The organism is Bacillus sp. GS3m_15504 (assembly GCF_055825275.1).
In genome coordinates this window covers 689,253-1,150,625 of record NZ_JBVVNL010000001.1, presented here as the reverse complement: position 1 = coordinate 1,150,625, position 461,373 = coordinate 689,253, and the positions used below count along the sequence as shown (strand labels likewise).

472 protein-coding genes, 6 pseudogenes, 5 riboswitches and 2 other annotated features (1 of these 485 cut by a window edge) are annotated in these 461,373 nt (G+C 35.9%); of the genes and pseudogenes, 103 read left to right on the top strand and 375 right to left on the bottom strand.

Features of this window, described 5'->3' with window-relative positions; all coding sequences use genetic code 11:
- Nucleotides 1–143: the 3' end of a M20 peptidase aminoacylase family protein gene (locus AC0L0O_RS06215; RefSeq protein WP_428889389.1), read on the top strand. The gene continues 1,003 nt to the left of window position 1, outside the view; the window shows 143 of its 1,146 coding nt (coding positions 1,004–1,146); the start codon falls outside the window, past its left edge; the stop codon is at nucleotides 141–143.
- 37 nt (nucleotides 144–180) lie between these two features.
- Here AC0L0O_RS06215 and AC0L0O_RS06210 read toward each other — a convergent pair whose 3' ends face one another.
- The 4 genes from AC0L0O_RS06210 to alsR all read right to left on the bottom strand — a co-directional run bounded on the left by AC0L0O_RS06210 (nucleotide 181) and on the right by alsR (nucleotide 3,831).
- Entirely contained in the window at nucleotides 181–1,125 is a 945-nt protein-coding gene (locus AC0L0O_RS06210; RefSeq protein ID WP_428889388.1) for an ABC transporter permease, read from the bottom strand.
- A complete protein-coding gene (locus AC0L0O_RS06205; protein WP_000180629.1) occupies nucleotides 1,118–2,029 on the bottom strand; it encodes an ABC transporter ATP-binding protein in 912 nt (303 codons plus the stop codon). The genes AC0L0O_RS06210 and AC0L0O_RS06205 overlap by 8 nt, the downstream gene beginning before the upstream one ends.
- A gap of 90 nt (nucleotides 2,030–2,119) precedes the next feature.
- A complete protein-coding gene (locus tag AC0L0O_RS06200; RefSeq protein WP_000050629.1) occupies nucleotides 2,120–2,695 on the bottom strand; it encodes an FtsX-like permease family protein in 576 nt (191 codons plus the stop codon).
- A 230-nt stretch (nucleotides 2,696–2,925) separates the two neighbouring features.
- Entirely contained in the window at nucleotides 2,926–3,831 is a 906-nt protein-coding gene (alsR, locus tag AC0L0O_RS06195; RefSeq protein ID WP_000423226.1) for an acetoin biosynthesis transcriptional regulator AlsR, read from the bottom strand.
- A gap of 152 nt (nucleotides 3,832–3,983) precedes the next feature.
- Between alsR and AC0L0O_RS06190 the strand changes: the two genes are divergently transcribed.
- A complete protein-coding gene (locus AC0L0O_RS06190; protein WP_000872364.1) occupies nucleotides 3,984–4,349 on the top strand; it encodes a CidA/LrgA family holin-like protein in 366 nt (121 codons plus the stop codon).
- Entirely contained in the window at nucleotides 4,346–5,023 is a 678-nt protein-coding gene (locus AC0L0O_RS06185; RefSeq protein WP_000578959.1) for an LrgB family protein, read from the top strand. Before AC0L0O_RS06190 ends, AC0L0O_RS06185 begins: the two co-directional genes overlap by 4 nt.
- A gap of 12 nt (nucleotides 5,024–5,035) precedes the next feature.
- Here AC0L0O_RS06185 and AC0L0O_RS06180 read toward each other — a convergent pair whose 3' ends face one another.
- Nucleotides 5,036–5,449: an NUDIX hydrolase gene (locus AC0L0O_RS06180; RefSeq protein ID WP_000442968.1), complete on the bottom strand. Its 414-nt coding sequence runs from the start codon at nucleotides 5,447–5,449 to the stop codon at nucleotides 5,036–5,038.
- 141 nt (nucleotides 5,450–5,590) lie between these two features.
- Between AC0L0O_RS06180 and AC0L0O_RS06175 the strand changes: the two genes are divergently transcribed.
- Nucleotides 5,591–5,791 carry a DUF3903 domain-containing protein gene (locus AC0L0O_RS06175; RefSeq protein ID WP_000624205.1) on the top strand — a complete coding sequence of 67 codons (201 nt, stop codon included), beginning with the start codon at nucleotides 5,591–5,593 and terminating at the stop codon, nucleotides 5,789–5,791.
- A gap of 315 nt (nucleotides 5,792–6,106) precedes the next feature.
- On the opposite strand, the gene AC0L0O_RS06170 is transcribed toward AC0L0O_RS06175, so the two are convergent.
- The 15 genes from AC0L0O_RS06170 to AC0L0O_RS06100 all read right to left on the bottom strand — a co-directional run bounded on the left by AC0L0O_RS06170 (nucleotide 6,107) and on the right by AC0L0O_RS06100 (nucleotide 22,671).
- Nucleotides 6,107–6,862, bottom strand: a complete 756-nt coding sequence (locus AC0L0O_RS06170; RefSeq protein WP_098638381.1) for a sulfite exporter TauE/SafE family protein — start codon at nucleotides 6,860–6,862, stop codon at nucleotides 6,107–6,109.
- Between the two features lie 108 nt (nucleotides 6,863–6,970).
- Nucleotides 6,971–7,117, bottom strand: coding sequence for a BC1881 family protein (locus tag AC0L0O_RS06165; RefSeq protein ID WP_000644411.1), 147 nt, complete (start codon nucleotides 7,115–7,117; stop codon nucleotides 6,971–6,973).
- A 164-nt stretch (nucleotides 7,118–7,281) separates the two neighbouring features.
- Nucleotides 7,282–9,009 carry an S-layer homology domain-containing protein gene (locus AC0L0O_RS06160; protein WP_042511879.1) on the bottom strand — a complete coding sequence of 576 codons (1,728 nt, stop codon included), beginning with the start codon at nucleotides 9,007–9,009 and terminating at the stop codon, nucleotides 7,282–7,284.
- Nucleotides 9,010–9,224: 215 nt separating this feature from the next.
- Entirely contained in the window at nucleotides 9,225–9,791 is a 567-nt protein-coding gene (locus AC0L0O_RS06155) for a hypothetical protein (RefSeq protein WP_075395428.1), read from the bottom strand.
- Nucleotides 9,792–9,797: 6 nt separating this feature from the next.
- Nucleotides 9,798–10,817 (bottom strand): nuclease-related domain-containing protein, encoded by a 1,020-nt coding sequence (locus AC0L0O_RS06150; protein ID WP_473785670.1) that lies wholly within the window; start codon nucleotides 10,815–10,817, stop codon nucleotides 9,798–9,800.
- A gap of 118 nt (nucleotides 10,818–10,935) precedes the next feature.
- On the bottom strand, nucleotides 10,936–12,699 hold the full coding sequence (locus AC0L0O_RS06145) for an ABC transporter ATP-binding protein (RefSeq protein ID WP_000136733.1): 1,764 nt from the start codon (nucleotides 12,697–12,699) through the stop codon (nucleotides 10,936–10,938).
- Nucleotides 12,699–14,450 carry an ABC transporter ATP-binding protein gene (locus tag AC0L0O_RS06140; protein WP_000862474.1) on the bottom strand — a complete coding sequence of 584 codons (1,752 nt, stop codon included), beginning with the start codon at nucleotides 14,448–14,450 and terminating at the stop codon, nucleotides 12,699–12,701. The genes AC0L0O_RS06145 and AC0L0O_RS06140 overlap by 1 nt, the downstream gene beginning before the upstream one ends.
- Before the next feature lie 123 nt (nucleotides 14,451–14,573).
- Nucleotides 14,574–14,795 carry a YneF family protein gene (locus AC0L0O_RS06135; RefSeq protein WP_001123317.1) on the bottom strand — a complete coding sequence of 74 codons (222 nt, stop codon included), beginning with the start codon at nucleotides 14,793–14,795 and terminating at the stop codon, nucleotides 14,574–14,576.
- A gap of 78 nt (nucleotides 14,796–14,873) precedes the next feature.
- The gene (gene sirA / locus AC0L0O_RS06130; protein WP_000860645.1) at nucleotides 14,874–15,314 is read right to left on the bottom strand and encodes a sporulation inhibitor of replication protein SirA; all 441 of its coding nucleotides are present in this window, start codon (nucleotides 15,312–15,314) and stop codon (nucleotides 14,874–14,876) included.
- 156 nt (nucleotides 15,315–15,470) lie between these two features.
- Nucleotides 15,471–17,471 carry a transketolase gene (tkt, locus tag AC0L0O_RS06125; protein WP_000019778.1) on the bottom strand — a complete coding sequence of 667 codons (2,001 nt, stop codon included), beginning with the start codon at nucleotides 17,469–17,471 and terminating at the stop codon, nucleotides 15,471–15,473.
- 399 nt (nucleotides 17,472–17,870) lie between these two features.
- Nucleotides 17,871–18,983: an RNA-guided endonuclease TnpB family protein gene (locus AC0L0O_RS06120; protein WP_000166240.1), complete on the bottom strand. Its 1,113-nt coding sequence runs from the start codon at nucleotides 18,981–18,983 to the stop codon at nucleotides 17,871–17,873.
- 298 nt (nucleotides 18,984–19,281) lie between these two features.
- Nucleotides 19,282–20,085, bottom strand: a complete 804-nt coding sequence (phnE, locus tag AC0L0O_RS06115) for a phosphonate ABC transporter, permease protein PhnE (RefSeq protein WP_000047908.1) — start codon at nucleotides 20,083–20,085, stop codon at nucleotides 19,282–19,284.
- Entirely contained in the window at nucleotides 20,085–20,879 is a 795-nt protein-coding gene (phnE, locus tag AC0L0O_RS06110; protein WP_001000752.1) for a phosphonate ABC transporter, permease protein PhnE, read from the bottom strand. Before phnE (AC0L0O_RS06110) ends, phnE (AC0L0O_RS06115) begins: the two co-directional genes overlap by 1 nt.
- Nucleotides 20,876–21,649 carry a phosphonate ABC transporter ATP-binding protein gene (gene phnC, locus AC0L0O_RS06105; protein ID WP_000569256.1) on the bottom strand — a complete coding sequence of 258 codons (774 nt, stop codon included), beginning with the start codon at nucleotides 21,647–21,649 and terminating at the stop codon, nucleotides 20,876–20,878. The genes phnE (AC0L0O_RS06110) and phnC overlap by 4 nt, the downstream gene beginning before the upstream one ends.
- A gap of 83 nt (nucleotides 21,650–21,732) precedes the next feature.
- On the bottom strand, nucleotides 21,733–22,671 hold the full coding sequence (locus AC0L0O_RS06100; RefSeq protein ID WP_473785669.1) for a phosphate/phosphite/phosphonate ABC transporter substrate-binding protein: 939 nt from the start codon (nucleotides 22,669–22,671) through the stop codon (nucleotides 21,733–21,735).
- A 185-nt stretch (nucleotides 22,672–22,856) separates the two neighbouring features.
- Between AC0L0O_RS06100 and AC0L0O_RS06095 the strand changes: the two genes are divergently transcribed.
- Entirely contained in the window at nucleotides 22,857–24,440 is a 1,584-nt protein-coding gene (locus AC0L0O_RS06095; RefSeq protein ID WP_473785668.1) for a bifunctional metallophosphatase/5'-nucleotidase, read from the top strand.
- Nucleotides 24,441–24,479: 39 nt separating this feature from the next.
- Here AC0L0O_RS06095 and AC0L0O_RS06090 read toward each other — a convergent pair whose 3' ends face one another.
- Both AC0L0O_RS06090 and AC0L0O_RS06085 read right to left on the bottom strand, forming a co-directional pair.
- Nucleotides 24,480–24,719: a DUF896 domain-containing protein gene (locus AC0L0O_RS06090; protein ID WP_000948565.1), complete on the bottom strand. Its 240-nt coding sequence runs from the start codon at nucleotides 24,717–24,719 to the stop codon at nucleotides 24,480–24,482.
- A 45-nt stretch (nucleotides 24,720–24,764) separates the two neighbouring features.
- Nucleotides 24,765–25,421, bottom strand: a complete 657-nt coding sequence (locus tag AC0L0O_RS06085; protein ID WP_000991464.1) for a YneB family resolvase-like protein — start codon at nucleotides 25,419–25,421, stop codon at nucleotides 24,765–24,767.
- A gap of 141 nt (nucleotides 25,422–25,562) precedes the next feature.
- Between AC0L0O_RS06085 and lexA the strand changes: the two genes are divergently transcribed.
- Nucleotides 25,563–26,183 (top strand): transcriptional repressor LexA, encoded by a 621-nt coding sequence (gene lexA / locus AC0L0O_RS06080; protein ID WP_000413738.1) that lies wholly within the window; start codon nucleotides 25,563–25,565, stop codon nucleotides 26,181–26,183.
- A gap of 87 nt (nucleotides 26,184–26,270) precedes the next feature.
- Here lexA and AC0L0O_RS06075 read toward each other — a convergent pair whose 3' ends face one another.
- From AC0L0O_RS06075 to hflX, 7 genes are all read right to left on the bottom strand, one after another.
- Nucleotides 26,271–27,077 (bottom strand): DUF4097 family beta strand repeat-containing protein, encoded by an 807-nt coding sequence (locus tag AC0L0O_RS06075; protein ID WP_473785667.1) that lies wholly within the window; start codon nucleotides 27,075–27,077, stop codon nucleotides 26,271–26,273.
- Entirely contained in the window at nucleotides 27,078–27,620 is a 543-nt protein-coding gene (locus AC0L0O_RS06070; RefSeq protein ID WP_000032391.1) for a DUF1700 domain-containing protein, read from the bottom strand.
- Nucleotides 27,613–27,936 (bottom strand): PadR family transcriptional regulator, encoded by a 324-nt coding sequence (locus AC0L0O_RS06065; RefSeq protein ID WP_001102618.1) that lies wholly within the window; start codon nucleotides 27,934–27,936, stop codon nucleotides 27,613–27,615. Before AC0L0O_RS06065 ends, AC0L0O_RS06070 begins: the two co-directional genes overlap by 8 nt.
- A gap of 378 nt (nucleotides 27,937–28,314) precedes the next feature.
- Nucleotides 28,315–29,649 (bottom strand): type I glutamate--ammonia ligase, encoded by a 1,335-nt coding sequence (glnA, locus tag AC0L0O_RS06060; RefSeq protein ID WP_000135328.1) that lies wholly within the window; start codon nucleotides 29,647–29,649, stop codon nucleotides 28,315–28,317.
- Between the two features lie 48 nt (nucleotides 29,650–29,697).
- The gene (gene glnR / locus AC0L0O_RS06055; RefSeq protein ID WP_000656783.1) at nucleotides 29,698–30,087 is read right to left on the bottom strand and encodes a transcriptional repressor GlnR; all 390 of its coding nucleotides are present in this window, start codon (nucleotides 30,085–30,087) and stop codon (nucleotides 29,698–29,700) included.
- A gap of 176 nt (nucleotides 30,088–30,263) precedes the next feature.
- Nucleotides 30,264–31,535, bottom strand: coding sequence for a methionine gamma-lyase family protein (locus tag AC0L0O_RS06050; RefSeq protein WP_000460319.1), 1,272 nt, complete (start codon nucleotides 31,533–31,535; stop codon nucleotides 30,264–30,266).
- On the bottom strand, nucleotides 31,528–32,802 hold the full coding sequence (hflX, locus tag AC0L0O_RS06045) for a GTPase HflX (RefSeq protein WP_000391400.1): 1,275 nt from the start codon (nucleotides 32,800–32,802) through the stop codon (nucleotides 31,528–31,530). Before hflX ends, AC0L0O_RS06050 begins: the two co-directional genes overlap by 8 nt.
- Before the next feature lie 92 nt (nucleotides 32,803–32,894).
- Here hflX and AC0L0O_RS06040 point away from each other — a divergent pair, with 92 nt between their 5' ends.
- Nucleotides 32,895–33,518 carry a trimeric intracellular cation channel family protein gene (locus AC0L0O_RS06040; protein WP_000312272.1) on the top strand — a complete coding sequence of 208 codons (624 nt, stop codon included), beginning with the start codon at nucleotides 32,895–32,897 and terminating at the stop codon, nucleotides 33,516–33,518.
- Nucleotides 33,519–33,617: 99 nt separating this feature from the next.
- The gene (locus tag AC0L0O_RS06035; protein WP_000181491.1) at nucleotides 33,618–33,752 is read left to right on the top strand and encodes a hypothetical protein; all 135 of its coding nucleotides are present in this window, start codon (nucleotides 33,618–33,620) and stop codon (nucleotides 33,750–33,752) included.
- 35 nt (nucleotides 33,753–33,787) lie between these two features.
- Here AC0L0O_RS06035 and spoVK read toward each other — a convergent pair whose 3' ends face one another.
- Nucleotides 33,788–34,744, bottom strand: a complete 957-nt coding sequence (gene spoVK, locus AC0L0O_RS06030; RefSeq protein WP_000438185.1) for a stage V sporulation protein K — start codon at nucleotides 34,742–34,744, stop codon at nucleotides 33,788–33,790.
- A 113-nt stretch (nucleotides 34,745–34,857) separates the two neighbouring features.
- Between spoVK and AC0L0O_RS06025 the strand changes: the two genes are divergently transcribed.
- The 3 genes from AC0L0O_RS06025 (at nucleotide 34,858) to AC0L0O_RS06015 (ending at nucleotide 39,064) form a co-directional block, all read left to right on the top strand.
- Nucleotides 34,858–35,823, top strand: a complete 966-nt coding sequence (locus tag AC0L0O_RS06025) for a tyrosine-type recombinase/integrase (RefSeq protein ID WP_000450309.1) — start codon at nucleotides 34,858–34,860, stop codon at nucleotides 35,821–35,823.
- A 113-nt stretch (nucleotides 35,824–35,936) separates the two neighbouring features.
- A complete protein-coding gene (locus AC0L0O_RS06020) occupies nucleotides 35,937–38,636 on the top strand; it encodes a collagen-like repeat preface domain-containing protein (protein WP_473785666.1) in 2,700 nt (899 codons plus the stop codon).
- Nucleotides 38,633–39,064, top strand: coding sequence for a Gly-Xaa-Xaa repeat protein (locus tag AC0L0O_RS06015; protein WP_172954629.1), 432 nt, complete (start codon nucleotides 38,633–38,635; stop codon nucleotides 39,062–39,064). Before AC0L0O_RS06020 ends, AC0L0O_RS06015 begins: the two co-directional genes overlap by 4 nt.
- A gap of 80 nt (nucleotides 39,065–39,144) precedes the next feature.
- Here AC0L0O_RS06015 and hfq read toward each other — a convergent pair whose 3' ends face one another.
- A complete protein-coding gene (gene hfq, locus AC0L0O_RS06010) occupies nucleotides 39,145–39,369 on the bottom strand; it encodes an RNA chaperone Hfq (RefSeq protein ID WP_000813896.1) in 225 nt (74 codons plus the stop codon).
- Nucleotides 39,370–39,390: 21 nt separating this feature from the next.
- Entirely contained in the window at nucleotides 39,391–40,344 is a 954-nt protein-coding gene (miaA, locus tag AC0L0O_RS06005; RefSeq protein ID WP_000504940.1) for a tRNA (adenosine(37)-N6)-dimethylallyltransferase MiaA, read from the bottom strand.
- A gap of 181 nt (nucleotides 40,345–40,525) precedes the next feature.
- On the opposite strand from miaA, the gene AC0L0O_RS06000 reads away from it, so the two are divergent.
- Nucleotides 40,526–40,771: a hypothetical protein gene (locus tag AC0L0O_RS06000; RefSeq protein WP_000814422.1), complete on the top strand. Its 246-nt coding sequence runs from the start codon at nucleotides 40,526–40,528 to the stop codon at nucleotides 40,769–40,771.
- Nucleotides 40,772–40,833: 62 nt separating this feature from the next.
- Here the strand turns inward: AC0L0O_RS06000 and entD are convergent, their stop codons facing one another.
- The 8 genes from entD to gabP all read right to left on the bottom strand — a co-directional run bounded on the left by entD (nucleotide 40,834) and on the right by gabP (nucleotide 49,786).
- Complete coding sequence (entD, locus tag AC0L0O_RS05995) at nucleotides 40,834–41,766, bottom strand: cell wall-binding protein EntD (RefSeq protein WP_000734623.1); 933 nt, start codon at nucleotides 41,764–41,766, stop codon at nucleotides 40,834–40,836.
- A 348-nt stretch (nucleotides 41,767–42,114) separates the two neighbouring features.
- Nucleotides 42,115–43,971 carry a PTS fructose transporter subunit IIABC gene (locus tag AC0L0O_RS05990; protein ID WP_428889694.1) on the bottom strand — a complete coding sequence of 619 codons (1,857 nt, stop codon included), beginning with the start codon at nucleotides 43,969–43,971 and terminating at the stop codon, nucleotides 42,115–42,117.
- A 13-nt stretch (nucleotides 43,972–43,984) separates the two neighbouring features.
- Nucleotides 43,985–44,896, bottom strand: coding sequence for a 1-phosphofructokinase (gene pfkB, locus AC0L0O_RS05985; RefSeq protein ID WP_473785665.1), 912 nt, complete (start codon nucleotides 44,894–44,896; stop codon nucleotides 43,985–43,987).
- Nucleotides 44,893–45,645, bottom strand: coding sequence for a DeoR/GlpR family DNA-binding transcription regulator (locus AC0L0O_RS05980; protein WP_000957268.1), 753 nt, complete (start codon nucleotides 45,643–45,645; stop codon nucleotides 44,893–44,895). The genes pfkB and AC0L0O_RS05980 overlap by 4 nt, the downstream gene beginning before the upstream one ends.
- Nucleotides 45,646–45,803: 158 nt before the next feature.
- Nucleotides 45,804–46,967: an iron-containing alcohol dehydrogenase gene (locus AC0L0O_RS05975; protein WP_088356884.1), complete on the bottom strand. Its 1,164-nt coding sequence runs from the start codon at nucleotides 46,965–46,967 to the stop codon at nucleotides 45,804–45,806.
- A 116-nt stretch (nucleotides 46,968–47,083) separates the two neighbouring features.
- Nucleotides 47,084–47,626 carry a DUF420 domain-containing protein gene (locus AC0L0O_RS05970; protein ID WP_000228316.1) on the bottom strand — a complete coding sequence of 181 codons (543 nt, stop codon included), beginning with the start codon at nucleotides 47,624–47,626 and terminating at the stop codon, nucleotides 47,084–47,086.
- A 312-nt stretch (nucleotides 47,627–47,938) separates the two neighbouring features.
- Nucleotides 47,939–48,280 carry a hypothetical protein gene (locus tag AC0L0O_RS05965; RefSeq protein WP_128294764.1) on the bottom strand — a complete coding sequence of 114 codons (342 nt, stop codon included), beginning with the start codon at nucleotides 48,278–48,280 and terminating at the stop codon, nucleotides 47,939–47,941.
- A gap of 111 nt (nucleotides 48,281–48,391) precedes the next feature.
- Entirely contained in the window at nucleotides 48,392–49,786 is a 1,395-nt protein-coding gene (gene gabP, locus AC0L0O_RS05960) for a GABA permease (RefSeq protein ID WP_000360123.1), read from the bottom strand.
- 422 nt (nucleotides 49,787–50,208) lie between these two features.
- Between gabP and AC0L0O_RS05955 the strand changes: the two genes are divergently transcribed.
- Nucleotides 50,209–51,291 (top strand): chitinase, encoded by a 1,083-nt coding sequence (locus tag AC0L0O_RS05955; RefSeq protein WP_003298146.1) that lies wholly within the window; start codon nucleotides 50,209–50,211, stop codon nucleotides 51,289–51,291.
- Nucleotides 51,292–51,344: 53 nt separating this feature from the next.
- Here the strand turns inward: AC0L0O_RS05955 and AC0L0O_RS05950 are convergent, their stop codons facing one another.
- Together AC0L0O_RS05950 and AC0L0O_RS05945 are read right to left on the bottom strand one after the other, a co-directional pair.
- On the bottom strand, nucleotides 51,345–51,488 hold the full coding sequence (locus AC0L0O_RS05950; protein ID WP_003298148.1) for a hypothetical protein: 144 nt from the start codon (nucleotides 51,486–51,488) through the stop codon (nucleotides 51,345–51,347).
- Complete coding sequence (locus tag AC0L0O_RS05945) at nucleotides 51,488–52,381, bottom strand: metallophosphoesterase (protein WP_001095324.1); 894 nt, start codon at nucleotides 52,379–52,381, stop codon at nucleotides 51,488–51,490. Before AC0L0O_RS05945 ends, AC0L0O_RS05950 begins: the two co-directional genes overlap by 1 nt.
- A gap of 196 nt (nucleotides 52,382–52,577) precedes the next feature.
- On the opposite strand from AC0L0O_RS05945, the gene AC0L0O_RS05940 reads away from it, so the two are divergent.
- Together AC0L0O_RS05940 and AC0L0O_RS05935 are read left to right on the top strand one after the other, a co-directional pair.
- Nucleotides 52,578–53,393: a formate/nitrite transporter family protein gene (locus AC0L0O_RS05940; RefSeq protein ID WP_473785664.1), complete on the top strand. Its 816-nt coding sequence runs from the start codon at nucleotides 52,578–52,580 to the stop codon at nucleotides 53,391–53,393.
- 142 nt (nucleotides 53,394–53,535) lie between these two features.
- Nucleotides 53,536–53,808, top strand: a complete 273-nt coding sequence (locus AC0L0O_RS05935; protein WP_001043904.1) for an HU family DNA-binding protein — start codon at nucleotides 53,536–53,538, stop codon at nucleotides 53,806–53,808.
- A 31-nt stretch (nucleotides 53,809–53,839) separates the two neighbouring features.
- Here the strand turns inward: AC0L0O_RS05935 and AC0L0O_RS05930 are convergent.
- The 11 genes and pseudogenes from AC0L0O_RS05930 to AC0L0O_RS05880 form a co-directional block, all read right to left on the bottom strand.
- Nucleotides 53,840–53,920 (bottom strand): annotated as a pseudogene (locus AC0L0O_RS05930) (GNAT family N-acetyltransferase); the annotation flags it as partial.
- On the bottom strand, nucleotides 53,920–56,337 hold the full coding sequence (locus AC0L0O_RS05925; RefSeq protein ID WP_001005303.1) for a heavy metal translocating P-type ATPase: 2,418 nt from the start codon (nucleotides 56,335–56,337) through the stop codon (nucleotides 53,920–53,922). The pseudogene AC0L0O_RS05930 and the gene AC0L0O_RS05925, both read right to left, overlap by 1 nt.
- Nucleotides 56,338–56,432: 95 nt before the next feature.
- A complete protein-coding gene (copZ, locus tag AC0L0O_RS05920; protein WP_000436976.1) occupies nucleotides 56,433–56,639 on the bottom strand; it encodes a copper chaperone CopZ in 207 nt (68 codons plus the stop codon).
- A gap of 188 nt (nucleotides 56,640–56,827) precedes the next feature.
- Entirely contained in the window at nucleotides 56,828–57,130 is a 303-nt protein-coding gene (locus tag AC0L0O_RS05915; RefSeq protein ID WP_000349636.1) for a metal-sensing transcriptional repressor, read from the bottom strand.
- A gap of 291 nt (nucleotides 57,131–57,421) precedes the next feature.
- A complete protein-coding gene (locus tag AC0L0O_RS05910) occupies nucleotides 57,422–57,649 on the bottom strand; it encodes a hypothetical protein (RefSeq protein ID WP_000849096.1) in 228 nt (75 codons plus the stop codon).
- Between the two features lie 331 nt (nucleotides 57,650–57,980).
- Nucleotides 57,981–58,808 carry an alpha/beta hydrolase gene (locus tag AC0L0O_RS05905; RefSeq protein WP_001098339.1) on the bottom strand — a complete coding sequence of 276 codons (828 nt, stop codon included), beginning with the start codon at nucleotides 58,806–58,808 and terminating at the stop codon, nucleotides 57,981–57,983.
- Nucleotides 58,809–58,824: 16 nt separating this feature from the next.
- Entirely contained in the window at nucleotides 58,825–59,646 is an 822-nt protein-coding gene (locus AC0L0O_RS05900) for an ABC transporter ATP-binding protein (protein ID WP_000025770.1), read from the bottom strand.
- Nucleotides 59,647–59,660: 14 nt separating this feature from the next.
- A complete protein-coding gene (locus AC0L0O_RS05895; protein ID WP_000920461.1) occupies nucleotides 59,661–60,683 on the bottom strand; it encodes a FecCD family ABC transporter permease in 1,023 nt (340 codons plus the stop codon).
- On the bottom strand, nucleotides 60,676–61,683 hold the full coding sequence (locus AC0L0O_RS05890; protein WP_001173074.1) for a FecCD family ABC transporter permease: 1,008 nt from the start codon (nucleotides 61,681–61,683) through the stop codon (nucleotides 60,676–60,678). Before AC0L0O_RS05890 ends, AC0L0O_RS05895 begins: the two co-directional genes overlap by 8 nt.
- 27 nt (nucleotides 61,684–61,710) lie before the next feature.
- Nucleotides 61,711–62,676: an iron-hydroxamate ABC transporter substrate-binding protein gene (locus AC0L0O_RS05885; RefSeq protein ID WP_473785663.1), complete on the bottom strand. Its 966-nt coding sequence runs from the start codon at nucleotides 62,674–62,676 to the stop codon at nucleotides 61,711–61,713.
- Between the two features lie 299 nt (nucleotides 62,677–62,975).
- A complete protein-coding gene (locus AC0L0O_RS05880; RefSeq protein ID WP_000668831.1) occupies nucleotides 62,976–63,734 on the bottom strand; it encodes an exodeoxyribonuclease III in 759 nt (252 codons plus the stop codon).
- 154 nt (nucleotides 63,735–63,888) lie between these two features.
- Between AC0L0O_RS05880 and adaA the strand changes: the two genes are divergently transcribed.
- Genes adaA through alkA form a run of 3 tightly spaced genes read left to right on the top strand, consistent with a single transcriptional unit; the run spans nucleotide 63,889 to nucleotide 65,904 of the window.
- Nucleotides 63,889–64,485, top strand: a complete 597-nt coding sequence (adaA, locus tag AC0L0O_RS05875) for a bifunctional transcriptional activator/DNA repair enzyme AdaA (protein WP_000551309.1) — start codon at nucleotides 63,889–63,891, stop codon at nucleotides 64,483–64,485.
- The gene (locus AC0L0O_RS05870; RefSeq protein WP_473785662.1) at nucleotides 64,466–64,996 is read left to right on the top strand and encodes a methylated-DNA--protein-cysteine S-methyltransferase; all 531 of its coding nucleotides are present in this window, start codon (nucleotides 64,466–64,468) and stop codon (nucleotides 64,994–64,996) included. The genes adaA and AC0L0O_RS05870 overlap by 20 nt, the downstream gene beginning before the upstream one ends.
- On the top strand, nucleotides 64,993–65,904 hold the full coding sequence (alkA, locus tag AC0L0O_RS05865) for a DNA-3-methyladenine glycosidase II (RefSeq protein WP_473785661.1): 912 nt from the start codon (nucleotides 64,993–64,995) through the stop codon (nucleotides 65,902–65,904). The genes AC0L0O_RS05870 and alkA overlap by 4 nt, the downstream gene beginning before the upstream one ends.
- A gap of 37 nt (nucleotides 65,905–65,941) precedes the next feature.
- On the opposite strand, the gene pepT is transcribed toward alkA, so the two are convergent.
- Nucleotides 65,942–67,174: a peptidase T gene (gene pepT / locus AC0L0O_RS05860; protein WP_473785660.1), complete on the bottom strand. Its 1,233-nt coding sequence runs from the start codon at nucleotides 67,172–67,174 to the stop codon at nucleotides 65,942–65,944.
- A 193-nt stretch (nucleotides 67,175–67,367) separates the two neighbouring features.
- Between pepT and AC0L0O_RS05855 the strand changes: the two genes are divergently transcribed.
- A complete protein-coding gene (locus AC0L0O_RS05855) occupies nucleotides 67,368–68,006 on the top strand; it encodes a YczE/YyaS/YitT family protein (RefSeq protein ID WP_001241272.1) in 639 nt (212 codons plus the stop codon).
- A gap of 90 nt (nucleotides 68,007–68,096) precedes the next feature.
- Here AC0L0O_RS05855 and AC0L0O_RS05850 read toward each other — a convergent pair whose 3' ends face one another.
- The 4 genes from AC0L0O_RS05850 to AC0L0O_RS05835 all read right to left on the bottom strand — a co-directional run bounded on the left by AC0L0O_RS05850 (nucleotide 68,097) and on the right by AC0L0O_RS05835 (nucleotide 70,740).
- A complete protein-coding gene (locus AC0L0O_RS05850) occupies nucleotides 68,097–68,414 on the bottom strand; it encodes a hypothetical protein (RefSeq protein ID WP_000721340.1) in 318 nt (105 codons plus the stop codon).
- Nucleotides 68,415–68,737: 323 nt separating this feature from the next.
- The gene (locus AC0L0O_RS05845) at nucleotides 68,738–69,313 is read right to left on the bottom strand and encodes a histidine phosphatase family protein (RefSeq protein WP_001099555.1); all 576 of its coding nucleotides are present in this window, start codon (nucleotides 69,311–69,313) and stop codon (nucleotides 68,738–68,740) included.
- A gap of 30 nt (nucleotides 69,314–69,343) precedes the next feature.
- Entirely contained in the window at nucleotides 69,344–70,159 is an 816-nt protein-coding gene (locus AC0L0O_RS05840; RefSeq protein WP_473785659.1) for an alpha/beta fold hydrolase, read from the bottom strand.
- 176 nt (nucleotides 70,160–70,335) lie between these two features.
- Nucleotides 70,336–70,740, bottom strand: coding sequence for a VOC family protein (locus AC0L0O_RS05835; RefSeq protein ID WP_000800661.1), 405 nt, complete (start codon nucleotides 70,738–70,740; stop codon nucleotides 70,336–70,338).
- Nucleotides 70,741–71,167: 427 nt separating this feature from the next.
- Here AC0L0O_RS05835 and AC0L0O_RS05830 point away from each other — a divergent pair, with 427 nt between their 5' ends.
- From AC0L0O_RS05830 to AC0L0O_RS05820, 3 genes are all read left to right on the top strand, one after another.
- Nucleotides 71,168–73,894, top strand: coding sequence for a putative bifunctional diguanylate cyclase/phosphodiesterase (locus tag AC0L0O_RS05830; protein WP_000773550.1), 2,727 nt, complete (start codon nucleotides 71,168–71,170; stop codon nucleotides 73,892–73,894).
- Between the two features lie 145 nt (nucleotides 73,895–74,039).
- The gene (locus AC0L0O_RS05825; RefSeq protein WP_000546383.1) at nucleotides 74,040–75,206 is read left to right on the top strand and encodes a DUF2515 domain-containing protein; all 1,167 of its coding nucleotides are present in this window, start codon (nucleotides 74,040–74,042) and stop codon (nucleotides 75,204–75,206) included.
- The gene (locus tag AC0L0O_RS05820) at nucleotides 75,112–75,582 is read left to right on the top strand and encodes a CBO0543 family protein (RefSeq protein WP_033688064.1); all 471 of its coding nucleotides are present in this window, start codon (nucleotides 75,112–75,114) and stop codon (nucleotides 75,580–75,582) included. Before AC0L0O_RS05825 ends, AC0L0O_RS05820 begins: the two co-directional genes overlap by 95 nt.
- A gap of 22 nt (nucleotides 75,583–75,604) precedes the next feature.
- On the opposite strand, the gene AC0L0O_RS05815 is transcribed toward AC0L0O_RS05820, so the two are convergent.
- The 10 genes and pseudogenes from AC0L0O_RS05815 to AC0L0O_RS05770 all read right to left on the bottom strand — a co-directional run bounded on the left by AC0L0O_RS05815 (nucleotide 75,605) and on the right by AC0L0O_RS05770 (nucleotide 83,718).
- Nucleotides 75,605–76,030 carry a YfmQ family protein gene (locus AC0L0O_RS05815; RefSeq protein ID WP_000214614.1) on the bottom strand — a complete coding sequence of 142 codons (426 nt, stop codon included), beginning with the start codon at nucleotides 76,028–76,030 and terminating at the stop codon, nucleotides 75,605–75,607.
- A gap of 21 nt (nucleotides 76,031–76,051) precedes the next feature.
- Entirely contained in the window at nucleotides 76,052–76,723 is a 672-nt protein-coding gene (locus AC0L0O_RS05810) for an LrgB family protein (RefSeq protein WP_000231281.1), read from the bottom strand.
- A 23-nt stretch (nucleotides 76,724–76,746) separates the two neighbouring features.
- Nucleotides 76,747–77,103, bottom strand: coding sequence for a CidA/LrgA family holin-like protein (locus AC0L0O_RS05805; RefSeq protein WP_000878388.1), 357 nt, complete (start codon nucleotides 77,101–77,103; stop codon nucleotides 76,747–76,749).
- A gap of 33 nt (nucleotides 77,104–77,136) precedes the next feature.
- Complete coding sequence (pdxR, locus tag AC0L0O_RS05800; protein WP_473785658.1) at nucleotides 77,137–78,570, bottom strand: MocR-like pyridoxine biosynthesis transcription factor PdxR; 1,434 nt, start codon at nucleotides 78,568–78,570, stop codon at nucleotides 77,137–77,139.
- Nucleotides 78,571–78,638: 68 nt separating this feature from the next.
- The gene (locus AC0L0O_RS05795; RefSeq protein WP_000273474.1) at nucleotides 78,639–79,412 is read right to left on the bottom strand and encodes an alpha/beta fold hydrolase; all 774 of its coding nucleotides are present in this window, start codon (nucleotides 79,410–79,412) and stop codon (nucleotides 78,639–78,641) included.
- A 23-nt stretch (nucleotides 79,413–79,435) separates the two neighbouring features.
- A complete protein-coding gene (gene bshB2, locus AC0L0O_RS05790; protein ID WP_000787327.1) occupies nucleotides 79,436–80,116 on the bottom strand; it encodes a bacillithiol biosynthesis deacetylase BshB2 in 681 nt (226 codons plus the stop codon).
- A gap of 43 nt (nucleotides 80,117–80,159) precedes the next feature.
- The gene (locus tag AC0L0O_RS05785) at nucleotides 80,160–80,351 is read right to left on the bottom strand and encodes a hypothetical protein (protein ID WP_000006465.1); all 192 of its coding nucleotides are present in this window, start codon (nucleotides 80,349–80,351) and stop codon (nucleotides 80,160–80,162) included.
- 213 nt (nucleotides 80,352–80,564) lie between these two features.
- A pseudogene (locus AC0L0O_RS05780) lies at nucleotides 80,565–80,678 on the bottom strand (GntR family transcriptional regulator); the annotation flags it as partial.
- 31 nt (nucleotides 80,679–80,709) lie between these two features.
- On the bottom strand, nucleotides 80,710–81,699 hold the full coding sequence (plcA, locus tag AC0L0O_RS05775; RefSeq protein WP_000095611.1) for a phosphatidylinositol diacylglycerol-lyase: 990 nt from the start codon (nucleotides 81,697–81,699) through the stop codon (nucleotides 80,710–80,712).
- 177 nt (nucleotides 81,700–81,876) lie between these two features.
- Complete coding sequence (locus tag AC0L0O_RS05770) at nucleotides 81,877–83,718, bottom strand: S8 family peptidase (RefSeq protein WP_000689181.1); 1,842 nt, start codon at nucleotides 83,716–83,718, stop codon at nucleotides 81,877–81,879.
- Between the two features lie 294 nt (nucleotides 83,719–84,012).
- Here AC0L0O_RS05770 and AC0L0O_RS05765 point away from each other — a divergent pair, with 294 nt between their 5' ends.
- The 3 genes from AC0L0O_RS05765 to AC0L0O_RS05755 all read left to right on the top strand — a co-directional run bounded on the left by AC0L0O_RS05765 (nucleotide 84,013) and on the right by AC0L0O_RS05755 (nucleotide 88,799).
- Entirely contained in the window at nucleotides 84,013–84,810 is a 798-nt protein-coding gene (locus AC0L0O_RS05765) for a cell wall hydrolase (RefSeq protein WP_000771018.1), read from the top strand.
- 263 nt (nucleotides 84,811–85,073) lie between these two features.
- Nucleotides 85,074–86,411: an NAD(P)/FAD-dependent oxidoreductase gene (locus AC0L0O_RS05760; protein WP_473785657.1), complete on the top strand. Its 1,338-nt coding sequence runs from the start codon at nucleotides 85,074–85,076 to the stop codon at nucleotides 86,409–86,411.
- 468 nt (nucleotides 86,412–86,879) lie between these two features.
- Entirely contained in the window at nucleotides 86,880–88,799 is a 1,920-nt protein-coding gene (locus tag AC0L0O_RS05755; protein WP_473785656.1) for an LTA synthase family protein, read from the top strand.
- Between the two features lie 85 nt (nucleotides 88,800–88,884).
- Here the strand turns inward: AC0L0O_RS05755 and AC0L0O_RS05750 are convergent, their stop codons facing one another.
- The gene (locus tag AC0L0O_RS05750; protein ID WP_473785655.1) at nucleotides 88,885–91,698 is read right to left on the bottom strand and encodes a dynamin family protein; all 2,814 of its coding nucleotides are present in this window, start codon (nucleotides 91,696–91,698) and stop codon (nucleotides 88,885–88,887) included.
- 453 nt (nucleotides 91,699–92,151) lie between these two features.
- On the opposite strand from AC0L0O_RS05750, the gene AC0L0O_RS05745 reads away from it, so the two are divergent.
- Nucleotides 92,152–92,337, top strand: coding sequence for a hypothetical protein (locus AC0L0O_RS05745; RefSeq protein ID WP_000461128.1), 186 nt, complete (start codon nucleotides 92,152–92,154; stop codon nucleotides 92,335–92,337).
- A 313-nt stretch (nucleotides 92,338–92,650) separates the two neighbouring features.
- Here the strand turns inward: AC0L0O_RS05745 and AC0L0O_RS05740 are convergent, their stop codons facing one another.
- The 90 genes and pseudogenes from AC0L0O_RS05740 to AC0L0O_RS05295 form a co-directional block, all read right to left on the bottom strand.
- Complete coding sequence (locus AC0L0O_RS05740) at nucleotides 92,651–93,637, bottom strand: choloylglycine hydrolase family protein (protein ID WP_473785654.1); 987 nt, start codon at nucleotides 93,635–93,637, stop codon at nucleotides 92,651–92,653.
- A 256-nt stretch (nucleotides 93,638–93,893) separates the two neighbouring features.
- Nucleotides 93,894–95,837 carry a DNA mismatch repair endonuclease MutL gene (gene mutL, locus AC0L0O_RS05735; RefSeq protein WP_000516475.1) on the bottom strand — a complete coding sequence of 648 codons (1,944 nt, stop codon included), beginning with the start codon at nucleotides 95,835–95,837 and terminating at the stop codon, nucleotides 93,894–93,896.
- Nucleotides 95,838–95,845: 8 nt separating this feature from the next.
- Nucleotides 95,846–98,524 (bottom strand): DNA mismatch repair protein MutS, encoded by a 2,679-nt coding sequence (gene mutS, locus AC0L0O_RS05730; RefSeq protein ID WP_000196009.1) that lies wholly within the window; start codon nucleotides 98,522–98,524, stop codon nucleotides 95,846–95,848.
- Nucleotides 98,525–98,705: 181 nt separating this feature from the next.
- On the bottom strand, nucleotides 98,706–99,248 hold the full coding sequence (gene cotE, locus AC0L0O_RS05725; protein ID WP_001288800.1) for an outer spore coat protein CotE: 543 nt from the start codon (nucleotides 99,246–99,248) through the stop codon (nucleotides 98,706–98,708).
- Between the two features lie 125 nt (nucleotides 99,249–99,373).
- Nucleotides 99,374–99,805: a YlbF/YmcA family competence regulator gene (locus tag AC0L0O_RS05720; RefSeq protein WP_000870462.1), complete on the bottom strand. Its 432-nt coding sequence runs from the start codon at nucleotides 99,803–99,805 to the stop codon at nucleotides 99,374–99,376.
- Nucleotides 99,806–99,808: 3 nt separating this feature from the next.
- Nucleotides 99,809–101,338 (bottom strand): tRNA (N6-isopentenyl adenosine(37)-C2)-methylthiotransferase MiaB, encoded by a 1,530-nt coding sequence (gene miaB, locus AC0L0O_RS05715; protein ID WP_001005400.1) that lies wholly within the window; start codon nucleotides 101,336–101,338, stop codon nucleotides 99,809–99,811.
- Between the two features lie 427 nt (nucleotides 101,339–101,765).
- Nucleotides 101,766–102,632, bottom strand: a complete 867-nt coding sequence (locus AC0L0O_RS05710; protein ID WP_000190154.1) for a 2-oxoacid:ferredoxin oxidoreductase subunit beta — start codon at nucleotides 102,630–102,632, stop codon at nucleotides 101,766–101,768.
- Complete coding sequence (locus AC0L0O_RS05705) at nucleotides 102,619–104,376, bottom strand: 2-oxoacid:acceptor oxidoreductase subunit alpha (RefSeq protein ID WP_000625423.1); 1,758 nt, start codon at nucleotides 104,374–104,376, stop codon at nucleotides 102,619–102,621. The genes AC0L0O_RS05710 and AC0L0O_RS05705 overlap by 14 nt, the downstream gene beginning before the upstream one ends.
- Before the next feature lie 227 nt (nucleotides 104,377–104,603).
- Nucleotides 104,604–105,527, bottom strand: a complete 924-nt coding sequence (locus AC0L0O_RS05700) for a dipeptidase (protein ID WP_000688030.1) — start codon at nucleotides 105,525–105,527, stop codon at nucleotides 104,604–104,606.
- 59 nt (nucleotides 105,528–105,586) lie between these two features.
- The gene (gene spoVS / locus AC0L0O_RS05695; protein ID WP_000404341.1) at nucleotides 105,587–105,847 is read right to left on the bottom strand and encodes a stage V sporulation protein SpoVS; all 261 of its coding nucleotides are present in this window, start codon (nucleotides 105,845–105,847) and stop codon (nucleotides 105,587–105,589) included.
- Nucleotides 105,848–105,995: 148 nt separating this feature from the next.
- Nucleotides 105,996–106,790, bottom strand: a complete 795-nt coding sequence (locus tag AC0L0O_RS05690) for a TIGR00282 family metallophosphoesterase (protein WP_001221095.1) — start codon at nucleotides 106,788–106,790, stop codon at nucleotides 105,996–105,998.
- Nucleotides 106,791–106,955: 165 nt separating this feature from the next.
- The gene (rny, locus tag AC0L0O_RS05685; RefSeq protein ID WP_000099773.1) at nucleotides 106,956–108,518 is read right to left on the bottom strand and encodes a ribonuclease Y; all 1,563 of its coding nucleotides are present in this window, start codon (nucleotides 108,516–108,518) and stop codon (nucleotides 106,956–106,958) included.
- Nucleotides 108,519–109,000: 482 nt separating this feature from the next.
- Nucleotides 109,001–109,423: pseudogene (locus tag AC0L0O_RS05680) on the bottom strand (recombinase RecA family protein); the annotation flags it as partial.
- 327 nt (nucleotides 109,424–109,750) lie between these two features.
- A pseudogene (recA, locus tag AC0L0O_RS05675) lies at nucleotides 109,751–110,359 on the bottom strand (recombinase RecA); the annotation flags it as partial.
- Between the two features lie 145 nt (nucleotides 110,360–110,504).
- The gene (gene cinA, locus AC0L0O_RS05670) at nucleotides 110,505–111,743 is read right to left on the bottom strand and encodes a competence/damage-inducible protein CinA (protein ID WP_000990711.1); all 1,239 of its coding nucleotides are present in this window, start codon (nucleotides 111,741–111,743) and stop codon (nucleotides 110,505–110,507) included.
- Nucleotides 111,744–111,763: 20 nt separating this feature from the next.
- Entirely contained in the window at nucleotides 111,764–112,342 is a 579-nt protein-coding gene (pgsA, locus tag AC0L0O_RS05665; RefSeq protein ID WP_001052973.1) for a CDP-diacylglycerol--glycerol-3-phosphate 3-phosphatidyltransferase, read from the bottom strand.
- A 63-nt stretch (nucleotides 112,343–112,405) separates the two neighbouring features.
- A complete protein-coding gene (locus AC0L0O_RS05660; protein WP_134188439.1) occupies nucleotides 112,406–113,317 on the bottom strand; it encodes a helix-turn-helix domain-containing protein in 912 nt (303 codons plus the stop codon).
- 21 nt (nucleotides 113,318–113,338) lie between these two features.
- Complete coding sequence (locus AC0L0O_RS05655; RefSeq protein ID WP_000574107.1) at nucleotides 113,339–114,124, bottom strand: DUF3388 domain-containing protein; 786 nt, start codon at nucleotides 114,122–114,124, stop codon at nucleotides 113,339–113,341.
- A 139-nt stretch (nucleotides 114,125–114,263) separates the two neighbouring features.
- Nucleotides 114,264–114,512 carry a DUF3243 domain-containing protein gene (locus tag AC0L0O_RS05650; protein ID WP_000114454.1) on the bottom strand — a complete coding sequence of 83 codons (249 nt, stop codon included), beginning with the start codon at nucleotides 114,510–114,512 and terminating at the stop codon, nucleotides 114,264–114,266.
- Nucleotides 114,513–114,587: 75 nt separating this feature from the next.
- Nucleotides 114,588–115,301, bottom strand: coding sequence for an elongation factor P 5-aminopentanone reductase (gene ymfI / locus AC0L0O_RS05645; protein WP_000759617.1), 714 nt, complete (start codon nucleotides 115,299–115,301; stop codon nucleotides 114,588–114,590).
- 103 nt (nucleotides 115,302–115,404) lie between these two features.
- On the bottom strand, nucleotides 115,405–116,691 hold the full coding sequence (gene yfmH / locus AC0L0O_RS05640; protein WP_000411952.1) for an EF-P 5-aminopentanol modification-associated protein YfmH: 1,287 nt from the start codon (nucleotides 116,689–116,691) through the stop codon (nucleotides 115,405–115,407).
- Nucleotides 116,692–117,966, bottom strand: a complete 1,275-nt coding sequence (gene yfmF, locus AC0L0O_RS05635; RefSeq protein WP_000772436.1) for an EF-P 5-aminopentanol modification-associated protein YfmF — start codon at nucleotides 117,964–117,966, stop codon at nucleotides 116,692–116,694. It lies immediately after the preceding gene.
- A gap of 198 nt (nucleotides 117,967–118,164) precedes the next feature.
- On the bottom strand, nucleotides 118,165–119,124 hold the full coding sequence (locus tag AC0L0O_RS05630) for an ABC transporter permease (RefSeq protein WP_473785653.1): 960 nt from the start codon (nucleotides 119,122–119,124) through the stop codon (nucleotides 118,165–118,167).
- Nucleotides 119,125–120,183 carry an ABC transporter permease gene (locus AC0L0O_RS05625; protein ID WP_001074497.1) on the bottom strand — a complete coding sequence of 353 codons (1,059 nt, stop codon included), beginning with the start codon at nucleotides 120,181–120,183 and terminating at the stop codon, nucleotides 119,125–119,127.
- Nucleotides 120,176–121,708 (bottom strand): ABC transporter ATP-binding protein, encoded by a 1,533-nt coding sequence (locus AC0L0O_RS05620; protein WP_000456939.1) that lies wholly within the window; start codon nucleotides 121,706–121,708, stop codon nucleotides 120,176–120,178. Before AC0L0O_RS05620 ends, AC0L0O_RS05625 begins: the two co-directional genes overlap by 8 nt.
- A gap of 108 nt (nucleotides 121,709–121,816) precedes the next feature.
- Nucleotides 121,817–122,884 (bottom strand): BMP family lipoprotein, encoded by a 1,068-nt coding sequence (locus tag AC0L0O_RS05615; protein ID WP_000730595.1) that lies wholly within the window; start codon nucleotides 122,882–122,884, stop codon nucleotides 121,817–121,819.
- 89 nt (nucleotides 122,885–122,973) lie between these two features.
- The gene (locus AC0L0O_RS05610) at nucleotides 122,974–123,699 is read right to left on the bottom strand and encodes a GntR family transcriptional regulator (protein ID WP_000114176.1); all 726 of its coding nucleotides are present in this window, start codon (nucleotides 123,697–123,699) and stop codon (nucleotides 122,974–122,976) included.
- 233 nt (nucleotides 123,700–123,932) lie between these two features.
- Nucleotides 123,933–124,034: riboswitch (purine riboswitch) on the bottom strand.
- A gap of 203 nt (nucleotides 124,035–124,237) precedes the next feature.
- Nucleotides 124,238–126,619 (bottom strand): DNA translocase FtsK, encoded by a 2,382-nt coding sequence (locus AC0L0O_RS05605; RefSeq protein WP_001118787.1) that lies wholly within the window; start codon nucleotides 126,617–126,619, stop codon nucleotides 124,238–124,240.
- Nucleotides 126,620–126,830: 211 nt separating this feature from the next.
- Complete coding sequence (locus tag AC0L0O_RS05600) at nucleotides 126,831–127,034, bottom strand: YlzJ-like family protein (RefSeq protein WP_000605024.1); 204 nt, start codon at nucleotides 127,032–127,034, stop codon at nucleotides 126,831–126,833.
- Complete coding sequence (tepA, locus tag AC0L0O_RS05595; RefSeq protein ID WP_000139815.1) at nucleotides 127,031–127,780, bottom strand: translocation-enhancing protein TepA; 750 nt, start codon at nucleotides 127,778–127,780, stop codon at nucleotides 127,031–127,033. Before tepA ends, AC0L0O_RS05600 begins: the two co-directional genes overlap by 4 nt.
- A gap of 103 nt (nucleotides 127,781–127,883) precedes the next feature.
- A complete protein-coding gene (locus AC0L0O_RS05590; protein WP_000823085.1) occupies nucleotides 127,884–129,554 on the bottom strand; it encodes a ribonuclease J in 1,671 nt (556 codons plus the stop codon).
- A gap of 765 nt (nucleotides 129,555–130,319) precedes the next feature.
- Nucleotides 130,320–131,198 (bottom strand): 4-hydroxy-tetrahydrodipicolinate synthase, encoded by an 879-nt coding sequence (dapA, locus tag AC0L0O_RS05585; RefSeq protein ID WP_000564761.1) that lies wholly within the window; start codon nucleotides 131,196–131,198, stop codon nucleotides 130,320–130,322.
- Nucleotides 131,199–131,209: 11 nt separating this feature from the next.
- Nucleotides 131,210–132,442, bottom strand: coding sequence for an aspartate kinase (gene dapG / locus AC0L0O_RS05580; RefSeq protein WP_000692470.1), 1,233 nt, complete (start codon nucleotides 132,440–132,442; stop codon nucleotides 131,210–131,212).
- Nucleotides 132,443–132,465: 23 nt separating this feature from the next.
- Nucleotides 132,466–133,512, bottom strand: coding sequence for an aspartate-semialdehyde dehydrogenase (gene asd, locus AC0L0O_RS05575; RefSeq protein WP_000414849.1), 1,047 nt, complete (start codon nucleotides 133,510–133,512; stop codon nucleotides 132,466–132,468).
- Between the two features lie 150 nt (nucleotides 133,513–133,662).
- Entirely contained in the window at nucleotides 133,663–134,262 is a 600-nt protein-coding gene (gene dpaB, locus AC0L0O_RS05570) for a dipicolinate synthase subunit B (protein ID WP_001049484.1), read from the bottom strand.
- Nucleotides 134,259–135,161: a dipicolinic acid synthetase subunit A gene (gene dpaA, locus AC0L0O_RS05565; RefSeq protein WP_000954726.1), complete on the bottom strand. Its 903-nt coding sequence runs from the start codon at nucleotides 135,159–135,161 to the stop codon at nucleotides 134,259–134,261. The genes dpaB and dpaA overlap by 4 nt, the downstream gene beginning before the upstream one ends.
- A 274-nt stretch (nucleotides 135,162–135,435) precedes the next feature.
- Nucleotides 135,436–135,687 (bottom strand): YlmC/YmxH family sporulation protein, encoded by a 252-nt coding sequence (locus tag AC0L0O_RS05560; protein WP_001239752.1) that lies wholly within the window; start codon nucleotides 135,685–135,687, stop codon nucleotides 135,436–135,438.
- A gap of 126 nt (nucleotides 135,688–135,813) precedes the next feature.
- Nucleotides 135,814–137,055, bottom strand: a complete 1,242-nt coding sequence (locus AC0L0O_RS05555; protein WP_000592993.1) for a M16 family metallopeptidase — start codon at nucleotides 137,053–137,055, stop codon at nucleotides 135,814–135,816.
- A gap of 86 nt (nucleotides 137,056–137,141) precedes the next feature.
- A complete protein-coding gene (locus AC0L0O_RS05550) occupies nucleotides 137,142–138,041 on the bottom strand; it encodes a polysaccharide deacetylase family protein (RefSeq protein WP_000647529.1) in 900 nt (299 codons plus the stop codon).
- Between the two features lie 151 nt (nucleotides 138,042–138,192).
- Nucleotides 138,193–140,331: a polyribonucleotide nucleotidyltransferase gene (gene pnp, locus AC0L0O_RS05545; RefSeq protein ID WP_000076750.1), complete on the bottom strand. Its 2,139-nt coding sequence runs from the start codon at nucleotides 140,329–140,331 to the stop codon at nucleotides 138,193–138,195.
- A gap of 160 nt (nucleotides 140,332–140,491) precedes the next feature.
- On the bottom strand, nucleotides 140,492–140,761 hold the full coding sequence (gene rpsO / locus AC0L0O_RS05540) for a 30S ribosomal protein S15 (protein ID WP_001229392.1): 270 nt from the start codon (nucleotides 140,759–140,761) through the stop codon (nucleotides 140,492–140,494).
- 100 nt (nucleotides 140,762–140,861) lie between these two features.
- Nucleotides 140,862–141,833 carry a bifunctional riboflavin kinase/FAD synthetase gene (ribF, locus tag AC0L0O_RS05535; RefSeq protein ID WP_000766711.1) on the bottom strand — a complete coding sequence of 324 codons (972 nt, stop codon included), beginning with the start codon at nucleotides 141,831–141,833 and terminating at the stop codon, nucleotides 140,862–140,864.
- A 43-nt stretch (nucleotides 141,834–141,876) separates the two neighbouring features.
- Nucleotides 141,877–142,800 carry a tRNA pseudouridine(55) synthase TruB gene (gene truB / locus AC0L0O_RS05530; protein WP_134188440.1) on the bottom strand — a complete coding sequence of 308 codons (924 nt, stop codon included), beginning with the start codon at nucleotides 142,798–142,800 and terminating at the stop codon, nucleotides 141,877–141,879.
- 86 nt (nucleotides 142,801–142,886) lie between these two features.
- The gene (rbfA, locus tag AC0L0O_RS05525) at nucleotides 142,887–143,243 is read right to left on the bottom strand and encodes a 30S ribosome-binding factor RbfA (RefSeq protein ID WP_000776441.1); all 357 of its coding nucleotides are present in this window, start codon (nucleotides 143,241–143,243) and stop codon (nucleotides 142,887–142,889) included.
- A 15-nt stretch (nucleotides 143,244–143,258) separates the two neighbouring features.
- On the bottom strand, nucleotides 143,259–143,540 hold the full coding sequence (locus AC0L0O_RS05520; RefSeq protein ID WP_000582364.1) for a DUF503 domain-containing protein: 282 nt from the start codon (nucleotides 143,538–143,540) through the stop codon (nucleotides 143,259–143,261).
- On the bottom strand, nucleotides 143,537–145,597 hold the full coding sequence (gene infB, locus AC0L0O_RS05515) for a translation initiation factor IF-2 (RefSeq protein ID WP_000036341.1): 2,061 nt from the start codon (nucleotides 145,595–145,597) through the stop codon (nucleotides 143,537–143,539). Before infB ends, AC0L0O_RS05520 begins: the two co-directional genes overlap by 4 nt.
- Nucleotides 145,598–145,601: 4 nt before the next feature.
- Nucleotides 145,602–145,913, bottom strand: a complete 312-nt coding sequence (locus AC0L0O_RS05510) for a YlxQ family RNA-binding protein (protein ID WP_001286523.1) — start codon at nucleotides 145,911–145,913, stop codon at nucleotides 145,602–145,604.
- Nucleotides 145,914–146,186 (bottom strand): RNase P modulator RnpM, encoded by a 273-nt coding sequence (rnpM, locus tag AC0L0O_RS05505; RefSeq protein ID WP_000071128.1) that lies wholly within the window; start codon nucleotides 146,184–146,186, stop codon nucleotides 145,914–145,916. It lies immediately after the preceding gene.
- Nucleotides 146,187–146,197: 11 nt separating this feature from the next.
- On the bottom strand, nucleotides 146,198–147,304 hold the full coding sequence (gene nusA, locus AC0L0O_RS05500) for a transcription termination factor NusA (RefSeq protein ID WP_000102609.1): 1,107 nt from the start codon (nucleotides 147,302–147,304) through the stop codon (nucleotides 146,198–146,200).
- A gap of 17 nt (nucleotides 147,305–147,321) precedes the next feature.
- A complete protein-coding gene (gene rimP / locus AC0L0O_RS05495; RefSeq protein ID WP_000359097.1) occupies nucleotides 147,322–147,792 on the bottom strand; it encodes a ribosome maturation factor RimP in 471 nt (156 codons plus the stop codon).
- Between the two features lie 332 nt (nucleotides 147,793–148,124).
- The gene (locus AC0L0O_RS05490; protein WP_000059985.1) at nucleotides 148,125–152,426 is read right to left on the bottom strand and encodes a PolC-type DNA polymerase III; all 4,302 of its coding nucleotides are present in this window, start codon (nucleotides 152,424–152,426) and stop codon (nucleotides 148,125–148,127) included.
- A gap of 124 nt (nucleotides 152,427–152,550) precedes the next feature.
- The gene (locus AC0L0O_RS05485; protein ID WP_000814312.1) at nucleotides 152,551–154,251 is read right to left on the bottom strand and encodes a proline--tRNA ligase; all 1,701 of its coding nucleotides are present in this window, start codon (nucleotides 154,249–154,251) and stop codon (nucleotides 152,551–152,553) included.
- Between the two features lie 109 nt (nucleotides 154,252–154,360).
- Nucleotides 154,361–155,617, bottom strand: coding sequence for an RIP metalloprotease RseP (rseP, locus tag AC0L0O_RS05480; protein ID WP_001090229.1), 1,257 nt, complete (start codon nucleotides 155,615–155,617; stop codon nucleotides 154,361–154,363).
- Between the two features lie 16 nt (nucleotides 155,618–155,633).
- Nucleotides 155,634–156,776, bottom strand: coding sequence for a 1-deoxy-D-xylulose-5-phosphate reductoisomerase (dxr, locus tag AC0L0O_RS05475; RefSeq protein ID WP_000790359.1), 1,143 nt, complete (start codon nucleotides 156,774–156,776; stop codon nucleotides 155,634–155,636).
- 23 nt (nucleotides 156,777–156,799) lie between these two features.
- Entirely contained in the window at nucleotides 156,800–157,591 is a 792-nt protein-coding gene (cdsA, locus tag AC0L0O_RS05470) for a phosphatidate cytidylyltransferase (protein WP_000813581.1), read from the bottom strand.
- A gap of 17 nt (nucleotides 157,592–157,608) precedes the next feature.
- Complete coding sequence (gene uppS / locus AC0L0O_RS05465) at nucleotides 157,609–158,385, bottom strand: isoprenyl transferase (RefSeq protein ID WP_000971301.1); 777 nt, start codon at nucleotides 158,383–158,385, stop codon at nucleotides 157,609–157,611.
- Nucleotides 158,386–158,470: 85 nt separating this feature from the next.
- The gene (gene frr, locus AC0L0O_RS05460) at nucleotides 158,471–159,028 is read right to left on the bottom strand and encodes a ribosome recycling factor (protein WP_000531503.1); all 558 of its coding nucleotides are present in this window, start codon (nucleotides 159,026–159,028) and stop codon (nucleotides 158,471–158,473) included.
- 2 nt (nucleotides 159,029–159,030) lie between these two features.
- Nucleotides 159,031–159,753, bottom strand: a complete 723-nt coding sequence (pyrH, locus tag AC0L0O_RS05455; RefSeq protein ID WP_000042663.1) for a UMP kinase — start codon at nucleotides 159,751–159,753, stop codon at nucleotides 159,031–159,033.
- A 66-nt stretch (nucleotides 159,754–159,819) separates the two neighbouring features.
- Entirely contained in the window at nucleotides 159,820–160,707 is an 888-nt protein-coding gene (gene tsf, locus AC0L0O_RS05450) for a translation elongation factor Ts (protein ID WP_001018581.1), read from the bottom strand.
- Nucleotides 160,708–160,810: 103 nt separating this feature from the next.
- Nucleotides 160,811–161,512, bottom strand: a complete 702-nt coding sequence (rpsB, locus tag AC0L0O_RS05445) for a 30S ribosomal protein S2 (protein WP_000111483.1) — start codon at nucleotides 161,510–161,512, stop codon at nucleotides 160,811–160,813.
- Nucleotides 161,513–161,862: 350 nt separating this feature from the next.
- Nucleotides 161,863–162,642, bottom strand: a complete 780-nt coding sequence (gene codY / locus AC0L0O_RS05440; protein WP_000421288.1) for a GTP-sensing pleiotropic transcriptional regulator CodY — start codon at nucleotides 162,640–162,642, stop codon at nucleotides 161,863–161,865.
- Nucleotides 162,643–162,719: 77 nt separating this feature from the next.
- The gene (hslU, locus tag AC0L0O_RS05435; RefSeq protein WP_000550088.1) at nucleotides 162,720–164,111 is read right to left on the bottom strand and encodes an ATP-dependent protease ATPase subunit HslU; all 1,392 of its coding nucleotides are present in this window, start codon (nucleotides 164,109–164,111) and stop codon (nucleotides 162,720–162,722) included.
- A gap of 22 nt (nucleotides 164,112–164,133) precedes the next feature.
- Nucleotides 164,134–164,676: an ATP-dependent protease proteolytic subunit HslV gene (hslV, locus tag AC0L0O_RS05430; protein WP_000526272.1), complete on the bottom strand. Its 543-nt coding sequence runs from the start codon at nucleotides 164,674–164,676 to the stop codon at nucleotides 164,134–164,136.
- A 42-nt stretch (nucleotides 164,677–164,718) separates the two neighbouring features.
- On the bottom strand, nucleotides 164,719–165,618 hold the full coding sequence (xerC, locus tag AC0L0O_RS05425) for a tyrosine recombinase XerC (RefSeq protein ID WP_001101227.1): 900 nt from the start codon (nucleotides 165,616–165,618) through the stop codon (nucleotides 164,719–164,721).
- Between the two features lie 65 nt (nucleotides 165,619–165,683).
- A complete protein-coding gene (trmFO, locus tag AC0L0O_RS05420; protein ID WP_001991958.1) occupies nucleotides 165,684–166,988 on the bottom strand; it encodes an FADH(2)-oxidizing methylenetetrahydrofolate--tRNA-(uracil(54)-C(5))-methyltransferase TrmFO in 1,305 nt (434 codons plus the stop codon).
- A 50-nt stretch (nucleotides 166,989–167,038) separates the two neighbouring features.
- Complete coding sequence (gene topA, locus AC0L0O_RS05415) at nucleotides 167,039–169,117, bottom strand: type I DNA topoisomerase (RefSeq protein WP_001286969.1); 2,079 nt, start codon at nucleotides 169,115–169,117, stop codon at nucleotides 167,039–167,041.
- 144 nt (nucleotides 169,118–169,261) lie between these two features.
- Nucleotides 169,262–170,131, bottom strand: coding sequence for a DNA-processing protein DprA (dprA, locus tag AC0L0O_RS05410; RefSeq protein ID WP_000818036.1), 870 nt, complete (start codon nucleotides 170,129–170,131; stop codon nucleotides 169,262–169,264).
- 87 nt (nucleotides 170,132–170,218) lie between these two features.
- Nucleotides 170,219–171,121 (bottom strand): succinate--CoA ligase subunit alpha, encoded by a 903-nt coding sequence (gene sucD / locus AC0L0O_RS05405; RefSeq protein ID WP_000115178.1) that lies wholly within the window; start codon nucleotides 171,119–171,121, stop codon nucleotides 170,219–170,221.
- Nucleotides 171,122–171,141: 20 nt separating this feature from the next.
- On the bottom strand, nucleotides 171,142–172,302 hold the full coding sequence (sucC, locus tag AC0L0O_RS05400) for an ADP-forming succinate--CoA ligase subunit beta (protein WP_001020796.1): 1,161 nt from the start codon (nucleotides 172,300–172,302) through the stop codon (nucleotides 171,142–171,144).
- 193 nt (nucleotides 172,303–172,495) lie between these two features.
- Nucleotides 172,496–173,269, bottom strand: a complete 774-nt coding sequence (rnhB, locus tag AC0L0O_RS05395) for a ribonuclease HII (RefSeq protein ID WP_001174714.1) — start codon at nucleotides 173,267–173,269, stop codon at nucleotides 172,496–172,498.
- A gap of 51 nt (nucleotides 173,270–173,320) precedes the next feature.
- Nucleotides 173,321–174,211: a ribosome biogenesis GTPase YlqF gene (gene ylqF, locus AC0L0O_RS05390; RefSeq protein ID WP_000236696.1), complete on the bottom strand. Its 891-nt coding sequence runs from the start codon at nucleotides 174,209–174,211 to the stop codon at nucleotides 173,321–173,323.
- Nucleotides 174,212–174,231: 20 nt separating this feature from the next.
- The gene (lepB, locus tag AC0L0O_RS05385; protein ID WP_000711856.1) at nucleotides 174,232–174,783 is read right to left on the bottom strand and encodes a signal peptidase I; all 552 of its coding nucleotides are present in this window, start codon (nucleotides 174,781–174,783) and stop codon (nucleotides 174,232–174,234) included.
- Nucleotides 174,784–174,884: 101 nt separating this feature from the next.
- Nucleotides 174,885–175,229 (bottom strand): 50S ribosomal protein L19, encoded by a 345-nt coding sequence (rplS, locus tag AC0L0O_RS05380; protein ID WP_001186516.1) that lies wholly within the window; start codon nucleotides 175,227–175,229, stop codon nucleotides 174,885–174,887.
- Nucleotides 175,230–175,375: 146 nt separating this feature from the next.
- Nucleotides 175,376–176,110 (bottom strand): tRNA (guanosine(37)-N1)-methyltransferase TrmD, encoded by a 735-nt coding sequence (gene trmD, locus AC0L0O_RS05375; RefSeq protein WP_000686892.1) that lies wholly within the window; start codon nucleotides 176,108–176,110, stop codon nucleotides 175,376–175,378.
- Nucleotides 176,110–176,625, bottom strand: coding sequence for a ribosome maturation factor RimM (rimM, locus tag AC0L0O_RS05370; protein ID WP_000170268.1), 516 nt, complete (start codon nucleotides 176,623–176,625; stop codon nucleotides 176,110–176,112). The genes trmD and rimM overlap by 1 nt, the downstream gene beginning before the upstream one ends.
- A gap of 120 nt (nucleotides 176,626–176,745) precedes the next feature.
- Nucleotides 176,746–176,973 (bottom strand): KH domain-containing protein, encoded by a 228-nt coding sequence (locus AC0L0O_RS05365; protein ID WP_000737398.1) that lies wholly within the window; start codon nucleotides 176,971–176,973, stop codon nucleotides 176,746–176,748.
- Between the two features lie 14 nt (nucleotides 176,974–176,987).
- On the bottom strand, nucleotides 176,988–177,260 hold the full coding sequence (gene rpsP / locus AC0L0O_RS05360; protein ID WP_000268750.1) for a 30S ribosomal protein S16: 273 nt from the start codon (nucleotides 177,258–177,260) through the stop codon (nucleotides 176,988–176,990).
- Between the two features lie 100 nt (nucleotides 177,261–177,360).
- Nucleotides 177,361–178,710, bottom strand: a complete 1,350-nt coding sequence (gene ffh, locus AC0L0O_RS05355; protein WP_000863461.1) for a signal recognition particle protein — start codon at nucleotides 178,708–178,710, stop codon at nucleotides 177,361–177,363.
- Nucleotides 178,711–178,722: 12 nt separating this feature from the next.
- The gene (locus tag AC0L0O_RS05350; RefSeq protein WP_000891062.1) at nucleotides 178,723–179,055 is read right to left on the bottom strand and encodes a putative DNA-binding protein; all 333 of its coding nucleotides are present in this window, start codon (nucleotides 179,053–179,055) and stop codon (nucleotides 178,723–178,725) included.
- Nucleotides 179,056–179,188: 133 nt separating this feature from the next.
- Nucleotides 179,189–180,178, bottom strand: coding sequence for a signal recognition particle-docking protein FtsY (gene ftsY / locus AC0L0O_RS05345; protein WP_000007650.1), 990 nt, complete (start codon nucleotides 180,176–180,178; stop codon nucleotides 179,189–179,191).
- 15 nt (nucleotides 180,179–180,193) lie between these two features.
- On the bottom strand, nucleotides 180,194–183,763 hold the full coding sequence (smc, locus tag AC0L0O_RS05340) for a chromosome segregation protein SMC (RefSeq protein WP_000478992.1): 3,570 nt from the start codon (nucleotides 183,761–183,763) through the stop codon (nucleotides 180,194–180,196).
- A 146-nt stretch (nucleotides 183,764–183,909) separates the two neighbouring features.
- A complete protein-coding gene (gene rncS / locus AC0L0O_RS05335; RefSeq protein ID WP_001146873.1) occupies nucleotides 183,910–184,647 on the bottom strand; it encodes a ribonuclease III in 738 nt (245 codons plus the stop codon).
- 58 nt (nucleotides 184,648–184,705) lie between these two features.
- On the bottom strand, nucleotides 184,706–184,939 hold the full coding sequence (gene acpP / locus AC0L0O_RS05330; protein WP_000786062.1) for an acyl carrier protein: 234 nt from the start codon (nucleotides 184,937–184,939) through the stop codon (nucleotides 184,706–184,708).
- 69 nt (nucleotides 184,940–185,008) lie between these two features.
- Nucleotides 185,009–185,749, bottom strand: a complete 741-nt coding sequence (fabG, locus tag AC0L0O_RS05325; RefSeq protein WP_000911782.1) for a 3-oxoacyl-[acyl-carrier-protein] reductase — start codon at nucleotides 185,747–185,749, stop codon at nucleotides 185,009–185,011.
- Complete coding sequence (gene fabD, locus AC0L0O_RS05320) at nucleotides 185,749–186,693, bottom strand: ACP S-malonyltransferase (RefSeq protein WP_000516946.1); 945 nt, start codon at nucleotides 186,691–186,693, stop codon at nucleotides 185,749–185,751. Before fabD ends, fabG begins: the two co-directional genes overlap by 1 nt.
- A 14-nt stretch (nucleotides 186,694–186,707) precedes the next feature.
- Nucleotides 186,708–187,700 (bottom strand): phosphate acyltransferase PlsX, encoded by a 993-nt coding sequence (gene plsX / locus AC0L0O_RS05315; protein WP_000684110.1) that lies wholly within the window; start codon nucleotides 187,698–187,700, stop codon nucleotides 186,708–186,710.
- Nucleotides 187,697–188,290, bottom strand: a complete 594-nt coding sequence (gene fapR, locus AC0L0O_RS05310) for a transcription factor FapR (RefSeq protein ID WP_000747352.1) — start codon at nucleotides 188,288–188,290, stop codon at nucleotides 187,697–187,699. Before fapR ends, plsX begins: the two co-directional genes overlap by 4 nt.
- A gap of 88 nt (nucleotides 188,291–188,378) precedes the next feature.
- The gene (gene recG, locus AC0L0O_RS05305; protein ID WP_001006884.1) at nucleotides 188,379–190,427 is read right to left on the bottom strand and encodes an ATP-dependent DNA helicase RecG; all 2,049 of its coding nucleotides are present in this window, start codon (nucleotides 190,425–190,427) and stop codon (nucleotides 188,379–188,381) included.
- Between the two features lie 289 nt (nucleotides 190,428–190,716).
- Nucleotides 190,717–192,393, bottom strand: coding sequence for a DAK2 domain-containing protein (locus AC0L0O_RS05300; protein ID WP_000027136.1), 1,677 nt, complete (start codon nucleotides 192,391–192,393; stop codon nucleotides 190,717–190,719).
- Between the two features lie 22 nt (nucleotides 192,394–192,415).
- Nucleotides 192,416–192,778: an Asp23/Gls24 family envelope stress response protein gene (locus tag AC0L0O_RS05295; protein ID WP_000021109.1), complete on the bottom strand. Its 363-nt coding sequence runs from the start codon at nucleotides 192,776–192,778 to the stop codon at nucleotides 192,416–192,418.
- A gap of 378 nt (nucleotides 192,779–193,156) precedes the next feature.
- Here AC0L0O_RS05295 and rpmB point away from each other — a divergent pair, with 378 nt between their 5' ends.
- Nucleotides 193,157–193,345 carry a 50S ribosomal protein L28 gene (gene rpmB, locus AC0L0O_RS05290; protein ID WP_000124776.1) on the top strand — a complete coding sequence of 63 codons (189 nt, stop codon included), beginning with the start codon at nucleotides 193,157–193,159 and terminating at the stop codon, nucleotides 193,343–193,345.
- 73 nt (nucleotides 193,346–193,418) lie between these two features.
- Here rpmB and spoVM read toward each other — a convergent pair whose 3' ends face one another.
- The 17 genes from spoVM to AC0L0O_RS05205 form a co-directional block, all read right to left on the bottom strand.
- Nucleotides 193,419–193,499: a stage V sporulation protein SpoVM gene (spoVM, locus tag AC0L0O_RS05285; RefSeq protein WP_001213599.1), complete on the bottom strand. Its 81-nt coding sequence runs from the start codon at nucleotides 193,497–193,499 to the stop codon at nucleotides 193,419–193,421.
- Nucleotides 193,500–193,565: 66 nt separating this feature from the next.
- The gene (locus AC0L0O_RS05280; RefSeq protein ID WP_025388434.1) at nucleotides 193,566–194,246 is read right to left on the bottom strand and encodes a thiamine diphosphokinase; all 681 of its coding nucleotides are present in this window, start codon (nucleotides 194,244–194,246) and stop codon (nucleotides 193,566–193,568) included.
- Between the two features lie 99 nt (nucleotides 194,247–194,345).
- The gene (gene rpe / locus AC0L0O_RS05275) at nucleotides 194,346–194,990 is read right to left on the bottom strand and encodes a ribulose-phosphate 3-epimerase (protein ID WP_000589966.1); all 645 of its coding nucleotides are present in this window, start codon (nucleotides 194,988–194,990) and stop codon (nucleotides 194,346–194,348) included.
- A 2-nt stretch (nucleotides 194,991–194,992) separates the two neighbouring features.
- Nucleotides 194,993–195,874, bottom strand: a complete 882-nt coding sequence (rsgA, locus tag AC0L0O_RS05270; RefSeq protein ID WP_001113935.1) for a ribosome small subunit-dependent GTPase A — start codon at nucleotides 195,872–195,874, stop codon at nucleotides 194,993–194,995.
- A 266-nt stretch (nucleotides 195,875–196,140) separates the two neighbouring features.
- Nucleotides 196,141–198,114: a serine/threonine protein kinase PrkC gene (gene prkC / locus AC0L0O_RS05265; RefSeq protein ID WP_000904757.1), complete on the bottom strand. Its 1,974-nt coding sequence runs from the start codon at nucleotides 198,112–198,114 to the stop codon at nucleotides 196,141–196,143.
- An 8-nt stretch (nucleotides 198,115–198,122) separates the two neighbouring features.
- A complete protein-coding gene (locus AC0L0O_RS05260; RefSeq protein WP_000648699.1) occupies nucleotides 198,123–198,875 on the bottom strand; it encodes a Stp1/IreP family PP2C-type Ser/Thr phosphatase in 753 nt (250 codons plus the stop codon).
- A 4-nt stretch (nucleotides 198,876–198,879) separates the two neighbouring features.
- Nucleotides 198,880–199,968 (bottom strand): dual-specificity RNA methyltransferase RlmN, encoded by a 1,089-nt coding sequence (gene rlmN, locus AC0L0O_RS05255; protein ID WP_000450543.1) that lies wholly within the window; start codon nucleotides 199,966–199,968, stop codon nucleotides 198,880–198,882.
- 4 nt (nucleotides 199,969–199,972) lie between these two features.
- Nucleotides 199,973–201,307, bottom strand: a complete 1,335-nt coding sequence (rsmB, locus tag AC0L0O_RS05250; protein ID WP_473785652.1) for a 16S rRNA (cytosine(967)-C(5))-methyltransferase RsmB — start codon at nucleotides 201,305–201,307, stop codon at nucleotides 199,973–199,975.
- Nucleotides 201,304–202,248: a methionyl-tRNA formyltransferase gene (fmt, locus tag AC0L0O_RS05245; RefSeq protein WP_000598790.1), complete on the bottom strand. Its 945-nt coding sequence runs from the start codon at nucleotides 202,246–202,248 to the stop codon at nucleotides 201,304–201,306. The genes rsmB and fmt overlap by 4 nt, the downstream gene beginning before the upstream one ends.
- 23 nt (nucleotides 202,249–202,271) lie before the next feature.
- The gene (def, locus tag AC0L0O_RS05240) at nucleotides 202,272–202,742 is read right to left on the bottom strand and encodes a peptide deformylase (RefSeq protein WP_000279471.1); all 471 of its coding nucleotides are present in this window, start codon (nucleotides 202,740–202,742) and stop codon (nucleotides 202,272–202,274) included.
- 11 nt (nucleotides 202,743–202,753) lie between these two features.
- Nucleotides 202,754–205,159 (bottom strand): primosomal protein N', encoded by a 2,406-nt coding sequence (gene priA / locus AC0L0O_RS05235; protein ID WP_000666732.1) that lies wholly within the window; start codon nucleotides 205,157–205,159, stop codon nucleotides 202,754–202,756.
- Complete coding sequence (gene coaBC / locus AC0L0O_RS05230) at nucleotides 205,156–206,361, bottom strand: bifunctional phosphopantothenoylcysteine decarboxylase/phosphopantothenate--cysteine ligase CoaBC (protein ID WP_000911735.1); 1,206 nt, start codon at nucleotides 206,359–206,361, stop codon at nucleotides 205,156–205,158. The genes priA and coaBC overlap by 4 nt, the downstream gene beginning before the upstream one ends.
- Before the next feature lie 172 nt (nucleotides 206,362–206,533).
- Complete coding sequence (gene rpoZ / locus AC0L0O_RS05225) at nucleotides 206,534–206,746, bottom strand: DNA-directed RNA polymerase subunit omega (protein WP_000933970.1); 213 nt, start codon at nucleotides 206,744–206,746, stop codon at nucleotides 206,534–206,536.
- Between the two features lie 2 nt (nucleotides 206,747–206,748).
- Complete coding sequence (gene gmk, locus AC0L0O_RS05220; protein ID WP_001257738.1) at nucleotides 206,749–207,366, bottom strand: guanylate kinase; 618 nt, start codon at nucleotides 207,364–207,366, stop codon at nucleotides 206,749–206,751.
- A 13-nt stretch (nucleotides 207,367–207,379) separates the two neighbouring features.
- A complete protein-coding gene (gene remA, locus AC0L0O_RS05215) occupies nucleotides 207,380–207,643 on the bottom strand; it encodes an extracellular matrix/biofilm regulator RemA (RefSeq protein WP_001251456.1) in 264 nt (87 codons plus the stop codon).
- A gap of 67 nt (nucleotides 207,644–207,710) precedes the next feature.
- Nucleotides 207,711–208,586, bottom strand: coding sequence for a YicC/YloC family endoribonuclease (locus AC0L0O_RS05210; protein ID WP_000564120.1), 876 nt, complete (start codon nucleotides 208,584–208,586; stop codon nucleotides 207,711–207,713).
- A 100-nt stretch (nucleotides 208,587–208,686) separates the two neighbouring features.
- Entirely contained in the window at nucleotides 208,687–211,407 is a 2,721-nt protein-coding gene (locus AC0L0O_RS05205) for a calcium-translocating P-type ATPase, SERCA-type (protein WP_001104758.1), read from the bottom strand.
- 104 nt (nucleotides 211,408–211,511) lie between these two features.
- Between AC0L0O_RS05205 and AC0L0O_RS05200 the strand changes: the two genes are divergently transcribed.
- From AC0L0O_RS05200 to AC0L0O_RS05190, 3 genes are all read left to right on the top strand, one after another.
- Entirely contained in the window at nucleotides 211,512–213,221 is a 1,710-nt protein-coding gene (locus tag AC0L0O_RS05200) for an Rqc2 family fibronectin-binding protein (RefSeq protein WP_000863294.1), read from the top strand.
- A gap of 327 nt (nucleotides 213,222–213,548) precedes the next feature.
- Nucleotides 213,549–214,619, top strand: coding sequence for a M24 family metallopeptidase (locus AC0L0O_RS05195; protein ID WP_000172810.1), 1,071 nt, complete (start codon nucleotides 213,549–213,551; stop codon nucleotides 214,617–214,619).
- Nucleotides 214,620–214,703: 84 nt separating this feature from the next.
- Nucleotides 214,704–215,228 (top strand): DinB family protein, encoded by a 525-nt coding sequence (locus AC0L0O_RS05190; protein WP_001012028.1) that lies wholly within the window; start codon nucleotides 214,704–214,706, stop codon nucleotides 215,226–215,228.
- 31 nt (nucleotides 215,229–215,259) lie between these two features.
- Here the strand turns inward: AC0L0O_RS05190 and AC0L0O_RS05185 are convergent, their stop codons facing one another.
- Both AC0L0O_RS05185 and AC0L0O_RS05180 read right to left on the bottom strand, forming a co-directional pair.
- A complete protein-coding gene (locus AC0L0O_RS05185; RefSeq protein ID WP_001208259.1) occupies nucleotides 215,260–215,628 on the bottom strand; it encodes a YoqO family protein in 369 nt (122 codons plus the stop codon).
- A gap of 15 nt (nucleotides 215,629–215,643) precedes the next feature.
- The gene (locus tag AC0L0O_RS05180; RefSeq protein ID WP_003295013.1) at nucleotides 215,644–216,075 is read right to left on the bottom strand and encodes a YoqO family protein; all 432 of its coding nucleotides are present in this window, start codon (nucleotides 216,073–216,075) and stop codon (nucleotides 215,644–215,646) included.
- A 100-nt stretch (nucleotides 216,076–216,175) separates the two neighbouring features.
- On the opposite strand from AC0L0O_RS05180, the gene AC0L0O_RS05175 reads away from it, so the two are divergent.
- Together AC0L0O_RS05175 and AC0L0O_RS05170 are read left to right on the top strand one after the other, a co-directional pair.
- Nucleotides 216,176–217,561, top strand: coding sequence for a membrane protein (locus AC0L0O_RS05175; protein ID WP_000537911.1), 1,386 nt, complete (start codon nucleotides 216,176–216,178; stop codon nucleotides 217,559–217,561).
- 166 nt (nucleotides 217,562–217,727) lie between these two features.
- On the top strand, nucleotides 217,728–217,982 hold the full coding sequence (locus AC0L0O_RS05170) for a YbeF family protein (RefSeq protein ID WP_001003918.1): 255 nt from the start codon (nucleotides 217,728–217,730) through the stop codon (nucleotides 217,980–217,982).
- Between the two features lie 117 nt (nucleotides 217,983–218,099).
- Here the strand turns inward: AC0L0O_RS05170 and pyrE are convergent, their stop codons facing one another.
- The 39 genes from pyrE to panE all read right to left on the bottom strand — a co-directional run bounded on the left by pyrE (nucleotide 218,100) and on the right by panE (nucleotide 261,723).
- Nucleotides 218,100–218,732, bottom strand: a complete 633-nt coding sequence (pyrE, locus tag AC0L0O_RS05165) for an orotate phosphoribosyltransferase (RefSeq protein WP_000711447.1) — start codon at nucleotides 218,730–218,732, stop codon at nucleotides 218,100–218,102.
- A complete protein-coding gene (pyrF, locus tag AC0L0O_RS05160; RefSeq protein WP_000083501.1) occupies nucleotides 218,729–219,445 on the bottom strand; it encodes an orotidine-5'-phosphate decarboxylase in 717 nt (238 codons plus the stop codon). Before pyrF ends, pyrE begins: the two co-directional genes overlap by 4 nt.
- The gene (gene pyrD / locus AC0L0O_RS05155) at nucleotides 219,430–220,359 is read right to left on the bottom strand and encodes a dihydroorotate oxidase B catalytic subunit (RefSeq protein WP_001081057.1); all 930 of its coding nucleotides are present in this window, start codon (nucleotides 220,357–220,359) and stop codon (nucleotides 219,430–219,432) included. The genes pyrF and pyrD overlap by 16 nt, the downstream gene beginning before the upstream one ends.
- Nucleotides 220,356–221,135 (bottom strand): dihydroorotate oxidase B electron transfer subunit, encoded by a 780-nt coding sequence (gene pyrK / locus AC0L0O_RS05150; protein WP_000983358.1) that lies wholly within the window; start codon nucleotides 221,133–221,135, stop codon nucleotides 220,356–220,358. Before pyrK ends, pyrD begins: the two co-directional genes overlap by 4 nt.
- Nucleotides 221,132–224,350, bottom strand: coding sequence for a carbamoyl-phosphate synthase large subunit (gene carB, locus AC0L0O_RS05145; RefSeq protein WP_001126119.1), 3,219 nt, complete (start codon nucleotides 224,348–224,350; stop codon nucleotides 221,132–221,134). Before carB ends, pyrK begins: the two co-directional genes overlap by 4 nt.
- On the bottom strand, nucleotides 224,335–225,432 hold the full coding sequence (locus AC0L0O_RS05140) for a carbamoyl phosphate synthase small subunit (protein WP_000828679.1): 1,098 nt from the start codon (nucleotides 225,430–225,432) through the stop codon (nucleotides 224,335–224,337). Before AC0L0O_RS05140 ends, carB begins: the two co-directional genes overlap by 16 nt.
- Entirely contained in the window at nucleotides 225,429–226,715 is a 1,287-nt protein-coding gene (pyrC, locus tag AC0L0O_RS05135; RefSeq protein WP_001108379.1) for a dihydroorotase, read from the bottom strand. Before pyrC ends, AC0L0O_RS05140 begins: the two co-directional genes overlap by 4 nt.
- Complete coding sequence (pyrB, locus tag AC0L0O_RS05130; RefSeq protein WP_000018849.1) at nucleotides 226,699–227,613, bottom strand: aspartate carbamoyltransferase; 915 nt, start codon at nucleotides 227,611–227,613, stop codon at nucleotides 226,699–226,701. The genes pyrC and pyrB overlap by 17 nt, the downstream gene beginning before the upstream one ends.
- A gap of 148 nt (nucleotides 227,614–227,761) precedes the next feature.
- Nucleotides 227,762–229,045, bottom strand: coding sequence for a uracil permease (uraA, locus tag AC0L0O_RS05125; RefSeq protein ID WP_000435935.1), 1,284 nt, complete (start codon nucleotides 229,043–229,045; stop codon nucleotides 227,762–227,764).
- 146 nt (nucleotides 229,046–229,191) lie between these two features.
- The gene (pyrR, locus tag AC0L0O_RS05120) at nucleotides 229,192–229,734 is read right to left on the bottom strand and encodes a bifunctional pyrimidine operon transcriptional regulator/uracil phosphoribosyltransferase (RefSeq protein ID WP_001156487.1); all 543 of its coding nucleotides are present in this window, start codon (nucleotides 229,732–229,734) and stop codon (nucleotides 229,192–229,194) included.
- Nucleotides 229,735–229,936: 202 nt separating this feature from the next.
- The gene (locus AC0L0O_RS05115) at nucleotides 229,937–230,845 is read right to left on the bottom strand and encodes an RluA family pseudouridine synthase (RefSeq protein ID WP_000005838.1); all 909 of its coding nucleotides are present in this window, start codon (nucleotides 230,843–230,845) and stop codon (nucleotides 229,937–229,939) included.
- A gap of 4 nt (nucleotides 230,846–230,849) precedes the next feature.
- Complete coding sequence (gene lspA / locus AC0L0O_RS05110; RefSeq protein ID WP_000642181.1) at nucleotides 230,850–231,308, bottom strand: lipoprotein signal peptidase LspA; 459 nt, start codon at nucleotides 231,306–231,308, stop codon at nucleotides 230,850–230,852.
- Between the two features lie 124 nt (nucleotides 231,309–231,432).
- Nucleotides 231,433–231,762, bottom strand: a complete 330-nt coding sequence (locus AC0L0O_RS05105) for a TraR/DksA family transcriptional regulator (RefSeq protein WP_001004661.1) — start codon at nucleotides 231,760–231,762, stop codon at nucleotides 231,433–231,435.
- Nucleotides 231,763–231,917: 155 nt separating this feature from the next.
- A complete protein-coding gene (gene ileS2, locus AC0L0O_RS05100; RefSeq protein WP_000455924.1) occupies nucleotides 231,918–234,683 on the bottom strand; it encodes an isoleucine--tRNA ligase in 2,766 nt (921 codons plus the stop codon).
- Between the two features lie 71 nt (nucleotides 234,684–234,754).
- Nucleotides 234,755–234,979 (bottom strand) — a binding site (T-box leader).
- A 51-nt stretch (nucleotides 234,980–235,030) separates the two neighbouring features.
- Entirely contained in the window at nucleotides 235,031–235,537 is a 507-nt protein-coding gene (divIVA, locus tag AC0L0O_RS05095; protein WP_001131611.1) for a septum site-determining protein DivIVA, read from the bottom strand.
- An 89-nt stretch (nucleotides 235,538–235,626) separates the two neighbouring features.
- The gene (locus AC0L0O_RS05090) at nucleotides 235,627–236,394 is read right to left on the bottom strand and encodes a YlmH family RNA-binding protein (RefSeq protein WP_000029723.1); all 768 of its coding nucleotides are present in this window, start codon (nucleotides 236,392–236,394) and stop codon (nucleotides 235,627–235,629) included.
- A 15-nt stretch (nucleotides 236,395–236,409) separates the two neighbouring features.
- Nucleotides 236,410–236,673: a YggT family protein gene (locus tag AC0L0O_RS05085; protein ID WP_000450918.1), complete on the bottom strand. Its 264-nt coding sequence runs from the start codon at nucleotides 236,671–236,673 to the stop codon at nucleotides 236,410–236,412.
- A 6-nt stretch (nucleotides 236,674–236,679) separates the two neighbouring features.
- Nucleotides 236,680–237,150: a cell division protein SepF gene (locus AC0L0O_RS05080; protein WP_000119136.1), complete on the bottom strand. Its 471-nt coding sequence runs from the start codon at nucleotides 237,148–237,150 to the stop codon at nucleotides 236,680–236,682.
- A gap of 19 nt (nucleotides 237,151–237,169) precedes the next feature.
- Nucleotides 237,170–237,844: a YggS family pyridoxal phosphate-dependent enzyme gene (locus AC0L0O_RS05075; protein ID WP_000218170.1), complete on the bottom strand. Its 675-nt coding sequence runs from the start codon at nucleotides 237,842–237,844 to the stop codon at nucleotides 237,170–237,172.
- Nucleotides 237,841–238,659 (bottom strand): peptidoglycan editing factor PgeF, encoded by an 819-nt coding sequence (pgeF, locus tag AC0L0O_RS05070; RefSeq protein ID WP_001209022.1) that lies wholly within the window; start codon nucleotides 238,657–238,659, stop codon nucleotides 237,841–237,843. Before pgeF ends, AC0L0O_RS05075 begins: the two co-directional genes overlap by 4 nt.
- A gap of 117 nt (nucleotides 238,660–238,776) precedes the next feature.
- Nucleotides 238,777–239,061, bottom strand: a complete 285-nt coding sequence (locus AC0L0O_RS05065; RefSeq protein ID WP_002054579.1) for a YlmC/YmxH family sporulation protein — start codon at nucleotides 239,059–239,061, stop codon at nucleotides 238,777–238,779.
- 168 nt (nucleotides 239,062–239,229) lie between these two features.
- Nucleotides 239,230–240,009 (bottom strand): RNA polymerase sporulation sigma factor SigG, encoded by a 780-nt coding sequence (gene sigG, locus AC0L0O_RS05060; RefSeq protein WP_000197753.1) that lies wholly within the window; start codon nucleotides 240,007–240,009, stop codon nucleotides 239,230–239,232.
- Between the two features lie 157 nt (nucleotides 240,010–240,166).
- A complete protein-coding gene (gene sigE / locus AC0L0O_RS05055; protein WP_000976948.1) occupies nucleotides 240,167–240,886 on the bottom strand; it encodes an RNA polymerase sporulation sigma factor SigE in 720 nt (239 codons plus the stop codon).
- 19 nt (nucleotides 240,887–240,905) lie between these two features.
- Nucleotides 240,906–241,823: a sigma-E processing peptidase SpoIIGA gene (gene spoIIGA / locus AC0L0O_RS05050; RefSeq protein WP_000261983.1), complete on the bottom strand. Its 918-nt coding sequence runs from the start codon at nucleotides 241,821–241,823 to the stop codon at nucleotides 240,906–240,908.
- Nucleotides 241,824–242,135: 312 nt separating this feature from the next.
- Nucleotides 242,136–243,290, bottom strand: a complete 1,155-nt coding sequence (gene ftsZ / locus AC0L0O_RS05045; RefSeq protein ID WP_000888987.1) for a cell division protein FtsZ — start codon at nucleotides 243,288–243,290, stop codon at nucleotides 242,136–242,138.
- 39 nt (nucleotides 243,291–243,329) lie between these two features.
- Nucleotides 243,330–244,637: a cell division protein FtsA gene (gene ftsA / locus AC0L0O_RS05040; protein ID WP_001087551.1), complete on the bottom strand. Its 1,308-nt coding sequence runs from the start codon at nucleotides 244,635–244,637 to the stop codon at nucleotides 243,330–243,332.
- A gap of 400 nt (nucleotides 244,638–245,037) precedes the next feature.
- Nucleotides 245,038–245,808, bottom strand: a complete 771-nt coding sequence (gene divIB, locus AC0L0O_RS05035) for a cell division protein DivIB (RefSeq protein WP_000798225.1) — start codon at nucleotides 245,806–245,808, stop codon at nucleotides 245,038–245,040.
- 98 nt (nucleotides 245,809–245,906) lie between these two features.
- Complete coding sequence (gene murB, locus AC0L0O_RS05030) at nucleotides 245,907–246,812, bottom strand: UDP-N-acetylmuramate dehydrogenase (RefSeq protein WP_000437058.1); 906 nt, start codon at nucleotides 246,810–246,812, stop codon at nucleotides 245,907–245,909.
- Between the two features lie 61 nt (nucleotides 246,813–246,873).
- Nucleotides 246,874–247,968: an undecaprenyldiphospho-muramoylpentapeptide beta-N-acetylglucosaminyltransferase gene (gene murG / locus AC0L0O_RS05025; RefSeq protein WP_001265416.1), complete on the bottom strand. Its 1,095-nt coding sequence runs from the start codon at nucleotides 247,966–247,968 to the stop codon at nucleotides 246,874–246,876.
- Nucleotides 247,969–248,073: 105 nt separating this feature from the next.
- Nucleotides 248,074–249,165, bottom strand: a complete 1,092-nt coding sequence (spoVE, locus tag AC0L0O_RS05020) for a stage V sporulation protein E (protein ID WP_000753509.1) — start codon at nucleotides 249,163–249,165, stop codon at nucleotides 248,074–248,076.
- Nucleotides 249,166–249,255: 90 nt separating this feature from the next.
- Nucleotides 249,256–250,608 (bottom strand): UDP-N-acetylmuramoyl-L-alanine--D-glutamate ligase, encoded by a 1,353-nt coding sequence (gene murD, locus AC0L0O_RS05015; protein WP_000860119.1) that lies wholly within the window; start codon nucleotides 250,606–250,608, stop codon nucleotides 249,256–249,258.
- Nucleotides 250,609–251,583: a phospho-N-acetylmuramoyl-pentapeptide-transferase gene (mraY, locus tag AC0L0O_RS05010; protein ID WP_000893058.1), complete on the bottom strand. Its 975-nt coding sequence runs from the start codon at nucleotides 251,581–251,583 to the stop codon at nucleotides 250,609–250,611. It abuts the gene before it with no gap.
- Nucleotides 251,584–251,605: 22 nt separating this feature from the next.
- On the bottom strand, nucleotides 251,606–253,081 hold the full coding sequence (gene murE / locus AC0L0O_RS05005; RefSeq protein ID WP_000766307.1) for a UDP-N-acetylmuramoyl-L-alanyl-D-glutamate--2,6-diaminopimelate ligase: 1,476 nt from the start codon (nucleotides 253,079–253,081) through the stop codon (nucleotides 251,606–251,608).
- A 208-nt stretch (nucleotides 253,082–253,289) separates the two neighbouring features.
- Nucleotides 253,290–255,206 (bottom strand): stage V sporulation protein D, encoded by a 1,917-nt coding sequence (locus AC0L0O_RS05000; protein WP_001266229.1) that lies wholly within the window; start codon nucleotides 255,204–255,206, stop codon nucleotides 253,290–253,292.
- A gap of 81 nt (nucleotides 255,207–255,287) precedes the next feature.
- Nucleotides 255,288–257,438 (bottom strand): penicillin-binding protein, encoded by a 2,151-nt coding sequence (locus AC0L0O_RS04995; RefSeq protein WP_079998698.1) that lies wholly within the window; start codon nucleotides 257,436–257,438, stop codon nucleotides 255,288–255,290.
- A gap of 21 nt (nucleotides 257,439–257,459) precedes the next feature.
- Complete coding sequence (gene ftsL, locus AC0L0O_RS04990) at nucleotides 257,460–257,822, bottom strand: cell division protein FtsL (protein ID WP_000067081.1); 363 nt, start codon at nucleotides 257,820–257,822, stop codon at nucleotides 257,460–257,462.
- 15 nt (nucleotides 257,823–257,837) lie between these two features.
- Complete coding sequence (gene rsmH / locus AC0L0O_RS04985; RefSeq protein WP_000481786.1) at nucleotides 257,838–258,770, bottom strand: 16S rRNA (cytosine(1402)-N(4))-methyltransferase RsmH; 933 nt, start codon at nucleotides 258,768–258,770, stop codon at nucleotides 257,838–257,840.
- A 369-nt stretch (nucleotides 258,771–259,139) separates the two neighbouring features.
- Nucleotides 259,140–260,756 (bottom strand): bacillithiol biosynthesis cysteine-adding enzyme BshC, encoded by a 1,617-nt coding sequence (gene bshC, locus AC0L0O_RS04980; RefSeq protein WP_000403062.1) that lies wholly within the window; start codon nucleotides 260,754–260,756, stop codon nucleotides 259,140–259,142.
- 79 nt (nucleotides 260,757–260,835) lie between these two features.
- A complete protein-coding gene (gene panE / locus AC0L0O_RS04975) occupies nucleotides 260,836–261,723 on the bottom strand; it encodes a 2-dehydropantoate 2-reductase (RefSeq protein ID WP_000782397.1) in 888 nt (295 codons plus the stop codon).
- A gap of 348 nt (nucleotides 261,724–262,071) precedes the next feature.
- Between panE and AC0L0O_RS04970 the strand changes: the two genes are divergently transcribed.
- Nucleotides 262,072–262,545, top strand: a complete 474-nt coding sequence (locus AC0L0O_RS04970; RefSeq protein ID WP_000506700.1) for an N-acetyltransferase — start codon at nucleotides 262,072–262,074, stop codon at nucleotides 262,543–262,545.
- Between the two features lie 34 nt (nucleotides 262,546–262,579).
- On the opposite strand, the gene AC0L0O_RS04965 is transcribed toward AC0L0O_RS04970, so the two are convergent.
- From AC0L0O_RS04965 to AC0L0O_RS04955, 3 genes are all read right to left on the bottom strand, one after another.
- On the bottom strand, nucleotides 262,580–263,086 hold the full coding sequence (locus AC0L0O_RS04965; RefSeq protein WP_000246473.1) for an RsfA family transcriptional regulator: 507 nt from the start codon (nucleotides 263,084–263,086) through the stop codon (nucleotides 262,580–262,582).
- A gap of 129 nt (nucleotides 263,087–263,215) precedes the next feature.
- Entirely contained in the window at nucleotides 263,216–263,389 is a 174-nt protein-coding gene (gene rpmF, locus AC0L0O_RS04960) for a 50S ribosomal protein L32 (RefSeq protein WP_001984764.1), read from the bottom strand.
- A 61-nt stretch (nucleotides 263,390–263,450) separates the two neighbouring features.
- Entirely contained in the window at nucleotides 263,451–263,951 is a 501-nt protein-coding gene (locus tag AC0L0O_RS04955) for a YceD family protein (protein ID WP_000872145.1), read from the bottom strand.
- 153 nt (nucleotides 263,952–264,104) lie between these two features.
- Here AC0L0O_RS04955 and AC0L0O_RS04950 point away from each other — a divergent pair, with 153 nt between their 5' ends.
- Nucleotides 264,105–265,346 (top strand): nucleotidyltransferase, encoded by a 1,242-nt coding sequence (locus AC0L0O_RS04950; protein ID WP_165570300.1) that lies wholly within the window; start codon nucleotides 264,105–264,107, stop codon nucleotides 265,344–265,346.
- 29 nt (nucleotides 265,347–265,375) lie between these two features.
- On the opposite strand, the gene AC0L0O_RS04945 is transcribed toward AC0L0O_RS04950, so the two are convergent.
- On the bottom strand, nucleotides 265,376–266,398 hold the full coding sequence (locus AC0L0O_RS04945; protein WP_000476283.1) for a SepM family pheromone-processing serine protease: 1,023 nt from the start codon (nucleotides 266,396–266,398) through the stop codon (nucleotides 265,376–265,378).
- The gene (locus tag AC0L0O_RS04940; protein ID WP_000662594.1) at nucleotides 266,391–267,182 is read right to left on the bottom strand and encodes a patatin-like phospholipase family protein; all 792 of its coding nucleotides are present in this window, start codon (nucleotides 267,180–267,182) and stop codon (nucleotides 266,391–266,393) included. Before AC0L0O_RS04940 ends, AC0L0O_RS04945 begins: the two co-directional genes overlap by 8 nt.
- Nucleotides 267,183–267,295: 113 nt before the next feature.
- On the opposite strand from AC0L0O_RS04940, the gene ylbJ reads away from it, so the two are divergent.
- Nucleotides 267,296–268,525: a sporulation integral membrane protein YlbJ gene (gene ylbJ / locus AC0L0O_RS04935; RefSeq protein WP_000273102.1), complete on the top strand. Its 1,230-nt coding sequence runs from the start codon at nucleotides 267,296–267,298 to the stop codon at nucleotides 268,523–268,525.
- Here ylbJ and coaD read toward each other — a convergent pair.
- Together coaD and rsmD are read right to left on the bottom strand one after the other, a co-directional pair.
- A complete protein-coding gene (gene coaD, locus AC0L0O_RS04930; RefSeq protein WP_000200598.1) occupies nucleotides 268,517–269,008 on the bottom strand; it encodes a pantetheine-phosphate adenylyltransferase in 492 nt (163 codons plus the stop codon). The genes ylbJ and coaD overlap by 9 nt on opposite strands.
- Complete coding sequence (gene rsmD, locus AC0L0O_RS04925; RefSeq protein WP_001266973.1) at nucleotides 269,005–269,571, bottom strand: 16S rRNA (guanine(966)-N(2))-methyltransferase RsmD; 567 nt, start codon at nucleotides 269,569–269,571, stop codon at nucleotides 269,005–269,007. The genes coaD and rsmD overlap by 4 nt, the downstream gene beginning before the upstream one ends.
- A gap of 513 nt (nucleotides 269,572–270,084) precedes the next feature.
- Here rsmD and AC0L0O_RS04920 point away from each other — a divergent pair.
- Complete coding sequence (locus AC0L0O_RS04920) at nucleotides 270,085–270,474, top strand: DUF7147 family protein (protein WP_000616010.1); 390 nt, start codon at nucleotides 270,085–270,087, stop codon at nucleotides 270,472–270,474.
- A gap of 52 nt (nucleotides 270,475–270,526) precedes the next feature.
- Here AC0L0O_RS04920 and AC0L0O_RS04915 read toward each other — a convergent pair whose 3' ends face one another.
- The 6 genes from AC0L0O_RS04915 to AC0L0O_RS04890 form a co-directional block, all read right to left on the bottom strand.
- Nucleotides 270,527–270,793, bottom strand: a complete 267-nt coding sequence (locus tag AC0L0O_RS04915; protein WP_002080814.1) for a YlbG family protein — start codon at nucleotides 270,791–270,793, stop codon at nucleotides 270,527–270,529.
- Nucleotides 270,794–270,919: 126 nt separating this feature from the next.
- A complete protein-coding gene (locus AC0L0O_RS04910) occupies nucleotides 270,920–271,372 on the bottom strand; it encodes a YlbF/YmcA family competence regulator (protein ID WP_000634359.1) in 453 nt (150 codons plus the stop codon).
- A gap of 116 nt (nucleotides 271,373–271,488) precedes the next feature.
- Nucleotides 271,489–272,061: a histidine phosphatase family protein gene (locus tag AC0L0O_RS04905; protein WP_002036937.1), complete on the bottom strand. Its 573-nt coding sequence runs from the start codon at nucleotides 272,059–272,061 to the stop codon at nucleotides 271,489–271,491.
- 82 nt (nucleotides 272,062–272,143) lie between these two features.
- The gene (locus AC0L0O_RS04900; protein ID WP_001200991.1) at nucleotides 272,144–272,389 is read right to left on the bottom strand and encodes a YlbE-like family protein; all 246 of its coding nucleotides are present in this window, start codon (nucleotides 272,387–272,389) and stop codon (nucleotides 272,144–272,146) included.
- Between the two features lie 11 nt (nucleotides 272,390–272,400).
- On the bottom strand, nucleotides 272,401–272,838 hold the full coding sequence (gene ylbD / locus AC0L0O_RS04895; RefSeq protein WP_001143340.1) for a YlbD family protein: 438 nt from the start codon (nucleotides 272,836–272,838) through the stop codon (nucleotides 272,401–272,403).
- Between the two features lie 145 nt (nucleotides 272,839–272,983).
- Nucleotides 272,984–274,018 carry a CAP domain-containing protein gene (locus AC0L0O_RS04890; RefSeq protein WP_000735392.1) on the bottom strand — a complete coding sequence of 345 codons (1,035 nt, stop codon included), beginning with the start codon at nucleotides 274,016–274,018 and terminating at the stop codon, nucleotides 272,984–272,986.
- Nucleotides 274,019–274,224: 206 nt separating this feature from the next.
- Between AC0L0O_RS04890 and AC0L0O_RS04885 the strand changes: the two genes are divergently transcribed.
- Nucleotides 274,225–274,590, top strand: a complete 366-nt coding sequence (locus AC0L0O_RS04885; RefSeq protein WP_001160950.1) for a YugN family protein — start codon at nucleotides 274,225–274,227, stop codon at nucleotides 274,588–274,590.
- A 46-nt stretch (nucleotides 274,591–274,636) separates the two neighbouring features.
- On the opposite strand, the gene AC0L0O_RS04880 is transcribed toward AC0L0O_RS04885, so the two are convergent.
- The 7 genes from AC0L0O_RS04880 to ctaB form a co-directional block, all read right to left on the bottom strand.
- The gene (locus AC0L0O_RS04880; protein WP_000535791.1) at nucleotides 274,637–275,635 is read right to left on the bottom strand and encodes a formamidase; all 999 of its coding nucleotides are present in this window, start codon (nucleotides 275,633–275,635) and stop codon (nucleotides 274,637–274,639) included.
- Between the two features lie 226 nt (nucleotides 275,636–275,861).
- Nucleotides 275,862–276,767, bottom strand: a complete 906-nt coding sequence (gene ctaG, locus AC0L0O_RS04875) for a cytochrome c oxidase assembly factor CtaG (protein WP_000069017.1) — start codon at nucleotides 276,765–276,767, stop codon at nucleotides 275,862–275,864.
- A gap of 85 nt (nucleotides 276,768–276,852) precedes the next feature.
- On the bottom strand, nucleotides 276,853–277,185 hold the full coding sequence (gene ctaF / locus AC0L0O_RS04870; protein WP_000985698.1) for a cytochrome c oxidase subunit IVB: 333 nt from the start codon (nucleotides 277,183–277,185) through the stop codon (nucleotides 276,853–276,855).
- 3 nt (nucleotides 277,186–277,188) lie between these two features.
- Entirely contained in the window at nucleotides 277,189–277,812 is a 624-nt protein-coding gene (gene ctaE / locus AC0L0O_RS04865) for a cytochrome c oxidase subunit III (protein ID WP_000557860.1), read from the bottom strand.
- Nucleotides 277,812–279,647 (bottom strand): cytochrome c oxidase subunit I, encoded by a 1,836-nt coding sequence (ctaD, locus tag AC0L0O_RS04860; RefSeq protein WP_153576971.1) that lies wholly within the window; start codon nucleotides 279,645–279,647, stop codon nucleotides 277,812–277,814. Before ctaD ends, ctaE begins: the two co-directional genes overlap by 1 nt.
- Nucleotides 279,648–279,707: 60 nt before the next feature.
- Nucleotides 279,708–280,757, bottom strand: coding sequence for a cytochrome c oxidase subunit II (gene coxB / locus AC0L0O_RS04855; protein WP_000745271.1), 1,050 nt, complete (start codon nucleotides 280,755–280,757; stop codon nucleotides 279,708–279,710).
- A 93-nt stretch (nucleotides 280,758–280,850) separates the two neighbouring features.
- The gene (ctaB, locus tag AC0L0O_RS04850) at nucleotides 280,851–281,774 is read right to left on the bottom strand and encodes a protoheme IX farnesyltransferase (protein ID WP_001015052.1); all 924 of its coding nucleotides are present in this window, start codon (nucleotides 281,772–281,774) and stop codon (nucleotides 280,851–280,853) included.
- A 498-nt stretch (nucleotides 281,775–282,272) separates the two neighbouring features.
- Between ctaB and ctaA the strand changes: the two genes are divergently transcribed.
- On the top strand, nucleotides 282,273–283,208 hold the full coding sequence (gene ctaA / locus AC0L0O_RS04845; protein WP_001188732.1) for a heme A synthase: 936 nt from the start codon (nucleotides 282,273–282,275) through the stop codon (nucleotides 283,206–283,208).
- An 86-nt stretch (nucleotides 283,209–283,294) separates the two neighbouring features.
- Here the strand turns inward: ctaA and pyc are convergent, their stop codons facing one another.
- The 3 genes from pyc to AC0L0O_RS04830 all read right to left on the bottom strand — a co-directional run bounded on the left by pyc (nucleotide 283,295) and on the right by AC0L0O_RS04830 (nucleotide 288,659).
- Nucleotides 283,295–286,741, bottom strand: a complete 3,447-nt coding sequence (gene pyc, locus AC0L0O_RS04840) for a pyruvate carboxylase (protein ID WP_000164070.1) — start codon at nucleotides 286,739–286,741, stop codon at nucleotides 283,295–283,297.
- A gap of 323 nt (nucleotides 286,742–287,064) precedes the next feature.
- Nucleotides 287,065–288,246, bottom strand: a complete 1,182-nt coding sequence (gene ftsW / locus AC0L0O_RS04835; protein WP_000832778.1) for a putative lipid II flippase FtsW — start codon at nucleotides 288,244–288,246, stop codon at nucleotides 287,065–287,067.
- A 125-nt stretch (nucleotides 288,247–288,371) separates the two neighbouring features.
- Entirely contained in the window at nucleotides 288,372–288,659 is a 288-nt protein-coding gene (locus AC0L0O_RS04830) for an Fpa/YlaN family protein (RefSeq protein ID WP_000135695.1), read from the bottom strand.
- A gap of 150 nt (nucleotides 288,660–288,809) precedes the next feature.
- On the opposite strand from AC0L0O_RS04830, the gene AC0L0O_RS04825 reads away from it, so the two are divergent.
- Entirely contained in the window at nucleotides 288,810–289,307 is a 498-nt protein-coding gene (locus tag AC0L0O_RS04825; RefSeq protein WP_001289794.1) for a molybdopterin-binding protein, read from the top strand.
- Nucleotides 289,308–289,338: 31 nt separating this feature from the next.
- Here the strand turns inward: AC0L0O_RS04825 and AC0L0O_RS04820 are convergent, their stop codons facing one another.
- Both AC0L0O_RS04820 and AC0L0O_RS04815 read right to left on the bottom strand, forming a co-directional pair.
- Nucleotides 289,339–290,667 (bottom strand): PhoH family protein, encoded by a 1,329-nt coding sequence (locus AC0L0O_RS04820; RefSeq protein WP_000358083.1) that lies wholly within the window; start codon nucleotides 290,665–290,667, stop codon nucleotides 289,339–289,341.
- A 247-nt stretch (nucleotides 290,668–290,914) separates the two neighbouring features.
- Nucleotides 290,915–291,370 carry a pyridoxamine 5'-phosphate oxidase family protein gene (locus AC0L0O_RS04815; RefSeq protein ID WP_000024581.1) on the bottom strand — a complete coding sequence of 152 codons (456 nt, stop codon included), beginning with the start codon at nucleotides 291,368–291,370 and terminating at the stop codon, nucleotides 290,915–290,917.
- Between the two features lie 145 nt (nucleotides 291,371–291,515).
- On the opposite strand from AC0L0O_RS04815, the gene AC0L0O_RS04810 reads away from it, so the two are divergent.
- A complete protein-coding gene (locus AC0L0O_RS04810) occupies nucleotides 291,516–291,716 on the top strand; it encodes a YlaI family protein (RefSeq protein WP_001995040.1) in 201 nt (66 codons plus the stop codon).
- A gap of 35 nt (nucleotides 291,717–291,751) precedes the next feature.
- On the opposite strand, the gene AC0L0O_RS04805 is transcribed toward AC0L0O_RS04810, so the two are convergent.
- From AC0L0O_RS04805 to typA, 3 genes are all read right to left on the bottom strand, one after another.
- Nucleotides 291,752–292,027, bottom strand: a complete 276-nt coding sequence (locus tag AC0L0O_RS04805; protein ID WP_001258144.1) for a hypothetical protein — start codon at nucleotides 292,025–292,027, stop codon at nucleotides 291,752–291,754.
- Between the two features lie 14 nt (nucleotides 292,028–292,041).
- Nucleotides 292,042–292,344, bottom strand: a complete 303-nt coding sequence (locus AC0L0O_RS04800) for a YlaH-like family protein (protein WP_000893654.1) — start codon at nucleotides 292,342–292,344, stop codon at nucleotides 292,042–292,044.
- A 155-nt stretch (nucleotides 292,345–292,499) separates the two neighbouring features.
- Nucleotides 292,500–294,344, bottom strand: a complete 1,845-nt coding sequence (gene typA, locus AC0L0O_RS04795; protein WP_000914763.1) for a translational GTPase TypA — start codon at nucleotides 294,342–294,344, stop codon at nucleotides 292,500–292,502.
- Nucleotides 294,345–294,484: 140 nt separating this feature from the next.
- Between typA and AC0L0O_RS04790 the strand changes: the two genes are divergently transcribed.
- On the top strand, nucleotides 294,485–294,664 hold the full coding sequence (locus tag AC0L0O_RS04790) for a DUF5325 family protein (protein WP_000400127.1): 180 nt from the start codon (nucleotides 294,485–294,487) through the stop codon (nucleotides 294,662–294,664).
- 44 nt (nucleotides 294,665–294,708) lie between these two features.
- On the opposite strand, the gene AC0L0O_RS04785 is transcribed toward AC0L0O_RS04790, so the two are convergent.
- Nucleotides 294,709–295,500: an inositol monophosphatase family protein gene (locus AC0L0O_RS04785; RefSeq protein WP_001158696.1), complete on the bottom strand. Its 792-nt coding sequence runs from the start codon at nucleotides 295,498–295,500 to the stop codon at nucleotides 294,709–294,711.
- An 88-nt stretch (nucleotides 295,501–295,588) separates the two neighbouring features.
- The gene (locus AC0L0O_RS04780; RefSeq protein ID WP_001250168.1) at nucleotides 295,589–295,777 is read right to left on the bottom strand and encodes a hypothetical protein; all 189 of its coding nucleotides are present in this window, start codon (nucleotides 295,775–295,777) and stop codon (nucleotides 295,589–295,591) included.
- A gap of 206 nt (nucleotides 295,778–295,983) precedes the next feature.
- Here AC0L0O_RS04780 and AC0L0O_RS04775 point away from each other — a divergent pair, with 206 nt between their 5' ends.
- Nucleotides 295,984–296,610 carry a YktB family protein gene (locus AC0L0O_RS04775; protein ID WP_000175083.1) on the top strand — a complete coding sequence of 209 codons (627 nt, stop codon included), beginning with the start codon at nucleotides 295,984–295,986 and terminating at the stop codon, nucleotides 296,608–296,610.
- Between the two features lie 81 nt (nucleotides 296,611–296,691).
- On the opposite strand, the gene AC0L0O_RS04770 is transcribed toward AC0L0O_RS04775, so the two are convergent.
- Nucleotides 296,692–296,961: a UPF0223 family protein gene (locus AC0L0O_RS04770; RefSeq protein WP_000456560.1), complete on the bottom strand. Its 270-nt coding sequence runs from the start codon at nucleotides 296,959–296,961 to the stop codon at nucleotides 296,692–296,694.
- 366 nt (nucleotides 296,962–297,327) lie between these two features.
- On the opposite strand from AC0L0O_RS04770, the gene speA reads away from it, so the two are divergent.
- Both speA and AC0L0O_RS04760 read left to right on the top strand, forming a co-directional pair.
- Nucleotides 297,328–298,800, top strand: coding sequence for an arginine decarboxylase (gene speA / locus AC0L0O_RS04765; RefSeq protein ID WP_000084880.1), 1,473 nt, complete (start codon nucleotides 297,328–297,330; stop codon nucleotides 298,798–298,800).
- 75 nt (nucleotides 298,801–298,875) lie between these two features.
- Entirely contained in the window at nucleotides 298,876–299,706 is an 831-nt protein-coding gene (locus AC0L0O_RS04760; RefSeq protein WP_000635328.1) for a protein-glutamine gamma-glutamyltransferase, read from the top strand.
- A 34-nt stretch (nucleotides 299,707–299,740) separates the two neighbouring features.
- Here AC0L0O_RS04760 and AC0L0O_RS04755 read toward each other — a convergent pair whose 3' ends face one another.
- From AC0L0O_RS04755 to AC0L0O_RS04740, 4 genes are all read right to left on the bottom strand, one after another.
- Complete coding sequence (locus tag AC0L0O_RS04755; RefSeq protein WP_000536793.1) at nucleotides 299,741–299,869, bottom strand: GapA-binding peptide SR1P; 129 nt, start codon at nucleotides 299,867–299,869, stop codon at nucleotides 299,741–299,743.
- Between the two features lie 45 nt (nucleotides 299,870–299,914).
- Nucleotides 299,915–300,043, bottom strand: coding sequence for a GapA-binding peptide SR1P (locus AC0L0O_RS04750; RefSeq protein WP_000536804.1), 129 nt, complete (start codon nucleotides 300,041–300,043; stop codon nucleotides 299,915–299,917).
- A 59-nt stretch (nucleotides 300,044–300,102) separates the two neighbouring features.
- Nucleotides 300,103–300,231: a GapA-binding peptide SR1P gene (locus AC0L0O_RS04745; protein ID WP_000536778.1), complete on the bottom strand. Its 129-nt coding sequence runs from the start codon at nucleotides 300,229–300,231 to the stop codon at nucleotides 300,103–300,105.
- A gap of 196 nt (nucleotides 300,232–300,427) precedes the next feature.
- Nucleotides 300,428–300,724 carry a DUF3055 domain-containing protein gene (locus AC0L0O_RS04740; protein WP_000462033.1) on the bottom strand — a complete coding sequence of 99 codons (297 nt, stop codon included), beginning with the start codon at nucleotides 300,722–300,724 and terminating at the stop codon, nucleotides 300,428–300,430.
- A gap of 127 nt (nucleotides 300,725–300,851) precedes the next feature.
- Between AC0L0O_RS04740 and AC0L0O_RS04735 the strand changes: the two genes are divergently transcribed.
- A complete protein-coding gene (locus AC0L0O_RS04735) occupies nucleotides 300,852–301,244 on the top strand; it encodes a DUF1885 family protein (protein ID WP_001163307.1) in 393 nt (130 codons plus the stop codon).
- Nucleotide 301,245: 1 nt separating this feature from the next.
- Here the strand turns inward: AC0L0O_RS04735 and AC0L0O_RS04730 are convergent, their stop codons facing one another.
- From AC0L0O_RS04730 to pdhA, 5 genes are all read right to left on the bottom strand, one after another.
- Nucleotides 301,246–301,473, bottom strand: coding sequence for a hypothetical protein (locus AC0L0O_RS04730; protein WP_002156771.1), 228 nt, complete (start codon nucleotides 301,471–301,473; stop codon nucleotides 301,246–301,248).
- 237 nt (nucleotides 301,474–301,710) lie between these two features.
- Nucleotides 301,711–303,123 carry a dihydrolipoyl dehydrogenase gene (lpdA, locus tag AC0L0O_RS04725; protein WP_000260113.1) on the bottom strand — a complete coding sequence of 471 codons (1,413 nt, stop codon included), beginning with the start codon at nucleotides 303,121–303,123 and terminating at the stop codon, nucleotides 301,711–301,713.
- Between the two features lie 5 nt (nucleotides 303,124–303,128).
- Entirely contained in the window at nucleotides 303,129–304,418 is a 1,290-nt protein-coding gene (pdhC, locus tag AC0L0O_RS04720; RefSeq protein ID WP_000863427.1) for a pyruvate dehydrogenase complex dihydrolipoyllysine-residue acetyltransferase, read from the bottom strand.
- A gap of 92 nt (nucleotides 304,419–304,510) precedes the next feature.
- Nucleotides 304,511–305,488: a pyruvate dehydrogenase complex E1 component subunit beta gene (gene pdhB, locus AC0L0O_RS04715; protein WP_000068166.1), complete on the bottom strand. Its 978-nt coding sequence runs from the start codon at nucleotides 305,486–305,488 to the stop codon at nucleotides 304,511–304,513.
- Nucleotides 305,489–305,491: 3 nt separating this feature from the next.
- On the bottom strand, nucleotides 305,492–306,607 hold the full coding sequence (gene pdhA / locus AC0L0O_RS04710; RefSeq protein ID WP_000536893.1) for a pyruvate dehydrogenase E1 component subunit alpha: 1,116 nt from the start codon (nucleotides 306,605–306,607) through the stop codon (nucleotides 305,492–305,494).
- A 513-nt stretch (nucleotides 306,608–307,120) separates the two neighbouring features.
- Here pdhA and AC0L0O_RS04705 point away from each other — a divergent pair.
- Both AC0L0O_RS04705 and def (AC0L0O_RS04700) read left to right on the top strand, forming a co-directional pair.
- Nucleotides 307,121–307,267, top strand: coding sequence for a YjcZ family sporulation protein (locus tag AC0L0O_RS04705; RefSeq protein ID WP_000274562.1), 147 nt, complete (start codon nucleotides 307,121–307,123; stop codon nucleotides 307,265–307,267).
- A gap of 146 nt (nucleotides 307,268–307,413) precedes the next feature.
- Nucleotides 307,414–307,968 (top strand): peptide deformylase, encoded by a 555-nt coding sequence (def, locus tag AC0L0O_RS04700; protein WP_000957056.1) that lies wholly within the window; start codon nucleotides 307,414–307,416, stop codon nucleotides 307,966–307,968.
- A gap of 62 nt (nucleotides 307,969–308,030) precedes the next feature.
- Here the strand turns inward: def (AC0L0O_RS04700) and AC0L0O_RS04695 are convergent, their stop codons facing one another.
- Nucleotides 308,031–308,804 (bottom strand): Cof-type HAD-IIB family hydrolase, encoded by a 774-nt coding sequence (locus AC0L0O_RS04695; protein WP_000998273.1) that lies wholly within the window; start codon nucleotides 308,802–308,804, stop codon nucleotides 308,031–308,033.
- 549 nt (nucleotides 308,805–309,353) lie between these two features.
- On the opposite strand from AC0L0O_RS04695, the gene AC0L0O_RS04690 reads away from it, so the two are divergent.
- Together AC0L0O_RS04690 and rnjA are read left to right on the top strand one after the other, a co-directional pair.
- Nucleotides 309,354–309,566, top strand: coding sequence for a DNA-dependent RNA polymerase subunit epsilon (locus tag AC0L0O_RS04690; protein ID WP_000576443.1), 213 nt, complete (start codon nucleotides 309,354–309,356; stop codon nucleotides 309,564–309,566).
- Between the two features lie 4 nt (nucleotides 309,567–309,570).
- On the top strand, nucleotides 309,571–311,238 hold the full coding sequence (gene rnjA / locus AC0L0O_RS04685; RefSeq protein ID WP_000670368.1) for a ribonuclease J1: 1,668 nt from the start codon (nucleotides 309,571–309,573) through the stop codon (nucleotides 311,236–311,238).
- A gap of 38 nt (nucleotides 311,239–311,276) precedes the next feature.
- On the opposite strand, the gene AC0L0O_RS04680 is transcribed toward rnjA, so the two are convergent.
- The 10 genes from AC0L0O_RS04680 to AC0L0O_RS04635 all read right to left on the bottom strand — a co-directional run bounded on the left by AC0L0O_RS04680 (nucleotide 311,277) and on the right by AC0L0O_RS04635 (nucleotide 318,264).
- Nucleotides 311,277–311,942, bottom strand: a complete 666-nt coding sequence (locus AC0L0O_RS04680; protein ID WP_000504032.1) for a potassium channel family protein — start codon at nucleotides 311,940–311,942, stop codon at nucleotides 311,277–311,279.
- Nucleotides 311,943–312,025: 83 nt separating this feature from the next.
- Nucleotides 312,026–312,892 carry a hypothetical protein gene (locus tag AC0L0O_RS04675; RefSeq protein ID WP_001167313.1) on the bottom strand — a complete coding sequence of 289 codons (867 nt, stop codon included), beginning with the start codon at nucleotides 312,890–312,892 and terminating at the stop codon, nucleotides 312,026–312,028.
- Between the two features lie 254 nt (nucleotides 312,893–313,146).
- A complete protein-coding gene (locus AC0L0O_RS04670; protein ID WP_000301165.1) occupies nucleotides 313,147–314,277 on the bottom strand; it encodes an N-acetyldiaminopimelate deacetylase in 1,131 nt (376 codons plus the stop codon).
- A gap of 61 nt (nucleotides 314,278–314,338) precedes the next feature.
- Nucleotides 314,339–315,061, bottom strand: coding sequence for a 2,3,4,5-tetrahydropyridine-2,6-dicarboxylate N-acetyltransferase (gene dapD / locus AC0L0O_RS04665; protein ID WP_000783248.1), 723 nt, complete (start codon nucleotides 315,059–315,061; stop codon nucleotides 314,339–314,341).
- 71 nt (nucleotides 315,062–315,132) lie between these two features.
- On the bottom strand, nucleotides 315,133–316,017 hold the full coding sequence (locus AC0L0O_RS04660; protein WP_001984809.1) for a LysR family transcriptional regulator: 885 nt from the start codon (nucleotides 316,015–316,017) through the stop codon (nucleotides 315,133–315,135).
- Nucleotides 316,018–316,160: 143 nt separating this feature from the next.
- Nucleotides 316,161–316,604, bottom strand: coding sequence for a cyclic-di-AMP-binding protein CbpB (cbpB, locus tag AC0L0O_RS04655; RefSeq protein WP_000623565.1), 444 nt, complete (start codon nucleotides 316,602–316,604; stop codon nucleotides 316,161–316,163).
- 170 nt (nucleotides 316,605–316,774) lie between these two features.
- On the bottom strand, nucleotides 316,775–316,966 hold the full coding sequence (gene abbA / locus AC0L0O_RS04650) for an antirepressor AbbA (RefSeq protein WP_000817794.1): 192 nt from the start codon (nucleotides 316,964–316,966) through the stop codon (nucleotides 316,775–316,777).
- 107 nt (nucleotides 316,967–317,073) lie between these two features.
- On the bottom strand, nucleotides 317,074–317,592 hold the full coding sequence (locus AC0L0O_RS04645; protein ID WP_000145447.1) for a ribonuclease H-like YkuK family protein: 519 nt from the start codon (nucleotides 317,590–317,592) through the stop codon (nucleotides 317,074–317,076).
- Between the two features lie 74 nt (nucleotides 317,593–317,666).
- Nucleotides 317,667–317,816, bottom strand: coding sequence for a hypothetical protein (locus tag AC0L0O_RS04640; protein WP_000440538.1), 150 nt, complete (start codon nucleotides 317,814–317,816; stop codon nucleotides 317,667–317,669).
- A 211-nt stretch (nucleotides 317,817–318,027) separates the two neighbouring features.
- Nucleotides 318,028–318,264 carry a YkuJ family protein gene (locus AC0L0O_RS04635; protein WP_000055151.1) on the bottom strand — a complete coding sequence of 79 codons (237 nt, stop codon included), beginning with the start codon at nucleotides 318,262–318,264 and terminating at the stop codon, nucleotides 318,028–318,030.
- Nucleotides 318,265–318,497: 233 nt separating this feature from the next.
- Between AC0L0O_RS04635 and AC0L0O_RS04630 the strand changes: the two genes are divergently transcribed.
- Nucleotides 318,498–318,734, top strand: a complete 237-nt coding sequence (locus AC0L0O_RS04630) for a glutaredoxin family protein (RefSeq protein WP_000717880.1) — start codon at nucleotides 318,498–318,500, stop codon at nucleotides 318,732–318,734.
- A gap of 114 nt (nucleotides 318,735–318,848) precedes the next feature.
- On the opposite strand, the gene AC0L0O_RS04625 is transcribed toward AC0L0O_RS04630, so the two are convergent.
- The 3 genes from AC0L0O_RS04625 to fadH form a co-directional block, all read right to left on the bottom strand.
- Nucleotides 318,849–319,337 (bottom strand): DUF3993 domain-containing protein, encoded by a 489-nt coding sequence (locus AC0L0O_RS04625; RefSeq protein ID WP_001233810.1) that lies wholly within the window; start codon nucleotides 319,335–319,337, stop codon nucleotides 318,849–318,851.
- Between the two features lie 182 nt (nucleotides 319,338–319,519).
- The gene (locus AC0L0O_RS04620) at nucleotides 319,520–320,737 is read right to left on the bottom strand and encodes an EAL domain-containing protein (protein WP_000564304.1); all 1,218 of its coding nucleotides are present in this window, start codon (nucleotides 320,735–320,737) and stop codon (nucleotides 319,520–319,522) included.
- A 255-nt stretch (nucleotides 320,738–320,992) separates the two neighbouring features.
- Nucleotides 320,993–321,757 carry a 2,4-dienoyl-CoA reductase gene (fadH, locus tag AC0L0O_RS04615; RefSeq protein ID WP_000660903.1) on the bottom strand — a complete coding sequence of 255 codons (765 nt, stop codon included), beginning with the start codon at nucleotides 321,755–321,757 and terminating at the stop codon, nucleotides 320,993–320,995.
- Between the two features lie 243 nt (nucleotides 321,758–322,000).
- Between fadH and AC0L0O_RS04610 the strand changes: the two genes are divergently transcribed.
- Together AC0L0O_RS04610 and AC0L0O_RS04605 are read left to right on the top strand one after the other, a co-directional pair.
- Nucleotides 322,001–322,858, top strand: a complete 858-nt coding sequence (locus AC0L0O_RS04610; RefSeq protein ID WP_000724512.1) for a metallophosphoesterase — start codon at nucleotides 322,001–322,003, stop codon at nucleotides 322,856–322,858.
- A gap of 97 nt (nucleotides 322,859–322,955) precedes the next feature.
- Nucleotides 322,956–323,192: a hypothetical protein gene (locus AC0L0O_RS04605; protein ID WP_000283747.1), complete on the top strand. Its 237-nt coding sequence runs from the start codon at nucleotides 322,956–322,958 to the stop codon at nucleotides 323,190–323,192.
- 173 nt (nucleotides 323,193–323,365) lie between these two features.
- On the opposite strand, the gene AC0L0O_RS04600 is transcribed toward AC0L0O_RS04605, so the two are convergent.
- Complete coding sequence (locus AC0L0O_RS04600) at nucleotides 323,366–325,474, bottom strand: polyphosphate kinase (protein WP_000423561.1); 2,109 nt, start codon at nucleotides 325,472–325,474, stop codon at nucleotides 323,366–323,368.
- 108 nt (nucleotides 325,475–325,582) lie between these two features.
- Nucleotides 325,583–327,121, bottom strand: a complete 1,539-nt coding sequence (ppx, locus tag AC0L0O_RS04595; RefSeq protein ID WP_000658863.1) for an exopolyphosphatase — start codon at nucleotides 327,119–327,121, stop codon at nucleotides 325,583–325,585.
- 177 nt (nucleotides 327,122–327,298) lie between these two features.
- Between ppx and AC0L0O_RS04590 the strand changes: the two genes are divergently transcribed.
- Nucleotides 327,299–327,757, top strand: a complete 459-nt coding sequence (locus AC0L0O_RS04590; protein ID WP_000804868.1) for a YkyB family protein — start codon at nucleotides 327,299–327,301, stop codon at nucleotides 327,755–327,757.
- 31 nt (nucleotides 327,758–327,788) lie between these two features.
- Here AC0L0O_RS04590 and AC0L0O_RS04585 read toward each other — a convergent pair whose 3' ends face one another.
- Both AC0L0O_RS04585 and AC0L0O_RS04580 read right to left on the bottom strand, forming a co-directional pair.
- The gene (locus tag AC0L0O_RS04585; protein ID WP_000922490.1) at nucleotides 327,789–328,451 is read right to left on the bottom strand and encodes a YkyA family protein; all 663 of its coding nucleotides are present in this window, start codon (nucleotides 328,449–328,451) and stop codon (nucleotides 327,789–327,791) included.
- A 654-nt stretch (nucleotides 328,452–329,105) separates the two neighbouring features.
- Nucleotides 329,106–329,747 (bottom strand): diguanylate cyclase domain-containing protein, encoded by a 642-nt coding sequence (locus AC0L0O_RS04580; protein WP_000680829.1) that lies wholly within the window; start codon nucleotides 329,745–329,747, stop codon nucleotides 329,106–329,108.
- Between the two features lie 164 nt (nucleotides 329,748–329,911).
- Between AC0L0O_RS04580 and AC0L0O_RS04575 the strand changes: the two genes are divergently transcribed.
- The gene (locus AC0L0O_RS04575; RefSeq protein ID WP_000939450.1) at nucleotides 329,912–330,145 is read left to right on the top strand and encodes an SPP1 phage holin family protein; all 234 of its coding nucleotides are present in this window, start codon (nucleotides 329,912–329,914) and stop codon (nucleotides 330,143–330,145) included.
- Between the two features lie 31 nt (nucleotides 330,146–330,176).
- On the opposite strand, the gene AC0L0O_RS04570 is transcribed toward AC0L0O_RS04575, so the two are convergent.
- Nucleotides 330,177–330,677, bottom strand: coding sequence for a hypothetical protein (locus tag AC0L0O_RS04570; RefSeq protein WP_000708179.1), 501 nt, complete (start codon nucleotides 330,675–330,677; stop codon nucleotides 330,177–330,179).
- Nucleotides 330,678–331,100: 423 nt separating this feature from the next.
- Here AC0L0O_RS04570 and AC0L0O_RS04565 point away from each other — a divergent pair, with 423 nt between their 5' ends.
- Nucleotides 331,101–332,642, top strand: coding sequence for an MDR family MFS transporter (locus AC0L0O_RS04565; protein ID WP_000445738.1), 1,542 nt, complete (start codon nucleotides 331,101–331,103; stop codon nucleotides 332,640–332,642).
- Between the two features lie 91 nt (nucleotides 332,643–332,733).
- On the top strand, nucleotides 332,734–333,291 hold the full coding sequence (locus AC0L0O_RS04560; protein WP_000062080.1) for a PadR family transcriptional regulator: 558 nt from the start codon (nucleotides 332,734–332,736) through the stop codon (nucleotides 333,289–333,291).
- 213 nt (nucleotides 333,292–333,504) lie between these two features.
- Here the strand turns inward: AC0L0O_RS04560 and AC0L0O_RS04555 are convergent, their stop codons facing one another.
- Nucleotides 333,505–333,936 carry an NUDIX hydrolase gene (locus AC0L0O_RS04555; protein ID WP_000438229.1) on the bottom strand — a complete coding sequence of 144 codons (432 nt, stop codon included), beginning with the start codon at nucleotides 333,934–333,936 and terminating at the stop codon, nucleotides 333,505–333,507.
- 332 nt (nucleotides 333,937–334,268) lie between these two features.
- A riboswitch (cobalamin riboswitch) is annotated at nucleotides 334,269–334,456 on the top strand.
- Between the two features lie 128 nt (nucleotides 334,457–334,584).
- Here AC0L0O_RS04555 and metE point away from each other — a divergent pair.
- The gene (gene metE / locus AC0L0O_RS04550) at nucleotides 334,585–336,873 is read left to right on the top strand and encodes a 5-methyltetrahydropteroyltriglutamate--homocysteine S-methyltransferase (RefSeq protein ID WP_001007636.1); all 2,289 of its coding nucleotides are present in this window, start codon (nucleotides 334,585–334,587) and stop codon (nucleotides 336,871–336,873) included.
- Between the two features lie 36 nt (nucleotides 336,874–336,909).
- On the opposite strand, the gene comJ is transcribed toward metE, so the two are convergent.
- Nucleotides 336,910–337,299, bottom strand: a complete 390-nt coding sequence (gene comJ / locus AC0L0O_RS04545; RefSeq protein WP_000424033.1) for a competence protein ComJ — start codon at nucleotides 337,297–337,299, stop codon at nucleotides 336,910–336,912.
- 36 nt (nucleotides 337,300–337,335) lie between these two features.
- The gene (gene nucA / locus AC0L0O_RS04540) at nucleotides 337,336–337,770 is read right to left on the bottom strand and encodes a DNA-entry nuclease (RefSeq protein ID WP_000811492.1); all 435 of its coding nucleotides are present in this window, start codon (nucleotides 337,768–337,770) and stop codon (nucleotides 337,336–337,338) included.
- Between the two features lie 236 nt (nucleotides 337,771–338,006).
- Between nucA and AC0L0O_RS04535 the strand changes: the two genes are divergently transcribed.
- Nucleotides 338,007–338,756 (top strand): DUF3967 domain-containing protein, encoded by a 750-nt coding sequence (locus tag AC0L0O_RS04535; RefSeq protein ID WP_000388464.1) that lies wholly within the window; start codon nucleotides 338,007–338,009, stop codon nucleotides 338,754–338,756.
- Between the two features lie 53 nt (nucleotides 338,757–338,809).
- On the opposite strand, the gene kinB is transcribed toward AC0L0O_RS04535, so the two are convergent.
- Complete coding sequence (kinB, locus tag AC0L0O_RS04530) at nucleotides 338,810–340,084, bottom strand: sporulation sensor histidine kinase KinB (protein ID WP_000420390.1); 1,275 nt, start codon at nucleotides 340,082–340,084, stop codon at nucleotides 338,810–338,812.
- A 310-nt stretch (nucleotides 340,085–340,394) separates the two neighbouring features.
- On the opposite strand from kinB, the gene AC0L0O_RS04525 reads away from it, so the two are divergent.
- Both AC0L0O_RS04525 and AC0L0O_RS04520 read left to right on the top strand, forming a co-directional pair.
- Entirely contained in the window at nucleotides 340,395–340,595 is a 201-nt protein-coding gene (locus AC0L0O_RS04525; protein WP_000929284.1) for a hypothetical protein, read from the top strand.
- A gap of 122 nt (nucleotides 340,596–340,717) precedes the next feature.
- Nucleotides 340,718–341,881, top strand: coding sequence for an aminotransferase A (locus AC0L0O_RS04520; protein WP_000434590.1), 1,164 nt, complete (start codon nucleotides 340,718–340,720; stop codon nucleotides 341,879–341,881).
- Nucleotides 341,882–341,885: 4 nt separating this feature from the next.
- Here AC0L0O_RS04520 and malR read toward each other — a convergent pair whose 3' ends face one another.
- The 4 genes from malR to AC0L0O_RS04500 form a co-directional block, all read right to left on the bottom strand.
- Nucleotides 341,886–342,917 carry a maltose operon transcriptional repressor MalR gene (gene malR, locus AC0L0O_RS04515; RefSeq protein ID WP_000219045.1) on the bottom strand — a complete coding sequence of 344 codons (1,032 nt, stop codon included), beginning with the start codon at nucleotides 342,915–342,917 and terminating at the stop codon, nucleotides 341,886–341,888.
- Nucleotides 342,918–343,197: 280 nt separating this feature from the next.
- Nucleotides 343,198–344,040, bottom strand: coding sequence for a maltosaccharide ABC transporter permease MalD (malD, locus tag AC0L0O_RS04510; RefSeq protein WP_001022608.1), 843 nt, complete (start codon nucleotides 344,038–344,040; stop codon nucleotides 343,198–343,200).
- The gene (gene malC, locus AC0L0O_RS04505; protein ID WP_001194988.1) at nucleotides 344,041–345,342 is read right to left on the bottom strand and encodes a maltosaccharide ABC transporter permease MalC; all 1,302 of its coding nucleotides are present in this window, start codon (nucleotides 345,340–345,342) and stop codon (nucleotides 344,041–344,043) included.
- Between the two features lie 64 nt (nucleotides 345,343–345,406).
- Nucleotides 345,407–346,666 carry an extracellular solute-binding protein gene (locus AC0L0O_RS04500; RefSeq protein WP_000709917.1) on the bottom strand — a complete coding sequence of 420 codons (1,260 nt, stop codon included), beginning with the start codon at nucleotides 346,664–346,666 and terminating at the stop codon, nucleotides 345,407–345,409.
- Nucleotides 346,667–346,991: 325 nt separating this feature from the next.
- On the opposite strand from AC0L0O_RS04500, the gene AC0L0O_RS04495 reads away from it, so the two are divergent.
- The gene (locus tag AC0L0O_RS04495; protein WP_000910447.1) at nucleotides 346,992–348,752 is read left to right on the top strand and encodes an alpha-glycosidase; all 1,761 of its coding nucleotides are present in this window, start codon (nucleotides 346,992–346,994) and stop codon (nucleotides 348,750–348,752) included.
- 40 nt (nucleotides 348,753–348,792) lie between these two features.
- Here the strand turns inward: AC0L0O_RS04495 and malL are convergent, their stop codons facing one another.
- Nucleotides 348,793–350,469, bottom strand: coding sequence for an oligo-1,6-glucosidase (malL, locus tag AC0L0O_RS04490; protein WP_000415202.1), 1,677 nt, complete (start codon nucleotides 350,467–350,469; stop codon nucleotides 348,793–348,795).
- Between the two features lie 261 nt (nucleotides 350,470–350,730).
- Between malL and AC0L0O_RS04485 the strand changes: the two genes are divergently transcribed.
- Complete coding sequence (locus tag AC0L0O_RS04485; protein ID WP_000818946.1) at nucleotides 350,731–351,831, top strand: ABC transporter ATP-binding protein; 1,101 nt, start codon at nucleotides 350,731–350,733, stop codon at nucleotides 351,829–351,831.
- A gap of 66 nt (nucleotides 351,832–351,897) precedes the next feature.
- Here AC0L0O_RS04485 and AC0L0O_RS04480 read toward each other — a convergent pair whose 3' ends face one another.
- From AC0L0O_RS04480 to AC0L0O_RS04470, 3 genes are all read right to left on the bottom strand, one after another.
- Nucleotides 351,898–352,407, bottom strand: a complete 510-nt coding sequence (locus tag AC0L0O_RS04480) for an SDR family NAD(P)-dependent oxidoreductase (RefSeq protein ID WP_000218415.1) — start codon at nucleotides 352,405–352,407, stop codon at nucleotides 351,898–351,900.
- A 64-nt stretch (nucleotides 352,408–352,471) separates the two neighbouring features.
- On the bottom strand, nucleotides 352,472–352,570 hold the full coding sequence (locus AC0L0O_RS04475) for a hypothetical protein (protein ID WP_000145647.1): 99 nt from the start codon (nucleotides 352,568–352,570) through the stop codon (nucleotides 352,472–352,474).
- 177 nt (nucleotides 352,571–352,747) lie between these two features.
- On the bottom strand, nucleotides 352,748–353,203 hold the full coding sequence (locus AC0L0O_RS04470) for an RDD family protein (RefSeq protein ID WP_000769088.1): 456 nt from the start codon (nucleotides 353,201–353,203) through the stop codon (nucleotides 352,748–352,750).
- A 131-nt stretch (nucleotides 353,204–353,334) separates the two neighbouring features.
- On the opposite strand from AC0L0O_RS04470, the gene AC0L0O_RS04465 reads away from it, so the two are divergent.
- Nucleotides 353,335–353,766, top strand: coding sequence for a DUF3997 domain-containing protein (locus AC0L0O_RS04465; RefSeq protein WP_000758778.1), 432 nt, complete (start codon nucleotides 353,335–353,337; stop codon nucleotides 353,764–353,766).
- A 47-nt stretch (nucleotides 353,767–353,813) separates the two neighbouring features.
- On the opposite strand, the gene AC0L0O_RS04460 is transcribed toward AC0L0O_RS04465, so the two are convergent.
- A complete protein-coding gene (locus AC0L0O_RS04460) occupies nucleotides 353,814–354,578 on the bottom strand; it encodes a lipoprotein (RefSeq protein ID WP_001984073.1) in 765 nt (254 codons plus the stop codon).
- 35 nt (nucleotides 354,579–354,613) lie between these two features.
- Nucleotides 354,614–355,342, bottom strand: a complete 729-nt coding sequence (locus tag AC0L0O_RS04455; RefSeq protein WP_001116868.1) for a DUF4184 family protein — start codon at nucleotides 355,340–355,342, stop codon at nucleotides 354,614–354,616.
- Nucleotides 355,343–355,556: 214 nt separating this feature from the next.
- Here AC0L0O_RS04455 and AC0L0O_RS04450 point away from each other — a divergent pair, with 214 nt between their 5' ends.
- The gene (locus AC0L0O_RS04450) at nucleotides 355,557–356,309 is read left to right on the top strand and encodes an AAA family ATPase (protein WP_000567983.1); all 753 of its coding nucleotides are present in this window, start codon (nucleotides 355,557–355,559) and stop codon (nucleotides 356,307–356,309) included.
- 28 nt (nucleotides 356,310–356,337) lie between these two features.
- Here AC0L0O_RS04450 and AC0L0O_RS04445 read toward each other — a convergent pair whose 3' ends face one another.
- The 3 genes from AC0L0O_RS04445 to AC0L0O_RS04435 form a co-directional block, all read right to left on the bottom strand.
- Nucleotides 356,338–357,513: an acetyl-CoA C-acetyltransferase gene (locus AC0L0O_RS04445; RefSeq protein WP_000552083.1), complete on the bottom strand. Its 1,176-nt coding sequence runs from the start codon at nucleotides 357,511–357,513 to the stop codon at nucleotides 356,338–356,340.
- Between the two features lie 139 nt (nucleotides 357,514–357,652).
- The gene (locus AC0L0O_RS04440; RefSeq protein WP_000540524.1) at nucleotides 357,653–358,102 is read right to left on the bottom strand and encodes an NUDIX hydrolase; all 450 of its coding nucleotides are present in this window, start codon (nucleotides 358,100–358,102) and stop codon (nucleotides 357,653–357,655) included.
- Between the two features lie 108 nt (nucleotides 358,103–358,210).
- Nucleotides 358,211–358,504 carry a DUF3928 family protein gene (locus tag AC0L0O_RS04435; RefSeq protein ID WP_000288327.1) on the bottom strand — a complete coding sequence of 98 codons (294 nt, stop codon included), beginning with the start codon at nucleotides 358,502–358,504 and terminating at the stop codon, nucleotides 358,211–358,213.
- 160 nt (nucleotides 358,505–358,664) lie between these two features.
- Between AC0L0O_RS04435 and AC0L0O_RS04430 the strand changes: the two genes are divergently transcribed.
- Entirely contained in the window at nucleotides 358,665–359,282 is a 618-nt protein-coding gene (locus AC0L0O_RS04430; protein ID WP_000371623.1) for an ImmA/IrrE family metallo-endopeptidase, read from the top strand.
- A gap of 15 nt (nucleotides 359,283–359,297) precedes the next feature.
- Here AC0L0O_RS04430 and AC0L0O_RS04425 read toward each other — a convergent pair.
- The 5 genes and pseudogenes from AC0L0O_RS04425 to AC0L0O_RS04405 form a co-directional block, all read right to left on the bottom strand.
- Nucleotides 359,298–359,468: pseudogene (locus AC0L0O_RS04425) on the bottom strand (DNA-binding protein); the annotation flags it as partial.
- A 74-nt stretch (nucleotides 359,469–359,542) separates the two neighbouring features.
- Nucleotides 359,543–360,208, bottom strand: a complete 666-nt coding sequence (locus AC0L0O_RS04420) for a DUF1129 domain-containing protein (protein ID WP_000951073.1) — start codon at nucleotides 360,206–360,208, stop codon at nucleotides 359,543–359,545.
- Between the two features lie 22 nt (nucleotides 360,209–360,230).
- Complete coding sequence (locus AC0L0O_RS04415) at nucleotides 360,231–360,992, bottom strand: DUF1129 domain-containing protein (RefSeq protein ID WP_000703265.1); 762 nt, start codon at nucleotides 360,990–360,992, stop codon at nucleotides 360,231–360,233.
- Nucleotides 360,993–361,008: 16 nt separating this feature from the next.
- Nucleotides 361,009–361,773 (bottom strand): DUF1129 domain-containing protein, encoded by a 765-nt coding sequence (locus AC0L0O_RS04410; RefSeq protein ID WP_000950432.1) that lies wholly within the window; start codon nucleotides 361,771–361,773, stop codon nucleotides 361,009–361,011.
- Nucleotides 361,773–362,105 carry a PadR family transcriptional regulator gene (locus AC0L0O_RS04405; RefSeq protein ID WP_000107969.1) on the bottom strand — a complete coding sequence of 111 codons (333 nt, stop codon included), beginning with the start codon at nucleotides 362,103–362,105 and terminating at the stop codon, nucleotides 361,773–361,775. The genes AC0L0O_RS04410 and AC0L0O_RS04405 overlap by 1 nt, the downstream gene beginning before the upstream one ends.
- A gap of 195 nt (nucleotides 362,106–362,300) precedes the next feature.
- On the opposite strand from AC0L0O_RS04405, the gene AC0L0O_RS04400 reads away from it, so the two are divergent.
- Nucleotides 362,301–363,077 carry a 3-hydroxybutyrate dehydrogenase gene (locus AC0L0O_RS04400; RefSeq protein ID WP_000258436.1) on the top strand — a complete coding sequence of 259 codons (777 nt, stop codon included), beginning with the start codon at nucleotides 362,301–362,303 and terminating at the stop codon, nucleotides 363,075–363,077.
- 30 nt (nucleotides 363,078–363,107) lie between these two features.
- Here AC0L0O_RS04400 and AC0L0O_RS04395 read toward each other — a convergent pair whose 3' ends face one another.
- From AC0L0O_RS04395 to AC0L0O_RS04380, 4 genes are all read right to left on the bottom strand, one after another.
- Nucleotides 363,108–363,269, bottom strand: a complete 162-nt coding sequence (locus AC0L0O_RS04395; protein ID WP_000393329.1) for a YvrJ family protein — start codon at nucleotides 363,267–363,269, stop codon at nucleotides 363,108–363,110.
- A gap of 74 nt (nucleotides 363,270–363,343) precedes the next feature.
- On the bottom strand, nucleotides 363,344–364,399 hold the full coding sequence (mtnA, locus tag AC0L0O_RS04390) for an S-methyl-5-thioribose-1-phosphate isomerase (RefSeq protein ID WP_000109056.1): 1,056 nt from the start codon (nucleotides 364,397–364,399) through the stop codon (nucleotides 363,344–363,346).
- On the bottom strand, nucleotides 364,396–365,577 hold the full coding sequence (gene mtnK / locus AC0L0O_RS04385; RefSeq protein ID WP_473785651.1) for an S-methyl-5-thioribose kinase: 1,182 nt from the start codon (nucleotides 365,575–365,577) through the stop codon (nucleotides 364,396–364,398). The genes mtnA and mtnK overlap by 4 nt, the downstream gene beginning before the upstream one ends.
- Nucleotides 365,578–365,667: 90 nt before the next feature.
- A riboswitch (SAM riboswitch) is annotated at nucleotides 365,668–365,809 on the bottom strand.
- Between the two features lie 72 nt (nucleotides 365,810–365,881).
- Complete coding sequence (locus AC0L0O_RS04380) at nucleotides 365,882–366,745, bottom strand: carbon-nitrogen family hydrolase (RefSeq protein WP_033688597.1); 864 nt, start codon at nucleotides 366,743–366,745, stop codon at nucleotides 365,882–365,884.
- A 14-nt stretch (nucleotides 366,746–366,759) separates the two neighbouring features.
- Here AC0L0O_RS04380 and AC0L0O_RS04375 point away from each other — a divergent pair, with 14 nt between their 5' ends.
- From AC0L0O_RS04375 to AC0L0O_RS04350, 6 genes are all read left to right on the top strand, one after another.
- Nucleotides 366,760–367,938: a pyridoxal phosphate-dependent aminotransferase gene (locus tag AC0L0O_RS04375; protein ID WP_000765527.1), complete on the top strand. Its 1,179-nt coding sequence runs from the start codon at nucleotides 366,760–366,762 to the stop codon at nucleotides 367,936–367,938.
- A 64-nt stretch (nucleotides 367,939–368,002) separates the two neighbouring features.
- Nucleotides 368,003–368,110: riboswitch (SAM riboswitch) on the top strand.
- A gap of 64 nt (nucleotides 368,111–368,174) precedes the next feature.
- Nucleotides 368,175–369,419, top strand: coding sequence for a 2,3-diketo-5-methylthiopentyl-1-phosphate enolase (mtnW, locus tag AC0L0O_RS04370; protein WP_000014199.1), 1,245 nt, complete (start codon nucleotides 368,175–368,177; stop codon nucleotides 369,417–369,419).
- On the top strand, nucleotides 369,416–370,075 hold the full coding sequence (gene mtnX / locus AC0L0O_RS04365; protein ID WP_000027476.1) for a 2-hydroxy-3-keto-5-methylthiopentenyl-1-phosphate phosphatase: 660 nt from the start codon (nucleotides 369,416–369,418) through the stop codon (nucleotides 370,073–370,075). The genes mtnW and mtnX overlap by 4 nt, the downstream gene beginning before the upstream one ends.
- Nucleotides 370,072–370,710, top strand: a complete 639-nt coding sequence (locus AC0L0O_RS04360; protein ID WP_000811328.1) for a methylthioribulose 1-phosphate dehydratase — start codon at nucleotides 370,072–370,074, stop codon at nucleotides 370,708–370,710. The genes mtnX and AC0L0O_RS04360 overlap by 4 nt, the downstream gene beginning before the upstream one ends.
- On the top strand, nucleotides 370,688–371,200 hold the full coding sequence (locus AC0L0O_RS04355; protein ID WP_000057309.1) for a 1,2-dihydroxy-3-keto-5-methylthiopentene dioxygenase: 513 nt from the start codon (nucleotides 370,688–370,690) through the stop codon (nucleotides 371,198–371,200). The genes AC0L0O_RS04360 and AC0L0O_RS04355 overlap by 23 nt, the downstream gene beginning before the upstream one ends.
- A gap of 306 nt (nucleotides 371,201–371,506) precedes the next feature.
- Nucleotides 371,507–371,782 (top strand): hypothetical protein, encoded by a 276-nt coding sequence (locus AC0L0O_RS04350; protein WP_000054667.1) that lies wholly within the window; start codon nucleotides 371,507–371,509, stop codon nucleotides 371,780–371,782.
- 50 nt (nucleotides 371,783–371,832) lie between these two features.
- On the opposite strand, the gene AC0L0O_RS04345 is transcribed toward AC0L0O_RS04350, so the two are convergent.
- From AC0L0O_RS04345 to AC0L0O_RS04335, 3 genes are all read right to left on the bottom strand, one after another.
- A complete protein-coding gene (locus tag AC0L0O_RS04345; protein WP_000365608.1) occupies nucleotides 371,833–372,165 on the bottom strand; it encodes a DUF3909 family protein in 333 nt (110 codons plus the stop codon).
- A 1-nt stretch (nucleotide 372,166) separates the two neighbouring features.
- Nucleotides 372,167–373,048 (bottom strand): NAD(P)-dependent oxidoreductase, encoded by an 882-nt coding sequence (locus AC0L0O_RS04340; RefSeq protein WP_000400423.1) that lies wholly within the window; start codon nucleotides 373,046–373,048, stop codon nucleotides 372,167–372,169.
- 425 nt (nucleotides 373,049–373,473) lie between these two features.
- Complete coding sequence (locus AC0L0O_RS04335; protein ID WP_001023204.1) at nucleotides 373,474–374,766, bottom strand: GGDEF domain-containing protein; 1,293 nt, start codon at nucleotides 374,764–374,766, stop codon at nucleotides 373,474–373,476.
- Between the two features lie 332 nt (nucleotides 374,767–375,098).
- Here AC0L0O_RS04335 and AC0L0O_RS04330 point away from each other — a divergent pair, with 332 nt between their 5' ends.
- The 3 genes from AC0L0O_RS04330 to AC0L0O_RS04320 all read left to right on the top strand — a co-directional run bounded on the left by AC0L0O_RS04330 (nucleotide 375,099) and on the right by AC0L0O_RS04320 (nucleotide 376,780).
- Complete coding sequence (locus AC0L0O_RS04330) at nucleotides 375,099–375,716, top strand: nitroreductase family protein (protein WP_000180378.1); 618 nt, start codon at nucleotides 375,099–375,101, stop codon at nucleotides 375,714–375,716.
- A 286-nt stretch (nucleotides 375,717–376,002) separates the two neighbouring features.
- On the top strand, nucleotides 376,003–376,221 hold the full coding sequence (locus AC0L0O_RS04325) for a hypothetical protein (RefSeq protein WP_000100488.1): 219 nt from the start codon (nucleotides 376,003–376,005) through the stop codon (nucleotides 376,219–376,221).
- Between the two features lie 196 nt (nucleotides 376,222–376,417).
- On the top strand, nucleotides 376,418–376,780 hold the full coding sequence (locus tag AC0L0O_RS04320; protein ID WP_000468027.1) for a DUF3915 domain-containing protein: 363 nt from the start codon (nucleotides 376,418–376,420) through the stop codon (nucleotides 376,778–376,780).
- Between the two features lie 97 nt (nucleotides 376,781–376,877).
- On the opposite strand, the gene ptsP is transcribed toward AC0L0O_RS04320, so the two are convergent.
- The 4 genes from ptsP to glcT all read right to left on the bottom strand — a co-directional run bounded on the left by ptsP (nucleotide 376,878) and on the right by glcT (nucleotide 382,240).
- A complete protein-coding gene (gene ptsP, locus AC0L0O_RS04315) occupies nucleotides 376,878–378,590 on the bottom strand; it encodes a phosphoenolpyruvate--protein phosphotransferase (protein ID WP_000174221.1) in 1,713 nt (570 codons plus the stop codon).
- On the bottom strand, nucleotides 378,590–378,853 hold the full coding sequence (gene ptsH, locus AC0L0O_RS04310; RefSeq protein WP_000411080.1) for a phosphocarrier protein HPr: 264 nt from the start codon (nucleotides 378,851–378,853) through the stop codon (nucleotides 378,590–378,592). The genes ptsP and ptsH overlap by 1 nt, the downstream gene beginning before the upstream one ends.
- Nucleotides 378,854–378,988: 135 nt before the next feature.
- On the bottom strand, nucleotides 378,989–381,052 hold the full coding sequence (gene ptsG, locus AC0L0O_RS04305) for a PTS glucose transporter subunit IIABC (protein ID WP_000473200.1): 2,064 nt from the start codon (nucleotides 381,050–381,052) through the stop codon (nucleotides 378,989–378,991).
- A gap of 339 nt (nucleotides 381,053–381,391) precedes the next feature.
- Nucleotides 381,392–382,240: a glucose PTS transporter transcription antiterminator GlcT gene (gene glcT, locus AC0L0O_RS04300; protein ID WP_000073874.1), complete on the bottom strand. Its 849-nt coding sequence runs from the start codon at nucleotides 382,238–382,240 to the stop codon at nucleotides 381,392–381,394.
- Nucleotides 382,241–382,405: 165 nt separating this feature from the next.
- On the opposite strand from glcT, the gene AC0L0O_RS04295 reads away from it, so the two are divergent.
- On the top strand, nucleotides 382,406–383,212 hold the full coding sequence (locus tag AC0L0O_RS04295) for a Cof-type HAD-IIB family hydrolase (RefSeq protein ID WP_000594222.1): 807 nt from the start codon (nucleotides 382,406–382,408) through the stop codon (nucleotides 383,210–383,212).
- A gap of 70 nt (nucleotides 383,213–383,282) precedes the next feature.
- Here the strand turns inward: AC0L0O_RS04295 and phnF are convergent, their stop codons facing one another.
- The 6 genes from phnF to scpA all read right to left on the bottom strand — a co-directional run bounded on the left by phnF (nucleotide 383,283) and on the right by scpA (nucleotide 388,543).
- The gene (phnF, locus tag AC0L0O_RS04290; RefSeq protein ID WP_002194085.1) at nucleotides 383,283–384,014 is read right to left on the bottom strand and encodes a phosphonate metabolism transcriptional regulator PhnF; all 732 of its coding nucleotides are present in this window, start codon (nucleotides 384,012–384,014) and stop codon (nucleotides 383,283–383,285) included.
- On the bottom strand, nucleotides 383,944–384,732 hold the full coding sequence (gene nagB / locus AC0L0O_RS04285) for a glucosamine-6-phosphate deaminase (RefSeq protein WP_001024206.1): 789 nt from the start codon (nucleotides 384,730–384,732) through the stop codon (nucleotides 383,944–383,946). Before nagB ends, phnF begins: the two co-directional genes overlap by 71 nt.
- Before the next feature lie 4 nt (nucleotides 384,733–384,736).
- The gene (gene nagA / locus AC0L0O_RS04280) at nucleotides 384,737–385,879 is read right to left on the bottom strand and encodes an N-acetylglucosamine-6-phosphate deacetylase (protein WP_001983978.1); all 1,143 of its coding nucleotides are present in this window, start codon (nucleotides 385,877–385,879) and stop codon (nucleotides 384,737–384,739) included.
- A gap of 208 nt (nucleotides 385,880–386,087) precedes the next feature.
- Complete coding sequence (locus AC0L0O_RS04275) at nucleotides 386,088–386,990, bottom strand: ComEC/Rec2 family competence protein (protein ID WP_001214094.1); 903 nt, start codon at nucleotides 386,988–386,990, stop codon at nucleotides 386,088–386,090.
- Between the two features lie 78 nt (nucleotides 386,991–387,068).
- Nucleotides 387,069–387,641 (bottom strand): segregation/condensation protein ScpB, encoded by a 573-nt coding sequence (scpB, locus tag AC0L0O_RS04270; protein WP_000376225.1) that lies wholly within the window; start codon nucleotides 387,639–387,641, stop codon nucleotides 387,069–387,071.
- Nucleotides 387,642–387,799: 158 nt separating this feature from the next.
- Nucleotides 387,800–388,543 (bottom strand): segregation/condensation protein A, encoded by a 744-nt coding sequence (scpA, locus tag AC0L0O_RS04265; RefSeq protein ID WP_001199758.1) that lies wholly within the window; start codon nucleotides 388,541–388,543, stop codon nucleotides 387,800–387,802.
- A 169-nt stretch (nucleotides 388,544–388,712) separates the two neighbouring features.
- On the opposite strand from scpA, the gene AC0L0O_RS04260 reads away from it, so the two are divergent.
- On the top strand, nucleotides 388,713–388,808 hold the full coding sequence (locus tag AC0L0O_RS04260; protein WP_000510194.1) for a YjcZ family sporulation protein: 96 nt from the start codon (nucleotides 388,713–388,715) through the stop codon (nucleotides 388,806–388,808).
- A gap of 98 nt (nucleotides 388,809–388,906) precedes the next feature.
- Nucleotides 388,907–389,425 (top strand): DUF309 domain-containing protein, encoded by a 519-nt coding sequence (locus AC0L0O_RS04255; RefSeq protein WP_000283602.1) that lies wholly within the window; start codon nucleotides 388,907–388,909, stop codon nucleotides 389,423–389,425.
- 20 nt (nucleotides 389,426–389,445) lie between these two features.
- Here the strand turns inward: AC0L0O_RS04255 and ribT are convergent, their stop codons facing one another.
- From ribT to AC0L0O_RS04240, 3 genes are all read right to left on the bottom strand, one after another.
- Nucleotides 389,446–389,814, bottom strand: coding sequence for a GNAT family N-acetyltransferase RibT (gene ribT / locus AC0L0O_RS04250; RefSeq protein ID WP_000908398.1), 369 nt, complete (start codon nucleotides 389,812–389,814; stop codon nucleotides 389,446–389,448).
- Nucleotides 389,815–389,882: 68 nt separating this feature from the next.
- Entirely contained in the window at nucleotides 389,883–390,065 is a 183-nt protein-coding gene (locus AC0L0O_RS04245; RefSeq protein ID WP_003289317.1) for a hypothetical protein, read from the bottom strand.
- Between the two features lie 217 nt (nucleotides 390,066–390,282).
- Nucleotides 390,283–390,720, bottom strand: coding sequence for a peptidylprolyl isomerase (locus AC0L0O_RS04240; RefSeq protein ID WP_000853783.1), 438 nt, complete (start codon nucleotides 390,718–390,720; stop codon nucleotides 390,283–390,285).
- A gap of 187 nt (nucleotides 390,721–390,907) precedes the next feature.
- On the opposite strand from AC0L0O_RS04240, the gene AC0L0O_RS04235 reads away from it, so the two are divergent.
- Nucleotides 390,908–391,774, top strand: a complete 867-nt coding sequence (locus tag AC0L0O_RS04235; protein WP_000850504.1) for a DUF1002 domain-containing protein — start codon at nucleotides 390,908–390,910, stop codon at nucleotides 391,772–391,774.
- Between the two features lie 30 nt (nucleotides 391,775–391,804).
- Here the strand turns inward: AC0L0O_RS04235 and AC0L0O_RS04230 are convergent, their stop codons facing one another.
- The 14 genes from AC0L0O_RS04230 to dacF all read right to left on the bottom strand — a co-directional run bounded on the left by AC0L0O_RS04230 (nucleotide 391,805) and on the right by dacF (nucleotide 402,426).
- Complete coding sequence (locus tag AC0L0O_RS04230; protein ID WP_001989656.1) at nucleotides 391,805–392,608, bottom strand: Cof-type HAD-IIB family hydrolase; 804 nt, start codon at nucleotides 392,606–392,608, stop codon at nucleotides 391,805–391,807.
- A 96-nt stretch (nucleotides 392,609–392,704) separates the two neighbouring features.
- Nucleotides 392,705–394,177, bottom strand: coding sequence for a spore germination protein SpoVAF (gene spoVAF, locus AC0L0O_RS04225; RefSeq protein WP_000165584.1), 1,473 nt, complete (start codon nucleotides 394,175–394,177; stop codon nucleotides 392,705–392,707).
- Complete coding sequence (gene spoVAEA / locus AC0L0O_RS04220) at nucleotides 394,164–394,733, bottom strand: stage V sporulation protein SpoVABEA (protein ID WP_001254415.1); 570 nt, start codon at nucleotides 394,731–394,733, stop codon at nucleotides 394,164–394,166. The genes spoVAF and spoVAEA overlap by 14 nt, the downstream gene beginning before the upstream one ends.
- Before the next feature lie 5 nt (nucleotides 394,734–394,738).
- Nucleotides 394,739–395,089 carry a stage V sporulation protein AE gene (gene spoVAE / locus AC0L0O_RS04215; protein WP_000384637.1) on the bottom strand — a complete coding sequence of 117 codons (351 nt, stop codon included), beginning with the start codon at nucleotides 395,087–395,089 and terminating at the stop codon, nucleotides 394,739–394,741.
- 3 nt (nucleotides 395,090–395,092) lie between these two features.
- The gene (gene spoVAD, locus AC0L0O_RS04210; protein ID WP_001241156.1) at nucleotides 395,093–396,109 is read right to left on the bottom strand and encodes a stage V sporulation protein AD; all 1,017 of its coding nucleotides are present in this window, start codon (nucleotides 396,107–396,109) and stop codon (nucleotides 395,093–395,095) included.
- A 13-nt stretch (nucleotides 396,110–396,122) separates the two neighbouring features.
- Nucleotides 396,123–396,581: a stage V sporulation protein AC gene (gene spoVAC, locus AC0L0O_RS04205; protein WP_000147736.1), complete on the bottom strand. Its 459-nt coding sequence runs from the start codon at nucleotides 396,579–396,581 to the stop codon at nucleotides 396,123–396,125.
- A gap of 14 nt (nucleotides 396,582–396,595) precedes the next feature.
- Nucleotides 396,596–397,012, bottom strand: coding sequence for a stage V sporulation protein SpoVAB (gene spoVAB, locus AC0L0O_RS04200; protein ID WP_000572933.1), 417 nt, complete (start codon nucleotides 397,010–397,012; stop codon nucleotides 396,596–396,598).
- Nucleotides 397,005–397,631 carry a stage V sporulation protein SpoVAA gene (spoVAA, locus tag AC0L0O_RS04195; protein WP_000418259.1) on the bottom strand — a complete coding sequence of 209 codons (627 nt, stop codon included), beginning with the start codon at nucleotides 397,629–397,631 and terminating at the stop codon, nucleotides 397,005–397,007. The genes spoVAB and spoVAA overlap by 8 nt, the downstream gene beginning before the upstream one ends.
- 109 nt (nucleotides 397,632–397,740) lie before the next feature.
- On the bottom strand, nucleotides 397,741–397,839 hold the full coding sequence (locus AC0L0O_RS04190) for a methionine/alanine import family NSS transporter small subunit (protein ID WP_000016826.1): 99 nt from the start codon (nucleotides 397,837–397,839) through the stop codon (nucleotides 397,741–397,743).
- Nucleotides 397,839–399,365: a sodium-dependent transporter gene (locus AC0L0O_RS04185; RefSeq protein WP_000450066.1), complete on the bottom strand. Its 1,527-nt coding sequence runs from the start codon at nucleotides 399,363–399,365 to the stop codon at nucleotides 397,839–397,841. The genes AC0L0O_RS04190 and AC0L0O_RS04185 overlap by 1 nt, the downstream gene beginning before the upstream one ends.
- Before the next feature lie 137 nt (nucleotides 399,366–399,502).
- On the bottom strand, nucleotides 399,503–400,261 hold the full coding sequence (gene sigF, locus AC0L0O_RS04180) for an RNA polymerase sporulation sigma factor SigF (RefSeq protein WP_000350729.1): 759 nt from the start codon (nucleotides 400,259–400,261) through the stop codon (nucleotides 399,503–399,505).
- A gap of 12 nt (nucleotides 400,262–400,273) precedes the next feature.
- The gene (spoIIAB, locus tag AC0L0O_RS04175) at nucleotides 400,274–400,714 is read right to left on the bottom strand and encodes an anti-sigma F factor (protein ID WP_001243400.1); all 441 of its coding nucleotides are present in this window, start codon (nucleotides 400,712–400,714) and stop codon (nucleotides 400,274–400,276) included.
- Nucleotides 400,715–401,065, bottom strand: a complete 351-nt coding sequence (spoIIAA, locus tag AC0L0O_RS04170; RefSeq protein WP_000059133.1) for an anti-sigma F factor antagonist — start codon at nucleotides 401,063–401,065, stop codon at nucleotides 400,715–400,717.
- A 170-nt stretch (nucleotides 401,066–401,235) separates the two neighbouring features.
- Complete coding sequence (dacF, locus tag AC0L0O_RS04165) at nucleotides 401,236–402,426, bottom strand: serine-type D-Ala-D-Ala carboxypeptidase DacF (RefSeq protein ID WP_000831985.1); 1,191 nt, start codon at nucleotides 402,424–402,426, stop codon at nucleotides 401,236–401,238.
- Nucleotides 402,427–402,592: 166 nt separating this feature from the next.
- On the opposite strand from dacF, the gene AC0L0O_RS04160 reads away from it, so the two are divergent.
- Genes AC0L0O_RS04160 through AC0L0O_RS04145 form a run of 4 tightly spaced genes read left to right on the top strand, consistent with a single transcriptional unit; the run spans nucleotide 402,593 to nucleotide 405,990 of the window.
- Nucleotides 402,593–403,012 (top strand): GntR family transcriptional regulator, encoded by a 420-nt coding sequence (locus AC0L0O_RS04160; RefSeq protein WP_000548032.1) that lies wholly within the window; start codon nucleotides 402,593–402,595, stop codon nucleotides 403,010–403,012.
- On the top strand, nucleotides 402,978–403,859 hold the full coding sequence (locus AC0L0O_RS04155) for an ABC transporter ATP-binding protein (RefSeq protein WP_000922162.1): 882 nt from the start codon (nucleotides 402,978–402,980) through the stop codon (nucleotides 403,857–403,859). Before AC0L0O_RS04160 ends, AC0L0O_RS04155 begins: the two co-directional genes overlap by 35 nt.
- On the top strand, nucleotides 403,849–404,913 hold the full coding sequence (locus AC0L0O_RS04150; RefSeq protein WP_000468534.1) for an ABC transporter permease: 1,065 nt from the start codon (nucleotides 403,849–403,851) through the stop codon (nucleotides 404,911–404,913). The genes AC0L0O_RS04155 and AC0L0O_RS04150 overlap by 11 nt, the downstream gene beginning before the upstream one ends.
- A 12-nt stretch (nucleotides 404,914–404,925) precedes the next feature.
- A complete protein-coding gene (locus AC0L0O_RS04145) occupies nucleotides 404,926–405,990 on the top strand; it encodes an ABC transporter permease subunit (protein ID WP_000486547.1) in 1,065 nt (354 codons plus the stop codon).
- A 24-nt stretch (nucleotides 405,991–406,014) separates the two neighbouring features.
- On the opposite strand, the gene AC0L0O_RS04140 is transcribed toward AC0L0O_RS04145, so the two are convergent.
- Nucleotides 406,015–406,560: a hypothetical protein gene (locus AC0L0O_RS04140; protein ID WP_000820921.1), complete on the bottom strand. Its 546-nt coding sequence runs from the start codon at nucleotides 406,558–406,560 to the stop codon at nucleotides 406,015–406,017.
- A gap of 102 nt (nucleotides 406,561–406,662) precedes the next feature.
- On the bottom strand, nucleotides 406,663–407,082 hold the full coding sequence (locus tag AC0L0O_RS04135) for a MarR family winged helix-turn-helix transcriptional regulator (RefSeq protein WP_001003313.1): 420 nt from the start codon (nucleotides 407,080–407,082) through the stop codon (nucleotides 406,663–406,665).
- Between the two features lie 159 nt (nucleotides 407,083–407,241).
- Here AC0L0O_RS04135 and AC0L0O_RS04130 point away from each other — a divergent pair, with 159 nt between their 5' ends.
- Together AC0L0O_RS04130 and AC0L0O_RS04125 are read left to right on the top strand one after the other, a co-directional pair.
- A complete protein-coding gene (locus AC0L0O_RS04130) occupies nucleotides 407,242–407,913 on the top strand; it encodes an SIMPL domain-containing protein (RefSeq protein ID WP_001161435.1) in 672 nt (223 codons plus the stop codon).
- Between the two features lie 134 nt (nucleotides 407,914–408,047).
- Nucleotides 408,048–409,337: an NCS2 family permease gene (locus AC0L0O_RS04125; protein ID WP_000676251.1), complete on the top strand. Its 1,290-nt coding sequence runs from the start codon at nucleotides 408,048–408,050 to the stop codon at nucleotides 409,335–409,337.
- A 34-nt stretch (nucleotides 409,338–409,371) separates the two neighbouring features.
- On the opposite strand, the gene corA is transcribed toward AC0L0O_RS04125, so the two are convergent.
- The 9 genes from corA to spoIIM all read right to left on the bottom strand — a co-directional run bounded on the left by corA (nucleotide 409,372) and on the right by spoIIM (nucleotide 417,430).
- Nucleotides 409,372–410,334 carry a magnesium/cobalt transporter CorA gene (gene corA, locus AC0L0O_RS04120; RefSeq protein ID WP_002003436.1) on the bottom strand — a complete coding sequence of 321 codons (963 nt, stop codon included), beginning with the start codon at nucleotides 410,332–410,334 and terminating at the stop codon, nucleotides 409,372–409,374.
- A 62-nt stretch (nucleotides 410,335–410,396) separates the two neighbouring features.
- On the bottom strand, nucleotides 410,397–411,701 hold the full coding sequence (locus AC0L0O_RS04115) for a pyrimidine-nucleoside phosphorylase (protein WP_001243079.1): 1,305 nt from the start codon (nucleotides 411,699–411,701) through the stop codon (nucleotides 410,397–410,399).
- Nucleotides 411,702–411,708: 7 nt separating this feature from the next.
- A complete protein-coding gene (locus AC0L0O_RS04110) occupies nucleotides 411,709–412,530 on the bottom strand; it encodes a purine-nucleoside phosphorylase (protein ID WP_001078446.1) in 822 nt (273 codons plus the stop codon).
- Nucleotides 412,531–412,542: 12 nt separating this feature from the next.
- Nucleotides 412,543–413,727 (bottom strand): phosphopentomutase, encoded by a 1,185-nt coding sequence (deoB, locus tag AC0L0O_RS04105; RefSeq protein WP_001046067.1) that lies wholly within the window; start codon nucleotides 413,725–413,727, stop codon nucleotides 412,543–412,545.
- 405 nt (nucleotides 413,728–414,132) lie between these two features.
- Nucleotides 414,133–414,876: a FixH family protein gene (locus AC0L0O_RS04100; RefSeq protein ID WP_473785650.1), complete on the bottom strand. Its 744-nt coding sequence runs from the start codon at nucleotides 414,874–414,876 to the stop codon at nucleotides 414,133–414,135.
- 143 nt (nucleotides 414,877–415,019) lie between these two features.
- Nucleotides 415,020–415,910, bottom strand: a complete 891-nt coding sequence (xerD, locus tag AC0L0O_RS04095; RefSeq protein WP_000390080.1) for a site-specific tyrosine recombinase XerD — start codon at nucleotides 415,908–415,910, stop codon at nucleotides 415,020–415,022.
- 6 nt (nucleotides 415,911–415,916) lie between these two features.
- Entirely contained in the window at nucleotides 415,917–416,147 is a 231-nt protein-coding gene (locus AC0L0O_RS04090; RefSeq protein ID WP_001255255.1) for a YqzK family protein, read from the bottom strand.
- Nucleotides 416,148–416,250: 103 nt separating this feature from the next.
- Entirely contained in the window at nucleotides 416,251–416,706 is a 456-nt protein-coding gene (fur, locus tag AC0L0O_RS04085; protein WP_000392655.1) for a ferric iron uptake transcriptional regulator, read from the bottom strand.
- A gap of 106 nt (nucleotides 416,707–416,812) precedes the next feature.
- Nucleotides 416,813–417,430, bottom strand: a complete 618-nt coding sequence (gene spoIIM, locus AC0L0O_RS04080; RefSeq protein WP_223290733.1) for a stage II sporulation protein M — start codon at nucleotides 417,428–417,430, stop codon at nucleotides 416,813–416,815.
- A 155-nt stretch (nucleotides 417,431–417,585) separates the two neighbouring features.
- Here spoIIM and AC0L0O_RS04075 point away from each other — a divergent pair, with 155 nt between their 5' ends.
- Nucleotides 417,586–418,137, top strand: a complete 552-nt coding sequence (locus AC0L0O_RS04075) for a GNAT family N-acetyltransferase (RefSeq protein WP_000803490.1) — start codon at nucleotides 417,586–417,588, stop codon at nucleotides 418,135–418,137.
- A gap of 24 nt (nucleotides 418,138–418,161) precedes the next feature.
- Here the strand turns inward: AC0L0O_RS04075 and AC0L0O_RS04070 are convergent, their stop codons facing one another.
- Nucleotides 418,162–418,701 carry an NUDIX hydrolase gene (locus AC0L0O_RS04070; protein ID WP_000067038.1) on the bottom strand — a complete coding sequence of 180 codons (540 nt, stop codon included), beginning with the start codon at nucleotides 418,699–418,701 and terminating at the stop codon, nucleotides 418,162–418,164.
- A gap of 74 nt (nucleotides 418,702–418,775) precedes the next feature.
- On the opposite strand from AC0L0O_RS04070, the gene mciZ reads away from it, so the two are divergent.
- Together mciZ and lolS are read left to right on the top strand one after the other, a co-directional pair.
- Nucleotides 418,776–418,904, top strand: coding sequence for a Z-ring formation inhibitor MciZ (mciZ, locus tag AC0L0O_RS04065; protein ID WP_000870298.1), 129 nt, complete (start codon nucleotides 418,776–418,778; stop codon nucleotides 418,902–418,904).
- Nucleotides 418,905–418,957: 53 nt separating this feature from the next.
- The gene (gene lolS / locus AC0L0O_RS04060) at nucleotides 418,958–419,872 is read left to right on the top strand and encodes an aldo/keto reductase (protein WP_000747188.1); all 915 of its coding nucleotides are present in this window, start codon (nucleotides 418,958–418,960) and stop codon (nucleotides 419,870–419,872) included.
- A gap of 29 nt (nucleotides 419,873–419,901) precedes the next feature.
- Here the strand turns inward: lolS and AC0L0O_RS04055 are convergent, their stop codons facing one another.
- The 3 genes from AC0L0O_RS04055 to AC0L0O_RS04045 form a co-directional block, all read right to left on the bottom strand.
- A complete protein-coding gene (locus AC0L0O_RS04055; RefSeq protein WP_000547998.1) occupies nucleotides 419,902–420,729 on the bottom strand; it encodes an aldo/keto reductase in 828 nt (275 codons plus the stop codon).
- A 128-nt stretch (nucleotides 420,730–420,857) separates the two neighbouring features.
- Nucleotides 420,858–421,382: a GrpB family protein gene (locus AC0L0O_RS04050; protein WP_001227164.1), complete on the bottom strand. Its 525-nt coding sequence runs from the start codon at nucleotides 421,380–421,382 to the stop codon at nucleotides 420,858–420,860.
- A 69-nt stretch (nucleotides 421,383–421,451) separates the two neighbouring features.
- Complete coding sequence (locus tag AC0L0O_RS04045; protein ID WP_000727557.1) at nucleotides 421,452–421,715, bottom strand: YqkE family protein; 264 nt, start codon at nucleotides 421,713–421,715, stop codon at nucleotides 421,452–421,454.
- Nucleotides 421,716–421,916: 201 nt separating this feature from the next.
- Between AC0L0O_RS04045 and AC0L0O_RS04040 the strand changes: the two genes are divergently transcribed.
- Nucleotides 421,917–423,506 (top strand): bifunctional metallophosphatase/5'-nucleotidase, encoded by a 1,590-nt coding sequence (locus tag AC0L0O_RS04040; protein WP_000265568.1) that lies wholly within the window; start codon nucleotides 421,917–421,919, stop codon nucleotides 423,504–423,506.
- A 128-nt stretch (nucleotides 423,507–423,634) separates the two neighbouring features.
- On the opposite strand, the gene AC0L0O_RS04035 is transcribed toward AC0L0O_RS04040, so the two are convergent.
- Entirely contained in the window at nucleotides 423,635–424,111 is a 477-nt protein-coding gene (locus AC0L0O_RS04035; RefSeq protein ID WP_000151914.1) for a ribbon-helix-helix domain-containing protein, read from the bottom strand.
- A gap of 121 nt (nucleotides 424,112–424,232) precedes the next feature.
- Between AC0L0O_RS04035 and AC0L0O_RS04030 the strand changes: the two genes are divergently transcribed.
- Nucleotides 424,233–425,231 carry an alpha/beta fold hydrolase gene (locus AC0L0O_RS04030; protein ID WP_000898981.1) on the top strand — a complete coding sequence of 333 codons (999 nt, stop codon included), beginning with the start codon at nucleotides 424,233–424,235 and terminating at the stop codon, nucleotides 425,229–425,231.
- A 130-nt stretch (nucleotides 425,232–425,361) separates the two neighbouring features.
- On the top strand, nucleotides 425,362–426,681 hold the full coding sequence (locus AC0L0O_RS04025) for a Na+/H+ antiporter family protein (protein ID WP_000994837.1): 1,320 nt from the start codon (nucleotides 425,362–425,364) through the stop codon (nucleotides 426,679–426,681).
- Nucleotides 426,682–426,704: 23 nt separating this feature from the next.
- On the opposite strand, the gene AC0L0O_RS04020 is transcribed toward AC0L0O_RS04025, so the two are convergent.
- Together AC0L0O_RS04020 and AC0L0O_RS04015 are read right to left on the bottom strand one after the other, a co-directional pair.
- Nucleotides 426,705–427,568 (bottom strand): LacI family DNA-binding transcriptional regulator, encoded by an 864-nt coding sequence (locus AC0L0O_RS04020; protein ID WP_000201375.1) that lies wholly within the window; start codon nucleotides 427,566–427,568, stop codon nucleotides 426,705–426,707.
- Between the two features lie 99 nt (nucleotides 427,569–427,667).
- Complete coding sequence (locus tag AC0L0O_RS04015) at nucleotides 427,668–428,150, bottom strand: GNAT family N-acetyltransferase (protein ID WP_000233401.1); 483 nt, start codon at nucleotides 428,148–428,150, stop codon at nucleotides 427,668–427,670.
- A gap of 81 nt (nucleotides 428,151–428,231) precedes the next feature.
- Between AC0L0O_RS04015 and AC0L0O_RS04010 the strand changes: the two genes are divergently transcribed.
- Nucleotides 428,232–429,155, top strand: a complete 924-nt coding sequence (locus AC0L0O_RS04010) for an alpha/beta hydrolase (protein ID WP_000819224.1) — start codon at nucleotides 428,232–428,234, stop codon at nucleotides 429,153–429,155.
- Between the two features lie 10 nt (nucleotides 429,156–429,165).
- Here the strand turns inward: AC0L0O_RS04010 and AC0L0O_RS04005 are convergent, their stop codons facing one another.
- Nucleotides 429,166–429,411 carry a DUF2552 family protein gene (locus AC0L0O_RS04005; RefSeq protein ID WP_000360810.1) on the bottom strand — a complete coding sequence of 82 codons (246 nt, stop codon included), beginning with the start codon at nucleotides 429,409–429,411 and terminating at the stop codon, nucleotides 429,166–429,168.
- A gap of 139 nt (nucleotides 429,412–429,550) precedes the next feature.
- Between AC0L0O_RS04005 and AC0L0O_RS04000 the strand changes: the two genes are divergently transcribed.
- The 5 genes from AC0L0O_RS04000 (at nucleotide 429,551) to ribH (ending at nucleotide 433,827) form a co-directional block, all read left to right on the top strand.
- Nucleotides 429,551–429,757 carry a CDGSH iron-sulfur domain-containing protein gene (locus tag AC0L0O_RS04000; RefSeq protein ID WP_001151582.1) on the top strand — a complete coding sequence of 69 codons (207 nt, stop codon included), beginning with the start codon at nucleotides 429,551–429,553 and terminating at the stop codon, nucleotides 429,755–429,757.
- Nucleotides 429,758–429,947: 190 nt separating this feature from the next.
- Nucleotides 429,948–430,091, top strand: a riboswitch (FMN riboswitch).
- Nucleotides 430,092–430,402: 311 nt separating this feature from the next.
- Nucleotides 430,403–431,515: a bifunctional diaminohydroxyphosphoribosylaminopyrimidine deaminase/5-amino-6-(5-phosphoribosylamino)uracil reductase RibD gene (gene ribD / locus AC0L0O_RS03995; RefSeq protein ID WP_000131964.1), complete on the top strand. Its 1,113-nt coding sequence runs from the start codon at nucleotides 430,403–430,405 to the stop codon at nucleotides 431,513–431,515.
- On the top strand, nucleotides 431,497–432,141 hold the full coding sequence (gene ribE, locus AC0L0O_RS03990) for a riboflavin synthase subunit alpha (RefSeq protein WP_000493929.1): 645 nt from the start codon (nucleotides 431,497–431,499) through the stop codon (nucleotides 432,139–432,141). The genes ribD and ribE overlap by 19 nt, the downstream gene beginning before the upstream one ends.
- Before the next feature lie 12 nt (nucleotides 432,142–432,153).
- On the top strand, nucleotides 432,154–433,347 hold the full coding sequence (ribBA, locus tag AC0L0O_RS03985; RefSeq protein ID WP_000469016.1) for a bifunctional 3,4-dihydroxy-2-butanone 4-phosphate synthase/GTP cyclohydrolase II: 1,194 nt from the start codon (nucleotides 432,154–432,156) through the stop codon (nucleotides 433,345–433,347).
- An 18-nt stretch (nucleotides 433,348–433,365) separates the two neighbouring features.
- Complete coding sequence (gene ribH, locus AC0L0O_RS03980) at nucleotides 433,366–433,827, top strand: 6,7-dimethyl-8-ribityllumazine synthase (RefSeq protein ID WP_000230891.1); 462 nt, start codon at nucleotides 433,366–433,368, stop codon at nucleotides 433,825–433,827.
- Between the two features lie 27 nt (nucleotides 433,828–433,854).
- On the opposite strand, the gene AC0L0O_RS03975 is transcribed toward ribH, so the two are convergent.
- The 8 genes from AC0L0O_RS03975 to AC0L0O_RS03940 form a co-directional block, all read right to left on the bottom strand.
- The gene (locus AC0L0O_RS03975; RefSeq protein ID WP_000549779.1) at nucleotides 433,855–434,175 is read right to left on the bottom strand and encodes a hypothetical protein; all 321 of its coding nucleotides are present in this window, start codon (nucleotides 434,173–434,175) and stop codon (nucleotides 433,855–433,857) included.
- Between the two features lie 182 nt (nucleotides 434,176–434,357).
- Nucleotides 434,358–435,356 carry a biotin synthase gene (gene bioB, locus AC0L0O_RS03970; protein WP_000815862.1) on the bottom strand — a complete coding sequence of 333 codons (999 nt, stop codon included), beginning with the start codon at nucleotides 435,354–435,356 and terminating at the stop codon, nucleotides 434,358–434,360.
- 1 nt (nucleotide 435,357) lies between these two features.
- Nucleotides 435,358–436,167 carry a malonyl-ACP O-methyltransferase BioC gene (bioC, locus tag AC0L0O_RS03965; protein ID WP_000608924.1) on the bottom strand — a complete coding sequence of 270 codons (810 nt, stop codon included), beginning with the start codon at nucleotides 436,165–436,167 and terminating at the stop codon, nucleotides 435,358–435,360.
- Nucleotides 436,133–436,873, bottom strand: coding sequence for an alpha/beta fold hydrolase (locus tag AC0L0O_RS03960; RefSeq protein WP_000661279.1), 741 nt, complete (start codon nucleotides 436,871–436,873; stop codon nucleotides 436,133–436,135). The genes bioC and AC0L0O_RS03960 overlap by 35 nt, the downstream gene beginning before the upstream one ends.
- Entirely contained in the window at nucleotides 436,870–438,057 is a 1,188-nt protein-coding gene (bioF, locus tag AC0L0O_RS03955) for an 8-amino-7-oxononanoate synthase (protein WP_001075618.1), read from the bottom strand. Before bioF ends, AC0L0O_RS03960 begins: the two co-directional genes overlap by 4 nt.
- Nucleotides 438,023–438,751, bottom strand: a complete 729-nt coding sequence (gene bioD, locus AC0L0O_RS03950; protein ID WP_000012484.1) for an ATP-dependent dethiobiotin synthetase BioD — start codon at nucleotides 438,749–438,751, stop codon at nucleotides 438,023–438,025. Before bioD ends, bioF begins: the two co-directional genes overlap by 35 nt.
- Nucleotides 438,751–440,139, bottom strand: a complete 1,389-nt coding sequence (bioA, locus tag AC0L0O_RS03945) for an adenosylmethionine--8-amino-7-oxononanoate transaminase (RefSeq protein WP_000144314.1) — start codon at nucleotides 440,137–440,139, stop codon at nucleotides 438,751–438,753. The genes bioD and bioA overlap by 1 nt, the downstream gene beginning before the upstream one ends.
- Nucleotides 440,140–440,261: 122 nt before the next feature.
- A complete protein-coding gene (locus tag AC0L0O_RS03940) occupies nucleotides 440,262–440,618 on the bottom strand; it encodes a hypothetical protein (protein ID WP_000726886.1) in 357 nt (118 codons plus the stop codon).
- Between the two features lie 140 nt (nucleotides 440,619–440,758).
- Nucleotides 440,759–440,979 (top strand) — a binding site (T-box leader).
- Nucleotides 440,980–441,256: 277 nt separating this feature from the next.
- On the opposite strand from AC0L0O_RS03940, the gene nhaC reads away from it, so the two are divergent.
- Nucleotides 441,257–442,630 carry a Na+/H+ antiporter NhaC gene (gene nhaC, locus AC0L0O_RS03935; RefSeq protein WP_000253720.1) on the top strand — a complete coding sequence of 458 codons (1,374 nt, stop codon included), beginning with the start codon at nucleotides 441,257–441,259 and terminating at the stop codon, nucleotides 442,628–442,630.
- Between the two features lie 49 nt (nucleotides 442,631–442,679).
- Here nhaC and cpdB read toward each other — a convergent pair whose 3' ends face one another.
- Complete coding sequence (gene cpdB / locus AC0L0O_RS03930) at nucleotides 442,680–445,022, bottom strand: bifunctional 2',3'-cyclic-nucleotide 2'-phosphodiesterase/3'-nucleotidase (RefSeq protein WP_473785649.1); 2,343 nt, start codon at nucleotides 445,020–445,022, stop codon at nucleotides 442,680–442,682.
- A 366-nt stretch (nucleotides 445,023–445,388) separates the two neighbouring features.
- Between cpdB and AC0L0O_RS03925 the strand changes: the two genes are divergently transcribed.
- Together AC0L0O_RS03925 and AC0L0O_RS03920 are read left to right on the top strand one after the other, a co-directional pair.
- Nucleotides 445,389–446,168 carry a GDSL-type esterase/lipase family protein gene (locus AC0L0O_RS03925; protein WP_000755833.1) on the top strand — a complete coding sequence of 260 codons (780 nt, stop codon included), beginning with the start codon at nucleotides 445,389–445,391 and terminating at the stop codon, nucleotides 446,166–446,168.
- Between the two features lie 72 nt (nucleotides 446,169–446,240).
- Complete coding sequence (locus AC0L0O_RS03920; protein ID WP_000445817.1) at nucleotides 446,241–446,687, top strand: MarR family winged helix-turn-helix transcriptional regulator; 447 nt, start codon at nucleotides 446,241–446,243, stop codon at nucleotides 446,685–446,687.
- 24 nt (nucleotides 446,688–446,711) lie between these two features.
- Here AC0L0O_RS03920 and AC0L0O_RS03915 read toward each other — a convergent pair whose 3' ends face one another.
- From AC0L0O_RS03915 to argC, 7 genes are all read right to left on the bottom strand, one after another.
- On the bottom strand, nucleotides 446,712–446,918 hold the full coding sequence (locus AC0L0O_RS03915) for a hypothetical protein (RefSeq protein WP_000291958.1): 207 nt from the start codon (nucleotides 446,916–446,918) through the stop codon (nucleotides 446,712–446,714).
- Between the two features lie 58 nt (nucleotides 446,919–446,976).
- The gene (locus tag AC0L0O_RS03910; RefSeq protein ID WP_002037066.1) at nucleotides 446,977–447,537 is read right to left on the bottom strand and encodes a DUF2062 domain-containing protein; all 561 of its coding nucleotides are present in this window, start codon (nucleotides 447,535–447,537) and stop codon (nucleotides 446,977–446,979) included.
- A 178-nt stretch (nucleotides 447,538–447,715) separates the two neighbouring features.
- The gene (gene argF, locus AC0L0O_RS03905; RefSeq protein WP_000108881.1) at nucleotides 447,716–448,666 is read right to left on the bottom strand and encodes an ornithine carbamoyltransferase; all 951 of its coding nucleotides are present in this window, start codon (nucleotides 448,664–448,666) and stop codon (nucleotides 447,716–447,718) included.
- 12 nt (nucleotides 448,667–448,678) lie between these two features.
- Nucleotides 448,679–449,839, bottom strand: coding sequence for an acetylornithine transaminase (gene argD, locus AC0L0O_RS03900; protein ID WP_000623330.1), 1,161 nt, complete (start codon nucleotides 449,837–449,839; stop codon nucleotides 448,679–448,681).
- On the bottom strand, nucleotides 449,836–450,603 hold the full coding sequence (argB, locus tag AC0L0O_RS03895; protein WP_001000909.1) for an acetylglutamate kinase: 768 nt from the start codon (nucleotides 450,601–450,603) through the stop codon (nucleotides 449,836–449,838). The genes argD and argB overlap by 4 nt, the downstream gene beginning before the upstream one ends.
- A gap of 11 nt (nucleotides 450,604–450,614) precedes the next feature.
- Nucleotides 450,615–451,838 carry a bifunctional glutamate N-acetyltransferase/amino-acid acetyltransferase ArgJ gene (argJ, locus tag AC0L0O_RS03890; RefSeq protein ID WP_000598413.1) on the bottom strand — a complete coding sequence of 408 codons (1,224 nt, stop codon included), beginning with the start codon at nucleotides 451,836–451,838 and terminating at the stop codon, nucleotides 450,615–450,617.
- An 11-nt stretch (nucleotides 451,839–451,849) separates the two neighbouring features.
- Nucleotides 451,850–452,887 carry an N-acetyl-gamma-glutamyl-phosphate reductase gene (gene argC / locus AC0L0O_RS03885; RefSeq protein ID WP_000861230.1) on the bottom strand — a complete coding sequence of 346 codons (1,038 nt, stop codon included), beginning with the start codon at nucleotides 452,885–452,887 and terminating at the stop codon, nucleotides 451,850–451,852.
- A 223-nt stretch (nucleotides 452,888–453,110) separates the two neighbouring features.
- On the opposite strand from argC, the gene AC0L0O_RS03880 reads away from it, so the two are divergent.
- Nucleotides 453,111–453,296, top strand: coding sequence for a YqzH family protein (locus AC0L0O_RS03880; RefSeq protein ID WP_001003205.1), 186 nt, complete (start codon nucleotides 453,111–453,113; stop codon nucleotides 453,294–453,296).
- 133 nt (nucleotides 453,297–453,429) lie between these two features.
- Here the strand turns inward: AC0L0O_RS03880 and AC0L0O_RS03875 are convergent, their stop codons facing one another.
- Nucleotides 453,430–454,224: an SDR family oxidoreductase gene (locus AC0L0O_RS03875; RefSeq protein ID WP_000147799.1), complete on the bottom strand. Its 795-nt coding sequence runs from the start codon at nucleotides 454,222–454,224 to the stop codon at nucleotides 453,430–453,432.
- A 9-nt stretch (nucleotides 454,225–454,233) separates the two neighbouring features.
- Nucleotides 454,234–455,187: an MBL fold metallo-hydrolase gene (locus AC0L0O_RS03870; protein WP_000125129.1), complete on the bottom strand. Its 954-nt coding sequence runs from the start codon at nucleotides 455,185–455,187 to the stop codon at nucleotides 454,234–454,236.
- Between the two features lie 164 nt (nucleotides 455,188–455,351).
- Between AC0L0O_RS03870 and proI the strand changes: the two genes are divergently transcribed.
- On the top strand, nucleotides 455,352–456,191 hold the full coding sequence (gene proI / locus AC0L0O_RS03865; RefSeq protein ID WP_000027272.1) for a pyrroline-5-carboxylate reductase ProI: 840 nt from the start codon (nucleotides 455,352–455,354) through the stop codon (nucleotides 456,189–456,191).
- Nucleotides 456,192–456,241: 50 nt separating this feature from the next.
- On the opposite strand, the gene sdaAA is transcribed toward proI, so the two are convergent.
- The 4 genes from sdaAA to rnz form a co-directional block, all read right to left on the bottom strand.
- Nucleotides 456,242–457,120, bottom strand: coding sequence for an L-serine ammonia-lyase, iron-sulfur-dependent, subunit alpha (sdaAA, locus tag AC0L0O_RS03860; protein WP_000489462.1), 879 nt, complete (start codon nucleotides 457,118–457,120; stop codon nucleotides 456,242–456,244).
- Nucleotides 457,121–457,138: 18 nt separating this feature from the next.
- Nucleotides 457,139–457,798, bottom strand: coding sequence for an L-serine ammonia-lyase, iron-sulfur-dependent subunit beta (gene sdaAB, locus AC0L0O_RS03855; protein ID WP_000877446.1), 660 nt, complete (start codon nucleotides 457,796–457,798; stop codon nucleotides 457,139–457,141).
- A 45-nt stretch (nucleotides 457,799–457,843) separates the two neighbouring features.
- The gene (locus tag AC0L0O_RS03850) at nucleotides 457,844–457,981 is read right to left on the bottom strand and encodes a hypothetical protein (protein WP_000948153.1); all 138 of its coding nucleotides are present in this window, start codon (nucleotides 457,979–457,981) and stop codon (nucleotides 457,844–457,846) included.
- A gap of 559 nt (nucleotides 457,982–458,540) precedes the next feature.
- Nucleotides 458,541–459,464: a ribonuclease Z gene (gene rnz / locus AC0L0O_RS03845; RefSeq protein WP_000397440.1), complete on the bottom strand. Its 924-nt coding sequence runs from the start codon at nucleotides 459,462–459,464 to the stop codon at nucleotides 458,541–458,543.
- 189 nt (nucleotides 459,465–459,653) lie between these two features.
- On the opposite strand from rnz, the gene AC0L0O_RS03840 reads away from it, so the two are divergent.
- Nucleotides 459,654–459,905: a DUF3932 family protein gene (locus AC0L0O_RS03840; RefSeq protein ID WP_000656490.1), complete on the top strand. Its 252-nt coding sequence runs from the start codon at nucleotides 459,654–459,656 to the stop codon at nucleotides 459,903–459,905.
- Nucleotides 459,906–459,937: 32 nt separating this feature from the next.
- Here the strand turns inward: AC0L0O_RS03840 and AC0L0O_RS03835 are convergent.
- Together AC0L0O_RS03835 and AC0L0O_RS03830 are read right to left on the bottom strand one after the other, a co-directional pair.
- Nucleotides 459,938–460,084 (bottom strand): annotated as a pseudogene (locus tag AC0L0O_RS03835) (DNA polymerase IV); the annotation flags it as partial.
- A gap of 42 nt (nucleotides 460,085–460,126) precedes the next feature.
- The gene (locus AC0L0O_RS03830; RefSeq protein ID WP_001208841.1) at nucleotides 460,127–461,365 is read right to left on the bottom strand and encodes a DNA polymerase IV; all 1,239 of its coding nucleotides are present in this window, start codon (nucleotides 461,363–461,365) and stop codon (nucleotides 460,127–460,129) included.
- Nucleotides 461,366–461,373 lie beyond the last annotated feature (8 nt).

Below are 461,373 nucleotides of genomic sequence, written 5' to 3'. Positions count from 1 at the left end.
TACCTGGTTCCTTCGTCTTTATGGGAACAAGTGGTACACACGAATGGCATCATCCAGCTTTTACAGTAGATGAGCGAGCATTACCTGTAAGTGCAGAATACTTCGCTTTGCTAGCTGAAAGGGCACTTAAACAATTTGCATAAAAAAGGAGCCGTTAAGACATATTTAACGGCTCCTTTTTTAAGTTAAATCACGTTTCAAAAATACTGTATAAGAAACACTTAAAAATACAAATAAATACAGTAATAACATACATGATGCAAACGGGAACGTTACTCCATCAATAAAACTTCCATTCTTTGCAATACTGTATAAATCTGTGTTTGCTGGCAATAAATATTTCGCCCAATCATATCTAGTTGCTGCTAGTAATGCGATATTACCTGATAAAGCAAGAAATAGTGAAATACCAATCGCCCCTCCGCTAGATCTTGTTAGCACAGAAATCATAAATGCAAACGCTGCGTACACAATCGTCGGCAACCACGATAAAATATAATACTTACTAGCTTCTACAAAAATATTTTGTTTTATAATATTTCCATCTTGGAAAATAAACTCGCTCCATGCAGGCTGCTGGAATTTATAAATAACCAGTCCACATAAAATGGAGAAAATCATATTAAATATAAACAATAATGCTGCAAATATCACAATTGCTAAAAATTTAGCTATCAAAATTTTAAAGCGACTCGCTGGTCGTATCGTTAAAAATTTATATGTTCCCCAGCTATATTCATTCGCAAAAATTGTACTTGCATACACGAGGATAAACGGGAGCAATATTGGAAATACGATAAAACCTGTATCTCTCATGAAAGAAAGCGGAGAACTACTTGCCGGTGCTGTATCTGTATCTAAATGCTTCATCTTGAGCTGATATTCCTTGATAAGCTCGTCCCCAGATTGCTCTGCTAAAATAGCTTCTTTTTTCATGCCTAACTTTTTCTCAATTTCTACTGTTCGTTCTGTATAATCGGCTTTCCATCCTTTTGTTTCCGGTTCTAAATACTTTACCGTAACCCATCCTAATCCAATTATTAATACTGCAATAACTGCAAATGGAATAATCGTTCGTTTTCGCTTAAATATTTTATACAGTTCGTTATACACTAAATTAAACAATATCTTTTCCCCCTGTTAATTCTAAAAATTGCTCTTCTAGCGTTTTTCTTTCTTCATATACACGATACACTTGAATATTTTTCTCAAGCAATGTACGAATAACATTTGGGATTTCTTCATCTTTTACATGAATAAGTAAATCATTACCTTTTATTAAGACATCTTGATCTAACATTTCTGCTGCTTTATTCGCATCATCTACACGTATACGGATTGTCTCCATCTCTTCACTTTGATTATGCTGAATATTTTGTGTCGCCACATATTCTCCGTGCTGAATAATGATAACTCTGTCACACATTAATTCAACTTCTGAAAGCAAATGACTAGATACAAGTACCGCTTTTCCTTGTTCATGTGCAATTTTCTTTATGTACATTCTCATTTCATGTATTCCACTAGGATCTAATCCATTCGTTGGTTCATCTAATATTAATACATCAGGATCATGAATAAGCGCTTGAGCAATTCCTAATCGTTGTCTCATACCGAGTGAATATGCTTTTACTTTGCGATCAATGACTTGTCCCATACCTAGCAGTTTCACTACTTCATCAATACGTTCTTCTGTCACGTTACCATTCATGCGTCCGAAATATGTTAAATTCTCATAGCCACTCAAAAACGGATAAAATTCCGGTGTCTCAATTACTGCTCCAATTTTCGAGGCAGTACTTTCAAATTGCTGTTTAACAGATTGACCGTCAATCCAAACTTCGCCCTCTGTCATACGAATCATGCCGACCATCATTCTCATTAAAGTCGTTTTTCCAGCACCATTTGGTCCGAGCAAACCAACTACTTCACCTTTTTTAACTTCGAAACTAATATTTTCTACAAGTGTCTTTGAACCGATTCGCTTCGTTAACTGCTCAACCTTTACAATTGATTGTTCATTTGTCATGCTATACAACCTTTCCTTCCCATTCTTTGTCAGGTCTTTACACTGTAACATGATTACTTTTATGTGTAAAATGGAAAAAGGCATGATTTCTCATGCCTTTTCTTTAAACTGAAATGAATTTTCATCTTGTAAACTTTGAACAAATCGAATACATTGCACCATCGATAATAGAAGGATAACAATCATAATTATACTAACAACAACTATTGCATATATTGTAATCGGTGCACTATTTACACCTTGTATTCCTGCTATTTTCATAAAGATAATCGTAAATAACTTCAAAAATAACATCCCATTAACTAATCCAAAAACAAACGCTGCTCCATAAATAAACAATTGCTCCTGACATAATAAACATAGTACATCATTTCTCTTCCCATTCTCTGCTACATAAGATTTAATTTCTTCTTTCCTCACTTGCAGAAAAGAATACGTCATTTTATATGTAATAAACATACATATGAAAATGACTACGATAAACAACGTGTAAAAACACATTTGAAATAAAAGTGTAGTCCCTAATTCCCCAACAACTATTTCATTAAATTGTAGCGATATCATAAAAAACAAAATCATAGTACTCATAGCAATCCACATAAATTGCTTCATCCTTTTGGTAGCAAATGTTCTTATATTTTTTCTCGCTAACCGACATAAAGACATAAAATTCTTCCCCTACCTTATTACATACGCATTCTATACTACTAGTGTATAAAAATATGACATTTTAAACATCGCACTACAATCGGAATTTCCTCTAAGTCTTTAGTCCTAGAAAACAAAATGAACATGTTTATCTCTTTCGTATAGAACTAAAAAAAGAACACTAAAGCGGAAATGCAATATAATTACATTTCCGCTTTAGTGTTTAATGAGGTGTACTTTTTAATAACTTAATTAATCTCATCCTCAACTTCTATTCTTTTCTTCTCTCTTGCAATTTTTAAAAACTCTAAAAGCTCTGGATTGCTATTCATTTTTTTGTAAGCGACTGACATTTCTGCAACAAAATTAGAATCATATAGCTCTTTATATACAACTTCTGTTTTATATAATTTATTTGCCGATACCGGTATTACTGTAATTCCAATCCCTGCTGCTACAAGTCCCATAACTGTTTGATATTCCGTTGCTTCTTGCACAATACGCGGGCTAAATCCAACTTCTCTACAAAGGGATAAAATTGTATCATACAAAGCTGGCCATACTGGTCTCGTAATAAATACAAACGGTTCATCCCGTAAATCTTCTATATGTATTTCATCTTTCTCTGCAAGTGGATGAGCCTTCGGTAAACATAAAGTACAAGATAGTTTTTGAATTGGCTCTAATTCTAATAATTGTGTTGGGATTGGTGGACGCAAAAATCCAATATCAATACGATTATCATGAAGTGCATGCACTTGATCTGGAGTAGATAATTCATGTAACGCAACAGATACCCTCGGAAATTTCTTTCTATACTCCCTTACGATAGATGGTAAAATATCATATATCGCCGCACCTACAAAACCAATTGAAAGTGAGCCCACTTCTCCCCTTTGGGCACTTTGTGCAATCTCTACAGCTTTTTCAATTTGTTCAAACGCTTTTTTTACTTCTTTCAAAAACATTTCTCCAGCTTCTGTTAATTCAACCTTTCTCTTCGTTCTTGAAAATAACATAACTCCCATTTCTTTTTCTAATTGCTGAATTTGTTGACTAAGCGGTGGTTGTGTCATTTGTAAACGAGCAGCTGCTCGTCCAAAGTGTAACTCCTCTGCCACTACAACAAAATATTGCAAATGCCGTAATTCCATTTTGGACACCCTTTTCCATTTCAATTAATACGTCTAATATATTAATAACATATAATTTATATATTAGACAAATTTTTCGAATGAACGTATAGTAGAAATTGTTAATTCTTTTTTACAATTTTTATGTAAAAAAAGAAAGAGGTGGTTACTGTATGAAATGGTGGAAATTAAGCGGACAAATTTTACTATTATTTTGTTTCGCTTGGACAGGTGAATGGATTGCAAAACAGGCACACCTCCCAGTTCCAGGAAGTATTATCGGTATTTTTTTATTATTAATTTCATTAAAATTTAACCTAGTGAAAAAAGAGTGGATACAGGACGGTGCAGACTTTTTATTAAAAGAACTTATTTTATTTTTCATTCCTTCTGCAGTCGCTGTCATACGCTACAAAGATACACTATCACAATATGGAATCGATCTCATCTTAATTATTATGATTAGTACACTTTGTGTCACTCTCGTTACAGGACTCTTAACAGAATTGCTACTAAAGCGGAAAGGATCCGTGCAATGATCGGCTTTCTTTGTTTACTATTAACACTATTCACATATTGGATATCGAAGAAAATGTATCAACGCTGGAATTGGAGCCTACTTTCTCCTCTTCTCGTCTGTCCTATTATTTTAATCGCTTTATTACTCGGACTAGACACATCTTATGAAACATATGAAACTGGAGGCCAATGGTTAACAGAATTATTAAAACCTGCAACAGTTGCTTTCGCGTGGCCCATCTATAAATACTTTGATTTACTCAAGAAACATGGAATGGCTATTTTACTTAATGTCATTGTCGGTTCGTTTCTATCAGTTATTACTTCAGCACTACTAGCAAATTATTTTCAAATTGATTCGTCGTTAGAACATAGTTTAGCACCTCATATTGTAACGACACCAATTGCAATGGCTATTTCAGAAATGATTGGTGGTATGTCACAATTAACAGCAGTATTTGTTGTTTTAACTGCGTTAACAGGAGCATTGCTCGGACCTTCTCTCATTCGTATATGCCGTATTAAAACAGCAATTGCAAAAGGTATTATGTTAGGAACGAGCGCAAATGGAACCGGTACATCGAAAGCATTCGAAATCGGTCCTGTAGAGGGAACAATCGCAAGTTTATCTATGCTTTTAACAGCAGGAGCTAGCTTAGTTATCGTTCCGCTTTTCTTATCGTGGATACATTAAAAAAGCAAGTGTTTAAACACTCGCTTTTTTATTTATGTATTCGTTTAAAATCTCATAATCCTCTGGGAATGATAGTGTTATTTGCTTTATTTCCTCTATCCCCTTCCAAGCAATTTCATGTATTAACTCATCAGGATCTTGGATTTTCATACTACCACCCATTTTTTTTACGACATAATAATGAACATTTACAGGCACCCCGTATGTAATCCCTTCTTTTTCGTATATTTTACTTACAACTTCCACATTGTAACCTGTTTCTTCCCAAACCTCTCGAATACAACATTCCTCTAGTGTTTCTCCTTTTTCAAGCCCTCCACTTGGGACGGACCACCTTTTTTCTTCACCCTTTTGTCCTTGCAATACCATTAAAACTTCATTTCTTTCATTTACACATACTGCTGCACAACCTATCCATCTTTCCATATACATCCCTCCCCTACTACTATTCGTCTCCTTTTTTATTTTCTCCTTGAAAAAAGAGGAAAAAAGGAAAACAATGACGAAAATTTACATCAACTTCATAGGCAGTTCCTTCTTAGAAATTAAAAACGGAAGGATGAAAGCATGATTTCTAAATATGTTGTGGAATGTGTCTTTTGTGAAGAAAATCGAAAACCCCGCCAAGCTATCGTCACAGTTCCTGCTACTACTCAGCTATTAGCTATTGAAAAAGTGCGTGCAGAATGTAAACGTCGTTTCGGAAAAGCTTTATTATTACAAACAGAAATTAAAGAAGAAATAGTTTTTGAACAAAAAGAAAGCTGACCATAAATTGGTCAGCTTTCATATCCGATCATATTTTCACATGAAGATTAGGGGCATCCTCTTTAAGGATCGGGATTTTCCCATTATGTACGTTCCATAATGGTCATCGAACAATATATTTCTATACAATTAAATATTGAATAGAATAGGGCAAAACTTGTTCGCATTTTTAGAAAAGGGATAGGGATATAATTCAAGTAGTACTTCGAATACTCGAACTTTACACTCATTATATTAAAACAAATCCTTTTATATGGGAAATATGAATTACTTACATAATTCATTCGTAAAACATATTAGTTTGCTATATTATTTTCATTCCATTAATAACATACATCCAGCGAAAACTGGTGTCATAATCATTGAAAACTTCAAAAGCATACGTGGTGCATAATTTGTAAACTTCGCACCGATATAAGCTCCTAACATCGTCCCAATTAATACTTGCAATAATAATATATAATCTAGATACCCTTCTGAACTATATCCTAACCCACCCCCAATCGCAATCGGCAATATAACAAGCATTGTTGTTCCTACAGATTGCTGAATCGTCAATCCTAATAGAACCATTAATCCAAGTTGAATAAATGGTGCAGAACCAATCCCGAATGAACCAGCCATCATTCCAGTGACTAACCCAAGACATATACATTTCATTATGTTTTCTTTCGAAATATCTTTGATTTTTACTAAACGTACTTCTTCCTCATTTTGAAATTTAATTAATTTAATACACATAAAAATCGCAGATAAAAATAACATCCCAGCTGTAAACCAATGAAGAAGATACGGTGGTATAAGCGAGCCAATTTGGGAACCGATATAAGAACCAAATGCCCCACATCCACCAACAATCCCGCCTATAGTAAGTACTACATTTCCTTCACGATAATGACTTATAACCCCAGATAATGTCGTAAATGCCATAGCAGTTAAAGACGTTGCAAGTGCAACGTGAATAGGAATATGGAATACTAACGTGAGTATCGCGATAATAAACCCAGCTCCCCCAGCTCCAACAAATCCTAATAAAACTCCCATTACTAACATCGTTATAATAATTGCCACATACTCTCCCTCCAGTAATCCAATTATCCACCATCTTCTTCCTTGCATACAAATAAAAAGCACCCTGGAAGGATGCTTTTCGTACTTTTCTAAATTGATACTATGTACTTAATCTTGATTAATCAAAATAACCGCGGGGCCAGCAACTACTACTCCAGCTACTTCTATCTTTTCAAATTCCTTTACTGTAATAGATATAACGCCTTCCCTTTCCATCAATTCTTTACTCAGGACATCAGTCGGTATAGCTTTCACCGTCTTACCTCCTTTTCATTTATACAATATACAAAAAACAACTTAACGCATCTATATATATTCATCACCTCCACTTTCATTCCTTATTCCACTCAAAAACCTCCACTCCCTTCCGTGACATATTGAAAAATAAAAAAGCACTCGCAAAAGCGAATGCTTTTTTATTAATTACTTTCTATTACTTCTAACATTCTATTAATAAATGCTGCTGATTCTCCACGCGTTGCTGAACCTTTCGGCATAAATTCATTATTTTCATTTCCTTTTACAATGCCTAATCCATAAACACGTTGTACAGCTTGTTTATCATATGCTAAATCTTGATCCGAGAATGGCAGTGGAACTAAGTTACCTTTAATTTTTTTATATTGCAGTGCACGGTCAATCATGATAACAACTTCATCTCGTTTAATCGTATCATTTGGAGCAAATATCCCATTTCCTCTACCACTTATTATCCCGGCACTTGCTGCACGATTAATACCATCTATTAGCGATGGATGTGCTGCATTTAAGTCACTAAAATTCGATGATCCTTCAGGTAACTGCAATGATCTTGAAATGAAGTTCGCAAATTCACCACGTGTCACAAGACGCTCTGGCCAATAAGAACCTTTCCCATCTCCAACCATAATGCCGCGCTTATCTAATTCACGAATGTCTGCTTCGTACCAACCACCCGTTATATCATCTTTATGGTTCGCATCATAATACATTTTTGTTCCTTGTAAGAATGGTTCCCAGCCATTATTTTTAATCATAATGGCTGGACAAATCTTCCCACTCCAAAATTGATGTTTTTTTACATTCTCTAAAGGAATATTTAATTCCCCCATTAAATAAGCTGCTAGTTTACGAGCATTTTCAACGGCTTTATTATAATCACCATCTTCGTTTACAGCAATTTCAATCGCAATTGATTCTCGATTTCCAGTTCCTTCTGCCCCATCTCCTGCATGCCAAGCATTTTCGTTTAATGGCAGGTGTTGATAAATCTCTTTATCATCTACTGTAAAATGCCACGACGCTGAACGATCTTCCGTTCCCGTTGCTTGGTTATATAAATATATCGCATGGTTTCTAGCATTTGCCCCCACACTGTAATTATCTGTCTCATGAATCGTAATATACTTCGGGTTCATCGCATAACCCGGACGAATATTTTCATTTCCTTTCGGTACAATCATTTCTTTTAAAGGTACACCATAAATATCCGTTGTCTTCTCTTCTATTGGTGCAGCATACATAGCTGCTGCATATTTTGTACGTATTGGTGCTGCGCCTTGTATAAGCGAAGCTTTTGTTCCTTCAAATTTTGCTGAAGGTGAATGAATCCATTTCATCTCATTATTTATTTTTACTTGGAACCATTCTCCAGCCTGTCCAATTGCTTGAATAGTTTGTGGCTCCAGTACATTTTCTTCTTTGTATGAAGCAAATGGTTCAGAGTATGTAGAGGTTTCTTCATTTACAATTAACTTCTCACTTAATAACGGGTGAATTTCTTTAACTTCTACATTCCCATCGCTATTTTGTATCCAACCAGTTCCCGATGAAGTTTGAACATAGTAAGCGTTTCCTTTTCTCTTCTCAGCTTTTACGACTTGATTCGAAATACGAACCCCTGTCTCTTTTTGAAAATTACTAGAATCGTATAAAGGTACCTCTTTCACTATATGTACAAGAAATTCACCTTGCACTTCATTTCTTACTCCTTTATCTTCTCCTCTACCATCTTCATCTTTCATATGGTTTTCAATACTTTTTAAAGCTTGTTCATCAGGTGAAACTGTAACCGTTTTGTCAAGTTCGTTAGCATAGGAATAATTTGGAATCGTTGCCATACTAAATACAATTGATGCAGCTAAAACATTATAAAATCCTTTTTTCATCATACTACTTAACACGCATATAATTAGGTTCGTGTTAAATTTCCCCTCCTCAGCCAAAATATAGGTTATCTACTAAACTATTAAACAACATAACCATTTACAATATAACAGACTCATTCCAATTCGTATAGATAGGAATGACTACTATTTGCCTACATTTGCTATATTGGAATATAAAAAAGAAGCTATAATATATAGCTTCTCTCTACGGTTCTTTAATCGGTATGCACCTTATATTCCAGAACTTTACCATCTCTATCAAATTGTAAAACAAGCTGTTCACTATCTATGGGAATAAAGCCACGTTCAGTTCCAAGATAGTACGAAGTGATAACCCCGTTTTCTCCATTTCTCGTTTCAGTAGGCGTTCCTAATAATTGTGTAATTTCTTCATTTGATTTTCCTGTTAATTTATATTTTTGCAATAGATCATCTACCATATGTACCCGTTTATCTTCAGCATGTAACCACCGATCTTGGTTAAACTTGGAAGTGTACGTATTCATACTTAATTGTGCAGTACATACTACTAACGGAATAAGTGCTACTATTAATACTCCCGACATTTGCTTCTTTTCTTCATTACGATTTTTAGCAACATATAAGATCGACTTTTGAATCATAACTAATAAAACAAATGGCATGACTATTATAAAAATGCTCGTTACACTTAATGACGTATGAGCCATACCAATAATAAACATAAAAGCAAGATACATGAGTATATACAAACAAATATAAACATACAAAATACCCCTTAATATAGCACTCAGAAAGCCCACCTCTTTTTAATTCATTATATAATTCATTCGATTAATGGTTTCTCGAAGTTTTTCTAACTCTTGACCTGTATATATTACTTTCCCCGTTAAGAATTCATTTCTGAAAAATGATACAAGTTGCTCTCTATCTTTTAATCTCGGCGTTTTTTCTTCAGAAAGATCTAACACTTCTTTCCCATTCTCATTATAAAAATATACAATTGGATTTATGTTTTCCTTTACAATATCAACTTGCATTTCTTTCAAACAATTGTATAGAATATGAGATAGTTTCTTCGCTCTATATACTGGGTTCCCGTCATTTTTCACTTGTATCGTTAATGAATCTTCACCTGTAATATATTCAAACGTCTCTTCTTTCTCTATCTCTTGTTGATACTTGCCAATTTCATCAATCATAAATGAATATGTACTAGCATTTTCTTTCGTTAAGCCATGAATTAATTTCCCTGTCCATTCTTTCGTTTCAAGTACATACATACCCGTTTTACTTAAAACAAGATGATGAATTCGAAAATCATTTCTTCCATGCTGATTCCTCATAAAAACATTCGGCATAATATGAAATTCATGATCTAGTATTATACCTTGCTCTACGAAACCACGCTTCATATAATGTAATGTTTCGTGTGTACTCACTTCGGCTCCATTTTTCGTATACTCTCGCAAATCTGCAATTAACTTTTGAAACATATGTATTTCGTTACTATGTTTTTCTTGCATTTCACTGCGTTCTTTACTATGTTGCACAGCTAATTGATTTTTCATCATACGCATATTTTCAAGTTCTCTCGCTGCACTTATTTGTAAATCATTGTATTTTTTCTGTTCCATATTTTTTAATGTATTTTGCTGCTCTTTATGTTCTGTAACCGTAGCTGCAATTTCATTTTCGTACGTTTCAATTGCTTGTTTTTTTTCAAATTCCGCTTGCTGACTCTCTGATTCTAGCTGTTTATTTTTATAAAACAGCACGAATACTGCAGCTAATAATAATAAAATTACACCTATTAGCACATAATCCATATTTTTTCTCCTTCATTTCATTTCCTACTATTTTCCATACATATTTCTACTACATTATACTATGTTATTCGTATGTTTTTCGTAAAAATTTCACACGCAGCCAAAAGACCTTGTAATTCTACAAGGCCTTTTGTAAACTTCCTTTATTTTGTAGTAAATACATATTATAATACAACCCTTGTTCACTCAGTAATTCTTGGTGTGTTCCTCTTTCTACTATCTCTCCATCATGCATAACGAAAATTTGGTCTGCATCTTGAATTGTAGATAACCGGTGCGCAATGGCTATAGTCGTTCTCCCTTTTCGCATTTGCTGTAACGCTGTTTGGATCGCATCTTCAGTTTCTGTATCAATATTAGCTGTTGCTTCATCTAATACTAATACTTTCGGATTCGTTGCTATCGTTCTAGCAAAAGCAATTAATTGCCGTTGACCACTAGAAAATGCAGCTCCTCTTTCTACTACTTCTGTTTCATACTGCTCTGGTAATTTTTCAATAAACGTATTCGCTTGCACAAATTGTGCCGCTTCTTTTACTTCTTCATCCGTAATTTCTTCATTATACATACGAATATTTTGTTTCACATTTCCCGCAAATAAAAATGCATCTTGCAGTACAAGTCCTATTTTCTTTCTAATTTCTTGTTCTTCAAATTTTTCTAAATCTACACCATCTATTACAATATTTCCGGACTTAATATTATAAAATCGCATTAATAAATTCATAATGGTACTTTTTCCGCTACCAGTGTGCCCAACGAAAGCAACCGTTTGCCCTTGTTTCACGTGAAAAGATACATTTTTTAAAACATCACGTTTTCCATCATAAGAAAAAGTAACATTTTTAAATTCAATATCTCCATTAACGACTTGAGGATTTCCATCCCCTTTTTGAACTGGTGCTAAATCTTTCTCATCCATTAAATGAAATACGCGTGATGATGAAACAAGTGCCTGCTGGAAAAATGATAATTTCATCATCATCTCATTTACAGGCTGGAAGAAACGATGGATATAGTTAACAAACGCATATAAAACGCCTACTTCAACAGGACTCTTCAAAGCATCAATTCCAAATAAACCAAGTACTAATGCAATCGCTACAATATGTACTAAATCTGTAGCTGGACGTAAAAGCAACGCATCTAACTTTAACGTACGTCGCCCTGCACTATAATGTTTATTGTTCACTTCTTCAAACTCTTTTCTCATACGCTTTTCTTGTCTAAACACTTGAACAATATTCATCCCTTGAATGGATTCGTTTAACTTTGCATTTAACACGCTTAATTGATTACGCACTTCTAAATAAAAAGCTGCACTTTTCCGGCGATATAGCACCATAATCGCAAACATTATTGGAATTAATACGAGAGAAAATAGCGCTAATTTTACGTTTAATAAAAACATCGCTACTAAAATACCTATTAAAAATACGATATTTTTAACAAATGTTGATAATACACTCACATAAAAGTCTTTAATTGCTTCCGTATCATTCGTTATGCGTGATACAAGCGTACCAATCGGCGTACGATCAAAGAAACTTAATGATAACTTTTGAACATGCTCATATACTTCAACACGCATATCTTGAACAATTTTAAAAGCGATATTTTGAAAATATAACAAGTCTAAATAAGTAAATAATACTTTTAATAAGTGAGCAACAATATACACTACAAATAGTGTAACAAGTGCTGATTGATCAAAGTTACGTGGTACTAAATGTTCATCAAGAAATTGTTTAATTAAAAAAGGTCCCATCATTTCAGTTACAGTTGCACCAACTAGAAATAAAAATGCTAATGCTAATAGTCCTTTATATGGCTTCATATAAGAAAGCAATCTTCTTAAATCGCTCTGTTTTTTCTCAGTCATCATACGCCTCCTTTCTCGACTAATGCTTCTAGCTGCTGGCTCTCATACATTTCTTTATACCAACCATGTTCTTTCATTAATTGCTCATGTGTACCTCTTTGTACAATTCTGCCTTCATCCACTACAAGAATGAGATTGGCATGTTGAATTGCACTTAAACGATGGGCAGTAATAATCGTTGTTTTCCCTGCTCTTTCCCTCTTTAAAGCATTTAAAATTGTTTCTTCTGTTTTTGCATCTACTGCTGATAAACAATCATCTAAAATTAATATTTCAGCATCCGTTAATAAAGCACGCGCAATAGAAATTCTCTGTTTTTGACCTCCAGATAAAGAAACGCCTCTTTCCCCAACTACTGTTTCATACCCTTCTGAAAATTGAAGGATGTCATTGTGAATACAAGCAATCTCTGCAGCACGGGTAATTTCATTATATGTAGCATCCGCCTTTCCAAAGGCAATATTCTCCCCAATACTCGCTGAAAATAAAAAATGATCTTGCGGCACATATGAAATGGCAGAACGGACACCGTAAAGTGTTACATCTCTAATATCCCGCTCTCCAACTTTTAATTCACCATTAAAATGATCATACTCACGAATTAAACATTTTAATAAAGTCGTTTTCCCTGCACCTGTACGTCCCACGACCCCTAACGTTTCCCCCTTCTTCAAATCAAAGTGAATATCTGTTAAATGTAACAGTTCATTTTTCTTATACGAAAACGAATCGACCGCAAATGAAACATCACCGCTCGCTATTGTATGCACAGCATTTTCTCTATTTACTACATCTGATTTTTGCGAGAGGATTTTTTCTACACGATCATACGAAGCACGCCCACGCTCCATAATATTAAACAACCATCCAAACGCTAACATTGGCCAAACAAGAGTACCTAAATACGTCGTAAATGTAACGAGATCACCTACTGTTAATTCACCTCTCACAACTAATACTGACCCGTAACATACTGCGATTAAAAAAGAAAATCCTACGATAAGAGCGATTGTTGGATCAAATAACGAATCAATACGTGCGACTAACATATTTTTATGTACAACATCTTCTGATTTTTTTCGAAACGCTTGTAAATCTTCTTTCTCCTGTCCAAGCGATCGAATTACCTTCATCCCACTCATACTCTCTTGCACTTTATCATTGATTTCCGAAAACGATTGCTGCGCTTTATGAAACCTTTTATGTAATAAAGATCCGTAATAATTTGTCGATATTGCTACAATCGGCATTGGAATTAAGCTTAACAATGTTAACTTCCAACTAATTGTAAAGCCCATCGCTACGAGTACACATCCCCCAACAGCTAAAGAATCAACAAGTGTTAAAACACCTGCTCCAGCAGTTTGCTGAATGGCTTGAATGTCATTAGTCGCATGTGCCATTAAATCCCCCGTGCGATTTGACTGGTAGAAAGATGGACTCATCTTTGTAAAATGTTCGTACAAATTTTTCCGTAATTGGCGAGCTAACTTTAATGAAGACCCGAAAATCATAATACGCCATACGTAACGTAATACGTACATCGTAATACCTACAATTACTAAGAGTACAACCCATTTTAGTAACTTATCAGTCGTTAATGTTCCATCATTAATTTCATCTACAACAATCCCAATCACTTTTGGTGCTACAAGTTCTAAAAGTGCAACGCCAAATAATAAAACAATTCCGGTTATGTACGCTCGTTTTTCTTGTTTAAAAAACCAAGCTAAATTCATAAACACTTTCATATTTTTCCTCCTCTCTTAAAATGAGCGATGTTTTCAGTTTATCAAAAATACAGAATTTTTAAAAGTTTTAAACACTGTAACTAACAAAAAGAAAAGACACTCTTAGCGAGTGTCTTTTAGCGCTTATTTCATTTGTTGCTTGTTCATCGCGCTCATCATTTGATTGATTTTCTTTTGGGAAGGTTTTTGTCCCATTTGCATCATCATCATTTTTAACATTTGTTCGTTAATTGGTGGATTTTTTTGTAAGTAATTCATCATGTATTTGCGGGCAATGAAAAATCCTAACGCCACGCCTGCTACTAGTGCTACTACGCCCACTAGAATACCTAACCAAATTGGCATATATTTTCCTCCTTCATGTTGTCTACCTTACAGTGTACTAAAACCTTTTCAATAAGACAAGATACAATTCGACATTTTTTACACATATGTTCGTACTTGTTTTAGAGGATTCAGCCATCCGTACTTTGTATTTTCATAATCCATAGCTAAAAATGTTAATTCACACTTCCGTAGCACCTCAAAAAAAGTCGTTTCCATAGAAACATTTCCAGAGGTATTCATGCGAATATAGTGTGGTTTCACCATTATTTCGCCGTATTCCGCTCCTGTATAAAGTGTATGTGTATGATGTGTTCGATCATATTTACCAAGAACGCGCAAAGCTTGTTCTAATTTATGATGAATTTTCATTACTTGTAATGGCATCGTTATATACATCATTTGTTTATATAACACTTTTTTCTCCGAAAGGGACCCAGATTCTGAAAATCGAGCAAATAAATCAAAAAACAAATATTCACGACCAAAGTAAGCTTTCGCAATATCCTCTTGAATTAAATACAATTCATACGTTTTCATCTTTCGCCTCCCAATCTGGACAACCTTTTCTCTTCATTATATAGAAGAAATTTTGCAATGATTGTCTGACTGCGGAGAGAGAAAAAACTTTTTCTGTCGAAAAAACTCATTTACATAGAAAAACCTCTCCATGCCGGAGAGATTTTTCTAAAATCATTAAAGCATTTCTTTTACTTTACGAACAACGTTCTCTACAGTAAATCCATACTCTTCCATAATCTTCTCACCAGGAGCAGAAGCACCGAATGTATCGATACCTAACACATCTCCTTCAAGACCTACGTAACGGTGCCATCCGAATGTAGCACCCATTTCGATTGCGAAACGTTTTGTTACTGCTTTTGGTAATACAGATTCTTTGTACTCAGCTGTTTGAGCTTCAAAGCGATCCATAGATGGCATGCTGACAACAGATGCATCAACGCCGTCTACTGCTAATGCTTTTTGAGCTTCAACAGCTAGACTTACTTCAGATCCAGTTGCAAGTAAGATTACATCAGCTGTTTCTTTCTTGCTTGCAGAAACTACATACGCACCTTTTGCTACTTTTTCATACGTATCGTCTTTTGCACCTTCTAATGTTGGAAGATCTTGACGAGTTAATACTAAAGCAGTTGGTTTGTTTGTAGATTCTAGAGCTAGTCTCCAAGCTGCAACAGATTCGTTACCGTCAGCTGGACGAATAACAGATACATTTGGCATTGCACGTAGCGCTGCTAATTGCTCGATTGGTTCATGTGTTGGACCATCTTCACCAACAGCGATACTGTCGTGTGTGAATACATACGTTACCGGCAATTGCATTAATGCTGCAAGACGAATTGCTGGGCGTAAGTAGTCAGAGAATACGAAGAACGTACCACCGTAAGTTTTTAAACCACCATGTAGTGCAATACCGTTCATTGCTGCACCCATTGCGAACTCACGTACACCGTACCAAATGTTTTTACCGCTGTAATCATCTCTTGTAAAGTCTTTTTCGTTATTCATGTATGTTTTGTTAGAACCAGCAAGGTCAGCAGATCCACCGAAGAATGATGGTACAGACTCTGCAATTGCATTAATTACAGCACCTGAAGAATTACGAGTTGCTGCTTTTGATCCTAATTCATAAGTTGGTAAGTTTTGCTCCCAACCTTCTGGAAGAAGACCGTTCATTGCTGCTTGCAGTTCGTTTGCTAATTCTGGATATGCTTGTGCATATTCACCTAGCATAGTATTCCACTCAGCTTGTGCAGTTTCACCAACATCTTGTACTGTTTTACGGAAGTTTTCATATACTTCTTCTGCTACATGGAAGTCTTGTTCAGCAGTCCAAGCGTATGCTTCTTTCGTTAACTTTGTTTCTTCTACACCAAGTGGAGAACCATGTGAAGCTGATTTTCCTGATTTGTTTGGAGAACCGAAACCAATTGTCGTTCTTACTTCAATTAGCGTTGGGCGTTTTTCGTCAGCTTTCGCTTCTTCGATTGCTTTCGCGATAGCTTCAATATCGTTTCCATCCTCAACACGGATTACTTGCCATCCGTATGCTTTGTAACGATCTTCTACACTTTCAGAGAATGAACGATTTAAATCGCCATCTAATGAAATATCGTTTGAATCATAAAGCACAACAAGACGACCTAATTGTAAATGAGCAGCTAATGAAGATGCTTCAGCAGAAACGCCTTCCATTAAATCTCCATCACCACAAATAGCGTATGTATAATGATCTACTACATTATACGCATCACGGTTATATTTAGCAGCTAAATGTCTTTCTGCCATTGCCATACCTACAGCAGTTGCAATACCTTGTCCAAGTGGACCAGTAGTTGCATCTACACCAGCTGTATGACCGTACTCAGGATGCCCTGGAGTTTTGCTTCCCCATTGACGGAAGTTCTTTAAGTCATCCATTGTTACATCATAACCAGATAGGTGAAGTAGGCTGTATAATAACATTGAACCATGACCTGCAGATAATACGAAACGATCACGGTTAAACCACGTTGGGTTATTTGGATTGTGTTTCATAAATTGAGTCCATAATGTATAAGCCATTGGTGCTGCACCCATTGGCATTCCTGGGTGACCAGAGTTTGCTTTTTCAATCGCATCGATGGATAATGTGCGAATCGTGTTGATAGAAAGTTGTTCGATTGAATGTGACATGCTATTCTTCCCTTCGCTTATATTAGTAAACGTTTTATACATTTATATGATAGCTTCCCACGCAAGATTATACAACATGTATCGACAAATATGTTGATGTTTTTTTGATTTTTTATAAAAAAATCAATGATTCCGGGAATGTATGGGCATTCAATATGACATACTTTTTCATTATTTTTATTTTAAAAAGAAAGAGAATTATCTGTATATTTATACAGATATACAAAATTCTTCTATACTTACTTTTTAACCCGGTTGTGAACTACCCCCACTTAGTATCTCTTACGAGCTTACCCCGAGTGGGGGGCTTCTCGGTTCATCGCTACTTTTGATAGCTAACGAATTTGTCCTATGACAGCCGAGCTAACTCCCCTGTTCCAAAGGTTATTTTGTTACTATTTATGCCAGCGCTAATAAGCGTATGGCTTCTTTTTTGATATTGATCGCTGCGTTATAATCACGGCCGATTGTGAGTCCACACGAACACGCATACGTGCGTTCACATAATGGCATTTCTTTTTTATTTCCACAACGACTACACATCTTTGTAGAAGGAAACCATTTATCTATCTTTACAAGTTGTTTTCCTTGTTCTTGTAGCTTATATGCTAAAAATGCCGTGAACATCCGCCAACCGTTGTCCGCTACACTCTTACCAAATCTAAGTGCTCTTGACATTCCTTTCATATGTAAGTCTTCGATTGCTACAACGTCAAAACTCGTAGCTAATTCTTTAGACTTGTGATGAAGAAAATTTTTACGTTGATTGGCGACCTTTTCATGCAATTTCGCTACACGAATGCGTTGTTTATTCCAGCGCTCTGAACCTTTCACACGTCTTGCTAATACTCGTTGTGCCTTCGCTAATTTCTCTAACATCTGACGATAAAAGCGAGGATAATTGGCTTTCTCATCTTCGCTACTCACGTACAATTCAACCATTGCGAAGTCTAATCCAACTACACGTTCTACTTCTTTTGGAGTGATTTCTTTTTCATATTCGGTCAAAATAGACACGTAATACTTACCAGTAGGTGTCATCGAAATCGTACACGATTTGATGATATGTTTTGGCGGGATTTCTCTATGTTGCTTCAGTTTCACCATTTTCAATTTTGGTAATTTGATATAACCATGAAATAACATAATATTTCCGTTTACTCGATTCGTTGTATAGGATTTTCTACTCTTTTTACTTTTGAATGTAGGAAAATCACTTTGACCACTAAAAAAATTCTTATAAGCAGTTTGCAAGTTTAATTGAGCGTTGGCCAATGCCAATGAATCAACTTCTTTCAACCATTCATACTCCACTTTGTATTTTGCAGGTGTAGAAAATTTTTGCTCCTTCAGTTCTTCCTTATTCGCTTTGTGTTTTTCATATACTTCCTTTCGTTCAGCCAGCATTTTATTATATACAAAGCGTACACACCCGAACGTTTTACGTATGAGATGTGCTTGTTCTTCTGTTGGATACAGACGAAACTTGTACGCCTTATTCTGCTTTGTCATATCCATTCACCTCACTTTTCGCTTCATTTCCCATAAGCTATGACGGTGATTCCACGGACCTGAACACTACATGATTATTATCTACTTTCATTGTTATACCAAACTTTACCTCTTATAAGACTGATTATAGCAGGGGCGAAATAAATGGGAAAACCAAATGTTTGGTTACGCCAAACCGAAATCCATCTCCCACCTACCGCTAGGCTATCGTCTTTCACACGCCCCAGGAAGGAGATTTCTTTCGGATAATGCGTTAAAAATACCAAAAAATATCTACATTCGATGCTTTTCAAATCAGTTAAACAATCCGTTTCCGAATCGAACTTGAAATAAAATCAATGATAATGACCATTAAAATGATGCCCAATAAAATTATTCCCACGCGAGACCAATTACGTGAACTCAGCGCAAAAATTAGGGGCGTACCAATACCACCTGCTCCAATAACACCTAAAATGGCAGCGGATCGTACATTAATTTCGAACCTGTATAATGTATACGATAGAAAATCTGGTAATACTTGTGGCAATACTGCATACCAAAGTATTTGGAACCGGTTTGCGCCTGTAGCTATTAACGCCTCTGTCGGCCCCTTATCTATATTTTCAATTCCTTCTGAATATAATTTCCCTAACATTCCAATAGAGTGTAATCCTAAAGCTAGAACGCCGGCAAAAGAGCCTGGTCCAACAGCCTTTATAAATAAAAGAGCCATAACTAATTCAGGAAATGTACGAACAAAACTAAGTACAAATTTCCCAGTTCCTGAAGTTAGTTTTCCACTGCTCATATTCGTCGCCGCCCAAAAAGCAAATGGAACAGATAAAAAGGCAGAAATAAATGTACCTAATATCGCAATTGCCAACGTATCAATTAAACCATGTAATAAATCTTCACCATCTGGCAAAGATACATACGCCCAATCTGGATTCAATACACCTGTCATAATTGCTTTTGTAATTTCTCCTGCCGTATCCTTGATCCCTTCTAGCGGTACTCCTGAAAAAGCCCATACGTAAACAAATGTAAGTGCTATAAAAATAAACGAGCGATACACACTCGGCTTCTTAGGTTTTTGTACGATTATCGTCGTTTTACTCATTATAATTTCTCCCGCAACAATGTACTTACATAATCAATTAACAATACAACAACAAGGGTATAAATAATAATAGATGCAGTTTGCTGATATTGTAAAAATCCAAGTGTACGATCATAGTATAATCCAATACCACCTGCTCCTACTAAACCTAAAACAGCTGCTGCACGTACGTTCACCTCAAATGTATACAGAACATAAGAGACAAAATGCGCTTTCACTTGCGGAATTACTCCATAAACAATCCATTGCACTTTATTTGCTCCTACTGCTGTCATCGCCTCTAACGGACCTGGATCAATTGATTCGATTGACTCATAAAACAATTTCGCCACGAGCCCAATTGAGAAAAAAGTAAGAGCCAGAATACCTGGAAGTGGCCCGATTCCAAAAATCGCTACGAAAATTGCCGCTAATAATAAATCTGGTATCGTTCGGATAAAATTTAATATCATTCGAGCTGGGATGTATAAAAATGTACTAGTAAATACATTACTTGCCGCACACAATGCCAGCGGAATAGCTAAAATCGCTCCTAAAGTCGTCCCAATAATCGCCATACGTATTGTATCTAACATCGCTGTTGTAATAACTTGAAAATAACTCCAATCTGGCGGCACCATCTCTTTTAACAAATCCATCATATTAGGAAAACCAACTACTAGTTTTGACAATGATGCATCGACCTGTACACTACTTCCCCACAACAGTAAAATGACTAGAACAGCCGTTAACATATGTTTCAACTTACTCGGTGGCTTCGGTATCGATTTCGAGTATATCGTCACGTCATTCATTTAACTGCCACCTCTAACAATTCACTTTTCTGTACTACGTCACCATAAATTTCAGCAAACTTTTCATCCGTTGCCTCTTCTACTAAGCCATCAAAAACAATTTCTCCTGCATGTAATCCAATAATGCGCGTCGCATATTGCCTAGCTAAATCAATAGAATGTAAGTTTACAATTGTTGTAATTCCAAAATCTTCATTAATTTTCTTCAAATCTTCTAATACTTGCTTTGTTGTTAGCGGATCTAACGATGCAACAGGTTCATCTGCCAATATGATTTTTGCTTCTTGCGCCAACGCTCTAGCAATCGATACACGTTGCTGTTGTCCTCCTGATAATTCATCAGCACGCGCATATGCTTTTTCTAAAATATTTACTCTTTTTAACGATTGAAAAGCAAGCTCCAAATCTTCTTTCGGAAATAGACCTAACGTTGTACGCAACGTCGAATGATACCCAACACGGCCAGCTAATACGTTCTTTAATACTGTTGATCGCTTTACAAGGTTAAAACTTTGAAAAATCATACCAATATCCCGGCGCATGCGGCGTAATCCTTTTCCTTTCGCAGCCGTAATAGATTCACCTTCAATCATGATTTCTCCTTCTGTAATCTCATGAAGACGATTTACCGATCTTAGAAGTGTAGACTTTCCAGCTCCGGAAAGCCCTACCATTACAACAAACTCACCTTTTTGAATTTTCAAGTTTATATTATTCAATCCTTTTGTACCATTTGGATACACTTTGGAAACATTTCGAAACTCTATCACACATCTTACCTACCTTCTATGAATTCAAAACGGCAAACTAACTGAAAACATACCTTTCCAGCTAGCTGCCATTTCCATATGTATTATTGCGTTTTTACTTTCTTCCCATATTCACGAACGATATCAAATTTACTATCATCAGATTTAACATATCCTTCATGTGAATATACTTCTTTAATGATTTTGTGCCCTTCCTCATTCTTTCCAATTTCAATGAAAGCATCCTGTAATTTCTTGCTCCACTCTTCATCTAAATCAGAACGTACCGAAATCGTATCGTTTGGAATTTTCTCCGTAAATTTCACTATTTTCGTTTGATCGAATATATTCGGATAATCTTTTTTTACAATATTACGAGCATCTTGGAATACAACAGCTGCATCTACATCACCATTTAAAAGAGCAATAAGCGACTGATCGTGACCTTTTAATGTAACAGGTTTCACATCTTTTAACGGATCAACGCCCTCTTTTAATAATACAGCCGCAGGCCACACATATCCCGCTGATGACGTTACATCTTGATAGCCAATTTTTTTACCTTTTAAATCTTTTACACTATTAATATTTGAATCTTCCTTAACAACAAACTCAGATTTATAAAAGTCTACTAAGTCCTTTTTAGGAGCTCCCGTTTCATCATCTACGCCAAAACGTTGCGCTTGTAAAATTACGTTTGCAGCCTTTTTCTCATGTGCTAGCACATACGCTGTTGGAGGTAAAAATCCTACATCTACTTGCTTAGATGCCATCGCTTCTACAATTGTATTGTAATTCGTTGAAATACTAACTTTTACTGGAATATTTAACTTATCACTTAATAGCTTCTCAAGTGGTTTTGCCTTCGCCTCTAACGTATCTGCATTTTGAGAAGGAACAAATTGAACATTTAAAGTCTTCGGTACATACCCTTTTTTCGTATCTGCATTTTTATTTGCACTTGATTCCTTCGTTCCACAGCCACTTAATAACCCCGCTGCTAGTACAACTGTTGTGCTCATTGCAAAAAATTTTTTCAACATATTAGTGCCTCCATTTTTCATTGTTATAAAATAACCTTTCATAAACATGAAGAAATATATCACACATTTTTACAAAAATTTGATTATTTACAGAATCTTTACACATTCTATACACTCACATTAAAATTCCCTTCATATATTTGATATGCTTAATTAGTAGATAACAATAGAAAAGGTGAATAATATTGAATCCAAATCAAATTGTGACTTTAAACATCTTATTAACAAGTGATATACATGGTACTGTTTATCCAATTCACTACCAAGATAACTCCAAAGCTGAAATTGGTTTAGCTAAAATTTCTACTCTTATAAAAAAAGAACGTTCCAAAAATAGAAACGTTCTTTTAATTGATAACGGTGACTTCATACAAGGAACACCATTTACTTATCATTACGCTACTTATGAAAAAGATAAGAAAAATCCAATGTCTTTATTGGCGAACTATTTACGTTATGATGCTGCAGTGATTGGGAATCATGAATTTAATTACGGAATGGACGTATTAAACAATGTTATTTCTACTGCAAACTTCCCGTATTTATCAGCAAATATTTTAGATAAAAACAGTAAAAAACCTTATTTCGGGAAACCATATGTAATAAAACATATTGAATCAAATATAAAAATTGCTATTTTAGGGGTGACAACGCATTATATTCCAAATTGGGAACAACCCGATCACGTTAAAGACTTACAATTTAAAGATGCATTAGAAACAACACAAAATTGGGTTTCTTACATACGTGAACACGAGAAACCAGATTTACTAGTCGTAGCGTATCATGGGGGATTTGAACGGAATTTACAAACCGGAGTACCGACTGAAGTTTTAACAGGAGAAAACCAAGGTTATGCAATGTGCCATGAAATTGAAGGCATAGATATTTTGCTAACAGGCCACCAACACCGGGAAATTGCTCACACCGTAATAAACGGTGTAACAGTATTACAAACCGGATGCAATGGACACTTTGTTGGAAAAGTAACAATAACATTCGAAAAAACAGAACAAAGTTGGATAAAAAAAGAGAGCTATTCACAATTATTGCCCGTGCAAGGAATTGCTACGGACCAAGATATTCTTTCTTTGGTTACTGATTATGAAGAGAAAACACAGAATTGGCTCGATCAACCTATTGGGCTAATCTATGGGGACATGCAAATTTCAGATGCTATGCAAACTCGTTTGCAAGACCATCCTTTTATTGAATTTATAAATAAAATACAGATGGATATTGCTAATGTTTCTATTTCTTGTACAAGCTTATTCCATAATACATCCCCAGGTTTCTCGAAATATGTAACAATGCGTGACATCGTTTCCAATTATATTTATCCAAATACATTAAAAGTAATTAGAATAACTGGAGCAGATATAAAAGATGCTCTTGAACTCTCTGCTTCTTATTTCACATTAAAAGAAGATGGAACCATCATCGTAAACCCTAGCTACATAGAACCAAAACCGCAACACTATAATTACGATATGTGGGAAGGGATTTCATACGTATTAAATATTTCCAAACCAATTGGCGAAAGAGTAGAATCTTTACAGTATAAAGGCACTCCTCTTAATATGAATGAAGAATATGAAGTCGTTATGAATAATTATCGCGCGAGCGGCGGGGGGAACTTCTTTATGTTCCAAAATAAGCCTGTAATAAAAGACATACCAACAGATATGTCTGAACTTATCGCTAACTATATATTGAAGCACAAAAAGATAGAAGCAACGGTTAATAACAACTGGAAAGTTATTAACTAACGATTATAATAAATAAAAAAGATGGGCTTCGCCCATCTTTTAGTTTAATTTTGCATTATCTTGCTTTTTTAAAGCTTTTAATTTCGCCGGTGTAACATCAGTACCTTGTTCGTTAACGACTTTAATTCCTTTTAGTTCGTTTAACATATTTTGACGAAATCCTTTTAAATATTGTTCACGTAGCGATTGACGCTCACGTTGTTCTTCTTCAGTTAAACCTTCAGCTTTTGCTTTTTTCGCTAAGAAGTTAATGCGTTCAACGAGTTCGTGACTAAGCATCTCGAATCCCCCTTCTAATCAAAACTGATTATTATCATACAATAGTTACTCTTCTTTATCAAGCAATTGCTTCGTATACTCTACATATCTACGATGCACAGTTGCCTTTGAAACATTATGACCAAAGCCGCGAAGCGTTGCTGCAATTTCTTCAAACGTGAGTTCACTTTTGCGCAAACGTACGATTTCCTCAATTGGCACTTCTTTTTTCTCTCTTCCTACGCTTAAATGACGATTTTTTAAATTATTTTCTGGACGATAGCCTTTTTCTACTGCTCGTTGCATACCTCGTTTAATTTTTAAATTATGAATCTTTCTTTGATATTCTTCAACAATACCAATAATATCTAATACCATTGAATCAGAATCCGACAATTGCAATTCACCATTATGTGTATGCGTATATACTTTTATTCCTTCTTTATGTAAACAGTGCATTAACGCAATCTTTGCATTCCCTCTACCAAGGCGCGTTTCATCTTGTATAAGTAGCACATCAATTTGTTCGTCTCGAATTGTATCGAGCACTTCTAATATACCGTCACGTTCAATTGTATATCCACTAGCCTGCTCTTCAATCACCTTAATAACATTCATTTGATAGCGCTCTGCTAAATGCAATAATTCATCTTTTTGACGTAATAATGATGTTTCTTGCGCTTCTTTCGTTGTACTCACACGTGCATAAATAATTGCATTCATTATGAACCCCTCTTTCTCACTATTATTTCCCTTCAGTGTAACATAAATTCGCCTTTTGTTCGAACTTATGTTTGTAGAATGTTTTTTCACATGTTATACTTATTAATAAGAAAAATGAAAGAAAACGAGGTGTTAGAAAACATGGAAAAGTTAACGAAACGCCAGCAAGACATTCTCGACTTTATTAAGCTAAAAGTACAAGAAAAAGGATATCCACCCTCCGTACGTGAAATCGGTCAAGCAGTCGGCCTCGCTTCTAGTTCTACAGTGCACGGACATTTATCAAGATTAGAAGAAAAAGGATACATTCGACGCGATCCAACAAAACCACGTGCAATTGAAATTTTAGGTGAAGACCGAATGGATACAGAAACACAATCTGTTATTCAAGTTCCAATTGTCGGAAAAGTTACTGCCGGTTTACCAATTACAGCGGTCGAAAGCGTAGAGGAGCACTTCCCTCTTCCAGCTAGCATTGTCGCAGGAGCAGATCAAGTGTTTATGTTACGTATTTCCGGGGATAGTATGATTGAGGCTGGCATTTTCGATGGAGATTTAGTTGTTGTTCGCCAACAACAGTCTGCATATAATGGTGAAATTGTAGTCGCTTTAACAGAAGATAATGAAGCAACTGTTAAACGTTTCTATAAAGAAAAAGACCATTTCCGTCTACAACCGGAAAACTCTTCATTAGAACCTATCATTTTAAAGCAAGTGTCAGTTATCGGTAAAGTAATTGGCGTATATCGTGATTTACATTAAGAATATAAAAGAAGATAATTACCTTATTTATATACGGTAATTATCTTCTTTTTTTGTATTTTGATAGATTTTCACACATTCTATTTCTTATGAACGCGTTTCAATCGTCACATCGCCCGCAGTTGTTTTACCGCTAATCTTTTTACTACCATTTCCAATTGTTACGTTGTTATTTTCTTCATTAAAAATTGTTACATCTCCAGCAGCACTTTGCCCAGTAATTATCGCATCTTTTGGTTTTTCCGATAAAGTAATATCTATATCTCCCGCAGTTGAACTTGCTTCTAGATTGTACTTAGAATCATGATCTAGAATATTTATTTCCCCACTGGTCGTTTTTGCAGTCACTTTCCCTATTACTTTTTTAAAGTTTACTTCACCAGCTTTTGTAGATCCCTCCACATTCTTAGCCGTTACATGTTTCAAATCCACTTCTCCAGTAAGTGTTCTAGCACTTACACGGTCACTTTTCACATCACTTATTTCAATTTGTCCAGCAGATGAATTTACTTTTACATCTTGGTAAGAGCGTTCAGGCACAAGGAGAGTCAATGTAGACGTTTGAAACCTAAAATCGTAAAAAGAAAAATCAAATGAAGCATCTTTTTCTCTTTCCCCAGTGATTTTTAATGTATCACCATCTTCAGTAATACGAATCTCTTGTTTACGCGCATCTCCTGATTGCTTTACATAAAAAGAAGAGTCAGGAGATTTTTGGATAGCAATATCCCCGGCATCTAACTTAACTTCTATATTTTTTAGTGTTTCATTTTTAATTATATCTTCTTTGTTTCCTTTTTCTGCGGTTTGCACTGCTTTTTCATATGTTTGTGAAATCCCTATTACTCCAATAATGATACAAGCAATCGCTACTAACAATATTTTTTTCATCATCTACTCCCCTTTTATCATTTTGAAGTTCCATATTACATAACGTACGCATAACCTTTTAAACCACTTCGTACTATAATAAGCAATAATACATAGCAACAAACCTACTCCAATAAACGTTATACTAACGAATAAATCCAACCATATAAAAGTACCCATAAATACTTTTCCAATTACGAAAAATGGTGTCACTACACTAGCAATCCCACCGACCCAAAAAGAAAATATAAAAGCGATAATTGCAAATAACGGGCCTAACACAATAATGAAATTAAACAAACTAAGTCCAATCGCTGCCATGACAGCTCTTGTCACATTTGAAGTTGATGGGTCTTTTTTCATTTCATCGAAGCGATACATCGCAAGTAATTCTTTTGCAATTACTTTCGGAGAGCCAAGACCCTTTATTATATCCGATTCATTTTTCCCCTCTTCTATCCCAAACTGAAAGTGCTCTTCATAATCAAATAAAATATCTTTCCTCTCTTCGTCTGGTAACTTTCTAAGATGACTTGATAATTCCTTAAGAAACTGTTCTTTACTCATCCCATTGCACCCCTTCAATAATTTCTTGTACGCCTTTCGCAAAATCACGCCACTCTGTTACTAACAAATTCAGTTGCGCTTCCCCTTGCTCAGTTAGTTGATAATATTTACGAGGCGGTCCCTCCGTAGATTCTTTTAAATACGTTTGAAAATATCCTTCTTTCGTTAAACGACGTAATAAAGGATATACCGATCCTTCCGATATTAAAAATTTATTTGAGATTTGCTGAACAAGTTCATAGCCGTAACAATCCTTACGTTTCACAAGTGCCAGTACACATAGTTCTAACACACCTTTTTTAAACTGAACGTTCAAGGACAATCCCCCTTTCTCATTTCAGTACTGTTCAATACACGGTACCTTCCTTATCCATAATATACCACTTAGTATTGTTTATTGCAAGGTACTGTATTTTTAAACACTCGAACTTTAGTATGAAATATATCCAATACCGAACACAACATATCATACAATTTTTTATACCCATAGATATTACGCATGTTACTTTTACTTATCCACCCTTTTGGAACACAAAACAATTCGAATTTCACCACGTTACATTAAAGATATGGAATAGAAATTTAAATACCGTCATAATTTTTTCAGACATCTATTCAATTCATTTCAACTAATACCTATATTGCCAATAAATAAAAAAGCCCTGATACCGTAGTATCAGGGCTTCCTCACCTCTTAGTACAGAGACATATATTGATCGCGTTCCCATTGGTGAACTTGCGTACGGAAGATATCCCACTCAATTTCCTTCGCTTCAATGAAGTGCTCAAGTAAGTGATCTCCTAATGCGTTACTAATTACTTCGTTAGATTGTAATGTAACTAAAGCTTGCGCTAATGTTGCTGGTAAGTCAACGATACCTGCTTCTTCGCGCTCTTCTTTTGTCATTACGTAGATGTTACGGTCTACTGCAGCTGGTGGAGTTAATTTGTTTTTAATTCCATCAAGACCTGCAGCTAATAATGTAGCCATTACTAAATATGGGTTTGCAGCTGGGTCAACACTACGTACTTCTACGCGTGTACTAATACCACGAGATGCAGGGATACGTACTAATGGGCTACGGTTTTGTGCAGACCATGCTACGTAACAAGGAGCTTCGTATCCAGGTACTAAACGCTTGTAAGAGTTTACAGTTGGGTTTGCTACCGCTGTAAATGCTGGTGCGTGTTTTAAAATACCTGCGATGAAGTGACGAGCATCATCACTTAATTGTAAGTCACCGTTTTGATCGAAGAATACGTTCTCACCATTTTTGAATAGTGATAAGTTACAGTGCATACCTGAACCGTTCACACCGTATAATGGTTTTGGCATAAATGTTGCGTGTAAACCGTGTTTACGAGCAATTGTTTTTACAACAAGTTTGAATGTTTGAATGTCATCACATGAGCGAATTGCGTTTGCATATTTGAAGTCAATTTCGTGTTGCCCTGGAGCAACCTCATGGTGAGACGCTTCAATTTCAAAGCCCATTTCTTCAAGTTCAAGAACGATATCACGACGACAGTTTTCCCCTAGATCCATCGGCGCAAGGTCGAAGTATCCACCGTTATCGTTTAATTCTAATGTCGGATTTCCTTTTTCATCTACTTTGAATAGGAAGAATTCTGGCTCTGGTCCAAGATTGAAATCTGAGAATCCTAAAGCTTCCATTTCTTTTAATACACGTTTTAAATTGTTACGTGGATCTCCTTCAAATGGAGTGCCATCTGCATTGTAAATATCACAGATTAATCGAGCTACTTTACCTTTTTCAGCTGTCCAAGGGAAAATTACCCAAGTATCTAAATCTGGATATAAGTACATATCAGATTCTTCAATACGTACGAAACCTTCAATAGAAGATCCATCAAACATCATTTTGTTATCAAGAGCTTTTGTTAATTGGCTCACTGGAATTTCTACGTTTTTAATTACTCCTAAAAGGTCCGTAAATTGTAATCGGATATACTTTACATTCTCTTCTTTCGCCAAACGGAAAATATCTTCTTTTGTGTACCTAGCCATTATAAATTCCTCCTTAGTCCCTCTAAACACCTTCAGAATCAGTTCTCTTTAGTGAAAAAACCTTGAAATATCACCTTGTCGCAATGAAGTTCGATTAAATCTACCTGTATGTTGTAGTTCGTCTCGAAGTATTTTGCGAAGCTCAGTTTTTGAAATTTCTTTCGTTTCTTCTTTTACTTTCACTGCTTCTGTTTGATTTTCTTTCATCAGTAACACTTGTTTAATACCAGCCATATTCAAGCCTTGATCTAATAAATCTTTAATCTCTAACAACTTATCTACATCGTTAAATGAAAATAATCTACGATTCCCCTTTGTACGGGTTGGAGAAACAAGATTATGCTCTTCATAGTAGCGAATTTGACGTGCAGATAATTGTGTTAAATCCATAACAATACCAATAGGAAACAGCGGGGCAGAACGTCTATCTTCTTTCATTGTTTCAGTTCCTCCTTCGCCTTAACTGCTTCTCATTTTATACCACGTTATGTTTAGTGTCAATAGATGTTAGCTTTTCTTACATGATTTTTTTTAAAAATTTTTTCATTCTTTTTTCTAATGAAATAAATCCTTACTTTCACGCGAAAAAAGCTGTCGAAATCGACAGCTTCCCTTTAAGAAATTGTTAATAATTCTTTTTCAATTAATGCATCAATTGCAGAACAAATTGCAATCTTCACATGCGAATAAGTTAATCCACCTTGTACGTAAGCAACATAAGGCGGACGAATCGGACCATCAGCTGATAATTCAATACTCGCACCTTGAATAAACGTTCCCGCGGCCATAATGACATCATCTTCATAACCTGGCATATAGTTCGCATACGGAGTGAAGTGGGAATTAATCGGAGATGCATATTGAATCGCTTGGCAGAACGCTATCATACGATCTTTATCATCAAATTGAACAGACTGAATTAAATCTGTTCTTGGTGCATTCCATGCTGGTGATGTATTCATTCCTAACTTCTCTAAAAATGCAGCTGTAAAAATCGCACCTTTTAGCGCTTGTCCCGCTACGTGCGGCGCTAAGAAGAAACCTTGATACATTTCTTGCAGACTATATAAAGATGCTCCTGCTTCCGCACCGATTCCTGGAGATGTTAAACGATAGGCACACGCTTCAACATACTGTTCTTTACCAACAATATAACCACCAGTTTTAACAATTCCCCCGCCTGGGTTTTTAATAAGCGAACCCGCCATTAAATCTGCACCAACATGGCATGGCTCTTGTTCTTCAATAAACTCCCCATAACAGTTATCTACAAACACGACAACATCCGGTTTAATTTCTTTAACAAACGCTATCATTTCTTTAATTTGAGAAATAGTAAAAGACGGACGAGTAGCATAACCTTTTGAGCGCTGAATACCGATCATTTTCGTATTACTATGAATGGCAGCCGCAACAGCCCCTAAATCAACAAGCCCCTCTTCAGTAAGCGGAACTGCATTATAACCAATATTATATTCTTTAAATGAACCTACACCTTTTCCGCGTACACCAACGATTTCTTCTAACGTATCATACGGCTTGCCAGTGATGTACAATAACTCATCTCCTGGACGTAAAATACCAAATAACGCTGTAGAAATAGCGTGAGTACCTGAAATGATTTGCGGACGAACTAGGCCAGCTTCCGCTCCAAATACATCTGCATACACTTTTTCTAGCGTATCACGACCAATATCGTCATAACCGTAACCTGTCGTCGGAATAAAATGTGAATCACTAATTTTATGTTTACGAAAACTTTCTAATACACGAAACTGATTACTTTCAATTACTTCATCCGCACGTTTATGTACTTCTGTAATTTGGCTCTCTACTTCTTTTACAATCGGAGCAATCTTTTTTCCATTTTTCAAACGATCAAACATTTTTATTTTCTCCTTCTTCCACTAAAAATCTCTTTAATTGCACATTAAGTGATGAATGAGCAAAAATATATCCTGCGCAATCATACACAAATTTATCTTCCAAAAACTCCATCTTCGTTAATAGCGTCTCCGTCTTTAGTAACGTTAACAACTTACCTTCACTCGGAGGAATCTCCACTTGATAACGATTCATTTCTTCCTTCATTTTCGTTTCTATCGCTTCTTTTATATGTAATAGATCCTTTTCTTCAAAAGCACTAGTCATTAAGAAGTCATTTTTCGGAAACGGAATAAAGTTTTGATGTAATTCATCTTTTTTATTATATAACGTAATAATAGGAATATGATTAATTTCGAGTTCTGACAATAATTGTTTTACTGTTTTCTCATGCCCTACATAATTAGGATCTGCAGAATCCACAACATGTAAAATAACATCCGCTTCACCAGCTTCTTCTAACGTCGAACGGAATGCAGCAATTAATGACGTAGGTAAATCTTGTATAAAACCAACTGTATCAGTTAGTAATACTGTATAACCAGAAGGTAGCGGCATCTTCCTTGTTGTCGGGTCTAGTGTTGCAAACAACAAGTTTTCTTCAAATGTATCGGCTTCCGTTAATCTATTAAACAGTGTAGATTTTCCCGCATTCGTATATCCTATTAACGAAACTTGAAATACTTTATTATCTTTTCTTCTCTCACGATATCTTTTTCGATGTTCCACAACAACCGCAAGTTGTTTCTTTATTTCATCAATGCGTGATCGAATATGACGACGGTCCGTCTCAAGCTTCGTTTCACCCGGCCCTCTCGTTCCAATACCACCACCAAGACGTGATAAAGACAATCCTTGTCCCATAAGACGCGGCATTGTATATTGCAACTGAGCTAATTCTACTTGAAGCTTCCCTTCTCTCGATTTCGCACGTTGCGCAAAAATATCTAATATGAGTTGCGTTCGATCAATTACCCTCGCATCTAATACTGAGGATAAATTCCGAATTTGACTCGGTGTTAATTCGTTATTAAATACGATAACATCCGGTTCTAATTCTTCAGTTAACATGGTAAGCTCTTCTAATTTACCTTTACCGATATAAGTCGCCGGATGAAACTTCGGTCGTTTTTGCGTTGTAGACACTAACAATTCTGCTCGTGCAGTCTTCGCTAGCGATGCAAGCTCTTTCATGGAATGCATAAACTTTTCATCATCATCTTGCGGCAATTGACAGCCCACTAATATGACTTTTTCTTTTTCTTCCATCAAATATGTTCACTCATCCTTTTCGAAATTTAAACCTTCTAATATAATAGCAGAGGAAGCACATTTCATCTAGTTAGCGGGGGAGAAAATTCATGGCATGGGAGATTTTTAGCATCATAGGCACAATTGCCTTCGCACTAAGCGGAGCCATTGTTGCAATGGAAGAGGATTATGATATTTTCGGGGTGTATATTTTAGGAATGGCAACCGCATTTGGGGGAGGTGCCCTTCGTAATTTATTAATTGGTTATCCGATTGTCGCGTTTTGGCAACAAGACATGTTATTTCAAATCGCACTTTTATCAATGACGATTATTTTTCTTTTTCCAAATAAATTAATTAGACACTGGAAAAAGTGGGAAAATATCACTGATGCTATCGGCTTATCAGCATTTGCCGTGCAAGGAGCATTATACGCTCAAAAACTAAATTTACCTATTAGCGCTACGATCGTAGCAGCTGTTCTAACTGGCATTGGCGGCGGTATCATCCGCGATCTTTTAGCTCGTAGAAAGCCTCTCGTTCTTCGAGCTGAAGTATATGCTTTTTGGACGATTCTAGCCGGTTTCTTAATCGGCGCTCAAATTATTGTTAGCGATTGGGCTCTATACACCTTATTCATTTTAATTGTTTGCTTCCGCATGGTTTCTATTCATTACAAATGGCATTTACCGCATAGACGCATCGACACAAACGAACGTTCAATGCATAAATAGCAATCCAACCTCTTTACAAATCGTAAAGAGGTTTTTCTTTTCTAATGAGTTTTTCTTTACATAATGTTTATACTAATCCTCAAAGCGAGGTGAATACAAATGACAAACCACGTTAATAAAGGGGCTCAAAAAAGCTCAGTAGGCCAATTTGGACACGACCTTCATTCCGCACACGAAAAAAGTGCTAAAATGGAACGCTTCCATAAATCTTATCAAGGAAAAGAAAAAAAATAATAAAAGCACTTATATAGAAAAAACAGACGCACAGCTTACGTACTGTGCGTCTCCTCTTCAAGCATCAAATCACTACTTGATATTCCAACCAAATCATATTTATCATACGCATCCTCTTGCAACAACCGCATAGCTTGTGTACGAATCGATTTTTCAACAATATTCCGGACATACCGCCCATTACTAAAGGATGTAATTTGCGACGAGTACTTTACAGCATGTAAATGATCTCTAAATTTCCATTCAGCCTCTTTCGATAACTGATATTCACGTTCTTCATACATCCGCTTCCCTATTTCTAACAGCTGATTTACTGAGTAATCCGCGAATTCAATTATAAACGGAAAACGGGATTGTAATCCTGGATTCAATGAAAGAAAGTGATTCATCTCTCTTGAATATCCGGCTAAAATCAATACAAAACCGTGTTGTTTATCTTCCATATGTTTTACAAGCGTGTCAATTGCCTCTTTCCCGAAATCTTTTTCTCCCCCTCGTGCTAATGAATACGCCTCATCAATAAACAAAATTCCTCCCATTGCTTTTTTTATTAAATCTCTTGTTTTTTGAGCTGTATGACCGATGTACTCTCCTACAAGATCCGCACGCTCCGCTTCAACTAAATGCCCTTTTGATAGAATATTCATCTCAAACAATAATTTCCCTATCATTCTAGCAACAGTTGTCTTCCCTGTACCTGGATTTCCTTTAAACAACATATGAAGCACTTGCTTCTCAGACTTCAATCCTATTTCTTGTCGTTTTTTATTTACATAAATCCAAGCATATATTTCTTTTATTATCTTTTTTATATCATCCATCCCAACGAGCTTTCCCATCTCTTCTTCTATTCTTTGCAACATCTCATGTTTCGTAGTAGTTTCACTTGAAATTACTGTTTTATTTTCTGCGGCCGGTAAAGAAATTTTCTTTCGATGATTTAACACAATGTTAATTTGATTATTATTTTTCTTTCGCATCGATTGTTCCATTCAATCACCTCATTTTATCCACTCACCAAATATTATTATTCTTGTCTCCCTTGCAAATGACTATTTTCAGAAAAGTTTGCTATAATATAAGAAATAATGAAGGTGGTGGGACTATGGAGACAACGGAATTCCATGATACAATACAAGCCTTTTCTATTTTTTTATTGAATAAAGGCCGAAAACCTTCAACCATTAAACGTTACGTTTATGACATTGAAGATTTCGGACATTGGTTAGAAAAAAACAAAAAGCTCCCTTCCAGTAATATATGGGCTACACTTTGTACAAAAGACTACGAAGATTACTTTTCCGATTTAAAAAAGAATCGACATTACTCAGAGAAAACGATGCACCGTGTATTTATTGTATTAAATAGAATGCATCACTTTCTAAACATCCCTAATCCATTAAAGAACATGGAAATTTCTATTCAACCAGATCGCACACTTCGCAATGAAGATTTCATTTCATCTGATGAAGAAAAAAGATTAAAACATATAGTTACTTCATTAGAAGGACTTTCAGAAAAACAGCGTCCTGTACGCCCTTTATTGATGGATCGTAATATCGCTATTTTAAATTTACTAATTGACTATGGATTATCCTTACAGGAACTTACAGCATTAACTATGCATCACGTCCACTTTGAAACGAACACATTATCTATCCCAGCAACCGCAGGGGTAGAAAGAACAATTTCATTAACCAGCGAAGACAAAAAACAACTATATACCTATTACAAAAGCATCCCTGAACCCGTTCGTCCAAAATACCATAGTAATGATCCATTATTTGTCGCATTCGATTTTAATCGAGGAACTTACAGATGGGTATACGAAAATGATGCACCAAAAGGATTAACAGAAATCGCTATCCAAAAAATGATTCGCCTTGAAGTATCTAGAGCTAATTTACGCAAAGGAATCTCAGGACAACACTTTCGCAACACCTATATTTTAAATTTAATAAAAAAAGAGACTCCGGAGTCAGAAATTATAAAGCTAGCTGGGTTCAAATCAAAAATTTCACTAAAACGATATTATCAATACGCAGAAAATGGAAAAAACGCCTTATCATAAGGCGTTTTTTCTATTTTTTCTTCAAACAAACGATTTTACTATGACCATTTAACTAATTTTTGCATCTACTATGATGAGTTTCATTCACATTCTCATTAGAAAGGAGAGATTTAATGTCTCGTTATGACGACAGTCAAAACAAATTCTCCAAACCATGCTTTCCAAGTAGCGCTGGACGAATCCCGAATACTCCATCAATCCCAGTTACTAAGGCACAACTTAGAACATTTCGCGCAATCATTATTGATTTAACAAAAATAATCCCAAAACTTTTCGCAAATCCATCTCCCCAAAATATTGAAGATCTAATCGATACATTGAACCTACTAAGTAAATTTATTTGTTCACTAGACGCTGCTTCCTCCCTGAAAGCACAAGGATTAGCTATTATTAAAAACTTAATAACTATATTAAAAAACCCAACTTTCGTAGCAAGTGCTGTATTTATCGAGCTTCAAAATCTAATTAATTATTTACTATCCATTACAAAACTATTCCGAATTGACCCTTGCACACTTCAAGAGCTTCTTAAATTAATAGCAGCATTACAAACCGCTTTAGTTAATTCTGCTTCATTCATTCAAGGACCTACTGGACCTACTGGGCCAGCTGGTGCTACTGGTGCCACTGGACCTCAGGGTGCTCAAGGTAACACAGGTGCTACTGGTGCCACTGGACCTCAAGGCGCTCAAGGTAACACAGGTGCTACTGGTGCCACTGGACCTCAAGGCGCTCAAGGACCAGCGGGTGCTACTGGCGCTACTGGACCTCAGGGTGCTCAAGGTAACACGGGCGCTACTGGACCTCAGGGTGTTCAAGGTAACACGGGCGCTACTGGTGCCACTGGACCTCAAGGCGCTCAAGGTAACACAGGTGCTACTGGTGCCACTGGACCTCAGGGTGCTCAAGGTAACACAGGCGCTACTGGACCTCAAGGCGCTCAAGGTAACACAGGTGCTACTGGCGCTACTGGACCTCAAGGCGCTCAAGGTAACACAGGTGCTACTGGTGCCACTGGACCTCAAGGCGCTCAAGGACCAGCGGGTGCTACTGGCGCTACTGGACCTCAAGGTGCTCAAGGTAACACAGGTGCTACTGGACCTCAGGGTATTCAAGGTAACACGGGCGCTACTGGTGCTACCGGCATAGGAGTTACCGGACCTACTGGGCCTTCTGGTGGGCCTCCTGGACCTACTGGACCTCAAGGTAACACGGGTGCTACTGGTGCCACTGGACCTCAAGGCGCTCAAGGACCAGCAGGTGCTACTGGCGCTACTGGTCCTCAAGGCGTTCAAGGTAACACAGGTGCTACTGGTGCTACTGGACCTCAGGGTGTTCAAGGTAACACAGGTGCTACTGGCGCTACTGGTCCTCAAGGCGTTCAAGGTAACACAGGTGCTACTGGTGCTACTGGACCTCAGGGTGTTCAAGGTAACACAGGTGCTACTGGCGCTACTGGACCTCAGGGTGTTCAAGGTAACACAGGTGCTACTGGCGCTACTGGACCTCAAGGCGTTCAAGGTAACACAGGTGCTACTGGCGCTACTGGACCTCAAGGTATTCAAGGACCAGCAGGTGCTACTGGTGCTACTGGACCTCAAGGCGTTCAAGGTAACACGGGTGCTACTGGTGCCACTGGACCTCAAGGCGTTCAAGGTAACACAGGTGCTACTGGACCTCAAGGTGTTCAAGGACCAGCAGGTGCTACTGGTGCCACTGGACCTCAAGGTGTTCAAGGACCAGCAGGTGCTACTGGCGCTACTGGACCTCAGGGTGTTCAAGGTAACACAGGTGCTACTGGACCTCAAGGCGTTCAAGGTAACACAGGTGCTACTGGCGCTACTGGACCTCAGGGTGTTCAAGGACCAGCGGGTGCTACCGGTGCCACTGGACCTCAAGGTGTTCAAGGTAACACGGGCGCTACTGGACCTCAAGGCGTTCAAGGTAACACGGGTGCTACTGGTGCCACTGGACCTCAAGGCGCTCAAGGACCAGCGGGTGCTACTGGTGCCACTGGACCCCAAGGCGTTCAAGGTAACACAGGTGCTACTGGCGCTACTGGACTTCAAGGCGCTCAAGGACCAGCGGGTGCTACTGGTGCTACTGGACCTCAGGGTGTTCAAGGACCAGCGGGTGCTACTGGTGCTACTGGACCTCAGGGTGTTCAAGGACCAGCGGTGCTACTGGTGCTACTGGACCTCAGGGTGTTCAAGGACCAGCGGGTGCTACCGGTGCCACTGGACCTCAAGGTGTTCAAGGGCCAGCAGGTGCTACCGGTGCCACTGGACCTCAAGGTGTTCAAGGTAACACGGGTGCTACTGGTGCCACTGGACCTCAAGGTGCTCAAGGACCAGCAGGTGCTACCGGTGCCACTGGACCTCAAGGTGCTCAAGGACCAGCAGGCGCTACCGGTGCTACTGGACCTCAAGGTGCTCAAGGACCAGCAGGTGCTACCGGTGCCACTGGACCTCAAGGTGTTCAAGGACCAGCAGGTGCTACTGGACCTCAAGGCGTTCAAGGACCAGCAGGTGCTACCGGTGCCACTGGACCTCAAGGTGCTCAAGGACCAGCAGGTGCTACCGGTGCTACTGGACCTCAAGGTGCTCAAGGACCAGCAGGCGCTACCGGTGCTACTGGACCTCAAGGTGCTCAAGGACCAGCAGGTGCTACTGGTGCCACTGGACCTCAAGGTATTCAAGGGCCTGCTGGTGCTACTGGTGCCACTGGACCTCAAGGTGCTCAAGGACCGGCTGGTGCTACCGGCGCTACTGGACCTCAAGGTGTTCAAGGGCCAACGGGTGCTACTGGTATAGGAGTTACCGGACCTACTGGGCCTTCTGGACCTAGCTTCCCTGTAGCAACAATTGTTGTAACAAACAACATTCAACAAACAGTACTCCAATTTAACAACTTCATTTTTAATACTGCAATTAACGTAAACAACATTATCTTCAACGGCACAGATACAGTTACTGTTATCAACGCTGGTATTTATGTCATTAGCGTATCCATCTCTACAACTGCACCAGGATGTGCACCACTCGGAGTAGGAATTTCAATAAATGGAGCAGTCGCAACTGACAACTTCTCTTCAAATCTAATAGGCGACTCACTTTCATTCACTACGATCGAAACGTTAACTGCCGGCGCGAACATTTCTGTCCAATCCACTCTTAATGAGATTACGATCCCTGCAACAGGAAACACTAATATTCGTCTAACTGTATTTAGAATCGCTTAAATTTCACTATTTATTTTTTATAACAAATAAAAAAAGAGCGAGAAACTCGCTCTTTTTTTGTTATGTACAATAATTCATTACTACTCTAATTCAATTGAAACATTTTTTTGTGGTACGAATGTAGAAATTGCATGTTTATAAATAAGCTGTTGCTTACCTTCTGTTTCCAGTAGGACTGTAAAATTATCAAATCCTTTAATTAATCCACGAAGCTGGAAACCATTTAATAAGTACAGCGTAACAAACGTATTCTCTTTACGGAGTTGATTTAAAAACTGATCTTGAATATTGATTGATTGCTTCATGTCGAATCCTCCTCTTTTTCTCTACTTACTATTATTCGACTTTAGTTGTAGCTTTCCTTCTATGTATCGTAAAATTTCTGACGTTTTTTCACCGTCTGTAACATCAAACCATGTGACATCCATCTTATTACGGAACCACGTTAATTGACGTTTTGCATAACGACGTGAATTCGTCTTTAATTGTGATACCGCTTCTTCTAAAGAGACACGATCCTCAAAATAATCATATATCTCTTTATACCCAATCGCTTGAATAGATTGACAATCTCGTATCCCTCTATTATACAACCCTTCTACTTCTTCTAATAAACCTTGGTCCATCATTATATCAACTCGTAAGTTAATGCGATCGTATAGCATTTCACGATCCATTGTCAAGCCAATTAAGGAAACATCGTATAATAACTCGTTTTCTTGTTTTTCAAGTTGATCACTCATTTTTTCACCCGACGTGTGAAAAATTTCTAACGCTCTAATGACACGACGCACATTATTTGCATGAATACGCTCAGCGCTTTCTGGGTCTACTTCTTGTAATTTCTTATGTACATATTCCACACCACGTTCTAATGCTAACTTTTCCATTTGTTCTCGGTATATAGCATCACCAGCATCATCCGTAAACTGATAATCGAATAAAACAGACTGTATATACAGACCAGTTCCACCAACGATAATTGGTAATTTACCACGCTCTGTAATCTCTCGAATATGCTTACGAACACGTTCTTGAAACTCGGCAACTGAAAATGATTCTTCCGGATTTTTTATATCGACCATATAATGTGGAATTCCATCCATCTCTTCTTTCGTCACCTTTGCAGTTCCAATATCCATCGTACGATAAATCTGCATGGAATCTCCACTTATAATTTCACCGTTCAACGCTTTAGCAAGATCAATACTTAACTTCGTCTTCCCAACAGCAGTTGGTCCAATGATGACAGCAACTTTTTCACGTTGCACTTCTCCCATATCATTCAACTCTCTTTATGTAATGTACTCCATCTATTGATTATATCCAATCTTACCAATTTTAACGGCATGTTTGCAAGTTCTTTCATTACGGTACATGAAATTACAAATAAAAAAGAACATAGTTTGTCCAATTCCGCATATACATGATTAAAAATACCTTCGAGAGGATGAGTTAACTATGAAACAATCCACTATCAATTTTTCATCTTTGACAAAAGACCTCATTTTAGCTACTGCTACAAAAGAACAAAATTGTTCACAAGAAGAATTGTACTTCGCCTTAAATTGTTTGCTACGTTCTTTTCATTCTACTCTCCAAGAAACAACATTACATACAGAAAATAAAAATACAGAGTATATACAAAATCAATTTTGCAGCGCATATAAAATTATTACAGGTAAAACGATTTATCCTTTTCAATAATCCATAAAAGGCGGTTGCTTACATACTTTCAAGCAACCGCCTTTTATATTAATACATATATACTACTCTATAACTTTCACTTTTACAGATTTGCGCCCCCAGCTATTAGCACTACCATCTGAGCCAACTAAAACATCAATACGATTTCCTTTAATCGCACCACCAGTATCTCCAGCAATCGCTTCTCCATATCCTTCTACCCATACTTTTGATCCAAGCGGAATTACTTTAGGATCAACAGCAATTACTTTCATATTTGGATTAGCTGTCAAATCATGCCCCATTGCAGTTAATACACGACCACCATACGTACCATTCTCACTTGGATGCGCTGTATACGCTGTCGCTTCCACTGTTATTTCACGTCCACCAGCAGGTGCACTTGTTCCCTTAGATTTTGCAACCTGTTGCACAGCTGGCTTTGCTTTTGCCACAGGTTTACTTGATTCCACATTCTTAACAGACTCTTTGTTCTTAACTACTTTATTATTTTTAACCGGTGCATTCACTCTTACCGGCGCTTCTTCTTGCGTTACAACTTCTTTCTTTTCAACCACAGGTGCCGTCCCTGTTAAAAATGGCACGTGAACATATCCAACTTTTCCATTGTAGTCAAATTGTAACCACTCATTTTGAACTTGATTGGTCGTTTCAATTACATCATCTTTATTTAGTTTACCAAGGATTTCAGAGTCAGTATTCGCTCCGGCACGAACATTTAACACGCCCGCCGTTACATAATATGTACTTTTTGTAAATTCAGCACTTACAAACGCTTCTTTACCATTTACTTTAATTTTTGTCCATCCATTTTCTGTATTTATAACATCTAATTTATTTCCACTTAACATTTTACCTACAAGCTTTGACTCTACAGTTGGGTTTTCTCTAACATTTAATACGTCTGTTGTTACAATCGTTTCCGCTTTCGCAGAACCTGCAAAAATCCCAAGACCAAAAACTGCCGCCGTTGCTATACCTAATAATTTTTTCATGAATAGCCTCCATTTGCTTTGTTTTCGTATTTTCATTATAGCAACGGATTTTTAAGATTTTTAGAAAACACACAATTACAAACCATTCGTAATATACGATTAATGAGTTGTAACATAAATTTCCATATTAATGAATTACATTTCCAATAGAATTCCCAATAGTTTTCATATATTTTCCACATACAAGCACCAGAATTTTTTTCCAAAAAAAATTACAGTATTACTTTTTTGTTACAAAAAAACCATATTTCATTACATCTTTTACCAAAATTCATCATTCTCCAATTATTAACCTCCTTTTTTGTAATAAAAAGGAGCAGCTTATAAAAGCTACTCCCTTTACACGTATTATTTAACTTTCTTTTTCCAAATCCCCATCATAAGTGCAGAAACAACTGCCCCTATCAATATCGAGAAAATATATAACACTGGTTTATTTACTAATGCTATAACAAACAATCCACCATGCGGTGCCGGTAATGTAATTTGGAATAACATAGATAATGCACCCGCAATACTTGAACCGACAACACAACTGACAATTACTCGAACCGGATCTGCAGCTGCAAATGGAATCGCACCTTCTGTAATAAACGATGCTCCCATAATATAATTTGTTAAACCAGACTTACGTTCCGCTTCTGTAAACTTCGATTTAAAGAATGTAGTTGCTAATGCAATTGCAAGCGGCGGTACCATACCACCAGCCATAACCGCTGAGTGCACCCCAAAGTTCTGTGCTTCTATTGCAGCAATACCAAATGTAAATGCTGCTTTATTAATTGGACCACCCATATCAATTGCCATCATCGCACCTAAAATAAGACCTAGTAATATAGCATTTGTACCGTTCAAACCATTTAACCATCCTGTTAACATTTCATTCAATGCTACTACAGGCGGAATTACTACTTTTTGCATAACAACTCCTGTAATCAATAATCCAAAGACTGGATATAACAAAACAGGTTTAATACCTTCTAACTGTACTGGTAATCCTGAAAATAGTCTTTTTAGCCCTAAGACAACATATCCAGCTAAGAAACCAGCAATTAATCCACCTAAAAAGCCAGCATTCGCATGTGCCGCTAAAAATCCTCCGACAACACCAGGCATAAAACCAGGACGATCAGCAATAGAACTCGCAATAAATCCTGCTAAAATTGGTACAAGGAATAAAAATGCCCCTGTTCCCCCTCCTCCAATAGACATGAACAATTCAGCTAAAGGACCTTCTGCTTTTATACCACCAAACGAAAACGCTAGCGCAATTAAAATCCCACCACCAACAACGAATGGAAGCATATTACTTACGCCGTTCATTAAATGCTTATAAATTCCTAATCCTTTTTCTTTTTCTGTACTTTCTGTCTTTCCATCTTCTTTTATTCCTTTAAAGATTGGTGCATCCTGTTTTACAGCACGATTAAGAAGTTTTTCAGTTTTTCTAATCCCGTCAGCGACTGGCACTTGAATGACATGTTTACCAGCAAAACGATTCATTTCTACTTGTTTATCTGCCGCAACAATTATAGCTGTTGCGCGTTCAATATCCTCTTTCGTTAAACCGTTTTTTATACCTGTTGATCCATTCGTTTCAACTTTAATTGCAATTCCTAGCTCTGCTGCTTTTGCTTTCAAACTATCCGCAGCCATATATGTGTGAGCGATTCCAGTTGGACAAGCTGTAACAGCTAATACGTACGGTTCATTCCCTTCTGGTTGTGCAACTTCTACCTCTTCTTCTTTTTCATTTTCTTTTTCATCAAATAGACGAAGAAGTTCCTCTTCATCCTTTGCTTCTAACAATTGCTTACGAAATCCTTCATCCATTAATAGTGTAGATAAGCGTGATAACGTTTCTAAATGCGTATTATTCGCCCCTTCACTCGCAGCAATCATAAAGAATAAATGCGCAGGCTGTCCGTCAAGCGATTCATAGTTGATACCGCTTACACTTCTACCAAAACAAATCGCTGGTTGCTTAACAGCTTTTGTTTTCGCATGAGGTATAGCAATCCCTTCACCAATGCCAGTTGTACTTTGTGACTCCCGCTTTAAAATAGCTTCTTTAAATTCAGCTTTACTATTTAAACGATTTGCCCCGTTTAATTTCTCAACTAATTCATCTATGACAGCTTCTTTATTTGAAGCTGTCAAATTCATAATAACTGTATCCCTTTTTAATAGTTCTGTAATTTTCATATGCTGCTTCCCCCTATCGCTTAGTTACAGTTACTTGCGACAATAATTCTTCTACTTTTTCCTTTTCACATAAATCAGCTGAAAATGCTGTTGCACTCCCCGTTGCAACGCCATATTGAAATGCCTTTTCAATATCTTTTGTCTGTTCATATTTACCTACAAATCCAGCAACGAGAGAATCTCCAGCCCCAACCGAATTAATTACAACACCTTTTGGAACTGTTGCTTCATATATACCTTCTGCCGTAAACAATAAAGCTCCATCTCCGGCCATTGATACGATAACGTGCTCTACACCTTGTTCAATTAATTTTCTTCCATACGGTAAAATATCTTCTGCTGTTGAAATTTCTACTCCAAATAACTCACCAAGTTCATGATGATTTGGCTTTATTAAAAATGGTTTATTTTTAACTACATGCTGCAAAGCACTACCACTTGCATCTACTACTACACGAATACCTTTTTCAGCTCCGAACGCTGCGATTGATTCATAAAAAGTAGTTGGAATAGACGCCGGTACACTTCCAGCTAGTACAACATAATCTCCCTTTTGCATACTTTCAATTTGTTTCATTAATTGTTCAAATTGTTCATTTGTCACACTAGGTCCTTGCCCATTTAATTCTGTTTCTTCTTGCCCTTTTATTTTCACATTAATTCGAGAATCTCCATCTACTTGGACGAAGTTTGTTATTACCCCTTCCGTCTGTAATACATCTTTAATAAATCGACCGGTAAATCCACCAGTAAATCCAAGTGCTACATTTTCAACACCTAAGCGATGAAGAACACGAGAAACATTAATCCCTTTCCCCCCAGGAAACTTCATATCTTTCTCCGCTCGATTTACTGCGCCTAAATCTAAGGAATTAACTTGTACTACATAATCAATAGATGGGTTTAAAGTTACTGTATAGATCATTGTTTATCAGCCTCAATTACATTGGTTTGTCTTTTATATTTTTCTAAATCAATTTCTAAATGGTTTGTAATAATATTTGCCTCTTCAACATTGGCAATTTTCGCAAACGCAACTTCCGAAAACTTACTTTCATCAATTAAGAAATATCCTTCATTTGCTAATGTTAATGCCATTTGCTTTAAAAGCGCCTCTTCCGGATCTGGTGTTGTAAAACCAAGCTGTTCATGTACACCATTCGCTCCTAAAAAACATTTATCAAAACGATACTTCTGCATACTTTCCTGTGCCATAGCACCGATTAAAGCTTTCGTCCTACTCTTCATCATTCCGCCTAGTAAATAGGCACGAATATTATTTTCAACTAAAGCTTCAATATGCATAAGTCCATTCGTAACGACAGTAACATCTTTATTTATTAAAAATGGAATCATTTCAAATGTTGTACTTCCTGCATCTAAATAAATGCAATCACCTTGTTCCACAACGCTAGCCGCATACTTCGCAATTTGTTGTTTTATCTGAATGTTTTTGGATGATTTTTCAACCATCGTCGGCTCCTGTCCTTTTCCTGTTAAAACAGCCGCACCACCGTGAACTCTTTTTAATAACCGTTGTTTTTCCAATTGCGCTAAATCACGACGAATTGTTGATTCAGAGCTCGCTGTTCTTTCCACTAATTGCTGTAATTTAACAACCTTCTGCTCTTTTACAAGTTGCAATATCATTTGATGACGTTCAGGAGTTAACATTTTATTCACCTCTTCTTTGATTACAGTATAATGAAAACGATCACAAAAATCAACCATAAACATTCACAAATAACCAAAAACAATCACAAACAGTTATAAACAACAAAAAAGAAACCCATTTGATTGTGATATCAAATGGGTTTCTTTACTCCATTCACTTATAAGGAAGCTTTATATATGCTTAAAACATCGTCTTTATTTAATTTTTTAAAGTTACCAAATTCGCCATTAGCCATCGCTTTATCCGCCATTACATCAATTTCATTTTCTCCAATAGTGTAATCAGATAGTGTTACTGGTGCCTCAATTGAAGTCCAAAATTGACGTAACGCCTCAATTCCTTCTAACGCAATTTCTCGATCAGTCTTTCCATCTGTTTTTACATCGAATACACGAATAGCAAACTGTTTAAAACGACTTACATTTTCATCTACAACATGCTTCATCCAGTTCGGGAATAGAATAGCTAAGCCGCCTCCATGCGGTATGTCATGAACCGCAGAAACTGCATGCTCAATATTATGAGTTGCCCAGTCCCCTTTTACCCCCATCGCCAAAATACCATTTAACGCCATAGTACCGCAATATAAAATCGTTTCTCTATGCTCATAATTTTCTAGATCACTTAAAAGCTTAGGAGCTGTCTCAATTACTGTTTTTAAAACAGATTCACAATAACGATCTTGTAATTCTGTATTTGTTCCATGATGGAAATATTGTTCTAATACGTGCGACATAATATCTACCATACCGTAAATTGTTTGATCTTTCGGTACAGACGCAGTATGGGCCGGATCTAAAATTGAAAACTGCGGGAAAGTAACAGGGCTACCCCATCCATATTTTTCATTCGTTTCCCAATTTGTAATGACAGAACCAGCATTCATTTCAGATCCTGTTGCCGCAAGAGTAAGCACAGTACCAAATGGTAATGCCTCACTGGCAAATGTTTTTTTCGTTACAATATCCCACACATCTCCATCGTACTTACTACCAGCTGCAATTGCCTTCGTACAGTCGATTACACTACCTCCACCAACTGCTAAAATAAATTCAACACCATTATCTTTACAAATTTGAATCCCTTTCTTCACAGTTGATACACGTGGATTCGGTTCAACACCTGTCAATTCAAATACTTCTGCATTTATTTCCTTTAAAATAGAAATTACATTATCATAAATACCGTTTCTTTTAATGCTGCCTCCCCCGTATACGAGAAGAACTTTTTTACCGAACTGTGGAATTTCAGTTTTTAACTGTTCTAATTGACCTTTACCAAAAATAAGTTTCGTTGGATTACGAAATACAAAATTTTGCATATCCCTTTACCATCCCTTCTATATGAAAAGCAACTATACTTTTGTATACCATATTTTTTTCATTTCACAAAAATATTTGCCTAACAAAAAAATCCCAGCCTACAGGCTGAGATTTTTTATTGATAATAAGGTGAGATCATTAAGTAAACAATAACACCAGATAAACTTACATATAACCAAATCGGCATCGTCCAACGTACAATTTTACGATGACGTGTTAATTGATTTGTAAAACCAAATACAAGTGCAAACAATGCAAGTGGTACGATAATTGCTGCTAGGATAATATGTGTAATTAAAATGATGAAATACACATATTTAATGAATCCTTCGCCACCAAAATGTGTTGCTGGCGCCAAGTAATGATACGATAAATAAGAAACACAAAATAGCAACGTCGTCGTAAATGCTGCTAGGATAAAACCACGGTGCATTTTCACGTTCTTCTTAATAATAGAGTATAAAGCTGCTAATAAGAATACGAACGTAAAGCTATTAAAAATTGCGTTTAACATTGGTAAAATGGTTACATCAAAATGTACTTCTCCTTCATAACCAACAGGTCCAAAGAACAAAAATAAAATAATCGCATTTACAATTACAGAAAGCGTTATCACAATAGGAGCATAGCTTTTCTGATTTGTTGATTGATCTACCAAAATGGTCACTCCCTCTTCCTTCAAATATGTATACGTAACCTCACTATTTTAACATACTATTCACAGTGTAAATGTGACAATAGTTTGACACAGCAAGATAAGAAAAAGAAAAAATCCTTCTTAATAAAACTTCTTAAGAAGGATTTTATCGCTTTATTATTCAAATAGCAATGCGATTAGTTTTTGTTAAAAAATGTATCGCTATATGCTTGAAAAATTTCAGACACTTGATATCCCATTAAAGAAATTGCTGTTAATGAAAAGAAACCAATCATAAGAAATCGAAACCACATATAAATCTCCTCCTTGTATTTAGCTAAAAACATTCGCTACATTACAAGTTGAGTGGAACTCTTCATCGTCACTTTCCTTTTTCTTTACAATTGCTGTAATAAATCGAATCATAAAGAAAACTACAAAAGGAAATTGTTCGTAATTTACCTTGGCATAGTTTAGCAACGGCTCGCGCTGCATATCGAACGGGGATGAGAAGGAATAGAACATACCTTGCTCTTCCATATATACAATTACAATTTTCATGCAAAATACGATTCCTAGAAACGAAACAATATCTTGCCATTCTGTCGTATATAACAGGTTATATAGCTCTAATACGTACTCTTCCATCGTCATCCCCCCTTCCTTTTTTATCATTTTGCTCGCCTTCGTATAAAAAGTCAAGAAAAAAGTTTATATTCACTATGACAATAGTAATTACTCTTTTCTACCAATGGTTGGATGTAGCATTTCTTAGAAAACAAGAAATTAAAATCGGACAGATTCCTCATTCTTACTTTTAGTATTCAACACTGTACTATTTTTATTTCTATTAAAAATAAAATAAGAAATGATTATAAGAACAGTAACAAGCATCGTCAAAAGTGCTTGTGAACGTAAAGATTCAATGGCAAGCATCGCAATTAAAACTGCTATAATAGCTGCAATTGTAACATACGTCACATACGGGAAAAACCACATTTTCACTTTCAAATTTTGTTGTTCTACCCTTCCCATTTTTTTACGAATCTTTAAATGCGAAATAGCTATAACGAGATAAACGAGTAACGCAATCCCACCAGAGGCATTCACTAAAAATAAAAAGACTTTATCTGGAGATATGTAACTAAAAACAACTCCAATATAAGCGAAGAACGTTCCGAATAAAACGGCCCGAACTGGAACACCACTACTGTTCAATTTCAAGAACGCCTTTGGAGCATCTCCTCTTTCCGCCATCGAAAAAAGCATTCTTGAGTTCGTATATAAACCAGAATTTAAACAAGAAAGTACAGCTGTTAAAACGATAAAATTCATAATTTGCGCTGCCGCTGGTATCCCTATATGTTCTAGCACCGCTACAAACGGACTTTTTAGTATGTTTGCTGAATTCCACGGAAGAAGTGTAACAACTACAGCGATAGATCCAATGAAAAATACGAGAATACGCCAAATTACACTATTTGTTGCTGTTTTTACTGCTTTTACAGGTTCTGCAGACTCACCAGCTGCTACCGCTACAATCTCTGATCCCATAAATGAAAATATAACGACAGTAATTCCAAGTAGCACCGAACTTATACCGTTTGGCATAAATCCTCCTTGCCCCACTAAGTTCGAAGTGCCAGGTGCTTCCGTTCCTGGTACAAATCCTAAAATAACAGCTAGTCCAAGACAAAGGAACAAAACAATACTTATTACTTTAATAAAAGAAAACCAATATTCAAACTCTCCAAATGATTTCACTGAAAAAACATTCGTCAATGTTAATAAAATCGTTAATATTAAGCTTAATAACCAAAGCGGGATTTCTGGAATCCAGTACTGAATAATACCAGCACCCGCTGTGGCTTCTATCGCAATAACAATTACCCAGAAAAACCAATATAGCCACCCAATTGTATAACCGGCCCACGGACCAATTGCTTCTCTTGCATATGTTGCAAATGATCCACTTGTCGGGTTAATAGCTGCCATTTCCCCAAGCATTCTCATAACGAAAACGACTAAAAGTCCTGCTAATGCATATGAAACGATAGAACCTGGTCCTGCTGAATGCACAACTGCCCCACTTCCAACAAACAAACCAGCTCCTATTACGCCGCCAATTGAGATCATTGTAATGTGGCGTATTTTGAGGTCTTTCTTAAGATTTTTATCCAACTCTTATACATCCCCTTCCAAACGTAATTTTGAAATTTGCCCCGCATTAACGGGCAGTAAGACCCCCACCTCCAAATTCAGCGGAAACAAAGAAGTTAGGCGGGAATCTACTGCCCGTAAATGCCCGATTGGTGAGGGCTGATAATCAGCGGGGGATGAACAATCCCCCCACTGATTAAAGTTTCACTTTATGTAAGAGTATTATATGAAAAACCTTGGCCTACACTTTAAAATATATCAAAATATTCTGAATTTAACAATTGTAATGCAAGCTCCTATGAAAATTATTACATTAGGTTTATTAATTTTCCATATACAATTGTTGAGAAAATTATAGCCACCTTACAAAAGAACGAATTTTCAGATATCATTAAATAAACAAGATTATACATCTAGACAACTTTTTGTATAGGAGTGTTGATATGTTAAACAAGTTCAAATTCATTTGTTGTACGTTAGTCATTTTTTTACTGCTACCACTAGCCCCCTTTCAAGCACAAGCAGCAAACAATTTAGGATCAAAACTACTCGTTGGATACTGGCATAACTTTGATAACGGTACTGGCATTATTAAATTAAGAGACGTTTCACCAAAATGGGATGTAATCAATGTATCTTTCGGTGAAACTGGTGGTGATCGTTCTACTGTTGAATTTTCTCCTGTGTATGGTACAGATGCAGAGTTCAAATCAGATATTTCTTATTTAAAGAGTAAAGGAAAAAAAGTAGTTCTTTCAATCGGTGGACAAAATGGGGTCGTTTTACTTCCTGACAATGCCGCTAAGCAACGCTTTATTAATTCCATACAATCTCTAATCGATAAATACGGTTTTGATGGAATAGATATTGACCTTGAATCAGGTATTTACTTAAACGGAAATGACACTAATTTCAAAAACCCAACTACTCCTCAAATCGTAAATCTTATTTCGGCTATTCGAACAATCTCAGATCATTATGGTCCAGATTTTCTATTAAGCATGGCTCCTGAAACAGCTTATGTTCAAGGCGGTTATAGCGCATACGGAAGCATCTGGGGGGCATATTTACCGATTATTTACGGAGTGAAAGACAAACTAACATACATTCACGTTCAACACTACAACGCTGGCAGTGGTATTGGAATGGACGGTAATAACTACAATCAAGGTACAGCAGACTACGAAGTCGCAATGGCAGATATGCTCTTACACGGTTTTCCTATAGGTGGTAATGCAAATAACATGTTCCCAGCTCTTCGTTCGGATCAAGTAATGATTGGACTTCCTGCAGCACCAGCGGCTGCTCCAAGTGGTGGGTATATTTCTCCAACTGAAATGAAAAAAGCTTTAGATTATATCATTAAGGGAATTCCTTTCGGAGGAAAGTATAAACTTTCAAATGAGAGTGGCTATCCTGCATTCCGCGGTCTAATGTCTTGGTCTATTAATTGGGATGCAAAAAACAACTTTGAATTCTCTAGTAACTATAGAACATATTTCGATGCGCTCCCCTTGCAAAAATAATAAAAACAACAATAGGTTTTATATGACCTATTGTTGTTTTTTATTTATACAAATTACTTTTTCACTTCTACATGATGAAGAGATTCTTTTCCATCTCTTACATAACTATCTATACGGCTTAAAAGGAATTTACCACCAATTAACATCGCTCGTTCATCAAAATCAAATTGAGAATGATGATGTGGAATTGAATACATTAGTTACTATTTTGCTTCAATACAAATACTGAAAGTTCAGGTACACTCCAAAATCTAACAGGCATTCGGGTTGTCCCAATCCCTCGATTTACATATAAATATAATGGCTTGTTCTTCCCTTCTAATTCATACATACCTTCAACATGACTCTCAGCCAGTTTTGTCGTAATTAACGGACCTATAAAAGGAATTTGAACTTGTCCTCCGTGACTATGTCCTGACAGTTGCAAATCAACCGGGTAACGAGTTACTTTATCTACAACATCCGGCTCATGTACTAATAGCATATTGAAATCTTCTTGTCTTACATGTTTTAAAGTCGAATCTATTTGTGGCTTCCCTAATAAAAAATCATCTAAACCTGATATTGTAATATACTTGCCGTTTTCCGCTTTAATTTTCTGCACTTCATTTACTAACACAGTGAAACCAGCTTCCTCCATATATTTTTTATAAAATAAACTACCTCCCCCGCCTCTATCATGATTCCCAAACACTGCATATTTCCCTAAGGGCGCATGTATTTTTTGTAAAATACCTTTCGCTTCTTCTCTTTCGGCTTTATACGATCCAAACTTATCTATTAAATCCCCTGTGAAAACTACTACATCTGGACGTAACGCATTCATCTTCTCCACCAAATTTTCTAGTTGTTTCAGTGTGAATTCTGGCCCTAAATGCACATCTGAAAACTGCAATATTTTTTTATTATGAAACTCTTTAGGAATTGTAGAAGCTTCTATTTCATTCCACGTAACTGTTACTAGTTTTCGTTCTATTTCTGTCGCATAGAAATACAAACTTATAGAAATCATTACTATACTTATGAAACTGATTATAGATATGTTGACAATTGATTTTTTCTGTTCTTCTTTTACATGATTCGTATTCATGTTCTCACCTCTAGACGTACTTTAAAGCCTTATTGTTACATGAATGTGACAACACGAACAATGTTAGTTATATCCTATTTCATCCCTGCTCACTTTGACAAATTTATACAGAAGTCATAACATATTTTTATAATACATAGATTCTTAAAAATGTTCCATCTATTTATTTCATCATTTTATTAAGGAGAGATTATTCATGTCTGTATTTACACCAGAAGAAATTACGGAACTTGCTGCTAATTCTGGAAGAAAAAAAGCTCATTTATCACTACTCCCTATGCTAATTCTCGGTTTTTTTGGCGGTGCTTTCATAGCATTAGGGTATTTACTCGATATTCATGTTATTGGAACAATGCCAAAGGCTTGGGGATCATTTACTAGTTTTCTAGGTGCCGCTGTATTCCCTATCGGTCTTATACTCGTTATTCTTGCAGGCGGTGAGTTAGTAACTGGCAATATGATGACCGTTTCAATGGCGTGGCTTCATAAAAAAATCGACTTATTTCACTTCATTCGAAATTTAGTCATTGTTACGTTTAGCAACTTCATAGGTGCTGTATTCGTTGCTTATTTTTTCGGTCATATCGTCGGATTAGCAGAGGGCGCTTTTTTAGCGAAAACAGTTTCTGTTGCGCAAGCTAAACTACAAGATACACCACTACAAGCTTTCATTTCTGCAATCGGATGTAATTGGCTTGTTTGTTTAGCTGTTTGGCTCAGTATGGGAAGTAAAGAATTTATCGGAAAGATTATCGGTATTTGGTTCCCAGTTATGACTTTTGTTGCAATTGGATTTCAACACGTTGTAGCCAATATGTTTGTCATCCCAGCTGCAATTTTTGCCGGTCATTTAACTTGGATTGAATATTTTCCAAACTTTATTTTTGTTTTCTTTGGAAACTTAGTAGGCGGTATGTTATTTGTGGCATTACCTTATTTTATATCTTATAAAAAGAAACTGCCTTCCAAAGAAGTACAAACCGCATTAAAGAAAAAATCTGTATCCGCTTAAATGGAACGACTATACAGCAATCCTGAAAAATATTACAAATTCTATTTTTTTTTGCGAATATATGTACGTACACTTGTTCTCGAATGTTTTATACGTTATAATAACAACTTAAATAGCAATATTTACATATGAGGTGAAAAACATGAACAAAACAGAATTAATTAAAAACGTAGCACAAAATGCTGAGATTTCTCAAAAAGAAGCTACTGTAGTTGTACAAACTGTAGTAGAATCAATCACTAACACTTTAGCTGCTGGTGAAAAAGTACAACTTATCGGATTCGGTACATTCGAAGTTCGCGAAAGAGCTGCTCGTACAGGCCGTAACCCACAAACTGGTGAAGAAATGCAAATCGCAGCTTCTAAAGTACCTGCTTTCAAAGCTGGTAAAGAACTAAAAGAAGCTGTAAAATAATGAAAAAATAGCCTTCTCGTAAACGAGAAGGCTATTTTTTCATTACATAATTAGTAAAAACCTGACCATTATGCTGTTTCTTTTGTTCCTTTATGCAAATAAAGCCTTTACTTATTTTAACTTCACTCTTTGCAATCGTAATGCATTTAATACGACCGATACAGAACTAAATGCCATCGCCGCTCCTGCAACCCAAGGTGCTAAGAAACCGAACGCTGCAATCGGGATTCCTAAGCCGTTATAAGCTAGTGCCCAGAATAAATTTTGCTTAATATTTCTTATCGTCATTTTACTCATAAAGATTGCATCAGCAATACTATTTAAATCACCACGGATTAACGTAATATCTGCCGCTTCCATCGCTACATCCGTTCCTGTTCCAATTGCCATACCGATATCCGCCGTAGCAAGTGCTGGAGCATCATTTATTCCATCTCCAACCATTGCTACTTTCTTACCTTGCGCTTGAAGTTTTTTCACTTCTTCTGCTTTTCCTTCTGGTAATACTTCTGCAATTACGTGTTCAATACCAACTTGCCCCGCAATTGCCTGAGCAGTTTGCGTATTATCTCCTGTAATCATAACAACGTCTAGACCCATTTTCTTAAGCCTTGTAATAGCTGCTTTTGAAGTATCTTTTACAGTATCTGCAACAGCCACTATACCAGCATATTCTTTATTAATTGCAATAAGCATTGCTGTTTTACCTTCTCGTTCTAACTCTTCCATCGATTTAGAAACTTCTTCAATATCAATATTGAATTTCTTCATTAATCGGCGTGTACCAATTAATAATTGTTTCCCTTCTACGACTGATTCAATACCGAATCCAGGAATCGCTTCAAACGTTTCTGAACTTGGAATATCAATTTTCTTTTCTTTAATTCCTTCTACAATCGCTTCTGCAAGTGGGTGTTCAGAATTTTTTTCTGCCGCACCTACTAAACGTAATATTTCTTCTTCATTGAATCCATCTGCGACAATTACATCCGTTAACACTGGCTTTCCATTTGTCACAGTACCTGTTTTATCTAGAATAACTGTATCTAATCGATGCGTTGCTTCTAAATGCTCCCCGCCTTTAAATAAAATGCCATACTCAGCTGATCTTCCTGATCCAGCCATAATAGATGTAGGTGTCGCAAGACCTAATGCACATGGACAAGCGATAACAAGTACTGCTATCATTTTCTCAAGTGCTCCGCCAAAATCACCTGGTGTAACAAATATCATCCACACTGCAAATGTAATAATAGCAATCACAACTACAACCGGTACGAAAATACCTGAAATTTGATCTGCTACCCTTTGAATAGGAGCTTTTGAACCTTGAGCCTCTTCTACTACTTTAATAATTTGAGCTAACGCAGTATCTCTTCCTACCTTAGTTGCTTTCACTTTTAAAAATCCATTTTTATTCATTGTAGAACCGATTACTACATCCCCAATTGTTTTATCAACTGGAATACTTTCACCTGTTAACATTGATTCATCTATTGCTGACTTTCCTTCTACAATCTCACCATCTACCGGAATTTTTTCACCAGGTTTTACATAAACGATATCACCAGCTACTACTTCTTCAATTAAAATTTTCATTTCTGTTCCATCTCGCATAACTGTAGCTGTCTTTGCTTGTAAACCCATCAACTTTTTAATTGCTTCTGATGAACGTCCCTTTGCTTTTGCTTCAAATAGTTTACCTAAAATAATTAGTGTAATAAGTACCGCGCTCGTTTCAAAATATAAATCTGTCATATGTTCCGAAGAACCGATAGATTGAATGCTTAAATACACACTATAAAAATAAGCGGCCGACGTTCCAAGTGCCACGAGAACATCCATATTAGCACTTTTATTACGTAACGCTTTATAAGCCCCAACATAAAACTGTCCACCAATGATAAATTGAACTGGCGTTGCAAGAGCTAGCTGTACCCAAGGGTTCATAAGCATATCAGGTAAATAAATAAACGATGTAAATGAGAAGTGACTTACCATTGCCCATAGTAACGGGAATGATAAAATAAACGAAATGATAAACTTCTTCTTTTGCCGCTCAATTTCTTGTAAGCGGTGATCAGTTGATTCATCTTGCTCATCTGATTTTACTTCCAATTTATATCCTAATTTCGTAATTGCACTCTTCATTTCATTTACATTAATTTCATCAGGATTAAAATCTACTGTAGCTGATTCCAAAGCGAAATTTACTGTCGCCCCGTTCACACCTTCTAACTTATTTAAACGCTTTTCTACTCTATTGGCACATGCTGCGCATGTCATTCCTGAAACAGTAAATTCAGCTTTATCACTTACAATTCCATATCCTAATGATTCAACTTTTTCCTTAAATTGTTGCGGATTTGTTTTTTGGGGATCATACATTATTTTGGTTTTTTCAAGTGCAAAATTTACATTTGCATCATGAACACCTTCTACTTTTTTCAGACCTTTTTCAATTCTATTTGCACATGCCGCACATGTCATTCCTGATATTTGCAGATTGGCCTCTTTTTGTTCATTCATGTCTCTCACCTCTATATACCCTTATGAGGTATAATTATTAGCAAAATAAATCGTACTTCCTATAAAGTACGATTTATTTCCATATCTAAAAATAATTATTGAACATCGTATCCTTGATCTTCGATTACAGCAACGATATCTTTTAATGTTACAACTGACGAGTCAATAGTAACTTCAACAGTTCCTTCTGCTAATTGAACTTTCACTTGTTCAACACCGTTTAGCTCTTTCACACTGCTTTCGATAGCATTTACACAATGTCCACAAGACATACCTTCAACTTGTAATGTTAACTGTTCCATTTAAAATCCTCCTCTTGTTTCTTCATTGTTTGTTAATCACAACCTCATCTTACCATACCCCCCTAAGGTAATCAATGGTTTTGTGTTATGATTTTTCAATTTTTTTCTAAAAGTTTATTTTACACACACTTTTTCACACCCATACAAGAATAAAGAAAAAAACAAGCCAGTTACATACTAGCTTGTTTTTACGCTTTTGAAAAACGTTCAAATACTGTCATTAATTCTTCAATTGCTTCGTCACCATTACCATCTTTAATTGCACCTGAAACACAATGACTCGTATGGTTTTTTAATACACCCATTCCTACTTTTTTCATCGCTGCATTAATCGCTGAAATTTGCACTAAAATATCCACGCAATAACGATCATTTTCAATCATATTTTGAATACCGCGGACTTGTCCTTCAATTCTCTTTAATCTATTTATAATTTGTTCTTTTTCTTTTTCTGATCTATGTGTTACTGCTTCATGCTCTTTATGATCCATATTATCACCTTCTTAAAGTTTCTCTTCATCCAATAAAACAACTGTTTTTATGAGTATACCAATTATAGCATTAAATATCTATGCATGATACCCCATATGAGTATATTTCCGCTTTATGATTATTCTTAACACATTGTTAGCTTCTCAGTCTCAATTTTCATTATACCCTTTCCTTTTTTCAAAAAACAATAATAAGCGGGGATTGTCCATCCCCGCTTATTATTCATCCCAAAATATAAAAGTCTCAATCTTCACACTTGTAAATTGAGACTTTTTTCTTCCTATATATAATTATTGCTGATCACAGACTTTTGTATCATTCACTACTGAAGTTCCTTCAACAGTTACCGTATGAAAACAATCATTTACTCGAACTGTAATAACATTATCTTGCCGATCAATAATATGATATTCATTAAAATTTTTATTTAGAGCACTGCGAATTTGTTCTCCTTCATAAATTGGGATACCATGCGATAAAATCCAAATAAGTCCAGCGATAGCGAGAATAGTTTTCATACGATCTACCTCCTTGAGAATATAGTGAACTTTTCATCCATCCTTTTCAGCTCTACGAATCATGATGAAAATAAACTAAGCCTTTTTGGAAATAAGTTCATTTCGTCTATTTTATGTTTATGCTAATTGTGACCGAATTGTGACAACTTTTTGTCTCTTTAGACGAAAAGTTGAAACAAAACTTTCAAAAAGGACAATTCTACTTCTCAAAGCAAAAGGCTATGGAGAATTTCTCCATAGCCTTTTGTTTGCATTTTATTAAACACTCGTTTTATTATCTAACCTACTACAGATCATATAAAAATGTGGATTCACTCAAATCACTAACCATTTAATCGATGGATACGTGACTAATGAATCTTAATCCTTTACTTAAAGAACTCGGCACAACTGATGCATGATTCTCCCCTTCAGCCTCATAAAACGTAAAACGAAACTGATCGTGTTTTACTTGGAGAAGGCGCTCTGACAATTCATTAGCACCTACAACCATATGCTCTCGTTCTAGTGAACCAACTGTAAGAAATACTCTTGTTTTAACCTTTGCATTGTTTAATTCATTTATAAGATTTTCTTCTTTTTCAAGCACAGATTGGTTATTCCACCAAATAGATGGACTACTTATAAAATAATTTTGAAAGGCATTTACGTTTGTAAATAATATATGTAAAGCAAATAGACCACCTAGTGAATGCCCAAATAATGTTTGTTTTCCTTTATCAATTTCAAAATTCTTTTCAATTTGCGGCTTTAATTCTTCGTCAATAAAAGTAAAGAAATGATGTGCTCCTCCTGTTTTAGGCCAAGGTTTACCATCTGGTTTTAAAGCCGCATCTTTTGAAATTACGCTAGGCGTAAAATCATAGCATCTTTCTTCACCTGAAAATGCCCCTTCGATTGGATAACCAATACCTACTATAATGGCTGGTGAAACACCTGTTTTTTCTGCTCTAACTGATTGTATTTTAACCGCTTCATGGAATGTTTGAAAAAAGGCATTACCATCTAATACGTAAATGACAGGATATCCTGACTCTGGTGCTGGTTGCCTCGGCTTTGAAATATGAATTTGATATTCCTTACCATCTAATTTTGAATACATGTTCCACTGTTCAGTATTAGATGTTACAATCTGCTGTTTTTCAATAGTAGTGTTCATTTTATATTCCCCCCTTTTAACTTGTTACATATATTTCTACTTTTTCTTCTTGAGATACAACGCTATCATAACCAAAGCAAACAGGAGACCCATTATACGGATCAATCATGACACGCGCATCAATATGAAATACTTCTTTTAACACTTCATTTGTAATGATTTCTTCTGGGCTACCAGTTGTAACGATTTCCCCTTCCTTCATTGCAATAATTTCATCTGAAAACCTTGCTGCATGGTTAATATCATGTAATACCATAACGACCGTACAATTATGGTCTTTATTTAATTTCTCCACAATTTGTAATACATCTAATTGATGAGACATATCAAGATATGTAGTTGGCTCATCTAATAACAACACTTCTGTCTCTTGTGCCAAAGCCATCGCTAGCCATACCTTTTGTCGTTGACCACCTGATAAATTTGCAATTTGTCTCGTTCGAAATTCAGAAGTTTTCGTTATATCTAATGCCCAGTCAATCATCTCTTTATCTTTTGAAGTTAACTTATTTACATTATTTCGATGTGGATAACGTCCATAAGAAATTAATTCTTCTACTTTAAGCTCTCCTGGTGCAATTGGAGTTTGCGGGAGTAGGGCTAACTGCTTCGCAATTTGTTTCGTTGGAATTGTATGTAAATCCTGTCCTTGTAAATATACTTTACCACTCTTTTGCTTTAAAATTCTTCCCATTGTTTTTAACAGTGTTGATTTACCGCACCCGTTTGGTCCTATAATTGTCGTTACTTTTCCTTCTTGTATTTCCACATTTAAATCGCGAAACACTGTAAGCTTTTCATAACTTGTTTCTAAATTTTTCGCACTTAAAATACTCACTTTTATTCCTCCTCTTACGCTTTCGCCTTATAAAGTAAATATAAGAAATAAGGTACACCGACAATAGAAATAACGATTCCAACTGGTAACTCTACAGGTGTGAAAACTGTTTTTGCAATAAAGTCTGAAGTAATTACAAGAAACATTCCAATTACTCCGCACGTAGGAATGATATGCTTATGCTGAATACCGACAAGTCTTTTCGCTATATGCGGTGCCATTAATCCGATGAAACCAATACTTCCTGAAACTGCAACACATGCGCTTACAAGTCCGATACTACTTAGTAGTAAAATTGATTTCTCTCTTTCTACTGAAACACCTAAACTTGTAATACTCGTTTCTTCCAATTGAAATAAATCTAATAAATAAGCTTTCTTTTGTATCAGTGGAATTAGTATGATAAGCCACGGTAACATTGCAATAATATACTTCCAGTTTGCACTATATATACTGCCTGACACCCAAACTGCAGCCATCTCGAAATCGGTTGACTTCATTTTGAGTGATAAATACATAGAAAATGCTCCAAATCCTGATCCAATTGCAATCCCTGTTAATAAAAGACGCTGCGAATCTAACTTACCATTTTTCCAAGAAAACAGATAAATGATAATAGCTGCACCTAATCCGCCTACTAAACCAAACATTGGCATCATCATAATAGAAACCCAGTCTGTGCTCTTTAATTGCCCTTGAAAGAAAAACATAAAAATAACGATAGCTGTTCCTGCTCCGGCATTAACTCCTAAAATACCTGGGTCTGCCAATCCATTTCTCGTAATACCTTGAATAACAGCACCGGCAACGCCGAGACCTAATCCTACTAATCCAGCAATTATGATGCGCGGAAGACGAAACTCAAAAATAACTAAATCATGGTCTGGTACTGGATCTATTCTAAGGAGTGTTTTACATACATCTGTAATCGTAATATCAAACGTACCATTCGTTAAACTAATATAAATAGCACATAGTATTAAAAATATACTAATCCCCATCGTCATTCCAAAACGTTGACTTGAACTTTTAAGCATGTCTCTCTCCTCCTCTTGTACGGATTAAATAAAGGAAGAAAGGAATTCCAATTAAGGAGGTAACGACTCCAATTGGTGTTTCAAATGGATAGTTTACAAACCTACTTAAAATATCACATAACGCTAGAAAAACACCGCCAATAACGCCTGCGCATGGCAAAATCCACTTATAATCTACTCCAATTATAAAGCGAGTAATGTGCGGAATAATTAAACCTACAAAACCAACTTTCCCCACTAAAGCAACTGCCGTTCCTGTTAAAAAGATAACTGATAAAATAGCCATCGCTTTAACTAGTTTTGTACGCTGCCCTAGGTTAATAGAAACTTCTTCTCCTAAAGAAAGAATCGTAATAGATTTTGATATTAACAGCGCTAAAACTATTCCAATTATCCCAAACGGTATCGTAATTTTAATGATATTCGGGTCTACTTGGTCTAATTTTGCATTAAACCAAAAACTAACATTTTGAGAAATTTGGAAATATGAAGCCATTGCAGCAGACACACTGCTTAAAAATGTTCCAATAACTGTCCCAATAATCGCTAACCGAACTGGCGATAAACCATTTTGAAGGAGCGAACCAAAACCAAACACGATACCTGCTCCTAGTGCAGAACCAATCATTGAACATACAACCATACCAATTGATGACATTCCCGGAAGAAAAATCATACAAAGTGTAATAACAAAGGCTGCCCCATCCGTCACACCCATAATAGAAGGGGATGCAAGATAGTTTCTTGTCATCCCCTGCATAAGTGCTCCTGATATGGCTAGAAATGCTCCGACTAAAAGAGCTGCAACTACCCTTGGCAAACGTGAAGTAATAATAATATTATGATTTACATCGCTTGAATCAAAATGAAATAATGCATTCCACACTGTTTGAGCATCGATGTTTTTCGCACCATATAATACAGAAAGTATAACTGTAAATAAAATCAATACGGGTGCTATACATAAAATGGTTACTGGTACCGCATTCGTTTTCTGCATATCATTCAACGCACCTTACTTATTGTATTATTTAGATAAATTTTTCACTGCTTCTTTTAAGAATGCTGTTTTACTCCAAGCTGTACCACCTTGTGCCATTGGATCAACAACGTTTACAAATACTTTCTTTTCCTTCGCAGCATTCATACTTTGCCAAATTGGATTACTTTCAATTTCTTCTAACACTTTCGGGTTTTTATTTTCAGTTGTTTCATATTGTAAGAAAATATAATCTGGGTTAAGTTCAGCAAGTTTTTCAAACGAAATCTTCTCTTGTGCTTTTACAGTTTTCAATTGTTCTGGAGCAGTTAGCCCAAGGTCTTTATAAATTACAGGATTGAAGTATACTCCTTCTGGATATAAGAATAATTCGTTTGCTCTTAGTCTGATTACAAGAACTTTTTTGTCTTTTAACTTATCTCCTAGTTTTGCTTTTGCTTTTTCAGCGTCCGCATTGTAATCTTTAATAATTTTTTCTGCTTTATCTTTTTTACCAGTTAATTCTCCCATTAACTTTAAGTTATCTTCCCAATTTGTTGAAACATGTGATACCGGGAATGTAGGAGCTACTTTCGTAAATTTTTCAGCTGTTTCTGCTGGGAATTTCGTACTAGATGTAATAACGTCTGGTTTTAATTGAAGTAATGTTTCGAAATTTGGTTGCATTTTCTCACCAACAGATTTCGCACCTTCTAAATCTTTCTCCAGATACTTTGGTAATTTACCACCAACCGTAATCGCACCAACTGGTTTAATTCCAAGTACTGCTGCGTCTTCCATTGACTCTAAACTAGCTGTTGCAATTTTATCTACTTTTGCTGACACTGTATATTCTTTACCTAAATATGTAATTTTTCGTTTTTCGTCTTTTTTCGTCTCACTAGCCTTTGTCTGTTGAGTTTTTTCTCCTGAAGTTTTATCCGCACTATTACATGCTACTAGCCCTACACTTAAAACTGTTACCATGCCTAATGTAATTAACTTCTTATTCATCTTTAAATATCTCCTCTCGAATTTCCAAACTATATTCTCAATAAAATTTAACTATATGAAACTTGTTCTACATATATATTTTATTAGATTAATAATTCTATCCAGAACTCATTCTCGTTCACTTCCCCTAAGCTATAATTCTTTTATACCTCATCCATTGATAATCTTTTTCATTGATAATGATTATCGTTACTAAGTATATATTTAATATGCAATTATTTCAAGAAAGATTTGAAAAATTTTAACAAACTGAATTAAAAAAGAAGTATCCGCCTAATGTTAGGTGGATACTTCTTTTTTTAGAAATTTATATGTAATTCAACTGGGCAATGGTCTGACCCCATTACTTCACTATTAATTTTCGCCGCTGTTATTTGGTCTTTCATTCTCTCGGAAACAACAAAATAATCTAAACGCCATCCAATATTTTTTGCTCTTGCTCCCATTCGATACGACCACCACGAATATGCGCCTTCCTGATCAGGATATAGATAACGATACGTATCAATAAATCCTTCTTCTAAAATACATGTAAACTTCTCTCGTTCCTCATCAGAGAATCCAGGGTTTTTACGATTACTTTTTGGATTTTTCAAATCGATTTCTTTATGGGCAACGTTTAAGTCGCCGCAAAAAACAACTGATTTCTTCTCATCCAATCGTTTAATATAGGCCCTGAAATCATCTTCCCATTTCATTCTGTACTCTAAACGCTCTAATCCTCGTTTGGAGTTTGGTGTATATAACGTAATGATGTAAAAATCTTCGAACTCTAAAGTAATAACTCGTCCTTCTTGATCATGCTCTTCAATGCCTAAACCATAAGTAACAGAAAGCGGTTCTTTTTTCGAAAAAATAGCCGTCCCTGAATATCCTTTTTTCACAGCATAATTCCAGTATGTATAATATCCCTCTACATTTAAATCAATTTGCCCCTCTTGTAATTTAATCTCTTGTAAACAAAATATATCAGCATTTGATTCCTCTAGATATTCTAAAAATCCACCTTTTGCGATAACTGCACGTAAACCATTTACATTCCACGAAATGAACTTCACTTATAGTCCTCCTCTTGATGTTTCTTTCCAAATTTCATGCTATCACAAAATAGAAAAACAATCATATTTTCACCTTTGTAATCTTGCTCTTACATTTATGAATACATACATACGCACTTTATTCAGGTTATACTAATTTCAGAGGTGATGTTCTTTGCACAATGAAGGAGTTACGTTAACAAATGAGCATTGGCAAGCAATTATTCATAATGATTCTTCCTATGATAGCAAATTCTTTTATGCCGTGAAATCAACCGGAATTTTTTGCCGACCGTCATGCAAATCAAGAATACCGAATAAAAACAATGTACGAATTTTTCATCATGCAGAGCAAGCATTAAGTGAAAACTTTCGCCCGTGCAAACGTTGTAAACCAAATGGGCTCACTTTACCTAATGAAGAGTGGGTAGAACAAATTAAAGAGTATATCGAAAAACACTTTGATGAAGCATTAACTCTAGACATACTTGCGGAAATGTGCCATGGTAGCCCCTTTCATTTACAACGCACTTTCAAAAAAATGACAGCAATAAGTCCGATAGAATATATACAGCAGTTCAGAATTGTTAAAGCAGCAGAACACCTTTTACACACAAATCAACCCATTAAAGAAATTAGTACTGCCGTCGGGATAGAAAACCCAGAATATTTCGCAACTTTATTTAAAAAGAAAACTGGGTTTACCCCTACTGAATATCGAAAAAAGAATGAAATGAAAGAGGGATACAATAATGAATTCCTACAAAAATAAATTTATATATTGGACGCTACTTACACATGCAAATTGGAAGTTTCATATTGCTGCAACTGAAAGTGGGCTATGTTTCATTGGATCACAAGACGAACAATTTGAGGAATTAAATATATGGGCTAGAAAAAAACTGCCACAATATATATTGATTCATAGTCCAGATTATTTGCAAGTATATACAAAAGAAATTATCGAGTATTTAAAAAACAAGAGAGAAACTTTTACATTCCCTATCGATGCTTACGGAACTGCATTTCAATTATCTGTTTGGAATACGGTACGTGAAATTCCTTATGGGAAAACATATTCTTATACAGAAATTGCAGATAGAATTCAAAAACCTACAGCGGTACGTGCCGTTGCTTCTGCTATTGCTGCCAACCCAATTCTCATTATGATTCCTTGCCACCGTGTTATTGGAAAGAATGGTAAACTAACTGGTTTTAGAGGGGGATTAGAAATGAAGAAAGAATTGCTTGCATTAGAAAAATTACAGGTGGAATTCATATGACAGCCGAATATAGTAACGCATTAACTTTAACAGTTCCAACAGAATTTAGTTTTCAAGAAAATTTACGCTATCTATCCCGTTCTAACAATGAATGTATGTTCCACATTGAAGATAACAAAATTTATAAAGTTATCCCTGTTCACGATGTAAATCCTTTAGTTGAAATTAGTATGAATGCGGATGATACTATTCAAATACGTTTTTTAGGAGAAGCCTATATCTCTGCAAAACCGATACGCGATGCTGTAGCTAACTATGTAACTGAATGGTTTGATTTAACTACTGATTTAGCTCCCTTTTATACATTAGCTAAACATGATGTACTCCTTCAAAGACCAACTGAACAATATTATGGCCTTCGTACTTTAGGTATTCCAGACTTATTTGAGGCACTTTCCTGGGGAATTATCGGGCAGCAAATTAACCTCACTTATGCTTATACACTAAAAAGAAGATTAGTCGAGACATTTGGAAGTTATGTAGAATGGAACGATAGAAAGTATTGGATATTCCCATCACATGAAACAATTGCCAATTTACACGTAGAGGATCTCAAAAATTTAAAAATGACGACTAGAAAATGTGAATATTTAATCGGTATTGCAAAGCTTATTACAGAAGGAAAACTATCAAAAGAATCTTTACTACAAACACAAGATGTAAAGATTGCTGAAAAACAATTAACTGCTATACATGGTATAGGTCCGTGGACTGCTCACTATGTTTTAATGCGCTGTTTACGATTCCCTTCCGCTTTTCCAATTGACGATGTTGGTTTGCACAATGCAATTAAATATATAACAGGTTCTAAAAGTAAACCGACTAAACAGGAAATAAAAGATTTTGCGGCAAATTGGATTAACTGGGAGTCTTACGCAACTTTTTATTTGTGGCGAGTATTATACTAAAAAACCAAGTAGCGTTTTTGCACTACTTGGTTCTTTTTTAAGCTTGTTCTTCAAATCGTCTTGCAATTTCTATAATAACTTGAACAGCTTTTTCCATAACATCTACCGAAACATACTCAAATTTACCGTGATAGTTTTCACCACCTGTGAAAATGTTTGGGGTTGGTAATCCCATATACGATAATTGTGATCCATCTGTTCCACCACGAATCGGATGAATATTTGGTTCGATATTTAAACTTTTCATTGCCTCATATGCAATATCAACAATTTCTCTCACTGGTTCAATCTTTTCAAGCATGTTATAGTATTGATCATTCATTTCTAAAACGACTGCATCTCGTCCATACTTCTCTTGCATTTGCTTCACAATATTTTCAATGGTATTTTTACGCGCTTCAAAGTTTTTACGATCAAAATCTCGAATAATATAATATGCTTTACTTTGTTCAACATCACCATTTAAAGAAAGTAAATGGTAGAATCCCTCGTATCCTTCCGTATACTCTGGTGCTTCTTCTACTGGTAAATGCCCATTAAACTCCATAGCTAGTTTCGTCGCGTTACGCATTTTATTTTTCGCTGTCCCAGGATGTGTATTCGTTCCGTTAAACGTTAACTTTGCACCTGCAGCATTAAAGCTTTCATATTCTAAACCACCTAATGGACCTCCATCCATCGTATAAGCGAATGATGCACCAAACGCTTCTACATCAAAATGTGCTGGGCCACGGCCAATTTCTTCATCCGGCGTAAACGCAACTCTAATTTTCCCATGTTTAATTTGCGGATTATGTATTAAATAATTCATTGCAACCATAATTTCTGTAAGACCAGCTTTATCATCTGCTCCTAACAGTGTTGTACCGTCCGTTGTAATAATCGTATGTCCTTTATAAGACGGTAATTCTGGGAACTGTTCTGGCGTTAATACAATATTAAGCTCTTCATTTAACGTAATTGCGTTCCCGTCAAAGTTTTCATGAATTTGTGGTTTTACATTTTTCCCCGTAAAGTCTGTTGCTGTATCTAAATGTGCTAAAAAGCCGATTACAGGAACATCCTTATCCGTATTAGCTGGAAGTGTTGCCATTACATATCCATTATCATCCATCGTTACTTCTGTTAATCCAACTTCTTTCAACTCTTCAACTAATAACTTACCAAACTCAATTTGTCCTGGTGTTGTTGGCACTGTATGACTATCTTCATTTGATTGCGTATCAATCTTTACATATCTCGTAAATTTTTCAATAAGTTCTTCTTTCAAGCTCATTCACTCCCTTTTATATTTCTTTCTCCATTATAAGCCTTAAAACAAAATATTTTAACTTTTTTGACTGTAAAGGTATATATTCCATTTGCATTTTAATGATTTCCAACAAATTAAGAAAGGCGATAATATTTGCACACTTAAAGCTTCACATGTAACATACATAATAATAAATATGGGAGGTATAAAAATGAGGCTAACTCTCTTTCGCTATTTTCTTTTTTTCTTAGGATTAATTTTCTTTGGCCTTGGGAATGCTCTTGCAGTCAAAGTGAAATTTCTCGGTTTGCATCCTTGGGAAGTTTTAAATATGGCCCTCTACCAAAGATTTGGATGGACCCTTGGTACGTGGAGTGTCATATGTGGATTATGTCTCGTTCTCATTTCTTTACTAGTAGATCGAAAATATATAAATGTAGGTACATTTTTAAATGCACTACTTATCGGTCCCATTATGGACTTTTTCTTACAATCAAATATCCTTCCAAACGCTAGTGATTATTTATGGATAAACTTACTCATTTTATTTGCTGGTATTGCCATTACAGGTATTGGGGGAGGGATGTACGTTGCGGCTGGGATTGGTGCTGGACCTCGCGATGGATTCATGCTTACTATTTCCGACAAAACAGGTTTATCTATTAGCCGTGCTCGAATCATTGTAGAATGCGTTGTACTAGTTATTGGATTTATGCTCGGTGGTCCTGTTTTTATCGTAACTTTTCTATACACTTTTATTCAAAGTCCCATCTTTCAGCAATCATTTAAGGTGTTTCAAACACTTTTACATACTTTACAAAACAAAGATAAAGTTAGTGAGCATATTTAAATTACAACTTAATACAAATCAAACACCCTATTTACGATTCTCACCGCAGATAGGGTGTTTCTTTTTCATCTGACAATTTAAGAATATATGCTACTCATTCACAATAAAAGTATATACATCGTTATAAATACAACCATTTACCCTAATAACGTACTTCCCGGGTTTACTAAAACGAATTGTGTATTTATTTAGCTGAATTGCTTCTTTATCTCCAGAAAGAACATCAATGCTTCTGCCACTTAATACATATAATTCATTTATATTCATCGATACATCAATTGCATTGAAATTCTCCTCTTTCACTTGCTGTGATTCCGCAGCGCTTACACTTGGTTCTAAAAACAGTAGTCCACTTAATCCAATCGTTCCCGCTAAAGCTACTCCCGCAAACTTTTTAATCTTTTTCATTACAATGGCCTCCTTATAGATTTTTCGTAAAGGTAATATTCCCCCTTACACCTCAAAGCCTATATGTAATAAAATGAAAAGTAAACGGAGACCGTAAGACAAAATTCTACATCTTTTTCTCCAATTGAATATAAATCCATCGTTTGGAATTTTGTCATATTTAAAATTGTTTCCCTAAACCAAATTTCACATAACTTATTCAAATACTGAATAATTACTTATTGATTTAACATTCTAAAAATAATTGATAAAAATGCATTCTATTCAAATAAGAAGATTTCACCATAAAAATAACTTTTACAACAAAATCCATGCAACCAATTTTATTCCGCTTTCCATAATCTCTCTACATTCATTAATTGTTTTTCTTTAAACTCCATCTTATATATATCTGGTTTTGACGTATTCATTAAAAATTCAAAACCATATTGTTTATCGAAATAGTTCATCATTAATGTCATGACAAGACCATGTGTACCAATTACAATTTTTTGTCCTTGAAAATCCATTAATATTTCTTTTAACACTTTCACTACTCTTCTCTGGCAATCCGCATATGACTCTCCTTCCGCTAGTGCAAAGTCAGGATTAGAGAACATCTTCTTTACAAGTGGATACACTTCTTTATCTGATATAACTTGATCCCCACTGGAAAACATACACTCTTTAAGGTTTTCATATATTAATATTTCTTTTTCATAGAGATTAGCTGTTTTTTCTATCGTTAATACAGCCCTCTTATACGGACTTGAAATGAAAGTATCGATTCCCTCTGTTTTTAATATATCTGTTACTTTATGAACGTCTAAACTTCCCTTTTCAGTTAAACCACGTGTTCTTTCACCCCCATCTAATTTTGGTGATTCACCGTGTCTAACCATATAAATATATGTATTCATACTTCCTCCTTGAAAATATTCATTCGTTTTTTATAAATTTTGTTGTTTCGTTCGTGTAATCCATTCTCCTACTAAACTCTCGAACAATTCAGGCTGTTCAATCTGCAAATTATGCCCTGCCATATCTAACACCGCTAATGTCGCTCTTGGGTAACCATCAATAATTTCTATAATATCTTGATAACCTACCGATATATCTTGTCTTCCGGCTAATAACAGAACAGGTTTCTCATATTTCTTACGGTGAAAATCTATAGTAAGAGAGTAATTTTTTTGCAACCTTTCAATAAACTCATAATTAGCAACATCTAACCCCGGCTTAATTTCCTCTTGAAATCGCTTATATGTATATTCATTTGCTACTACTGCTAACTCGCTAAATTCTTCTCTTTCGGTAGAAGTTAACGTATTAAAAAACTCCTTATCTTGTACAATTATCTGTTTATCCGGTAAACGTCTTTCTTTTTGCATCGCAACAACCACAGGACATATTAATAATAATCCATTGACTCTCTCAAACATTTTTGAAAGTATCCCTCTAGCTAAATATCCGCCGAAAGACTCTCCTACTAGTAAAAAATCTTTCTTTGGAATGATTTCTTCAATAAACATAGTTAACACTTCTAATATATGATCTGAACTATTTATCCAATCTGGAGCGTTCGACTTTCCCATTCCAGGTAAATCAATATATATTCGCTTATAACCTTCATCTTTTTGAAATACTGATTCCATACATTTCATCATTAACCTATGATCGGGCGCACAGCCATGTATAATAAGGACCGGTTTCCCCTCTCCAACAACTTCATAGTATATTTCCGCATCTTTAATTCGCCATAACATAAAAAGCCCTCCCTATTTATACATCCCTTTTGAATAGAAACACTAGCAAACTTATAAGAATACATGCTCTCAATTTACATCTCCCTTTAATTGATTGTCAAATATGAATTTTCAGTTTACAAAAAACTTCCTCCTATTCTTATTTCATAGAAGGAAGCTAATTTAATTTTACCCTATCATAATTTGAAGCCTTGTTCTTCTATTTTCATCAACACAATTCTCCAACCATCTGGGTCCTCAATCGTTATCCCCTTATCTTTCCAATATGGATTTTCTGGTTCCACTTCATCGTATCCCAATGTATGCAGCCTTTTACTCACCTTTTTCATTTCACTATCTTCACTCATATAAAATACAAGTAAATTATCTTTTGTCGGAGCTGGACAAGGACTCCCATCAATATGTCTTGTAAATTCTAAATGATACTCTTCATCTGGGAGACCAAACATGACCCCATCATAACCTTCATGATCGTAAAATTCCCCTATACGTTTTAAGCCTAATCCTTTTTCATAGAATGCTATAACCTCTTCAAACTTATTCGTCGGACGTGCGATTCGAAACTTCACCCAATTTTTCATGATTTTCCTCCCATACTAAAAATTTCATACATGATTACGTATTATTGTACATACGTAACACATTTTTGAAATCACTCATTAGTATAAGAATAAATACATACAAAGGTCTTACTTAAAATAACCTCTATCAGCCCAAAATTAAAATTCAAAAAAGTCTTTATCATTTTATATGCAATTTTGCATCTCTACTTTCAAATCACTAAAAAACCTTTACAATTCAAAAGATGACTAAATATACAATTTCTATTTAAAATCTTTATGCAGTATATACTATCAAATGCAATATTTTTCATTTTTTAGAGCAATTATACTTTTCAAAACTTCCTTATAAACATGATTTTTATAAGGAAATCTGATACAATTCTTAAATAATATTATTATGTATAGATATTACGAATATAGTGCATAATTAAAGAAGGTGATTTTATTGAAATTAAATAAAAATTTACAACTATGTATATTAATTGGAACATTAATATGTTATTCAATCTATTTTATGTTTTTTTATCTGTTCCCCACTCATTTTTCAAATTCGGATGTACGCTTCGCTTCACTTATTGTTGAAGCCATTACATTTGTATCACTCATTTATTCTATATATTCTAAAAAAGTTAGTTCAAATCCATTTTGGATATGTATCACGATAGCAATTGGTAGTTTTTTATTAGGAAAAATAGTATATACATATCAAGATAGCTTCTTCAAAATTCCAATACATCGTTTTACTATTTCTGATGTGTTTTATATGCTTTTTCTACTCTTCTGTCTTATTGCTTTCTGCTATAAAATCCTAAAAGAATGCGATAAATGGGAAAAAGCATTCTTTATTTGTGATATATGCATAGTACTTACTTCCATATTCACATTAGAGTGGTATTTATTTAATCAACCAAATTTAAATATATTCTCTCTTTCACTAGGAGATGTTTTTCTTTCATTTCTATATCCAATTGCAGATTTATTATTCCTTCTACTAGGTGTTAGTCTCTTTTTCCGTCCAACAATTTTTAATTCTAAACGGAAAATTTATATCTTTATTTTTGTATTAATAAGTTCTGCAACTTTTAACTATATTTATTTTTACTTAAATAACCATTTATCAACTGAAACGATAACATTATTACGTCTTTTATATAGAATACCTATATTACTTATTGCAATAGCTGGATCTATTTCAGAAGATCGTAATAGTCATAAAAATTATTTCATTGTAAACCCTATAATAGGAAAAAAGGCTTTAGTTGTATTTCCCTATCTTGCTGTTGCAATACTAATTGGGTTTACATTAAAAGAACAAACATCATCTTCAACTCTCATTACGGGAAATTGTATTACTTTTATTTTCGTACTCATTCGTCATTCTATTGTACGTATGCAAAACAATTCCCTAACTAAACGTTTACAGGCATTTAATGCTCAACTAGAAGAAAAGGTTACTTTACGGACTTCAGATTTAGTTCATAAATCTGAGGCTCTATCTCAAAAGCAACAAAAATTCAAATCATTATATGAATATCATCCTGACCCTATTTTTACAATTGATTTAAATGGCGTATTCTTAAATGTAAATAAAGCTGGAAGCATACTACTTGGTGCACCAACGGATGAGTTACTTGGTGAAACTTGTTTTTCGATTATTTTAGATGAAGACAAATATAAACTAGCATCTGCATTAGAAAAAGTGAAACAACAAGAATCGGCATCCTTACAACTTAGTTCTCAATATAAAGATGGATTTACTTATTCTTTATACGTTACCATCGTCCCTATTATGATAGACGGGCAAATTTCAGGAAGCTATATTATGATGAAAGATATTACTGCACTAAAAAAACAGCAAGAAGAAATAAAATATTTAGCATTCCATGATACTGTAACGAAAATTGGGAACCGTGCCTTTTTCCATAAGAAATTAAAAAAAATTATAAAAAATGCTAAAACGACAGAAAGCGAGTTTGCATTATTATATTTGGACTTAGATCGCTTTAAAGCAATTAACGATACACTTGGACATTCGGCAGGAGACTACATATTAGAAGAAGTAGCGAAGCGATTCCAATCATGTCTTCCATCACATACTCATCTATCAAGAATCGGTGGCGATGAATTTACAATCTTAATTGAAAACTATACTGACGAAGATTCCTTATTCGAGTTATGCAACCAGTTATTTGAATGCATGGAAAAATCGTTTGTCATATATGAACATACATTAACTTTATCACTAAGTATCGGCATCGCTATTTATCCACATTCTGGAATCGATACCGCTACACTTCTGAAAAACGCTAATGTTGCAATGTATGATGCGAAAGCAAAAGAACTTAATTCTGTCTCTATTTATGATGATGTAATTGCAAAAAAAATTGAAAGACGATTACGATTAGAAAAAGATTTACCAAATGCAATTCAAAATGAAGAATTGTTCCTTTTATATCAACCTCAAGTTGATAGCAAATCTAACAAAATTATCGGTGCTGAAGCTTTAATTAGGTGGAATCATCCTGAATTAGGTGTTATTTCTCCATACGAGTTTATTCCGATTGCAGAAGAAACGCTACAAATTATTCCAATAGGAAAGTGGACACTACAACAAGCTTGTGAGCAAATGAAACGTTGGCACACAAGCGGATATTCACATTTGAAAATAGGTGTGAATTTATCTGCTAAAGAATTTGAACAAGAAGATTTTGTAAAGTCTATTTCTGCTACATTAACAAATACAGGTTTACCAGCAAGTTCTCTTGATCTTGAATTAACAGAACGAATTGCAATGATGGATGAGCGAGAAACATTAATAAAACTGCGTACACTAAAGAGTTTAGGCGTTCACATTTCAATTGACGACTTTGGTACTGGTTATTCTTCGCTAGCCTATTTACCTTTATATCCAATCGATACGTTAAAAATCCCGAGAGAATTTATTACAATGTCTGAAACATGTGACGATGGAATGGAAATTATTAAAACGATCATCACATTAGCAAATACATTAGGGATGTCAGTTATCGCTGAAGGTGTAGAAACGAAAGAACACGTGAGTTTCCTTCAAAAAAATAATTGTCAATTTATTCAAGGCTACTACTACAGCAAGCCTATTCATGCTGATTCATTTTCTACTCTTCTCAAAAAAGGTGTTCGTTATAACCATTAGCGCAAATACATACAAGAAAAAGGAAGAAGAGCCCGTCTCCTCTTTCTTTTTTTGTGCTTTGCAACTTTTCATTTCCTTCACATATCATTTATGTAAGTAGTTACTAATACATTTATGATAACAGACTTGAATAGGAGGGAATTACATGCACCACGACAATCCAAATCATAAACTTTACAAAAACATTCCTCTATCCCTCTTCTCAATAAAAAATGAGCTAAAACAAAAATGCACCAACGCAAATAACTTTCTTTATCCCTTTTCGAAAGAAGAAGAAATATTAATACATACAATTAAAGAAAGAACAAAATTATTAAATCAAAATAATGTGACAAGAACTCGCGCTTACTATCAATTTTACAAAAGGTATCCTGAAATACATTGGGCATTACTTGGACATATGGTTTCGCGTAACGGCGGTTGGAACATGACAGATTTAAAGGGGGATTTATATACAAAGTTGTTATCTGAGAAAGATCAATTTACTTTCTTTTCTTTTTTAGAACGGGGAAATTGGCTTATCTTTCAAGATGTGTATCCACAATTTTTGTTATATGAACAGAGTGTAAAAAAATCCAAAAATCTTTTTTATCTCCTTCCTCATCTCAATGTGTCAACATTTATGGAAACGATGTGGAACTTTTTTTGGAAAACCGGAAACAAACAAATATTAGCTATTTCCACTATTATTAATGAACAAAACTACTTAGAAAAAAGAGTAATTCAAAATAAACACTTCAAAAAAAAGGTACTAAATAGTATTGGATTCAAACTTTTTGATTTCTTTCAATTTAATCATATCCTCTTCCCTTTCTGCGAAGAAAAGCCTATACAGAAAACAATATTAATTGGTGATACAATGAAACACTTCACTTCCTTACACGAACGAATTTTGCTCGGAAAAAGATTATATGCACTATTATTTCATGATGAGCATGTTTTAGCTCGTATACTACAATGGGCTGACACTCATCCACACACTGGATCACGAAAAGATTATTGGCCACATTTATTTTCAAGCGTAAATGAATCTTTTTCAAGAGAGTTTTATAAACGAAGAATAAAGAAATGCCAATTGAAAAGTGATGCCTACCGTATATATAGCCCTGCACTTATGTATGCATGGAAAAATATGAAACATGAAGAAGCAGAATATGAAGATTGGTTTAACGACTGGCAAATCATACATTATTTAACTGATAAGGAGGAAAGGATACATGGACAAATTACAGAAGACTACTGTAAAACACTCGAAAAGATTGAGCTGGCCATTCTTGCAAAGAAAAATGTTCTCCTTCGAGAAGAAGAATAGCCTTTTCGCATTAGTCGTTACAATCTTACTCTCTTCTATTATCGGCACTTGCTTAGATGCTTTCTTTGTTGCGAAACAAATATATTCCTTTCCGGTTAGACCATTCTCATCCATATTTTCAGTTAACATAGGCTTTACTTTGTTTGTACTACCGATTTTAACAACAATTTTCATACAAATTTCAAAAAACCTATCTGTATTTTCTAGGATTCTATTTATTCTTACAATAGGTATTTGTGCTAGCATTTTTGAACAGATTGCTGAAAGATTAGGTTTCTTTACTCATAGTGTAGATTGGAATCATACATACTCTTTATTTGGCTATATGATATTCTTTTTTTTTATTTGGAAAGTATATCATTGCATAAAAAAATAAAGAGATCATTATAGATCTCTTCTTAAGCATAATCTTTAGTTATTGCTAATGGTGCACGGGTTTGAAGGCTTTTAGATCGTAAACGATAGGCAACGACTTTCTTCTTATATTGCTTTATTACGTCAACGTGTTCCTCATAGCTGTATAGAGAAAATCTAATCTCTTTATTCCCTTTTTTCGTATCAATGACGATTGGTGTTCCTTCTCCGTGTGGCGGAAAATAATGTTTATCTAAAAATAAAGCTTCATTAAATTCATGAATAACTTGTAGTTTCATTTCCCCCTCTATATTTTTTCCATCTATCGATATAGAGGTATTCTCCTCATCAAGTTTTTGATGTAATTCAAATCTACTAATAATAGATTCTACAACCGAAGTTGGCATACTAGAAACGAGTACTTTAAGGGCACCAAAAATAAATAATGTAACTATAAACCATGTTGTCACTTTCATCATCTCCATTACAATTTAAAATATAAATTTCGTTCCATATGGTATAAATATACTGATGAGTATTCCTGTTACAATCATAGTCACCGAACCGATTGTTGCTTCTTTCTCTCCTTCTTTCATAAGACGGCTCACACCAATAATATGTGATGCGCAGCCCATTCCCACTCCTTTTCCGATCGTACTTGTTATACGGAAAAACTTAAGTACTGTTGGTCCGATCATAGCACCTGTTATTCCTGCAACAACGACAAAACTAGAAGTCATAGATGGAATACCGCCAATTTGATCCGCTAATGAAATAGCAATAGGCATCGTTGCTAATTGTGGTAGAGTGGTTAGTATAAGTTCCTTATCTATATTTAAAATTCCACCAATCACTACATTCATAGTCGTTAAAACCACTATACCTGCCACTACGCCGATTAGCATCGATAAAAAATTTTGCATAAGTATCTTTCGCTCTTTAAATAGTGGTATGGCTAACGCTACAATTGCAGGACTCAATAGCCCTGTAAGAATGTCTCCTCCATTTTCCTTATACTCATGATGAGAGATTCCAAAAGTAAGGAATAGACAAATCATAATCGCTGTAACTGTTAACACCGGTAACGTAAATGGAAACGTAAATTTTTTATATAACTTTGTCGCCAATAAATAAACTACTACAGTAATAATAATGAAGACCATTTGCATCGTGCACCTTGTCGATTTTATTTTTTTGATGTTACTAACAATTGACTTATATACCCTGAAACAATCAAAGTTACTACCGTGCTTATAACTACTAAAAGGAATATAATACTCCCCTTACTGAAAAGAAAAGACTCGTATTCCATCAAGCCTGTTGTCGAAGGAATAAGAAATAACGGTAAAAATACGAGTAACTTTTCCGCACCTTCTTCAAACCACTTTAATGGTAAAATACGAGTGGAAAGGAGCAGAAACAGCATTAACATTCCTATTAAACTTCCTGGCATTGATAAATGGAATACTCCTTGAATCCACGTACCAACTAAACTAAATACATACAGCACGCCTACTTGAAGTAAAAGCATCACGTACTTCATTTCTTTCCCTCATTTCAATATTACGTATCACTATTATGAAATCTCATTTAACGTTTCAGCAAACCTCGTCATTCCCAGCTGAATTTGTTCGGCATTTACTCTCCCAAAAGTAAAACGAATATATTCACTTTTAGTACCTAAAACACTACCCGGGACAAACGCTACACCATTTCGTATAGATTCACCTAATAAATGATACTCATCAAACGTTCCTTGCACTTTGCACCATAAATGTATTCCACCCTCTGGAACAAAAAATTCAACCTGGTCTCCTAATATTTCTTCAAGCTTTCTAATTAATACATCTCTTCTTTCTTTCAATTGTCTACGAAGCATTGTAATATGCGCATGAAAATCGTCTGATTCTAAAAATTGATTTGCCACCCACTGCGTAAATACACTATGCCCAAAATCAACTTGCTGCTTCGCATCCGCTAAACGTTCTATTACACGCGTAGGACCAATTACCCAGCCAATACGTAATCCCGATGCGACAATTTTTGATAATGAACTTACATAAAGAACATTCCCGTTTTGATCCATTGATTTTAATGTTGGATTCACTTCTCCATTAAAGGACGTTAAACTATACGGATCATCTTCTACAATCGGTATACCAAATTCAGAAGACAGTTCTAAAATCTTTTTACGTCTTGCTAATGACAGCACAGTTCCCGTTGGATTTTGATAATCTGGATTTAAAAATACCATGCGAATACGATGCTTTTTATGCAAATCAATTAGGTCATCTGGATTCATTCCATGCTGATCAACAGGTAAATGAAATATTTTTAAACCAGCAGATTTAAACATCGGCAATGAGAAACAATACGAAGGGTCCTCAATTGCAATCGCATCACCAGGTTTTAATAAGCACTGAACGATAAGATTAAGAGCTTGTTGTGCTCCAGATGTAATAAGAATAGAGTTCGAATCTGCTTCAATTTGTTTATATTGCTGAACATGTGCTGCAATTGTTTTTCTCAACATTTCATTTCCAAGTGGATGGTCATAACCGAGGTTTTCCATAAATGTTTTCTCCAACAAAATCGTTCGGAATCTATCACTCGGAATTAATTCTGGTGATAATTCACCACTCGCTAAATTAATTAAGTCATCTTTTTGTGTTTCCGTTCGAATTTGTTGAACGAGTGGTACATTAGGTAAGAACGATCCATCCTCAACGTACCTACCCCAGTTCGGTATTCGTTTATGTGACACACCCCATATGTCTGTATTCACCCGTGTTCCGCTCCCTTTTTGCCGTTCTACTACTCCAAGTGATTTTAATTCTTCATATGCAGCTACTATCGTACTCCGGTTTACTTGTAATTCTTTTGCTAACATACGCTCAGAAGGTAACTTGCTATCAGAAGGAAACTCGCCCGAAGAAATACCCCTTTCAATATAATCTGCGATTTGTTTATATACAGGCGTCTTATCTGCACGATTTGGTTTCCATTCCATATAGTTTCCTCCTCTCAAAACTAACTTTATTTTACTCGCTAATAACAGTATTGACTGTAATAATAGTATTAATTAATTACATGATTCAAAAATTTTTCTACGGTCATATTAAAGCTGCTCGGCTGTTCTAAATAAGGTAAGTGTCCACTATTTTTAAACTCAATAAAAGTTGTATTTTTCAAACGTCTTTCAAACTCTCTTACATATTTCTCAGGAACAAAATCATCATTTTCTCCTCTTATAATTAAAGTGGAACATGAAATATTTAAAAGAAGTGGTCTTTGATCATAATCTACTAATTCAGCAAATAATCTTTGAATATGCACCGGATTAATAGACTGTAAAGATTGATAAAATCCCCTGACAATTACTTCATTACTGGCTACTCCCATCTCCTCCAACAACGTATCCGCCCATTTTTTCCCGTTATCATGTAAGCTAAGTAAATCATATACTTCAAGCCGTTTCTTTCGATCTTCAGGCTCCAAGTAGGGAAATGCATTTACAATAATTAAGCTAGAAACAAAGTCTGGATATTGAATAGCAAAATCAATACCTACCCTAGCCCCTTTTGAAAGTCCACAAATGACTACTTTTTGTAACTTTAAATACTTACATAACTCATACAAAACATTTACATATTCTTTAAAGTTAATTTCTAGCCCTTCAGATTTTCCATGCCCCGGTAAATCCAGAGAGATCACTGTCCATTTTTTCTTAAAATATTGCCTTTGATATAACCAATTATTTGCGTTTCCTCCAAGGCCGTGTAAAAATAATATGACAGGACCCGACCCTTCTATATTGTAAAAAACCTTTCGATTCTTATATTCAAAATACATACTCATCACCTTCAGCTGTAGCATCACTTATTTTTATCTTTGAATGGATATATCCAAAACGGTTCTCTTTCTAGCCATTCGACTGTTTCCGTTACACCATCTTCATACTCTCTTTTTAGTTCCGTTACTTTAGTCGCAAATTGTGATGCATGTGCTTGCAATGCTTCCAACTTTTTTGGAACATATTCTTTCACTTCATTTTTAACATGTGGAGGTCCTATTTCCGCTTCATGATTATTTGCAAAAGCTACCGCATAAAATGTTGGCCTTTTATTTTCCGGAATAGTAGCTAACGCTTCAGCCACCGCTTCTCCTGTTGCATCATGATCTGGATGAACTGCATATCCAGGATAAAAAGAAATGACCAATGAAGGATTCAATTCTTCCACACATTTTTGTATTACACGTCTTAACTCTCCAGGAGTTTCAAATTCAAGAGTTTTATCACGATATCCCATCATACGTAAATCTTTAATGCCTAAAATATTTGTAGCCCTCTTTAGTTCTTTCTCTCTTATAGCATATAACGATTCACGAGTTGCAAAAGGCGGATTTCCCATCGCTCTCCCCATTTCACCTAACGTTAAGCAAACATACGTAAGAGGAACATTTCGCTGCGTATAAGCTAAAATTGTACCTGCCACGCAATATGATTCATCATCTGGATGCGGAAAAACAATTAAAACGTGGCGTTCATTTTTCATCAAAACTATACTCCTCCATTACTTTCAACATTAGTCTTTTCTATCAAATCACTACCGCATACCACGTTACTCCAACAAATAGTACGAAAAGAAGGATAATATAAATAGTTGATAAGTTTTTCACATTTCTCTTTGTAGACTTTCCGTAATTCTCCTCCACATTTCGTGCAACTAGTACGGTTCCAAACAGCGATACAATTACAATAATAACGACTAGTGAAATCGCAAAACTCATTGTATATTCACCTCTCTAAGGCCAGTCTATTTTTATTAAGAACTTCCTCTTTAAAACGTTAATAACATACTACCTTTCTTCTCTTATCATAATAGATGTTTACAAAAAACGGACCAACCACTTTTATGTTTTTTTACTCATCCACTTTAAAAATAAAAAGCAACTGAACACGTATGATCAGTTGCTTTTTTGCAGGATTATTTATGCTAATTTTCATTTGAAATTAATTTGATTTAAAAGTTTAGTCTTTTCATAATGAAACATCGATTGAGATAACTCGAAAATTGTTCCATTTACAAGATACACTGTATTTTTAATAAGAAGCGACGTATTTTATCGCTTCTTACTCTCATCATCTTTAATCTCTTATTAATGACTTATTCGCTCTTATAACTTCTTGATACAGCAATGGTGACCACTTTTCATTTATGTAGTCTTGAATGATCCAACCTACCCTTGTAGGACTCTTTTGTTTTATATAGTTTGCAATTTCAGGATTTATATAAGAGGCATAGTAATATGGACTATTCCATGCTGTACCACCAGAAGACAAGCTTGCAAAATTAATATATAGATGATGTAAATCCTCACTATTGTTCATCGTTTCATTGATCGTATCTTTAATAGATTTTACTTTCTCATCATAACTCACTTTATATTTATCTTGTACCGTTACATTTACATTTTGATTTACAGTTGTCGTAAACGTCTCATTATCTGGCCAATAAAAATTATTATATCCTCCAGATTCATTACTACCACTATATCTTTTTAGTAGTACAATTTTCCCACGAGCATCTCCCAATTTTATATTTCCTTCTGTTTTTAAAAAGATAGGATCAACAAAATAACTTTTTTCAAACGTACTACTAAATGAACCTTCTGCACCTTTCATATCCTCATACTCTTTTTTTAAAGACATAATAATCGTTTCACTTGGGTTATCTTTTAGAAATTGTTTCGCTTCGTTTATGAATTCGTGCAGTGTTACATAAAGATATAATGGTCCATGATGAAGAACTATCGTATTATCATCTGTTAAACGGCCTCTTATATCAAAAATTCTAGCTCCATGTTCCATTTGATAACGAAAATCATGTTCTTGCGTCATTCCCCATACTTGCTTAATCGGATTTTGCAACTTGAACGTCCCACTATCATGTGTTCCTGGAATTGAAATTCGTGCTAACGGGATATTATCAGGTATAGGTTGCATCCATTTTGACCAGTTTTCAAGCTCATTAACAGAGCTAGCTGCAACAACTCTCTTATCATGTAAAGCAAATACAAATGTGATAAATATCGTACTACATATGAATAATTTCAAAATAAATTTCTTACTGCTCATTATTATTCCTCCTTTTTCTGTTTTACATCAAACTTATTGAATATAATATAATCTGGTGAGTAAAAAATAAATATAATTCCATGAGTATGAAATATTGCATAGAAGTAAAGTTAAAAAATCATTCACATATCCTGAGTTAGAAAAATTTAAAGGAACTTCATCTGAAGTTCCTTTCGTTTACTTTATATTCAATACATATGAACCATCTTTATTCTCATACTTATAGACGTATAAATAATATTTACCTGGCTTTGCATGATAAGTACCTTTCACTACATTTCCTTCATTTTCACCATATGCTACATAGTTATTTAAATCTGATTCATGATGAAGCACCCATGTCATCCCAATGTTTTGTTCATTTAGTAGAGAAATAGTAATATTTTCTGGTGAGTCCATTTGGAAAGTAAATACATCTACTCTATCACTATTATGTAGTGTCCCTTTCATCGGTGTATGAAAGTTAACTTTATTTGCCTGTATACGTTCATTATTTGGTTCATTTTCTGTTACTTGTAACTCATTCCCACCGTTTGGTTTTCTTTGTCCATACCCTAAGTTTACTAGTATAGACTTCAAATCTGGTAAAACACCAATTTGATCTGCATATGGATCTTTAGATTTTGTTCCTGTGTTCTCGTTACTTAATATTGCTCTTAGTTCACTCGGTCTATATGGTTGTCCTAAATTTTCTTTCGCAATGCTTTGTACTAAAGTCGCTGCTCCGGCAATAATAGGCGACGCACTCGACGTGCCACTAAAGCTAGATGTATAAAGATTTACAGCACTTCGACTTTGCTCTGCTGTAGTTGTATCTACGTTTTCTCCCCATCCATACACATCAATACGGCTGCCATAATTCGAAAACCACATACGCTCATGAGGGAAAGATGAAGAGCCCGCTCCTACCATAATTGCACCTGAATCTTTAAAATCTTTACTATTACGATTTAAAATTTGTTTACCATTTCTATCTTTAAATTGGTCTAAATCATTCCAACCATTTGCTCCAGCTTCTATAATGACAACACCTTTATCTGTACCGGCACGAATTGCATCAAAGATATCTGGTTGTACCTCAACAGGTAAATATTTATCACCATATCCATCAAAGGAAGCTTGTGCCTCTAATAATAAAACATCCCCAGCTTCTAACTGATTCACAGCACTTAATATTGCATCAGCTGTATTATACTGTCCGTTATCTCTTATTTGAGAAATCACCTTTGCTTTCGCTTTTGGCGCAATCCCAATATTCCCAACTTCATTGTCCTCAGAGGATACAATTCCTAGTACAGACGTCCCATGACCGACATGTTGATCTATATTTATTCCAGACATTAATTCAATATTTTGATGTACTAAATCCTCATGATTTAATAACCATCCATATTCCATATCAACAAAAGTTATACCACTTCCTTTACCGCCTTGAACTTCCCAGGCGAAAGGCGCATTAATACCGTATGGTGCTGCTTCTAAATAACCTTGTTGTTTAAATCTAGGATTGTTATTAGGACTAAGAGATACACTTGATGGTTGCACTTCTGGTGGCGTTATTTTTTCTTGTTTCTTCATATACACATCTTCTATTAAACAAGATTTCTTTAACCTATCTACTAGTTCTTCTTTCTGCTCACCATTTTGAGTTTGAAGAATATAGTAGTTTAATAAACTTGTAGATACATTATTGGGTGCTTTCACTTCAAGGTCTTCTATTTCCTCTGGACTTACAGATGTGAATAAGCGCGTGAATGTTACATCTGGATATTCTACCAAAAGATCTTCTAGTACTTTGTCGTTCGTTTGAGATTTTATTTGTTTTTCAATACCATCTTCATATGGAAATTTCAAATCCGCTTTAAATTTTACAATGATTTGCTTATCTGTTTCTTGGTCTATTCCTAATTTACTCTGCTGTTCTATAGAATCAGCATGTACACTATTGACAGTACCTCCTATTCCTAAAAGTGTTGTAATGATTACAGTTGACGCACACATTTTTTGAAATATTTTCATTACATCAATCCTCCTATTAACAACAATTAATCATTATATTAATTTATAATGATTTTATTTATATAACATATTCCCTTTCTACTAAATAGATTATAGTAATCAGCAATATGAACTTCAATGTATTTTCATATGCAATATTTCATATTAGAACTCTACAATACATGAATAAGAAACTTATAATGATTATTTATTTTATATGTGCTAATATACTTACATTAATATATTAAGCATATAAACATCCAAAACTACATTACTGAACAGCTTCACCTTAATTTTTTCTTAGGAGGATTTACAATGAAATTATTAAAAATAAAACATATAATCCCTTTATCTGCGGCTGCAATTACATTCGTATGTAGTCAAAGTACAGCTGAGGCTTCTACCATTCATACAGTACAAAAGAATGATACACTTTGGGGCATTAGTAAACAATACGGCGTTTCAATACAATCCATTAAACAGGCAAATCATAAAGGAAACGATCAAACTTTCATTGGCGAACAGTTACATATTCCAGGTGCCACGAACTCAAATAAAATTACCGTTCGTCAAAACGTCAAACCTGCAAACATTAGTGACCAAATTATATATCAAGTTCAATCGGGAGACTCATTAGAAACGATAGCAAAGCGTTACAATGTTACCGTTCAATCTATAAAACAAATTAACAATACAGTCGGAAACAAGCTTTATACAGGACAACATTTGAAAATCAACTCAAGCATTTCAGAAAAAGAAAAAGACTTAATGGCACGCTTAGTTACTGCTGAAGCAGGTGGCGAATCATATAAAGGGAAAGTGGCTGTAGCAAAAGTTATCCTAAACCGTGTAAATGCAAAAGGGTTTCCAAATACAATAACAGGCGTTATTTATGAACCTATTACATACGGCTATGCATTTACTCCTGTTACAGATGGAAGAATTAATCATCCTGCAAGCCCAGAAGCAAAAATGGCAGTAGAAGAGGCTATCTCCACAAATGGAATACATTCTGATTGGCTTTATTTCTACAATCCAAAAACATCAACAGACAAATGGATTACGACACGTCAAACAGTAGCAGTAATTGGTAACCACGTCTTCGCTAAATAACATTTAAAATCATTAACAGACCTCTTCACTTAAAAGGTCTGTTTTTTATATGTAAGATTTTATTAATCATATGACATAGTGATCTTTTAAAACTATCTCTTCTTTCAAATAAAAAATTTGCATTTACTCCACCACTCTGAAAAATTAAAAAGCATCAAGTTCAAAAACTCTTTCTTTATTCATAAAAGCTATTTCTTAACTTCATAAAATTGTTATACACTAGAAAAATAAAAAACAAACTATTCGTTAGCAGGTGAAAGAATATGTATGATGTTACAATTATAGGCGCTGGAGTAAGTAGCATTTTTATGGCTTATTTACTAGCTAACAGTAACAAAAAGGTTTTAATTCTGGATAAAGGGAAAGCGCTAGAAGATCGCCATTGTCCTTTAGACGAAGGAAAAGTGTGTACTTGTACTACATGTGATAAATATTTTGGGTTTGGCGGGCTAGGAAAATCTGAAGGGAAATTTAATTATACAAACGGATTTGGCGGAGAACTTGAGCAAAAAGTCGGCAAAGAAGGCTTTAAACAACTTATGGCTGAAGTAGATGAAATTCTATGTCAGTTCGGAGGAAGCTCTGTTTCAAAATATTCTACAGAAAATCCAACTCTCAATAAGAGAGCTGAAGCTTGTGGTTTGCAAATGCTAACAACAGAAGTACGGCATCTTGGTACTACACTTTCAAGTGACATTTTTCAGCAACTCTATGAATTTTTACTTACGAAAATAAATATACAATTTCATATAGATGTGCAACATATTATGAAACAGAAAGATCATTTTACAATAGAGACAAATGAAGAAACAGTTCAATCTAAACAACTAGTATTTGCAACTGGGCGTTCCGGAGCAGACTGGTTAAAAGAAATGTGTACTTCTCTAAATATTTCTCAAGAACAAACTCGTGTAGATTTAGGTATTCGAGTAGAGATGAAAGAACACCAATTACGTTCTATATTAAAAGATACATTTGAGACGAAACTTTCTTATGAGTATGAAGATTTCACAGCAACTACGTACTGCATGAATCCAAAAGGACGCATTATTAGAAAGTACGAAGAAGGTTTAGTTATGCCTGACGGTCAAAATTTTCGAGAGAAAGGAACTGGCACACCTAACTTAAATTTCACTTTGTTTATCCCGCGCTATTTTCCAACTCTCAAAGAAGCAAATCTGTATGCAAGCTCAATTATTAAAAACATTAACCAAGGACAAGATCGAATTATTATACAGCGCTTAGAGGACTTACTAAAAAAAGAACCTACAACAGCGAACAACATGAAACATAACCGTATACAGCCTACACTACAAGGAGATTATGGAGATTTAAATACAGAAATTCCTCCCTTATATATTGAAGGACTTAAAGAATTTTTGTTACGCTTAGAACAATTTATCCAAGAACCGATCGATACAAATACTTTATTATATGGAATTGACGGAAAGTTTTATACTCCTACGATAAAACTCAATAACCATTTTGAAACAAGTATACATGGGCTATTTTTAGTCGGAGATTGTTCAGGCGTCACTCATTCCTTATCTCAAGCTGCTGCAAGTGGGTTGTATGTTGGAAAATATTTATCTATGATTTAAATTCTTTCATTAAGACACCAATTAAATATTTTAAATTTCACAACGCTTTATTTATGTACCTTATCCTTCCCCCGCTAACGACTACCCCGTAAAAAATCGGGATTTTATGAGATACACATGTAACATAACTATGTATGTAAAACGATTGACATTCAATTCTAATAAATTGAATGTCAATCGTTTTACAAGCCTCTATTCATTTCACCTTTCATTTGTTCGATATTTTGTAACATCATCATAGTGTTTAATATGTTAGGATGTCTATAAGTATTTTTTACTACAACTATGACTTTTTCTGCTCTGTTCTAAAAAATAGATTTATGCTTTAAAATTTCCCATTGTACGTATATGAATACTTCATATTATTATCTTTAGAAACCATTGGCTAAATGTTTTATTACACTCTAATAGTTATAAAAATATAATATATAACACAAGTTAAATAAATTGTATAAAGAAGGTGTAAAAATGAAAAATAAAATCAATTTACAAATGCAAAATATAAGCTTTGTTTTAATAATTGCTTTAGCAGTATGGTTAAAAACATATCTTATTACAAGATTCAGTTTTGATTTAAAAATTGAATCTTCTACACAAGAGCTTATTTTGTTTATTAGCCCGCTCGCTGCATCATTAGCTTTTGTCGGATTAGCATTATTTGCAACCGGTGAAAAAAGAAATTATATCGCGCTATGTATTAATTTTTTATTAACAATCATACTTGTTGGAAATGTAATGTTCTATGATTTTTATAGTGATTTCGTTACGTTACCAGTACTTGGACAAACATCAAACTTTGGCCAACTAGGCGGTAGTATTATAGAAATATTGAACTACAAAATTATACTCGCATTCGTAGACATTATTTTTTTCTTTATTTTATTAAAGAAGAAAGCACTAGTCTTTCAAACAGGACGTGTAACGCATCCGGCACGCTTCGTATATTTCCTCTTAACGGTTGGTGTATTTTTTGCAAATCTACATCTTGCAGAAAAAGAACGACCTGAACTATTAACGAGATCGTTTGACCGGGTCATGCTTGTTAAAAATTTAGGACTATACACGCATCAAGTTTATGATTTAACACTGCAAGTAAAAGCAGGATCACAAAAGGCACTTGCTGATAGTAGCAAATTACAAGAAACAGAAAACTACGTAAAGGCAAACCAAAGTGAACCGAATCCTAATATGTTTGGTGCAGCGAAAGGAAAAAACGTAATTGTCGTTACTCTTGAATCCTTGCAAACCTTTTTAATAGGCGCAAAAGTTAACGGAGAAGAAGTTACACCATTTTTGAATGAATTCATAAATGAAAGCTATTACTTTGATAACTTTTTCCACCAAACTGGGCAAGGAAAAACATCCGATTCTGAATTTCTAATCGATACGTCGTTATATCCATTAAATCGAGGAGCTGTATTTTTCACACACGGTAACAATGATTATACTGCGACGCCAGAAATTTTACGTCAGCAAGGTTATTTCACTTCTGTATTCCATGCGAATAATGCAACATTTTGGAATCGTAACATTATGTACTCTGCTCTCGGTTATGATCGTTACTATAATGAACTTGATTACAAAATTACGCCTGAAACAAATTTAAATTGGGGCTTAAAAGATATCGAGTACTTTGATCAATCAGTAGATATATTAAAAACTGGTGATCAACCATTTTACGCTCGTTTCCTTACTTTAACAAACCATTATCCATTTACGTATGATGAAGATACTAAATTCATTGAACCATATGACTCTGGTAATGGCGTGTTTGATCGTTATATCGTAACAGCACGTTACTTAGACGAATCCATTAAAAAATTTATTGAGCGTTTAAAAGCTGAGGGAATGTATGATGATTCTATTATTGTTTTATATGGTGATCATTATGGCATTTCTGAAAAACATAATCGTGCAATGGCACAGTTTTTAGAAAAAGATCAAATAACCGAATTTGATACTCTGAATTTACAACGCACACCTTTATATATTCATATGCCTGGCCAAACAGAAGGTGAAACGATTTCAAAGCCTACAGGACAAATTGATATAAAACCTACTATTCTAAATTTACTTGGGATTGATACTACGAACGATATTCGTTTTGGTCATGATATGTTTTCAAATGAATATACTGGTTTTGTTGTTTTACGTGATGGTAGCTTTATTACAGACAAGTATGCATACAAAAACAATATTTTCTATGACCGCATAACAGGTGAAATTGTAGATTTACCAAAAAATGAAGCACAAGCACTCATTAAGCGTGCGCAAAATGAATTACGAATGTCTGACAAAATTATTGAAGGCGATTTATTACGTTTCTCAGAAAGTAATAAGATTAAAACTGGTGAAGTACAAACTAAAATTAAAGAAACTGAAAAATAATGTAAATATGAAAAGGGAGCAACTGTAATGAGTTGCTCCCTTTTATTCTCTTCTAATACATGATGCAGTTTCATATATTTCACTTTTATTCTACGCTTGTCTCTAAACTTACATCTGTATAAGTATGATCATCACCTATATGTAAAATCACTTCACATTGACGTAATCTCAATTCAAAGAGCATGATAGAATCATGATAGACTTCAGGATTTGATTTCATCTTATGTAACAGCTCTTGTTTTTCTTGTATTTCTAATTGCATATTTTCTACAGTTTGTTTCAAACAGTTAAATGGATTCCTAAAGAATATATGAATATCTCGCTCTTGTGTGTTTTCAAATAGCTCAAATTGCAAGAAAAATTTCTTCATAATAGAATCCGTTACCTCGGTATAATCTTCATTTTCTACATGCTGTTTGTATTTGTTATACAGCATAGTTTTATTCTTAGGAAGAACTCCAAATAATTTACCGGCACTTTTCAGTAAAAATTGCGCTGGCGTAAATCGACGTAAAACATTTACTTCACCCATTTGTATGCTAGTCGTCATTCTGTCAGTATCTCTGCGCCAATCGTCAAGCACTTTAAAGTCACATTCTAACTGGATTCGATTTTCTCCAAATAAAGAATTAAGTCCTTCACTAAGTTCTTCTAAGTAAGACTGACTTTGAAGGAGCTCATTATGAGAAGTTGCAATCCAATTTTGCATAGAAAGAGCAAGATGAGGTAATACAGTTTGTTCTAAATATTTATGCACTCTTTCATTCATTGCTTTATTTAGTTCCGTATCCATATGACCGAAATCACTTTCTTCACTCATTAAGTCAGAACAACTCTGTAATATCTTCGGTATATTTTCAGTAAGATCATTTGTAATTTCCGTTTTCATTGTACGATATGACTGTGTAATGAAATGAATTTTCTCCCTCTCAAATGCAGTAAGATTATTAATACTACCGTTTAGTTTCACTAGCATATCTTCATTCCACTTAATAGCATCCACGAGATTGTTTTCTTTTTCAACACGTTTATCTAAAAGATATGTAATTGTTTTTCGGATGAAGAACAATAGCTTTTCAGTACGTTCTGTATCAATATTTTTATGATTAAAGTTAAAATGAATAAACTCAGTTAACTCATTTAATTGTTGACTACTTGTATATAACGAAGAATAAGGAAAAATTCTCGATTGCGGGAAATATGTGTTTATTCTCGCTGCCGTATCTTGTAATACTCTTTTCACTTCTGCTTCACTGTAAATGTTATCGATTTTATTTAATAAGAAATGAATTTGTAAATTTGGTGTATGTTCTTGAATGCTTAATAAAATATCACGCTCTTTATCAGTAAACGGTGAATCCGCATTCAGTACAAACAATAATTCATCCACAGAATTTAGATATTCAAATACCTCATCCCTAGTGTCATTATTCCTATTAAATCCAGGTGTAACTACAAATGTAAGTTTATTTTCATTTAAAAATCTACATGGTAATTTAAATTCAACACATGCTCTATCTCTATACGTTTGATGGTGCTGAGACATCATATTATGATAATCAGAGATATCTTCCGTTGTTGTAATTGCAGCATCTGTTATGGCGTTAATTTCTGTTTGAGCATCATTTTTTAAAACTACTACATTTGAAATTGATTTTTCTAATATATTTTCTCCTAATATAGAGTTGATAAATGTAGTTTTTCCGTTCCCTGAAGTTCCTGTTACTAAAATACGATTTGTTCTTAAATCTGCAAGTTCGTCAACTAACCATCTAAATCGTTGACCTATTTCTATATTATGCTTTTGTGCCCAATCTGTAATAGATTCAAAAAGATGTAAACTGTACTCTAAACCATTCACATGATTAATAGAATATGACAGTAAGTTTTCCGCATTTTTTACATTTGCTGAATCTATTTTGGAAGGAAAAATCTCATCCCACGCCAATACAGCTGCTGATGGAAATGCAGCATAAGACGGATTGACTACCTTTAACCAATTTGCTAACAGATTTGGAATGATATCGTGTAATTGTCTAAGCATATATTGCCCTTGAATTAATGCAAAGTACGTTTCTTCGTAAAGAGAAGAAATTTTGTTCCATATATCGGACGAATGTATTTCAATATGTAAGAAAAATTCATTTATTGTGTTAAGCCATAATAAGTAATTTTGTTCATTTCTATAACTGTTCCAAAGTGATGAAACCATTTGCGTAAATTGTACTTGATCTACATTATTTAATGTAACTAATGCATCATAAAAATAATCTGGTGAAATATGTTTAGTAAATCCTTTATCGATATATCCTTTTAACACCTCAAACCACGGATAGGATTCTGTTCGAATTAACTCATTCACAGCAAGCTCTACTGCACTATCAAAATCTTGTTGTTCCTCATAAAAGGAACGGGCAATTTTTGTGACATTCGGATAATCCGGATTTAAAGAAACCGCTTCTTTAATAACAGCGAAAGCTGAGTCAAAATTATTTTGCTCTATGTAAAGAGAAAGTAGTTGTAATCTAATTTCAGTCATCAATATTTTATTATCAGTCGTAATGGAAGTATAAACATTTTCAGCAACTGATAATTGATTCAGTTCGAAATAAGCATCTGCAATATTTTTTTGTGCCCATGGTGCTAATTCATTACTAACCTTCTCCCATTTAAAAATAGCTGCTTCAAAATCTTGATGGCGATAATAAAATTCACCTTGCGCAAAACGAATATAAGATCCATCAGAAATCTCATTTTTTTCTTCGTTTACATAAGCTTGTCCAAGCACGTCAAGAGTTGGTTTTGTTTCATTCTCCATTAGGAATGTTTCATAATACATCTTTTTTATTAATTGTTTTTCTAATCTCATCTTTTCCCCCACTATATCTTGAAAATACATTTTTAAGATATGTCAACACTTTATTTATGTATGCTTTTTATCTTAACAAAGAATATCTTTTGGAAAATTTCATTTTCCTTTCATTTTTCAAGTAAGATTGAATTTTTATGAGAAAAGTTTCAGTTTTTTTTCAATTCCCTTTCAGTTATGAAACAGCATTAAATGTTCCTAATAACATAATAACACTATAATATCCCGCATTATATTATCAGGAAAACCCTATATGAAACATATTATAAAAACAATTTATATCGAATATATATGCAAAATTCACTTCACTAATAAATGAAAGAAATCATTATCATATATTTTTCACATTCTTTTCCTTTGAAATATTTCAGTAAGTACGCAATTAAATTCCATTAACCTATATAAATAACTAGTCCAAAAAAAATCTATATGCATATCATGTTATAGTAAAGAATTCAGGAAATCGTAAAAGGAGGCATTTTCATGTTTGAAGATAAATCTAAAATAAACTACCCGTATGAATTTACTGAAACTACAACAATCCCTCTAAAAAACCCCATCAATAAAAATTTCAAAAACGGCTCTGGTACACATACTTTCCCAATTAAGAAGCACTATAAAGAACAGGTGTTATATACGGAAAAAATTAATAATAATAAAAATAAATAAGCGTATAGTTATGTTTTTAGTAATGTATAAATATTTTTATACAATTCATGTACTTTTAAAAAGTGCTGATATACAGCGCTTTTTTATACATAGATAATAGAAGAACAAAAAAGTATGGATATTTTCCACGCTTTTTTGTTCTTTACTATTTATAAATGGAGTACGTCCATGTTTATTTCACCTAATAGTACTTTAATGGGCCTTCTAGAAGTCATTGGATTGAATTTATATCCCTTCCAATCCCTACTTTTTATAGGCATTATTGCTCTATTATATATATTCTAAAATTTACCAAAGGTTGTTTCAAGGCTACTTAGTTCTCATAAAATATTTTTTGTTTCCGTTGGAACGGATAGGCTTTAATCTCATCTGTATCTAAATTTTCATGAAATAAATGAACAGCTATAATTTGTCTACAATCGTAAGTATGATAATAATATGTTCCGGATTCCATACACATTACGCTTGTATATATGGTATTATCTAATGCACCTTCTTCTGTTATTACTCCACCTTTAGGAACCTCACAATTTGATAAGATATGAAAAAGGGCTGATACTCCCTCTTCTTCGCTATCTATACCTTGAATGTTTTGTTTGCCATATGCTGCCCGCACAAACCTCGATGGCGGGGTGAAATCCCCTGGAAGTCCCATTGAGCCCGAGCCTTGGCCAAAAGCACTTAATGGTAAATAACTCCACTCTGTTGGCGCGAATGGCTGCGATTTAAGGCCTATATATTGTCTTAAATTTTGTAAATGCCAATTAAACTCCGGACTATTCGTCATCACTCCTAGTGGGTTATCATACAATTTTAATCCTTCACTTGTCGGCTCCAGTACAATGCAATCTCCCCATTTATCCGCTAAAATCCAATGTAGTGGTGGCGTAAGTCCTAAATCCGGTAATGGTATATCCAAAAAGGTAATGCTATCTACAGATTTCTTTAACTCTTTGACAGAATTGAATTGTGTAAGACTCCAAGCTACAAAATCAAATGGAGCCAAATTCATTTTATTGTCATCTATGCTTTGACTATAAGTAGCGAATCCTGGAAAATAGAGTGTTGCGCATGTCATACCTGCCTCATTTACTCCGTCCGCCATAATGATCCTTCCTTGATGATTAATTCCCATTCCAACCGTAGCATGTTTCGTATTAATGATTTCACCCGTTATATTATTCCACTGGTAATGTCGAGGAATGATTATTACTTCTTGATTCATATCTAATGTGAAGTCCATCGTTCTTGCAAAAAGATGCTGACCGTTTTTTGTCTCTAATGTCAAACTAGTACACATAAAGAACACCCCATTTTATGATTTTATCTACACTTTACATAATTCTGATAAATCTGTAAATTAAAAACCTCTTTCCTTACAAAAATTGAGAAAGCACATATAAAGTACAAATAGGTTGGGATTATCTCTAATTTCAAACTATAGTTATAAAAGAAATATACTAAAAAGGAGCGACTTGTTACTATCGCTCCTTTTTATTTCTCTCTATATTTTACTAAACTAACCAGACATCATTTTTTCTCTATGAACATGTCCCCTACATAACCCTCTTAAACATCTTCTCCAACTCATAAGTAGAATGATGCACAAGAATTGGTCTTCCGTGCGGGCATGTGTATGGGTTTGTTGTTGTACGAAGTTCTTCCAGTAAAGCAAATATTTGATCGTTCGTTAAATATTGATTTGCTTTAATTGAAGCTTTACAGCTCATCATGATGGCTGCTTCTTCACGTAATTTTTTAATATCAACTTTTTTTAGTTTAACGACCTGCTCCATCATTTCATCGATAATTTCTGTTTCTTGCCCTTTCGGGAACCACGTTGGATGCGAGCGAACGATAAAGGATTGATGGCCGAATTGCTCCAAGAATAGACCGACTTTCTTTAGTTCTTCTAGTTGCTCTTCAACACGTAAAAATTCAGTAAGAGATAAATCAATACGATATGGTACGAGTAGTTCTTGTACTTCTTGCGCTACCCTTCCTACTTTATCACGGAAGTATTCATAATTAATACGTTCCTGCGCGGCATGCTGGTCAATCATATATAAGCCTTTATCATTTTGAGCGAAAATATATGTTCCATGCATTTGTCCAATTGGATAAAGCGGTGGTAAGTCATTCCCGTTCATTTCAATCTCTTTTATTTCCCGAACTTCTTCTTCTAATTCCTCTAGTTCAAAGCCCTCTTCGTTACTGTCCCACGATTTCTCTTCTTGAATTGGCTCTTCAATTATCGGTTTAGTGGATGGTTGCCAACTTTGTTCTTCTCTTACAAGCGATTGTGGTGGTTGCCATTCTTGCTTCGGCGGTTGCCACAGTTGTGTTGGCTGTTTCACAGCCTGCGGTTCTTCTTGTTTTTCATCCATGCCCGTCGGTAAAACGATCTCCGGCATAGATGGTTCTTTCGGCTTCGCATGCTCAAACTGAAACTGTTCTTGCACACTTTCATCTTTTTCTTTTTTCTTCGTTGTTACACCTGCATCTGGAATGAGCTGTATTTTTTTGAATGCTGCTTGCAATGTTTCTTCAATCAGCTTTAGTAATTCTTGTTCTTTACTAAAACGAACTTCTAATTTCGCTGGATGTACGTTAACGTCAACAAGCATTGGATCCATTTCAATTGATAAGAAACCGATTGGATATCGTCCGACTGGCAGTAATGTATGGTATCCTTGCTGAATAGCTTTCATTAATACAAAATTTCGAACGTAACGGCCATTTACGATTGTTGACATATAATTACGAGATGCTCTCGTTACTTCTGGTAATGTTACATAACCTTTAATTGTGAAATCTAAAGATTCAGCTTCAATTGGAACAAGCTTCTTTGCAACTTGAATGCTATAAATCGATGCAAGTACTTGTCTTACATCACCATTTCCTGATGTATGAAGCAATTTCTTTTCATTATGAAATAGCTTTAATGATACTTCTGGATGCGACATTGCAATACGATACACAATATCTGTAATATTCCCAAGCTCTGTATGAATGGTTTTCATATATTTCAGACGCGCTGGTGTATTAAAGAATAAGTTTTGTACTGTAATATCTGTTCCTTTTCGGCTCGCTGTTTTCTCCTGCTTTATAATGTCTCCACCTTTAATAATAAGGTGTGTACCAGGTGCATCACCGGTGCTAGTGATTAATTCTAATTCACTAACTGAGGCAATACTCGGCAATGCCTCACCGCGGAAACCGAGTGTTCTTATGCGAAACAGATCATTTTCATCTTTAATTTTGCTCGTCGCATGTCGTTCAAAAGCAACGATACAATCTTCTTCTGCAATGCCATCTCCGTTATCAATGATGCGAATTTTCGATAAACCAGCTTCTTCTAAGTGGATTTCAATAGATGTACTATTCGCATCGATAGAATTTTCCACAAGTTCTTTTACGACTGAGGCAGGGCGCTCTACTACTTCCCCTGCCGCAATTAAGTTAGAGAGTTGGTCATCGAGTTTGCGAATTTTCCCCATCTACTTACTCATCCTTTCTTTAACTTTTTTTGTAAGCGATACAGTTCGTTCATCGCTTCTAAAGGTGTCATATCAAGTAAATCAATTTTTTTAATTTGCGTCAGCACTGCCGTTTCTTTTGCATCTAGAGCTGGCTTGTCTTGTTTTTTCGAAGACTGCTCTGCGCCAAAGAATGATAGTTGTGATTCTTCTTCATTGTCTACCTTCGTTTCTTCTATTTCTATCGGTTCCTCTTTTACAACTATAGGTTCTGGAATTACTTCTTGCTCTTGCGCTTTCACTTCTACACGCTTTGGAATAACAATTTCTTCCTGTCCTTCTAATTGCGCTAACACTTCTTTTGCTCGAGCGATTAAGCTATCTGGAAGCTCCGCAAGTTGCGCAACGTGAATTCCGTAACTTTTATCTGCTGCTCCGTCTTGAATTTTATGAAGGAAAACTACTTTTCCGTTCTCTTCAATAGCTGAAACGTGTACATTTTTCAGTTGATCTAAACTGTCTTCTAGCACAGTCAATTCATGATAATGCGTAGAGAATAACGTTTTCGCACCAATTTGGTCATGAATATGTTCAATGATTGCTTGTGCAAGTGCCATACCATCATACGTAGATGTACCGCGTCCAATTTCATCGAATAAAATTAAACTTCTTTCTGATGCGTTTGCAATTGCGTTTTTTGCTTCTAACATTTCAACCATAAATGTACTTTGACCTGAAATTAAATCATCCGCTGCACCAATTCTCGTAAAGATTTGGTCAAATACAGGTAATACTGCTTCTGTTGCTGGTACGAAACAACCGATTTGCGACATAACTGTTACAAGTGCTAATTGTCTCATATACGTACTTTTACCAGACATGTTCGGTCCTGTAATTAAAAAGACATCCATATTCTCTGGCATAATACAATCATTCGGTACATACAATTTCCCGTTCAATACTTTTTCAACGACAGGATGACGACCATCTTTAATAAAGATTTCGCGCTTCGTTGTTAGTACAGGTTTTACAAACTGTTCTTCTTCACTAACTGTCGCAAAACTTTGCAGTACGTCTAATTCACTAATTACTTTCGCTAAATGCTGTAATTTCGGAATGAATACTTTTACTTCTTCACGAAGCGCTGTAAATAAATCGTATTCTAGTTGTACAATTTTTTCTTCTGCTTCTAAGATTAATGTTTCTTTTTCTTTTAGTTCATCTGTAATGAAACGTTCCGCATTAGCAAGCGTTTGTTTACGCTCATAGCGTCCTTCTGGTAATGCTCCAAGGTTCGCTTTCGTTACTTCAATGTAGTAACCGAAAATACGGTTGTATCCAATTTTCAACGATTTAATTCCTGTAATATCACGCTCTCGTTTTTCAAGCTCAGCGATCCACGTTTTTCCGTTTTTACTCACATAGCGATATTGATCAAGCTTGTCATTATAACCATCTTTAATAATATCTCCATCTTTAATCGAAAGCGGTGGATTTTCTTGAATACTTCTTCCTAGTAATTCTGTTAGACTCTCACACGGATCTGCACCTTGAATTAATCTCGCTGCATACGCATTATCTAACAAACTAATCGCTTCTAAAATAGCTGGTACTTGCAGTAAAGATCGTCTTAACTGTAATAAGTCCCTTGCATTGACATTACCAAATGCAACTTTCCCTGCTAAACGTTCCAAATCATATACTTCTTTTAACTTTTCTTTTAAATCTTCACGTAGGAAGTAATCATTTACAAACGTTTCAACCATTTCTAAACGCTCTTCAATTCGTTCTTTCTGTATAAGTGGACGTTCCATCCACTGTTTTAACATACGACCACCCATAGCCGTTTTCGTCTTATCTAATAGCCATAGTAAAGATCCTGTTTTTTCTTTCGTTCGAAGTGTTTCTGTTAGCTCTAAATTTCGCTTTGAATGCACATCAATTTTCATAAATTGATTCGTATAATAAATTTCCACAGGCTGTAAATGATCTAATGAACGTTTTTGCGTTCTTATTACATAGTTAAATAAGCGCCCAACTGCTTTAATTAGCTTTGCTTGTGAAACGTTTTTCACAAGATGTTCTAACCCTTCTGGGATTGCCGTTGCATCTTCATATGAAATCGTCATCTTTAACGTTTCCGTTAACTTGTTTAATTCATCTTTTGAAAAGGAAGAATCTACAACAATTTCTTTCGAACCAGTTGCATACACTTCTAATAAAATATCTTCTACTGAACCAGTCAATAACGTTACTGTATTTTGTCCAGTCGTTAAATCGTTACAAGCTAACGCATATGACCCATCTTCAAAATGTGTTAATGCGGCTAAGAAGTTATTTTCTTTCTCATCAATCGTACGCCCTTCCATCATCGTTCCTGGCGTAATTAATTGTACGACTTCACGGCGCACTACACCTTTAGCTGTTTTTGGATCTTCTACTTGCTCACAAACCGCTACTTTATATCCTTTTTCAACAAGTTGTTCAATATAGTTTTTAGCCGCATGATACGGTACACCGCACATCGGTATACGTTCACTACTACCACCGTCTCGGCTCGTTAATGTAATTTCAAGTTCGTGGGCTGCTTTAACAGCATCCTCAAAGAACATTTCATAAAAATCACCTAAGCGGAAAAATAAAAAGGCATCTTGATAGTCTGCCTTAACTTTTAAATATTGCTGTATCATAGGGGTATATTGCGTCATACTTCTCCTCCATAATTCTTACATAATAATCTATATTCATATATGTCACATTTCACGGACATCCATATCTCCTATTTCAGGAGTCTTTCTTCATTATAGCACATTTCATTAGGATTCATGTTCATCCAAGCATCACTTATGTAAAGTAAAAAGCTAGGAAGAACTTCTCCCTAGCTTTCTATTACTCTTCTTCTGCATCAACGATAAAGTTTGGATCTAACTCTTCAAACTCATCATCATCGATTTGGAAATCTTCGTCTGATTCTACACAACCTTCCGGATTTACACTTACACAAATTTTCGTTTCACCAACTACTTCTGTTACAAATTCACGTTCTACCGTTACAACAATTTTATTACCATTTGGTGATACAAGAGCTTCTAAACAATTTGGTGGCTGAATGACACGAGCAATAATTTCTAAATCATCACCTGAAAAGTTTTTATCACGATAGCCAATACTTACTTCATCCGTGTAGTTCACACGTTCTGTTACAACTTCTGTCTTTGTATTGCCATCAAATGAATACCAAGTGTTCACATCATAGAAACCTTCAATTTCCACATGTTTTCCATTCTTTCTTGCTTCGTACGAGTGGTTAATTACCCAGCACCCTAAAATACTTGTTGGCTCATTATTCGATTCACATGTATGCGTTGACTTTGTATACTTACGTCCTTTTCCAACCACTGCTTTTGTAATAATCTCTCTAAATTCGGACATTCGTAACCCTCCTCAATCACTATTCACTTAATCATATGCGTGACAATAGCGGAATGTGTCATTCTTTTTTTGAGAAGAACTTACGTTTAATCCACTAAAAAAAGAGATGTCATTTCGACATCTCTTTAACAACCACAATTTCCTTTTTTACTTTCTACCGCTGCGCCCGTTTCACCCTTCAATACATCGCCATTAGTTGAAATTAATATTTCATCTGTTACGTTGTTAGAAATCGTACTTGCAACTAGCTGTAGTAAGTCATTTACATATGTTTGTGAAGATTTAAATTCTTGTACAACTGGGATACTATCTAACTTATCTTGCAAGGCATCAATTTCAGCTTCTACTTTTTTCAAAGCTTCCCATTTCCCGTAATGTTGCAAGTTTACTGCTTGTTTTTGCAGTGCTTTAATTTCATCAATTGCGCGCTTTACGTTTTCATTTTTATGAATTTGCGCCTCTGCTTTCTTAAAGAAATCAACTTCTTCTGTTTCAGAAATCATTTTTGCTAATTCTTTCGCTTGCTCAACAATTTCATCTTTCGAATATACTTTCATCTATTATTCCACCTCAATCGGCTCTTCAACTAATTCTCCGTTAAGAGACCAAGTTTTTGCATCCGTTACTTTTACTTTCACAAGCTGACCAATTAAAGACTTTGGAGCAACGAAGTTTACAAGTTTATTCGTACGAGTATAACCTGCAAGTACTTCTGGATTATTTTTACTTTCCCCATCAACTAACACTTCTACAATTTGACCTTTATAACGATCATTCTTTTCAATTGCCAATTTATTTACTAATGCATTTAAGCGTTGAAGACGTTCTTTCTTTACTTCCATCGGTACATTGTCTTTCATTTTTGCAGCTGGTGTACCTTCACGCGGAGAATAAATAAAGGTAAAGGCAGTATCAAATCCTACTTCACGATACAACGACATCGTTTCTTCAAATTGCTCATCTGTTTCATTCGGGAAACCGACGATAATATCAGTTGTTAATACCGCGTTTGGAATTGCTTCTTTAATTTTTCTTACAAGCTCTAAATAATGCTCACGTGAATATTTACGCGCCATAATTTTTAACATTTCTGTGCTTCCAGATTGAACTGGTAAGTGAATATGTTCTACTAAGTTTCCGCCTTTTCCAAGCACTTCAATTAAGTGATCATCGAAATCGCGTGGATGGCTCGTTGTAAAACGAATACGGGCAATATCAACTTTACGGAGTTCGTCCATTAAATCGCCAAGACCGTATTCTATATCTTCAAAGTCTTTACCATATGCATTTACGTTCTGTCCAAGTAACGTAATTTCTTTATAACCATTCGCAGCTAAATGACGAATCTCTTGGATAATGTCTTCTGGACGTCTGCTTCGCTCTTTTCCGCGTGTATACGGTACGATACAATATGTACAGAACTTATCACAGCCATACATAATATTTACCCAAGCTTTAATATCACCACGGCGTACTTTCGGAAGGTTTTCAATTACGTCTCCTTCTTTGGACCAAACTTCAACTACCGTCTCCTTCGAGAACATTGCATCTTTTAGAATGTACGGTAATCTATGAATATTATGCGTTCCAAACACCATATCTACATGCTGATTTTTTTGCATAATTTTATTTACAACAGATTCCTCTTGAGACATACAACCACATACACCAATTAAAAGGTCCGGATTTCTTCGTTTTAGTGACTTTAAATGACCTAGTTCACCGAACACTTTATTTTCAGCATTTTCACGAATGGCACAAGTATTTAATAATACTACATCTGCGTCTTCAGTTGAAAAGGTTGGTTCATATCCCAGTGCAGTGAAAATACCCGCCATTACTTCTGTATCATGCTCATTCATTTGACAACCGTATGTACGAATATAAAACTTTCTTCCTGTACCAAAATTGCGAAACTCTTCAGGCAAGCCAAAATCCCGTTCAATTTTAACTTCTTCTTTCCCTCGTTTTTTCGCGTCTTTTAAGGAAGGTGGTTGGTATACACTTTCAAAGTATTTGCTATAATCTTTCTCTTCTTTTTTCGTAGAGGAATTCACTTGTTGACTTGCTAATCGTTGTTGCTCGTTCATCGGTAATCTCCTTTCACCCTTAACTATACACACTCTATAGTCCATTTTAATGCGCTTAGACCCACCTCAAAAATGGTTAGATAGCTTGAGAGATACTTGTCCTTTGAAACTTGAGTAATCAATCTAATCATCTATAAGAATGAAGTCTTCCCCACACAAATAGACATTCCCTTTTTGTATTTCTTTTGTCCTACTCAAAAGCATATTGCTTTATCCCTATAAACATTACCATAGTATGAAGCGTTTCGCCAATTTTTACAAAGAAGAAGGCTTATCCTATTATTACATTTCCTAGTTAATGAACATGCAATTTTCATACAACGATTTATATATTATTTTACCATTCTGAATTTTCTAAGTAAATAAAACTACCTTATATTTTTACTTATTAAAAAAGGTTGCCAAATGGCAACCTCCTCTTCTTACATTACATAAATTCAGCAACAAGCTCATCAAACATTTTCTGATCCATATTTAAATCAGATTGCACTAAAGGCTTCTCACTATAGCCTTTTACTAGTTCTTGGTATGAAGGTTGCGCTGTATTTTGATAAATTAAACCTGTTACTAATCCGTTATTTTCCATTAATGTTTGCATAGCCATCATGCGATTAGACGGATCATATCCTTCTACTGTACTTAGTTTTGTTAAATTCTCTTTAAACCAATCGTAAGTATTTACTTTATTGTAAGTAACACATGGGCTGAACACGTTAATTAATGAAAATCCTTTATGATTAATACCAGCTTCAATAATTTGTGTTAATTCTTTTAAATCACTTGAAAAGCTTTGTGCCACAAATGTTGCACCAGCTGTTAAAGCCATTTCCATAACATTTAATGACGGTTCAATAGAACCTTGTGGTGTACTTTTCGTTTTAAATCCAGCTTCACTACGTGGTGAAGTTTGCCCTTTTGTTAATCCGTAAATTTGGTTATCCATTACGATGTACGTAATGTCAATGTTACGACGAATAGAATGGATTGTATGTCCCATACCAATCGCAAATCCATCACCGTCACCACCTGATGCGATAACTGTTAAATCACGGTTTGCCATTTTCACACCTTGTGCAATTGGAAGGGCACGACCATGAATACTATGCACACCATATGAATTAATATAACCTGAAATACGACCTGAACAGCCGATACCAGAAATAACAGCAAGTTCATCTGGATTTAAGCCAACGTTAGCTGCCGCACGTTGAATTGCAGCTTGCACCGAGAAGTCTCCGCAACCTGGGCACCAGTTTGGTTTTACACTGTTACGAAAGTCCTTAAATGTTGCCATTTAATACAACCCCTTTTTTGCATTCGTTGTAAATCTCTTTCGGCAAGAATGGGTTTCCATCATATTTTAAAAGACTAGAAATTTTCTCACCGTTTCCAAGATTCATTTTCATAATGTTAGCAAGTTGACCTGTTGCATTGTTTTCTACCACTACAACACGCTTCGCTTTTTTCACAAGTGGATCGATTTCAGCTGTTGGGAACGGGTGAATTAAACGCACATGAGCATGGTTTACTTTCATACCCTCTTGTTCTAAGCGCTCCATCGCTTCTTCGATCGCACCACGAGTTGAGTTAAATCCAACAAGCAATACGTCTGCTTCTTCATGCTTAACATTTTTATAAACAGGGGTATTAAACTTCAAGTTCTCCATTTTACGGAAACGTTTGTCCATTTGATCTTTACGGTTTAATGCTGATTCAGATGGTTTACCAGTTTCATCATGTTCTACACCTGTAACATGGTGAACACCATTTTTCATACCAGGTAAAACACGTGGTGAAACGCCATCTTCTGTTACTTCATAACGCTTGAAGTATGCTTTATTTTCACGTTCTGGTAATTCCGCTTCTAAATCAAGCTTACCACGACGAATTTCCACTTTATCTAACTTAAGTGGTTCTACTGTCTGTTTCCCTAAAGAAAGCTGTAAATCTGTTAAGAAAATAACAGGTACTTGATATTCTTCAGATAAGTTAAACGCTTCTACAATATCATAGAATGCTTCTTCAACTGTACTTGGCGCCATTACGATTTTTGGAATTTCACCGTGCGTACCGTAAATCATTGCCATTAAATCAGACTGCTCTTGTTTCGTTGGTAATCCTGTACTTGGACCACCACGTTGTGTATCAACAATTACTAATGGCGTTTCTGTAATACCTGCTAAACCAATCGCTTCCATCATTAAAGATAGACCTGGACCAGCAGATGCAGTTAATGTACGAACACCAGCATAGTTTGCACCGATTGCCATTGTACAAGCTGCAATTTCATCCTCAGTTTGGATTACTGTTCCGCCGACTTTTGGCAATTTTTTAATTAAGTATTCCATAATTTCAGATGCAGGTGTAATTGGATATGCAGACATAAAGCGAGCACCACCAGCTACTGCACCAAATGCGATCGCATCGTTCCCAATCATAAACATGCGCTTCTGACCATCAGCTTTTTCAAGCTGCATCATGTTTACTTTCTCACCTAGTAACTCTTTCATATATTGAGAGCCGCGCTTAATTGCGTCCATATTCTTTTGAACAACTTGCTCTCCTTTACGACCAAAGATCTCTTCAACAACATCTAAATAAGCTGTTTCATCTAATCCTAATACCGCACTTGATGCTCCAACAGCAACCATGTTTTTCATTAACGATGTGCCTAATTCTGAAGCAATATCTGTAAACGGTATCACATATAGATTTACATCTGTATTGTCAGGTATTGTCGGATTAAATTTCGCATCTGCAACTACAATCCCGCCCGGACGTAGTTCGTGGAAGTTAAAATCAATTGTTTCTTGATCAAAAGCAATTAAAATATCTAAATCATCTGAGATCGCGCGTACTTCTGTTGTACTTACACGAATTTTATTATTTGTATGGCCGCCTTTAATACGTGATGAGAAGTGGCGGTAACCGTATAGGTAATATCCTAATCGGTTTAATGCAATACAGAAGATTTCTCCTGTACTTTCAATTCCTTCACCTTGTTGGCCTCCAACTTTCCATGAAAGTTGACTAATCATCTCCTACACCCCTTTTGGCTGCATTCATTGTAGTGTATTTTTTTACAGTAATAGTTTAGCATTTTTTATGCAAATAAACTACAATGGACGCAAATTATGCCTCTTCTGATTTCCCTGAATCTTTAGTATAAAGCTATTTTGTTTTTCATTCTAGTATTAGGTCTTAAAAAAAGCAATAATATAAAATGAATTAATTCTAATTTTTCTGGATTTTTAAAACAAAAATCTTAAAAGCTTATATGTTCAACAAAATTATCATATAAAAATCGCTCTACAGTAGATGCAGCATAGTGTTTACAAAGCTCATTCACTACATTTTCATAATCTCGATACGCTGATACATTTACAACTGTTTCTAATATCCCATCAAAATCTGAACCAAACCCTATATTATTCTCTCCACCTAATGAACAAATATATTCGATATGTCTTATTATATCTGCTACATTCGCTTGTTTTTCATTTGTTAGAAACTGTGGTACAAAAGTGACACCGATCATGCCATTTCGCTTTATAAGAGCTTTAAGTTGTTCATCGTTTAAATTACGTGGGTGCTGGCAAAGTTTCATACAATTTGAGTGGGAAGCAATCGGATTTTTTGCAATTTCTATCACATCCCAAAAACTTCTTTCATTCAGATGAGACACATCAGTCCATACATGTAACGCATTCAGTTCTTGTACAACATGTTTACCAGAAGTCGTTAAACCCGCCCCACGTGTCTCTAACGCACCATCAGCTAATAGATTAGCATAATTCCATGTTAGTCCAAAAGAACGTACTCCTAGACGATACAACAACCGTAATTTCATTGCATCTTTTCCAATTGCTTCGCATCCTTCTAGTGTCAATATCGCCCCAATCTCGTCCTGTTTTAACATGTTAATATCATCTTTTGTCTGAATAAACTTCACACCCGGGAGGGATAAAATTTCATTATAAAAAATATCTACCATTTGCAATGATACTTCAAATCGGTTTTCATATGCCACTGTTTCTGGCACATATATAGCAAAACATTGTATACTTTCTTTTCTTCTCTTTAACTGTTCAAATGTAATATGTAATTGCGGATCATGTTTAAAATCCTTTTTCCCTTGTGCACTCCATAACTGAAGAAGCACATCACAATGAGCATCAAAAATTTTCATTTTCATTCCTCCATTATAAAAACAACCTGTTTGCATACTGCAAACAGGTTGTTTAAAACTTAACGAGGTTCTACAATTAATTTTATTGCTGTACGTTCTTCCCCATCAATCATAATATCCGTAAACGCTGGGATACAAATCAGGTCCAAACCACTAGGCGCTACAAATCCTCTTGCAATTGCTACTGCCTTTACCGCTTGGTTCAATGCACCTGCACCAATGGCTTGAATTTCTGCTGTTCCGCGTTCGCGAATAACACCTGCAAGTGCACCAGCTACAGAATTAGGGACCGACGTTGCTTTAACTTTTAATATTTCCATTCCGCGTTTCCTCCTCGTTTCTATAAAAAGTATTAGCAATTATTTCACTTTAACTTATATTCACGAGGAATGACACGTATTCCTGCTAAATTTCTGTAATTTTTCTAAAAAATTAAAAAATAATAACTTATCTAAATTTTAATAGGGATTACTCAAAAAATGGCTGATCATCATTAATTAAGATACGCTCAATTTTCTTAGCTTTTCCTGTATTAGGATCCACATCAATTAGCACTGCACTTAATTGTGTTCTACCATTTGTCACTTCAAATCGCACTGGTAAGTTTGTTAAAAACTTCTTCAATACTGCTTCTCGGTCCATACCTAAAATTCCATCGTACGGTCCTGTCATACCAACATCTGTGATATATGCCGTTCCGCTCGGTAAAATGCGATTATCTGCTGTAGGAACATGCGTATGTGTACCTACTACCGCTGTAGCACGACCATCTACATACCAACCTAACGCTTGTTTTTCACTTGTCGTTTCCGCATGGAAATCAACAAAGATAATATTCGTACGTTTTTTCGCAATGTTAATTAATTCATCCACTTTACGGAATGGACAATCAATTGGAGGAAGGAATGTACGTCCTTGTAAGTTAATAACTGCAACTTCTGTTCCATTACAGTTCACAAAAATAAGCCCTTTTCCTGGAGTTCCTTCTGGGAAGTTAGCTGGTCTTGCAAGATATTTTGCATCATCAATAAATTCAAATACTTCACGGTTATCCCAAGCGTGATTTCCTAGTGTAACCGCTTGTGCTCCGCATTCTAAAAAGTTTCGGTATATTTTTTCCGTAATTCCACGTCCACCTGCTGCATTTTCTCCATTAATAATGGTTACTGTAGGTGTATATTTTTTCTTTAGTGCCGGTACGTATTGTTGAATCATACCTCTACCAGGAGATCCTACTACATCTCCAACAAATAATATTCTCATATGTCTTACCCTTCCTATGTACTACATTTTTTTATTACTATAGCTTCAAGTGATTTCCTTACAATATATTTATTATAAGTTTGTTTCACTTGTATGCTAGGTATAACTAATTTCCTTTATTTTAACCCATTCCAACACAAAAAAATAAAGTGGTGTTTCACCACTTTATTTTGCGTATTCCACTGCACGTGTTTCACGAATAACAGTTACTTTAATATGTCCTGGGTAATCCAGTTCATTTTCAATACGTTTTCGAATATCACGAGCTAAACGATGAGCTTCTAAATCATCAATTGTATCTGGTTTTACCAAAATACGAACTTCTCGTCCTGCTTGAATTGCGAAAGATTTTTCTACGCCTTCATAAGACTCTGAAATCTCTTCTAACTTTTCAAGACGACGAATATAGTTCTCAAGTGTTTCACTACGAGCTCCAGGTCTTGCAGCTGATAATGCATCTGCTGCTGCAACTAAAACTGCAATGATAGAAGTTGGTTCTGTGTCCCCATGGTGAGATGCAATACTGTTTATAACTACAGGATGCTCTTTATATTTCGTTGCGAGTTCAACACCAATTTCAACGTGGCTACCTTCTACTTCATGGTCAATCGCTTTACCGATATCATGTAATAGACCAGCACGTCTTGCTAGTTTTTCATCCTCACCAAGCTCTGCTGCCATAAGTCCAGTTAAATATGCAACTTCCATAGAGTGTTTTAAGACGTTTTGTCCGTAACTTGTACGGTATTTTAAACGACCTAAAATCTTAATTAAATCTGGATGTAAACCGTGAACACCCACTTCAAACGTTGTTTGCTCTCCGACTTCACGAATATACTCGTCCACTTCACGTCTTGATTTTTCGACCATCTCTTCAATACGCGCTGGGTGAATACGTCCGTCCTGTACTAGTTTATCAAGAGCGATACGAGCTGTTTCACGACGAATTGGGTCGAATCCAGAAAGGATAACCGCTTCTGGTGTATCATCGATAATTAGGTCAATACCTGTTAACGTTTCTAACGTACGAATATTTCGACCTTCACGTCCGATAATACGTCCCTTCATTTCGTCATTTGGAAGATTTACAACCGAAACGGTTGTTTCAGCAACATGATCAGCTGCACATCTCTGCATTGCAAGAGATAAAATCTCTTTTGCTTTCTTATCTGCTTCTTCTTTCGCACGAACTTCACTTTCTTTTACCATTACGGCAATTTCATGAGAAACTTCACTTTCTACTTTACCAAGAATAATTGCTTTCGCTTGTTCGCGTGTCAGATTGGAAATGCGCTCTAATTCTGTTTGTTGCTTTTGAACTAACTCTCCCACTTTGCTTTCCAACTCTTCAATCTGTTGTTGTCTCGCTACAAGAGAATCCTCTTTCTTTTCTAACTGTAGCTCGCGTTTATCGAGCGTTTCGTCTTTACGATCAAGGTTCTCTTCTTTTTGCATTAAACGATTTTCTTGTTTTTGTAATTCGCTTCTACGGTCACGAATTTCTAATTCAGCTTCTGTACGAAGTGTATGAATTTCATCCTTTGCTTCTAATAGCGCTTCTTTCTTAAGTGCTTCAGCCTCACGATTCGCTTCGTCTAGAATACGTTTCGCTTCATTAGCTGCACCATTAATCTTCGCTTCAGCAATAGACTTTCGAACAAAAAAGCCAACAACTGCACCGACTGTTGCAAGCAAAATGGAGATGAGTATCCAAACTGTACTACTCATGATTTCACCTCCCCTTGCTATGAATGAAAAAAGACTGTCGGCATGTACATTGAATACCAACATACAGCAAAGACCGTCGTCCCACTTTTTTCAAGGGACTTTCTTCATTTCACAATTAAAATGTCATATTATTATTTCGGCAAGATTTAAGTCTTACTCCGAATATTACTTCTCTTCTTGAGAAGAGTGTTTCGTATATAAGAAAAAATATACATTCTCATTGTATCTATCGCAATTTTCATTGTCAAGCGTTGTCTACTTTTACTTTCTTTACCTTCAGCCCTAATTCATATATGAATTTAAAAAGCTGACAGCATATTATCCTGGAAAACCTTAGTAAATTCCAGTTTATTCATGTGAAACGTGTATATCCCCCTCTTTATACATAATCTTTTAGGTAGATTAAATATTTTATCTCCAACGATATAGAACGCTTTCATAATGATACAAAAATAAAAGACACGAAGCCGTGTCTTTTATTTTTAATCAAGAAGATTTGGATCTTCCATACCTTCAGCACCAGAATCTTCGCTAATTCCGTGATGCTCACGAATAAAGAAGGCAATTTCTTCTCTTAAATCCGTATTTTCTTTTAAGAACTGCTTCGAATTTTCACGACCTTGTCCTAAGCGTTCTTCATTATAAGAGTACCAAGCACCGCTCTTTTGAACGATATCAAGTTCAGAGGCCATATCTAAGATTTCACCTTCTCTTGAAATACCTTCTCCGTACATAATATCAACTTCCGCAACACGGAATGGTGGTGCCACTTTATTTTTAACTACTTTTACTTTTGTTTTATTACCAACGATGTCGTTACCTTGTTTTAATTGCTCCGCACGACGCACTTCAAGACGAACAGTTGAATAGAATTTCAACGCACGACCACCTGGAGTTGTTTCTGGCACTATCTATAGATTTTCCATCTCTATAGTCCGGACTATCTCTTCATCTCTTTACAGAGAGCCTTGCACTTCCAGCAGTAGCCTATCATCTGCCGTACCCTACTCAGTTAACTAAAAGTCCTTTTCGGTAGTCTCTACACCTTCCCCATATCACTATGGAGCTTGGCACGGTATTACCCTGAATAATGGTGGGCTTCACCGTTAGCAACTATATGAATAGTTACACCCTTAGGCAATAAGGTTCACAAGGTTTTTTAACATGCTATCACTAGCAAGGGAAACCCATGGTAAACTCCTTAATCTTTACGATTAAGCAACTTGTAGTTGATTTCCGAACATAACCCCAACTTTTTCACGAATTTGGTTAATAAAGATTGCGATTGTTTTTGATTTATTGATTGCACCTGAAAGTTTACGAAGTGCTTGAGACATTAGACGAGCTTGTAAACCTACGTGTGAGTCACCCATGTCTCCTTCAATTTCAGCTTTCGGTACAAGAGCTGCTACAGAGTCAATTACGATAATATCAACCGCACCACTTCGTACAAGTGCTTCTGCGATTTCTAAACCTTGCTCCCCTGTATCAGGTTGTGATAATAGTAATTCATCGATGTTAACACCTAGTTTTTGTGCATATACAGGATCCATTGCATGCTCAGCATCAATGAACGCTGCTTGTCCACCTTGACGCTGTACTTCTGCAATTGCGTGTAATGAAACTGTTGTTTTACCTGAACTTTCAGGTCCGTAAATTTCGATAATACGGCCGCGTGGGTATCCGCCTACCCCTAATGCCACATCAAGTGCTAAAGAACCACTAGAAACCGTAGAAACTTTGCGCTCTGCTTGTTCTCCTAATTTCATAATTGAACCTTTACCGAATTGCTTCTCTATTTGTTTTAACGCCATATCTAACGCTGCTTGACGATCACTCATTCAAAATTCCTCCTTAACTGAATTGCTAATCTTATTATACCTATTTTCAATTCAATTTGCCAACAAAAATCGAACATTTATTCGATTTTTTTTATTTTCCATTAAATAGAACTGCATTTAACCATTAAAAAAAGCTAGAAGAAACTTATATTTCTTCTAGCTTTTTATATAAATGATAAAATCCATATTTTGCTGAGCGTTCTCTAATTTGTTGGCGACTTCCACTTAAATTAAGAGGAAAGACTACAGTTGGTTCATCTTTAATCGCCAATCCAACAAATACTTTTCCCGGTTCTTTATGTTCTGAAGCATCCGGTCCTGCTACCCCAGTGAAACTAATCCCGATATCCGCTTCTAATAATTCTTTAACATTTTCAGCAAGATAACGAGCACATTCTTTACTAACTGCACCGTCAGTAAACAACACTTCCTCAGGTACATGTAAAACATGCTGCTTCACGTCATTATGATAACAAATGACACCACCTTTAAATACGGAAGACACACCAGCACTTTCTGTTACTTGATTACCGAAGAGACCACCTGTTAAACTTTCCGCACACGCTAAAGTTAATCCTTTTTTCTTCAATAACTCTATCGCCTTATCATGCAGAAACTCTTGGTCATACCCGTAGAAAAATTCTCCTACTCTTTCTAAAATCAAATCTTCCACATGCTGAATGAGTTTCTCTGCTTCATCAACATTTTGATGTTTAGCAGTTAAACGTAATGTCACTTCTCCATCATTCGCAAGCGGGGCAATTGTCGGATTCGTTTGTCCATCAATTAAATCTTGAACTTTCACCTCTAATTGAGATTCCCCAATTCCGAAAAAGCGAAGCACGCGAGAATAAATGTTTTCTCCTGTTGTAAAGTTACGTAAAAAAGGCTCCACATAACTTACATACATTGGCTTCATTTCTTTCGGTGGTCCTGGTAATAAAATATAAACTTTTCCGTTCTTATTTAATCCCATACCAGGTGCCATACCGTGATCATTTGCAAATACAGTTGCTCCATCCAAAACGAGCGCCTGCTTTTTATTATTCTCCGTGAACTCTCGACCTGTTCGCTTAAAGTAATCGCTTATTGATGCTAATGCCTTTTCATCATATACAAGCTCTTCCGCTAAGCTAGACGCTATTGTTTCCTTCGTTAAATCATCTTTCGTCGGTCCTAATCCACCTGTGAAAATGAGCATATCCGCACGTTCCTCTGCAACTTCAATCGCCTGCTGCAGTCGCTTGTTATTATCCCCAACTACAGTATGGTAGTACACGTTAATTCCAATTGAAGCTAACTTTTCAGATAAAAACTGGGCATTTGTATTTGCAATTTGTCCAAGTAATAATTCCGTTCCAACCGCAATAATCTCCGCATTCATCCCAATTCCCCCATAAACTTCTATTTTGAGTTTACAAAAGCAGCTCTATTTTTCCAGAAATAATCCCATCCTGAAATAACAGTAAAAATTAATGCAATCCATATAAAGATGTCAGCTACCGGAATATGGATTAAGTTTAAAGGTACATCGTGTAATAAATATGCTGCAATCGCGATAATTTGTGTCCATGTCTTAATTTTTCCTAGCTGATTTGCCGCAACTACTTCTCCTGTTCCAGCGAGTACAAGACGTAAACCAGTTACCGCAAACTCACGGCTTATAATGATAATAACGATCCAAGCTGGTACGTATTGCATCTCCACTAACGTGATAAGTGCAGCTGAAACAAGTAATTTATCAGCTAATGGATCAAGAAACTTCCCTAAATTCGTTACAAGATTATACTTTCTTGCGTAATGTCCATCAATCCAATCTGTAGCCGAAGCAACAATAAAGATAAGTGCTCCTACTAAATGTTGAATTGGTAAATCAACATCACCAATTGTGTATGAACCCCAATCAAAGGGTGCTAACATAATTACCATAAAAATTGGAATTAAGAAGATTCTAGATATTGTAATTTTATTTGGTAAATTCACAGCTATTCCTCCATCATATCAAAAACATTTGTTCATTGAAAAAAGTCATCGAAGCGATGACTGTTATTGTGCAGGTTGCTCTATCCCTTGGTTTTTTATCACCAATCTTTGGTGAAGTTCTTTTTCTGGATCCAATGGATAAGCGACCACTTGGCCATTCAGTTTAACTTCAACATTCGTTGCATTTCCAATATTAAGTCGCACTTCTTTTGCTGTTGTTAAATCTCGTTTTTCTGTTTGACCATCTTGTATTGTAGTGTTTAAAACTTCGTTACCCGCATCATCTTTAACATCTACATAACTCGCACCTTTACCCGATATTTCCAGTTCTAATGTTTTATTATTATGAATTTCCAAAGTAGATACTTTACCAGTTGTCCCAACTACTTTCACTTCTTGTTGTCCAGTTGGCTGTGCTGGTTGTTCCTCTTTCTTCGGTTCTTCTTTCTTTGGTTCCTCTTTTTTCGGCTCTTCCGCTTTCACTTCATCTTTCTTCGTATCTAACGGAGAGTTTTCCGCTTTTTTAACTTCAATTTTCTCACTTTGAGTATTCGGAACTTTCTCATCATCTTTTCCAGTTAACGCTTGAAAAACAAACCAAATTACCACTCCAACTGCGATTACTAACAGCGCAACTAAAATTTTAGGCATGTGATCTGCAATTGGCCATGATGAAGATTTTTGCATTGTTTCTTGCGTTTTTTGTCCTGTTGATACTTGTGGAACGTCACGTTTTTCAGATTGTGGTATCGTACTCTGATATTCTACAAGTAGTTCCTCTCCATTTAATCCAATCGCATCTGCGTATTGTTTAATGAATGCACGCGCATAAAAAGCTCCTGGCAATACATCATAATTGCCTTCTTCAATCGCTACTAAATGGCGTTTTTGAATTTTTGTAATCTCATGCAGCTGATCAATAGACAAGCCTTTCGTTCCTCTTGCTTCTTTCAGCTTTTGTCCTAATTCTGTCACTACTAACACCTCAATATTTCTTTAAAAGTCAAACATAGAGAAATTATTTTGCGTACCTTGCTCAATTTCATCTACTAAATTATATTGAATTTCTTCATCATAATCGTTACGCAACTCAATAATATAATCAAAATCATCCAATGTGTATTCTGACTGACTCACAAATACGTCAGGATGTTCCACAACTTTCGTTGCAGGCAACCTCATAATTTCACGAACAAGCTGCCAATGCCTTTCGTTAGCACGCTTTGTTGACACGATTCCATCTAAGATGAAAATATTGTCGTCGCTATACTCGTCTTCAATCAATTGACTACGAACAGTTTGCTTAATAAGAGTAGATGATACAAATAACCATCTTTTATTTGCGCAAACACTTGCAGCAACAATGGATTCTGTTTTTCCAACACGAGGCATCCCTCGTATCCCGATTAGTTTATGACCTTCTTTTTTCATTATTTCAGCCATAAAGTCTACAAGTAATCCTAATTCATCACGCACAAAACGAAATGTCTTCTTATCATCTGCATCTCGTTGTATGTACCTACCATGTCTAACCGCTAGCTTATCTCTTAGCTTTGGCGGACGATATTTCGTTACCGTTATGTTATCCATCGTATTTAAAATTGATTCAAGTCTAGAGATTTGCTCTTGATTATCACACATAAGGAGTAATCCACGTCGTGCATTATCTACACCATTAATTGTGACAATATTAATGCCGAGCATACCGATTAACGAAGAAACGTCACCAAGCAAGCCAGGTCGGTTTTTATGTATTTCATATTCAAAATACCATTCAATCATCCAAGATCACTCCCCTTGCTTACTTTACACCTACGTACTATATTATATGATTTCACCTTAATAGGGAAGCTAAATGTATAATCTATCCCTTTCAATTATTATACAAAAAAAATAGAGAGGAGAATCCCCTCTCTATTTTTTACTTATGTTGTACAAACTTTACCATTAAGTTTGCGATTGTATGTTGCTCTTGTTCGTCAGCAACTTTCCAAAGTTCAGCTAATAATTTCTCTTGATCGTTGCGTGCTTCTACTTCATTTGCTAAATAATCACCAACACGAAATGCCATATCTGATACAGCACCACCATCAAGACCTTTTCCTTGCGCTTGTTCTAAACGTTCTCCTAAAAAGCTCTTCCATTGATCAAAATTATCTAAAACTGACATGTGTAAGCACCTCACTACTTAGTAATAGAATCATGCTTAATTTGTACAGTTTTTCATTTTTTATGTAAGAAATTTTTAGCAATGCCACCCGCCATTTACTCCGATAATTTGTCCAGTTATATAAGATGCACCTGGTGATACGAGAAATGACACAGTTTTTGCTACTTCTTCCGGTAATCCTAATCGTCCTAACGGAATCTCTTCCGCAATTTCATTCTTATCTTCTTCTGAAAATACGTTTAACATTTCCGTTTCAATTGCACCTGGCGCCACCGCGTTTACTCTTATTCCACTTAATGAAACCTCTTTCGCTAAAGCTTTCACATATGAATTTTGCGCACCTTTTACCATCGAGTAAAGCACTTCACATGACGCGCCAATTTGTCCCCATATAGACGAAACAAGTACAATATTACCGCTTCTCCGTTGAATCATAGATGGCAATGCCATCGATAATAATTTATAGATACTCTTCACTTGAAGTTCTACCATATCATTCAATTCATCGTTCGTTACATCTGTTACGAGTCCAAAGATACTCTTCCCAGCTGCATATATGATAGCATCAAGAGGATGTTCAATTTGTTCCCACAATTGCTCTGCTCCATCACTAGAAGCTAAATTCGCTTGAACAGGAATCACTTCACCCCATTCTTTCTGCAACTCATTCACTTTCTCTTCACTGTTATTATAATGAACATATACTGTATATCCATCTTGAATTAATTGTTTCGAAATAGCAGAGCCAATCCCTCCGCTCCCTCCAGTTACTAATGCATACTTTTTCATACAATTCCTCTCTTATCTCAAAAAAATCGTTTCCCTACAAATAAATAATACCCTCATCTTACAATTTATCAATGATAAGATGAGGGTATTATTATAAAACCTTTTATTTTTTCGGTAAAACTTGGCAAACACTCATTTTCTCTTCTGATAATAGTAATTGAGCTACTTCTTTTAAATCTTGAACCGTTAGACTTTCTAATACAGTCAATGCATCAAACAGACTCGATTCATTAAACGCATATCGTGTAAATTGATTTGCAATATATTCCGGTGAATTCAAGGAACGTAAAAAGCCACCTATTTTCTTTTTCTTTACTCGTTCTAATGCCGCCTCATCTAATTGATTATAATTTGTGTTTAATAAAATACTTTTCAAACGCTCTTCCAGCTCATCAGGTTGCTTCGTATCGCCGCCAACCATTGCAAAACCGAAGTTATTCTCTTCTGTATAATCATACGAGAACGAATCATCGATGAGCCCTTCATTATATAAAGATTCGTAATGAACGGAGCTTTTCCCAAATAAATAATCTAAAAGTAACGTAAGCGCAATTTCTTGTTTTAAAAGGGCTTCTCCCTTTTCTTTTAAGTTTGTCGCTTTAATACCAACTAAACATTTCGGAGTTTGTACAGGCATGGAAATAATTTTCTTCTTTTCATTTACCTCATCTGGTTCTTCTTCAAATGAACGTACAATTTCCGGCTGGTTTTTATAATCTTTTTTCGCTTGATTTTCACGTACTAAATCCATTGTTTTCTCTGGATCAATTGCACCCACAACAAACATTAACATATTGCTTGGATGATAAAACGTTTCATAACATTCATATAGTAGGTCTTTCGTAATTTTACTAATAGACTCGATCGTCCCTGCAATATCAATTTTAATCGGGTGCTTTACAAACAAACTATCAATTAATCCAAAGTATAAGCGCCAATCTGGATTATCTTGATACATTTGAATTTCTTGTCCGATAATCCCCTTCTCTTTTTCGACTGTTTTTTCAGAAAAGTAAGGCTCTTGTACGAAGTTTAACAATGTATTTAAATTTTGTTCTACATTTGATGTACACGAAAAAAGATAAGCTGTTCTTGTGAAAGATGTGAAAGCATTCGCGGAAGCCCCTTGTTTACTAAACAATTGGAAAGCGTCATGATCTTCTTTTTCAAATAATTTATGCTCAAGAAAATGAGCTATCCCATCAGGTACACGAATCATTTCTTCTTTACCTAGTGGTACGAATGTATTATCCACAGAACCATATTTTGTCGTAAACGTTGCAAATGTTTTATTAAATCCTTGCTTCGGTAAAATATATACATCTAATCCATTAGGAAGTTTTTCATAATAGAGTGTCTCTTTTAATTGCTCATAAACAATTTTCTCCATTTATTCTCCCTCCGTTCCTTGTAAAAAGTAAATTGTATCTAGTTCAATATTTTTAGCAACTTTCACAATCTCTTCTTTCGTCACACTTTCAATGCCTGTAAGCCATTCTTCAACCGGACGCGTACGATCTGAAATAATACCATGATACAGCATTTCTACAAATCCGCGTGGTGTATCAATTGCCTCTAATATTTGATTTTGAATGACACTTTTCGTTTGATGCATTTCTTCTTCAGAAAAATCACCATTTTGCATTGCAAGCATTTGTTCTTTAATAATCTCAACAGCCTTTTCATAATTTTTCGCTTCGATTCCAGACATAACAAACAATAAGCCTTTATGACTTTCAAAGCGAGAAGCTGCATAGTACGCTAAACTATTTTTTTCACGAACATTAACGAATAACTTTGAATGAGAAAATCCTCCAAACAATCCATTGAACAATTGCAGTGCAAAATAATCTTCGTCTTTATACGTAATAAACGTACGATAACCGATGTGTAATTTACTTTGTTTTAATTCTTGCTTTTCAACAACTTCTTTTTCTTCATTATTTCTCTTGTGAAGAAGTACATTTCTTTCTCTTACGGGACGTGCTGAAATAGAAAAGTACTTACTTACAAGATCAACTGCGTTTTCCGAAATATCACCGATAATGTATAGATCCATTTCATCTTCCGCTAACACTTTTTGATAATATTGATACAAACTTTCATTTGTAATAGATGCAACACTCTCTTTTTTTCCATTTGCACTTAATCGATATGGTTCTACTTTGCACATCTCTTCAATTAAACGCTCATTTGCATAGCGCATTTTATCATCATACGTAGCTTCAATTCGTTGCAAGAGCGCTCTCTTTTCACTTTCTACAATAGAAGGCAGAAAACCATTCCCCTCTGTTGCTGGATGTAAAACGATATCTGATAACATAGAAAGCGCTTTTTCAAATAACGACGGTGCATCATGTAAATATACTTCATTTGCAATGTCTACATAAATAGAGATGATATGGTCTTCTCCTTTTTTACTTACATCTACTGCCAAAGAAGACCCATATAATTCTTCTAAATATTGACGAAGACGAATTACAGAAGGAAGCTTTTCTGTCGCACTTTGCAATACGTATGGCAATAGGGCACGCTCTGTCACCGTCTCCTCATTTAAAGGTGCTTTCAAACGAAATACAAAAGTATTTGTTTTATATTTATCAGTTGGAATAATATGTACTCGTAAACCACCTAACTCATGTAACTGTTGTTCCATCAGTTTCATTTATAGCCCTCCTTTACGTATATAGGAATATTCCTCTTCAATATACAGTTTTTAGAAATGAAAAATCAACTTTTCTCCCTCACTATACTTACATTAGGCCCTTTCTAAAAACTGTAATATGTAAGGAACATAGTAAAATTCCGTATTAAATATAGTCTATGTAAAAAAGCCCGCACTAATGTGCGAGCTTTTTTATACTTATCGTTTTCCTTTTTCATAAGGAGTTCCTAATGCTTTCGGAGCTTCAGAACGACCTACAAAACCAACAAGTGCTAATATTGTGAATACATATGGTAATATTGTTAAGAATACACTTGGAATTTCTTTTAGTACAGGGATTGTACCACCTGTTATTCCTAGTGATTGAGCAAACCCGAAGAACAGAGCGGCTCCAAGAGCACCAAGTGGATTCCATTTACCAAAAATCATAGCTGCTAGTGCTAAGAAACCTTGTCCCGTAATTGTAGCACCCGAGAAATTACCAGAAATCGACATAGCGAAGACTGCTCCACCAACTCCGGCAAACATTCCAGATATAGCAACTGCAATATAACGCATTTTATATACATTGATCCCCATCGTATCTGCTGCCATTGGATGTTCTCCAACCGCACGAAGACGAAGGCCAAACGGCGTTTTATAAATGACATACCAAACGACAAACGCTAAAATAATAGCAATATACGATGTTAACGGTACATTTGAGAAAAAGATTTTTCCGATTACTGGAATATCCGAAAGACCCGGAACATCGATTTTTTCAATACGGTATTGAATGAAATCAGTTTGTCCTTTGCCAAAGATTTTCTTAATCGCAAATACTGTTAAACCAAGAGCTAAGAAGTTAATCGCTACCCCGCTCACTACTTGATCTGCGCGGAATGTAATAGATGCTACTGCGTGAAGAAGTGCAAATAAGCCACTACCAATCGCTGCAAATAATAGCGCAATCCAAGGAGTCATCGATCCCCACGTATCACCCATTAATAACGTTGTAACAATACCAATAAATGCACCAAATAACATTAAACCTTCTAACGCTATATTTACAACTCCAGAACGTTCACTGAACACTCCACCTAACGCCGTAAAAATAAGTGGCGCTGCCGTATATAACGTACCCGTCACAAGAATGGCTAAAATATCTAAAAAGTTCATTTATTTTCCCTCCTTGCTCATGCGTGTAAGTGCCCAGCGTAAAACATAACTGCACGCAACAAAGAAAATAATACATGCAATAATAACGTTAATTAACTCAGAAGGTACATCTGCTTCAAAATTCATTTGTGGAGCTGCACTTTTCAAACCACCGAACAGTAAAGCTGCTAATAATATACCAAATGGATTATTTCCTCCTAGAAGCGCTACCGCAATCCCATCAAATCCGATACCAGTAAACGACGACATCGCCGTCATACTTTGGAATGTCCCTAATCCTTCCATAGCTCCACCAATTCCAGCAAAAGCACCAGCAATTGTCATTGATAATACAACATTACGCGATACTTTCATCCCTGCATATTGAGAGGCATTTTGGTTAAAACCAACCGACTTTAATTCATACCCTAACGTTGTTCTATCTAATAAGAACCACATTACAATTGCAACGATAATAGCTACAACAATCCCCCAGTGCAAACGCGATCCATCTGTCAATGAAGATAACCACTCAGAAGCTAACGAAGCACTTGCTTGTACATCATAAGACTTCTCATTACCTTCATGAATAAAACGTTTAATAAGGTCATACGTAACATAAAGTGCAATGTAGTTCATCATAATTGTAACAATTACTTCATTTACTTTAAGCTTTCCTTTTAAATATCCGGGTATAAACCCCCATAAACCGCCAGCAATTGCCGCCACTAAAATAGATAGCGGAATATGCAAAATTGCTGGTAACGACACTGCATATCCAAACCAAACAGCAGCGAGCCACCCAACTAATAACTGTCCTTCCACCCCAATATTGAAAAGACCTGTACGGAATGCAAATGCTACTGAGAGACCAGCTAATACAAGCGGAATCATCGTACGCAACGTCTCACCGATAGCTTGTGGATTTCCAACCATTCCTTCCCAAAGCGCAGCATATCCAACAATCGGATCATATCCACTAACTAACATTACAATGGCACCAACAAGTAAACCGAAAACTACGGATAACACAGGTACTAAAATATTAATTGTTCGCTCTGTTAAAAACTTTTTAGCCATTTGTGTTCACCTTCTCTTTCCCTGTCCCGCCGGCCATTAATAATCCAAGCTGTTGTTCGTTTGTCTCTTTTGCATCCACAATTGCTACAATTTTCCCTTCATATATAACAGCAACTCGATCACTTACATTTAAAATTTCATCTAGCTCTAAAGATAAAAGCAATACTGCCTTACCATTATCTCTCTGCTCAATCAATTTTTTATGAATAAATTCAATGGCACCTACATCTAAACCACGGGTTGGCTGCGCTGCAATTAATAAATCTGGATTACGATCTACTTCACGTGCAATAATTGCCTTTTGTTGGTTTCCACCAGATAGAGCGCGAGCTAACGTTTGTTCACTAGGTGTACGTACATCAAACTGTTCAATAAGCGCTTTTGCTTTTTGTGTGATTTTACTAAAATTTAAAATCCCTTTCTTTGAAAATGGATTTTTATAGTATGTTTGTAAAACAATATTGTCCCGAACAGAAAAATCGAGAACAAGTCCGTGTTTATGACGGTCTTCAGGAATATGACCAATCCCCTCTTCTGTTATTCTTCGAACAGGCCAATTTGTTATTTCTTTTCCTTTAATTGCAATAGAACCTGACTCAACTTTTCGTAAACCAGTAATCGCCTCTATTAATTCACTTTGACCATTTCCATCAATCCCTGCAATCCCAACGATTTCTCCTGCACGAACAGTTAAGTCAAGGCCTTTTACAGCAGGTAACTTGCGCGTATCATGAACAATTAGGTTTGCAATAGATAGTACTTCTTCCTTTGGTTTAGCTTCTATTTTTTCTGTTTTAAAATTCACTTGACGTCCGACCATTAACTCTGCAAGTTTATGCTCATCGGTTTCCGCTACATTAACAGTACCAATCCCCTTACCTTTACGAATAATTGTACAACGATCGCAAACTTCCATAATTTCTTTTAACTTATGTGTAATAAGAATGATAGATTTCCCCTCTTGCACAAGCTTTTTCATAATTTGAATCAACTCATGAATTTCTTGAGGAGTTAACACCGCAGTTGGTTCATCAAATATTAAAATCTCCGCACCACGATAAAGAGTCTTTAATATTTCAACCCTTTGCTGCATCCCAACAGAAATATCTTCAATTTTCGCATGTGGATCAACAGCTAAACCGTACTGTTCAGATAATTGCTTAATTTCTTTTGCAGCCTCTTCAACAGCAATTTTCCCGTTTTTCTTCGGTTCATTTCCCAGAATAATATTCTCTGTAACTGTAAAATTATGAACAAGCATAAAATGCTGATGGACCATCCCAATACCAAGGTCATTTGCTATATTCGGATTTGTAATTTTAACAGGATTTCCTTTAATTTTAATCTCTCCCTGTTCTGGTTGATACAAACCGAACAACACATTCATCAGCGTTGATTTCCCTGCACCATTTTCTCCAAGTAAAGCATGTATCTCTCCCTGTTTTACTTGCAGCGTAATATCGTCATTCGCTACAATGCCTGGGAATACTTTTGTAATATTGTTCATCTCAATTACGTATTCCATTTTGTTCCTCCTTTTAGCAGGGAACACTCCCCAATTACACTCTATTAAAGATATTTTTATATATGCAAAGGTTAGTTCTATGAACTAACCTTTGCTATTTCTCTATTATTATTTCTTTAGAGAAGCTTCATATGCTTTATATTCTTCGTCAGTTGCAGGTACTTTAATTTCACCGTCAGTGATTTTCTTTTCGAACTCTTCTACTTTTGTTAAAATTTCTGGATTTACTTTTTTCACATTGTCAGTAGTTTTCGCGATACCAACACCATCATCTTTTAAACCGAATTCTTCTACTTTACCGCCTTTTAATTTACCATCTTTCGCTTCTTGTGCTACTTTTGCTACTGCAACATCAACACGTTTTACCATAGAAGTTAAAGTTACGTTTTCAGGCATACCTTCTTGATTTTGGTCACGGTCAACACCGATTACCCAAACATTTTCACCTTTTTTCTTACGGTTTTTCGCTTCTGTGAATACACCGTTACCAGTTGCACCAGATGCATGATAAATTACGTCAACGCCTCCACCGTACATTGCTGAAGCTAATACTGATCCTTTTTCCGGCTTATCAAATGCATCAGCATATTGTGATACGATTTCAATATTTGGGTTTACTGCTTTTGCACCAGCTTTGAAACCTGATTCAAATTTTGTAATTAATGGACTCTTCACGCCACCAACAAAACCAACTTTATTTGATTTTGTCGTCATTGCTGCTACAGCACCAACTAGGAATGAACCTTCGTGGTCTTTAAATGTAATACTTGTTACGTTTGGCTTTTCTACAACTGTATCTACAATCGCAAATTGCTCTTTTGGATACTGCTCAGCCACTTTTTCTATTGATTTTTCCATTAAGTAACCAATACCAAATGTTGTGTTATAATGATCTTTCGCAAACTTCGTTAAGTTCGGGATATAATCAGCATCTTTACTTGATTGAAGATAACGATATCCTTCATTTTTCTTTAAATTATTGTCTTTACCGAATTTCGTTAAACCTTCCCAAGCTGATTGGTTAAATGATTTGTCATCAACGCCACCAACATCTGTAACCATACCAACTTTAAACTCTTTTTTGTCGCTGCTCGCCTTATCCGAGTTACCACATGCACCTAACACCGCGCTTGCTGCTAATGTTAATGATAATAAAAGACCTGTTTTTTTCTTCATACTAGAAACCCCTCCTGAAATGATTTGTCTATTTTTTATACGCTGCTGTCCCTAACTTCTTGCTGTCACCTCCCTAAAAAGGAACTTACCTACATACGTTTTCTTAGTACGTGGAAGCTAAACTTATCAGCTCTAAAGTAATTGATAGAATATAAGATTGGCTCATCATTTTGATCATAGTGCATTTGTTTTAATACTAGCAGTGCCGTTTCCGGTTCACATTCTAAAATCGGTGAGATTTTCGGATGATAGCCAATTGGCTCAATATGAGCAACTGCGTATGTGATACGTTTGTGCGTATTGTTATGTATCACTGTAAGCAATGATTCTTCGTTGTATCCCGATAAATCTGGCAAGATTTCTTTTGCAAGTTTATCGATACAATATACAACAGGTTCCCCATCTGCTGTACGCACACGCTCAATCATCACTGCATTAAAACCATCTTCACTATTAAACTTCTCTTTTTCTTCTTCTGTTAAACTTGTTGTAGATGATGATAAAAAGATAGTTCCTGGTGTTTTCCCCACACTAGAAATCATATCTGTAATACTAGAAAGTTGTTCAATCCCAGAAGAAAATAGCGGTTTTGCATTTACAAATGTTCCTACACCATGTCTACGAATGACAACATTTTCTTCTTCTAAAATACGCAGCGCTTCCCTTAAAGTCGCTCTACTTACGCCAAGTTCTTTCGCTAAATCAAACTCTGATGGCAACTTTTGCCTTTCTTTGTAAGCCCCATCTTTAATCTTTTCTTTGATGTGATCAATCACCCGTAAATATAGGTGACGACTATCGGATTTTACTGACATAAGACTCCCCCGCATTTCAATTATTCGACCTCTGATGTAAGACTTCTTTTCTCTTTTTTCAACTTACAACATAATAAAAATTGCTACACACTAAAAATAAACATAATTGTCGAATAAATATTAATAATTTTTTAAAATAAAATTTTCACTCTTTACTGCATAAAAAAAACTTTGCACCATAAACATTCCTCATAGCGAGAAAAAGTTCGGCACAAAGATCTCTTACATCCTTTGTTACACACTTTTCCCCTCATAGTCTAGCAATTCATGGTTGCCAGGTAGAAACTTATGGACCTTATCTCCAAGATTATATGAGGCAGTGATTCTTTTCGAAGTAATCTTACCACTTGCTCCCATACGTGTCAACAAAATTTAACATTTTTCTACATTAAATATCGAACGTTCACAAAAAACCACACAAAAGTATTCGTATTCTAAAGAACCACCTTAAATGTAAGCCCTTTCTTTAACGCTGAATATAGTATATAACAAAACCAGCATATAAAAAAGCCTAATTGTAAAAACAATTAGGCTTTTTTTATGAACTTTTTTCTTGTACATCATTAATGAGCACCTCTCGTGGTTTACTACCTTCATACGGTCCTACTACACCATTCATTTCCATTGCATCAATTAATCGGGCAGCACGGGTATAACCAACTCTAAACCTACGTTGCAACATAGAAACAGAGGCTGTTTGCATTTCCACTACGAGCTGAACTGCTTCATCATATAATTCATCTTCTACTTCCTGCTTCGTATCAGGAACATCTTGCGGGATCATATCTTCTTGATATTGCGCTTTTTGCTGACCAATAACATATTCTACAACTCTCTCAACTTCATCATCTGATAAAAACGCACCTTGTACACGTACAGGCTTCGATGCACCAATTGGTATAAATAGCATATCCCCACGACCTAGCAGTTTCTCTGCACCACCGCCGTCAAGAATTGTACGAGAATCTGTTTGAGATGATACAGCGAATGCAATACGTGACGGAATATTCGCTTTAATAACTCCCGTAATTACATCAACTGATGGACGTTGCGTTGCAATAATTAAATGAATACCGGCAGCACGAGCCATTTGCGCTAGACGCATAATCGCATCCTCTACATCCGACGAAGCAACCATCATTAAATCTGCTAACTCGTCCACAATTACGACAATATAAGGTAATTCCGGTTGTTTCGCTTCCGATTGATTATTATGCTCTTTTATATAATCATTATATCCTTCAATATTTCGCGTGCCACTATGAGCAAATAACTCATAACGACGCTCCATTTCACTTACAACTTTTTTCAACGCTTGTGATGCTTTTTTCGGATCAGTTACAACTGGTGTTAACAAATGAGGCACACCGTTATATACATTTAACTCTACCATTTTCGGATCAATCATCATTAATTTTACTTCATGCGGCTTTGCACGCATTAAAATACTAACAATAATACCGTTAATACATACACTTTTCCCGCTACCTGTCGCACCGGCCACCAGTAAATGGGGCATTTTATTTAAGCGGGCTAATACAGCTTCACCTGTAATATCTCGTCCAAGACCAATCAGCAACTTCTCTTCTGGATGATTGTTAGCTTTAGAATCAAGAACTTCTCTAAGCGTTACCATAGAAACTTCTGAGTTCGGAACTTCAATTCCTACAGCTGATTTCCCGGGAATAGGTGCTTCAATACGAATATCTTTCGCAGCTAAAGCAAGCGCTAAATCATCACTTAAACCGACGATTTTGCTTACCTTTACTCCCATATCAGGATACACTTCATATTTTGTAACTGCAGGACCTCTATGTACTTTTGTTACTTTCGCTTTCACTCCAAAGCTTTGGAAAGTACGTTCTAATTTACGAGCATTCTCATAAATTTCCGCATTTTCATTTGTAACTTGCTTATTCTTTGGAAACTTCAATATATCAAGTGCAGGAAGCTTATAATCTTTATTTTCTACATTTGAAAATTGCATAGGAGGTGCTTGTGTTTCACCCTCTAGCGATTCAACGATTTTTTCTCCACGCTTTTTCTTCGGCTCTTCAACTGGTGGAGCCTCTTCAATAAACGGTGAAGTGATTAGCTCTTCTTGCTCTACTTCAATTCGTTTATCTTCTTCTTCATTTACTGGATAATTCTCAGTGAAATTTGAAATAATCGGAGGGTCAATTGAAATTTCTTCCATCGGTTCAACAATTTCTTCCTGTTCTGTAGCACGTTTGCTCCTTGTGCTTCTTGTTGTCTTTTTCTTTTCTGTTTGTTCAGCGGTTCTTTTTGCTCTCCAATCTTTATAGTCCCCTTGCATCACTTGAAATTGACTTCTAAGAATTCTACCCACTGGAGCTAACACTTCTCCAATATGCTTATTTGTTATACAAAGTATACCGAGAATAACTAAAATAATACCAATAATATAAGCTCCTACTTCGTCAAATAAGAAGTAACATGTCGCAAACATAAGCGCACCAAACATGCCACCACCTAAATGAACGCTATCTGGGCCTTTTTTCATTTCAAGAAAGAAATTATCTTTCGTACTCACAATAACAGAAGTATTTTGCACTGCTCCATCTTTCGTAAGAAGGTTAAATAATGTAATATGACTAAACATTAATATCGCCAATACTATTAAATAAAAACCGATTAACCGTTTATTTAAAAGGTTCGGCCATCCACGTTTTATAACGAATGAAACTGATAAAGCTATTACACCTAACACACCAATTATGTACCACTCACCAAAGAAGAAGCGAAAAAATAACACAAACGATTTCCCTACAACGCCTAGCTGTAAAATCGTAATGATTGAAAGTGCAAAAAGAGTTAAACCGACGATTTCATAATACAAAGTTGGCTTTATCGTACGTCTTGCCTTTGCCTTCGTCCCTCTTTGCTTTTGTTTTGCCATTTCTTCACCTCGTGTTCTACATATAAGTAAAACTTCCTAAAAAACTCTGCTTATATGTTTGTTTTCTCTATTTTTTCAGGTCTTTATATCTTCTATTTTTACACTTCCTGTAAAATGTTAAATAAACAGAAGAAAGCAGCCCTCTCATGGCTGCTCAACCGTCTTGTTTTTTATATTATACCATAGCTTCTAAACAAAATCCTTCTTTTTGCTAAAAGGTTATTTTCTGTCCCGGCTCAAATTCTAAGTAGTGAAACGGATCGGTACTTAACACACGTACAATAGAATAACTCCCATGTTCTTCTTCTGAAACCATTAATTCAACACCATTTATATTTACGACTTTTTGACTTTCACATTGCGAATAATCGGCTGGATACACGAGTTGCTCTGGCATAATTGTATATAAAATCATTGTAACATTGTCCCTTCTGCATGATCATCCGCGCGATTATCTATTAATTCGTTTAATTTTCGAATCGCATTTCCGATACCACCGACATCATCTATAAGACCATACTTCACTGCATCTCCACCAATTACATTCGTACCAATATCTCGCGTTAAATTCCCTTTCGCAAACATAAGCTCTTTAAAACGATCTTCCGTTACTTTTGAATGCTTCGTCACAAATCGAATGACTCTTTCTTGCATTTTATCTAAATACTCAAATGTTTGCGGCACACCTATAACAAGACCTGTTAGACGAATCGGATGAATTGTCATCGTCGCAGTTTCCGCAATAAATGAATAGTCTGTAGAAACGGCAATCGGTACACCGATAGAATGCCCTCCACCTAAAACTAAAGATACTGTCGGTTTTGAAAGTGAAGCGACCATCTCAGAAATTGCTAGCCCAGCTTCAACGTCACCTCCAACTGTATTTAACACTAAAAGCAAGCCTTCAATTTTCGGATTTTGTTCAATCGCAACAATTTGAGGAATAATATGCTCATATTTCGTTGTTTTATTTTGCGGTGGCAACTGAACATGACCTTCCACCTGTCCAACAATTGTTAAACAATGAATACGTGATTCATTCATTTGTGGTACATTCGTTTGTCCAAGCTGTTGAATTTTTTCCACTATTGAAGCTTCTTTTCCAGTTTCTTTCGGTTCAGCCTCTTTCTCTTCATTTGTATAACGATCACGTTCTGTCATATCGCATCCCCTTTCACTCGTATATCACTATTATTTCTTAAGTTATAAATTTCATTCGATAGAGTTTAAAAAGAAAAAAGATCACCCGTAAAGGTGATCTTTTTTATACTTCCATAATAATCGGTAAAATCATAGGTTTTCTCTTTGTCTCTTCGTACAAGAACTGTCCCAATAATTCACGAATATTTTGTTTTAACATAGACCATTCAATTGAATATTCTTTAATTGATTGCTCAACAATCATACGTACAATCTCTGTAGAACGGTCAATTAACGCTTCTGATTCACGAACATATACAAATCCACGCGAAATGATTTCTGGACCAGAGATAATTTTCTTTTCATCTTTACCAAGTGTTACAACAACTACTAATATTCCATCTTGAGATAACATTTTTCTATCTCGAAGAACGATATTACCAACGTCACCTACACCTAATCCATCAATTAATACATTGCCCGCTTGCACTTTACCAACTAAATTTGCTTCATCGTCACCAAAACCAATTACATCGCCTTTTTCTACGATAAAGATATTTTCTCTTGCAATACCTACATCTTCAGCTAAGTATGCATGTGCTTTTTGCATACGAAACTCACCATGTACGGGTACAAAATATTTCGGTTTCATTAAGTTTAACATTAGTTTTAATTCTTCTTGGCTACCATGACCTGAAACGTGAACTTTTCTTTCACCATAATAAACAACTTCAGCTCCAGCTCTAAATAACAAGTCAATAATTTTCGATACAGATATTTCATTACCCGGAATTGGAGAAGCCGCAATAATAACCGTATCACCTTTACGAATTGAAATTTGTTTATGAGCTTGCTTCGCCATTCTAGAAAGGGCTGCCATCGGTTCGCCTTGGCTACCTGTCGTTAAAATAGCTACCTTTTTCTCTGGGAAATTGTCTACTTCTTGTAGTGAAATAACCATACCTTCTGGAACATCTAAATAACCAAGGCGTCTTGCGATATCTACTACTTTCACCATACTACGTCCTACAACCGCGACTTTTCGTCCTGTTTCAGCAGCTGCATCAAATACTTGTTGAATACGATGTACATTCGATGCAAATGAAGCAACGATAATACGTCCTTCTGCGCCGTAGAATACTTTAGAAATTTCTACACCAACTTCTTTTTCAGAACCTGTATAGCCTGGACGCTCAGCATTTGTACTATCAGATAATAGGCATAGTACACCTTCATTTCCGATTTGAGCCATTTTCCCAAGATCTGCTCCACTATTTCCAATTGGAGTTTGATCGAATTTAAAGTCTCCCGTATATACGATCGCACCTTTTGATGTATGGAAACAAACACCAACAGAATCTGGAATACTATGTGTCGTTCCAAAGAATGACACCGTTGTAGTATTAAACTCTACTGTTGAATTTGAATCGATTGTTTTTAAGTCTACACGGCCTAACATACCTGCTTCGCCAAGTTTTTCTTGTATAAGTCCTACTGTTAATTTCGTTGCATACACTGGAATAGATAATTTACGAAGTACGTAAACAATACCACCAATATGATCTTCATGACCGTGAGTAATAAATAAACCTTTTACTCGCTCTTGGTTTTCCACTAAATATGTAATATCAGGAATAACGATATCAATTCCAAACATTTCATCTCCCGGGAACATTAACCCTGCATCTACAATAAAGATTTCAGAATCAATTTCAACACAGTACATGTTTTTCCCGATTTCACCTACTCCACCAAGAGCAAATACTTTAACAGACTCATTCTCTTTTCTCTTCATGTTGTTGCCTGGTTTAAAAATCTTTCAAACACTGATTTCACTAAAATCGCAGAGACACCAGGGGAAACTCTACAACCACCATATATTCACCGTCCAAGACGAATGTCCTTACCGTTATGCGATATCATGTCCTTGTTTATTTTTTAAACCAGGTTTCACCTCTCTTTCATTATATAAATCAAATATCTTATTCGATATGATATGAAAATGTAATCAAATTATAATTTTTACCAATTTTGCTAAGCATACCCGTACTAAGCTACTTAGCCATATTATACCTGATACAAGAAATAGAACACAAGTTAAATCGTGCGAAAGAAAAAGGAAAAGAACGGATTTCCAACAAACATATCGAACACATGTCCTTTATATTTACTCCGACTTTGTACTCCATATTTTTTTGAAGAAATAGCTATAAATACTCTAAATTAATTTCATAATACGGATTTTCAAGACTTATTTTTCTAGAATTGAACAAAAATACTTATAAAATGAAGTTTTTTTATGAATTACGTCATATTTGAAGCAATTACTCCGAAAAATAGAGTTGGTATTTTATTACGTTTATATAAGTGTTCATTCTATAATAACTATGACTTTTTAATTCCTTTAAAGGATTACAATTATTTTCTTTTACATGTTGCAATATATAATGAAGAACTGGTTAATGATCTTATAAAAACACATATAGGTAAGATAAGAAAAGAGAGGAAAAAATTTTCATACAAATAAAAAATGACCTAGTTCTACACTAGGTCATTTTTATTAACGAGGGATAGATTGCATAACAGATTGTAACGTTACTCTTTCTTCTTCTGTTAATGGAAGAAGTGGTAAACGTACAGAACCTACATCTAATCCAACCATTTGTAACGCTGTTTTTACTGGAGTTGGGCTTGGCGCCATAAATAATGAATCCGTTACTCTTACAAGTAATTGATGTAATTTTTGCGCCTTCTTAAATTCTCCTGCTTGGAATGCTGCAATCATTTCTTGCATTTCATTTCCAATAACATGAGATGCTACAGAAACGATACCTTTCGCTCCAACTGCCATAGCTGGTAGCGTTAAACCGTCATCACCGCTGTATACTGCAAAGTCGTCCGCTGTTTTTTCAATGATTTCTGTCATTGTTAACACATCGCCGCCTGCATCTTTAATCGCAACAATGTTTTCTATTTCTGATAAACGAACAACTGTATCAACGGAGATTTGTACAATAGATCGTCCTGGAACATTATATAGCATAACCGGAAGCGGCGTGCTTTCAGCAATTGCTTTAAAGTGCTGATACATTCCTTCTTGACTCGGTTTGTTATAATACGGTGCTACTAGCATTACTGCATCAACACCAACCTCTGTTGCCTTTTTAGTTAAGTCAATAGAAGCATGCGTATTATTACTACCTGTTCCAGCGATTACGGGCACCCTTTTATCGACAACAGATACGACATGGCGATATAACGCTACTTTTTCTTCTGAAGTTAATGTAGGAGATTCACCTGTCGTTCCTCCTACCACGATTGCTGTTGTACCGTTATCAATTAAATAATTTACCAATTTCGTTGTCTTTGCAAAATCGATATTACCGTTTATATCAAACGGTGTTACCATCGCGGTTGCAATTGTCCCAAAATCTATCATGGTCTCACTCCTTATTGTTCCAGTTGCTTTTCTTTTGAAAGCTCAAACGCACTATGTAATGCATTTACAGCCTCCACTAAATCAGTTTCTTTTACAAGAACCCAAATTGTCGTATGACTATCTGCTGATTGCAGAATTTGAATACCTTTTTCAGCTAAAGCTGTAACGATTTTCGCAGTAACCCCTGGGATGCCTGCCATTCCAGCTCCAACGATAGATACTTTCGCGCAATGTTCTGTCACAATTGGCTCATATCCAAGTTGTTTTAGCACTTCAACAGCACGAGCTGATACATTATCGTTTACTGTGTAAGCTACACCAGTAGGAGAAATGTTAATTAAATCAACACTAATGCCTTCGTTTGCCATTTCTTTAAATACATGTTGCTGTATATCGTATGCCGTTTCTTTTGCAAGCACTTTAATTTGCGTTACGTTTGATACGTGGGCAATACCTGTAACCGGACGTTCTTCTACATCCTGCCCTTTCGTAGCACCATCGTATGCTGCAATAAGCGTACCCTCACTATCAGAATACGTAGAACGTACACGAAGCGGCACTTTTGCATGCATCGCAATTTCAACCGCACGTGGATGAACGACTTTTGCACCTTGGTAAGCCATGTTACAAATTTCGTTATACGTTACAGTTTGAAGATGACGTGCATCTTTTACGATACGAGGATCTGCAGTCATCACACCTTCTACATCTGTGAAGATATCGATATATTCAGCATGAAGCGCAACACCTAACGCTGAAGCTGAAGTATCACTACCTCCGCGTCCAAGTGTTGTCGTATCACCTTTTTTCGTTTGCCCTTGGAATCCTGTAACGACGATTACATCTACATTTTCTAACTCTTCATGTATACGATCGCAATTCATTTCAATAATCTTAGCATTCGTAAAATCATCATTTGTTACAAAACCAGCTTGTGCACCATTTAACGCTGCTGCTTTTATACCGTTCTCATTTAACATATTAGAGAAGACGATTGCTGAGATTAATTCTCCGCATGATAATAATAAATCTTGCTCACGATTAGAAATATGAGATTCCTCTTGATTTACAAGACTTAACAACGTATCCGTTGCATATGGTTCACCTTTACGGCCCATAGCAGATACAACAGTAACTACTTTATAACCCGCATCTAGCGATTTTTTTATATGATGAAGCGCATGCTTACGTCCATTTTCATCACGTACAGATGTACCACCAAATTTTTGAACAATAATTTTCATATTTTGCACCTTCTCTTAGCCGCTTACACTAATTGTAATTTTACTAAGCGCTCTGCAATTTGAACAGAATTCCATGCTGCGCCTTTTAATAAGTTATCAGATACGACCCAAAGATGGAATCCTTTATCGTTATTTAAATCTTTACGAATTCTTCCCACGAATACTTCGTTTTTACCTACTGCAGTAGCTGGCATTGGATATAGCTGCTCTTCTGGATTATCTTGTAGAACGATACCTTCCGCATTTGCAAGTAAGCTCTTTAATTCTTCTACTGTTACGCCTTCTTTTTCTACTTCAATGTAAACAGACTCAGAGTGACCTGATACAACTGGTAAACGTACACATGTTGCCGCTACTTCTAATTCAGGCATATGCATAATTTTTTTCGTTTCATTAATCATTTTCATTTCTTCAAACGTAAATCCATTATCTTGGAACTTATCAATCTGTGGAATCGCGTTGAAAGCAATTGGAAAATGTTTCTTATCACCTGATACAGGTAAAACATTCGCCTTCACTTCTTCGCCATTTAAGATTGCTTGTGATTGTTCATGAAGTTCTTCAATCGCTGCCGCACCAGCACCTGATACAGCTTGATATGTGGAAACGATTACTCGTTTTAAACCATATTGCTGACGAACTGGCTCAAGAGCTACTACCATTTGAATTGTAGAACAGTTTGGATTTGCAATAATACCATTATGTTCTTTTAAGTCGTTTTCATTTACTTCAGGTACAACAAGTGGCACGTTTTCTGTCATACGGAATGCACTTGTATTATCAACAACAATCGCACCGCGCTTTGCTGCTTCTGGCGCTAATTGTTTTGATACAGATCCACCTGCACTAAATAGTGCGATATCTACTCCTTCAAAACTTTCAGGAGTTGCCTCTTGAACTGTAAATTCTTCGCCTTTAAATACAAGTTTCTTACCTGCAGATCGTTTAGATGAAAGTAACGTTAACTTCCCGATTGGAAATTCTCGTTTCTCTAAAGTATTTAACATTTGTTCACCAACTGCGCCGGTTGCTCCAACTACAGCGACATGAAAAGTTTTTTGCTTTTCCATCACTATGCCCCTTTCTAGATACCAATCCTTCTATAACTTAGAATCAGAAGGAGTATACAATACCCCTTCTAATCTTAATAACGTTAATTTTATCATATTCTACAGTAAGAATGATGGTTTCATCAAAAATTGTCCGTTTTTTTTCGTTTTTTAATTCATATATCTGAATTTTTCTACGACAACCGGTTGCAATTGCTTCCCTTGTAGCGCTTCTAATACTGTATCTTCCAGTAACTCCATGCGAGCTACCATTGAGTTTGGTTTTTTCTCTGGTGCATCTTGACCGAATGGGACGAAGTAGATGTTTTTTGTGGCCATTAGGCGCATGAGGTTTACCCCATTTAATCCTAAAGCATCATTCGTCGAAACAGCCAATACGACAGGCTTGCCATTTCTTAGCGTCGCTTTCGCTGCCATTAATACTGGAGAGTCTGTCATTGCATTTGCAAATTTACTCATAGAATTTCCTGTTAGCGGTGCAATTACCATACAATCTAGTGGAATTTTAGGTCCTAATGGTTCTGCGCCAACGATTGAATTAATCGCTTTAAAACCTGTTACTTCTTCAATCTTTTTAATCCACTCTGTCCCTTCTCCAAATCTCGTATTTGTTGATTGAACAGTGTAAGAAACAACAGGACGTACTTCTGCTCCCTCAGCGATTAATTTTTCTAAATGAGGCATTACTTCTTCGTACGTACAATGTGAACCAGTAAAACCAAACCCTATTCTTTTCCCTTTTAAATTCATTCCCCATTCTCCTTTCTTGCGATTACGTCTTCTGCCAGTAACTGAGAAAGAACATTCGCTAAAATTTGCCCGGCTGTTTTTGGAGCAACAATACCTGGTAATCCAGGTGCTAACAGCGCTTTGACTCCTCTTTTTTCCGCATATCTAAAGTCGGTACCACCTGGTTTAGAAGCCAAATCAATTACTAACGTATGAGCCGGCATTTTTGAAATAACATTTGCCGTCACAACGAGATGCGGAATTGTATTAATGACAATATCGATATTCCCTACTTCTTTCTCAATGTTCTGCATATGAAAAGGAGAAAACATCATTTCTGTAATACGTGCAATATGTTCCGATCGTCTTGCTCCAACCTTGACATGGGCTCCTAATGATTGAAATGCTCTGGCAACACTCATCCCTGTTCTACCAAATCCTAAAACCATTACATTAGAACCATGAATCGTATAGTCGGTATGTTGAATTACCATCATTAATGTACCTTCTACAGTTGGAATAGAATTGTAGATTGCCACATCATCACGATCAAATAATTTAATAAGTTTGCGGTTTGTAGTAGATACGAGATTTTCCAAGTAAGGCGTACCAATACCTGAATATATAGTAAAATGCTCTGGTGTATTTTCAATTTGTTCTTTCGTTATAGAAACTTTTTCGTTTGAAAAAATAGTATCTACTTCTCCCTTAGCATTTGTACCTGCAACTGGCAAAATAATTGCATCTAAAGAAGTGAAATCTAAATTTTGTATACTTTCTTTTGCTGCCCCTGTGAAGCCATGATCTAACTGATCAAACCCTATCAATGAAAGTTTCGCATCCAATTCAACGAGCTTGCGAATTACTTCTAGCTGTCTTGCATCTCCTCCTATGACAGCAATATGCATCTCAGTCAACATTCCCTAATTCACCTTCTTTTTCTGTCATTTATAAGAAAAGTGCCTACTTTTTCTTTTTCCTCCACATCATATGTAATGTACGAGTTTTAGGTGATTGAAAAACAAAAAGCACGTATGATTTATCCCACTCGTTGTATGCAGGAAGATCCCCACCTCAAAATTCCGCATGTGAGAGGACATGATACGGGCAATTGATTGCTAGGTAAAGCTCAATTCATTTGAGTTTTTACTCAGAAAAGAATGAACAAAAAAAGATGACCAAAATGGCCATCTTTTACTTCAAATTTGAACGATCCATAATATCACAAAGGATCATATCATGCCCGACTTTCTTTATTTGATTCCACGCTACTCTTATTTCTTGTGGTTCCTTTTTAAACCCTCCCCATTTCCCAGCAGGTATAATAAGAGTCTGTATTCGGCCATCCTTCTCATCAATCTCTAAATCCACATAACCTAAAACTCCCATTTTTTCTGCTCTTTCTAAATTTACAATCTCTTTACCACTTAATTCACTTAATCGCATATACTCTCCCCCTACCAAAATTATTCATTTAAGTTATCCATAATTAGTACCTATTCTATATATCCACAAAAAATAACCGTATCTCGTTTAAAAGAGATACGGTTATTTTTAAATCATATATAGCAATTATAGTTTTATTCCTTTTGGAAGTTTTCCATCTGGACTAATTAATGCTGCAGAGAATTCATCTGTAAACATGTTACGAATTAATTCATCTACATTTTCTTTTGTTACAGTGTTTACACTTTCAATAATCTCATCAAGTGAACGATGCTTACGAAGTAGCAATTCATTTTTACCATTACGGCTCATACGGCTATTCGTACTTTCTAAACTTAACATTAAGTTTCCTTTTAATTGCTCTTTACTATTAATAAGCTCTTTTTCTGTAATACCTGTATTTTTCAATGTTTCTAATGTTTCTTGCATTGTTTCATACAGTGTATCTAATTGTTGGCTACCTGTTCCACCATACAGCGTTAACATACCTGTATCTTCATAAGAAGAATGGTAAGAAAACACTGAGTAAGCTAACCCGCGTTGCTCACGTACTTCTTGGAATAAACGGCTACTCATACTACCGCCTAAAACGTTATTTAATACAATTAAGTTATAAATATCTTCGTGTCCCATTTGTAAGCCTTTATATCCTAAACATAAATGAGCTTGTTCTGTTTCCTTTTTACGTGCTACCTTATTAAAGTGGAAAATTGGGCTATGTACTTGTTCACGGTTTGTCGTTCCTTCATAACTACCGAAATATTGCTCTACCGTTTGTAAAAAGGCTTCATCAATATTTCCTGCAATTGATACAACTACATTTTCAGGTGTGTAATGATCTTTAATATATTGGCGTAGCGTATCACCTGTAAACGTATTAAGCGTTTCTTCTGTTCCTAAAATAGGATATCCAAGCGGATGCGTTTCATATGTTGCTTTCGTTAACATATCATGCACAATATCATCTGGAGCATCTTCGTACATTTTAATTTCTTCACATACGACATTCTTCTCTTTTTTCAATTCTTCTTCATCAAATGTTGAATTAAAGAACATATCTGCTAATACATCTAAAGCATATTTAGCATGCTCATCTAACACTTTTGCATAGTAACAAGTGTATTCTTTTGAAGTAAAAGCATTCACTTGTCCACCAATGCTATCAAATGATTCTGCAATTTCGCGTGCACTACGAGTTTCCGTTCCCTTAAAGAACATATGCTCTAAAAAGTGAGAAATTCCGTTGTTTTTTTCATTTTCATTTCTTGATCCTGCATGGATCCAAATACCAATCGCAACTGATCTTACAGTTGGTATATTCTCCATAACTATTCTTACACCATTTTTACAAGTATATTTTTTAATCAAAAACTTTCCTCCTACTGCCAGTTTCTCTAAATAAATGCTATTATTTAATGATAACAAGTTTAAGGATGAATGTCATGCAAATGTATTTAATCCACACGTTTTTCATCCAGTAATTCTGTTATATTCCCTACTTTATATCCTTGTTCCTTCAATTTTGTAATCATTGTGTCTAAAGCTTCTGTTGTTGACGAAGTAGGGTGCATTAATACGATAGCACCTGGATGTATTTTTCTCATTACTCTCTGCAATAGTACATCTGGCTCAGGTCGCTTCCAATCAATTGTATCAACAGTCCACATAATCGTTCCCATTTGAAAATCATCTGCAATTTTCACGACTTCATCTCGAAAACTTCCACTCGGCGGTGCAAACCATCTTACCTTTTGATTCGTAGCTGCTTCAATCATTCGATTTGTTTTTTGCAACTGATCTCGTATTTCATCAGACGATAGCGTTTTCATATTCGGATGTGTGTAAGAATGATTTCCGACTTCTTGATTTGCATCGACAATCATTTTTGCAAATCGTAAATTTTCTTTCACCCAACGTCCTTCTAAAAAGAAAGTTGCCTTCACATCATGTTTTTTCAATATCTCTAATATACGAGGCAGATATTCATTTCCCCATGCCACATTTATTGTTAATCCCACCATCTTTTTATTTGGATGCCCTCTATAAATTGGCGCTGGTGATAAATCTTCTAAGTGGACACTCGGCGATACTTCCTTGAATTCAAGATGTTTTTGATCAAATTTCTTTAACTTCTTCATATTGTTATAGGATGCTTCCATATCAACTTGTCTTCCATTATATCCTGGTGTTGCTTTCCATATCTTATCAATCATCGCATTTTGTGGTGCAATCTCATATTGTTTTGCATGCTTTTGAATTTCTTCATATAAGTTATCCTGTGCAAAAACGGAATAAGAGCCTACACTGACATATAAAAAGAATATACATATGTATGCCAATATACGAGCTTTCATATAAACCCTCCCATTAACTATATAAAAACCATTTTTCTTCTTATCTTTGTTAATTTGAGCGTTATAATGAAAACTATACCTATACTGACATAAAAATATATGTAAATCATATTTTTACATAACAAAAAAAGCCAGTTAAACTGGCTTTTGCTTATTGCTGCTCTTGTTTGTTTTCTTCTTTAGCAGCTTCTTTTTCTTGCTCTTCTTTTAGCAATACTTTTCTAGATAGATTCACGCGACCTTGCTTGTCAATCTCGATAACTTTAACTGTAATTACATCACCGATTTTCACAACGTCTTCTACTTTACCTACACGCTCAAGTGCAAGTTCAGAAATGTGAACTAATCCATCTTTACCGCTGAATAATTCAACGAAAGCACCGAATTTCTCAACACGTTTCACTTTTCCTTCGTAGATTTCACCTACTTGTACTTCGCGAACGATATCTTCGATAATTTTCTTAGCTTTGTCGTTCATTTCTTGATTTATTGAAGAAATGAATACTGTACCATCTTGCTCGATGTCAATTTTAACGCCAGTTTCTTCAATAATTTTATTGATTTGTTTACCGCTTGGTCCGATAACGTCACGGATTTTATCTGGGTTAATTGTCATTGTAATAATCTTTGGAGCGTACGCTGATAATTCAGTGCGTGGCTCTGCAATAACAGATAACATATGATTTAGAATGTGCACACGACCAACTTTCGCTTGTTGTAATGCCTCTTCTAAAATTTCACGAGATAGACCATCGATTTTAATGTCCATTTGTAATGCAGTTACACCATGTGCTGTACCTGCTACTTTAAAGTCCATATCACCTAAATGATCTTCCATACCTTGAATATCAGATAAAATTGTGTAATGCTCACCAGTTTTAACTAGCCCCATTGCAATACCTGCAACTGGAGCTTTAAGTGGAACACCAGCATCCATCATCGCTAAAGTACTACCACAAATACTTGCTTGTGACGTAGAACCATTTGATTCTAATACTTCAGACACAAGACGTACTGTGTATGGGAAGTCTTTTTCAGATGGAATTACAGGTTCAAGAGCACGTTCTCCTAGTGCACCGTGACCGATTTCACGACGACCTGGTCCACGCATCGGTCTTGTTTCACCAACACTAAATGATGGGAAATTGTAATGGTGCATAAAGCGTTTTGATTCTTCTACACCAAGACCGTCTAAAATTTGCACATCGCCTAATGCACCTAATGTACAAATACTTAATGCTTGTGTTTGTCCACGAGTGAACAAACCAGAACCGTGTGTACGAGATAAAATGCCAACCTCTGATGCTAATGGACGGATTTCGTCACCTTTACGGCCATCTGGGCGGATTTTTTCAACTGTAATAAGACGACGTACTTCTTCTTTTACAATTTTATATAAAATCTCATTTACTTGTCCTAAAGTATCAGCGTCAGCTTCCTGCGCTTCGTAATGCTCAATTACACGCTTTTTCACTTCGTTAATTGCATCTTCACGTGCATGTTTCTCATGTACTTGAATTGCAGAATGCATATCCTTCTCAGCCATTTCACGTACAGCTTGGTTAAGATCAGCGTCAACTTCATAAAGTTTTACTTCTGATTTCTCTTTACCTACAGCTTGTACAATCTCTTCTTGGAATGCAATTAGACGTTTAATTTCGTCATGACCAAACATAATTGCTTCTAACATTGTTTCTTCAGGCACTTGATCTGCTCCTGCTTCAACCATGTTAATTGCATCTTTCGTACCAGCTACAACAAGGTGAATATCACTTTGTTCTTGCTGTTCTACTGTTGGGTTGATAACGAATTCGCCGTTAATACGACCAACTGTTGCACCCGCAATTGGACCTTCAAATGGAATATCTGAAATCGATAACGCTAATGAAGAACCAAGCATAGCTGCCATTTCAGAAGAACAATCTTGATCAACACTCATTACGATGCTGACAACTTGTACTTCGTTACGGAAACCATCAGCGAAAAGCGGACGAATTGGACGGTCGATTAAACGACTTGCCAAAATTGCTTTTTCACTTGGACGACCTTCACGTTTAATGAAACCGCCAGGAATTTTTCCGACTGCATATAAACGCTCTTCATAGTTTACTGTAAGTGGGAAGAAATCTACATTTTTTGCTTCTTTTGATGCAGTTGCTGTAGATAGAACCGCTGTATCGCCATATCTTACTAATACTGCTCCGTTCGCTTGCTTTGCAAGCTGACCTGTTTCAACTGTTAGCTGGCGACCAGCTAAATCTATCGAGAAGACTTGCTTTTCTTGACTCATTTAAGTACCCCTCTCAATTTAAAGTATTCAATTCTTCTATGTAAATGGATAGTATATCACAATATTCTACCTCTAGTATTACCGAAAATGAAGTAAGCTATAAAGAGTAGAAGATATATTTTTACCTAACAAAAAAGCGGGAATATTCCCGCTTCTTTGACTATCGACGTAAGCCAAGCTTTGTGATTAATTCACGGTAACGTGTGATATCGCTATTACGAAGGTAAGTTAGTAAGTTACGACGTTTACCAACCATCTTTAATAGACCACGACGTGAATGATGATCTTTCTTGTGAGTACGTAAGTGCTCGTTTAGAGTGTTAATTTGCTCCGTTAGGACAGCAATTTGAACCTCTGGAGAACCAGTATCAGTCTCATGAGTTCTAAATTGTGCAATGATTTCATTTTTACGCTCTTGTGTTAAAGCCATCCTATTTCACCTCCTATTAATTAAACCCCCGATTACCTAGCAAGCGTCGGTGAGTCGCAATGCCAAGCAATGGTTGTCATAAAGTACATAACATAGAATACTACTTTTCATTTGAAAAAGCAAGTATATTCTTTTCGTTCGCAAAATATTCTTGTGCTGTTTTCTTATCTTTTGCGATTTGTTCAACTAACTCATCAATGCCATTGAATTTCTTCTCTTCTCTTATACGCATATGCCACTCTACCGTAACATTTTGATCATATATGTCGTTGTTAAATTCAAATAAATGCACTTCAATAGATAGTTGACGCTCATCTTCTTTAAAAGTTGGTTTATATCCAATATTACATACACCGTCGTACCATTCACCGTGAACTTGTAATCTCACTGCATAAACACCTACAGGTGGTAATAGATACTCATCACTTAAACCTACATTAGCTGTTGGGAAACCAATTTGACGTCCACGTTTATCACCGTGTACAACCGTTCCTCCTACCGTATATGCTCTACCTAAAATAGATGGAATTTGCTCCATTTCGCCATTTCGAATTAACTTTCGTAATGCTGTAGAACTTACTTTCTCTTCTTGAAATTCAACTTTTTCAATCACAGTCTGTGTAAACTCCCCTCTTGCATGAAATGGTAAAGTCTCCATCTTTCCTTTTCCTAAACGTCCATATGAATAATCAAACCCTGCTACTACATGCTTTACATTTAAACCAATAATATAATCATCTACAAATTGCTGGGGCAATAAGCCTGCAAATGATTCATCAAATTTAACAACATATAATATATCGATTCCTAAACTCTCGACTATTTTTTCTTTATCACACATTGGTGTAATATACTCGGCATGCGCTTCTTTTTTACCTAAAACAACAGATGGATGCGGATAAAATGTCATCACTGCACTTTTATATCCCTTTTCATCCGCTATTTGTTTCGCAGTTCGAATCACACATTGATGTCCTAAATGAATGCCATCAAAAAATCCTAATGCCATTACAGTAGGTGGTAATTCTAATTTATTTTGTTCATGTGGATGAGTTAAATGAATAAGTTTCACGCTTGAATTCACCTTTTTCTGTAATAATCCTTCCAATAATTCATTATAGCTTTAGTTCTTGATTATTCACAAGTACTTTCATCGGCTTTAGCATACCAGGGTGCTTTGGATGGTGCTCATAAATTGCAAGGCAACGATCGTTTTTATCAAACACTGTTATAAATGGCGCCGTTATTTGCAATTCATTTTTTAAGAACATACCATTCTTTATTTTTTCTGCTTGCTTTTCATCTACAACCATTTTTGGGAATTTACTTAATGCTTCATCAATTGAAATGAAGATAGACTCTACTGTTCTATTTTGCACGTTTTCCTCAATTTCTTCAAATGATATGCAATCCTCTAATAAAAATTCACCAGAAGCCGTTCTTACAAGGTGAGACATATGTGATGGAAAACCAAGTTTTTCACCAATCATTACCGCTAATGTTCTTACATATGTTCCTTTACTACACGTTACACGGAAACGGAATGAAATATTTTCTCCTTCAAACACTTCACGGTCATCTAGTAATACAAATTCATGAATTGTAATTGTACGAACTGGACGTTCAACCTCTTGTCCTGCTCTTGCATATTCATATAATTTTTTCCCGTTAACTTTTACAGCCGAAAACATCGGAGGCATTTGCTCAATCGTACCTGTTAATGTCGCAAGAGCCTCTTCCACTTCTTTACGAGTAATAACACGGTCTACATGTTTCGTTTCCACAACTTCACCAGAAGCATCTTCAGTTGTTGTTGAAAACCCTAATGTCACTTCACCTTCATATGTTTTCGTCTCACTCGTTAAAAATTGTGCAATCTTTGTTGCTCGCCCAACACAAATCGGCAATACTCCTGTTACATCTGGATCTAATGTTCCTGTATGACCAATTCGTTTTTCACGCAATATCTTTCTTAATTTAAATACACAATCATGTGATGTCATGCCTTTTGGCTTATGTAATAATACTACACCTTCCATATATGCTCACCTCATCGTAATTCTTTCATAATACTTATTCAAAACTTATTTTACATTGAAAAAATGGATAGACAAATGTCTATCCATTATTCTTCACGTTTACCTTCTTTATTAATTTCATGTAAAAGTGTATCAATTCGATGACCATATCCAATAGATTCATCAAATTCAAAGGAAATTTCAGGCGTTTTACGAAGACGAATACGTTGGCCAATTTCTGAACGAATGAAGCCTTTTGCCTTCGCTAAACCTTTTAGTGTATTTTCTTTCTGTTCTTCATCACCTAAAACAGAAATATACACTGTAGCAATTTGTAAATCTCCACTCACTTGTACATCTGTTACAGTAACAAATCCGACACGTGGATCTTTAATTTTACGACTGATGATGTCGCCTAATTCTTTTTTCATTTGCTCGCCTACACGGTTTGCACGTAATTTCATAACTCTTCACCTCATTCAATACCATTCCAATTGTGTTATCGTACGTTCTATTTCAGGAAATGAATCGATGTACTCAAGTACACGATTCATTTCTTTTTCACAAATAACACGATTAGAGGATACAGAAACAATTGCAATTTCCGTACGTTGCCATACATCTTGATGCCCTACTTCTGAAACAGCTACGTTATAGCGCTGTTTCACACGAGTTAGCACCCGTTGCAAAATTGCTCGTTTCTCTTTTAAAGAATGCACATCGTAAATCATACACTCGAATGAGAGTGAAGCGATTATCATCGCTTCACTTCTTCCATAATGTATGCTTCAATAATGTCCCCTTCTTTAAGATCATTATATCTCTCAATTGTAATACCACACTCATAGTTTTGTGCAACTTCTTTTACGTCGTCTTTGAAACGTTTTAACGTATCAAGTTGTCCTTCGAAAATTACTACGCCATCACGGATAATACGCACGCCACTATCACGTGTAATTTTACCGTCTGTTACGTAACAACCTGCGATTGTTCCAACTTTTGTTACTTTAAACGTTTGACGTACTTCTGCTTGACCGATTACTTTTTCTTCGAATTCTGGATCTAACATACCTTGCATCGCTGCTTCGATCTCTTCGATTACTTTATAAATAATACGGTGTAAACGAATATCAACGTTCTCTAATTCAGCTGTACGCTTCGCATTCACATCTGGGCGTACGTTAAATCCAATTACAATTGCATTAGATGCAGAAGCTAAAATGATATCAGATTCTGTAATCGCACCTACGCCTGTATGGATAATTTTAACTTTAACACCTTCAACATCAATTTTACGAAGTGATGCTGCCATTGCTTCTACAGAACCTTGTACGTCTGCTTTCACAATTAAGTTAATTTCTTTTACATCGCCCTCTTGGATTTGTTGGAATAAATCTTCAAGGCTTAATTTAGATTTTTCACCACGTTGAGCAAGTAACGCTTCCTGTGCACGTGATTCACCGATTTGACGAGCTTTCTTCTCATCAGCGAATGCCATGAAACGATCTCCCGCTTGTGGCACTTCGTTTAAACCTGTAATTTCAACAGGAGTTGATGGACCAGCAACTTTTACACGACGACCAATATCACTTACCATTGCACGAACACGTCCGAATGAAGTACCAACAACGATTGGGTCTCCAACTCGAAGCGTACCGTTTTGAACAAGTAATGTCGCGATAGTTCCTTTACCTTTATCAAGCTGTGCTTCAATTACAGTACCAGTTGCATAGCGGTTTGGATTTGCTTTATATTCTTCTACTTCACTCACAAGAAGAATCATTTCTAGTAAGTTGTCAATTCCTTCGCCTTGAATCGCTGAGATTGGTACGAAGATTGTATCTCCACCCCATGCTTCTGGAACTAATTCATATTCTGTTAGTTCTTGCATTACGCGATCAGGGTTCGCAGCTGGTTTATCCATTTTATTCACAGCAACAATAATTGGTACTCCTGCTGCTTTCGCATGGTTAATTGCTTCAACTGTTTGTGGCATAACACCGTCATCAGCTGCAACAACAAGGATTGTAATATCCGTTACTTGTGCACCACGAGCACGCATCGTTGTAAACGCCGCGTGACCAGGTGTATCTAAGAATGTAATCTTCTTGTCATTTACTTCAACTTGGTATGCACCAATATGCTGAGTAATTCCACCTGCTTCGCCAGCAGTTACTTTAGAGTTACGGATAGAGTCAAGTAATGTTGTTTTACCATGGTCAACGTGTCCCATGATTGTAACTACAGCTGGACGCTCTTTTAAGTTCTCTTCATCATCTTGCTCATCGATGAATGTTTCAAACTCAGTCTCGCTAACAATTACTTCTTCTTCTACTTCAATACCGTAGTCGTTAGCAATTAACTCAATTGTATCTTTATCTAAGTCTTGGTTAATTGTTGCCATAATTCCAAGCATGAAGAGCTTTTTAATAATTTCAGATGGCTCTTTGCTTAATTTCTTAGCAAGGTCACCTACTGTAAGGCTTCCAGAGAAAGTAATTTTATCTGGTGTTTCTACAGTTTGTGTTTGTTGTCTTCCAGCAAAGTTCTCTTGACGCTTGTCTTCGTTTCCTTTGCCTTTTTTCTTTTTCTTATTGCTGTTCTTTTTACTACGAACAACTTTTTCTTCTACTTCAAACTCATCTGCAACAGAAGGTTTTTCAGCTTGATACTCATTATCTAATTTGTTTACTACTTCATCGTCTAACATTGTCATATGATTCGAAACCTCGATATTCATTTCTTTTAGTTTTGTCATAAGATCTTTACTTGAGATATTATGTTTTTTCGCATATTCATGCACTCGAATTTTACTCATACCTTCACCCCCGGTAATTTGTATCGAGCATGCTACGCAGCTTTTTCGCAAAGCCTTCATCTAACACAGCTACAACGACTCGCTCATCTCTCCCAATCGCATGCCCTAATTGTTGTCGATTTTCGACCTTTCTCATTGGTACGTTGTAGTACGTCGTTTTATCCGTGATACGCTTTGTAGTATTTACTGACGCATCCTCAGAGAGCAACACAAGTTTTGCCTTGCCACTTCGTACTTCCTTTAAAACGAGTTCTTCACCCGAAATAATTTTTCGAGCCCGGTTTGCTAGTCCTAAAAACGATTTCCAATCGGACACTTATTTCGACTCCTTCTCAACAAGCTCAAGAAGCTCTTCATAAAGAGAACTGTCGATTTTCGCTTTTAGATGATGTTCCAAAACATTTTTCTTTTGAGCTTGAAGAATGCTTTCTTTATCTTTTGATAAATAAGCACCTCGTCCTGATTTCTTTCCAGTTAAATCAATAGACACTTCTCCCTCTTTGGAACGAACAATGCGAACGAGCTCTCGTTTTGATTTCATTTCTTGCGTTGCAACACATTTTCGTAACGGAACTTTTCGATTGCTCATACTCATCACCTCTATTCGATTTCGTCTTCAACTGAATCGAATCCGAATGCGACTACGCTATCTTCTTCTGTTACAATACCAAGTTGTTTCGCATCAGACTCACTCTTAATATCAATTTTCCAACCTGTTAATTTAGCTGCAAGACGTGCATTTTGTCCACGTTTACCGATAGCTAATGACAGTTGGTGGTCTGGAACAACAACAGTTGTTGCTTTTTCTTCTTCATCTACAAGTACTTTCACAACTTGTGATGGGCTTAAAGCATTGGCAACATATTCTACTGGATCATTTGACCAGCGAACGATGTCAATCTTTTCACCTTTTAGTTCGTCTACAATGCGTTGTACACGTTGTCCTTTCGGTCCTACACAAGAACCTACTGGATCAACATCAATGTTCTCTGCATGTACAGAGATTTTAGAACGATCTCCTGCTTCACGTGCTACAGAACGAATTTCAACCGTTCCATCATAGATTTCAGGAACTTCCATTTCGAATAAACGTTTTAAAAGACCAGGATGTGTACGTGATACGTAAATTTGTGGTCCTTTTGTTGTTTTTTCTACTTTCGTAATGAATACGCGAATACGATCATGTGGTTTGTATTGTTCGTTTGGCATTTGCTCACTTACAGGTAATAAAGCTTCTACTTTCCCTAAGCTTACATAGATGAAACGAGCATCTTGACGTTGTACGATACCAACCATGATATCTTCTTCACGGTCACTAAACTCAGAGTAAATAACACCACGCTCAGCTTCACGCACTCGTTGTGTTACAACTTGTTTTGCAGTTTGTGCTGCAATACGACCGAAATCTTTTGGTGTTACTTCAATTTCTAGTACGTCACCATCTTGATAGTTTGGATTAATTTGTCTTGCTTCTTCAACAGAAATTTCAAGACGTGGATCAAACACATTATCAACAACGTCTTTACGTGCTAAAACTTGGATTGTTCCCACTTGTGGGTTAAAGCTCACACGAACGTTTTGTGCTTGGTTAAAATTGCGTTTATAAGCAGAGATTAACGCTGCTTCAATCGCATCAATAATAATATCTTTGCTAATTCCTTTTTCTGACTCTAATACGAGCAAGGCATCTAACAACTCAGTGCTCATGAAGATCCCCCTTCTAACTAAAACGTAACAGCAAGTCGCGCATTTGCAACTTTGTCCATTGGAATTTGGATTTCTTTTTTACGTGTTTTAATTGTTAATAATAGTGTAATTGTAGTACCATCGTAGGAAAGCATTTTTCCTTCAAACATCTTTTCACCATCAATCGGCTCATATGTTTTAATTGCCACTTGTTTTCCTACCGCTTGCTGGAAGTCTTTCTCTTTCTTTAATGGACGTTCTGCTCCAGGAGATGACACATCCAAAAAGTAAAGATGAGGAATTGGATCCTCTTTATCTAAAGCTTCGCTTAAACGTTCACTCACCGCACCGCATTCTTCAATGTCGACTCCCTTTTCAGAATCGATGAATACGCGTAAGAACCAGTCTTGTCCTTCTTTCACATACTCTACATCTACAAGTTCAAGATTTAACTCTTCAACGATTGGCTGCGCAAATGCTTCTACAACTTCTGTGACTTTCTTATCCATAAACAGCCTCCTTCCTGCCGCCATGTACCATTCATAAGAAAAGACCCCGTCCATAGAACGGTCTATCTTATTCTTTCTCGTTAGCTAACAAAAGCCCCTGCCGTTAAGCAGGGAATATCTGTCTTAGTATTACCAAATTTAAGAAGTAAAACTTGTAACAAAATATGTATATACGACAGAAATTTCTTACCTCTCCACATCAATAAAATGTAGATAGTAACACGAAAGAGTGGGTTTCCCCACTCTTCTTTTCACACAATATACATGACATGGTTATCTCGGTTAATAGTATACCATACCAAATGTTGATTTGCAAAGACTTTTCCTACCTATCAGAACAGCGATAACTGGTTTTGATCCGGCAAATCACCTAAACAACCTTGACTATCTAAATACTCAATAATTGTTTTCGAAACCTTACTACGCTGCTGCAAGTCTTCTTTTGATAAGAATTCTCCATTTTTACGTGCTTCCACAATACTTAAAGCTGCGTTTGTACCAAGACCAGGCACCGCATTAAATGGAGGGATTAATGAGTCTCCATCAATAATAAAGTCTGTTGCATGTGAGCGATATAAATCCACCTTTTGGAATGAGTATCCACGCTCACACATTTCAAGTGTCATTTCTAGTACCGTCAATAAACTCTTCTCTTTCGGTGCTGCATCTAAACCTTTTTGCGCAATTTCATCAATTCTTGCACGTATAGATGCTGAACCTTTTGCCATCGCTTCTACGTCAAAGTCATCTGCACGAACCGTAAAGTATGCCGCATAGAATAAAAGCGCGAAATGCACTTTAAAGTATGCGATACGCACGGCCATAAGTACGTAAGCAGCCGCATGGGCTTTCGGGAACATGTACTTAATCTTCTTACATGAATCAATATACCAACCTGGTACATTATTACTTTTCATGTCCTCTTCCCATTCTTCTGGTACACCTTTACCTTTACGTACTGACTCCATGATTTTGAAGGCTAATGATGGGTCTAAACCTTGATAGATTAAATATACCATGATGTCATCACGACAACCGATAACTTCACTCAGCGTACATGTACCGTTATAAATTAACTCGTTTGCATTACCAAGCCATACGTCCGTACCATGTGATAATCCAGAAATTTGGACTAACTCTGAGAATGTCGTCGGTTTCGTCTCTTCTAACATCTGTCTTACGAATTTCGTACCAAACTCTGGTATACCAAGTGTACCTGTTTTACAGTTAATTTGTTCTTCCGTTACGCCTAACGATTCTGGCCCTGAGAAAATTTTCATTACTTCTGGATCATCCGTTGGAATTGTTTTTGGATCAATACCACTTAAATCTTGTAACATACGAATAACTGTCGGATCATCGTGTCCTAGTATATCAAGCTTCAATAAATTATCATGAATAGAGTGGAAGTCAAAGTGTGTCGTTCTCCACTCAGCACCTATTGAATCTGCTGGATACTGTATTGGTGAGAAATCAAAAATGTCCATATAATCTGGCACAACGATAATACCACCTGGATGCTGTCCTGTTGTACGTTTTACACCGGTACATCCTGCTACTAAGCGGTCAATTTCTGCATTTCGAATCGTTAAGTTATGATCATTTGCATAACCCTTTACATATCCATAAGCAGTTTTTTCCGCAACTGTACCAATCGTTCCTGCACGATATACATAATCTTCACCGAATAGTACTTTCGTATAGTTATGGGCACGTGGTTGGTATTCCCCGGAGAAATTCAAATCGATATCGGGTACCTTATCTCCTTTAAATCCAAGGAACGTTTCGAACGGAATGTCATGTCCATCTTTTACATATGGAATATTACAAGTTGGACATTCTTTATCCGGTAAGTCAAAACCAGAACCTACAGAACCATCATTAAAGAATTCTGATTGCTTACACTTCGGACATACATAGTGTGGTGGTAATGGGTTTACTTCTGTAATTTCCATCATCGTTGCAACGAATGATGAACCTACCGATCCACGCGAACCTACTAGATATCCGTCTACTAACGATTTTTTCACAAGCTTATGTGAAATTAAATAAATTACGGCGAATCCATGCCCGATGATACTTTTTAATTCTTTTTCTAAACGCGCTTCTACAATTTCAGGTAACTCTTCACCATAAATGCTACGCGCCATTTTATAACTCATATCACGCGTTTCATCATCTGCACCTTCAATTTTCGGTGTGTATAGATCATCTTTTACTGGATGAACATCGCCAATTAATGATGCAATCTTTTGTGTATTCGTTACGACAATTTCTTTCGCTACATCTTCACCTAAGAATGAGAAACACTCTAACATTTCATCGGTTGTACGGAAATGTACAGGTGGTAATGAATGTCGGTTTAACGGATTGGCTCCGCCCTGCGAACTAACTAAAATTTTGCGATACATTGCATCTTCTGGATCTAAGTAATGCACGTTTCCGGTAGCGACAACTGGTTTATCTAACGTCTCACCTAGTTTTACTAAGTTTGAAATAATTGTTTTTAATTGTCCCTCATCCCGAACAAGTTCACGCTCTACTAAATGACGTAACACTTCTGGTGGCATTACTTCAATGTAATCGTAGAACTGCGCAATTTCTTCTACCTCTTCAGGAGCTTTTTGCATCATTGCCTCAAACACTTCACCTTTATCACAAGCCGTTCCTACTAAAATACCTTCACGATATTTTTTTAATAGTGATCTTGGTACTCGCGGTACACGGTAAAAGTAATTTAGATGAGAATATGAAACAAGTTTATATAAATTTTTCAATCCAACATCCGATGTAGCAAGTAATGTCATATGACTTGGACGCCCGCGCTTATATGCATCCCCTTGTCCCATACTATCGTTTAATTGATCGTGATATTCAAAACCTTTTTCAATTACATCTTTTAACATTTTCACTAGTAAGTATCCCGTTGCTTCTGTATCATAAATCGCACGGTGATGCTGAGTTAATTCAATGTCCATCTTTTTACATAACGTATTTAAACGATGATTTTTCATTTCTGGGAATAAGAATCTTGCAAGCTCTAACGTATCTATTACCGGATTTTTCGTTTTTTCTAAACCAGCTTTTTTGAATCCTACATTAATAAAGCCCATATCGAAGCTTGCGTTATGAGCAACAAGTGTATGGTCACCCATCCATTCCTCAAACTTTTTAAACACTTCATCTACTTCTGGTGCGTCGGTTAACATATCATCTGTAATACCTGTTAACTCAATGATTGTTGCCGATAATGGTTGATGTGGATTTGCAAAAGATTCAAAGCGGTCAATAATTTCGCCACCTTTTACTTTTACAGCAGCTAACTCAATAACTGTATCATACACAGCTGATAAACCTGTCGTCTCAACGTCGAAAACAACATATGTTTCATCAGCCAGTAAACGATGTTCTTCATTATAAGCAATTGGTACTCCGTCATTCACTAAGTTTGCTTCCACACCATATATAACTTTAACTCCAGCCTTTTTCCCCGCAGAATATGCTTCCGGGAACGACTGAGCCACAGCATGGTCTGTAACCGCAATAGCCTCATGTCCCCATTTACCAGCTTGAGCAACAAGCTTAGAAACTGGAGTAACAGCATCCATTTGACTCATTGGAGTATGAAGATGAAGCTCTACTCTTTTTTCACCTTCTGGTGCTTTATCTTTACGAGACGGTCCTGTTATTTCATTAATATCATTTGCAATCATTACTAAATCTCGAACAAATGTATCATTTTGGACAGAACCACGAGCCTTCACCCACATTCCTTTTTTTAAGGATTGTAGCATTGGAATATCTTCTTTATCACGTGAGAACATTTTGATCATAATAGAATCTGTATAATCCGTTATTTTTAAAGTTAATAACGTACGTCCACTACGAAGTTCTTTTGTTTCCACATGGAAGACATATCCTTGAACTGTTTTTCTTCTTTCTTCATCTTGAATTTCTCGCATCGGTGTAATCTCTTCATCCGGCTTAATAAGATACCCAAGTGTAATCGGTCCTTCATGCACAACGCTGCTTTCTTCAGCTTGCTTCTTTGCCATTTCTTCCATAGCTTGTATAACACGCTCACGGTCTTCTTGTTGCGTTTGCTCACGAAACTTTTGCATTTCTTCTGTATTTTGCTGTATATGTGTGTCTAACTGAAAACGCGGGAATCCGAAAGCCTCGTATTGATCCCCTACTGGTTTTGCAACGTTTTTCTTTAAAGCAGTAGATTCCAGCTCATTATTCACATTTATAAGTAACTTCACTCCATTCACCTGCGGAAGCTGCTTCTTTAAATAAGCAAACATAGGTGAAAATGTAATTCGTTCCGTACAAAGTGGCCAATACGCCCTCACTTCTTCTTCAGTAAATTGTTTATTCTCTGTTTCTAATGCAAATGTTGTTCTTGCAATATGAGAAAATGATTGCTTAAGCTTTGTTTCTAGCAATTCATATAATTCTGTAGGCAAAATACGTGGCACTTGTAAATTAAAATGCCAACTTTTATTCGCTTTATCGATAACGAGTCTTTCAATACCACCGCCTTGTAAATATTGATTTATAAGGTCGTCTGGTATTTGCAACTGCTGGAGCAAAATTTGAAATCGCTCTTTTTGTTCATTTGTTAAAGACATAAGCACTCTCCTTCCATTTGCTATTATAAATTGAAACGTACTACAAAGAAAGATTTCTCCCTTCTTCTTTTACAAAATACGTTTACAAAGAAAGAGAAGGTACCTCATTACGAGGTACCTCTTCCTATTTTAAAATATTAGCAATATATGTTTGAAGTTCTTCTACTTTTACTTCTTCAGACTCACCTGTAGCACGGACTTTCACTTCTACAATACCTTCGTCTGCTTTTTTACCAACTGTCACGCGAACTGGAAGGCCGAATAAATCAGCATCAGCAAATTTAACACCTGCACGTTCTGCACGATCATCTAGTAATACTTCATAACCTTGCTCTTGTAATGAGTTGTAGATGTTTTCACCCATTTCACGTTGTGCATCAGATTTCATATTCACTGGAATTACATGCACATGGAACGGTGCTACAGCTTTTGGCCAAACTAAACCGTTCTCATCATTAAACTGCTCTGCAATTGCTGCCACTGTACGAGACACACCAATGCCGTAACAACCCATAATAAGTGGTTGTGTTTTTCCGTTTTCATCTAGGAATGTTGCGTTCATTGCTTCACTATAACGAGTTCCTAATTTGAATACATGACCAACTTCAATTCCGCGTGCGAAAAGAATTGTCCCGTTTCCGTCTGGAGATTGGTCTCCTTCTTGAATGAAGCGTAAATCCGTATATTGACTTACTTTAAAGTCACGTTCTGGATTTACATTTACATAATGGAATCCTTCTTCGTTCGCTCCTGAACATCCGTTGACAATTGATGCTACAGCGTGATCAGCGATAATTTCGATATCACCATTTACACCAATCGGTCCTAATGAACCAACTTCACAATTTAATAATTCTTTTACTTCTTCATGAGAGGCAAGCTCAACAACTGAAGCACCGTATACATTTTTCACTTTTACATCGTTTACTTCATGATCACCACGAACAAGTACCACTACTAATTTCTCATCTACTTTAAATACCATAGACTTAATGCACTTGTCAGCTTCGATGTTTAAGAATGCAGATACTTCTTCAATTGCTTTTTGGTCTGGTGTTGCTACTTTTTCAAGCTCTTTTTCTGCTTCGTCACTCTTCGTATACGTAGCTACAACAGGAGCCATTTCGATGTTCGCTGCGTAATCAGATGTATCAGAGTATGCAATTGTATCTTCACCAACATCAGATAATACCATAAATTCATGTGTATCTTTTCCACCCATTGCTCCAGAATCAGCAATAACCGCACGGAAATTCAAGCCACAACGAGCAAAGATGTTAGAGTATGCTTTGTATAAGCGATCGTACACTTCATCTAAGCTCTCTTGCGTAGCATGGAAAGAGTATGCATCTTTCATTAGAAACTCTCTTCCACGTAATAAACCGAAACGAGGTCTTTGTTCATCACGGAATTTTGTTTGAATTTGATATAATGTTAACGGTAATTTTTTATACGATTTCACTTCATCACGTACAAGATCTGTAATTACTTCTTCATGTGTCGCTCCTAATGCAAATTCACGAGCGTTACGATCTTTCATACGCATTAATTCAGATCCGTAAGAATACCAACGACCTGACTCTTGCCATAATTCTGCAGCTTGCATCGCTGGCATTAATAATTCTACGGCACCTGCGCGCTCCATCTCTTCTCGAACGATACGTTCTACTTTGTGTAGTACTTTTAATCCAAATGGTAGAAAACTATAAATACCAGAAGCATTTTGACGCATAAAACCTGCACGAAGTAATAACTGATGACTCTTAATCTCCGCATCAGCTGGAACTTCACGTAATGTAGGACTGAATACCATACTTTGTTTCATTTATTCGCACCTCTTCATTTTACTCTTACACGCAGGAAAACCCCTCACCTCGAGTTAGGTGAGGGATTTTATTCTACGAGCTCTATTTCATTATAAGTTTCACTTTATTTTACAAGAAAAACTTACGAATGTCATTCCAAGTTACAACTAACATAAGTAACATTAATAATGCAAAACCAATAAAGTGAACCATTCCTTCTTTCTGGCGATCAATTGGTTTCCCACGCAATGCCTCAATTAAGAAGAAGAACAAACGTCCACCGTCTAAAGCAGGAACTGGTAGTAAATTAAATAAACCAAGGTTAATACTTAAAACGGCTGCTAAACTTAAAACACGCGTAAATCCATAATCTACAACTTGATCTGTTAGATTATAAATTCCTACTGGACCTGACAACTCATTAATAGAGAATTGACCAGTTACTAATTTCACAAGAGACTCAAAAATTAGTTTCGTCCATTGGTATGTTTGTTCAAAACCTGATTTAATAGAACCCATCACTGTTTTCTCTACAGGAGAGTAAACACCAATTCTACCAACTTCTTCTTTACCTTCTTTATCAAGCGTTGGCGTTACTTTCACATTAAACTGTTCACTATCACGCTTTACTTGTAACGTAATTTCTTTATTTGGATTTTCACGTACAATGGTAACAACATCTTTCCATGTACTTGTGTTTTTCCCATCAATAGCTTGAATTGTATCATTTTCTTTTAATCCAGCTTGCTCTGCTGCACTATTCTCCATCACTTTTCCGACCATTGGTTTGTCAACAGGAACACCTTGTACAAATCCAAGAATCACAAAAATAACAAATGCTAAAATGAAGTTCATTGCAGGGCCCGCAAAGATTGTTAACGCACGTTGTCCTAATTTCTTAGAGCCAAACTGCCTATTATACGGAGCAATTTGAATTTCTTCACCGGCAGTAATAATACGAGCCTTCTCGTTCACTCGGAATGTTTGAAGCTCTTCCTCGTACTCTTCATAACCCGAAATTGTTAAATTATGCTCTAAATCAGCTTGTTCGACTTCGATAACGCGAACATTGGGATACTTTTCATATCCATCAAAAACTAATTTTGCAACTTCGTCTTTTGCATTTAATACAAGGCCAACCTTTTTCCCAGGCTTTAACTCAACTGTGTCTGCATCCTCGCCAGCCATTCTTACATAGCCACCAAGGGGCAGTAATCGAATCGTATACACCGTTTCATTCTTTTCAAATGAGAATATTTTCGGACCAAAACCAATCGCAAACTCGCGGCATAAAATACCTGCTCTTTTTGCGAAATATAGATGCCCTAGCTCATGGAAAAATACGAGTGCACCGAAAATTAATATAAAGGCAATCGCTGTATTCAATTCCATACCACCTTTGCTAAATTTGTTCCATCACAAACCGTCTTGTGGCTGCATCAATTTCCAGAATTTCCTCTAAGCTCGGACGTGCAATGACATTGTGATGGTTCATTGCTTTTTCAATGAGGTCTTCCACTGTTAAGAAACCAATTCTCTTTTGTAAAAAAGCTTCAACAGCTACTTCATTCGCTGCATTCATTACAGCTGGCATACTTCCACCTGCTTTTCCAGCTTCATACGCAAAACGTAGGCAACGGAAACGTTCTTGGTTCATCTTCTCAAAATGCAACGTTCCTATTTCCCATAAGTTTAACTGCTTTGTGTCTGAAAGAGGTAATCGATCAGGATATGTAAGCGCGTATTGAATTGGTACTCGCATATCAGGTGAGCCAAGCTGTGCCATCACACTACGATCTTCAAATTCAACCATAGAATGAATAATACTTTCTTTATGTAAAACAACATCGATTTGCTCATAAGGGATACCAAAAAGCCAATGTGCTTCAATTACTTCTAGCCCCTTATTCATCATTGTAGCAGAATCAATTGTAATTTTCGAACCCATTGACCAGTTTGGATGTCGAAGCGCATCTTCTACGGTCACATGATGCAATTCATCTCTCGTTTTATCACGGAAACTTCCACCAGAAGCCGTTATAATTAGTCGAGAAATTCTTTTTTCATTTTCACCATTCAAGCATTGAAAAATAGCTGAATGTTCACTGTCTACTGGAAGTAACGAAACATTATGTTTTCGCGCTGCTTCCATTACAAGATGCCCTGCAGTTACTAACGTTTCTTTGTTTGCAATTCCAATTGTTTTTTTCGCCTCAATTGCACGAAGTGTTGGTAACAACCCTACGCTACCTACAACAGCGTTTACTACAATCTCCGCATCTGGATGTAATGCTACTTCTAAAAGCCCTTCACTACCATATACAATTTTTGTATTACCAGAAACAGCTTGTAATTTTAAAACATCTTCCTCTCTTTGCACAGAGACAATTTGTGGAGAAAATTCTTGAATGACCTTTACTGCGTAGTCAATATTTTTCCCTACAGAAAAAGCAACGAGACGGAATTGGTCTGGGTGCGAGCGTAATACATCTAAAGTTTGTGTACCAATTGATCCGCTTGCACCTAATAAACTAATGTTTTTCATGATTCCAACCCCTCGTTCATTCATTAATTATATTGTAATAAGAAGTAGAGAATTGGTAAAACGAATAACCAACTATCTGTTCGATCTAATATACCACCATGCCCAGGTAAAATTGTACCTGAATCTTTTACGCCATAATGACGCTTAAAAGCAGATTGTACTAAATCACCAATTTGTCCAAAAATAGAAATGATAATTGTCAGCGCAATTAAAATCAATACATTCGATTCAACTGGGAAGAACATGTTGTAAACAAGTGCCACAATAATTCCACAAACGATACCACCTAATGAACCTTCAATCGTTTTGTTTGGACTAATTTCTGGCCATAATTTTCTTTTTCCTAATGCTTTTCCTACGAAATATGCGCCTGAATCAGTAGCCCATATAACAAATAATGCACAAAATACGTATTTAATTCCTAATATCCTCGTTTCATTCAGATATAAGAATCCCATTGCAACATATGTTGTTGCCATTAGTAAAAATGAAGCATTGTCAAAAGTAAATGTATTCTTAGAAAGGACTGTATATGATAAAAGTAATAAAACAATCACAAATGTGATTTCTAATTTACCTAATCCAATCCAAGTAAACAGTTCCGATGCACTACTTGGAATTAAAATAATCCATAATAATAATGCAGCTAAAACTGTTGGTACTGAAATAAGCGTAAGCTTATTCATACGAATTAATTCATATAAACCTATAGAAGCAAGTGCATACACTAAAACCGTAAAAGGCACGCCACCGTAAATTACGATGGGAATGAATAGCGCGGCAGCAACCACTCCAGTAATAATTCTCTGTTTCACTACCAAACCCTCTCTTTCTACACGCCTCCGAATCTGCGCCCTCTATGTTGAAAGTCTGTAATCGCATTTAGCAAATGTTCCTCGGTAAAATCTGGCCAATACACATCTGTAAACCAAAATTCCGAATATGCAATTTGCCATAACATGAAATTACTAATACGTAGCTCTCCGCTCGTACGGATTAACAACTCTGGGTCAGGTAAAGAACTCGTCATTAAGTAGGAAGAAAGCATTTCTTCACTTACATCTTCAACACGAACCTTTCCTTCCTCACTATCTTTCATCATATGTTGCACAGCAGAAACGATTTCATCTCGACTTCCATAGTTTAACGCGAAATTAAGAATTAATCCCGTATTCTCTTTCGTTTCTTCCATGGCCTTCTCCATCGCTCTGCGTGTATGCGTAGGAAGACGATCTTGTTGCCCTATTACTCGGACTTGTACGTTTTCTTCAATCAATTCTGGTAAAAATGTACCTAAAAATTCTTCTGGAAGCTTCATTAAATAATCAACTTCCTTTTTCGGTCTTTTCCAGTTCTCAGTCGAAAAAGCATAGAGAGTTAACACTTTCACATTAAGTTTACTTGCAAATTTTGTAATTTTCTTTACAACTTGCATACCTTCATGATGTCCCGCAATACGAGGCATTGCTCTCCTCTTCGCCCATCTTCCATTACCATCCATAATGATCGCAATATGTTCTGGGATATATCCTTTTTTTACTTCTTCAACGAGATGATCAAACGATGTGTCCTTTTTACCTTTAAAAAAAGGAAAGTTTTTAAACATCATTCATACCCTCCAGCAAGCAGACGTATGCCTAAAAGTGTAAAAAGACCCCCTTAAGAAGAGGGTCATATTTGCGAAGGTATCGCTATTACACTTCCATGATTTCTTTTTCTTTGTTTTTTGCGATTTCGTCAACTTTTGCAATATATTTATCTGTTTCTTTTTGGATATCTTCAGTATATCCTCTTAAATCATCTTCTGTAATCTCGCCAGCTTTTTCAAGCTTTTTAAGATCGTCGTTACCGTCACGACGTACGTTACGAACAGCAACTTTTGCTTCTTCAGCATATTTTTTCACAACTTTTACAAGATCACGACGACGCTCTTCTGTTAATGCAGGGAATGCAATACGAATTACAGTTCCGTCATTAGAAGGGTTTAAGCCTAAATCTGCTTTTAAAATTGCTTTTTCGATATCACCGATAGAAGTTTTATCATAAGGTTGAATTACAAGTAAACGTGCTTCTGGAACTGTAATGTTCGCTAATTGCACAACTGGTGTTGGTGCACCATAGTAATCAACTTGTACTTTATCTAATACAGACGCGCTTGCACGGCCAGCACGAACTGTTGCTAATTCACGAGAATAAGCAGCAACTGCTTTTTCCATTTTTTCATTTGAAGACTTTAATACTTGTTGTCCCATATTTATTTCCCCCTTACAACTGTTCCGATATTTTCACCTAAAACGGCACGTTTAATATTACCTTTTTCCATAACTGAGAATACAATTAATGGAATATCATTATCCATACATAGAGAAGAAGCTGTAGAATCCATTACACCTAAACCTTCTTTTAATACATCTAAGTAAGTAAGCGTTTCGTATTTCGTAGCTGTTGGGTCAATAGATGGATCCGCATTATATACGCCATCTACATTGTTTTTCGCCATTAAAATTACGTCTGCTTCAATTTCTGCTGCACGTAATGCTGCTGTTGTATCTGTAGAGAAGTATGGATTACCTGTACCTGCTGCAAAGATAACAACACGTTTCTTCTCTAAGTGACGAACTGCTTTACGACGAATGTAAGGCTCTGCCACTTGACGCATCTCAATTGAAGTTTGTACGCGAGTTTGAATTCCGATATTCTCCAAGCTATCTTGAAGAGCTAATGAATTCATAACTGTCGCTAACATGCCCATGTAATCTGCTCCTGCACGATCCATGCCCATCTCACTTCCAATTTTTCCACGCCAAATGTTACCGCCACCAACAACAACAGCAACCTCTACATCAAGTTCTGCAATTTCTTTCACTTGTTCCGCAACTGATTTAATAACAGCTGGGTTAATTCCAAATCCTTGCTCGCCAGCTAAAGCTTCTCCACTCAGCTTTAAAACGACACGATTATATTTCGGTTTACTCATAATGAACCTCCAATTGCTTACATCTTTATTTTAAAAAAGGGAACACAATGTGTTCCCTAATCTGTATTAGTTACTACCTTTTACTTGGTTCATTACTTCTTCAGCAAAGTTGTCTTCGCGTTTTTCGATACCTTCACCAACAGCGTAGCGAACGAATCCTTTTAATGTTCCGCCTTTAGACTCAACGAACTGACGAACTTTCATATCAGGGTTTTTAACGAATGCTTGGTCAAGTAAGCAAATTTCTTCGAAGAATTTGCCAAGACGGCCTTCAACCATTTTTGCAACGATTTTTTCAGGCTTGCCTTCGTTTAATGCTTGTTGTGTTAATACTTGACGCTCATGCTCAACTTCTTCAGCTGTTACAGCATCGCGGTCGATGTATTTAGGGTTAACTGCAGCGATGTGCATTGCAACATCTTTAGCAGCCGCTTCATCAGTAGAACCTTCAAGAACTGTTAGTACACCAATGCGTCCACCCATGTGTAGGTAAGCGCCGAATGCATCTGCATCAGTTTTTGATACGATTTCGAAACGACGAAGTGTAAGTTTTTCACCAATTTTAGCGATTGCTTCGTTGATGTGCTCTTCTACTTTTTTGCCGTTTTCCATTGTTTGAGCCATAGCTTCTTCAACGTTAGCTGGTTTGTTAGCTAATAAGTGAGCAGCTAATTCTTTAATTAATGTTTGGAAACCTTCGTTTTTCGCAACGAAATCAGTTTCAGAGTTTAATTCTAAGATTAAACCGTCGTTACCGTTTGTTTCGATGAAAGTTAAACCTTCAGCAGCGATGCGGTCTGCTTTTTTAGCAGCTTTCGCGATACCTTTTTCACGTAAGAAGTCAATTGCCTTCTCCATGTCGCCGTTAGTTTCTGTTAAAGCTTTTTTGCAGTCCATCATACCTGCGCCAGTTTTTTCACGTAATTCTTTTACCATTTGTGCAGTGATTGCCATACTTTTCATCCTCCTAAAATATGTATTTATACCTTTTATAAAGGTGTTTATACCTTAAAAAAGGTGATAAAAGGCCGAACCCCTTATCACCTTTCCAACTTTGTTACGCAGTAACAGTTTCTTCACCTTGTTTTGCTTCAAGGATCGCGTCTGCCATTTTAGATGTAAGAAGTTTTACAGCACGAATTGCATCATCGTTTGCTGGGATAACGTGATCGATTTCGTCTGGATCACAGTTTGTATCAACGATACCGATGATTGGAATGTGTAATTTGCGTGCTTCAGCAACTGCAATACGCTCTTTACGAGGGTCTACTACGAATAATGCACTTGGAAGACCTTTCATATCTTTAATACCGCCTAAGAATTTCTCAAGACGCTCTAACTCTTTTTTAAGTTGAACAACTTCTTTCTTAGGTAGTACTTCGAAAGTACCATCTTCTTGCATTCTTTCGATGTCTTTAAGACGCTTGATACGCTTTTGGATTGTTTGGAAGTTAGTTAAAGTTCCACCTAACCAACGTTGGTTAACGAAGTACATACCAGCACGAGTTGCTTCTTCTTTAATAGCTTCTTGTGCTTGTTTTTTAGTACCTACGAATAAGATGTCTCCGCCTTCAGCAGCGATGTCACGCATAACTTTGAAAGCTTCCTCAACTTTTTTCACAGTTTTTTGTAAGTCGATGATGTAGATACCGTTACGCTCTGTGAAAATGTAACGCTTCATTTTTGGGTTCCAACGACGAGTTTGATGTCCGAAATGAACACCAGCTTCAAGCAATTGCTTCATAGAAATTACTGACATAATATAGTTCCTCCTAAATGGTTTTTGATATCCTCCGTTTACTTCATCTCTAAGCGAAACTACAAACGTAGCACCAACACTTAAATCAGTAAACGTGTGTACTTTGTACTGACACCACTGCTTACTATATCATACTGAAATATTACAATCAAGTCGAAAATGCGAACAATGTAAAACTTTCTTTGTTCATACTCGAATTCTAGTATTACCAACCTGCATTTCTTTTAAGCAAAAAAGTGAAATGCAATTCATAGTTTTTCACAAAAATGGGATTATGACGCTATTTGCTAACAACATCAATCTGTTATACACAAAAAACTCCCCTCAAAGAATGAGGAGAGTTTTATAAATTAGTTTGTTTTTAATTTAGCAAGTTCATGTAAGAATTTGTCGTTTAATACTTTAATGTATGTTCCTTTCATACCTAAAGAACGCGACTCAATTACACCAGCACTTTCTAATTTACGAAGTGCATTTACGATTACCGAACGAGTGATTCCTACGCGGTCAGCAATTTTACTTGCAACAAGTAAACCTTCTGTTCCGTTTAATTCTTCGAAGATGTGCTCGATTGCTTCTAATTCACTGTAAGATAATGAGCTGATCGCCATTTGAACAACAGCTTTGCTACGTGCTTCTTCTTCGATTTCTTCTGCTTTTTCACGTAAAATTTCCATACCTACAACAGTTGAGCTGTACTCAGCAAGAATTAAATCATCATCTAAGAACTCTTGACCAAGACGAGCTAAAACTAATGTACCTAGACGCTCACCGCCACCAACGATCGGTACGATTGTAGTTAAACCTTGACCAAATAATTCTTTATTTTCTACTGGGAATGCTGTGTAAGCACTGTTCACATCTAAGTTTGAAGATGTTTCTGTAATGTTGAATAAGCTTTGTGTATACTCTTCTGGGAATTGACGTTCTGCAAGCATTTGTTTCATACGCTCATTCTCGATTTGTTGGTGAATTGCATAACCTAGTAATTTACCACGACGACTTACTACGAATACGTTCGCTTCGATTACTTCACACATTGTGTCAGACATTTCTCTAAAGTTTACAGGCTTTCCTGCTGCGCTCTGTAATAACGCATTTAATTTTCTTGTTTTTGCTAATAATTCCATTTCAAAAGTTCCTCCTACATGTTACTCACATATTTTTTCATCACTTGGAAACTAGGGCGAGTCACCTGATGACACTATTACAAAATAAACTGGCTCACATCTTTATTTTTAGCAATCGTTGCTAATTTCTCCTCAACGTATTGAGGTGTTATCGTTATTTTCTCTAACGTAATTTCAGATGCTTCAAACGATAAATCTTCAAGGAGCTTCTCCATAATCGTATGAAGTCTTCTTGCTCCAATATTATCTGTATCCTGATTAACTTGATAAGCAATCTCAGCAATCTTACGAATAGCTTCGTCTGAAAATTCAATTTCTATACCTTCAGTCGCTAATAAAGCCATATATTGTTTAATCAACGCATTGTCAGGCTCGATTAATATTTTAACAAAATCATCAGTTGATAATTTTGTTAATTCTACTCGAATCGGAAATCTCCCTTGTAATTCCGGAATTAAATCTGACGGTTTAGACATATGAAACGCTCCAGCTGCAACGAATAAAATATAATCCGTTTTTACTGATCCGTATTTTGTCGCAACATTTGACCCTTCTACAATTGGTAAAATGTCACGTTGCACACCTTCACGTGATACGTCTACGCTATTCGACTGCTTACCAGCAATTTTGTCAATTTCATCGATAAAAATAATCCCGAGCTGTTCAGCACGATAAACAGCCTCTTGTGTAACTTCATCCATATCAATTAAGCGCTGTGCTTCCTCATTTGTCAAGACTTTTCTTGCTTCTTTTACAGAAAGTTTACGTTTTTTTGTTTTTTTCGGCATAAAACTTCCTAACGCATCTTGGAAATTCATCCCCATTTGTTCCATGCCAGTTCCTTGCAACATATCGAACATAGAAGACTGTTGTTCCGTCACTTCAATCGATACAATTTCATCTTCAAGAAGCCCCGCAGCAAGCTTTCTTTCCACATCTTGACGTTTCTTTTCGATTTCAACATCTTCCTGTGAATCTGTTGTTTGATTCGAATTTTGAGTGCCACCAAATAGCATTTCTAATGGGTTTTTAAATCCAGATTGCTTCTCCGGACTCGGCACTAAAATTTCAACCAGACGTTGGTTCGCTTGTTCTTCTGCTTTGTCTTGTACTTTAACTACCATTTCTTCTTTCACGATACGAACAGACGTTTCCACAAGGTCACGTACCATCGATTCTACATCTCTACCTACATATCCAACTTCTGTAAATTTCGTAGCTTCAACCTTAATAAAAGGTGCTCCAACGAGTTTCGCCATTCGTCGTGCTACCTCTGTTTTACCAACACCTGTCGGTCCAATCATTAAAATATTTTTAGGTGCAATTTCATCACGTAGATTTTCAGCTAATTTACTTCGGCGGTATCGATTTCTTAAAGCTACAGCAACCGCTTTCTTCGCATCTTTTTGACCGATAATGTATTGATCTAATTTTTCCACAATTTGACGCGGAGTAAAATGTAAATGCATATAAAATGCCTCCCTTACGATTCTACAATTCTTCCACAATTATGTTGTGGTTTGTATAAACACAAATATCGCCAGCAATTTCTAAACTCGCTTTCGCAATTTGCTTCGCTGTTAAATGTTCACTTGCATATTGTTTTAAAGCACGACCTGCTGAAAGCGCATAATTCCCGCCAGATCCAATTGCTAAAATACCATCATCCGGTTCAATCACTTCTCCCGTACCTGAAACAAGGAGCATCGTTGTTTTATCCATGACAATGAGCATCGCTTCTAGCTGACGTAACATTTTGTCGCCGCGCCATTGTTTTGCCATCTCAACAGCAGCACGCTGCAGGTTTCCATTGTACTCTTCTAATTTCCCTTCAAACATTTCAAAAAGAGTAAATGCATCAGCAACCGAACCTGCAAAACCAGCTAAAACTTTCCCTTGGAAAAGTTTACGAACTTTACGAGCTGTATGTTTCATTACAACAGCATTCCCCATCGTCACCTGGCCATCTCCAGCCATTGCACATTCTCCATTATGATGAACTGCAAATATCGTTGTAGCGTGGAAATTTCCCATAGAAAAAACTCCTTTATATGTTTTTATAGCTTTAAAAGCAATTTATGCCCGTGGGTGATGCTTCATGTAGACAGAACGCAATCTTTCTTTAGAGACATGCGTATAAATTTGTGTCGTCGACAAATTTTCATGACCGAGTAGCTCCTGTACAGTACGTAAATCTGCCCCTTCATCTAACATATGTGTAGCAAATGTATGCCTTAACATATGGGGACTTATCCGCATTGTCAGTGAAGCTTTCTTAATGAGTTCATTTAATACATAGCGTACCCCTCGACTTGTCAGCGGCGTACCTTTCGCATTTAAAAATACCATATGAGATTGTTCTTCAGTTTTCTCGGCTAACTGTTTTCTCCCGTTCTCTATATAAGTAATTAAAGCATCTTGTGCATAGCTCCCGAACGGAATATATCTTTGTTTTTTTCCTTTTCCCATTACTAAAATTGTTCCCACTGCAAAGTCAATATCGGTAAGTTGTAAATTGACACATTCACTCACACGGATCCCAGTCGCATACATCAATTCTAATAAAGCTTGATTCCTTTGACCTAACGGGGTTTCCGTATCAGAAACTTCAAACAATTCCTCTAATTCTTCAGCATATAAAAACTTTGGGATTGACAATTCTTTTTTGGGGAGTGACGCAAGTGCAAACGGATTATCTTTCCGATAACCTTCACGCATCAAAAAGCGATATAAACTTCGTAAGCTTGATACTTTTCTTGCGACAGATTTACGGGCTAACTTTTCATCGTGCAACGTCGTTAAGTACAAACGAACATCCGCGTATGTAATATCTAAAAAAGAGGATATGCCTTCTCGCTCCATAAATTGCACAAAATGTTCTAAATCATTTTGATAACTTGCAATTGTATATTTTGAATAATTTCTTTCAATTTGTAAATATCCAACGAATAATTGTAACAATTTCTTCACATTCACACAATTCACCTCAATAAAGGCTACTAAATCGTATCACAACTTAGTAGCCTTTGCAAGAAATTTAACTAAATATTTACAAAATTTCGAATCGTTTCTAAAGCGCGTGTTGCATAGGCTTCATTACGTTCTGCTTTCTTCTTAATTTTCTTCTCTAACGGTGCAAACAGACCGAAGTTCGCATTCATTGGTTGGAAGTTTTTCGCGTTTGTCGCAGTAATATAATTCGCCATACTTCCCATTGCAGTTACAGGTGGTAATACAACCGGCTCTTCACCTTTTACAAGTCGAGCAGCGTTGATACCCGCTAACAATCCTGAAGCTGCTGATTCAACATATCCCTCTACTCCAGTCATTTGACCAGCGAAGAATAAATCATCACGTTGTTTATATTGGTATGTTGGACGAAGCAGGTTAGGTGAATTAATAAACGTATTACGATGCATTACACCATAACGTACAATCTCTGCGTTTTCCAGTCCTGGAATCAACTGTAACACTTCTTTTTGTGGTCCCCATTTTAAATGCGTTTGGAAACCTACGATATTGTATAACGTTCCCGCTGCATCATCTTGACGTAACTGAACAACAGCATATGGCGTTTTCCCTGTTTTCGGATCTTCTAATCCAACAGGTTTCATCGGTCCAAATACTAGTGTTTGTCTTCCTCTACTTGCCATAACTTCTACTGGCATACAACCTTCAAAGAAAATTTCTTTTTCAAATTCTTTTAAAGGTACTGTTTCAGCAGCAATTAAAGCCTCGTAAAAACGGTCAAATTCCTCTTCCGTCATTGGGCAGTTTAAATATGCCGCTTCACCTTTATCGTAACGAGATTTTAAATACACCTTATTCATATCAATGCTGTCTTTCTCAACAATCGGTGCTGCAGCATCATAGAAATAAAAGTAGTCTTCACCCGTTAATTCTTTTAATTGTGCAGAAAGATCCGGTGACGTAAGTGGACCTGTCGCGATAATAGTAGGACCTTCTGGAATTTCAGTGATTTCTTCATTCATCACAGTTACGTTCGGATGGTTTTTCACATATTCCGTTACTTTCGCCGCAAATTCATGACGATCTACCGCTAAAGCCCCTCCTGCTGGTACAGAGCACTCATCAGCTGCACGAATAATAACAGAATCCATTAAACGCATTTCTTCTTTAATAACACCAACCGCATTTGTTAATGTGTTTGCGCGAAGTGAGTTACTACATACTAATTCTGCAAATTTATCTGTGTGATGAGCTGGCGTTTGCCTTACCGGTCTCATTTCATATAATCTTACTTGGACACCACGTTTTGCAATTTGGTAAGCTGCTTCACTTCCTGCAAGACCTGCGCCAATGACGTTTACTACTTGTGTTGTCATATATTTATCACCTTTCCTTTTCTTCCCGAAAAAAATGTGAGCAGTTACGCTCACATTTGTTGTTCTTCTTCATAATCACACGAAATACATTGTACTTGTACGCCTTTTTTCAACTTCTTCTCTACTAGCATACCTTCACACTTCGGACATTTACGGCCAATCGGCTTATCCCAAGATACAAAGTCACACTCTGGATACGTACCGCATCCATAGAACAGACGTTTCTTTTTATTACTACGACGTTCAATAATTTGACCTTTATCGCATTTCGGACAAGTAACACCGATTTCTTTCACAATCGGTTTTGTATTACGACAATCTGGGAAATTCGAGCAAGCCATAAATTTCCCGTATTTACCCATTTTAAAGACCATTGGGTGATTACATAATTCACAGTCTTCCCCAGCTGGTTCATCTTTAATTTCTACTTCACGCATTTCTTTTTCCGCTTTTTCTAAACGCGGTTCAAACCCTACGTAGAAATCATCAACAATTTTTACCCAATTTGCATTTCCTTCTTCTACTTCATCGAGGCTTTGCTCCATGTTAGCAGTAAATTCAATGTTAATAATTTCTGGGAAAAACTCTAAAATAAGTTCAATTACTATTTCACCAAGTTCAGTTGGAACGAAGCGTTTATTATCCAAACCGACATATCCACGTTTTTGAATCGTTTCAAGTGTCGGTACGTAAGTCGACGGTCTTCCAATTCCAAGCTCTTCAAGTGTTCTTACTAGACGAGCCTCAGTATAGCGCGGCGGAGGTTGTGTAAAGTGCTGCTTCGGTTCTAAATCCTTCGAAAATACGGTTTCCCCTACTTCTAAAGGTGGCAACATCTTATCCTTTTCTTCCGCCCCGTCATCTTTCGACTCTACATACACTTTCATAAATCCTGGGAACTTTACAACCGATCCACTTGCACGGAACTGAACATTGTTATTAATGAGTCTCGCTGTCACAGTATCCATTATAGCAGACGCCATTTGACTTGCAACAAATCGCTCCCAAATCAATTTATACAATCGAAGTTGATCACGACTTAAGAAACTCTTTAATTCCTCTGGCTTTCTCATTACCGAAGTAGGACGAATTGCCTCATGCGCATCTTGTGCGTTCGACTTCTTCGTTTCTTTCTTCTTTTCTGCTCCTATGTATTCCGTACCATACGCCTCAGTAATATAAGTACGTGCCTCTGTTTGAGCTGTTTCTGAGATACGTGTTGAATCAGTTCTCATATACGTAATAAGACCTACAGTTCCTTGTTTTCCAAGATCGATCCCTTCATACAATTGCTGCGCAAGCATCATCGTTTTCTTTGCTCGCATGTTTAACTTACGCGCTGCCTCTTGTTGCAAGGAAGATGTTGTAAATGGTAATGCAGGATTACGTTTTCGCTCTTTTCGCGTTACATTTTCAACTGAGAACGCATTATCTTTCAGCTGTTCAATTATTTCATTCACTTGTGTTTCATTCGTTAATTGAACTTTTTCACCATCTACACCGTAAAAGCTTGCTTCAAATGTGTCTTTCCCTTTCACAAATTCTGTTTTAATTGTCCAGAATTCTTCAGGCTCGAAACTTTGAATTTCTCTTTCACGTTCGATAATTAAACGAACTGCTACCGATTGTACGCGCCCTGCACTTAATCCTTTTTTTACTTTCTTCCATAATAAAGGACTAATATTGTAACCAACAAGACGATCTAGTATACGTCTTGCTTGTTGTGCATCTACTAAATCCATGTTAATTGCACGAGGATGTTTGAATGATTCTTTTATTGCATCTTTTGTAATCTCATTAAACACAACTCGGCAATCTGATTCAACGTCCACATTTAACGTATTGGCTAAATGCCAAGCAATAGCTTCTCCTTCGCGGTCTGGATCGGCCGCGAGATAGACTTTCTTTGCTTTTTTTGCCGCTGATTTTAAGTCTTTTAAGACGGGACCTTTACCACGAATGGTAATATACTTCGGGGTGAAGTTGTTCTTTACTTCTATCCCCATTTGGCTTTTAGGTAAATCGCGAACGTGTCCCATAGACGCGACAACTTTGTATTTTTTCCCTAAATATTTCTCAATGGTCTTCGCCTTAGAAGGCGACTCCACGATTACGAGGTAATCTGACATGCTAGTGCCTCCTTAAGAGGTGGATTCAAGTCTTCATTAATCTTATTGATTTCTCTTGTTTTTGTCAATCAAGAATGAATATACCATACAGTGCCTATCTACCATTTGTCAATAATTGTTTAATAAAAACATAAAAATATAAGATTAATTTAAAATCTCTTCTAGTATATCTTCTGCATTTCTTACTAGTTTCGCTCCTTGTTGAATAAGATGATTTGTTCCTGATGCACTATCTGTAAATATAGGTCCAGGAAGTGCAAATACCTCTCTATTTTGCTCTAGAGCAAGGTCTGCAGTAATAAGTGTTCCGCTTCTCGATTTCGCTTCTACAACTAAAACACCTTTACTTATACCACTAATAATTCGATTCCTTTTTGGAAAATACCATTTTTTTGGTGCATAGTGCGGAGGATACTCTGTTAATAACAATATATATTCATTCCACGCTTCATATAAATATCGATTCTCTTTTGGATATATATACGATAATCCATGTCCTAGTATCGCAATTGTTGGACAATACCGTCTTACTGTAATTTCATGAGACATCGTATCTATCCCTCTTGCAAATCCACTGACAATAAGCCATTCCTTTTCTAATAATGGATGTAAAATAAATTTTAAACTCTCATGTCCATATAAAGTTGGTTCTCTCGTTCCAACAACCGCTAATTTATTCGCTTTATTGAGAAAATCCTTCTCTCCTTTTCCATATAATACGAAGGGCGGATCTTGTATTTCACGTAATAATTTTGGATAATCTTTATCCCATATTGTCATATAAAAAATTCGATTTTTCTTTAAATAAGATATATATTGCGGGAGATTTGAACTTTGAAGAAAATTTACTAATTCTGAAGATTTTTTCGAGGATATTCCAGTGTAACATTCCATTTGTTTTGCATTAAAAGTGTATATTCCCTTCAATTCTGGATCGACATGTAATAGCCTCTCTATCGCCTTCCAATGGTCTGCTAACAAATAATGAAGATGTAATAATCGTTCTCTTTTCATCTCAATTCTCCTTACCCATAATTTTTATTATGTAAACAGGAAGTTTGTAAAAAGACACCTTCAAGCAAGAAGGTGTCTTTCAACAGATTAGTAGTTTTTACAAGTCTCAAATAGACCTTTTTCTTTTAAGACAGAGATTAGCGTTTCTCCCATAACTGCTGGAGTTTCCGCTACTTTAATACCACAAGCTTCCATCGTTTTAATCTTTTCTGCAGCAGTTCCTTTACCGCCAGAAATGATTGCACCAGCATGGCCCATACGTTTGCCAGCAGGCGCTGTTTGGCCACCAATGAAGCCTACAACAGGTTTTGTCATATTAGCTTTCACCCATTCAGCTGCCTCTTCTTCCGCTGTACCACCGATTTCACCAATCATAATTACAGCATGTGTTTCTTCATCTTCATTAAATGCTTTTAATGCATCAATAAAGTCTGTACCGTTAACTGGGTCTCCGCCGATACCTACAGCAGTAGATTGGCCAATACCTTCTTGTGTTAACTGATGTACAGCCTCATACGTTAATGTACCAGAGCGAGATACGATACCTACATGACCTTTTTTATGAATGTATCCTGGCATAATACCGATTTTACATTCATCAGGCGTAATAACACCTGGGCAGTTTGGTCCAAGTAAACGTGTATGTTTACCAGCCATATATCTCTTTACGTTTACCATATCTAATACAGGAATTCCTTCGGTAATACATACTACTAAATCAATTTCTGCATCAACTGCTTCCATAATTGCATCAGCCGCAAAAGCGGGTGGAACGTATACAACTGAAGCGTTTGCGCCTGTTGCTTTCACTGCATCTTCTACAGTATCAAATACTGGTACACCTTCAATGTCAGTGCCACCTTTACCTGGCGTTACACCACCGACAATTTTCGTACCGTATTCAATCATTTGTTTTGTGTGGAATAATCCTTGAGAACCTGTAATACCTTGAACAATAACTTTTGTATCTTTATTAACTAATACGCTCATTTTTTCTCCCCCGCTTTCTATTAGCCCACTAGTGAAACAATTTTTTGTGCACCGTCTGCCATAGATTCTGCTGCAACAATATTTAAGCCAGACTCATTTAAAATTTTCTTACCTAACTCAACGTTTGTACCTTCAAGACGTACAACTAAAGGCAATTCAAGACCTACTTGTTTCGTTGCTTCAATAACACCTTCTGCAATAACATCACACTTCATAATGCCACCAAAAATGTTAACGAAGATACCTTTTACATTTTTGTCAGAAAGGATAATTTTAAATGCTTCTGTAACTTTTTCAGCTGTCGCACCGCCACCAACATCTAAGAAGTTAGCTGGATCGCCATGGTAATGTTTAATGATATCCATCGTAGCCATCGCTAAACCTGCACCATTAACCATACAACCGATATTTCCATCTAAAGGAATGTAGTTTAAGTCATATTTAGAAGCTTCGATTTCTTTTGCATCTTCTTCATCAAGATCACGAAGTTCTAAAATGTCTTTATGGCGATATAAAGCGTTAGAATCAAAGTTTAATTTCGCATCTAATGCCATAACTTTACCGTCACCTGTTGTAACAAGTGGATTAATCTCTGCGATAGAACAATCTTTTTCGATAAACGCACGGTATAAGCCCATCATAAACTTCACAGCTTGTCCTACAAGCTCTTTTGGAATATTGATGTTAAATGCAATTCGGCGTGCTTGGAAGCCTTGTAAACCTACTGCTGGATCAATATATTCTTTAAAGATTTTTTCTGGTGTTTTTTCTGCTACTTCTTCAATTTCTGTTCCGCCTTCTTCAGACGCCATTAAAACAACTTGAGAAGTTGCACGATCTAAAACAAGACCTACATAATATTCTTTTTTAATATCGCAACCTTCTTCGATAAGTAAGCGTTTTACTTCCTTACCTTCAGGACCTGTTTGATGTGTCACAAGTGTAGTTCCTAAAATGCTCTCTGCATATGTACGAACTTCATCTAAATTTTTTGCAACTTTTACTCCGCCAGCTTTGCCGCGTCCACCAGCGTGAATTTGTGCTTTTACTACACATACTTCCGTTCCTAATTCTTTCGCTGCTTCTACAGCTTCTTCTACTGTAAATGCAACCTTCCCGTTCGGAACGCTAACCCCATAGCTTCTAAGGACTGCCTTACCTTGGTACTCATGGATATTCATGGTCCCATCCTCCCCTGTTTTCCTGTTTTACTCGAAAAGTTTTTTAATGTTTAAAAAACATTACATTGCCATTGTATAAGATGATTGGCACGCTGTCTACAATAAAGTGTCAGAAAACTGAAATCGCTTTATTCTTTTTTGAAAATAGTAATGTTTATATGTGAAAATAAAAAATAAGCTGCGTTTTCGCAGCTTATTTTTGAATCATATCTTTAATTGGCGCAAACGATTTGCGATGTTCTTCTAATACTCCATGTGCTTCAATCGCTTCTAAATGTTGTTTCGTACCATATCCCATATGTTGTTCAAATCCATATGCTGGATACTTTTCTCCAAGCTCTTTCATCATACGATCTCTCGTTACTTTCGCAATAATGGATGCAGCTGAAATGGAAATACTTTTCGCATCACCTTTAATGATGGATGTTTGCGGAATTGGTGTAGGAAGTTTCATCGCATCAATTAATAAATATTCTGGTGTACAAGATAAATTCGCAATAGCATCTAACATCGCTTGTTTCGTCGCTTGATAAATATTTATCTCATCAATAACTTGCGGTGATACAATCCCAACTCCAATCGCGATTGCTTTTGCTTTAATCTCACCATAAAAACGCTCTCGCTTCGCCTCACTCAGCTTTTTCGAATCATTTAACCCTGGAATATAAAAATCTTCTGGAAGGATAACAGCTGCCGTCACAACAGGTCCAGCTAGCGGTCCACGCCCTACTTCATCTATACCTGCGATATATGTAAGGCCTTTTTCACGTAACGCATTTTCATACTTAGACATTTCTAGAAATTTTTCTTTTTCCTTTTGTGCTAACTCTTTTTGTTTATACCACTTCGAAATGAGTTTTTGTACCCCTTTTCGTTCATCTTTTATTAATATTTGAAAGCGATCGTCCTCTTCACTTATAATTTCTTGCAGTAAATGTTCCGCTTCTTGAATCGTCACTTTTTGCATTCATGCCACTCCCTTTATATACAAAAAAGAAAAGACGTACAAACGCACGTCTTATACTTCTTCTACTTTTTCTGCATCTTCTGTCTGCTCTGCAAACTCTTCTGGTGTTTCAAATGTCATTTTTCCAAGTTTGCCACCACGAAGCTCACGAAGTACAAGTTCAGATGTTTTATCATAATCAATCATTCCGCCGCCCATTAAACAGCCTCTATTTTTTCCAATCGCATCAAATAACTCTACGATATCTTCTGGAATGTCATTTAAATTATAACGCTCTTTTAATCGCTCTGGGTAATGTTTCTCCATAAAACGTAGTGCATAAACAGCTACATCTTGTAGATTTAAAATAGAATCTTTAATTGCACCAGTCGTAGCTAGACGTAATCCAACTAATTCGTCTTCAAATTTAGGCCATAGTATACCTGGTGTATCAAGTAATTCCATTTCCTTCCCAACTTTAATCCATTGCTGAGCTGTTGTCACACCAGGACGATCTCCTGTTTTAGCAATATTTTTCTTCGCTAACTTATTAATCAACGTAGATTTACCAACATTCGGTATACCTACAATTAATGCACGAATCGCTCTCGGTCTAATACCTTTCGCAACCATTTTATCAAATTTCTCTTTCACTAACACTTTACAAGCCGCTGCAATTTCCTTCATACCTTGTCCAGCTTGTGCGTTAATTGAAATTGCCATATGGCCTTTTTCTTTAAAATATGCGATCCATTGTTTTGTTAAACGATCATCTGCCATATCGGCTTTATTTAAAACAACAAGCCTCGGTTTATGTGTAATAATCTCATCGATCATCGGATTTCGAGAAGATAAAGGTAATCGAGCATCTACAAGCTCAATTACAACATCAATTAACTTTAATTTTTCTGTTACTTGGCGTCTAGCCTTTGCCATATGTCCCGGGAACCATTGAATTACCATGTTGCCACCTTCTTTTTCTTTTATTTCACAATACGAGCATCTTTTAATGGCCAATATAGTATATTTGCTTTTCCAATCACTTGGTCCATTGAAATTGTACCAATTGAACGGCTATCTTTACTAAAACGACGATTATCGCCTAAAACAAATAATTGACCTTCTGGAACAGTTTTCTTCCCTGTCATTTCTTCAAGAGTAAAATCATATGTAAGCGGTCCGTCAGCAATTTGTTTCTTCTGCTTGTCTAAATACGGCTCCTCATAAGCCTTTCCGTTAACATATAGTTTATCATTATGATACTCTATTTCATCGCCTGGTAGGCCGATAATACGCTTAATATAATCTTTATCTTCCGTTGCTCGGAATACAATAATATCAAATCGTTTCGGATCTCCTATGTGATAACCAATTTTATTAACAATCATTCGATCGCGATCATGTAAAGTAGATGCCATCGATACTCCATCTACGAGAATTGGTGCAAAGAAAAACTGTCTAATAACACCTGCTAATACAACAGCTATCAAAATTGCCTTGATCCATTCCCAAAGTGAACTCTTTTCTTTCTTCATGCTTTTCCCCTCCACGATTATGTAAGCTGCTCGTATTATATCAAAATTTTATATAGATTGGAAAAAGGGAGCTTGTGCATTTACAAGCTCCCATACATGTCTTATCGAATTTCTTTAATACGTGCTTTTTTACCGCGAAGGTTACGTAAGTAGTATAACTTAGCACGACGTACTTTACCACGGCGAAGTACTTCGATTTTCGCGATTCTTGGCGTGTGAACTGGGAATGTACGCTCTACACCTACACCGTAAGAAATCTTACGAACTGTGAATGTTTCACTAATTCCGCCACCACGACGTTTAATTACAACACCTTCGAAAAGCTGAATTCTTTCACGAGTTCCCTCAACTACTTTTACGTGTACACGTAAAGTGTCTCCAGGACGGAATGAAGGAAGGTCAGTTTTTAATTGGCCTTTTGTAATTTCTGCGATTAATTGTTGCATATTAAATTCTCTCCTTTAAACAGATGCTCTTATAAAGTCTAAATAAATTACAGCGGAACATCGTTAATACGGCCACTGATTTCAGTAGCACAAGTGTTATAATAGCATATTGCTAGGGCTGTTGCAATAGAAAATATATCAAGCCCTTATTTGCCTTCTTTAATCTGTTCTAACCATTTCTTTTCTTGCTTAGACAATTCTCGTTCTTCCAATAAATCCGGTCTACGTGTATATGTACGACGTAGTGATTCTTTATGTCGCCATTCATCAATATTTTTATGATTTCCTGACATTAATACATCCGGCACTTTCATACCACGAAAATCAGCTGGACGTGTATAGTGAGGGTGCTCTAATAAACCAGTACTAAACGAATCCTCGACTTGTGAAGCATGATTTCCTAGTACTCCTGGTAGGAGACGTACAACACTATCGGTAATAACCATAGAGGCTAACTCTCCACCAGTTAATACGTAGTCACCAATAGAAATCTCATCCGTTACGAGGTGTTCACGAATTCGTTCGTCATATCCTTCATAATGCCCACATACAAAGATTAAATGCTCTTCCTCTGCAAGCTCTTCCGCTTTCTTCTGAGTAAATCTTTCACCCTGCGGACACATTAAGACAACTCTCGGCTTACGCTCTGTCTCTTTCGTTAAATCTTCTACAGCATCAAAAATAGGCTGAGGAGTTAATACCATCCCAGCACCACCACCATACGGATAATCATCCACGCTATTATGCTTACTCGTTGTATAATCGCGGAAATTGACAACACGAAGCTCTACCGCTTCTTTTTCTTGTGCTTTCTTTAAAATTGAAGATCCAAACACACCTGTAAACATATCTGGAAACAATGTTAAAATGTCAATTTTCATTATAGTAGCCCTTCCATTACATGAATGGTTACTAATTTATTCTCAATGTTAACTTGAAGCACAACATCATCAATATAAGGAATTAACAAATCTTGACCTTTTGGACGTTTAATTACCCAAACATCATTTGCACCAGGAGATAAAACTTCCTTTATTGTCCCTAACGCTTCTCCTTCTTCCGTTACAACATTGCAACCAATAATTTCATGATAGTAATATTCACCTTCAGCTAGTTCACCTAATTGATCTTCAGGCACTTTTAAAAGAGAACCTTTAAACTGTTCTACTTCATTTACATTCCCGTATCCTTCAAATGTCAATAAATCAAATGTTTTATGTTGACGATGAGAAGTAATCTTTACTGGGAAAGGCTCTCCACCTTTTTCATTCGATATGTATAACGTATTCCCTACTTTATATCGCTCTTCTGGAAAGTCAGTACGAGAAACCACACGAATTTCTCCTTTTACGCCATGAGTATTTACAATTTTTCCTACGTTAAACCATTTTGTCATAAACAGTATGTCACCCCTGGTTTCTATATAAATTAAGCATCCCCATTTCTCATATGGAACATGCAACTTCTCTTTAAATGTTAAAAAAGGGAGAGGAATAACTCCTCGCCCTTTTTACGTTTATTGAATTTCCAGTGTTACTTTTTCACTATTGTGATGTCCCACTGAATACAAGAGCATTCGAATTGCTTTCGCAACTTTCCCTTGCTTTCCAATGACTTTTCCAACATCCTCAGGATGTACAGTTAATCGATACTTTATCTCTCCGTTGTAAAGTTCCTGTGTAACTTTTACATCTTCAGGATGATCGACAAGAGGCTTGACAATCGTCTCGACTAACTTCTTCATAGTCATTGCCTCAATTACTTACCTTGTTTAGATAAGTGGAATTTCTCCATGATACCTTGGTTAGAGAATAAGTTACGAACTGTATCAGATGGTTTAGCACCATTTCCTAACCATTTTAATGCTGCTTCTTCGTTGATCTTAACTTCAGCTGGTTGAGCAACCGGATTGTAAGTACCGATTTCCTCAATGAAACGTCCGTCACGAGGAGAACGAGAATCTGCAACAACTACACGATAGAAAGGAGTTTTTTTAGCTCCCATACGTTTTAAACGAATTTTAACTGCCATTTATAAAGCACCTCCGAATTTATTTCACACAGATAATTATATTAGCAAAAAGACTATTGCTTTGTAAAGTATTTTTTCTTAACAGAGCCATCTTTTTTCCTTACATGAATGGAAACTTCAATCCACCTAGTCCTTTTTTCTTACCTTTTTGCATTCCAGTCATCGTTTTCATCATCTTTTTCATATCATCAAATTGCTTGATTAAACGATTGATTTCTTGTACCGTTGTACCGCTACCTTTGGCAATGCGTTTTTTGCGACTAGCATTGATTATTTCCGGTTGTTCTCGCTCTAATTTAGTCATAGAACGAATAATTGCCTCAATATGCCCAATTTGTTTTTCATCAACTTGTGCATTTTTCAGCCCTTTAATTTTATTTGCACCAGGAAGCATTCCTAACAATTCATCTAGCGGTCCAAGTTGACGCACTTGTCCAAGTTGTTCTAGGAAATCGTCAAGCGTAAACGAAAGCGTACGCATTTTTTGCTCAAGTTCTTTTGCTTTCTCTTCATCAACTGTAGCTTGCGCTTTTTCAATTAATGTTAAGACGTCTCCCATCCCTAAAATACGGGATGCCATACGTTCTGGATGGAACGCTTCAAGTGCATCTAGTTTTTCACCCATACCAGCAAATTTAATTGGCGTATTTGTAACAGCTTTAATAGATAATGCAGCACCACCGCGCGTATCACCATCTAATTTCGTTAATACAACCCCTGTTAAACCTAACTGTTCATGGAAACTTTGTGCAACATTTACCGCGTCTTGTCCTGTCATCGCATCGACAACAAGGAAAATTTCATCCGGTTTCGCAACTTCTTTCACTTTCGCTAATTCATCCATTAGTTCTTCATCAATATGCAGGCGACCTGCTGTATCAATTAAAACATAATCATGATGATCTTCTTTCGCTTTTGCAATCGCTTGTTTCGCAATTTCAACAGGACTTACTTGATCTCCTAAAGAGAATACAGGCATGTCCAATTGCTTCCCTAATGTTTCAAGCTGTTTAATCGCTGCAGGACGGTAAATATCCGCTGCAACAAGCATCGGTTTACGATTATGCTTTTTACGAAGCAAATTCGCCAGTTTACCTGTCGTCGTTGTTTTACCTGCACCTTGCAGACCAACCATCATAATAACAGTCGGTGGCTTATTAGCAACAGCAATTTTGCTTTGCTCTCCGCCCATAAGTTCTGTAAGTTCTTCCTGTACAACTTTAATTACTTGTTGTCCAGGTGTCAAACTTTTCATTACATCTTGTCCGACAGCACGTTCAGACACACGCTTTACAAAATCTTTTACTACTTTAAAGTTAACGTCCGCTTCTAAAAGAGCTAGACGAACTTCTCTCATCATTTCTTTCACATCGGCTTCAGAAACTTTTCCTTTGCCGCGGATTTTTTGCATCGTCTGTTGAAGTCGGTCGGCTAATCCTTCAAATGCCATATTGCCGCCCTCCTAATCTAATTTTTCGATAGCTTCAACAACTTGTTTCATTTCTTCATTCACATGCTCTTCTTCGCTGATTAGCTGTTTTAGCTTTGCAACAAGTCGCTGTCGCTCTTGAAACTTTTGAAGTAATACTAATTTTTCTTCATATTCTTCAAGCATCGCTTCAGTCCGTTTAATGTTATCATACACGGCTTGGCGACTTACATCAAATTCTTCCGCAATTTCACCAAGAGATAAATCATCTAGATAATAAAGCGACATATAACTTCTTTGTTTTTGCGTTAACAACGATTGATAAAAATCAAATAAATAGTTCATTCTCGTTGTTTTTTCGAGCATGTTGGATCATCCTTTGTTAAGTGATTTCCCTTTACATGAATTAGTTTACATGGAGTACAAAAGAGTGTCAAGTTTTTTTCTTAACATCTCATATTTTTATAGAAAAAGAAGCGGAAAATACCGCTTCTTTCACTTATACTTCTTCTGTTTCTACTAAGTTCGCAAATAAACCATATACATATTGTTCTGGATCGAACTGTTGCAGATCATCCATTTGTTCTCCTAATCCAACGAATTTCACCGGTACATCCATTTCGTTACGAATCGCTAATACAATACCACCTTTAGCAGTTCCATCTAACTTCGTTAAAACAATACCAGTAACATTCGTTGCTTCACGGAATGTTTTCGCTTGACTTAAACCGTTTTGTCCCGTTGTAGCATCAATAACAAGTAATACTTCATGAGGAGCTCCTGGTACTTCACGCTCAATTACGCGCTTTACTTTCTCTAACTCTTTCATTAAGTTCACTTTATTTTGTAAACGTCCTGCTGTATCACATAGTAATACGTCTACGTTACGTGCTTTTGCAGCTTGTACCGCATCATACATAACCGCTGCTGGATCAGATCCTGATCCTTGTTTAATCACTTCTACCCCAACGCGATCGCCCCAAACTTCTAATTGTTCAATCGCTCCAGCACGGAATGTATCTCCTGCCGCTAATAAGACAGACTTACCTTCTGATTTAAACTTATGAGCCATCTTACCAATTGTTGTCGTTTTACCTACACCATTAACACCAACAAATAAAACAACTGTCAAGCCATCCTTTTGCATATTAACTTCATTAGTAAAATCGCTGTCACCTTTATAAATTTCTATTAATTTTTCCGAAATAACAGCTTGTACTTCTCTTGGGTCTTGAATGTTACGGCGTTGCACTTCTTCTTTCAACTGATCGATTAATTCCATCACTGTTGAAACGCCCACATCTGCACCGATTAAGATTTCTTCTAATTCCTCGAAGAAATCTTCATCTACTTTACGGTAACGAAAGACTAAATCATTTACTTTATCCGCAAACGAATTTCTCGTTTTTTCTAATCCTTGTTTAAACTTCTCTGTTACCGTATCCGTTTGTTTTGAAATTTTTTCTTTTAGTTTTTTAAAAAAGCTCATACTGTCCCATCCTTCCTATTTGCTTGCGACTAGTTCTTCTCCATCATCTAAACGAACCGAGACAAGTTTAGATACCCCTGACTCTTGCATTGTTACACCGTACAATACGTCAGACTCTTCCATTGTACCTTTTCTATGTGTAATTACAATAAACTGTGTCTCATCACTAAATTTCTTTAAATACTGGGCAAAACGGGCAACGTTTGCCTCATCAAGAGCGGCCTCGACCTCATCTAATACACAGAATGGGACTGGGCGCACTTTTAAAATACCAAATAATAGCGCAATTGCCGTTAAAGCACGCTCTCCACCTGAAAGTAAACCTAAGTTTTGCAGTTTCTTCCCTGGCGGTTGCGCTACAATATCAATACCCGTATTTAATAAATCCTCTGGATTCGTCATGACTAAATCCGCTCTACCGCCTCCAAACAATTCAGAGAACACCGATTGAAACTCCATTCGAATCCCTTCAAACGTAGTAGAAAAGCGTTTTTTCATTTCTTCATCCATTTCAGTAATAAGTTGGTGCAATGTCGTTTTTGCTTCTTCTAGATCATCTTTTTGCTCAAGTAAGAATGTATGACGCTCCGCTACACGCTCATACTCATCAATTGCCCCTAAGTTTACTGTGCCTAGCTCTTCGATGGATAGTTTAATTAGTTTCACTTTTTTACGTGCATCCTCAGCAGGCATCACCATTGTATACTTCAGTTTTGCCGCTTCAAATGAAATCGTATATGTTTCACGTAAATGTTGTAATCTATTTTCTAACTCTACATCAAGTCGGTTTATTTTTACTTCTTGATCTTTCAACATCTCAAGAATGTATTTATGTTTACCCGTTGTTTCTTTCAGATTACGCTCTAACTGTTCTACTCTCTCTTGTAACGATACACGTTGTTCTCGACGAGAGCGAATTAACTCCGAAGTTTGATTACGATCATATGCTTTCTTCTCAATCATATTCGTAATTTGCTCTTCTCCACTTGAATTCGATGTCATTTCTTGTTTTAAGAATGCTAAATCCTCTTTTGTTTTGACAAGCGTTGCATCCGTTTCTTCTTTTTCCTTCGTCAATCGTTCAACTTTTTCTTTTTGATTAGATAAGCGTTGTTGCTTTTCAGCCGCCAACACTTTTAACTCAGTCATTTCTTTTTGAACTTTTTCTTTCGACGTATGTTGCTCACTTTTTTGTTGTGTTAAAGCGACAATTTTGCTATCTAATTCCGTAATCTCCGCTTGAAGGGTCGCTAAAATCTTTTCTAGCTCTTCTTTACGCCCTTGCATTTTCACCTGGTCTTGCAAGAACCCTTCAATCTCTAAATCGTAAATAGATAAACGATCATTAATACGATGTTCTTCTAATTCTAAGCGATTAATTTCTTCTCTTAATTTCTGTTCATCTACACGCTCTGCTTCTACACTTTTCCTTAGTTCGCGTATTTGCACTTCTTTTTCTTGAATCTCTTGTTTTACTGCTTTAACAAAGTTTTCTAACTTCGTCGTTTTTTCTTCCATATTAGTTAACTTGTTCGTCCACTCTTCTAGCTCACGTTGACGTCCTAATAAAGAAGATTTCGCCTGTTTTACTGCGCCACCTGTCATAGAACCGCCAGGGTTCACTACATCACCTTCGATTGTTACAATGCGATAGCGGTATTGCAATTGTTTCGCCAACTCATTCGCCCCGCGTAAATCTTTTGCAACAATAACAGTACCTAATAAATTGGAAACTACATTTTCATATTTATTGTTATATTGCACAAGTTCTGCTGCCACACCTACAAACGATGGATGTTGATTTACAATACGTAATTGCTCAAATGATAACGATCTACCTTTCATAACAGCCTGCGGTAAAAACGTTGCTCGTCCATGTTTATTTTGTTTTAAAAACGCAATTGCATTACGAGCATGTTCTTCTTTTTGTACAACGATATGCTGCATCGCTGCACCTAGAGCAATTTCCATTGCAATTTCATATTCTTTCGGTACCGTTAGCAATTCTGCAACAGCCCCCTCGATACCTTGCAACCTATTTTCTCTAGCTTTTAATACTTCACGTACCCCTTGATAGAAACCAGAGTAATCTTCTTGCATCTCTTCTAGCATTTCTTTTCGAGAACGTGCCTGTTGTACAAATTGATACGCTTGGTATAGTTTTGTTTCATTTTCACTATACTGCGCCTTGCATTTCCCAAGTGCCGCTTCTGTCTTTTGTATATTCGAAAGGATTCCAGCTACTTTTTCTTTTACTTGTTCATAACTTTCCACAAGTTTTGTCTTTTTCGCTGTAATTTCCATACGCATTTCTACATATTTCGCATTTTCTTCATCAAGGCGTTCATTTTTTGAATTTTGTTGTTTAGATTGTTCTTCAATCATAGATAACTCATTACGATGACTAGCTTGTTGATTTAAAAGTTCAATATAGTCACCTTTTAAATTCTCAATTTGTTCCTCTAAATTATCAGCAAACGTTGCAAGCAATTGCTCATTATCATGCAATTTCATCTCCAACTCTTTTACATGATTTACAAATTGCATCAACACTTCTGTACTCGATTCGATTTCACCATCATAACTTGTAGCTTTCTCTGTTAATTCAACAATTAACTGTTCAAGTTGCGCACAATGCGTCGTTGCATTTTGCTTTCTCTCTTTTAATAGCTCACGCTGCCCTTCTAACTTTTCTAGCTCTTTACTAGAAAGTAAAAGTACTTCTTGCAGGGAATTTACCGACTCATCTACCGCTTGTAATTGGCCTCGTAATTCCTCTAACTCTTCTTCACCTTTTTGTAAATGCGTTGACATTTTAGCTTCTTCGTTTTTATTATGCCCAAACTGATTTCGAAGCGCTTCCCATTTCTCATGCAATTCTTCAATTTCATGTACAATAAGCGCTGCTTCTACTTTCTCTAATTCTTCTTTTTTCTCGAGATAATCCTTTGCAATAGAAGCTTGTCTTTCTAAAGGTTCTACTTGACTACTTAATTCGTGAATTATATCTTGTACACGATTTAAGTTTTCTTGTGTGTCTGCTAATTTACTTTCAGCTTTCTTTTTACGAAGTTTGTATTTCAGCACTCCCGCCGCTTCTTCAAATACACCACGACGTTCTTCTGATTTACTACTTAAAATCTCTTCAACTTTCCCCTGGCTAATAATCGAAAAAGCTTCTCTTCCCATACCAGAGTCCATAAATAAATCGATAATATCTTTCAACCTGCATGATTGTTTATTAATATAAAAATCACTATCACCAGAACGAGATACACGACGCGTTACACACACCTCATTATATTCAATTGGTAAACGTTGATCTTCATTATTTAAAGTTATTGTTACTTCAGCAACATTAACCGCTCTTCTCGTATCACTACCTGCAAAAATAATATCTTCCATCTTTGCACCACGTAATGATTTTGCCGATTGTTCACCAAGTACCCAGCGAATGGCATCCGTAATATTACTTTTCCCGCTTCCATTAGGTCCTACTACAGACGTTACACCTGGGACGAAATCGACAGATACACGTTCAGCAAAAGACTTAAATCCTGCTATTTCTAATCTTTTTAAAAACACGAAAGGCCTTCCTCCTATTCTCCGTTGCTATAAATGTTATTTATACAAAAACAACTTTTATACGGATTTCCTTTCCTTTCATTTACAAACGAAAAGAAAGTTTCATTCTATGCACAAGGAATCCCCCTCATTCAAAGGGGGATTCCTTATAGTTGTTCTTTTAACTTTTTCAACGCTTCTGCAGCAGCTTGTTGTTCTGCTTCTTTTTTCGACTTGCCACTACCAAGTCCTAAAGCCACGTTATTTAACGTAACACGTGACACAAATTCTCGATTGTGGGCTGGGCCTTTTTCTTGCAAAATTTGATACTCAATATTGCCACTACCATCACGCTGAATCAACTCTTGTAATTGACTCTTATAATCCATCACATGAGAAAAAGCACCTTCATTAATTTTAGGGTATACAATTTCTTTTAAAAAGCCCCATACTGTTTCTAGCCCTTGATCAAGATAAAGGGCACCAATAAACGCTTCAAAGACATCCGCTAATAAAGCTGGTCGTTCACGTCCACCTGTCATTTCCTCACCTTTGCCTAATAAAACAAGGCTACCAAATGACAACTCGTTTGCAAAACGAACAAGAGATGGTTCACATACAATTGCTGCACGTAGTTTTGTTAACTCTCCTTCGCTCATTGTCGGATATTTTTGAAACAGATACTGCGATACAGTAAGTTCCAATACTGCATCTCCAAGAAATTCGAGACGCTCATTGTCTTCATGTGGTTTTTTTCGATGCTCATTCACATACGATGAATGCGTAAATGCTTGAATCAATAATTTTTCATCTGTAAACGTAATACCTATCTTTTCTTGAAATAATTTAAACGCTTCACGATATTTTGTTTCGTATTTTTTTTCTCTATATTTACGGTACGGCATAGGTCCCTCCAGATATAAGCCGAGAAGCCCCGCTAAAAAACGGGACTTCATTCAAGCATTATAGATGACTCTCTATGTAAGTCACAGCATCGCCAACAGTAGCAATCTTTTCAGCATCTTCATCAGAAATTTCCATTTCGAATTCGTCTTCTAATTGCATTACAAGTTCTACTACATCTAGGGAGTCTGCTCCTAAATCTTCCTTGAAGCTCGCAGCTGGTACTACTTCTGTTTCTTCTACTCCTAAACGATCAACGATAATTTTTGTTACACGCTCTAAAACATCTGCCATTCCATTCACCTCCCCTCAAATATTATATTAAATATTGTCCAAAAAAACTAGTTGAAATCGATTCTTTTATTACATTACCATACCGCCATCAACATTTAACGTTTGACCTGTAATATATTTGCTTTGATCAGAAGCAAAAAACGTTACAGCATTTGCGATATCTTGCGCTTCACCAAACTGAGCTGCAGGAATTAATTTTAACATTTCAGCTTTTATATTTTCATCTAATACGTCTGTCATATCCGTCGCAATAAATCCAGGAGCAATTGCATTTACAGTAATATTGCGGCTCGCTAACTCTTTTGCTGATGTTTTTGTTAATCCAATTACACCTGCTTTAGCAGCAACATAGTTTGCTTGTCCTGGATTACCCGTTACTCCAACAACAGAGGCGATATTAACAATACGCCCATGACGTTGACGCATCATAAAACGAGATACTGCCTTCGTACATAAGAATACACCTTTTAAGTTTGTATTAATAACTGTATCCCATTCTTCTTCTTTCATACGCATTAATAAATTATCTTTTGTTACACCTGCATTATTAACAAGAATATCAACTTGTCCAAATACATCTACAGTTTGTTTCACCATATTTGTAACGTCTTCAGCATTTGCAACATCTGCTCTTACTGCAATGGCATCCGAACCTAATTTCTTTATTTCATCAACTACTTCATTTGCCTTTTGCTCATTACCAGCATAATTTACTACCACATTTGCCCCTTGTTTCGCTAAATCAATCGCAATCGCACGACCAATTCCACGTGAAGCGCCCGTTACTAATGCTACTTTCCCTTTTAACATCAGTTTTCTCCTCTCAAATTTGAAATGGTATCTTTTAATGTCTCTTCATCGTATATCGCGTATGCTTTCACTGATGAATCAATTGACTTCATAAGTCCAGCAAGTACTTTCCCAGGTCCAATTTCAATAAATGTATCGACCCCTTGATTCACCATATATTCAATGGATGGGTACCATAAGACAGGCGAATAGAGCTGTTCGATTAGCTTTTCTTGAATATGCGCACCACTTGTAATAACGTCTGCTGTTACATTTGCGATTACCGGAATATTCGTATCTTGAATTGTAATTTCATTTAAGACACTTTGGAATTTCTCCGCTGCTGGCTTCATAAGCGCAGAGTGGAACGGTCCACTTACTTTAAGCGGAATCGCTCTCTTTGCACCATTTTCTTTCGCTCTTTGAGAAGCAATCTCGACCCCTTGCTTTGTTCCAGAAATTACAATTTGCTTCGTACTATTCATATTAGCGATTTGTACTGCATACCCTTCACCTGTTACCTCTTCTGTAACTTGTTTCAGCATATGTGGATCAGCACCTAAAATAGCCGCCATTGCACCTTCTCCGCCAGGAACAGCTTCTTCCATATATTCCCCACGTTTCCTTACAGCATATACTGCATCCGCAAAAGTTAATGCACCCGCTGCTACAAGAGCGCTATACTCACCTAAACTATGCCCTGCGACAAAGTCTGGTGTAATATCATACTCTTTTAAAGCTGTCAAAATAGCAAAACTCGTTGTTAATAAAGCCGGTTGCGCATTTGTCGTTAACGTAAGCTTTTCCTGCGGCCCTTCAAAAATCACTTCTGAAAGTGAATCTTGCAACACTTCATCTGCTTTTGCAAATACATTTGCAACCTCTTTATTATTCTCTGCTAACTGTTTACCCATTCCAACTGCCTGTGAACCTTGGCCCGGAAAAAGAAATGCTAGTTTTCCCATTTCAAATCCTCCTCTTATTGGAGTGGCTCTTTCTCCATTACGCTTGAAATAGTAGGAATAACTTCTTTCGCTACCATTTCTCTCGTTTGACGAATCGCACTAAATATCGATTGATCATTAGAAGAACCGTGAGCCTTAATGACAGGAGCTTTCAATCCAAATAATGCCGCTCCTCCATACTCCGAATAATCCATTTTATCTTTTAATACCATAAGTTTTGGTTTTAATACCGCGGCTGCTAATTTGCTCGTAAACGAACTCATTAACTGCTCTTTTAACATAGAGAATAATGCAAGTGCTGTTCCTTCTAAAGATTTTAGCGCTACATTACCTGTAAAACCATCACATACAACAACATCTGCTACACCTTGTAACAAGTCTCTTGATTCAACGTTTCCAACAAAATTAATTGGTGCATCTTTAAGCATTGTAAAGACTTGTTTTGAAAGCTCGTTCCCTTTGCCATCCTCTGTCCCAACATTTAAAAGTCCGACGCGAGGATTTTTAATTCCTCTTACTTTCTCAGCATATACAGATCCCATTACTGCATATTGATATAAATGAATTGGTTTTGCATCAACGTTCGCTCCAACATCTAACATAACAAAACCTTCTCCATCAACAGTTGGCATTGTAGGGGATAAAGCTGGTCGCTCAATTCCTTCCATACGACCTACAACAAACAATCCAGCCGCCATTAAAGCACCTGTACTACCAGCTGATATACAAGCATCCGCTACACCATCTTTTACTTGCTGTGCCGCAAGTACCATTGAAGCTTGTTTTTTTCGACGAACCGCTCTTACTGGTTCATCTGTCGATTCGATTTTTTCGTCTGTATGAAGTATAGTAATTCGCTCTTCACTCGTTAAGTATTGACGAATTTCCTCTTCTTTCCCTACTAACGTAATATGTAAATCAGAATATTCCTTAATAGCTTTCATTGCTCCTAGTACGACAGCCTTTGGAGCATGATCGCCGCCCATTGCATCTATTGCGATTTTCATAAGTTGTTACCTTCCTCACTATAATTACTAGATCGATACATTTCAAAAGTGCCTGTAAAAACAAGTTCTTCTCCAACGAAGCTACGCACTTTGACAACCGTCCGCCCTTTGTCATTCTCTACATCTTCCACGCGCGCTTTTGCAACAACACGCTCTCCTAATTTTACAGGACGAATGTATCGAATGGTAGACTTTGCAGTTAAAGCTAATTCTTCATCAATAACCGCAACAGCTAGTGAGTTTGCTTGTGCAAACAAATGATGCCCACGGGCAATTTGATTTCTTTTAAATACGTGTTCTACCTTCACTTCAAAGATAGAAATCGCATGTCTATCTAATTCTATATCAATAATTTCTCCGACAACCTCTTCTAATGGTAAAGATTTCACATCTTCTTCATGTTGCTTTGTAGCTACATGTTTAATTCTTTCTCTTAATTCAGGAATAGATAATTCCATACGATCTAGACGTACGGTTTGTATACTCACTTGAAATTTCTCTGCTAAATCTTCATCCGTAATAAAAGGATTCGTTTCTATAGTTTGTTGTAATAATTCTTGTCTTTCTTTTTTACTTCTTCTTTTTTTCATACCGCACCATCCATTTTTATGACTAGGTACTAACAGTAGTATATAATCATTAAAAGTAGAATGCAACAAAAACTTTTGTTGCCTCCCTTTAATCGAGCTTCTCTCCCTGGAACACACCTGTCCCATCAAGATACGTACGCAACGACGCATATTGATCATTATGCCAAAATGCTTCTGAATCTACTAGTAACGCCGCATCTTGTCTAGCTGTTTCTAGCGCCCGATAATCATGTACCATATCAGCAACCTTGAATTCTGGTAAACCACTTTGCTTACTCCCAAAGAAATCTCCAGGACCTCTTAACTCTAAATCTTTTTCCGACAATACAAATCCATCATTCGTTTCGGTCATAATACGCATTCGTTCTTTTCCCGTTTCCGATTTTGGATCCGCGATTAATAAACAATACGATTGTTCACTACCACGCCCAACACGTCCTCTTAGCTGATGAAGCTGTGATAAACCGAAACGCTCTGCATCATAAATAACCATTACAGTCGCATTCGGTACGTTCACACCTACTTCAACAACTGTTGTCGATACAAGAATTTGCACTTTATTTTCACTAAATTGTCCCATTATCTCTTCTTTTTCTTGAGATGATAATCTTCCATGCATTAATCCAACTTGACATTTCCCCTGATAATGATGAGTCAGCATACTATGTAAGTCGATTGCATTTTGCACATCAAGTTTCTCAGATTCTTCAATAAGGGGACAAATAACATATGCTTGTCTTCCTTTATTTATCTCTTTCTCTACAAAACCGAGAACACGATCTAACATGTCATGTTTTGCCCAGTATGTTTCAATTACCTTTCTACCAGCCGGCATCTCATCGATTATAGAAACATCCATCTCTCCAAATGCAGTAATTGCTAACGTACGTGGAATCGGGGTCGCTGTCATAAATAATACGTCTGGACTCTCGCCTTTCTCACGTAAAACTCGTCGCTGCGCTACACCAAATCGATGTTGTTCATCAGTAATAACGAGACCTAACCTATGAAAGATCACTTCATCTTGAATTAAAGCATGTGTTCCAACAAGGATATCTATTTCTCCTTGTTCTAATTTCGCCAAAATCTCTCGGCGTCTCACACCTTTCACTGAACTTGTTAACAATTCAACCTTCATACCAAAGTGCGAGAACGTCTCTGCGAGCGATTGATAATGTTGTTCTGCTAAAATTTCTGTTGGAACCATTAAAGCACCTTGATAATGCGCTAATTTTGCTGCATAAAGACCAATTGCAGCAACCACCGTTTTACCAGAACCTACATCACCTTGCAACAGACGATTCATTCGATAAGGAGATGTCATATCTTTCATAATTTCATCTACAACTCGGCGTTGCGCACCAGTTAACGGAAACGGAAGAGCATCGATAAACTCTTGCAATTCTTCTGAAGGAATTTCTTTTTTCGTCCCTTTCGAATTTTCCCTCTCCATTTTCCGTAACGTTTGCATTTTTAACTGAAATAAGAAAAACTCCTCATATACAAAACGGCGACGCGCTTGCTTCAAATCTTCCTGACCTGTTGGAAAATGCAACGCCCGAAGCGCTTCATAACGTGGCAATAATTTATATCGACTTAGCAATCCATCAGGTAACACTTCAACTATAGAATCTCCATACTCTTTTAACGCTTGTGCAATAAAACGGCGCATCTGTTTTACTGTAAGTTTCCCTTTCACTGAGTACACAGGCTCTACTTCTTGTTGACGTACAACCGGTCCAAAATGAAGTTCTGATACCGCAATCGTTTGACGATGCTGATCCCATTTACCAGTAATCGTTACCGTTTCATCTAAATTTAACTTTTGCTTATAGTACGGCCTATTAAAACATACAGCTGTAATTAAATAACGACCTACGAGGACACGAACCGTAAGACGCGACTTCTTCTTCCCATAATATTGCAGTAAAGGAGCACTATGAACTTTCCCCTCTACTGTTACACGTTCATCATGCTTTACTTCAGCAAGATCTTTCATCGCATAGTCTTCATAACGGTACGGAAAATGTTCTAATAGATGAGAAACTGTATAAATTCCCATCTCGTGTAGTAATTCAGATGTTTCTCCTCCGATTCCCTTTACATCCGTAACGGGAACTTGTACAACTTCATTCAAGATTCTCACGCTCCGTCACATTATTTTTTTGATTCATTATCCATTAAGATGATTGACATCTGTAATCGCTCTCTTTCACCCTATATATTCTATCATAGGCATTCTAAGAGAAACTACTCAAATCCCTCATAAACAACACGAAAGAAAAGAGCCTCACTATTAGCAGCAAGGCTCTTTTTTATCTTCAATATGCTAGCCTTTTGAATAAAAACTAGTAATAAACTTCATATTACTACTTATTATCCATTAGCAAGTAAGTAATCCATTTATTTTCAAAACGAATTTTTTCTTATTCTACAGAGAAGATGAAAGAATACACCGGTTGGTTTCCAGCATGTACTTCTACTTCTGCATCTTCAAAATTCTCTTCTACAAATGCAACTAATTCAGCTACTTCTTCGTCAGTTGCATCTTCACCTTGTAGAATCGTTACGATTTCAGAATCTTCATCAATAAGTGCTCCTAGTAATTGCTTCGCAGCTCCTACTTTTTCAGCATTTGTTGATACGATTTTTCCATCTGCGATACACATGAAATCATCTTTTTGAATTGCCACACCATCAATTTCCGTATCACGTACAGCATACGTAATTTGACCTGTTTTCACATGAGATAAAGCTTCTTTCATGTTTTCTTCATTTTCTTCTAGCGTTCCAACTGGATTAAATGCTAACATCGCAGCCATACCTTGAGGAACTGTTTTTGAACGAACTACAATCACTTCTTGATCTACAACTGACGCTGCTTGTTCTGCTGCCATTACGATATTCCCGTTGTTCGGTAAAATAATGATTTTTTCAGCGTTTGCTTCTTCAATTGCCTTCACGATATCCTCCGTACTTGGATTCATCGTTTGGCCACCTTCGATAACTTTCGTCGCGCCAATGCTTTCAAATAAAGTTTTAATGCCAGATCCCATAGCTACAGTTACAATACCGTACGGTTGTTTCTCTTTAGACTGGCTAGTTGGTTCAGGCATCATAGCAGGCTCATCTAATAAAGCAGTATGCTGTTCACGCATATTCTCTACTTTAATCTTGATTAAACTACCGTAACGTTGTCCGTAGTTCATAGCGTCTCCAGGATGCTCTGCATGGATATGAACTTTTACAATTTCATCATCAGATACAACTAGTAGTGAATCACCATACACACTAATATCTTCACGGAATTTTTGTTCAGAGAAATTATGTTCTTTCACTTTTTCAGCTTCTAATTTCACCATGAACTCCGTACAATATCCATACTTAATATCTTCTGTACTCAATTGGCTTTGTACACTACGGTGATGTTCTGCGCGCACCATTTCATTCATAGATGGTTGCGTCGGCGCATCAGAAGAAATTGTTTCTCCTTTTAAGTCAGCTAAAAATCCTTCGTATACAACAACAAGACCTTTACCACCGCTATCTACAACGCCAACTTGTTTTAATACAGGTAATAAATCTGGCGTACGATTTAACGATGCATTTGCTTCTTTCACAACGTCTTCCATAAACAAAACAAAGTCGCGCTGTTTTTTCGCAACTGTTACTGCATATTTACCCGTTTCTCTAGCAACCGTTAAAATCGTTCCTTCAATCGGTTTCATAACCGCTTTGTAAGCCGCTTCTACTCCAGCTTCTAAAGCTTCAGCAAAATCAACTGTTGTTAATTCTTCTTTTTGCTCAATGGATTTCGAGAAACCACGGAACAACTGAGATAAAATAACTCCAGAGTTACCACGAGCTCCCATTAATAATCCTTTGGCTAAACTTACGCCGACTTTACCAGCATGTTGTGAAGGGTTTGCTTTCACTTCACGTGCGCCTGAAGTCATAGATAAGTTCATGTTTGTACCGGTATCGCCATCTGGAACTGGAAATACGTTTAATGCATCAACAAGCTGAACATTATTTGTTAAATTATTCGCTCCTTGCATGATCATTTGTGATAAACGTTTTCCATCAATTTTTTGAATTGACACAGATTTTCCTCCTTAATGCACATTACAAGTTTATTACTTTAACTCCTTGTACGTAGATGTTTACAGAATCTACTGCTAGTCCTACAGTTTGATCTAATGTATATTTCACTTTCGTCTGCACGTTATGTGCTACTTCTGAAATTTTCGTACCATAGCTCACAATAATATACATATCAATATGTACTTCGTCTTCATCCTTACGAACAATAACACCTCTAGTGAAGTTTTCTTTTCGTAAAATGTCTGTTAATCCATCTTTTAACTGATTCTTTGATGCCATACCTACGATACCGTAGCAATCTACCGCGGCACCTCCAGCAATTGTTGCAATTACATCTGTACTAATATCAATTTGACCGTACTTCGTTTTAATTTCAATTGACATCTCGTTTTCCCCCTTCATAAATGGTGAAAGTGAGTTAGACTACTTTAGTTACTATCATATAATCTTTTTAAAGAAAATTCCATCGTTCTTTCTTTTTCACTCTCATATTTTATGTTGAAAACTACACTGTTTTATGATGAGCAAAATAGTCCATTGTTATTATACAACATGTATCACTATAATATGTCAAGCAATTTTTCTTGATTTCAACTTTTCTTCATTGACATATAGTGTCAAGTAATTTTTCTTGATTTCTTTTTTCTACGGTGTTGCATTCTCTATTTAGTTGTGTTAAATTATAGTAGTGTTTTTAGCATCGCATAAAAGACTAACATTGAAAAATTACGTATGGTAAGGTATCAAGGGAGGGAAATATAAATGGCTCGTGTTTGTGCTATTACTGGAAGAAAAGCTCGTTCTGGTAACTCTCGTTCTCACGCAATGAACGCTACAAAACGTAAGTGGGGCGCTAACCTTCAAAAAGTTCGCGTACGCATCGACGGAAAAGTTCAACGTGTTTACGTTTCTGCTAGAGCATTAAAATCTGGCAAAATCGAACGTGTTTAATAATAAAAAAAAGAGCCGCTAGGCTCTTTTTTTACTATGAAAATGGAAAAAGCACCGGTAATAGGTGCTTTTTTTAATCTTTTTTGAAGGTATTTAACATGGCACGAACAATTCCACCAAGAAATTTAGGTAACTTAATTGTATAAAATCTCATGGTTTCCCTCCTAATCCCCATTACTCCACTTGTTCACTATATGATGTAAGGAGCAAAATTGTTTCTTTAATCAGTGCTTCTTATCACCATTAATATGCCAGAAGTAAATGAAAAAGTACCTTTTTCATCAATGAGTTCATTACTAATACAAAGTGTTGATCCCCATTCTATTGTTTTATTAGTTAGGGGATACTTAAAACCAAGTAATGTAATCCCTTCCACTATTTCAGTAACCGGTACAAAAGATACATAAGGGAAATTTTCATTTTCTTCAATTATATGTGTACCTACTTTTTTCACGCTTATTTCATTTTTATTGTCTACAATACACATTTCTATTCCTACTTCTAACCCTTTTAAAAGCATCTGTATATTCGCTAAACCGTGATCAAGCCTTCCGCCGGTAGCACCAAAAATACGAATTAATGCTGGCTTCTGTTCTAACGCCCAGTTGATCGCAATTTCTAAATCCGTTTGATCTTTTTCACGAGGGACAATATGTAAATCATTCGTTTGTTGCCCCATCCATACTAATTCCTCCTCAGTAACCGAGTCATAATCTCCAAACGCAACAGCTGGAGTAATCCCGCCTTTTAATAAACGGTATACTCCCCTATCAACTGCCGCCCACACTACTTTCTCATTTTCATATCGAGAAAAATCTGCACAATATTCCGCAGGTCCTCCCGCTAAAATATGAATAATCATGTTTCCTTCCCCTTCTATTGTAAAAAGGCAATCTGCCAGTCGGTAGATTGCCTTTTTACATATTTTTTCTCTATCCTTTATAAATAGTGAAAACTTACTACACTAGAAGATTCACTGGGATAAAGACTCGTTCATTCATTATCCACGAATGACACGAATTGCTTCACCGCGGTCTTTTTGATTGTATACTGCTGACCCAGCTACAAGTACATTTGCTCCTGCTTCCACACAAAGTCTTGCTGTTTCAGCGTTTACACCACCATCAACTTCAATTTCCACTTCTAGATTGCGCTCTTTAACCATTTCTGCAACTTGTTTAATTTTCGGTAATACAGAATGGATAAATTTCTGTCCACCAAATCCAGGGTTTACTGTCATAAGTAATACCATATCAATATCTTCTAACACATGCTCAATCACTGAAACTGGCGTATGTGGATTTAATACAACTCCTGCTTTAATGCCATGAGATTTAATTAACTGAATTGTACGATGTAAATGAGGGCACGCCTCTACATGAACAGTAATAATATCCGCTCCCGCTTTTGCGAAAGTCGGAATATAGTTATCTGGATTTTCAATCATTAAATGTACATCTAACGGTAACGATGTAATCGGACGAATCGCTTCTACAATTAATGGTCCAATCGTAATATTTGGTACGAAATGTCCATCCATTACATCGACATGAATGTAATCCGCTCCGCCCTTTTCTACATCTTTAATCTCTTCCCCTAATTTTGAAAAATCTGCTGATAAGATCGATGGTGCAATTTTAATCATAACTAATACCTCGGCTTTCTCTCTCTAATTTCTTCTACGAATTGTTTATAATTCTTATAACGATATTCTGTAATTTTCCCCTCTTCAACCGCAGCCTTCACAGCACATTTCGGTTCAGAAAGATGTGTACACCCTCTAAATTTACAGTATTGGCTCGCTTCTTTCAACTCTGGAAAGCAATATGTAAGATCTTCTACCTCTATATCTATGAAATCGAGTGAACTAAAACCAGGTGTATCTGCAACTAGTCCGCTTCCAATCGCAATTAATTCTACGTGTCTTGTCGTATGTTTTCCGCGTCCTAAATGTGAGGAAATATCATTCGTTTTCAGTTCTAATTCTGGACGTAAGACGTTAAGCATAGAAGATTTCCCAACACCAGATTGTCCCGCAACGACGGAAACACAACCTTCTAAGAATGGTTTTAAAATATCAATACTTTCCGATGTATTTATAGAAGTAAATAATACATCATATCCCATCTCACGATAGTCATTTGCATAAGCTTCAACAGTCTCTCTCATTTTTTCATCCACTAAATCCATCTTACTAATGCAAATAATCGGCTTAATGTTATGATATTCAATTAGCACCAAAAATCGATCTAACAGTCCCGGATTAAAATCTGGTTCTACTGCAGAAAAAACGAGAATTGCCTGATCAACATTAGCAATAGGAGGCCTAACAAGTTCATTTTTTCGATCAAATACTTCAAGCACGTATCCTTCACTTGGATTATCAGCCTGAAAGACAACTTGGTCTCCTACCAGTGGTGTAATTTTATTTTTTCTAAACACACCACGTCCGCGACATTGTGTAATCCCTTCTTCATGCTGCACATAATAAAATCCACTTAGAGCTTTTACAATTTTTCCTTCTGGCATATAATTCTCCTTTATTCTGTATAAAGTGAAGCTGTAATTCATATTGAATGGATTATTATTCTTTAAATAAAGATTTCAAAACCCGTCATATATAAGTTAATATATTTAATCTACCATCAAATTTAAAATATTATTTATAACAGTATCACTTTTATAACTTTTTGAATCATATATTTTTGCCTGTTATACAGTCCACTATGTGTAGACAGCATAACAGGCAGGAGTAATACATTCCATTCTCTCTAGAAAGAAAGTGGAATGTATTATTATTGTGTTGGATATGGTACTTCTTTGTCAATAATCGTTACACCATCTCTTACAATTTTATAGCGTCCTTTTGTATCTTCTTGAATTACAAATTCTAATGAAATAGTTGCCGACTCTGAAATTGTTCTAGTTTCAATTGGTCTATCCATTTTTTGTTGCATATCTTCTTTATAAATTTCTATTGTTTGCGGTTTTTTCTCACCTATTATAGAAGACTCATACGGAATAGAAATATTATCCACTTTCACGGTTTTCGTTACTTTCGGCTTAGGGCCCTCTGAGATGATAATCGTCACTTTATCCCCTTCTTTTAACGGCGTTCCCGGTTTTGGAGATTGCGAAATTACAAGTCCTTTATCAACAGTATCGGAATACTCTCGTTTTATATCTGGAGTTAGTTTTCTCTCATTCAAATAACCAGTTACACTATTTTCAGTCCACCTTGAAAAATCACCCGGTCTAATTTGATAAGGGCCTTTACTTACCCAGATTTTCAGTTCTTGCTCGGCCTCTACCACCATTTGGTCAGACGTCGGAATTTGCTCTACAATTGCACCTTTCGGCCTATCATCTTCAATATAATATACTGTAACTTGTTTATATTTCTCTTCTAACTCTGTTTTTATACTCTCTAAATCTTTTCCTGTGAAATCAATCATCTTACTTTTCTTTTTCCCACCTGATTGATAGATAGTAATTTTAGAGTTTTCTTTCACGACTCTACCTGCTACAGGATCTGTTTTTATAACGTCACCGGTTTCAACATCATCTGTATATACAATATTAGGTTCCGTAACTTCAAAACCCTTTTCAACTAATGTATTTACTGCTGTCGTATATTTCATACCAGCCACATCAGGTACTTTTACATCTTTTGGAATAAAGAATCCTGGAATAACAGTAAGCGCTAGCGTTATTCCAATCGCTAACAGTAAAAATGTTGTAATTAAAATTTTGAGCCATTTATTACTTCGTTTTTTCTTCTTACTTAAATCCGTTTCTTCTTTTCTTATCTGTTCATCCACTTTACTTCCTTTTAAAACAATTGTTTCATCAGTAACATTTTCGAATAATTGTTCTTGTTGAATAATCGGAATCGCTTTTGTCGCTTCCATATCTTCCGGTATGTAAAATGGCTGCTCATTTATCCTCTCTGGATATAGCGCAGTTTCAATATCTCGTTTCATCGCATTGGCAGATTGATATCGATGAAATGGATCTTTCGCAGTTGCCTTTAATATAATATTTTCGACACTTTGAGGAATATTTTCATTCCATCTTTTTGGAGATGGAATTTCACTTTGTAAATGTTTTAAAGCTATAGCAACAGCAGATTCGCCAGAAAACGGTTGTCTTCCTGTTAACAACTCAAACATAACGATCCCTAGGGAATAAATATCTGATTGTTTATTTGCTATCCCACCGCGTGCTTGTTCTGGTGATAAATAATGCACCGAACCGAGTACTGAATTTGTATGTGTAATTGTTGTTGCACTTGTAGCTGTCGCAATTCCAAAATCTGTTACTTTTATTACTCCATCAGCTCGAATTAAAATATTGTGCGGTTTAATATCACGGTGCACAATTTCAAAATGATGGGCGTGTGCCATGGCGGATGTTAACTGCTCCATTATGTCAAGAGCTTCTCCAATAGGTAACATCCCTCGCTCAATTATGTATTGCTTCAATGTTTGTCCTGGTACATACTCCATTACAAGATAATATATACCATCCTCTTCTCCGACATCATACATATTCACAATATTTGGATGCGACAACGTTGTAACAGACTGCGCTTCTCGATGGAAACGTTTAATAAACTCTTCGTTATTTGAATAGTCGAGTCTTAATATTTTCACCGCTACATCCCGGCCCAGTATATCATCATGAGCTAAATACACATTGGCCATTCCACCGCCACCAATCATTTTCAGCAGCTTATAACGGTCATTTAAGCGTTTTCCAATCAGCACGTTGCACTTCACCTACTTTCGTTTGTCGAACCCGCATAATCAATCAGAACAAGGGTGATATTATCTTCCCCGCCACGATCATTCGCCAATTGAATGAGACGTTGTCCCTTAGTTTCTAGCTGTTCATTTAACTGTAAAATTTGTTGCATATCAGCAATAGAAACTTTGTTAGATAATCCATCAGAGCAAAGAAGTAGCTGATCATCTTCCTCTAGCACCAATGTTTTAACATCTAATCCAACTCTCTCTTCTGTTCCTAATGCCCTTAATAAAACATTCTTTTTCGGGTGATATTCTGCGTCTTCTTTTGAAATTTCACCATGTCTCACAAGTTCATTTACAAGTGAGTGATCTTCCGTTACAAGCGAGATTTCTCCCTCTGATACCATATAACAACGACTATCCCCTATATGACCTATTGTCACAAAGCTCGGCGTACAAATTGCTATTATAAGTGTTGTTCCCATACCATTACATTCTACATGTTGCTTAGAGTACTCATATATACGCTCATTAATTATCCCAACACTAGTATGTAACCACTCTTCTACTTTTTTTGGCTCATTCATATTATGCGTTTGCTTCCAATAATCATGGAATAATTGAATGGTCATCGAGCTCGCTACATCACCAGCTCGATGACCTCCCATTCCATCTGCTACTACCGCTAAAATATTTCCATCTAAATTGTGAAAAACTCCTGCACTATCTTCATTATGTTGACGAACTTTTCCTTTATCTGATAGAAACACGGCTTTCATCTCGTCACCTCGTCTCTTCTTTGCGCTCCTTCGCACGCAACTGACCGCAGGCTGCATCAATATCATGACCTTGTTCACGGCGAATCGTTACATTTACTCCACGATCTTTCAACGTTTTTTCAAATAGGAAAATTTGTTCACGTGGCGTACGTACATAATCACGTTCAGGTACGTAGTTTACCGGAATTAAGTTCACATGACATTTTACACCTTTTAAGAGCGCAGCAAGTTCTTCAGCGTGCTCAACTTGGTCATTTTCTCCTCCAAATAGTCCATATTCAAAAGTAATACGACGCCCTGTTCTATTTACATAGTATTTAATAGCTTCCATTAAATCAGGTAGCTTATAAGCACGGTTAATCGGCATTAATTTTGAACGTAATTCTGAGTTTGGAGCATGCAGTGAAATCGCAAAATTAATTTGTAAGTCTTCTTCAGCGAACTTATAAATTTTTGGAATGATTCCACTTGTCGAAACTGTCATATGTCTCGCGCCAATATGAAGTCCTTTTTCATGGTTAATGATGCGTAAGAATCCCATTAAATTATCGTAGTTATCAAATGGTTCTCCAATTCCCATAACGACAAGAGAACTTACACGTTCTTCTGATTCATCAAGTGCACGTTGCACTTCTACTACTTGCGCTACAATTTCTCCAGCTTCTAAGTTTCGCTTTAAACCACCAAGCGTTGAAGCACAGAACGTACACCCAATACGACAACCTACTTGTGTTGTTACACAAATGGAATTTCCATATTCATGTCGCATTAATACCGTTTCAATAGAATATCCATCATATAATTGGAATAAGAATTTAATTGTTCCATCCGAAGACGTTTGTTTTACTAACGTATTTAAAGTAGTAATATCAAAGGAATTCGACAATTTTTCACGCAATCCTTTAGAAAGGTTTGACATATCCTCATAATTTTTTACACGTTTTTTATATAACCAATCAAAAATTTGTCCAGCACGGAACTTTGGTTCTCCTTGCTCCTTTAACCAATCTTGCATTTCATGAAGTTGTAAAGAATAAATTGATGGTTTTTTCGTTTCTAAGTTTTTCTTTTGTTTTCTCACAGTCGTTTCCACGATGCTACACCTTCTTCCTTAAACAAGCAATATAAAAGCCATCTGTTGCAAAATAATGCGGTAAAATTTGTACTTGACCTTCATCCATATACGGACTTAGCTTTTCTGGCATACGCTCTTTTATCGTAGTATCCCACTCAAACTCCGGATGCTCTTGTAAAAATCGTTCTATTACTTGTTCATTTTCTATTTTCTCAATTGTGCACGTACTATAAACAAGGCGACCACCTTGTTTTAATATCGGTGCGATTTTTTCTAGTATTGCAAATTGGATCATCGATAATCTTTCACTATCGCCTTTATCTTTACCTAACTTAATATCAGGCTTACGTCTAATTACACCAAATCCAGAACATGGGGCATCTACTAATATTTTATCAAATGTTTCATTTGCAAAGTGTTCTTGCACTTTTCTAGCATCTAATGCCTTAGTTTCGACATTTTCTAGACCAAGTCGCTCTGCTTGTTGTTTAATTAAGCGTACTTTGTGTGCATGTAAATCAAGGGACATGACTTGACCAGTTCCTTTTAATCGCTCTGCAATATGCGTTGTTTTTCCGCCTGGAGCAGCACAACTATCAAGAATTACATCTCCCTCATCTGGTTCTAGAGCGCGTGCTACCAGCATAGAACTTTCATCTTGAATAGAAAGAAAACCTTTTTTAAACGCATCTGTGTGCGCTACATTTCCTTTTTCAATTTGAATTGCATCATCTGATAAATCGCCACGCTTCGCTTCTATACCTTCACTAGCCAATAATGTAATTGCTTCTTCTACTGTTATTTTATCAACATTTACACGCGCTGTTGGTACAGGCGGTAACATGTTCACTTCACACATTTTCTCAGCAGTTTCTAAACCATATTCAGCAGTCCACTCTTGAACAAGCCAAACTGGATGACTTGTTGCAATTGCCAAACGTTCTACTGGATCTTTGATTTCATCTACAGAAGGTACACCTTCTCTTTGAATCGAACGTAATACACCGTTTACCATACCAGCAATGCCTTTATGTCCGCGACGCTTTGCAATCTCAACCGCTTCATGAATAGCCGCTCTTTCGGGCACTCGGTCTAAATAAATCATTTGATATAAAGATAAGCGAAGTAATACTCTTACCCATGCTTCAACTTTCTTTTTTAAAAAAGGCTGTAAATAATAATCTAATGTGTCACGACGTTGGATTGTTCCATATACAATTTCAGTTAATAAACCAATATCTTTTCTATCAATTGTACTTTTTTCAATTAGATTATTTAAAAGTAAGTTACTGTATGCACCACTTTTTTCTACTTGAATTAAACCATCAAGAGCTAATTCACGAACATTTTGTCTCATGCATTTTCTCCTAACTTCGTTCCAATTTCAGGTTTTGTGCCACGTAAAAATTGCGAACAACTCATACGCTTTTTACCAGAAGGTTGCAATTCAGTAATTTTAACACCCGTTTCATTACCAGTTGCTACAACGAAACCATCTTCTTCAATCGCAACAATCGTACCCGCTTCAGCTGATTTCGTTACAGGTACTTTTTCTCCCCACCATACTTTAACAACTTGTCCTGCTAAAGTTGTATAAGCAACTGGCCATGGATTCAATCCGCGAATGTGATTGTATACTTCTTCACCTGTTTTTGTCCAATCAATTTTCTCTTGTTCACGTTTTATATTATATGCAAACGTTACTTCTTCCTCGTTTTGTTTAATTGGTTCTAACTTACCTTGAATTAGTAAAGGTACTGTTTTAGATAGAAGATGTGCCCCTGCTTCACTTAACTTATCAAATAACGAACCTGTCGTTTCACGCTCTTCAATTTCCACTTCTACTTGCGTTAAGATATCACCAGCATCCAATTTTTCTACCATATACATAATTGTAATACCTGTTTTTTCTTTCCCTTCCATAATTGCATAATGGATTGGTGCGCCACCACGAAGTTCAGGAAGTAAAGAAGCGTGGACGTTAATACAACCATACTTCGGTGCTTCTAAAATTTCATTTGGTACAATTTGACCGAACGCAGCTGTTACAATTAAATCTGGCTCTAATGCCAATACTTTTTCATATTCGTCTTTTTCACGAATTCTTAACGGCTGTAAGACCGGGATACCATGCTTTTCTGCTTCCACTTTGACAGGTGTAGGTGTTAATACTTTTTTTCTACCTACCGGACGATCTGGTTGCGTCACAACACCTATTACATCATAGCCATCTTCAATAAGACGACGAAGCACCGGCACTGAAAAGTCCGGTGTTCCCATAAATACTACTTTTATCATTTAAAAACCGCTCCTTTTAATACCTATTCTAATTCGTTTTCCTCATAATATCTTGTCACTTTCGATGTAAATAACACACCGTGTAAATGATCGATTTCATGTTGAATTGCACGCGCTAAAAACCCTTCTGCTTCTAGTAAAAATACTTTACCTCTGCGATTTTGTGCACGTACTTTAATATAATCCGCACGTTCTACTTCACCATAAAGTCCCGGGAAGCTTAAACAGCCTTCGGGACCTACTTGTTCACCACGTTTTTCTAGTATCGATGGATTGATTAACTCGATTTTCCCCGTATCATCACCGATATCAACTACCGCCACTCGCAAGCTTACCCCTACTTGAGGCGCAGCTAAACCGACTCCGTCCGCAATTAACATTGTTTCATGCATATCTTTCAACAATTTCACTAACTTTTTATCAAAGTTAATTACTCTTTCACAAGGTGTTTCTAACACTTCATTTGGATGCTTTACTATTTCTAAAACTGCCATATTTCCCTCCGCTACATTAACATTGTTGGATTAAAATCAATTGAGATTTGTAGCTCTTTTTGCATTTCTGCTTGATAATGTTCATTTACCATTTTGAGCACGTTCTTTAAGTTTGGTTCCCGTTTGTATTTTATCATGCATTGATAACGATATCTATCTTTTATCCTTGGAATTGCTGAAGCAACCGGTCCTAACACCATTGTTTGCTGCGAGCAGTGCGATCGTAAATGACCGACAATTTTTTCCGTCACTTGTACTGCCTTCAATAATTCCGGGTGAGATACCGTCACAAGTACAACATAGTAATAAGGTGGATATTGTCTCGTTCGTCTCATTTGCATTTCTTGGTCAAAAAACACATCGTATTGTTGGTTCTTTGCTAACTCTATACTGTAATGTTCTGGTGTATACGTTTGAATTATAACTTCCCCTGGCAATTCATGTCGGCCTGCTCGTCCACTTACTTGCGTCAATAACTGATAAGTCTTTTCACTCGCCCTAAAATCAGGTAAATGAAGCATCGTATCAGCAGTTAAAACCCCAACAAGCGTTACTTTCGGAAAATCTAACCCCTTCGCAATCATTTGTGTTCCAAGTAATATATCTGCTTTTTCTTCCCCGAACGCCTTTAATAATTTCTCATGCATCCCTTTACGACTCGTCGTATCTACATCCATTCGAATGACTCGTGCCTCTGGAAATAGTTTTGTAATTTCTTCTTCTACCTTTTGCGTACCCGTACCAAAGAAACGAATGTATGTACTTTGACAAGCAGGACACGCAGTCGGCATATTTTCTTCGTAACTGCAATAATGGCATTTTAAACGATGGTTCATTTTATGATATGTTAGTGAGATATCACAATGCGGACATTGTACAACGTACCCGCAATCACGGCACATAACAAATGTAGAATGCCCCCTTCTATTTAAAAAGAGCACCATTTGTTCTTTCTTTTCTAATCGATCTGCTATTTTTTCATGCAGTGCCTTTGAAAACATGGAGCGATTCCCGTCACGAAGTTCCTCACGCATATCAACAATCTCTACTGTCGGTAAAGCTTGTTCGTTCATACGTTTTTCCATCGTCAGTAATTCATACACACCTTTTTTCGCTCTTGCAAATGATTCAAGCGTCGGTGTTGCACTACCAAGAACGATAGGACATTTATGATATTGTCCTCTCCACACAGCTACATCCCTTGCATGATACCTCGGATTATCTTCTTGCTTATAACTCGATTCATGTTCCTCATCAATAATAATAATCCCTAAATTTTCAAAAGGAGCAAATACAGCTGAACGTGCACCAACTACAACCTTCACTTCTTTTCTTAAAATCTTACGCCATTCATCATATTTTTCTCCAACAGACAACGCACTATGAAGAACCGCAACTTGTGAGCCAAATCTACCTTTAAAACGATCTACCATCTGAGGCGTTAGTGCAATTTCAGGAACAAGTACAATAGCTTCTTTTCCTTTCTCGAGCACCGCTGCTATAGATTGTAAATATACTTCTGTTTTTCCGCTTCCTGTAACACCATATAGTAAAAATGGATTGTAAGTTTCATTTGTAATTGATGATAAAATCGGTGTAATAACTTGCTTTTGTTCCTCAGTAAGTGGGAATGGTTTCGTTTGTTCAAAATCGTCATCGTCATACGGATTTCGATATACTTCCACATACTTTTCTGAGATTAGCCCCTTTTTAACAAGTGCTTTAATCGGAGCATCTGTTATTTGCAACTCTTCTGTTATTACCTTCAACGGCACACTTTTATAATTTTCCACAAAATAATAGAGGACATCTTGTTGTTTTTTACTTTTCAGTTCAAATGCTGCCAATTCTAATTTATCTTCTGGCAACTCCGGTTGAACGACTCTTTGTTTCTTCTTTTGTACTTTATCTTTTACTTGATAAACGACTTCAATCGTGCCATGTTTAATTTCTTGTTGAATCGTGCGGTATAGATGTGGTTGCGTCTCAATCGCTTCCCAATCTATCGCTTCTTTTTCCTGAAATAAAAACAGTAGTTCAGGTGCTACTTCTTCTTGTTTACGAAGCTGTAGACGTTTTTTATATGTTGCTTTTATCGCCGTCGGAAGCATAACTTGAAAAGCTGAAATCATATAACATAACGTTTCACTTGTAAGCCAATACCCAAGCTTTAACAACTCTTCATTTAAAACCGGTGTTACATCTAAAATTTCGTGGATTGTCTTTAACTTTTTACTTTCTACTTCAACCGAATTTTTAATTCCAATAATAAAACCTTGCAATTTCCTTGGGCCAAACGGAACTACTACACGCATGCCTGTCTGGACAATATCTTCCCATTTTTTAGGGATAATATAATCAAATGGTCGATCTGTCTGACGTGCAGGTACATCAACAATTACACTTGCAAATTTCATAGACGATCATCTTCTAACATCATTTCAATTTGCTTTAATATTTCACGAGCAACCTCTTTCTTCGTTAAAAGTGGCAACTCTATAACTTCTCCATCTTTTCTATACATTGTTACAATGTTCGTGTCTGTACCAAATCCAGCTCCTTGCGCCTTTACGTCGTTTGCAACAATCATATTCGCATTTTTCTCACGTAATTTTTTCGTTGCATATTCCTCTACGTTTGTCGTTTCAGCCGCAAAACCGATAAGTAACTGTTTGTCCTTCATCTCACCTAACGTTTTTAAAATATCTACTGTTCTCTCGAGTTCAATTACAGCATCGCCATTTTTCTTTTTCATTTTATTATCATGTACATATTTCGGACGATAATCTGCAACTGCTGCTGTTTTAATGACAACATCTACGTTTTGATAATATTGAATGACTGCCTCTAACATATCTTGTGCAGATTCCACTTGCACTGTAGTTACATGTAATGGTGGATTTAATGCTGTCGGTCCAGAAACGAGTATGACTTCAGCGCCTAAGTTCGCTGCCACTTCCGCAATCGCATATCCCATTTTTCCAGAAGAAAAATTAGTCATAAAACGGACTGGGTCAATCTTTTCACGAGTTGGACCAGCAGTTATTAATATCCTTTTTCCTTGCAATGGTTTTTGTTCTGAAAAAGCCTCTTCTAACCGTGCAATAATCGCTTCAGGTTCTTCTAATCTTCCCTTCGCTACATAACCACACGCTAAAAAACCTTCTCCAGGCTCAATAAATGTATATCCTAACGTTTTTAACGTCATCATATTTTTTTGAACAATTTTATTTTCATACATATGCACATTCATAGCAGGTGCAATCCACACTGGGGCTGTAGTAGCTAACAAAGTAGTTGTAATCATATCATCTGCAATGCCGTTAGCTAGCTTTCCAATACAATTGGCTGTAGCAGGTGCAACAAGTACAACATCTGCCCAATCTGCTAAATCGATATGAGCAATAACAGCTGAATCTTTCTCATCGAATGTATCCGTATATACATCATGACGAGAAAGTGCCTGGAATGTAAGAGGTGTAACAAACTTCACTGCTGACTCACTCATCATTACTTTTACAATAGCACCAGCTTGTGTCAATTTACTCGTTAACGCAGCCGCTTTAAAGACCGCAATGCCTCCTGTTACACATAAAAGTATCTTTTTCCCTTTTAGCATATGGCTCGTCCTCTTTCTTTTTCAAACTTATAATACTGAAACAAAATTATCAGCTCATCAGTATCAATATTTCTTCCCTATCGTAAAAAAATAACAACCTACTTGTAAATAGGTTGTTACCGTTACATAGAAAATTATAAAGTCTATGTTTTAAATTGTCGAAGACAAAGTCTTATTCAGTTACTTTATCTTCACTTGGTACGTAGCTTAACGCTTCCATATCGATTTCTTCTAATGCTTTACCTACACATTTATGAGAAACTGGTTTTTCTACAACACAGTTATTAGCAAGTTGCATTTCGCGCGCACGTTTTGCAGCCACTGTTACAAGTGTATATTTAGAATCGATTTTTGTTAATAATGAATCAATTGATGGATTTAACATAATTATAGACCCTCCGTCATTTCTTTATAATATTTTGCTACTCTTTCGCGGCGGCAATGTTCGCCAACCACAATTGCTTTAATTCTTTCACAAGCTAGTTCAACTTGGTCGTTTTCTACAACGTAGTCGTAAGCGTCCATCATATCAATTTCTTCTTTCGCTACCGTTAAACGATTTTCAATAACATCTTCAGTTTCTGTACCACGACCGACAATTCGGTTCTTTAGTTCAGATAAACTTGGAGGTGCTAAGAAAATAAATACACCTTCTGGGAAAGCTTTCTTAACTTGAATTGCTCCTTGCACTTCAATTTCTAAGAATACATCTTTTCCTTCTTGCAATGTTTTTTCAACATAGTCAATTGGTGTTCCGTAATAATTACCTACGAACTCAGCCCACTCAAGTAATTTTTCATTACGAATCATTTCCTCAAATTCTTCTCTCTCTTTAAAGAAATAATCCACACCATCCACTTCACCTTCACGTGGCTTACGTGTCGTTACTGAAATGGAGTACTGAAAACGTGTATCCTCATGACTAAACAGCTCTTTTCGAACCGTTCCTTTCCCAACACCAGAAGGTCCTGAAAGAACGATGAGCAATCCTCTTCTACTTCTCATAAATATGTAAAACCTACCCTTCCTCACTTAAATCTTCTTTATTATTCAAACGATGTGCAATCGTCTCTGGCTGAATTGGACTTAATACAACATGCCCATCATCCATAACAATAACCGCCCTTGTTTTTCTCCCATACGTAGCATCAAGCAAAGCATTATGTTCACGTGCTTCCTGTACTGTTCGTTTAATAGGAGCTGACTCCGGACTTACAATAGCAATAATTCGATGAGCAGATACAATATTTCCGTATCCAATATTTAAAAACCGCATGGCCATAGTTTGCGCCTCCTAGTAAGTCTATCCGATTTCTCCACCACGTATAACTTTATATATTTTTTGAAAGCTACTCAATATTTTGTACTTGTTCACGAATTTTTTCAAGGTTATTTTTCATTTCTACAACATATTTTGAAATTGTTAAGTCATTTGCCTTAGAACCAATCGTATTAATTTCTCTATGCATCTCTTGCACGATGAAATCCATTTTCCTTCCAACAGGTTCTTCAATCTGCAGTGTTTCACGGAATTGTTCTAAATGACTTTGCAAACGAACTAACTCTTCGTGAATATCACAACGTTCAGCAAAGATTGCAACTTCTGTTAGCAATCTTTGTTCATCTAGATCTTGATTATGTAATTCTTTTAAGCGATTTTCTAATCGTTCACGATATTTTTGTGTAACAATTGGTGCATGCGGAATAATCGCATTTACACAATTGTGAATCTCTTGTAAACGATACGCTATATCTTTATGTAATCGTTCTCCTTCGCCATCTCTCATCGTTTTTAACATATGAGCAGCTTGGCGAACAGCCTCATATAAACTGTTCTCAAATTGTTCATTTACGTTTTCTACCTCTTCAATCGCTGTTACTTCTGGCATTGCCATTAATTGCTCGAGTGTAATAGAATCTTGTAATTGAAATTTTCCTTTTATATCTTCCATAATTGATTGGTACTGCTCAAGAAGCGACCAATTCACACTTAATTTTCTTTCAACAAGCCCTTCACCCGCTATACTAATAGACACTTCAATGCGTCCACGGCGAACTTGCTGTGCAATTATTTTACGAATTTTGTCTTCAAATACCATCATCTGCTTCGGTAGTCGAATACTCATCTCTAGAAAACGGTGGTTCACCGATTTCATTTCTACTGTAATTTGAAAAGTATCACTTTCTACTTTCGACCTTCCAAATCCTGTCATACTACAAATCATTTTTTATCACATCCAAGCCATGAAATAACTCAATGAAAAAGGTAATAGAGACAAGGCTCTACTACCTTCTGTAAATTATATCACATTTTCATATCATTGACTATTTCAAGTTTAATCCCTTCTTATATAATATTGGCTTTTTCTTCCCCTTTTTCCCTGTTAATAAAGAGCCTACTAATAAGAAAGTCGGAATTGATGATAAACCTCCAATTAACAACCAATCTCTCGCTTGTATTGGCATCGTGCTAAAAATCGGTTGTAACGGTGGGTAATATATAACGACGAGCATGAGTAGTAATGAAATGATAACCGCTCCTACTAAATACACATTTCCAAACGGATTGCGATGGAAAACAGAATGCTCACTCCGGCAATCAAATACATGAATAAGCTGAGCAAGTACCAACGTCGCGAATGCTACAGTTTGTGCATATTTCAGTTCATTTGGATGTTGATTATATGCAATAATAAACGCTACTAACGTCACTGCTCCTATTAGAAAGCCACGGCTTATAATCTTCCAGGCAAGCCCTCTAGCAAATACCCCTTCTTTCGGATGACGTGGAGTTCTCTTCATCACGTCTCCTTCAGCTTTATCCAAACCTAGTGCCATCGCCGGTAAACCGTCAGTAACTAAGTTCACCCATAAAATTTGAATTGGAACCATCGGCAGTGGTAATGCAAGCAACATCGCAAATAACATGACTAAAATTTCCCCTACGTTCGATGCTAATAAATAACGAATAAACTTACGTATATTTTCGTATATATTTCTACCTTCTTTAATTGCCGATTTAATCGTAGCGAAATTATCGTCCAGCAAGACAAGAGAAGAAGCTTCTTTCGCAACGTCTGTCCCTGTAATTCCCATCGCTATCCCAATATCCGCTGTTTTTATAGCAGGAGCATCGTTTACTCCATCACCTGTCATCGCTACTATATGCCCTTTATTTTGCAACGCCTTAACAATTTTCAATTTATGTTCTGGTGATACGCGAGCAAATACATACGTATCTTCTACAACATTTTCTAATTCTTCTACATCCATACTTGCGAGTTCTACCCCTTCAACAACGCGTCCACCTTGTGGTAAAATGCTCAATTGTTCCGCAATCGCCATTGCAGTCACTTTATGGTCACCGGTAATCATCACCGTTCGAATGCCAGCTTCTCTGCACTCTTTTACTGCCTGCTTTACCTCTGGTCTTGGCGGATCAATCATTCCTTGTATCCCAACTAACATAAAATCTTTTTCAACGTCTCTTTCATGTTCGATAGAATCTGTTACTTTTAAAGGCTTAAATGCAACTGCAATTGTTCGAAGTGCTTGACTACCTAAGCTATGAATAGCCGCCTGTACTTCTTTTCTATACAACTCACTTAAAGGTTGTTGCTTATCTCCCCATAAAATCGTTTGACTCATTTGCAGAAGGACATCTGGCGCTCCCTTCGTAACAACAAATTTTTTCCCTTCTCGATCTCGTACAATAACACTCATCATTTTTCGAGTTGAATCAAAGGGAAATTCACGAATAATTTCAAATTTCCCTTTCAGTGCCTCACGTGTTATCCCCGCTTTCATTGCTGCAGCTACAAGCGCCCCCTCAGTTGGATCTCCATCTAATACATATGCCTTTTTCTTTTGAATAATATTTGCGTTATTACATAGCGAACCAAATGTAAGTAGTTGATAAAGTGCTTTCGTCTTAGCTGCATTAATTTCTTTTTCACCTTTCATAAAAGAGCCATTAGGTTCATACCCTTGGCCTGTCACTTTCCACAACTCTCCACCTGACCACATATGTGTTACCATCATTTTGTTTTGCGTCATTGTTCCTGTTTTATCAGAGCATATGACAGAAGCGCAGCCTAACGTTTCTACTGCTGGTAACTTCCTTACAATTGCTCTCTTTTTTATCATACGCTGTACACCAAGTGATAAAGCTACTGTAACGATTGCTGGTAACCCTTCTGGAATAGCAGCAACAGCTAGCGACACGCCAGCTAAAAACATATGATATACTTCATTCCCTTGATACACACCAGCTAATACAACGAGCGCTGTCAAAATAAGAGCCACAATAATTAATATTTTTCCAAGTTGCTCTAATCTTCTTTGCAGTGGTGTTTCCATCTGCTCTGCATTTTGTAACATATTTGCAATTTGGCCCATCGCTGTATTCATACCAGTTGCTACAACGACCCCTGTGCCAGATCCTCGTGTAATCATCGTACCCATAAAAGCCATATTTTTTTGATCACCAATTGAAACATCTTGCCCTTGCAACGCTTCTACTTTCTTCTGCACTGGAACTGACTCTCCTGTTAAAGCTGATTCTTCGATATATAAACTCGACGCCTCAACAAGACGTACATCAGCTCCAATACGATCGCCACTAGAAAATTTAATAACGTCACCTAAAACGAGTGCTTTAGACGGTGCCTTTACCCACTTTCCATTCCGCAATACAGTTACTTGCGGGGCGGCTAGCTCTTTTAAAGCTTCCAATGACTTTTCAGCCTTTCTTTCTTGAAAAAAGCCTAGAATACCATTGATAATAACAATTGCCACAATCGCAATAGAATCAATGTATTCCCCTAAAAAAGCCGAAACGATTGTTGCACCAAACAAAACAAGCACCATAAAATCTTTAAATTGCGCTAAAAATACCATCAGTGCAGAAGGCCTTTTCGCTTCCTCTAATTCATTTGTACCAAATTTTTTTATTCGCCCTTCTGCTTCTTTCTCTGTAAGTCCAACCTTCACATTCGTATTCGTTCTTTCTTCCACTTCATGTGCGCGCATTCCATACCAGTTCATCCTGCTATCGACCTCCTGATTCCAGACATACTCTATTGAAAGCTTATTCAGCCTCGTCCAAAAAAATGCTATAATTAACTTTTAGTTAGAAAGGAGTGTTTTTTATGGCATTCGATGGATTATTTACAAGAGCAATTACACATGAAATTACAAATTCTCTTTACACGGGAAGAATTTCAAAAATATACCAACCTTCAAAATACGAGATTTTATTACATATTCGAGCAAACGGAAAAAATCAAAAACTCATTCTTTCCGCTCATCCGACATATGCACGTTTACACTTAACAAATCAAAATTACGATTCACCTGCACTTCCACCAATGTTCTGTATGCTTCTTCGTAAGCATTTAGAAGGTGGATTCATTGAAAAAATTGAACAAATTGATTTAGAACGTATTATTCAAATTACCGTTCGTAGCAGAAATGAAATTGGTGATGAATCGCTAAAAACATTAGTAATTGAAATTATGGGACGACATAGTAACATTATTTTAGTAGACACGAAAACAAACAATATTTTAGATAGCTTAAAACACGTTTCTTTAGCAGTAAACCGACATCGAACTGTATACGCTGGAGCTGAATATATTGCACCACCAGCACAACATAAAATTAACCCACTTCAGATCGAAACAAATGATGAATTTATTAGACCGCTAGACTTTCTATCTGGAAACATGGATAAACAACTTGTCGGCACCTTTACAGGAATATCACCGTTATTCGCAAAAGAAGTCGTGAAAAAAGCTGGTATGGTAAATGAAAAAGCATTAGCTGATGCATTTTTCTCCATACAAAAACCATTATTAACTCATACATATTCGCCAACAATGACTACTTCAAATGGGAAAGAATTCTTTTACCTTTTCCCTCTTGCGCACTTAGCAGGAGAGAACAAGACATTCTCATCTGTTAGTGAATTGCTAGACCGTTTCTTTTTCGGAAAAGCAGAGCGTGACCGTGTAAAACAACAAGCTCACGATTTAGAGCGCTTTATGCAAAACGAAAAAAATAAAAATGAGAAAAAACTCATTAAACTAGAAAAAACATTACAAGATGCTGGAAAAGCAGATAAATATCAACTATTTGGAGAACTACTTACAGCCAATATGTACGCTTTGAAAAAAGGCGATAAAGACATTGAAGTCGTTAACTATTACGATGAAAATGGTGGAACTATAAAGATTGCATTAGATCCTTTAAAAACGCCATCTGAAAATGCACAACGCTATTTCCAAAAGTACCAAAAAGCGAAAAATTCAATTGTTGTTGTTGAAGAACAAATCGAAAAAACAAAGGAAGAAATTCTTTATTTCGATAGCTTACTTCAACAAATGGAAGCTGCTTCCTCAAAAGATATTGAAGAAATTCGTGAGGAATTAGCTGAAGAAGGTTATATGCGCAATCGTAAAACGAAAAACGCAAAGAAAAAGCCTACTAAACCAGTATTAGATAAATATGTAGCAAGTGATGGTACAGAAATTTTCGTCGGTAAAAATAATAAACAAAATGATTATTTAACAACGAAATTTGCCCGTCGTGATGAAATTTGGTTACATACGAAAGACATACCTGGTTCTCACGTTGTCATTCGTTCTTTAGAACCTGCTGAAGAAACTTTACTAGAAGCTGCCAAAATTGCTGCTTATTATAGTAAAGCAAAAGAGTCTAGTTCTGTACCTGTTGATTTCACAAAAATACGCCATGTGAAAAAACCGAGTGGTGCAAAACTTGGTTTTGTTACTTATGACAATCAACAAACTGTATATGTAACACCAGATGCAGATACTGTAATGAAATTAAAAGCTTAAATACAAAAATGCGTTGCTTATAAGCAGCGCATTTTTTATTCTTTCCCATTAGTTCGTAATATCTTTCTTTTGTCATTTTATATATTGTCAAAAAGATTGACAGTGTTATTCCATATCTGTATAAATTTTTTTACAGTATGTATATAAAGCACGACTCAAATCAATGTTTCTTCATCCCTGCCAATTATTTATAAATGACCTGTCTCCTACAAGTGGCTAGCTATTTTTTCACTTCAACTTAAATATATGTAGTTCTTATCCTTTCTTCAAATATACACTTTGGCACACTATTTGCTTTATTCAATACTGTGAATAGGGGGATTTAATATGACTTTAAAAATTAATAAAATCCAAAATCAACTACAGAACTATGAAATTGACGGGTTACTCATTACAAAAAAAGAAAATCGCCAATATGCGACAGGCTTTACAGGTAGTGCTGGTGTTGTCTTAATCACTGCGGATGCAGCTGTTTTTATAACTGATTTTCGCTATGTAGACCAAGCGAATTCACAAATAAAAAATGCTGAAATTATTATGCATAAAGGAAATTTAGAAAAAGAAATTGCAAATCAAGTATCAAAATTAAACATTCAAAAACTTGGAATTGAAGAAAATAATATGACATTGCAACAATATAAAAACTTACAAAAATATGTACATACAGAAATGGTTCAAGTGTGTGAAATCATTGAAAACATTCGTCTTATTAAAGACACTCATGAAATAGAAACAATGAAAATCGCAGCTAATATTGCGGACGAAGCATTTCACCACATCATTACGTTTCTAAAACCAGGAATAAGTGAAAATGATGTACGAGATGAGTTAGAATTTTTCATGCGAAAAAAAGGGGCTACGTCCTCTTCATTCCAAATCATTGTAGCTTCTGGCGTTCGTTCTTCACTTCCTCATGGAGTTGCATCAAATAAAATAATTGAACGAGGCGACATCGTTACATTAGATTTCGGAGCACTTTACGACGGATATTGTTCCGATATAACACGTACTGTAGCAATTGGGGAACCATCAGAAGAGTTCAAAAAAATATACAATGTTGTACGCGAAGCATTAAAACGCGGGACTGAAGCAATTAAGCCTGGAGAAACTGCAAAAAGTATCGATGATGTAACAAGAAACTACATTACAGATTGTGGATATGGTCAATATTTTGGTCACTCTACAGGGCACGGTCTTGGCTTAGAAATACATGAACCTCTTCGCCTATCCCAAGAAAGTAAAGCTACATTAGAAGAAGGTATGGTTGTTACCGTTGAACCCGGTATTTACATACCAAACTGGGGCGGTTGTAGAATTGAAGATGATATCGTCATTACAAAAGACGGATATGAAGTTATTACAAAATCAAATCGAGAACTAATTGTTATTCCTTGTTAAAATCATGACCTTTTTTAAAAGGAGTTTTTCTCTTCACATAGAATTCTTTCTCTGGAGTCATCGTTTAAAGAGGGGGAATTGTAATTGAACTTTGTAATCGACAAGATAGATGGTTTACAGCTTGAATTTTCAAAACTTGTTTCCATGATGAATTACGCTCGTTACACAACGATGCAAGCAGTGGAAGGTTTAACAATTGAAAATCTTGATTATTTATATGATGAGGAAGCAAATTCAATTGGCATGCTTTTGTACCATATGGCCGCTATTGAATTTTACTACCAGATTCATACTTTTGAAGACCGTGAACCAACGGAAGCTGAATTAGAAAGATGGTTACCTGCTATTGAGTTAGGAGATCTTGGACGTGAGAAAATAAAAGGAAACGCTATAGAATTTTACATAAATACATTACAAGAAGTACGTTCCAAAACGATTGAGACTTTTCAATCGTTACCTGATGAATGGCTGTTTAAAACGACAGACTTTTGGTATGACAAACCAGCAAATAACTATTTTAAGTGGTTTCACGTATTTGAAGATGAGATCAACCATCGCGGACAAATTCGTTTAATTAAAAAGATGCAAAAAGCTCATTCAGTAAAGTAAAAAATGCCACCGAATAAGGTGGCATTTTCTTTTATTCATTAACGAATAACTTTTCGTTTATTTTTTTAGCGACTACCGCTACCGATATTAATATACATATTAAATATAGCAATTTCGCAATAAACAACCACTCTTGAAACATTACAATTCCATCTATTATTTCATTTCCTTTCAATAACAAAAATGGAATTGTGCTAATGATAATGACAAACTCAATGCTGAAAACAATTTTCTTTTTTCGACTATATGCTTTCCATTCATTCCAACGATACATAGGTGCAAAAATTAATACTCCTATACATAATATAATCGGTATCCATTCACTTTTAAGAAATTGTCCTGAAATAACTGATAATAGTAAACAAACGAGCACACCATAATACCCTATTTTCTCTCTCATTCATACTCCCCCATTCTACTTTCCCTTTAATATGTAACTTGCTACGCTTATAACGATTCTTAGAAAAATAACAACGACAATTACAAGATAAAGACCTTTTGCAGACGACATCCATTCTTGAAAAATAGACATTTTCTCCATTTGCTTCTGCCCTTCTATTAAAATAAACCATACGAAAAACGAGCAAACAACAATGGTACCTATCATAATTCCGATACTTTTCTTACTATATTGTTTCATACCATCCCAGTTATATAAAAGTATAAATACAAACCCCAAAACAGGTATAATACTGATCCACTCATTGTTTGTAAACAGTTTTAAAATGATTAATAGACTACAAGATATGATAAATCCCCAAAATCCAATTTTTTTGCGCATAAGCCCTCCTTGAATTCCATTTTTAGGATTAATTGTATTGTAACATCCATTTTTTAATCTTGCCATTACGGTACATGAAATTTTGGTTTTTTCGGTTTCCTATACTCACATACTTTCACTGCTTTCATACAATAAACTACACGAATGCCTAAAGGATGTGACTGTTATGGGAGTTGAATTAACGCTATTACACGCTCTCTATGTTCTTTGTTTACTTACTATTATTACTTTTTTTATTCTCCGGAAAGATACGACAATTATTTGTATCATTTTTATCTTTTTATTAGCATTAACCGCAACAGGTTCTATCCCTCTTGCCATTAGCGGGATCTTTCAAAGTTTCATTTACTCCATTACTGAATTATTACCAACTATATTAATCATTTCCATTATCGTATCGATGAGCAATTTACTCGTTCAAACCGGTATAAATGATACGATGATTTCACCATTTACAAAGATGATTCGTACCCCTACACTCGCCTACTGGATTATCGGCCTTTTAATGATGACAATTTCTTTCTTCTTTTGGCCTTCTCCAGCTGTCGCCTTAATGGGAGCTATTTTATTACCGGTTGCTGTACGCGTCGGTCTTCCTCCAATTGGAGTCGCGATTGCTATGAACTTATTCGGTCATGGGATTGCTTTATCCGGCGACTTCGTTATACAAGGCGCACCAAAATTAACCGCAGACGCTGCTGGTCTCCCTGTTTCCAGCGTCGTATCTGCAAGTGTTCCACTCGTTATCGTTATGGGCGTCGTTACAACTTCTTTCGCTTTTTTCTTCTTACGAAAAGAGTTTCATACAGGAATATCGTTACAAGACCCTGTTTCATCAACGGAACCATCTAAAACTACTATTTTATTATCTCCTCGCATAAAGAAATGGCTCTCTATATGTATCCCGATCATATATATCATTGATATCCTCTGCATGATTCAATTTAAACTACAAGGAAGCGATGCAACTGCACTTATCGGCGGGACGACTGTTATTATGATTATCATCATTTCTCTCATCGCCTATAAAGGCAATGGACTAAATAAAACGACCGATTATTTTATAGAAGGTCTCCAATTTGGATTTAAAATTTTCGGACCAGTTATCCCGATTGCTGCACTCTTTTATTTAGGAGATAGCGGCTTTGTGAAAATTATCGGGGACTATTTACCGAAAGGTTCACACGGAATCATTAACGACTTAGGAATCGCCTTATCTCAAACTGTTCCTTTAAATCAATATGTATCAGCTGGAACTTTAACTATCGTTGGTGTTATAACAGGATTAGATGGATCTGGTTTTTCCGGTATATCACTTGCTGGTTCCATTGCAAATCTTTTCGGCACAGCACTTGGTCATGGAACAGCTACATTAACAGCTCTCGGACAAATTGCAGCTATATGGACCGGGGGTGGGACGTTAATTCCTTGGGCACTTATTCCTGCCGCTGCGATTTGTAAAGTCGATCCATTTGAACTTGCACGCCGAAATTTTTTACCAGTTATGATTGGCTTAATTGTCACCACGATCGTTGCGATGTTTATTTTATAACGTAAGCAAGTGTTCTCTTGCTTACGTTTTTTATTGTAAAATTCATCATGAATTACTGACTTTCAAAAGGTATTCAGTATTACTTAGCGAAATTATATTAAGAGAGTATTTAGTTTAAAACGTTTACGAGAAACAGATTACTGCAATTAGAAAAGGGGACATACCTATGAATGAATTGATTTTCGTCTTATTAATTTGTCCATTATTTATCTTTATCGTATCTGTTATTGGAACACGCAAAACGAAAACGTATTACGTAATGCCGATTGTAACGTTTGCTAGTTTTTTAATAATAGGTGTTATCGCCTTTACTCCAAAATTTTTCTTTTGGGTTGGCATGTACAGCATCTTCTCGTTTATCGTTTCTTATATGACGCTATTGTTTGTGAGAGGATATGAGGTTGTGGAAAACGTTAAATAGTTATTAGCAAGGAGACAGGAATATGATTTTCTTTGATATTGATGGAACTTCACATGAAGTTTTAACAATGATATAAAAAAGACGACCGCGTTCCCCCGCAGTCGTCTTTTTTTCGTGTTACGCTGTGATCCAAGCTTCGTCAGCTGGATTTTTACGCCACTCTTGTAATTTTTTCGTTTCAGCTTGTCCGATCATACCTTTTTCTGCCGCAACTTCAGTTAATGCACTGTAATCACTTAAAGAATATGATGCTACGTTAGCTGCTTCTAGCTTTTCTTTTCCTGCTTCTAGCTCGTATGTGAAGATTGATACGATTCCTAATACTTCACAGCCAGCTTCGCGAAGTGCTTCTACACATGTAATAGCACTACCACCAGTTGAAATTAAGTCTTCTACTACTACTACTTTTTGACCTTTTTCAGCTTTTCCTTCGATTTGGTTCCCTTTACCATGACCTTTTGCTTTACTACGTACGTAGCACATTGGTAAATCCATACGATCGCTTACCCATGCAGCGTGCGCAATACCAGCAGTTGCTGTTCCTGCAATAACTTCTACAGTTGGGAAGTGCTCTTTAATTAACTCTTCTAATCCAGCTGCAATTGCTTGACGTACTTTCGGATAAGATAAAGTTAAACGGTTATCACAATAAATTGGTGATTTCATACCTGAAGACCATGTGAATGGATCATTTGGTTGTAAAAATACTGCTCCAATTTCTAATAAATGCGATGCGATTTCTTTTTTCATACTGTTACACCTTCCCACTGTTGTTTTACTGTTTTATACGCTTCAAGCGGATTTTCTGCTTTTGTAATACTACGTCCAACTACGATATAGCTTGAGCCAAGTTCCCTCGCACGTTTCGGTGTTGCTACGCGCACCTGGTCATTTACATCATCGCTTGCAAGACGAATCCCCGGTGTTACTGTTACAAATTCACTTCCGCATACTTCACGTAATTTTGGAACTTCAAGTGTTGAGCAAACAACGCCATCAAGTCCACTTTCTTTCGTTAGTTTTGCATAATGAGCAACCGCTTCTTCTAACGTTTTCTCAATGCCAATCTCTTTTTTCATCATAGTTTCCGAAGTGCTTGTTAGTTGTGTAACTGCAATACAAATCGGTCTCTCTTTTCCTTCTTGCTTACCTTCCTCTAATCCCTCAATCGCAGCTTTCATCATACTGCTTCCCCCAGCAGCATGAACATTTACCATATCTACATCTAGACTAGCTAGGCTACGCATAGCGCTTTTTACTGTATTCGGAATATCATGAAGTTTTAAATCTAGAAAGATTTTATGTCCTTTTTCTTTTAAGTACGTAATAATCGCAGGGCCTTCTTTGTAAAATAACTCCATACCAACTTTGACAAATAACTCTTCCCCTTCAAAGTGGCGCAAGAATTGTTCTACATCTTGTTTCCCTGGGAAATCTAGTGCAACGATTAACGACTGTGACATGTTTGCTTCCAGCTCCTTCCTTGACATTCCGAAATGTGATCAAATCCTAATTCATCTAGTAATGCTGGTAACTCCTCAATAATTGTCGGACATACGAACGGATCGATAAAATTCGCTGTACCTACTGCAACTGCGCTTGCACCAGCGTAGAAGAATTCAATTACATCTTCCGCTGTTTCAATACCACCCATTCCGATAATTGGAATGTTAACCGCTTGGCTTACTTCATGTACCATACGAATTGCTACTGGCTTAATTGCAGGACCTGATAATCCGCCTGTACGGTTTGCTAAAATTGGTTTAGCTGTTTTTAAATCTAGACGCATACCAAGCAATGTATTAATCATCGTTAAACCATCTGCACCTGCATTTTCAATCGCTTTTGCAATTTCCACAATGTTTGCCACGTTCGGTGACAATTTCACGTATACAGGTACTTCAGAAACCTCTTTTACTCGCTTCGTTAAATCAGCAGCAATTTCAGGATTTGTACCAAAGGCGATACCACCTGTTTTTACGTTTGGACAAGAAATGTTTAATTCTAGTGCATGAACATTAGGCGCTTTAGAAATTTCCTTTGCAACCGCTACGTAATCTTCAGCTTGTGAGCCTGCAACGTTCGCAATGATTGGAAGATCAAATTGTTCTAACCATGGTAATTCAGAATTCATTACTTTTTCTAATCCTGGGTTTTGAAGTCCGATTGCATTTAACATGCCGCCCGGTGTTTCAGCAACACGAGGCGTAGGATTTCCATAGCGTGGTTGTTCTGTCGTCGCTTTAATCATGATTGATCCTAGTACACTTAAATCGTAAAACTGTGCATATTCACGACCAAATCCAAAGCATCCAGATGCCGGTATAATTGGATTTTTTAATGACAATCCTGGTAATTCAACTTGCAATCTGTTCATAGTACAACCTCCCCGATTGGAAATACTGGTCCGTCGCTACACACCTTCTTGTAAGAATGTCCACTTGGATCTTCTTGTAAGTGGCATACACATGCGAAACAAGCTCCAATACCACAGCCCATACGTTCTTCTAATGAAATATAGGCTTTTTTCTCTTTGTAACGTCCTTCTAATGCACGAAGCATCGCTAACGGACCACATGAATAAAGAATATCAAAGTCAATTCCGTAATGATCAATTACATCTGTGACAAATCCTTTTGTACCGTGTGTACCGTCTACTGTCGCAACGTACGTATCACCAAGTTCTGCAAATTTTTCTTCATAGAAAACTACATCTTTCGTTTGAAAACCTAAGATGTGAATCACACGTACACCTTTTGCAACGAGGCGCTGTGATAATTCATAAAGTGGTGGCACACCAATTCCCCCGCCTACTAGTAAAGCTGTTTGACCAGCTTCTGCTTCTTCTACAGGAAAACCGTGTCCTAGTGGTCCTAGTACGTCTACCATTTCACCTTGTTTTCTAGTTGCTAATGTTTTTGTCCCTTGTCCTTCCGCACGATATAGCATTGTAAATTCGTTCTTCTCTTGATCTACATTACAAATACTAATTGGGCGGCGCAGAAGGGGCGCAATGCCCTCTGCTACCTTAATGTGTACAAACTGCCCTGGTTCGTTCATTTGCTGTACTAACGTTCCTTGAAGCACTAATTCGTAAATGTTCTTTGCGATTTCTTTTTGATTAACGACGATCATATTTTGCTTTTGCATCATGCATGTACCACCTCGTGACGCTTTGTTTGCGTAATTTCTTTCATTGAATGAGCTGAGAATGTCATAGATTCTAATACTCGTAAGATTGCTCTCGTTGTATCAAGTGATGTTAAGCAAGCTACACCATTTTCTACTGATTCACGGCGAATGCGGAAACCATCACGCGCTGGTTGTTTACCTTTTGTTAATGTATTGATTACAAACTGTGCTTTTCCTTGACGGATAATATCTAGTAAGTTGTAGTCTTCAGAATCAATTTTGTTTACAACTTGTACTGGGATATTTTGCTCTGTTAACGATTGTGCTGTTCCAGCTGTTGCTAATAAGTTATAGCCGATTTCGTGGAAACGTTTTGCAATTTCCATCGCCTCTTCTTTATCTTTATCCGCTACAGTAATGATTACTGAGCCGTGCGTTGGGATGTTAATTCCAGAAGCAACTAACCCTTTGTATAATGCTTTTTCAAGCGTTAAGTCTTTACCCATTACTTCCCCTGTTGATTTCATTTCAGGTCCTAATGTTGTATCAACTGAGCGTAGTTTCGCGAATGAGAATACCGGAGCTTTTACATATACTTCTTTCTCTTCTGGGTGATAGCCAGTTCCGTATCCTTGCTCTACTAGGTCTTGCCCTAAAATAACTTTCGTTGCAACATTCGCCATCGGTACGCCTGTAATTTTACTTAAGAACGGTACTGTACGGCTTGCACGTGGATTTACTTCAATTACGTACACTTGATCTTTGAATACTACAAACTGGATATTTAGTAATCCAACAATGTTTAATCCTTTTCCAAGTGCAATTGTATGTTCAATGATTTGTTCTTTTAGTTTTTCAGATAAACTTTGTGGTGGATATACTCCAATTGAGTCACCAGAGTGAACTCCAGCGCGTTCAATATGTTCCATAATACCTGGAATGAATACATTCTCACCATCCGAAATTGCATCTACTTCAATTTCTTTACCAACCATGTAACGGTCGATTAATACTGGGTGATCTGCGTGAACTTTAACTGCATTTTTCATGTAGTGCAGTAGTTCTTCTTGACGATATACGATTTCCATCGCACGTCCACCTAGTACGTAAGATGGTCTTACTAATACTGGGTAACCAATTTCTTCTGCGATTGCTACCGCTTGTTCTACAGTCGTTGCTGTTTTACCAACTGGTTGTGGGATACCAAGCTTTGTTAAAGCAGCTTCGAATTTATCACGATCTTCTGCACGGTCTAAGTCTTCAAGTGATGTTCCTAAAATCTTCACACCATGTTCTTCTAATTTCGCCGCTAGGTTAATTGCCGTTTGTCCACCGAACTGAACGATAACACCTTCTGGTTTTTCTAAATCGATGATGTGCATTACATCTTCGATTGTTAATGGTTCAAAGTATAATTTGTCAGAAATACTGAAGTCTGTTGAAACAGTTTCTGGGTTATTGTTAATGATAATTGCTTCATATCCAGCTTCTTTAATTGCCCATACTGAGTGAACTGTTGCGTAGTCAAACTCAACACCTTGACCAATGCGGATTGGTCCAGATCCTAGAACTACTACACTCTTACGATCTGTTACAATTGATTCGTTCTCATCAGCGTATGTGCTGTAGTAATACGGTGTTGCAGATTCAAACTCTGCTGCACAAGTATCTACCATTTTGAATACTGGCGTCATATTATTTTCTTTACGCATATCGTAAATTTCGCGCTCCGTTTTGTTCCAAGCTGCTGCAATATAGTGATCGCTGAAGCCCATTTCTTTCGCAGTTTGTAGTACTTCCATATTTCCTACATTCGCTTTTACTTCGCGTTCCATATTTACGATGTTTTCAACTTTTTGTAAGAAGAAGAAGTCCATTTCACACCATTCGTTAATCTCTTCTTTCGTTACACCTTGACGAATCGCTTCTGCTACGATAAACAGTCGCTCATCATCTGCTTTAATAATGCGTTTTTTCATTGTTTCTTTATCAAGTTCTTTTAAGTGGTCTAATTCTAAGTGATAAATGCCAAGCTCTAAAGAACGAACTGCTTTTAATAATGATTCTTCTAAGTTACGTCCGATTGACATAACTTCACCAGTTGCTTTCATTTGCGTTCCAAGTGTTCTGTTCGCTGATTCAAACTTATCAAATGGCCAGCGTGGAATTTTTGAAACAACATAGTCTAGTGCTGGCTCGAAGCAAGCGTAAGTTTTTTGTGTTACTGGGTTTACAATTTCATCTAATGTTAAGCCGACTGCAATTTTCGCTGCTAATTTCGCAATTGGATATCCAGTTGCTTTAGATGCTAGTGCAGATGAACGACTTACACGTGGATTTACTTCGATTACATAGTATTGGAAGCTATATGGATCTAATGCAAGCTGAACGTTACATCCACCTTCAATTCCTAGTGCACGAATAATTCGTAATGAAGTGTTACGCAACATTTGGTATTCACGATCGCTTAGCGTTTGGCTTGGTGCTACAACGATAGAATCACCCGTATGAACACCAACTGGATCGATGTTTTCCATGTTACATACTACAATCGCGTTATCATTTGAATCACGCATTACTTCATATTCAATTTCTTTACAGCCAGCAATACTTTTCTCTAATAAACATTGCGTTACTGGACTATGTTTTAAACCACTTGTTACAATTTCAATTAGCTCTTCTTCGTTATGACAAATTCCGCCGCCCGTTCCGCCTAATGTAAATGCTGGACGAACGATTACTGGATAACCAATTTCGTTTACAAATCCATATGCTTCATCAAGGTTATGAATAATTTCACTTGGTGGTGTTGGTTCATTTAACTCTTGCATTAATGTACGGAATAAATCACGATCTTCCGCTTGCTCGATTGCTGATAATTTCGTTCCTAAAATTTCAACTCCGCACTCTTCAAGTACGCCTGATTTTGCAAGTTCAACAGCCATGTTTAAACCTGTTTGACCACCTAATGTTGGTAAGATTGCATCTGGACGTTCTTTACGAATGATTCGGCTTACGAATTCTAATGTTAAAGGCTCAATATATACTTTATCTGCTGTTGCAGTATCAGTCATAATTGTTGCTGGGTTAGAGTTAACAAGGATTACTTTGTAACCTTCCTCTTTAAGAGATTGACAAGCTTGTGTACCAGAGTAGTCAAACTCCGCTGCTTGCCCAATTACAATTGGTCCTGATCCGATTACTAAAATTGTGTTAATGTCTAGGCGTTTTGGCATAACTCTTCCCCTTCTTTCTTGAAGTTTTCAATCATTGTTAAGAAATCTTCGAATAAATCATTTGCATCTTCTGGTCCTGCTGAAGCTTCTGGATGGTATTGAACTGTAAATGCTGGAAACTTCTTATGACGAAGACCTTCTACTGTTCCATCATTTAAAGCAACATGTGTAATTTCAAGCTCTGTATTTTCAACTGATTCTTCTTCTACTGCGTAACCATGGTTTTGAGATGTAATTGCTACTTTTCCAGTTGCAATATTTTTTACTGGATGGTTTAAACCACGGTGACCGAATTTTAACTTACTTGTATTCGCACCAGATGCTAGAGCGAACAATTGATGTCCTAGGCAAATTCCGAATAAAGGAACTTTACCGATAATGTCTTTTAACATTTCAATTGCTTCTGGTACATCTTTTGGATCCCCAGGTCCGTTACTTAACATAATTCCATCTGGACTAAGGCGTAAAATTTCTTCGGCTGTTGTGTTGTAAGGAACTACAATTACATCACAATCACGTTTATTTAATTCTCGTAAAATACCATGTTTCATACCGAAGTCTACTAGTACGACGCGATGTCCGCGGCCTGGGCTTGGATATGGATCTTTCGTTGATACGCGTTTTACATGATCTGTAAATACTGTCGCTTTTAATTGACTCACGATGTACTCTACATCTGCATCCATGTTACATAGGCGTCCGCGTAATGTACCGTATTGACGAATTTTTCTCGTTAATTTTCTCGTATCAATCCCTGCTAATCCTGGGATGTTTCTTTCTTTTAAGTAGTCATTTAACGAAATTTCGTTACGGAAATTTGATGGGTGATCACAAATTTCATTTACGATTAAACCATTTACAGATGGGTGAATCGATTCAAAATCATCACGGTTGATGCCGTAGTTTCCGATTAGTGGGTACGTGAATGTTACAATTTGACCGCAATATGATGGATCAGATAATGTTTCTTGATATCCAGTCATTCCTGTTGTAAATACAACCTCACCTGACTTTTCGATTTCTCCTCCGAAACCTGTTCCAATTAATACTGTTCCATCTTCTAAGATAAGTTGTCTTTTCATACTAATGCACTCTCCTTTTGCCATGCGATCTTACCACCAACGATTGTCATTACCGGCCATCCTTGGCATTTCCAACCTGCGAATGGTGTATTTTTTCCTTTTGATAAGAATGTTGTTGGGTCAATCTCTTCTTCTTGTTCTAAATCAATGATTGTAATATCAGCTGTTCTACCTTCTTTCAGGCGACCTGCTTCTAAGCCGAATGTATCAGCTGGCTTTTCTGTTAAGAATTGAATTAACTGCTCTAGTGTAATAATTCCTTTTTTCACAAGGTTTGTGTATAGAAGTGGGAATGCAGTTTCAAAACCAGTAATCCCGAATGGTGCTCTTTCAATTCCTTGCGCTTTCTCTTCTGCTGTATGCGGTGCATGGTCAGTTGCGATCATATCGATTGTTCCATCTAATAAACCTTCAATTAATGCTTCGTGGTCTTCTTTTCCACGAAGCGGTGGGTTCATTTTAAAATTAGGATCAGCTGATGGGATATCATCTTCACATAACACTAAGTGATGAGGCGTTACCTCTGCTGTTACTTTAATTCCAGCGCGCTTTGCATCACGAATTACGCGTACAGAGCCTTTCGTACTTACGTGACATACGTGATAGTGACAATCTGCTGCTTCAGCAAGCAGTATATCCCTTGCAATATGTACAGATTCACATACTGATGGGATACCGTTTAATCCGTGTTTCTCAGAAAACTTCCCTTCATGTACACAACCTTTATTAATAAGAGTATTCTCTTCACAGTGCGCAACTACTGCCATATTTAATTTCGCTGCACGCTTCATAGCAGCTAACATCATGCTAGCATCTTGTACGCCTACACCGTCATCAGTGAAAGCAAATGCTCCAAGCTCTTTTAATGTTTCGAAATCTGTCATTTCAGAACCGGCTTGACGTACTGTAATTGCTCCATATGGTAGTACGTTAACATGTGCTTTTTCTTTAATACGATTTTGCAAGTCTTCCATATGTTCTCTGCAATCTGGTACTGGGCGTGTATTTGGCATTGCGCAAATTGTAGTGAATCCACCTTTTGCCGCTGCTAATGTACCTGTTTCAATTGTTTCTTTATGTTCACCACCTGGTTCACGAAGGTGTACGTGTACATCTACTAATCCAGGTGCGATTAACTTTCCGTTCACATCGATCACTTCAGCATTATCTGCCGTAATATTTTCTGCTACTTTAGCGATTTTACCGTCTTGTACGAGAAGATCCGTTGCTACGATTTTTCCTTCTTCATTCATATAACGACCATTTTTAAACAAATAATTCATGTTTCATTCCTCCTAATACATTTGGTAAGGCGCGTTTTAGTACAGCCATTCTTACGTAAACTCCATTTTCCATTTGTTTAAATATGCGTGAACGCTCACACTCAACAAGTTCACTTGCAATTTCAACATCTCGGTTTACAGGAGCTGGATGCATAATAATGCTTCCTTCTTTCATACGCTTTTCTCTTTCCACTGTTAATCCGTGTTTCTCATGATACTCTTTCATAATGTCTGTTTCATAATGATCATGACGCTCATGTTGTACACGAAGTAACATCATTACGTCCACTTCCGGAACAAGTTCATCTAATGGTTTGTATGTTCCAAATGTGTTGTCTTCATCTTTCCACTCTTCTGGACTTGCAAAGTAAATTGTTGCACCCAGCTTCGTTAATGCTTCTGCATTAGAACGTGCTACTCGGCTATGACGAACATCTCCTACTATCGCAATCTTCAAACCTTCAAATCTTCCAAACTCTTGTTTAATGGTAAGAAGATCGAGCAGGCACTGTGTTGGATGATTTCCACATCCATCTCCAGCGTTTAAGATTGGAATATTCACCTGATCTTTTAGTTCATCGAAGTAGCGATCTTGCTCATGGCGGATGACCACTGCTTTTGTTCCGATTGATTCTAGTGTTCTTATCGTATCGTATAAAGTTTCTCCTTTTTGTACGCTAGATGCATCAGCTGAAAAGTTTAAAACATCAAGTCCTAATCTCTTCTCAGCAACTTCAAAGCTAAATCTCGTTCTCGTACTATTCTCAAAGAACAAGTTTGCAACAAAAGTTTGCTCTGTCGTTTTGCTCTCTTTCCCATTCGCAAAATCTTCTGCGTCTTTTAGGATTTCTGAAATTTCTACTTCCGATAATTCACTCATCGTTAACAAATGGCTCATCGTCATCCCTCATCTTTCTGATTTTTATGTTACCACTTTTGAATTTTTATAACAACCTTTGCATAAAAATACCCTAGTCGTGTAAGACTAGGGTGCAAGAAAGAAGCCACCCTTTCCGGTCTCACAGGACTGAATTAAAAGGTTATTATTATGAAGCAATCTGGTTAGATTGTTTTATTTGTTTCGTTTCCGGTAGTAGTAGATTTAACAATACACCTACAATTGCTGCTAGTGCCATTCCTTCTACTTGGAATGATTCTCCTACGTGAAGTACCGCTCCACCAATACCGATTACTAGTATTACTGATGCAATCATTAAGTTTCGTTTGTCACTTAAATCTGTTTTATCGTCTACCATCATGCGTAATCCGCTTGATGCGATTACACCGAATAGTAAGATTGATACACCACCCATAACTGGTGTTGGGATCGAATGAATCAGTGCAGAAATCTTACCAATAAATCCGAACATGATTGCGAATACCGCTGAACCGATGAATAAGTATACACTGTACGCTCTTGTAATTGCGAGCACGCCGATGTTTTCACCATACGTTGTATTCGGTGGTCCACCGATTAGTGATGCGATTAATGTTGCTACTCCATCACCGAAGATCGAACGGTGTAAACCTGGTTTTTCAATTAAATCTCTTTTAATAACATTCCCTAATACAATTTGATGTCCGATATGTTCTGAAATTGTTACTAGTGCAACTGGTACCATCAAGAGTACAATCTTCCATGAAAACTCTGGTGTGTATGTTACAAATGGTACTGTGAAATCTGGTACAACAAACCATTTTGCCTCAGCTACCGGCTTTAAGTCTACTAGCCCTTGGAAGTAAGCGAAGATGTAACCTCCGATGATTCCAAGTAAAACTGGTATGATACTGAAGAACCCTCTCCCGAATATGGAGCAAATGATTGTAATTGCTAATGTTACTAATGCTACTGAAAAGTGTGTAAAGCTATATTTGCCATCCGCACCATTCATCGCCATGTTAACTGCTGTATGTGCTAAAGCTAGCCCGATTACCATTACTACTGGACCAACTACGATTGGTGGTAGTAATTTCATAATCCACTTTGATCCTGATTTCTTAATTCCGAGTGAGATTAAGATGTATACAAGTCCTGCTAGCAAACCACCAAGCATTGCTGCTCCGGGTCCCCCTGCCGTTTTCGCTGTTATAATCGGTGCGATAAAGGCGAATGATGATCCAAGATAGGCAGGTACTTGACCTTTCGTTATAAGAAGAAACGCTAACGTTCCTAATCCACTTGATATTAATGCTACTGACGGATTCAATCCTGTTAAAAACGGAACAAGCACTGTTGATCCAAACATCGCGAACAAATGTTGTATACTTAAAAATAACCATTTTCCCGGTTTCGGTACTTCATTAACGTCTAACACTGGCTTTTGTTCCATTGTTACATCCTCCTTCAGTTTAAATCTTTGCAATAAAAAAACTCTTTGTGCCTGTGCACAAAGAGTCCTACACTTTCGTATGCCAAATTTGACATATGAAAGCCAAGACCCTTTGGCAGCCTCACAGGACTACATTTAAAAGGGCTTTACTTATCGTATATGCTTACTCGATCTTGTTGATCTGTCTCTTGCAAATCAACTTCGATACGCTCTTCACTTGATGTTGGAATGTTCTTTCCTACATAATCAGCGCGAATTGGTAGTTCACGATGACCTCTATCAACAAGAACCGCTAGTTGGATTTGTGATGGTCTACCTAAATCCATAAGAGCATCCATTGCTGCTCGAACAGTTCTGCCTGTATATAATACATCATCCACAAGGATAACTTTTTTCTTCGTAATATCTACAGGGATATCAGAACCTTTTACAAGTGGCTCTTTATTTTTCGATTGTAGTGTTAAATCATCTCGATATAACGTAATGTCTAACTCTCCAACTTCTATTTCTTTTCCTTCAATTTGACCAATTCGTTCTGCCAAACGTTGTGCAATAAAAATTCCACGAGTTTTAATTCCGACAAGAACACAATTATCGACACCTTTATTTCGTTCCACGATTTCATGACTAATTCGTGTTAAAGCGCGGCGAATCATTTGGTCATCTAAAACGACAGCTTTCTCTTGCATGCTCTACACCTCCAAGCTTTTTTCTTGCGTGAGAGTAATGGTATAAAAAAAGTCCTCTCAGCGTGTGCGAGAGGACTTTTGAAAAAGGGTACAGCATACCCTATGTATTTCAAACCGTTACCTTCTCAACCTCACGGGGCTGTGTTAAAGGATCATTATTTAACTGTTGTCAGTATCTCAGTTTTCTTATGATTTGTCAATACTATTTTCGTAAAATATTTAATGCGTCTTCAAACACTTCTGGAATCGGTGCCTCAAACTGAATATATTCACCAGTACGAGGATGGTCAAATCCTAAAATTCCTGCGTGAAGTGCTTGTCCATTCATGTCTAATGTTTTCTTTGGTCCATACTTTGGATCTCCTGCAAGTGGATAGCCAATATATTTCATATGAACACGAATTTGATGTGTACGCCCTGTTTCTAAGCGACATTCTACAAGTGTGAAATCTTTGAATCGCTCTAACACTTGGAAATGCGTAACAGCATGCTTACCATTTTCATCAACCGTCATACTTTGACGTTCTTTCTTATCACGAGCAATCGGAGCATCAATTGTTCCCTTATCATGCGGAATAACACCGTGTACAATCGCTTTGTAACGTCTTGTTACTGTTTTTGCTACAAGTTGATTTACAAGTGATTCGTGTGCCATATCATTTTTAGCAACCATTAATAGGCCTGATGTATCCTTATCAATACGATGCACGATACCTGGACGCATTACACCGTTAATACCCGATAAGTCTGTACAATGGTGCATAAGACCGTTCACAAGCGTTCCACTTGTATGACCTGGTGCTGGATGTACAACCATACCACGCGGCTTATTAACAACGAGTACATCTGCATCTTCATAATAAATTTCTAAATTCATATCTTCTGGTTGAATATCTAACTCTTCTGGCTCAGGAATCGTCACTGTAATTTCATCATTTTCTCTAACTTTATAATTTCCTTTTACCGCTTTTCCATTAACTGTCACAACGTCATCTTTAATCCATTGCTGTACTTGTGTACGTGACCATTCATTATTTATTCCTGCAACGAATTTATCAATTCGCTCATTTTTTTGTTCTTCTGCAACTGTTACTTGTACTACTTCACTCATTCAATTACTCCTTTGTTTTCTTGCCTTCTAATAATGTTTGAATAATAATTAATACAACACCAATACATAATGCTGAATCAGCTATATTGAATACTGGATAGTTGTACGAGAAAATATACACGTGAATGAAATCCACTACTTCTTGTCTAAATACACGATCAATAAAATTGCCAATTGCTCCGCCTAAAATTAGACCTAATGAAATTCCTAGAAGCTTGTCTGTTTTCGCATATTTTTTCATATAAAATACGATAAATACTACAAAAACGACTGTAATAATGTAGAAGAACCACATTTTATTTTCTAAAATGCCCCAGGCAGCTCCTCTATTTCGATGTGATGTTATGTATAATACATTATCGATAATCGGAATGCTCGTACCCAATTCCATGTTCTTTACAATTAGCCATTTCGATATTTGATCGATGGCAATGACAAATAACGCTATTACATAATATATCATTTTCATTTCCCCCACAAAGACAGTGTACCTCAAAATTTTAGCATAGCTGCAACCTTTTCACAATGAACCTTTATAGAAGAATAAAATAAATTAAAAAAAGGTAATATAATATCGTTGTGCACATTCATACATTTACTTTTTCATAGAAAAATTCATGAATGGTACGAGCAGTCGGCATCGTTTTCATTTGTTTTACCGAAATGACTCTCCCTGTGTCTTCACAAATACCATACATATCTATTTCCATTTTAAATAATGCACGTTCTACATCTTTTAAATCCTCTTTTATATCATGTAACAAAAGTTTTTTCTTTATCTCTTCCTTCATTTCATATCCAAGCTCTTCGCTAAACTCTGTATCATATTTGTGCATGACCTCTTTAGCTAGCCTCTCTTGTAACTCTTTTCGCATCAATTGCAATTCTTCTTTGATTTCCATATACATTTCATTCACGTGTACATTCCTCCCAGTTGCAATGTACGATTAGTGTGTCCGAAATTTATATGCTTACCTCTCACACATTTTTCCTTCATAGGAAAGAGAGTGAAAGTTATTTCAATATACTGTTAACAAAAAAATGACTGCACTTTACGTGCAGTCATCCCTTATTATTTTACATAATTTTCTTTAACAACCGTTGCACAACGCTCACATAATGTTTCATGCTCAGCGTCTTTACCAATTGTTTCTGAAACTACCCAACAACGTTCACATGTTTCACCAGTTGCTTGAGCAACAACAACCGCTGTATGTTCATACTTCGGTGCATCTGCTGGCGCTTCTTCCATCATGCCACCAAGTTTGTACTCAGAAACGATGAATAATTGCTTTAAGTCTTCGTTAATAGACTCTAACATAGCTTTCATTTCTGCAGTTGGATATAGCGTAATGCTTGCATTTAATGACTTACCGATTACCTTCTCATTACGGGCTACTTCTAACGCTTTTAATACGTCATCACGCAATGTCATAAATGCATCCCATTTTGTTTTTAATGCTTCCGCATCATCTAATTGTACAGCTTCTGGCATATCAGTTAATTGTACACTTTCTTCTGTTACGCCTGGAATGTATGGCCATACTTCATCAGCTGTATGCGGTAAGATTGGTGTTACAAGTTTCGTCAATGCAACAAGAACATCATATAATACTGTTTGGATTGCACGACGATCTTCATGGTTTGCACCTTCAATGTATAAAATGTCTTTTGCAAAGTCTAAGTAGAATGAACTTAAATCAATTGTACAGAAGTTATGAATTGCATGATATACAGCAGCGAAGTCGTATGTCTCATATGCTTCTTTTACTTTTGTAATTAAGTCATTTAATTTCACTAACATATAACGATCTACTTCACGAAGTTCAGCTACAGCTACTGTATTTTCACTTGGCTTAAAGTCGTCTAAGTTTCCTAATAAGAAACGGAATGTGTTACGGATTTTACGATACACTTCTGCAACTTGTTTTAAAATATCATCTGAAATACGTACGTCAGATTGATAGTCAACAGAAGATACCCATAAGCGTAAAATATCTCCGCCTAATTGATCCATAATTTTCTTCGGTACGACGATATTTCCAATCGACTTACTCATTTTACGTCCTTCACCATCTAATACGAAGCCATGGCTTAGTACACCTTTATATGGAGCTTTGCCTGTTACAGCAACTGCTGTTGATAATGAAGAGTTAAACCAACCACGATATTGGTCAGATCCTTCTAAATATAAATCAGCTGGACGTTGTAAGTCATCGCGCTCTTCTAATACCGCTTGGTGAGAAGAACCTGAGTCGAACCATACATCCATGATGTCTGTTTCTTTACGGAATTCACCATTCGGGCTACCTGGATGTGTGAATCCTTCTGGTAATAGATCTTTCGCTTCACGCTCGAACCATACGTTAGAACCGTGCTCACGGAATAAATCTGCTACGTGGTTAATTGTTTCATCTGTAATAATTGGATCACCATTCTCAGCATAGAATACAGGAATTGGCACACCCCATGCACGCTGACGAGAAATACACCAGTCGCCACGGTCACGAACCATGTTATGAAGACGAGTTTCGCCCCATGCTGGTACCCATTTTGTTTCCGCAACAGCTTCTAATAACTCTTTACGGAATGCTTCAATAGATGCAAACCACTGTGCTGTCGCACGGAAAATAATTGGTTTTTTCGTTCTCCAATCATGTGGATATGAATGCGTAATGAATGTTAGTTTCAGTAACGCGCCTACTTCTTCTAATTTTTCTGTAATTGGCTTGTTAGCTTTATCATAGAATAAGCCTTCAAATCCAGGTGCTTCCTCTGTTAATACACCTTTATCATCAACTGGGCAAAGTACTTCTAATCCATACTTTTTACCAACAATGAAGTCATCTTCCCCGTGTCCTGGTGCTGTATGAACACAACCTGTACCTGCATCTGTTGTTACGTGATCTCCTAGCATAACTAATGAATCACGATCATAGAATGGATGTTTTGCAACTGTATACTCAAGTTCGCTACCTTTTACCGTTTTCACAACTTCAGCATTTTCCCACTCTAACGTTTTTGCAACTGTCTCAAATAGTTCAGAAGCAATAATATATTTTTCATCATTTACTTTTACAATAGCGTATTCAAGTTCTGGATGAACAGAAATACCTAAGTTTGCAGGTAACGTCCAAGGTGTAGTTGTCCAGATAATGTATTTCTCATCACCTTCTAATACGTTCTTTCCATCTTTAACAGGGAATGCTACGTAAATAGATGCTGATTTCTTATCTTGGTATTCAATTTCAGCTTCCGCTAAAGCTGATTCACTCGTTGGTGACCAGTAAACTGGTTTTTGTCCTTTATAGATATAACCTTTTTTCGCCATATCACCAAACACTTTAATTTGTTGTGCTTCATAAGCTGGCTCTAAAGTAATGTATGGGTTATCCCAATCAGCACGTACACCTAAACGCTTAAATTGTTCACGTTGACGTTCTACTTGTTCATATGCATACTCTGCACATAACTTACGGAACTCAGCAACTGTCATTTCTTTACGCTTTACACCTTTATTTGTTAAAGCTTGTTCAATTGGTAAACCGTGCGTATCCCAACCTGGCACATATGGCGCACAGAAACCAGTCATTGATTTATAACGAACGATAAAGTCTTTTAATACTTTATTTAATGCATGTCCCATATGAATGTCACCATTCGCATATGGAGGTCCATCATGCAGTACAAATAAAGGACGACCTTTCGTATGTTCTTGTACCTTTTCATAAATATTCATTTCCGCCCACTTTTCTTGCATTGCAGGCTCACGTTTTGGTAAATTCCCACGCATTGGGAACTCTGTTTTTGGCATTAGTAATGTATTTTTGTACTCCATGCTCAATTCCTCCTTACATGTATAAAAGAAAGACCTAAAAAACGGAATAAAAAAGAGACTTTCTCATCCCAAAAAGGGACGAGAAAGTCTCCCGCGGTACCACCCTAGTAGATCCTATACGTATGTATACAATCCTCTTTATATTCTTAACGCGAATATACGCCTACGCTTACTCTATTTGTTCAGCGCGGAACTCCAGGGTGATATTCCCATTATCTCCTTATCCTGAGCTTACACCATCCTCAGTTCGCTATATAAGGTATAAAAAAGGTACTTATCCCTATCTTCGTTTTTCTTAATAAATATGTTGTTTAAAATTATATGTAATAATGAGAAAAACGTCAAGCTTACACTGTTTCTTCTTTTTTCAACAGCTCATCTACTTCGTCTTCTAACTCAATTAGTTTATCCCAATCATCGTTGTTTAACATTTCAAGCTGTGTTTCTAATAACATACGGAAACGAGTGCGGAATACTTTCGCTTGTTTCTTTAGCTCTTCAATATCGAAAGCAACTTTTCTTGATTTTACTAACGCTTCATTAATAATACGGTCTGCATTCTTTTCAGCTTCACGTACGATTAATTTTGCTTCTTTTTGCGCATTACGTTTTACTTCTTCCGCTGCTTCTTGTGCAACAACGATAGATTTGTTTAACGTATCTTCAATATTAGAGAAATGATCTAATTTCCCTTCTAATTGCGCAACTTTTTCTTCTAAAGCTTTTTTCTCACGAATGACTAATTCATAATCTTTGATAATTTGATCAAGAAACTCATTTACTTGATCCTCATCATAGCCACGGAATCCGCGACCAAATTCTTTGTTATGAATATCTAATGGTGTTAACGGCACAACGCCACCTCCAAGTAGTTATCTAAATTTCCTCTTTCAATTATATCTTTTCTTCGACAAAATAGGAGGATTTCCTTCTAAAAAACCAATCATTTTAGTATACCATACAAAATTCTCCATTTGTCGCGCTTTGTTCTACCTTCTACAGAAAACAATTTACTTCGTCCATACCCTCTCACTGAAAAAACATCTCCTGGATAACATTCATAAGAGGTTTGCTCCACTGTTTTCCAATTGACTTTTACTAAACCATTTTTTATGAGAGGTTGTACTTTTTGTCTAGATATATGTAACATTTCAGCTAACATAACATCTAAACGAAGTGAAGAAACCGTTCCAGATTTCTCGCCCCACGTTTCTTGTATCTGTAGAATTTTTTCTCCTTGCACTGGTGATAAGGAGACTTTCACTTTCCCTATAGATTGTAAGTTCATCTCAATATAAGATACAACTTCTTTTGCGACTACAATTTGGGCACGATCTTCTTGAAGCAAAATATCACCACATTTTTCTCTCGTTAAACCGAGAGACATAAATGTACCTAATATTTGCCTATGCTCTAGCGTATAAAACTTGGAAGGATAGTCAATTTCCAATACTTCTACTTGAAATTCCTCTTCATTTACTACTAGATAATCCGGATAAATGAGTGCTCTTTTACGCTCTGCACGAGACGTTGCACCATCAAACTGTACAGCAATATCCCCTTGTCCTATTACCATAGTGACAATTTGTTGTTGTCTTGGATCAAGAAAGTCTGTTAACTTCACTTGATGGTACTCAGCCGCCTGTTTCCACTCTAATACTTTATCCACAAAGACTACTTCATCAGGTCTAAAATGCTCGTAGATGCTCATTCATCTAACCTCTTACTATAAGAAATAGCCAAATAAAGTTACTAAACCACTTGTAGCAAGTTTCAACGCAAAAATCGCAACGAGTGGTGAGATGTCAATCATACCAAGCGGCGGGATAAATCTGCGAAATGGTTCTAAATACGGTTCACAAATACGCGCAAGAAAATCTCCGAAAGTTGATTCCTTTGCACCTGGGAACCATGATAGGAGAATGTAAATAATAAGTGCCCACGAGTATATCTCGATAGCAGTAACTAAAAGCCTTAAAACTGTTTCCATGGCGTATTACCACCTCTTTATATTTGTGTCTTCTTCTTCACCGAATAACTCTGAAATTGCACCAACAATATCTACATTTTCAGGCGTACACATAAATGTTTTCGGTCCTATTTTTTGAATGTCCCCGCCTATAGCGTATACAGTACCACTTAAAAAGTCAACGATACGTACAGCTTGATCAGTAGACATTCGTTGTAAATTAATCACAACAGCTCGTCTACCTTTTAAATGGTCCGCAATTCCTTGCGCTTCTGAATATGTGCGTGGTTCTAATAAAACAACTTTTGAAGATTGCTTTGCTGTTTCAATGCTCACAACATTTTGTTTCGGTTGCGCTTTTGGAAACGTAACATCTTGTTGTTCTGGCGGATCTTGCTGCTTCTTCATGTCTGTTTGCTCCTTTTCATAACTATATTGAGCTGCTTCTTTTTCTTCAGGTGTATCAAAAAAGAAGTATTTTACTTTTGACCAACTCATAATAAGATTCTCCTTCCTTTTACGCTTTTCCTACTAAAATCGTCCCCAAACGAATATATGTAGCACCTTCTTCAATTGCAATCGTGTAATCATTAGACATTCCCATTGATAGTTCTTTGCATGGTGCATGTAATAATTCTAGCCCCTGCACCTCTTTTTGTAGCATACGTAACTCCTTAAAACAGCGTCTAATTTCTTCCTCTTCTTCTGTAAACGGAGCCATTGTCATTAATCCTACCACTTCAATCTTATCCAATTCTTGCAAACTTTGAATAAAAGAAACTGTTTCTTCTATTGCCAATCCTTGCTTGGATTCTTCAGATGATGTTTTCACTTGAATAAAACATTTCACCTTCTTATTCGCACGTTTTTGAATTTCTTTTGCAAGTGAAAGACGATCTAATGAATGTAAATAATCGATTTCATTAATAATTTCTTTTACTTTTCTCGTTTGTAATGATCCAATAAAATGCCAATTCACTTTTGAACCGAAATGTTCGTACTTCTGTAAGAAACCTTCATTTCTATTTTCACCTAAATCGATAATTCCAGCTTCAATTACTTCGTTTGTTTTTTCAATTCCTACCGTTTTTGTAACCGCAACGAGTTTAATATCTTGCAAAGAACGTCCCGCTCGCGCGCAAGATTGTTTAATTGCTTCGTTTACAGTTGTTAAATTTGTTTGTACTGTCACTTGCTTTCATCCTCCTTAAAACCTATGAAACTCAACATTCTCCCTGTCTTACCTTGATCACGACGATGAGAGAAAAACAGTTGTTCTTCACAGCTTGTACAAAGAGATGACATTACAATATTCTCTTCTTTTATGCCTGCTTGTACACATAATATACGATTAATTTCTTTTAAATCAATTGCGTACTGTCCGTCAGAAACTTTTTTATAAGGAACAGAACCGTTTACTACTTGCTCTGCTGCTGTTAACACTCGATCATCAACAACGTAACAACAAGATCCAATTGCTGGTCCAATTGCAACATGAATTTCATCACTTGAAATCCCTTCTGCATTCCATTTTTGAATCATTTCCTTTGCAATCTCTTTTACAGTCCCTTTCCATCCAGCATGCGCAAGTCCTATCATATCATGTGATGGCGCATAAAAATAGAGTGGAACACAATCCGCGTAACAAGATGTTAAAAGAACATCATTATTAGTCGTATAAATGCCATCTGTTTTTGAAATGCCGTCTTCATATGAATAAACGCCACTTCCTTTTTCCTGTTGTCCTACTTTTTCAACATGATGATCATGAACTTGTTCAGAGCAAATCCAATTTTCTAATGGTTTTTGTAACTTATTTGCTAAAATGCGTCTATTTTCATGAACGTTCTCGGCAATATCATTCACATGTAATCCTAAATTCATCGCATGAAAGGAGCCCGTACTTACCCCACCATCTTTCGTCGTAAATCCAGCAGTAATGTTTCCAAGTTCTTTCCACGCTTGTAAATACAGTATACCGTCCACATATTTAAATGGTTCTCTCATAAGGCTGCTCCTTTTAATTAAAATAACATAAAAAAGCATGGTACTTCCTGTCTATTTTACCATACTTTTATTTTTTCATAATCCTAACAGAAAAAAAAGAGGAATTTGTAATATTCTTTATGAAATTGTCGGTGTTTGTATTGATTCTGTTACAGAATTAACAGGATTTACTCTAACAAGTATGACATCTTCCCCAATTTTCACAATTCCCTTCCAAGGAATTACAATTTCTATGTCTTTTCCAAAAATTCCTAACGTACGTGTCTGTTTAGAAATAATAATAGACTCAATTTTCCCTGTGTTCATATCGATTTCGATATCTCCAATATTTCCAAGCCTTTTTCCATCTGAAACATTTATTATATCTTTCATCTGTAACTCCGAAATTCGTATCACTTTCATCCTCTCCCTTATATATGACGAATTTTAAAAAATACTATTTCTTAAATTAACAGGAAGCACCCTCTTGCCAATCCCATATTGTTTTCATTATATGAACACAGCTACTCTACTATGAGCGTAAACAAACTATATGACATATAAAAAGGTTTCACCATAAATGGTGAAACCTTATCCTTGAATTGTCTTATTCATTTGTTTAATAGCTGATTTCTCTAAACGTGACACTTGTGCTTGAGAAATCCCAATTTCTTCTGCAACTTCCATTTGTGTTTTCCCTTGGAAGAAACGTTTGCGAATAATCATTTTCTCACGATCATTTAAACGCTTCATTCCTTCTTTTAGTGCTAGCTCTTCAACCCACTGCTCGTCCTTTTGTTTTTCATCACTTAACTGATCCATAACAAAGATAGGATCTCCCCCATCGTTATAAATCGGTTCAAATAATGAAACTGGATCTTGAATTGCATCTAAAGCAAAAACGATTTCTTCATGAGTCACTTCAAGCACTTTTGCAATATCCATTGCTGTTGGTTCTTTTGAATTTTCTGCAATCAACTTTTCTCTTACTTGTAACGCTTTATACGCAATATCTCGTAATGAGCGAGATACGCGAATCGGATTGTTATCACGCAAATATCTGCGTATTTCCCCAATAATCATCGGCACAGCATACGTTGAAAATTTTACATTTTGGCCTAAATCAAAATTATCAATGGATTTCATAAGTCCGATACAACCAACTTGAAATAAATCGTCAACATATTCTCCTCTGTTATTAAATCTTTGGATGACGCTCAGTACAAGACGTAAGTTTCCATTCACTAATTTCTCTCTTGCGCTTATCTCTCCACTTTGCATTTCACGAAATAATTTACGCATTTCATCATTTTTTAGTACGGGAAGTTTAGCTGTATCAACACCGCAAATTTCTACTTTGTTTCTCGTCAAAGTGTTCCCTCCTATCGGGAGTTGCTGTACAGTGTAAAGTATTTCCTTTGAAGGGGATTTTATGCATGCGGTTTTCTCTTCATTCTTCATTTTCGTTGTCTCTCCTCATACAACGAAAGAGAATAAGACCAGCCTACATAACGGCTGGTCTTATTCTTTACACCATTTTATTAAATTCTTTTCGTAATCTTTTTATGATTCTTTTTTCCAAACGCGAAATGTATGACTGTGAAATCCCAAGCATATCCGCCACATCTTTTTGCGTCTTTTCCTCTCCTCCAGCGAGCCCAAACCGAAGTTCCATAATTTGTTTTTCACGATCATTCAATTGATGTAATGCTTTCATTAGAAGATGACGATCAACAGTAGCTTCTAAATCTTTTGTAATAATATCATCGTCTGTCCCTAATACATCTGATAATAAAAGTTCATTCCCGTCCCAATCGATGTTAAGTGGTTCATCAAAAGAAACTTCTGAACGATTTTTATTATTGCGGCGTAAATGCATTAAGATTTCATTTTCGATACAACGTGAGGCATATGTTGCTAATTTTATTTTCTTTTCTGGATTAAATGTATTTACCGCTTTAATAAGCCCGATTGTTCCAATGCTAATCAAATCTTCAATATTTATCCCTGTATTTTCAAACTTTCTTGCTATATATACGACTAGCCGTAAATTGCGTTCAATTAATAACGACCTTGCCGCCTGATCTCCTTTTGGCAATTTATTTAATAAAACTTCCTCTTCTTCTTTCGTTAACGGCGGTGGTAACGCTTCACTTCCACCAATGTAATAAATTTCATCGGTCTTAATTCCTAATTTCAACAATACTTTATACCAAAGGTATACTAAATAAAATTTTAATTTCATCATATTATCCCGCCTCCCATTATTAAGCAATTACCATTTTTTGCGAAATCAACATTTTTGGATGCACAATACATTGATACTCTCCATTGGTTGACAACTGTTGTGTATTTAATCCAATCAATACTTTATTCACGACAATAGAACTACCTTCATGATAAATTTGTACACTTTCTGGCTTAATTGCCCATAAAAATTGATTCTCTACTCCTACTGCTCGAAAAGGAATTAAGCGTAATTTTGTCGCCCACCCAGAATCATTTTCTGGTATTTGAGGAATCTCTGTTTTGGAATAAATTTGTTCTGTTAACCAAGCTGGCAAACAATGTTCTAATGATGAAATATGCATAATCATAACAGGTGTTTTCGTTAACGGGTCGTAAAGTTGATTCCCACTATCAATTAAACCTGCGAGTTCTAGTTCCTCTTCAGCTAATTGAATTTTCAATTTCACAATTTGATCATAGTGTATTTTTGTAACCTCTACGCTTTCAATACGCTTTTTAGAAAAATAATAAATGACTGGAAAACCAAAAATAACGAACAACCAACCAATTGGGTCACCGTAAGAAATTGATTGAGATTGAGCCAACCCATTTACCATTTCATTCGTTTGCAAAAAGAAATGAGTGCCCATTAATCCTCCGCCAACCATAAAGGTTACAAAGTAAAAAGTAAAAACAGTTTGTGTATAATTTCTAAATGTTGTAAACCCAAATGCTGTATACACGATAAGTAACGAGTACAGTAGTTTCATAATCGGATGTGTCATCATAGAAGCAAAAGGAGTAAAGGCAAAAATAACAATGGTTGAACCTATAAATGCCCCTAACACAAGCCTCCATCTTTTGATCTTCTTTTTTAACACGGTAGCTGTTAATAAAAGTAAAAGAAAATCAATGCAGGCGTTTAACAACCAAACAACGTCGGCGTAAACAACCAAACAATTCACCTCTTTTTTTAAGTTGAGACTAGTATAATGCATATCCAATAGGAAAGTGTGTCAATTTGCGGAGGTGTTTTTTTGTTATTTTGTGCTTTCTAGACATAATCTGTCGGTAAAAAATAAAAGTATATGTTTCATAGAATGCTATATTTTTTTACTTACATATAAAGTGACACTTTAATCACCACGTACCAATCGGGCTGTCCGGCAAAGAGCGGGATAGATTGAAATATATAAAATAAAAAAGACCTGCTTAGCAGATCTTTTCCTTGTATAAAACAAAAAAGGAGCATGAATGCTCCTTTTCTTTTATCGTCTACGGCGATTACGTAAGAATGCTGGAATATCGATATCATCTGAATCTGAATGACGCTCATGTACAACCGGCTCTTCACGCTTCATTTCACGTTTTACTTCACGTTGTTTTGGTGGTTGCGCTACTGGCTGTTGCTGTTGTTGCGTGTGATTCACATTCGGACGGATAATTGGTTTTGGTGGTTGAGTTGCAATGCTATCATCAAAACCAGTTGCAATTACAGTTACAACGATATCATCTTTTAATCCTTCATTAATAACAGAACCGAAGATCATATTTACTTCTGGATCTGAAGCTGAAGCTACAATATCTGCTGCTTCTTGTACTTCGTATAAGCTTAAATTAGCTCCACCCGTAATGTTCATGATAACACCTTGAGCTCCATCAATAGATGTTTCTAATAATGGACTAGAAATCGCTTTTTTCGCAGCTTCAGCAGCACGATTTTCTCCATTACCAGAACCGATACCCATTAAAGCAGAACCTCTATTAGACATAATTGTTTTTACGTCTGCGAAGTCTAAGTTAATTAAACCTGGTGTTGCAATTAAATCAGAAATACCTTGAACACCTTGACGTAATACATTATCCGCTTCACGGAATGCCTCTAACATTGGCGTGTTTTTATCAACAATCTCTAATAAGCGATCGTTTGGAATTACAATAAGTGTATCTACATTTTCTTTAAATGCCGCAATACCAGATGCCGCTTGTGTTGCACGCTTACGTCCTTCAAATGTAAATGGACGTGTTACAACACCAACTGTTAATGCACCTAGTTCTTTTGCCACTTGAGCAACAACTGGAGCTGCACCAGTTCCAGTTCCGCCGCCCATACCAGCAGTTACGAAGACCATATCTGCACCACGAAGTGCTTCTTGGATCTGTTCTTTACTTTCTTCCGCAGCTTTTTTCCCTACTTCAGGGTTTGCACCTGCACCAAGTCCACGTGTTAATTTTCCACCAATTTGCATTTTCGTTTCAGCTTTTGATAGATTTAATGCTTGTGCATCAGTATTCACAGCGATAAAGTCTACACCTTGTACACCGTGTTCAATCATACGGTTTACAGCATTGTTTCCGCCACCGCCGACACCGATAACTTTTATATTCGCTAATTGATCTTGAGTAGTATCAAACTCTAACATGTCGAAATCCCCCTAGAACCTCATTTTTCGTGTCCAATTTTAATCCCATAAATAACGGAATACACGTTTTACTTTTGACATCATACGGTCATCATTTTGATTATTATTGTTTTGATTACGAGTTTTTTGTTTCGCAGGTTGCTGTTGTACCGGCGCTGGAGCTGGTGCTGGTACTGGTTCAAAATGCTCTTGCTTTTCCTGCACATTTTTCCCACGTAATTTAGCTTTTTGATAAGAATGTTTAATTAATCCTACTCCACTTGTATATTGTGGCTCACGCACACCAATATAATCAGGAGTTGCTATACGAACATTTTCATGTAAAATATCATATGCAAGATCAAGGACACCTGGCATAGAAGCAATTCCACCAGTTAGTACATAACCAGAAGCTACTTGCTTTACTCCTAACTTACGCACTTCATCTTGAACAAACATTAAAATTTCCTCTACACGAGCCTCTATTATATCCGATAATTCCAACTGAGAATATTGTTCTGTTTGGTCGCTTCCCATAATAGGAACCGTAAACATCTCTTCTTCAGATGCTGTATCATAAAAAGCATGTCCATATTTCAACTTAATTTGATCTGCATTTTCTGTTGAAGTTTTCAACCCAATTGCAATATCCTTCGTTATATGGTCTCCACCTAATGGTAATACGCTCGTCGCTTGTAACTCTCCATCTTTAAAAATAGATAAAGTTGTAGATCCTCCGCCCATATCAACAAGGGCTACTCCTCTATTTTTTTCATCCGAAGATATAGCAACTGTTGCAGCCGCTAAAGGTTGAAGACAAATATCAACAATTTCAAGACCTGCTTTTTCTACACAACGAAGTAGGTTATGTAGTAAAGTTCTCGAGCCTGTAATAAGTGTACCTTCCATTTCTAATCTTACACCGATCATCCCGCGTGGATCGTTAATCTCGTCAAGACCGTCTACAATGAACTGTCGAGGTACCACATCAATAAACTCACGTTCTGGAGCAATTGACACAACTTGTGCTGCATCTAGAACGCGTAAGACATCTTCATTCCCGATTTCACGATCTTCATTTGAAACAGCGACTACTCCGTGACAAGGAAGTAGCTGTACCTGGTTTGCATTGACACCTACTACAACTTGCTCAATGTGGATTCCCACCATACGCTCAGCTTGTTCAATTGCTTTTTTAATTGATCGAACAGTCTCGTCTATATCAACTATCGATCCCTTCTTTAAACCATTTGATTTCACATTTCCAACACCAATAATGTTTAAGCTGTCATTAACCATTTCACCAATGATGACTTTAACATTGGATGTACCGATGTCAAGACTAACATATATTTCATTGCTGTTCATTCTTTGGCACCTCCTTCTTTATTTATACCATACAACTCAATATATGGAACAACAATCGCAACTTTACTATTTATAAGAAAAATATTCAACGTCTTTATACGTTTCCCTTTTTTAACCCTATATTTTTCTTATTTTTATTTAACATTCATTTAAGAATATCGCAGTAAACTATGAATAACTGCTTATCTTGAAATAATTCTATTTCAAGTGTAAAGATTACCGCCAAGTATAAGTCTACACTAAGATGTACTCATAGAAAAGTGAAACTTGTACCAATCCTAGTATGAATCTAAGAATTTTTACATATTTTTCATCAAATGAACCATTCTTGTAAATTCCTATGCATCAAGCAGAACATTCGTTTCGTTTTTTCTACGATAACGTATTGAAAACTATCATTCTATTCTTTTTTTTCTTCCGCTCCTAATTCTTTCGTATATGCCCCTACTTCTAAGTCAATTAATACCTTTTTACCCGGCTCAATTGTTTTTAAGATAAGTGGATAGGTTTCCATACGCTTTGCGAAATTTTGAATCGTTGTACTTACTTCATACCCTTCATTCATATATAAAGTAAGATGGTCTTCATTCGCATTCGTCGGTGAATAACGAATTTCAGAAATAGACCTTAAAATAGTTGGCGTTAATTTTTCAAGCTCAGCAATTAACTCCTTCATCTTCTCCTCTTTAAAAGGTTCAAAAATTGGCGCTGCAACAGGAAGCTTTCCGTTCGGGAGTACATCAAGTGTTTTCCCATTCTCTAATAACGGTTGTAATTTCCCATCTTTGTTTATATAACCAATCGTTAAATATTCCTCAATATGAACGTCAATTTTATTTGGAAAACGTTTCTTTACATTTACTGCTTTAATTTCTTTTCGTTTCGTTAAGTTTTCTTCTGCTTTATGTGCTGTCACCCGGAAATAACTTGTATCATACGTCACACCTGATTCCTTCATCACTTGTTCATCTGTCATATAATGATTTCCAAACACACTTATCTTTTTTATATTGCTAAGCGGAGATCGAAAATAAATTAAAAAGAGCACTAATAAAAATAAAATTGATATGTATAAAATCAACCGATGATTAACATTTTTCTTCTTTTTCTTCTGTTGATTTTTTAACTTTGGTACACGATCCTGTAGTTTAATCACTTTACTATTTTTCATGTACGATCCCCCTACGTAACATAAAGAACGGCATGTTCCTCATGCCGTTCTTATCTTCTTATTATAACATAAATGATAATGAGCGGAACGAATAACCGTTATCTTCCAATGATTTCTACTTCTGTATGCATTTCTACGCCAAATTTATCCTTAATTGTTTGTTTTATTAATGCAATTAAAGATAAGACATCTTGCGCGCTGGCTCCCCCAGTATTAATAATAAAATTTCCATGCATTTCAGAAATTTGAGCTCCACCTATTTGATAACCACGAAGCCCTGCCTTTTCTATTAAATCTCCTGCAAAGTATGGAGTTGGATTCCGAAACACACTTCCTGCACACGGATGATTCCATGGCTGTGTTTCACGACGGTAATCTTTATTCTTTTGCATAACACTTACAATTCTCTCACGCTCACCTATCTGTAATTGAAACTCAGCCTCCAAAACAATACCAGGACGTTTCGTTTGCAATACAGATGTACGATAGGAAAACTCCATTTCTCCATGCGTTAACCAGTCAATTGTTCCGTCTTCAAACAAAATAAGAGCTTTTGATAATATGTTTGATATATCCGATTTATGTGCTCCTGCATTCATATACACTGCACCGCCAACACTTCCTGGAATACCACTTGCGAACTCCAGACCGGCTAACCCTTGACGACTAAGTAAAGTTGATAATTTAATTAGGGGATACCCACCACCAACTCTTACTCTATGTTTTTCGACTTCTAAGTGGTCTAATCCTTCTCCTAAACGAATAACGACACCTTCTATACCTAGATCAGATACAAGAAGGTTCGAACCACGACCAATTACAGTCCACTTTGTTTTATATTTCTTTACTAACTGTAACGTTTTTTCAATACCAGCAACACGCTTTGGCACAATTAAAATATCAGCTGGCCCACCTATTTTCATAGTGGTATAACGTGCTAACGGTTCATCCACTAACACGCGACCAACATTTGCTTGTATAAGCTCATTTACTAATTGCTCCATAAACAATCTCCCCCATACTCAGCATCCTTATTACAGTAGTATGCAGGGCGTTCACCTAACGTTATTTTTTTACAAGCTTATTCATGACTTCATACAGCTTATTTGCTGCATCTGGAATACCTAATTGCCCAGCAGCAAGCTTCATATTTTGTAATGTTTGTGCATCTAATAGAATCTCATCAATATCACGAATAAGTGTTTCAGCTGTTAAATCTTTTTCAAGCAACATTTTTGCTGCTCCTTTATCGACAACAGAACGTGCATTTTTTTCCTGATGGTTATTTGTTACATACGGACTCGGAATTAACACACTCGGCTTACCTAACGCTGTTAATTCTGCAAGTGTTGTTGCCCCAGCTCTTGAAACAACAAGATCTACACCTGTAAGTACTTCTGGCATATTATGAATGAAAGGTTTAATAATAACATTATTCGGATTCCCTTTTTGCTTCACTGCTTCCATCACTTTGTCATAATGAACTTCACCTGTTACATACAATATTTCGTAACTTTTATTTCCAAACTGTTCAATCGCCTCTACGAAAGCATCGTTAATTGGTCTAGCCCCACGGCTTCCACCAAAAATAAGCACGGATTTTTTAGGAAGGGATAAACCTACTGAACGTTTTCCTTTCATTCCATTTTGATCCATCACTTCTGACGCTCGTGGATTTCCTGTCATGACCACTTTTGACTGTGGAAAATGTTCTGCAGCCGCTTCAAAACAAACTGCAACTTTATCAACATAGCGGCTTAAAAATTTATTCGTTACACCAGGTACACTATTTTGTTCATGTACAATCGTTGGAATACCTAATTTTGCCGCAGCATATACAACAGGTCCACATACATATCCACCCGTTCCAATTACAATATCTGGATTGAAACGACGAATATATCGCTTACTGTCTTGTACACCTTTTAGGAAACGCATCACCGTTTTCACGTTATCTAACGATATTTTACGCTTAAATCCACTTATAACAATAGATTGAAACGGTATACCTGCTTTTGGAACGATTGTACTCTCTAATCCATTTTCCGTACCAATATATAAAAACCTTGCTTCCGGATTTAATTTTTTTATTTCTCTTATTAAAGCAAGAGCCGGATAAATATGACCTCCAGTGCCCCCACCACTTACTAATACACGCACTACTAACTCCTCCGCTTCTCTTTTTCTTATTTCAGTCGTATTTATTTCTATATACATATTGTTTCTTCACGCACATACGAAAAACCCTGTCTTATAAAACAGGGTTTAGTAGCGAGAATGGCGACTTATATTTAATAATACACCTACTGCCATTAACATTAATGTCAAACTTGATCCACCATAACTTAAAAACGGTAAAGTAATACCCGTAACAGGCATCAATCCTGTTACAACACCAACATTAATCATTACTTGAATCGCAATCATCGCCACAATACCTACTGCTAAAAACGTACCATATAAATCTGGCGCTCCTAAAGCTATACGAATCCCACGCCATAATAATAGACTAAATAATAATAACACAAATGAACCACCAATAAAACCTAATTCCTCGGATAAGATTGCAAATATAAAGTCTGTTTGGGGTTCAGGTAAATAAAGAAACTTTTGTCGACTTTGTCCAAGTCCAAGCCCGAATAATCCACCCGGTCCAATTGCGAGTAACGATTGAATAATTTGAAATCCACTTCCAAGCGGATCTGACCACGGATCTAAATATGATGTAATACGTTTCATCCGATACGGTGCTGATGCAATTAGCCCTACAAATCCTGCTACACCAAGCAAACCAAACATTGCAAAGTGAAAGATCCTTGCTCCCGAGATAAATATCATAATGATACATGTCCCGACCATTACCGTTCCTGTACCAAGATCTGGCTGTAACATAATCATTCCGAAAGCAAGAAATACAAAACCTAGAGCTGGTAGTAAACCACGTTTAAAAGAGGTAATTAATTTTTGTCGTTCCGCTAAAAATTTCGCTAAGAAAATAATCATCGCAAACTTCATAAATTCGGACGGTTGAATGGAAAATGCCCCGATTCCAATCCAACTTCGCGCTCCTCCTCGAACAAGACCTACTCCAGGAATAAGAACGAGAATAAGAAGAATGAAGCAAACTAGCAAAATTACTTTTGAATACGTACGCCACACCCAATAATCAATTTTCATAATAAAAAACATAGCCACTACACCAAGACCTGCGAATAGCAATTGCCTTTTTGCAAAAAAGAATGAGTCCCCCATTTTATAAGAGGCCCAAACCGCACTCGCACTATAAACCATAATCATTCCGATTGTTAACAACGCAAGTGTAACGATGATGAGAATAAAATCAGGCGTTTTCTTCATTACCCATAAACACCACCTCTTTAGGCAGAAACTTTTGCCCTATGTAACAAAACATCAGTAGGTGTTAGCCTACTGATGTTTTGATTTACTTTATATAAGTTTATGCACAGCTTGTATAAAAATGTCTCCTCTTTCTTCAAATGTTTTAAATTGATCCCAGCTTGCACATGCTGGAGAAAGAAGAATTACATCGCCATCTGTAGAATGAGCATAAGCTTTCACTACCGCTTCATCTAAAGTATCGACACTTTCAATTGTATCTAGTCCCGCTTTTTCTGCGGCTCTTACTAATTTTGGAGCGGTTTGTCCAAATGTTACAATCGCTTTAACATTTTTGAAATACGGAATTAAATCATCGAACTCATTCCCACGATCAAGTCCACCTGCTAATAACACAGTCGGTTGTGTAAACGCAGATAAAGCTTTCTCTGTCGCTAACATATTCGTTGCTTTTGAGTCATTATAAAACTTACGGTTGTTTATAGTTGTTACATATTCTAAACGATGTTTTACACCTGTAAAACGTTTTAACACCGCCGTAATCGCTTCGTTAGAAACACCCAATAATTTTGCGATACTCATCGCTGCTAAAATATTTTCTAAATTATGTTGTCCAGGTAAAACGATATCGTCTACTTCAACAACTTTTTCAGCTTTAAAATAAAGAGCATTATCTTTTATACACGCACCATCTTCAATTTCTTTCGTTGTTGAGAATAGTACTTTTTGACCTTTACTATAAGCAGATAAAGCCATCACATCTGCATCATCTGCATTTATTACACTATAATCATTTTCTGTTTGGTTTTTAAAAATATTTGCTTTTGCTAAACCATATTCTTTCTTCGTCCCATGATAATCTAAGTGGGCCTCAAATAAATTTAAAAACGCAGCAATTTTAGGTTGGAACAATTCTACTCCCATCAATTGGAACGATGAAAGTTCTGTAACTACAACTTCATTTTCTTTTGCATCCTGTGCAACTTCACACGCTACAGTTCCAATGTTCCCTGCAATTACCGGATGCTTCTGTCCTTCTTTTAGCATTTCAAATGTAAGCATTGTCGTCGTCGTTTTACCGTTAGATCCCGTAATCCCAACAAATGGTGCTTCTGAAATACGATATGCTAATTCAACTTCTGTAACAATTGGAATTTGCTTTTCTTTCGCAGCAACTAATATTGGATTAGAATACGGGATTCCTGGATTTTTTACTACAAGAGAAATATTTCTCTCTAATAATTCTAAAGGATGACCACCGCATACAACGTCCATTCCTTTTGCTTGTAATTCTGCAGCGAGTACATTTTCTGCTAACGGCTTTCCGTCATTTACAATAACATTTGCCCCTAACTTTTGTAACAGCGTAGCTGCTGCATAACCACTTTTTGCAATGCCTAATACAAGAATATTTTTATTTTGAAATTCAGTTACAGTTTTCAATTACATCCACACCCCGATATAAATTCCTAACACAGCTAATAAAAATCCTACAGACCAAAACGTTACAACAACACGCCACTCTGACCAACCACATAATTCATAATGATGGTGTAATGGGCTCATTTTAAAGACACGTTTTCCTGTTGTTTTAAATGAAATGACCTGAATAATAACCGATAAAGTTTCCATTACGAATACTCCGCCTATGATTACAAGTAGCAATTCTTGTTTTAATAAAATTGCTACGGCTGCAATAGCTCCACCTAAAGCTAAAGAACCTGTATCTCCCATAAACACTTTCGCTGGATTCGCATTGAATACTAAAAATCCAAGTACAGCTCCTACAACCGCCATACAGAATATCGCTACGCCAAATTGCTCTTGTGCAACAGCAATAATACTAAAAGCTCCAAATGCAATAGCAGCTGTTCCTGATAATAAACCATCTAAACCGTCAGTTAAGTTAACTGCATTTGATCCACCAATAAGCATAAATAGTACAAGTACAAAATACGCCCAACCTAATTCAAACTTAACATCCGTTCCTGGAATCATAATGTATGTGTGGAACGCTTGCCCTTTTCCAATTAAAAAGAACGCAATTGCAATAACAAGCTGACCTACTAATTTTTGTTTTGATGTCAAACCAAGATTTCTCTTCTTAACTACCTTTATGTAGTCATCTAAAAACCCAATCAATCCGTAACCAAATGTTACTAATAGTAATAACGAAACTTCTGCACCTAAATGATTAAACTTAATCGCCATAATAAGTGAAGTTACCATCATAGATACATATATGACAATACCACCCATTGTCGGTGTTCCTGATTTTTTTTGATGTGACTTTGGTCCCTCATCACGAATACTCTGTCCGAACTTTAATTTTCTTAAAAATGGAATAAACAATGGCGAAAGGGCAACAGAAATTAAGAATGCTACCCCAGCCGTTACTAATAAACCTTGCTCAAGCACATGTAGTCCTCCTCTCACGTTGTTACTCTTCGTTGTTTAAACGCTCTGTAATTGCTTCTTTAGCGACTTCACGATCGTCAAAATGATGAACATCTTTACCAATAATTTGATATGTTTCATGACCCTTACCAGCAATAATAATGATATCATCTGCTTTCGCTTTAGTGATCGCATGGTGTATTGCTTCTTTTCTATCAATAATCACTTCATAATTATTTCCATTTGCACCATGTACCATATCATCTAAAATAGCCGCTGGATCTTCACTTCTTGGATTATCTGAAGTGTAAATTGCGTGAGTTGCATATTGTGTGGCAACACTTGCCATGATTGGTCTCTTCGTTCGATCTCTATCACCACCACAACCGACGATGCAATATACGTCACCTTTTGCAAACTGCTTTGCTGTTTTCAATACATTTTCTAAGCTATCTGGTGTATGTGCATAATCAACAATAACTGTATAATTTTGGCCACCATCAACTACTTCGAAACGTCCAGGAACTCCAGCTAGTTCCTTTATTACATCAATGATTGTTTCCAAACTTACACCAGAAACAAGTCCTGCCGCTGTTGCAGCTAGTACGTTATATACATTAAATTTCCCAATTAATTTCATCGTAACATTTACACTTTCATACGGTGTTACAAGCGTAAATGTAGTTCCACCACTTGTCATAACGATATCTTTGGCCATAACATCACTTGTTGTATCAATTCCATACGTTACAACAGTTGCTGCAGTACTTCTCATATATTCCACTGTTACAGCATCATCGTTATTCAGTACCGCGTATTTTTCACGATTATGATTATAACTATTGCCAAGTTGTGCAAATAGCAACCCTTTTGCATGTTTATATTCTTCCATCGTTTTATGGTAGTCTAAATGATCTTGTGTTAAATTTGTAAACACCGCTACATCGTAATCACATCCGTGTACACGACCAAGATCTAAAGCATGTGATGAAACTTCCATTACTGTGCTATCCACACCGTGTTCAACCATTTTTGCAAACGTCTGTTGAAGTGTTAGTGCATCTGGCGTTGTATTTTTCACCTCAAATGTTTCATCACCGATTTTCATATTAATCGTTCCAATTAGCCCCGTTTTATGACCATGTGCGCGCATAATCTCATCCATAATATGCGATGTTGTTGTCTTTCCATTTGTACCTGTAATACCGATTAAATGTAACTTGTGTGTTGGTTGACCATAAAAATAATCAGCTAAAACCGCTAACGAACGAAAAGTGTTTTTCACAAGTACAACTGGAACGTCAACATCAATTGGTCTTTCCGCAACAATAGCAGCCGCTCCTTGTGCCGCTGCTTGCTTAGCAAAATCATGGCTATCAACCGTATACCCTTTCATACATACAAATAAGCTTCCCTCTTTCACTTTACGTGAATCAGCTTCTATAGATGTGATTTCTGGATTTTCTTTTGGAACAACTGGAAAATCATGCAAACATGATACAAGTGTATGCAACTTCATTTCACTAAACCCTCTCTACATTGTGTATTTATCTCTTTTATTAATAAGCAACACGCTACCTCCTAATTATATAAAATAGGAGGTAAGCGCTACTGTGTCTAATGAATAGACTTATTTATAACTGAGACTCTTACGGCCTCAAATTAAGTAACTCTTCTATAAAGAACTCACTTCCACCAATTGTACCATAAAACGTACTAGGTTACCTTTAATTCCCGAAGTAAATTCTAATTTTTGAGCCTTCTTTCACTTTAGCTCCTGCTTCTGGGGACTGTTTAATGACTTTCTCTCCGTCTCCACTTATATCAAGCTTCAAATCGACGAGTTGCGTCTGTAAATCTTTCTTTTTCATACCAATTAAATTTGGAACTTCCACAGTTGGTATATCGCCCCATTTATATTCTCTCTCAACCTGTTCTTTTCTCGGTTTCACTCCCATAACAGGAAGTGCATCCCGAAGAATATTTCCAACAATTGGAGCTGCTACTACTCCACCAAATTGCGTTACACCTTTCGGATTATCAACAGCTACATAAACAACAATTTCTGGATCATCTGCTGGAGCAAAACCGATAAAAGATACGATATAATTATTCTCTAAATATTTACCATCTTTCACTTTTTGGGCCGTACCTGTTTTTCCACCTACACGATACCCATCAATGAAAGCACCTTTACCAGATCCCTTTGCTACAACATTCTCTAATGCATACCGAACTTTTTCTGAAGTTTCCTTGGAAATAACTTTTCTTTTGTCCACAGGTGTCTTTTTACTTACAACTTGATTATTTTTCGGATCTATAAATTCTTTAGCTATATACGGTTGATACAATGTCCCACCATTTACAGCCGCTGCTACCGCCGCCACTTGTTGGATTGGCGTAACAGAAACACCTTGACCGAATGAAGTTGTCGCTTGCTCGACTGGACCGACTTTATCTAAATTAAATAAAATCCCACTACCTTCACCTTGCAGGTCAATTCCAGTTTTCTGTCCAAAGCCGAAATTACGAATGTATTTAAACAACCGTTCTTTACCAAGACGATCACCCAGTTCAATAAATCCTGGGTTACAAGAGTTTTGAACTACTTCTAAAAACGTCTGGCTACCGTGGCCTCCTGCTTTCCAGCATTTCAATCTAGCTCCACCAACTTCAGCTGCTCCATCATCATAAAACGTATCTTTCTCTAAGTCTACTAAATTTTCATTCAAAGCTGCGGCTAACGTAATGATTTTAAATGTTGAACCCGGCTCATACGTACTCCATACTGGTAAATTTCTATTGTACACTTCTGGAGAAACACTTTGAAAATCTGCTGGATCAAAGCTCGGCCGACTCGACATACCTAAAATTTCACCATTTTTCGGATTCATCGCAATCGCAATCATACCATCTGGATTGTATGTCGATTCTGCAATATTCATTTCTCTTTCCATAATTCTATTAATACGTGCATCAATTGTTAAGCCTAAATTCAAACCAGCTTCTGGTTTTTTGAAATCATCACCAACATTAGGCATCCTTTGTCCTTTTGCATCTGCAAAAAAACGCACATGACCTTCATCACCATTTAGTTCTTTATCATAATATTTTTCTAGCCCCATAAGACCTTGGTTATCACTACCTGCAAACCCTAATACGTGTGATAAAAAGTTGCCAAATGGATAGTATCGGATAGAGTCCTCTGCGATATAAACACCTTTCAAACTTAATCCTCTTACCTCTTTCGCTTTATCATGTGATATTTTCCTTCCGCCTTTATCTAACCTTACAATTGATTCTTTTTTTGTAATTCTCTTATAAATCTCATCTTTTTCCACACCTAATACTGCAGCTAACTTCTCTGCAGTCTCTGCTGGTTTTTCAATTTGCCTCGGTACAACAAAGACAGTTGGAGCACTTTTATTCGTAGCAAGTTCCACACCATTTCGGTCTAAAATCTTCCCACGCTCAGGTTCAAAAGTAATATTACGACTCCATGAATCTTTCGCACGATCCGTTAACATATTTCCAAGAAAAAATTGCACATATCCAAGACGAATATCGATGATAGTGAAAATAAGTATCCCTGATATAAGTATAAAAATAAGTCGTTTTCTAACCGTTACATTTGATACACGCATATTGGAACAAGCCTCCCTTACGCCTAGCTTGTTCCAATATATGCTTGTACTTATTTAATTAGAACATCTTCTCTTTTACCATTACGGTTTTTCTGCTTCTTGTTGTGGTTCAAGTGGCGGTACAAGTGTTACACCTAACTCTGTACCAGGTTGTAACAATGTTCCTTCTGGCACACTTTGTTCAGTAACGTATCCGGTACCAGTAGGTTTTAGGTTAAGCTTTAATGTTTTTGCTAAATTCATAACATCACGCAGTGCCCAGCCTTGTATATTCGGCATTGTAGGTTTATCTCCCACTAAGAAGACTCGGTCACCCTTCAATGTTTGTTCAGTTGCTTTCGGCACTTGTTGCTGTACTTTCCCTTCACCTAATACGATTGGACGTAGTTTTGCTTTATCAATGGCTTTTTTCGCTTCTTCCATCGTTTTTTCGGTTACATCTGGAACAGCAGTTTGTTGCTCTTTCACATATTTCTTCGGATCTTTCACTTCATTAGGCTTAATCTTTAAATACTCTAAACTATTCTTCGTTACATATTTAAAAATATCAGCTAAAGGTTGTGCACCGCTCTCATCATCTTTCAATTTCGGCTTTTTAATAGCTACATACACAACAAGTTGCGGATCGTCCATAGGTGCCATACCTAAGAACGAGAATATATAATTCTCTCTTCCCGTCATATAGCCACCTTTTCCATCCGGAATTTGTGCTGTTCCTGTTTTACCACCAACTGAATATCCATCGACTTTATAAGCAGTTCCTGTTCCTTTCGGTGATGTAACAACACGCTCTAATAACTGTCTTACTTGCGCTGCTGTCTCTTTTGTAACAGGTTTTCCCACTTCTTCTGGTTTATGTTCTAATTTTACTTCCTCTGTTATCGGATCTACAATTTTATCAATTGTATAGGGTTTCATCATTTTCCCATCGTTCGCAATAGCAGTTGCAGCTTGGACAAGCTGAATTGGTGTTACAGTAGAACCTTGTCCAAAAGCTGTTGTTACTTGCTGTATTTGCTGATCGAATACAATGGTATTTGAACCTTCACCAGGTAAATCAATCTTTGTTTTTTCATCTAATCCAAAGCTATGAATATATTTTCGAAAACGTTCTGGACCAAGTTTTTGATCCCCTAAAATTGCAAATGCTACGTTTGAAGAGCGCTCTACTCCTTCATCAAATGTGATAGATCCCCATCCAGCGCCGCCATTATGATCTTTTATTTTGCGGTTCCCAACTGGATATGTACCAGACTGATAATAATCTTGTCCCTTATACACACCTTCATTAATAGCTGCTGCTAGTGTGAAAATTTTCATTGTTGATCCAGGTTCAAATGCATTTGCGATTGCATCATTATAAAAATACTGATTATTTTCCTGGTTCGGATCATAACTAGGCTTACTAGACATTCCTAATATTTTCCCTGTTTTTGGATCCGCAACAATTCCTATTAAGCTTTCTGGTTCATAATGTTTACTCGCTTCTTTCATTGCATCTTCTAAATAACTTTGAATACGTTGGTCAAGCGTTAAATATACATTATCTCCATTTTTAGGTGCTTTTACGTTTACTTTTCCACCGTCAAGAGATACGCCTCTACGATCACCTGTATAAGCTACTTCCCCATGAGAAGCTCCTAAATACTTATCCAAACTCTTTTCTAAACCAAATTGCCCTATAGCAATCCCCTTATCATCAGGTCTCGCATGACCTACGACATAAGATGCGAAATCACCGTTCGGATATACTCTTGCATTTTCAGTAATAAAAGATATACCTGGCAATTTTAATGCTTCTATTTGTTCTTTCTGTTCTTTCGTCAAGCCTTTACCTAATTTCCCAAACTCTACTTGACTTCTACCCTCTTTATTTAAAGTAGCTAAAATCTTCTCTTCTTCTGTTCCGAGTACTCCCGCAATTTTCTTAGCAGTATCCTCTTTATTCTCAACAGGCTTCGCACCTTTTAATTCCGCTACAAGTTTATAAGAGTTTGCATCTTGCGCTAATACATGACCATTTTGATCATAGATCGTCCCGCGATTTGCTTCTAGAACTCCTGTTTTACTATGTTTTTGCTTAGCAAGTTCATTCAAATCTTGATTATGAACTGATCCTGTTGCTTGTATGTAAAAAAATCGGGCTAATAACAGCAAAAAGAGCAGGAGGAATAAAATCATAAAATACCCTGCTCCCTTATTGGTATGAAATTTAGTCATATTTCTCTTCATTTTCCCTTCACACCTATTGCCTTATTTGAGGCCTTTCACATTATTTGCATTAATTTCTAGCCCGTGTTTTTTTGCAACTTCAGCGATTCGTTCATAACGACTTAACTTCTCTACTTCAGCCTGTAACTCTTGATTTTCTTTTTGCTGCTGTACAATTTTTTGTTCTATCGTCGCAGCTTCTACATTAACTTGATAAAGGCCTGCTTTATTTCCAATAAACGCTACACAGGCATACAATAAAAAGCCAATAAACGCTACATACAACAGTTTTTCGATTCTTGTAATCTTCGCTTTAGCTTTTGGCTGAACCATTTGCTGTGGGGGCGTTTGAATCTGAACCTCTTCTTGCGCTTGTTGTTTGTACTTTACAGCTAAGTTACTCATACCTCTCTCCCCTTTTTATCGTTTTTCAGCGATTCTCAATTTCGCAGAACGCGCTCGATTATTTTCTTCTAACTCTATATCAGAAGGTAAAATCGGTTTTCTTGTAATAAGCTTTAACTTCGGCTTAAATTCATCAGGAATAATTGGTAATCCTGGCGGCAATTGCGGCGTTGTACTATTTCGTTTAAACGTCGTTTTGCAAATACGGTCTTCTAAAGAATGGAATGTTATAACACTAACTCTTCCGCCTGGCTTGACCATCTCAATTGCAGATTCCAACGCTTCTTCAAATACTTTCAATTCATCATTTACTGCAATACGGATTGCTTGGAACACTCTCTTCGCAGGATGTCCACCCGTTCTACGAGCAGGAGCTGGAATACCCTCTTTAATTAGTTCTACTAATTCCCCTGTCGTTTCAATAGCTTTATTCTCACGATACGCTTCAATTTTCCTTGCTATTTGTTTTGAAAATTTCTCTTCGCCATACTGGAAGAAAATTCTTACAAGTTGTTCATATGACCAACTATTTACAACATCATATGCTGTTAATGGGGCATCTTGATCCATTCGCATATCTAACGGTGCATCATGATGGTAACTAAAGCCACGCTCTGGCGTATCTAATTGCGGGGATGAAACACCTAAATCAAATAAAATACCGTCTACTTCCGTTATACCTAATTCCTGTAGTTTTTCAGATAGGTAACGGAAATTACTCTTTACTGTTATGAACTGTTCACCGTATGAAGAGAATTTTTCTTTCGCATTTTGAATTGCTATCTCATCTTGATCAAACGCGATTAATCTTCCGCCTTCAGTTAATTGGGATAATAAATAAGAACTATGTCCTCCTCCCCCCAGTGTACAATCTACATATGTACCATCTGGCTTTATATCTAAGCCATCTACTGTTTCCTTCAAAAGCACTGTTACGTGATTAAACATTGTTGCACCTACTCTTTTTTCAATTAATTATGTTGAATGTATCTCCTCTTCTAAACGCATATTTCACGACTAGAGAACGAAATACTATGAAAGAACGACTCATTTAACTTGCCTACAACGGCAGCATACTATACAAATCGCTATTTTCTTTTATTATATACTAAATTTTATCATCTTTTGCGGGAATTTAAATAAAAAACTGTCGAAAAAGATAATAATACGTTTACATTTTGTGCTATTTTGTCATATATTTAAGTATCCTGCATAATTACGATATTTACCGATTTTTAAATTGATAATTCAGAAAAATTCCACTTCACAGTAAATTCAACAGAATAAAAATAAAATCCTGCTCCTAAGAGCAAGATTCTATAGTTTTATAACGTGATGTTTTCCATTCCAAGAAAACGGCTTTTCCATTACACGATCAACGAAATCCAAACCGAACTGATTTAAATAGTAACATACATTCCACACACGCTCTTGCGGCGCTCCCAATGGACGGAGTGCAAATTGTATGCGACGGAATTTATTTAGCTCCACTTCATGTTTTTTCTCAACATTTCTTTTCAACATTCTTTCCAACAGTTCAATTTGTTCATTAATTTTGAACTCATTTTTCCCTGCAAATGCACTTAATCCAGGATCTATTTCCTTCACAAACTGTTGTAATGACGTATGAATATTCATTATTTCTTTTTTCGCCTCTACAAATCGGTCATCTATCGGTTCCTCTATTTGATTAGATAACCAGTTCTCACGCAACTTATCAACGTTATTTAAAAACGGATCCCTCTCTTGCAATTGTAAATCGTGTAAATCTGTCGCTATATCCCTCTCAATATAAGTTATTGTAATACGAGGAACGACAGGCGGCATTCGGAAACCGATAGTATGGAAAACTTGTTGTAATTCACTCCAGTAAGCTAATTCCCCTGGACCTCCAATAAACGCCAACGTAGGAAATACATACTCTTGCATAAGAGGGCGCGTTACAACGTTATTACTAAAACGCTCTGGACTTCTTTCCATCTCTTCAATCAATTCCTCATATGAAAAGGAATACGTCCCATCCTTCCCAACAAACTTCCCTTGATTGTCTTCAAGCAACACTCGCTCATTATCAATTTCCATGAATATATGTACTACATTAGACTTTGTTTCAATAATTGGTTTATATCCTAATTCTTTAATTACTTCCTGTTGGTTATGAAGCCCCTCTTGCACTTCTTTATACTTACTTACAATTTGTTTAAAAAACGGCACTTCTAATTTTCTTAATTCAGGATGATGCGAATCGACAAGAATTAAACCAGAATTCACGAACATTTTCATAATAAGGTGACCAAAGAAATCTACATACGTATTCGATTTCCGTAAAGAATCATCAACAAATTGCAGTACATCCTTTGTAAAATTCGTTTCAGGGTATGTTTTAAAAATTTCTTCAATCCACTTTCTACAGTCTTCCAAAGAAAGCTCGGACTCTGAAGCACTCGCTTTTTTCGGGTTACGATCATGAAAAATAGTCTTTTTTATTTTTTTATTCTTCGTTACAAAAGTATGATTAATTTCATCCATATCATGGTCTTCACCAGCAATCCAGAAAACAGGAACAACTTTAACACCTAAACTCTCTTCCTTTTCCTTCGCAAGCTGTAAAACTGAAATAATTTTATGAATTGTATAAAGCGGTCCAGTTAATAACCCAGCTTGTTGTCCAGCTATAACAACATATGTATTTTCATCTCCAAGCGCTTTTACATTTTGAATTGTAGCTTCTCCCGCTTGTAACTTTGTATTATATTCTAATAAATGCGTTACTAAATCTTGGCGGAAAAACTCCCTCTCACGCAAATCTTGTACACGCTGTTTAAAAGCATCTTCTGTTAACATATAATCAAAACACGACTGTATCTCTTTTTTACCGTTCATATAGTCCGCTACAACACCTTGTTGCGGAACAGAGATTTCTTTTATCTCCATATAATTCTTCCTTTCGTATCCTGTTCTCTCACCAATCCACATTGTAGTCAATGTTTCACGTAAAAGCAAAGAATTACACTTATACTTTTACTTCTAATCCTTTTATTGCATCGAACAAAAATTGAAGTGTCGGAACGGATCGTTGCTGTTTCTTAGCTTCTTCTAATACATATCCAACAATCGCACCAATTTCTGTTTGTCTATTCGCTCTTACATCTGCCAGCATAGATGATGTATTATGAGACGTTCTTTCACATACATGACGTACCATTTCCCATACCATTTCTTCTTCTTTAACGAGAAAAACGACTTCGTGGAATACTTGCTCCATCATCTGATAAAAAAACGGATTCGTAATCAAATCTCCGTTCTTTACTTGTAATAATGCCGTCAATGGATTGATACATACATTAACTACTAATTTTTTATGCATAACATCCTTCCAATTATCTTCTATTCGAATCGGAAAATGAGGGAAGGAAAAGCAATTCAATATTTTTTCAAAATGTATAGACCGACCGTGCACGATTCCAAACTTCGTTACACCTATCCCTGTATGATAAACGGTATGTCTTTCTTCTTTTTTTGCACCATGCTCCACAATTCCGACTGCAACATTTTCATTCTCTATTTTCTGCATAGTATGAAGGTGTGACATGCCGTTTTGCAAAAAGATTAATGAGGATTTCCCTCGCACAAAAGGTAATATATCAGTTATATGATATTGCTTAACAGCAATAAATATATAGTCTAGCTGCTGGTCTGGCATACTTTCTATTGGGAATACCTGCGGGAATACTGTTTCACGTTTCCCCTCCCTAATACAAGTTACACCCGTTATATTTAATTCGTCAGCCTGCTTAGCTGTCCTTGTAAACAACGTAACATCTTGATTACTTTTTTGTAAATAAAATGTATACAATAGACCGATAGCTCCTGGTCCCACAACTCCAATTTTCATTTTCATACAAGGAACTCATTTGCATACTATACATAAGTCCCTTTTTCCCCTCCCCTTTTATTCCGCGAACACTCGATTCGTGTGGAATCATAATTAATTAAAGATGAACAAACGCCTCAATTACATTAACACAGTTTCTAATTTCATTGCTTTTTGACAAATAAATGCCACCTCTTCTTCCAATATGTATATACTACTTATTACTATGCTTCTACTCTTAGTTTAGCAAATCCTCAAAAAAATAATAAAAGAAATATACTATCATCTTCATAAAAATAAAAAAATGAGTTATAATATTATTATAAATATTTTTACTTTTCTGCATTCAACAAGATAAGAAAAGGATGTGATGTTATGGGATTCCCAAAAGTTGAGCGCTTGCTCATCAATTATAAAACATTAGACGAGTTTAAAAAATTTAAAGGTTGCGGAGCTCAAGAACTATCCATGTTAGAAGAATTACAAGCAAACATTATTGAAAACGATAGTGAATCTCCATTTTACGGTATTTATTACGGTGGATCACTAATTGCACGTATGAGTCTATACATGAAAAGGAACGGCGGGGAACCATTCGAAATTACAGGTACTTACCTAGAACTCTATAAACTTGAAGTATTACCAAATTTCCAAAAACAAGGATTCGGAGAAATGCTTGTAAATTATGCTAAGGGACTGCAGTTCCCGATTAAAACGATCGCACGTATCCATTCAGCTGGTTTTTGGGATAAATTAAATTTCCAACCTGTATCAGTACCTGATGGTGATTTTTACGTTTGGCACCCAGAAACAAATTTGAATGCGGTTACAAACGAAGAGTCTGCATAAGAAATAAAAAAACAGCTACATAGCAGCTGTTTTTTTATTTCTTTAATTTCTCTAATTTCCCATTCGAACGAGCACTATTTCTTTCCGCTACCATTACACTTCTTTTTTGATCAATATAATCAAGCAATGTTCTATATTCTTCCTCATAAACTGATAATCGTTCCAGAAGACTTTCTTTTTCTGTTTGTAACGATTCAATTTGCTGTTGCAACACCATTAAAGAGTTTTCATCTTTATAATTTTGTAAGAAATCAATAACATCATTCAATGTAATTAACTTAGGCTCTAATACCTTCGTCTCTTTCACTTCATAATGTTCCACTTTACGCAGTTGCTTCGCTTCTTCAATACGTTCTTTGTATTGCTTTCTAACGTAAGAATTCCATCTAAAGCCGCATGCTGCTGGTGTACGAGATAGATGTCTTCCCACTTCTTTAAAGGCAGATAATTGCGTTCCACCTTCTCGAATATGCCGGAGTACTACTTCTGCCAGAAGCAAATCTTCATCATCAGTCCAAGCATCTTGTCTTGTTGTCGCCATCTCTCTAGTCCTCCCTATGCATTTTTTATTAAACATATGCAGTTACTAGAAAAGATAGAATACAACAAATGAAGAATAAGACAAAAAAAATAAACGTAGAAGATATCTTCTACGTTTATTTCCCCGCAATTACTTGCTGATTACTTCTTTACCTTTGTAAGTACCGCATGCTTTACATACACGGTGAGCTAATTTCGCTTCACCACAGCTTGGGCACTCTACCATACCAGGTACTGATAATTTGAAATGCGTACGACGCTTTCTTTTTACTGTTTTAGAAGTTCTTCTAAAAGGTACAGCCATTCTTCCCACCTCCTTAAAAGAAATAGTTATTTTCATATGAAGGCCTGAACCAGTCTTCCGATTATTTGTCAAAAAACTTTGCAAGTCCTGCCAATCTTGGATCAACAGGCTTTTCTTTGTCTTCTTCCGAAATCACTTGCCAGTCTTGACCTTGCGTCGGTGCTCCACCAGAAACATCATCACTGAAAATTTGCATTGGAATCTCCAAAAGTATATTTTCCTTGATTACGGGCAGTAAGTCAAGTACTTCTCCTTCTAAACAATGAATTTCAGCTTCCGTTTCAAATTCTTCTTGTGAAGTTTGGAACACCTCAGTTGTTTTAATGTCAAATGGTAATGTCACATCTACTAAAGAGCGAGAACATGGTAAAACCATGCTTCCAGTTATATGTAGATGGAACGTAAACTTACCGGAGCCAAAATCAACTCTTCCTGTTACATGAACAGGATTAATTTCACGAATATCTTTCTCGACCTCTTTTAGCTCACTTACATCTACCATCTCATCCAATGTCAATCCTTTATTTCTCAATTTATTCAATTGATGGATGGACCATTTCATATCATATCACCTCAAGGCAACAAACAAAATTATAGCTAGCCATTTTATATTTGTCAATGTTTTTTCTTTACACTATAATGAAGTCATCATAGTAAATAATATATAGAGTATCACGTTTTTCAAAAAGATGCTACATCGAAAGGAGAGATTACCATAAAAGCCAGTGGTATTGTTGTTGAATATAACCCTTTTCATAACGGTCATGATTATCATGTGCAACAAACAAAAAAGTTAACACACTCTGATATTACAATCGCTGTTATGAGTGGGCCTTTTTTACAACGTGGTGAGCCAGCACTTGTATCCAAATGGTATCGTACCAAAATGGCCTTAGCATGCGGTGTAGACCTCGTTGTAGAGCTTCCATATGCCTTTTCAACGCAAAAGGCTGAAACCTTTGCAAATGGGGCTATTTCTATTTTAAACGCCCTACACGTTTCTGAAATTTGTTTCGGCAGTGAAGATGGACAAATCGAAAATTTTTACAACACCATCTCTGTGCAAAAAAATGAAGAAGAGACTTTTAATCGTCTTGTAAAGCAATTTATGAACGCAGGTAATAGTTACGCAAAAGCTACATCTGAAGCTTTCCTACACATTTTATCTTCTGAAAAAAATATAGATATGTCACAACCAAATAACATTTTAGGCTTCCAATACATAAAAGCAATACTGATGCAAAATAGTTCTATGCAAGCACAAACGATAAAAAGATTCGCGTCTCATTATCATGATGAAACATTTAACGACCAACATATTGCAAGCGCAACAAGTATCCGCAAACAACTTTTTAGCGAAAATAGTTCTTTTACAGAAATTGAGTCTTTTATCCCAAAAGCGACTGCTTCTCTTTTAGCGAGTTATAAACAAAACTACGGGACATTACATAATTGGGAACAATACTTTTCATTTTTCAAATACAAACTTATGACGATGTCTCCAGAAGACTTACGACATATATATGAAATTGAGGAAGGTTTAGAGCATCGTATTTTATCAAAAATACAAACCAGTTCCTCCTTCCATTTATTCATGGAAGCATTAAAAACGAAGCGTTATACGTGGACTAGATTACAAAGAGCTTGTACACATATTTTAACAAATACAACAAAAGAAGAAATATATTGCGCAAATATAGAGCAACATGCACCATACATTCGTCTATTAGGCATGTCACAAAAAGGACAAACTTACCTTTCAAAAAACAAGAAAAAAATAGAGCTTCCAATCCTTACCCATACAAAAACATTTGACCATCCTACTTTACACATAGAGCGAAAAGCCAATTCTGTATACTTCTCTATCATGAAAGAACCATTACGAACGCAACTACTAAAACGAGATGCTACACATCACCCAATTCGTTATGATGAAACAACTGCAAAATTCCTATAAAAAAACCTCTCTTTTTAAGAGAGATTTTTTTATTTATTCCCCATTTTTTCCAGATACATTAATGCATCATCTAACGTATCAACTGGCACAACTTTCATTTTCGTTTTAATATCTTTCGCAGCCTCAAGTGCATCTTTATAATTCGATTTCTCCGCACCTTTTTCATTTGGCGCAAAGAACACTTCAGCACCAGCATCACTTGCAGCGACCACTTTTTGCTGAATACCGCCAATCGGGCCAATTTCTCCCTTTTCATTAATCGTACCTGTTCCAGCTATTTCATGTCCTCTTGTTAAATCCTCGTCCACCAGTTGATTATATATTTCTAATGTAAACATGAGACCTGCCGATGGTCCACCTATTTCATGAGAGTCAATTTTCACTTTCGGATCTACCACTAATTCTCTTTCCGTAACGATAGAAACACCTATACCAACGCGTCCATTTCCATTCGGAATAGTCTTTACATTTAAATTTTCTTTTAACTGTTTCCCATCCCTCTTGTACTCAATATTTACTGTATCCCCTTCTTTTTTCCCTGTCATATATTCAATAAATTGTTCCGTCTTTTCAAATGTTTTTCCGTCGACGGCAATGATGATATCTCCAAGTTTTAGCTTTCCTTCTGATGGCATCCCTTTCGCTACACCAGCAACCAACACACCTTTATTTTCAAAAGAAACTGTACGATTTGCACGTTTATAAGCATTATAGATCGCTGCATTTTGCGAATCTTTCATCGCATAATTTTGACGAAATTGATATTCTTCATCACTTTCACCTTTTTGCAATATTTCTTCCGCTTTCGAAATATGTGTATATTTATTAAACTGTGCCGCTATTAAATTCACTACATTTGCCGGTCCCATCGAAACCGTAACAAGCATAAAATCACCGGATTCTTTTGTTCCCCCCTCCACTTGAACGTAAGGCTCTAATTTGGCAGCCATTCCTGGTTTGGTTATATAATACGGCAGACGTACATAAACAAGTAACATTGCCAATATAACCCCTATTAAAATTGCATATATAAACCGAAAACGCTTAAACATTATGTTTCTCCTTCCACTGCTCAATTAATAAATGAATATTTGCAACATGCTTTTCCGCTTCTACCTCTCCAACTCGAATAATGTCTTCAATGTTTGTAAAAGCACGAGAACTAAATTGTTCTACAGCTGGGCGCATCATTAAATCAGATGCAATTTGCCGATTCATCACAAGCTCATGTTGCATAATTTCAATACTCTGCATAATTACATCATAAATAGACGTAACCTCTCCATTTACTTTAATCGGGGATACATCAACAGCAATAACAATATCGGCACCTAACTCTTTCACAACCGATACTGGGATGCGATCAATTACTCCGCCATCTACCAATAATCGTCCATCTATTTTCTCTGGCACAAACACTCCAGGTACAGAAATACTAGCTCTCACCGCCTCTGCAACTGGACCACTTGTAAAAACTACTTTTTCCCCCTTCAAGATATCAGTAGCCACAACAGCCGTCGGGATATCTAACTCTTCTAAATTTTTATTATATGTAAACATTTTAATCATATCTTTGACACGTTTTCCAGCAATAAATCCCATTTTGGGAACCGTAAAATCTAAATAATATTTCCTCTTAAAAACATTTGCCAGTTTATACAGTCTTTCAACGTTTGAACTAGCTGCATAAAATGTACCTACCAAAGCCCCCATACTACTTCCTGCAATCAAATGAATCGGTATATCATTTTCCCTTAAAACCTTTATAACACCAATATGAGCAAAACCTTTTGCGCCCCCAGATCCAAGAGCTAATCCAATTTTCGGTTCTTTCATTTTTCTCACCCTTTAATTTTTTTCATTCCTTTTTCATACTTATGGTCTAAATTCACTACGTATCCACGTATACTGAAATGAACGTTTTTTGGGACAAAGGGGGATTTACTTACATGTATGAAAAATGGAAAACGGCTTTCCTTACCATATCAACACTTTTTTTAACCTTTTCTCTTGTACTCCACCCCCAAGCTGCTTTACAAGCTTCCATTCGAGGGTTAAATATATGGTGGGAAGTTGTATTCCCTTCACTTTTACCGTTTTTCATCATTGCCGAACTTCTCATTAGTATTGGTGTTGTAAAATTTATAGGCGTTATATTAGAACCACTTATGCGACCACTTTTCCGTGTTCCAGGGATAGGCGGATTTGTTTGGGCAATGGGAATGGCTTCAGGATTTCCCGCTGGCGCCAAATTAAGCGCTAGACTGCGCAAAAGCAATCAGCTAACACAAATTGAAGCAGAACGCCTCGTATCTTTTACAAACTCATCCAATCCACTTTTTATTTTCGGGGCTGTTTCTATCGGTTTTTTCAATAATCCGAAATTAGGAATCGTATTAGCTGCTGCACATTATGTAAGTAATTTTGCCGTCGGGTTACTGATGCGTTTTTACGGCAATAACAACAGTTCCACGCATGATAAACATGCTACTAAAAAACGCCCTTTTCAAAACCCTTTTTCAATTCTACACGAGACACGTATGCAAGAAAAAAGACCAATAGGAAAATTACTTGGGGACGCTATCGTTTCTTCTATCCAAACATTACTTATGATTGGTGGATTCATTATTTTATTCTCTGTTTTAAATAAAATGATTACTGTATTTCATATTACAGCAGCCCTCTCTTTTATTATGCAACATATTTTATCATTCTTCCAACTAACTACTGAATTTAGTATCCCAATATTATCTGGCATTTTTGAAATGACACTCGGAAGCCAAATGATTAGTCAAATAACTGAAACACCCCTCCTGCAGCAAGCTATGGTAACAAGCTTTATTTTAGCATTTAGTGGCCTTTCTATTCAGGCACAAGTCGCTAGCATATTAGCTGAAACAGACATTCGATTTAAGCCCTATTTTTTCGCAAGAATTATCCAAAGTATTCTTGCTCCTATTTTTACTTTTATATTTTGGAAACCGTTTTATGAAAAAGTAAGCTCTTTTTCACCTATGCAAAAAGATCTACCTGTCTTTTTATCGAATCATTCTTCTATACTGCATGACATTTGGACATCTTTTGTACACTACGGACCAATATTTACATTATTTTGTTTATATGTATATGTCATCTTATTATTTTTTCGGAGCAACAAAGAAAAACCCCGTTCACTTTAACGGGGTTTGAAACTTTTCTTTTAAAGCACGTTCTACAACAGGAGGGACAAGATCTACTACACTTCCTCCATATCTCGCAACTTCTTTCACAATGCTCGAGCTTAAAAATGAATATTGATTGTTTGTCATAATAAAAAAGGTTTCAATATTTTCATCTAATTTTCGATTCATAGAAGTAATTTGCATCTCATATTCAAAATCAGAAACCGCTCGTAACCCACGTAAAATCGCATTCGCATTGCGCATTTTCGCATACTCAACTAGTAGTCCACTATGTGAATCTACTTTTACATTAGGGATATCCTTTGTGGCTTCTCGAATTAAATCTAAGCGCTCTTCCACTGAAAAGAACGGTTTTTTTGACGAGTTGTTTAAAACTACTACGTATACCTCGTCAAATACTTTTGCTCCCCTTTTAATAATATCCAGATGCCCAAGGGTAATTGGATCAAAACTTCCCGAAGAAATAGCTATACTTGTCATTCCGTCCCCTCACCTTCATACTTATAAATCGATATTGCTGTAATGCCATATTTTTCAGCTCGCACTTTTACAAGTCTTCCTATAGACTCTGGTAAAACTACATCATTACCATGTTCCGCCATAATTAAACCAGCGTTATGCAGCAATCCATGTTGATCCATTACACTAATTAAAGATACAATTTTTTGATCTTTATATGGAGGATCAATTAGTATAAGATCGAATGACATTTCACGTTTTATAAGCGCTTTTATCGCACGTTCTGCATCATTTCGATATACTTCAGCTTGTTCCTGTATTCTACAACTTTCTAAATTTTGATGGATTGTCTTTATCGCTTTATTATCTCGATCAACAAAAATTGCTTTATCAATCCCTCTACTTATCGCTTCAATTCCAAGACCACCACTACCGCCAAATAAATCAAGAGCGATACCGCCATCAAAATAAGGACCTATCATATTAAAAATTGATTCTTTTACTTTATCTGTTGTTGGACGTGTTGTATTACCTGGTACCGCTTTAAGTGGGTGCCCTTTACATTTTCCTGAAACTACTCTCATCTGCTGTCACTACCTTTATTTCAATCTAACGAGCAATTATAGAAAACTCTTCTCCATTCAGTAACCGCTACCAAACCGTACTAGTCCGTTCATCTTTCAACGAACACTAGGAGAACTTAGCTTAAAATAATCACTCTGCATTTTTATGTATTCATCTCACTATTCGCTAACACGAACCCATTATGTATATTCGTTTCACTTTACCTTTTTTATCCTATCATAAAATAAAAAAAAGAAAAATAAAAAGCCCAACATAAAATTTAATTTCATCATGTATATCTTCATTTAGATTGGACATAAATAACTATAACAACATCACCTTCGATGTTGTTGCCAACCGCGGAGAAGACTTACGTTTCCCCATAAGTTCTTCCTCCGGTTTCTCCTCTCCCTTTGCCTTCTTACTAGTACATGCTAGTATAAGAAGGGCCCTGCTTTGCAGGGTTTTTTTTCTTTGTCTACTTTTCATTTAAAAATTGAGATGGTACAGTAAAAGAAAGAGGAGGAAAAAATATGATTCAACGCTTTATAGAACTCGGAGAGGGCTACTCTGATTTATATGAATTACTTGAAATTGCCAAAGCAAATCAAGAACGTATAACACATATGTTACAATTTGAAACGATTAAAAATGAAAAAAAAGTGTGCTCACTTGTTGTAATATTAAAACCAACTACTACTGGTGATTTCCAACCATTATACATATGTCGTGAAGGCATTCCTGTACTTGAAAATAAAAAAAGTAAACGCATCATTTTATTTGAAGAAACGGCAGAACAACTTGGAAAAAAAGTGACTACCTTTACGGTAAAACCATCTACAACTTTCCCAGAAAAAGAACTGTTTTTCAATCATTTAATTGGTATTTTACGAATGAATAATTTTATTCCCCCAATGAAATAATTTGTTATTTCAAATAAAAATCCCCTGCTAAAATTAGCAGGGGATTTTTATATTAGCTATAATCGTATTCTTTTGCCCGATCAGGACGCGAATTTTCAAATTCCGTTTTTAAATACGGGCGGTACGATTGTTCTATCTTTTTCACAAAAGGAAGTTTGTTCAACTTTTGCATCATATGCTCAATTTGTTCCATATCACAATATACTACTGCGTATTTTAAGCGTTTTGATATGTAATGTATGTTACCATATTTCCTTAAAATCTTGGCATGTTTCAATGAATGTAAATAAACAATCATACTTTGTCGTTGCCCGAACATAATCTTCTCCATCTTCTCCTTTTAAAAACATTTATTTTATATTTTATGAAAACCAATCAGAAATTTATGACATTACAGGACAAACTCTGTATACGTTTTCTTCTATCTTCCAAAAAACGGGGTGATTTACCCCGTTTTTTTACAACCACAACCTCCGCCAGTACCACAACCGCCACCACAGCCACCAGCATCAAAAAATGGATTTCCTGTTGGAACTTTGATGGAAGAGGACACCTCAGAACCGATTGCTACACTAACTTCATCTAGCAACTTTTGCAAAGCCGTTTCTACTCGTTTAAAAGCTGCAATCTTATCATGTAAGTCTACAGAACGCTTTAACTCCCTCATCTTCGTCGAAACGAAAGTATAGTCAGGATGATATTTACCGAAACGTTGTACTTCCTCATATCGTTCTTTCATCGCTGTAAATTGCTGAATTAACGTCTGAACTTCCATATCTTCTTGCAATTCTTTATAACATTTACGGTAATCTTCTGCTATATCTGAACAGATGATCGCTTTTGCAAGCTGCTCTGCCTTATCTAATATTAATACGCTTTCTAGCGTCGCTACAATCATGAGAGACACCTCCGAGTATTCATCATACCACATTTAGAATAGAACTACTAATTGAAGTGTCTCACTAAATAGAAAGATATCCTTCTAACTATTTTGCACATTATGTCAACACACACTTATACATGAATATGTTCCGCAATGTTATATTTAAGAACATCCCACTTCCCACTATTCTCTTTCACATAACTAATACATGCGTTTTTTAACGGTGTTTTAAATGTAATATCTTCTGGCGCAATTGCATGTAAAATTGCTTTTATCGCATGCGAATGGGCTACAATGATAATACGTTTACCTGAATGAGTTTCTGCAACATCTTTTACCGCAGCAAAACAACGAGCTACAATTTCTTCATCTTGCTCCATACCTTCTACTTTACCTTCTGCAATTAATTCCCTAACAGTCGCAACCGGCTTCCCAGAAGCTTCACCGAAATTACGTTCAACAAATCGCTCATCTAATAAAATGGATTGTAATCCAGTGGCTTCTGCAATTTCCTTAGCTGTTTCTTGTGCTCTAATTAATGGGCTACTTATAATTACATCCCATGCCTCCGCTTGCAAAGCAGCTGCACTTTGACTCGCTTGCTTCTTCCCTACTTCATTAAGCGGAATATCTTCACGTCCCTGAATAATCTCTTGAAAATTCCAATCAGTTTGTCCATGTCGTACTAAACAAATTTCCGTCATGCTCATGCTGCAACTCCTTTTTAAATAATCCGCTTCTATTGTATCAAAAGTTGTGCATGACGGACATAGTTTTCCCTTCCAATTATGTTGTATTTTGCTGCTTCATATACTGAAACATATCAATCATAATGGAAGCAACTGCTAATTGATTTTGAAATTTCTCAACTTTATCTGGTATCGTTTTTTTGAAATGTTGCATAGCCGCTAACTCAAATGCCTCTTTTTCTTCAGGGTTTCGCGTTAGTTTTCTATACCAGTACGGTTGCTCCCTAATGTAGCGAGATAAATCCTCATCAGCCTTTATAAACTCCATAATTTCTGCTCTCATCCGCTTTCCCCCTAATCCTTCTGAAAGAAAAATGGATTATTTTCGGAAGTACTCTCCTCTTGCTGCGTGCGTTTTCCTTGAAATTGTTGAAAAACTTGTTGCACACTACCAATAGCACTCGTCACATTAGCTAAATGATGTTGCATTTGTTCCACATCTAGCTTTTTAAAGAAAGAAAGCATTTGTCCCATCACATCTGCAGTTTTTTCCTCTTCGGTTCGATTATCTTTTTCTTTTTTATTTTCTTTTACCGAAGAATAAGCAGGCGCTCCATCAGGTCTAAAAGTTGCCCATATCGGATCTTCTTCGCCAAGTAAGTACCATTCCTCATAAAACTGTTGCCAAGTTTTATGACCACTTCGAACTTCATGAACCATTTTAGGGTGATGGTTTACAAACTCTTTAAACTGTTGAACCGATGGATGTAACGGTCCTTTTGTTGTTGGCATAATCCTCACCTCTTCATATATATCTACCTACTATATAGTAAGAAAAAAAAGGCGCATGGTTCGCCTATTTTCAGACGATTCATGCACCTTTTTTTCTTACTATTTGCATAGGGTAAGATTCCCCTCGACAATTTACAGTTTCATTTTATTTTCGAATAAAATTTTGTGTATAAAACTTATCGTATACTCCAACACCCAATCCTGTAAATTGTTCATTCAATAAATTCTTTCGATGTCCCTCACTATTTAACCAACCTTGCAATGCCGCAACTCCATCACTATGTTGCGCCGCTATGTTCTCACCCGCAAGTTGAAATCCTACTTTCCCACGCTGCAAACGATCTCCTAACGTACCTAATGTAGGTGAGTCGTGTGAAAAGTAATTATTATCCTTCATATCTTTACTATGACCGATTGCTACATCTGCTGTTTGTTGATCCCAAGCTAATAACGGTAAATTATGACGACTTCGAATAATATTTGTTAAGTCAAAAATTTGTTGCATATTCCCATTCTCTATTTGTTTCATTTTATCTGGAGTTAATGGTTGTTCTGCTAATAATTCACCCGAATAAACGAGCTGATACGGTCTTTGGCGTAATAACGTTTCGTCATCCATATAACGAACACCGACAAGCTCATGCGTAAAATGATCAAAATATAATTGTGCCCAGCCATCTTCTACTGGTACTAATGGTTGTTCCATCACTTCGGTATCAGATAACTCAAATTGATAACTATTCTTCCCTCTTTTTAATGAAATCTCATGCGAGAGTGGATTCTTTTTATACACATCTTCATACTTTTCATTTATATAATAAGGTGGCACCTTAACTTGCTCACCAGCAACATACGCCGTTACAACTTTACGTTCAGCAACCCCAAATTGAACATACTGAGCTAAATCTTGATTGTATACCCACCATTCATATCCATAAGCAGATGGTTCTATTCGAGAAGGTTCGCCCCATTTTGCTAATAAATTTTCAGAGTCCCCACCAATCATATTTAAAACAGTATCGGAAGAATCTTCATTTACTTGTTTTTTCTTTTTTACAATTTTATTTTCTTGCTTTGATTGAGATGGGGTTAATATATATTGTGAAACGAGCAATTTCCCATATAAATCAACAGCTAAAATTAAAATTGTGATCATTACGATACGCAATAATTTCTTCAATCGATATACCTCCTGCACAAAACATAAAATTGAGATATACACAAATCCTTTTCTTTCCTTTTTTGTGTGTACCGTACTCTTTTCACTATATCATATTTTCGCAAAAAAAGTCTGGATTATCCCTTTTCTCTCAATATGAATTGCACTTTCTTATTATTCATACTATTATAAAAATAATGGCGTAACATGAAAAGAGGAGGTATTATATGCAATTTACAAACACGAAATTTAATGGGGTAATTGTTGATTTAACACTATTAACAGAGATTATGGAAAAGAACCATTTTGTACTCGCTGGACAGTGGGATTATGAACGAGTTACATACGATTATAAATTCGAAATATTAAACGATGTTTATTATTTACGTGTACAAGGTTTAGCTGTTGAAGGTGACATTGGTAGTAGACACGCTGAAATAAAGCTACTTCCTCCCTTATTAGGTAAACACTATTATCCTCATGGTGTTGAATATGGGGATGGTGAAATTTTTCCAACGAATGTACTTCAAAAAAGCGAACAACTCCTACAAAATATCGAAAAAGAGTTAAAAGAATTCCAAATCATTGAGTAAATAGAACAAGCGCATCAATATGATGCGCTTGTTCTATTTATCTTATTTAAGAATGAATCGTCTTTTTGACTGGATACCCATAAATAGTTCCATCCTTTACTTTAATCTCATCTTCCCAAGGAACCTTATATTTACCTTCAGCTAAATCTTTTACAAACGTATACGGGTTTTCTTTCACCCCACCAGGAGTTGCTACATATCCCCTTGAACCTAAATTATATATATTATTTTCCAGACCCCATCCTAATCTAGCTTGATCTGCTAGCTCTGGATATACTTCAGCAGTAACAATCTCCCAAGGATTTCGGTGTCCCTGCACTAAAGTAGTCCCATCAAAATTACATACTTGTCCTTCACCAAAATAATAAAATACACCATCATAACCCGCTAAGTTCACCGACAATGTATACATTAAATTTTGCCATGCATTCGAACGATTAGTTAACATCCATTGTTCACTAACTTGTGTGCTATATCCAGAAATACGAATCAAGACATTTGCACCTTTATAAGCTGCTTCACGAGCTACTTCAGGAAACATACCATCATGACAAATACAAACAGCTAATTTACTTCCTCCCGGTCCATCACAAACAGGTAAACCTAAATCTCCAGCCTTCCAAGGTTCAACTGGCACCCAAGGATTTAGCTTACGATACTTCAAAATCATTTCACCTTGTGGATCAATAATTATTGCTGTATTATACGGTTCTCCACCATCAGGATTTCTTTCCATTATAGAAAAAACACCATATACTTCAGACTCTTTACATGCCTCAGCAAACAAGTCTGTTTCTGGCCCAGGGACTGTACATAAAAACTCTTCTGTAGTCCATTTTTTTGTATTAAGCCCTTGCGTACTATATTCTGGAAATACTATCAATTCCAATCCAGGATACCCTGCTTTAGTTGAATGAATTGTTTTTATGATCTGTTTAATTTGTTTATCAATGTCTGCACGTGACTCTACTACCGGTACTGGATATTGTATTAATGCTGTTAAAAACCCACTAATTGGCTTTACCATACTTCCACTACTACCCATTTAAATTCCCCCTTAAAATAGTCCTTGTTTTATTAAAGATAACAATATAAATTTGTAACTCTCTAAAAAACTTGTACTACACATGGAATTATTATGTATTAAAGCTAGTAGTAAATCTTATATCCACTTTTAGTACATGCCTACACTAACTTAACATAAATAATTAGAAAATTCAATTTATTAAAGTTTAGTAAAACTAAAAAGTGTATGGAAACCCATACACTTTTTACTTCGTCTGTAAATATGGCGGTAATTGTTGCAACTGTTCTTTATCTTTTTCACGCTCTCGACGGGCCCATCGGAAAAATACATAACCGATAATTGTACCATACACTATTTCCTGGACAATTTTCATAATGATGCCGCCAGTTTGTTGATCTTGTACGACCGGCATCCAATGCAAAAATTCCGGTCCAGTTATATTTAAATCTGATAAAGTTCCCGCTGGCACACATAGTTCCATCGCTTTCATCCAAGCAGCAGAATCCGTATACGTTGCAAATAACGGTGCAGTCGCAAAAATGATTAACGCGCAAGCTGGCGTTAATAATATACCATTCGCAAACATATAACCAAGTTTCTTTATATCACTTAACGTTTGATATTCTGGTAATGGATTTAGCATCGGCCACCACATCATGATTGCTGTAAAGAACAATATAGCGAGACAAATAGGATGAGCAATTTGACTTTGTTTTACTGTATCAAAAACAACTGGTAAATGATAAAAAGAAAACAGGCCATTAAATACAAACAATGCGATAAGTGGCCTAGCAAATACCTTTAATATAATTTGAACGAACTTAAAAGAAGTAATATAACGATATAACCAAACTGGTATACCAAGTAACAATAACGGCGGAACTGCAATATACATGACTGCCATTTCAAACATATGTGCACTAAATATAATATGACCAATTAAATCAATAGGACCTCCCTTTACAAAATACAAAAGAACAATTCCAGTCGTAAAATAAAAAACTTGCTTTTTACTTACCTTCGTCGCATGTTCAAATCGCATTCTATATGGCCCAATAATTAAAAAGTACCCAATAAGGATCGAAAGCATAAATAATAAAAAGATTGGACTCCATAGAGCTTGAAAACCAAATATCCACAAGTTACTCATTGTCACACCTACCTTCTTAAGGTTATCCTTTCACATAATATGAAGAGGGAGCTGTGACCACACAAGCTCCCTTATTCTTCACTTTTCAAATCCACACAATTGTCATAAAAGCTAAAATTGTAATCAACCCGATTAACAGACCAGAATAAAGAAAGAAACTTGCGGCTTCATGTCCTTTATGACTCATATGCATAAAATAGTACAATTGAAAAATTACTTGTACCACAGCTAATAGTAAAATAAATGGTACTGAGAAAGTCGGACTGAAAGTTTTCGGATATGCTACTGCTACAAATGCAACTAATGTTAAAAATATCATTAATGCAAATGTAATAACTTGATGCTTCATTTCCTCCGCACTTTTTCTCTTCCGGTAAATAAGATCAACTTTAGGATTATTCGTTTGCTTTATCGCCATTGTTTATCCCACCATTCCCATTAAATATACTACAGTGAAAATAAACACCCAAACTACGTCAATAAAGTGCCAATAAATCGATGCAACATAAAACTTCGGTGCATTGTATAAATTTAGACCTCTCTTCGCATTTCTAAAGATTAATGTTAAAATCCAACATAACCCAAACAATACGTGGAGTCCATGTGTACCAACAAGAGCATAAAACGCGGAACCAAACGCACTACTTCTCATAGTATGCTTAAATTCATGCGCATAATGATAAAACTCATATATCTCAAACCCTAAAAACCCTAAACCTAGCAATACTGTTACCAGTAGCCAAAGTTGCATTTTCTTAAAATTAAAGTTTTTCATATGATACATCGCATATACGCTCGTTAAACTACTCGTTAATAAAAGCATCGTCATAATAAAAACGAGTGGCATTTGGAACATCTCTTGAGATGTTGGTCCACCATTTGTAGAATTCTTTAACGCTAAATATGTGCCAAATAAGGAAGCGAACAATACTGTTTCGCCTCCAAGAAATAACCAAAAACCGACAAACTTATTTTTCCCCTCAAGGGTTGCTTTTTCAGGCTCTGCTGGAAATGTTTCATTCGTTAATTTTTCATCTACATGCATTACGCCTTGCCCCCCTTATCTTCTAAATCTTCCTTATGAATATGATATCCATGATCATCGATTACTGAACGCAGGAACATTGCACCAAACGTAATGATTAAACCAATAATTGCTACTAATAACCAAAACTTATCTTTTCCACCTTGCATATACATTGCACCAAATGCCGCTATAAACAATCCTAAAGAAATGATAAATGGTGAAAATGATGCATTTGGCATATGAATATCACCAACTGGTTCTGCCGCTGTCATCTCTTTATTCCCTTCGCGTTTTTCAATCCAAAACGGATCCAACCCGCGAACAAATGGCAATTGTTTAAAGTTATATTCCGGTGTAGGCGCTGGCATTGTCCATTCTAATGTACGAGCATCCCATGGATCACGCCCTGCCTTTTCTTTTGAAACTGTCGTTTTAATGACATTGAATAAAAGAACAATCGTTCCAAGAGCCATAAATACCGCTCCAATAGAACTAATCATATTCCCCATCTCTAATCCTTGTCCCTCAAGGTATGTGTAGTAACGACGCGGCATACCAATTAAACCAAGAAAATGCTGAATGAAGAACGTTAAATGGAAACCGATAAAGAATAACCAAAATGTTATCTTTCCTAATGTCTCATTCAATATTTTATTAAACATCAGTGGCCAATAATAATGCGCTCCTGCAAGTAGACCAAATACAACACCGCCGACGATTACATAATGAAAATGAGCTACTACGAAATAGTTATCATGAAATTGATAATCAGCTGGTGCAGATGCTAGCATAACACCTGTAACTCCTCCCATTACGAATGATGGAATGAAGGCTACTGCCCACATCATAGGTGTCGTAAAGCGAATACTTCCGCCCCACATTGTAAAGAGCCAGTTGAATATTTTAATACCGGTCGGAACCGCAATAGCCATTGTTGCAACTGAGAAAATAGCATTGGCAACTGGACCAAGTCCAACAGTAAACATATGATGCGCCCATACCATAAATCCTAAAAATCCAATTAATACTGTCGCAAACACCATCGACGAATAACCAAATAATCGTTTTTTCGAAAATGTAGCGAAGATTTCTGAGAATATTCCGAAAGCTGGGAGTATAAGAATGTATACTTCTGGATGACCAAAAATCCAGAATAAATGCTCCCATATAATTGTATTCCCGCCCAGCGCTGGATTAAAGAAACTTGTTCCAAATAAGCGATCTAACATTAAAAGTCCTAATCCGACAGTTAACGGCGGAAAAGCAAATAATATTAACGAAGATGTTACAAATGTCGTCCATGTAAACATCGGCATACGCATATACGTCATTCCTGGCGCACGCATATTAATAATGGTTACAAGGAAGTTGATGCCTCCAATTAATGTACCTATACCGGAGATTTGCAGGCCGAGTACATAAAAATCAACACCATGGCCTTTAGAGGCTAAAGCTAAAGATGCATAAGATGTCCATCCTGCATCAGGTGCTCCACCTAAAAACCAACTTAAATTTAAAAATACTCCACCAAAGAAAAATAACCAAAATCCGAGTGAATTCAAAAACGGGAACGCTACATCACGTGCACCAATTTGAAGTGGTACAGCGGCGTTCATAAATGCAAACACGAGTGGCATAGCTGCGAGGAAAATCATTGTTGTACCGTGCATAGTTAATACTTGATTATAAGCATCCCCAACAAGAAAAGCGTTGTTAGGAATCGCTAATTGAAGGCGAATAAATAGAGCTTCTATTCCGCCTATTACAAAAAACAATCCACCTGCAATTAAATAGAGAATGGCAATCTTTTTATGGTCTACTGTCGTTAAATAATCCCATATGACAGCACCCATCCCCTGTTTTTTTGCTACAGAACTCACGTTTTCAACCTCCCCTTCGCGAATAATCCCTCTTTACTTTTCAACTTTTAACGTTTGTAAGTATGCATTTAATGCATCAATTTGATCGTCTGTTAAGTTGCCATATTTACCAGTCATTTTATTTCCTGGTTTCATATTTTCAGGATCTTTCAGCCATTTTTTTAAGTTTTCTTCATTGTTTTCGGCGATGCCGGCAACTGTATCGCGATCCGCAAAGTTTGCTAAGTTTGGTGCGATACGAGCGGAAGGTGGTCTACTATCATTAGATCCAACTGCGTGACAACCAATACAGCTTTTATTAAATATTTCTTGGCCCTCTTGCGCCTTTGTTGAAGCTACTTCTTTCTTCCCATCAATTTTCTTCATATCAGCAAGCCATTTTTTGTACTCGCTTTCATCTAAAGCTTTCACTTTGAATTGCATTAAAGAATGTGATGGGCCGCAAAATTCTGTACAAAAACCATTATAAGTGCCCGATTTATCTGCCTTTAACCACATTTTGTTCACATTATCTGTATTTGTATCCATTTTCCCAGCTAAAGATGGAACCCAAAACGAATGTTTAATATCGGCACCCTTCAAATTCAAATACACTTTCTTACCTGTGGGGATAACTAAATCTTGAGAAGTTACTATCTTTTCTGATTTATAAGAAAATTCCCACCAATAAAGATTCGCTGTTACATCAACAACGATAGTATCTTTATCAATATTCTTTTTCTCCATCGCACTTACATCAGCAAGTTTGAATGTATATGTAACCGTCGGAACAGCTAAGATTAACAAAAGAATAATCGGAATAACTGTCCATATAATTTCTAGTTTGTGATTTCCTTCAACTTGCTCTGGAATATAATCTTCCTGACCTTTCTTTTGTCGGAAACGCACAATTACATATAAGAAAATAATAGTAACTACTAGTACTACTCCTACCATGATTGCACTTGCTAGTAAGAGCAGATCATATTGCATTTTTGCTACTTCTCCTTGCGGAATTAAAGTAGATTGAAAGGCTTTACCGCATCCCCCTAACAGTAAAGCCAGCAGTGAAACGAACGAAAGCAGTCGCCACTGTTTCTTCATACAAACAACCCCCACTTTCCTTGTGAATTAGATTGTACTTTATAGTTAAGTAAAGTAAATCTCAACGTAAAGAAATCCAATTATGTCGTTGTCTTAGAAGAATGTAACTACAATCATTGATACAAATAAGATTGTTAAATAATTTAGGGAATAAACAAACATTTGTACGGACCATTTGATGTCATCTTTCTTACGGAAGCCATAAAATCCTAAAACGATCCATCCGATGTTAAGCAGTGTTGCAATTACCATAAATGTTATCCCTAGTCCACTCATATAAAATGGTAGTGGTAATAAACATACTGTCCAAATCATAATTTGGCGTTTCGTAATTTCAAATCCATGAACTACAGGAAGCATTGGAATTCCTGCATTTCGATATTCATCAACACGTTTCATTGCTAATGCAAGGAAATGTGGGATTTGCCAAATAAACATAATCAAAAATAGCATCCAAGCAATTGGATGACCTAAAGATGGATCGATTGCTGCCCATCCAATTAAAGGTGGAACTGCACCAGAGATACTACCTACAACAGTATTTAGTGTATACTTTCTCTTTGTCCATAAACTATATAGAACAACATATGTGAAAGCACCAATAAACCCCATTAAAACTGCCATTGGTGTTGTTAATAATAAAAATACAAACCCAAGAAGTAATATAACTAATCCAAATGTAAGTGCAAATCCTGGTTTATACTTTCCAGTAACCGTTGGACGGGTCTTTGTTCTTTCCATTAATGGATCGATGTCTCGATCAATGTAGTTGTTTAAACAACATACCCCTGCCATAACTAATCCAGAACCAACGATTGTAAAGAATAACTTATCCAGATTGTCCATCACACTTAATCCATTAAAGTGTAATGCCAACCAAAATCCTGTAAATACAGTAAGTGTATTTGAGTTTACAATCCCCATTTTAACGAGTGCTTTTAAATCTTGTAACCGAGTTGTTTCCGGTATACTTGTAACAGCAGACTCATCATGCAGCTCACTTGTTGCATGGTTCATCACTTTAACCCCCTCTTAAAACTTTCATCTTTCTTTTTGCGCCTATTTCAAAGTGAAATATTTCGCCTCTATATAGCAATATTATTACAGTAGAAACATTGTTAACCCATTCTACTACTAATCTACGCCCATACTCCAATATATTAAATCATATTTCCCGAACATTTTGTGAAGAAAACATGAACTTTTTGTGTCGAATATAAAAAACGTAATTGTCACTTATCCATATCATAACATGATGTTACCTTCTATAATAAACTTTTTTGTCATATTTAACACGTATTCTCCCCATTTCTTTTCAAAACAGCCTATTTTTCACCTAAAAATTTCCTTATATATTCTATTTCTACACCCATTTTCTCTCCCCTGTCCTCCCCCTCCATTTCTTTGCTATTTTATTATTTTTTATATATCATAGGAATTAGCGCGTTTTATTCTATACATAATGGAATGAAAATATTTCGCAATAACTTCATAGCAGAAAGATGGTGAACGAGATTGCAACGCTTTATTAAATGGTTAGCAGTCATTACAAGCCTTGATTTATTAATAGTTTTATTAGGAGGCGCTTTAGTTACAAAAACAGGTTCTGGTCAAGGGTGCGGTAAATCATGGCCACTTTGTAACGGTGAATTTGTTCCATCTAATTTATCAATGGAAACTATTATTGAACTGAGTCATCGCCTTACATCAGGATCCGCAGGAATTCTTGTCACTCTCCTTTGTATTTTGTCCTGGAAATATTATAAACATGTGCGCGAAACAAAAACGTTAGCAATTTTATCCTTCGTATTTTTAGTTGCACAAGCATTAATGGGGGCTGCTGCAGTTGTTTGGGGGCAAATGCCAGCTGTACTTGCTATCCATTTCGGTATTTCCTTAATTTCATTTGCTTCTGTTATTTTATTAACGTGTCTGATCTTTGAAATTGACCAAAAATTTGATGCACGTTCACTTATTATGGACAAAAAAATGAAATTTCATATTTACGGTGTAACAATTTACTGTTATCTCGTTGTCTACACAGGTGCTTTAGTACGTCACGAACGAGCTAGCTTAGCCTGTCCAGACTTTCCTTTATGTAGCAAAAATAGACCTATGCCAACTCAGTTACATGAATGGGTTCAAATGGGACATAGAGTTGCAGCGATGTTAATTTTCGCTTGGATACTATACGCGATGATTCTCGCTATTCGTCATTACAAACAGCAGCCTGTCGTATACTGGGGATGGATTATTTCATTTATCCTTGTTACACTTCAAGCTATCGTAGGGATTTTAGTTGTATTTACAAATGCTAGTTTAGCAATGGCGTTATTACATTCACTATTCATTTCTTGCTTGTTTGCTGTACTTTGCTATTTAGTTATGTTAGGTACAAGAAGTAAAGTGAATGCAAAAGAAGCTGCATCAACTTCTAAACAAACAAAATAAATCCACATTAAAATACCTTGCCGAATTGGCAAGGTATTTTTTCGTAATAAAGAAAAAGAGCTGCATTTACACAGCTCTTTCCTATTTTAGTGATCTAATTCAATAAGTAAGTCACCCGTTTGAATTGCATCTCCATCGTTAACATAAACTTTTTTCACTTTACCATTGAACGGCGCTTGAACTGTCGTTTCCATTTTCATCGCTTCTGTAATTGCCATAGAATCGCCTTTTTTCACTTCATCGCCTTCTTTTACAACTACTTTAATAACCGTTCCTGGCATTGTTGCACTAATGTGGTTTGGATTTTCACGGTTTCCTTTCACACGTTGTGCCACTGTTGCTTTCACACTTTCGTCTTTCACAACAATCTCACGTGGTTGACCGTTAAATTCCAGATAAAGAACACGATTTCCATCTGGCTGAGGCTCTCCAATTGATACTAGTTTAACCATCAACGTTTTACCTTGTTCAATTTCCACATCGATTTCTTCACCAAGTCTCATACCATAGAAGAATGTCGGTGTATCAAGCACAGATACATTTCCATAAAGCTCAGCAACTTTTTCGTAATCCATAAACACTTTTGGATATAACGCATATGCAACTACATCAAAAATCGTCACTTCGCGTCCAAGTTTATGGAATAGTTCTTCTTTTAACGCGTCGAAATCTACTGGCTCTAATAATTCACCCGGTCTTACTGTTAATGGCTCTTTTCCTTTTAAAATAATTTCTTGTAGCTTTTTCGGGAAACCACCATATGGTTGTCCTAAATCTCCTGAGAACATTTCAACAACAGATCCTGGGAAGTCCATAGAATGCCCACGCTCTAAAATATCTTGTTCTGTTAAGTGATTTTGAACCATAAATAATGCCATATCACCGACAACTTTTGATGATGGTGTTACTTTAACAATATCACCAAACATGTCATTCACGCGGCGGTACATTACTTTTACTTCATCGAAGCGATCTCCTAAACCAACCGCTTTCGCTTGTTGTTGTAAATTACTATATTGTCCGCCTGGCATTTCGTGCATATATACCTCTGTATGAGGAGCATTCATACCACTTTCAAACGGTGCGTAGTATTTACGTACATCTTCCCAGTAATGAGATAGTTTTTCTAATGAATCTATATTAACGTCTGGCTGTCTTTCATTTCCACCTAACGCATAGTATAGCGTGTTCGCACTTGGTTGTGACGTTTGACCAGCCATAGAACTTACTGCTACATCGACAATATCAACACCTGCTTCAATTGCTTTCGTATACGTTAAAATACCATTCCCACTCGTATCGTGTGTGTGCAGGTGAATCGGAATCGATACCGTCTCTTTTAATGCTGAAACTAAATCATATGCTGCGTTTGGTTTTAGTAAGCCCGCCATATCTTTAATACCTAAAATGTGAGCTCCTGATGCTTCTAACTCTTTTGCTAAGTTTTTATAGTAATTTAAATCATATTTACTACGTAATGGATCATGAATATCTCCTGTGTAGCACATAGTTGCTTCTGCAATTTTACCAGTATCTCGTACAGCATCAATTGCAACTCTCATACCTTCTACCCAGTTTAAGCTATCAAAAATACGGAACACATCAATTCCAGCTTGAGCAGAACATTCCACAAACTTTTGAATTAAATTATCCGGATAGTTTTTGTAACCAACTGCATTTGAAGAACGAAGTAACATTTGGAATAAAACGTTTGGCATTTTTTCACGAAGATCTAGTAATCGTTCCCATGGATCTTCTTTTAAGAAACGATACGCAACATCAAACGTTGCACCGCCCCACATTTCCGCTGAGAATAAGTTTGGTAACATTCTCGCTGTCGGCTCTGCAATTTGATGTAAATCTTTTGTACGAATACGCGTTGCAAGTAATGACTGATGCGCATCACGGAATGTTGTATCCGTTAAAAGGACACGTTTTTGATCTTGTACCCATTTTACTAATCCGTCTGCTCCACGCTCATCCAAAATTTGTTTCGTTCCATTTTGGATCGGCTCTGAGTGTAATATATTCGGTATACGAGCATCCGGGAAAATTGGTTTCTCTTTTTTCCCTACTCCCGGAAAACCATTTACTGTTACTGTCCCGATGTAATTTAACATTTTCGTTCCGCGGTCTTTACGTTTCGGGAACAAGAATAGTTCAGGTGACGCATCAATAAATGAAGTGTCATATTCCCCTGATAAGAAGTTTTTATGTTTTACTACATTCTCTAGAAATGGAATATTAGTTTTAATACCACGAATACGGAATTCTTTTAAGTTACGTTCCATTTTTGCAGCAGCCTGTTCAAAAGTAAGCGCCCATGTTGTAACTTTTACAAGTAAAGAATCATAGTACGGTGTAATTACTGCACCTTGGAAACTATTACCTGTATCAAGACGAACCCCAAAGCCACCACCTGATCGGTATGCCATAATTTTCCCTGTATCCGGCATGAAATTATTTAGTGGGTCCTCAGTCGTTACACGGGATTGGATTGCAAAACCGTGCACAACCACTTCCTCTTGCTTTGGAACACCTACCATTTTACTATGTAATGCATGTCCATCAGCTATTAAAATTTGCGATTGAACGATGTCAACTCCTGTAATCATTTCTGTAATTGTATGTTCTACTTGAACACGTGGATTTACTTCAATGAAATAGAAATTATCATCTTTAACAAGGAATTCAACTGTTCCTGCGTTTAAATAATTTACATTTTTCGTTAACTTTACAGCAGCTTCACAAATACGCTGACGCAAATCATCTGAAAGCGACACACTAGGTGCAATTTCTACTACTTTTTGGTGACGACGTTGTACAGAACAGTCTCGCTCGTATAAATGAACAACATTGCCCTCTTCATCTGCTAAAATTTGAACTTCTATATGTTTAGGTTTTTCAACGAATTTTTCAACGTATACTTCATCATTACCAAAGGCTGCCTTTGCTTCTGACTTCGCTCGATTATACGATTCTCTTAATTCTTCACTAGTACGTACAATACGCATACCACGACCGCCACCGCCAAGGGAAGCTTTGATTATAATCGGGTAATCATACTTTTCAGCAAATTCTTTAACTTCTTCTAACGAATCTACCGGTCCATCACTACCAGGAATAACTGGAATTTGTGCTAGCTGCGCTTGTGTTCTTGCTTTCACTTTATCTCCAAACATATCTAAATGCTTACTTTTTGGACCAATAAAGATAATTCCTTCTTCTTCACAACGTTTTGCGAATTGAATATTTTCTGACAAGAAACCATATCCAGGGTGGATTGCATCTACATGATTACTTTTCGCAATCTCAATAATGCCCTCAATATCTAGATAAGCATCAATTGGCTTTTTTCCTTCCCCAACTAAATAGGACTCATCGGCTTTATAACGATGATAAGAACCACTATCCTCTTTGGAATAGATTGCAACTGTTTTTAATCCCAGTTCCGAACAAGCTCGAAACACACGAATTGCAATCTCTCCACGGTTAGCTACCAATACTTTTTGAATACGTTGCAGCTTTGTCATGATTTTCCCCCTCTACTTTCCTACCACTCTAGAGATAAAATATATACACACCCTAAAGAGCGTGAAGTTCTTCACTTTCTACATTATATTATACTTAGAAAGCTTCACTTTATTTTTATCCATCATACCTTATTTTTTAACAAATGATAAGTTTTCTGAGCAATTTGTCTCACAAAAATAGTATAGCATACCTCTTCCTTATGTAACAACCTAATTGTATATCACATTAATTCAAATGTGATATATCTTTTCGTTAAAAAACAAAATGGTATATCCTATTTAAAAAACAAAAAACACATCGCGCTCTGAAGCACAATGTGTTTTTATTTTACAACTACAAGACGTGGTCCATCTTGTTCTCTTTCTTTCATTATCTCATTTTGCTCTTTCTCTTGTCGTTTTACATTGCTGGCTATATTTAACAATATACCCATCGCAATTAAATTAGCCAATAAAGAACTACCACCATAACTAATAAACGGTAAAGGTACCCCTGTAAGCGGTATTAATCCAGACATACCACCGACATTAACAAAAGTTTGTATTCCAATTAAACTTGCAATTCCGATTGCAATTAAACTTCCAAATGGATCTTTACATTTTTGTGCTACTCTAAACGAACGAATAATAATAAGTAATAAACAGATTAAAATAATAGCTACCCCTATAAAACCTAGTTCTTCAGATATAATTGCCATAATAAAATCTGTTTGCGGCTCTGGTAAGTAGCCATACTTTTGTATACTATTCCCTAATCCTCTACCATTTAACCCACCTGAGGCAATTCCAATAAATGAATTAACTAATTGGAATCCATCATTTTGAGGATCGTTAAACGGGTCAAGAAAAACTGAAAATCGGGCTTTTTGGTAATTATTCAATTTATAATTCCCAATAAAATACAATGCAGGAACCCATACGATAGATGTTAATATAAACCTTTTTATCCACAGGTTAACATTAACTCCTGAACAGAAGAACATAATTAACACTGTTCCACCTATTAATATGTCAGTCCCTAAGTCATTTTGTAATAAAATTAATACCATCGATCCACCCACCACAAATAGGGGGGGGATTATCCCTTGTAAAAAAGGGGTTTGCCTCTCTTGTTTCTTAGCAAAAAAACTTGCTAACGTAATAATTACTGCTATTTTTACAAACTCAGCTGGTTGTATACCTAGTATCCATCCTTTTGCACCATTGATTACCTTACCGAAAAGGAAGGCTGCTGTTAGTAAGCCAATACCCCCTAACCCCATAGCTGCAAGAACTATTTTCTTCCTCCAAAATTTGTAAGGTACTACAGCGACAATCACTAGCATTACCGTTCCAATAGCAAGAGAAACTAATTGTTTTTTAAAAAAGTGATCTGCCGGCCAGTTATATTTCGATGAAATCGCAACAATGGAACTAGAACTATATACCATTATAACTCCCAGCACACATAAGATAACAAGAGGAAGTAATAATGAATAATCCATTGATTTCCATACTCTTTTCATTTCATTTCCTCTCTCTGTTTCAATTTAATTATTGTTGTATTCCATATGTACATTGGTTCTTCCTGCTTTATTATACAAATAAAAAGCCCAAACTTTTTCAGTTTGAGCCCCCTTATTTGAACCCGTTATTGTTGTTTGTTTGTAAATGCTTCATGAAGTGCAGATAACTCACGTTCAAGCTCTCCTAACATTGCTTTCCCTTGTTCTTCTGCAATAAGACCAAGGCGAACTGCAAAATCGACTTCGCGGGATAGTCCAAACATTTGTGTGTCTAACACTTCTTCATATAATGGACATTGCGGCATTGTAAGATGGTCCATTTGCACCTTAATAAGTCTTAAAATCTTCTCCGCATCCGCTTGTAGAAGGGCTAGTGCCTTTTCCTGATGATTTGATACTGTCTCAGACGCCAAATTGATTCCCTCCGTTTCCGTCCTACTCTCTCCTATCTATTAATATTAGCGATAGTTTTAATAAATTGCAATAGAAACATTTTTTGTGACAATAGTGTCTATTACTATTATACTTAAAAGTGGGAGTATAACACAAATGGGGGAACAACAATGAGCGAAATTTTATTTATTAATGGAAAAGTTCGTTTTCCAATCACTATCGATCCAACCGTTTGGATTTTTGATGATCGAAAAGTAGATTTGACAACTTACTTTGATGAAACGAGAGAAAACACTTCAGAACTAGAAGCTTATTTAAAAAACACTTCAGAACATTGGGATCGCGAAATCCGTGATGGCGCTGCCTTCCCGCCGATACAACAAAGTGTAAAGAAATATAAAAAAGAACAGCTAATTACTGGAACGTTCGGTATACCATTTCATCCTTTTCTTGCTAATGCTGAAATTTCAGATGATGCTACACAAGTCGAGATTGAAACAGTAGATGATATAATAACGCTTCCTTTAGAAACCGTCAAAAATGCTATTCTTGGTTTTTCGAAAGAAGGAAAACCATTAAAAGAAGATGGACCTGTTCATTTATATTATAATGATGGATCTAATAGACGAAACCCAATCCGTAACATCCTTAAATTTACAATTATTTAAAGAAAAGGAGTGAGCTTTTGCTCACTCCTTTTTATAGTAAATCTGCGGCAAGTTGAGCTAAATTAGATCGCTCACCTTTAACAAACTTCACATGACCACTAATACGTTGCTCTTTAAACTTTTCTACAACATATGTTAAACCGTTATTATATTCATCCAAATATGGATGATCAATTTGCTGAGGATCTCCCATTAATACGATTTTACTTTTTTCTCCTACCCTTGTTAGTATCGTTTTCACTTCATGCTTCGTTAGATTTTGTGCCTCATCAATTATAATGAACTGATCTGGAATACTTCTTCCGCGTATATACGTAAGAGCTTCTACTTCTATCGAACCCATTCCAGCTAAAATAGCATCTAACTCTCCTGGCTTTTTCGTATTAAATAAATACTCTAGATTATCAAAAATTGGTTGCATCCACGGTCTTAACTTTTCTTCTTTTTCTCCCGGTAAATAACCGATATCTTTCCCGACTGGAACAATCGGTCGTGCAACGAGTAGTTTTTTGTATAGTCCTAAATCTTCCGTTTGCATGAGCCCCGAAGCTAACGCTAGTAATGTTTTTCCTGTACCAGCTTTCCCCGTTAACGTTACTAATGGAATATCTTCACGAAGCAACAATTCTAACCCCATAATTTGCTGCACATTTCGTGGTCGTATCCCCCATACTTGTTCATTATGAAAAATAAGTTTCTTTACCTTCTTACCTAAGTGATCTACAATGCCCAGTGCCGAACTAGATCCCCCTAATGCGTCTTTCATTACTACAAATTGATTGGGATAAAAAGGATGATTTGCAATTTCAGATAAAGGCAACTCACCTTTTTCATAAAAATAATCCAATTGCTCCTTTGATATATACCCTTCTAAAAATCCGGAATATATATTTTCTACTTCAATGACACGATCACTTAAATAATCTTCCGCCTTTAAACCTATTGCATCTGCTTTTACCCTTACGAGCACATCTTTACTAACTAAAATAACAGACTTCCCGTCCTCTTTTTCTTGTTCTTCTAAAGATAGATTTTTTGCTACAGCTAAAATTCGATTATCATTTGTTTTTTCTACAAAAATATCTTGTAGTTGAACAAATGAACGATGATTTAATTCAATACGAAATGTACCGCCGTTTTCTAGCGGAATACTTTCATGCAGCTTTCCTATTTCACGAAATTTGTCTATTAACTTAGATACATAACGAGCGTTTCGTCCTACTTCATCCATATAACGTTTTTTCGAATCAACCTCTTCTAATACAACTGCTGGAATCACTACTTCATTGGTTTCAAATGAAAAAATAGATAAAGGATCCTGCAAAAGTACATTCGTATCTAACACATAAATTTTATCCAACCTGTTACCCCCTGACTCCACTTTTAAATTTGTAGAACAAGGGTTTCATCCATAACAATATGGACGAACCATTGTTATAATTATATGTACCGTATAAACGAGGTAGAATCGAAATTTATAGCCATTAAACCTTTTATTTATTTTTTATTCATTTCTATTCAATATATTACTTTTAATTATAATTATTAACATAAAATCACAATAACTGATTACAAAAGTTACTAACTGACTTTCTTATTTATTAAATTTATAATTCTTTCATTCCTACTAACACTTGGTTATCGAGCTTTTTTGCTGCCCGAAGATCATATGTTTTTTCATATGTTGGTTCAGTTGCAAGTTTCGCACCATAAAACATAACATCACGTACTTCTTTCACATTTACTTCTATTACAGTTAACTTTAGAGGAATGCTTTCCATTCTATCAGTCAAAATTTCACCTGCACCACTTATGGAAAATACGGATTCATTTGCCATTATAGTCAATACCACTCCAGTACTATGCCGTATATTTTCCACAATACGTGAACGTTGATCTACTGCAAATCGAATACTAGTTTTACTCACTGCATACACCCAAGAAATAGCACTTACGTTAGGAACTTGTTTTTCAAAATCTGTTGTTGCTACCATAACAATACAATCTTTACGCAACGTTTGTACTAAATCATCTGTTAATGTAGGCTCTACTACATTCGCCATATTTCCACCCCCAAATATACTTGATGTATCCTTATCATAACCTATTTTTCGAATTGCGAAAATATTATTTTTTCCCACTATTATTCAAAAACATTATACTTCCATGATATACTTATACTGATAGAATTCGTATTGAGGTGACGAAATGAGAGTCAAATGTATGATTTGTGATAAAAAAGATATGTTAGATGATGAAAATCCTATGGCAAAAAAACTGCGTAATCGCCCTATTCATACATATATGTGCATGGAATGTTCGGAACGAATTGCAGAACGTACGATGGAACGTCATGCAAGTGGTAATTTTCGATTATATCGTGATAAAAAAGTCGAAGACGATTGGTAAAATGTAAATAAGTCCTTAATCATATAGATAAGGACTTATTTATATTTTTCGGGTTCACGATTCATCTGATCCAAGAAACAATCAATAGCTTCTAATGGAAACCTTGCAGATTTTCTTTCCCCATCGATTTCATATGTAACTAAATACATTTCCTCGTTCTTTTTAACTTCCACATTCTTCAATTTGTGTTCTTCATATATCATATTTTGAAATAACAAATACGTTTCTTTTGCAGCACTATCATCCGGACGTGCTTCGGCAACTGTTTTAATTGTTAACCAATTATATAATGCATCTTGTACTGAACGCATAAAACTTCGCCCCCTCACCCTGCTTTTTGTTGTCTCGCTTGTCGTAATCGTAATCTATACATCCCAAGTACAATCGCCGCTACAACAAGCCCCTCTCCAACAGGTAAAAAAACTGCAAAGAAAGTTAACACTGTACACCCAATCGCTAACGATATATATATCACTATATTTTTTATTATGGATAATTTTCTTGCAAAACCTAAATTATACACAATTGCACTTAATATAATAATGATGCCATACAGTAACCACATCCCTAGTTCTGGATTTTCATCAACTTTACATAATTTCGCAAAAAACGACATTCTTTCTAACATTATTTATCCCCCCTTCTCATAAAAAATAAAATTTCTTTATGCACTTAATACAAGAGTAACCCGCAAAAAAAATACTGTCCACTAAAAAGAGTAAATATTCTAAAAAATAAACATAAAAAAACAGCTACCTTAAATTAAGATAGCTGTTCTATTTTTTACGCTTCTACAGATTTCTTTTTCTTAGCAGCTCTTTCACGTTCGCTCTTATCAAGAATCTTTTTACGTAAACGAATTGATTCTGGAGTTACTTCACAGAACTCGTCATCGTTTAAGTACTCTAATGACTCTTCTAAAGTCATTAAGCGTGGTTTTTTCATTGTTGAAGTTTGATCTTTTGTCGCAGAACGAATGTTAGTTTGTTGTTTCATTTTCACAACGTTAACTGTTAAGTCATTCTCACGAGTGTGTTCTCCAACAATCATACCAGCATATACTTCTGTACCTGGTTCAACGAAGATTACACCACGGTCTTCAACTTGCATAATACCGTATTGTGATGCTTTTCCTGTTTCAAGTGAAACTAGAACACCTTGACGACGTCCACCAACTTGTCCAGCGTGTACTGGTTGGTAGCAATCGAATGTATGGTTTAAAATACCGTAACCACGAGTTAATGTTAAGAATTCTGTTGTGTAACCAATTAAACCACGTGCTGGAACCATGAAAGTAAGGCGAACTTGACCGTTTCCGTTATTCACCATATCTAACATTTCACCTTTACGTGCACCCATAGATTCCATAATAGAACCAGTGTATTCTTCAGGTACATCAATTTGCACACGCTCTACAGGCTCACATCTTACGCCATCAACTTCTTTAATGATTACTTCTGGTTTAGATACTTGTAGTTCATAACCTTCACGACGCATGTTTTCGATTAAGATAGATAAATGTAGTTCCCCACGTCCAGATACGATCCACGCATCAGGAGATTCTGTATTATCTACACGTAAACTTACATCTGTTTCTAATTGTGAACGAAGACGCTCTTCAATTTTACGAGATGTAATGTATTTACCTTCACGACCTGCAAATGGGCTGTTATTTACAAGGAATGTCATTTGTAGTGTTGGCTCATCAATACGTAATAATGGTAACGCATCTTGATGTTCAACTGGACATACTGTTTCACCTACGTTAATGTCTTCCATACCAGAAACAGCTACTAAGTCTCCAGCTTTTGCTTCTTCAATTTCTTGACGTTTTAATCCCATATAACCAAATAGTTTCGTTACGCGGAATTGTTTTACACTTCCGTCTACTTTCATTAAAGCAACTTGTTGTCCAACCTTCATTGTACCGCGGAATACGCGTCCAACCCCGATACGTCCAACATAGTCGTTGTAATCAAGAAGTGCTACTTGGAATTGAAGTGGCTCTTCGCTGTTATCAATTGGTGCAGGAATATGTTCAATAATTGTATCAAATAATGATTTCATATTCTCTTCTTGATTTGCTGGGTTTGAATCTAAGCTTGCTGTTCCGTTCATTGCTGATGCAAATACAACTGGGAACTCTAATTGATCTTCGTTTGCACCAAGTTCGATGAATAAGTCGATTACTTCATCAACTACTTCATCAGGACGAGCGAAGTCACGGTCAATTTTATTTACAACTACGATTGGAGTTAAGTTTTGCTCAAGAGCTTTCTTTAAAACAAATCGTGTTTGTGGCATACAACCTTCATATGCATCAACAACAAGTAATACACCATCAACCATTTTCATAATACGTTCTACTTCTCCACCGAAGTCAGCGTGACCTGGTGTATCTAAAATGTTAATTCTTTTATCTTCATAGTGAATCGCAGTATTTTTCGCTAAAATTGTAATACCGCGTTCTCTTTCTAGATCATTTGAATCCATTGCGCGTTCTTCAACGTGTTCGTTCGCACGGAAAGTCCCCGCTTGACGTAATAACTGGTCAACAAGTGTTGTTTTACCATGGTCAACGTGGGCAATAATTGCTATATTACGTAAATCTTGTCGTTTTTTCAACATGTCCAACTCCTAATGTCTTTTTAATCCTTCTCTATTATAAGAGCGAAGGGGATACAATAGCAATTAAAATAAAATCAAGAATGAAAATATAGTTGTATTCTTACTTTTGTGAAAGTAAAATGAGATTGGAGGGTGAAGAAATGGAACACATTCAATATCGCTTTTTATTAACTGCAATTATCGGTGTTATTTTCTTAATTGGTATCGGCATTATGATTGCTGAAAATAGTCCCATCGGTATTATTATTTGCATTATCGGCACATTTGTTACAGTTGGATACGGTTTTGTAACAAAAAGAAAAATGCGTAAATCGCAATAACGTCAAAAAGTAAGAAGCCTATTTACAGCCTCTTACTTTTTTTGTTACTTCGATATAAACGATAACACTTCTTCATACACCCCTGGCTTCGCAACTAACACGCTACTCTTCTCTACGATAGAAAGTGGCGTTCCGGAGAATGTTGTTACCTTACCTCCAACTTCTTCTACAATTATCTGTCCCCCACCAAAATCCCATGGTGATAATCTTGGCGTTACATATGCATCGATTCTTCCGGTTGCAACGTATACCATCTCTAATGCTGCACAGCCATATGATCTCGTACCTCTTGCTTTCTTAACAAGTGCCATCATACTTTCCATATTAAGCAATGGATTGTCGGTAAGCCATATCGCATTTAAAGCTACAATACCTTGCTCTACAGTACCTCTTTGTAATAAAGGTATTGGTACTTCATTACAAAATGCTCCAGCCCCTTTTAACGCATGATATAATTCATCATGAACTGGATCATAAATAAGTCCAATCTTTCCGATACCGTTCTCATAAATCCCAATTGAAATCGCAAAATTTCTTTTTTGGTGAACAAAGTTCATCGTGCCGTCAATTGGATCAATTAACCAAACAACCCCGTCAGAAGAAGTTACCTCGTCTCCATAGCCCTCTTCACCTAAAATATTATGATGTGGGAATGTTTCTTTAATTTTCCCAATTAAAAACTGTTCTATTTCTCGGTCCATATTTGTTACTAAATCAGCTGCATTTGATTTTGTTTCTATAATAAGTGCTTTTTTCATTGATGCCATTAAATGCTCTCCTGCATCCCGAATCCACTGTTTGGCGTGTGCATCGATGTCTTTCCATACTTCTTGCATGTTTAAACACTCCGATCTATACTGTTCACAGAAAAAACGAACCCTTTATAAGGTTCGCACCAACTAATTTTTTATACATATACTATTATTACGCTTCTAAACGAATCATTTCAAGTCTTAACACTTCTAACTTTTGTACACACTCTTCTTTTTTCTGTTTATCATTTTCCATCATCGCATCATATAAAGTTGCTAATTCATAATCTAGCTCCAAACGTAGCACCGGTATTCTCTTTTCAGCATCTGTTCTCTTTAACGCATTAATCACCTGTCTCATATTATTTGCCTCCTCCCAATATTCGTCTGCCCTCGGACTAGAATTGATTCAATTTTCTGATTTTTTGTTTTATACTATACTATGTTGGATAAATCATCTATGCAACAAAATTATATTTTTTTATTTAAATTTTTTTGTGCTGTTTTTTTTATGAATAGTACAAGCTATGCTAAAATAAAAGCAAAATAGGAGTTGGAGGAACAATCATGACACTACAAACATTCAAATCAACTGATTTTGAGGTCTTTACAGTTGATGGTCTCGAAGAACGAATGAGTGCAATTAAAACGAACATTCATCCTAAGCTAGAAGCTTTAGGGGAACAGTTTGCAGCATATTTATCCAAACAAACTGATGAGAACTTTTTTTATCATGTAGCAAAACACGCACGTCGCAAAGTCAATCCACCAAACGATACTTGGGTTGCTTTTTCAACAAATAAACGCGGATATAAAATGCTACCACATTTCCAAATTGGATTATGGGGTACTCATGCCTTCATATACTTTGGTTTAATCTATGAGTGTCCACAAAAAGTGGAGACGGCTCACGCCTTCTTAGAACATTTAAATGATTTAAAAACAAATATTCCAAATGACTTCGTTTGGTCCATTGACCATACTAAACCAAGTGTAAAATTACATAAAACACTTGAAACAGAAGACTTACAAAAGATGATTGAACGTCTAGCCACTGTGAAAAAAGCAGAATTATTAGTTGGTATTCATATATCACCAGAGGAGTTTTCAGCAATGACCAACGAACAATTCCTTGCTAAGATTGAATCTACGATGCAATCACTCCTTCCTTTATATGCACTTTGTAATCGATAGTAGAAAACGGACAATTTATATTGTCCGTTTTTAGTTGTTATCACATTATATCACTTCAGTTTTTATTTTTCAAAATATTTTTTACATTTTCACAAGCTTTTGTTCTTCAATTTCTTTAGCCCTTTGAATCGCACGGTATATAGAATACCCACTTACTTCTTGAAACTCTTTATCAATTTTCTTTTCTTCCGCTTTGGACGGAACAATCTCTTTAAAACGACGATATAATCCCATTAACTCTTCTCTTATAATTCCTTTTTCATATGCTTTCTCAATCGCTTCATAAAACTTCACCATTGTAACCATTTCTTCATTTGACCAATCATAATCTAACGGATATTGATATTCCATTTTGCACCTCATTTATCATTTCTTCTTATTTCAACTCGCTATTTTAAAGAATTTTTTTCTTCTTCAGTATAGCCACTTTGCATTATACACTATTTATTTATTTTAATGGCATTGTCTTCCTCTAGAAGTTAGTAGGGAACAACTATTTAACATACTCACCGTAAAAATATTTTTTGCTATACATCTATAATTATTGGTGATATAATGCTTTTGTTTTATAGGAAATAAAGTGAAGCTCCCATCTCAAAAAAGCTTTTGTGAATGGCAGAAAAACAAGTCTCATTCTAAAAAAGAACTTAACTTTTTTAGAACAAGATTATATAAAACAAACTCTAATAAATATTAAAAAAAGAAGGGGTGTATAGATTGTCCCAATACGAAACACCATTGTTTACCGCTTTAGTTGAGCACAGTAAGCGAAATCCAATTCAATTCCATATTCCAGGTCATAAAAAAGGGCAAGGCATGGATCCTGAATTTCGCGAATTTATTGGGCATAATGCATTAGCAATTGATTTAATTAACATTGCGCCGCTCGATGATTTACATCATCCAAAAGGTATGATTAAAGAAGCACAAGATTTAGCAGCCGCTGCATTTGGTGCGGATCATACTTTCTTTTCTATTCAAGGTACAAGTGGCGCAATAATGACAATGGTGATGAGCGTTTGCGGTCCTGGTGACAAAATACTAGTGCCACGAAACGTGCATAAATCAGTAATGTCAGCTATTATTTTCTCAGGTGCAAAACCTATTTTCATGCATCCTGAAATCGATCCAAAACTTGGTATTTCACATGGAATCACAATCCAATCTGTCAAAAAAGCACTTGAAGAGCACTCAGATGCGAAAGGCTTACTTGTTATTAATCCAACATACTTTGGCTTTGCTGCGGACTTAGAACAGATTGTACAATTAGCACATTCTTACGATATCCCTGTACTCGTTGATGAGGCTCATGGTGTTCATATTCATTTTCACGATGAACTGCCGATGTCAGCGATGCAAGCCGGTGCAGATATGGCAGCAACGAGTGTTCACAAATTAGGTGGATCTTTAACGCAAAGCTCTATTCTTAATGTAAAAGAAGGCCTTGTGAACGTAAAACATGTTCAATCTATTATTAGCATGCTTACGACTACATCAACGTCTTACATCTTGTTAGCCTCCCTAGATGTTGCTAGAAAACGTCTTGCTACAGAAGGAAAGGCGCTCATAGAACAAACAATACAATTAGCGGAACAAGTTCGTAATGCTATAAATGATATTGAACATCTTTACTGTCCAGGGAAAGAAATGCTAGGTACGGATGCTACTTTTAACTATGATCCTACAAAGATAATTGTATCTGTAAAAGATTTAGGTATTACAGGCCATCAGGCTGAAGTATGGCTTAGAGAGCAATATAACATTGAAGTAGAACTCTCAGATTTATACAACATACTATGTCTTGTCACTTTTGGGGATACAGAAAGTGAGACGAATACACTTATTGCAGCATTACAAGATTTATCAGCAATATTTAAAAATAAAGCTGATAAAGGTGTTCGAATACAAGTAGAAATTCCAGAAATACCTGTGTTAGCACTTTCTCCTCGAGATGCTTTTTATTCGGAAACAGAAGTCATCCCATTTGAAAATGCAGCAGGTCGTATTATAGCTGATTTCGTTATGGTTTATCCGCCAGGGATTCCAATCTTTACTCCGGGGGAAATTATTACACAAGACAACTTAGAGTATATTCGTAAAAACTTAGAAGCAGGTTTACCTGTACAAGGTCCTGAAGATATGACATTACAAACATTACGCGTGATCAAAGAGTACAAGCCTATCAGTTGATAGGCTTTTTTTTCACCCTTTTTCCCTTTTCTCATACGATATTATGTAATGTAACGTATAGGTGGGGATACTACTATGATTGTAATAGGCCGTTCTATTGTACATCCTTATATCACAAATGAATATGAGCCATTTGCAGCTGAGAAACAACAAATTTTATCTATAATGGCAGGAAATCAAGAAATCTATTCCTTTCGAACATCCGATGAACTCAGCTTTGATCTAAATTTGCGCGTTAATATTATTACTTCTGCATTAGAACTTTTTCAAAGTGGTTTTCAGTTTCGCACATTTCAACAATCTTTTTGCAACCCTCAATATTGGAAAAGAACGTCTCTTGGAGGATTCGAGCTCCTTCCAAACATACCCCCTTCCATTGCCATACAAGATATTTTCAAAAACGGAAAACTATATGGAACTGAATGTGCCACCGCTATGATCATTATTTTTTACAAAGCTTTACTATCATTGTATGAGAAAGAAACTTTCAACCGTCTCTTTGCAAACCTTTTACTTTATACGTGGGACTACGATCAAGATTTAAAGCTCATAACAAAGACAGGTGGCGATCTTGTCCCAGGTGATCTCGTTTACTTTAAAAATCCACAAGTGAATCCAGCTACAATCGAGTGGCAAGGAGAAAATACAATCTATCTAGGAAATTTCTTTTTTTATGGGCATGGCGTAGGTGTAAAAACAAAAGAAGAAATTATATACGCATTAAATGAGCGACGAGTCCCTTACGCTTTTATTTCTGCTTTCTTAACCGATACTATTACCCGTATTGATAGCCGTCTCATGAGCTACCACGCTTCTCCTAATACACCACAGACATCCATAGGATTTATTCCGATTAGAGATGATGCAATCGTTGCAACAGTTGGCAACACAACTACAGTTTATTAAAAAAAGCACCTACATATGTAGGCGCTTTTTTTATTTAAGCTTTTGAATGTTCTTTATGGTCACAGTCGCAATGAGATCCACATTTTCCGTAAAGTACTGTTGATTTTTCATCTTCAAAATGTCCGATTGTTCCTTCACATACTTGGCATACGATTGTTCCCATTTTTCATTTCCCCCTGAGTTTTAATAGTAATCTACTTATTTATCATTAAGCTTTCGCATTATCTTTACTAGCACAGTCACAATTTGTTCCGCATTTTCCGTAAAGTACTGTCGTTTTTTCATCTTCAAAATGTCCGATTGTTCCTTCACATACTTGGCATACGATTGTTCCCATTTTTTATTTCCCCCTAAGTTTATGGTCCTAAAAACTTTCAGCTGTCCATTTCCTATCAATTATTGGGCTTTTGTATGCTCTGTGTGATCACATCCGCAAGATCCACATTTCCCGTAAAGTACTGTTACTTTCTCATCCTCGAAGTGTGCAATTGTACCTTCACAATCTTGACATACGATTGTTCCCATTTTTCATTTCCCCCTAAGTTTATAATCCCAAAAACTTTTTTGTAACCGCTTAACTTTCTGTCTTTATTTTAATATGTTATACTTTTTACGTCAATAGGTTTTTAGTATAACACATTAAATATTTTAAATTTAAATTAGTATGCGATATTCAAACAAAAAAACAGCCATATTTATACGTACGACTGTTTTACATTATTTATTCTTCGTATTCCGCATGCAAAGATGTAGATGGAACTAGAAATGAGAAAAACTGAGATAACTCAGTTGCTTCCTCTTCTGAGCCTAATTTGAAAACTTCCTGTAAATATTGAATATTCTCCACATCATCTCGTCCAAGTAAAGTTGACTTCCCTGTTTGCATGCAAACAATAAGTGGCTTTCCAAAGAACATATTTGTATAAATAACACCAAAATCATAACGAGTATCATGTGTCATAAACCCCAAAAATCGTACCTTCACACTTTCATGCTCATCATACAATTTTTCAAACATCGGTTTCCACCTTTCCACATCACCTTTCATTAATATATTAAACAAAAAAAGGAATACTCCTTTTAATTGTCAAAAAATTCAGTAGGATGTAGAATGGTAGTATTCTACTTAGTTAGGGGGAACTTATATGCAACATGCCTTTATTACGCTTGTACCTAAATCCAATCAACAATCTGTTTCAATAGATGATATAAAACAACTTTTTCATTATTATAAAACAGTTACTTCCAAAACTGGTGTTCAAATTAATTACGCCTATACAAATACGGCTTTTCCTTATGACATTTTAGATACTTCAACAACAACATTAAAACTACAATCTACTCACGATCGATATGACTCCATCTATGTTGGTGTCGGTATAGAAAAGGAACAATCTTATATTCAGATTTCTTTGCCACCAAATGCAACATTTGGTGATAAAGGAAAAGCAAATGAATTTTGCCGTTTTCTAGCGAAGAAATTAGAAGGAGAGTTACAATTATTTAATGGAAGAACAATGTATTTCTATAAACGTTAATTTAAAAAATAGAAAATATAATTAAGAAAAGTATGCAATTTGAACATGTAAGGAATAATGCCTGCTTTCTAATTTGCAATACAAAGTATGCGATCACATATGCCAAATACAGAAATACAAAAAATAGAATGACTTTATAATGCAACTTATCACCATTGGACAATGATAAGACAATCGAAAAACCACTCCATAATAAAAAATGATAAAATATAACATGTAATATTCTCATGGAACCTTCTCCTTTGACATGCTCTATTTTATTAATATATGGGATTAAGTTTGAATCAATTACATATTATACGAAAGCATATATATGGCTTTAGGTTTCATATATGTTCTAACGATTCAATTAAAGTATTATATATTCATTCGACAAGTACAAATAAAGACCTTGCAAGCCATTTTTATTATAAAATAAAAAATAGCCCCTCTCTTTAAAAGAGAGGGGCTATTTTCATTACTTAAATTATTTTACAATGTGAATTGGCATTCCAAGAGCAACTTCAGCTGCTTCCATTGTGATTTCACCTAATGTTGGGTGAGCGTGGATTGTTTGAGCGATATCTTCTGCTGTCATTCCAGCTTCGATAGCTAAACCAATCTCAGAAATAATATCAGAAGCGCCTGCACCTGCAACTTGAGCACCTACAAGAAGACCATCTTCTTTACGTGTTACAAGTTGTAAGAAACCGTCAGTGCTGTTTAATGATAATGCACGACCGTTAGCAGCGAATGGGAACTTAGATACAGTTACAGTCATTCCAGCTTCTTCAGCTTGTTTCTTAGTGTAACCAACAGATGCTAATTCTGGATCAGTGAAGCATACTGCAGGAATTCCGATGTAATCGATAGCTGATGCATGGCCACTAATTGCTTCTACAGCTACTTTACCTTCGTAAGAAGCTTTGTGAGCTAATGGTGGTCCAGGAACGATATCACCGATTGCATAGATGTTTGGTACGTTTGTACGACATTGCTCATCGATTTCGATGATGCCGCGGTCAGTCATTTTAACTCCAACTTGCTCAAGACCGATTTCTTGAGTGTTTGGACGACGACCTACAGTTACTAATACGTAATCTGCTTCTACAGTTTGGATTTCACCTTTAACTTCAAAGCTAACTTTTACGCCAGTTTCTGTTTCTTCAACGCCTTTAGCCATAGCTTTTGTATGGATATTTACGTTACCTTTTTTCTGTAGAGCACGTTTAACAACAGAGCTCATAGCTTTTTCGAAACCAGCTAAGATTTCGTCGCCAGCTTCTACTACAGTAACTTCTGTACCGAAGTTAGCATATGCAGTACCTAATTCCATACCGATGTAACCGCCGCCGATTACAACAAGTTTTTTAGGAATTTCAGGTAAGCTTAAAGCGCCTGTAGAGTTGATAACACGTTTAGAGTATTTGAATCCTGGAATTTCGATTGGTGTAGAACCAGTTGCAAGAACAGCATTTTTAAACGTATAAGTTTGAGCTGCCTCTTCAGTCATAACGCGTAATGTATTAGCATCTACGAAGTAAGCTTCACCGCGAATGATTTCAACTTTGTTACCTTTAAGAAGGCCTTCAACACCGCCAGTTAATTTCTTAACTACGCCGTTTTTCCATTCTTGAACTTTTGTAAAGTCAACTTTTACGTTCTCTGCAGTGATACCCATGTCATCAGAATGCATTGCATTCTCATAACGATGACCTGCATTGATTAACGCTTTTGAAGGAATACATCCAACGTTTAAGCATACGCCACCAAGGTTAGCTTTTTCAATAATTGCTACCTTTTGACCTAATTGTGCTGCACGAATTGCCGCAACGTATCCACCAGGACCTGCACCAACAACGACTGTATCTAATTCAATTGGGAAATCTCCTACTACCATTGTTATTACGCCTCCATTACTAATAATTGTGGGTCATTCAATAGACGTTTAATTTGGTTTAATGCTTTTTGAGCAGTTGCGCCGTCAATTAAACGATGGTCAAAGCTTAGAGATAATGCTAATACTGGAGCTGCAACGATCTCACCGTTTTTCACAACTGGTTTCTCAGCGATACGGCCGATACCAAGGATTGCTACTTCTGGGTGGTTGATAACTGGAGTGAACCATTGTCCACCTGCAGAACCAATGTTTGTAATTGTGCAAGAAGCGCCTTTCATTTCAGCAGGAGCTAAACGACCTTCACGTGCTTTACCAGCAAGATCATTGATCTCGTTAGAAATTGTGAAGATAGACTTGCGATCTGTATCTTTAACAACTGGTACTAATAGACCTTTGTCTGTATCAGCTGCGATACCGATGTTGAAGTAATGTTTATGAACTACTTCTTGAGAAGCATCATCTAAAGAAGTGTTTAACATTGGGTATTCACGTAATGCAGATGTTAAAGCTTTAACAACGTATGGAAGGTAAGTTAATTTAATACCTTTGTCAGCTGCCACAGCTTTGAACTTCTTACGGTGAGCAACAAGTTCAGTTACATCTACTTCATCCATTAATGTTACGTGAGGAGCTGTATGTTTAGAGTTAACCATTGCTTTCGCAATTGCTTTACGGATACCACTCATTTTCTCACGAGTTTCTGGATATTCACCAGCTGGGATTGGTTGTGCTTTTGGTGCTTCTTCTTTCGCTGCTGCTGGAGTAGCTTCTACTGCTGCTGGAGCCTCAGTTGCTGCTACTGCTTGTCCACCATTTGCAAATGCATCGATGTCAGCTTTTACGATACGACCGTTCTTACCAGAACCAGCTACTTTATGAATGTCTACGCCGTTTTCACGAGCATATTTACGAACAGATGGCATAGCGATTACGCGCTCATTTACTACTTCTGCAGTTGCTGCTGGAGTAGCTTCAGCTTTAGGAGCTTCTTCTTTTGCTTCTTCAGCTTTAGGAGCTTCGTCATGATCGTCGCCTTTAAATTTAAGGTTTTCGTATCCTGGAGCATCAAATTTAATTAATGTATCTCCAACTACTGCAACCGTACCTTCTTCTACAAGTACTTCAAGTACTTTACCTTTAACAGGAGAAGGAATTTCTACTACTGCTTTATCATTTTGTACTTCAAGAAGTACGTCGTCTTCGTTTACTTCGTCGCCTGGTTTAATAAACCATTTTACGATTTCACCTTCGTGGATACCTTCACCGATATCTGGTAGTTTAAATTCAAATGCCACGGAATTCAGCCCCCTGATTCATTTCTTTATTATGGAATATGGCAAAAGAAATCAGCATGTGCTGATTTCTTTTGCACATGAATAAGTAAAAATTAGAAGTTCATTACTTTGTTAACAGCTTCAACAATATCTTTGTGGTTCGGTAACCATACGCTCTCAGCTTGAGAGAATGGGAATACTGTATCAGCAGCTGCAACACGTACAACTGGAGCTTCTAAGTTTAAGATTGCACGGTCGTTAATTTCCGCTACAACGTTAGCTGCAATACCAGCTTGTTTTTGAGCTTCTTGAACTACAACTACGCGGCCTGTTTTTTCAACAGAAGCGATGATTGTTTCGATATCTAATGGTTGAACTGTACGTAAGTCAACAACCTCTAAAGAGATACCTTCTTTTTCAAGTTCTTCAGCAGCTTTTAATGCAGCGTGAACCATAGCACCGTAAGCGATAACAGATACATCTGTACCTTCACGTTTGATATCAGCTTTGCCTAAATCAATTGTGTATTCGCCTTCTGGTACATCTTGACGGAATGAACGGTACAATTTCATATGCTCTAAGTAGATAACTGGATCGTTGTCACGAATCGCAGAGATTAAAAGACCTTTTGCATCGTATGGAGTAGATGGAATAACAACTTTTAGACCAGGTTGTTGAGCCACTAAACCTTCTAAGCTATCAGCATGTAGTTCAGGAGTATGAACACCACCACCGAATGGAGAACGAACTGTTACTGGAGCAGTCCAACGTCCACCAGAACGGTAACGCATACGAGCTAATTGACCAGAAATTGAATCCATTACTTCATAAACGAAACCGAAGAATTGGATTTCTGGAACTGGACGGAATCCTTCAAGTGCAAGTCCAACTGCAAGTCCACCAATACCAGACTCTGCAAGTGGAGTATCCATTACACGGTCTTCACCGAATTCAGCTTGTAAACCTTCAGTAGCACGGAATACACCGCCGTTTACACCAACGTCTTCACCAAACACAAGTACGTTAGGGTCATTTTTCATTTCAACGCGTAAAGCATCAGTGATTGCTTGAATCATTGTCATTTGAGCCATGGCTTACTTCGACTCCTTTTCTTTGTAAATTTCATATTGTTCAGCTAAGTTGTAAGGCATTTTTTCGTACATGATTTCCATTAAATCAGTAACTTTTTGTTTTGGAGCTTGGTCAGCCTTAGCAATTGCTTGTTTGATATCTTCTTTTGCTTCTTCGATTACTTTCTCTTCAACTTCTTGAGACCATAGGCCTTTGTTTTCTAAGAATGCACGGAAGCGTACGATTGGATCTTTTTGTTCCCATTCGTTCTCGATATCTTTTGTACGGTAACGAGTTGGGTCATCACCAGCCATTGTATGTGGACCGTAACGGAATGTTAAAGTCTCGATTAAAGTAGGACCTTCACCATTTACTGCACGCTCACGAGCGAAAGCAGTTGCTGCGTATACAGCTAATGGATCCATACCGTCTACTTGAATTCCGTAAATACCTGCTGCTACTGCTTTTTGTGCTACAGTTTTAGCTGCAGATTGCTTTTCTACTGGAGTAGAGATCGCATAACGGTTGTTTTGTACAACGAAGATTGCTGGAGCTTTGAATGCACCCGCAAAGTTCATACCTTCGTAGAAGTCACCTTGTGAAGCACCACCGTCACCAGTGTAAGTAATTGCAACAGATTTTTTGCCACGTAATTTCATACCTAACGCAACACCAGCAGTTTGGATGATTTGCGCACCGATGATGATTTGTGGAGCAAGTGCATTTACGTTCTCAGGCATTTGGTTACCCATGAAATGTCCACGAGAGAATAAGAATGCTTGGTATAATGGTAAACCGTGCCATACTAATTGTGGCACATCACGATATCCTGGTAAGATGAAATCTTCTGCTTCAAGTGCGAAATGACTTGCTAATTGAGAAGCCTCTTGTCCAGCTGTTGGTGCGTAGAAACCTAAACGTCCTTGACGGTTTAAAGAAATAGAACGTTGATCTAGTACGCGAGTATACACCATACGGCGCATTAATTCTTTTAATTGATCATCAGATAATTCAGGCATAGCTGCTTCATTCACAACTTCGCCTTTTTCATTTAAAATTTGTAATGTTTCAAATTGAGCTGCGATAGCTTTCATTTGCTCATCAACATTAAATAGGGTCTTTTTTGTTTTAGTACCCATTCCGTTCACCTCTTCCTCTCTTGAACCATATTCTGAAACGCTTTCACTATCTATTAGCTAGGTGGAAAACGCAACAATGTAAACCAACAAATTTATTTGTCGGTTGAGAATAATTTTGTGTACCTAACAATCTGTACTAATGTTTTTTCAGAAACATATTAATACAATCTTGATCACGTTTTTTAGTTTACAACTATTCTAATTACGATGTCAATTACTTTGAATACGTTTTTTTATAAATAATCTGCAGGTTTCTTCTACACAAACGTGTTTTTATTTTTCACATCTGTATTAGTAAGCATTAACCTACTGTTATATTATTCCCTTTTTAACTTGTTTTTTCTCTTAGAATAATATGTAAACGATTTAATTCTCTTTAGTTTTTCTCTCTTATTAGCAAAAATATACAAACTCTTCTTCCTTTTATAGGTAATTACCCATACATTTCTACTCTTCCCTCCATACATTATAGTAACCGCAGTATTAGCGGGAAATGATAAAGGAGGTCATCTCATGTACGGATACTCATATTGCTATCCAACTTGTTCATATCCTTCCTACGGTTATGGCGGTTCTTGTGGCGGGTCTGGACGCGGCTTCGCCTTAATCGTTGTGTTGTTTATTCTTTTAATTATCGTTGGTGCTGCTTGCATTCGCTAATGTAAAACGAAACAACTATGGAAAGAAACAGACGGCTCTGCCGTCTGTTTCTTTTTATTCCTACATAACCGACCTATCTTTCCCTTACTTGTCGATGACTTTTTCCATCTCCTTTGGTAGACTAAAGGAGAAAGGAGAGATTACATATGCTTACAATGAAAGATGTAATTCGCGAAGGAGATCCTATTTTGCGAAACGTTGCAGAAGAGGTAGTAATACCAGCGAGCGAAGAAGATACAAATACCCTTAAAGAAATGATTGAATTTGTAATAAATAGCCAAGATCCTGAAATGGCTGAAAAATATAGTTTACGCCCTGGAATCGGATTAGCGGCTCCGCAAATCGGTATTTCAAAGAAAATGATTGCAGTTCACGTAACAGATACGGACGGTACGTTATATAGTCATGCATTATTCAATCCAAAAATCATTAGCCATTCTGTTGAACGTACATATTTACAAAGTGGTGAAGGCTGTCTATCAGTAGACCGTGAAGTACCTGGTTATGTACCTCGTTATACAAGAATTACAGTGAAAGCAACTTCTATCAACGGCGAAGAAGTAAAATTACGTTTAAAAGGTTTACCAGCAATTGTATTCCAACATGAAATTGACCATTTAAATGGTGTTATGTTCTATGACCATATTAATAAAGAAAATCCATTTGCTGCTCCTGACGGTTCAAAACCTCTGGAGCGATAATAAAAAAAGGCGGAAGATGATTCTCCGCCTTTTTACTATTATGAAATGGGTTCCATATCCACTTATAACAATCCAGCCCATTTTAATCCATGATATATGCCGTCTTCACTAACATCCTTTGTCACATAATTTGCAAGTTTTTTCAAGTCTTCATGACCATTCCCCATCACAATACCTGCCCCAACTGCTTCAATCATTTCTAAATCATTTAAGCCATCTCCAAATGCATACACTTGTTCACGGTTAAATCCTAATCTTTCAATGAATTTCTCAATCCCTTTTGCCTTAGAACCGCCATTTGGAATAATATCCATTGAATACGCATGCCAGCGAATAAAATGAAAGTCTGGGTACTGATTAATAAACTTTTCCTCTTCATTCACTTCACAGAAAAGAAGCGTTTGATAAATATTACGTTTCTCATAAAAATTAGGTTCATATGCTGGATGCTCAAAGTTTAAGCTACCAAAGCCTTCCTTCACATAATCATGATATTCCACTGATGCTCTCATGTCTTGATGATCAAGATATACAAGTGGATATCCTTCTTCTTTGGCAAACTGAGTAAATTTATGAAGAGCATCTGGATGTAACGGATTATTAAATATTACCTCATCCTCAAATACAACGTATTGCCCATTAAAACTAACATAATTATGTATATTAAGTTCCTTCCGAATATCTTCAAACATAAATGGCGCACGCCCTGTCGCAATTGCTACATGTACACCCTTTTCTTGTAACTGTTTTACTGCATCTCGTGTAGATTGCGGAATTTTTTTATCATGATCTAATAATGTTCCATCAATATCAAAAAAGACAATTTTATCATTCATTTGTCAAAATCCTTTCTGTTACTGTATATTCCTATTTTGATTATCGCTTTTCAAATGCTAAAAAAAAGTATAACATATTAAACATCTGTGAAGAAAGCGTTCACTTTCTGACCTTATTTATGAAACCTGCATATATATATTAGTAAAAAAATGTGGATACTTGTTCGTATGAATTTTCTTTTCTATTCTTTCTCATACTATATCTATAACTAACCGCTACTAATCGTTACTATAAGAATAACTTTCCCTGTATGAGAAAAGACAAGATTCAACATTCACTTTTGTCTTCTTTCTTATATCAGAGACGGCGTTTTCACTAGTAATATGCATGTTTAAAATAAGGAAAGGAAGGAGTAATCATGCTGAAGAAGCTGAAGAAAAAGCTGAAGCGTTATTTAAAAGATCTAGTCCGTAAAAAGACGATCGCTTAAATTGTGCCCATTTCGGGCTTTTTCTTCATTCTCATTCGAAAAAACATGAAAATCGTGACTGTTTGCTTTATAATAAGTAACAGATAATGCAAAACATAGACAAGGAGAGGTTTTCCAAATGATTTTTAAAGTATTTTATCAAGAAAAAATGACTGAGGTTCCAGTACGTGAAAATACAAAAGTTTTATATTTAGAGGCTACGTCTGAGAAGGATGTTCGTACAAAATTAAATAAGTTCGCATATAATATCGAATTCGTTCAGTCTGTGACTGGCAATCATCTTGAATATGAAAAAGCAAACGCTGATTTAACATTAGCGGAAATCGTATAGTCATATGAAATTTCTAAAGAATGATCAAGCAGCCGTTTTTGCTTTAGGTGGCCTTGGTGAAATCGGTAAAAATACATATGCTGTTCAATTTCAAGATGAAATTATTATAATTGACGCTGGAATTAAATTTCCAGAAGACGAACTCCTCGGAATCGATTATGTAATACCAGATTACACTTATTTTGTGCGAAACGAAGATAAAATTAAAGGATTATTCATTACACATGGTCACGAAGATCATATCGGTGGAATTCCTTACTTATTACGTCAAGTGAACATTCCGATTTATGGCGGAAAATTAGCAATTGCACTAATCAAAAACAAATTAGAAGAGCACGGATTACTTCGTAAAGCAAAACTTTATGAAATTCAAGAAGATGATGTTATTAAATTTAAAAAGACATCTGTTTCCTTCTTCCGTACAACTCACAGTATCCCAGATTCATACGGAGTTGTTGTGAAAACACCTCAAGGACAAGTGGTTCATACTGGAGATTTCAAATTTGATTTCACACCAGTTGGTGAACCAGCGGACTTAACAAAAATGGCTGAAATCGGAAAAGACGGTGTACTTTGTCTCTTATCTGACAGTACAAACAGTGAAGTTCCAAACTTTACAATGTCTGAGCGCCGTGTTGGTGATAGTATTCAAGATATTTTCCGCAAAGTAGAAGGTCGTATTATCTTCGCAACCTTTGCATCAAATATCCATCGTTTGCAACAAGTCGTTGAAGCGGCTGTTGAAAATAATCGTAAAGTGGCTGTATTTGGCCGAAGTATGGAAGCAGCGATTGAAATCGGACAAAACCTCGGTTATATTCGCTGTCCGAAAGATACATTCATAGATGCATCTCAATTAAATCGTCTACCAGCTAATAAAGTTGTTATTTTATGTACAGGTAGTCAAGGGGAGCCAATGGCAGCACTTTCACGTATTGCTAATGGTACTCATCGTCAAATTCAAATCATTCCTGGCGACACGGTTGTTTTCTCTTCTTCACCAATCCCTGGTAATACAATTAGTGTAAGCCGTACAATTAATATGTTGTACCGTGCGGGTGCTGATGTAATCCACGGAAAACTGTCAAACATTCATACGAGTGGACACGGTGGACAAGAAGAACAAAAACTAATGCTTCGTCTAATTAAACCGAAGTATTTCATGCCAATTCATGGTGAATATCGTATGCAACGTATGCATATGAAGTTAGCAAATGATTGTGGTATTCCAGAAGAAAATTGTTTCATTATGGATAATGGTGATGTTCTTGCCTTACGTTCAGATGAAGCAAGTGTAGCTGGTAAAATACCATCTGGATCTGTCTATATTGACGGAAATGGTATTGGAGATATCGGTAATATCGTATTACGCGATCGTCGTATCCTTTCTGAAGAAGGACTTGTTATTGTAGTTGTAAGCATTGATATGAAAGAATTTAAAGTTGCAGCAGGGCCTGATATTATCTCACGTGGTTTCGTTTATATGCGCGAAAGTAGTGATTTAATTAATGATGCTCAAACATTAATTACAACTCATTTAGAAAAAGTAATGGAACGTAAAACAACACAATGGTCTGAAATTAAAAATGAAATTACAGACACATTAGCACCATTCCTATATGAGAAAACGAAACGTCGCCCAATGATTTTACCAATCATTATGGAAATATAAGAAAAAGGACAATACCTTTATGGTATTGTCCTTTTCTCTTATCTTAAAAAGTGCTTGAAACGATCTACTTCATCGTCATGACCAATTACAATTAATATATCTCCCGCTTGAATATTTTCCGTAGCTCGAGGAGATACAATAACTTCTTTTCCACGTTTAATTGCTACAATATTCAATCCAAACTTCGCACGAATATCTAATTCAATTAAAGAATGCCCATCAATTTTTTTATTTGCAATAATCTCTACAATACTATGCTCATCTGAAAGCTCAAGGTAGTCTAACACATTACTTGATGCAATATTATTAGCAATCCTTTTTCCCATATCACGCTCTGGATGCACAATGTGATCTGCCCCTATTTTACTTAATACTTTTTCATGGTAATCATTTTGAGCTTTTACAGTAATATTTTTTACACCTAACTCTTTCAGAATTAATGTTGTTAAAATACTTGAATTTAAGTTATCTCCAATAGCAACAACTACATGATCAAAATTACGAATACCAAGACTTTTTAATACCATCTCATCTGTTGAATCTGCAATTACAGCATGCGAAGCTATATTTGCAAACTCATTAATTTTATCCTCATCAGAGTCAATTGCCATTACTTCCATACCTAATTGAGCAAGTTCCCGGCAAATACTTCCACCAAAACGCCCAAGCCCAATGACAGCAAATTCTTTCTCTTTTTCACCCACAGGAATTCCTCCAATAACATCGAATACTATGTATTTTTATTGTAACATACTTTAGATTTGCTACAAAAACCTGTATATCATTCTTATTTTTGTTTTTGCATATAGAAATACTGTTGTAAATAAAATGCGATACTGAAAATTAACATACCAAATACAAATATGTTTCCAAATGAACTAAACGTTTCAAAAACGAATAATAACGTTTCTTGTCCGAAGAAAGCAAATAATAGTTGTGTAAATGCGAATAGCAATGCCAATATATAATGGTGTTGATGGAATAAATAATGCGTTGCACCTAAAAAAGCGATAAACGAAAGAATGAAAATCCACCAATTTTCTAAAAATAGTTGCCAATTCGTAAATTGATACCCATTTACTAATATCGCAATAATCCCTATAACAGCCATCGTTGGTACGCTCCATAACAATGCACGCCCTCTAAAGAAGTGCGTACCTTTTACATCTCCCTTTTCATTTGCAATGTATGTTAGCACAACCGTACTTATATATAAAACAGAGAGAATTGTTAAAACAATTATGAGCCAAAAATGCAACTGATAATATTCATGTTCTATATTCGTGACGATAGCAGCTAGCATACACGGGATTAACATTCCCGTCCAACCATCTACTTTTCTCTCATTCCAAAATACTGTATTACCAATCCGTATTCCTAACAGCATAAAAATAATGATACCTAGTACAAATAATGTAGTTTTATTTCCTACTAAGCTCGTTGAAAAAGCAATTAATCCAATAAATAAAAAAAGAACAAACCCATTCATAATTTCTAGTACAGGTGATAAATACCTTTTCACCCAATTGTATGTCTCTTCATATTCATTATTATTCGCTAAACGATAGGCGTAAAAACTTATCCCAAAATAAACCGCCGCAATAATAACATATGCATATAAGACAAAACATAAAATTGCACTGCTAATTTGCACGTAATTCCCCACCCTTTTTTCTATGTTTCACCTTGATTTTACACACTTTCCACACAAAATGTAAACATATATAAGCTAGTTAACTAATCATCTTCTCAATAAGCGATAATGAATAATGAGCAGCGGCTCAAAACCACTGCTCATTATTTTATCCATTTGTATGCCGATGTGTATCCAAAACAAATATGAAAGATGTTTTCATCTTGAAACTAACAAATACCAACTTTAAATTGTTACATAGTTGGCGAGCAAGTTTACTTTCTAGTTCCCTTCCACTTCACATATTGATCTAAAAATACGATAGCTTTCTCAATAGCCTCTTCATCTGGTTTTAATTTTGCGTGATGTAAACCATATTCTGAATTTACCCCAAGCCAAAACATAAATCCAGGAATCTCTTGAAGCATATAACCAAAATCTTCACCTGTCATTGCCTCAGTACATGTAATTACTTTCATATCAGTTTGTTCACTTACAAATTGCATAAACTCTCTCGTTAATGCTTCATGGTTGTATACTTGATGATACATCGCTCCGTAGTCAATAACGGCCTCACATTGGAAGGAAGCTTCTATACCTGCAACAATTGCCTCAATCCTACTTTTAACACGGCTCATTGATTCCACTGATAACGTTCGGATTGTTCCCTCTAATCGAGACTTTTCTGCTATGATATTTTGAACTGTACCGCCTGTTATTTTCCCAATCGTAATTACTGCACTATCAAGTGGGTTTACATTACGACTAATAACGGACTGAAGCTGTGTAACAAGGTGACTAGCTGCGACAATCATATCATTTGCAGTATGAGGGTAAGCTGCATGTCCACCTTTCCCCTTTAAATCAACATATAATTCTGATGTATTTGCAAATAATAGCCCCTCTTTTGTAGCAATTGTTCCTACAGGGTATTCAGGTGCAATATGAAGACCGAGAATTATATTCGGCTTCCATTCTTTTAACTCTTCGCTCTCTAACATAGGAAGAGCCCCTCCAGGCCCTTCTTCAGCTGGTTGGAATAGAAATACAAGGTCATCATCTATTCTTTCTGTTACAGCTGCTGTTAGAAGGCCTAAACCAATTGTTGTATGTAAGTCGTGTCCGCATGCATGCATCATTCCTTCATGAACAGAAGCGAACTCATATCCAGTTTCCTCTGTAATTGGTAAACCGTCTATATCTGCGCGATACCCTATAACTTTTTCTGGATTTTTCCCCTTTACTTTAACAATGACACCCGTTCTCCATACCTTCACTTCTACATGTTCGTTTGAAAGCGTTCCTATGTAATCTAAAATATACTGTTGTGTTTTCCACTCTTTAAATCCAATTTCCGGTATTTTGTGTAAGTCTCTACGAATTTGAACGAATTTGCTTACTGCCATTTTTGCACCTCTATCTATAAAAAGCGTAAGAGCCTGTTTATGCTCTTACGCTTTTATGTTTTTATTTCTCTGGGTTTAATTGACGAAGCTCTTGTTTAATTTCAGTTTTTGCTTTTGTCTTCTCATCAATTTCTTTAATTACACGTGCTGGAGTACCTGCAACAACTGTATATGGAGGTACATCTTCTGTTACAACAGCTCCTGCTGCTACAACTGCACCTTTACCTACTGTAACTCCCTCTAACACAACTACGTTAGCACCAATTACAACATCGTCTTCAACGATAACTGGTTTTGCTGAAGGTGGCTCAATAACGCCTGCAAGTACTGCACCTGCACCTACGTGACAGTTCTTACCAACAGTTGCACGTCCACCAAGTACCGCGTTCATGTCGATCATAGAACCTTCACCAATTACAGCACCGATGTTAATTGTTGCATTCATCATAATAACAGCGTTGTCGCCGATTTCAACGTGGTCACGAATAATCGCACCTGGCTCAATACGAGCTTTAATACCTTTTAAATCAAGCATTGGAATTGCAGAATTACGACGGTCATTTTCAACAACGTAATCAACAATGTATTTGCTATTTTCATCTAGAATTGTCTTAATTTCAGACCATTCTCCAAATAATACACCAGACTTTTTATTTACAAATGCTTGTACTGTTTCAGGGAATGTTACTTCTTTTAAATCCCCTTTTATGTATACCTTTACAGGAGTTTTCTTTTCACTTTTTTGAATAAACGAAATAATTTCGTTAGCGTCCATCATTTTCATTCTTGTTGCCTCCTAAATCCATTTATAATGTTACTCTACCAAACGATAGAGCGAGTAGCAAGATAATAATCCTATTTTTCCATTTGAATTTCTTCTATAATTTCTAAAAATGCTTGTACTTGCTTCAATTGTCTAGCTGATTCACTCGTCAATAACCATGTTTCTCTCGTTAATTGAACAGGTGTTTTATACATATTTTCTTGTACTTCTTTTAAAACAGTAGAAGGTAAAAGCGCGTAGCCTATGCCATTTAAAACGAGTTGTTTACAAGTCTCAATTTGATCAACGACAATTGTTCTCTTAGGTGGATTAGAAAATAAACCATACCACCAATTTTGTATTTGTCCATAATAAGTCGAGTCACTTTTAAATTGAATAAATGGTCTATTTGTTTCTTTTAACATCGAAATATCTTTTATTTCTTTATCCACTAAATAAAGTTCATCTTCAAATAATTGTTGCTTCTGGCCTTTATATTCTTGTGTTCCTCTCAATATAGCAACATGAACGTCTCCTTCATAAAATTGCTTTTGCACTTCACTACTCCAGCCAGTAAACAACGATATTTTCACAGAAGGATATTTATGCACAAACTTCTTCAAAACAGGAGGAAGCCAATATTGGCCAATAACTGATGCGACAGCTATTTTTAACGTCCCATGAGTTTCTGTTCTAAAAACAGCTAGCTCACTTTTAATATCCTCTTCCCTTTGCAGCATTTCTTTTGCGTAATTTGCAACTTTTTCCCCTTCAGGTGTAATTGTCAATCCTTTTTGCGAGCGAATAAAAAACTTCATTCCCCATTGTTTCTCCATAGATTGTAATCGTTGACTAAGCGCAGGTTGTGAAACAAATAAACGTTCCGCCGCTTTTCTCATATTTGATTCCTGTGCTAACACAACCATCATTTGAAAATCATCAATTTGCAACTTTCTCCCTCTTTCCTTAGCTTCCATACACCTTATCTCAATAAGCTTTTCATCCTTAATTTAACTACATACTCTTATATTTTTTATCTTTTTAAATATAATACATACACAACTGATATGCACGAAAAAAAAAGTGACTTCTCCGTTTCTATGAAGTCACTTTTCTCACTTTATCGATTATGTTGCCTTACTTTTTTATTCAATAATTTTAAAATAGCTCGACGTGTTAAAATCCCCTCAAAATACCCATCTTCATTGACAGCGCAAATAAATGGATGATCAATAGTCATTTCTAAAGCTTTTGCAAATGAGTCTTCTAACTTAAGAACCGGAATATCTTGCTTCATCACCTGCTCTACTTTCATCTCTTCAAGTCTTTCAAACTCAATGCGTTCTAGCCCTAATATACCGTCTAAAATCATAGCAGTACTAATTAACCCGTGCAATTTGTACATCGGGTCCAAAACAGGTATCGCCGAATATCCAGATTTCACAAGTACGAGTAAAGCATGCTCTAAACCATTCCCTATTTGAACGTGTGCTACTTTTTCTGATGAAATCATTAAATCTTTTACAAAAATTTGTTGAAACTCGTCTTTTGGAATACTAATCATATTACATCCCCCATTTTCCCTTTTTCCTGCTTATAATCACCGGCTCTATTCACATTTTATGACAGCGTTTTCATATTATTATTTTGTCCTTACATTCTTTCAGTAAAAAACAAAATTACACAGTTATTTTAGCATACAACATAAAAAAAAGACTACCATTCCGGTAGCGCTTAATACCCTTTATTTTTTAATCTGTAAAATAACCTTGTGATTTTTTTATATTGCATCACATCTGTCTTTTTTAAACCATTCTCAATATCTGTAAGTTCCACAGCTAAAATTTCACTCGCATAATTTTGTTGAAATAAAATATCTAGTAACAAACTTTCCTCTTCTTCCGTTAAAACAAATTCCCTTTTCATATACCCCTCTCCTTATACTCGCATCGTTACTCCTATTATATAAAATTTTTTGCCTATTTAATAGATGTAATATTCAGTTTTTAATGAAAGATATATATAAATGTTTTTTATTTCGTATAACGATTTGCATAACTAAACGCAGCATAAGCATCCGGCTTAATCTTTGCAGTTAACCCCATCGCTTGAATTTTCGCTGTCATATCTAGAATAAATTCTTTTGTTAAACCATCATTTCCGATATCTAAGTGAATTTCCATTATAAAACCAGCCCCATCTTGAGCATACGGATGTAATAAATCCCATATCGTTTGTATATGATTTGGAGTAAATAGGCATGCAATTTCTTGACTAAATTGTGTCTCTAAATATATTTTCTCACGTAAAGTTGCTGGTTTATCTTTTACTGATTGATGGTGTAAACACCCCCAGGCTCCTTTTCCAACACGATGAATATGAATTGCCGTAATAAACCTCGTGTCCTTTTGATGTGCTTGTGAGTCTGTCCCAATAGATAAGCGATATAAATTCCGTGGATCCCTTTCAATGAAATTACAAATACGGGTAAAGACCATATCAAAATTTAAATGTCTCTCTGAAACATTATAAAATTTATGTTCACCGGTCACATAGTCACGTCCTTTCAATTAGACAGACTTTTCGTATTTTCATTGTATGGGACAAAAACAAAAATTATAACTTCCTACCCTTTATTCGTTTCAATATTCCGAATTACATATTGGCAAACTTGGCACGTATAAATTACATTTTGATTAGATTGAGCCGTTAATACATGAATAATCTCAGCAGAATTGTGACAGTTAGGACAAATCACAACTGGTAAACGTTCCATATAACACACCTCCTCACTATTTTCATCCTGCTATTTACTATGCGTCCTCAATTGGCGATAGCTAATAAGCAGTATAAGACGCAGAAATACGACTGATTACAATTTCACTTTATTACCATTGTAGGAAAAATAAAAAATCCCTATACATATATGTTAAAAGTAATAAAACTAAAAAAGGTGTTGCCATATGGCAACACCTTTTTTATATGTATCAAGAAATGATATCGTAAATCTCAATTGCAACCATGTCGATATTATCGAATTGATACACTTGAGGTTTTTCACCTTGTTGATACACTTCTAACTCATACATTTCACTTTTATCGAAAAATTTCACGCTACATTTGCGTTCACCGTTCACTTCAAAATAGCGTTGTGCTACTTCACCGCTTTCAGCTTGTTCTTGTAGACTAACAAGTCGAGTTAAAATTCCTTGGAGTAGAGACATGAAATCTCTCCTTTCTCTGATCTTCCTACCAATAGGTTTTACAGCTATACTCATTCTATCCGTCATAACAGAAAAAATGTTCCACACTCTAGGATAAAGGTTATTGGCCAGAAACTCAACTAAAAATTTGTCGAAATACGAAGGAAAAAACAGAAAGAACATCTTTTCCCTTCTTTATTGCGATTTTTATACTGGAAGAATATAATAAAAAACAGTAAAAAGGAGGAATTGCAATGAAAAAAATTGAGGTTTACACACAACCTGATTGTCCGCCATGTGTCATTGTGAAAGAATTTTTAAAGCATAATAACGTTGTATATGAAGAATTTGACGTAAAAAAAGACGCCGCTGCACGCAATCGTCTTTTATATGACTATGATTCTTATTCAACTCCAACAGTTGTAATTGATGGTGAAGTCGTTGCTGGTTTTCAAATTGAAAAATTACAACAACTACTTAATATAGAATAGGAATAGGTAAAGACCTATTCCTATTCTTATCCCGCTATATTTTGGAAGTATACATCCGATTGTGGCGAGTTAATGTTCAACGGGATATGTCCCTCTATTGATTAAAGTTTCACTTTATAATTGTTGTAACCTTTTTATTTCAGTTAAAAGTTCTTGACTTTCATGATATCCGGCCAATTTCCATTTCCCTTGATCTCTTTGCAATGTTACAATTTGATATTGCCCACTTTTCGCCCGCTCATAAACATATAAAATTTTATGCTCTTCATCATATGACATTTTCGTTTCTGAATTAAAAGAGAATGGTGCTTCTTTTGCTGGAAGTAAATATTCACCACTTTGTTTATCACTTCTACTATTTTCATCTGTAAATACTTGAAGGAAATTCTCTGTAAAATATGGTGATAACGTTTCTATCATCTTATTCATCGGCAAATGCTTCCCGCGAATTAAAAATTGGGTTTCATAACCCTTTTGTATCGTTGTAAACACTTCTTTCCGATCAATTTTCACTTCCTCTTTTCCTAAAACCGTTGTAACACTATACCCAACTAGAAAGGCAACGCACACAAATAGAACTAACCATATTCCATATTTCCTCATTTTTTCACCTTCCTTTTAAGAAAACTTGTCTTTGTAGTATTCATTGTAACAATGATTATGCAAAGAAAGGGGGCGTTTCGTTCGTAAAATCTTTACAACGATAGACAGCATTTTCAGCACCATTTTCACTATTACCAATTTATGATAAAAACAAACAAAAAATGCACGAATCTCTTCGTGCATTAAAATAAAACATCTTCCTCATATAAATATTCATACGATAAATCTATAAATAAAAAGTTTTCATCATCAATTGGGAAAGAAAATGTTCGTACCATCTCACCAGTTTCAATATCAGCATATAAATCTGAAAGTCTTGCCTTATTCTCAAAACGCATTTTCATAATATTTTCTAGAAAATACGGGCGCCAACTCCAGTTCTTCATGTAATACTCAGGCATCACAATCCATTCCCCATCTTTTTTCATAACGTTTCCTGATTGTTGGAAACCATCTTCGTTACAAATAAATATGCGAAAACTACACTGTGATACACTTTGGCTAAATTGTAATAACCAATCATTTATATCTTCATTCTTTTTCTGTTTCGCTAGAACATCACCAATTCGATCGCGTAACATTTCTGTTAAATTATAAATTTTTTGTAACTTCTTCTTCTCATGTTGAATAAATTGATGACACTCATTACCAAGTCGCTCTTTCAAAACGTTCGTTTCAATAAAATCAGGTAAACATTCTTTTAAATAATTTCCTTGATAGTATCTACCACCGTTTTTCCAAGCATATTGTAATTGATAAAAAGCATCTATTTCTTCATATAACAATGTCGCACCAATTCTTCTAGCAAGTAATGATAAAGAATATAAAATATCTTGATAAGATTGTAAAAGTGCAGTTTGCCTTAAATTTGTTAAATCTACTTTTAAAATATCAGGTGCTAACACGCTAATACGCTCTAAATTACTTGTACCTGTTCCGACTTTATTAATCGAAATTTGAATACCATATGTACGATAATACATAAGCAAATGATTAAATTGCTCTATATCTTCTTTACATTCATGTTCTGTAATTTCTAAAACAATGTTTTTCAAATTTAAACCTTGTTTTTCATACATTAATAAAAGTTGAAGTAAACTTTCATCATCATCGTTCATTAATACGTTAGCATTCCGATGTATAAATAATAATAGTTTTTGATCACTTTCTAAATAACGATTTAAAGCTTTTTCTACTATAATGTTATCCGCTTCTAGTTGAAACTCACTTGGAATAGAGTCATCATGAAAGAAAGAAGCTAAACTTTGTATGCCCTCTTCTGTTTGAATACGCCCTACTACTTCATATCCAATTACAGTATGTTCATCAGCACTAAAAATTGCTTGATAATAAGGAAGGACTTTATCCAAGTTACTCATTACATCTAATGCATCTATCAACGTGCTTCCCTCCCTTTACTTTTCAAAAATTATAACATGATATTTACGGAAAAATAATAAAAAATCCCTTCAGTTTTCCTGAAGGGATTAGAGGGGTAAAATGCTAAGGGGAATTAGCAATTCTACTATGAAGAAAAAAGAGGTCTTAAATATAACGTATATATGACCTCTTGTAAACACTTTTCTTTCATATGTCACAATTCCGTCACATTTAACCGTAAAAAAATGAATGAAACATTCATTTTTTTATCCCTTTTAAAATGGATATTGATGTAAATGTTGTCCTCCATCCATTGTCATACAAGTTCCATTTATGTACGCAGCTTCATCTGAACATAAATAATAAGCTAGACCTGCAATTTCTTCTGGCGTACCTAGCCTTCCAAGCGGAACACTTTGTATCGTGCGCTTGGCCATTTCTTCTGAAATCCATAATTTATCAGCACCGCCCGTACGTTCAATTGGTCCTGGCGCGATCGCGTTAACTCGGATTCCATATTTGCGTCCCCACTCAACAGCGAGTGTCTTTGTCATTGCTAATACTCCAGCCTTCGCTGCAGCCGAATGAATCACTCCTGGACCTGCATCCCATGCATATGTTGCTACCATGTTAATGATATTCCCTTTTATACCTTTTTCAATCCAATATTTTCCGATAGCCTGACTACAGTAAAATGTACCGTTTAACACAATATTAATGACCGAATTCCACCCGTTCACGGATAAATCTTCTGCTGGACAAATAAAATTCCCAGCTGCATTATTTATTAAAATATCAATTCGTCCAAACTTCTCATCAATCTGTTCAATCATTTTCTGAATGTCATCCGTATTTCTCACATCCATTTGTACAGTTAATATTTGCCCTGGAAATTGTTCAATTTCTAACTTGGCTTCCTCTAATTTTTCCTTTGTACGTCCTGTAATAACAACTCGTGCCCCTTCTTTTGCAAAACGAGTTGCCATTCCTTTTCCCATTCCGCTCGATCCACCTGTTATAATAACTACCTTTTCTTTCACATACATCCCCTCCAAAAAATGAATACATATTCATTTTATCATTTTATTTAATAGAAATCTTTATATTTTTAAATTTTTCTGATATTTTAACGTAAAGAGGTTTCTTTTCATTCGTTTTTTCGTAATTCATACTACTTTTTTATTATTTAAAATATATTTCCAATAAACTGAAAGGAGGCTTGAGTAACCTGTAAATAGAACGAACATATGTGATATAAGTCAAATAGGTATACTCATATTTTTATGAAGAAAATTACAAGAAGAGATTTTTTAAAAACTGGAATGCGAACTTGTCTATATTCATTTATAACGACTAGCATCGGATACTATTACGCTAAATATATTGAGCCTCATCTACTCTCTTTTACAGAACATACACTTAAATCACAACTTATACCAAAAAGTTTTCATGGTATGAAGATTCTTCAATTTAGCGATTTACATCTCGGGTACTATTTCTCTCTCCAGCATTTATCTAAAATCGTTTCTAAAATTAATGCTGTAAAACCCGACATTGTTCTTTTTACTGGCGATCTCATTGATAATTATCAAACGTATACTGACACTCCTTTCGTTGCATCCATTTTAAAAAATATACAAGCACCCTTCGGTAAATTTTCTATTTATGGTAACCATGATCACGGCGGATATGGAACGGAGTACTACGAACACATCATGCGTGAATCTGGATTTGAACTATTACTAAATAGCGAAAAGAGAATCCGTCTACTGGATAATAGTGAAATTTCCATTTTCGGTCTTGATGATATACTGCTAGGCAAACCTAAAATAGAAAAGACACTGCAACGCGCTCGGCAAACCACTTATAATATTGTTCTTGTTCACGAGCCAGATATTGCACCACAAATTGCTAACTATCCAGTTAACTTACAACTTTCTGGTCATAGCCATGGCGGACAAGTACAAATTCCTTTTTTAGGCGCTGTTGTTACTCCATCACTTGCTCAAAACTATGTTGAAGGATTCTATACAATTGGGGATTTAGCGCTCTATGTCAATCGAGGTCTCGGAAGAACTCGTGTCCCCTTCCGATTTATGTCAAAACCTGAAATTACGATTTTCACGCTCCAACATTCGTAATAATTCGCCTATTTTCTTACATATCCTTTCTTGTACGCGCTCATCCATGTTTCGTTTACCATATGATAAAAGTGAGTCCAATAAAGGAGGTTTGTTCATGTATCCATATTATCAACCAATCCCAGTCCGTTCAGCACCTATTGGTCCAGTAAGCGACTCACGCTTCTTTCCGTTTTTTGGTGTTCCATTTCTAGCTGGCATTGCTGGTGGACTGCTCGGCGGGGCATTAGCTTTCGGTCCTAGACCATATTACCCACCATATCCACCACCTTTCCCACCGCCAGCACCTTACCCTTGTTATGGTGGACCTTGTCAACAACCATACTATTATTAATGTACCGCAACAATTCTACTAATGTTATTCCCTCTCTTAACCGATCCATACTCCATTAACATGCTTACAATAAAAACTATTCTCTCTACTCTTGCTTCTATTTTGAGAACATACAATAAGTAGAGAACAAAGTAAAAACCTCTTTTTAAAAAGAGGTTTTTACTTTGTTCTCATTATTCAGCATCTGTGTTTTGATACGCCATCTTAAACAACTTCACTTGACTATCAATCTCTTCTGCACCGCTATTAATAACATAATAATAGTCACCGTCTTTATTTTGTTCGCGCGTTTTCACATTATCAGCTAAAGTAAGCTGTAAAATCGCCTTAATTCTCGCCTTCATTTCAATATCTAATATCGGGAAAGATATTTCTACTCGCTTCTCCATATTCCGCGTCATCCAGTCAGCTGAAGATAAGTATATTTTCTCTTCCCCATTATGATGGAAATAATAAATTCGACTATGTTCTAAATATCTCCCAACAACACTAACTACCCGAATATTTTCACTTACATTTGGAATACCAGGTCGTAGGCAACATGTTCCTCGAACGATGAGTTCCACCTTTACTCCAGCTTGTGATGCTTCATACATTTTTTTAATGAGTGGTTTATCAGTTAATGAATTCATCTTAGCGATAATATAGCCATTTCCATATTGTCTATGATAACGGATTTCCTCATCTATTAAATCCATAAATTGCTCTCTTATATCAAATGGCGCAACCGATAAATGATGAAAATGCGGTTTTGTTGTATAACCACTCAAATAATTAAAGAAATTTGTTGCATCGACACCAAAGTCTTTTCGTGATGTAATATAGCCAAAATCAGTATATAGCTTTGCAGTTGCATCATTATAATTTCCGGTTCCAAGATGTACGAACCTTTCAATTTTTCCGTTTTTTCTTCTTACAACTAGTGTAATTTTACTATGTGTTTTTAAATGACTTACACCGTAAATAACATGACATCCAGCCTGTTCTAATTCTTTAGCCCAATGCACATTATTTTCCTCATCAAACCTTGCCTTTAATTCAACTAATACTGTCACTTGCTTTCCTTTTTCAGCCGCTATCTTTAGCGCCTGAATGATCGGCGAATCCCCACTCACTCGATATAATGTTTGTTTAATTGCAAGTACATTCGGATCGTCTGCCGCATCACGGACAAAATCAACTACTGGCTGAAACGATTCAAAAGGATGATGTAATAAAATATCATGCTCAATCGCTTTTTCAAATACATCTTCTGCATCCCCTAAGTCTTGAGGCCGTTGCGGAATAAGAGCCGGATATACTAGATGTTCATATAAAGGAGCTAGTTTTTTATATAAAGAAAATAGACATGTCAAATCTAATGGTCCATCCATTATATATACATCTTCATCCTTTACTTCCAACACCTCATATAACAATGCTAATACTCTTTCATCAATATGCTCTTTGCCAACTTCTAAACGTACAGCAGCTCCCCACTTACGTTTTTTTAATTCTTTTTCAATTACCTTTAATAAATCTCTCGCACCTTCTTCGTGAATTGTTAAATCCGCGTTGCGTGTAATACGGAAACGAGTAACAGATGATACTTTATATCCTGTGAATAATTTATGAGTAAAACTACTAATTACGTCTTCTAATAAAATAAATTTATGCTTTTGCCCTTCACTCGGTAAAAATATGAAACGTTCAAGTAGTGAAGGAACTTGTACAATTCCTAACTTCGTGCGATTTTCTTCTTCCACTTGTTTCTCATCATATAAAAGAGTAGCTAAATTTAAACTTTTATTTAATAACATCGGAAATGGACGATATGCATCGATAGCCACAGGTGTTAAGACTGGGAAAATTTGTTCATCAAAATACTCTTCTATAAATTCTCTCTGTTCTTTCGTCAAATCATGAAATGTTAAACGCTCAATCCCTTCTAACTCAAGCGCTGGCAACACATAATTTTTAAACGTACCATATTGTACTGTCATTAATTCATGTGCTTTTATCGCAATTTTATTTAATTGCTTTTTTGGTGTTAAACCGGCCTTATTTTCTGGTTGGTTAAAACCAGCACTTACTTGATCCTTCAATCCTGCCACGCGTACCATAAAGAATTCATCTAAATTTGAGCTAAAAATGCTAATAAACTTCAATCTTTCTAAGAGTGGATTCGTTTCATCTTGTGCCTCTTGTAGTACACGTTCATTAAATGCCAACCAACTTAACTCTCGATTGTTGTAATAAGCTGTATCATTTAAATTTACTATATTCCCCTTCGATAATTCCATTCTCTTCACACTTCCCCTTGAAACTTTTTTACTATAATTTAGTTACTTTCATTTTAGCAAATTACAATATTATAAAGTGTAAATTTTTCGTAAAGACATCCGTACAACTCAATTCTTTAATTTAAATAACAAGATAATATTTGTTTTCAATACTCTTTCTAGCTGTTTCTTCTGCTTTTCAGCTTGCACTTTTTCCGCTAACGCCGATTGTTCACATACAATTTCAAATGTTAATCCTTCTTTACTTTCTGTTATAGATATGGATTCAACAAGCGATCTTTGTCTTATATTTAGAGCTGCTGAAAATTGTAAAACAGCCCCTAATAGGCGGATTTTTTTTTGTTCGTTTTTATCAAACCAGCCTTCAAATGGAGACAAATGTTGTTTGAATAACATTTTTGATTTATAAGACGCAATAAGCGCTAATCTAACCCGCTCTTTATGCATCATACCATCAATTGTTTTATTCGCTAATAAATAAAATGTATGTAAGCGGCTCGCTTCTTCGTCTATATATTTGCCTATATTAAATACTTTCGCTGCTTGATGGAATACTTCCCAGTCTTCTACTGACATAGAAATCAGCCCTGTTTCTTCAAGCTGTTGACAAATCAATCTCCCATGTTTAATAAGCTGCATTACAAATTCCATATCCATTTCATATTCATGTGATAATAAATACAAACTTTCTTCGACTACGTTCGGATAATATGAAATCCCCAAATCTTTTGTCAACTCTTCATAGAAAACACCTTCTCGTAATCCTTTTCTACTTAATACAAATGCTGGCGCCTCTATAACATTAACAAGCGTATGAAATACTTCGACTGCTGGAACAATTGTATCTGCTCGATCTTTTGCCAATCCTTCTAATTTTTGAAGTTCTATGAACGACAATGCTTCCAATTCTTCTTTCACATTTTTAATATCTTCTTCTTTCATCTTGTATAAATGTACTCCTGCTATAGGATAACAAATTAAATTTTGATGGATTTTCACTAAGTTCCTCGCACTACCACCAATTGCAATAAGAGGCAATTTCTTATCAATTAACCATGGTAATGTTCGAAATTGATATTCTAGATACGTTTGAAGCTTTTCCAACTCTTCTTCTGTAGGTATATCGTCTTTAATAAATTGTTGCTTTAAAGAAAGTGCTCCAAAAGGAAAGCTATGATACTCTAGAATCTCTCTATTTCGAAAGTATGTAACCTCCGTACTCCCCCCACCAATATCTACTGTAATCCCTTCAGAGAACGAAGTTGAATTCATAACTGCTAAATAGCCGTAACGTGCTTCTTCATATTCTGATAATACTCTAAGAGTAAAGTCTGTTTGTCCTTCAACAAGTTTTTTAATTTCCTCTTGATTCTTAGCCTGTCTAATTGTTGCTGTTGCAACACAAAGTACATGGTGCAACTGATGGAATCGTGTACTTTCTTGAAATTGAAATAATGTTTGTAACAATACCTCTATTCCTTCTTCAATCAACACGCCATCGACTAAGTAATTCCTTAACCTTGCAACCACTTTCGTATTTTCAATCTCTTTATAAAAACCCCCGTTTTGTTTTTCATAAATAACTAAACGCATTGTATTAGATCCAATATCTATAATGGCATATTGCTGTTTTAATATTTCTTTCAAACTTCTCACTCTTTCATTATCAAATTTCTAAAACACATTCTATTACTATTATACAAAATAGTTGTTTTTTGTAACAATATTGCTTTAATATTGAAAATATATACAATCACTTTTTGCATATAATAAAAATCGCTTTTACTTATGGTATAATAATGGAAAATTGAAAGGAGATTCAATATGAAACCTTCACAACCACAATCTCAATTACAAAACCAACATTCTATTAATCGACTAGCTCAATCTATTTTCGTTGTGAATCGTCATGCTAAAGCTGCAACTAATCCGAAGTATTTATACTGGTTAAAAAAAACAGCTTTAGAACGCTTAATTACTGAAAAAAAAGCTATTAAAGAAGGATTACATTTCTCAAGAAATCCACGTTTTAGCCAACAACAATCTGATGTTCTTATACGTTTAGGTGATTACTTTTTCCATATTCCTCCTACAAAAGAAGATTTTCGAATCCTACCACATCTCGGTCATCTTGAATCCTCCTATCGAAATCCGAAAACAACCTTATCTTTAACAGTAGCAAAAAAAACACTTCAAGATTATATTGGTCCTGAAGCGCTAAAACAAGAAAAAAAATTAAGTGAACCTGTTCCATGGTATAGTCGTACTTATACAAAAAAATAAAACAGTTTGGCCAATTGTAGGCCAAACTGTTTTATTTTTTCTCTTCTTTAATTTTAATATTTGCTTGTTTATAAAAAGCTATTTTTTCTGTATTATAAGATTTCGTGAATTCATTAAACTTATCTTTTTCTGAATCAATATCCTTATAAGATTGATTTACTACTTTTACTTTTTCACTAATATCTTTTAATTTTGTACCTTTATCTTGTAACATTGTATATAATTCTTTTTCTTGTTTTAACGATTTATTATAGCTGTCATACATTTTATTAAATGAATCATGTCGTTTCTCATATGTACTTTTTACTTTATCCGCTTGATCTTTCAATTTCTTATCTTCAATTTTCTTCACATATTTATCTGCTGATTTCACTTCTTCTTGCGCCTTATTTAAAGATTCTTTTTCTTTTTTAAGCACTTTTTCTCGTTCATCTGTATTTTTCACTGCTTGGTTCAGTTTTTCCTTAACAGTTTGATTATTATCTTTTCCTTCTTGAACAATCTGGTTATATAACTCTTGTCCCTCTTTCTCTAAAGTTTCAAGTTTTTTTGCATCTTCAAACATTGTTTTTTCTTGCTTTGCAGCATTTTCAAACGCAACATATAATTCCTCTTCTGGTTTTGGTCCGAAACAACCGGCTAGTAAAGTCATTGATAATGCAGTTACAATTGCTAATTTACTATATTTCAACATCTTTTTCCTCCTACTTATATACGATCATCGTGTAAAAAGCTATGAAATTATATATCCTTCTATAAACAAAACTCCACACTCGCACCTTTTTTACGAAAATCATTCATATTGTTTATAATACTTGTACAAATTGTATTACTTGAAATTACATTTTCCGTTTTCAAACTAAATAGCAGTTTCATATCCATCTGTTACTTGGCACTTTTTAAAACCTATTCATACTATGTATTACATAAAAGTACAACGGAATTCATCACAACCATAATAATTTGAAGAACAACAGTAATCATTTACCTGATAAAAGATGTTCGTTGTTCTCTCACGTCTATCATTCTATCATTCCCTTTCCCGCTTTCTATCAAATAATCTCTTTTTTCATTTTACACAGTATAAATGCTATCTTGCAACAACTTACAATTATTCTTGCCATTCCCTAAAAAGGAAAAGTGTAGAGTATGCTTTCCTCTACACTTTTAAAATGAAACACATTGTGCAAAATGCATTGACACATCCATCATAATTATATGCCTATTTCATATATTTTTAAAGACTTTTATTACAAAAAAAGTTCTTTTTGTAATAAAAGTCAAAAAAATGTTACAATCAAAACTTCTTCATATCATATTTCTTCAAATCAAAGTTTTACTTATTTCCTTACAAATTTCTATTCTGATACAATTGATTTTGTGCTTTTCTTAACAATTCTTCAAAAGTTTTTCCTTCTATCGGATAACTAGCAGCTCCAAATAATAGCGTCATACTTAACAAGCCATTCTCTATTTCACTTTCAATATTTTTCATTAACCGGTTTGTTATTGTCGACTTTTCATGTCCGTTATCAATCGCCACAATCACATACTTATTTTCATCCCACCTAGTAACAACATCCCCTTTGCGAATTGTCTTTACAATTGTACTCTCCAGTTTCTGTATTAACACCTCCATTTTCTTTTCTTGCACTGTTTCTTTTAGTTCTTTCCATTCTTTCACAGAAAGAATATACACTGTAATATTATGAGAATCCCGTTCTGTTAAAGCAGCTACTTTCTCAAAAAAATCAACTACAAAATCATTACTTGCCATTCCTCCTACTTCCGTATCCACCTGCTCACTCGCTTTTTTATCATACCAATGTCCAAAATAATAGCTGAGTATCATTTGCAATATATAAATAATAAAGACGGTATAAAATGATCGTGAATCCAGTTTTGTAATTACATCCTGAAGCGCAATCCATTCTGTAACTGCCACTGTATTCCCAAGTAGTAATCCACTAATTTTCCCTTTATGTTTCATACTTTTCCTCCCTTCTATACCAATATATGTTTCTATAACAATTATGTTTTTCTACAAAATAAAAAATGTACATATTAGGTGTACATTTCCGCTTAAACTTGTCTACCTTTTCTACTTCATTTCATATATATACTATATATCGTTTTTAGAAAGGAGCGACCTATATGCTACAAAAAGAAAATCTATCAGATATTATACGTTTACTAGCGGGCTTTCTATTATCCTTAAAATTACTATTCAATTCTTTCGGAATAAACTTTATTACAAACGATCAAATCGATGCTATTGTGAATGTTGCTTCATTTTTATTTATTCTATACTTTGGCTTCAAAAATAACTATGTAGGAAAAAAAGGAATAGAACAAAAGAAAGTACTCAAAAAGCACAATCTTCACTAAAAAAGGAACCTTCCATACAGGTTCCTTTTTATCATTGTCGCACCACAACTTCATTTGTTTGCAGTGGACCATATGATACTCCGTTATATTGAAATGTATATGTAGCCTGAAATAATGCGTTTTTGAGTGCTTTATCTTTATTTGCTTTTATTTTACAAATTAATTCTACCTTCTCATCCGGTAATAAATTATCGATTCTCCACCTTACAAGCTGAAACAAAAACTCGCTCATCCCCTTATCAGCCTTTAATGAATTTGGAATATAGGCAAAATAATCTCGAATCATATGGCTTACTACAACTCGTGAAATCATTTCCATTCCTTTATTTTCAACTTCAATTCGAATAATAAGTATGTCGTTTACATCATAGATCAGTTCATATGAAAATTTTTCTTTATACATACTACGGATTTGTAATGTAACTGCTATGTTAGGACATTCGTTTTCCTTTTTTGAGCCATCAATCCATAATACTGGTTGTAGAGGTATTGAATGCCTTCCTTGATCCGAAATTCGTTTCCATATTTTCATAATAATATTCACCCCATTTCAGATGCATCATATCCATACGACCTTATTCTGCCTCTCTACACAATATTAATAAAGCTTGTTGCAAAACGATGTATAGTTACTACCCTTCCTTTTATCCTATTCGACAATATAAAGAAAAAACCATTTTTCATTTGTTAACAGACGTATTCTTACTGAAATATTTTTTTACAATTTCCTTTATTGACTTTATATCAATACTAAGTATTACTTACTCTTTCGCTGTCCATACAACAGAATATTTTGACGGAAGAAAAAGTTTGCCTTTTAGTCAAATTTGACTATAATATTCTTTATGGCTTGTCAGTGCACTTGTATAAATTGATAAAAAAACTATACTTTTAATTTTTATGCGCTGCACTCAAAACTTAATATAGTTTACTTATTATTAAAGGAGGGTTATCTTTGGAATCTCAATTATTAAAAAAAGACTCCAACAAGACAAAATTTGTTGTTGCTGGTTTACTACTTGGTATTTTAATGGCGGCAATGGATAATACAATTGTTGCAACAGCAATGGCAACAATCGTTGGAGATCTAGGAGGATTTGACAAGTTCGTTTGGGTCACGTCTGCATATATGGTAGCAACAATGGCAGGGATGCCTATCTTCGGAAAACTTTCTGATATGTATGGACGGAAACGCTTTTATATTGGTGGCCTTATTCTTTTCTTGTTCGGCTCTGCACTTTGCGGAACAGCATCTAGTATTGAGCAACTAAGTATTTATAGAGCAATTCAAGGAATTGGTGGCGGCGCTCTTATGCCTATCGCCTTCACAATTATGTACGATATATTCCCACCAGAAAAGCGTGGAAAAATGACAGGGCTATTCGGTGCTGTTTTCGGGACATCTAGTGTATTCGGTCCTTTATTAGGTGCGTATATTACAGACTATATAAGTTGGCACTGGGTCTTCTATATTAATATCCCATTAGGACTTATCTCCTTCTTCTTCATTACGAAATACTACAGTGAATCTCTAGAATTTAGAAAACAAAAAATTGATTGGGCTGGCGCTATTACACTTGTTATTAGTATCGTTTGCTTAATGTTCGCCTTAGAACTTGGTGGTAAAGAATACGCATGGAATTCCACTGTAATTATCGGCTTATTTACAACCGTTGTTATTATGCTTATTATTTTCTTCTTCGTAGAACGAAAAGCAACCGAGCCTATCATTTCTTTCCATCTATTTAAAAAACCTTTATTCGCAGCTAGCCAAGGTGTTGCCTTTTTCTATGGTGCCGCTTTTATCATCTGTACAGTTTATATCCCAATCTTCGTTCAAGGTGTTCTCGGTGGTTCAGCCTCAAATGCTGGATTGATATTAACACCTATGATGGTTGGCTCTGTAATTGGAAGTCAAACAGGTGGACAGTTAGCTTCTCGAACAAGTTATCGTAACATTATGATGGTATCTGGAGTTTTCTTCGTTCTTGGTATTTATTTACTAAGCACTTTAACAATGGACACACCTCGCCTACTCGTAACACTATTTATGGTTCTCGCTGGGCTTGGAGTTGGCTTCTCATTCTCAGTTTTAAGTATGTCTTCTATCCACAAATTAGAAATGAGAGACCGTGGTTCTGCTACATCAACAAACTCATTCTTCCGTTCACTCGGTATGACTCTTGGTGTAACGATTTTTGGTACAATTCAAAATCATATTTTTACAGATAAACTAAATACTTTGTTCCCTCCTGAACTAGCTAAATTAGCTCCAAAGGGCGGAGACACAAGTTTCTTATTATCACCAGGTGCTACCGATAAAATACCAGCTGAAATATTAACTGGTATTAAAGAAGCTCTCGCTACATCTATTGCCAGTACATTCTTCTGGGCACTTATCCCGGCTGTACTAAGCATTATTTGCATTTTACTTATGGGAAATGAGCGTCTTTTTACAGGACCAAAAACGAAACAAAAACAGAAGCAGGTAAGTTAATATATAGAAAAGAAACGGCATATCCCTTTATGAAAACGGATATGCCGTTTATAATATGTATAAAGTTTTTATATATAGGAGTTGAAACAGCATGAGTATGAAATTAGTCATTCTCGGCTTGCTACTCGAAGGAGATAAACATCCATATGAAGTGCAGCACATCATGAAAGAACGACAAATGGACTGTTATATTAAATATGCAAAAGGATCACTTTACTATGCCTTCGAGCAATTAGAAAAACAAAGGGCAATTCGTGTTACAACTATTGTTCGAGATACGAATAGACCAGATAAAACAATCTTTCATATAACAGAAGAAGGTAAACGATTATTTCACACGTTACTATTAAAACAATTCGAGGCAAAAAATCAAATATATAAACCAATTTATTCGGCACTCTCTTTCGCTCATTTTGGTAATGATCAAGAGTTAGTTCCTATTTTAGAAAAGAAGAAAAATGACACCATTCAATATTTACATAATATGCAAACTATTTATGATTGTAGCAAAGGAAAAATTCCACGTGCCCAACTATATATTTTGCAAAGCGTTATTGAACATATTACAGTTGAATTGCAATGGTTAAACACCCTCCTTACAGATGCAGTTGAAGGGCGACTTTCAGAAATTGATATAGATGAAGGGTGAACTTATAAAGAAAAAACTATAAAAAGACAATAAAGTTATTTAATTTTAATACCTAAAACAAGCATACCCCCGTTCTAATTTAGGACGAGGGTATCATATAGCTGTTTAATTTTCGATACAAGATACTTCACTGTGCTCAAAAATATAACAATACATTTGTTTGAAAATCTAATATTTATTCATCACTGACTTCCCATAATGGAAAGTTGTTTCTTAAAATTCTATATAAAAAGGATGTTGGTTTTCATCCAAACTGTATTCAATTCTTTGTTTAAAATTCATAAAATTCACCATTTCTAACGCCTGCTCAATAGGATAGAACCCTACTTCCAAACTTTCTGGTGTAGTCGTTAATTTACCGCCAACTGGTCTAGCTAAAAACAACGTATTACATATTGAATGATTCACATTTTGGAATACACCACAAAACTTTAAAACCTCAATATCAATACCTGTTTCCTCTTTAGTTTCCCTAATTGCAGCATCTTTCAAAGACTCACCTTCTTCAACTTGTCCACCTGGCATTTCCCATCCTCTTCTAGGTCCCTTAATTAATAGAATTTCTTTTTGTTCATTCATTACAATTGTCGCTGCTGAAATTATATGTTTTGGCGGTAAATAAATATTTTGTGTGCTTTGTTCCAAGTAAAATTCCCCATTTCTATAAATTTAGTATATTCATCTTTATACAGTAACCTTGTTCTTTTTTTTGATAACTTACTATTTCGAAATGAACCATCTAATCCCCTTCCTTATTCCAAAATATAGACCAATTGTTAAACAACATAATTAGCGTCTTACCTCTGTACAAGTACACACTTTTTTATAAGCTTAATCCAATTAAATCCTTTTTATTAATCAGAAAAATAAGAATAATAAAAATAAAAAAACTTTAGAATTTTCTTATTTCAAAACAGTAGACAAAATTCCAAAAATTGTGTTAGAATTTGTTTCAATATCATATCGCTTGTTAAATTCCTTTCAAAAGGAAAATAGGTACACGAACATTTCGTTTCGTGTTTAAAAGGGAAGCTTGGTGAAACTCCAACACGGTCCCGCCACTGTAAATGCTGAGATTTCTTTGTAGTGCCACTGTGAAAACGGGAAGGTAAAAGAAATTATATGAAGCATAAGTCAGGAGACCTGCCTGTTTTAACAACACTGATAGATTCACGGATGATGATGAGGTGTTAAAACAAAAAGGAAGGCTTATTTTCTATGCCTTTATGCTTTTTGTTATAGGTATTTCCTAGTAAACGGAAGTGCTTACTTTTAATTAGGGAGGAATTTGAAATGGCAATTCAAACAAGTAACTTAGGTTATCCACGTATCGGATTACAACGAGAGTGGAAAAAAACATTGGAAGCTTTTTGGTCCAATAAAATCAATGAAGAACAATTTTTAACAACAATGAAAGAAATTCGCCTTCAACACGTAAAAGTACAGCAAGAAAAAGGGATTGAACTCATTCCAATTGGCGACTTTACATATTACGATCACGTTTTGGATACTGCTTATATGCTAGGATTTATCCCATCACGTTTTTCTGAGTTTACATCTTACCTAGATGTATATTTTGCAATGGCGCGTGGCTCTAAAGATCACGTAGCTTCCGAAATGACAAAATGGTTTAACACAAACTATCATTATATCGTTCCTGAATATGAAGAGGGATTACAAATCTCTTTAAAAGATAATCGTCCACTTCGCTTATACGAAGAGGCAAAACAAGAATTGGGTGTAGATGGAAAACCTGTTATTTTAGGACCATATACTTTCTTGAAATTAGCTAAAGGCTATACACAAGAGCAATTTGCTACTATTTTAAAACAGTTAGTTGCACCTTACGTACAACTGCTTTCAGAACTACATGCAGCTGGTGCACAAATCATTCAAGTTGATGAACCGATTTTCGCTTCTTTAACGAAAGAAGAAGTTCAACAAGCAAAAGAAATTTATGAAGCTATTCGTAAAGAGGTTCCAAATGCGACTCTTCTTTTACAAACATACTTTGATAGTGTAGAAGAAAACTATGAAGAAATTATTACATTCCCAGTATCAAGTATTGGATTAGATTTCGTTCATGGTAAAGAAGGTAATTTAAATGCTATTTCAAAATATGGATTCCCAGCTGATAAAACTTTAGCTGTTGGTTGTATAGATGGCCGTAACATTTGGAGAGCTGACCTTGATGAAGTTCTTACGTTATTTACAACGTTACAAAAACAAGTCCAAACGAAAGATCTCATCGTTCAACCTTCTTGTAGCTTATTGCATACACCAATCGATAAAACAGAAGAAACTCACTTATCAACTGAGCTATTTGATGCGTTGGCATTTGCAAATCAAAAATTAGAAGAGTTAGTTCTTACTCATTCCGCTCTGACTCAAGGTACAGAAAGCATTAGTAATGAACTGGAAACATATCGAAACGTACATCATACAATTCGTTCATCTGCTGCACGTAACCGAGAAGATGTCAAAGCAGCACGAACAGCACTAAAAGAAGAAGATTTTTCACGTCCTCTTCCATTTGAAAAACGATACGAATTACAACAAGTTGCCCTAAAGTTACCGTTGTTACCAACAACGACTATCGGTAGCTTCCCTCAAACAACTGAAGTTCGCCAAACGCGAAAAGAATGGCGTAATGGTATTATTTCAAATGAACAATATGAACAATTTATTGAAAAAGAGACAGAAAAATGGATTCGTTACCAAGAAGAAATTGGTCTTGATGTTCTTGTTCATGGCGAGTTTGAAAGAACTGACATGGTCGAATATTTTGGTGAGCGCCTTGCTGGCTTCTCATTCACTAAAAACGGTTGGGTACAATCATACGGTTCTCGTTGCGTAAAACCACCTGTTATTTATGGTGATGTAGCCTTTATTAACGGCATGACTATTAAGGAAACGGTTTATGCACAAAGCTTAACAGAGAAAGTTGTAAAAGGAATGTTAACTGGACCTGTTACGATTTTAAATTGGTCCTTCGTTCGAAATGACATTCCAAGAAAAGAAGTTTCGTATCAAATTGCATTAGCTCTTCGTCATGAAATTGAACTACTTGAATCTTCTGGAATTCGAGTGATCCAAGTCGATGAGCCAGCACTTCGTGAAGGAATGCCACTGAAAGAAAAAGATTGGGACGCTTATATTACATGGGCAGTACAATCCTTCCTTTTAGCAACTTCTTCTGTAGCAAATGAAACACAAATTCATACGCATATGTGTTACAGTAACTTCGAAGATATTGTTGACGCGATTCGCGCATTAGATGCAGATGTGATTTCTATCGAAACATCAAGAAGTCACGGAGAATTTATTGATACATTAAAACATACAACATACGAAAAGGGCATCGGTCTAGGTGTATATGATATTCATAGCCCACGTGTACCAAGTAAAGATGAAATGTATAAAATCGTAGAACAATCTTTACAAGTATGCGATCCTAAATATTTCTGGATTAATCCTGATTGTGGTTTAAAAACGCGAAGAACAGAAGAAGTTATTCCAGCTCTAGAACATATGGTGCAAGCAGCAAAAGATGCTCGTTCCCTACTAAAAACAAACGCATAATAAAAATGGGTTATCCTCCAAAAGGATAACCCATTTTTATTCTTTACTTTCAAAAAAGAATTCGTATTGTATTTTATATAATTCATCATCCGTTGGTTCTTCAAGAGGAGTTGCTTGTAAGACAACTGTATACTCACCATTTGGAATAGGGATTTGAAATTTATTTGAAAGAATACTTGTTACAACGATACATTCATTTTCAACTGTAAAAGGAACTGCAACCGTTCTAACCACTTCTTCTTTCTCAATATGTTTCCCTGGGGTCACTTTTACTTCACAAGTATAATCAGAAAGTGCTTCAAAAATAACAGTTCCATCTGCCTTCGCATAACCTCTTTCAAAATCTTCATCCGTCCAGTCAACGTAAGGCTGCTCACCATCATAGTTCATTAACATTAATTGCGAATAAGAAATTGTTAACTCCATCGTTCCCCTCCTCCTTCATTATGAAATATGCAACTACTACTTTACGTCAAATTTCACACGCGTACCATCTGGGTATTTATCTAACTTATTTCCTACCCAAGACCCTGCTCCGCGGTTATCTGCTGGACTTATATATTCGATATGTGCTCCTTTTCCGCCTTCTTTACACATCGCCATTGGCCATTCATCACGATCATACCCTTTTTTTGATGGGTATGGAGCTAACGATAACTTTCTTCTATCCGCAGCGCCACCACGGTCGATTGTACAAACTTCTGAATGTCCTTCCTTTATCGCATCCGTAATATGTTTCCCTGTTTCTGGATATCTCTCTTTCGGAAATTCTAGAACTTGATCATACGCATTTGTTTTTTTTGTACTTGTTTCCTCTGGAACAAGTACTTCATAAACCGCTACTAAAATAGAAAGAATTGCAATAATTGAAATGATAATACCTTTTAATTGCTTCATGTATACCTCCGTGACTCTACCAGTTTCTTTTCCTCAGTTATTATAACAAACTTATCCTGTCTATGTTTTCAGACATTATTTTAGTTCTTCTTCGCCATTCCGCCAAAAACTCTCATTTTTTTTCATCTTTTCACTAATGCTGTAGAAAACTAATAACCTTCCGACATTCTTTTTCAAAGGAAGTCCTCATAAAAGATTGAAATGATATATACGATACTTTTTGGGGAGGAAATATGATGGAAGCTACCTATAAAACGAAAGATGTCACGAATAAAACAGGCATCCCAAAACATATAGTTCGCAAATATAGTCAACTGTTAGAGGAACATGGTTATATGATTTCCAAAACAGCTGATGCCCGTATTTATAAACTTGATGATTTAAAACTATTGAAATCTATACATGAAAGAGCTGCTACATTACAAGAAGATATTTCAGAAACGATACCAATTATTTTAAAAGAAAAAGAAGCTCCTCCTGTACCAGTTATACAAGATAAGCAAGAGATACAACCGAAAGAAAAAGAAGATGGGCGTAACTTTGAGGAGTTTATGTTAAAACTTGAAATGCTCGCTCAGTTAAATGAAGCAATTATTCATCAAAACTCTACCCTAATTACCCAAAATCGTTTAAAAGATGAAAAGCTAGATGAATTGATGCAACAAGTTTATGTAAAAGAAGGCTCTCAAGAAAAGATGCTACAGGAGTTAGTAGATCATGCCGCTCAAACAGATGCCTTGCAAAAAGAAAAGATGGACTTATTAATGAATCATATGTATAAACGAGAATCTAAGCAAGAAGAAAAAATGAATAAACTCGTAAATCAAATTTATAATAAAGACAGCAATCGTGATGCACAACTTATGCAAGTCATTCGTGAAATTCAAGAAACAAAAAGATTAGTTGCTGCTTCAAAAGAACAAAGCTTTTTCCAATCATTTAGAAGTTTATTTAGCCGAACAAAACAAGAAAAAACAACTGAATAAAATAATATATTTTTTCCTATATAAAATAAAAAGTTACCTTCCATCGGTAACTTTTATTCCTTATTTCTTACAGCTGGTAATATAATAATTGCTTCCGTGCCTTTCCCACTTTCGCTTTTATATTCCAGCGTACCATTATGTGCTTGTAAAATACTAAATGTTACCATAAGACCTAATCCTGTTCCTTTTTCTTTTAAAGAATAATACGGTTGTCCGAGCCTGGCTAACTGTTCTTTCGTCATACCAACACCACTATCTTTAACTCTTATTACAATCGTTTCATCTTTTTGCATAGCCGTTACCTTTAAATATCCTTTATTTCCTTGAATTGCTTCAATACCATTTTTAACAACATTCATAATAGCTTGTTTTAATTTCGTCTTATCACCAATCGTATAAAGGCTTTCAGAAATCTCAACTTGCAAATATACACCTTGCATCGCTGCAAATGATGACATAAGGGTTGTCATTTCTATTAATTGGGCTGATAAGCAAATATGTTCTTTCTTCTCAATTTGTGGCCTTGCTAAATTCAAATAATCTGAAATAATTTGTTCTGCCCGGTCTAATTCGGCTAATACGAGACGCATATAATCCTTATTCTTCACATCTTCCGTACTTTCAAGCAATTGAATAAAACCACGAACAACAGTGAGCGGATTTCGAACCTCATGTGCAACACTTGCAGCTAACTCACTTACTATATTAAGTTTCTCTGACTTTTGCATCTCTGTACGTAGTATTGCATTTTCATTTAAATATTCTGTTAAGTACACCTGAAATACCATTGTCATAACCATAATAAGCGAAGCGAATATGTATCCGCTATATAAGTGCGAAACATATGGTGTAAACCCCGTTTCTAGCAGAACATTAATCATGCCAATCACTAAAGAAACGAGTACGTACAATGATGAAATCATAAAGGCCAAAATTAGCTTCTTATCCCTTGAAAATAGAGACCATTTCTTTGATAAAAATAATGGAACTATCGATAGGAATATTACTTCTATAACTGGAAGAAGGTTTATTCCCTTTAGCACCCATTCATATGCAACAAAAATAGCAGCCGGGACTAAACCAACAATCCCACCATATAGAAAACCACTAACAATCGGGATTGGGTGAAAGTTATACCCACAAACGTCCCCAAAACAAATAGAGTATGTCATAGAGAGAACGAGTGTAATGCTAGATAAAAACATAATAAAGTAGCGGTTCGGCTTCGGAGGCATTTCTTGATAACGATTTAAACGAATCGCTTCGTATAAAAATAGTGGCAAAATAATGATGGCAATTTGGATCATTAAATCACGGATAAGCTCCATAGCCTCTCATCCCCTATATGTATTTTGATATGATTATATCATTTTATAGACGTATTTGTTGTAAGATTTTGATTTTTCTTAACATATTTGTTAATTCTTTGTTAACAACACATAATAATTGTTACAGATTTTCGAAATGAATGTAAACCCTGTACCAAATTTCTGTCCGGCAGTATACAATGAATACGGATTACAAAGAAAATAAAAAAATACTTCATGAGACGGACAACTATAGCAAAATACAGCATATAATCCATACTATCTATGTTTACAAATAAGTGATCATTATTTTAGTAGGAGGAAGATAAATATGGCGGGTACTACGCTTGTTTTAAAAGAAGAGAATTTAGTCGTTCTAGAAAATGTTGAAAAATCAGTATATGAAGAGTTACAGCATAAAACAGGAGAGGCAAATTGCACATGTGCTGTGAATGAATCGGTTGTTCACCTTGGCAAAGTATCATCTGTACTTTGGAATGAGGATGAAATAGATTGGGAGTACGGATATTAAAAGTCGCTTACAGCGGCTTTTTTTCTATTATCCCTCTCTTTCTACGTAACATATACGCAAGCGAAATGATAGAAAATATGTTAAAATGAACTTAATTTTCAAACGGAAGAAAGGGAGATACAATGGAACAATTCATTAATCCTAGAGTGAAGGACATCCAAATTTCTGGGATCCGTCAATTCTCTAACATGATTCAAAACTACGATAACCTTATCTCTTTAACAATTGGACAACCCGATTTTCCTACACCTTCTCTCGTAAAAGAAGCGGCAAAACGGGCTATTACAGAAAATTATACAAGCTACACACATAACGCTGGTTTACTAGAATTACGCAAGGCAGCTTGTAACTTTGTAAAAGATAACTACGATTTACATTATTCACCTGAAACCGAAACCATCGTTACAATTGGTGCCAGTGAAGCAATTGATGTTGCATTTCGAACGATTTTAGAGCCAGGAACAGAAGTCATTTTACCTGCTCCTATTTATCCCGGATACGAGCCGATTATTCGATTATGCGGTGCAACACCTATTTTTATCGATGTTCGTGAAACTGGCTTCCGTTTAACAGCCGAAGCACTGGAAAATGCTATTACAGAAAAAACAAGATGCGTCGTACTGCCGTATCCTTCTAATCCAACTGGTGTCACTTTATCTAAAAAAGAACTACAAGATATTGCAGATGTTTTAAAAGATAAAAATATTTTCGTCCTTTCTGATGAAATTTATAGTGAACTTGTATATGAACAAACACATACATCGATTGCTCATTTCCCAGAAATGCGCGAAAAGACTATCGTCATTAACGGCTTATCAAAATCGCATTCTATGACTGGCTGGCGTATCGGTCTATTATTTGCACCAAGCTATTTAGCTGGGCATATATTAAAAGTTCATCAATACAACGTAACGTGCGCTACTTCAATCGCTCAATATGCTGCAATTGAAGCATTAACAGCTGCTAAAGATGCACCAAAAATGATGCGCCATCAATACAAAAAACGCCGTGATTACGTATATAATAGACTTATTCAAATGGGCTTAACAGTTGAAAAGCCAACAGGTGCATTTTACTTATTCCCATATGTTGGCCATTTAACATCTTCATCATTTGATTTTGCACTTGACCTTGTCAAAGAAGCTGGACTTGCCGTCGTTCCTGGAACAGCATTCTCTGAATATGGTGAAGGCTACCTTCGCTTGTCTTATGCATATAGTATTGAAACTTTAAAAGAAGGCTGTGACCGTTTAGAAGCCTTTCTACAACAAAAAGCTAAGAGTTAAACTCTTAGCTTTTTGTTGCATAATGATCGCAAGTTTGACGCTTCAGTAATTTATGCGGAATAATAATACACTTTGCAGTAGACTCCGCATTCTCTACTTTATCAACTAAAGCTTTTGCAGCTTCATATCCTAGCTGGTATATATTCACATCAACTGTCGAGAGTGGCGGACTCGCAATTTCTGATAATAAAGCATTGTTGAAACTTACAATTGAAACATCCTTGGGTACAACAAATCCTTTTTTAGAAAGTGCACTTAACACACCAAGACCAATCAAGTCATCCGTTGCCATAATTGCTGTCGGTGGTTGCTTTAGCCCCATTAATTCCTCAACGGCTTGTTGACCACTTTCTCTTGAAAAATCAAAATGTAAAATATATTCTTTTGGCAATACAATGTCTGCTAATTTTAAAGCATCACTCATACCAGCCAAACGATCTCTCGTTACAAGTAAATCTGATCCACCGCCGATGAATGCGATTTGTTTATGACCTAATGAAATCAAATATTCTGCCACTTCTCTTGCAGCTGTATAATTGTCATTATCTACATATGTAATTTCTTCTTTACGATCATATGGTTTCCCAATTAATACGAACGGAAAATTTTGTTTATGTAAATATTGAATAATCCGATCATTCTCTCTTGAATATAAAAGAATAATGCCACCAATTTGGCGCCCCTGCACCATCTTTACAACACCGTTAAAAATTTCATCTTCCGTTTCACCTGTCGACATATAAAGCGCATACCCTTCCACATGTGCAAATGAACTAATTCCTCTTATAACTTCTGGGAAAAAAGGATTTTGAAAAGCTTTACTTGCAGAACTTGGCATAACAAGGCCAAGTGTTTTTGTTGTTTGGTTAGCTAGGTTTCTTGCGTTTAAATTTGGATGATACCCTAGTTCACTCATCACTTTCCGAACACGACGCTTTGTTTTTTCACTTATACTTGGATTATCAGCAATTACACGAGAAACGGTAGATGGTGCTACATTCGCCTTCTTCGCCACATCTTTAATTGTAACTGTCATAAAAATCCCCCTCCTTTCACTTCTCTGCCATTTTATATATTTTCATCTTGCACCCGTTGCAAGTAATAGGGGAAGTCATAAACTTTCATTGATTCTATCTTGCAAAACCTATCATATTCTCCCTCTCCATGTATTGTAAGGGATAGAGCTCTTTTTTCCTATACTATAATATACTATTTATTTCACTTCTTTTCATATATGATGTCAAATCTCTTTTCATCTCCCTATAAAATGTTTTATAGGGAGATGAAAAGAAAAATGGGACATAATGTCCCATTTTTCATCCTTTTGTACCTCCAGCAGTTAAACCAGAGATAAAGTATTTTTGTAGTGATAGGAATAAAATTGAAATCGGGATTGCAATCAACACGGAACCCGCTGCGAACGTTGTAAATTCATTACCAAATTTCTTCGCTACCATTTCATATAATCCAACTGCTAACGTATAATTTTCTGGTGTGCGCAAAATAATACTTGCTAAAATGAAATCTGTAAATGGACCTATGAAAGTGAATAATGCTACAACTGCTACGATTGGCTTTGCAAGCGGCATAATGATTTGCCAAAAAATACGGAAATGTCCTGCTCCATCCATACGAGCTGATTCATCCAATTCTTTCGGAATCGTATCAAAATACCCTTTCATAAGCCATGTATTCATTGGAATTGCCCCGCCTACATAAATTAAAATTAATGCAAGGTGCGTATCAATTAATCCTGTTAACTGCGCTAATACGTATAGAGCGATTAACGCTGCAAAGTTTGGAATCATTTGCAAAATTAAAAATGTTAATAAACCATTTTTTCTTCCAACAAAACGGTATCTCGAAAATGCATAAGCAGTAAAACTAATTGCTAACACTGAGAAAATCATCGTTAAAACACTTACTTTTAATGTGTTTTTATACCATAGTAAATAATTACTATTCTCTAAATCTAATAACTTACGATAATGATCTAACGTTGCATTTTGTGGAATAATACTTGATCCAGATAAACTATCACCCGGATTAAACGATGAGCCAATAATCCATAATAATGGATAGAAAATGATGGCACACATTACGAAAATAACGAGATAACTTAATGAGAGACGTAACATCTTTTGTCTTTTAATATTCATTTACATCATATCCTCTTCTTGGAATGATTTTGTTTTCTTAAATTGCCATAACGCAACTGTAATAACGATTAACGATAGGATCATTGTAAGAGCTGCTGCCTTCCCGTACTGCGCCGAAGTCATCGTTAACTTATAAATCCATGAAATTAAAATATCTGTTCCACCTGCGTCTTGTCCAGCTACAGCAGGACCTCCGCCGTTAAATAGATAGATGATACTAAAGTTATTAAAGTTAAACGTATATTGCGTAATTAATATTGGTGCTGTTGCATATAGAACAAGTGGCAATGTAATTTTACGAAACTGTTGCCAAGCTGTAGCTCCATCTACTGTAGCCGCTTCGTATAATTCTCCCGGAATCGATTGCAGTATACCTGTTGTCATTGCAAAGACGAACGGGAATCCAAGCCACGTTTGAATCATAATTAAAGCAATCTTCGCCCAAAATGGATCTGTCATCCAAGCAATCTTTTCAATTCCGAATAAAGCTAATACTTGATTGTTAATTGCTCCAAATGTTTCATTAAACATACCAGAGAAGACAAGAATGGATACGAATGCTGGCACTGCCCACGGTAAAATGAAGATTGTTCGAATAATCGCCTTCCCTTTAATACCAGGCTGATTTACGATAATCGCTAAGAAAATACCAAGCGCAACTTGTAATGTCGTTGCAACGAATGTCCAAATGACAGTCCAAGAGAACACACTTAAAAATGTCTCTCTCCACATCGGTAAAGTAAAGATATCGATAAAGTTTTTAAATCCGACCCAATCTACTAATTTAGCTGGAGGGGAATGATATAAATCATAGTTCGTAAATCCAATTAAAATTACAAAGATGATTGGGAATACAACTACAAAGATAAGTAATAGAAAACCTGGTGAAACCATTAAATATGGAAAACCTTGGTCTAGTAAATTACGATATTGCTCTTTGACAGAGTTTAACGGTGTTCCTATATCACGTTTCTTCCCATTTTGGTATGCATCATATAAATTAAATGCATATATTCCGAGTCCAAACACGATGACGATAAGTGCCAAGATCCCTTCTACTAATAGAAAGACAGAATGATCACGTGGAACTTCTGTACCAAGCGTTACAATTCCCCATAATCCCATATTTAATAAATCAGCAAAGGCTACAATAAATGAGCCTGTTAATACTAGAAAAATAAGACCTTTTACAAATTGTTTATTATACATTTGGCCCACGCCTGGAATGATTGATAGCATGGTTGCCATTTTCCTATGTTTTGAACCGTTTAAGCCGTTTGCTGGTTCCATAGATGTTTGCATGTTCCTTCCCCCTTTTTTCTGGGAGAGAATTCGTGCCTCTCATAGTAGAGGCACGAATTTCACCTTATTTTTGCTTGCTATGATTTGCCTCAATATTACCTTTAATTTGTTTCACTGCACTATCAAGCGCCGCCTTTGGTGCCTCTTTATCTGTAACAACTAATTGAAGCGCATCTCCAGCTGGTTTCCAAACTTCTTGCATTTCTGGAATATTTGGCATTGGAATTCCATTTTCAGATTGTGTTGCAACTGCTTTTGCAGCTTCATTATCTTTAATAATTGGATCTTCCATTACTGCTTTTACTGGAGGGATTTCTTTTGTTTTCTCAAATCGAATTTTTGCGTTTTCTTCGTTCGTTACCCATTCAGTGAACTTAGTAGCTAAATCATTTTGTTTAGAGAAGCTTGTTACATGCCATCCTTTAACCCCGACAAACGTTTTCAATGGTTGACCATTTGGTAATTTCGGCATTGGAGCAACGCCATAATCAATTCCGTTCTTTTCCATGGCTTGGAACGCCCAAGGGCCGTTCATGATAGATGCTGCTTTTCCTTCGTTAAATAGTCCATCAGCAGCAGGTCCACCAGATTCACCGATAATACCTTTCGGGAATAATTTTTCTTTGTACCATTTTTGAAGATACTCAGCACCTTGTACTGCTCCGCTATTATTTAATCCAACATCACTTGCATTTGGTTTTCCATCTTTTTCACCAAACACATAGCCACCCATACCTGCCATAAATGCATTAGCAAAGTAGAAGTTATCTCCTAATGCTAAAAATCCGTACTTGCCATCTTTCGTAAATTCTTTTGAGAAGTTAAACAGCTCGTCCATCGTTTCTGGCGCTTTTGGCATTAGCTTTTTATTGTAAATAAAGACTGGTGTCTCAATTGCTTTTGGTAAACCATATAATTTTCCGTTATACGTTTGTGCTTCTATTGATGAATCAGTAAATTTACTCTTTACAGCATCATCAGCTTTCACTTCAGAAAGTAAACCTTCTGTTACTGCGTTTCCGATTTGATCATGTGGTAATGTTACAACATCTGGTCCCGTCCCCGCTGGTCCATCAAGACGTAACTTCTTCACTTGATCTGTCATTTGCATTTCAACAACTTTTACTTTTACTTTATATTTTTCCTCAAAGCTTTTCACTGCTGGTTCTAGACCAACACCTTTTTTATCATCTTCCCAAACGAGTAGATCGTAATCTTTCTTTGCTTTACTTTCTTCTTTTTTCCCTGAATCTTTCGGTCCGCATGCAGATAACATACCAATTGATAATGCTGAAACAGTTAATAATGATAATGCTTTCTTCATCCCAAAAACCTCCCTAAATTGTATATGTACCTTACTAATTGAAAACGTTTGCATTTAATGTTTTAATAGAAGCGCAAACAATATATCAATCTATGAAAACGTTTGCGCTATTTGTCTATCATTATACATTCTTTTATTCATTTTGCAAATATTAATTTTTAAAAATTTATTTACTACACTCTTTATACATTGACTTTATATGAAATGAATACTACTCTTATAAACAATATTAAAGCTATGCAAAAAGCAATCGTTTGCAACATATGCTTTATTATTATACGTAAGGGAACAATATGCATGAAGATAGTAAAGGGGGATTTTCTATATGCTTAAAGAAGCCATTTATCATAGGCCAAAAGATAATTACGCATACGCTTACGATGAAAAAACGATTCACATCCGAATACGTACGAAAAGAGACGATGTTCAAAGCACCACTCTTATTTATGGTGATCCTTATGAATGGAAAGACGGGAAGTGGATTTCTTCAAGTACACCGATGAAAAAAACTGGTTCTACTGCATTGTTTGATTATTGGTTCATTTCCATCGAGCCGAAATTTAAGCGCTTACGTTATGGATTTGAATTAGAAAACGATACAGACACTCTTATTTATGCAGAGCGAGGATTTTTTTCTACCACTCCAAATGATGACGTTGGTAACTTTTTCTGTTTTCCATTTATTCATGCAAATGATGTATTCAAAGCACCTTCTTGGATTAAAGATACTGTTTGGTATCAAATTTTCCCAGAACGGTTCGCTAATGGAGATCATACGCTGAATCCAGAAAACACCCTTCCTTGGGGCAGCGCTGAGCCAACTCCAACTAATTTTTTCGGTGGAGATTTTGCTGGTATTATTCAAAACCTTGATTACCTTGTTAAGCTTGGAATTTCAGGAATATATTTCACACCTATTTTCAAAGCACATTCAAACCATAAATATGACACAATTGACTACATGGAAATCGATCCACAATTTGGTACAAAAGAAACATTCAAAGAACTCGTTCAGGCATGTCATACACACGGTATAAAAGTAATGCTCGATGCTGTATTCAATCACAGTGGATACTTTTTCGATAAATTTCAAGACGTACTACAAAATGGTGAGCAGTCAGCATATAAAGAATGGTTCCATATTCATGAGTTCCCAATTAGAACTGAGCCACTCCCGAATTATGATACTTTCGCGTTTACACCGTATATGCCGAAATTAAACACAGCGCACCCGGATGTAAAAGAATACTTACTTGAAGTAGGGCGTTATTGGGTGAGAGAATTCAATATAGACGGTTGGCGCCTTGATGTAGCAAATGAAGTCGACCATAACTTTTGGAGAGAATTTCGAAGTGAGATAAAAGCATTAAATTCTGAAGTATATATTTTAGGAGAAATTTGGCACGATGCACTTCCATGGCTACAAGGAGATCAATTCGATGCTGTCATGAGCTATCCTGTTACAAACGCCCTACTGTCTTACTTTGCTAACGATTCCATTAAGGCAAATGAATTTATGAAACAAATTACAGAATCTCTACATTCCTACTCTATGAATGTAAATGAAGCAGCATTTCATTTATTAGATAGCCATGATACACCAAGAATTTTGACAACATGTAACGGAGATAAAAATAAGTTAAAATTACTTTATGTATTCCATCTTTCTTTCATCGGCTCTCCTTGTATTTATTATGGAGACGAAATTGGTATGGACGGCGGTATGGACCCAGATTGTCGCAAATGTATGGTTTGGGATACGGAAGAACAAGATCATACATTATTTACACATGTACAAACATTAATTTCATTACGAAAGCAATATAAAGCATTTGGAGGACATGGTACTTTCCAATTCATTGAAGCAAATGATGAATATAATTATATTTCTTATACGAAAACATATGAAGATGAAACGATCTTTTTCGTTTTAAATCCGACTAATAGTGATATTACAGCTTCACTCCCTCTCCATGTTACTGGAAAGAAAATCATTAATATTTATACAAACGAAGAATTTTCAGCGGAAGCAAGTGTATTACAAGTTACACTTCCTCCATATGGATTCTCCATATTAAAATGGTAACCAAAAAAATCCTTATACCAAAGTGGTATAAGGATTTTTCTTATTTCAATTTGAATACCATTGCTTCATACGGACGTAATGGTATGTTTTCTATCGGTCCATTCTCTACGTCGTAATTGTGTATGAGTAACTCTACTTCACTATAACTAATGTCCTCAGGCAATTCAAATATACATTCTTCCGCAGTAAAGTTTGCAATAACAAGAAGTTTTTCAACTCCATATGTCCTTACGTATGCAAAGATAGATGGATTATTCTCCAATATTAAATCATATGATCCATACACAACTATTTCATTATTTTTGCGTAACTCAATTAATTTTTTATAGTAATAAAAAATTGAATCTTTATTTTGGATCGCTTGTTCCACATTAATCTCTTTATAGTTAGGATTTACCGTAATCCAAGGTTCACCTGTTGTAAATCCAGCGTGATTTTGATCATCCCACTGCATCGGTGTTCTAGCATTATCTCGGCCTTTTATATAGATAGACTGCATCACCTTCTCTATATCTTCACCGCGCTCCATAACTTTTTCCTTATACATATTTAACGTTTCAATATCTCGATATTCATCAATCGACTCAAATCGGACGTTCGTCATTCCAATTTCTTCTCCTTGATAAATATACGGTGTTCCTTTCATCATATGAAGTACCGTCGCTAACATTTTCGCAGATTCAATGCGATACATGCCATCATTACCAAAACGAGATACAACGCGAGGCTGATCATGGTTATTCCAATACAGACTATTCCAACCTGTATGTTCTAACGCTTTTTGCCACTTCGTTAAATTCTCTTTTAAAGTAAGGAGTGAACATGGTTTTACATCCCATTTCCCACCTTCTCCTGAATCTAAATCCATATGTTCAAATTGGAATACCATCTGCAGTTCTTTTCGTTCTTCCCCAGTATACAATTTCGCTTCTTCTGTCGTTACACCAGGCATTTCACCAACCGTCATAATATCATAATGAGACAATACTTCTTCATTCATTTCATGTAAATATTTATGAATGTTTGGACCGTTCATAAAATGCTTATGACCTGAAACATACCCCTCTTCTTCTGTTTCAACAGTTGGTAATCCCTCTTCTTTAGAAATAAAATTAATAACATCCATGCGGAAGCCATCAATTCCTTTTTCTAACCAAAACTTCATCATTCCATAAACATCTTGTCTTACCTTTTCATTATCCCAATTTAAATCTGGCTGTTTTTTAGAAAACAGATGTAAATAATATTCATCTGTCATTTCATCATACTGCCATGCTGATCCACTAAAAGCTGCTCCCCAGTTATTCGGCTCTTTTCCTTCTTTTCCAGGACGCCATATATAGTAATCTCTATATTTATTATCTTTTGATTTACGTGATTCAATAAACCAATTATGTTCATCAGAAGTATGATTAACAACTAAGTCCATCATCAGTTTCATATTACGTTCATGCATTTCATGTAATAGCTCATCCCAATCTTCCATTGTTCCGAACTCATTCATAATTTTACAATAATCACTTATATCATAACCATTATCATCATTTGGAGATTCATAAACTGGCGATAACCAAATCACATCAATCCCTAATTCTTTTAAGTAATCTAACTTTGAAATAATACCGCGAAGATCCCCGATACCATCACCATTGCTATCCATAAAGCTACGAGGATAAATTTGATATACTACACTTTCTTTCCACCACTGTTTTTCCATTATGCTACCCCATTTCATTCATCATTAGATTTTCTCTTTTTAAGGCGCAAACGTTTTCATTAATGAATGATAACAGATTCTATCTGAATTTAAAATAGCGCTTAGAACTTTTATTCTTATTTTTCTAAGAAAACAGATGAAACTTAATAATATTCTTCTAATGTATGAAAACGTTTTATTTTTTTGTTTATTTTTTGAATCTATTCGTTTATAATGAACTCAAAGAAAACGTTTGCATAATTATTTCTAGGGGGAAATACCATGGCAGAACTGAAATTAGAAAACATTTATAAAATATATGATAATAACGTAACAGCTGTAACAGACTTCAATTTACACATTCAAGATAAAGAATTCATCGTATTTGTCGGTCCTTCTGGCTGCGGAAAATCTACAACATTACGAATGGTGGCTGGACTTGAAGATATTTCAAAAGGAGAGTTTTCAATTGATGGTAAGCTAATGAATGATGTCCCTCCAAAAGATCGCGATATCGCAATGGTCTTCCAAAACTATGCTCTATATCCACATATGAGTGTGTATGATAATATGGCATTTGGATTAAAACTTAGAAAAATACCAAAAGAGGAAATTGATCGTCGTGTGAAAGATGCAGCAAAAATTTTAGGACTAGAACAATATTTAGATAGAAAACCGAAAGCTTTATCAGGTGGACAACGTCAACGTGTTGCGTTAGGTAGAGCAATCGTTCGGGACGCGAAAGTATTCTTAATGGACGAGCCTTTATCTAACTTAGATGCTAAATTACGTGTTGCAATGCGCTCAGAAATTTCTAAGCTACACCACCGCCTTGGAACGACAACAATTTATGTAACGCATGATCAAACTGAAGCAATGACAATGGCTTCCCGTCTTGTTGTTATGAAAGACGGAAAGATTCAACAAATCGGAACTCCAAAAGAAGTATATGAAACACCTGAAAACATTTTCGTTGGTGGATTTATCGGCTCTCCAGCGATGAATTTCTTCCGCGGTAAATTAACTGAAACCGATTTCGTTATAGACAATGTAACAAAAATTAAAGTAACTGAAGGAAAAATGAAGATATTACGTGAACAAGGCTATGTAAATAAGGATATTGTTTTAGGTATTCGTCCTGAGGATATTCATGATGAGCTACTATTTTTAGAAGCTTCACAATCCACTGCCTTCACAACAAAAATTGAAGTTGCTGAGTTATTAGGTGCTGAATCTATTTTATATATGAAACTTGGAAATCAAGATTTTGCAGCACGTGTTGATGCAAGACATACTTTCTCACCTGGTGACCAAATTAAACTAGCATTTGATATGAATAAAGCACATTTCTTTGATAGCCAAACCGAACAACGCATTCGTTAAAAAATAATTTTCTACAATATAGCATACAAAAAAACCGTCCACATATATTGAGGGCGGTTTTCATTATTATCCGAGGGCTTCTACTGTATGAAATGATTGTCCTTTCGTGCCAATAATACCGAAAATCGGTAAGTCACTCAGCACCACTTCTTCTTGCTGTTTCATAAAAGATGACGTTAATTGTTTTATCTCTATCCATACGTCATTAATACAAAGTACATTGGAATCGTTCTCTTGTTGGCGTGAAAATATAGAATCTATTTTATATAAACCAGCATTTTGAAAAAGCATATCAATGCGACTGAATGCATTCAAAGTAATACTGATAACGCGTTGCCAATCTCCTTGTTTTTCCATATCATAGGATACAAAAAGTGCTTCTCCGCCTAGATTCGTAATTTCCTCCACTGTTGCTTGTCCACTTTCTTGATCAATGTCCGTCACAATTACTTTTGCGCCTTGTTTAGCCAACAAAAGAGCTGTATTACGTCCAATACCGATGCCACCGCCAGTTACGATAGCAACTTTTCCTGCAAGCTTCATTTTCATTACCCCTTCTATAAGTCTTACCGTCATTCAGTATACTCCTTTATGAGATTAGTCTGCAAGCAAGAAAAGTTGCTTATTAATTTGTAAGCGGTTACTTTTTTACTCCTTCTTTTTTCTTACTATTACGTTGATCGAACACTAAACCGATGAAAATTAAAATCCCCAAAAAGATTACGCTACCTCCAGTCATTTTAAATTCCCCCTTATTATATAAAGATATTATTTTAATCATTATAACTTTTTCTTAATTTTCAATCTATTAAATTCAAAAATGATATAGATTAACTTTTCCTTATTATATATCCATTAAAATATATGTGTATAACAAAAAAGAGACCTTTTTATATATAAAAAGGTCTCTTTTTTGTTACACAAGACTTATCACTTTCGTTTTTGTAATTAAATCCTGAAAACCACAATTATCTTTGCGGAATAACATCATATATACGTTACATAATATCGGAATTCCAAGTAGTAATATGTTCGGTAATAACAATACAAAAAATCGAATCGTTAATGTTTGTAGTGTTAACTTTTCACTCTTCAATGAAATTAATTTTATTCTCGTTACCTTTTTACCAAGTGTAACACCGTTCCAAATAAAGGGTAGCAAAATAAAATATATCGCCATTAATATAAAAACTACTGCGAGATCATATCTATAATCGCCAAAACTAATATTAAAACGATTAAAAATAGCACTATAATTTCCAGTCATAACAGCTACTACTGCACCATACATAACCGAGATTAAAAACATGTCAATTAGGGAAGCACCTATGCGATTCATTACAAGCGCTGGACGATGCATCTTTAACTTCATTTTATGTCGACTCCTTCATATCCTTCTTTACCCGTCTCATCGTACCACTTCTAAAAAACATTGTAAACTAGCGTTTCTTGTACTTTTCTTGTACAATGTGTTACAACAGCATTGTAAAGGAGGTTCCCATATTGAAAAAATGGATAATCCTATTCGTCGCATTCCTATTAGCCGGTTGTGCCGGAAATACAAATCATATAACTTATACGATTAACGATGAATACGAACTCATACGTACTTCTGGAAATGCCTTTGAACTTTTCCCCACGCAAGATGCTGTGTACGCCACACAATACATTCCTGCAAAAATTACAGACATAGCTTGGGATGATAAATACATTATTGCAAAACAAACCGAGGAAAAGTCAGATCCGAATAATCCTGACGCAGCAATTGCAAATAAAAAAAGTGAGCATTATTGGATTATTGACGTAAAACATAATAAACGTTTTGGTCCCTATAATGAAAAGCAATTTCATGAACAAAAAGATGCTTTTAAAATTAAAGTTCCTTTCCAAAGTATAGATGCATACATAAAAGAACAAAAAAAACAGTCAGCATAATATTGTAAGTGCTGACTGTTTTTTTCTTACATGTTTTTAAAAACATCTTACTCAGAAAGTGAAATATTAAAAGTTTGTGGCTCTTTTACAACATCTTGCGCTTCTGCATCTCCTGCCACTGCGTTATCTGTTGTAAACTTAATATCCTTTACTTTCTCTTTTCCATCATCAAGTATTAATCCGATAATACCCTCTCTTGTTTCACCAGGCTTATAGTCTTCTCTTGATACATTTTTTGTACCAACGAGTGTATCTTCATCATATAAAAAGTTTTGCGTTGCTACTTTAAAATGTTGCTTATCATTAATCACCACATCATTCATAGAGAAAAATTGCATATTTTTATTCCCGCTATTTTCCACCTTATATGTAATTTCAACATAACGAATCGTATCACTAATCTCTGTTCCACTTAGCGATGCATATAACTCCGCATCTTCTTGACTTACTTTATCTCCTAATCTACGCTTCACTTCTTCAGGAGTTAATGCCGTATATACTTTTAATGTATTTTTTGCATCTTTACTCATCTGTGATAAAGAGATTACTTTCACATCTTGTACGTGAATTTTCATTGGTGCTACTTCAAATGTTTGATTTACTGAATGAATCTGCTCTAACTTAAAAGTACCCCATCCAGTTTCTTTTACTTTTTGCCCTACTTTTTTTAGCTCACGCCCACCGTATTCTTTTGTTTCAGGAATAGATTCTTTCTTTTTTGGTTCAACTTTCTTTTCTTCTTGATGGAAGCAACCACTTAACATAAGAAGAAAACTACATAAAACAAAAATACTTTTCCATGCTTTCATCATATAATTCTCCTAACACTATCATTCATTAATATCAATTAGTCCTTTGCTTTGTAAACTATAGAAACAATGAGTAGTCCACAAAACGAACTTGTCAGTCCAGATACTATTATACCCCCTATTTGGAAAATATGAAAATAGGGATCTACGAACGCGTGCACGATAAATATAATAGCTGCCACAACAAGTACCGAAATCCAATATTTTATTTTTTCCGAAGCTATAATCATATCTTTTCCTGTTTCATCTTTATACTTCCATAATACGTATAGTAGCAATAATAGACCAACACATGTACTCCCATGTTGCATATATTTATAAATAGAGATACCGTACCATTCTCTTTGCAATAATGGTATTTTCATAACAAAATAGCCTGTCTTATGAGTGAATGCATCCCAAATAACATGCGTTAACATACCGAATAATGCTGAAAAACAAAATACAAAGAATTCCTTCCCTGTATCTAGCCCCCACCTCTTGTCTAATATATATGTATAGTAGCCAGCAAATGGTTTAGGTAAATGTGTTATAAAAGACTTTTTTAAAATGTAATGATATATGTATGCTAACAAGAAGACAAGTGGTAAATTTAAATATAAGAACCCAAGCCACGTATGCCCAATTACACCATACGGTCTAAAGTGCAAGAAATATTCAAAGTCAGGCGCCATACTACCTAATATAAGAGCCGTTACTGAAATATGTTTAGAATGCTTTTTCGCAAAAGGAAGAACTGCTGCTGGATGTGCAAATGTAAACGGCATGTTTTAGCTCCTTTTCAGAATTACAATAGATTACATACTATCATAACGACATGAATAATCTCCATGCAATATTTATTTTCACATTGGAATATGATAGTTTAAATGATATAATCCACATAATTATTCAGAGAACAAGAAGGGATTCAGGTGTCATTAACACTTGTATTTGCTGCCTTTTTAGAATCAAAATCCGTTATGAATTGAGGTTTCTATATTGATTGACGTACCTTTCTTAAAAAATGTCACATTAAAAAAAGAAAATATCCCTAGTTTCTCCGCATACCCTTACTGCTTACCCGCTATCCGAACATTACAATCACTAGCTTTCCACCCAAATGTAACATTCATTATTGGAGAAAATGGAACGGGTAAATCAACATTACTCGAAGGAATTGCAATTGCGTTAGGTTTTAATGCAGAAGGTGGAACGAAAAATTTCCGCTTTAGCACAAACGATTCCCATTCATCTTTACATGAATACCTTCGAATTTCAAAAAGTTTCAATACACCAAGCGATGGTTTTTTTCTTCGCGCTGAATCATTTTATAACGTTGCTTCTTATATTGATGAAATAGATGCTGATCTGGAAGCACGTGGAAATCCAGTTATTGATTCCTATGGTGGTATCTCATTACACGAACAATCACACGGTGAATCATTCTTCTCATTATTTATGAATCGTTTTTCAGGACAAGGTTTATACATTTTAGATGAGCCTGAGGCAGCTCTATCACCGATGAGACAACTTTCTATGCTTATTCGAATGCACGAACTAGCGGAACAAGGTTCACAATTTGTCATTGCGACGCATTCTCCTATTTTAATGGCTTATCCTGAATCCACTATATACTCTTTAACACAAGAAGGAATTCACGAATCCGCCTTAGAAGACACCGAGCATTACCAAACGACGAAACTTTTCTTTGAAAATCGTGATCGATTATTTCATCATTTATTCAATTCTTAAAAAAAGAAGCAGCGATTGCTGCTTCTTTTTATAATGCTTCTATAAATAATGCTACCCCAATACCACCGCCGACGCATAGAGAGGCAATTCCTTTTTCTAACCCGCGTCTTTTTAATTCATGAATTAAACTTACCGTAATACGAGCTCCTGTACAACCAATTGGATGTCCAAGTCCTACACCACTACCGTTTACATTCACTTTTTCACGATCTAAACCTAATTCTTTCTCTACAGCTAAGTATTGTGCAGCGAAAGCTTCATTAATTTCCAGTAAATCTGCATCTTCTAATGACCAATCTACTTTTTCTAATCCTTTACGAATTGCTGGTGCTGGTCCAATACCCATAATTTTCGGATCTACTCCAGCTACTGAATATCCAACAATTCTAGCTAACGGTTGTAAGCCTTTTTCTTTCGCTTTTTCTTCGCTCATTAATACTAGAACCGCGCTTCCGTCATTCAGGCCAGATGCATTCCCTGCCGTTACAGATCCATCTTTACGGAAAGCTGGTTTTAACCCAGCTAATTTTTCTGCTGTAATATCAGCACGTGGATGTTCATCCTTCGAAAATACTACTTCTTTTCTACGTTCTTTTATTGTAATAGGAACAATTTGATCGTCAAAGTATCCAGACTCGATTGCCTTCAGTGCCAATGTATGACTGCGAAGCGCAACTTCATCTTGTTCCTCTCTTGTAATTTCATATTGTTCAACTAAATTTTCCGCTGTTTCCCCCATCATAATATGATGAATCGGATCTTCTAACACTTCCCACACCGTATCACGAATTTCTCCGTGTTGTAGGCGTTGTCCCCAGCGGTGTTGTTTCAATGCATAGGGGCTTGAACTCATTGCTTCTACTCCACCTGCAACAACAACTTCACTTACACCTAATTGAATTTGCATTGCAGCCGACATAATTGCTTGCATACCTGAAGAACATTGGCGTTGGATTGTATAGCCCGTAACTGTGTCAGGAAATCCTGCCGCTAATGCAGCCGTTCTCGCCGTATTTGCTTCATCAGTTCTTTGAATACAATGACCTAAAATCACTTCATCCACTTCGTGTGGTTCTACCCCGCCTCGTTTTACAGCTTCCTGAAGTACAGGAACAGCTAATTCTACTGGCGTTACATTTTTTAGCGCTCCCCCAAAAGTTCCAATTGGCGAACGAACTGCAGCTGTAATAACAACATTATGCATTTTGCACTTGCCCCTCTCTTATGTACCCTAGTCAGTTTTTAGGTGAAATTCCATAAGATGTATGTCTACACTTATCATACTATAAACATACTAAAAAATCAAAATATTTAATATAATAAAAATAGAAGGAATTAACCTTCTATTCTGTTAATGCATATAGAAATTTTTGTAAAATTTTCTCTGTTGTTTTATTCAAATTCGGTAACTTATCTACCGGAAAATATTGAAGCTGTAATCCTTCATGGTCAAGCCTTAATTCCCCGCTCACATGATGTCCCTGATACAGATGAATGACATTAAAAATTTCATCTCCATTTGGATATTGGAAGTACACTTCTTTTCCCGAAAGAACCCCGATAAATTGCATAATTTTCGCATTTAGTCCCGTCTCTTCAAATAGTTCTCTACGAGCAGTTTCTTCTGTCGTTTCTCCTAGCTCCATCGCTCCACCAGGTACACCCCAATCATATGTATCTGAACGATATTGAAGCAATACTTCTTGATTATCATTTAAGATAATAATTGCTGATCCTACTAGAATAAGCGGCCTTGTACCAACGACTTTGCGTAACTCTTCAATATACCCCAATATGTAAACTCTCCTTTCCTCACCCTCCCTTATCATAACAAAATTTTTCTCCTTTTGTTGATGTAATTTTAAAGAAAAAAAGGAAGCTTTCGCCTCCTTTTTTCACCTTTATTTCTTAAAACTTTCATATTTTACAGCTTCAAAAGCTTCTTCTATTTCATCATTACGATAATGGACATATGTAAAACGCCCTAATTCTACTAATCTTGCTATTTCTTGTAACGCTTTATGTTGCTCATATGTTTCCTCAAGCTTAATATGTACATAAAATTTCATTAATGGATGTTCGTATAAAGGTTCTCCCACCTCTACATATACATCTTCCACTCCTTGTACAACTCTTACATAACTTGCAAATTGATAAAGAGCTTCTCTGTCTGAAACGATTTTTAATGTATACATATATTCTCCCCCTTTCCTTTACTATATCAAAAAGACGGCCAAACCATGTTATAGAACTATGAAATTTTTTCGACTTGTAATAAACAAGGCGTTTATCCATACATAGGATCTTTTCCCAACATATATTATAGGAAGAATTTTTTCAGTTGAGGTGTTCCTTATGGATCCATACGTCAATATATGTATTTGCATTACTCCAGGCGCCGATATTTCTGATGACCGTGTTGCAAAGGATTTAGCAGTTGCAGAGTCAATTTGGCACCCGATTACATTTCAAATTCAAGAAGTAATTGTTTTAAATGAACTTTTCCGCTTTTCTGACCGTGAAATTAGTTATAAAGATTCTATTCAAAGTCAGGAAAAATTAGCATCCTTTTTTCAAACTTGTGTAAATGAAGCTCCTAAATGCGACCTTTACATTTGTTATATTGGCAGTGATTATTTCAAAGAAACAGCAGTAATTGCCTGTGCCTACTCTTTAGCAAAACAACAGCAACTTACAGGGTATATCGTTTTAACAAACTCGGCTGCTCCTATGAAAAATATATATACGCTCGCTCATGAAATTGGTCATATTTTATTTACAAGACGTGTTCACGGAAAACTTACTCACGCAGATCCTCATTCCCCAACTGGCTCGGAGCACCATCCTTCTCCAACAAATCTTATGTATCCGATCGTCCCTCGCCCTGAAAATGTCCATATTCAGTCTCTATTAACGAGCGAACAAAAAGCACTCTCTTTACAAAGCTCTTTATTGCAAAGAAAAAAACAGTAACGATTTTGTTACTGTTTAAAATAATATATTCCAATCAATAAACCAAATTCCGGCTGCAACGGATGCAAATATACAACTAAACATAAATACAATTACTCTAAAAATCTCTATATAATATTTCTTCGGAAATAATTTTTTGCATATCCAGAGCAGCCCTTTACCTATTAAACCGAAGAACAAAACATATCATAATATTTATAATACGCAGTATAAATATGATTTACATATATGATTATCCTTTTTATTTCTAGAGCTTCTTCTTAGAAATATACTCTTACTATTTGTTCAACCATAAATATCATAAAAATTGGGATTCCTAAAACAAGTAAACCAATCCAGCCAAGAGACCGAACATTCACAATCGTTGTTATCAATAGCATAACTCCTCCAATTAAATATCTTCCTAATTGAGGGAGTTCATATAAAGGAAAACTGTACCAACCCTTTAAGAACATTATTAATATTGGTAAATAAGTGAGTATTACTGCTCCAAATAGCAGTAAGCCTTTTTTCAACATACTCCTTTGAAAACTAGCACCTCTTAAAAATAAAATCCCTCCCATAATCATTAACAGTAAGATAACCGGATATCCGATTAATCCTATTAAAGAAATGGTATAAGGTTCATTTAAATTTCGAAATAAAAGATCTGGAATAGTCCAATAGCATAATATACTCATAACAGCTGTAGCTAGCCATCCTAAATTCCGTTTATAATCAACTTGCATTTCTTTTACAAGTTGATTTGCATATTCCTTTGGTGAATCACCAAATATATCCTCTACATTCTTGCCTCTTTTTTCACCTTCAGTTAAATGCAATTCTGCATCTTCTAAAAAGGATTCAATATCTTTTTCACTTATCCCCTTTGCCGTTAAATAAGTACCTGTATTTGCAAGGAAATCTCGTGACTCTTGAGAAAGCATCGCATTCCCTCCTTCCAAATTACTAGTTTACACTTTTTCTCTCTTCAATTTTTAAAGACCATCTCATTAATCCATATATACTTCCATACAGAAGTAAGATCTTTGCAATTCCCCAAAATACATTTCTTTCTTCCAAGTCTTTAAATAAGAACATAATCGCAAGAGGAACAATTAGTACCAAAACACCCATCCAACCAAGAACATATACTTCACCAATAAGAAGTAATAAAAATATAGTTACTGCTAATATATATGTCTGCATTGTCGACAATTGTAAAATTGGCGTCCCATACCATTTATTCATAAACATTAATAACACCAATAATAAAATAGGTATCATCACTATTACATAAATAATTCCAAACTCTACTAATTTACTTTTAAAAGAAGACATTCTAAACGCAACAATCGTTCCAATAATCGTAATAATTAAAACGATAGGATAACCAATTAACTGTACATTTGTTAACGTAAATTGTTGATTCGGATTTCCAAATAAAATATTTGTAAGTAACCAATATCCACCTATCCCAATTATCATTCCTAAGATACTTTTTATACTCCCGCCTTTATCCTTCTCCATCTCTTTCGCTAATTCTTCCGCATACTCTTTTGGCGAATCACCAAATATATCACTTACCGTCTTTCCCTCTTTCTCACCTTCAATTAAATGAAGCTCTGCATCTTCTAGAAAGGCATCCACATCTTCTTCTTTCATTCCTTTTGTTATTAAATACACTTTCGTATCGATTAAAAACTTTTCTCCTTCTTTAGAAATCTTCATGATCATCCCTCCCTTATTAAACCGTTTCTCTTCTATTCGTCTTCATCATAATTTCAAGGAAAATTAAAATAAATAAACTTCCGTATAAACATATAATTTGAAATAACATTGGAACAAGGTCTTCTGATGTAAATGTTTTAAACACTAACATAATAGAAAGCGGGATGATTAAATATAAGTTTTTAAACCATCCATTAAAATATATATTTATTGCAACTGTAATGATGAAAATACCACCAGCTAATATATAACTTTGCATTTGGGTGAATATAAACATTTTTGTAGGATAAATCACATCTAATATCGTTACAGCCCCTATTAGAAACATTGGTGCGATTATGACTAACGACCACATAGCAAACCATGTTTTTGTAAAACTTGTTACGAAAGTCATTTTGCGAAGTAGAAAATTAGGACATATCACAACTAAAATTAATGACAAACTATATCCAACGCACTGAATAAGTGACATCTGTAATAGTCCGTTATTCACTATTAGAATAGAAGCAATAATCCAAAACGATACGATATTCATTACTGTAAAACCAATTTGCTTCCACGTTTCCTGTCTATCTCTTTCCATCACTTTTACAAGTTCATTTGCGTATTCTTTCGGTGAACTTCCGAAAATTTCTTCTACACTTTTCCCATCACTCTCACCTTCTATTAAATGAAGTTCTGCGTCTTCAATAAAGCTTTCAATATCGCTTTCTTTCACACTCTTTGCAGCCAAAAACAATCTCATATCTAATAAAAACTTTCGTGCTTCATTTGATAGCATTATTTTCTTCTCCCCTTCCCTTCAAGTAGACGTTCCACACTACTTTGCATCGCTTCCCAGCGATCCATAAATTCATCCAGTGCACCTTCGCCATCTTCTGTTAACGTGTAATACTTCCGTTTTGGACCAGATGGGGATTCCTTCATTACACTTGTTATAAATCCTTCCTTTTGCATTCGTATTAATAACGGATAAATACTTCCCTCACTCGCCATTGTAAAGCCATACTTTGCTAGCTTCTCACTCATTTCGTAACCGTATATTTCACCTTCAGAAATAATAGCAAGTAAGCATCCTTCTAAAATCCCTTTCAGCATTTGACTTGTCGACATAATTCAAATCCTCCTACTATCTTGTTTTACAAGATAGATAAGCGTAAGTATCTTGCTTTACAAAATAGTATAGCAAAGACTATTTTGCAAAACAAGATAGCTAGCAATATTTTTCCAAACCTTTGCAGGATTTTTCTTATCCACTCTCTAAATAGAGCAATATGAGAACTTTATTACGAAGGGATGTTTTTCATCATGGTTACAAATCGAGTTGTTTTTTTAACAGGTGCTGCAAGTGGTATTGGATATGAAATGGGAAACGCTTTTGCAAAAGAAGGTGCAAAAGTTGTTATTACCGATCGGCTTGAAGAACGTGCAAAAGAAGCTGCTGAACAACTACAAAAAGAGGGCTTTCAAGCTATCGGCTTAAAATGTGATGTTACATCCGAAGAAGAAATAGAAGCATCCATTTCCCAAACTGTTAATCATTTCGGTTCATTAGACATATTAATTAATAACGCAGGAATGCAACACGTTTCACCAATTGAAGATTTTCCAACCGAAAAATTCGAGCTACTAATTAAAATTATGCAAATCGCTCCTTTTATCGCAATTAAGCATGCCTTCCCTATTATGAAAAAACAAAAATATGGCCGTATTATAAATGTAGCTTCCATTAATGGCCTCGTTGGATTCGCTGGAAAAGCTGCTTATAATAGCGCAAAACATGGCGTAATTGGATTAACAAAAGTTGCCGCTTTAGAAGGGGCTACTCACGGAATTACTGTTAATGCACTTTGTCCCGGTTATGTCGATACCCCTCTCGTAAGGAATCAATTACAAGACTTGGCCACTACACGAAATGTACCACTTGAAAATGTTTTAGAGGATGTCATTTATCCACTTGTACCACAAAAACGCTTATTACAAGTACAAGAGATTGCTGATTATGCGATGTTTTTAGCGAGCGAAAAAGCGAAAGGTATAACTGGACAAGCTGTCGTTATCGATGGTGGTTATACCGCTCAATAAAAAATAAAGTTTGCTCACGAAGAGCAAACTTTATTTTTTATCGCGAGGATCATCGTACTTTAGTAATTGCCTTGGCAACTTCTCTATTGCAACAATTACCCCATCTAATTTACTTTCAATTCGATGAAGTAAATATAATGTTACAACAATTGGAAACCCTACATTACCTATCATCTTGATCCACTCTTCCATCTTTTTCTCCTCCTTTCATTATATAAATAAGAAAAAAGAACACATTTAGGCATAAAAAAACAAGCTATTATGTATTAGCTTGTTTTTTCAAACAATGATGCAATTTCTCGCTTATAATCTCCGCATATAATACCTTTCTCAGTAATAATACCTGTAATTAATTTATTTGGTGTTACATCAAATGCAGGATTATAAACAGTAGTTCCAACTGGTGCCACCTGTTTCCCAAAAATTTTCGTAACTTCTGTTTCATCTCTTTCTTCAATAACAATTTCTGCACCTGTTTGTTTCGTAATATCAAATGTCGATAGTGGAGCTGCAACGTAGAACGGGATATCGAAATACTTTGCTAATATAGCTAAATTCATCGTTCCGATTTTATTTGCTGTATCCCCATTTGCGACAATTCGGTCCGCTCCTACAATAATTGCGTTGATTTCTTTCGTTTGAATAGCATGAGCTGCCGTATTATCTGTAATAAGTGTTACATCAATACCTGCCTGTTTTAATTCCCAGGTCGTTAAACGTCCGCCTTGTAAAACCGGTCTCGTTTCACACGCATACGCATGTAACCGTACACCTTTTTCTTTCCCAATATAAAACGGTGCTAATGCAGTACCATATCTAGCAGTTGCAATACTGCCAGCGTTACAAATTGTTAAAATGTTATCACCGTCTTTAAAGCATGTTAATGCATGTTCTCCAATACTCCGGCATACCGCTTCATCTTCTTGCTGAATACGAAGCGCTTCTTCTTCTAATATTTTTTGCGCTTCTTTTATTGTAGTAATTTCTTGAATAGATTCTCTCATACGATCGATTGCCCAAAATAAATTGACTGCTGTCGGGCGTGACGTCCCTAAATAATTACAATCTCTATTAAACTTCTTTTGAAATTCTTCAATATGTAAAGTAGTATATTTTTTTGATGCAAGCGCCAAGCCAAATGCAGCTACAATTCCAATTGCAGGTGCTCCTCTTACTTCTAGCATGACAATACTTTTCCATACCTCTTCAATCGTCGTTAATGTTTTGTATTCTGTGCTATGCGGCAACTTTGTTTGATTTAATACTGCAATGGCATCACCTTTCCAACTGACAGACCTCGGAATCGTAACAACTGTACTCATGCTTTTATCCCTCCAGAAACTGTCTGTTGAAATAATGTTCGGAACAGTTGAATATCGGCGTTCTTAGACTCATATTTTATTAGTTCTTTCCCTAAGGATAACGCTTGTTTCTTGGCTTGAATTCTCGTTTCTTTATTTGTTATTTCATCTAAATCAGCTACATGTGCTAAGCCAATTGTTCTACGGATAAGCTCACATCCTGCAAACCCGACGGCATCCGTAAAAATGTTTTGCAAAATAATTGGTAGCCATTGCTTTTCTTTCGTATATGCTTCTACACCTTCTCCAATCCATAACTTCGTAAAAGTTTCTACAAAATAACTCCATGTCTTCTCTATATGAAAAAATAATACACCTCTCTGTTCTTCTTCTCTAGATAGAGCATTTAATAATAGATTTGCAATAAATTGCCCGATGTCAAATCCAAATGGACCGTACGTTGCAAATTCTGGGTCAATCACTTTCGTTTCAGAAGGTGATGAAAAAATACTTCCAGTATGTAAATCTCCATGAATGAGTGCCTCTTTTCTCGTTAAAAATTTATACTTATACTGTGCAACTTTTAACTTTAAAGTTTTGTCACTCCACAGTTCATCAATCGTTAATTGTAACTCCGGTTCATAATCATTCGTATCGTAATGACCAAACGGGTCTGTAAATACTAAATCTTCTGTTATTTTACAAAGATCTGGGTTTACAAATGTACCTTCTAGTACCCTTTTTTCTTCTGACTGTAAACCAAAATCTGAAGTATAAAATAAAACATTCGCTAGAAAATGCCCGATATGCTGGGATAGAAGTGGATACTCTTCTCCATCTATTAATCCTTTTCTTGTAATAGTTAATCTTGATAAGTCTTCTATGACTGTTACTGCTAACTCTTCATCATGACTGTACACTACCGGCACATATTCAGGTACATACTTCGCGAAAATTTGTAATGCTTTACTTTCAATCGTTGCTCTTTTTATAGACAATGGCCAGCTCTCACCAACTACTTTCGCATATGGCAGTGCCTGTTTTATTATAATAGACTTCTCTCCATCATCTAATTTGAACACATAATTTAAATTTCCATCTCCAATTTCATGACAAACTACATTTGCTTTCTTTTCAAAATAACCATGTTCTTTCGCATATTGTACAGCGGTTACTTCTGTTAATGAATAATATCCCATCGTCTTCTCCCCCTTTTTTCATTCAGAGGTTTTTCTGACGTAGAAAAACCTCTTTCCACTAAGAAAGAGGTTTGAAGTTTATCTTCTCCCCTCTTATCTGCCAGAAAGTTTTACTTTCTGCTGGAATTAGCACCGTGCCTTTTGGCGTCATAAACGCCCCATTTCACAATGGTATTACGGTCGGTTGCTGGGCTTCATCGGGCCAAATCCCTCCACCTGCTCTTGATAAGAGTTATATAATTTTTTAGAATTTTTAACTTTATGTTGAAGACTATACCAAGAATAAAAATCACTTGTCAACATTTTATTTGTATAATTCTGGACGACGATCTGCAAAAACTGGAATTCCTTTACGTACTTCTTCAATTTTCTCGAATGTAAGCTCTCCAAATAAAATTGATTCTTCTTCATTCGCTTCTACAACAACTTCGCCCCAAGGGTCGACAATTAAAGAATGACCAGCAAACTCATTATTTGGATCTTTTCCTGCCCTATTACATGCAACAACATAACACTGATTTTCAACCGCTCTTGCTTGTAATAGCAAACGCCAATGTGCTAAACGAACTAATGGCCATTCAGCTACAACAAATAAAACTTTTGCACCTTTAGCAGTATGAACACGCATCCACTCTGGAAAACGAATGTCATAACAAATTGTGCCGGCACACTCTACATCATCTAACTTAAATTCACCTGTACTATTTCCAGCGATTAAATATTTATGTTCATCCATAAGCTGAAATAAATGTACTTTACTGTATTCATTAACTAGTTCTCCTTTATTCGTTACAACATACATTGTATTTGTAACACCTTGTTCTGTTTGCTTTGCTATAGAACCACCAACAATATGTACACCATATTGTTTCGACCATTCTATCAACTTTTCTTTCGTTTCCAATCCATCCCTATCTGCAATTTCAGAAAGTCTCGTTAAATCATAACCTGTTGTCCATAGTTCTGGTAAGACGATAACATCTGGTCTTTCCTTCATTGCTTCGCTTATTTTATTTTTAGCATTCTCAATATTTTTTTCTACATCTCCAAAGAAAATATCCATTTGAATACATGCGACTTTCATTTTTTCAGCCCCATTCTCATTTTTTTCTTTACAAAATACTGGAAAGATTATATCATTTGTCACTAGAATTGTAACAACTTTCAAAAGAGGTGGAAAGTATGAAATTATTTCAACCTTCTGAGATAGTAACATCATTGCCAACACAATTTTTTGCTTCACTTGTTGCAAAAGTTAATAAAGTCGTTGCAGCTGGTCACGATGTTATTAATCTAGGTCAAGGTAATCCAGATCAACCAACGCCGCAGCATATCGTAAAAGCTTTACAAGATGCTGCAGAAAAGACCATTCATCATAAATATCCGCCATTTCGCGGACATGAAAGTTTAAAAGAAGCCGTGGCAACATTCTATCAACGTGAATATGATGTAGTAGTAAATCCAAAAACTGAAGTTGCTATTTTGTTTGGTGGAAAGGCTGGATTAGTAGAATTACCAGTTTGTTTTACAAACCCTGGTGATACGATTCTCGTTCCCGATCCAGGCTATCCAGATTATTTATCAGGAGTTGCTTTAGCAAAAGCACAATTTGAAACAATGCCGCTTATTGCAGAAAATAATTTTTTACCAGATTATACAAAAATCGATGACTCTATTGCCGAGCGTGCAAAATTAATGTTTTTAAACTATCCAAATAATCCGACCGGTGCTACTGCATCAAAAGATTTCTTTGATGAAACCATTCATTTTGCTAATAAACATAATATATTAGTCGTTCATGATTTTGCTTACGGTGCGATTGGATTCGATGGTCAAAAACCTGTTAGTTTCTTACAAGCAGATGGTGCCAAAGATACAGGAATCGAAATTTACACCTTATCGAAAACTTTCAATATGGCTGGCTGGCGCATCGCTTTTGCGGTAGGGAATGAAAGTGTGATTGAAACAATTAACTTATTACAAGATCATATGTATGTTAGTATTTTTGGTGCCATTCAAGATGCTGCCCGCGAAGCACTATTAAGTTCACAGTCTTGCGTCATAGACCTTGTAAATAGTTACGAATCTCGAAGAAACGCTCTTATTTCAGCTTGTCACTCAATTGGTTGGAATGTAGACATTCCAACAGGATCATTCTTTGCATGGCTTCCTGTTCCAGAAGGTTATACATCTGAGCAATTTTCTGATATTTTACTAGAAAAAGCACACGTTGCGGTTGCTCCTGGTGTTGGATTTGGTGAACATGGCGAAGGGTACGTCCGTGTTGGTCTCTTGCATACAGAAGATAGATTACGAGAAGCCATTAATCGAATTGATAAATTAAATTTTTTTAAAAAGTAATTGACAACATGAAAAATATCTGACAAAATTCAGTTATCTTAAAAATTTAAACATTTCTAAATACTTCTTATCAAGAGCAGGTGGAGGGACGAGCCCGACGAAACCCGGCAACCGATCTACATAATTGTAGACACGGTGCTAATTCTCGCAGCATTACGCTGACAGATAAGGAGCTGGTTGTAAAAAAACCTCTCCTTAGCTGAGAGGTTTTTTTATTTAACTAGGAGGTTATAACAATGAGCGGAATTATAGCGACGTATTTAATCCATGATGATTCACATAACTTAGAAAAAAAAGCTGAGCAAATTGCACTCGGTTTAACAATTGGCTCTTGGACTCATTTGCCACACTTATTGCAAGAACAGTTAAAGCAGCATAAAGGCAACGTCCTTCATGTTGAGGAGTTAGCTGAACATGAACATACCAATTCGTATTTACGTAAAAAAGTAAAACGCGGAATTATTAAAATCGAATATCCGTTATTAAACTTCAGTCCAGATTTACCAGCAATTTTAACGACTACATTTGGGAAGCTATCACTTGATGGCGAAGTAAAATTGATTGACTTAACTTTTTCAGACGAGTTGAAAAAACATTTTCCTGGTCCAAAATTCGGGATAGATGGTATTCGAAATCTTTTACAAGTGCATGATCGTCCCCTTTTAATGAGTATTTTTAAAGGAATGATTGGACGAAATATTGGGTATTTAAAAACGCAATTACGCGATCAAGCAATTGGTGGTGTAGATATAGTAAAAGATGATGAAATATTATTTGAAAATGCATTAACACCACTTACGAAACGCATTGTATCTGGAAAAGAAGTTTTACAATCCGTATATGAAACGTACGGACATAAAACGTTATACGCCGTAAATGTAACAGGACGAACTTTTGATTTAAAAGAAAATGCAAAACGTGCAGTGCAAGCTGGAGCTGATATTTTATTATTTAACGTATTTGCTTACGGACTAGATGTACTACAATCACTTGCAGAAGATGATGAAATCCCAGTTCCTATTATGGCACACCCTGCTGTAAGTGGCGCTTATTCAGCATCCAAGTTATATGGAATTTCATCTCCATTATTACTCGGAAAGCTGCTACGTTATGCTGGGGCTGATTTTTCATTATTCCCATCTCCATACGGAAGTGTTGCGCTAGAAAAAGAGGAAGCTCTTGCTATCTCAAAATATTTAACTGAAGACGATGTGTTTTTCAAGAAGAGCTTTTCCGTTCCATCTGCTGGTATTCACCCTGGCTTCGTTCCCTTTATTATACGAGATTTCGGTAAAGATGTTGTTATTAATGCTGGCGGTGGGATACATGGACATCCAAATGGAGCGCAAGGCGGCGGTAAAGCTTTCCGTACTGCCATTGATGCTACTTTGCAAAATAAACCACTCCATGAAGTAGATGATATAAATTTGCATAGTGCACTACAAATATGGGGAAATCCCTCTCATGAGGTGAAATTATGAGTATTCAAGTATTTTGTGATTTCGATGGCACGATTACAAATAATGATAACATTATGTCCATTATGGAGAAATTCGCACCACCAGAAGCTGAAGAAGTAAAGAATAGAATTTTATCACAAGAGCTATCTATTCAAGAAGGTGTTTCTCAATTATTTCAATTAATACCTACTAATCTGCACGATGAAATTATTCAATTTTTAATAGAGACTGCTGAAATTCGTAATGGTTTTCATGAATTTATACAATTTGTAAATGAAAACAATATTTCCTTTTATGTTATATCAGGTGGAATGGATTTCTTCGTCTATCCACTCTTACAAGGACTCATTCCAAAAGAGCAAATTTACTGTAATGAAACAGATTTTTCAAATGAATACATTACGGTGAATTGGCCTCATCCTTGTGATCGTCTTTGTCAAAATCATTGCGGATTATGTAAATCATCACTCATCCGTAAATTGAGTGATACGAATGACTTCCATATTGTAATTGGAGATTCAATTACCGATTTACAAGCTGCAAAACAAGCGGATAAAGTGTTCGCTCGTGATTTCCTTATTACAAAATGCGAAGAAAATCATATTTCTTATACACCATTTGAAACGTTTCACGATGTTAAAACTGAATTAAAACATTTGTTGGAGGTGAAATTATGAAACAACTTTTTCGTCAATGGTATGACTTAAGCGAGATAAAAAAAGAATTAACAACACGAAATTGGTTTCCAGCAACGAGTGGTAATATTTCTATAAAGGTTAGTCATGAACCACTCACTTTTCTCATTACAGCAAGTGGTAAAGATAAAACCAAAACGACTCCAGATGACTTTCTACTAGTAGATCATCTAGGGGTTCCCGTATTAGAGACTGAATTACGTCCCTCAGCAGAAACAATCTTGCATACACATATTTATAACAATACGAATGCTGGGTGCGTCCTTCATGTTCATACAACTGATAACAATGTGATCACAAATTTATATAGTGATGCCGTCACACTTCAAAATCAAGAAATTATTAAAGCTCTCGATATTTGGGAAGAAGGTGCAACAATTCACATTCCTATTATCGAAAACCATGCTCATATCCCAACGCTTGGAGAAAACTTCCGCAAGCATATACAGGGAGATTCGGGGGCAGTATTAATCCGTAACCATGGTATTACCGTATGGGGCCGAGATAGCTTTGATGCAAAGAAAAGATTAGAAGCTTATGAGTTTTTATTCCAATTTCATATAAAACTACTATCAATTCAAGGAGGCGTTTCTAATGGCGCAAATTCGTATTCATGAAGTAAATACTCGCATTGAAAATGAAGTGGAAGTATCTAAATTTCTACAAGAGGAAGGTGTTTTATATGAGAAATGGAATATTTCTAAACTTCCTCCTCATTTAAATGAAAATTATTCGTTAACAGATGAAAACAAGGCTGAAATATTAGCTGTGTTTTCAAAAGAAATTGCTGATGTTTCAGCGCGCCGAGGTTATAAAGCACATGATGTAATTTCACTTTCAAATAGCACACCTAACCTTGACGAACTATTAATTAATTTCCAAAAAGAACACCATCATACTGATGATGAAGTTCGCTTTATTGTTAGTGGTCATGGCATCTTTGCCATTGAAGGAAAAGATGGGACATTCTTTGACGTTGAACTTGAGCCAGGCGATCTCATATCTGTTCCTGAAAATGCAAGACATTATTTTACCTTGCAAGATGATCGTCAAGTTGTAGCTATTCGTATTTTTGTTACAACTGAAGGTTGGGTTCCAATCTATTAAGGTAGTTAGTTGAATAAAAGGTCTTGGACCCCCTTTTCCAACCTTTTATTCACTCTACATATATACATCCTCCTATGGAGCAGGCTTATTTCAAAATATGAAATAAGCCTGATTTTTTATTTTCTCAAACGTATGCGTCCTTCCTTTCAAAAACGATCTTATCCTTCTATTTTTCAAGTGTATTTCTTAACATTTTTTGAACATTTATTGAACTTTTTTTGAATTTTTTCTGAAAATTCTGTTTTATATATGATATACTACAATTAACTAAGAAGGAAAAAATATTGCAAACAGAGGGGGATAATCATGAGTTTACTTATCGCACTTATACTGGGGGTTACGTGTGGAGCACTTCCTATTATTCTAGGAGCTATTATGGAAGAATTAGAAGTTGGTGTGTTAGGTTTTGTTGCATCTTGTGTAAGCGCTTTATTCTTTGGTTTGTTCGGTGCTATTCCTATTTCAATTCTGTGTGCATTTTATATAATACGCCATGCTCGTACAAAACAATTTGGTCCTAATCACATCGCGCAAGTTATTCCATTCCCAATTGAACGATGCCGCCGTGCTTCTAGCTTATAATTATAAAATTAAATATACTTAAATAAATAAAAGTCCTCATTTGAGGACTTTTATTTATTTTCTTCTAGAAATTGAAACAATTCTTGTAAATGCAAGGCGTCTTCACTATAACTAAGAGATACGTGGCATATACCGTCAATCTCTGCTTGCATATAAAGGTCAACTCCATCTCGATCATATTTTAATGCCAAATAAAACTCCATTTCTTCTAACATCTTTTTTGAAGTTCGAATAACGTAATGCCCTTTTTCATCTCTTCCATATTCGAATTTTGGTTCAAAATCATATTTTTGTTTAAAAGCTTCTATTTGTTTTTCATTAATTTGTACACAAGTTGCTCGTTGTACAGCATCAATCATCTCATCAAATTTTTGAAGATCCATCTCACTTACCCCCTATGTATTTTTTGTATAACACTTGTGTTCCGCTATTCTCTTCTCCATCTTTTATTAGCTCTTCATACAATTCCTTCGCCAAACTTAAACCTGGTACTGGTAATTGTAATTTTTCAGCCTCATCTAAAGCAATCTTCATATCTTTCATAAAATGCTTTACATAAAACCCCGGTTCAAAATCTCCCTTTAACATGCGAGGAGCTAAATTACTCAATGACCAGCTACCTGCTGCCCCCGTTGAAATACTCTCTAATACTTTATCTGGATCTAGTCCAGCTTTTTTCGCATAAGCAACCGCTTCACATACTCCAATCATATTAGAAGCAATTGCAATTTGATTGCACATTTTTGTATGTTGTCCACTTCCAGCTGGTCCTTGCAACTGAATATTTGTTCCTAGTTTTTCAAATAACGGTAAACATTTTTCATATATTTCTTTCTCGCCACCGACCATAATTGCGAGTCTTGCCTCTTTCGCACCGACGTCTCCTCCAGATACAGGCGCATCTAACGTATATATATTCTTACTTTTACCCGCTTCATTAATACGTTTTGCCAATGTTGGTGTAGATGTCGTGAAATCAATTGTAATTGTACCTTCATTTGCATTCTCCAAAATCCCATCTATCCCAAAATACACTTCTTCTACATCATGTGGATATCCTACCATAGTCATTACAACATCCACTTGCTTTACTAAGTCTTTCGGTGTATCACACCAATTTGCACCATCTTGCACTAAAGAATCTGTTTTCGCTTTCGTTCTATTATATACATATACCTTATGACCTTCTTGCATTAAATGATGAACCATACTTTTTCCCATTACACCAATACCGATGAAACCTATTGATAAAGTTTTATGTTCCATTTTCTCATCCCCTTTGTTCTAATAACTCTCTTACTATATTTCAGAACTCTTTATTCAATATAACACGTTCTTTATCTCCAACCAAAACTTCTCATTACATTACTTTCATACTAAAGATCGATCTACTTTTTTTATGATACTAACCTTTTTATCTTCCTCTATATTCTCTAATATTATCAGTCCAATAACAGGCATTACTATTATTCTTTCCCTTAATTCCCAATAAAATAAAAAGAGATTATCCTCCTAATTAGCCCAGACATTAGGCTTTTACGGCTAAGTAATGCGGAATTAAATAATAGGTTACACCATAAACTCTACAAATAATATAACGATCTTCATTATATTTATTGTGTACTTTCATACATATATTTTTCTCATTCTATAATTAGACAAAAAAAATCGCAACAATTTGTTGCGAAAAATCACTTTTTTTCTTTTCTATATACACACACTTGATTTTTACCATTTTTTTTCGCTTCATATAATGCAATATCCGCCCGTTGCATTAATTCTTCTCTTGTAATCCCTTTTTCATATAATGCAACTCCAAAACTCGCTGTTAATTTCGAAATTCCCGAGAATTGCTTTGTTTCTATAAAAAATCGTAATGATTCCGCAACTTGAAATGCTTCTTTTTCCACTGTATTCGTTACTAAAATAATAAATTCTTCTCCTCCCCACCTTGCAAACACATGTTGCTGCTCCACTTTAGATTTCATAAGCTCTGCAAGCTCAATTAATGCTAAGTCACCAAAATCATGGCCATACGTGTCATTTACTGCTTTAAAATTATCTATATCAAATAAAATAAGTGCTATGTTTTCATTATTACGCATCGCATTATCCCATTCTGCCTCTAGTATTTGTTGGAATTTCAAACGATTATAAATCTCTGTTAACGAATCTATCATAGCAAGCCTTTCTTGTTCTTGATAGATTTCATCTAATTCTGTAATCTCTGTACACTTCACAATAAATCTTGATAAATCTTCTGGCAATGGTGTTGCACGCAATAAAAAAGTTGACACTTCCCCTTCATAGTTGGACATCTTAATTCTTCTATCATATGATAATGTATCATCTAACCATGTTATATCATGAGTTGTTGAATAGTATCCATTTTCTCTAATAAGATGTTCAGCAAATACTAAATGTTGTTCACGATAAGCAAACAAATTTTCATATCCGAAAAACTCTAAAAAATTTGTATTACAATCAACAATTTCATCGTCTTCTACTATAAATAATAGATCATTTCGAAAATCAAACATCGTTTGAAGTAGTTCTTGTTGCAAACTTACTTGCCGCACTAAAGAAAGCTGATATAAGCTTTTATTCACTTCCTCTAACACCATTTGCGGAGTCACAGGGGCTATCACAATATTACGTATTCCTAACGTAAGCACCTCTGCAAACTCGCTTGTTATTTGTTGATCCCAAATGACAATAAATGTACTCTGTGGATTATACATATTCTTTATATATTTTATTTGAGAAAAATCTGTTACATACATAATTACAATATGTGGTTTAGTCCTCTGAAACAATACTTCTCCTTCTTCAAAACTATTTGCTATAAACATACATTTTGGATGGATATTTTCTATCGTTTGTTGATGTGTGCATCCATTTTCTATATAAAGGACATTTAACTGAAGATCTTGTAATACATTTTGGAAAACCGTATTCTCTAATAAAAAATGTAGTATGTTCATCACTAGTCTTCACTCACTTCATATATCTTGTTCTACTGAATTCCTCACAAACCTTTTATAAAAAAAACTGTTCTCTCAAAACTTTAATGAGTGAGGGATACATGTTAACAAGCTAATTGAGAATGTTCTCTTCGTTTTTCATTCTATAAATTCCTTTTTTAGTGTATGATTATTGGAATTGTATCGTTTGTATGAATGCCCTAGCTTCTGCTTTAAAACTTGACAATTAAAATAAAGATATTATATTCTTAAATTCGATAACTTACAAAATGTAAGTAGAATGTATTACATGTATTTTTTCATAATTTGATATGTAATTTGGAGGATATATAATGACAAACGACAACTTTTTTAATGTTCTATATGAACGCACATCTACACGTGCATTCAACCCAGAAAAAGAAATTTCATCTGCAGAGTTACACGAGATTTTAAAGGGCGCTGCTCAAGCACCTTCTGCTTGGAACTTGCAGCACTGGAAATTCCTCGTATTCCAAGGTGAAGATGTACAGAAACGATTACACCCAATTGCTTATAACCAACAACAAATTCTTGATGCTTCTGCTGTAGTCGCTATTTTAGGTGATTTAGAAGCTTATAAAAACGTTGAACCAGTATATGGTCCAATTGTAGAACAAGGATTTATGAAAGAAGAAGCAAAAGAGCGCTTAGCTAAAAATATTGAATCTGCATATGCTCGTGAGCAATTTCCAAGGGATGCAGCCTTTTCAAATGCATCTTTAGCAGCTATGCAACTTATGCTTGCAGCTAAAGCAACTGGCTGGGATACTTGTGCTATTGGTGGTTTCAATCCACAAGCACTTTCAGAGGAATTCAATGTTTCATCTCGTTACGTACCAATTATGCTTATTACAATTGGTGAATCAACTTTAAAAGGCCATCCTGCACCACGAATGAGCGTAGAACAAGTTAGTGAATGGGCGAAATAATAAAGTGTAACTTAAATCAGTTTGAGTTCTTACTGCACATTAATATCAGGTAGAAAAGAAGCGAAGGTAGAAATTACCTTCGTTTCTTTTTGTTCTGTCACACATCCGTAATATTACAATGTATAATTCGACATCTATACAAAAAAAAACGTAAATTCCATGCTATTTCTATACATACAAATGACGTTTCATGTCGAATTTTGTTAAACTATTGAAATATAACCGTGTATTTTTATTACAATTATGATACAATGATAACAAATAGATAACAAGAGAGGGATTTTCATTGAGTTCATACGGAAGCTTTATCGCACTTTTATGTTACATAGTAACTGTACTGCTTCTATATTTTATTGGCGATGCTGCAAACATTTCAGTTTTACAATTTCCAAAAGAAGAAGCGTTCCAATTAGAATCAGAAAAACATACTGTACGATCCATCGTACCGCTACTCTTAGCTCTTCCTGTATATATCATCGTTTTATATAAAAGCAAAAAAGTGTAAAGGCTACCCGTTTCATTTATTTCGGTGGTCTTTACACTTTTTTGTGATATCTATCCTATTTTAAACATCATCCTGTAATAAACACCCAGCTAGTCTTTTAAAATGAGAAATTCCCCTAGAAAAAATTCCACTCTCTGTCCAGTCACTCACTACCGAACTTACATAGATTATAAGTGTGAAGGGGGTGATGAGGATTATGTTTGGATCATTTGGATGCTGTGATAACTTTAGAGACTGTCATCATCATGAAAGAGAGCGCGACCATCGTGAGAAAGAGAGAGAGGTTAAACCACAACAACCAGCTGTATGTAACGTACTTGCTAGCATTTCAGTTGGAACAGAGCTTTCTCTATTAAGCGTTAAAGGTGTTGGATCTTTCAACAATGTAATTTTTGAAGGTTTCTGTAACGGTGTTGCTCTTTTCTCTGCTTTAGCTCGTAATAACAATGACAAAGATAACAAAGATAACAACAAAGATGATAAGCACAATCAAAACCGAAATACTTTTACTGGTATTTTACGTGTATGCCCAACTGATATTGTTGCGATCGCTATCTAATTCTGTTCCTTATCTTCAAGAGTAAGAAAATAAGTTTTACTTTTCTCATAGAAAAAACCTGAGACCGATTTCAAATCGACTCAGGTTTTTTTATTAATTATATGCTTTTAACTAGTTCAACAACTTCTTCAGCAGTTGACATCATTAATGCTTTTTCTGCTAATGTTTCCATTTCTGCTTTTGACAACTTGCTTAGTTGTGTTCTTGCAGGAAGAATAGATGTTGCACTCATACTGAACTCATCTAAACCTAATCCTAATAATAATGGGATAGCAAGTGAATCGCCCGCCATCTCACCACACATACCAGCCCATTTGCCTTCTTTATGAGCAGCATCGATAACCATTTTTACAAGACGTAAAATAGATGGGTTATATGGTTGGTATAAGTAAGATACTTGTTCGTTCATACGGTCTGCAGCCATTGTGTATTGAATTAAGTCATTTGTTCCGATAGAGAAGAAATCAACTTCTTTTGCGAATTGATCTGCTAATACTGCTGAAGCTGGGATTTCAACCATCATACCAACTTCAATAGAATCAGAAACAGTTGTACCCGCTTCTACAAGTTTCGCTTTTTCTTCTAATAAGATCGCTTTTGCTTGACGGAACTCATCAAGAGTTGCAATCATTGGGAACATAATTTTTAAGTTACCGTATACGCTAGCACGAAGTAATGCACGAAGTTGTGTACGGAACACATCTTGCTCATCAAGACATAAGCGAATTGCACGGTAGCCTAAGAATGGGTTCATTTCTTTTGGTAAATGTAAGTATGGAAGCTCTTTATCTCCACCGATGTCAAGTGTACGAACAACAACAGGTTGACCTTCTTTTACACCTTCAAGAACTGCTTTATACGCTTCGAACTGCTCTTCTTCTGTTGGAAGATTGTCACGGCCCATGTATAAGAATTCTGTACGGTATAAACCAACGCCTTCTCCGCCATTATCGATAATACCTTGTACATCATTTGGTGTTCCGATATTTGCAACAAGCTCAACGTGATGTCCATCACTTGTTACAGTAGCTTGGTCTTTTAATTTTGCCCATTCAGCTTTTTGCTCTTCAAATTTCGCTTTCTTTTCTTCAAACGAGCGAAGAGTTTCTTCTGATGGATTAACAATTACTTCCCCATCTAAACCATCGATGATTACGATATCGCCGTTTTGGATTTTCTCCATAACAACTTTTGTACCAACAACAGCTGGAATTTCCATAGAGCGAGCCATAATTGCAGAGTGAGATGTACGTCCGCCGATATCAGTAGTAAAACCTTTTGCATACTTACGGTTTAACTGAGCTGTATCAGATGGTGTTAAATCTTCAGCAATAATGATTACTTCTTCAGAAATTGTACCAGGATTTGAGAAGTTAATGCCTAGTAAATGCGCAAGAACACGTTTTGTTACGTCACGAATGTCCGCAGCACGTTCTTTCATATATTCGTTATCCATGTTTTCAAACATAGAGATAAACATTGATGCAACTTCATCCATTGCAAATTCAGCATTTACTTTTTCGCTATTTACTTTATCTTTTACTGGGTTTACTAGTTCTGGATCATTTAACACTAATAAATGTGCTTCAAAGATCGCAGCTTTGTCAGCACCTAGCTCAGCAAAAGCGTGGTCCTTAATAGCTTCTAATTCAGTTTTTGCTTTCTCAAGCGCAGCTTCTAAGCGTGCAATTTCTGCAGCTTCGTTTGTAATTGATTTCTTTTCGATGTTAAATTCAGGATTTTCAAGTCTGAAAGCCTTTGCAATAGCAATCCCACTTGATGCAGCAATCCCTTGAATGTTAAGAGTCATTATTCTCCTAATCCTTCGTTTTTCATAGTTTCTTCGATAGCTGCTAGTGCTTGAGCTGCATCATCACCATTTGCAGTGATTTTAATTTCTGCGTTTTGTTGAATGCCTAAAGACATAACGCCCATGATTGATTTTAAGTTAACGTTCTTTCCGTTATACTCTAAGTTAATGTCAGAACCAAATTTGCTTGCAGTGTTTACAAGTAGAGTTGCTGGACGAGCATGAATTCCTGAGTCGCTAGTTACTTTAAAGATTTTTTCCATGATAATTTATCTCCTTTAAATTACAGTATTTTTTAGTTGTATAGACGTGAGTACTACATCATCTATTGTATATAATAGGCGATGTTCGGTCAACCACATCGCCTATTATAATTATAAACATTTTGCGTCAAATTCCTACTGAATGTCAATAATTGCGTTTTCGCCCTTCTTAACATTTCCATCTTTTTTCAATTCGACTTGTTGCCCTTGTTGTAAATTTGTAAAGACAATTGGTGTAATGATAGATGGTGCATTTTCTTTTACAAATGCAAGATCTACTTTTAATAATGGTTGTCCTTGTTTCACTTTATCACCTTGTGCTACAAGTGCTTCAAAACCTTCACCATTTAATTTTACAGTATCAATACCGAAGTGGATTAAAATTTCTTTTCCGCCTTCAGATTGAATACCAATTGCATGTTTTGTAGGGAATACGTTGACAATTTCACCGTTAACTGGAGAAACTACTGTTCCTTCTGTCGGCTCAATTGCAAATCCGTCTCCCATCATTTTTCCTGAGAATACTTGATCAGGTACTTCTGTAATTGGTAGGATTTTCCCTTCAATTGGTGAAACGATTGTTTCGTTTGCATCAACTTTTTGAGGAGCTTCTTCTACTTTTACAGGCTCTTCTTTTTCAACATGAGGTGTACGACCTGACATAATATCGTGAATTTGTGATTTTAATGTGTCAGATTTCGGTCCAAAAATAGCTTGAATGTTATTTCCAACTTCAAGTACACCAGCTGCTCCAAGCTCTTTTAAACGATCTTTGTTTACATTCTTTTGTTCGTTAACTTGAACACGTAAACGAGTAATACAAGCGTCTAAAGAAGCAATGTTTTCTTTACCACCAAGTGCTACTAGTACTTCACGAGGAAGTTCACCAGCTTCTGCTTTCCCTGCGCCGTCATTCGCATTTGCTACTTCACGACCAGGTGTTTTTAGATTCCATTTACGGATTGCAAAGCGGAATCCGAAGTAGTAAATAACTGCTAGTACAAGACCAACAACAATTACCCACCACCATGCTGTACGGCCTGGTAATACACCGAATAACATAAAGTCAATTAAACCACCAGAGAATGTCATACCAATTTTAACACCTAAAATTTGCATTGTCATAAATGATAGACCAGCGAATACGGCATGAATTCCGAATAGTACTGGTGCTACGAATAAGAATGAAAATTCAAGTGGTTCTGTAATACCTGTTAAGAAAGATGTTAATGCAGCAGAACCTAAAATACCAGCTGCTAATTTTTTATTTTCTGGACGTGCTTCATGGTACATCGCTAAAGCTGCTGCTGGAAGACCGAACATCATGAACGGATACTTACCAGTTGTAAATGTACCTGCTGTTAATTCTACACCGTCTTTTAACTGTGCCATAAAGATTTTTTGGTCACCACGGATTAATTCGCCAGCTGCATTTGTATACTGACCGAATTCGAACCAGAACGGTGAATAGAAAATGTGATGTAATCCAAATGGAATCAATGAACGTTCAATTAAACCGAATATGAATGCTGCTAATGTTCTATTTGCATCAATCATTTGATGTGAGAACGTATTTAAGCCACCTTGAATGTATGGCCAAACGAAGCACATGATAATACCTACTACTAAAGAGAATGTTGCAGTTGCGATCGGTACGAAACGCTTACCTGCGAAGAAACCTAAGTATGATGGTAATTCAATGTTGAAGTATTTATTATAGCAATATGCCGCTACTATACCGACGATAATACCACCAAATACTCCTGTTTGTAATGTTGGAATTCCTAATACGTTTGCGTATGCTGGATCCGTAAATCCAATTTTCACTGGATCTGCTCCAGAACTTGTTACTTTCACTAGCTTATCTACTTCTAAGAACACACTCATCGTTTTGTTCATAATTAAGTAGCCGACGAACGCTGCTAAACCAGCTACTCCATCTCCACCAGCTAAACCAATCGCTACCCCAACTGCGAATAATAATGCAAGGTTAGCGAAAATAATATCACCAGATTGTTCCATAATTTTTGCTACCATTACGAACCAATCTGCTTTTAATGCAGGAATAACATTTGTTAACTGTGGATTTTGAAATGCATTACCAAATCCAAGTAAAATACCTGCTGCCGGTAAAATCGCAACTGGAAGCATTAACGCTTTTCCGACTTTTTGAAGAACACCAAAGATCTTCTTAAACATGGAAACCCTTCCTCTCTTATCTATATTGATACCTTCCGACAAACGCCAAAAAGACATGAGGAAAAAAAGATAGAACGATAGCTATACAAAGGGTAGTATATCCCTTTCTCTAGCTTACATTCCTTACTTTTCTCCACTCATGCCTGATCGAATCAGTAACACGTGTCAAAAATAGGTTTACGTATAAGTTCACTATAATTAAGGCAAACGTTTTCTTTATTTCCCTTAATGTGTTTGTCGAAATTTGTATAACTTTGCAATAGTTATTATACATAACTATTGTAAGCGATTCAATGATTTTTTTTAACGTTTTCATTTTAGACAAAAATATATGTCTTTTTACACATGCTCTGCTTTCACTAAGCGCTGCAGGTGCATTGTTAAATATATACTTTCTGCTTCATACACAGGAAGTTGCAATTCTTTTTGCATGACCTTAACTAGCTTCCAAGCTAAATTATAACAGACAGGATATTCCGCCCTTAATAACTCAGCAAAACTTTGTGATTCCTCTACTTTCTCCCCTTTTTTCACCCGTTCAATAGCATATTGCAAATGACGGATAAGGCGTAAATAGTGGATACTTTCTTGGTCCAATGTAATTTGTAAGTTTGTCTCAATTAAAGATACAAGTTGTGCAATGAGACGGGAGTTTTGATTCACTGAAGATAGATCTGAATTTGTAAGCGAACTGTAAATATGAAGTGCAATAAAACCAATTTCTCCCTCTGGCAATGTAATTTGCAAACGAGAATTTAAAAGATCTACAACACCTTCAGCAATTTCATATTCTTCTGGATAGAGCATTTTCGTTTCAACTAAAAAAGGATTATCAATTGTAAGTCCTTGTTTTAATCGTTTAATTGCAAAAGAAATATGATCTGTTAAAGCGATATGAATATGTTCATTTAATGGTGATTTTGCTTTTTCTTGAATATAGAACATAATATCATTCATTAATTCAATTAATTTTTCACTCACATGCGGCACTAACAGTTTGTATTGTTCACGATCACGTTCATTTTTTAAAACAAACATTTTTTCAATTTGTTCTTGTCCTAGTACATCTTTCGCTTTTTTTCCAAATCCAATTCCTTTACCAATCACTACTACTTCCTCGTGTTCAGGATGGCTAGCAATGATGACATTATTATTTAAAACTTTTTTAATTTCTAGATAATTACTCATATAACACCACCCTCGTCCTTAAATAGCCTGCTTTTATGTTACAGAACATTCTTCTTTGTCGTCAATGTAAAACATCTACCATTTCATAAAAATTCATTTTTTAGACATGTTTATATATGATGCGTATAATGTAAGAGCAACTGTACATAGAAAGGAGATAACAATATGATTAAAATGTTTGTAAGTGATATCGATGGTACAATGATGCAACACGGGGGTATTATTGATGAGCAAGATGTTGCGGCACTTCGCAGTCTTGCTGAGCAAAATGTTATTCTTTGCTTCGCCTCTGGACGACTTGATAATGAAATTGCAGACTTAATGAAAGCTGTAAATACAAATTTCCATCGTATTAGTGTGAATGGTGTTTTCGTATATACAGATGAAAATAAGCAACTCTTATCTGCAACTTTTGATTCCAGCATTCTTCCTGAGTTGTTAGACATGACAAATGAAGATCCTTATTTCCGTTATGTTAGTGATGAACATAATTACTATATTGAAGAGAAGACACCGTTCATTCATGAACTTGAAAAACAAGTAACGATGACTTCTGTTGAAGAACCAAATTTATTACAGAAAATAGATGATACAATTTTTCCAAATAAAATTTCTGTGGGTGGAACAAAGGAGAGTTTGCAACTCCTTCAGAAAAAAATTGATGAAAAATTCCACGGAAAAGTGAGTACCTTCATTTCAGCAGAACAATGTTTAGATGTAATGCCACCGAATATTAGTAAAGGCTCCGCTATTTCAGTTTTATTAAAAGAGTTTCAATTACAACCAGAGGAAGTTGCTTGCATAGGGGATTCTTATAATGATATTCCAATGTTTTCTTTAACTCCTCACAGTTTTGCTATGGCTCAGGCAGATGACGCAGTAAAAGAACACGCTCACTATGTAGTAAATACAGTTAAAGATGCTGTTAACCACGTAATTGCTCATAATAAAAATACGACTCACTCCTTGTAAGGATGAGTCGTATTTTTTCTTTACATGTTAAACAATTTGACATTTACTGTACTTCACAAACTGAAATATATTATTTGTTACGTGCGATGTTCGTAATAAACTTATAACGATCCCCGCGATAAATACATTTCACATACTCTAACGGTACTTCACCTTCTGAATATGACCATTGACGCATTACAAGCACTGGCGCCTTTTTAGGAATATGCAGATGTTCCGCTTCATTATCCGTTGCAATTGAAGCTTCAATTGATTGAGTAGCGCTAACAAGTTTAAAGCCCAGTTTTTTCTCTAGATGTTCATATAAAGATTGTTGCAATATTTCTTCGTTAATATCTTTTACAAGAGCTGGCGACAAATATGTCGTCTCAAAAGCAATCGGTTCATCATCCGCTAAACGAATACGTCTCACTTCATAAACCGATTCTCCCTCCTGTATTCTCAGCCGGTCTGCTATTTTCGCAGTAGCTGGAACTAGGCGGAAACTTAGCAATTGACTACTTGGGTTCATTCCACGAGAAATCATATCTTCTGTGAATCCTGTCATTCCTTGCAATTTTTGTTCCACTTTCGGAAGTTGGACAAACGTACCGATTCCACGTTTCCGATATAAATAACCTTGTTCCACTAAATTATTAATCGCCTGTCTGATTGTCATACGACTCACTTCGAACTTATCGCAAAGTTCATTCTCAGATGGGATTTTATCTCCCGGCTTCCATTCGCCGTCCTCAATTAGCTGTTTCACCCACTCTTGAATCTGATAATAGATCGGAAATGGTGAATACTTGTCGATGTTCATCAGCAATCGCCTCACTGCATAAAGATAGAGCTTCTTGATCAGCGATTACGGTTACATTCGGATGACGTTGTAAAACTGTAGCAGGACACGCTTCACTATATGCACCTTGCAATAATTCTTTAACAGCTTCTGCCTTTTTAGAACCCATAGCAACAAGTAGAATTTGTTTCGCTTTCATAATGCTTCCAATTCCCATTGTAATTGCATGAGTTGGCACATCTTCTTCTTTTTCGAAGAAGCGAAGGTTTGCTTGGCGTGTAGATTCTGTTAATTCAACAATGTTGGTTGGAGAATTAAACGGTGTTCCTGGCTCGTTAAATCCGATGTGACCGTTTTCACCGATTCCAAGAATCTGTAGGTCAACTGGGTTAGCAGCTAGAATGCCCTCGTAACGTTTGCACTCTTCCTCTAAATCACTTGCCATCCCGTTTGGTACATAAGTTTGTTTAAATGGAAGATGATCAAACAACTGTTCTTGCATGAAATAATGATAGCTGTTTTTATCTTCATGTGGTAAATTTACGTACTCATCTAAGTTTACAGTGGTTACACGGCTTGTATCAAGTTTATTTTTTCGCATTTCTGCATAAATACCTAATGGAGAGCTTCCTGTAGCCATTCCTAATGTTGGATTTTCTTTTGTTTTTACAACTTCTTCAATTAATTTATAACCTGCTTCTGCTAGTTCTTCTGGAGTTTTTACAACAAGAATATTCATTTAATTACTTCCCTTCCTTCATATGAATTCCTAAACGAACCGTATCATATACATGTAAATCTTCATTCATCACAACAAAGTCTGCATCTTTTCCTACCGCTAATGCACCTTTATTATTTAATCCAAACTCTTCTGCTTGGTTAACTGATGTCATCAGTACTGCATCTTCGATTGAACAACCTGTAAATTCAATTACATTTCGGAAAGCTTGATCCATTTTTAGAATACTACCAGCTAGCGTTCCATCTTCTAATCGAGCACTACCATCTTTTACATGTACTGGCTGTCCGCCAAGCTCATATAATCCATCTTCAAGACCTTTTGCACGCATTGCGTCAGTAATAACACTTACTTTTTTCGGTCCTTTTAATTTATATGCTAATTTCACCATATCAGGGTGAATGTGAATACCATCTGTAATTACTTCAACCATTACATCTGGATTTAATAACACATGACCAACAACTCCTGGTTCACGGTGATGTAATCCACGCATTTGATTGTATAAATGCGTTGCATGTGTAATGTTTCTGTTTTTTAGTTGCGCATCAATTGCATCTGTATGCCCCATTGTGCCGACAACACCAGTTTCAGCAAGATACTGCTCAAACTCTAATGCTCCTTCTTCTTCAGGTGCGTATGTTACTAATTTAATTAGATTTCCGCTTGCTTCCTGCCATTGTTTAAATTGTTCAATATTAGCAGGAACAATATGTTCAAGTGGTTGTGCACCTGCACGTTTTTTTGAAACATACGGTCCTTCTAAGTGAATATATTCGAAATGTGCTCCTTTTTCTTTCGCTTCCTTCGCAGCATGTAGTGCTGCTTCGATTGCTTCTGGAGCTTGTGTCATTGTTGTTGGGAAGTAAGTTGTAACTCCTTCTTTTAACATTTCTTTCCCTAGAGTTACTAACCCATCGCTATTTGCATCCATCGCATCAATATCGTATCCACCATGAATATGAACATCAATCATACCTGGAATCACAATCTTCCCTGCTGCATCTAAAACAGTTTCATTTTCTTGTGATACATATTGAGCCATCAAACCAATTTCTTTAATTGTTTCTGCGTAACGAATAAATCCGTTTTCTACTACTTCTTGACCTGTATAAATTTTGGCATTGATGACAACTTGCGTTTTCATTTTCATCGATCCTTTCCCATGAAATACCTACTTGTTATTATTACCTTATTCGCCTAATTCCATCTTAATATATGCACGAGTAGTTGTCTATACATTCTAATGAAATTTCCTCTTTGTTTAACAAAAAGGAAACTTAGTACGTCTGTTGTAATTATAATATATGTTATTCACTTTTCCAAAAAGGGAGAATATCCCCTTATCAGATTACTCACTTCAATAATGGCATTAACCCGCTAGACCCTATTATAATATGTTCGCCGTCTGTTTCCATTTCTACCGTACGTCTATTTGTTCCATACATCATTATACCACGCCGTTTTAATCGTCTCACTACACTTTGATGCGGATGCCCATACGGATTTCTGCTACCATAAGAAAGAATCGCGAACTGTGGTTCCACCTTCTTTATAAACCTTTCACTTGTTGAAGTATATGAGCCATGGTGCCCCACCTTTAACACATCTGCATGTACATCAAATTGCTTTAATATCTCCGTTTCCGTCCGCACATCAGCATCACCCATTAGTAAAAAATCTGCCTTACCATACCGAACCTTTAATACAATTGAAGATTCATTATTTTCATCTTTAGACTTCCCATTGTTTAATACTTGTATGGAAACATGCGGATCTAGCGGTATGTATTGGCCCTCTTTTACTGAAATGAAAGGGATCCCCCTTTTCTTTATATTATTTCGATACGTATGATAAGTAAGAGAACTATATGTTTTTCCACTATCTAATATAAGTGATACTGGCATTTGCTCTACAATTGGAATGAGTCCCCCAATGTGATCCATATCAGGATGAGTACTGACGATAGCATCTAAATGGTTAATTCCTTTTTCAATTAGCTTTTGGATAATAACCTCACCAGCTTCATAAGGCCCTCCATCAATTAACATCGTTTGTCCATTTGGCAATGTAATAAGTGTTGCATCACCTTGTCCAACTTTTAAGAAACTCACTTTCATTTTACCAAAATGTTGCCGCTGCATATGTAAAGGAGACGCAGTATGAATAGACATCATATACCTTTTTGCCGATGCACTATTTAAAGAAAAGCATAACAAAACAGAAACTAATAATAAAATACTTCGTATACCTCTCATAACTCGTCTCCTTTTTTCAATTAGTATGGCACGGTATATAATTGATATACAAAAAAAGCTTAGCAAAATGCTAAGCTTTTATTTCGATATCTCTTGTAAAGAACCGAAGAATAAATCCGCTTCATTCATTTGTTCGTTTTCTTCAGAAAGCGGAGGTAAATCATCTAATGTTTTTAATCCAAACGTGTCCAAAAATTCTTTCGTCGTTCCATATAAAATAGGACGCCCAGGTCCTTCTGCTCTTCCCATTTCTTTTATAAGTAAGTGTGATACTAACGTTTGTAACGCCTTATCAGTTTTTACTCCTCTAATCTCTTCCATTTCAGTTCTTGTAATCGGTTGGCGATATGCAACAATCGCTAACGTTTCTAGAGCAGCCTGAGAGAGTGAAGCAGCTGTTGGGATCTCTATTAGTTTTTGATAGTAAGACGCATGTTCTTTCTTTGTAGCAAAACGATATACTTTTGCATACTGTACAATTTGCAAACCGCGGTGTGCACCTTCACATTCTTTTTGCATTTCTTCTAAAATATCGATTACTTCGTTTCCTTCAATTTCAAGGACTTTTGCTATTTGTTCAGGATAAATCCCTTCATCACCAGAAACAAATAAAAGCCCTTCAATAATTGATTTTTGTTCTGTTCTATCCATTTTACGAACTCCTTCCTCCTATTTTCTCCATAAAAATACACATCAAAAAACCGAATCACAATCAATGCGTTCGGTTCAATATTTTTTCTCTTGTTCCAAACGATACATTCAAACCTAGCATGAGATATACTATTTCTATCCCATTTTCTATACTAACTCTATGCAGATTTAGTATAGCTTGATACGAAAATTTCATCAAAATTATGTTCTTGTTCAATTATGATTTGTTGATTTTTCATAAGCTCAAGAACCGCTAAAAATGTTACAACCATTATTTCCCGTTCATCATCAACAAATAAATCATAAAAACTTTGACGACCACCTTGTATTTCTAACTGCTTCAAAATATCCGTCATGCGCTGTTCAATTGGTATTTCTTGACGAGTAATACGTGTTGTCACAGGTTTCTTTGCTTTTTTACGGCGCATTAATTTTTGAAATGCCGCTAGCATATCATATAACGTAACATCAAGAGGCAAGTTTGTCTCTTCTTCTTGTTGCAACGATGTAAAATCAATTGGCGGACGTGTATATAGCTGTGCTCTTTCTTGTTCTCTTTCTTTTAGCTCAGTAGCAACTTGCTTATATTTCTTATATTCAATTAACCTCTCCATCAATTCTTGACGAGGATCATCTATAAAGTCATCACCGTTATCAAGTACATCTTCTTCATGTTTCGGCAACAACATTTTACTTTTAATTTGTAATAACGTTGCAGCCATTACTAAATACTCACTTGCAACATCTAATTGTAGTTCTTTCATCGTATGAACATAAGATAAATATTGCTCTGTAATTTCCGCTACAGGGATATTATATATGTCAATTTCATAACGATGTATTAAATGTAACAATAAATCTAAAGGCCCTTCAAAAGCCTCTACTTTAAAATTATACTGCACAAAGCATCCCACCACATTTTTTCTATAACAACATAAGTATAGAGCATACTCATGTTCTATCCAACCTTTTTAAGAAATTTAATTAAAAATAGACCGATGCCTATGTCATCATGCCCACCACTTCATATGATAACAGTGTAGTAAGAACAATGTAGGAGGTCAAAAAACTATGGGTCACGTTGATTGCGGTTTTAGCGGTGGGTTCGCATTACTTGTTGTGTTGTTTATTTTACTAATTATTGTAGGAGCAGCTTGCTTCTGCTAATATGAACAATAACGACTAGGGAGAAATTCCCTAGTCGTTTATTGTTCATACTTCTATGATAAACTTATATTTATAAACGTTAGATAGGAGCGAAGAAAATGTATCCTACCGAATACATACAGTTTTTAATTCATTTTCACGGAGATTATGATTATTTTGAATGTCACGAAATACTGGAAGAATATTGGAAAACAAAACCAAGAGGGAATCGTGATAATTATTTAGTCGGCCTCATTCAAATTGCAGTTTCTTTATACCATCACAGACGCTCTAACTGGAATGGCGCAGAGAAAATGATGAAAAGCGCCATAACAATTTTAGAAAAAAACAGCGCACATTTACTTCGTTTAGGAATAAATGAGGCACAGCTTCTATTCTTACTCAAAGATAAATTGCAATCTATCCAGAAAAAAGAAGGTTTTACACCATTATTTTTACCATTATCGGATATAGCATTAGAAAAGCAGTGCATAGAATTATGTGAGAAACAAAACCTTCCTTGGAAAGACGTGAATGCTATTTCTAATGAATATATAGTACATAAACACACATTACGTGATCGAACAGAAGTCATCGCTGAACGAAACGAACAATTACAAAAAAGAAAGCAGAGATAATAAACTACTTATCTCTGCTTTCACGAATGTATATTTTGTTCAAGCCCTGTACACTTTTTGCAAAAACTTGCTGTTTGCTCATTTCCGCAAATTGTAAATTCAAGAAATTTACTCTTTAACTCTTGAACCATCTTCGTCCCAATACCCATATGACGGTGAGATGGGTTCACACTCAAATGCTGAATTTCCAAAACTTGATTCTCTTTTTTTACAATCCCCATTATTCCAACAAAATCTTCGTTTTGTTTCCACAAATACAATTGCCAATCATCCTTTGCTTCATAATCTTTCATAGTCAATTGTAATGTTTTCACATCTTTTTCAGTTGGCATAAATGAAAGAAGCCCCATTGCAATCTTTTCATAACTTTTTTTAAAACGAATTAACATAACCCTTATCCCTTCTTACAAAAGTTACAAACTATTAAATCCCCTCAATCACTCTTTCCATATCACATTCATTTTACAATATTTTCAACAGAGTGAGAAGAGCTTAAAACAACTTGATAATCATACAAAGTGAAAAGAAGAAAGTCAAATATACGTTTCATTACTATTTTTTCTAAGTAAATACAAGAAGAAACGCTGTTATATGAAAGTAAAAAAAAGCATCCACCGCTCATGATCACTTCACTATTCATCACATTAGAGCAGATGAATTCTAGCAAATTCATGTAATAAAAAATCTTTATTGAAACATGTAATTTAATGTATTCTATGTAATTTGTTAAAATTTTGTTCTCATAAGCGACATATTCTCACTACAATCACATTACTACTTGTATCATGTACCGTAAACGCAATACCCATTCCTATTAAAAATAAAAAAGAGAGCAATAGCTCTCTTTTCTCATTAAATTATTCTTCCCAAACTTTAACTTCTTTCATTACATCACCTTGACGCATGTTTAATACCGTTTCAATACCGCTTGTTGCTTTACCAAATACAGTATGTACACCATCTAAGTGTGGCTGCGGCTCATGAACGATAAAGAATTGGCTACCGCCTGTGTTACGGCCAGCATGAGCCATAGAAAGTGATCCTACAAGGTGTCTATGAGGATTTCCATCAGTTTCACATGGGATAGAGTAACCTGGGCCACCTGCACCTGTTCCTGTTGGATCTCCACCTTGGCTTACGAAGCCAGGAATAACGCGGTGGAATGTCACACCATCATAAAATCCTTGCTCTGCTAGTTTTTTAAAGTTTTCTACAGTTTTTGGTGCCTCTTCTGGGAAAAATTCTAAATCGATTTTTTCACCATTTTCCATTAATATGTATCCTAAAGTTTTCATACGTATATGTCTCCTTTCAACTATCTCAGCACTATATTACCACATTCATGACTAGAAACAAAAAGAATCCGACAATCTACATACTTCTTTTTTGAAATGTGGAAAAAGCTAGGTGACAAATAAGAAATATATACTATAATAACTGTGTTGCCCGAAAATTTTAGAAAGAGAAAGGGAGCGATTTTTCGTGAAAACGAAATTACTAGCTCTGCTATTAGCTGTAGCAGTATTTATGATGCCAACAGCTTCGTTTGCAGACATCATCGAAGGAGAATCAATTGTTACACTAGGAGAAAACTTGTCTGAACAACAAAAACAAGATCTGTTAAAAGAAATGAAAGCACCAAAAGATGCTACAATCATTACTGTGTCTAATGCGGAAGAACATAAATTTCTAGAAGGGATTGTTCCAAAAGCACAAATTGGTACGAGAGCAATTTCCTCTTCTATGATCACATACACAAAGCCAGGTTCTGGTCTCATTGTACGTTCAAAAAACATTAATTCAATAACAGATGCAATGTACACAAACGCCCTTATTACAGCGGGTGTGAAAGATGCAGAAATCCAAATTACTGCCCCATTTAAAGTTTCTGGAACTGCTGCTTTAACTGGTTTAATGAAAGCCTATGAAACAACATCAAACAAAGCAATTCCTGAGGAAGTAAAAAAAGTAGCCAATGAAGAAATGGTGCAAACATCCCAGCTCGGCGATAAAATTGGTGAAGAAAAAGCAGTACAACTTGTTGCAAAAATTAAAGAAGAAATTGCGAAAGAGCAACCACAAACGACTGAAGATTTACGTTCATTAATTAAAAAAATCGCGGATCAACTTGGTATTACATTAACGGATGAACAGTTAGATAACTTAGTTGCGCTATTCGATAAAATGAAAAACCTTAACATCGATTGGAATCAAGTTGGCAGTCAGTTAAATAAAGCAAAAGAACACGTTTCTGCCTTTTTAGGATCTGAAGAAGGGCAAAGTTTCCTAGATAAAGTTAAAGATTTCTTCTCAAGTATCATTGATTTTGTTAAATCGTTATTCAAGTAAAAAGAAGCTCGTCACTGACGAGCTTCTTTCTTATGCAAGTAATGGCAATTTCATAATAGCTTCTTCGACCGAACGAACTATATGATTTGCCTTCTCCTTCACATATGGGTGAGCATGATGCAAAGTGAATGAATGCGGGGTTACTTCAAACATGGAAATATCATTGAAAGAATCTCCAATGCATGCAACCTCATTTGCTTCAATTTGCAAATGTTCCATTAGTCTCCTTAAAGCACTTCCTTTACTTACTCCCCTTGGCATAATGTCAACATAGCGTTTACCAGACATGAAAACTTCCGCTTCGCTCTGAAATGTATATCGTAATTCTTGATCTAACGCTTCAATTGTCTCTTCTTCCCCAAAAACAAACAATTTCGCAGGGTGTACAGTTTTACCAAATTCCTCTTCCAAAGCTTCTATCTCAGCAATATGCACACCCATATACGTTTCAAAAGTATGATGATGTTCATTCTTTCTTTTTGTATACCGTTGCTCATTTGCACAAACAATATCTGCTAGTCCCTTTTTATGGATATATCGATATATTTCCTGGGCAACCCCATCTTCAAAACTTGATTCATGAAATATTTTCCCATCTGGTAGTAACATCGTCGCTCCATTTAAACTAGTTGTGTAGTACGGGAATGCAAACCTATTTACGACTTCATCAATTCGATGAGTAAAGCGGCCCGAGGCAAAACAAATATTTGTCCCTTTTTCAGCTAACCAACAAATTGCACGTTCATCTTCTTTTTGCATATCATTCACATTGTAAACGAGCGTGTCATCTAAATCACTTACAAATAATTTAATCATGTCCTCTTCCCCTTCCATACACAATATCTACTCTAAGTGTACACAAAAAATGTTTGATTTTTGTTAAAAAACAATAAATTTTTGCTAAAAAAATAAACGGGTGTATAATCCCGTTTATTTTTGTCTTTTTACATTTTGAGGTCTTACAATACTTGGTCGTACTTTTAAACTAGACATCGTCGGACGGAGTAAAATTTTTGTTAATGCGCCCCAATCAAATGGTAAAAATGGCCATAGGTAAGGTGTTTGCAAACTTTTTATAGACGTTAAAAATAAAATCAATATCGTCATACCAATTACAAATCCCATCTCATGGAAGAGGCCTGTCAAAATAATAACAAACAATTTTCCAACCTTATTTCCGAGTCCCAATTCATAACTCGGTGTTGCATATGCCCCGATCATAGAAACTGCTACATACAAAATAACTTCTGGTACAAACAAACCTACATCAATTGCTATTTGACCAATTAATATGGCAGAAATTAATCCTGCTGCAGACGATAACGGCGTTGGAGTATGAATGGCTGCCATCCTTAAAAATTCAAGTCCTACTTCTGCCATTATTACCTGTAATAGAATGGGTAAATGTGTCATCTTAGTCGGTCCAATAAAAGCAAGATTTTCTGGTAAAAGAGTTGGATCAAATACAAACACTAACCAAAACGGTAGTAAAAACAAGGAGAATAAGACACCTAAAAAGCGTACCCAACGTAAAAATGTTCCGACAGCTGGATTTTGTCTAAACTCTTCTGCATGCTGTAAATGATGAAAATATGTTGTTGGCGTAATCATAGCACTTGGTGATGTATCAACTAGTACTAGAACATGTCCTTCTAATAAATGATTTGCTGCTACATCCGGTCTTTCTGTATATCGAATAAGCGGGAATGGATTATAGCTTTGCTTTACAACAAATTCTTCCACTGTTTTATCCGCCATCGTAATGCCATCGACATCGATGTTATTTAATTCTTGTTTTATAATCTTTACTAAATCTGGATTTGCAACATCTTGTACATATGTAATACAAATATCCGTTTGCGATCTATCCCCTACTCGAATAATTTCATTTCGAAGACGTGGATCTCGAATTCTTCTACGAATTAACGCTGTATTTACAACGATATTTTCAACAAATCCATCCCTCGCACCGCGTACTACTTTTTCGGTATCTGGCTCTGTCGGTGTTCGTCCTGGATAGCTACGAACATCTATCGCGAACGCTTCTGTTTCGCCCTCCACAAATATAACAATAAGTCCTGATAACGCTTGAACCATTACTTCATCCATCGTTTTCACTTTACTTACTTGCTGATGAATTAAACGATTCTCTAAAAGCTTTACAGTATCTTCTTCAACATCCCTTATTTCATTCGTATCCACAGCTTCTTCTAAAATAGGAATAATATAATTTGTATCACAAAGTCCATTTACAAATAACACTGCAATTTCTTTATTCAAAATTTGAAATTTACGAATCCCAACATCAAATGTAACGCCTAATCCAGCCGTTTGTTTTAAATAATTTTCATTGTCACTTATGAAAGTTGAAATAGGGATATCTATTTTTTTAGGCTTCGTCATAAAATCCACTCCTTTCCAAAATTAACTGAATTGCTTTTTTCGTAATTGGTGAGCCTCTCTCCCATTCATCGTTTCCACACATCTTACCAATATCACCAACGCCAACAATGACGGGAACATTCAAATCATCTAAACAATAAATTGTATCTCCGCTAATTCTGCCAATTTCACCATCTGGAAGTCCAAATTTATCAACACCGTATTCCGTTAAATTCCCGTTCCGATCTACACTTACATCTACACGTGCCCATTCCCAATGGTGTGTATTAGACGCTACTGCCAAAATCCCAAGTACATCAATTTGTTTATGCGTGGCTACATATTTTAAAGCTTTTTCACCAGATCCTTCTCCAATAAATCCACTGTCATCAAACATGACAAATACAGGGTCATATGGCGTTTGCATAATAAGCTCAACAACTTTCTTCCCTGTCAATTTGGTTGGATTACTTTGTGATGCTGAAATACACCTTCCCCCAAATTCCTTCGTTAAAAGCTCAATTGTTCGCTTTGCATATTCATCTCCATCTGTAACCAAAACAACCCTTCGTCTCATTTGATTTATCCTTTCGGTTTACATATAAGTGCTACAAAAAATGAAAATAATATTGCTGCAGAAATACCTGCAGACGTTAAACTAAACATACCCATACCAATCCCTATATATCCGTGTTTTTCTGCCGCATGCATGGCCCCGTGTAATAGGGAATGTCCAAAACTTGTAATAGGAACTGTCGCACCAGCACCAGCAAACTTTATAAGCTTATCGTACAATCCGAATCCATCTAAAACTGCTCCTATAACTACAAAGGTAGCCATTAAATGGGCTGGTGTTAACTTTGCGAAATCTAACAATACTTGTCCAACTACACAAATAGCGCCTCCTACAAGAAATGCATAAATATAATCCACAATTCACTCTCCCTTCACTCTCTCAAATACGACACCATGTGCAATTGTTGGAATTGTTTCTTTCTGCTGCATCATCATCGGGCTTAATAAAGCACCAGTGGCAACGACAAAAATTCGTTGTAAATTCCCTTTTTGCATCTCGCTTAATAAATGACCATATGTGACAACAGCTGAACAAGCACAACCACTACCACCAGCAAATACTTCTTCTTGACCGGAATCATAAATCATTAATCCGCAATCGTTATATATATGCCCAATATCATAACCTTCTTCCAGTAACAGTTGTTTCGCGATTGGTGTCCCAATAGCTGATAAATCACCGGTAACAATCAAATCGTAATCATTGGCACTTCTCTTCAAATCCTCAAAATGTTGCTGAATTGTATGAGCCGCAGCAGGTGCCATCGCCGATCCCATATCTAGCGGATTCGCAATTCCTAAATCTTGCACTTTCCCAATCGTAGCCGCTGTAATTTTAATGGCGCTTTTTTCTTTACTAATTAATATGGATCCCGCACCTGTAACAGTGGAATTGGCTGTTCCTGGTTTTTGTCCCCCATACTCTGTTGGATAACGAAACTGTCTTTCAGCTGTTGCATTATGACTGCTTACTGTCGCTAAAACACGGTTTGCGAATCCGCCGTCTATAAAGGCCGAGCCAACTGCTAACGTCTCCATCGAAGTCGCACAAGCACTAAACATCCCTAAAAAAGGAATTCCCCACTTACGCGCAACGTAATTTGCTGTTACTGTTTGATTTAATAAATCACCCGCTAAAAAGAAATCAATTTGTGATGTTTCTACATTTGCTTTTTGCATGACTTGTTGAATAGAATCTGACATTAACCTTCGTTCAGCAAGCTCCCAATTTCTCTCTCCGCAATGTAAATCATCATATGAAATATCAAATTCCTTTCCAAGAGGGCCTTCAGCTTCTTTTGGACCGACGGCAGTACCGGTTGCATTCACATAAATATCATTTTGAAATACCCACGTTTGTTTTCCTGTCAACCTCATACTAGCCCCTCCTTTAAGACATAAAAATTTTAAAAGTATATCTTATTAAACCAATAATGTATGCGCCAACGACCCCAAAAACGATAACACTTCCCGCTAGCTTAAACATGTTTGTAGCAACGCCAAGCACAATTCCTTCACTCTTATGCTCTAGCGCAGCACTCGCCATAGAATTCGCAAATCCCGTAACAGGTACGGCCGACCCTGCTCCAGCAAATTGACCGATTTTATCATATACACCACAACCTGTTAAAATCGCCGATAATAGTACAAGAGTTGCAACTGTTGGATTCCCTGCCTCTTGTTCACTGAAATGAAAATAATGTATATAAAATTTCATCAATACTTCTCCGATTGTACAAATGAGTCCACCTACAAAAAATGCCTTAACACAATTTATAAAATAATTTGGTTTCGGATGGTATTCCTTCACTTTATTTACGTAATCATCCTTTAGTTTTCGCCCTGTCATTTATATATTGCCTCCTACTTTACGAAATAAATCCAGTGAAACAACGAGCCTATTACTTTTCCAAGTACAAGAGCAATGAGTAAAACAACAATCTTCCCCTCTACCCCTACTCGTTTCGCTAAAATAGGTAAAACATTTAACACTTCTGTTAATGCCGCAGCGAGCATTCCAATGAATGTGCCACAAAATATTCCTAATACAACAAGCCAATATTGCGACGTTTGAAATGTAATGTTTTTCAAACTACACCAAGCTCCTGTTAACGTACCTGCAATAACTGCCCATTCAAAATATTGAATGTGCTTTCCACTTCTCGTTAATTGAGCTAGACGGGGGATTATACCAAGTACAGCTAAAAATGCAACATATCCGCTACCTACAGCAATTCCTCCTGCTAAAGCAATTAAAATAACGAATCCAGACTCAATCATCGGTAAGTTGTTTCATATTATCCTTGTTTTCATGAACAATTACATATTGGTCAAGTGACTGCTGGTATTGGAACATTTCCACTTCTAACGGACTCGGTTCTTCATTAATTCGCTTTTGAAATACATGATTAAAAAATAAGACCATACCTAACCCAAGACCTAATGAATAAGGAATTTGAAATAAAAGTGGTTGCGCCTTAAATTCTCCCGTAATCATGTAGTATAACCGTTGATGCACTTGTTGCATGCTTACATCTTCATGGAAATATATGATGGCAAGAGCCGCTCCAATGAAAAGTAACAACCATACAAGTCCGAAAAAAATCGGATGTACTTTCTTTTTTTCATATATAATTTCAACAAGAGTTTGTCCAGAACCAAGTAAATTAATTTGTATATGAGCGGCTTTTTGCCTAATAATCTCAATTATTTTCATAACATCAATGACAACATGCGTTTTATCACGCGCTGTAATTTTATAAATTACCTCATCCTGTAACGACTCAACTACTACAGCATCTCCGGCAAGTTGAGCAACATCACCAAGCTTTACTTCATACGTAGGAGAAACTTTTAATCGATTACGCATTTTAATATAAATTGTTTGTTCCAATTCCATTCACCTCTTCACTCTTCCTCGTAGTTGTAGTATGGTTATTCAATTTTTTTCTAATACAATTTTTTCACAAAAAAACATCTGTACCATTTCGGTACAGATGTTTTTTTGCTTATGCCTTTTTCTTAAATAAATTTGCAATACTTAATGCGAGCCCTCCCCAAATGACTACTATTCCAATAACCATCATCATAATCGCTGATCCACTCATTATGAAACACCTCGATCTTTCCATTCTTTTTCAAGCTTAGCAGAATCCGAATGTATTTGTGCATTCCATTTTTTCAGACTAATAATTAGCGCAACGATAAGGAACGCTGCTGCAATTGACCAACCATATGTTACGACAAACTCCGTTGGGTAACCTCCATAGTTCTTTTTAATATTTTGGATTGTACCATCAATTAACATATACCCTAACATAAGCGGAGTAATAACGAGTAAACTCACTCTCCAAAACGTCCCTAACTTAATATCAGATACGAAGTTTGCGTGATTTTGATAAACTGGTAAACGGCGTAAAATGAGCCCTATCGTAACTACTTCCACTAGTGCAATTGTGATTAATCCAAAGTTATTAGCGAAATAATCGACAACATCTAGGAACATAAGCCCGCCTCGTGTTGCAAAAACTAGAGAAACTAGTACGAGAAGCGTCCCCATAATTCCAATTGTTTTTTGGCGACTTAAGCTGAACTTTTCAGATACAGCAGCAAAACATACTTCCGCAAGCGAAATGAGGGACGTAATTCCAGCAACCGTTAATGATAAGAAAAATAATACACCAAATAACGGTGACATCGGTAATTCATTAATAATTTGCGGGAATACTACGAACGCAAGCCCTACACCCGCACTTGCTACTTTATCAACCGGTACTCCCATATTGTTTGCCATAAATCCAAGAGCCGCAAAGACCCCAATCCCTGCTAATAATTCAAATCCTGAGTTTGCAAATCCAGTAATAAAGGCATTATTTGTTGTATCTGAGTTTTTCGGTAAATAACTAGAATACGTAATCATAATTCCAAATGCTAAAGATAAACTAAAGAAGATTTGACCGTAAGCAGCAAGCCATACTTTCCCATCAAAAATGCGACTCCAATCTGGTTTAAAGAATGCATCTAATCCTTGCATCGCACCTTCCATTGTCACTGCACGAACTACGATAATAAGGAACATAACAACTAGTAAAGGGATGAAAATACGGTTAACAACTTCGATTCCTTTTTTAACTCCTTTAAATGCAACACCAAGCACAATAATCCAAACGAGAGCTAGTGGAATTAATACTTCCGGTACGAGCCCTCCAAACTGTCCAGGCTTATCTGCAACATGCAAATACTCTTTAAATAAAAATGATTCCGTGTCTTTCCCCCATGCGCCAGTAATTGCAAAATACGTATACGAAATAGACCAAGCAATAATTACTGCATAATATGTTGAAACGATAAATGTTACACACATTTGCCACCAACCGATAAATTCAGCACGCGGATGAATACGGAAGAACGTAAGTGGTGCTGAACCACGGTGACGGTGCCCAAGAGCAAATTCGAATGCTAACAATGAAATACCAGTCGTTAATAATGCGAATAAGTACGGTAAAAAGAATGCGCCTCCTCCATTTTCATACGCTGTATAAGGAAAACGCCATATGTTTCCTAATCCAACGGCAGAGCCGACCGCTGCGAAAATAAATCCAGCCCTCGTTCCCCATTGTTGCCTCGTTTCCATACTTCCTTCCCCCTTTGTGACAAGTTCATAATTGGATTATATTTTAAATTTACTAAATTATCAATAAATTCTGTTAATTTTTACGAAAGTTTATAATCCCCTCCTATTACATTCATAAAAAAAGATCGAATAGATAACTATTCATCTATTCGATCTTTCATCTGTTTTAATATTTTCTTTTCAAGTCTTGAAACTTGCACTTGAGAAATACCTATTCGTTCCGCTACTTCTGATTGCGTTTGATCTTTATAGTAGCGTAAATATACAATTAAACGTTCTCGCTCATCTAATTCTCTAATTGCTTCTTTTAAAGCAATTTTATCAAACCATTTCGTTTCAGATTGATCTGCAATTTGATCTAAAATAGTAATTGGATCTCCGTCGTTTTCATACACCGTTTCATGTATGGATGAAGGAGCACGACTCGCTTCTTGCGCCAGAACCACTTCCTCTGGCGTTAGTTCTAACGCTTCAGCTACTTCATTAATCGTTGGAGCCCTTCCAAATTCTTTCGAAAGCTCGTCTCTCATCTTTCGAATTTTGTTTCCTGTTTCCTTTAAAGACCTACTTACTTTCACTGATCCATCATCACGTAAAAATCGCTGTATTTCGCCAATAATCATTGGAACTGCATATGTTGAAAATTTCACGTCGAAAGATAAATCAAATTTATCTACCGATTTTAAGAGCCCAATACATCCAATTTGAAATAAATCGTCTGGTTCGTATCCGCGGTTAAGAAAACGCTGTACAACCGACCATACGAGACGCATATTACTTTGAACGATTGTATCTCTCGCTTGTTGATCTCCATCTTGACTTTTTTGAATTAACGCTTTTAGCTCGTGGTCCTTTAACTGAGGTTTCTTCTTCTCATTTTTGACCTCTATGTCCATAGGCTATTCTCCTTAATTGCATAGAGCGTTACTATTTGATAAGTATTTTGTCAAATGGATTGTTGTCCCGAAAGATTCGTTTGAAATAACTTCTACTTCATCCATAAAATTTTCCATGATAGTAAATCCCATTCCGGAACGCTCTAATTCAGGTTTAGTTGTAAAAAGGGGTTGTCTCGCTTCATCTAAATTAAAGATGCCAATCCCTTCATCTCGAATCGTGAGTTTCACCATTGCTTCTTCCAAAATTACAGAAATATAAACAACACCTTCTGCATTTCCTTCGTACCCATGAATAATTGCATTTGTAACTGCTTCTGACACAACTGTTTTAATCTCCGTAAGTTCTTCCATCGTTGGGTCCAGTTGTGCAATGAAAGCAGCTACTGTAACGCGAGCAAACGATTCATTTTGACTTAATGCCGAAAATTGAAGGTTCATTTCATTTCTCATTTATGCCACCCCCAACGTCGCGAGCGCATGCGCTTCACTTTCTTCTAGACGAACAATTTTAAATAAGCCCGACATTTCAAATAAACGTTTAACAGGAGGTGAAATTGCACAAACAACCATTTCTCCACCTAATCCCTTTACATGCTTATATCGGCCTAATATAACACCTAAACCAGAACTATCCATAAACGATAAGTTCTCTAGGCTCAAAACAATATGATGAACACCATGTGTCTCAATCATATCTGTTACTTTCGTTCGCAACTCTTCAGCAGTATGATGATCTAATTCACCCGCTAGTCTCACACATAGGACGTCACGTTTTACTTCTAATTGCATGGAAAGACTCACACGATTTCCTCCTTATGCTCAAACTTTACTAATTTACATACATAAAGATTTTCGTGATACAACATAAGAATCCTTCCTACTGACAAAAGAAGAACTATTTCGCCATAAAGTGAAACCATTCAGCAATTATTTACTTACATACGAATAGAAAAGCGGCAAAATATTTGCCGCTATTTTGATGTTGAAAACATCCCAAAACTTCTTTTAAATAACTCCCACCAGCTCGCTGCAGCAACATCTTCTTTTGCTACAATTGTTTGTTTTAATAAAACATCTTTATCTTTTTTAATAACAAGCGTACCAAGTGCATCACCTTTTTTAATCGGCGCTTTCACTTTCTTTTCAGCAATTACTTCTTGCTTTACCTTGTCCATATTTTCGCCCTTCTTCATAAGAAGAGATACATTGTCTGACGCAACTAAATCTACTTTTTCTTTTTTCCCTTTTCCTACTTGGACAGTTTTAATTTTTTCGCCTCGTGTATACAATTTTTTTGTCATATATTGACCAAATGCGTAGTCAAGAAGCTTCGTTACTTGATTGTTCCGTTCTTTTGATGTAGGTGCTCCCATAACAACTGAAATAACACGCATCCCATTCTTCTCAGCCGATGCTGTTAAACAATATTTTGCTTCTGTCGTAAAGCCCGTTTTTACACCATCTACTCCAGGATAAAAACGTACTAACTTATTCGTATTAACGAGCCAAAACTTCTTATCCGTATCTTCACGTAAATAGTCTTCGTATTTACCTGTGTATTTGCGAATAAGTGGGTACTTCATCAATTCTTTCGCCATGATAGCCATATCATTTGCTGTAGAATAATGGTCTTTAGCCGGAAGACCTGTTGGATTTTGAAAATGAGTATTTTTTAGCCCTAAATCTTTCGCTTTTTTGTTCATCATATTTACAAAACCTTCTTCTGAACCAGCGATATGCTCCGCTACTGCAACAGACGCATCATTTCCAGATGCAATTGCAATACCCTTTAGCATTTCATTTACAGTCATCTCTTCTCCAGGCTCTAAAAAGATTTGTGATCCACCCATTGAAGCTGCATGCTCACTCGCTCTAACTTTATCGGTCAGTTTTAATTTTCCTTTTTCAACTTGTTCCATAATTAATAGCATTGTCATAATCTTCGTCATACTAGCAGGCGGTAATTTCTCATTTGGATTTTTATCAAACAAAACTTTACCTGTATCTTGTTCAATTACAATTGCTGACGACGCTTGTTCTGCTAACTTCGGCGTTGTTTCTTCTGTTTTATCCTGCTTCGTTTTCTCAGATTGTGCGAAACTAACTGAAGTACCCGAAAGCAATAACATGAAACAAACAAGTATTCCAAAAACTCGCTTCATGACCAACCCTCCATTCTATATCAAACCTATTTTTTCCAATTTATTATTTTTTAATACCATATTTTTCTAACATTTTCAGTTGACAAACACATTCATCACCTATATCTTATTAAGTGTACTACACACATTAGTACACTTAATACATGTCAGGAAGGAGACATTGCTCTTGCATATTCAACTTGATCCAAGAAGCAACACTCCGATATGGGAACAAATTGTTCAAAATATAAAAGAACTCGTATTGAAAAACATGTTAGCTCCAAGTGATAAACTTCCTTCTGTACGTGAACTCGCTTCTTTACTCGTTATTAATCCAAATACAGTGAGTAAAGCGTACCAAGAGTTAGAGCGACAAGGGATTATTGAAACATTACGAGGAAAAGGAACATTTGTATCCCAATCGATTACCCCAACATTAGACGAAAGGAAAATCGCTATGGTTGAAAAGCAATTTCATCAATTACTATTAGAAGCCTCTTATCTTGGTGTTACGAAAGATAAAATTCATGATTGGATAGATTCATACTACAAAGAGATTGGAGGAAATGCAGATGCTGAAAGTGACAAGCTTGAAGAAAACGATTGATAGTCAAACGATTTTAGAAGATGTTTCTTTCACATTACAGAGAGGAAGTATCATCGGATTACTCGGAAGAAACGGTGCGGGGAAAACAACTTTATTACGAACGTTGGTCGGTATTTTAGACCCTGATGAAGGATCTGTTACATATGAGGATACTGACATTCATAAGAATCCTGAAACAAAACAAAAAATCGTATATGTTCCGGATTCTACTAACATATTGAACGGATATACAGTAAAAGAAATTGTAAAGTTTTATAAAACCGTTTATACCGCGTTTGATGAAGTATATTTCTATGAACTGTTAGAACGTTTTAACTTACCAAACAAACGAATTCGTAGTTATTCAAAAGGAATGAAAGCACTGCTTGCCATCATTTTAGCTATTTCTACAAAAGCAGAATATATCATTCTAGACGAACCGACAAACGGACTTGACCCTATCGTGAAAAGGCAAATTTTACAGTTTCTCGTAGGAGAAGTGGCAGAAAAAGAGATTACGATTTTCGTCTCAACTCATCATTTAGATGAAGTAGAACAAATTGCAGATACAATCATTATATTAAAAGGCCATACTATATCTTCTATTACATCACTAGACGATGCAAAATCACGATTTGCTAAAATACAAGTTGCTTACGAACGTTCATTACCTCAAAAACTAGAAAACTTAAGCAATATTAAAATATTAAATCAAACAGGAAAAGTGTATACAATCTTAATCGAGGGAAATGTGGCTACAACACTGGAGAAGTTTTATAAAGAACAACCTATACTCATTGAAGAATTAACAATGTCACTTGAAGATGTCTTCGTTACAACACTGGAGGAGGATGGGTATGTTTCATAAGGCGTTATGGATGTGGAATTGGAAGCGCGGGAAATATGCTGTGTTACTATTCTTCTTTAGTTCGCTTTACTTGTTACCTTTTGGCTACTTTAGAAGTGCTCAGCAACAACTTGATACGTATTACGAATTACAAGAAAAGGGAAAACACTATTATTATTTTTATACCTTTTCTTCAGGAGAAGGCAATAGTTTTTGGTTAACTGTTCTTATCATAGCTTTAGCCTGCTTATTGATAGGATGGGAACGTAGCAACCAATCTAATACACTACTTATGACAATGCCGTTTAAAAGAAAAGATGTTTTCTTATCTAAATGGGCTTTCGGTTCATTTTTTATTTTGGTCTCGTTACTTATAAATTGGATTCTTATGTATGTTATTTATAGAACAACCATTCATTTTGATTATCAATCATTTAATCCATTCCACCGATACTTTCTTTATGCAATTGTTTCTTATGTCGCAGTCTATACAGCTGCTTTATGTATCGGTACTTTTACTGGAAGCATTGTTTCGCAGATTGTTTTTTGTATTTCGTGGTTACTAGCAGGGGTTACATTTATTACATTACTATACACTTTTACAACAAATCATTTATACGCTGCAAATATTAAAAATGAAAACTTATATCGACAACTTTATGAAATCAATCAAAAAACAAATACAGCTGCACCAATTAGTCATTTTTCTATCAATTATTACTATAATCCGGAATCCCGTGAGATCGAGAACAATCCAACTGCTTTAAGAGATCCAGCATCTCATATATATTATTCAGCCAAATCAATGTTAGTCCCAATTTTTTATACAATAGTTTACTTACTACTTGGAACATATTTATATACACGATCGCCAAATGAAAACACTCAGATGATATTTATGTTCCAAAAGCGTTTACGAATATGGATATGGGGCTCAACCATTTACTTTGCATTACTAGGCGGCTATAAAATAAACCATTTTAACTTCTTACCTAGTTACTATATCGGTTTGTTTCTAACGGGAATCATTACTTATGTTATATTATCACGCCTAACAAATTATAAAGTTTTTTAAAGGAGAGATCCTATGTTTCAAAAAGCACTGTGGCTAAGAACATATCAACAAAGTAAATATGTTGTATGGTTATTTTGGCTCGTCAGCTTCTATACTTTGTCATATCAATACTATATGACTTCTATTCAAGAGCAACAATTTCTAAATGACAATAAAAAGTGGAACTATATATATCATTACACCTTTAATTTAACACTTCTAGATTCTATCATGCTGTTAGGTAGTGTACTTATCGTTCTAGCTTGTACGTTAATTGGATGGGAAAGACAAAATAACGCTAGTGACTTATTATGGTCTATGCCTTTTAAACGTTCACACATCTATATAACAAAATGGTTATTTGGAATCTGTAATATCACCGCTGTTGTCGTTTTAAACTGGGGACTATTTGCTATTATGAAAAAGTTAACTTTTCATAATAAATATCAAGTATTCTCTCCCTTTCATAGTTATTTTATATACATGTTAATTGTATTAATCGCTATTTATACACTTACCTTATGTGTAGGTACAATTACAGGGAATATTATATCGCAAGGGTTTCTCACTACAGCTATATTAATCTTCCCAGCTTTACTTCCATCACTTATCTCAGGAGTCATTGCTGTTCACTCAAACACTGAATTTCATGAGGACAACGGCCTTATACATGATGTGATGGAAAGCATACGTATTTCTAGTCCAGCAGAAGATTTTAATATTCACTTTAATTATGATCCACAAAGCGCTTATACTGATCAAAATGGAGTACGTCATAACGAACCAAACTTTACAAAGATTCCACCGGTCAAAACATTGATTGGACCTATTGCAAATATCATTATTTTATTACCACTCGGTATATATTTATATGCCCGTTCAGTCAATGAGAGAAATGGTAACTACTTATTATATCCAAAACTACAAAAAGTAGTTTTGGCTTGTGCGATTTTCTTTGGTGGGAGCGTTGGAGGTTTAATGCTGAGTCGCGCGCATTCATTGTCCAGCTTTTACATCGGATTTTTCGTGATTAGTTTCATTACGTATTTCTTCCTACCTAAAATATTAAAATGGAAAGTCTCTTGGAATTTCAAATGAAATAGCCTCCTCTTATCGAGGAGGTTATTTCACATTCTCTCTTCTTTTCCCATATTCTTTTTCTTGCTTCGTTCCAAACCCGTCACCATTTGCTACGATTTGATCTGTTGGAGCAACTATACTTTCAGCAATTCTCCATTCTCCCCCTTGTTGAATAAACACTTGCATAAAATAATTCATTCCATTTAATTGATACGGATTTTCTTTTTTCACTTCATAACGTGCTGCAACATAATACACTTGCACATTCTCAGCCTCAAACTTAGAAATATATTGTGATAATCTCGGGATGTACTGTGATGCTTTCTGAAGTGGCAGTTGTTTTACTTTTACAAGAGAAGACTTTGTTACATTGCTTATCGTATCTTCATGCCGAATGTTATCACTGTGATGAAATAAAATAGCATTCTGCATTGAGCGAATCCATAGTTTTGAGTATAAAACAGGTTGCTTATTTGAAATGTGTTGTAATTCTTTCTGAACGACTTGAAGAGGCGTTGCTGCATCTACGAATTGATGAAAGCAGAAAAAACTTCCAATCATAATGAAAAGCGTACAAATACGTTTCATAATTTTTCACTCCGATTCTTTTTAATTAAAGTATTGGAGTTTCAAAATGTTTTTATTCAAAAGAAAAAGGATAGGAAAGCTTTTGCTTCCTATCCTCATTTATTATAATACGCGGCCAAATAGCTCTAACACCATTTCTATTTCTTGGTCGCTCCAACCTTTAAATCTCTCTTTATAATATTCTTTACGCACAGCTTCAAGTTTTTCAGTTACTTCTCTTCCGTGTTCTGTAATTTCTAAGTACACGATACGACGGTCTGAATTTGAACGCTTTCTTTCTACAAACCCTTTTCGTACGAGACGATCAGTAACAGCTGTAATATGACTGGAGGTTACGTTTACTTCACTCGCAATTTGCGAAGCCATCTGTGGACTGTTTAAAAATAACGCGCGTAATACAGAAAATTCATTATATGGCATATGTTCTGCAAAACGTGTATTAATATCATTTTGTAATAAACGTATCATCTTCCGAAATGATCCGGATAACTCTAAAATCAATGTTTCTCTTTTTTCGTTCACTAGCCTCGTCCCTTTTTTATCATATTTACACATATTATAATCTATAAATACCTATGTTGTATATGCTTTCTTCCCTCAACATTCTCATTTATGTAACTTTTTTCATATAAATTTCTTTTTTGTTCACACATATACATATAAAAAGGATGGTGATGGAAAATGCAGGGTGGAATGAATCCTTATTTACACAACGTACGCACAGCTAATACTGGTAAAGAAGCGACTATTACTGTACAAGGTGAAGGTATTGTCAAAGCAAAACCAAATGTCGTTATACTAACAATTGGCATTCGAACTGATAGTAAAAATGTGAAACAAGCACAAGAAGAAAATGCAGTGCAATCAAAACAATTGCTGGATGCACTTAAACAGCTTGGTATTGCTGATAAAGATATAGAAACGATTTCTTATACGATTACTCCTCAATACGAGTATGTAAATGATAAAGCGTTACTACAAGGATACCGTGTGGAACATTTGTATGAAATTACCGTTTTAAATGTACAAAAAGCAGGGGAAGTATATGATATAGCCGTTTCAAATGGAGCAAACGTAGCAAAAGGATTACGTTTTCGAATATCTCACCCAAATAAATATTATGAGCAAGCTCTCATTCAAGCTCTGCAACAAGCGGTAGAAAAAGCTCGTGCTATTGCGAGTACATACAATTTAAATATTAATCCTGTTCCACTCTCATTCGTTGAAGAATCTGCCCAATTGCCACGGGAAGTGACGTCCTATGCTACTTTACATGCACAAGCAGCTCCTCCCATTCAATCGGGAGAATTAGAGATCATTTCTACAATACGGGCGATTTTTACGTATTTATAAATAATTCCATTTATAAGTAAACGTTATCATTTTCCTTGTTGTAAAAACATGATGTTCTGATATAATAAAGGACGGTGAGCTCTTACAAAAGAGATATCACGGGTGGGAGAGGGATATGAAAAAGAAGGTTTAACATGAAAGGAATACTTGAAAGAACATTTAAATTAGGTTTACACGAAACATCACCAAAACAAGAAGTTTTAGCTGGAGTTACGTCATTTTTCACAATCGTATACATTATGATTGTAAATGCATCCATTTTATCCGATGCTGGCATTCCTCTTGAAGCTGGAATTTTAGCAACTGTTTTCAGTTCATTTGTTGGATGTCTGCTCATGGCATTTTGGGCAAATGCACCTGCTATTCTTGTCCCTGGTATGGGTGTAAATGCATTCTTCACGTACACTGCTGTGCATACGCTCGGATTAACTTGGCAGGAAGCATTAGCAGCTGTCTTCATCTCTGGTATTATTTTTGCAATTGCTGCGTTTACACCAATCGCTCGCGTGCTTTCCGTATCGATTCCAAAGTCATTAAAGGAAGCTATTACTGTCGGTATCGGATTGTTTTTAGCGTTTATCGGATTGCAAAAAGGTGGTTTAGTCGTTTCGAATCCAAATACTGCTGTTGCAATGGGGAAATTAAGTAACCCTGTCGTTCTTGCGACCGTGCTTACTCTTATCGTTGCACTCGTATTATTTATTCGTAACGTACGTGGAAATTTTTTATGGACGATTGCAATAGGAACTGGTATCGCATGGCTATTTGGTCTTGTTGATACAAGTCAAGTTGGAAATAGTTCATTCTCATTCGCTAATTACGGCGATGTGTTTGGAGCTATGTCATTTGGCAAACTCTCTTCCTTACCGTTTTGGATTGCAACATTCTCTTTAAGCATGGTGCTTATTTTTGAGAACATGGGACTTCTGCACGGTTTATTAGAAGATGACCGTAAATTCCCACGTGCTTACCAAGCCAATGCAATTTCAGCAATGACATGTGGTCTATTTGGCACAAGCCCTACCGTATCAACAGTAGAGAGTGCCGCAGGTATTACTGCAGGCGGAAAGACAGGTCTGACGTCTATCGTTACAGGGCTGTTATTCTTTGCATCACTGTTTGCACTTCCGTTTGTCAAATTAATTCCTGATAGTGCCATTGCACCAATCTTAATTATTATTGGCGGCCTGATGATTACAAGCATTCAACAAATTCCTCTGAACGATTTTTCAGAAGGATTTCCAGCGTTTTTAATTATCGTCATGATTCCGCTCACATATAGTATCGCTGATGGCATTGCGTTCGGATTTATTGCTTATCCTATTTTAAAAGTTGCTCTTGGAAAGCGTAAAGAAGTCGCACCGTCTATGTATATCATTACATGCTTATTCTTAGCCATGTTCGTATTACATGCTATTGGTTAAGTAAAAACACCGAGGAAAATTCCTCGGTGTTTTTTTACTTAAACCATCCTTTTTTATAAAACCAAACCATCATGCCACCGCCAATTAAAGCCATGATAAGTAAACAAATAAAATAACTATATTGTCCACCAAGCTCTGGCATATGCTCAAAGTTCATTCCGTATACTCCCGCAATAAATGTTAATGGCATGAAAATAGTCGAGAATACCGTTAATGTTTTCATAATGTTATTCATATGATGCGAGTTTAATGAAAAATAGCTATCTCGAATATCTGCTGTTAACTCCCGGCTTGCTTCAATCATTTCTGTCAGTTTAAGCAAATGATCATGTATATCTTTAAAGTAAATTTCATGATCACTTATACCGTAAAAACGGGTTGAATTTAAAATACGATACAATAAATCACGCATCGGAATGATTGTACGCCTTAGCTTTGATAAATCTGCACGTATATCAAATACTTCTTCTAGTACACTTCCTGCCGTCTCACCCGTTAAATTATCATCAATTGCATTTAAATGATCCTCAATGTAATATACAGGTGCAAAATAGTCATCTACAATTTGATCGATAATTGTATGCGCTACGTGTAAAGGACTGTTTTTAATACGCTTCTTTTCTCCAAGTGTTTTCCATACTCTTTCAATTGCATTGTTATGAGAAAAATGGAAAGAAACAATATAACGATCACTTATAAATAAATCAATCTCGTGCGGTTCTAATCCATCCTCACCAAATGCATGAAGAACTAAAAAGTTATATCCATCATAAAAATCAACTTTTGGCCTCTGTACATATTCTATACAGTCTTCAATTGCAAGGGGATGGAACTTAAAATGGTCTTGCAAAATGTATGTATACTCTTCTTTCGTTGGCTTATATAAATCTAGCCAATACCATACAATATGGTCTTTCTTTGTTTCTTCTAACGAAACATCATATAATACTTCATCTGCTTTTGTTATTGCACAAATTCTAATCATAATTTCACCCATTATTATTATAAACAAAAAATAGCAAAAAAAGCCAAGGAGAAATACTCCCTGGCCCTTCTTTATTATTCAGTAACGATGCCATGCACTAATGTCGGTGCATCTACATGCTCTTTAGAGATCTTCATGTTCTCATAAATTTTTGCTTTTACATCTTCTACATTTTCACGGTTTGCGTAAATGGTAACAAGGGATTCACCTTTTTTCACGCTGTCCCCTACTTTTTTGCGAAGCATTAAGCCAACTGCTAAATCAATTTCAGATTCCTTCGTCGCACGTCCTGCTCCTAAAAGCATTGCTGCTGTTCCAATTTCATCTGCAACGATTTCTGATACATAACCGTCTTCCTTCGCTTCCACTTCAATTTTAAATTGTGCTTGTGGTAATTTAGAAGGATCATCAACAACAGATGCATCGCCGCCTTGCGCTGATAAGAATGTTTTAAATGATTCTAGCGCTTTACCGTTGTTCATTACTTCAATTAATTTCTCACGCGCATCTTCTAAAGATGAAGCTTGTCCAGCAAGGTATACCATTTGACTTCCAAGTGTTAAACATAACTCTTCTAAATCTTTCGGTCCTTTACCTTGTAATGTATCAATTGCTTCTTGTACTTCAAGTGCGTTACCAATAGCCTCACCAAGTGGTTGACTCATATCAGAAATAACAGCCATCGTATTACGACCAACGTTATTACCAATGCGTACCATTGCTTCTGCTAAACGTTTTGCATCTTCATCCGTTTTCATAAATGCACCTGCTCCAGTTTTTACATCAAGAACAATTGCATCTGCACCAGCAGCAATTTTTTTACTCATAATCGAGCTTGCAATAAGCGGAATTGAGTTTACTGTTGCCGTTACATCACGGAGTGCATATAACTTTTTATCCGCAGGTGTTAAGTTTCCACTCTGACCAATAACTGCGATTTTATTTTCATTTACAAGACGCATGAATTCATCATTTTCGATTTCAACATGGAACCCTGGAACTGCTTCTAATTTATCAATTGTACCCCCAGTATGTCCTAGACCACGTCCAGACATTTTTGCAACCGGTACACCTAAAGCGGCTACTAATGGACCTAATACAAGTGTCGTTGTATCACCAACGCCACCTGTTGAGTGCTTATCTACTTTTACACCTTCAATAGCTGATAAGTCGATTGTATCACCACTATTTACCATTGCCATCGTTAAATCTGCACGTTCTTGATCGTTCATATCTTGGAAGAAAATTGCCATTGCAAGTGAACTTACTTGATAATCAGGAATATCACCATTTGTATATCCTTCAACAATAAAGTTAATTTCTTCTGTCGTTAATGCATGTCCGTCACGTTTTTTTGCAATTAGGTCCACCATTCTCATTGTGAGGTCACCCCTTCATTTGTTTTACGATTGCTTTTACTAATGCTAAGAAATTAGCTTTAACACGTTCTGTCGTTTCGATTACTTCATCGTGGTGAAGTGGCTGATCTAAAATACCAGCTGCCATATTTGAAATACAAGAAATACCAAGTACTTTCATACCAGCGTGACGCGCTACAATTACTTCAGGTACTGTTGACATACCAACTGCATCTCCGCCAAGTGTACGAAGCATACGAATTTCTGCAGGTGTTTCATATACAGGACCTGTCATTCCAACGTATACCCCTTCTTGTACTTTAATATTTAAGTCTGCTGCAACTTGTTTCGCCATTTCGCGTAGTTCTACTGTATATGATGTAGACATATCAGGGAAACGTACACCCATTTCAGAATCATTTGGTCCGATTAATGGATTTGTACCCATGAAGTTAATGTGATCTGAAATTAACATAAGATCGCCTGGTTCGAATGATGTATTTACACCACCAGCTGCATTTGTTACAACAACTGTTTCTACACCTAGTTCTTTCATAACACGAACTGGGAATGTTACTTTTTGCATATCGTATCCTTCATAGAAGTGGAAACGTCCTTGCATTGCTACTACTGTTACACCTTGAAGTGTACCGAATACTAGTTGGCCTGCATGACCTTCTACAGTTGATACTGGGAATTCAGGGATTTCACTGTAAGGTACTGTTACTGCGTTCTCGATTTCATCTGCTAGTACACCTAGTCCAGATCCAAGGATTAGTCCTACTTGTGGTGTCTCTTGAAATTTCTCTTTTAAGTATGAAGCTGATTTTGTAATAAGTTCACGATTCATTTGTTTATCCCCCTATTTCTTTAGCTCGTTTAAGAAGCTTGTTCCGTATTCTGGCATTTTCACACCGAAGTTTTCTGCTACAGTTGCACCAATATCAGCAAATGTTTGACGAAGTGGTAACTCTTGTCCGCCTTCTTTCATGCTTGGGCTATATGCTAATAACGGTACATATTCACGTGTATGGTCAGTACCGTGGTGAACTGGGTCATTACCGTGGTCTGCTGTAATTAATAATAGATCATCTTCTTTTAGTTTTTCGAATACTTCTGGAAGACGTGCATCATATTCTTGCAGAGCTTCTCCATATCCTTGTGGGTCACGACGGTGACCAAATAGTGCATCAAAGTCAACTAAGTTTAAGAAGCTAAGACCTGTAAAGTCCATATTTAATGTATCTACAAGCTTATCCATTCCATCCATGTTAGACTTCGTACGAAGTGATTCAGTTACGCCTTCACCATCATAGATGTCAGAGATTTTACCGATAGCAATCACATCATAATCACTATCTTTTAATTCATTCATTACTGTACGGCCGAATGGTTTTAATGCATAGTCATGACGGTTCGGTGTACGTGTAAAGTTTCCAGGCTCACCAACGAATGGACGAGCAATAACGCGACCTACCATGTACTTCTCATCTAACGTTAATTCACGTGCAATTTTACAAATTTTATACAACTCATCAAGCGGTACTACTTCTTCGTGTGCTGCGATTTGCAGAACGCTATCAGCAGAAGTGTAAACAATTAAAGAGCCTGTTTCCATTTGTTCTTGACCAAGTTCATCAAGAATTTCAGTTCCAGAAGCTGGTTTATTACCGATGATTTTACGACCTGTTTTTTCTTCTAATTCATCAAGTAATTCTTTTGGGAATCCTTCAGGGAACACTTGGAATGGTGTATCAATGTAAAGACCCATAATTTCCCAGTGCCCTGTCATTGTATCTTTACCAGTAGATTTCTCTTGCATTTTTGTATAATATCCAAGTGGTTTTTCTACTTTAGAGATGCCTTTCATTTCACGAATGTTACCAAGACCTAATTTCACCATGTTAGGCATGTGTAATCCATTCATATGTTCAGCAATGTGACCAATTGTATCAGATCCTAAATCACCAAATTGTTCAGCATCTGGTGCTTCACCGATTCCAACAGAGTCCATTACGACTAGGAATATACGTTTATATTTATTCATAACTGCGACCTCCTATAAGTTCAGTTCTACTTCTTGTAGTATGTTCAAAACGCTATAAAGTGAAACTGTTCTCCATAAGAATTATCTTTCGTTCTCATTATCAAACAGTACTTCTTTAAATCATTCTCTAACCTATTTCGTTTACCTTGAAACGACGCAAAAACATTTCTAGTTTTTTCTAAGTCAGATGTCAGACATCTGATACTGATATCATAACATGTTTACGCTTTCTTTTTAATACATTTTCGTAGAATTTCTCATTTTCTTCACACTTCTATTGTAATCCATTATGCACAGAAGTGCTAATCATTTTATGATTTATTTCTTCATACTAAAGTGAAATTTTACCCCACTGATCATTTTTCAAGATAAAAATAAAAAAGCAGCTCTAAAGAGCTACCTTTTTTATTTTACCTCTACTGTTTCTTCTTTATGTTCATGCAATTCGCCTTTTTTAACATGAACTTTCACTTTGTAAGAACCGTTTTCTTTGAAAGTATGTTTTGTTTCATACTCCCCTTTATTCCCTTCTTTTGCTGGAATGAATTCGTGTTTTTCCACACCATCTTTCCAAATTTCAAGTTGTACTTCAGCACCAGTTAACGCTTCTTCTTTTTGTTTTAAATGAACTTTCATTGTTGATTCAGCATTTGCTTTTATGTCACCAGCCATAAGGTGAATCATTGTATCGCTTTTATGATCACCATGCCCTGCACCATGATCACTATTTTCTTTTTTCGCATCTTCTACTTTCGCATTTCCTACAGCCACTTTTACTTCTGGCATAACATGCATTTCACGCGCATTTGTGTGAGCAATAATATGGTATACTCCATCCGTTTCAAACGTTTTCTCTACAGCATAAACACCTTTTCCTTTATGCTTACCTTCTAGCATCTCGTGCTTTTCGTCACCAGCTTTCCAAACTTCAAACTTTACATCATCAGCATCTGTTACTTTTTCTTTTCCTTGTGTAACAAGTGCTTGTACTTCTGTTTTTTCACCTGGTTTAATTTCTTTCGGATTTGTTTGAACTGCTACTTTTACAACTTCCAGTTTCTGTTCTTTTTTCGGTTCTTCTTTGTTTGTATTACAGCCAGCCAATGCTAGCATCGCGATAAATAAAGTCATAATAAGTTTTTTCATCATCATTTCCTCCTTCATACTTTATTTAGTATAGAGGAAAAACATTGTAATATTCTAGTCTTCTGCTGAAAACAATGTACGAAATGTTTGTGAAGTTTCTGTGAAGTATTATAGCCTTTTGAATCTATGAAAAAAGAGCATAGTAACTATGCTCTCGGATGAAACTGTTTATATACATCTTTTAATCTAGTTTTTGAAACATGCGTATAAATTTGTGTCGTTGAAATATCTGCATGTCCAAGCATTTCTTGCACAGCACGCAAGTCTGCTCCATTTTCTAATAAATGCGTTGCAAAAGAATGGCGCAACGTATGAGGTGTAAGCTCTTTTTCAATATTTGCTTCTTTCGCTAATCGTTTTAAAATCTTCCAAAATCCTTGTCTTGATAATCGATTTCCATGATGGTTTAAAAAGAGTGCATCTACTACTTTTTTTCCCATCAATTCTCTTCTTCCCTTTTCAATATACTTTTGAATCGCTTCCGTCGCTAAGCTTCCTAGTGGAATAATTCTTTCTTTATTCCCTTTCCCTACGCAACGAACAAATCCCATCGTTAAATGTACATCTTCTAAATTTAAGGCAATTAATTCTGAAACACGAAGTCCTGTTGCATACAGTAACTCTAGCATCGCTTTATCACGAACCCCAAAAGCACTCGTCATTTTTGGTGTCTGAAGTAACGCCTCTACTTCATCAACTGACAATACTTTCGGTAATTTCCGTTCTCCTTGCGGCGTTTCAATATGTACGGATGGATCGTGCTCTACTGCTCGTTCACGAAGTAAAAATTGATGAAACGAACGAATCGATGCAATATGACGTGCTAATGTTTTCGAAGATTTTCCGTTTTCTTTTAAGTGCTGCAGAAAATTAACAATGTGCAAGCGTGTCACTTCGTGAAAGCTTTTCGCTTGTTCTACCTTTTGCAAATACTTTACATAACTTTTCAAATCACGTTCATAAGATACTACTGTATTTTTCGCTAGCCCTTTTTCCACAACCATATAATGAATAAAATCTTTTAATTGATCTTCCAATCTACACTACTCCCCATTTTCATAGAAAAACATCATTCTATTTACGAAAGCATCCTTTGCCGGCTCTTCATTCCCTGATACTTTTTCTACAGTCTCTTCTTTTGGCTTTTCATAACGATGATAGCTTTCATATTCTTCATTTATCCATAGTATAGCGAAATAAAACAAAATCGTACAACTTGTAAATAATAAAAATACTTTTATCCCATCAAAAGTTAATTTTAAAACTCGGCGCATTGTAAATTCCTCCAAAATATAAGTTATTACAACATATGCCAAGCTTTCACCAATTTATACCTTATTCAAATAAAAAACCTCTTCCTAGTTAAATAGGAAAAGGTTATTTTTCATCCGTTTCATTTTCTTGACAATTTTTACAAATCCCATGGAATGTTAAACGATGATCCTTCACCTTAAAGCTCCAGTCATGTTCTACTTTCCTTTCCACTTCACCAAGTAAATCTTCTTGTATTTCTTGTACAGCACCACATTGTGTACAAATCAAATGATGGTGGAAACGCTGCGCACCTTCTTGGCGTAAGTCATAGCGTGAAACACCGTCTCCGAAGTTAATCTTATCGACAACTTTTAACTCAGATAATAGTTCTAAAGTTCGATAGACGGTTGCTAATCCGATCTCTGGCGACTTTTCTTTTACAAGGAGGTAAACATCTTCTGCGCTTAAATGATCTTCTTCATTTTCTAGCAGCACACGAACTGTTGCTTCACGTTGCGGTGTTAATTTGTAGCTCGCTGCATGTAATTGCTTCTTAATTCGTTCAATTCTTTCTTCCATTCGGTACTACTCCCTCCTCGCCACTCTTACACCATTATATCAGAAGAAGGGCTTCTGTCAAAAGAAAAACAATAAAAACAAATTGATAATTATTCTCATAAAGTATTTATTGTTTATTAATAGCCTCAACGACTTCTTTCATTAAAACTGGTGATGCATAAGCTTCTACACTAGAAGCAAGAGCTAACACCGCTCCAATTACAAGAAAGAAGCATGTATAACGGATCAATAATGGTAATAGCGGCTCAGTTATTTTCCGGATAAATTGATGCCTAATCATGCGTAAAGAAAAGCTTGCGGCAATTGTTGTCATAACGAGAAATACTGGGATAATAATGAGGTTTTGTGGCAATACAGAAACGAATGCTAATAATAATCCATTCCATCCATGCTGGCTTACTAAAAAACCTACTGTAAATCCGACAACTACTCCTTTTGCAAATAATAAAATAAAAATAAGTGGCAATCCAATAATTGAAATTCCTAAAATCCATATAAATCCAATGTATTTTAATTGTGAAAAGTAACTTTCTCGAAACATTTCGCCTGCAATAGCAAATTCTCCTTTAGAAACTTGTCCAAAAAAACGTTGTAAATAAAATGATAGATCTTGTTTTTGATTTAATTGTAAACTATTTACAAGAATCGCTCCAAATATTACTCCCATCAATAACAAAACAGCGTTAAATATATATAATGAAGAGTTTTCCTGTATGTGAGACATTACACGGTCTTGCCAAGTTTTTCTCCACATTTTTCTTCCCTCCGTTCACACTCTTACTAAAAATGTATGAAAGAAAGAAAAAAGTATGACGAATTAACATTGAAATTCCGCTCTACTTTGCTAAACTAAAAAGTAGAGAATAGGAGGGATTTCTCTTGAAACCATTATTATTAGATTTTCCAACATTATTTCAAACTGAACGCTTACAAGTACGTAAGCCATTTCCAGGTGATGGTGCAGAAGTGTATGAAGCAATCCAAGCTTCTCTAGAAGACTTAGTACCGTGGATGCCAATTAACGCTGAAACAGAAGAAAGTGCTGAAGAAATCGTTCGTAATGCTCACGGACAGTTTTTACTTCGTGAAACACTTGATTTTCACTTATACGATAAAGTATCTGGTACATTCATCGGAGCTATAACGCTCAAGCCTGAGAACTGGGATATTCCAAAGTTTTCACTTCACTTCTGGCTACATAGCGCTTATACAAAACAAGGCTATATGACCGAAGCTGTTAAAGGTGCCATTCAATTTGCCTTCGATAAGCTAAGTGCTAGAAGAATTGAAATTCGTATTGATGCAACAAATACAAATGCATGTAAACTAGCAGAACGTTTAGAATTTATTCTAGAAGGTACAATGGAAAATGATTTCATAGCACCAGATGGTAGCTTACGTGATGCACGCGTATATGCAAAAATCAATTAAAAAACACTCGCCTTTGGCGAGTGTTTATTTTTGTAGTTGTAAATATTGTACTGCAAACATCGTCTTCGCATCATGAATACGAAGATCTTTCATAAGAGTAGTTGCTTCTTCTAATGATACTTCCATCAATTCCACAAACTCATCTTCATCTAACGCAGCTTTATTTTCTTTTTTCGTCAAACCTGTCGCTTTATATACATATAAAATTTCATCTGCAAATCCTGGAGATGTATAGAAAGAAGTAATAAGCTCCATATTTTCACATACATAACCTGTTTCCTCTTCTAATTCACGAACTGCTGTCACCTCAGGTTTTTCACCGGGTTCTAACTTGCCAGCCGGAATTTCTATAATCGCCTTTTCAAGCGCTTTACGATACTGCTCAACAAGCACAATTTTCCCCTCATCCGTAATAGCAATAATAGCAACTGCACCAGGGTGATTTACAATTTCACGTTTACTCATTGCTCCATTTGGTAATACTACATCATCAACACGAACTTTTATAACTCTACCATCAAAAATCGGCTCAGTTTTTACTGTTCTCTCTGCAAGATTACTCATACTACTTCATCTCCCTGTTCTATTTCCTATTCTTTCCTCATACATTTTACCACATTGAAAGGAGCGTGATAGAAATGAAAGTTTATATTTTACCAAATCGCGTCACTTTAGTCGGAAAAGCATGGCAAATTCGCCATAAGCTAAAACAATATGGCAAAGAGTATACAACTGTACAAGAGTGGATTACAGCTAGTAAAAAGTAAAAGTTTGTCAACCTCTTTTCCCTTTCGTACAATAAGAGTAAGGAGGTTGACTTATGAAAAAACGTCAATTAGGAAACTCAGATTTATTTGTGACAGAAATGGGACTTGGCTGTATGTCTCTCGGTACATCTGAAGCAGAAGCTATGCGTATTATCGACGAAGCAATCGATTTAGGAATCAATTTTTTTGATACAGCAGATTTATATGATTATGGATTAAACGAAGAATTTGTTGGAAAAGCATTAAAAGGGAAACGAGATCAAATTGTTCTTACAACGAAGGTTGGAAATCGATGGACAGAAGAAAAAAACGGCTGGTCTTGGGATCCTTCTAAAAATTACATAAAAGCTGAAGTGAAAGAAAGTTTACGTAGACTTCAAACCGATTATATTGATTTATATCAACTTCATGGCGGGACGATTGAAGATCCTATAGATGAAACAATTGAAGCCTTTGAAGAATTAAAAAAAGAAGGTATCATTCGCCATTACGGTATTTCTTCTATACGTCCAAATGTCATCCGTGAGTATGCAAAACGTTCAAATATCGTCAGTGTACTAATGGAATATAGCCTTTTAAATCGTCGCCCTGAAGAATGGTTCCCGCTTCTTAATGAACATCAAATTAGCGTCATTGCCCGCGGACCGCTTGCAAAAGGAATTCTAACTGACAACAATGCAAGAAAGATAGAAAGAGTAAAAGAAAAGGATTACCTTTCTTATTCTTACGATGAATTATATGGGACACTCGCGAATGTAAAAGAATTAATCGTGGAAAGTTCTTTAACAGGAACAGCTATTCAATATTGCTTACATAACGACACTGTAGCAGCTGTAATACCTGGTGCAAGCTCTATTCAACAATTACGAGAAAATGTACAAGCCTGTAAGCAAACACAGTTAACAACAGAAGAATATATACAGCTTCAGCAAATCGCTAAATGTGATACGTACACTTTACATCGTTAAAAAGACGCTACCATACTGGTAGCGTCTTTTTATAACGTATCATATTTATCAGGATTCGTTCCTACATGTAAATTACGATTTAACGTATTAATTTCAGTCATCTCTTCTTCTGTTAGTGAAAAGTCAAAGATAGAAAAATTCTCCTGAATGCGAGATGGTGTAACAGACTTAGGAATCGTCACAATCCCGCTTTGAATATCCCACCTTAATATAACTTGCGCAGGTGTTTTTTCATATTTAGTAGCAATGGCCTGAATAATCGGGTGCTGAAATACTTCTCCACCTCTCATTAATGGACTCCATGCTTCCATTTGAATTTGCTCACCTTGACAAAAATTACGCAATTCAAATTGTGTTAACATGGGATGAAGTTCCACTTGGTTTACCATCGGCTTTATTTTGCAATTTGGTAATAGCAGTTCTAAATGATGTTTATGGAAATTCGAAACACCAATCGCGCGCACTTTACCTTCTTCATACAGTTTTTCTAATGCTCGGTACGTATCAACATACTTCCCTCTTATTGGCCAATGTATTAAATATAAATCTACATAGTCCATTTGTAATTTTTTTAAGCTTTTCTCAAACGCCTCAAGTGTTTCCTCGTATCCTTGATCGTCGTTCCAAACTTTTGTTGTAATAAAGATGTCTTCTCTCGGAATTCCTGATTCACGAACCGCTTCTCCGACACCGCTTTCATTTTCATATACAGTTGCTGTATCAATCGAACGGTATCCAACTTCTAGCGCTGTTTTTACTGCTTGTTTTACTTCGTCGCCTTCTTTCGCTTTATAAACGCCTAAACCAATCATCGGCATTTTTACGCCATTATGAAGTGTAGTTGTTGGAATGTGCACAGTCGTCTCCCTTTCATCATTACATTTTTTATAAGCCACCACTTTATTTGAACAAGATTCAACCAAAAAGTCAAAACATATGTACAGTTTACATAATAAATTTATACATATTCAAAAATAATGCGAACTCATTCATTCGCGCTATTTTCTATCCATTTCTTCGCTTTTTCATCAATATTACGTACAAACTCAGTTTTTCCTTCCGAATATAACGCACCATCATATGTATACTTTTCAGCTAATTCTTTCTTTAAAGTTGCATATGCCTCAGCTTCTTCACAATGAGCCATCATATAATCACGAAATGCTAAATGCCTTACTATCTCAGGATCTCCTTTTTCAAACACGTGTAAGTGATACGAACGTTTTTCCTCCGTTCCATGAATAAAATAGCGGCGTCTTGGAATACCATTTTCTCCTTTTGCGATGTAACCAAGCTCTATAAATCGTTCATTCCACCTATCTACTCTATCAATATTCTCTACTTCCATAATCATATCTATAATTGGTTTAGCTGCCAGTCCTGGCACTGACGTACTTCCAATATGATGAATTTTCACCGTTTCTGGCATCGCAGATTTTAATCTTTCAGCCTCTATTTGAAATTTTTCACCCCAATGATTTTCATGCGGAACAACTACAATTTTTCTCATTCTAACTCCCCTTTTCTTACAAGCTCGTCAAAAAAATGATCAGCGTTATTTCACTGATCATTTTCGTTATTATTTAAAGTCTTTCCAAGTAAGGTTACTTTCACTTAACAGTTCTTCAAATGATTTATTCTTTTCACGTTCTTTTTGTTCTTGACGCTTTCTTTCCAATTCTGCTGCCTCTTTTTTCTCTTCTCTCACTTGCAACTCTTTCTTCTTATCCTTTAATTGTTGCATAAGTGAATCGTTTAATTGATCACCTAATGTAAGAGACTCTTTCTTTGGTTGATTCACTTGCGATTGTCTTTGCATTTGTCTTTGTTTCTTTTTCTTCATGCTGCTCACCTTTTACTTTTTTCTCCATTATAGTAGATACACCATGAAATCGACAACAAAAAAGGAACGTTACTCTATTATTCACCTTTTGTAAATATGTTAATTTTTCGAAAAAACTAAATTTTTATATAGATATAATCCTATGAATCTATTAAAATTATGTCGTATGATGTCAGATTATAAAAAAAGGAGAATTATATTATGTGGAAAAAAATCATTCCTGCTGTTGCCGTTTTAAGTACCATTACTTTTTCAAGCGTATTTGCCGCTCCCCCATCTCAGACTCCAGCTGAACAAAACCGCTACATAGACGTACAAATACTTGGTATTAATGATTTCCATGGACAACTAGATACTGTTAAAAAAATTAATAACAAAGAAGCTGGTGGCGCTGATTACTTAGCTACTTATTTAAAAGAACGTAAAAAACAAAACCCTAATACACTTCTTGTACATGCTGGTGATATTGTAGGTGCTAGTCCACCAGTTTCAGCATTATTACAAGATGAGCCTACAATTGAATTCTTAAATGATTTAAAATTTGATGTTGGTACAATCGGAAACCACGAATTTGATGAAGGTATTGAGGAAATGCGCCGCCTCATTTATGGCGGTTACCATGAGAAAACTGGCAATTTTAAAGGCGCAGACTTCCCTTATGTCGCTGCAAACTTCTATAATAAATCCACTGGCCGCTTATTTTTACCGCCATTTACTGTCAAAATGGTAAATGGTGTGCCTGTAGGATTCATTGGCGTTGTTACAACTGATACACCAAATGTCGTGATGCCTACTATGCTTAAAAATGTAGAAATCACTGACGAAGTAGAAGCTATCAATAAATCAGCACAACAATTAAAACGTCTTGGCGTTAAATCCATGGTCGTCCTTGCTCATGTTGGCGGAACAACAGATGAATCTGGTGTGACAAATGGAGACCTTACTCGAATTGCAAATGAAACAGATCCGGAAGTTGATGTTATTTTTGGTGGGCATAGTCATACGTATGTAAATGGTACTGTAAATAATAAACTAATCGTCCAAGCGAACTCTTACGGAACAGCTTTCTCAGACGTAGATGTAACAATTGATCGTAAAACAAAAGATATTGTAAAGAAAAAAGCTGAAGTTGTTACAACATACCATGAAGGTGTAGAACCTGATAAACAAGTAAAGAAAAAATTAGATCAGTATAAAGAAAAAATCGCACCACTTGTAAATGAAGTTGTCGGAAAATCTACAGCGCCTATCGACCGTAAACAAAATGATGCTGGTGAGTCCACTCTTGGAAATTTAGTTGCCGATGCCCAGCGCCAAACGATGCAAACTCAAATCGCACTTATGAATCCAGGTGGCATTCGTAATGACTTAGATGCTGGTGATATTACATGGGGCGAATTATACGGCATTCAGCCTTTTGGAAACCAATTAATTAAAGTAGATTTAACAGGCCAAGATATTCGTGACATTTTAAATCAACAATGGCAAAAAGGAACGACGAGAATGCTTCAAATTTCAGGTATTCAATATACGTGGGATGCAAATAAACCAAACGGTGAAAAAGTTACAAATATACGTTTAACAAGCGGAGAAGAATTATCTCCATCTAAAACGTATAGCGTAGTTGCGAATGCTTTCTTAGCTTCTGGCGGTGATGGATTTGTATCATTTAAAAATGGTAAAAATACAGAAACTGGTCCAAACGACTTTGAAGCGCTAGTCGATTACGTAAAACAATTAAAAGAACCTATTCAGCCAATCATCGATGGTAGAATTCAAAAAATAAATTAAGTACACTCATAATAAACAGTCTTAATTTTTTATCGTAAAAAATACACATGGACCTTTTATTTTATCCGTCATATATGTGAAACCTAAAAAGGATACTCGTTCTTACAATGAACATAGTATCCTTTTCTTTAGTTATCAAAATGTGATGTGTTGTTAAAATCATATTGTTGTAAAAATTGTTGTAACGCCTCTTCTACAAGTTTAGATTTTTGAATTCCTTTTGATTCTGATATAACGTCTAGTTTTGCTAATATTTCTTTATTAATAGAAAAGGTACGTTTCTTTTTTTCTGTACTTATATTCATAATGGGTACAATTACTTCTTCTCTCTTTCTTAATAGCTCATAAATACTTTGTAATTGCTCATAAATTAATAGTTGATAATCCGTTTTCGCATATTGAAGGGCTGTCGCTTCTTGGAGTTGTAAGTGACGCGGTTCTTCTCCATCTCCTACAAAAATACGCTTTTTCTGTTCTCCATCATATTCATATCCAATCAATCTTAATTTCTTCGATAATGTATACGGGCTTATTTCAAGACGTTTTGCTATAATAGCGATGGATTCACGTCTATTTAAACAATCGATAATTTCTCCAATCGTCACATTTTCCCTCCTCCCGTGTTGAAATGACACTAGTATGGTATGTTACAATGATTTTCTAACAGTATATGCAACACGTAGAGCCTGTGCGATTCATACGATTTTAGAAAAGGAGGTTTTCAATATGCTTTTTCGTAGCTATACCCCGCAGTTCTATAATGAAAATAAACAACCCATTCCAAATAGTATCGCTACGATGGAAAGCGTTATGATTAACAACCGAAAACAAACTCTCCTTATTCGCGGGCAAAACGTAGAGCAGCCTATTTTATTATGCTGTCACGGTGGACCCGGTATGGCACAAATCGGATTTATTCGTCATTTTCAAAAAGAATTGGAGAAACACTTTATCGTAATTAATTGGGATCAGCGCGGGGCAGGTAAATCCTTTTCAACGAAAGATTTTGGAGCAAATTTTACAATCGAACAATTCATTTCCGATGCAAAAGAAGTGATTCAATATGTACTGAAAAAGTTCAGTAAACAGAAACTATTTCTCGCTGGTCATTCTTGGGGCAGCATTATCGGACTTAACATAGCACACCAATATCCACAATATATCGAGGCTTATATCGGTATTGGGCAAATTGTACATATGAAACAAAACGAAGAATTACTATATCAGCATTTAATTCGTTCTGCGAAAAAACATGATCATAAAAAAGCATTAGCCTCCCTTTTAAAATTAGGTAAACCGCCATTTTTAGATACGAGACGTCTTATTATTCAAAGAAAGTGGCTTGGCACATTCGGAGGTGCAATCCAAAACGGATCTTCCTTTTCGTTCATACGAAAAGGTTTCTTTTCTCCTGAATATACGCTATTAGATTGGTTCAAGTTTCTAGCAGGAAATTTAAAATCTGGCGTTTTATGGGAAGAAATGTTGACAATCGATTTCTTTTCTTCTATTACGAGTTTATCTATTCCTGTTTATTTTTGTTCTGGTCGCTATGATTATCAAACTCCTTATGCACTTGTTCAGGAATATTGTGATGTGATAGAAGCACCCATAAAAAAGATGATTTGGTTCCCAAATTCAGCACATTCTCCTGATTTAGAAGAACCAGAGTTATTCGCTCATTCTTTACAATCAATTAAACAAGAGCTAGCTTTTCAGCATTAATAACAAAGGCTCTTTTACATTTCATAGAAAACAATTTATAATAATATGTCGCAACTATGTATAAATATAGCAAGGTGCTTCATATTTACTTGCCTTAACACAATAAAATTTTGGGGAGATTACATTTATTATGAATGCTGTACTCGTCGCAGTAGCAGTTATGCTATTGCTTAGTTTGTTACGTGTCCAGGTCATTGTTGCCATTATTGTTGGAGCTTTAACAGGCGGAATGATCGGTGGACTCGGTATTTCAGAAACTATTAACACTTTTACAACTGGTCTTGGAAACAGTGCTCCAATCGCTTTAAGTTATGCAATGCTTGGCGGTTTCGCTATTTCTCTTTCCAAAACAGGACTTCCAGATGCTATGATTCAAACTGCATTAAAATGGATTGGCAATGAACAAGACACGAAAAAACAAGTTTATTCTAAAATACTTATCCTATTTATCATTTTAACGATGGCTTGTTTCTCACAAAATGTGATTCCTGTTCATATCGCTTTCATCCCCATCTTAATTCCAGCACTTTTAAAAGTATTAAATGAGCTGAAAGTGGATCGCAGACTTGTTACATGTATTATTACATTCGGATTGATTACTCCTTATATGTGGATTCCAGCAGGATTCGGAAAAATTTATCATGACGTATTGCAAACAAATGCTGCGCAAAGCGGTCTTACATTTGATGTCGCGCTTATTCCAAAAGCAATGACTATTCCAGCAATCGGTATGATTATCGGATTATGTGTGGCCGTATTTATTACGTACCGAAAACCTCGTACGTATGAAACAGAACAAATTCATACTACCGAAAATGAAATCGTTCCCTATACAAAACGAAGCATTACTTTCGGGCTAGTATCTATCTTAGCTACATTGACTGTTCAATTAGCAACAGAATCAATGATTTTCGGCGCTCTAGCGGGGATTATCGTTTTATCAGTTAGTGGTAGTCTACCTCTTAAAGAAGCTGATGCAATTTTAACAAGCGGAATGCGTATGATGTCCTTTATCGGATTTGTTATGATTTCTGCCGCTGGGTTCGGAGCTGTTCTTCGAAAAACAGGACATGTTGAATCTCTTGTACAAACGAGTGCACATATAATTGGGAATAACAAACCACTCGCTGCATTTCTTATGCTTGTGATTGGACTTCTCGTTACGATGGGGATTGGTTCATCCTTTTCAACCATCCCTATTTTAACAACCATTTTTGTACCTCTTTGCATTCAGCTTGGATTTAGCCCAATGGCTACAATTGCAATTATCGGTACGGCAGGAGCGCTAGGCGATGCAGGATCCCCAGCATCAGATAGCACACTTGGACCAACATCCGGTTTAAATGCTGACGGTCAACACCATCATATATGGGATACATGTGTACCAACTTTTCTACATTACAATATACCTTTACTTATATTTGGCTTTATTGCCGCGATTACATTATAAAAGGTGCGTTTTATACGCACCTTTTACTTTTTTATTTTTTCTTTTAATTGTTGCAACGCTATTTCCCCATTTTCTTCGATACAACTTTCAATTTTCATAAATGACGACCCTATCCACTCACTGTCTATACTCCCGTTCAGTCCAATAATTTTTAATTTATCCGGTATACGGATATTTAAATTTTTTGCTGCTTGAATTAACTCAAAAGTAACCTTATCACTTTCAGTTACAATTCCATCTATATACGGATTGTTTCGCAATAATGTAATAAACTGTTTATTCGTATATCCTTGTACACATACTTCTCGATAAGAGATTCCTCCCTCCCAAACAGCGTCTAAAAATCCTGATATGTGATTTTCCATTTCTTCACTATCTTCTCCCTCACCGAAATAAGCAAGGAAGTGACAGCCTTTTTCTTTTAATAAAGAAACCGCTCTTTGTCCACTTTCATAATAGTTTACATGCGATTTTTTTTCATCAATCACAACAAACGGAAGTGGAATTTCTCCTATACTTTTAAAAACCGATCTTGTCAAAATAACACCTGCAACGTTATTTTCCTTCAACATATGTATGCATCTATCTTTATTCTCTATATTACAAACAATGATTTGATATCCTTCTTTATATGCTATTTCCTCAATACAATGTAGCAAAGTGATGTTTGATGGATTATATAAATTATCTACAAGTAATGCAATTATTGTTGAATTCTCTTTAAATAATGGCTTTGCTGCACTATTTGGCCTATAACGTAACTCCTCAATTGCTTCCTTTACTTGTTTTACTGTGTCCTCATGAACGTATCCTTTTTCATTCATAACTCGTGAAACGGTTGCGACTGAAACACCTGCCAATTTTGCAACATCACGTATAGTTGCCACATCGTCACCCCTTAATATGGTAATAGATTACAATTTTACGGTAACCTAAATTACAATATTCGTCAAGGCTAATAACTTATATTTCTGAAAATTGTTACATCATTTCATTAAACGATACTCTAACTGAATCTCATGTAAAATTGGGATATTATCATACCCAATACGTGGAATTTCTTTCTTTATTTTTCGTGCCTTTTCCACTGCATTCACATATAAATGAGTCATCACAAAATTACGTTTTTGGTAAAAACGTAACGCATTCATATTATCATTTGTTGTTATAAGCCAAATCTGCCTGCACTGTTCTTCTTCTGCAACTTTTAATACACAATCCACAAGTTTTGTCCCTATTCCTTTTCTTTCTTCAAAGCTATCTAACGATACAATTTCGCACATATTTCCGATCACTTCATACGTTATAATTCCGATTATTCTGTCTTCTAAGAGCGCAACAAATCCTGGCAACTCTTCTAACTGATGCCCCTTTCCACGTGAAACCATCAATGAGCTCCCCCAGTTCTCACACATGAACATTCGGATTGTTTCTTTCATCGCTGGCGTAATTTCTTGTATATGCACCATTTCCTATTTCTCCCCTTTTCTATCATTGTGATACAATATAAGTGTATCACATGTAACGGTATTTGGAGGATGAGGTAAAGTATGAAACGTTTTTTTGCAGCATTGTTTACTATACTAGGTGCGATAACTGCCCTTGGAATTTTCTTTACAAATAAAGTGATGTACTTAAAGAAAAAAACAGAAGAAGAAGTACTCGAAAGAGAAACGAAAAAACATTTTCGTATAGAAGATTTTGATGCTCTTCATAAAGAAGAAATTCATATTCCTTCGCAATTCGGATATGATCTCCACGGATATTACATTCCTGCCGATCATTCCAACAAATTTATGATTTTTTGTCACGGCGTAACTGTAAATAAAATGAACTCTGTAAAATATGCAAGGTTATTTTTAAACAGAGGATATAATGTCGTTATTTACGATCATCGTCGTCATGGTAAAACTGGTGGGAAAACAACAAGCTATGGATACTATGAAAAGCATGATTTAAAATCCGTAGTTGACTGGCTAAAAAGTCGTTTTGGAACAAATATAACACTCGGTATTCATGGTGAATCGATGGGAGCTGCAACACTTCTTCAATACGCAGGACTTGTAGAAGATGGCGCTGATTTCTATATTGCAGATTGTCCTTTCTCTGATTTTTACGGACAATTACAGCACCGTTTAAAGGTTGAATTCCATTTACCGAAATGGCCTTTATTACCTTTAGCAAATGCTTTCTTAAAAGTGCGTGACGGTTATACGATTCGTGAAGTTTCACCAATCGATTGTATCAAGAACATTAACAATCCCGTTCTCTTTATTCATAGTAAAGATGACGATTATATTTTAGCTGATATGACAAAAGCGTTATATGAAGCAAAAGAGAATAATAAACAACTTTATATTGCAGAACACGGTGCTCACGCTTGCTCTTATAACGAAAATAAAGAAGAGTATGAAGCGGCAGTCGATCAATTTTTAAACTCATATGTAAAAGAAACAAAAAACAGGCTTGCATAAGCCTGTTTTTTTATTGCGCTAAAACGTCTGTAACTTGTTCCATATTTTCAGAAATCCATTGCATTGCATCATCTAACGTTGGAAATTCTGTCGTTTGAAATGTTACCTCATCTTGCAGTAACCAAACATCCTTCGACTCTTGTCCTACACCAGCAATGGACCAATGTAACAAACTATATGGATGATTATCATTCAAAAATGAAGCCCACGTGCGCTCATTTGCAATATTTCGTAATGTACGTAATTGTTTATCCATCTTTCGTCACCTTACTCTAGTCAGTTATAAAAAACATTATAACACTCTCTTCTCTCCCAAAGAAAGTGCTCTTTTTATATTGTCAAGTACTTCTCTTGATTATATGATGAAATTAAGCGTTTGGGAAGGAGGGATAGCGTTGGCTAAAGTACAAATTAAAGTAAATGATAATGGCTCTTTTCGCGTTACAGGGGACGTGGAATTAGTTGATTCACAAGGGAATGTATTCCCGGCAAAACCGGCATTTTCTTTATGTCGTTGTGGTTTATCAAAAAATATGCCTTATTGCGATGCTTCGCATAAAGGTAAATTCGAATCTGTTGTTAGAGCACCAGAGGCAGAATAATTTTACATGTGACATGCACATTTTTTTGTGCATGTTTTTTCTTTTTAACAACTCCTTTATATCCCTTCTCCTTACAACATTTCTAATACTTTTGTCTCCATTCCAGCCTACATATATTTTCACACAATTCTTCACATTCGAATACTTTTTGCTAGCCTTTTATTTTTTTTGTGCTATAATTTGAGCAAACAGCATCCTTCGGGGTCGGGTGAAATTCCCAACCGGCGGTGATGAAGTGCAAACTTCTAAGTCCGTGACCCGTTTTCAACTCGAAAACGGTGGATCTAGTGAAACTCTAGGGCCGACAGTATAGTCTGGATGGGAGAAGGATATGTTTTCTAGTAATTTTATATAGCGAATACACTTTTATTTCAGTATGCATATTTTTATAGATTCAATTCAAATCTATATATATGTTTTATTTTGTATACTTATCTTTCTATGCTGAAATAAAAAGATACGACTAGCGTTTGAAAAATTTGATATTTTTGCTAGGTTTCTTCCTTATGCCAAAATATCAATCATCGTTAGGTTTCTTTCCTATACTTTCGTATTCGAACTATATTTCTAGAAATCACGTCTCCCAAACCCCAAGGATATTAAAATCCTTGGGGTTTTTTGATTTTTTTAGGAGAGGTGAAGAAAATGACAGATCAAGAATATATGAGGATTGCCCTGCAATTAGCAGAAGGAACATGTGGGCAAACAAGTCCAAATCCTATGGTTGGTGCTGTTGTTGTAAAAGACGGAAACATCGTCGGTATGGGGGCTCATTTACGTGCTGGTGAAGAACACGCAGAAGTTCATGCTCTTCATATGGCTGGTGACAAAGCAAAAGGAGCCACCGTGTATGTAACCCTTGAACCATGTAGCCATTTTGGAAAAACACCACCTTGCTGTGAATTGCTCATCAAAAAAGAAGTCAAACGGGTTGTAATTGCTACTCTTGATTGCAATCCGCTCGTTTCTGGTAATGGAAAAAGAAAATTAGAGGAAGCTGGCATCGAAGTAACTACCGGTGTTCTGGAAGCAGAAGCAGTTTTATTAAATCGCTACTTTTTTCACTACATGAAAACGAAACGTCCATTTGTAACAATAAAAACAGCGATGAGCTTAGACGGAAAAACAGCAACTGTTACTGGTGAAAGTAAGTGGATTACAGGTGAAAAAGCACGAGCTGATGTTCACCAATACCGCCATACACATGATGCGATTCTCGTTGGAGTGAATACAGTTATAGCTGATAATCCGCATTTAACAACAAGAATTCCTAACGGGGGGCAAAATCCTATACGAGTTATTTTAGATACCCATTTACGAACGCCACCATCTTCTCATGTCATAACAGATTCTTTAGCACCGACATGGATTATAGTTGGTACGGATGTAAATCAAGAGAAAATAGCTTCTTATGAATCTAAAAATATAGCTATATTCCAAATGAAAACGAAGCAGATTGAAATACAGGATGTTTTACACTTACTCGGCGAAAAACAAATTCTTTCTCTTTTCGTCGAAGGGGGGCAAACAGTTCATGCAAGCTTCTTACAAACAAAGTATTTCAATGAAATTGTAACTTATATAAGCCCAAAATTAATTGGTGGCAGTAAGGCCCCTACTTTATTTGGCGGAAATGGTTTTTCAACATTACAAGATGCGCTTTCCTTGGAAATTCAAGAGATGAAACAAATTGGTGATGATATAAAAATCGTTGCGCATGCCCGAAACGAGGTGACGAAATGTTTACAGGAATTGTAGAAGAATTAGGAACGATAACAAATATGCAACAAAGCGGAGAAGCAATGAAGTTAACGATACATGCCAATAAAATTTTATCAGATGTTCACTTAGGTGATAGCATCGCGGTTAACGGTATTTGCTTAACTGTAACGAGTTTCACAACAACTTCATTCACAGTGGATGCAATGCCCGAAACGATGAAATCAACATCACTTCGCCTACTCAAATCACACTCTAAAGTAAATTTAGAGCGAGCAATGGCTGCAAATGGACGATTCGGTGGACATTTCGTTTCAGGACATATTGATGGCATCGGGACGATATTAAACAAAAAACAACACTATAATGCCATCTATTACAAAATAGCTATTTCTGATGAACTGCTGCGCTATTGTTTGCATAAAGGATCCATTGCTGTTGATGGAACGAGCTTAACAATATTTGATATAGACGAATCTTCCATTACAATTTCACTCATCCCGCACACAGTAAGTGAATCTGTTATCGGAGAAAAGAATGCCGGTGACATCGTAAACATTGAGTGTGACATGATTGGTAAATATATCGAACGCTTTATTACTAAGCCTGTAAAACGAACAGGTTCAATGACCGAAAACTTTTTACAAGAAAACGGATTTCTATAAGGGGGAAGCATTATGTTTCATCGTATTGAAGAAGCTCTAGAAGATTTAAAACAAGGAAAAGTCGTTATCGTATGTGATGATGAAAACCGTGAAAACGAAGGCGATTTTATGGCTTTAGCAGAGTATATTACGCCCGAAACAATTAACTTTATGATTACACATGGACGCGGTCTCGTTTGTGTACCGATTACGGAAGGATACGCAGAACGTCTACAATTAGAACCAATGGTATCTCATAATACAGATTCGCATCATACTGCATTTACAGTGAGCATTGACCATGTTTCTACAACAACAGGCATTAGCGCTCACGAACGTGCAACTACAATACAACAATTGTTAAATCCTGCATCAAAAGGTGCTGATTTCAATCGACCTGGACATATCTTTCCATTAATCGCGAAAGAAGGCGGTGTCCTGCGTCGTGCTGGTCATACAGAAGCTGCTGTCGATTTAGCACAGCTTTGCGGAGCAGAACCAGCTGGAGTCATTTGCGAGATTATCAATGAGGACGGTACGATGGCACGCGTCCCTGATTTACTACAGTGTGCAAAACAATTTGATATAAAAATGATTACAATAGAAGATTTAATTGCTTATCGCCGCCATCATGAAACACTTGTGACGAGAGAAGTGGAAATTACATTACCTACAGATTTCGGTACTTTTCAAGCAATTGGCTATTCTAACTCATTAGATACGAAAGAACATATTGCACTCGTAAAAGGTGATATTTCAACAGGTGAGCCTGTACTTGTACGCGTTCATTCAGAGTGCTTAACAGGAGATGTATTTGGCTCGTGCCGCTGTGATTGCGGACCACAACTCCATGCTGCACTTGCTCAAATTGAACGTGAAGGAAAAGGCGTTCTTCTTTATATGAGACAAGAAGGACGAGGCATTGGCCTTCTTAATAAGCTTCGCGCTTATAAGTTACAAGAAGAAGGCTTCGATACTGTAGAAGCAAACGAAAAACTTGGGTTTCCCGCTGACCTTCGTGATTACGGTATCGGCGCTCAAATATTAAAAGATTTAGGTTTACAACATTTACGATTATTAACGAATAATCCAAGAAAAATCGCTGGCTTACAAGGTTACGATTTAACCGTTACGGAGCGCGTACCGTTGCAAATGCCAGCAAAAGAAGAGAATAAAACGTATTTACAAACGAAAGTAAACAAATTAGGACATTTATTAAACTTATAATTAAAGGAGAGATTTATTATGGTATTCGAAGGTCATTTAGTTGGTACAGGATTAAAAGTTGGGGTTGTTGTTGGACGTTTTAATGAATTTATTACAAGTAAGTTACTAGGCGGAGCTTTAGATGGGTTAAAGCGTCACGGTGTAGAAGAAAACGATATTGATGTTGCTTGGGTTCCTGGCGCATTCGAAATTCCTTTAATCGCTAAAAAGATGGCAAATAGCGGGAAGTATGATGCTGTTATTACGTTAGGTACAGTAATTCGAGGTGCTACAACACATTACGATTATGTTTGTAATGAAGTAGCAAAAGGTGTTGCATCTTTATCACTTCAAACAGACATCCCAGTTATTTTCGGTGTATTAACGACAGAAACGATTGAGCAAGCGATTGAACGCGCGGGCACGAAAGCTGGTAATAAAGGCTATGAATCTGCAGTTGCTGCAATTGAAATGGCTCACTTATCAAAACACTGGGCATAAAAAATAAAAAGAGGCTGCGGCCTCTTTTTATTTTTTTACTTTTTTCCGTACATCTTTTATTAATTCATTCATTGTTTTTCCTTCTGTTTGTATACGAAGTGTTTGTGCTGTTCTCCATACATTCTCTCTTTTCTTCGCTTCTTCTATAATAGTAATTTCTTTTCGTACTTCCTTTAAATCTTTCCCTTCTGTTTTCAATCCAAAATGTTCAGCTTTCGTTCGAAAATGTTGTTCAATTCGTTGTTGCATCTCTTTTTGTTCAGGATTTTCGGCGGCCTTAACTGGATCAGCACTTATTGCTTTTAGTAAAATGAGACAAGTCATAATCGCTAATATATATTTGTGCATGTAAAATCCTCCAACCCAATATAAATTACATATTTACTATGTACAATTGGTGCTTGGAAAATTCGTCCACCAAAATTCTTTTTTTCGCTCAAAAGCCACTAGTATCAAGCGTTCACAACTATTTATTACATTTTATTTACAAAAAAAGCAAACTCTTTTACAAGTTTACTTTTTCCTCTATCTTATAACGCACATTCTTCAATCTCAAATCCTAAATCTTCAATCATACCCCAGTCTGCAGTCGGTTCTTGTCCAGCTGTCGTTAAGTAGTCTCCAACAAAAATAGAGTTTGCTGCAAATAAACCGATTGGCTGTACAGAACGTAAATTGATTTCACGCCCTCCTGAAATACGAATTTCTTTTGTTGGGTTTACAAAACGCATCATTGCCAACACTTTTAAACATTCTACTGGCGTTAACTCCTTTTGTCCTTCAAGCGGCGTACCCTTTACAGCAACAAGGAAATTACATGGAATTGAATCTGCATCTATACGTTGTAATTCGAATGCAATTTCAGCGCGCTCTTCTATTGTCTCTCCCATTCCAAAGATTGCCCCAGAACATGGTGAAATACCCGCTTGTTTCGCTTTTTGAACTGTATCAACACGATCATCATACGTATGAGTGGAGCAAATGCTTTCGTAATTATTCGCATGTGTATTTAAGTTGTGGTTATAACGATGTACACCAGCTTCAGCTAAACGTCCTGCTTGATCTTCGTTTAAGAAACCTAAACAACAACAAATCTTCAAATCTGTCGTTTCACGAATCTCCTTAACTGCTCCAATTACGTGATTCACCTCTTTATCCGTCGGGCGACGACCAGATGCTACAATACAATATGTACCAGCTTTACGGCGTATTGCTTCGTGTGCTCCTTCTACAATCTTTTCCTGCGTTAGCCATGCATATTTATCGATTGGTGCTTCTGAAATAATCGACTGTGAACAATATCCGCAATCTTCAGGACATAATCCAGATTTCGTATTAATAATCATATTTAATTTTACTTTCTTACCAAAGTAATGATGGCGAATAATGTAAGCAGCATTCATAATCTCTAAAACTTCTGTATCATCAGCTTCTAATATCGCTATTGCATCCTCTTTCGTAATCATTTTTTCTTCTACTACGTCATATGCAAGTTTTTTCCAATCCCTTTTTGTTTGTACTTGTTTCATTTCATCTCTTCCCCTCTTTTGTTATATGCATAAATAAAGCATGATACGTCGCCATTATCCCTTCATTTCCCGTGAAGTCTCTTTCATATATGCGAAGCATCGCACGAAAGAGTGAGGGACTTTGACAATATGATTCTTCATTACTATTGGTCGCTCCTACTTTTCGAATAGAATGTAAAAACTCCCTAACTTCTGTAAATCTCTCTATGTAACATGTTTCAGAAACATGCACATCCCCTGTTTCTACCTCACATATATGGCGTAATTGATTTTTCGAATAAAAACGTTGCCCAATCGATGTTTCATTTTGTATATTTTTTTCTTCTTTCGCCCGCTGGAACGAAGTATGCAATTCTTGAAATGTTTCCTGTCCAAACGTTGAAAAGAGTAATATCCCATCTATAGACAAATGATGAAATAAATTTCTTATCACTTGTTTTAAATCATTTAGCCATTGAAATGTGGCATTCGAAATAATGACATCATATGTTTCTTCTAGTTGTAACCTTTCGATATCCTCACAGTAAAACATTACATTTTTCACATTTTGTCTAGTTTTGGCAACTGCGATCATACTTTCAGCAAAATCAATAGCTGTAATATGTGCTTTCGGAAATAAGTTTGATAATTGCTCTGTAACATATCCTGTCCCGCATCCAAGTTCTAAAATACGTATCGATGAATTTGCACTATATCGCCGATCTAATGTAGAAAGTAATGAATGTGCCATCTTTTTTTGTACATTTGCATATTGATCGTAGGATACAGCTGCCACGTTAAACCGTTTTTGTAGTAACGTTTTGTTGATCATGTCGTATCCCCTCTACAAATTGAATTATCTCATTTACACAATATTCAAAATTCGTTACACATAATGCGTGTCCAGCCTCACTTACTACCTTAAGCTTGGCCGTCTCATTCTCAGCCATACTACATGCTGCAGACAATGGGCATATTACATCCCGCTCTCCGTGAATAAGTAGTATAGGGACGTTAATTTCTTTTAATGCTTCTCTCATATCTGTTTCTATTAAATAATCCAAACCGAATTGTAAAGACTGGATAGAATCACCTTTAAAATGTTTTACGATGTCTTCAAAACTTTTATTTTCTTTCAACTCATCTTTCGTAAACATATTTTCATAGAACCGCTTGAGCGTATCTTCTTTCCTTCTCGCCAAATTTCTTTTCAGCCGTTCTACATGCAAAGTATTCCAACCATTACTATAGTCACTTGCATTTGTAAATTTGGCAGTACCACCAATAAGTACGATACCCTTTGCCTTAATTTTTTTATAAGCTTGAATTGCCGCTAACGCTCCTAGTGACCATCCAACTAAAATTACATTTTCATCCTTTGCTACATCTATGATTCGCCCAGCAAATTCACTTTGTTCTTTCACGTTACGCCAATCAATGCATTGAACAGAATATCCTTTAAAATGTGGAAGTACTAAATCCCAAATATTTTCTTCCATTCCCCATCCAGGGATAAAAATGATTTTCAGCTCTTTCATACGAAAAGCTCCTCTTCTTTCGCAATGTGGGTAATTCGGTCAATAGCCCATTTTAAATCAGCTATTGTATGTTGAGATGTAACTGCAAAGCGAATTCGAGAACTATGGACCGGTACAGTGGGCGGACGAATTGCAATAGCTGCAATACCTGCCTCTTGTAACCTTTTGCTAAACCGTAAAGTATTTTCATTTGAACCAACTACAATCGGTACAATATGAGTTGAACTATTCCCTATATTAAATCCAGCTTCTCGTAATTTACTCCTGAAGTATTCTCCATTTGCTATAAGGTTCTCTCTTCTCTTATGATCTTCTTGTACAATTTCAATTGCTTTTTGCACTGCTCCTAACGTACTTGGCGGTAAAGCTGTAGTAAAAATAAAGCTTCTCATCATATTTTGCAAATACTCTATATAAATTGCATCACCTGTCAAATACGCACCATAACACCCTAAAGCCTTGCTAAACGTCCCCATATGTATATCTATTTTTTGAGCAAGATCTTTTTCTATATGAGATAACCCTGCTCCACCAATTCCATATATTCCACTCGCATGTGCTTCATCAACTATAATGATTGCCCCGTATTTCTCTTTCAGCTGCACTAACTCCCTCAAATGCGCAGTATCACCATCCATACTAAAAACAGTATCTGTTACGATTAATTTCCGCTTTTCAGGAGATGCTGTTTTCAACAACGCCTCCAGATGATTTAAATCATTATGTCGATACCTTTTATGCTCTGCCCCGCTTAATATAATTCCATCAACAATGCTCGCATGATTTAATTTATCGCTAAAAACAATATCGTGACGACAGGCTAATGAAGAAATCGCTCCAACATTTGCGGTAAATCCACTATTTACAACTAAGGCTTTTTCAGTGCCTTTCCAATTGCATATACTTCTCTCAACCTCTTCATACAGTGAATAGTTTCCTACCACAAGCCTTGATGCTGTCGCCCCAGTTCCATATTTTCTTGTGCATACGATAGCAGCTTCTTTTAACCTTTCATCTCCAGCTAATCCTAAATAATTATTTGACGCTAAATTTAGCATCCTTTTCTCATCTCGAATAAGCCATGTCTCTTCTGCTTGTTCTGTTACGTGCAAATTGCGATACTGCCCTTGCTCATGTAATTGTTTTAACTTAGTTTGAAGATGTGTGCGCCACGGTTGATTCATTTCGGATGAACTCCTCTAATTTTGAAATCATTATATATTCTTTAGCAGATTCCAATACTTCTTCTTTTGTAAACTCACCTTCAAAGAATGGTAATAAGCCTAAAACCGGTACCCCGCTTAGCTCTTCAATCATTACTTTATTTTCTTGTACCCTTTCCATTTCGCATTCTTTACAGCCAGATAAAATGACACCTGCTACTGTTAAGCCATGTGCCTTTGCATAAGCAATCGTTAAAACTGTATGATTTACTGTTCCTAATGTAGGACGTGCTACTACAATAAGTGGAAGCTGTAATTCTTTTGCGAAATCAATTACTAAAGCGTCTTCTGTATATGGAACAGCTAGTCCACCTGCACCTTCTACAAATAGGCTATTAAACTCTTTCAATCGCTCATTATAGTGGTGAATAATGTCTTTTAACGTTACTGCCCTTCCAGCTCTTTTCATGGCAAGTCTCGGAGCAAGCGGTTCTTCAATAGAATAAGGGCAAATTTCATCTTCTTTTGTCGGTACACCTGATAATACTTTTAGCCTTGCTGCATCTCCCTCTGGATTTGATGCAACATGTCCACTTTGCAACGCTTTATAGACCCCGATGTTATATCCCAATTCTCTAAATACACCTGCTAATGCACCTGCAACTACAGTTTTTCCCACTTCAGTATCCGTTGCTGTTATAAAAAAACCGCTCATTATTCTCCCTCCGTAATATCCGAGATTGCTTTATATAAAATACGTAACATCTCATCAATCTCATCAATTGTAGAAGCAAGGGGAGGCATAAATACAATCGTGTTACCGAGCGGGCGCAAAATCATACCCAGCTCTCTTGAGCGTTTACATACTTGAACACCGACTCTCTCTGTCCATTCAAACGCTTCTTTCGTTTCTTTATTCTTCACAAGTTCAATTCCAACCATTAACCCACACTGACGAATATCCCCTACATGTTTACATGCAAAGAGCTCTTCTAATTGTGTCGCCACATATTCTGTTTTACGTGCCACTTCTTCTATTAAATTTGTTTTCTCGTATAGTTCTAGATTCGCAATTGCTACCGCACAACCTAACGGATTCCCTGTATAACTATGACCGTGGAAAAACGTTTTTTGTTCTTCATAGCTCCCTAAAAAGGCATTATAAATTTCATCTGTCGTTACAGTGATTGCAACTGGTAAATATCCGCCCGTTAAACCTTTTCCGGCTGTCAAAATATCCGGCGTTACATTTTCATGTTCACATGCAAACATTTTCCCAGTACGCCCAAACCCAGTCGCTACCTCATCTGTAATAAATAAAACGTTATATTTTGTACATAAATTACGTAGCCCTCTTAAGTATCCTTTTGGCATTGTAATCATACCGCCAGCACCTTGCATTAAAGGTTCTACAATAATCGCCGCAATTTCTTCATGTTTATCTTTCAGTAGCTCTTCCATTTCTTCTAAATGTTTTTTTACAATTTCCGCCTTATCATTTCCATAAGGTGAACGATATGTATATGGATAAGGCATTTTAATTGCCTCAAATAAAAGTGAACTATACACTTGGTGAAACAAGTCTATTGCTCCTACTGAAACAGCTCCAATTGTATCACCGTGATACGCTTCTTTTAATGTAACAAATCTTTGTTTTTTCGGTTTTCCTTTATGCTGCCAATATTGAAAGGCCATCTTAATTGCAATTTCAACAGCGCTAGAACCGGAGTCCGAATAGAATACTTTTTTCAAGCCTTCTGGTACAACTTCAATTATTTTTTCTGCTAATAAAATAGACGGAACGTTAGCAAGCCCTAACATAGTAGAATGGGCAATTTTATTTAATTGCTCACGAATTGCCTCATCTAATTCTGGCACTTGATGCCCATGAACATTTAACCAAATAGACGAAACACCGTCCCAATATTCATTTCCATTTACATCATATAGCTTTCTTCCCTCTCCACGTTCAATAATGACAGGATCTTCTTCTAAATAATCCTTCATTTGTGTAAATGGGTGCCATACATAGGCTTTATTTTTTTCCGATAACTCTTCATATGTATAAGATGGTTTGTCAGTCGTACTCTTACTAAAAGTCACAATTGTCACCCCTAATGTTAACTAGTTTATAAATATAGTTAACATTAAATCTAAATGACTGTCAATTCTTTTTAAATCAAGTAGTTCTTAAAAAAGAACAACTTATCATACGATAAGTTGTTCTACTTTCCATGTTGTATCTTTCCAATTTCTAAAATAATCTCTTCATCTTTTTTTCCTTCTGTATCAATTCCAAGTTGCTTCGCATGCTCAATTAATAAATCATGGCGTTGCTCAAATCTTGCTGTATTTACTTCTTTCGTAATCTCTTCTTTTGTTTTTCCCTCAGTAGAAACTCCTAGTTTCGTAGCTGCTTTTTCCATCGACTTCTTCTCTTCAGCTTCTTTCGCTTTCTTCACTTCTGACTGCTGTATTTGCTTTTGCTTCGCCTGCTCTGATTCAACTGCAAAAGCTTTGTAAATTCCAGCACTTCCGCCAATGACTAGTAAGGTGGTAAAAAGAATTATTTTTTTCTTCACTCTTTCCTCCCCTTTCAAATTCATTATAACGCACATTTTTCAGTGTTAAAACCTATCTCCTTTATTTCCCTAAAAAAATATCATACATTTTTATTGACATGTATAATGAATATATGATAAAAATTTAACTAACATCATATGAATCGGCGTTGATAGGATTTAGTAGTATTTCGATTTCTGATTTCAGAGAGCTGGTGGTCGGTGCGAACCAGTACAGAACGAATTATGAATTACCCCCTGGAGCTTCTTTTGCGAAACGTAAGAAGTAGTGAAAGACGGTTATAGACCGTTATGTCTAAAGAGTGGTGAAACGAAACTGTTTCACAATTTAGGGTGGTACCGCGAAATTTTCGTCCCTGCATATATTGCAGGGGCGTTTTTATTTTATTAACGCATATCATACGACCCTTTATTTTGTGATACATTCATTTCACAAGCTAGGGTGGTACCGCGATTTCTTCGTCCCTGCATAATTATATGCAGGGACGTTTTTTTATCCAATCATTTCCGCATCATATTGAGATATGGACAATTACCGGTAATTTGTCACAAAATTCTAAAATTTAGAAGGAAATAAACAATATTGGCGAATTTTATATAAAAAAGAGCTATTTTAGATTACTTAGGAGGGGAAAACAATGGTTTCAAAAATTGAATCTGTTCTTTTAACAATTTTTATCTTTTTCTGTATTGGCTTTAGTGTTATCAAATTAGAAGTTTCACCACACATCCCGATTTTATTTGGTATCGTTCTTTTATTAGCATTTGGATTTATGAAAAAAATTGATTGGTCTACTATGGAAAAAGGAATGATAAGTAGTATTTCAGCTGGTATTCCGTCTATTTTTATTTTCTTACTTGTAGGCGTATTAATTAGTGTTTGGATCGCCGCTGGAACAATTCCAACTTTAATGGTATACGGCTTCCAGCTTGTATCTCCTAAAATTTTCATTCCAACTGTTTTTGTTGTTTGTGCAATTGTTGGAACAAGTATCGGTAGTGCCTTTACAACTGCTGCTACTGTAGGACTTGCCTTTATGGGTATGGGTAGTGCTCTCGGATACGATCCAGCTCTAATCGCTGGTGCAATTATTTCTGGTGCATTCTTTGGAGATAAAATGTCTCCTTTATCTGATACAACAAACTTAGCGCCAGCTGTAACAGGTGTAGATTTATTTGAGCACATTCGCAACATGCTTTGGACAACAGTTCCAGCTTTCATTATTGCTTTTATCGCATTTTTCATTTTAGGAAGCGGTACTAGTGGAGATGTTGACTTCACAAACTTCATTAGCACATTAGAGAAAAATGCAACGATTTCTATCTTTACACTTATTCCAATTTTATTACTGTTCCTATTCGCATTTAAGAAGGTACCCGCAGTTCCAACATTACTTGCTGGAATTATAGTAGGGATCATTATCCTCTTTATATTTAAACCTAGTACTTCTTTAACTGATTTAATGAAAATTATGCAAGACGGTTACGTTTCTAAAACTGGTATCAAAGATATTGATAGCTTATTATCTCGCGGTGGCCTGCAAAGTATGATGATGTCAATCGCTCTTATTTTCCTAGCTCTTTGTATGGGAGGATTATTACAAGGGATGGGTATTATCACGCAGCTAATGAATATCATCTCTAGCTTCGTAAAAACTAGCACACGCTTAATCATCTCTACTGCCTCAACTGCAATCGGTGTAAACTTCTTACTTGGTGAGCAGTACTTATCTATCGTCTTAACAGGACAAGCATTTGCTAATAAATACGATGAAGTCGGTTTAGAACGTCGTAATTTATCACGTGTATTAGAAGACGCAGGTACAGTTATTAACCCCCTCGTACCGTGGGGAGTAAGTGGTGTATTCTTATCGAACGTCCTTGGTGTTCCGACATTTGATTACGTTCCATTCGCAATCTTCTGCTTAGCTTGTCCAATCGTAACAATTATTGTTGGTTTCACTGGATTTGGCCTTTCATGGAAGAAAGAAAAGGCAGTAACAATTTCATAATATACGAAAAAGGATTACCGATTAAGGTAATCCTTTTTATATTTCTCGATTATCTATTTGCTTTCTTTCTTCTAAATAACAGAAGGAATCCAGCTCCGATAAACGCCAAACCTACTCCAATTGTAGACGCAACACTTGTACCTGTTTTCGGTAAATCACGTTCTTCTTTGTTCTCACTTACAGTTGTTGTTTCTTTTGAGTTTTGATTATCCGTTGTAGTTTGTCCAGATCCAGCATTATTCCCTTCATCTGTTGATGGTGTGGTTGGATTTCCTCCATTGTTTCCTTCACCGGTTGGTGGTGTCGTCGGGTTCTCTCCATTATTTCCTTCACCAGTTGGCGGTGTTGTCGGGTTCTCTCCATTATCTCCTTCACCGGTTGGCGGTGTTGTCGGGTTCTCTCCACCAGTTTCCTTATCATCATCGTTCTTCTTCGTTATATCAATTGCATATTTAGCGAATTCATTTTCAGATGGTCCAACATATGATATGTTTCCATCTTTCTTTATATACTTTTGTGCATTCGGTGAAGAATCAAATGTTGTATTTAATTTATCTGCAACAATCGGTTTAAATGCCCAATTTTTATCTGCTGCCGGATCAATAACTGGTGTTTCTTGCATATACTTCACAATGATTTGACGTGTTTCATCTTGTGATTGGTATACAACTTCCCCTTTACTTACACCTGGGAACGTTTGGCTACTTCCACGATAGTTATTTGTAGCGACGATAAACTCTTGATTGTCAGCTACTGGCTTACCTTCATATGTCATATTTATAATACGATTCGTATTAGCATTTACAACTTTTCCATCTTTATCGTATTTCGCTGGTTGTGTTACATCAATTTCGTATTTTAAGCCATCTAAAATATCAAAGTTATATGTAGGGTATCCGATATTTACTAATGGCTGTTCTTCTGTTTTCTTTGGATCAATTTGATTAAACTGACCTGCAGACATTTCAAGCCATTCTTTTACTTGTGCCCCATTTACTTTTACAGCATATAACGTATTTGGATATACATATAAATCTGCAACGTTTTTAATCGCTAACGTTCCAGCTGGAATATCCGTATAATATGTAGCACCGTTTCGGCCACCTGCTTTAAATGGTGCACCTGCAGATAAAACTGGAATTCCTTTATATTTACTATACTGTCCATTTTCAGCAAATAACTTTTCTACATACCATTTCTGTGCATTTGTCACAAGTTGTACAGAAGGATCATCTTGTACTAATGAGAAATAACTATTAATTGGCGCTGTCGTTTTTCCTACAGCTGTATTCACATAATCAATTGTCGCTTGATGATCATCTTTAATTTCATTAACTAAATTTTGATCAGATTGTACGAGTGGGTTTCCTTTACTATCAGCAATCGGACGAAGTTGCGGCTTCGATTGCTCTTTTTGTACTTCCCATTTTCCATTTACTTTTTTCAATTGCATATCAATAATACCTAAGTTACTTCCAAAGACACCAGGCATTACAACTGGAACACCATTAAATACATCCTTCACTTCAGTATGTGAATGTCCCATTAATACTGCATCTACACCAGGAACCTCTGTTAAATAATACGACGCGTTTTCCATACCGACGTTGTATCCACTCTTATCAACACCGGAATGCGCTAGTGCAACGATAACATCTGCACCTTCTGCTTTCATTTTTGGCACCATTTTCTTTGCTGTTTCAACTATATCTTTTGCTTTCACTTTTCCTTCTAAATTTGCTTTATCCCAGTTCATAACTTGAGGTGGAACAAATCCCATTACGCCAATTTTCACTTTTTGTTTTTGCCCTGATTCATCTTCTACTTCTTTTTCAAAAACATGATATGGTTTAAAGTAATTTTGGTCGTTCTCTTCATTATTATCTTTATCATCTTTATAGACGTTTGAGTTAATAACCGGGAACTCTGTTTTACTAATCACTTTGTTTAAATAATCTAAACCGTAGTTAAATTCATGATTCCCAAGAGAGATGACGTCATACTTCATTAAATTCATTAAACGATATAATGGATGTGTATAACTAGGATCCACAGGCTTCTTCGGATCATTTATTTTATTCGCTACATAATCTCCAAGCGGTGTCCCTTGTAATGCATCCCCATCATCAAATAGGACAGAGTTCTTCGCTTCTTCACGAGCTTTATTAACAAGTGTTGCAGTTTGCACAAGACCTACTTTATTATCTGTTTTCGTTTGGTAATAATCGTAATTCATTAAGTTAACGTGAATATCTGATGTTTCTAGAATTCGTAAGTTAACTGTACTCTCCCCAGTTTTCTCATCCGCATGAGCTGTTGCTGGCAATACTTGCGGCGCCATTACACCAATAGCAAGAGTTGCTCCAGCCAGCATTTTTTTTGACTTTTTCACAAAAAATCCCCCTTATACAATTACCAAAGAATAATGAAATGAATTTCTATCAGTCTCTAACCACATACCTTTTTTCTTCTATTAGATACACGATTTTCATTTCACCCTACGCTAACGGGTAGTCCCCTTAAACGATCAATTGATGAAGACTAGCAATTAACGGGAGATAAAGCTCCCACTATGTAGAATTTTACCTTATCTGACATTATCATATATAATGTCCTTTCATATCGTCAATATTTTTTGACATACTTCTACAAATTTTCTGTAAAGTTATTGTAAACTTTTCATAAACATATAATATGCCCTTACATTGTTAATACTGCTGAATATGATACAATTACCAATTACAAGGAGGATGAATTTATGAAAAAAGTCATCTTAACAATTGTTTGTCTCCTCCTTCTAATCATTTCTTATTCTTATTTTGAAAAGAACGATGAGACAAAACAAAATGAACCCGCAGAAAAAATAGAAAAAACATCTACTCCCAGTTGGATTGATAAGCAAACAAACGATTCCTTTTATCATCTCGTACTAGGTGATTCGCTCGCCAAAGGATATGGATCGACACAAGGTGGATTTGCTGAATTAGCCTCTACACAAATAGAAGCACAAATTCATAAACCAATTACTGTAGAAAACCTTGGAATAAACGGTCTTACAACAGATCGTCTCGCTAAAAAAGTTCAATCAGAAGATGTAAAACAAAAAATTAGAGCAGCAAATATCATTACAATTAATATTGGAGGAAATAATTTATTTCGCTTAAATCGTGATGTCGGTGTTATAGACGGTATTAAAATGTTAAATAAGGAAAAAGCTCATTTTGAAGCGGATGTAAAAAATATTGTAAAGACAGTCCGAGATCAAAATCCGGATGCTTTACTCATTCTTTCTGAACTCTATAACCCGTTACAACTCGATGACTCCATCGCAAGTTATGCAGATATGTTTTTAGATGGCTGGAATGAATCCGTTTATTCCATTTCAAAAGCAAATCAACCATCTATCGTTTTGCCAATTCGTAAATTAATATCGAATGATAAAAAAGAATTACTCTTTGACCAAGTACACCCAAATGATAAAGGCTATACGATTATTGCCGATTCATTTACAAAAAAAGTGTTGGCCTACAAATATTAAAATTCCTATGAAACAATTCTATTTTTATAACATGTCTTTTTTGTTACAATGAGAGTGGAAGGGGGCCTTTATATGGAATCACGCGAGTGGGAACGTATTGTTGATCATCTTCTTTCGCTAGTGCCTCTTTTTTATCGCAAATTTATGCTTCCTGGAGAATTTTCTTCTCAAAGACATATGCCGCCATCACATACACAAGTATTACTGCTTCTGCATGAAAATGGCACATTAGCAGTTTCCGAAATCGGCAAGCGGCTAGCGATTTCACGGCCTAACATGACACCTCTATTAAACAAACTGATTCAAGAAGAACTAATAGAGCGTCATTATAGCGAAAAAGATCGACGGGTCATTTTAATTTCCCTAACAGCTGAAGGGAAATTGTTAGTAAATCAGTATCAACAATTCATTTTAGACAAATTAAAAGAAAATTTCCAAACGTTATCTGAGGAAGAACGTGAAAAACTCATTCACTCTCTTCAAACCATTCAAAATTTAATTTTGAAAACAAACGCATAAAGCTGCTTCTAAATAGAAGCAGCTTTATGATTCGTAATAATTACCATAATATACATTTGAATATGGCCATGTCGTTAAATATGGTTTTTGATCTTGCGTAGGTTGTTGTGATGGTATTTGCAGTAGTTGCGGTACTTGTTGTTGTCGATATAATTCATATTGCCTACTCGTATCATAAACCGGATAATAATTTACATATGGATATACTTGCGGTACGTAATAATAATACATTCATTCTCTCCCCCTTTTTCTTAAACATATTCAAAGGAGAAAATGAGTGTGACACTCTTTATATTTGCACGAGTGGTTCTCTCACTCGTTTCTTTCTATTCTTCAGGCGTAACTTACGGTTCTTTTCATATAAATAATGCACAACAAAATATGAAACTACACCAAACACAACTCCGAAAATCGTCATTCCAATTAATACATACACTTCACTCTGTAATAAGCTCTTTAATATCGTAAAAATGTGACTTGAAAACAAGTCTGATATCGTAAATGGTTCATGATATATTTTTTGTACATGAAATGGATAAATCATTTTCCCAAGCGCATACGCAAGTGGAAATAAAACTACTGGGAGAAACGATATTTTTCCAATAATATTGCCAATAACCGCAGCAGGAAAAGATCCCTTTACTAACCTGACGATTGGATAAAATATTACATATACGAGCGATGCCGTATATATAACCAACATTTCTAAACCAAAACCAATTGCAAAACCTAACGATACTTTCTTTGCTCCTTCTGGCGATCGAAGTAACTTATAATATTGAAACTTTAACATTCTCCACATCCGCTGAAAAAACGAATATGTTTTCTTAGTTGTTTTCACTCTCATCATCTCTTTAACTATATTTTTATACCTAGTATGCCCTTACCCACTCCGAAAAACAAATTTCATTTTCTCTTTTATTATAGATGATATCGAAATGGTTAACTAAATATACATATGACATTTCAATGTAAAAAAGCGCACCTCCAATTGTTATTTGTACGTAACAACTGGAGGTGCACACCATTTAGGAAAGCTCTTCTACATTTTTAAACAAACTTACTAATAACGCTTTTTGCGCATGCAATCGATTACCAGCTTGCTCAAAAACGATAGACTGTGGTCCGTCTATAATTTCTCCTGTCACTTCCTCTTCACGATGGGCAGGTAAACAGTGTAAGAAACGATATGTTTGTTTCGCATGCTTAACAAGTTCGTTATTGATTTGGTATGGTTGAAATAAAGTATATTTCTCTTCTTCACCCTCTTGCCCCATGCTCATCCAAACGTCAGCATAAATGAAATCTGCTTCACTCACCGCTAGTTCAGGGTTATGCAAAATTTCAATTTTCGCTCCTGTTTCTTCAGCAATCGCTAATGCTTTTTTTACAATTTCCTCATTCGGTTCATACCCTACAGGCGTTGCAACAGTCATATGCATTCCAACTTTTGCACTTGCTAACAACAATGAATGACATACATTATTTCCGTCACCTACGTAAGCCAATTTTATTCCTTCAAATGTATTTTTTTCTTCATATATCGTCATTAAGTCTGCTAATGCTTGACAAGGATGATGATCGTCCGTTAAACCGTTAATTACAGGTATGCTCGATTCTTTTGCAAACTCTTCTACATCGGCATGTGAAAATGTACGTATCATGATCCCGTCAATATAATGAGATAATACTTTCGCAGTATCTGAAACACTCTCCCCTCTTCCAATCTGCATCTCTTTCCCACTTAAAAACATACCATGTCCTCCGAGCTGTACCATTCCTGCTTCAAAAGATACGCGAGTACGAGTTGAATGTTTATCAAAGATAAGCCCTAATATTTTGCCTTGTAATAAAGGCTCTTGCTTATTCTTTTTTAAATAGATAGCGAACTCAATTAAAGAAATGATTTCTTCTTGCGTCAGTTCTTCTAATGTTAAAAGATCTTTCGTATTTAATTTCGGTACTTGTACAGTTGACATGAAATTTCCCCCTTATATAATTGATACGTTTTTTGTACAAACTACTTTTTTTATCATATATACTGCCTGTTCTAACTCTTCATTCGTCACAATAAGTGGTGGTAATAGTCTTATCACATTAGGTCCTGCTTGTAATACGAGAAGCCCTTCTTTCTCTAGTTGTTCTATAAAACTTGCAACTTCATGCTTACACTCAATCCCAATCATAAGCCCCTTTCCACGTATATTTTGAATACATTCGACATGTTGTAATTCCTCTTGCAACTTCTGTAATACGTACTCGCCCTTTTCTTGTACTTCTTTTAAAAACGATGGTCTTTTACTTACTTGCAATACTGCTTCCGCTGCAGCCATTGCAACATAATTTCCGCCAAACGTTGAACCGTGCGATCCTGCAGTGAACGACGTTCCGAGTTCTTTCCGGCCAATCATTGCTCCGACAGGAATCCCATTTCCAAGCGCCTTAGCGGTAGTAACGATATGAGGATCTATTCCCATTTGTTCGTAAGCAAATAATGTACCTGTTCTTCCGATCCCTGTTTGTACTTCGTCTATAATAAATAAGGAACCAAACTTCTTACATAATGTTTCAATCTCTTTCAAAAAGGATAGATCAGCAGGTATGACTCCTCCCTCTCCTTGAACAACTTCTACCATTACTGCCGCAACTTCTTCATTCATTACTTCCTTGAGCGCCTTTATATCGTTAAATGGAGTATGTAAAAAAGACGGAAGGAGCGGACCAAACCCTTCTTTCACTTTATTTTGTCCCGTCGCACTCATCGTTCCGAATGTTCTACCGTGAAAAGACTGCTCACACGTTACGACGAGAGATTTTCCAGTATGCTTACGGGCTAGCTTCAAAGCTGCTTCATTCGCCTCTGCCCCGCTATTACAGAAGAACACATAATCTAATGCTATATTTTCTGTTAATAATGACGCGACTTCTTCTTGTAAGCTATTTGTAAACAAATTAGATATATGCCATATATCATTAAGTTGCTCTTGTACCGCTTTCATAACAGTAGGATGGCAATGCCCTAAATTACATACACCAATCCCTGATGTGAAATCTAAATATTGTTTACCGTTGTTATCAATGACTTTCGTTCCATTCCCCTTTACAAACTCAACAGTTCTTCTCCCATACGTTTGAAAAAGATGACTTATCATACGATACTCACTCCCCTCGTTACCGTCGTTCCAATACATTCTCCTGTATCTTCAGTAAAATCTTTTGTACCATTTACGATACTTATCTTTTGCACTCCCATTTTTAATGACGCTAGTGCTGCCTGTACTTTCGGAATCATCCCGCCTGTAATAACTCCTTTTTCTATAAGAGTTGCAATTTCAGACTCATCTGTTTTCTTTACCAGTTTCCCTTCATGTAATATCCCATCTACATCCGTAATCAAAATGAGTTCTTTTGCGGATAGTGCGGCCGCAATCCCAGCTGCGGCGGTATCCGCATTTATGTTATAAATCTCATTATCATGGATCCCGATTGGAGCAATAACAGGAATATAATTCATATTTATTAATCCTTTTAGTAGGGCTGTTTCTACATAACTTACTTCTCCCACATATCCAATCTCCTCGCTGACAGGTTGAACTTGAAGTAATTTGCCGTCACACCCTGAACAACCTACCGCAAGTAAATTATGCTTTTGTAAATTCATTACGAATTTTTTATTCGTACTTCCACATAGCACCATTTGAACAACATCCATAACTTCTTTTGGTGTTACCCGTAATCCATCTCTTTTTTCTACGTTGATGTTACAATCTTTTAATTTAGCATCAATTTCTGGGCCGCCACCATGAACGATCACTACTTTATACTGCTGTTGCAATTTCTTTATACAATCAAAAAACACGTCATTTAATTGCTCTAACATACTACCGCCGCATTTCACTACAATATAATCGTTCATCTTCCCTCTCCTTATGTACGATAACAAGCGTTTATTTTCACATATTCATAGCTTAAGTCACAGCCCCAAGCTGATCCTGTCTCTTTACCTAAATGTAAATACACATTAATGACTATTTCATCTTCTTGTAATCTCTCTTTCATTTCTTCTTCAGAAAATGTTTGAGGCTCACTATTTTTTAATACCGATATAGATTGAAGAGTAATGTCAATTGTATTCGGATTAATTGCTACTTCACTTTGTCCAATACTGCTAATAATTCGCCCCCAATTTGGGTCTTCACCATGTATTGCTGTTTTCACAAGACTTGAACCGACTATTTGCTTTGCGATTTTCTTTGCCTCTTCATTTGTTTGAACTCCTAGCACATTTACTTCTATTAACTTCGTAGCACCTTCACCATCTTGTGCAATTTTTTTGGCTAAATCTTCACATACCTTCTGTAAAGCAAATACGAAAGTTTCCCAATCTGCATGTTCCATATCGATTGGTTTCGTTTCTGATAATCCACTTGCCATAGCGATGACCATATCATTCGTAGAAGTATCTCCATCTACTGTAATTTGATTAAATGTATGATTCGTTATTTGTGATAATGCTGTTTGCAATACGTCATGCTCTATACGAGCGTCTGTCGTAATAAAACTTAGCATCGTTGCCATATTTGGATGAATCATCCCTGAACCTTTCGCAACACCAGCAATCATCACTTTCTTCCCATCAATAATCATTTCATAGCAAGTTTCTTTCGTTATAAGATCCGTCGTTAAAATTGCTTCAGAAAAAGAATGAGCTCCATTTTCTTCCTTCGCCGGTATAAGAGTTACAATTCCCTTTCGGATTATATCCATCGGCAGCGGAACACCAATTACACCTGTTGAAGCTACTGCAACATACTTTTCTTTCAATCCAAAATGTTCCGCCCCTAATGCACGCATCTCGTAAGCATCTTGCAACCCTTTCATTCCTGTACAAGCATTTGCATTTCCACTATTAACGATAATAGCTTGTAGTTTCCCCTCAGTCGTTATACTATCCTTCGTCACTTGCAACGGGGCTGCTTGTATTTGATTTGTTGTATAAACAGCAGCACATGATGCCGGTACATCACAAACGATTGCCCCTAAATCCTTTTTCCCCTTTTTCAGACCAATTGCAGTGCCAATGGCCGAGAAACCTTTTGGCGTTACAATCGAACCATCTTCTACTTTTGTAATAGACGCTACTTTAATCATCATGTCCCCCCTTATAGATAAAGCGGCATATGTTGTAAACCTGTCGTTTCTTCTAGTCCCGCTACTATATTTGCATTTTGAATCGCTTGACCAGCCGCACCTTTCATCATATTGTCTATAACAGAAACAATTGTCACTCTTCCTGTTCTTTCATCGTAAGCTATCCCCATATCACAATAATTTGAGCCTCTCACTTCTTTCGGACTTGGAAACTCTCCTTGCATGCGAATTCGAATAAAAGCCGATTGTTCATACGCTTCTTCATATAATTGTTGAAGTTGTTCTATTTCCATTTCTCGCTTTACTTTCGCATACAGTGTAACCATAATCCCACGTGATATCGGTATTAAATGTGTACTAAACGTGATTGGCTTCGTTTCTCTATTCCACTCCGCGAGCATTTGCTCAATCTCAGGAATGTGTTGATGCTCATTTACTTTATAAATACGCAAGTTGTCGTATAACTCAGGAAAGTGAGTCATCGTTGTTGGCGTTTTACCTGCTCCAGATACTCCTGATTTCGCATCAATAATAATTGAATCTTCTTCAATTATGCCGCTACGAACTAACGGTAATATCGCTAATAATGCAGCTGTAGCAAAACATCCCGGGTTTGCAATTAAATTTGCCTTTTGAATTTCGGACCTTTTCCATTCACTTAACCCATATACAGCTTCCCTAAGAACTCCTTCTTTTGCAGCTGTCCTTTTATACCACTGTTCATATATGAAAGGATCTTTCATACGAAAGTCTCCAGATAAATCAATTACTTTTAAACCTACTGCTAATAATTTTGGAGTTAACTCTGCTGATACTCCTGCTGGGGTTGCTAAAAATACAATTTCTGCTTCCTTCCCTATTTCCTCCACATCAATTTCTTGTAACGTATGAACAAGAACATTTTGAAAATGCGGATATACATTTGTTATACACTCGCCAACTTGTGAAAAAGAATGGAGAGATGCTATCGAAAAATATGGATGTTGCTCTAATAACCGAATTAACTCAATACCTCCATACCCAGTTGCTCCAATAATCGCGACTTTCATATGCTCCTCCTCATATTGATTCTTTAAATTAAGTATGATTATAATATTGTATATTTATAGAGTCAATTAAATATTTATAAATTTTATAAACTTAAAAAACTTAATTTTACTAGAAAAACAATATGCACAACCGAATTTTTATACACAAATAGTGCATGGTAGTTTTTTTATTCCACTTCAAGTACAATAAAACAATACATATGTACATACAGGCGGGGAAAACATGAATGAAAAATTAATTGAGAAAATGATTATAAAAAGTTTTCAACAATACCAATGTAATCCTATTTCAAATGAGGATCAGGAAATACTTATTAAACATATTCAAACGATTATTCATTCCAATACTAAAATTGATGTATACGAGGCAATTGAGGATATCGTTTACGATTATGTGACTGGAAAATAAAGTGAAACTTTAATCAGTGGGGGTTTTCTTCATCCCCCACCTAACTTCTTTGCTTTCGCTGAATTTTGAGGTGGGGGTGTTACTGCCCATTAAAGCGGGATAAAAAAATAGGAGGTTTCCATATGGAAACCTCCTATTTCTTACTTAATGATTTACCTGCAACACGCTCAAATAAACCTGGGAATAAAGCATACAGTTTCGGACCTATGCCCATCCATTTCGGTAAGTTTACTTCACGCTTTTTCGTTTGCATCGATTTTACAATTTGTCCTGCTACATATGTTGGTTTCAACATGTATCGTCCCATATTTTTTACATATGTACCGGATTGATCAGCTATTTCAAAAAAGTTCGTATCTATCGGACCTGGATTAATTGCTGTTACGAAAACATTCGTACTAGACAACTCCATGCGTAAACTATTGGTAAATCCTAATACTGCATGTTTCGTCGCTGCATACGCACTTGATTTCGGCGTTGCAATTTTCCCAGCAAGTGAAGCAATATTAATAATATGCCCTTCGTTTCTTTTCACCATATAAGGTAGAACTGCTTTCGTACAAGCTACTAATCCAAATACATTTACTTGGAACATATCTTTCACTTCATCCATTGACGCATCTTCAAACGTTTTAAAAATACCAAATCCCGCATTGTTTACTAATATATCAATACGTCCCACTTCTTGTAATACCTTTGAAAAAACAGATTGTACTTCCGTCTCTTCACTTACATCTAATACATAATAATAGCAAGGCGTATTATAAGTTTCTTTAATTTTGTCTGCTAGCGCTTTTAATTTCTCTTCTGTTCTAGCTATTAATACTGGAGTCGCCCCTTGCTCTGCAACTTGCATTGCAACTTGCTCTCCAATTCCACTAGAAGCACCCGTAATGACGATTACTTTATTTTGTAAACGTCCCGTCATTGCTGTCACCTACTTTGCATAATAAATCAATTGTTGCGAAGATTCATCAATCATCACTTGTTGATTATATGCTAAAAAGTCTAATTGTCCAACCGTTTCTGAAATAGTAAGTGGCAATTGTTCCTTATATAATACCGGAAATAGTTTTACACATACTTCAAATGCTGTCATTGGTTTTTCCTTTAATAACTCAAGCACTTTAAATGCACGTGTTTCTTGCTTTTGTAATCTCGTTTCAATAAGTTGCTTCACATGGAGAACATCTTCTCCATGTCCTGATAAAATGCGCGAAATATTCATTTCACTTAAACGCTTTAACGTTTGATTGTATTGTAATAATGGGCGTGCCCTTTCTGTTTGTCCTTCATATGGTGGTTCTAATATTGGATTCGAAGAAATATGACTAATGAGAGCATCCCCGCCAATTAATATTCCATCAGATTCTCTATATAATGAAATATGAGTGGAAGCATGACCTGGTGTTTCAATTACTGTAAACCCAGGTAAGGAATCAATACGATCTCCCTCTCTCACAGTATGCGTTAACGATCTATTACAAGAATATTTCAGTGTTCTTGTCGTTAATAACGCCTCATCTTTCAAAAATGCTGCTGGAACACCAAATTGCAAAGCTGTCTCTCTAAAAAACTCATGATACCGCTTTAAAAATTCTGGATTTTGCGTAATCCAAGGCTCATTCCAAGGGTGTCCAATAATGTTCGTTTTCTCAGAAAATATATTTAAAAGCCCACAATGATCCGCATGATGATGCGTAATGACTACTGTTTTAATATCTTCTATCGTATATCCTAATGCACCTAATTGACTTTCTAACGCATTTCTCGCCTCTTCTGTATTCGTCCCTGTATCAATTAATGTTAATGTCTCCCCCTCAACTAAAAACACATTTACAGTTTCAACTGCAAATGGCACAGGAATCTCCATTCGGTGAATCGCCGTCATGCTTAGCCCCCCTGTCTCTTTCCGGTTCAAAAATGAATACTTCTTCAGTTTACAACTTATACATATATTTGTCATTATTTTCAGATAAAAAGAGGTGTTTCCTATTAAAAAACGAATGTATGTACATTTATAAGAATTTCTACCAAATTTAAAGGAGGAACATCATGTCTATTCAAAACATTTCCTTTCTCGGTGCAGGCTCTATTGCTGAAGCTATTATTGGTGGCTTGTTACATGCAAATGTTGTGAAAGGCGAACAAATTACCGTAAGTAATCGTTCTAACGAGACAAGGTTACAGGAGCTACATCAAAAATATGGAGTCAAAGGTACGCATAATAAAAAAGAACTACTTACTGATACAAATATTCTTTTTCTAGCTATGAAACCTAAGGATATTGCAGAAGCGCTTATCCCTTTTAAAGAATATATACATCATAACGTACTTATTATTTCGTTATTAGCGGGTGTTTCTACTCACTCGATTAAAAACTTACTTCAAAAAGACGTTCCGATTATTCGAGCAATGCCAAATACATCTGCAGCTATTTTAAAATCAGCTACTGCTATCTCACCTTCAAAGCATGCAACAGCGGAACATATTCAGACTGCCATAGCTTTATTTAAAACGATCGGCCTCGTCTCTGTTGTAGAGGAAGAAGATATGCATGCTGTCACTGCATTATCTGGAAGTGGGCCTGCTTATATTTATTACGTAGTAGAAGCGATGGAAGCAGCCGCAAAAAAAATCGGTTTAAAAGAAGATGTTGCAAAGTCACTTATTCTTCAGACGATGATTGGTGCTGCTGAAATGCTAAAAGCAAGTGAAAAACACCCTTCTATTTTGCGAAAGGAAATTACTTCTCCTGGTGGAACGACCGAAGCGGGCATTGAAGTATTACAAGAACATAAATTTCAACAAGCACTTATTTCTTGTATTACACAAGCAGCGCAACGATCGCATAACCTCGGGAAAACATTAGAACAACTAACAAAAGAAAAATAAGAAATGGAGCTCAATCTTACTTGAGCTCCATTTCTTATAAACATATATTTTTAGTTATTCGTCTTCCCAAAAATCTCTTCTTGCAGACGACGACCAGTCGGTGTTGCTGCAAGTCCACCTTCTGCTGTTTCACGAAGTGCTACTGGCATCGTTTGTCCGATTCTAAACATTGCCTCAATTACTTCATCACATGGAATGGTACTCGTTACACCAGCTAATGCTAAATCAGCTGAAATCATCGCATTTGCAGCTCCTGCTGCATTACGTTTTACGCAAGGTACTTCTACAAGTCCTGCCACCGGATCGCATACTAAACCAAGCATGTTCTTTAATGAAATTGCCATCGCTGTAGCTGCTTGGTCTTGTGTTCCACCAGCCATTTCAACTGCAGCCGCGGCCGCCATTCCACTTGCTGAACCAACTTCAGCTTGGCATCCTCCCGCTGCACCAGAAATACAAGCATTATTCGCAACAACCATACCAAAAGCTCCTGCTGTAAATAAAAATTCAATCATTTCTTCACGTGTAGGCTGCAACTTTTCTCTTAGTGCAAATAGTACACCTGGCACTGTTCCAGCAGACCCTGCTGTTGGTGTTGCACAAATAATTCCCATCGCTGCGTTTACTTCATTTGTTGCAACAGCTTTACTCACCGCGTCCAAAATCGTATCTCCAGATAAGCCTTTTCCGCTCTTCATATACGCCTGAACTTTTACAGCATCTCCGCCAGTTAAACCAGTTGGTGATTTCACACCGCGAATACCACGTTCTACTGCTTGCTCCATCACGACTAAGTTCTTTTCCATACCAGCGATTACTTCTTCACGTGAAATACTTCTTGTTTCCATTTCACATTGAATCATAATTTCTGCGATTTTTACATTTTGTTCTTTAGCTTGCGCCACTAGTTCCGCTGCGTTCCGAAACATGGTGTGTCCCCCCTGCAATTATTCCATAATAGTTACTTGACAAATATTTTGTTGCGCTTTTATTTCTTCAATTACTTCATCTGCTAATATTTCATCTGTTTCGATGACCATTAGTGCTCTTCTTCCTTTTTCTTTACGAGAAACACTCATTGTACTAATGTTAATCTCGTGTTTCGCAAGGATTGAGGCTACTGCTGCAATAGCACCGAAGCGATCGTTATTTACAATAAGTAGTGCTGGACTCGTGCCTGATAATTGAAGATCGAATCCGTTTAATTCTACAACTTCAATTTTACCGCCACCAATTGAGCAAGCAACAACTTCAATTTCTTCTTCACCTTTATACAAACGAATTCTCGCTGTATTTGGGTGAGGTGCATTTGCATCTTCTTCAATGAATTCCACTTCAATTTCGCGCTCTTTTGCTATCTCTAGCGCCTCTGGAATACGTAAGTCATCTGTTTCAAATCCTAATATCCCACCTATTAGCGCTACATCTGTACCATGCCCACGATACGTCTTTGCAAATGATCCATATAATGAAATGCTTACTCTTTCTGGTTCATGACGAAACAGCTGGCGAGCAACTTGCCCCATTCTTGCTGCACCTGCTGTATGTGAACTTGATGGACCAATCATAACTGGACCAATAATATCAAATACTGAGCGATACTTCATTATAACTCCCCCTAAACCTCTATGAAAAAATTTTTTACTATTCTATTAAGCTACCGGATTGGTTGCTTTTCCAGTTGTACTACGAATTTGTCCCGCGGTACGAATTGGATCGTTTTTGAATAACAGTGAAGCGATATATCCTGAAATAATACCAGTTATCATATGAAATAAGAAACTTAGCATTACCTTCATTTACACATAATATAAGATAATCTACAGTAAAGTCTTGTAGCAATCCAAAGTTTAACACAGAACCCCTTACAAGCATAGCACAAACAAGTGAAACGCCCATTGCTTTCATACCTTTTGATGCCTTAAAGCTAAAAAGTGAAAAAGACTTCATACGAATAATAGTAATGTCCTTCCTATTATAATTTCCATATTGCTCTCTCATAATTTATTCAACTTCACTTGTTATGATAAACGTCTCAAACACATGTAGCCTACAGTAAATTATAATCTGTCCTCATTATAGCTTGTTTTTAATAAAACGCTTACTTTTAATGAATTTTAAAAGTTCTGAATAACAATCCGTTTTTGCTATTTGTACTACTCGTATGTCGTCTGACTTATATAACAGTTTTTCTAAATACTCGATACTATGTAGTTTTATCTTATATCTTTACATCATTAAAATTTTCTGTTTCATCCTATATAAGCATAAAATGATAACAGTTTTATTTTTATTTTTTTTAGAAATAAAAAAATGGCAACCTTTCGTCACCATTTTTTCACAACATTATTATCTGTCCACTGGAAATGATTTTAAATCTGTAGCTATTTCTGTATTAGAAAATAGCTCTCTTGCCTCTTTCAATAATTCCTTATATGTATCTCCTTGATAACGAGAACTAATATGAGTCAATATTAATCGTTTTGCATTTGCCTGAAGTGCAATACTTGCAGCTTGCTTAGATGTGGAATGAAAATAATCATATGCTTGTTGTTCATCTTCTGCCGCAAAAGTTGCTTCATGAACAAGTACGTCAGCGTCTTGTGCTAGCTCTCTACTCGCTTCACAATATCTCGTATCACCTAAAATGGTAATAACTCTTCCCTTTTGAGGTGGGCCGATAAAATCGTTTCCGTTTAATATCGTACCATTTTCCAATTCAACCACTTCTCCATCTTTTAAACGTTTAAAGAGTGGGCCTGGTTTCACACCGATCTCCAGCAATTTATCGACTAAAAGGGCGCCTTGTATATCTTTCTCTATAATACGATACCCAAAACATTCAATACCGTGTGACAATCTTTTCGTTTCCACATGAAATTCATTATCTTCAAACACAGTACCTTCTTCTGTTATCTCAACAATTTCAAGCGGGTATTTTACATGTGTCGTGCTTACTGATAATGCAACTTCAATAAACTGTTTAATTCCTTTTGGTCCATACACTGTTAAAGGTGTAGTCCCTCCTTGGAACGAACGGCTTCCTAATAAACCAGGCAAACCAAAAATATGATCACCATGTAAATGCGTAATAAATATTTTTTCAATGCGGCGTGGACGTACTGATGTATGTAATATTTGATGTTGCGTCGCCTCACCACAATCAAATAACCAAGTCTGTCCTCGTTCTTCTAACAATTGCAAAGCAATTGCCGAAACATTCCTTCCTTTTGAAGGAACACCTGCACCAGTTCCTAAAAATACAAATTCCACTTTCTTTCCTCCAGCTCTTTATATAATCTATCTTTCATCTTACGGAATGTTATTTCAAATGGCAAATCGAATTTACATAACCAATCATCTAGACAACTATATATCACGAACGTTATACTTAAAAAACTTAGCAATCGTTCGTGTTTTATGTTAAAATGATTATACTACATTTTAAGGGAGCGTTTTATTATGAAAGAAGCATTTCGTTTACAAACTGATTTTTCATCTTCATTTGATCGCTGGGTAAGTTCTTTCGTGTCTGATCACCCAGCACAATTAGAATGGACGACTTTGAAAGAATTAATCCATGAATATACAACAACACATACAAATGATTCGTTACCAACATATATTTCTTCAGCTTTCACATATTACGCACAACGCGTTTCAACAGCAAATAACTCAGAGATTGTTATTTTTGAAAATCATACAATCTCTTAATCTATCGTAAAAAGCACTGGTTACAGTGCTTTTTATTTATACTTATTTAGCAAATCGGCATATTCCGTCAAAAAATTTGTATACATACTTAAATCAAATTCATCTAAAATTATCTTTTTACTTGAGTTATTACATAATTGTTTTGCTTGTAGTGCAAAAACGACAATTTGTTTTTTATAAAAATAAAAAGTGTCATGATATGTACAGCTTCATGACACCTTCTACATAAACTTACTTTCTAATTTTTGCTGAAAAGACTTTTCTTGCTTACGTAATAATTGACTACCTCGTTGTAAAAGCGGCATTCCATACTTATCATTAATTTGATCAATGACAGCAAGTAGCGGCTCTTCTTTCGCATCTTCTTCAAATGAAAACAAATCTAATTGTTTCACCGATTCAGTCTTCCACTCTATTTCAGTAGCTGTAACACCTAATAAACGAACGGAATCACCGTCCCAATGTTGCTTCCATAAACGAGAGGCTGCTTGAAAAATATCTCGTTCTTCCCAAATGGCATTTTTCAATTGCTTACTCCTCGTTACTGTCCGCCTATCATGATATTTAATCATAATTTGAATATTATAGCTGACAAGAGTTCGCTTTTGTAATCTTTTACTCACTGATTTTGATAGCCTTTGTAACATATCAAGTAATTCTTTCTCTTCATCCATATCCTTTGAAAAAGTCATCGAGTTACCAACACTTTTATGTTGACCCATTTGACTCGGATCAACTTCCCTATCATCCATACCTTTTGCCCGCCTTTGTAAATCAACACCATGCTTTCCAATTTTAGCGCGAATGATATGTTCGTTTCCTTTTGCTAACTGCTCAATGGTTTGTATATGAATATCATTCAATTTCTCAGCTGTTTTTTCTCCAATTCCATGCATCGCTCCAACCGGAAGTGGCCAAATCATTTCTGGAATATCTCGTTTTCGGAGCACGGTAATACCGAGAGGCTTTTTCATATCAGAAGCTGTTTTTGCTAGGAAAAGGTTCGGAGCAATCCCGATGCTACACGGAAGCTGCAATTCTGTTAATAACGCCTGCTGAATCATCTTTGCTATTTCAAGAGGTGAACCAAGTGCGTAACAGTCTGTAATATCTAAATACCCCTCATCTATAGAGACTGGTTGTATTTTTTCCGTAAAACGGGAAAGAATTTGAAACATTTGAAATGAAGCTTCGCGATATAATGTAAAATTAGGGCGCCTTACAATTAATTGCGGACATAACCTTTTCGCTTCCCAAAGTGGCATCGTTGTACGTATTCCATATTCTCTCGCCTCATAACTACATGTTATGATAATTCCTTTTCTTTCTTTTTCATTTCCAGCAACCGCTAACGGCTTCCCTTGTAATGATGAGTCATGAGCAATTTCAACAGATGCGAAAAAACAATTCATATCTACATGTAAAATAACACGACCTTTTTTTGGATACATTTCTCGCATAGTACTCA

What these genes read in the sequence shown, in the direction of transcription:
- AC0L0O_RS06205 (WP_000180629.1), bottom strand. Translation starts at nt 2,029, where the DNA reads ATGACAAATGAACAATCAATTGTAAAGGTTGAGCAGTTAACGAAGCGA.
- AC0L0O_RS06200 (WP_000050629.1), bottom strand. Translation starts at nt 2,695, where the DNA reads ATGTCTTTATGTCGGTTAGCGAGAAAAAATATAAGAACATTTGCTACC.
- alsR (WP_000423226.1), bottom strand. Translation starts at nt 3,831, where the DNA reads ATGGAATTACGGCATTTGCAATATTTTGTTGTAGTGGCAGAGGAGTTA.
- AC0L0O_RS06190 (WP_000872364.1), top strand. Translation starts at nt 3,984, where the DNA reads ATGAAATGGTGGAAATTAAGCGGACAAATTTTACTATTATTTTGTTTC.
- AC0L0O_RS06185 (WP_000578959.1), top strand. Translation starts at nt 4,346, where the DNA reads ATGATCGGCTTTCTTTGTTTACTATTAACACTATTCACATATTGGATA.
- AC0L0O_RS06180 (WP_000442968.1), bottom strand. Translation starts at nt 5,449, where the DNA reads ATGGAAAGATGGATAGGTTGTGCAGCAGTATGTGTAAATGAAAGAAAT.
- AC0L0O_RS06175 (WP_000624205.1), top strand. Translation starts at nt 5,591, where the DNA reads ATGATTTCTAAATATGTTGTGGAATGTGTCTTTTGTGAAGAAAATCGA.
- AC0L0O_RS06160 (WP_042511879.1), bottom strand. Translation starts at nt 9,009, where the DNA reads ATGAAAAAAGGATTTTATAATGTTTTAGCTGCATCAATTGTATTTAGT.
- AC0L0O_RS06150 (WP_473785670.1), bottom strand. Translation starts at nt 10,817, where the DNA reads ATGGATTATGTGCTAATAGGTGTAATTTTATTATTATTAGCTGCAGTA.
- AC0L0O_RS06145 (WP_000136733.1), bottom strand. Translation starts at nt 12,699, where the DNA reads ATGACTGAGAAAAAACAGAGCGATTTAAGAAGATTGCTTTCTTATATG.
- AC0L0O_RS06140 (WP_000862474.1), bottom strand. Translation starts at nt 14,450, where the DNA reads ATGAAAGTGTTTATGAATTTAGCTTGGTTTTTTAAACAAGAAAAACGA.
- AC0L0O_RS06135 (WP_001123317.1), bottom strand. Translation starts at nt 14,795, where the DNA reads ATGCCAATTTGGTTAGGTATTCTAGTGGGCGTAGTAGCACTAGTAGCA.
- sirA (WP_000860645.1), bottom strand. Translation starts at nt 15,314, where the DNA reads ATGAAAACGTATGAATTGTATTTAATTCAAGAGGATATTGCGAAAGCT.
- tkt (WP_000019778.1), bottom strand. Translation starts at nt 17,471, where the DNA reads ATGTCACATTCAATCGAACAACTTTCTATCAACACGATTCGCACATTA.
- AC0L0O_RS06120 (WP_000166240.1), bottom strand. Translation starts at nt 18,983, where the DNA reads ATGACAAAGCAGAATAAGGCGTACAAGTTTCGTCTGTATCCAACAGAA.
- phnE (WP_000047908.1), bottom strand. Translation starts at nt 20,085, where the DNA reads ATGAGTAAAACGACGATAATCGTACAAAAACCTAAGAAGCCGAGTGTG.
- phnE (WP_001000752.1), bottom strand. Translation starts at nt 20,879, where the DNA reads ATGAATGACGTGACGATATACTCGAAATCGATACCGAAGCCACCGAGT.
- AC0L0O_RS06100 (WP_473785669.1), bottom strand. Translation starts at nt 22,671, where the DNA reads ATGTTGAAAAAATTTTTTGCAATGAGCACAACAGTTGTACTAGCAGCG.
- AC0L0O_RS06090 (WP_000948565.1), bottom strand. Translation starts at nt 24,719, where the DNA reads ATGCTTAGTCACGAACTCGTTGAACGCATTAACTTCTTAGCGAAAAAA.
- AC0L0O_RS06085 (WP_000991464.1), bottom strand. Translation starts at nt 25,421, where the DNA reads ATGAATGCAATTATTTATGCACGTGTGAGTACAACGAAAGAAGCGCAA.
- lexA (WP_000413738.1), top strand. Translation starts at nt 25,563, where the DNA reads ATGGAAAAGTTAACGAAACGCCAGCAAGACATTCTCGACTTTATTAAG.
- AC0L0O_RS06075 (WP_473785667.1), bottom strand. Translation starts at nt 27,077, where the DNA reads ATGATGAAAAAAATATTGTTAGTAGCGATTGCTTGTATCATTATTGGA.
- AC0L0O_RS06070 (WP_000032391.1), bottom strand. Translation starts at nt 27,620, where the DNA reads ATGAGTAAAGAACAGTTTCTTAAGGAATTATCAAGTCATCTTAGAAAG.
- glnA (WP_000135328.1), bottom strand. Translation starts at nt 29,649, where the DNA reads ATGGCTAGGTACACAAAAGAAGATATTTTCCGTTTGGCGAAAGAAGAG.
- glnR (WP_000656783.1), bottom strand. Translation starts at nt 30,087, where the DNA reads ATGAAAGAAGATAGACGTTCTGCCCCGCTGTTTCCTATTGGTATTGTT.
- AC0L0O_RS06050 (WP_000460319.1), bottom strand. Translation starts at nt 31,535, where the DNA reads ATGTTTGATCGTTTGAAAAATGGAAAAAAGATTGCTCCGATTGTAAAA.
- hflX (WP_000391400.1), bottom strand. Translation starts at nt 32,802, where the DNA reads ATGGAAGAAAAAGAAAAAGTCATATTAGTGGGCTGTCAATTGCCGCAA.
- AC0L0O_RS06040 (WP_000312272.1), top strand. Translation starts at nt 32,895, where the DNA reads ATGGCATGGGAGATTTTTAGCATCATAGGCACAATTGCCTTCGCACTA.
- AC0L0O_RS06035 (WP_000181491.1), top strand. Translation starts at nt 33,618, where the DNA reads ATGACAAACCACGTTAATAAAGGGGCTCAAAAAAGCTCAGTAGGCCAA.
- spoVK (WP_000438185.1), bottom strand. Translation starts at nt 34,744, where the DNA reads ATGGAACAATCGATGCGAAAGAAAAATAATAATCAAATTAACATTGTG.
- AC0L0O_RS06025 (WP_000450309.1), top strand. Translation starts at nt 34,858, where the DNA reads ATGGAGACAACGGAATTCCATGATACAATACAAGCCTTTTCTATTTTT.
- AC0L0O_RS06020 (WP_473785666.1), top strand. Translation starts at nt 35,937, where the DNA reads ATGTCTCGTTATGACGACAGTCAAAACAAATTCTCCAAACCATGCTTT.
- hfq (WP_000813896.1), bottom strand. Translation starts at nt 39,369, where the DNA reads ATGAAGCAATCAATCAATATTCAAGATCAGTTTTTAAATCAACTCCGT.
- miaA (WP_000504940.1), bottom strand. Translation starts at nt 40,344, where the DNA reads ATGGGAGAAGTGCAACGTGAAAAAGTTGCTGTCATCATTGGACCAACT.
- AC0L0O_RS06000 (WP_000814422.1), top strand. Translation starts at nt 40,526, where the DNA reads ATGAAACAATCCACTATCAATTTTTCATCTTTGACAAAAGACCTCATT.
- entD (WP_000734623.1), bottom strand. Translation starts at nt 41,766, where the DNA reads ATGAAAAAATTATTAGGTATAGCAACGGCGGCAGTTTTTGGTCTTGGG.
- AC0L0O_RS05990 (WP_428889694.1), bottom strand. Translation starts at nt 43,971, where the DNA reads ATGAAAATTACAGAACTATTAAAAAGGGATACAGTTATTATGAATTTG.
- pfkB (WP_473785665.1), bottom strand. Translation starts at nt 44,896, where the DNA reads ATGATCTATACAGTAACTTTAAACCCATCTATTGATTATGTAGTACAA.
- AC0L0O_RS05980 (WP_000957268.1), bottom strand. Translation starts at nt 45,645, where the DNA reads ATGTTAACTCCTGAACGTCATCAAATGATATTGCAACTTGTAAAAGAG.
- AC0L0O_RS05975 (WP_088356884.1), bottom strand. Translation starts at nt 46,967, where the DNA reads ATGCAAAATTTTGTATTTCGTAATCCAACGAAACTTATTTTTGGTAAA.
- AC0L0O_RS05965 (WP_128294764.1), bottom strand. Translation starts at nt 48,280, where the DNA reads ATGATAAAAAAGGAAGGGGGGATGACGATGGAAGAGTACGTATTAGAG.
- AC0L0O_RS05955 (WP_003298146.1), top strand. Translation starts at nt 50,209, where the DNA reads ATGTTAAACAAGTTCAAATTCATTTGTTGTACGTTAGTCATTTTTTTA.
- AC0L0O_RS05950 (WP_003298148.1), bottom strand. Translation starts at nt 51,488, where the DNA reads ATGTATTCAATTCCACATCATCATTCTCAATTTGATTTTGATGAACGA.
- AC0L0O_RS05945 (WP_001095324.1), bottom strand. Translation starts at nt 52,381, where the DNA reads ATGAATACGAATCATGTAAAAGAAGAACAGAAAAAATCAATTGTCAAC.
- AC0L0O_RS05940 (WP_473785664.1), top strand. Translation starts at nt 52,578, where the DNA reads ATGTCTGTATTTACACCAGAAGAAATTACGGAACTTGCTGCTAATTCT.
- AC0L0O_RS05935 (WP_001043904.1), top strand. Translation starts at nt 53,536, where the DNA reads ATGAACAAAACAGAATTAATTAAAAACGTAGCACAAAATGCTGAGATT.
- AC0L0O_RS05925 (WP_001005303.1), bottom strand. Translation starts at nt 56,337, where the DNA reads ATGAATGAACAAAAAGAGGCCAATCTGCAAATATCAGGAATGACATGT.
- copZ (WP_000436976.1), bottom strand. Translation starts at nt 56,639, where the DNA reads ATGGAACAGTTAACATTACAAGTTGAAGGTATGTCTTGTGGACATTGT.
- AC0L0O_RS05915 (WP_000349636.1), bottom strand. Translation starts at nt 57,130, where the DNA reads ATGGATCATAAAGAGCATGAAGCAGTAACACATAGATCAGAAAAAGAA.
- AC0L0O_RS05910 (WP_000849096.1), bottom strand. Translation starts at nt 57,649, where the DNA reads ATGAAAACTATTCTCGCTATCGCTGGACTTATTTGGATTTTATCGCAT.
- AC0L0O_RS05905 (WP_001098339.1), bottom strand. Translation starts at nt 58,808, where the DNA reads ATGAACACTACTATTGAAAAACAGCAGATTGTAACATCTAATACTGAA.
- AC0L0O_RS05895 (WP_000920461.1), bottom strand. Translation starts at nt 60,683, where the DNA reads ATGCTTAAAAGTTCAAGTCAACGTTTTGGAATGACGATGGGGATTAGT.
- AC0L0O_RS05890 (WP_001173074.1), bottom strand. Translation starts at nt 61,683, where the DNA reads ATGCAGAAAACGAATGCGGTACCAGTAACCATTTTATGTATAGCACCC.
- AC0L0O_RS05885 (WP_473785663.1), bottom strand. Translation starts at nt 62,676, where the DNA reads ATGAATAAGAAGTTAATTACATTAGGCATGGTAACAGTTTTAAGTGTA.
- AC0L0O_RS05870 (WP_473785662.1), top strand. Translation starts at nt 64,466, where the DNA reads ATGAATTCCTACAAAAATAAATTTATATATTGGACGCTACTTACACAT.
- alkA (WP_473785661.1), top strand. Translation starts at nt 64,993, where the DNA reads ATGACAGCCGAATATAGTAACGCATTAACTTTAACAGTTCCAACAGAA.
- AC0L0O_RS05855 (WP_001241272.1), top strand. Translation starts at nt 67,368, where the DNA reads ATGAGGCTAACTCTCTTTCGCTATTTTCTTTTTTTCTTAGGATTAATT.
- AC0L0O_RS05850 (WP_000721340.1), bottom strand. Translation starts at nt 68,414, where the DNA reads ATGAAAAAGATTAAAAAGTTTGCGGGAGTAGCTTTAGCGGGAACGATT.
- AC0L0O_RS05845 (WP_001099555.1), bottom strand. Translation starts at nt 69,313, where the DNA reads ATGAATACATATATTTATATGGTTAGACACGGTGAATCACCAAAATTA.
- AC0L0O_RS05840 (WP_473785659.1), bottom strand. Translation starts at nt 70,159, where the DNA reads ATGTTATGGCGAATTAAAGATGCGGAAATATACTATGAAGTTGTTGGA.
- AC0L0O_RS05835 (WP_000800661.1), bottom strand. Translation starts at nt 70,740, where the DNA reads ATGAAAAATTGGGTGAAGTTTCGAATCGCACGTCCGACGAATAAGTTT.
- AC0L0O_RS05825 (WP_000546383.1), top strand. Translation starts at nt 74,040, where the DNA reads ATGCACCACGACAATCCAAATCATAAACTTTACAAAAACATTCCTCTA.
- AC0L0O_RS05820 (WP_033688064.1), top strand. Translation starts at nt 75,112, where the DNA reads ATGGACAAATTACAGAAGACTACTGTAAAACACTCGAAAAGATTGAGC.
- AC0L0O_RS05810 (WP_000231281.1), bottom strand. Translation starts at nt 76,723, where the DNA reads ATGGTCTTCATTATTATTACTGTAGTAGTTTATTTATTGGCGACAAAG.
- AC0L0O_RS05805 (WP_000878388.1), bottom strand. Translation starts at nt 77,103, where the DNA reads ATGAAGTACGTGATGCTTTTACTTCAAGTAGGCGTGCTGTATGTATTT.
- pdxR (WP_473785658.1), bottom strand. Translation starts at nt 78,570, where the DNA reads ATGGAATGGAAACCAAATCGTGCAGATAAGACGCCTGTATATAAACAA.
- AC0L0O_RS05795 (WP_000273474.1), bottom strand. Translation starts at nt 79,412, where the DNA reads ATGTATTTTGAATATAAGAATCGAAAGGTTTTTTACAATATAGAAGGG.
- bshB2 (WP_000787327.1), bottom strand. Translation starts at nt 80,116, where the DNA reads ATGAAAAATGAACGCCACGTTTTAATTGTTTTTCCGCATCCAGATGAT.
- AC0L0O_RS05785 (WP_000006465.1), bottom strand. Translation starts at nt 80,351, where the DNA reads ATGAGTTTTGCGATTTCACTAGTCGTTATTATTGTAATTGTATCGCTG.
- plcA (WP_000095611.1), bottom strand. Translation starts at nt 81,699, where the DNA reads ATGAGCAGTAAGAAATTTATTTTGAAATTATTCATATGTAGTACGATA.
- AC0L0O_RS05770 (WP_000689181.1), bottom strand. Translation starts at nt 83,718, where the DNA reads ATGAAAATATTTCAAAAAATGTGTGCGTCAACTGTAATCATTACAACA.
- AC0L0O_RS05765 (WP_000771018.1), top strand. Translation starts at nt 84,013, where the DNA reads ATGAAATTATTAAAAATAAAACATATAATCCCTTTATCTGCGGCTGCA.
- AC0L0O_RS05760 (WP_473785657.1), top strand. Translation starts at nt 85,074, where the DNA reads ATGTATGATGTTACAATTATAGGCGCTGGAGTAAGTAGCATTTTTATG.
- AC0L0O_RS05755 (WP_473785656.1), top strand. Translation starts at nt 86,880, where the DNA reads ATGAAAAATAAAATCAATTTACAAATGCAAAATATAAGCTTTGTTTTA.
- AC0L0O_RS05750 (WP_473785655.1), bottom strand. Translation starts at nt 91,698, where the DNA reads ATGTATTTTCAAGATATAGTGGGGGAAAAGATGAGATTAGAAAAACAA.
- AC0L0O_RS05745 (WP_000461128.1), top strand. Translation starts at nt 92,152, where the DNA reads ATGTTTGAAGATAAATCTAAAATAAACTACCCGTATGAATTTACTGAA.
- AC0L0O_RS05740 (WP_473785654.1), bottom strand. Translation starts at nt 93,637, where the DNA reads ATGTGTACTAGTTTGACATTAGAGACAAAAAACGGTCAGCATCTTTTT.
- mutL (WP_000516475.1), bottom strand. Translation starts at nt 95,837, where the DNA reads ATGGGGAAAATTCGCAAACTCGATGACCAACTCTCTAACTTAATTGCG.
- mutS (WP_000196009.1), bottom strand. Translation starts at nt 98,524, where the DNA reads ATGACGCAATATACCCCTATGATACAGCAATATTTAAAAGTTAAGGCA.
- cotE (WP_001288800.1), bottom strand. Translation starts at nt 99,248, where the DNA reads ATGTCCGAATTTAGAGAGATTATTACAAAAGCAGTGGTTGGAAAAGGA.
- AC0L0O_RS05720 (WP_000870462.1), bottom strand. Translation starts at nt 99,805, where the DNA reads ATGAAAGTATATTCGAAAGATGAAATTGTTGAGCAAGCGAAAGAATTA.
- miaB (WP_001005400.1), bottom strand. Translation starts at nt 101,338, where the DNA reads ATGAACGAGCAACAACGATTAGCAAGTCAACAAGTGAATTCCTCTACG.
- AC0L0O_RS05710 (WP_000190154.1), bottom strand. Translation starts at nt 102,632, where the DNA reads ATGGCAACATTTAAGGACTTTCGTAACAGTGTAAAACCAAACTGGTGC.
- AC0L0O_RS05705 (WP_000625423.1), bottom strand. Translation starts at nt 104,376, where the DNA reads ATGATTAGTCAACTTTCATGGAAAGTTGGAGGCCAACAAGGTGAAGGA.
- AC0L0O_RS05700 (WP_000688030.1), bottom strand. Translation starts at nt 105,527, where the DNA reads ATGAAAATTTTTGATGCTCATTGTGATGTGCTTCTTCAGTTATGGAGT.
- spoVS (WP_000404341.1), bottom strand. Translation starts at nt 105,847, where the DNA reads ATGGAAATATTAAAAGTTAAAGCAACGTCGGTCCCTAATTCTGTAGCT.
- AC0L0O_RS05690 (WP_001221095.1), bottom strand. Translation starts at nt 106,790, where the DNA reads ATGAGAATATTATTTGTTGGAGATGTAGTAGGATCTCCTGGTAGAGGT.
- rny (WP_000099773.1), bottom strand. Translation starts at nt 108,518, where the DNA reads ATGAGTAGTACAGTTTGGATACTCATCTCCATTTTGCTTGCAACAGTC.
- cinA (WP_000990711.1), bottom strand. Translation starts at nt 111,743, where the DNA reads ATGAATGCGGAGATTATTGCGGTTGGAACGGAATTATTACTTGGACAA.
- AC0L0O_RS05655 (WP_000574107.1), bottom strand. Translation starts at nt 114,124, where the DNA reads ATGATTGAATGGTATTTTGAATATGAAATACATAAAAACCGACCTGGC.
- AC0L0O_RS05650 (WP_000114454.1), bottom strand. Translation starts at nt 114,512, where the DNA reads ATGTCAGTTTTAGATAATTTTGATCAATGGAAGAGCTTTTTAGGAGAA.
- ymfI (WP_000759617.1), bottom strand. Translation starts at nt 115,301, where the DNA reads ATGAAAAAGTATGCATTAGTAACTGGAGGGAGCGGAGGGATTGGCTCT.
- yfmH (WP_000411952.1), bottom strand. Translation starts at nt 116,691, where the DNA reads ATGGAGAAAATTGTTTATGAGCAATTAAAAGAGACACTCTATTATGAA.
- yfmF (WP_000772436.1), bottom strand. Translation starts at nt 117,966, where the DNA reads ATGAAACTGATGGAACAACAGTTACATGAGTTAGGTGGTTTACGAGTA.
- AC0L0O_RS05630 (WP_473785653.1), bottom strand. Translation starts at nt 119,124, where the DNA reads ATGAACTTTTTAGATATTTTAGCCATTCTTGTGACGGGTACGTTATAT.
- AC0L0O_RS05625 (WP_001074497.1), bottom strand. Translation starts at nt 120,183, where the DNA reads ATGGCTAAAAAGTTTTTAACAGAGCGAACAATTAATATTTTAGTACCT.
- AC0L0O_RS05620 (WP_000456939.1), bottom strand. Translation starts at nt 121,708, where the DNA reads ATGGAATACGTAATTGAGATGAACAATATTACAAAAGTATTCCCAGGC.
- AC0L0O_RS05615 (WP_000730595.1), bottom strand. Translation starts at nt 122,884, where the DNA reads ATGAAGAAAAAAACAGGTCTTTTATTATCATTAACATTAGCAGCAAGC.
- AC0L0O_RS05610 (WP_000114176.1), bottom strand. Translation starts at nt 123,699, where the DNA reads ATGTCAGTAAAATCCGATAGTCGTCACCTATATTTACGGGTGATTGAT.
- AC0L0O_RS05605 (WP_001118787.1), bottom strand. Translation starts at nt 126,619, where the DNA reads ATGGCAAAACAAAAGCAAAGAGGGACGAAGGCAAAGGCAAGACGTACG.
- AC0L0O_RS05600 (WP_000605024.1), bottom strand. Translation starts at nt 127,034, where the DNA reads ATGATTTTATATACAATTATGCCAGAGCAACTCGTGTATCCAGCCGAT.
- tepA (WP_000139815.1), bottom strand. Translation starts at nt 127,780, where the DNA reads ATGACAGAACGTGATCGTTATACAAATGAAGAGAAAGAGGCTGAACCG.
- AC0L0O_RS05590 (WP_000823085.1), bottom strand. Translation starts at nt 129,554, where the DNA reads ATGAAGAGAAAAGAGAATGAGTCTGTTAAAGTATTTGCTCTTGGTGGA.
- dapA (WP_000564761.1), bottom strand. Translation starts at nt 131,198, where the DNA reads ATGATAGATTTTGGGACAATTGCAACCGCGATGGTAACACCGTTTGAT.
- dapG (WP_000692470.1), bottom strand. Translation starts at nt 132,442, where the DNA reads ATGAAAATTATTGTTCAAAAATTTGGTGGTACATCTGTACGTGATGAA.
- asd (WP_000414849.1), bottom strand. Translation starts at nt 133,512, where the DNA reads ATGGAAAAGCAAAAAACTTTTCATGTCGCTGTAGTTGGAGCAACCGGC.
- dpaB (WP_001049484.1), bottom strand. Translation starts at nt 134,262, where the DNA reads ATGAATTTAAAAGGGAAAAGAATAGGGTTTGGTTTTACTGGTTCACAT.
- dpaA (WP_000954726.1), bottom strand. Translation starts at nt 135,161, where the DNA reads ATGTTGACTGAGATGCATATTGCTGTCATAGGAGGAGATGCAAGACAG.
- AC0L0O_RS05560 (WP_001239752.1), bottom strand. Translation starts at nt 135,687, where the DNA reads ATGCGATTAAGTGAATTAAGTGGTAAAGAGATTGTAAATTTAGAAAGA.
- AC0L0O_RS05550 (WP_000647529.1), bottom strand. Translation starts at nt 138,041, where the DNA reads ATGAAAGCTCGTATATTGGCATACATATGTATATTCTTTTTATATGTC.
- pnp (WP_000076750.1), bottom strand. Translation starts at nt 140,331, where the DNA reads ATGAGTCAAGAAAAGCAAGTCTTCTCGATAGATTTAGCTGGTCGCCAG.
- rpsO (WP_001229392.1), bottom strand. Translation starts at nt 140,761, where the DNA reads ATGGCTTTAACACAAGAGCGTAAAAATGAAATCATTGCACAATTTAGA.
- truB (WP_134188440.1), bottom strand. Translation starts at nt 142,800, where the DNA reads ATGGAAGGTGTAGTATTATTACATAAGCCAAAAGGCATGACATCACAT.
- rbfA (WP_000776441.1), bottom strand. Translation starts at nt 143,243, where the DNA reads ATGAAATTACGTGCAAACCGTGTAGGCGAGCAAATGAAAAAAGAATTA.
- AC0L0O_RS05520 (WP_000582364.1), bottom strand. Translation starts at nt 143,540, where the DNA reads ATGATAATCGCTTCACTCTCATTCGAGTGTATGATTTACGATGTGCAT.
- infB (WP_000036341.1), bottom strand. Translation starts at nt 145,597, where the DNA reads ATGAGTAAAATTCGAGTGCATGAATATGCGAAAAAACATAATATCTCA.
- rnpM (WP_000071128.1), bottom strand. Translation starts at nt 146,186, where the DNA reads ATGAGCAATCGAAAAGTTCCGTTACGAAAATGTGTTGCAACGCAAGAA.
- nusA (WP_000102609.1), bottom strand. Translation starts at nt 147,304, where the DNA reads ATGAGCACTGAGTTGTTAGATGCCTTGCTCGTATTAGAGTCAGAAAAA.
- rimP (WP_000359097.1), bottom strand. Translation starts at nt 147,792, where the DNA reads ATGGATAAGAAAGTCACAGAAGTTGTAGAAGCATTTGCGCAGCCAATC.
- AC0L0O_RS05490 (WP_000059985.1), bottom strand. Translation starts at nt 152,426, where the DNA reads ATGTCTTTAACAAATGAACAAAAAGAGCGATTTCAAATTTTGCTCCAG.
- AC0L0O_RS05485 (WP_000814312.1), bottom strand. Translation starts at nt 154,251, where the DNA reads ATGAAACAAAGTATGGTATTCAGTCCTACATTACGTGAAGTTCCAGCT.
- dxr (WP_000790359.1), bottom strand. Translation starts at nt 156,776, where the DNA reads ATGAAAAACATTAGTTTATTAGGTGCAAGCGGATCAATTGGTACACAA.
- uppS (WP_000971301.1), bottom strand. Translation starts at nt 158,385, where the DNA reads ATGATGTTTAAAAACTTTCCTTTTTTTAAAGGTAAAAAGGACACATCG.
- frr (WP_000531503.1), bottom strand. Translation starts at nt 159,028, where the DNA reads ATGGGACAACAAGTATTAAAGTCTTCAAATGAAAAAATGGAAAAAGCA.
- pyrH (WP_000042663.1), bottom strand. Translation starts at nt 159,753, where the DNA reads ATGAGTAAACCGAAATATAATCGTGTCGTTTTAAAGCTGAGTGGAGAA.
- tsf (WP_001018581.1), bottom strand. Translation starts at nt 160,707, where the DNA reads ATGGCAATCACTGCACAAATGGTAAAAGAATTACGTGAAAAAACTGGC.
- rpsB (WP_000111483.1), bottom strand. Translation starts at nt 161,512, where the DNA reads ATGTCAGTAATTTCTATGAAGCAATTGCTTGAAGCTGGTGTTCATTTC.
- codY (WP_000421288.1), bottom strand. Translation starts at nt 162,642, where the DNA reads ATGGAATTATTAGCAAAAACAAGAAAATTAAATGCGTTATTACAGAGC.
- hslU (WP_000550088.1), bottom strand. Translation starts at nt 164,111, where the DNA reads ATGCATTTACATTTTACTCCGCGTCAAATTGTGGAAAAATTAGATCAA.
- hslV (WP_000526272.1), bottom strand. Translation starts at nt 164,676, where the DNA reads ATGGGAAATTTCCACGCTACAACGATATTTGCAGTTCATCATAATGGA.
- trmFO (WP_001991958.1), bottom strand. Translation starts at nt 166,988, where the DNA reads ATGACAACACAAGTAGTAAACGTCATTGGCGCAGGTCTTGCAGGAAGT.
- topA (WP_001286969.1), bottom strand. Translation starts at nt 169,117, where the DNA reads ATGTCAGATTACCTCGTAATCGTGGAGTCGCCTTCTAAGGCGAAGACC.
- dprA (WP_000818036.1), bottom strand. Translation starts at nt 170,131, where the DNA reads ATGAAAAGAGAACGATTATTACATCTTCATTATTTGTTAGCAGACCAT.
- sucD (WP_000115178.1), bottom strand. Translation starts at nt 171,121, where the DNA reads ATGAGCGTATTAGTTAATAAAGATACAAAAGTTATTGTTCAAGGTATT.
- sucC (WP_001020796.1), bottom strand. Translation starts at nt 172,302, where the DNA reads ATGAATATCCATGAGTACCAAGGTAAGGCAGTCCTTAGAAGCTATGGG.
- rnhB (WP_001174714.1), bottom strand. Translation starts at nt 173,269, where the DNA reads ATGCAAAAAGTGACGATTCAAGAAGCGGAACATTTACTGCAAGAAATT.
- ylqF (WP_000236696.1), bottom strand. Translation starts at nt 174,211, where the DNA reads ATGGTAATTCAATGGTTCCCGGGACATATGGCAAAGGCTAGACGCCAA.
- lepB (WP_000711856.1), bottom strand. Translation starts at nt 174,783, where the DNA reads ATGAAGAAAGAAAAGAGTTCACTTTGGGAATGGATCAAGGCAATTTTG.
- rplS (WP_001186516.1), bottom strand. Translation starts at nt 175,229, where the DNA reads ATGCAACAATTAATCGCAGAAATTACAAAAGGCCAATTAAAAACTGAC.
- trmD (WP_000686892.1), bottom strand. Translation starts at nt 176,110, where the DNA reads ATGAAAATTGACATTTTAACATTGTTTCCAGATATGTTTACAGGTGTG.
- rimM (WP_000170268.1), bottom strand. Translation starts at nt 176,625, where the DNA reads ATGACAAAATGGTTTAACGTAGGAAAAATTGTAAATACTCATGGCGTA.
- AC0L0O_RS05365 (WP_000737398.1), bottom strand. Translation starts at nt 176,973, where the DNA reads ATGAAGAAGTTAGTCGAGACGATTGTCAAGCCTCTTGTCGATCATCCT.
- rpsP (WP_000268750.1), bottom strand. Translation starts at nt 177,260, where the DNA reads ATGGCAGTTAAAATTCGTTTAAAACGTATGGGAGCTAAAAAAACTCCT.
- ffh (WP_000863461.1), bottom strand. Translation starts at nt 178,710, where the DNA reads ATGGCATTTGAAGGATTAGCCGACCGACTTCAACAGACGATGCAAAAA.
- AC0L0O_RS05350 (WP_000891062.1), bottom strand. Translation starts at nt 179,055, where the DNA reads ATGCTCGAAAAAACAACGAGAATGAACTATTTATTTGATTTTTATCAA.
- ftsY (WP_000007650.1), bottom strand. Translation starts at nt 180,178, where the DNA reads ATGAGCTTTTTTAAAAAACTAAAAGAAAAAATTTCAAAACAAACGGAT.
- rncS (WP_001146873.1), bottom strand. Translation starts at nt 184,647, where the DNA reads ATGCCGTACCGTAAATATAGAGAAAAAAAATACGAAACAAAATATCGT.
- acpP (WP_000786062.1), bottom strand. Translation starts at nt 184,939, where the DNA reads ATGGCAGATGTTTTAGAGCGTGTAACAAAAATTATCGTTGATCGTTTA.
- fabG (WP_000911782.1), bottom strand. Translation starts at nt 185,749, where the DNA reads ATGTTAAAAGGGAAAGTAGCATTAGTAACGGGCGCTTCACGTGGAATT.
- fabD (WP_000516946.1), bottom strand. Translation starts at nt 186,693, where the DNA reads ATGGGAAAACTAGCATTTCTTTTTCCGGGCCAAGGTTCACAGGCAGTT.
- plsX (WP_000684110.1), bottom strand. Translation starts at nt 187,700, where the DNA reads ATGAAAATCGCAATAGATGCAATGGGCGGCGATCATGCTCCAAAGGCT.
- fapR (WP_000747352.1), bottom strand. Translation starts at nt 188,290, where the DNA reads ATGAAAAAAAGAAGAAGTAAAAAAGAAAGACAAGAATTATTACAACAA.
- AC0L0O_RS05295 (WP_000021109.1), bottom strand. Translation starts at nt 192,778, where the DNA reads ATGTCAATTGAAATTAAAACGAAGTACGGTCAAATTGATATTAGTACA.
- rpmB (WP_000124776.1), top strand. Translation starts at nt 193,157, where the DNA reads ATGGCTCGTGTTTGTGCTATTACTGGAAGAAAAGCTCGTTCTGGTAAC.
- spoVM (WP_001213599.1), bottom strand. Translation starts at nt 193,499, where the DNA reads ATGAGATTTTATACAATTAAGTTACCTAAATTTCTTGGTGGAATTGTT.
- rpe (WP_000589966.1), bottom strand. Translation starts at nt 194,990, where the DNA reads ATGATTAAAATTGCACCATCGATCTTATCAGCAGATTTTTCAAAATTA.
- rsgA (WP_001113935.1), bottom strand. Translation starts at nt 195,874, where the DNA reads ATGCCAGAAGGAAAAATTGTAAAAGCTCTAAGTGGATTTTATTATGTG.
- AC0L0O_RS05260 (WP_000648699.1), bottom strand. Translation starts at nt 198,875, where the DNA reads ATGAAAGCCGTGTTTCTATCAGATAAAGGAAAAGTTCGTCAACATAAT.
- rsmB (WP_473785652.1), bottom strand. Translation starts at nt 201,307, where the DNA reads ATGAGACAAAATGTTCGTGAATTAGCTCTTGATGGTTTAATTCAAGTA.
- fmt (WP_000598790.1), bottom strand. Translation starts at nt 202,248, where the DNA reads ATGATAAAAGTAGTATTTATGGGAACACCGGACTTTTCAGTGCCGGTG.
- def (WP_000279471.1), bottom strand. Translation starts at nt 202,742, where the DNA reads ATGGCAGTTTTAGAAATAGTAAAGCATCCAAATGAAGTGTTAGAAACA.
- priA (WP_000666732.1), bottom strand. Translation starts at nt 205,159, where the DNA reads ATGAAATTTGCAAGTGTAATTGTTGATGTACCTGCACGTCAGACAGAT.
- coaBC (WP_000911735.1), bottom strand. Translation starts at nt 206,361, where the DNA reads ATGCTAAAAGGGAAAAAGATACTTTTATGTGTAACAGGAGGCATTGCG.
- rpoZ (WP_000933970.1), bottom strand. Translation starts at nt 206,746, where the DNA reads ATGTTAAATCCATCAATTGATTCATTATTAACAAAAATCGATTCTAAA.
- gmk (WP_001257738.1), bottom strand. Translation starts at nt 207,366, where the DNA reads ATGAGAAGTAGAAGAGGATTGCTCATCGTTCTTTCAGGACCTTCTGGT.
- remA (WP_001251456.1), bottom strand. Translation starts at nt 207,643, where the DNA reads ATGGCCATGCGGTTTTTAAATATTGGATACGGAAATATTGTATCTGCT.
- AC0L0O_RS05210 (WP_000564120.1), bottom strand. Translation starts at nt 208,586, where the DNA reads ATGATTTGTAGTATGACAGGATTTGGAAGGTCGAAAGTAGAAAGTGAT.
- AC0L0O_RS05205 (WP_001104758.1), bottom strand. Translation starts at nt 211,407, where the DNA reads ATGAACTGGTATGGAATGCGCGCACATGAAGTGGAAGAAAGAACGAAT.
- AC0L0O_RS05200 (WP_000863294.1), top strand. Translation starts at nt 211,512, where the DNA reads ATGGCATTCGATGGATTATTTACAAGAGCAATTACACATGAAATTACA.
- AC0L0O_RS05195 (WP_000172810.1), top strand. Translation starts at nt 213,549, where the DNA reads ATGACTTTAAAAATTAATAAAATCCAAAATCAACTACAGAACTATGAA.
- AC0L0O_RS05185 (WP_001208259.1), bottom strand. Translation starts at nt 215,628, where the DNA reads ATGAGAGAGAAAATAGGGTATTATGGTGTGCTCGTTTGTTTACTATTA.
- AC0L0O_RS05180 (WP_003295013.1), bottom strand. Translation starts at nt 216,075, where the DNA reads ATGGCAAGATTAAAAAATGGATGTTACAATACAATTAATCCTAAAAAT.
- AC0L0O_RS05175 (WP_000537911.1), top strand. Translation starts at nt 216,176, where the DNA reads ATGGGAGTTGAATTAACGCTATTACACGCTCTCTATGTTCTTTGTTTA.
- AC0L0O_RS05170 (WP_001003918.1), top strand. Translation starts at nt 217,728, where the DNA reads ATGAATGAATTGATTTTCGTCTTATTAATTTGTCCATTATTTATCTTT.
- pyrE (WP_000711447.1), bottom strand. Translation starts at nt 218,732, where the DNA reads ATGAAAAAAGAAATCGCATCGCATTTATTAGAAATTGGAGCAGTATTT.
- pyrF (WP_000083501.1), bottom strand. Translation starts at nt 219,445, where the DNA reads ATGTCACAGTCGTTAATCGTTGCACTAGATTTCCCAGGGAAACAAGAT.
- pyrD (WP_001081057.1), bottom strand. Translation starts at nt 220,359, where the DNA reads ATGAACAGATTGCAAGTTGAATTACCAGGATTGTCATTAAAAAATCCA.
- pyrK (WP_000983358.1), bottom strand. Translation starts at nt 221,135, where the DNA reads ATGATGCAAAAGCAAAATATGATCGTCGTTAATCAAAAAGAAATCGCA.
- carB (WP_001126119.1), bottom strand. Translation starts at nt 224,350, where the DNA reads ATGCCAAAACGCCTAGACATTAACACAATTTTAGTAATCGGATCAGGA.
- AC0L0O_RS05140 (WP_000828679.1), bottom strand. Translation starts at nt 225,432, where the DNA reads ATGAAAAGACAACTTATCTTAGAAGATGGAACAGTATTAATTGGAACA.
- pyrC (WP_001108379.1), bottom strand. Translation starts at nt 226,715, where the DNA reads ATGAATTATTTGTTTAAAAATGGTCGTTATATGAATGAAGAAGGAAAA.
- pyrB (WP_000018849.1), bottom strand. Translation starts at nt 227,613, where the DNA reads ATGAGCCATTTGTTAACGATGAGTGAATTATCGGAAGTAGAAATTTCA.
- uraA (WP_000435935.1), bottom strand. Translation starts at nt 229,045, where the DNA reads ATGGAACAAAAGCCAGTGTTAGACGTTAATGAAGTACCGAAACCGGGA.
- pyrR (WP_001156487.1), bottom strand. Translation starts at nt 229,734, where the DNA reads ATGCAAGAGAAAGCTGTCGTTTTAGATGACCAAATGATTCGCCGCGCT.
- AC0L0O_RS05115 (WP_000005838.1), bottom strand. Translation starts at nt 230,845, where the DNA reads ATGAGTGAAGTAGTACAAGTAACAGTTGCAGAAGAACAAAAAAATGAG.
- lspA (WP_000642181.1), bottom strand. Translation starts at nt 231,308, where the DNA reads ATGATATATTATGTAATAGCGTTATTTGTCATTGCCATCGATCAAATA.
- ileS2 (WP_000455924.1), bottom strand. Translation starts at nt 234,683, where the DNA reads ATGGAGTACAAAAATACATTACTAATGCCAAAAACAGAGTTCCCAATG.
- AC0L0O_RS05090 (WP_000029723.1), bottom strand. Translation starts at nt 236,394, where the DNA reads ATGAGCATCTACGAGCATTTTAGACCTGATGAAGTAGTCTTTGTGGAT.
- AC0L0O_RS05085 (WP_000450918.1), bottom strand. Translation starts at nt 236,673, where the DNA reads ATGGAAACAGTTTTAAGGCTTTTAGTTACTGCTATCGAGATATACTCG.
- AC0L0O_RS05080 (WP_000119136.1), bottom strand. Translation starts at nt 237,150, where the DNA reads ATGAGTTGGTCAAAAGTAAAATACTTCTTTTTTGATACACCTGAAGAA.
- pgeF (WP_001209022.1), bottom strand. Translation starts at nt 238,659, where the DNA reads ATGAGAGAACCATTTAAATATGTGGACGGTATACTGTATTTACAAGCG.
- AC0L0O_RS05065 (WP_002054579.1), bottom strand. Translation starts at nt 239,061, where the DNA reads ATGAAAGTGATACGAATTTCGGAGTTACAGATGAAAGATATAATAAAT.
- sigE (WP_000976948.1), bottom strand. Translation starts at nt 240,886, where the DNA reads ATGATGAAATTAAAATTTTATTTAGTATACCTTTGGTATAAAGTATTG.
- ftsZ (WP_000888987.1), bottom strand. Translation starts at nt 243,290, where the DNA reads ATGTTAGAGTTTGATACTACTCAAGATCAATTAGCGAATATAAAAGTT.
- ftsA (WP_001087551.1), bottom strand. Translation starts at nt 244,637, where the DNA reads ATGAACAGCAATGAAATATATGTTAGTCTTGACATCGGTACATCCAAT.
- divIB (WP_000798225.1), bottom strand. Translation starts at nt 245,808, where the DNA reads ATGAAAAATAGTAAAGTGATTAAACTACAGGATCGTGTACCAAAGTTA.
- murB (WP_000437058.1), bottom strand. Translation starts at nt 246,812, where the DNA reads ATGGAGCAATTAGTAAATGAGCTTATACAAGCAAATGTTGGTCGCGTG.
- spoVE (WP_000753509.1), bottom strand. Translation starts at nt 249,165, where the DNA reads ATGAAGAAAACGCCTGATTTTATTCTCATCATCGTTACACTTGCGTTG.
- murE (WP_000766307.1), bottom strand. Translation starts at nt 253,081, where the DNA reads ATGAAGTTGCATACACTTGTATCATGTTTGCATGATTTTCCAGTTGTT.
- AC0L0O_RS05000 (WP_001266229.1), bottom strand. Translation starts at nt 255,206, where the DNA reads ATGCGTGTATCAAATGTAACGGTTAGAAAACGACTTATTTTTATACTT.
- AC0L0O_RS04995 (WP_079998698.1), bottom strand. Translation starts at nt 257,438, where the DNA reads ATGAAGAGAAATATGACTAAATTTCATACCAATAAGGGAGCAGGGTAT.
- ftsL (WP_000067081.1), bottom strand. Translation starts at nt 257,822, where the DNA reads ATGAGTAACTTAGCTGTAAAGTACAAACAACAAGCGCAAGAAGAGGTT.
- rsmH (WP_000481786.1), bottom strand. Translation starts at nt 258,770, where the DNA reads ATGTTTAATCACGTAACAGTGCTTTTGAAGGAAACAGTAGATGGCTTA.
- bshC (WP_000403062.1), bottom strand. Translation starts at nt 260,756, where the DNA reads ATGGAGATAAAAGAAATCTCTGTTCCGCAACAAGGTGTTGTAGCGGAC.
- panE (WP_000782397.1), bottom strand. Translation starts at nt 261,723, where the DNA reads ATGAAAATGAAAATTGGAGTTGTGGGACCAGGAGCTATCGGTCTATTG.
- AC0L0O_RS04970 (WP_000506700.1), top strand. Translation starts at nt 262,072, where the DNA reads ATGGGATTCCCAAAAGTTGAGCGCTTGCTCATCAATTATAAAACATTA.
- AC0L0O_RS04965 (WP_000246473.1), bottom strand. Translation starts at nt 263,086, where the DNA reads ATGGCGACAACAAGACAAGATGCTTGGACTGATGATGAAGATTTGCTT.
- rpmF (WP_001984764.1), bottom strand. Translation starts at nt 263,389, where the DNA reads ATGGCTGTACCTTTTAGAAGAACTTCTAAAACAGTAAAAAGAAAGCGT.
- AC0L0O_RS04955 (WP_000872145.1), bottom strand. Translation starts at nt 263,951, where the DNA reads ATGAAATGGTCCATCCATCAATTGAATAAATTGAGAAATAAAGGATTG.
- AC0L0O_RS04945 (WP_000476283.1), bottom strand. Translation starts at nt 266,398, where the DNA reads ATGTTTAAGCGTTTTCGGTTTATATATGCAATTTTAATAGGGGTTATA.
- AC0L0O_RS04940 (WP_000662594.1), bottom strand. Translation starts at nt 267,182, where the DNA reads ATGAAAGAACCGAAAATTGGATTAGCTCTTGGATCTGGGGGCGCAAAA.
- ylbJ (WP_000273102.1), top strand. Translation starts at nt 267,296, where the DNA reads ATGTATGAAAAATGGAAAACGGCTTTCCTTACCATATCAACACTTTTT.
- coaD (WP_000200598.1), bottom strand. Translation starts at nt 269,008, where the DNA reads ATGACAAGTATAGCTATTTCTTCGGGAAGTTTTGATCCAATTACCCTT.
- rsmD (WP_001266973.1), bottom strand. Translation starts at nt 269,571, where the DNA reads ATGAGAGTAGTTTCAGGAAAATGTAAAGGGCACCCACTTAAAGCGGTA.
- AC0L0O_RS04920 (WP_000616010.1), top strand. Translation starts at nt 270,085, where the DNA reads ATGATTCAACGCTTTATAGAACTCGGAGAGGGCTACTCTGATTTATAT.
- AC0L0O_RS04915 (WP_002080814.1), bottom strand. Translation starts at nt 270,793, where the DNA reads ATGTTCGGGCAACGACAAAGTATGATTGTTTATTTACATTCATTGAAA.
- AC0L0O_RS04910 (WP_000634359.1), bottom strand. Translation starts at nt 271,372, where the DNA reads ATGATTGTAGCGACGCTAGAAAGCGTATTAATATTAGATAAGGCAGAG.
- AC0L0O_RS04905 (WP_002036937.1), bottom strand. Translation starts at nt 272,061, where the DNA reads ATGACGGAAATTTGTTTAGTACGACATGGACAAACTGATTGGAATTTT.
- AC0L0O_RS04900 (WP_001200991.1), bottom strand. Translation starts at nt 272,389, where the DNA reads ATGAGAGCAGAAATTATGGAGTTTATAAAGGCTGATGAGGATTTATCT.
- ylbD (WP_001143340.1), bottom strand. Translation starts at nt 272,838, where the DNA reads ATGCCAACAACAAAAGGACCGTTACATCCATCGGTTCAACAGTTTAAA.
- AC0L0O_RS04885 (WP_001160950.1), top strand. Translation starts at nt 274,225, where the DNA reads ATGCAATTTACAAACACGAAATTTAATGGGGTAATTGTTGATTTAACA.
- AC0L0O_RS04880 (WP_000535791.1), bottom strand. Translation starts at nt 275,635, where the DNA reads ATGGGTAGTAGTGGAAGTATGGTAAAGCCAATTAGTGGGTTTTTAACA.
- ctaG (WP_000069017.1), bottom strand. Translation starts at nt 276,767, where the DNA reads ATGAGTAACTTGTGGATATTTGGTTTTCAAGCTCTATGGAGTCCAATC.
- ctaF (WP_000985698.1), bottom strand. Translation starts at nt 277,185, where the DNA reads ATGGCGATAAAGCAAACGAATAATCCTAAAGTTGATCTTATTTACCGG.
- ctaE (WP_000557860.1), bottom strand. Translation starts at nt 277,812, where the DNA reads ATGCATGTAGATGAAAAATTAACGAATGAAACATTTCCAGCAGAGCCT.
- ctaD (WP_153576971.1), bottom strand. Translation starts at nt 279,647, where the DNA reads ATGGGTGCTGTCATATGGGATTATTTAACGACAGTAGACCATAAAAAG.
- coxB (WP_000745271.1), bottom strand. Translation starts at nt 280,757, where the DNA reads ATGAAGAAACAGTGGCGACTGCTTTCGTTCGTTTCACTGCTGGCTTTA.
- ctaB (WP_001015052.1), bottom strand. Translation starts at nt 281,774, where the DNA reads ATGAACCATGCAACAAGTGAGCTGCATGATGAGTCTGCTGTTACAAGT.
- pyc (WP_000164070.1), bottom strand. Translation starts at nt 286,741, where the DNA reads ATGACAAAGCTGCAACGTATTCAAAAAGTATTGGTAGCTAACCGTGGA.
- ftsW (WP_000832778.1), bottom strand. Translation starts at nt 288,246, where the DNA reads ATGAAAAGAGTATGGAAATCAATGGATTATTCATTATTACTTCCTCTT.
- AC0L0O_RS04825 (WP_001289794.1), top strand. Translation starts at nt 288,810, where the DNA reads ATGAGCGAAATTTTATTTATTAATGGAAAAGTTCGTTTTCCAATCACT.
- AC0L0O_RS04815 (WP_000024581.1), bottom strand. Translation starts at nt 291,370, where the DNA reads ATGGCGAATGTAGTAGAGCCTACATTAACAGATGATTTAGTACAAACG.
- AC0L0O_RS04810 (WP_001995040.1), top strand. Translation starts at nt 291,516, where the DNA reads ATGAGAGTCAAATGTATGATTTGTGATAAAAAAGATATGTTAGATGAT.
- AC0L0O_RS04805 (WP_001258144.1), bottom strand. Translation starts at nt 292,027, where the DNA reads ATGCGTTCAGTACAAGATGCATTATATAATTGGTTAACAATTAAAACA.
- AC0L0O_RS04800 (WP_000893654.1), bottom strand. Translation starts at nt 292,344, where the DNA reads ATGTTAGAAAGAATGTCGTTTTTTGCGAAATTATGTAAAGTTGATGAA.
- typA (WP_000914763.1), bottom strand. Translation starts at nt 294,344, where the DNA reads ATGTTGAAAAAACGACAAGATTTACGTAATATAGCAATTATTGCCCAC.
- AC0L0O_RS04790 (WP_000400127.1), top strand. Translation starts at nt 294,485, where the DNA reads ATGGAACACATTCAATATCGCTTTTTATTAACTGCAATTATCGGTGTT.
- AC0L0O_RS04785 (WP_001158696.1), bottom strand. Translation starts at nt 295,500, where the DNA reads ATGCAAGAAGTATGGAAAGACATCGATGCACACGCCAAACAGTGGATT.
- AC0L0O_RS04780 (WP_001250168.1), bottom strand. Translation starts at nt 295,777, where the DNA reads ATGAGACAGGTGATTAATGCGTTAAAGAGAACAGATGCTGAAAAGAGA.
- AC0L0O_RS04775 (WP_000175083.1), top strand. Translation starts at nt 295,984, where the DNA reads ATGACACTACAAACATTCAAATCAACTGATTTTGAGGTCTTTACAGTT.
- AC0L0O_RS04770 (WP_000456560.1), bottom strand. Translation starts at nt 296,961, where the DNA reads ATGGAATATCAATATCCGTTAGATTATGATTGGTCAAATGAAGAAATG.
- AC0L0O_RS04760 (WP_000635328.1), top strand. Translation starts at nt 298,876, where the DNA reads ATGATTGTAATAGGCCGTTCTATTGTACATCCTTATATCACAAATGAA.
- AC0L0O_RS04755 (WP_000536793.1), bottom strand. Translation starts at nt 299,869, where the DNA reads ATGGGAACAATCGTATGCCAAGTATGTGAAGGAACAATCGGACATTTT.
- AC0L0O_RS04750 (WP_000536804.1), bottom strand. Translation starts at nt 300,043, where the DNA reads ATGGGAACAATCGTATGCCAAGTATGTGAAGGAACAATCGGACATTTT.
- AC0L0O_RS04745 (WP_000536778.1), bottom strand. Translation starts at nt 300,231, where the DNA reads ATGGGAACAATCGTATGTCAAGATTGTGAAGGTACAATTGCACACTTC.
- AC0L0O_RS04740 (WP_000462033.1), bottom strand. Translation starts at nt 300,724, where the DNA reads ATGTTTGAAAAATTGTATGATGAGCATGAAAGTGTGAAGGTACGATTT.
- AC0L0O_RS04735 (WP_001163307.1), top strand. Translation starts at nt 300,852, where the DNA reads ATGCAACATGCCTTTATTACGCTTGTACCTAAATCCAATCAACAATCT.
- AC0L0O_RS04730 (WP_002156771.1), bottom strand. Translation starts at nt 301,473, where the DNA reads ATGAGAATATTACATGTTATATTTTATCATTTTTTATTATGGAGTGGT.
- lpdA (WP_000260113.1), bottom strand. Translation starts at nt 303,123, where the DNA reads ATGGTAGTAGGAGATTTCCCAATTGAATTAGATACAGTCGTTGTTGGT.
- pdhB (WP_000068166.1), bottom strand. Translation starts at nt 305,488, where the DNA reads ATGGCTCAAATGACAATGATTCAAGCAATCACTGATGCTTTACGCGTT.
- pdhA (WP_000536893.1), bottom strand. Translation starts at nt 306,607, where the DNA reads ATGGGTACTAAAACAAAAAAGACCCTATTTAATGTTGATGAGCAAATG.
- AC0L0O_RS04705 (WP_000274562.1), top strand. Translation starts at nt 307,121, where the DNA reads ATGTACGGATACTCATATTGCTATCCAACTTGTTCATATCCTTCCTAC.
- def (WP_000957056.1), top strand. Translation starts at nt 307,414, where the DNA reads ATGCTTACAATGAAAGATGTAATTCGCGAAGGAGATCCTATTTTGCGA.
- AC0L0O_RS04695 (WP_000998273.1), bottom strand. Translation starts at nt 308,804, where the DNA reads ATGAATGATAAAATTGTCTTTTTTGATATTGATGGAACATTATTAGAT.
- AC0L0O_RS04690 (WP_000576443.1), top strand. Translation starts at nt 309,354, where the DNA reads ATGATTTTTAAAGTATTTTATCAAGAAAAAATGACTGAGGTTCCAGTA.
- rnjA (WP_000670368.1), top strand. Translation starts at nt 309,571, where the DNA reads ATGAAATTTCTAAAGAATGATCAAGCAGCCGTTTTTGCTTTAGGTGGC.
- AC0L0O_RS04670 (WP_000301165.1), bottom strand. Translation starts at nt 314,277, where the DNA reads ATGGCAGTAAGCAAATTCGTTCAAATTCGTAGAGACTTACACAAAATA.
- dapD (WP_000783248.1), bottom strand. Translation starts at nt 315,061, where the DNA reads ATGAAAATGATGGACGCTAACGAAATTATTTCGTTTATTCAAAAAAGT.
- AC0L0O_RS04660 (WP_001984809.1), bottom strand. Translation starts at nt 316,017, where the DNA reads ATGGAAGCTAAGGAAAGAGGGAGAAAGTTGCAAATTGATGATTTTCAA.
- cbpB (WP_000623565.1), bottom strand. Translation starts at nt 316,604, where the DNA reads ATGATTAGTATTCCAAAAGACGAGTTTCAACAAATTTTTGTAAAAGAT.
- abbA (WP_000817794.1), bottom strand. Translation starts at nt 316,966, where the DNA reads ATGAAAAGGGAATTTGTTTTAACGGAAGAAGAGGAAAGTTTGTTACTA.
- AC0L0O_RS04640 (WP_000440538.1), bottom strand. Translation starts at nt 317,816, where the DNA reads ATGGAACGTTTACCAGTTGTGATTTGTCCTAACTGTCACAATTCTGCT.
- AC0L0O_RS04635 (WP_000055151.1), bottom strand. Translation starts at nt 318,264, where the DNA reads ATGTCTCTACTCCAAGGAATTTTAACTCGACTTGTTAGTCTACAAGAA.
- AC0L0O_RS04630 (WP_000717880.1), top strand. Translation starts at nt 318,498, where the DNA reads ATGAAAAAAATTGAGGTTTACACACAACCTGATTGTCCGCCATGTGTC.
- AC0L0O_RS04625 (WP_001233810.1), bottom strand. Translation starts at nt 319,337, where the DNA reads ATGAGGAAATATGGAATATGGTTAGTTCTATTTGTGTGCGTTGCCTTT.
- AC0L0O_RS04610 (WP_000724512.1), top strand. Translation starts at nt 322,001, where the DNA reads ATGAAGAAAATTACAAGAAGAGATTTTTTAAAAACTGGAATGCGAACT.
- AC0L0O_RS04605 (WP_000283747.1), top strand. Translation starts at nt 322,956, where the DNA reads ATGTATCCATATTATCAACCAATCCCAGTCCGTTCAGCACCTATTGGT.
- AC0L0O_RS04600 (WP_000423561.1), bottom strand. Translation starts at nt 325,474, where the DNA reads ATGGAATTATCGAAGGGGAATATAGTAAATTTAAATGATACAGCTTAT.
- AC0L0O_RS04590 (WP_000804868.1), top strand. Translation starts at nt 327,299, where the DNA reads ATGAAACCTTCACAACCACAATCTCAATTACAAAACCAACATTCTATT.
- AC0L0O_RS04585 (WP_000922490.1), bottom strand. Translation starts at nt 328,451, where the DNA reads ATGTTGAAATATAGTAAATTAGCAATTGTAACTGCATTATCAATGACT.
- AC0L0O_RS04580 (WP_000680829.1), bottom strand. Translation starts at nt 329,747, where the DNA reads ATGAAACATAAAGGGAAAATTAGTGGATTACTACTTGGGAATACAGTG.
- AC0L0O_RS04575 (WP_000939450.1), top strand. Translation starts at nt 329,912, where the DNA reads ATGCTACAAAAAGAAAATCTATCAGATATTATACGTTTACTAGCGGGC.
- AC0L0O_RS04570 (WP_000708179.1), bottom strand. Translation starts at nt 330,677, where the DNA reads ATGAAAATATGGAAACGAATTTCGGATCAAGGAAGGCATTCAATACCT.
- AC0L0O_RS04560 (WP_000062080.1), top strand. Translation starts at nt 332,734, where the DNA reads ATGAGTATGAAATTAGTCATTCTCGGCTTGCTACTCGAAGGAGATAAA.
- metE (WP_001007636.1), top strand. Translation starts at nt 334,585, where the DNA reads ATGGCAATTCAAACAAGTAACTTAGGTTATCCACGTATCGGATTACAA.
- comJ (WP_000424033.1), bottom strand. Translation starts at nt 337,299, where the DNA reads ATGGAGTTAACAATTTCTTATTCGCAATTAATGTTAATGAACTATGAT.
- nucA (WP_000811492.1), bottom strand. Translation starts at nt 337,770, where the DNA reads ATGAAGCAATTAAAAGGTATTATCATTTCAATTATTGCAATTCTTTCT.
- AC0L0O_RS04535 (WP_000388464.1), top strand. Translation starts at nt 338,007, where the DNA reads ATGGAAGCTACCTATAAAACGAAAGATGTCACGAATAAAACAGGCATC.
- kinB (WP_000420390.1), bottom strand. Translation starts at nt 340,084, where the DNA reads ATGGAGCTTATCCGTGATTTAATGATCCAAATTGCCATCATTATTTTG.
- AC0L0O_RS04525 (WP_000929284.1), top strand. Translation starts at nt 340,395, where the DNA reads ATGGCGGGTACTACGCTTGTTTTAAAAGAAGAGAATTTAGTCGTTCTA.
- AC0L0O_RS04520 (WP_000434590.1), top strand. Translation starts at nt 340,718, where the DNA reads ATGGAACAATTCATTAATCCTAGAGTGAAGGACATCCAAATTTCTGGG.
- malR (WP_000219045.1), bottom strand. Translation starts at nt 342,917, where the DNA reads ATGACAGTTACAATTAAAGATGTGGCGAAGAAGGCGAATGTAGCACCA.
- malD (WP_001022608.1), bottom strand. Translation starts at nt 344,040, where the DNA reads ATGAATATTAAAAGACAAAAGATGTTACGTCTCTCATTAAGTTATCTC.
- malC (WP_001194988.1), bottom strand. Translation starts at nt 345,342, where the DNA reads ATGCAAACATCTATGGAACCAGCAAACGGCTTAAACGGTTCAAAACAT.
- AC0L0O_RS04500 (WP_000709917.1), bottom strand. Translation starts at nt 346,666, where the DNA reads ATGAAGAAAGCATTATCATTATTAACTGTTTCAGCATTATCAATTGGT.
- AC0L0O_RS04495 (WP_000910447.1), top strand. Translation starts at nt 346,992, where the DNA reads ATGCTTAAAGAAGCCATTTATCATAGGCCAAAAGATAATTACGCATAC.
- malL (WP_000415202.1), bottom strand. Translation starts at nt 350,469, where the DNA reads ATGGAAAAACAGTGGTGGAAAGAAAGTGTAGTATATCAAATTTATCCT.
- AC0L0O_RS04485 (WP_000818946.1), top strand. Translation starts at nt 350,731, where the DNA reads ATGGCAGAACTGAAATTAGAAAACATTTATAAAATATATGATAATAAC.
- AC0L0O_RS04480 (WP_000218415.1), bottom strand. Translation starts at nt 352,407, where the DNA reads ATGACGGTAAGACTTATAGAAGGGGTAATGAAAATGAAGCTTGCAGGA.
- AC0L0O_RS04475 (WP_000145647.1), bottom strand. Translation starts at nt 352,570, where the DNA reads ATGACTGGAGGTAGCGTAATCTTTTTGGGGATTTTAATTTTCATCGGT.
- AC0L0O_RS04470 (WP_000769088.1), bottom strand. Translation starts at nt 353,203, where the DNA reads ATGAAGTTAAAGATGCATCGTCCAGCGCTTGTAATGAATCGCATAGGT.
- AC0L0O_RS04460 (WP_001984073.1), bottom strand. Translation starts at nt 354,578, where the DNA reads ATGATGAAAGCATGGAAAAGTATTTTTGTTTTATGTAGTTTTCTTCTT.
- AC0L0O_RS04455 (WP_001116868.1), bottom strand. Translation starts at nt 355,342, where the DNA reads ATGCCGTTTACATTTGCACATCCAGCAGCAGTTCTTCCTTTTGCGAAA.
- AC0L0O_RS04445 (WP_000552083.1), bottom strand. Translation starts at nt 357,513, where the DNA reads ATGCATAATGTTGTTATTACAGCTGCAGTTCGTTCGCCAATTGGAACT.
- AC0L0O_RS04435 (WP_000288327.1), bottom strand. Translation starts at nt 358,504, where the DNA reads ATGTATACATTAAAAATCGTTTCAGACAGAGAAGCTCTTTATCAATTT.
- AC0L0O_RS04430 (WP_000371623.1), top strand. Translation starts at nt 358,665, where the DNA reads ATGGATCCATACGTCAATATATGTATTTGCATTACTCCAGGCGCCGAT.
- AC0L0O_RS04420 (WP_000951073.1), bottom strand. Translation starts at nt 360,208, where the DNA reads ATGCTTTCTCAAGAGTCACGAGATTTCCTTGCAAATACAGGTACTTAT.
- AC0L0O_RS04415 (WP_000703265.1), bottom strand. Translation starts at nt 360,992, where the DNA reads ATGAAGATTTCTAAAGAAGGAGAAAAGTTTTTAATCGATACGAAAGTG.
- AC0L0O_RS04410 (WP_000950432.1), bottom strand. Translation starts at nt 361,773, where the DNA reads ATGCTATCAAATGAAGCACGAAAGTTTTTATTAGATATGAGATTGTTT.
- AC0L0O_RS04405 (WP_000107969.1), bottom strand. Translation starts at nt 362,105, where the DNA reads ATGTCGACAAGTCAAATGCTGAAAGGGATTTTAGAAGGATGCTTACTT.
- AC0L0O_RS04400 (WP_000258436.1), top strand. Translation starts at nt 362,301, where the DNA reads ATGGTTACAAATCGAGTTGTTTTTTTAACAGGTGCTGCAAGTGGTATT.
- AC0L0O_RS04395 (WP_000393329.1), bottom strand. Translation starts at nt 363,269, where the DNA reads ATGGAAGAGTGGATCAAGATGATAGGTAATGTAGGGTTTCCAATTGTT.
- mtnA (WP_000109056.1), bottom strand. Translation starts at nt 364,399, where the DNA reads ATGAGTACAGTTGTTACGATTCCGAGGTCTGTCAGTTGGAAAGGTGAT.
- mtnK (WP_473785651.1), bottom strand. Translation starts at nt 365,577, where the DNA reads ATGGGATATTATTCATTAACAGAAGTAACCGCTGTACAATATGCGAAA.
- AC0L0O_RS04375 (WP_000765527.1), top strand. Translation starts at nt 366,760, where the DNA reads ATGAAATTATTTCAACCTTCTGAGATAGTAACATCATTGCCAACACAA.
- mtnW (WP_000014199.1), top strand. Translation starts at nt 368,175, where the DNA reads ATGAGCGGAATTATAGCGACGTATTTAATCCATGATGATTCACATAAC.
- mtnX (WP_000027476.1), top strand. Translation starts at nt 369,416, where the DNA reads ATGAGTATTCAAGTATTTTGTGATTTCGATGGCACGATTACAAATAAT.
- AC0L0O_RS04360 (WP_000811328.1), top strand. Translation starts at nt 370,072, where the DNA reads ATGAAACAACTTTTTCGTCAATGGTATGACTTAAGCGAGATAAAAAAA.
- AC0L0O_RS04355 (WP_000057309.1), top strand. Translation starts at nt 370,688, where the DNA reads ATGGCGCAAATTCGTATTCATGAAGTAAATACTCGCATTGAAAATGAA.
- AC0L0O_RS04350 (WP_000054667.1), top strand. Translation starts at nt 371,507, where the DNA reads ATGAGTTTACTTATCGCACTTATACTGGGGGTTACGTGTGGAGCACTT.
- AC0L0O_RS04345 (WP_000365608.1), bottom strand. Translation starts at nt 372,165, where the DNA reads ATGGATCTTCAAAAATTTGATGAGATGATTGATGCTGTACAACGAGCA.
- AC0L0O_RS04340 (WP_000400423.1), bottom strand. Translation starts at nt 373,048, where the DNA reads ATGGAACATAAAACTTTATCAATAGGTTTCATCGGTATTGGTGTAATG.
- AC0L0O_RS04335 (WP_001023204.1), bottom strand. Translation starts at nt 374,766, where the DNA reads ATGAACATACTACATTTTTTATTAGAGAATACGGTTTTCCAAAATGTA.
- AC0L0O_RS04330 (WP_000180378.1), top strand. Translation starts at nt 375,099, where the DNA reads ATGACAAACGACAACTTTTTTAATGTTCTATATGAACGCACATCTACA.
- AC0L0O_RS04320 (WP_000468027.1), top strand. Translation starts at nt 376,418, where the DNA reads ATGTTTGGATCATTTGGATGCTGTGATAACTTTAGAGACTGTCATCAT.
- ptsP (WP_000174221.1), bottom strand. Translation starts at nt 378,590, where the DNA reads ATGACTCTTAACATTCAAGGGATTGCTGCATCAAGTGGGATTGCTATT.
- ptsH (WP_000411080.1), bottom strand. Translation starts at nt 378,853, where the DNA reads ATGGAAAAAATCTTTAAAGTAACTAGCGACTCAGGAATTCATGCTCGT.
- ptsG (WP_000473200.1), bottom strand. Translation starts at nt 381,052, where the DNA reads ATGTTTAAGAAGATCTTTGGTGTTCTTCAAAAAGTCGGAAAAGCGTTA.
- glcT (WP_000073874.1), bottom strand. Translation starts at nt 382,240, where the DNA reads ATGAGTAATTATCTAGAAATTAAAAAAGTTTTAAATAATAATGTCATC.
- AC0L0O_RS04295 (WP_000594222.1), top strand. Translation starts at nt 382,406, where the DNA reads ATGATTAAAATGTTTGTAAGTGATATCGATGGTACAATGATGCAACAC.
- phnF (WP_002194085.1), bottom strand. Translation starts at nt 384,014, where the DNA reads ATGAACATCGACAAGTATTCACCATTTCCGATCTATTATCAGATTCAA.
- nagB (WP_001024206.1), bottom strand. Translation starts at nt 384,732, where the DNA reads ATGAATATTCTTGTTGTAAAAACTCCAGAAGAACTAGCAGAAGCAGGT.
- nagA (WP_001983978.1), bottom strand. Translation starts at nt 385,879, where the DNA reads ATGAAAACGCAAGTTGTCATCAATGCCAAAATTTATACAGGTCAAGAA.
- AC0L0O_RS04275 (WP_001214094.1), bottom strand. Translation starts at nt 386,990, where the DNA reads ATGAGAGGTATACGAAGTATTTTATTATTAGTTTCTGTTTTGTTATGC.
- scpB (WP_000376225.1), bottom strand. Translation starts at nt 387,641, where the DNA reads ATGGATAGAACAGAACAAAAATCAATTATTGAAGGGCTTTTATTTGTT.
- AC0L0O_RS04260 (WP_000510194.1), top strand. Translation starts at nt 388,713, where the DNA reads ATGGGTCACGTTGATTGCGGTTTTAGCGGTGGGTTCGCATTACTTGTT.
- AC0L0O_RS04255 (WP_000283602.1), top strand. Translation starts at nt 388,907, where the DNA reads ATGTATCCTACCGAATACATACAGTTTTTAATTCATTTTCACGGAGAT.
- ribT (WP_000908398.1), bottom strand. Translation starts at nt 389,814, where the DNA reads ATGTTAATTCGTTTTAAAAAAAGTTATGAAAAGATTGCAATGGGGCTT.
- AC0L0O_RS04245 (WP_003289317.1), bottom strand. Translation starts at nt 390,065, where the DNA reads ATGAATAGTGAAGTGATCATGAGCGGTGGATGCTTTTTTTTACTTTCA.
- AC0L0O_RS04240 (WP_000853783.1), bottom strand. Translation starts at nt 390,720, where the DNA reads ATGAAAACTTTAGGATACATATTAATGGAAAATGGTGAAAAAATCGAT.
- AC0L0O_RS04230 (WP_001989656.1), bottom strand. Translation starts at nt 392,608, where the DNA reads ATGGAAGGGGAAGAGGACATGATTAAATTATTTGTAAGTGATTTAGAT.
- spoVAF (WP_000165584.1), bottom strand. Translation starts at nt 394,177, where the DNA reads ATGACGAAGCCTAAAAAAATAGATATCCCTATTTCAACTTTCATAAGT.
- spoVAEA (WP_001254415.1), bottom strand. Translation starts at nt 394,733, where the DNA reads ATGAGACGAAGGGTTGTTTTGGTTACAGATGGAGATGAATATGCAAAG.
- spoVAD (WP_001241156.1), bottom strand. Translation starts at nt 396,109, where the DNA reads ATGAGGTTGACAGGAAAACAAACGTGGGTATTTCAAAATGATATTTAT.
- spoVAC (WP_000147736.1), bottom strand. Translation starts at nt 396,581, where the DNA reads ATGACAGGGCGAAAACTAAAGGATGATTACGTAAATAAAGTGAAGGAA.
- spoVAB (WP_000572933.1), bottom strand. Translation starts at nt 397,012, where the DNA reads ATGATTGAGTCTGGATTCGTTATTTTAATTGCTTTAGCAGGAGGAATT.
- spoVAA (WP_000418259.1), bottom strand. Translation starts at nt 397,631, where the DNA reads ATGGAATTGGAACAAACAATTTATATTAAAATGCGTAATCGATTAAAA.
- AC0L0O_RS04190 (WP_000016826.1), bottom strand. Translation starts at nt 397,839, where the DNA reads ATGAGTGGATCAGCGATTATGATGATGGTTATTGGAATAGTAGTCATT.
- AC0L0O_RS04185 (WP_000450066.1), bottom strand. Translation starts at nt 399,365, where the DNA reads ATGGAAACGAGGCAACAATGGGGAACGAGGGCTGGATTTATTTTCGCA.
- sigF (WP_000350729.1), bottom strand. Translation starts at nt 400,261, where the DNA reads ATGGACATAGAGGTCAAAAATGAGAAGAAGAAACCTCAGTTAAAGGAC.
- spoIIAB (WP_001243400.1), bottom strand. Translation starts at nt 400,714, where the DNA reads ATGAGAAATGAAATGAACCTTCAATTTTCGGCATTAAGTCAAAATGAA.
- dacF (WP_000831985.1), bottom strand. Translation starts at nt 402,426, where the DNA reads ATGAAGCGAGTTTTTGGAATACTTGTTTGTTTCATGTTATTGCTTTCG.
- AC0L0O_RS04155 (WP_000922162.1), top strand. Translation starts at nt 402,978, where the DNA reads ATGCTGAAAGTGACAAGCTTGAAGAAAACGATTGATAGTCAAACGATT.
- AC0L0O_RS04150 (WP_000468534.1), top strand. Translation starts at nt 403,849, where the DNA reads ATGTTTCATAAGGCGTTATGGATGTGGAATTGGAAGCGCGGGAAATAT.
- AC0L0O_RS04145 (WP_000486547.1), top strand. Translation starts at nt 404,926, where the DNA reads ATGTTTCAAAAAGCACTGTGGCTAAGAACATATCAACAAAGTAAATAT.
- AC0L0O_RS04140 (WP_000820921.1), bottom strand. Translation starts at nt 406,560, where the DNA reads ATGAAACGTATTTGTACGCTTTTCATTATGATTGGAAGTTTTTTCTGC.
- AC0L0O_RS04130 (WP_001161435.1), top strand. Translation starts at nt 407,242, where the DNA reads ATGCAGGGTGGAATGAATCCTTATTTACACAACGTACGCACAGCTAAT.
- AC0L0O_RS04125 (WP_000676251.1), top strand. Translation starts at nt 408,048, where the DNA reads ATGAAAGGAATACTTGAAAGAACATTTAAATTAGGTTTACACGAAACA.
- corA (WP_002003436.1), bottom strand. Translation starts at nt 410,334, where the DNA reads ATGGGTGAAATTATGATTAGAATTTGTGCAATAACAAAAGCAGATGAA.
- AC0L0O_RS04115 (WP_001243079.1), bottom strand. Translation starts at nt 411,701, where the DNA reads ATGAGAATGGTGGACCTAATTGCAAAAAAACGTGACGGACATGCATTA.
- AC0L0O_RS04110 (WP_001078446.1), bottom strand. Translation starts at nt 412,530, where the DNA reads ATGAATCGTGAACTTATTACAAAATCAGCTTCATACTTAAAAGAGAAA.
- deoB (WP_001046067.1), bottom strand. Translation starts at nt 413,727, where the DNA reads ATGAATAAATATAAACGTATATTCCTAGTCGTAATGGACTCTGTTGGA.
- AC0L0O_RS04100 (WP_473785650.1), bottom strand. Translation starts at nt 414,876, where the DNA reads ATGATGAAAAAACTTATTATGACTTTATTTATCGCGATGCTAGCATTG.
- AC0L0O_RS04090 (WP_001255255.1), bottom strand. Translation starts at nt 416,147, where the DNA reads ATGCGCCGAGTTTTAAAATTAACTTTTGATGGGATAAAAGTATTTTTA.
- fur (WP_000392655.1), bottom strand. Translation starts at nt 416,706, where the DNA reads ATGGAAGAAAGAATTGAACGAATTAAGAAGCAATTACATGCAGCGAGC.
- spoIIM (WP_223290733.1), bottom strand. Translation starts at nt 417,430, where the DNA reads ATGTCTCACATACAGGAAAACTCTTCATTATATATATTTAACGCTGTT.
- AC0L0O_RS04070 (WP_000067038.1), bottom strand. Translation starts at nt 418,701, where the DNA reads ATGAGTAATCTTGCAGAGAGAACAGTAAAAACTGAGCCGATTTTTGAT.
- mciZ (WP_000870298.1), top strand. Translation starts at nt 418,776, where the DNA reads ATGAAAGTTTATATTTTACCAAATCGCGTCACTTTAGTCGGAAAAGCA.
- lolS (WP_000747188.1), top strand. Translation starts at nt 418,958, where the DNA reads ATGAAAAAACGTCAATTAGGAAACTCAGATTTATTTGTGACAGAAATG.
- AC0L0O_RS04050 (WP_001227164.1), bottom strand. Translation starts at nt 421,382, where the DNA reads ATGAGAAAAATTGTAGTTGTTCCGCATGAAAATCATTGGGGTGAAAAA.
- AC0L0O_RS04045 (WP_000727557.1), bottom strand. Translation starts at nt 421,715, where the DNA reads ATGAAGAAAAAGAAACAAAGACAAATGCAAAGACAATCGCAAGTGAAT.
- AC0L0O_RS04040 (WP_000265568.1), top strand. Translation starts at nt 421,917, where the DNA reads ATGTGGAAAAAAATCATTCCTGCTGTTGCCGTTTTAAGTACCATTACT.
- AC0L0O_RS04030 (WP_000898981.1), top strand. Translation starts at nt 424,233, where the DNA reads ATGCTTTTTCGTAGCTATACCCCGCAGTTCTATAATGAAAATAAACAA.
- AC0L0O_RS04025 (WP_000994837.1), top strand. Translation starts at nt 425,362, where the DNA reads ATGAATGCTGTACTCGTCGCAGTAGCAGTTATGCTATTGCTTAGTTTG.
- AC0L0O_RS04015 (WP_000233401.1), bottom strand. Translation starts at nt 428,150, where the DNA reads ATGGTGCATATACAAGAAATTACGCCAGCGATGAAAGAAACAATCCGA.
- AC0L0O_RS04010 (WP_000819224.1), top strand. Translation starts at nt 428,232, where the DNA reads ATGAAACGTTTTTTTGCAGCATTGTTTACTATACTAGGTGCGATAACT.
- AC0L0O_RS04005 (WP_000360810.1), bottom strand. Translation starts at nt 429,411, where the DNA reads ATGGATAAACAATTACGTACATTACGAAATATTGCAAATGAGCGCACG.
- ribD (WP_000131964.1), top strand. Translation starts at nt 430,403, where the DNA reads ATGACAGATCAAGAATATATGAGGATTGCCCTGCAATTAGCAGAAGGA.
- ribE (WP_000493929.1), top strand. Translation starts at nt 431,497, where the DNA reads ATGTTTACAGGAATTGTAGAAGAATTAGGAACGATAACAAATATGCAA.
- ribBA (WP_000469016.1), top strand. Translation starts at nt 432,154, where the DNA reads ATGTTTCATCGTATTGAAGAAGCTCTAGAAGATTTAAAACAAGGAAAA.
- ribH (WP_000230891.1), top strand. Translation starts at nt 433,366, where the DNA reads ATGGTATTCGAAGGTCATTTAGTTGGTACAGGATTAAAAGTTGGGGTT.
- AC0L0O_RS03975 (WP_000549779.1), bottom strand. Translation starts at nt 434,175, where the DNA reads ATGCACAAATATATATTAGCGATTATGACTTGTCTCATTTTACTAAAA.
- bioB (WP_000815862.1), bottom strand. Translation starts at nt 435,356, where the DNA reads ATGAAACAAGTACAAACAAAAAGGGATTGGAAAAAACTTGCATATGAC.
- bioC (WP_000608924.1), bottom strand. Translation starts at nt 436,167, where the DNA reads ATGATCAACAAAACGTTACTACAAAAACGGTTTAACGTGGCAGCTGTA.
- AC0L0O_RS03960 (WP_000661279.1), bottom strand. Translation starts at nt 436,873, where the DNA reads ATGAAAGAGCTGAAAATCATTTTTATCCCTGGATGGGGAATGGAAGAA.
- bioF (WP_001075618.1), bottom strand. Translation starts at nt 438,057, where the DNA reads ATGAATCAACCGTGGCGCACACATCTTCAAACTAAGTTAAAACAATTA.
- bioD (WP_000012484.1), bottom strand. Translation starts at nt 438,751, where the DNA reads ATGAGCGGTTTTTTTATAACAGCAACGGATACTGAAGTGGGAAAAACT.
- nhaC (WP_000253720.1), top strand. Translation starts at nt 441,257, where the DNA reads ATGGTTTCAAAAATTGAATCTGTTCTTTTAACAATTTTTATCTTTTTC.
- AC0L0O_RS03925 (WP_000755833.1), top strand. Translation starts at nt 445,389, where the DNA reads ATGAAAAAAGTCATCTTAACAATTGTTTGTCTCCTCCTTCTAATCATT.
- AC0L0O_RS03920 (WP_000445817.1), top strand. Translation starts at nt 446,241, where the DNA reads ATGGAATCACGCGAGTGGGAACGTATTGTTGATCATCTTCTTTCGCTA.
- AC0L0O_RS03915 (WP_000291958.1), bottom strand. Translation starts at nt 446,918, where the DNA reads ATGTATTATTATTACGTACCGCAAGTATATCCATATGTAAATTATTAT.
- AC0L0O_RS03910 (WP_002037066.1), bottom strand. Translation starts at nt 447,537, where the DNA reads ATGATGAGAGTGAAAACAACTAAGAAAACATATTCGTTTTTTCAGCGG.
- argF (WP_000108881.1), bottom strand. Translation starts at nt 448,666, where the DNA reads ATGTCAACTGTACAAGTACCGAAATTAAATACGAAAGATCTTTTAACA.
- argD (WP_000623330.1), bottom strand. Translation starts at nt 449,839, where the DNA reads ATGATAAGTCATCTTTTTCAAACGTATGGGAGAAGAACTGTTGAGTTT.
- argB (WP_001000909.1), bottom strand. Translation starts at nt 450,603, where the DNA reads ATGAACGATTATATTGTAGTGAAATGCGGCGGTAGTATGTTAGAGCAA.
- argJ (WP_000598413.1), bottom strand. Translation starts at nt 451,838, where the DNA reads ATGATTAAAGTAGCGTCTATTACAAAAGTAGAAGATGGTTCGATTGTA.
- argC (WP_000861230.1), bottom strand. Translation starts at nt 452,887, where the DNA reads ATGAAAGTCGCGATTATTGGAGCAACTGGGTATGGAGGTATTGAGTTA.
- AC0L0O_RS03880 (WP_001003205.1), top strand. Translation starts at nt 453,111, where the DNA reads ATGAATGAAAAATTAATTGAGAAAATGATTATAAAAAGTTTTCAACAA.
- AC0L0O_RS03875 (WP_000147799.1), bottom strand. Translation starts at nt 454,224, where the DNA reads ATGACGGGACGTTTACAAAATAAAGTAATCGTCATTACGGGTGCTTCT.
- AC0L0O_RS03870 (WP_000125129.1), bottom strand. Translation starts at nt 455,187, where the DNA reads ATGACGGCGATTCACCGAATGGAGATTCCTGTGCCATTTGCAGTTGAA.
- proI (WP_000027272.1), top strand. Translation starts at nt 455,352, where the DNA reads ATGTCTATTCAAAACATTTCCTTTCTCGGTGCAGGCTCTATTGCTGAA.
- sdaAA (WP_000489462.1), bottom strand. Translation starts at nt 457,120, where the DNA reads ATGTTTCGGAACGCAGCGGAACTAGTGGCGCAAGCTAAAGAACAAAAT.
- sdaAB (WP_000877446.1), bottom strand. Translation starts at nt 457,798, where the DNA reads ATGAAGTATCGCTCAGTATTTGATATTATTGGTCCAGTTATGATTGGT.
- AC0L0O_RS03850 (WP_000948153.1), bottom strand. Translation starts at nt 457,981, where the DNA reads ATGCTAAGTTTCTTATTTCATATGATAACTGGTATTATTTCAGGATAT.
- AC0L0O_RS03840 (WP_000656490.1), top strand. Translation starts at nt 459,654, where the DNA reads ATGAAAGAAGCATTTCGTTTACAAACTGATTTTTCATCTTCATTTGAT.
- AC0L0O_RS03830 (WP_001208841.1), bottom strand. Translation starts at nt 461,365, where the DNA reads ATGCGAGAAATGTATCCAAAAAAAGGTCGTGTTATTTTACATGTAGAT.